The sequence below is a fragment of the Synechococcus sp. PROS-9-1 genome, assembly GCF_014279775.1.
Lineage (GTDB): Bacteria > Cyanobacteriota > Cyanobacteriia > PCC-6307 > Cyanobiaceae > Synechococcus_C.
This window is the reverse complement of record NZ_CP047961.1, coordinates 1-461373: the sequence shown is the minus strand read 5'-3', so window position 1 is coordinate 461373 and position 461373 is coordinate 1. Positions and strand designations below refer to the sequence as shown.

General features: G+C 55.1%; 445 protein-coding genes, 11 tRNA genes, 1 other RNA gene, 5 pseudogenes and 1 riboswitch (1 of these 463 only partly in view). Of the genes and pseudogenes, 219 read left to right on the top strand and 243 right to left on the bottom strand.

Annotated features, from left to right (window positions below; translation table 11 throughout):
- A protein-coding gene (locus SynPROS91_RS02300) for a ribonuclease D (RefSeq protein WP_186518095.1) crosses the window boundary here: on the bottom strand, positions 1-481 show its 5' portion. The gene continues 164 nt to the left of window position 1, outside the view; 481 of the gene's 645 nt are visible here — the first part of the coding sequence; the start codon lies at positions 479-481; the stop codon falls past the left edge of the window.
- Positions 482-606: 125 nt separating this feature from the next.
- Here SynPROS91_RS02300 and SynPROS91_RS02295 point away from each other — a divergent pair, with 125 nt between their 5' ends.
- The 3 genes from SynPROS91_RS02295 to SynPROS91_RS02285 are packed head-to-tail and all read left to right on the top strand — an operon-like array spanning position 607 to position 2480.
- Positions 607-990, top strand: a complete 384-nt coding sequence (locus tag SynPROS91_RS02295) for a PadR family transcriptional regulator (protein WP_186518093.1) — start codon at positions 607-609, stop codon at positions 988-990.
- Between the two features lie 31 nt (positions 991-1021).
- Positions 1022-1576, top strand: coding sequence for a cofactor assembly of complex C subunit B (locus SynPROS91_RS02290; RefSeq protein WP_186518091.1), 555 nt, complete (start codon positions 1022-1024; stop codon positions 1574-1576).
- A gap of 4 nt (positions 1577-1580) precedes the next feature.
- Positions 1581-2480, top strand: coding sequence for an N-acetylmuramoyl-L-alanine amidase (locus SynPROS91_RS02285; RefSeq protein WP_186518089.1), 900 nt, complete (start codon positions 1581-1583; stop codon positions 2478-2480).
- On the opposite strand, the gene hemF is transcribed toward SynPROS91_RS02285, so the two are convergent.
- The gene (gene hemF / locus SynPROS91_RS02280; protein ID WP_186518087.1) at positions 2407-3492 is read right to left on the bottom strand and encodes an oxygen-dependent coproporphyrinogen oxidase; all 1086 of its coding nucleotides are present in this window, start codon (positions 3490-3492) and stop codon (positions 2407-2409) included. The genes SynPROS91_RS02285 and hemF overlap by 74 nt on opposite strands.
- A gap of 114 nt (positions 3493-3606) precedes the next feature.
- On the opposite strand from hemF, the gene SynPROS91_RS02275 reads away from it, so the two are divergent.
- From SynPROS91_RS02275 to SynPROS91_RS02240, 8 genes are all read left to right on the top strand, one after another.
- Positions 3607-4683 (top strand): Mrp/NBP35 family ATP-binding protein, encoded by a 1077-nt coding sequence (locus SynPROS91_RS02275; protein ID WP_186518085.1) that lies wholly within the window; start codon positions 3607-3609, stop codon positions 4681-4683.
- Positions 4684-4685: 2 nt separating this feature from the next.
- On the top strand, positions 4686-5957 hold the full coding sequence (gene rodA / locus SynPROS91_RS02270) for a rod shape-determining protein RodA (RefSeq protein ID WP_255439868.1): 1272 nt from the start codon (positions 4686-4688) through the stop codon (positions 5955-5957).
- Positions 5958-5964: 7 nt separating this feature from the next.
- Positions 5965-7374: a sensor histidine kinase KdpD gene (locus SynPROS91_RS02265; protein WP_186519326.1), complete on the top strand. Its 1410-nt coding sequence runs from the start codon at positions 5965-5967 to the stop codon at positions 7372-7374.
- Between the two features lie 93 nt (positions 7375-7467).
- Entirely contained in the window at positions 7468-7899 is a 432-nt protein-coding gene (locus tag SynPROS91_RS02260) for a photosystem I reaction center subunit II PsaD (protein ID WP_186518083.1), read from the top strand.
- A gap of 47 nt (positions 7900-7946) precedes the next feature.
- Positions 7947-9479 carry an anthranilate synthase component I family protein gene (locus SynPROS91_RS02255; protein ID WP_186518081.1) on the top strand — a complete coding sequence of 511 codons (1533 nt, stop codon included), beginning with the start codon at positions 7947-7949 and terminating at the stop codon, positions 9477-9479.
- Positions 9476-10621 carry a glutamate--cysteine ligase gene (gshA, locus tag SynPROS91_RS02250; protein ID WP_186518079.1) on the top strand — a complete coding sequence of 382 codons (1146 nt, stop codon included), beginning with the start codon at positions 9476-9478 and terminating at the stop codon, positions 10619-10621. The genes SynPROS91_RS02255 and gshA overlap by 4 nt, the downstream gene beginning before the upstream one ends.
- Positions 10618-13629, top strand: coding sequence for a phosphoenolpyruvate carboxylase (gene ppc, locus SynPROS91_RS02245; protein ID WP_186518077.1), 3012 nt, complete (start codon positions 10618-10620; stop codon positions 13627-13629). The genes gshA and ppc overlap by 4 nt, the downstream gene beginning before the upstream one ends.
- On the top strand, positions 13630-14091 hold the full coding sequence (locus SynPROS91_RS02240) for an N-acetyltransferase (RefSeq protein WP_186518076.1): 462 nt from the start codon (positions 13630-13632) through the stop codon (positions 14089-14091).
- 21 nt (positions 14092-14112) lie between these two features.
- On the opposite strand, the gene SynPROS91_RS02235 is transcribed toward SynPROS91_RS02240, so the two are convergent.
- Positions 14113-14186: transfer RNA gene (locus SynPROS91_RS02235), tRNA-Arg, on the bottom strand.
- A gap of 104 nt (positions 14187-14290) precedes the next feature.
- Between SynPROS91_RS02235 and recF the strand changes: the two genes are divergently transcribed.
- Positions 14291-15388, top strand: a complete 1098-nt coding sequence (gene recF / locus SynPROS91_RS02230; RefSeq protein WP_255439973.1) for a DNA replication/repair protein RecF — start codon at positions 14291-14293, stop codon at positions 15386-15388.
- Between the two features lie 31 nt (positions 15389-15419).
- Positions 15420-15905: an adenosylmethionine decarboxylase gene (gene speD, locus SynPROS91_RS02225; RefSeq protein ID WP_186518075.1), complete on the top strand. Its 486-nt coding sequence runs from the start codon at positions 15420-15422 to the stop codon at positions 15903-15905.
- 15 nt (positions 15906-15920) lie between these two features.
- Here speD and SynPROS91_RS02220 read toward each other — a convergent pair whose 3' ends face one another.
- Positions 15921-17315: a glutamate decarboxylase gene (locus SynPROS91_RS02220; RefSeq protein ID WP_186519322.1), complete on the bottom strand. Its 1395-nt coding sequence runs from the start codon at positions 17313-17315 to the stop codon at positions 15921-15923.
- A gap of 84 nt (positions 17316-17399) precedes the next feature.
- Positions 17400-18227 (bottom strand): ATP-dependent sacrificial sulfur transferase LarE, encoded by an 828-nt coding sequence (gene larE / locus SynPROS91_RS02215; protein WP_186519320.1) that lies wholly within the window; start codon positions 18225-18227, stop codon positions 17400-17402.
- 72 nt (positions 18228-18299) lie between these two features.
- On the opposite strand from larE, the gene SynPROS91_RS02210 reads away from it, so the two are divergent.
- Positions 18300-19493: a cob(I)yrinic acid a,c-diamide adenosyltransferase gene (locus tag SynPROS91_RS02210; RefSeq protein ID WP_186518073.1), complete on the top strand. Its 1194-nt coding sequence runs from the start codon at positions 18300-18302 to the stop codon at positions 19491-19493.
- Between the two features lie 9 nt (positions 19494-19502).
- Here SynPROS91_RS02210 and moeB read toward each other — a convergent pair whose 3' ends face one another.
- Together moeB and SynPROS91_RS02200 are read right to left on the bottom strand one after the other, a co-directional pair.
- Positions 19503-20666, bottom strand: coding sequence for a molybdopterin-synthase adenylyltransferase MoeB (gene moeB / locus SynPROS91_RS02205; RefSeq protein WP_186518072.1), 1164 nt, complete (start codon positions 20664-20666; stop codon positions 19503-19505).
- Positions 20659-21189: a M67 family metallopeptidase gene (locus SynPROS91_RS02200; RefSeq protein WP_255439866.1), complete on the bottom strand. Its 531-nt coding sequence runs from the start codon at positions 21187-21189 to the stop codon at positions 20659-20661. The genes moeB and SynPROS91_RS02200 overlap by 8 nt, the downstream gene beginning before the upstream one ends.
- Before the next feature lie 23 nt (positions 21190-21212).
- Here SynPROS91_RS02200 and SynPROS91_RS02195 point away from each other — a divergent pair, with 23 nt between their 5' ends.
- Entirely contained in the window at positions 21213-21599 is a 387-nt protein-coding gene (locus tag SynPROS91_RS02195; RefSeq protein ID WP_186518070.1) for a CAAD domain-containing protein, read from the top strand.
- A gap of 21 nt (positions 21600-21620) precedes the next feature.
- On the opposite strand, the gene SynPROS91_RS02190 is transcribed toward SynPROS91_RS02195, so the two are convergent.
- On the bottom strand, positions 21621-22493 hold the full coding sequence (locus SynPROS91_RS02190; RefSeq protein WP_186518068.1) for a fructosamine kinase family protein: 873 nt from the start codon (positions 22491-22493) through the stop codon (positions 21621-21623).
- Between the two features lie 36 nt (positions 22494-22529).
- Here SynPROS91_RS02190 and crtD point away from each other — a divergent pair, with 36 nt between their 5' ends.
- Positions 22530-24059 (top strand): C-3',4' desaturase CrtD, encoded by a 1530-nt coding sequence (gene crtD, locus SynPROS91_RS02185; RefSeq protein ID WP_186518066.1) that lies wholly within the window; start codon positions 22530-22532, stop codon positions 24057-24059.
- A gap of 9 nt (positions 24060-24068) precedes the next feature.
- Here crtD and SynPROS91_RS02180 read toward each other — a convergent pair whose 3' ends face one another.
- Entirely contained in the window at positions 24069-24965 is an 897-nt protein-coding gene (locus tag SynPROS91_RS02180; RefSeq protein ID WP_255439865.1) for a prephenate/arogenate dehydrogenase, read from the bottom strand.
- 66 nt (positions 24966-25031) lie between these two features.
- Here SynPROS91_RS02180 and SynPROS91_RS02175 point away from each other — a divergent pair, with 66 nt between their 5' ends.
- The 3 genes and pseudogenes from SynPROS91_RS02175 to SynPROS91_RS12345 form a co-directional block, all read left to right on the top strand.
- A complete protein-coding gene (locus SynPROS91_RS02175; RefSeq protein ID WP_186518064.1) occupies positions 25032-26486 on the top strand; it encodes a helicase in 1455 nt (484 codons plus the stop codon).
- Positions 26487-26527: 41 nt separating this feature from the next.
- Positions 26528-26767 carry a DUF2839 domain-containing protein gene (locus SynPROS91_RS02170; protein WP_186518062.1) on the top strand — a complete coding sequence of 80 codons (240 nt, stop codon included), beginning with the start codon at positions 26528-26530 and terminating at the stop codon, positions 26765-26767.
- A 128-nt stretch (positions 26768-26895) separates the two neighbouring features.
- Positions 26896-27006: pseudogene (locus SynPROS91_RS12345) on the top strand (DUF1815 family protein); the annotation flags it as partial.
- Here SynPROS91_RS12345 and recA read toward each other — a convergent pair.
- From recA to SynPROS91_RS02135, 6 genes are all read right to left on the bottom strand, one after another.
- On the bottom strand, positions 27003-28151 hold the full coding sequence (recA, locus tag SynPROS91_RS02160; RefSeq protein WP_186518060.1) for a recombinase RecA: 1149 nt from the start codon (positions 28149-28151) through the stop codon (positions 27003-27005). The pseudogene SynPROS91_RS12345 and the gene recA overlap by 4 nt on opposite strands.
- A 153-nt stretch (positions 28152-28304) precedes the next feature.
- Positions 28305-29069 carry an HAD family hydrolase gene (locus tag SynPROS91_RS02155; protein WP_186518058.1) on the bottom strand — a complete coding sequence of 255 codons (765 nt, stop codon included), beginning with the start codon at positions 29067-29069 and terminating at the stop codon, positions 28305-28307.
- Between the two features lie 16 nt (positions 29070-29085).
- Positions 29086-29157 (bottom strand) — tRNA-Gln (locus SynPROS91_RS02150).
- Positions 29158-29264: 107 nt separating this feature from the next.
- Entirely contained in the window at positions 29265-30896 is a 1632-nt protein-coding gene (locus tag SynPROS91_RS02145; RefSeq protein ID WP_186518056.1) for an AAA family ATPase, read from the bottom strand.
- 66 nt (positions 30897-30962) lie between these two features.
- Positions 30963-31994, bottom strand: a complete 1032-nt coding sequence (locus tag SynPROS91_RS02140) for an LdpA C-terminal domain-containing domain (RefSeq protein WP_186518054.1) — start codon at positions 31992-31994, stop codon at positions 30963-30965.
- Between the two features lie 8 nt (positions 31995-32002).
- The gene (locus SynPROS91_RS02135; protein ID WP_186518052.1) at positions 32003-32464 is read right to left on the bottom strand and encodes an NAD(P)H-quinone oxidoreductase subunit N; all 462 of its coding nucleotides are present in this window, start codon (positions 32462-32464) and stop codon (positions 32003-32005) included.
- 389 nt (positions 32465-32853) lie between these two features.
- Here SynPROS91_RS02135 and rplC point away from each other — a divergent pair, with 389 nt between their 5' ends.
- From rplC to prfA, 30 genes are all read left to right on the top strand, one after another.
- Positions 32854-33510 carry a 50S ribosomal protein L3 gene (gene rplC, locus SynPROS91_RS02130; protein ID WP_186518051.1) on the top strand — a complete coding sequence of 219 codons (657 nt, stop codon included), beginning with the start codon at positions 32854-32856 and terminating at the stop codon, positions 33508-33510.
- Entirely contained in the window at positions 33510-34145 is a 636-nt protein-coding gene (rplD, locus tag SynPROS91_RS02125) for a 50S ribosomal protein L4 (protein ID WP_186518049.1), read from the top strand. Before rplC ends, rplD begins: the two co-directional genes overlap by 1 nt.
- Positions 34138-34440 carry a 50S ribosomal protein L23 gene (locus tag SynPROS91_RS02120; RefSeq protein WP_186518048.1) on the top strand — a complete coding sequence of 101 codons (303 nt, stop codon included), beginning with the start codon at positions 34138-34140 and terminating at the stop codon, positions 34438-34440. Before rplD ends, SynPROS91_RS02120 begins: the two co-directional genes overlap by 8 nt.
- A gap of 15 nt (positions 34441-34455) precedes the next feature.
- A complete protein-coding gene (gene rplB / locus SynPROS91_RS02115; RefSeq protein WP_186518046.1) occupies positions 34456-35319 on the top strand; it encodes a 50S ribosomal protein L2 in 864 nt (287 codons plus the stop codon).
- Positions 35320-35354: 35 nt separating this feature from the next.
- Entirely contained in the window at positions 35355-35630 is a 276-nt protein-coding gene (rpsS, locus tag SynPROS91_RS02110) for a 30S ribosomal protein S19 (protein WP_186518044.1), read from the top strand.
- Positions 35631-35634: 4 nt separating this feature from the next.
- Entirely contained in the window at positions 35635-36000 is a 366-nt protein-coding gene (rplV, locus tag SynPROS91_RS02105; protein ID WP_186518042.1) for a 50S ribosomal protein L22, read from the top strand.
- A 21-nt stretch (positions 36001-36021) separates the two neighbouring features.
- Entirely contained in the window at positions 36022-36753 is a 732-nt protein-coding gene (gene rpsC, locus SynPROS91_RS02100) for a 30S ribosomal protein S3 (RefSeq protein ID WP_186518034.1), read from the top strand.
- A gap of 16 nt (positions 36754-36769) precedes the next feature.
- Positions 36770-37237, top strand: coding sequence for a 50S ribosomal protein L16 (gene rplP / locus SynPROS91_RS02095; protein ID WP_186518032.1), 468 nt, complete (start codon positions 36770-36772; stop codon positions 37235-37237).
- Between the two features lie 2 nt (positions 37238-37239).
- A complete protein-coding gene (gene rpmC / locus SynPROS91_RS02090) occupies positions 37240-37449 on the top strand; it encodes a 50S ribosomal protein L29 (RefSeq protein ID WP_186518030.1) in 210 nt (69 codons plus the stop codon).
- 19 nt (positions 37450-37468) lie between these two features.
- Positions 37469-37735, top strand: coding sequence for a 30S ribosomal protein S17 (gene rpsQ, locus SynPROS91_RS02085; protein ID WP_186518028.1), 267 nt, complete (start codon positions 37469-37471; stop codon positions 37733-37735).
- The gene (rplN, locus tag SynPROS91_RS02080; protein WP_186518026.1) at positions 37732-38097 is read left to right on the top strand and encodes a 50S ribosomal protein L14; all 366 of its coding nucleotides are present in this window, start codon (positions 37732-37734) and stop codon (positions 38095-38097) included. The genes rpsQ and rplN overlap by 4 nt, the downstream gene beginning before the upstream one ends.
- A gap of 1 nt (position 38098) precedes the next feature.
- A complete protein-coding gene (gene rplX, locus SynPROS91_RS02075; protein WP_041426319.1) occupies positions 38099-38455 on the top strand; it encodes a 50S ribosomal protein L24 in 357 nt (118 codons plus the stop codon).
- A gap of 49 nt (positions 38456-38504) precedes the next feature.
- Positions 38505-39044, top strand: coding sequence for a 50S ribosomal protein L5 (rplE, locus tag SynPROS91_RS02070; RefSeq protein ID WP_186518024.1), 540 nt, complete (start codon positions 38505-38507; stop codon positions 39042-39044).
- Between the two features lie 19 nt (positions 39045-39063).
- The gene (gene rpsH, locus SynPROS91_RS02065; protein WP_006854815.1) at positions 39064-39465 is read left to right on the top strand and encodes a 30S ribosomal protein S8; all 402 of its coding nucleotides are present in this window, start codon (positions 39064-39066) and stop codon (positions 39463-39465) included.
- A gap of 15 nt (positions 39466-39480) precedes the next feature.
- The gene (gene rplF / locus SynPROS91_RS02060) at positions 39481-40020 is read left to right on the top strand and encodes a 50S ribosomal protein L6 (protein ID WP_186518022.1); all 540 of its coding nucleotides are present in this window, start codon (positions 39481-39483) and stop codon (positions 40018-40020) included.
- 33 nt (positions 40021-40053) lie between these two features.
- Positions 40054-40422, top strand: a complete 369-nt coding sequence (gene rplR, locus SynPROS91_RS02055) for a 50S ribosomal protein L18 (protein WP_186518021.1) — start codon at positions 40054-40056, stop codon at positions 40420-40422.
- A 13-nt stretch (positions 40423-40435) separates the two neighbouring features.
- The gene (gene rpsE / locus SynPROS91_RS02050) at positions 40436-41089 is read left to right on the top strand and encodes a 30S ribosomal protein S5 (protein ID WP_186518019.1); all 654 of its coding nucleotides are present in this window, start codon (positions 40436-40438) and stop codon (positions 41087-41089) included.
- A gap of 8 nt (positions 41090-41097) precedes the next feature.
- On the top strand, positions 41098-41550 hold the full coding sequence (rplO, locus tag SynPROS91_RS02045; RefSeq protein ID WP_186518017.1) for a 50S ribosomal protein L15: 453 nt from the start codon (positions 41098-41100) through the stop codon (positions 41548-41550).
- Between the two features lie 109 nt (positions 41551-41659).
- Entirely contained in the window at positions 41660-42979 is a 1320-nt protein-coding gene (gene secY / locus SynPROS91_RS02040) for a preprotein translocase subunit SecY (RefSeq protein WP_186518015.1), read from the top strand.
- Positions 42980-43007: 28 nt separating this feature from the next.
- On the top strand, positions 43008-43559 hold the full coding sequence (locus SynPROS91_RS02035) for an adenylate kinase (protein WP_186519314.1): 552 nt from the start codon (positions 43008-43010) through the stop codon (positions 43557-43559).
- A gap of 47 nt (positions 43560-43606) precedes the next feature.
- Positions 43607-43720: a 50S ribosomal protein L36 gene (gene rpmJ / locus SynPROS91_RS02030; RefSeq protein ID WP_011618382.1), complete on the top strand. Its 114-nt coding sequence runs from the start codon at positions 43607-43609 to the stop codon at positions 43718-43720.
- 74 nt (positions 43721-43794) lie between these two features.
- On the top strand, positions 43795-44160 hold the full coding sequence (gene rpsM, locus SynPROS91_RS02025) for a 30S ribosomal protein S13 (RefSeq protein ID WP_186518013.1): 366 nt from the start codon (positions 43795-43797) through the stop codon (positions 44158-44160).
- Positions 44161-44226: 66 nt separating this feature from the next.
- The gene (gene rpsK / locus SynPROS91_RS02020; protein WP_186518006.1) at positions 44227-44619 is read left to right on the top strand and encodes a 30S ribosomal protein S11; all 393 of its coding nucleotides are present in this window, start codon (positions 44227-44229) and stop codon (positions 44617-44619) included.
- A 51-nt stretch (positions 44620-44670) separates the two neighbouring features.
- On the top strand, positions 44671-45609 hold the full coding sequence (locus tag SynPROS91_RS02015) for a DNA-directed RNA polymerase subunit alpha (protein WP_186517997.1): 939 nt from the start codon (positions 44671-44673) through the stop codon (positions 45607-45609).
- Between the two features lie 31 nt (positions 45610-45640).
- Positions 45641-45991: a 50S ribosomal protein L17 gene (rplQ, locus tag SynPROS91_RS02010; protein WP_186517995.1), complete on the top strand. Its 351-nt coding sequence runs from the start codon at positions 45641-45643 to the stop codon at positions 45989-45991.
- Positions 45992-46026: 35 nt separating this feature from the next.
- Positions 46027-46917 carry a tRNA pseudouridine(38-40) synthase TruA gene (gene truA, locus SynPROS91_RS02005; protein WP_186517993.1) on the top strand — a complete coding sequence of 297 codons (891 nt, stop codon included), beginning with the start codon at positions 46027-46029 and terminating at the stop codon, positions 46915-46917.
- A 168-nt stretch (positions 46918-47085) separates the two neighbouring features.
- Positions 47086-47538 (top strand): 50S ribosomal protein L13, encoded by a 453-nt coding sequence (rplM, locus tag SynPROS91_RS02000; RefSeq protein ID WP_011618379.1) that lies wholly within the window; start codon positions 47086-47088, stop codon positions 47536-47538.
- Positions 47535-47942: a 30S ribosomal protein S9 gene (rpsI, locus tag SynPROS91_RS01995; protein WP_186517991.1), complete on the top strand. Its 408-nt coding sequence runs from the start codon at positions 47535-47537 to the stop codon at positions 47940-47942. The genes rplM and rpsI overlap by 4 nt, the downstream gene beginning before the upstream one ends.
- A gap of 33 nt (positions 47943-47975) precedes the next feature.
- Complete coding sequence (rpmE, locus tag SynPROS91_RS01990) at positions 47976-48242, top strand: 50S ribosomal protein L31 (protein ID WP_186517984.1); 267 nt, start codon at positions 47976-47978, stop codon at positions 48240-48242.
- A 102-nt stretch (positions 48243-48344) separates the two neighbouring features.
- Positions 48345-49439 (top strand): peptide chain release factor 1, encoded by a 1095-nt coding sequence (gene prfA / locus SynPROS91_RS01985; protein ID WP_186517983.1) that lies wholly within the window; start codon positions 48345-48347, stop codon positions 49437-49439.
- Positions 49440-49481: 42 nt separating this feature from the next.
- Here prfA and SynPROS91_RS01980 read toward each other — a convergent pair whose 3' ends face one another.
- Entirely contained in the window at positions 49482-50012 is a 531-nt protein-coding gene (locus SynPROS91_RS01980) for an HNH endonuclease (RefSeq protein ID WP_186517981.1), read from the bottom strand.
- A gap of 74 nt (positions 50013-50086) precedes the next feature.
- Here SynPROS91_RS01980 and alr point away from each other — a divergent pair, with 74 nt between their 5' ends.
- Positions 50087-51268, top strand: coding sequence for an alanine racemase (gene alr / locus SynPROS91_RS01975; protein ID WP_186517979.1), 1182 nt, complete (start codon positions 50087-50089; stop codon positions 51266-51268).
- A 38-nt stretch (positions 51269-51306) separates the two neighbouring features.
- Positions 51307-51395 (top strand) — tRNA-Ser (locus SynPROS91_RS01970).
- A 329-nt stretch (positions 51396-51724) separates the two neighbouring features.
- Here the strand turns inward: SynPROS91_RS01970 and SynPROS91_RS01965 are convergent.
- Positions 51725-52627 (bottom strand): serine hydrolase, encoded by a 903-nt coding sequence (locus SynPROS91_RS01965; RefSeq protein ID WP_186517977.1) that lies wholly within the window; start codon positions 52625-52627, stop codon positions 51725-51727.
- 17 nt (positions 52628-52644) lie between these two features.
- Between SynPROS91_RS01965 and SynPROS91_RS01960 the strand changes: the two genes are divergently transcribed.
- The gene (locus SynPROS91_RS01960) at positions 52645-53382 is read left to right on the top strand and encodes a C40 family peptidase (RefSeq protein ID WP_186517975.1); all 738 of its coding nucleotides are present in this window, start codon (positions 52645-52647) and stop codon (positions 53380-53382) included.
- 49 nt (positions 53383-53431) lie between these two features.
- Positions 53432-54436 (top strand): glycosyltransferase family 2 protein, encoded by a 1005-nt coding sequence (locus SynPROS91_RS01955; RefSeq protein WP_186519312.1) that lies wholly within the window; start codon positions 53432-53434, stop codon positions 54434-54436.
- Here SynPROS91_RS01955 and SynPROS91_RS01950 read toward each other — a convergent pair.
- Positions 54394-54861 (bottom strand): HEAT repeat domain-containing protein, encoded by a 468-nt coding sequence (locus SynPROS91_RS01950; RefSeq protein WP_186517974.1) that lies wholly within the window; start codon positions 54859-54861, stop codon positions 54394-54396. The genes SynPROS91_RS01955 and SynPROS91_RS01950 overlap by 43 nt on opposite strands.
- 126 nt (positions 54862-54987) lie before the next feature.
- On the opposite strand from SynPROS91_RS01950, the gene SynPROS91_RS01945 reads away from it, so the two are divergent.
- From SynPROS91_RS01945 to SynPROS91_RS01925, 5 genes are all read left to right on the top strand, one after another.
- A complete protein-coding gene (locus SynPROS91_RS01945; protein ID WP_011618369.1) occupies positions 54988-55104 on the top strand; it encodes a photosystem I reaction center subunit VIII in 117 nt (38 codons plus the stop codon).
- 45 nt (positions 55105-55149) lie between these two features.
- Entirely contained in the window at positions 55150-55641 is a 492-nt protein-coding gene (locus SynPROS91_RS01940) for a photosystem I reaction center protein subunit XI (RefSeq protein WP_186517972.1), read from the top strand.
- A gap of 113 nt (positions 55642-55754) precedes the next feature.
- Entirely contained in the window at positions 55755-58892 is a 3138-nt protein-coding gene (locus SynPROS91_RS01935) for an efflux RND transporter permease subunit (protein ID WP_186517970.1), read from the top strand.
- 104 nt (positions 58893-58996) lie between these two features.
- A complete protein-coding gene (locus SynPROS91_RS01930; RefSeq protein ID WP_255439863.1) occupies positions 58997-60100 on the top strand; it encodes a fatty acid desaturase in 1104 nt (367 codons plus the stop codon).
- 102 nt (positions 60101-60202) lie between these two features.
- Positions 60203-61156 carry a cupin gene (locus SynPROS91_RS01925; protein WP_186517968.1) on the top strand — a complete coding sequence of 318 codons (954 nt, stop codon included), beginning with the start codon at positions 60203-60205 and terminating at the stop codon, positions 61154-61156.
- 190 nt (positions 61157-61346) lie between these two features.
- On the opposite strand, the gene psaB is transcribed toward SynPROS91_RS01925, so the two are convergent.
- On the bottom strand, positions 61347-63563 hold the full coding sequence (psaB, locus tag SynPROS91_RS01920) for a photosystem I core protein PsaB (protein WP_186517966.1): 2217 nt from the start codon (positions 63561-63563) through the stop codon (positions 61347-61349).
- Positions 63564-63584: 21 nt separating this feature from the next.
- The gene (gene psaA / locus SynPROS91_RS01915; RefSeq protein ID WP_186517964.1) at positions 63585-65888 is read right to left on the bottom strand and encodes a photosystem I core protein PsaA; all 2304 of its coding nucleotides are present in this window, start codon (positions 65886-65888) and stop codon (positions 63585-63587) included.
- A 404-nt stretch (positions 65889-66292) separates the two neighbouring features.
- Between psaA and SynPROS91_RS01910 the strand changes: the two genes are divergently transcribed.
- Positions 66293-67753 (top strand): hypothetical protein, encoded by a 1461-nt coding sequence (locus SynPROS91_RS01910; RefSeq protein ID WP_186517962.1) that lies wholly within the window; start codon positions 66293-66295, stop codon positions 67751-67753.
- Complete coding sequence (gene cobJ / locus SynPROS91_RS01905; RefSeq protein ID WP_186517960.1) at positions 67750-69660, top strand: precorrin-3B C(17)-methyltransferase; 1911 nt, start codon at positions 67750-67752, stop codon at positions 69658-69660. Before SynPROS91_RS01910 ends, cobJ begins: the two co-directional genes overlap by 4 nt.
- Positions 69661-69675: 15 nt before the next feature.
- Here cobJ and SynPROS91_RS01900 read toward each other — a convergent pair.
- Positions 69676-69749 (bottom strand) — tRNA-Pro (locus tag SynPROS91_RS01900).
- Positions 69750-69776: 27 nt separating this feature from the next.
- Between SynPROS91_RS01900 and lipA the strand changes: the two genes are divergently transcribed.
- The gene (lipA, locus tag SynPROS91_RS01895) at positions 69777-70646 is read left to right on the top strand and encodes a lipoyl synthase (RefSeq protein WP_186519309.1); all 870 of its coding nucleotides are present in this window, start codon (positions 69777-69779) and stop codon (positions 70644-70646) included.
- Positions 70647-70689: 43 nt separating this feature from the next.
- On the opposite strand, the gene SynPROS91_RS01890 is transcribed toward lipA, so the two are convergent.
- Together SynPROS91_RS01890 and gltB are read right to left on the bottom strand one after the other, a co-directional pair.
- Positions 70690-70998, bottom strand: coding sequence for a YciI family protein (locus SynPROS91_RS01890; protein ID WP_186517958.1), 309 nt, complete (start codon positions 70996-70998; stop codon positions 70690-70692).
- A 12-nt stretch (positions 70999-71010) separates the two neighbouring features.
- Complete coding sequence (gltB, locus tag SynPROS91_RS01885; protein WP_186517957.1) at positions 71011-75609, bottom strand: glutamate synthase large subunit; 4599 nt, start codon at positions 75607-75609, stop codon at positions 71011-71013.
- Between the two features lie 102 nt (positions 75610-75711).
- Between gltB and SynPROS91_RS01880 the strand changes: the two genes are divergently transcribed.
- The 9 genes from SynPROS91_RS01880 to SynPROS91_RS01840 all read left to right on the top strand — a co-directional run bounded on the left by SynPROS91_RS01880 (position 75712) and on the right by SynPROS91_RS01840 (position 84290).
- Positions 75712-77436, top strand: coding sequence for a phosphodiester glycosidase family protein (locus SynPROS91_RS01880; protein WP_186517955.1), 1725 nt, complete (start codon positions 75712-75714; stop codon positions 77434-77436).
- Positions 77437-77458: 22 nt separating this feature from the next.
- Entirely contained in the window at positions 77459-77785 is a 327-nt protein-coding gene (locus SynPROS91_RS01875; RefSeq protein ID WP_038014828.1) for an AIR synthase, read from the top strand.
- 77 nt (positions 77786-77862) lie between these two features.
- Positions 77863-78237 (top strand): 30S ribosomal protein S12, encoded by a 375-nt coding sequence (gene rpsL, locus SynPROS91_RS01870; RefSeq protein WP_186517953.1) that lies wholly within the window; start codon positions 77863-77865, stop codon positions 78235-78237.
- A gap of 50 nt (positions 78238-78287) precedes the next feature.
- The gene (gene rpsG, locus SynPROS91_RS01865; protein ID WP_186517951.1) at positions 78288-78758 is read left to right on the top strand and encodes a 30S ribosomal protein S7; all 471 of its coding nucleotides are present in this window, start codon (positions 78288-78290) and stop codon (positions 78756-78758) included.
- 77 nt (positions 78759-78835) lie between these two features.
- Entirely contained in the window at positions 78836-80911 is a 2076-nt protein-coding gene (fusA, locus tag SynPROS91_RS01860) for an elongation factor G (RefSeq protein ID WP_186517942.1), read from the top strand.
- A 41-nt stretch (positions 80912-80952) separates the two neighbouring features.
- Positions 80953-82152: an elongation factor Tu gene (gene tuf / locus SynPROS91_RS01855; protein WP_186517940.1), complete on the top strand. Its 1200-nt coding sequence runs from the start codon at positions 80953-80955 to the stop codon at positions 82150-82152.
- A gap of 153 nt (positions 82153-82305) precedes the next feature.
- Positions 82306-82626, top strand: a complete 321-nt coding sequence (gene rpsJ / locus SynPROS91_RS01850; RefSeq protein WP_186517938.1) for a 30S ribosomal protein S10 — start codon at positions 82306-82308, stop codon at positions 82624-82626.
- 57 nt (positions 82627-82683) lie between these two features.
- Positions 82684-83346 carry an LON peptidase substrate-binding domain-containing protein gene (locus SynPROS91_RS01845; RefSeq protein WP_186517936.1) on the top strand — a complete coding sequence of 221 codons (663 nt, stop codon included), beginning with the start codon at positions 82684-82686 and terminating at the stop codon, positions 83344-83346.
- Positions 83346-84290: a methyltransferase domain-containing protein gene (locus tag SynPROS91_RS01840; protein WP_186517928.1), complete on the top strand. Its 945-nt coding sequence runs from the start codon at positions 83346-83348 to the stop codon at positions 84288-84290. The genes SynPROS91_RS01845 and SynPROS91_RS01840 overlap by 1 nt, the downstream gene beginning before the upstream one ends.
- Before the next feature lie 2 nt (positions 84291-84292).
- Here SynPROS91_RS01840 and pheA read toward each other — a convergent pair whose 3' ends face one another.
- Positions 84293-85135, bottom strand: a complete 843-nt coding sequence (gene pheA / locus SynPROS91_RS01835) for a prephenate dehydratase (protein ID WP_186519307.1) — start codon at positions 85133-85135, stop codon at positions 84293-84295.
- 31 nt (positions 85136-85166) lie between these two features.
- Between pheA and SynPROS91_RS01830 the strand changes: the two genes are divergently transcribed.
- Positions 85167-85742 carry a DUF1997 domain-containing protein gene (locus SynPROS91_RS01830; protein WP_186517926.1) on the top strand — a complete coding sequence of 192 codons (576 nt, stop codon included), beginning with the start codon at positions 85167-85169 and terminating at the stop codon, positions 85740-85742.
- On the opposite strand, the gene SynPROS91_RS01825 is transcribed toward SynPROS91_RS01830, so the two are convergent.
- The 3 genes from SynPROS91_RS01825 to SynPROS91_RS01815 form a co-directional block, all read right to left on the bottom strand.
- A complete protein-coding gene (locus SynPROS91_RS01825) occupies positions 85725-86318 on the bottom strand; it encodes a ribonuclease HII (protein WP_186517923.1) in 594 nt (197 codons plus the stop codon). The two genes, SynPROS91_RS01830 and SynPROS91_RS01825, sit on opposite strands and share 18 nt — an antisense overlap.
- Positions 86319-86336: 18 nt before the next feature.
- The gene (locus SynPROS91_RS01820) at positions 86337-88355 is read right to left on the bottom strand and encodes an Rne/Rng family ribonuclease (RefSeq protein ID WP_186517921.1); all 2019 of its coding nucleotides are present in this window, start codon (positions 88353-88355) and stop codon (positions 86337-86339) included.
- A 260-nt stretch (positions 88356-88615) separates the two neighbouring features.
- Entirely contained in the window at positions 88616-91198 is a 2583-nt protein-coding gene (locus SynPROS91_RS01815) for a TIGR03960 family B12-binding radical SAM protein (protein WP_255439972.1), read from the bottom strand.
- A gap of 165 nt (positions 91199-91363) precedes the next feature.
- Between SynPROS91_RS01815 and SynPROS91_RS01810 the strand changes: the two genes are divergently transcribed.
- Genes SynPROS91_RS01810 through SynPROS91_RS01800 form a run of 3 tightly spaced genes read left to right on the top strand, consistent with a single transcriptional unit; the run spans position 91364 to position 93794 of the window.
- Entirely contained in the window at positions 91364-92590 is a 1227-nt protein-coding gene (locus SynPROS91_RS01810) for an LL-diaminopimelate aminotransferase (protein WP_186519305.1), read from the top strand.
- A gap of 41 nt (positions 92591-92631) precedes the next feature.
- The gene (gene clpS, locus SynPROS91_RS01805; RefSeq protein WP_048347862.1) at positions 92632-92943 is read left to right on the top strand and encodes an ATP-dependent Clp protease adapter ClpS; all 312 of its coding nucleotides are present in this window, start codon (positions 92632-92634) and stop codon (positions 92941-92943) included.
- 20 nt (positions 92944-92963) lie between these two features.
- Entirely contained in the window at positions 92964-93794 is an 831-nt protein-coding gene (locus SynPROS91_RS01800) for a CPBP family intramembrane glutamic endopeptidase (protein ID WP_186517911.1), read from the top strand.
- Here the strand turns inward: SynPROS91_RS01800 and SynPROS91_RS01795 are convergent.
- Positions 93758-95362 (bottom strand): photosystem II high light acclimation radical SAM protein, encoded by a 1605-nt coding sequence (locus tag SynPROS91_RS01795; RefSeq protein ID WP_186517909.1) that lies wholly within the window; start codon positions 95360-95362, stop codon positions 93758-93760. The genes SynPROS91_RS01800 and SynPROS91_RS01795 overlap by 37 nt on opposite strands.
- Positions 95363-95525: 163 nt before the next feature.
- Between SynPROS91_RS01795 and psbA the strand changes: the two genes are divergently transcribed.
- Entirely contained in the window at positions 95526-96605 is a 1080-nt protein-coding gene (gene psbA / locus SynPROS91_RS01790; protein ID WP_006854385.1) for a photosystem II q(b) protein, read from the top strand.
- Positions 96606-96684: 79 nt separating this feature from the next.
- Here the strand turns inward: psbA and SynPROS91_RS01785 are convergent, their stop codons facing one another.
- From SynPROS91_RS01785 to SynPROS91_RS01770, 4 genes are all read right to left on the bottom strand, one after another.
- On the bottom strand, positions 96685-97170 hold the full coding sequence (locus tag SynPROS91_RS01785; protein ID WP_186517907.1) for a hemagglutinin: 486 nt from the start codon (positions 97168-97170) through the stop codon (positions 96685-96687).
- Positions 97171-97206: 36 nt separating this feature from the next.
- Positions 97207-97629 (bottom strand): OsmC family protein, encoded by a 423-nt coding sequence (locus tag SynPROS91_RS01780; protein ID WP_186517905.1) that lies wholly within the window; start codon positions 97627-97629, stop codon positions 97207-97209.
- Between the two features lie 89 nt (positions 97630-97718).
- Positions 97719-98528 (bottom strand): HAD-IIB family hydrolase, encoded by an 810-nt coding sequence (locus SynPROS91_RS01775; RefSeq protein WP_186517897.1) that lies wholly within the window; start codon positions 98526-98528, stop codon positions 97719-97721.
- Positions 98525-100081 carry an alpha-amylase family glycosyl hydrolase gene (locus SynPROS91_RS01770; RefSeq protein WP_255439862.1) on the bottom strand — a complete coding sequence of 519 codons (1557 nt, stop codon included), beginning with the start codon at positions 100079-100081 and terminating at the stop codon, positions 98525-98527. The genes SynPROS91_RS01775 and SynPROS91_RS01770 overlap by 4 nt, the downstream gene beginning before the upstream one ends.
- Before the next feature lie 285 nt (positions 100082-100366).
- Between SynPROS91_RS01770 and SynPROS91_RS01765 the strand changes: the two genes are divergently transcribed.
- From SynPROS91_RS01765 to aroC, 3 genes are all read left to right on the top strand, one after another.
- Positions 100367-101647 (top strand): glycosyl transferase, encoded by a 1281-nt coding sequence (locus SynPROS91_RS01765; protein WP_186517895.1) that lies wholly within the window; start codon positions 100367-100369, stop codon positions 101645-101647.
- Positions 101648-101759: 112 nt separating this feature from the next.
- Positions 101760-102236, top strand: a complete 477-nt coding sequence (locus SynPROS91_RS01760; RefSeq protein WP_186517893.1) for a cupin domain-containing protein — start codon at positions 101760-101762, stop codon at positions 102234-102236.
- 71 nt (positions 102237-102307) lie between these two features.
- The gene (aroC, locus tag SynPROS91_RS01755) at positions 102308-103396 is read left to right on the top strand and encodes a chorismate synthase (RefSeq protein ID WP_186517891.1); all 1089 of its coding nucleotides are present in this window, start codon (positions 102308-102310) and stop codon (positions 103394-103396) included.
- A gap of 12 nt (positions 103397-103408) precedes the next feature.
- Here aroC and SynPROS91_RS01750 read toward each other — a convergent pair whose 3' ends face one another.
- From SynPROS91_RS01750 to SynPROS91_RS01720, 7 genes are all read right to left on the bottom strand, one after another.
- Positions 103409-104008, bottom strand: a complete 600-nt coding sequence (locus tag SynPROS91_RS01750; RefSeq protein WP_186517884.1) for a hypothetical protein — start codon at positions 104006-104008, stop codon at positions 103409-103411.
- Positions 104009-104047: 39 nt separating this feature from the next.
- Positions 104048-104698 carry a bifunctional 4-hydroxy-2-oxoglutarate aldolase/2-dehydro-3-deoxy-phosphogluconate aldolase gene (locus tag SynPROS91_RS01745; protein ID WP_186517882.1) on the bottom strand — a complete coding sequence of 217 codons (651 nt, stop codon included), beginning with the start codon at positions 104696-104698 and terminating at the stop codon, positions 104048-104050.
- Positions 104673-106526, bottom strand: a complete 1854-nt coding sequence (ftsH3, locus tag SynPROS91_RS01740) for an ATP-dependent zinc metalloprotease FtsH3 (protein WP_186517881.1) — start codon at positions 106524-106526, stop codon at positions 104673-104675. The genes SynPROS91_RS01745 and ftsH3 overlap by 26 nt, the downstream gene beginning before the upstream one ends.
- A gap of 45 nt (positions 106527-106571) precedes the next feature.
- Positions 106572-107741 (bottom strand): sulfate adenylyltransferase, encoded by a 1170-nt coding sequence (gene sat, locus SynPROS91_RS01735; protein WP_186517879.1) that lies wholly within the window; start codon positions 107739-107741, stop codon positions 106572-106574.
- A 104-nt stretch (positions 107742-107845) separates the two neighbouring features.
- Complete coding sequence (psbO, locus tag SynPROS91_RS01730) at positions 107846-108667, bottom strand: photosystem II manganese-stabilizing polypeptide (RefSeq protein WP_186517877.1); 822 nt, start codon at positions 108665-108667, stop codon at positions 107846-107848.
- Positions 108668-108853: 186 nt separating this feature from the next.
- Positions 108854-110164, bottom strand: coding sequence for a bifunctional phosphopantothenoylcysteine decarboxylase/phosphopantothenate--cysteine ligase CoaBC (gene coaBC, locus SynPROS91_RS01725; protein WP_186517875.1), 1311 nt, complete (start codon positions 110162-110164; stop codon positions 108854-108856).
- Positions 110154-110384, bottom strand: a complete 231-nt coding sequence (locus SynPROS91_RS01720) for a DUF2555 domain-containing protein (RefSeq protein ID WP_186517874.1) — start codon at positions 110382-110384, stop codon at positions 110154-110156. The genes coaBC and SynPROS91_RS01720 overlap by 11 nt, the downstream gene beginning before the upstream one ends.
- A 44-nt stretch (positions 110385-110428) precedes the next feature.
- On the opposite strand from SynPROS91_RS01720, the gene SynPROS91_RS01715 reads away from it, so the two are divergent.
- From SynPROS91_RS01715 to SynPROS91_RS01690, 6 genes are all read left to right on the top strand, one after another.
- Positions 110429-110501 (top strand) — tRNA-Ala (locus SynPROS91_RS01715).
- A gap of 377 nt (positions 110502-110878) precedes the next feature.
- A complete protein-coding gene (locus SynPROS91_RS01710) occupies positions 110879-111574 on the top strand; it encodes a putative 2OG-Fe(II) oxygenase (RefSeq protein WP_186519303.1) in 696 nt (231 codons plus the stop codon).
- Positions 111575-111715: 141 nt separating this feature from the next.
- Positions 111716-111862 carry a hypothetical protein gene (locus tag SynPROS91_RS01705; RefSeq protein WP_186517872.1) on the top strand — a complete coding sequence of 49 codons (147 nt, stop codon included), beginning with the start codon at positions 111716-111718 and terminating at the stop codon, positions 111860-111862.
- 53 nt (positions 111863-111915) lie between these two features.
- Positions 111916-112116 carry a hypothetical protein gene (locus tag SynPROS91_RS01700; protein WP_006853639.1) on the top strand — a complete coding sequence of 67 codons (201 nt, stop codon included), beginning with the start codon at positions 111916-111918 and terminating at the stop codon, positions 112114-112116.
- Positions 112117-112300: 184 nt separating this feature from the next.
- Positions 112301-112642: a DUF565 domain-containing protein gene (locus tag SynPROS91_RS01695; protein ID WP_186517870.1), complete on the top strand. Its 342-nt coding sequence runs from the start codon at positions 112301-112303 to the stop codon at positions 112640-112642.
- A 70-nt stretch (positions 112643-112712) separates the two neighbouring features.
- Positions 112713-114227, top strand: a complete 1515-nt coding sequence (locus SynPROS91_RS01690) for an NAD(P)/FAD-dependent oxidoreductase (protein WP_186517868.1) — start codon at positions 112713-112715, stop codon at positions 114225-114227.
- Here the strand turns inward: SynPROS91_RS01690 and SynPROS91_RS01685 are convergent.
- The gene (locus SynPROS91_RS01685; protein ID WP_186517867.1) at positions 114167-115216 is read right to left on the bottom strand and encodes an aspartate carbamoyltransferase catalytic subunit; all 1050 of its coding nucleotides are present in this window, start codon (positions 115214-115216) and stop codon (positions 114167-114169) included. The two genes, SynPROS91_RS01690 and SynPROS91_RS01685, sit on opposite strands and share 61 nt — an antisense overlap.
- Positions 115213-115947, bottom strand: a complete 735-nt coding sequence (locus SynPROS91_RS01680) for a DNA-3-methyladenine glycosylase (protein WP_370586778.1) — start codon at positions 115945-115947, stop codon at positions 115213-115215. Before SynPROS91_RS01680 ends, SynPROS91_RS01685 begins: the two co-directional genes overlap by 4 nt.
- A 41-nt stretch (positions 115948-115988) precedes the next feature.
- Between SynPROS91_RS01680 and SynPROS91_RS01675 the strand changes: the two genes are divergently transcribed.
- The 4 genes from SynPROS91_RS01675 (at position 115989) to gatC (ending at position 118086) form a co-directional block, all read left to right on the top strand.
- Positions 115989-116735 carry a queuosine precursor transporter gene (locus tag SynPROS91_RS01675; RefSeq protein WP_255439861.1) on the top strand — a complete coding sequence of 249 codons (747 nt, stop codon included), beginning with the start codon at positions 115989-115991 and terminating at the stop codon, positions 116733-116735.
- 87 nt (positions 116736-116822) lie between these two features.
- A complete protein-coding gene (locus tag SynPROS91_RS01670) occupies positions 116823-116966 on the top strand; it encodes a hypothetical protein (protein WP_006853653.1) in 144 nt (47 codons plus the stop codon).
- 41 nt (positions 116967-117007) lie between these two features.
- Positions 117008-117796 carry a creatininase family protein gene (locus tag SynPROS91_RS01665; protein WP_186517865.1) on the top strand — a complete coding sequence of 263 codons (789 nt, stop codon included), beginning with the start codon at positions 117008-117010 and terminating at the stop codon, positions 117794-117796.
- The gene (gene gatC, locus SynPROS91_RS01660) at positions 117793-118086 is read left to right on the top strand and encodes an Asp-tRNA(Asn)/Glu-tRNA(Gln) amidotransferase subunit GatC (RefSeq protein WP_186517863.1); all 294 of its coding nucleotides are present in this window, start codon (positions 117793-117795) and stop codon (positions 118084-118086) included. Before SynPROS91_RS01665 ends, gatC begins: the two co-directional genes overlap by 4 nt.
- A gap of 39 nt (positions 118087-118125) precedes the next feature.
- Here gatC and crtR read toward each other — a convergent pair whose 3' ends face one another.
- Both crtR and SynPROS91_RS01650 read right to left on the bottom strand, forming a co-directional pair.
- Positions 118126-119145 carry a beta-carotene hydroxylase gene (crtR, locus tag SynPROS91_RS01655; RefSeq protein WP_186517861.1) on the bottom strand — a complete coding sequence of 340 codons (1020 nt, stop codon included), beginning with the start codon at positions 119143-119145 and terminating at the stop codon, positions 118126-118128.
- A 54-nt stretch (positions 119146-119199) separates the two neighbouring features.
- Positions 119200-119281, bottom strand: a tRNA-Leu gene (locus tag SynPROS91_RS01650).
- 28 nt (positions 119282-119309) lie between these two features.
- On the opposite strand from SynPROS91_RS01650, the gene SynPROS91_RS01645 reads away from it, so the two are divergent.
- Positions 119310-120062 carry a Ycf66 family protein gene (locus SynPROS91_RS01645; protein WP_255439860.1) on the top strand — a complete coding sequence of 251 codons (753 nt, stop codon included), beginning with the start codon at positions 119310-119312 and terminating at the stop codon, positions 120060-120062.
- Positions 120063-120087: 25 nt separating this feature from the next.
- Complete coding sequence (gene ileS / locus SynPROS91_RS01640; RefSeq protein ID WP_186517859.1) at positions 120088-122994, top strand: isoleucine--tRNA ligase; 2907 nt, start codon at positions 120088-120090, stop codon at positions 122992-122994.
- 3 nt (positions 122995-122997) lie between these two features.
- Here the strand turns inward: ileS and SynPROS91_RS01635 are convergent, their stop codons facing one another.
- Both SynPROS91_RS01635 and SynPROS91_RS01630 read right to left on the bottom strand, forming a co-directional pair.
- Entirely contained in the window at positions 122998-123309 is a 312-nt protein-coding gene (locus SynPROS91_RS01635; protein WP_186517857.1) for a hypothetical protein, read from the bottom strand.
- The gene (locus SynPROS91_RS01630; RefSeq protein ID WP_186517855.1) at positions 123299-123910 is read right to left on the bottom strand and encodes a DUF3177 family protein; all 612 of its coding nucleotides are present in this window, start codon (positions 123908-123910) and stop codon (positions 123299-123301) included. The genes SynPROS91_RS01635 and SynPROS91_RS01630 overlap by 11 nt, the downstream gene beginning before the upstream one ends.
- 70 nt (positions 123911-123980) lie before the next feature.
- Here SynPROS91_RS01630 and SynPROS91_RS01625 point away from each other — a divergent pair, with 70 nt between their 5' ends.
- From SynPROS91_RS01625 to SynPROS91_RS01610, 4 genes are read left to right on the top strand one after another with little or no spacing between them, the layout of a single operon-like run.
- On the top strand, positions 123981-125240 hold the full coding sequence (locus SynPROS91_RS01625) for an FIST N-terminal domain-containing protein (RefSeq protein ID WP_186517853.1): 1260 nt from the start codon (positions 123981-123983) through the stop codon (positions 125238-125240).
- Positions 125240-125953, top strand: coding sequence for a tRNA (guanosine(46)-N7)-methyltransferase TrmB (trmB, locus tag SynPROS91_RS01620; protein ID WP_186517851.1), 714 nt, complete (start codon positions 125240-125242; stop codon positions 125951-125953). The genes SynPROS91_RS01625 and trmB overlap by 1 nt, the downstream gene beginning before the upstream one ends.
- The gene (locus SynPROS91_RS01615; RefSeq protein ID WP_186517849.1) at positions 125946-127256 is read left to right on the top strand and encodes an IctB family putative bicarbonate transporter; all 1311 of its coding nucleotides are present in this window, start codon (positions 125946-125948) and stop codon (positions 127254-127256) included. Before trmB ends, SynPROS91_RS01615 begins: the two co-directional genes overlap by 8 nt.
- Positions 127257-127266: 10 nt before the next feature.
- A complete protein-coding gene (locus SynPROS91_RS01610) occupies positions 127267-128199 on the top strand; it encodes a BadF/BadG/BcrA/BcrD ATPase family protein (protein WP_186517847.1) in 933 nt (310 codons plus the stop codon).
- A gap of 14 nt (positions 128200-128213) precedes the next feature.
- Here the strand turns inward: SynPROS91_RS01610 and glmM are convergent, their stop codons facing one another.
- Both glmM and SynPROS91_RS01600 read right to left on the bottom strand, forming a co-directional pair.
- A complete protein-coding gene (gene glmM / locus SynPROS91_RS01605; protein ID WP_186517846.1) occupies positions 128214-129605 on the bottom strand; it encodes a phosphoglucosamine mutase in 1392 nt (463 codons plus the stop codon).
- Positions 129606-129648: 43 nt separating this feature from the next.
- A complete protein-coding gene (locus SynPROS91_RS01600) occupies positions 129649-129852 on the bottom strand; it encodes a hypothetical protein (RefSeq protein ID WP_186517844.1) in 204 nt (67 codons plus the stop codon).
- Positions 129853-129877: 25 nt separating this feature from the next.
- Here SynPROS91_RS01600 and SynPROS91_RS01595 point away from each other — a divergent pair, with 25 nt between their 5' ends.
- Positions 129878-131968 (top strand): transglycosylase SLT domain-containing protein, encoded by a 2091-nt coding sequence (locus SynPROS91_RS01595; protein ID WP_186517842.1) that lies wholly within the window; start codon positions 129878-129880, stop codon positions 131966-131968.
- Here SynPROS91_RS01595 and SynPROS91_RS01590 read toward each other — a convergent pair.
- On the bottom strand, positions 131942-132439 hold the full coding sequence (locus SynPROS91_RS01590; protein ID WP_186517834.1) for a hypothetical protein: 498 nt from the start codon (positions 132437-132439) through the stop codon (positions 131942-131944). The two genes, SynPROS91_RS01595 and SynPROS91_RS01590, sit on opposite strands and share 27 nt — an antisense overlap.
- 130 nt (positions 132440-132569) lie before the next feature.
- On the opposite strand from SynPROS91_RS01590, the gene SynPROS91_RS01585 reads away from it, so the two are divergent.
- The gene (locus tag SynPROS91_RS01585) at positions 132570-133115 is read left to right on the top strand and encodes a thioredoxin domain-containing protein (RefSeq protein ID WP_186517833.1); all 546 of its coding nucleotides are present in this window, start codon (positions 132570-132572) and stop codon (positions 133113-133115) included.
- 34 nt (positions 133116-133149) lie between these two features.
- Positions 133150-133875, top strand: coding sequence for an FAD-dependent thymidylate synthase (gene thyX, locus SynPROS91_RS01580; protein WP_186517832.1), 726 nt, complete (start codon positions 133150-133152; stop codon positions 133873-133875).
- Positions 133876-133926: 51 nt separating this feature from the next.
- Here the strand turns inward: thyX and dcd are convergent, their stop codons facing one another.
- Positions 133927-134520: a dCTP deaminase gene (gene dcd, locus SynPROS91_RS01575; protein WP_186517831.1), complete on the bottom strand. Its 594-nt coding sequence runs from the start codon at positions 134518-134520 to the stop codon at positions 133927-133929.
- Positions 134520-135128: a cob(I)yrinic acid a,c-diamide adenosyltransferase gene (locus SynPROS91_RS01570; RefSeq protein WP_186519295.1), complete on the bottom strand. Its 609-nt coding sequence runs from the start codon at positions 135126-135128 to the stop codon at positions 134520-134522. Before SynPROS91_RS01570 ends, dcd begins: the two co-directional genes overlap by 1 nt.
- A gap of 134 nt (positions 135129-135262) precedes the next feature.
- Here SynPROS91_RS01570 and rph point away from each other — a divergent pair, with 134 nt between their 5' ends.
- From rph to SynPROS91_RS01550, 4 genes are all read left to right on the top strand, one after another.
- Positions 135263-135988: a ribonuclease PH gene (gene rph / locus SynPROS91_RS01565; protein WP_186517830.1), complete on the top strand. Its 726-nt coding sequence runs from the start codon at positions 135263-135265 to the stop codon at positions 135986-135988.
- A gap of 77 nt (positions 135989-136065) precedes the next feature.
- Complete coding sequence (gene ntcA / locus SynPROS91_RS01560; RefSeq protein WP_186517829.1) at positions 136066-136800, top strand: global nitrogen regulator NtcA; 735 nt, start codon at positions 136066-136068, stop codon at positions 136798-136800.
- Between the two features lie 51 nt (positions 136801-136851).
- On the top strand, positions 136852-137982 hold the full coding sequence (locus tag SynPROS91_RS01555) for a DUF3084 domain-containing protein (RefSeq protein ID WP_186517828.1): 1131 nt from the start codon (positions 136852-136854) through the stop codon (positions 137980-137982).
- Entirely contained in the window at positions 137979-138431 is a 453-nt protein-coding gene (locus SynPROS91_RS01550; protein ID WP_186517827.1) for a Holliday junction resolvase RuvX, read from the top strand. The genes SynPROS91_RS01555 and SynPROS91_RS01550 overlap by 4 nt, the downstream gene beginning before the upstream one ends.
- On the opposite strand, the gene SynPROS91_RS01545 is transcribed toward SynPROS91_RS01550, so the two are convergent.
- Genes SynPROS91_RS01545 through psbH form a run of 4 tightly spaced genes read right to left on the bottom strand, consistent with a single transcriptional unit; the run spans position 138409 to position 139788 of the window.
- On the bottom strand, positions 138409-138666 hold the full coding sequence (locus SynPROS91_RS01545) for a DUF3146 family protein (protein ID WP_186517825.1): 258 nt from the start codon (positions 138664-138666) through the stop codon (positions 138409-138411). The genes SynPROS91_RS01550 and SynPROS91_RS01545 overlap by 23 nt on opposite strands.
- Positions 138666-139289, bottom strand: coding sequence for an aminoacyl-tRNA hydrolase (gene pth / locus SynPROS91_RS01540; protein WP_186517823.1), 624 nt, complete (start codon positions 139287-139289; stop codon positions 138666-138668). Before pth ends, SynPROS91_RS01545 begins: the two co-directional genes overlap by 1 nt.
- Before the next feature lie 4 nt (positions 139290-139293).
- The gene (locus tag SynPROS91_RS01535; protein ID WP_186517822.1) at positions 139294-139572 is read right to left on the bottom strand and encodes a TatA/E family twin arginine-targeting protein translocase; all 279 of its coding nucleotides are present in this window, start codon (positions 139570-139572) and stop codon (positions 139294-139296) included.
- 9 nt (positions 139573-139581) lie between these two features.
- Positions 139582-139788, bottom strand: a complete 207-nt coding sequence (gene psbH / locus SynPROS91_RS01530) for a photosystem II reaction center phosphoprotein PsbH (RefSeq protein ID WP_006853680.1) — start codon at positions 139786-139788, stop codon at positions 139582-139584.
- A gap of 86 nt (positions 139789-139874) precedes the next feature.
- Here psbH and psbN point away from each other — a divergent pair, with 86 nt between their 5' ends.
- Positions 139875-140015, top strand: a complete 141-nt coding sequence (gene psbN, locus SynPROS91_RS01525) for a photosystem II reaction center protein PsbN (protein WP_006853681.1) — start codon at positions 139875-139877, stop codon at positions 140013-140015.
- Here psbN and SynPROS91_RS01520 read toward each other — a convergent pair.
- Positions 140003-143008, bottom strand: coding sequence for an alpha-mannosidase (locus SynPROS91_RS01520; protein ID WP_186517820.1), 3006 nt, complete (start codon positions 143006-143008; stop codon positions 140003-140005). The two genes, psbN and SynPROS91_RS01520, sit on opposite strands and share 13 nt — an antisense overlap.
- Positions 143009-143069: 61 nt before the next feature.
- Between SynPROS91_RS01520 and SynPROS91_RS01515 the strand changes: the two genes are divergently transcribed.
- Complete coding sequence (locus tag SynPROS91_RS01515) at positions 143070-143189, top strand: photosystem II reaction center protein I (RefSeq protein WP_006042333.1); 120 nt, start codon at positions 143070-143072, stop codon at positions 143187-143189.
- Between the two features lie 93 nt (positions 143190-143282).
- Positions 143283-146402, top strand: coding sequence for a DUF3769 domain-containing protein (locus tag SynPROS91_RS01510; RefSeq protein WP_186517818.1), 3120 nt, complete (start codon positions 143283-143285; stop codon positions 146400-146402).
- Positions 146403-146411: 9 nt separating this feature from the next.
- On the opposite strand, the gene SynPROS91_RS01505 is transcribed toward SynPROS91_RS01510, so the two are convergent.
- The 7 genes from SynPROS91_RS01505 to SynPROS91_RS01475 all read right to left on the bottom strand — a co-directional run bounded on the left by SynPROS91_RS01505 (position 146412) and on the right by SynPROS91_RS01475 (position 153087).
- Positions 146412-146903, bottom strand: coding sequence for a pentapeptide repeat-containing protein (locus SynPROS91_RS01505; RefSeq protein WP_186517816.1), 492 nt, complete (start codon positions 146901-146903; stop codon positions 146412-146414).
- A gap of 36 nt (positions 146904-146939) precedes the next feature.
- Complete coding sequence (locus SynPROS91_RS01500) at positions 146940-147575, bottom strand: 3-isopropylmalate dehydratase small subunit 2 (protein ID WP_186517814.1); 636 nt, start codon at positions 147573-147575, stop codon at positions 146940-146942.
- Between the two features lie 72 nt (positions 147576-147647).
- Positions 147648-149054 (bottom strand): 3-isopropylmalate dehydratase large subunit, encoded by a 1407-nt coding sequence (gene leuC / locus SynPROS91_RS01495; protein WP_186517812.1) that lies wholly within the window; start codon positions 149052-149054, stop codon positions 147648-147650.
- Between the two features lie 97 nt (positions 149055-149151).
- Positions 149152-150423: a competence/damage-inducible protein A gene (locus SynPROS91_RS01490; RefSeq protein ID WP_186517811.1), complete on the bottom strand. Its 1272-nt coding sequence runs from the start codon at positions 150421-150423 to the stop codon at positions 149152-149154.
- Complete coding sequence (locus tag SynPROS91_RS01485; protein WP_186517809.1) at positions 150416-151540, bottom strand: glycosyltransferase family 4 protein; 1125 nt, start codon at positions 151538-151540, stop codon at positions 150416-150418. Before SynPROS91_RS01485 ends, SynPROS91_RS01490 begins: the two co-directional genes overlap by 8 nt.
- Positions 151541-151629: 89 nt before the next feature.
- Positions 151630-152919: a serine hydroxymethyltransferase gene (gene glyA, locus SynPROS91_RS01480; RefSeq protein WP_186517807.1), complete on the bottom strand. Its 1290-nt coding sequence runs from the start codon at positions 152917-152919 to the stop codon at positions 151630-151632.
- 94 nt (positions 152920-153013) lie between these two features.
- Positions 153014-153087, bottom strand: a tRNA-Arg gene (locus SynPROS91_RS01475).
- A gap of 91 nt (positions 153088-153178) precedes the next feature.
- On the opposite strand from SynPROS91_RS01475, the gene SynPROS91_RS01470 reads away from it, so the two are divergent.
- From SynPROS91_RS01470 to SynPROS91_RS01460, 3 genes are read left to right on the top strand one after another with little or no spacing between them, the layout of a single operon-like run.
- Positions 153179-153433, top strand: coding sequence for a hypothetical protein (locus SynPROS91_RS01470; RefSeq protein WP_186517805.1), 255 nt, complete (start codon positions 153179-153181; stop codon positions 153431-153433).
- 57 nt (positions 153434-153490) lie between these two features.
- Entirely contained in the window at positions 153491-153781 is a 291-nt protein-coding gene (locus tag SynPROS91_RS01465) for a DUF3181 family protein (RefSeq protein ID WP_186519293.1), read from the top strand.
- Between the two features lie 25 nt (positions 153782-153806).
- Complete coding sequence (locus tag SynPROS91_RS01460) at positions 153807-154070, top strand: hypothetical protein (protein ID WP_041426851.1); 264 nt, start codon at positions 153807-153809, stop codon at positions 154068-154070.
- On the opposite strand, the gene murJ is transcribed toward SynPROS91_RS01460, so the two are convergent.
- Positions 154057-155664, bottom strand: coding sequence for a murein biosynthesis integral membrane protein MurJ (murJ, locus tag SynPROS91_RS01455; RefSeq protein ID WP_186517803.1), 1608 nt, complete (start codon positions 155662-155664; stop codon positions 154057-154059). The two genes, SynPROS91_RS01460 and murJ, sit on opposite strands and share 14 nt — an antisense overlap.
- Before the next feature lie 80 nt (positions 155665-155744).
- Between murJ and sfsA the strand changes: the two genes are divergently transcribed.
- The 4 genes from sfsA to SynPROS91_RS01435 all read left to right on the top strand — a co-directional run bounded on the left by sfsA (position 155745) and on the right by SynPROS91_RS01435 (position 160125).
- A complete protein-coding gene (gene sfsA / locus SynPROS91_RS01450; RefSeq protein ID WP_186517801.1) occupies positions 155745-156497 on the top strand; it encodes a DNA/RNA nuclease SfsA in 753 nt (250 codons plus the stop codon).
- Positions 156498-156639: 142 nt separating this feature from the next.
- Complete coding sequence (locus SynPROS91_RS01445; protein WP_186517799.1) at positions 156640-158112, top strand: ammonium transporter; 1473 nt, start codon at positions 156640-156642, stop codon at positions 158110-158112.
- Between the two features lie 129 nt (positions 158113-158241).
- Positions 158242-159438 carry a 4-hydroxy-3-methylbut-2-enyl diphosphate reductase gene (locus SynPROS91_RS01440; RefSeq protein WP_186517797.1) on the top strand — a complete coding sequence of 399 codons (1197 nt, stop codon included), beginning with the start codon at positions 158242-158244 and terminating at the stop codon, positions 159436-159438.
- Positions 159439-159498: 60 nt separating this feature from the next.
- Positions 159499-160125: a DUF1997 domain-containing protein gene (locus SynPROS91_RS01435; protein WP_186517795.1), complete on the top strand. Its 627-nt coding sequence runs from the start codon at positions 159499-159501 to the stop codon at positions 160123-160125.
- 6 nt (positions 160126-160131) lie between these two features.
- Here SynPROS91_RS01435 and SynPROS91_RS01430 read toward each other — a convergent pair whose 3' ends face one another.
- Together SynPROS91_RS01430 and purH are read right to left on the bottom strand one after the other, a co-directional pair.
- The gene (locus SynPROS91_RS01430) at positions 160132-160593 is read right to left on the bottom strand and encodes a DUF4079 domain-containing protein (RefSeq protein ID WP_186517793.1); all 462 of its coding nucleotides are present in this window, start codon (positions 160591-160593) and stop codon (positions 160132-160134) included.
- A 50-nt stretch (positions 160594-160643) separates the two neighbouring features.
- Positions 160644-162251 carry a bifunctional phosphoribosylaminoimidazolecarboxamide formyltransferase/IMP cyclohydrolase gene (purH, locus tag SynPROS91_RS01425; protein WP_186517791.1) on the bottom strand — a complete coding sequence of 536 codons (1608 nt, stop codon included), beginning with the start codon at positions 162249-162251 and terminating at the stop codon, positions 160644-160646.
- A gap of 60 nt (positions 162252-162311) precedes the next feature.
- On the opposite strand from purH, the gene SynPROS91_RS01420 reads away from it, so the two are divergent.
- The gene (locus SynPROS91_RS01420) at positions 162312-162935 is read left to right on the top strand and encodes an alpha/beta hydrolase (protein ID WP_186517790.1); all 624 of its coding nucleotides are present in this window, start codon (positions 162312-162314) and stop codon (positions 162933-162935) included.
- 34 nt (positions 162936-162969) lie between these two features.
- Here SynPROS91_RS01420 and SynPROS91_RS01415 read toward each other — a convergent pair whose 3' ends face one another.
- Both SynPROS91_RS01415 and SynPROS91_RS01410 read right to left on the bottom strand, forming a co-directional pair.
- Positions 162970-163338: a DUF3155 domain-containing protein gene (locus tag SynPROS91_RS01415; protein ID WP_186517788.1), complete on the bottom strand. Its 369-nt coding sequence runs from the start codon at positions 163336-163338 to the stop codon at positions 162970-162972.
- A 152-nt stretch (positions 163339-163490) separates the two neighbouring features.
- Positions 163491-163733, bottom strand: a complete 243-nt coding sequence (locus SynPROS91_RS01410) for a hypothetical protein (protein WP_186517786.1) — start codon at positions 163731-163733, stop codon at positions 163491-163493.
- Between SynPROS91_RS01410 and SynPROS91_RS01405 the strand changes: the two genes are divergently transcribed.
- Entirely contained in the window at positions 163732-164880 is a 1149-nt protein-coding gene (locus SynPROS91_RS01405; RefSeq protein ID WP_186517784.1) for an ATP-binding protein, read from the top strand. The genes SynPROS91_RS01410 and SynPROS91_RS01405 overlap by 2 nt on opposite strands.
- Here SynPROS91_RS01405 and SynPROS91_RS01400 read toward each other — a convergent pair.
- The gene (locus SynPROS91_RS01400; RefSeq protein WP_186517782.1) at positions 164825-165598 is read right to left on the bottom strand and encodes an adenosylcobinamide-GDP ribazoletransferase; all 774 of its coding nucleotides are present in this window, start codon (positions 165596-165598) and stop codon (positions 164825-164827) included. The genes SynPROS91_RS01405 and SynPROS91_RS01400 overlap by 56 nt on opposite strands.
- A 59-nt stretch (positions 165599-165657) precedes the next feature.
- Here SynPROS91_RS01400 and tgt point away from each other — a divergent pair, with 59 nt between their 5' ends.
- On the top strand, positions 165658-166776 hold the full coding sequence (gene tgt / locus SynPROS91_RS01395) for a tRNA guanosine(34) transglycosylase Tgt (RefSeq protein WP_186517780.1): 1119 nt from the start codon (positions 165658-165660) through the stop codon (positions 166774-166776).
- A 30-nt stretch (positions 166777-166806) separates the two neighbouring features.
- A complete protein-coding gene (locus tag SynPROS91_RS01390; protein ID WP_006853705.1) occupies positions 166807-166950 on the top strand; it encodes a photosystem II reaction center protein K in 144 nt (47 codons plus the stop codon).
- Here the strand turns inward: SynPROS91_RS01390 and SynPROS91_RS01385 are convergent.
- Entirely contained in the window at positions 166889-167674 is a 786-nt protein-coding gene (locus SynPROS91_RS01385; protein WP_186517778.1) for a WecB/TagA/CpsF family glycosyltransferase, read from the bottom strand. The two genes, SynPROS91_RS01390 and SynPROS91_RS01385, sit on opposite strands and share 62 nt — an antisense overlap.
- Here SynPROS91_RS01385 and SynPROS91_RS01380 point away from each other — a divergent pair.
- Positions 167667-170915, top strand: a complete 3249-nt coding sequence (locus SynPROS91_RS01380) for a glycoside hydrolase family 15 protein (RefSeq protein WP_255439859.1) — start codon at positions 167667-167669, stop codon at positions 170913-170915. The genes SynPROS91_RS01385 and SynPROS91_RS01380 overlap by 8 nt on opposite strands.
- A 1-nt stretch (position 170916) precedes the next feature.
- Here SynPROS91_RS01380 and SynPROS91_RS01375 read toward each other — a convergent pair whose 3' ends face one another.
- The 4 genes from SynPROS91_RS01375 to SynPROS91_RS01360 all read right to left on the bottom strand — a co-directional run bounded on the left by SynPROS91_RS01375 (position 170917) and on the right by SynPROS91_RS01360 (position 173842).
- A complete protein-coding gene (locus tag SynPROS91_RS01375; RefSeq protein WP_186517776.1) occupies positions 170917-171921 on the bottom strand; it encodes a Gfo/Idh/MocA family protein in 1005 nt (334 codons plus the stop codon).
- Between the two features lie 53 nt (positions 171922-171974).
- Complete coding sequence (locus tag SynPROS91_RS01370; RefSeq protein WP_186517774.1) at positions 171975-173252, bottom strand: hemolysin family protein; 1278 nt, start codon at positions 173250-173252, stop codon at positions 171975-171977.
- Positions 173253-173266: 14 nt separating this feature from the next.
- Positions 173267-173339: transfer RNA gene (locus SynPROS91_RS01365), tRNA-Ile, on the bottom strand.
- 14 nt (positions 173340-173353) lie between these two features.
- The gene (locus tag SynPROS91_RS01360; RefSeq protein WP_186519290.1) at positions 173354-173842 is read right to left on the bottom strand and encodes an occludin/ELL family protein; all 489 of its coding nucleotides are present in this window, start codon (positions 173840-173842) and stop codon (positions 173354-173356) included.
- A 90-nt stretch (positions 173843-173932) separates the two neighbouring features.
- On the opposite strand from SynPROS91_RS01360, the gene pyrE reads away from it, so the two are divergent.
- On the top strand, positions 173933-174502 hold the full coding sequence (gene pyrE / locus SynPROS91_RS01355; RefSeq protein WP_186517772.1) for an orotate phosphoribosyltransferase: 570 nt from the start codon (positions 173933-173935) through the stop codon (positions 174500-174502).
- Positions 174499-175353 (top strand): folate-binding protein YgfZ, encoded by an 855-nt coding sequence (locus SynPROS91_RS01350; protein ID WP_186517770.1) that lies wholly within the window; start codon positions 174499-174501, stop codon positions 175351-175353. The genes pyrE and SynPROS91_RS01350 overlap by 4 nt, the downstream gene beginning before the upstream one ends.
- On the opposite strand, the gene SynPROS91_RS01345 is transcribed toward SynPROS91_RS01350, so the two are convergent.
- Positions 175350-176852, bottom strand: coding sequence for a TM0106 family RecB-like putative nuclease (locus tag SynPROS91_RS01345; RefSeq protein ID WP_186517768.1), 1503 nt, complete (start codon positions 176850-176852; stop codon positions 175350-175352). The two genes, SynPROS91_RS01350 and SynPROS91_RS01345, sit on opposite strands and share 4 nt — an antisense overlap.
- Positions 176853-176904: 52 nt before the next feature.
- Between SynPROS91_RS01345 and SynPROS91_RS01340 the strand changes: the two genes are divergently transcribed.
- From SynPROS91_RS01340 to SynPROS91_RS01315, 6 genes are all read left to right on the top strand, one after another.
- Positions 176905-178368, top strand: a complete 1464-nt coding sequence (locus tag SynPROS91_RS01340; RefSeq protein WP_186517766.1) for a phosphoglucomutase/phosphomannomutase family protein — start codon at positions 176905-176907, stop codon at positions 178366-178368.
- Positions 178365-178958 carry an RdgB/HAM1 family non-canonical purine NTP pyrophosphatase gene (rdgB, locus tag SynPROS91_RS01335; protein WP_186517764.1) on the top strand — a complete coding sequence of 198 codons (594 nt, stop codon included), beginning with the start codon at positions 178365-178367 and terminating at the stop codon, positions 178956-178958. Before SynPROS91_RS01340 ends, rdgB begins: the two co-directional genes overlap by 4 nt.
- Before the next feature lie 69 nt (positions 178959-179027).
- Complete coding sequence (locus tag SynPROS91_RS01330) at positions 179028-180065, top strand: SAM-dependent methyltransferase (RefSeq protein WP_186517762.1); 1038 nt, start codon at positions 179028-179030, stop codon at positions 180063-180065.
- Entirely contained in the window at positions 180065-181129 is a 1065-nt protein-coding gene (locus SynPROS91_RS01325) for a Glu/Leu/Phe/Val dehydrogenase dimerization domain-containing protein (protein ID WP_186517760.1), read from the top strand. Before SynPROS91_RS01330 ends, SynPROS91_RS01325 begins: the two co-directional genes overlap by 1 nt.
- Entirely contained in the window at positions 181126-182313 is a 1188-nt protein-coding gene (locus SynPROS91_RS01320) for an FAD-dependent oxidoreductase (RefSeq protein WP_186517758.1), read from the top strand. Before SynPROS91_RS01325 ends, SynPROS91_RS01320 begins: the two co-directional genes overlap by 4 nt.
- 20 nt (positions 182314-182333) lie before the next feature.
- A complete protein-coding gene (locus SynPROS91_RS01315; RefSeq protein ID WP_186517756.1) occupies positions 182334-183899 on the top strand; it encodes a BCCT family transporter in 1566 nt (521 codons plus the stop codon).
- Here the strand turns inward: SynPROS91_RS01315 and SynPROS91_RS01310 are convergent.
- The 5 genes from SynPROS91_RS01310 to fabI form a co-directional block, all read right to left on the bottom strand.
- Positions 183853-184068, bottom strand: coding sequence for a hypothetical protein (locus SynPROS91_RS01310; RefSeq protein ID WP_186517754.1), 216 nt, complete (start codon positions 184066-184068; stop codon positions 183853-183855). The two genes, SynPROS91_RS01315 and SynPROS91_RS01310, sit on opposite strands and share 47 nt — an antisense overlap.
- A 60-nt stretch (positions 184069-184128) precedes the next feature.
- Complete coding sequence (locus SynPROS91_RS01305; protein ID WP_186517752.1) at positions 184129-185616, bottom strand: carotenoid oxygenase family protein; 1488 nt, start codon at positions 185614-185616, stop codon at positions 184129-184131.
- Positions 185617-185689: 73 nt separating this feature from the next.
- Complete coding sequence (hisB, locus tag SynPROS91_RS01300; protein ID WP_186517750.1) at positions 185690-186295, bottom strand: imidazoleglycerol-phosphate dehydratase HisB; 606 nt, start codon at positions 186293-186295, stop codon at positions 185690-185692.
- Positions 186296-186423: 128 nt separating this feature from the next.
- Complete coding sequence (locus SynPROS91_RS01295) at positions 186424-186687, bottom strand: bestrophin family ion channel (protein ID WP_255439857.1); 264 nt, start codon at positions 186685-186687, stop codon at positions 186424-186426.
- Positions 186688-186708: 21 nt separating this feature from the next.
- On the bottom strand, positions 186709-187491 hold the full coding sequence (gene fabI, locus SynPROS91_RS01290; protein WP_006853726.1) for an enoyl-ACP reductase FabI: 783 nt from the start codon (positions 187489-187491) through the stop codon (positions 186709-186711).
- Positions 187492-187600: 109 nt separating this feature from the next.
- Here fabI and SynPROS91_RS01285 point away from each other — a divergent pair, with 109 nt between their 5' ends.
- Together SynPROS91_RS01285 and SynPROS91_RS01280 are read left to right on the top strand one after the other, a co-directional pair.
- Positions 187601-188512: an FAD-binding domain-containing protein gene (locus tag SynPROS91_RS01285; RefSeq protein ID WP_186517748.1), complete on the top strand. Its 912-nt coding sequence runs from the start codon at positions 187601-187603 to the stop codon at positions 188510-188512.
- Positions 188512-188940, top strand: coding sequence for a hypothetical protein (locus tag SynPROS91_RS01280; RefSeq protein WP_186517746.1), 429 nt, complete (start codon positions 188512-188514; stop codon positions 188938-188940). The genes SynPROS91_RS01285 and SynPROS91_RS01280 overlap by 1 nt, the downstream gene beginning before the upstream one ends.
- On the opposite strand, the gene SynPROS91_RS01275 is transcribed toward SynPROS91_RS01280, so the two are convergent.
- Entirely contained in the window at positions 188937-189440 is a 504-nt protein-coding gene (locus SynPROS91_RS01275; RefSeq protein ID WP_370586789.1) for a hypothetical protein, read from the bottom strand. The genes SynPROS91_RS01280 and SynPROS91_RS01275 overlap by 4 nt on opposite strands.
- 71 nt (positions 189441-189511) lie before the next feature.
- Between SynPROS91_RS01275 and SynPROS91_RS01270 the strand changes: the two genes are divergently transcribed.
- On the top strand, positions 189512-190129 hold the full coding sequence (locus tag SynPROS91_RS01270) for a thioredoxin family protein (RefSeq protein WP_186517744.1): 618 nt from the start codon (positions 189512-189514) through the stop codon (positions 190127-190129).
- A 10-nt stretch (positions 190130-190139) separates the two neighbouring features.
- Positions 190140-191354, top strand: a complete 1215-nt coding sequence (locus SynPROS91_RS01265) for a DegT/DnrJ/EryC1/StrS aminotransferase family protein (protein WP_186517742.1) — start codon at positions 190140-190142, stop codon at positions 191352-191354.
- Here SynPROS91_RS01265 and SynPROS91_RS01260 read toward each other — a convergent pair.
- Genes SynPROS91_RS01260 through folK form a run of 3 tightly spaced genes read right to left on the bottom strand, consistent with a single transcriptional unit; the run spans position 191333 to position 193988 of the window.
- Positions 191333-192811, bottom strand: coding sequence for an FAD-binding domain-containing protein (locus SynPROS91_RS01260; protein WP_186517740.1), 1479 nt, complete (start codon positions 192809-192811; stop codon positions 191333-191335). The genes SynPROS91_RS01265 and SynPROS91_RS01260 overlap by 22 nt on opposite strands.
- Positions 192811-193371, bottom strand: coding sequence for an NUDIX hydrolase (locus tag SynPROS91_RS01255; protein WP_186517738.1), 561 nt, complete (start codon positions 193369-193371; stop codon positions 192811-192813). Before SynPROS91_RS01255 ends, SynPROS91_RS01260 begins: the two co-directional genes overlap by 1 nt.
- 56 nt (positions 193372-193427) lie before the next feature.
- Entirely contained in the window at positions 193428-193988 is a 561-nt protein-coding gene (gene folK, locus SynPROS91_RS01250) for a 2-amino-4-hydroxy-6-hydroxymethyldihydropteridine diphosphokinase (RefSeq protein ID WP_255439856.1), read from the bottom strand.
- Between the two features lie 9 nt (positions 193989-193997).
- Between folK and bchD the strand changes: the two genes are divergently transcribed.
- Positions 193998-196112, top strand: a complete 2115-nt coding sequence (bchD, locus tag SynPROS91_RS01245) for a magnesium chelatase ATPase subunit D (RefSeq protein WP_186517734.1) — start codon at positions 193998-194000, stop codon at positions 196110-196112.
- A gap of 11 nt (positions 196113-196123) precedes the next feature.
- Here bchD and SynPROS91_RS01240 read toward each other — a convergent pair whose 3' ends face one another.
- Both SynPROS91_RS01240 and SynPROS91_RS01235 read right to left on the bottom strand, forming a co-directional pair.
- A complete protein-coding gene (locus SynPROS91_RS01240) occupies positions 196124-197017 on the bottom strand; it encodes an MlaD family protein (RefSeq protein WP_186517732.1) in 894 nt (297 codons plus the stop codon).
- 3 nt (positions 197018-197020) lie between these two features.
- Complete coding sequence (locus SynPROS91_RS01235; RefSeq protein WP_186517730.1) at positions 197021-197848, bottom strand: ABC transporter ATP-binding protein; 828 nt, start codon at positions 197846-197848, stop codon at positions 197021-197023.
- A gap of 140 nt (positions 197849-197988) precedes the next feature.
- Here SynPROS91_RS01235 and yvcK point away from each other — a divergent pair, with 140 nt between their 5' ends.
- The gene (gene yvcK, locus SynPROS91_RS01230) at positions 197989-199344 is read left to right on the top strand and encodes a gluconeogenesis factor YvcK family protein (RefSeq protein ID WP_186519286.1); all 1356 of its coding nucleotides are present in this window, start codon (positions 197989-197991) and stop codon (positions 199342-199344) included.
- A 1-nt stretch (position 199345) separates the two neighbouring features.
- Here the strand turns inward: yvcK and SynPROS91_RS01225 are convergent, their stop codons facing one another.
- From SynPROS91_RS01225 to SynPROS91_RS01215, 3 genes are read right to left on the bottom strand one after another with little or no spacing between them, the layout of a single operon-like run.
- Positions 199346-199897, bottom strand: a complete 552-nt coding sequence (locus SynPROS91_RS01225) for an NAD(P)H-quinone oxidoreductase subunit J (protein WP_186517728.1) — start codon at positions 199895-199897, stop codon at positions 199346-199348.
- Positions 199894-200673, bottom strand: a complete 780-nt coding sequence (gene nuoB, locus SynPROS91_RS01220; RefSeq protein WP_255439855.1) for an NADH-quinone oxidoreductase subunit NuoB — start codon at positions 200671-200673, stop codon at positions 199894-199896. The genes SynPROS91_RS01225 and nuoB overlap by 4 nt, the downstream gene beginning before the upstream one ends.
- Before the next feature lie 3 nt (positions 200674-200676).
- Positions 200677-201039: an NAD(P)H-quinone oxidoreductase subunit 3 gene (locus tag SynPROS91_RS01215; RefSeq protein WP_186517725.1), complete on the bottom strand. Its 363-nt coding sequence runs from the start codon at positions 201037-201039 to the stop codon at positions 200677-200679.
- A 113-nt stretch (positions 201040-201152) separates the two neighbouring features.
- Here SynPROS91_RS01215 and SynPROS91_RS01210 point away from each other — a divergent pair, with 113 nt between their 5' ends.
- The 7 genes from SynPROS91_RS01210 (at position 201153) to SynPROS91_RS01180 (ending at position 204191) form a co-directional block, all read left to right on the top strand.
- Entirely contained in the window at positions 201153-201635 is a 483-nt protein-coding gene (locus SynPROS91_RS01210) for a rubredoxin (RefSeq protein ID WP_186517724.1), read from the top strand.
- Between the two features lie 17 nt (positions 201636-201652).
- The gene (locus SynPROS91_RS01205; protein ID WP_186517722.1) at positions 201653-202663 is read left to right on the top strand and encodes a photosynthesis system II assembly factor Ycf48; all 1011 of its coding nucleotides are present in this window, start codon (positions 201653-201655) and stop codon (positions 202661-202663) included.
- A 109-nt stretch (positions 202664-202772) separates the two neighbouring features.
- Complete coding sequence (psbE, locus tag SynPROS91_RS01200; RefSeq protein WP_186517720.1) at positions 202773-203021, top strand: cytochrome b559 subunit alpha; 249 nt, start codon at positions 202773-202775, stop codon at positions 203019-203021.
- A 3-nt stretch (positions 203022-203024) separates the two neighbouring features.
- Entirely contained in the window at positions 203025-203162 is a 138-nt protein-coding gene (gene psbF, locus SynPROS91_RS01195) for a cytochrome b559 subunit beta (protein WP_006853745.1), read from the top strand.
- Between the two features lie 18 nt (positions 203163-203180).
- The gene (locus SynPROS91_RS01190; RefSeq protein WP_186517718.1) at positions 203181-203300 is read left to right on the top strand and encodes a photosystem II reaction center protein L; all 120 of its coding nucleotides are present in this window, start codon (positions 203181-203183) and stop codon (positions 203298-203300) included.
- 11 nt (positions 203301-203311) lie between these two features.
- On the top strand, positions 203312-203512 hold the full coding sequence (locus SynPROS91_RS01185) for a photosystem II reaction center protein J (protein ID WP_186517716.1): 201 nt from the start codon (positions 203312-203314) through the stop codon (positions 203510-203512).
- 307 nt (positions 203513-203819) lie between these two features.
- A complete protein-coding gene (locus SynPROS91_RS01180; RefSeq protein ID WP_255439854.1) occupies positions 203820-204191 on the top strand; it encodes a hypothetical protein in 372 nt (123 codons plus the stop codon).
- Here the strand turns inward: SynPROS91_RS01180 and SynPROS91_RS01175 are convergent.
- From SynPROS91_RS01175 to hisS, 3 genes are read right to left on the bottom strand one after another with little or no spacing between them, the layout of a single operon-like run.
- Positions 204182-205222, bottom strand: a complete 1041-nt coding sequence (locus tag SynPROS91_RS01175; RefSeq protein WP_304623024.1) for an NAD-dependent epimerase — start codon at positions 205220-205222, stop codon at positions 204182-204184. The two genes, SynPROS91_RS01180 and SynPROS91_RS01175, sit on opposite strands and share 10 nt — an antisense overlap.
- Positions 205219-206658, bottom strand: coding sequence for a nucleotide sugar dehydrogenase (locus tag SynPROS91_RS01170; protein ID WP_186517712.1), 1440 nt, complete (start codon positions 206656-206658; stop codon positions 205219-205221). Before SynPROS91_RS01170 ends, SynPROS91_RS01175 begins: the two co-directional genes overlap by 4 nt.
- A gap of 36 nt (positions 206659-206694) precedes the next feature.
- Positions 206695-207981, bottom strand: coding sequence for a histidine--tRNA ligase (hisS, locus tag SynPROS91_RS01165; RefSeq protein ID WP_186517704.1), 1287 nt, complete (start codon positions 207979-207981; stop codon positions 206695-206697).
- Between the two features lie 90 nt (positions 207982-208071).
- Here hisS and galE (SynPROS91_RS01160) point away from each other — a divergent pair, with 90 nt between their 5' ends.
- Positions 208072-209193 (top strand): UDP-glucose 4-epimerase GalE, encoded by a 1122-nt coding sequence (gene galE, locus SynPROS91_RS01160; protein ID WP_186517702.1) that lies wholly within the window; start codon positions 208072-208074, stop codon positions 209191-209193.
- Positions 209184-211367, top strand: a complete 2184-nt coding sequence (selD, locus tag SynPROS91_RS01155) for a selenide, water dikinase SelD (RefSeq protein WP_186517700.1) — start codon at positions 209184-209186, stop codon at positions 211365-211367. The genes galE (SynPROS91_RS01160) and selD overlap by 10 nt, the downstream gene beginning before the upstream one ends.
- On the opposite strand, the gene SynPROS91_RS01150 is transcribed toward selD, so the two are convergent.
- The 3 genes from SynPROS91_RS01150 to SynPROS91_RS01140 form a co-directional block, all read right to left on the bottom strand.
- Positions 211273-212526 (bottom strand): CCA tRNA nucleotidyltransferase, encoded by a 1254-nt coding sequence (locus SynPROS91_RS01150; protein WP_255439969.1) that lies wholly within the window; start codon positions 212524-212526, stop codon positions 211273-211275. The genes selD and SynPROS91_RS01150 overlap by 95 nt on opposite strands.
- The gene (locus tag SynPROS91_RS01145) at positions 212513-214924 is read right to left on the bottom strand and encodes a UvrD-helicase domain-containing protein (RefSeq protein WP_186517698.1); all 2412 of its coding nucleotides are present in this window, start codon (positions 214922-214924) and stop codon (positions 212513-212515) included. The genes SynPROS91_RS01150 and SynPROS91_RS01145 overlap by 14 nt, the downstream gene beginning before the upstream one ends.
- 311 nt (positions 214925-215235) lie before the next feature.
- The gene (locus SynPROS91_RS01140; protein WP_186517696.1) at positions 215236-216465 is read right to left on the bottom strand and encodes an O-antigen ligase; all 1230 of its coding nucleotides are present in this window, start codon (positions 216463-216465) and stop codon (positions 215236-215238) included.
- A gap of 75 nt (positions 216466-216540) precedes the next feature.
- On the opposite strand from SynPROS91_RS01140, the gene SynPROS91_RS01135 reads away from it, so the two are divergent.
- On the top strand, positions 216541-217491 hold the full coding sequence (locus tag SynPROS91_RS01135) for a glycosyltransferase family 2 protein (RefSeq protein WP_186517694.1): 951 nt from the start codon (positions 216541-216543) through the stop codon (positions 217489-217491).
- Here SynPROS91_RS01135 and SynPROS91_RS01130 read toward each other — a convergent pair.
- The 7 genes and pseudogenes from SynPROS91_RS01130 to SynPROS91_RS01100 form a co-directional block, all read right to left on the bottom strand.
- A complete protein-coding gene (locus SynPROS91_RS01130) occupies positions 217483-218463 on the bottom strand; it encodes a glycosyltransferase family A protein (RefSeq protein WP_186517692.1) in 981 nt (326 codons plus the stop codon). The genes SynPROS91_RS01135 and SynPROS91_RS01130 overlap by 9 nt on opposite strands.
- Entirely contained in the window at positions 218460-219638 is a 1179-nt protein-coding gene (locus SynPROS91_RS01125) for a glycosyltransferase (RefSeq protein WP_186517690.1), read from the bottom strand. Before SynPROS91_RS01125 ends, SynPROS91_RS01130 begins: the two co-directional genes overlap by 4 nt.
- A complete protein-coding gene (locus SynPROS91_RS01120) occupies positions 219638-221425 on the bottom strand; it encodes an ABC transporter ATP-binding protein (protein WP_186517688.1) in 1788 nt (595 codons plus the stop codon). The genes SynPROS91_RS01125 and SynPROS91_RS01120 overlap by 1 nt, the downstream gene beginning before the upstream one ends.
- A gap of 158 nt (positions 221426-221583) precedes the next feature.
- Positions 221584-222648: a glycosyltransferase gene (locus SynPROS91_RS01115; RefSeq protein WP_186517686.1), complete on the bottom strand. Its 1065-nt coding sequence runs from the start codon at positions 222646-222648 to the stop codon at positions 221584-221586.
- The gene (locus SynPROS91_RS01110) at positions 222648-223361 is read right to left on the bottom strand and encodes a heme oxygenase (biliverdin-producing) (protein WP_186517685.1); all 714 of its coding nucleotides are present in this window, start codon (positions 223359-223361) and stop codon (positions 222648-222650) included. The genes SynPROS91_RS01115 and SynPROS91_RS01110 overlap by 1 nt, the downstream gene beginning before the upstream one ends.
- Positions 223362-223434: 73 nt before the next feature.
- The gene (locus SynPROS91_RS01105) at positions 223435-223896 is read right to left on the bottom strand and encodes a hypothetical protein (protein WP_186517683.1); all 462 of its coding nucleotides are present in this window, start codon (positions 223894-223896) and stop codon (positions 223435-223437) included.
- A gap of 49 nt (positions 223897-223945) precedes the next feature.
- Positions 223946-224089: pseudogene (locus SynPROS91_RS01100) on the bottom strand (glycosyltransferase); the annotation flags it as partial.
- 94 nt (positions 224090-224183) lie between these two features.
- Between SynPROS91_RS01100 and SynPROS91_RS01095 the strand changes: the two are divergent.
- Together SynPROS91_RS01095 and SynPROS91_RS01090 are read left to right on the top strand one after the other, a co-directional pair.
- Entirely contained in the window at positions 224184-225608 is a 1425-nt protein-coding gene (locus SynPROS91_RS01095; protein ID WP_186517681.1) for an NADP-dependent isocitrate dehydrogenase, read from the top strand.
- A gap of 34 nt (positions 225609-225642) precedes the next feature.
- Complete coding sequence (locus tag SynPROS91_RS01090; RefSeq protein ID WP_186517679.1) at positions 225643-226917, top strand: (Fe-S)-binding protein; 1275 nt, start codon at positions 225643-225645, stop codon at positions 226915-226917.
- Here SynPROS91_RS01090 and SynPROS91_RS01085 read toward each other — a convergent pair.
- Positions 226914-228317 (bottom strand): four-carbon acid sugar kinase family protein, encoded by a 1404-nt coding sequence (locus SynPROS91_RS01085; RefSeq protein WP_186517677.1) that lies wholly within the window; start codon positions 228315-228317, stop codon positions 226914-226916. The genes SynPROS91_RS01090 and SynPROS91_RS01085 overlap by 4 nt on opposite strands.
- 56 nt (positions 228318-228373) lie before the next feature.
- Here SynPROS91_RS01085 and SynPROS91_RS01080 point away from each other — a divergent pair, with 56 nt between their 5' ends.
- Complete coding sequence (locus SynPROS91_RS01080) at positions 228374-229591, top strand: FAD-binding oxidoreductase (protein WP_186517675.1); 1218 nt, start codon at positions 228374-228376, stop codon at positions 229589-229591.
- Here SynPROS91_RS01080 and SynPROS91_RS01075 read toward each other — a convergent pair.
- Both SynPROS91_RS01075 and SynPROS91_RS01070 read right to left on the bottom strand, forming a co-directional pair.
- Positions 229566-230426: a galactose mutarotase gene (locus SynPROS91_RS01075; RefSeq protein ID WP_186517674.1), complete on the bottom strand. Its 861-nt coding sequence runs from the start codon at positions 230424-230426 to the stop codon at positions 229566-229568. The genes SynPROS91_RS01080 and SynPROS91_RS01075 overlap by 26 nt on opposite strands.
- A gap of 62 nt (positions 230427-230488) precedes the next feature.
- Positions 230489-231346, bottom strand: a complete 858-nt coding sequence (locus SynPROS91_RS01070; RefSeq protein ID WP_255439968.1) for an alpha/beta fold hydrolase — start codon at positions 231344-231346, stop codon at positions 230489-230491.
- A 126-nt stretch (positions 231347-231472) separates the two neighbouring features.
- Here SynPROS91_RS01070 and SynPROS91_RS01065 point away from each other — a divergent pair, with 126 nt between their 5' ends.
- Positions 231473-231787 (top strand): hypothetical protein, encoded by a 315-nt coding sequence (locus SynPROS91_RS01065; protein WP_186517670.1) that lies wholly within the window; start codon positions 231473-231475, stop codon positions 231785-231787.
- Here SynPROS91_RS01065 and SynPROS91_RS01060 read toward each other — a convergent pair.
- Positions 231784-233178 carry a cation:proton antiporter gene (locus SynPROS91_RS01060; RefSeq protein ID WP_186519278.1) on the bottom strand — a complete coding sequence of 465 codons (1395 nt, stop codon included), beginning with the start codon at positions 233176-233178 and terminating at the stop codon, positions 231784-231786. The two genes, SynPROS91_RS01065 and SynPROS91_RS01060, sit on opposite strands and share 4 nt — an antisense overlap.
- A 192-nt stretch (positions 233179-233370) precedes the next feature.
- Here SynPROS91_RS01060 and SynPROS91_RS01055 point away from each other — a divergent pair, with 192 nt between their 5' ends.
- Complete coding sequence (locus SynPROS91_RS01055) at positions 233371-235896, top strand: glycogen/starch/alpha-glucan phosphorylase (RefSeq protein WP_186517668.1); 2526 nt, start codon at positions 233371-233373, stop codon at positions 235894-235896.
- An 83-nt stretch (positions 235897-235979) separates the two neighbouring features.
- On the opposite strand, the gene SynPROS91_RS01050 is transcribed toward SynPROS91_RS01055, so the two are convergent.
- Positions 235980-236435, bottom strand: a complete 456-nt coding sequence (locus SynPROS91_RS01050) for a hypothetical protein (protein ID WP_186517666.1) — start codon at positions 236433-236435, stop codon at positions 235980-235982.
- 36 nt (positions 236436-236471) lie between these two features.
- A complete protein-coding gene (locus SynPROS91_RS01045) occupies positions 236472-236825 on the bottom strand; it encodes a hypothetical protein (protein ID WP_186517664.1) in 354 nt (117 codons plus the stop codon).
- Positions 236826-236975: 150 nt separating this feature from the next.
- Between SynPROS91_RS01045 and mscL the strand changes: the two genes are divergently transcribed.
- Entirely contained in the window at positions 236976-237359 is a 384-nt protein-coding gene (gene mscL, locus SynPROS91_RS01040) for a large conductance mechanosensitive channel protein MscL (protein ID WP_186517663.1), read from the top strand.
- Positions 237360-237643: 284 nt separating this feature from the next.
- Complete coding sequence (locus SynPROS91_RS01035) at positions 237644-238816, top strand: Fic family protein (RefSeq protein ID WP_186517661.1); 1173 nt, start codon at positions 237644-237646, stop codon at positions 238814-238816.
- 276 nt (positions 238817-239092) lie between these two features.
- Here the strand turns inward: SynPROS91_RS01035 and SynPROS91_RS01030 are convergent.
- Positions 239093-239166, bottom strand: a tRNA-Arg gene (locus tag SynPROS91_RS01030).
- 21 nt (positions 239167-239187) lie between these two features.
- Between SynPROS91_RS01030 and rnpB the strand changes: the two genes are divergently transcribed.
- The 3 genes from rnpB to SynPROS91_RS01015 all read left to right on the top strand — a co-directional run bounded on the left by rnpB (position 239188) and on the right by SynPROS91_RS01015 (position 240561).
- Positions 239188-239580: RNase P RNA component class A (rnpB, locus tag SynPROS91_RS01025), an RNA gene on the top strand.
- A 33-nt stretch (positions 239581-239613) separates the two neighbouring features.
- Positions 239614-240378 carry a ribonuclease III gene (rnc, locus tag SynPROS91_RS01020; protein ID WP_186517659.1) on the top strand — a complete coding sequence of 255 codons (765 nt, stop codon included), beginning with the start codon at positions 239614-239616 and terminating at the stop codon, positions 240376-240378.
- 9 nt (positions 240379-240387) lie between these two features.
- Positions 240388-240561 carry a hypothetical protein gene (locus SynPROS91_RS01015; RefSeq protein WP_186517657.1) on the top strand — a complete coding sequence of 58 codons (174 nt, stop codon included), beginning with the start codon at positions 240388-240390 and terminating at the stop codon, positions 240559-240561.
- A 147-nt stretch (positions 240562-240708) separates the two neighbouring features.
- Here SynPROS91_RS01015 and SynPROS91_RS01010 read toward each other — a convergent pair.
- Positions 240709-241518 (bottom strand): annotated as a pseudogene (locus SynPROS91_RS01010) (ion transporter).
- Between the two features lie 4 nt (positions 241519-241522).
- The gene (locus SynPROS91_RS01005) at positions 241523-241705 is read right to left on the bottom strand and encodes an NAD(P)H dehydrogenase subunit NdhS (RefSeq protein ID WP_186517655.1); all 183 of its coding nucleotides are present in this window, start codon (positions 241703-241705) and stop codon (positions 241523-241525) included.
- A gap of 36 nt (positions 241706-241741) precedes the next feature.
- Here SynPROS91_RS01005 and rimM point away from each other — a divergent pair, with 36 nt between their 5' ends.
- Positions 241742-242305 (top strand): ribosome maturation factor RimM, encoded by a 564-nt coding sequence (gene rimM / locus SynPROS91_RS01000; RefSeq protein ID WP_186519276.1) that lies wholly within the window; start codon positions 241742-241744, stop codon positions 242303-242305.
- Here rimM and SynPROS91_RS00995 read toward each other — a convergent pair.
- The 18 genes and pseudogenes from SynPROS91_RS00995 to SynPROS91_RS12110 all read right to left on the bottom strand — a co-directional run bounded on the left by SynPROS91_RS00995 (position 242302) and on the right by SynPROS91_RS12110 (position 265441).
- Positions 242302-244056 carry an SLC13 family permease gene (locus SynPROS91_RS00995; RefSeq protein ID WP_186517646.1) on the bottom strand — a complete coding sequence of 585 codons (1755 nt, stop codon included), beginning with the start codon at positions 244054-244056 and terminating at the stop codon, positions 242302-242304. The two genes, rimM and SynPROS91_RS00995, sit on opposite strands and share 4 nt — an antisense overlap.
- Positions 244057-244170: 114 nt before the next feature.
- Entirely contained in the window at positions 244171-246099 is a 1929-nt protein-coding gene (locus SynPROS91_RS00990) for a nucleoside-diphosphate sugar epimerase/dehydratase (RefSeq protein WP_255439851.1), read from the bottom strand.
- A gap of 8 nt (positions 246100-246107) precedes the next feature.
- A complete protein-coding gene (locus SynPROS91_RS00985) occupies positions 246108-247076 on the bottom strand; it encodes a glycosyl transferase (protein WP_370586777.1) in 969 nt (322 codons plus the stop codon).
- A gap of 11 nt (positions 247077-247087) precedes the next feature.
- Complete coding sequence (locus SynPROS91_RS00980; protein ID WP_186517642.1) at positions 247088-247585, bottom strand: hypothetical protein; 498 nt, start codon at positions 247583-247585, stop codon at positions 247088-247090.
- A 433-nt stretch (positions 247586-248018) separates the two neighbouring features.
- Complete coding sequence (locus SynPROS91_RS00975) at positions 248019-248822, bottom strand: glycosyltransferase (RefSeq protein ID WP_186517640.1); 804 nt, start codon at positions 248820-248822, stop codon at positions 248019-248021.
- A gap of 196 nt (positions 248823-249018) precedes the next feature.
- Complete coding sequence (locus SynPROS91_RS00970; RefSeq protein ID WP_186517638.1) at positions 249019-250131, bottom strand: glycosyltransferase; 1113 nt, start codon at positions 250129-250131, stop codon at positions 249019-249021.
- 402 nt (positions 250132-250533) lie between these two features.
- Entirely contained in the window at positions 250534-252009 is a 1476-nt protein-coding gene (locus tag SynPROS91_RS00965; protein WP_186517636.1) for a hypothetical protein, read from the bottom strand.
- A complete protein-coding gene (locus tag SynPROS91_RS00960; RefSeq protein WP_186517634.1) occupies positions 252006-253187 on the bottom strand; it encodes a polysaccharide pyruvyl transferase family protein in 1182 nt (393 codons plus the stop codon). Before SynPROS91_RS00960 ends, SynPROS91_RS00965 begins: the two co-directional genes overlap by 4 nt.
- On the bottom strand, positions 253187-254863 hold the full coding sequence (locus SynPROS91_RS00955; protein WP_186517632.1) for an ABC transporter ATP-binding protein: 1677 nt from the start codon (positions 254861-254863) through the stop codon (positions 253187-253189). Before SynPROS91_RS00955 ends, SynPROS91_RS00960 begins: the two co-directional genes overlap by 1 nt.
- Positions 254860-255903: a glycosyltransferase family 4 protein gene (locus SynPROS91_RS00950; protein ID WP_222929398.1), complete on the bottom strand. Its 1044-nt coding sequence runs from the start codon at positions 255901-255903 to the stop codon at positions 254860-254862. Before SynPROS91_RS00950 ends, SynPROS91_RS00955 begins: the two co-directional genes overlap by 4 nt.
- A 138-nt stretch (positions 255904-256041) precedes the next feature.
- Positions 256042-258249 (bottom strand): N-acetylneuraminate synthase family protein, encoded by a 2208-nt coding sequence (locus SynPROS91_RS00945; protein WP_370586776.1) that lies wholly within the window; start codon positions 258247-258249, stop codon positions 256042-256044.
- An 88-nt stretch (positions 258250-258337) separates the two neighbouring features.
- The gene (locus SynPROS91_RS00940; protein ID WP_186517626.1) at positions 258338-259015 is read right to left on the bottom strand and encodes a cytidylyltransferase domain-containing protein; all 678 of its coding nucleotides are present in this window, start codon (positions 259013-259015) and stop codon (positions 258338-258340) included.
- Positions 259016-259621: 606 nt separating this feature from the next.
- Positions 259622-260143, bottom strand: a pseudogene (locus SynPROS91_RS00935) (SLC13 family permease); the annotation flags it as partial.
- Positions 260144-260267: 124 nt separating this feature from the next.
- Positions 260268-261629 (bottom strand): HAD hydrolase-like protein, encoded by a 1362-nt coding sequence (locus SynPROS91_RS00930; protein WP_186517624.1) that lies wholly within the window; start codon positions 261627-261629, stop codon positions 260268-260270.
- 5 nt (positions 261630-261634) lie between these two features.
- Complete coding sequence (locus tag SynPROS91_RS00925) at positions 261635-262810, bottom strand: polysialyltransferase family glycosyltransferase (RefSeq protein WP_186517622.1); 1176 nt, start codon at positions 262808-262810, stop codon at positions 261635-261637.
- Between the two features lie 5 nt (positions 262811-262815).
- Positions 262816-263583: a hypothetical protein gene (locus SynPROS91_RS00920; RefSeq protein WP_186517620.1), complete on the bottom strand. Its 768-nt coding sequence runs from the start codon at positions 263581-263583 to the stop codon at positions 262816-262818.
- 67 nt (positions 263584-263650) lie between these two features.
- Positions 263651-265012, bottom strand: coding sequence for a hypothetical protein (locus SynPROS91_RS12065; protein WP_222929397.1), 1362 nt, complete (start codon positions 265010-265012; stop codon positions 263651-263653).
- An 84-nt stretch (positions 265013-265096) separates the two neighbouring features.
- Positions 265097-265441: an integrase core domain-containing protein gene (locus SynPROS91_RS12110; protein ID WP_255439849.1), complete on the bottom strand. Its 345-nt coding sequence runs from the start codon at positions 265439-265441 to the stop codon at positions 265097-265099.
- On the opposite strand from SynPROS91_RS12110, the gene SynPROS91_RS12105 reads away from it, so the two are divergent.
- Positions 265403-265537 carry a hypothetical protein gene (locus SynPROS91_RS12105; RefSeq protein ID WP_255440008.1) on the top strand — a complete coding sequence of 45 codons (135 nt, stop codon included), beginning with the start codon at positions 265403-265405 and terminating at the stop codon, positions 265535-265537. The two genes, SynPROS91_RS12110 and SynPROS91_RS12105, sit on opposite strands and share 39 nt — an antisense overlap.
- Before the next feature lie 522 nt (positions 265538-266059).
- On the opposite strand, the gene SynPROS91_RS12100 is transcribed toward SynPROS91_RS12105, so the two are convergent.
- Positions 266060-266191: a hypothetical protein gene (locus SynPROS91_RS12100; RefSeq protein WP_255439967.1), complete on the bottom strand. Its 132-nt coding sequence runs from the start codon at positions 266189-266191 to the stop codon at positions 266060-266062.
- A gap of 402 nt (positions 266192-266593) precedes the next feature.
- Here SynPROS91_RS12100 and SynPROS91_RS00910 point away from each other — a divergent pair, with 402 nt between their 5' ends.
- Complete coding sequence (locus tag SynPROS91_RS00910) at positions 266594-267331, top strand: hypothetical protein (RefSeq protein WP_186517618.1); 738 nt, start codon at positions 266594-266596, stop codon at positions 267329-267331.
- A gap of 433 nt (positions 267332-267764) precedes the next feature.
- Here SynPROS91_RS00910 and SynPROS91_RS00905 read toward each other — a convergent pair whose 3' ends face one another.
- The 28 genes from SynPROS91_RS00905 to SynPROS91_RS00770 form a co-directional block, all read right to left on the bottom strand.
- Positions 267765-268778, bottom strand: a complete 1014-nt coding sequence (locus SynPROS91_RS00905; protein ID WP_186517616.1) for a hypothetical protein — start codon at positions 268776-268778, stop codon at positions 267765-267767.
- Positions 268779-268876: 98 nt separating this feature from the next.
- Positions 268877-269728, bottom strand: coding sequence for an NAD(P)-dependent oxidoreductase (locus SynPROS91_RS00900; protein ID WP_186517614.1), 852 nt, complete (start codon positions 269726-269728; stop codon positions 268877-268879).
- Positions 269725-271215, bottom strand: a complete 1491-nt coding sequence (rfbH, locus tag SynPROS91_RS00895) for a lipopolysaccharide biosynthesis protein RfbH (protein WP_186517612.1) — start codon at positions 271213-271215, stop codon at positions 269725-269727. The genes SynPROS91_RS00900 and rfbH overlap by 4 nt, the downstream gene beginning before the upstream one ends.
- A 4-nt stretch (positions 271216-271219) precedes the next feature.
- Entirely contained in the window at positions 271220-272332 is a 1113-nt protein-coding gene (gene rfbG / locus SynPROS91_RS00890; RefSeq protein ID WP_186517611.1) for a CDP-glucose 4,6-dehydratase, read from the bottom strand.
- Positions 272333-272335: 3 nt separating this feature from the next.
- Positions 272336-273106 (bottom strand): glucose-1-phosphate cytidylyltransferase, encoded by a 771-nt coding sequence (gene rfbF / locus SynPROS91_RS00885; protein ID WP_186517609.1) that lies wholly within the window; start codon positions 273104-273106, stop codon positions 272336-272338.
- A 35-nt stretch (positions 273107-273141) separates the two neighbouring features.
- Positions 273142-274122 (bottom strand): glycosyltransferase family 2 protein, encoded by a 981-nt coding sequence (locus tag SynPROS91_RS00880; protein WP_186517607.1) that lies wholly within the window; start codon positions 274120-274122, stop codon positions 273142-273144.
- A 10-nt stretch (positions 274123-274132) separates the two neighbouring features.
- Positions 274133-276061 (bottom strand): asparagine synthase (glutamine-hydrolyzing), encoded by a 1929-nt coding sequence (asnB, locus tag SynPROS91_RS00875; RefSeq protein WP_186517605.1) that lies wholly within the window; start codon positions 276059-276061, stop codon positions 274133-274135.
- A gap of 226 nt (positions 276062-276287) precedes the next feature.
- Entirely contained in the window at positions 276288-276899 is a 612-nt protein-coding gene (locus tag SynPROS91_RS00870; RefSeq protein ID WP_186517603.1) for an alpha-1,2-fucosyltransferase, read from the bottom strand.
- An 808-nt stretch (positions 276900-277707) separates the two neighbouring features.
- Complete coding sequence (locus SynPROS91_RS00865) at positions 277708-278472, bottom strand: DUF268 domain-containing protein (protein WP_186517601.1); 765 nt, start codon at positions 278470-278472, stop codon at positions 277708-277710.
- Positions 278465-279175 carry an FkbM family methyltransferase gene (locus tag SynPROS91_RS00860; RefSeq protein WP_186517599.1) on the bottom strand — a complete coding sequence of 237 codons (711 nt, stop codon included), beginning with the start codon at positions 279173-279175 and terminating at the stop codon, positions 278465-278467. Before SynPROS91_RS00860 ends, SynPROS91_RS00865 begins: the two co-directional genes overlap by 8 nt.
- A 119-nt stretch (positions 279176-279294) precedes the next feature.
- The gene (locus SynPROS91_RS00855; protein ID WP_186517597.1) at positions 279295-279840 is read right to left on the bottom strand and encodes a hypothetical protein; all 546 of its coding nucleotides are present in this window, start codon (positions 279838-279840) and stop codon (positions 279295-279297) included.
- Positions 279841-280917: 1077 nt separating this feature from the next.
- Entirely contained in the window at positions 280918-281790 is an 873-nt protein-coding gene (locus SynPROS91_RS00850; RefSeq protein ID WP_186517596.1) for a hypothetical protein, read from the bottom strand.
- Between the two features lie 354 nt (positions 281791-282144).
- Positions 282145-283596 (bottom strand): TIGR04372 family glycosyltransferase, encoded by a 1452-nt coding sequence (locus SynPROS91_RS00845; RefSeq protein ID WP_186517594.1) that lies wholly within the window; start codon positions 283594-283596, stop codon positions 282145-282147.
- A 12-nt stretch (positions 283597-283608) separates the two neighbouring features.
- The gene (locus SynPROS91_RS00840) at positions 283609-285438 is read right to left on the bottom strand and encodes a thiamine pyrophosphate-binding protein (RefSeq protein ID WP_186517592.1); all 1830 of its coding nucleotides are present in this window, start codon (positions 285436-285438) and stop codon (positions 283609-283611) included.
- Positions 285432-286286: an FkbM family methyltransferase gene (locus tag SynPROS91_RS00835; protein WP_186517591.1), complete on the bottom strand. Its 855-nt coding sequence runs from the start codon at positions 286284-286286 to the stop codon at positions 285432-285434. Before SynPROS91_RS00835 ends, SynPROS91_RS00840 begins: the two co-directional genes overlap by 7 nt.
- Entirely contained in the window at positions 286283-287098 is an 816-nt protein-coding gene (locus SynPROS91_RS00830; RefSeq protein ID WP_186517589.1) for an SDR family oxidoreductase, read from the bottom strand. The genes SynPROS91_RS00835 and SynPROS91_RS00830 overlap by 4 nt, the downstream gene beginning before the upstream one ends.
- Positions 287098-289098, bottom strand: a complete 2001-nt coding sequence (locus SynPROS91_RS12060; protein WP_255439847.1) for an alpha-ketoacid dehydrogenase subunit alpha/beta — start codon at positions 289096-289098, stop codon at positions 287098-287100. The genes SynPROS91_RS00830 and SynPROS91_RS12060 overlap by 1 nt, the downstream gene beginning before the upstream one ends.
- A gap of 60 nt (positions 289099-289158) precedes the next feature.
- Positions 289159-290097, bottom strand: a complete 939-nt coding sequence (locus SynPROS91_RS00820) for an NAD(P)-dependent oxidoreductase (RefSeq protein WP_186517587.1) — start codon at positions 290095-290097, stop codon at positions 289159-289161.
- On the bottom strand, positions 290094-291116 hold the full coding sequence (locus tag SynPROS91_RS00815; RefSeq protein WP_186517585.1) for an NAD(P)-dependent oxidoreductase: 1023 nt from the start codon (positions 291114-291116) through the stop codon (positions 290094-290096). The genes SynPROS91_RS00820 and SynPROS91_RS00815 overlap by 4 nt, the downstream gene beginning before the upstream one ends.
- Positions 291113-292555 carry a PfkB family carbohydrate kinase gene (locus SynPROS91_RS00810; RefSeq protein ID WP_255439845.1) on the bottom strand — a complete coding sequence of 481 codons (1443 nt, stop codon included), beginning with the start codon at positions 292553-292555 and terminating at the stop codon, positions 291113-291115. Before SynPROS91_RS00810 ends, SynPROS91_RS00815 begins: the two co-directional genes overlap by 4 nt.
- Before the next feature lie 47 nt (positions 292556-292602).
- Positions 292603-293652 (bottom strand): zinc-binding dehydrogenase, encoded by a 1050-nt coding sequence (locus SynPROS91_RS00805; protein WP_186517581.1) that lies wholly within the window; start codon positions 293650-293652, stop codon positions 292603-292605.
- A gap of 10 nt (positions 293653-293662) precedes the next feature.
- Entirely contained in the window at positions 293663-294334 is a 672-nt protein-coding gene (locus tag SynPROS91_RS00800; RefSeq protein WP_186517579.1) for a class I SAM-dependent methyltransferase, read from the bottom strand.
- 3 nt (positions 294335-294337) lie between these two features.
- Positions 294338-294961, bottom strand: a complete 624-nt coding sequence (locus SynPROS91_RS00795) for an SIS domain-containing protein (protein ID WP_186517577.1) — start codon at positions 294959-294961, stop codon at positions 294338-294340.
- On the bottom strand, positions 294958-295677 hold the full coding sequence (locus SynPROS91_RS00790) for a nucleotidyltransferase family protein (RefSeq protein ID WP_222929395.1): 720 nt from the start codon (positions 295675-295677) through the stop codon (positions 294958-294960). The genes SynPROS91_RS00795 and SynPROS91_RS00790 overlap by 4 nt, the downstream gene beginning before the upstream one ends.
- Complete coding sequence (locus SynPROS91_RS00785; protein ID WP_186517575.1) at positions 295674-296906, bottom strand: NAD(P)/FAD-dependent oxidoreductase; 1233 nt, start codon at positions 296904-296906, stop codon at positions 295674-295676. The genes SynPROS91_RS00790 and SynPROS91_RS00785 overlap by 4 nt, the downstream gene beginning before the upstream one ends.
- Entirely contained in the window at positions 296903-297625 is a 723-nt protein-coding gene (locus SynPROS91_RS00780; RefSeq protein WP_186517573.1) for an HAD-IIIA family hydrolase, read from the bottom strand. The genes SynPROS91_RS00785 and SynPROS91_RS00780 overlap by 4 nt, the downstream gene beginning before the upstream one ends.
- Before the next feature lie 5 nt (positions 297626-297630).
- Positions 297631-299382, bottom strand: a complete 1752-nt coding sequence (locus SynPROS91_RS00775; protein ID WP_255439843.1) for an ABC transporter ATP-binding protein — start codon at positions 299380-299382, stop codon at positions 297631-297633.
- Positions 299383-300448: 1066 nt separating this feature from the next.
- Complete coding sequence (locus SynPROS91_RS00770; RefSeq protein ID WP_255439841.1) at positions 300449-301768, bottom strand: exopolysaccharide biosynthesis polyprenyl glycosylphosphotransferase; 1320 nt, start codon at positions 301766-301768, stop codon at positions 300449-300451.
- Between the two features lie 340 nt (positions 301769-302108).
- On the opposite strand from SynPROS91_RS00770, the pseudogene galE (SynPROS91_RS00765) reads away from it, so the two are divergent.
- Positions 302109-303146: pseudogene (galE, locus tag SynPROS91_RS00765) on the top strand (UDP-glucose 4-epimerase GalE).
- Positions 303147-303152: 6 nt separating this feature from the next.
- Here galE (SynPROS91_RS00765) and SynPROS91_RS00760 read toward each other — a convergent pair.
- The 3 genes from SynPROS91_RS00760 to gmd are packed head-to-tail and all read right to left on the bottom strand — an operon-like array spanning position 303153 to position 305504.
- Entirely contained in the window at positions 303153-303311 is a 159-nt protein-coding gene (locus SynPROS91_RS00760; RefSeq protein WP_186517563.1) for a hypothetical protein, read from the bottom strand.
- A 49-nt stretch (positions 303312-303360) separates the two neighbouring features.
- Complete coding sequence (locus tag SynPROS91_RS00755) at positions 303361-304350, bottom strand: GDP-L-fucose synthase (RefSeq protein ID WP_186517561.1); 990 nt, start codon at positions 304348-304350, stop codon at positions 303361-303363.
- Positions 304347-305504 (bottom strand): GDP-mannose 4,6-dehydratase, encoded by a 1158-nt coding sequence (gene gmd, locus SynPROS91_RS00750; protein ID WP_186517559.1) that lies wholly within the window; start codon positions 305502-305504, stop codon positions 304347-304349. Before gmd ends, SynPROS91_RS00755 begins: the two co-directional genes overlap by 4 nt.
- A 332-nt stretch (positions 305505-305836) precedes the next feature.
- Here gmd and SynPROS91_RS00745 point away from each other — a divergent pair, with 332 nt between their 5' ends.
- Both SynPROS91_RS00745 and SynPROS91_RS00740 read left to right on the top strand, forming a co-directional pair.
- Complete coding sequence (locus tag SynPROS91_RS00745; protein WP_186517557.1) at positions 305837-306208, top strand: nucleotidyltransferase domain-containing protein; 372 nt, start codon at positions 305837-305839, stop codon at positions 306206-306208.
- Positions 306205-306600 carry a HEPN domain-containing protein gene (locus tag SynPROS91_RS00740; protein WP_186517555.1) on the top strand — a complete coding sequence of 132 codons (396 nt, stop codon included), beginning with the start codon at positions 306205-306207 and terminating at the stop codon, positions 306598-306600. Before SynPROS91_RS00745 ends, SynPROS91_RS00740 begins: the two co-directional genes overlap by 4 nt.
- On the opposite strand, the gene SynPROS91_RS00735 is transcribed toward SynPROS91_RS00740, so the two are convergent.
- Positions 306575-306934: a type II toxin-antitoxin system PemK/MazF family toxin gene (locus SynPROS91_RS00735; protein WP_186517553.1), complete on the bottom strand. Its 360-nt coding sequence runs from the start codon at positions 306932-306934 to the stop codon at positions 306575-306577. The two genes, SynPROS91_RS00740 and SynPROS91_RS00735, sit on opposite strands and share 26 nt — an antisense overlap.
- On the bottom strand, positions 306931-307155 hold the full coding sequence (locus SynPROS91_RS00730; RefSeq protein WP_186517551.1) for an AbrB/MazE/SpoVT family DNA-binding domain-containing protein: 225 nt from the start codon (positions 307153-307155) through the stop codon (positions 306931-306933). Before SynPROS91_RS00730 ends, SynPROS91_RS00735 begins: the two co-directional genes overlap by 4 nt.
- 113 nt (positions 307156-307268) lie before the next feature.
- On the opposite strand from SynPROS91_RS00730, the gene SynPROS91_RS12340 reads away from it, so the two are divergent.
- Positions 307269-307445: a hypothetical protein gene (locus SynPROS91_RS12340; RefSeq protein WP_370586775.1), complete on the top strand. Its 177-nt coding sequence runs from the start codon at positions 307269-307271 to the stop codon at positions 307443-307445.
- Positions 307446-307587: 142 nt separating this feature from the next.
- Here the strand turns inward: SynPROS91_RS12340 and SynPROS91_RS00720 are convergent, their stop codons facing one another.
- Positions 307588-308358, bottom strand: coding sequence for a YdcF family protein (locus tag SynPROS91_RS00720; RefSeq protein WP_186517547.1), 771 nt, complete (start codon positions 308356-308358; stop codon positions 307588-307590).
- A 118-nt stretch (positions 308359-308476) separates the two neighbouring features.
- On the opposite strand from SynPROS91_RS00720, the gene SynPROS91_RS00715 reads away from it, so the two are divergent.
- Genes SynPROS91_RS00715 through SynPROS91_RS00705 form a run of 3 tightly spaced genes read left to right on the top strand, consistent with a single transcriptional unit; the run spans position 308477 to position 313373 of the window.
- Positions 308477-309685 (top strand): polysaccharide biosynthesis/export family protein, encoded by a 1209-nt coding sequence (locus tag SynPROS91_RS00715; protein WP_255439840.1) that lies wholly within the window; start codon positions 308477-308479, stop codon positions 309683-309685.
- The gene (locus tag SynPROS91_RS00710; RefSeq protein WP_186517545.1) at positions 309685-311394 is read left to right on the top strand and encodes a Wzz/FepE/Etk N-terminal domain-containing protein; all 1710 of its coding nucleotides are present in this window, start codon (positions 309685-309687) and stop codon (positions 311392-311394) included. Before SynPROS91_RS00715 ends, SynPROS91_RS00710 begins: the two co-directional genes overlap by 1 nt.
- Positions 311391-313373 carry a hypothetical protein gene (locus SynPROS91_RS00705; RefSeq protein ID WP_186517543.1) on the top strand — a complete coding sequence of 661 codons (1983 nt, stop codon included), beginning with the start codon at positions 311391-311393 and terminating at the stop codon, positions 313371-313373. Before SynPROS91_RS00710 ends, SynPROS91_RS00705 begins: the two co-directional genes overlap by 4 nt.
- 17 nt (positions 313374-313390) lie before the next feature.
- Here SynPROS91_RS00705 and SynPROS91_RS00700 read toward each other — a convergent pair whose 3' ends face one another.
- The gene (locus SynPROS91_RS00700; protein ID WP_186517541.1) at positions 313391-314782 is read right to left on the bottom strand and encodes a cytochrome P450; all 1392 of its coding nucleotides are present in this window, start codon (positions 314780-314782) and stop codon (positions 313391-313393) included.
- Positions 314782-315876: a hypothetical protein gene (locus SynPROS91_RS00695; protein WP_186517539.1), complete on the bottom strand. Its 1095-nt coding sequence runs from the start codon at positions 315874-315876 to the stop codon at positions 314782-314784. The genes SynPROS91_RS00700 and SynPROS91_RS00695 overlap by 1 nt, the downstream gene beginning before the upstream one ends.
- Between SynPROS91_RS00695 and SynPROS91_RS00690 the strand changes: the two genes are divergently transcribed.
- Complete coding sequence (locus SynPROS91_RS00690; RefSeq protein ID WP_186517537.1) at positions 315875-316447, top strand: SRPBCC family protein; 573 nt, start codon at positions 315875-315877, stop codon at positions 316445-316447. The two genes, SynPROS91_RS00695 and SynPROS91_RS00690, sit on opposite strands and share 2 nt — an antisense overlap.
- Here SynPROS91_RS00690 and SynPROS91_RS00685 read toward each other — a convergent pair.
- From SynPROS91_RS00685 to SynPROS91_RS00670, 4 genes are read right to left on the bottom strand one after another with little or no spacing between them, the layout of a single operon-like run.
- The gene (locus SynPROS91_RS00685) at positions 316444-317592 is read right to left on the bottom strand and encodes a glycosyltransferase family 2 protein (protein ID WP_186517535.1); all 1149 of its coding nucleotides are present in this window, start codon (positions 317590-317592) and stop codon (positions 316444-316446) included. The genes SynPROS91_RS00690 and SynPROS91_RS00685 overlap by 4 nt on opposite strands.
- Before the next feature lie 29 nt (positions 317593-317621).
- Positions 317622-324146, bottom strand: a complete 6525-nt coding sequence (locus tag SynPROS91_RS00680; RefSeq protein ID WP_186517533.1) for a thioester reductase domain-containing protein — start codon at positions 324144-324146, stop codon at positions 317622-317624.
- Positions 324146-325261, bottom strand: coding sequence for a hypothetical protein (locus SynPROS91_RS00675; protein ID WP_186517528.1), 1116 nt, complete (start codon positions 325259-325261; stop codon positions 324146-324148). The genes SynPROS91_RS00680 and SynPROS91_RS00675 overlap by 1 nt, the downstream gene beginning before the upstream one ends.
- 13 nt (positions 325262-325274) lie before the next feature.
- On the bottom strand, positions 325275-326615 hold the full coding sequence (locus SynPROS91_RS00670) for an MFS transporter (protein ID WP_186517526.1): 1341 nt from the start codon (positions 326613-326615) through the stop codon (positions 325275-325277).
- Between the two features lie 276 nt (positions 326616-326891).
- Between SynPROS91_RS00670 and SynPROS91_RS00665 the strand changes: the two genes are divergently transcribed.
- Both SynPROS91_RS00665 and SynPROS91_RS00660 read left to right on the top strand, forming a co-directional pair.
- Complete coding sequence (locus SynPROS91_RS00665) at positions 326892-328331, top strand: mannose-1-phosphate guanylyltransferase/mannose-6-phosphate isomerase (protein ID WP_186517524.1); 1440 nt, start codon at positions 326892-326894, stop codon at positions 328329-328331.
- 161 nt (positions 328332-328492) lie between these two features.
- Positions 328493-329440, top strand: a complete 948-nt coding sequence (locus SynPROS91_RS00660) for a UDP-glucuronic acid decarboxylase family protein (protein ID WP_186517523.1) — start codon at positions 328493-328495, stop codon at positions 329438-329440.
- 184 nt (positions 329441-329624) lie between these two features.
- Here the strand turns inward: SynPROS91_RS00660 and glmS are convergent, their stop codons facing one another.
- Together glmS and psaC are read right to left on the bottom strand one after the other, a co-directional pair.
- Positions 329625-331511 carry a glutamine--fructose-6-phosphate transaminase (isomerizing) gene (gene glmS / locus SynPROS91_RS00655; RefSeq protein ID WP_186517521.1) on the bottom strand — a complete coding sequence of 629 codons (1887 nt, stop codon included), beginning with the start codon at positions 331509-331511 and terminating at the stop codon, positions 329625-329627.
- Between the two features lie 51 nt (positions 331512-331562).
- Entirely contained in the window at positions 331563-331808 is a 246-nt protein-coding gene (gene psaC, locus SynPROS91_RS00650) for a photosystem I iron-sulfur center protein PsaC (RefSeq protein WP_007099573.1), read from the bottom strand.
- 148 nt (positions 331809-331956) lie between these two features.
- Between psaC and acpP the strand changes: the two genes are divergently transcribed.
- Genes acpP through tkt form a run of 3 tightly spaced genes read left to right on the top strand, consistent with a single transcriptional unit; the run spans position 331957 to position 335513 of the window.
- On the top strand, positions 331957-332199 hold the full coding sequence (gene acpP / locus SynPROS91_RS00645) for an acyl carrier protein (RefSeq protein WP_038014040.1): 243 nt from the start codon (positions 331957-331959) through the stop codon (positions 332197-332199).
- Between the two features lie 8 nt (positions 332200-332207).
- A complete protein-coding gene (fabF, locus tag SynPROS91_RS00640) occupies positions 332208-333455 on the top strand; it encodes a beta-ketoacyl-ACP synthase II (protein WP_186517519.1) in 1248 nt (415 codons plus the stop codon).
- Positions 333456-333503: 48 nt separating this feature from the next.
- Positions 333504-335513 carry a transketolase gene (tkt, locus tag SynPROS91_RS00635; protein WP_186517517.1) on the top strand — a complete coding sequence of 670 codons (2010 nt, stop codon included), beginning with the start codon at positions 333504-333506 and terminating at the stop codon, positions 335511-335513.
- Positions 335514-335754: 241 nt separating this feature from the next.
- On the opposite strand, the gene thiC is transcribed toward tkt, so the two are convergent.
- The 6 genes from thiC to ruvB all read right to left on the bottom strand — a co-directional run bounded on the left by thiC (position 335755) and on the right by ruvB (position 341263).
- A complete protein-coding gene (gene thiC, locus SynPROS91_RS00630; RefSeq protein WP_186517515.1) occupies positions 335755-337152 on the bottom strand; it encodes a phosphomethylpyrimidine synthase ThiC in 1398 nt (465 codons plus the stop codon).
- A gap of 48 nt (positions 337153-337200) precedes the next feature.
- Positions 337201-337309: riboswitch (TPP riboswitch) on the bottom strand.
- Positions 337310-337350: 41 nt separating this feature from the next.
- Entirely contained in the window at positions 337351-337977 is a 627-nt protein-coding gene (locus SynPROS91_RS00625; RefSeq protein WP_186517513.1) for a HEAT repeat domain-containing protein, read from the bottom strand.
- Position 337978: 1 nt separating this feature from the next.
- Entirely contained in the window at positions 337979-338209 is a 231-nt protein-coding gene (locus SynPROS91_RS00620) for a DUF3188 domain-containing protein (RefSeq protein ID WP_186517511.1), read from the bottom strand.
- The gene (locus tag SynPROS91_RS00615) at positions 338206-339381 is read right to left on the bottom strand and encodes an amidohydrolase (RefSeq protein WP_186517509.1); all 1176 of its coding nucleotides are present in this window, start codon (positions 339379-339381) and stop codon (positions 338206-338208) included. The genes SynPROS91_RS00620 and SynPROS91_RS00615 overlap by 4 nt, the downstream gene beginning before the upstream one ends.
- The gene (locus SynPROS91_RS00610) at positions 339378-340187 is read right to left on the bottom strand and encodes a tetratricopeptide repeat protein (RefSeq protein WP_186517507.1); all 810 of its coding nucleotides are present in this window, start codon (positions 340185-340187) and stop codon (positions 339378-339380) included. Before SynPROS91_RS00610 ends, SynPROS91_RS00615 begins: the two co-directional genes overlap by 4 nt.
- Positions 340184-341263 (bottom strand): Holliday junction branch migration DNA helicase RuvB, encoded by a 1080-nt coding sequence (gene ruvB, locus SynPROS91_RS00605; protein WP_186517505.1) that lies wholly within the window; start codon positions 341261-341263, stop codon positions 340184-340186. The genes SynPROS91_RS00610 and ruvB overlap by 4 nt, the downstream gene beginning before the upstream one ends.
- Before the next feature lie 64 nt (positions 341264-341327).
- On the opposite strand from ruvB, the gene smpB reads away from it, so the two are divergent.
- A complete protein-coding gene (smpB, locus tag SynPROS91_RS00600; protein WP_186517503.1) occupies positions 341328-341822 on the top strand; it encodes an SsrA-binding protein SmpB in 495 nt (164 codons plus the stop codon).
- Here smpB and SynPROS91_RS00595 read toward each other — a convergent pair.
- Positions 341816-343807, bottom strand: coding sequence for a phosphotransferase (locus tag SynPROS91_RS00595; protein ID WP_186517494.1), 1992 nt, complete (start codon positions 343805-343807; stop codon positions 341816-341818). The genes smpB and SynPROS91_RS00595 overlap by 7 nt on opposite strands.
- A 97-nt stretch (positions 343808-343904) precedes the next feature.
- Here SynPROS91_RS00595 and egtB point away from each other — a divergent pair, with 97 nt between their 5' ends.
- From egtB to SynPROS91_RS00575, 4 genes are read left to right on the top strand one after another with little or no spacing between them, the layout of a single operon-like run.
- Positions 343905-345137 carry an ergothioneine biosynthesis protein EgtB gene (gene egtB / locus SynPROS91_RS00590; RefSeq protein ID WP_186517493.1) on the top strand — a complete coding sequence of 411 codons (1233 nt, stop codon included), beginning with the start codon at positions 343905-343907 and terminating at the stop codon, positions 345135-345137.
- Complete coding sequence (gene egtD / locus SynPROS91_RS00585; RefSeq protein ID WP_186517491.1) at positions 345134-346114, top strand: L-histidine N(alpha)-methyltransferase; 981 nt, start codon at positions 345134-345136, stop codon at positions 346112-346114. Before egtB ends, egtD begins: the two co-directional genes overlap by 4 nt.
- A 27-nt stretch (positions 346115-346141) precedes the next feature.
- Complete coding sequence (locus SynPROS91_RS00580) at positions 346142-346375, top strand: hercynine metabolism small protein (protein ID WP_186517489.1); 234 nt, start codon at positions 346142-346144, stop codon at positions 346373-346375.
- Complete coding sequence (locus SynPROS91_RS00575) at positions 346372-346857, top strand: hercynine metabolism protein (protein WP_186517487.1); 486 nt, start codon at positions 346372-346374, stop codon at positions 346855-346857. The genes SynPROS91_RS00580 and SynPROS91_RS00575 overlap by 4 nt, the downstream gene beginning before the upstream one ends.
- A gap of 22 nt (positions 346858-346879) precedes the next feature.
- Here the strand turns inward: SynPROS91_RS00575 and SynPROS91_RS00570 are convergent, their stop codons facing one another.
- The 7 genes from SynPROS91_RS00570 to SynPROS91_RS00540 form a co-directional block, all read right to left on the bottom strand.
- The gene (locus tag SynPROS91_RS00570) at positions 346880-347143 is read right to left on the bottom strand and encodes a hypothetical protein (protein WP_006042532.1); all 264 of its coding nucleotides are present in this window, start codon (positions 347141-347143) and stop codon (positions 346880-346882) included.
- Positions 347144-347187: 44 nt separating this feature from the next.
- Positions 347188-348657 carry a lysine--tRNA ligase gene (lysS, locus tag SynPROS91_RS00565; RefSeq protein WP_186517485.1) on the bottom strand — a complete coding sequence of 490 codons (1470 nt, stop codon included), beginning with the start codon at positions 348655-348657 and terminating at the stop codon, positions 347188-347190.
- Between the two features lie 71 nt (positions 348658-348728).
- The gene (gene rpaB, locus SynPROS91_RS00560) at positions 348729-349496 is read right to left on the bottom strand and encodes a response regulator transcription factor RpaB (protein ID WP_186517483.1); all 768 of its coding nucleotides are present in this window, start codon (positions 349494-349496) and stop codon (positions 348729-348731) included.
- An 88-nt stretch (positions 349497-349584) separates the two neighbouring features.
- Entirely contained in the window at positions 349585-350907 is a 1323-nt protein-coding gene (locus tag SynPROS91_RS00555; RefSeq protein WP_186519264.1) for a sugar ABC transporter substrate-binding protein, read from the bottom strand.
- Positions 350904-351407: a rod shape-determining protein MreD gene (locus tag SynPROS91_RS00550; RefSeq protein ID WP_186517481.1), complete on the bottom strand. Its 504-nt coding sequence runs from the start codon at positions 351405-351407 to the stop codon at positions 350904-350906. Before SynPROS91_RS00550 ends, SynPROS91_RS00555 begins: the two co-directional genes overlap by 4 nt.
- 3 nt (positions 351408-351410) lie before the next feature.
- Positions 351411-352154 carry a rod shape-determining protein MreC gene (gene mreC, locus SynPROS91_RS00545; RefSeq protein ID WP_186517479.1) on the bottom strand — a complete coding sequence of 248 codons (744 nt, stop codon included), beginning with the start codon at positions 352152-352154 and terminating at the stop codon, positions 351411-351413.
- Positions 352155-352159: 5 nt separating this feature from the next.
- Positions 352160-353212: a rod shape-determining protein gene (locus SynPROS91_RS00540; protein WP_304623027.1), complete on the bottom strand. Its 1053-nt coding sequence runs from the start codon at positions 353210-353212 to the stop codon at positions 352160-352162.
- Positions 353213-353348: 136 nt separating this feature from the next.
- Here SynPROS91_RS00540 and SynPROS91_RS00535 point away from each other — a divergent pair, with 136 nt between their 5' ends.
- The gene (locus SynPROS91_RS00535; RefSeq protein WP_186517475.1) at positions 353349-353729 is read left to right on the top strand and encodes a single-stranded DNA-binding protein; all 381 of its coding nucleotides are present in this window, start codon (positions 353349-353351) and stop codon (positions 353727-353729) included.
- A 76-nt stretch (positions 353730-353805) separates the two neighbouring features.
- On the opposite strand, the gene SynPROS91_RS00530 is transcribed toward SynPROS91_RS00535, so the two are convergent.
- Entirely contained in the window at positions 353806-354465 is a 660-nt protein-coding gene (locus SynPROS91_RS00530) for a DedA family protein (protein WP_186517473.1), read from the bottom strand.
- 406 nt (positions 354466-354871) lie between these two features.
- On the bottom strand, positions 354872-356302 hold the full coding sequence (ahcY, locus tag SynPROS91_RS00525; protein ID WP_186517471.1) for an adenosylhomocysteinase: 1431 nt from the start codon (positions 356300-356302) through the stop codon (positions 354872-354874).
- Here ahcY and tsaE point away from each other — a divergent pair, their 5' ends adjacent.
- On the top strand, positions 356303-356851 hold the full coding sequence (gene tsaE / locus SynPROS91_RS00520) for a tRNA (adenosine(37)-N6)-threonylcarbamoyltransferase complex ATPase subunit type 1 TsaE (RefSeq protein ID WP_186517469.1): 549 nt from the start codon (positions 356303-356305) through the stop codon (positions 356849-356851).
- On the opposite strand, the gene SynPROS91_RS00515 is transcribed toward tsaE, so the two are convergent.
- The 4 genes from SynPROS91_RS00515 to mutT form a co-directional block, all read right to left on the bottom strand.
- Complete coding sequence (locus tag SynPROS91_RS00515; protein ID WP_186517461.1) at positions 356814-358271, bottom strand: sodium:solute symporter family protein; 1458 nt, start codon at positions 358269-358271, stop codon at positions 356814-356816. The two genes, tsaE and SynPROS91_RS00515, sit on opposite strands and share 38 nt — an antisense overlap.
- Positions 358268-358453, bottom strand: a complete 186-nt coding sequence (locus SynPROS91_RS00510; RefSeq protein WP_186517459.1) for a hypothetical protein — start codon at positions 358451-358453, stop codon at positions 358268-358270. The genes SynPROS91_RS00515 and SynPROS91_RS00510 overlap by 4 nt, the downstream gene beginning before the upstream one ends.
- The gene (locus tag SynPROS91_RS00505) at positions 358453-359451 is read right to left on the bottom strand and encodes a carbohydrate kinase (RefSeq protein WP_186517457.1); all 999 of its coding nucleotides are present in this window, start codon (positions 359449-359451) and stop codon (positions 358453-358455) included. The genes SynPROS91_RS00510 and SynPROS91_RS00505 overlap by 1 nt, the downstream gene beginning before the upstream one ends.
- A gap of 65 nt (positions 359452-359516) precedes the next feature.
- Entirely contained in the window at positions 359517-360611 is a 1095-nt protein-coding gene (mutT, locus tag SynPROS91_RS00500; RefSeq protein ID WP_186519262.1) for an 8-oxo-dGTP diphosphatase MutT, read from the bottom strand.
- Between the two features lie 206 nt (positions 360612-360817).
- Between mutT and SynPROS91_RS00495 the strand changes: the two genes are divergently transcribed.
- From SynPROS91_RS00495 to SynPROS91_RS00485, 3 genes are read left to right on the top strand one after another with little or no spacing between them, the layout of a single operon-like run.
- The gene (locus tag SynPROS91_RS00495) at positions 360818-361945 is read left to right on the top strand and encodes an efflux RND transporter periplasmic adaptor subunit (RefSeq protein WP_186517455.1); all 1128 of its coding nucleotides are present in this window, start codon (positions 360818-360820) and stop codon (positions 361943-361945) included.
- A 4-nt stretch (positions 361946-361949) separates the two neighbouring features.
- The gene (locus tag SynPROS91_RS00490) at positions 361950-365204 is read left to right on the top strand and encodes an efflux RND transporter permease subunit (protein WP_186517454.1); all 3255 of its coding nucleotides are present in this window, start codon (positions 361950-361952) and stop codon (positions 365202-365204) included.
- Positions 365201-366136: an alpha/beta fold hydrolase gene (locus SynPROS91_RS00485; protein ID WP_186517452.1), complete on the top strand. Its 936-nt coding sequence runs from the start codon at positions 365201-365203 to the stop codon at positions 366134-366136. Before SynPROS91_RS00490 ends, SynPROS91_RS00485 begins: the two co-directional genes overlap by 4 nt.
- On the opposite strand, the gene SynPROS91_RS00480 is transcribed toward SynPROS91_RS00485, so the two are convergent.
- Together SynPROS91_RS00480 and mgtE are read right to left on the bottom strand one after the other, a co-directional pair.
- A complete protein-coding gene (locus tag SynPROS91_RS00480; protein WP_186517450.1) occupies positions 366121-367128 on the bottom strand; it encodes an RpoD/SigA family RNA polymerase sigma factor in 1008 nt (335 codons plus the stop codon). The two genes, SynPROS91_RS00485 and SynPROS91_RS00480, sit on opposite strands and share 16 nt — an antisense overlap.
- A 52-nt stretch (positions 367129-367180) precedes the next feature.
- On the bottom strand, positions 367181-368635 hold the full coding sequence (gene mgtE / locus SynPROS91_RS00475; protein ID WP_186517448.1) for a magnesium transporter: 1455 nt from the start codon (positions 368633-368635) through the stop codon (positions 367181-367183).
- A gap of 77 nt (positions 368636-368712) precedes the next feature.
- On the opposite strand from mgtE, the gene SynPROS91_RS00470 reads away from it, so the two are divergent.
- Positions 368713-369192, top strand: coding sequence for a glutathione peroxidase (locus tag SynPROS91_RS00470; RefSeq protein WP_186517446.1), 480 nt, complete (start codon positions 368713-368715; stop codon positions 369190-369192).
- On the opposite strand, the gene SynPROS91_RS00465 is transcribed toward SynPROS91_RS00470, so the two are convergent.
- From SynPROS91_RS00465 to gyrB, 4 genes are read right to left on the bottom strand one after another with little or no spacing between them, the layout of a single operon-like run.
- Positions 369182-369574, bottom strand: coding sequence for a CrcB family protein (locus tag SynPROS91_RS00465; RefSeq protein WP_186517444.1), 393 nt, complete (start codon positions 369572-369574; stop codon positions 369182-369184). The genes SynPROS91_RS00470 and SynPROS91_RS00465 overlap by 11 nt on opposite strands.
- Positions 369574-369984: a CrcB family protein gene (locus tag SynPROS91_RS00460; protein ID WP_186517442.1), complete on the bottom strand. Its 411-nt coding sequence runs from the start codon at positions 369982-369984 to the stop codon at positions 369574-369576. Before SynPROS91_RS00460 ends, SynPROS91_RS00465 begins: the two co-directional genes overlap by 1 nt.
- Positions 369977-370315, bottom strand: a complete 339-nt coding sequence (locus SynPROS91_RS00455; RefSeq protein WP_186517440.1) for an SH3 domain-containing protein — start codon at positions 370313-370315, stop codon at positions 369977-369979. The genes SynPROS91_RS00460 and SynPROS91_RS00455 overlap by 8 nt, the downstream gene beginning before the upstream one ends.
- Complete coding sequence (gene gyrB, locus SynPROS91_RS00450; protein ID WP_186517438.1) at positions 370315-372282, bottom strand: DNA topoisomerase (ATP-hydrolyzing) subunit B; 1968 nt, start codon at positions 372280-372282, stop codon at positions 370315-370317. Before gyrB ends, SynPROS91_RS00455 begins: the two co-directional genes overlap by 1 nt.
- A gap of 116 nt (positions 372283-372398) precedes the next feature.
- Between gyrB and miaA the strand changes: the two genes are divergently transcribed.
- The 4 genes from miaA to epsC all read left to right on the top strand — a co-directional run bounded on the left by miaA (position 372399) and on the right by epsC (position 376247).
- Positions 372399-373331 (top strand): tRNA (adenosine(37)-N6)-dimethylallyltransferase MiaA, encoded by a 933-nt coding sequence (gene miaA, locus SynPROS91_RS00445; protein WP_186517436.1) that lies wholly within the window; start codon positions 372399-372401, stop codon positions 373329-373331.
- Positions 373332-373384: 53 nt separating this feature from the next.
- Complete coding sequence (gene infC / locus SynPROS91_RS00440) at positions 373385-374023, top strand: translation initiation factor IF-3 (protein ID WP_186517434.1); 639 nt, start codon at positions 373385-373387, stop codon at positions 374021-374023.
- A gap of 419 nt (positions 374024-374442) precedes the next feature.
- On the top strand, positions 374443-375432 hold the full coding sequence (locus tag SynPROS91_RS00430) for a GntR family transcriptional regulator (RefSeq protein ID WP_038014178.1): 990 nt from the start codon (positions 374443-374445) through the stop codon (positions 375430-375432).
- A 77-nt stretch (positions 375433-375509) separates the two neighbouring features.
- Entirely contained in the window at positions 375510-376247 is a 738-nt protein-coding gene (epsC, locus tag SynPROS91_RS00425; RefSeq protein ID WP_186517432.1) for a serine O-acetyltransferase EpsC, read from the top strand.
- A gap of 15 nt (positions 376248-376262) precedes the next feature.
- Here epsC and secA read toward each other — a convergent pair whose 3' ends face one another.
- Positions 376263-379115 carry a preprotein translocase subunit SecA gene (secA, locus tag SynPROS91_RS00420; RefSeq protein WP_186517430.1) on the bottom strand — a complete coding sequence of 951 codons (2853 nt, stop codon included), beginning with the start codon at positions 379113-379115 and terminating at the stop codon, positions 376263-376265.
- 102 nt (positions 379116-379217) lie between these two features.
- Positions 379218-380327: a glycosyltransferase family 4 protein gene (locus SynPROS91_RS00415; protein WP_255439836.1), complete on the bottom strand. Its 1110-nt coding sequence runs from the start codon at positions 380325-380327 to the stop codon at positions 379218-379220.
- A 144-nt stretch (positions 380328-380471) separates the two neighbouring features.
- Here SynPROS91_RS00415 and SynPROS91_RS00410 point away from each other — a divergent pair, with 144 nt between their 5' ends.
- Entirely contained in the window at positions 380472-380927 is a 456-nt protein-coding gene (locus tag SynPROS91_RS00410) for a GNAT family N-acetyltransferase (protein ID WP_186517428.1), read from the top strand.
- Between the two features lie 111 nt (positions 380928-381038).
- On the opposite strand, the gene SynPROS91_RS00405 is transcribed toward SynPROS91_RS00410, so the two are convergent.
- The 3 genes from SynPROS91_RS00405 to psbZ form a co-directional block, all read right to left on the bottom strand.
- Positions 381039-381110, bottom strand: a tRNA-Gly gene (locus SynPROS91_RS00405).
- 64 nt (positions 381111-381174) lie between these two features.
- Positions 381175-381657, bottom strand: coding sequence for a 6,7-dimethyl-8-ribityllumazine synthase (gene ribH, locus SynPROS91_RS00400; RefSeq protein WP_186517426.1), 483 nt, complete (start codon positions 381655-381657; stop codon positions 381175-381177).
- Positions 381658-381719: 62 nt separating this feature from the next.
- Entirely contained in the window at positions 381720-381908 is a 189-nt protein-coding gene (psbZ, locus tag SynPROS91_RS00395) for a photosystem II reaction center protein PsbZ (RefSeq protein ID WP_006855033.1), read from the bottom strand.
- A 150-nt stretch (positions 381909-382058) separates the two neighbouring features.
- Here psbZ and mutS point away from each other — a divergent pair, with 150 nt between their 5' ends.
- Positions 382059-384788 (top strand): DNA mismatch repair protein MutS, encoded by a 2730-nt coding sequence (mutS, locus tag SynPROS91_RS00390; protein WP_255439835.1) that lies wholly within the window; start codon positions 382059-382061, stop codon positions 384786-384788.
- On the opposite strand, the gene SynPROS91_RS00385 is transcribed toward mutS, so the two are convergent.
- Positions 384773-385414, bottom strand: a complete 642-nt coding sequence (locus tag SynPROS91_RS00385) for a precorrin-8X methylmutase (protein ID WP_370586774.1) — start codon at positions 385412-385414, stop codon at positions 384773-384775. The genes mutS and SynPROS91_RS00385 overlap by 16 nt on opposite strands.
- 55 nt (positions 385415-385469) lie before the next feature.
- On the opposite strand from SynPROS91_RS00385, the gene holA reads away from it, so the two are divergent.
- Both holA and SynPROS91_RS00375 read left to right on the top strand, forming a co-directional pair.
- Positions 385470-386450, top strand: coding sequence for a DNA polymerase III subunit delta (gene holA, locus SynPROS91_RS00380; RefSeq protein ID WP_186517424.1), 981 nt, complete (start codon positions 385470-385472; stop codon positions 386448-386450).
- Between the two features lie 49 nt (positions 386451-386499).
- Complete coding sequence (locus SynPROS91_RS00375; RefSeq protein ID WP_186517422.1) at positions 386500-388302, top strand: aspartate kinase; 1803 nt, start codon at positions 386500-386502, stop codon at positions 388300-388302.
- Positions 388303-388317: 15 nt separating this feature from the next.
- Here the strand turns inward: SynPROS91_RS00375 and uvrB are convergent, their stop codons facing one another.
- The 3 genes from uvrB to SynPROS91_RS00360 all read right to left on the bottom strand — a co-directional run bounded on the left by uvrB (position 388318) and on the right by SynPROS91_RS00360 (position 391712).
- Positions 388318-390357 (bottom strand): excinuclease ABC subunit UvrB, encoded by a 2040-nt coding sequence (gene uvrB, locus SynPROS91_RS00370; protein ID WP_186517420.1) that lies wholly within the window; start codon positions 390355-390357, stop codon positions 388318-388320.
- A gap of 66 nt (positions 390358-390423) precedes the next feature.
- Complete coding sequence (locus SynPROS91_RS00365; protein WP_186517418.1) at positions 390424-390858, bottom strand: phage holin family protein; 435 nt, start codon at positions 390856-390858, stop codon at positions 390424-390426.
- Positions 390859-390938: 80 nt separating this feature from the next.
- Positions 390939-391712, bottom strand: coding sequence for a DUF561 domain-containing protein (locus tag SynPROS91_RS00360; RefSeq protein WP_186519253.1), 774 nt, complete (start codon positions 391710-391712; stop codon positions 390939-390941).
- Between the two features lie 99 nt (positions 391713-391811).
- On the opposite strand from SynPROS91_RS00360, the gene tilS reads away from it, so the two are divergent.
- Positions 391812-392807 (top strand): tRNA lysidine(34) synthetase TilS, encoded by a 996-nt coding sequence (gene tilS / locus SynPROS91_RS00355; protein ID WP_186517416.1) that lies wholly within the window; start codon positions 391812-391814, stop codon positions 392805-392807.
- 9 nt (positions 392808-392816) lie between these two features.
- A complete protein-coding gene (locus tag SynPROS91_RS00350) occupies positions 392817-393632 on the top strand; it encodes a hypothetical protein (RefSeq protein WP_186517409.1) in 816 nt (271 codons plus the stop codon).
- Here the strand turns inward: SynPROS91_RS00350 and SynPROS91_RS00345 are convergent.
- The 3 genes from SynPROS91_RS00345 to SynPROS91_RS00335 are packed head-to-tail and all read right to left on the bottom strand — an operon-like array spanning position 393618 to position 397670.
- Positions 393618-395669 (bottom strand): ribonuclease J, encoded by a 2052-nt coding sequence (locus SynPROS91_RS00345; RefSeq protein WP_186517407.1) that lies wholly within the window; start codon positions 395667-395669, stop codon positions 393618-393620. The two genes, SynPROS91_RS00350 and SynPROS91_RS00345, sit on opposite strands and share 15 nt — an antisense overlap.
- Positions 395670-395724: 55 nt before the next feature.
- Positions 395725-396633: a 4-hydroxy-tetrahydrodipicolinate synthase gene (gene dapA, locus SynPROS91_RS00340; RefSeq protein ID WP_186517405.1), complete on the bottom strand. Its 909-nt coding sequence runs from the start codon at positions 396631-396633 to the stop codon at positions 395725-395727.
- Positions 396634-396638: 5 nt separating this feature from the next.
- Positions 396639-397670: an aspartate-semialdehyde dehydrogenase gene (locus tag SynPROS91_RS00335; protein WP_186517403.1), complete on the bottom strand. Its 1032-nt coding sequence runs from the start codon at positions 397668-397670 to the stop codon at positions 396639-396641.
- A 174-nt stretch (positions 397671-397844) separates the two neighbouring features.
- Here SynPROS91_RS00335 and tig point away from each other — a divergent pair, with 174 nt between their 5' ends.
- From tig to SynPROS91_RS00310, 5 genes are all read left to right on the top strand, one after another.
- Positions 397845-399194 carry a trigger factor gene (tig, locus tag SynPROS91_RS00330; RefSeq protein WP_186517395.1) on the top strand — a complete coding sequence of 450 codons (1350 nt, stop codon included), beginning with the start codon at positions 397845-397847 and terminating at the stop codon, positions 399192-399194.
- A gap of 46 nt (positions 399195-399240) precedes the next feature.
- Positions 399241-399930, top strand: coding sequence for an ATP-dependent Clp endopeptidase proteolytic subunit ClpP (gene clpP, locus SynPROS91_RS00325; RefSeq protein ID WP_186517393.1), 690 nt, complete (start codon positions 399241-399243; stop codon positions 399928-399930).
- Between the two features lie 88 nt (positions 399931-400018).
- The gene (clpX, locus tag SynPROS91_RS00320) at positions 400019-401374 is read left to right on the top strand and encodes an ATP-dependent protease ATP-binding subunit ClpX (RefSeq protein ID WP_186517391.1); all 1356 of its coding nucleotides are present in this window, start codon (positions 400019-400021) and stop codon (positions 401372-401374) included.
- A 12-nt stretch (positions 401375-401386) separates the two neighbouring features.
- Positions 401387-402082, top strand: a complete 696-nt coding sequence (locus SynPROS91_RS00315; RefSeq protein WP_186517389.1) for a lecithin retinol acyltransferase family protein — start codon at positions 401387-401389, stop codon at positions 402080-402082.
- Positions 402083-402105: 23 nt separating this feature from the next.
- A complete protein-coding gene (locus SynPROS91_RS00310; RefSeq protein WP_186517387.1) occupies positions 402106-404001 on the top strand; it encodes a DNA polymerase III subunit gamma/tau in 1896 nt (631 codons plus the stop codon).
- Positions 404002-404021: 20 nt separating this feature from the next.
- Here the strand turns inward: SynPROS91_RS00310 and SynPROS91_RS00305 are convergent, their stop codons facing one another.
- Both SynPROS91_RS00305 and SynPROS91_RS00300 read right to left on the bottom strand, forming a co-directional pair.
- Positions 404022-405425, bottom strand: coding sequence for a glycosyltransferase family 2 protein (locus SynPROS91_RS00305; RefSeq protein WP_186517385.1), 1404 nt, complete (start codon positions 405423-405425; stop codon positions 404022-404024).
- A gap of 6 nt (positions 405426-405431) precedes the next feature.
- On the bottom strand, positions 405432-407045 hold the full coding sequence (locus SynPROS91_RS00300; RefSeq protein WP_186517383.1) for a SpoIID/LytB domain-containing protein: 1614 nt from the start codon (positions 407043-407045) through the stop codon (positions 405432-405434).
- Between the two features lie 76 nt (positions 407046-407121).
- Between SynPROS91_RS00300 and rpmI the strand changes: the two genes are divergently transcribed.
- From rpmI to SynPROS91_RS00285, 3 genes are all read left to right on the top strand, one after another.
- Positions 407122-407319 carry a 50S ribosomal protein L35 gene (gene rpmI, locus SynPROS91_RS00295; protein WP_186519251.1) on the top strand — a complete coding sequence of 66 codons (198 nt, stop codon included), beginning with the start codon at positions 407122-407124 and terminating at the stop codon, positions 407317-407319.
- A 72-nt stretch (positions 407320-407391) separates the two neighbouring features.
- A complete protein-coding gene (gene rplT / locus SynPROS91_RS00290; protein WP_006855011.1) occupies positions 407392-407739 on the top strand; it encodes a 50S ribosomal protein L20 in 348 nt (115 codons plus the stop codon).
- Between the two features lie 36 nt (positions 407740-407775).
- Positions 407776-408354 (top strand): hypothetical protein, encoded by a 579-nt coding sequence (locus SynPROS91_RS00285; protein ID WP_186517381.1) that lies wholly within the window; start codon positions 407776-407778, stop codon positions 408352-408354.
- Here the strand turns inward: SynPROS91_RS00285 and SynPROS91_RS00280 are convergent.
- Positions 408322-408843 (bottom strand): hypothetical protein, encoded by a 522-nt coding sequence (locus tag SynPROS91_RS00280; RefSeq protein ID WP_186517379.1) that lies wholly within the window; start codon positions 408841-408843, stop codon positions 408322-408324. The genes SynPROS91_RS00285 and SynPROS91_RS00280 overlap by 33 nt on opposite strands.
- A gap of 93 nt (positions 408844-408936) precedes the next feature.
- On the opposite strand from SynPROS91_RS00280, the gene SynPROS91_RS00275 reads away from it, so the two are divergent.
- From SynPROS91_RS00275 to SynPROS91_RS00260, 4 genes are all read left to right on the top strand, one after another.
- Entirely contained in the window at positions 408937-409749 is an 813-nt protein-coding gene (locus tag SynPROS91_RS00275; protein WP_186517377.1) for a thiazole synthase, read from the top strand.
- Positions 409750-409882: 133 nt separating this feature from the next.
- Positions 409883-410050 carry a photosystem II assembly protein Psb34 gene (gene psb34, locus SynPROS91_RS00270; RefSeq protein ID WP_186517375.1) on the top strand — a complete coding sequence of 56 codons (168 nt, stop codon included), beginning with the start codon at positions 409883-409885 and terminating at the stop codon, positions 410048-410050.
- Positions 410051-410108: 58 nt separating this feature from the next.
- A complete protein-coding gene (locus SynPROS91_RS00265; protein WP_186517373.1) occupies positions 410109-411305 on the top strand; it encodes an NAD-dependent epimerase/dehydratase family protein in 1197 nt (398 codons plus the stop codon).
- Between the two features lie 13 nt (positions 411306-411318).
- On the top strand, positions 411319-412464 hold the full coding sequence (locus tag SynPROS91_RS00260; RefSeq protein WP_186519249.1) for a glycosyltransferase family 1 protein: 1146 nt from the start codon (positions 411319-411321) through the stop codon (positions 412462-412464).
- 10 nt (positions 412465-412474) lie between these two features.
- Here SynPROS91_RS00260 and mrdA read toward each other — a convergent pair whose 3' ends face one another.
- The 5 genes from mrdA to cbiD form a co-directional block, all read right to left on the bottom strand.
- Positions 412475-414271 (bottom strand): penicillin-binding protein 2, encoded by a 1797-nt coding sequence (gene mrdA / locus SynPROS91_RS00255; protein ID WP_186517372.1) that lies wholly within the window; start codon positions 414269-414271, stop codon positions 412475-412477.
- Positions 414272-414276: 5 nt separating this feature from the next.
- Entirely contained in the window at positions 414277-414672 is a 396-nt protein-coding gene (locus tag SynPROS91_RS00250; RefSeq protein WP_186517370.1) for a hypothetical protein, read from the bottom strand.
- Between the two features lie 14 nt (positions 414673-414686).
- Positions 414687-415298, bottom strand: coding sequence for a hypothetical protein (locus SynPROS91_RS00245; RefSeq protein ID WP_186517368.1), 612 nt, complete (start codon positions 415296-415298; stop codon positions 414687-414689).
- Between the two features lie 65 nt (positions 415299-415363).
- Positions 415364-416950: a glutamine-hydrolyzing GMP synthase gene (gene guaA, locus SynPROS91_RS00240; RefSeq protein WP_186517366.1), complete on the bottom strand. Its 1587-nt coding sequence runs from the start codon at positions 416948-416950 to the stop codon at positions 415364-415366.
- 48 nt (positions 416951-416998) lie between these two features.
- The gene (cbiD, locus tag SynPROS91_RS00235) at positions 416999-418174 is read right to left on the bottom strand and encodes a cobalt-precorrin-5B (C(1))-methyltransferase CbiD (RefSeq protein ID WP_186519247.1); all 1176 of its coding nucleotides are present in this window, start codon (positions 418172-418174) and stop codon (positions 416999-417001) included.
- A gap of 54 nt (positions 418175-418228) precedes the next feature.
- Here cbiD and SynPROS91_RS00230 point away from each other — a divergent pair, with 54 nt between their 5' ends.
- Positions 418229-419383, top strand: coding sequence for an alanine--glyoxylate aminotransferase family protein (locus SynPROS91_RS00230; RefSeq protein WP_186517364.1), 1155 nt, complete (start codon positions 418229-418231; stop codon positions 419381-419383).
- Between the two features lie 50 nt (positions 419384-419433).
- Positions 419434-419505, top strand: a tRNA-Gly gene (locus SynPROS91_RS00225).
- A gap of 3 nt (positions 419506-419508) precedes the next feature.
- On the opposite strand, the gene SynPROS91_RS00220 is transcribed toward SynPROS91_RS00225, so the two are convergent.
- The 3 genes from SynPROS91_RS00220 to SynPROS91_RS00210 all read right to left on the bottom strand — a co-directional run bounded on the left by SynPROS91_RS00220 (position 419509) and on the right by SynPROS91_RS00210 (position 420323).
- Entirely contained in the window at positions 419509-419703 is a 195-nt protein-coding gene (locus tag SynPROS91_RS00220) for a hypothetical protein (protein WP_186517362.1), read from the bottom strand.
- Positions 419704-419790: 87 nt separating this feature from the next.
- Positions 419791-419994: a hypothetical protein gene (locus SynPROS91_RS12335; RefSeq protein WP_255439834.1), complete on the bottom strand. Its 204-nt coding sequence runs from the start codon at positions 419992-419994 to the stop codon at positions 419791-419793.
- A 38-nt stretch (positions 419995-420032) separates the two neighbouring features.
- Positions 420033-420323, bottom strand: coding sequence for a chemotaxis protein (locus SynPROS91_RS00210; protein ID WP_186517358.1), 291 nt, complete (start codon positions 420321-420323; stop codon positions 420033-420035).
- 84 nt (positions 420324-420407) lie between these two features.
- On the opposite strand from SynPROS91_RS00210, the gene SynPROS91_RS00205 reads away from it, so the two are divergent.
- From SynPROS91_RS00205 to SynPROS91_RS00195, 3 genes are all read left to right on the top strand, one after another.
- A complete protein-coding gene (locus SynPROS91_RS00205) occupies positions 420408-420923 on the top strand; it encodes an AbrB family transcriptional regulator (protein ID WP_186517356.1) in 516 nt (171 codons plus the stop codon).
- Positions 420924-420986: 63 nt separating this feature from the next.
- Positions 420987-421412 (top strand): DUF6554 family protein, encoded by a 426-nt coding sequence (locus SynPROS91_RS00200; protein WP_186517349.1) that lies wholly within the window; start codon positions 420987-420989, stop codon positions 421410-421412.
- On the top strand, positions 421409-421810 hold the full coding sequence (locus SynPROS91_RS00195) for a M48 family metallopeptidase (protein WP_255439833.1): 402 nt from the start codon (positions 421409-421411) through the stop codon (positions 421808-421810). The genes SynPROS91_RS00200 and SynPROS91_RS00195 overlap by 4 nt, the downstream gene beginning before the upstream one ends.
- Here SynPROS91_RS00195 and SynPROS91_RS00190 read toward each other — a convergent pair.
- Positions 421765-423273, bottom strand: a complete 1509-nt coding sequence (locus tag SynPROS91_RS00190; RefSeq protein ID WP_186519243.1) for a DEAD/DEAH box helicase — start codon at positions 423271-423273, stop codon at positions 421765-421767. The two genes, SynPROS91_RS00195 and SynPROS91_RS00190, sit on opposite strands and share 46 nt — an antisense overlap.
- Positions 423274-423553: 280 nt before the next feature.
- Here SynPROS91_RS00190 and SynPROS91_RS00185 point away from each other — a divergent pair, with 280 nt between their 5' ends.
- Positions 423554-423985 carry an HNH endonuclease gene (locus SynPROS91_RS00185; protein ID WP_186517347.1) on the top strand — a complete coding sequence of 144 codons (432 nt, stop codon included), beginning with the start codon at positions 423554-423556 and terminating at the stop codon, positions 423983-423985.
- On the opposite strand, the gene SynPROS91_RS00180 is transcribed toward SynPROS91_RS00185, so the two are convergent.
- Positions 423986-424219 (bottom strand): serine protease inhibitor, encoded by a 234-nt coding sequence (locus SynPROS91_RS00180; protein ID WP_255439832.1) that lies wholly within the window; start codon positions 424217-424219, stop codon positions 423986-423988. It abuts the gene before it with no gap.
- Positions 424220-424249: 30 nt separating this feature from the next.
- Here SynPROS91_RS00180 and SynPROS91_RS00175 point away from each other — a divergent pair, with 30 nt between their 5' ends.
- Entirely contained in the window at positions 424250-425179 is a 930-nt protein-coding gene (locus SynPROS91_RS00175) for an SDR family oxidoreductase (RefSeq protein WP_186517339.1), read from the top strand.
- Here the strand turns inward: SynPROS91_RS00175 and SynPROS91_RS00170 are convergent.
- Positions 425142-425336, bottom strand: coding sequence for a 4-hydroxythreonine-4-phosphate dehydrogenase (locus SynPROS91_RS00170; RefSeq protein ID WP_186517337.1), 195 nt, complete (start codon positions 425334-425336; stop codon positions 425142-425144). The two genes, SynPROS91_RS00175 and SynPROS91_RS00170, sit on opposite strands and share 38 nt — an antisense overlap.
- Here SynPROS91_RS00170 and pdxA point away from each other — a divergent pair.
- Positions 425335-426363, top strand: coding sequence for a 4-hydroxythreonine-4-phosphate dehydrogenase PdxA (gene pdxA / locus SynPROS91_RS00165; RefSeq protein WP_186517335.1), 1029 nt, complete (start codon positions 425335-425337; stop codon positions 426361-426363). The two genes, SynPROS91_RS00170 and pdxA, sit on opposite strands and share 2 nt — an antisense overlap.
- On the opposite strand, the gene accB is transcribed toward pdxA, so the two are convergent.
- Both accB and efp read right to left on the bottom strand, forming a co-directional pair.
- Positions 426350-426829 carry an acetyl-CoA carboxylase biotin carboxyl carrier protein gene (accB, locus tag SynPROS91_RS00160; RefSeq protein WP_186517333.1) on the bottom strand — a complete coding sequence of 160 codons (480 nt, stop codon included), beginning with the start codon at positions 426827-426829 and terminating at the stop codon, positions 426350-426352. The two genes, pdxA and accB, sit on opposite strands and share 14 nt — an antisense overlap.
- 2 nt (positions 426830-426831) lie before the next feature.
- Positions 426832-427395, bottom strand: a complete 564-nt coding sequence (gene efp, locus SynPROS91_RS00155; RefSeq protein ID WP_186517332.1) for an elongation factor P — start codon at positions 427393-427395, stop codon at positions 426832-426834.
- A 65-nt stretch (positions 427396-427460) separates the two neighbouring features.
- Between efp and SynPROS91_RS00150 the strand changes: the two genes are divergently transcribed.
- Together SynPROS91_RS00150 and thiL are read left to right on the top strand one after the other, a co-directional pair.
- Complete coding sequence (locus SynPROS91_RS00150) at positions 427461-428534, top strand: peptidylprolyl isomerase (protein WP_186517330.1); 1074 nt, start codon at positions 427461-427463, stop codon at positions 428532-428534.
- A 7-nt stretch (positions 428535-428541) separates the two neighbouring features.
- A complete protein-coding gene (gene thiL / locus SynPROS91_RS00145; protein ID WP_186517328.1) occupies positions 428542-429522 on the top strand; it encodes a thiamine-phosphate kinase in 981 nt (326 codons plus the stop codon).
- A 62-nt stretch (positions 429523-429584) separates the two neighbouring features.
- On the opposite strand, the gene gap is transcribed toward thiL, so the two are convergent.
- Positions 429585-430610, bottom strand: a complete 1026-nt coding sequence (gene gap / locus SynPROS91_RS00140) for a type I glyceraldehyde-3-phosphate dehydrogenase (RefSeq protein ID WP_186517326.1) — start codon at positions 430608-430610, stop codon at positions 429585-429587.
- 166 nt (positions 430611-430776) lie between these two features.
- On the opposite strand from gap, the gene murC reads away from it, so the two are divergent.
- The 3 genes from murC to SynPROS91_RS00125 are packed head-to-tail and all read left to right on the top strand — an operon-like array spanning position 430777 to position 433508.
- A complete protein-coding gene (gene murC / locus SynPROS91_RS00135; protein WP_186517317.1) occupies positions 430777-432228 on the top strand; it encodes a UDP-N-acetylmuramate--L-alanine ligase in 1452 nt (483 codons plus the stop codon).
- Entirely contained in the window at positions 432204-433142 is a 939-nt protein-coding gene (gene murB, locus SynPROS91_RS00130; RefSeq protein WP_186517315.1) for a UDP-N-acetylmuramate dehydrogenase, read from the top strand. The genes murC and murB overlap by 25 nt, the downstream gene beginning before the upstream one ends.
- Positions 433143-433166: 24 nt before the next feature.
- A complete protein-coding gene (locus SynPROS91_RS00125; RefSeq protein WP_186517313.1) occupies positions 433167-433508 on the top strand; it encodes a YbaB/EbfC family nucleoid-associated protein in 342 nt (113 codons plus the stop codon).
- On the opposite strand, the gene rsgA is transcribed toward SynPROS91_RS00125, so the two are convergent.
- Genes rsgA through grpE form a run of 4 tightly spaced genes read right to left on the bottom strand, consistent with a single transcriptional unit; the run spans position 433483 to position 436525 of the window.
- The gene (gene rsgA, locus SynPROS91_RS00120) at positions 433483-434364 is read right to left on the bottom strand and encodes a ribosome small subunit-dependent GTPase A (RefSeq protein WP_186519239.1); all 882 of its coding nucleotides are present in this window, start codon (positions 434362-434364) and stop codon (positions 433483-433485) included. The two genes, SynPROS91_RS00125 and rsgA, sit on opposite strands and share 26 nt — an antisense overlap.
- 19 nt (positions 434365-434383) lie before the next feature.
- The gene (locus SynPROS91_RS00115) at positions 434384-434623 is read right to left on the bottom strand and encodes a sulfurtransferase TusA family protein (RefSeq protein WP_186517311.1); all 240 of its coding nucleotides are present in this window, start codon (positions 434621-434623) and stop codon (positions 434384-434386) included.
- 3 nt (positions 434624-434626) lie between these two features.
- Entirely contained in the window at positions 434627-435757 is a 1131-nt protein-coding gene (gene dnaJ / locus SynPROS91_RS00110; protein WP_186517309.1) for a molecular chaperone DnaJ, read from the bottom strand.
- A 42-nt stretch (positions 435758-435799) separates the two neighbouring features.
- Entirely contained in the window at positions 435800-436525 is a 726-nt protein-coding gene (grpE, locus tag SynPROS91_RS00105) for a nucleotide exchange factor GrpE (protein ID WP_255439830.1), read from the bottom strand.
- Between the two features lie 79 nt (positions 436526-436604).
- Between grpE and SynPROS91_RS00100 the strand changes: the two genes are divergently transcribed.
- Genes SynPROS91_RS00100 through SynPROS91_RS00090 form a run of 3 tightly spaced genes read left to right on the top strand, consistent with a single transcriptional unit; the run spans position 436605 to position 440758 of the window.
- Positions 436605-438524 (top strand): GspE/PulE family protein, encoded by a 1920-nt coding sequence (locus SynPROS91_RS00100; protein WP_370586773.1) that lies wholly within the window; start codon positions 436605-436607, stop codon positions 438522-438524.
- Complete coding sequence (locus SynPROS91_RS00095) at positions 438412-439461, top strand: type IV pilus twitching motility protein PilT (protein WP_255440007.1); 1050 nt, start codon at positions 438412-438414, stop codon at positions 439459-439461. Before SynPROS91_RS00100 ends, SynPROS91_RS00095 begins: the two co-directional genes overlap by 113 nt.
- 16 nt (positions 439462-439477) lie before the next feature.
- Positions 439478-440758 carry a type II secretion system F family protein gene (locus tag SynPROS91_RS00090; RefSeq protein WP_186517303.1) on the top strand — a complete coding sequence of 427 codons (1281 nt, stop codon included), beginning with the start codon at positions 439478-439480 and terminating at the stop codon, positions 440756-440758.
- Here SynPROS91_RS00090 and SynPROS91_RS00085 read toward each other — a convergent pair.
- Together SynPROS91_RS00085 and msrB are read right to left on the bottom strand one after the other, a co-directional pair.
- Positions 440733-441941, bottom strand: a complete 1209-nt coding sequence (locus tag SynPROS91_RS00085) for an NAD(P)/FAD-dependent oxidoreductase (RefSeq protein WP_370586809.1) — start codon at positions 441939-441941, stop codon at positions 440733-440735. The two genes, SynPROS91_RS00090 and SynPROS91_RS00085, sit on opposite strands and share 26 nt — an antisense overlap.
- A 34-nt stretch (positions 441942-441975) precedes the next feature.
- Positions 441976-442488: a peptide-methionine (R)-S-oxide reductase MsrB gene (gene msrB / locus SynPROS91_RS00080; RefSeq protein WP_186517300.1), complete on the bottom strand. Its 513-nt coding sequence runs from the start codon at positions 442486-442488 to the stop codon at positions 441976-441978.
- A gap of 66 nt (positions 442489-442554) precedes the next feature.
- Here msrB and dusA point away from each other — a divergent pair, with 66 nt between their 5' ends.
- The gene (dusA, locus tag SynPROS91_RS00075; RefSeq protein ID WP_186517298.1) at positions 442555-443559 is read left to right on the top strand and encodes a tRNA dihydrouridine(20/20a) synthase DusA; all 1005 of its coding nucleotides are present in this window, start codon (positions 442555-442557) and stop codon (positions 443557-443559) included.
- 18 nt (positions 443560-443577) lie between these two features.
- Here dusA and SynPROS91_RS00070 read toward each other — a convergent pair whose 3' ends face one another.
- From SynPROS91_RS00070 to SynPROS91_RS00040, 7 genes are all read right to left on the bottom strand, one after another.
- Entirely contained in the window at positions 443578-444114 is a 537-nt protein-coding gene (locus SynPROS91_RS00070; RefSeq protein WP_186517296.1) for an RNA-binding protein, read from the bottom strand.
- 126 nt (positions 444115-444240) lie between these two features.
- A complete protein-coding gene (gene argH / locus SynPROS91_RS00065) occupies positions 444241-445659 on the bottom strand; it encodes an argininosuccinate lyase (RefSeq protein WP_186517294.1) in 1419 nt (472 codons plus the stop codon).
- A gap of 31 nt (positions 445660-445690) precedes the next feature.
- Complete coding sequence (locus SynPROS91_RS00060) at positions 445691-447100, bottom strand: PP2C family protein-serine/threonine phosphatase (RefSeq protein ID WP_186517292.1); 1410 nt, start codon at positions 447098-447100, stop codon at positions 445691-445693.
- Between the two features lie 67 nt (positions 447101-447167).
- The gene (ftsY, locus tag SynPROS91_RS00055) at positions 447168-448775 is read right to left on the bottom strand and encodes a signal recognition particle-docking protein FtsY (RefSeq protein ID WP_186517290.1); all 1608 of its coding nucleotides are present in this window, start codon (positions 448773-448775) and stop codon (positions 447168-447170) included.
- A gap of 4 nt (positions 448776-448779) precedes the next feature.
- Positions 448780-449412, bottom strand: a complete 633-nt coding sequence (gene nusB, locus SynPROS91_RS00050; RefSeq protein ID WP_186517288.1) for a transcription antitermination factor NusB — start codon at positions 449410-449412, stop codon at positions 448780-448782.
- Between the two features lie 21 nt (positions 449413-449433).
- Complete coding sequence (locus tag SynPROS91_RS00045) at positions 449434-450183, bottom strand: DUF502 domain-containing protein (RefSeq protein ID WP_186517286.1); 750 nt, start codon at positions 450181-450183, stop codon at positions 449434-449436.
- A 54-nt stretch (positions 450184-450237) separates the two neighbouring features.
- The gene (locus tag SynPROS91_RS00040; protein WP_186517284.1) at positions 450238-450900 is read right to left on the bottom strand and encodes an HpsJ family protein; all 663 of its coding nucleotides are present in this window, start codon (positions 450898-450900) and stop codon (positions 450238-450240) included.
- Positions 450901-450941: 41 nt separating this feature from the next.
- On the opposite strand from SynPROS91_RS00040, the gene queG reads away from it, so the two are divergent.
- The 3 genes from queG (at position 450942) to SynPROS91_RS00025 (ending at position 455350) form a co-directional block, all read left to right on the top strand.
- Complete coding sequence (gene queG, locus SynPROS91_RS00035; protein WP_186517282.1) at positions 450942-451919, top strand: tRNA epoxyqueuosine(34) reductase QueG; 978 nt, start codon at positions 450942-450944, stop codon at positions 451917-451919.
- Entirely contained in the window at positions 451919-452818 is a 900-nt protein-coding gene (locus SynPROS91_RS00030) for a tetratricopeptide repeat protein (RefSeq protein WP_186517280.1), read from the top strand. Before queG ends, SynPROS91_RS00030 begins: the two co-directional genes overlap by 1 nt.
- Before the next feature lie 69 nt (positions 452819-452887).
- Positions 452888-455350 (top strand): DNA topoisomerase (ATP-hydrolyzing) subunit A, encoded by a 2463-nt coding sequence (locus tag SynPROS91_RS00025; RefSeq protein WP_186517278.1) that lies wholly within the window; start codon positions 452888-452890, stop codon positions 455348-455350.
- Here the strand turns inward: SynPROS91_RS00025 and purF are convergent, their stop codons facing one another.
- Genes purF through dnaN form a run of 4 tightly spaced genes read right to left on the bottom strand, consistent with a single transcriptional unit; the run spans position 455351 to position 461200 of the window.
- Positions 455351-456856 (bottom strand): amidophosphoribosyltransferase, encoded by a 1506-nt coding sequence (purF, locus tag SynPROS91_RS00020; RefSeq protein ID WP_186517276.1) that lies wholly within the window; start codon positions 456854-456856, stop codon positions 455351-455353.
- Positions 456856-459189 (bottom strand): phosphoribosylformylglycinamidine synthase subunit PurL, encoded by a 2334-nt coding sequence (purL, locus tag SynPROS91_RS00015; RefSeq protein ID WP_186517274.1) that lies wholly within the window; start codon positions 459187-459189, stop codon positions 456856-456858. Before purL ends, purF begins: the two co-directional genes overlap by 1 nt.
- A gap of 36 nt (positions 459190-459225) precedes the next feature.
- Positions 459226-460026, bottom strand: coding sequence for an RNA methyltransferase (locus tag SynPROS91_RS00010; protein WP_186517272.1), 801 nt, complete (start codon positions 460024-460026; stop codon positions 459226-459228).
- Positions 460027-460042: 16 nt separating this feature from the next.
- Positions 460043-461200, bottom strand: coding sequence for a DNA polymerase III subunit beta (gene dnaN, locus SynPROS91_RS00005; RefSeq protein ID WP_186517270.1), 1158 nt, complete (start codon positions 461198-461200; stop codon positions 460043-460045).
- Positions 461201-461373: the final 173 nt, after the last annotated feature.

Sequence of the window (461373 nt, the reverse complement as noted above, 5' to 3'; positions counted from 1 at the left end):
CGAGCTGTGTCTCGCTGAGTTCATCCACACGCCCCCAATCACTGCTTTGGGCCTGCTTATCCAGCTCCACACCCACCAGCTCCATCACCACCTCCTTGAGTCCATGGCGAGGGCTATAGGTGCGGGCCAATCGACTCCCCACCTTGGTACAAAAAATGGGATTCACCCTGATGCCCAGCCCGGTTGCAAGCGCCGCAACATCAAATCTGGCGAAGTGGAACACTTTTTCAATCGAGGTCCGCTCCATCAACGCCTTAAGGCGTGGAGCCTCTGTTTGACCCAGAGCGATGCGAATGCAACACACCTGATCTTCGGCGTCACAAATTTGAACCAAGCAGAGACGATCCCGTCCATGAATCAAGCCCATGGCTTCGGTATCCACTGCGAGAGCGGTGGCATGGCTATAGCGCTCCGCCCAGTCCGCATCAAGATCGCCATCGAAAACAGCAAACGTTCGAGGCTGTGCGGAGATGTCAGTCATGGCAACAGAGAAGTTGGACGCAGCACTCCACTTTGACCTCTTGTCCGCAAGCAGAATGTTTTCCCATTCGCGGCTTGAAAATCAAACCGAGACCGAGCTAGACCAATCTGAGATCGATCGGCTTTATGCTCCTCCACCACAACGCCACTCACAACTGCCTGGCCGATATCGAACATTATTTTCAGCAACCACCGCCACTGTTTTTAGATCTTGAACTTGCGGTGTGCTGGATCCTGGCCTGCCTGCTCCAACACGACAGCTACCCCTCTGGACTGCTCCAGAGACTTCAACGAGAACACCCTCAGTTGCGCGTTTCGGAAACCGTTCTGCACCAGGCCGTTGATTTCCTGAATCAGCAGGAGCTGCTCGATTGCTATAGCAAGCGTTGCCCAAGCCGCGGCCGTCCTCGCCGCATGCTTCATCTCCATGAGGAAGCCAGAGCTGAGGCTGAGCGGTTGATGGACCCATGGCATCGCTGGCTCCTCGAACATGACCCCGTGACCACCTAGAACAGGTGGACTAAAAGACCAAGCGCAGCGGATGCCAACCACACAGACATCCACATTGCTGCTGACTCTGCTGTTGGCCATTGGACTGGTTTTCTTCTTGCGAGCCGCCAGCAAAGATCGCACCACTGTGGTGGAGGTGCACTCGCCGCGGCCTGCGCTTGAAGTGATGGAAGGACTCTGCGCGTGGCTCGAGAGTCGCGGTTGGATTCGCGATGGCGGCGATGCAGAGCGCTGCTTGCTCGAATATCGCGGACGTGTGGCCTCCAGCAACCCATTAGCTGTGTTGCTCTCCCTTCTCGGTGGGGTTGGAGCAGGTTGCCTTGGGCTCGTGCTGCGTGAGCTCAACCCATCGATTGGATGGTGGCCGGTCTCGCTCAGCCTGCTAGGGCCCCTTGCCGGTTGGGTTTACAGCCGACGGGCTGCGCGTCAGGAGGGGATCCAAATCCGTTTGATCGAACCAGCACCCCAAGAAGGAAGCACCCTCAGGCTTCGCGCGCACCGCGACGAATTGATCGCCCTTGAGCTTGCTTTAGGGGAACCGCTTGAACTCGCCAGCGATGGCTCCTTGCTCACCTCCCCCATCTGAATCCATGCCCCGCATTCCGGCCTGGATTCAACGCAAACGGGTCATCATCCCGATCAGCGTCAGCCTGATGTCCATGGTCGCCCTGGTTCTTACTCAGGCGAAAGAGCACAGCCTCAGAATCCAAGACAGCGCCGCAGCAACATCGGGAGGAACCCTTCCAAAGCAACCGGTCTGCCCAGCGCCATCCAACCCTGACCCTTTATTAGGAGCTAGGACCCGACTGCCTGGCCGCTGGGTGGGAACCACCCCTGTGGCGAAAGACTCTCCCATTGTCGTGATGGCAGGTCATGCCGACTCCCAGGGGATGGACAGTGCAGGCACCCCTGGATTTGCAGTTGGAGTGAACAAGCAAGCTCCGATGGATGCACGCATGCGCGACGAGCTGTACTGGAATTTGAAGGTTCAAACCGCGGTGGTTCGCCTCGGGAAAGCCCGGGCTCTGAAGATCAGCAGCTACAACCCACCAGCTCTCACGATCCGGAATGACAACCACCCCAAGACCAACTGGTCGCAAGCGAGGGTGCGCTCAGCCAATCGCGAATACATCCTCGAAATTCATTTCGATGCCTATAGCCCCTATGGATTTGGCTCAGGCTTAATCCCTGCAATCAACAGACCCCTTAACACGATTGATGAAAGTCTTGGCAAGACCTTTGGACGCTTCCCAAGACTGTTCCGAGGTGGATTAGGAGGGCCCCGACGGGGAATCAGCATTCTTGAAATTGGAATGCTGGAACCGCCGCTAGAGCAGAAGCTCCGCAATCCCAACACCCAACAGCACACGATCGATTGTTTGGCGTTGCGCGTTGTGGATGCTTTGGAGCAGGGGGTCAATCGATCGCCTGATGGGGGCGGCAACGGTCCTCAAGCGTCGGATCCCCAAACCAATCCTGCGGACGGGTAAAGAGGTCTGTGAGCAATTCCTCCCGGGAGCCTTCTGGGGCTCGATAGCCGTACTGCCAACGTGCCATCGGCGGCAGAGACATCAAGATCGATTCAGTACGACCATTGGTCTGCAGTCCAAAAATCGTGCCCCGATCCCACACCAAATTGAATTCCACATAACGGCCACGTCGGTAGAGCTGAAATTGACGCTCCCTCTCTCCATAGGGAAGCGGATTGCGCTTCTCCACAATCGGGGTGTAAGCAGGCAAGAAGGCTTGTCCACAAGCGCGCGCTAAATCGTGCAGCTGATCCCAACCAAGGCGGCATGAGCCGATCTCAGCGGCTTGACGCGCCGCAGGTCCCTCTGCATCCTGGCCCCGATACAAGCGACCACTGCCATCTTGGTAGTCATAAAAAATCCCGCCGATCCCTCTTGTTTCCTTGCGGTGCTTCAGGAAAAAATATTCATCGCACCAAGGCTTAAACACGGTATAGAGCTTGGGATCGATGGAATCACAGGCCCGCTTGTGCTCGCGATGGAAGTGGCGGGCGTCCTCAAGAAACGGATAAAAAGGCGTGAGATCGGCACCACCTCCAAACCACCAAACCGGGCCAGCCTCGAAATAGCGATAGTTCAAGTGAACGGTCGGAATGAAGGGATTGCGCGGATGCAACACCATCGACGTTCCCGTTGCGAACCAGGGATGCCCTTTGGCATCAGGACGCTGCTTGAGGATCGACGGTGGCAATTCTTTGCCGTGAACCTCAGAAAAATTCACCCCTCCCTGTTCAAACACCCGCCCTTCGGTCATCACTCTCGAGCGCCCACCACCACCTTCCGGACGATCCCAACTCTCTTCTTGGAAATGGGCACTGCCATCGAGTTGCTCAAGACCAGAGCAAATTTCATTTTGGAGGCCCTGCACCAATGCCCGGGCTCGCGTGCGGGAATCGGACGGTGGTCGCTCCCCCGTGTCATCAGAGGAGAGCAAGATCTTGCCTTTGAGGCGCTTGAGTAAAGAGCGAACCATGAACTGGCGATGAACGATCAAACGACCATTTCAGCCTGACACCGGTCCCGACAAGCATGTGTGAAGGACTGTCATGGGCAGCGCCCCTAGGATCCACCCCAAAGCAACAGATGCATGGCCATAGCAGAACAGGCAGCTGAGTTGCTGAAAGGGATTGTGGATGCAGGCAGCAATCGGTCTGTTGTGGAACTGGGCTGGCTGGATCGCGTACGTGTTGATCCACCCCGCGCGGTGCTCCGTCTCAACCTCCCTGGCTTTGCCCAAGGTCAACGGGACCGCATCGTCGCTGAGGCACGAGAACACCTCCTAACCCTTGAAACCATTCAGGACGTCCAAATTGAATTGGGCAGCCCACCGTCTCAAGGGGGAATTGGTCAAGCCGGCCATGGCCAAGCAGCCGAACGCCAACCGATCCCTGGAGTCAAACAGGTGATTGCGGTCAGCAGTGGAAAAGGAGGGGTCGGCAAAAGCACTGTGGCAGTCAATCTCGCTTGCTCACTTGCAAAACAGGGGCTCCGTGTTGGCTTGCTCGATGCCGATATTTACGGGCCCAACGCCCCGATCATGCTTGGCGTTACTGATCAAACCCCTGAGGTCAATGGCTCTGGTGATGATCAGCGGATGATCCCCCTTGAAAGCTGCGGAGTCGCCGTGGTCTCGATGGGGTTGTTGATCGAAGAAAACCAACCCGTGATTTGGCGCGGACCGATGCTGAACGGAATTATTCGACAGTTTCTTTATCAAGTGGACTGGAGCGAGCGCGATGTCCTGATCGTGGATCTTCCTCCTGGAACTGGCGATGCCCAACTTTCCCTAGCCCAGGCCGTACCGATGGCCGGAGTGGTGATCGTGACCACACCACAAAAGGTGGCTTTGCAAGATGCCAGGCGTGGCTTGGCCATGTTTCTTCAGATGGGGGTCCCGGTTCTTGGCGTTGTCGAAAACATGAGCGCCTTCATCCCACCAGATCAACCCGACAGGAGCTATGCCCTGTTTGGATCAGGAGGCGGACAAACTTTGGCGGAAGCCTTCGACGTTCCTCTCTTGGCCCAGATCCCGATGGAAATGTCCGTGCAAGAGGGAGGCGATCAAGGCCGGCCCATCAGCATCAGCCATCCCAACTCCGCAAGTGCGCAGGCCTTCAATCAGCTGGCTGAGACACTCGGCAACCGCCTTCAGGCGATCAGCTGAGCATGAAAATTGGCCCGATGAGTCGTGAACACAGCCTGTTCACCCTCAACCGGCGAAGCAAAGGCTGGCAACTCAAGGAACCGGTGTTGTGGGGTGTCCCCCTCGCCATGGTCATGGTGGCGGGTCTCTTGATCGCAAGCACCCAGCGCCAAGCTGATTACGCCGACTGGTATCACCACTGGATCACGGCCGCTGTCGGAGTTGTGATCGCTCTGGTGACAGCCAGGCTTCCATTGCTGCGGCTGAAACCACTGCTGATTCCGATTTATGCCATCACGGTGGTCAGCCTGGTCGCCGTTCGCCTAGTGGGAACCACTGCGCTGGGCGCTCAACGCTGGCTCAGCATCGGCGGGGTGCACGTCCAACCGTCGGAGTTCGCAAAATTGTCGGCCATTCTTTTGCTGGCGGCGGTGCTCGATCGGCACCCTGTCGAAAGACCCGTCGATCTGCTGCGTCCGTTAGGGATCATCTCGATTCCTTGGGTGCTGGTGTTCATCCAGCCCGACCTCGGAACATCGCTTGTTTTTGGTGCGCTGCTGCTCACGATGCTCTATTGGTCGGGCATGCCGATTGAGTGGCTCGTGCTGCTGCTCTCACCCCTGGCTACGGCCTTGCTCGCGGGACTCTTCCCATGGGGACTGGCTGCCTGGATCCCGCTAACCATGATCATTGCCTACCGATCGTTGCCATGGAAACGGGTGGCGCTTGCCCTAGTGATGCTCGTGCAATCTGCTGCGGCCCTCGTCACCCCTTGGATGTGGATGCACGGCTTGCAGGACTATCAGCGTGATCGCCTCGTGCTGTTTCTCGACCCAGCAAAAGATCCCCTCGGAGGCGGCTACCACCTGCTGCAAAGCACGGTTGGAATTGGATCGGGAGGCTTGTTCGGGATGGGGCTACTACAAGGGCAACTCACTAAATTGCGCTTTATTCCTGAACAGCACACCGACTTCATCTTCAGTGCTCTGGGTGAAGAGACTGGATTCTTAGGCACAATTTTGGTTGTTGTCGGATTTGCACTCTTGATGGGGCGCCTGCTTCAGGTGGCTGGGCAAAGCCGTTCTGATTTCGAATCGCTCGTGGTGATTGGCGTCGCCACCATGCTGATGTTTCAAGTTGTCGTGAACATCTTCATGACCATTGGCCTTGGTCCTGTCACTGGCATCCCCCTTCCTTTTATGAGTTACGGCCGAAGCGCAATGGTCGTGAATTTCTTAGCCCTAGGACTGTGTCTATCGGTATCGAGGCGCTCCAAACGGTCCCTGAACCGATGAGCCAATGATGTTGCTCCAGAGCATTCACCAACAGATGGCTCAGGGAGTGAGCTCGGGAGGCTCCGATGACTCGACGGCGCGGCGCATGTGGTGGGCTGCGTTGGAAACGCTTCAGGAAACACTCCTAAAGAACGAAGAAGCACCATCTGGAGTGTGGCTTGCGGCCCCGTTACCCGCGCTCTATTCACCCCAACTCTTGACCAGCCTGCAGGGATGGGTCTGGGCACCTCAGGCACTCGGAGCTCTGACCTCGCCAACCACAAGCTTGCTCCCTCCAGACCTGTTAAGAGCTGGCCAGAGCCATGGAGAAGGAACCCACTCGTTACACACATCGACCTTCAGGCGCTTACCGCTTCACGAGGAGGACAGCCATGACCCACTCTTGGTGGTCATCACAGCCAAAGTGCAAATCGCCCTAGCCCTTCATGGAGGCCCAGGCCAACGTCAGCTGCTCATGCGCAGCGAGCCTGAAACCCTTGGCAGCGTGCTTGGCCTGATTGAACAGAGGCTGAGACTGGATGCCCCCGATCAAGCACTGGCTCTTCATCAAGCCCTCGAGGCGCTTGGCCCGCTTGAAAGCAGCAGTGCCCTAGGCCAAACGTTCTGGCCAAGCCTGGCCGAGCGACTCGCGAGCATGGCACCCACCGTGACGCTGCAGGCATCGACATCAGCTCCCGTCCAGAGCAATCAGCAGCCACAAACGACGAGTGAACAGGGATCAGCGGCGAACAAGGCCGATGAAGAGTTGTCCTTGCTTGAGGCAATCGCCCACGAAGTGCGGACACCTCTCTCAACGATTCGCACCCTGATCCGATCTTTGCTGCGGCGCAATGACTTGCCCGAGACCGCCATCAAGCGGCTTCAAATGATCGATACCGAATGCAGCGAACAAATTGACCGGTTCGGCCTGATCTTTCAGGCGGCAGAACTACAACGCCAGCCAGAAAGTCCCTCTGTTCTGGCTCAGACTGATCTAGGCAGCATGATCGGTCTGTTGACGCCCTCCTGGGAACAGCAGCTCAAGCGGCGGGGCATTGAGCTGAGCCTTGCAATCGCCAGCAACCTTCCGCCCGTCCTAAGCGATCCAAGTCGCCTGGAACCGATGCTGGGAGGCCTGGTAGATCGTTGCAGTCGAGGGCTTCCCAGTGGAAGCCAGCTCGTGCTCACCCTTCAACCCGCTGGAGCTCGTCTCAAGTTGCAGCTTCACGGTCAGAGTCCTGCAGAACGTGGAGAGGGGGCCGTCAGTCCAGAACCCATCGCCCAACTTGGGCCGGTGTTGAGCTGGAATCCAGACACGGGAAGTTTGCAGCTCAGTCAGACCGCGACCCGTCGCTTACTCGCCCGGCTAGGCGGGCGCCTCACCCAGCGACGAGATCGTGGTTTGACCGTGTTTTTCCCTTTAGCCCCGCATTGTTGACGGGTGTGAAGATTCCAGGCCAGAAGAGCGATCAGGCCTGATGCGCAATGCTAATTTCCTGGAATCACGGCATGCCGAATTTCGAGGACAGCTATGACAGCATCCGCCTTAACCGGTCAGCTCCCCCAGTACATCGGCAGCACCGGCGGCCTTCTCAATTCCGCTGAAACGGAAGAAAAGTACGCCATCACCTGGACCAGCAAGAGCGAGCAAGCCTTCGAACTCCCCACAGGTGGAGCCGCGATGATGTGTTCCGGAGAAAACATCATGTATTTCTCTCGCAAAGAACAGTGCTTGGCCTTGGGCACCCAACTCCGCACCAAATTCAAGCCTCGGATCGAGGACTTCAAGATCTATCGGATCTTCCCTGGTGGCGACACCGAGTACCTACATCCAGCGGATGGCGTCTTCCCTGAGAAAGTGAACGAAGGACGGCCGATTGTTGGACACAACCCAAGGAGAATCGGAGCCAACACCAATCCTGCAAATATCAAGTTCAGCGGTCGCAACACATACGACTCCTGATCAGCGTTCGGCGATGATGCCCAGCGGTCGGCTGCAACAATCTCCTCATGCTCAGCCCCGACCGCTCCGCCTTTCTTGAAGCAGCTCGCTGCGGGGCAACGTTTATTCCCGTAGCCCATAGCTGGCCCGCTGATCTAGAAACCCCTCTCACCACCTGGCTCAAGGTCGGGGAAGGCCACCCGCCTGGGGTCTTACTCGAATCCGTCGAAGGTGGCGAGAACCTTGGTCGTTGGAGTGTGATTGCCTGTGATCCTTTGTGGACACTCTCAGCCAGAGGAGACCTTTTAACGCGCCGCTGGCGAGATGGCTACGAAGAAAGCTTTCAAGGCAATCCCCTAGAGGTTCTTCGTGAATGCACGAATGCCTACAAGCCCGTCTCTCTTCCAGGCCTGCCACCGCTTGGGCAGTTGTATGGGATGTGGGGATATGAGCTCATCCGTTGGATCGAACCCAGCGTTCCCGTGCATCAAGCCGACGAGAACGCTCCGCCTGACGGCGTTTGGATGTTGATGGACAGCATCTTGATCATCGATCAAGTGAAGCGTTTGATCACGGCAGTGGCTTACGGAGATTTGAGCGATACCAGGGCCGCGGCCAAAACCGCAGATCAAGCCTGGGATGGGGCCATAGATCGCATCCGTGGACTTGAAAACCGCATGGCATCAGCTCTGCCCCAGGTGCGTCCTCTGCGCTGGAAGCCTGCTGCGAGGCCTACACCAGAAACAGAAAGCAATCGATCTCCTGAAAATTATCAACAAGCCGTTGCCACGGCCCAAGAACACATTGCCGCAGGAGACGCCTTCCAGCTCGTGATCAGCCAACGGCTGGAAACTCGCGTCTCGCAGCCCCCCTTAGAGGTCTACCGGAGCTTGAGGATGGTCAATCCATCCCCCTACATGGCCTTTTTTGATTTCGGAGATTGGTACCTGATCGGTTCAAGCCCTGAAGTCATGGTCAAGGCAGAACCAGACCAGGGAGGCATTCGTGCCAGCCTGAGGCCCATCGCCGGCACTCGCCCACGCGGGCGCAATGAGCTGGAAGATCGAAATTTTGAAGTCGAACTGCTTGCTGATCCAAAAGAACGGGCTGAGCACGTGATGTTGGTTGACCTTGGCCGCAATGACTTAGGCAGGGTTTGCACCGCTGGCACGGTGGATGTCAAGGAGCTGATGGTGATCGAGCGCTACTCCCATGTGATGCATATCGTGAGCCAAGTTGAAGGACGATTGGCTCAAGGACGAGACATCTGGGACTTGCTGATGGCCTCGTTCCCGGCGGGAACGGTGAGCGGCGCTCCCAAAATCAGGGCCATGCAGCTCATTCATCAGCTAGAGCCTGATGCTCGAGGGCCTTACTCCGGCGTCTACGGTTCTGTGGATCTAGCCGGCGCTCTCAACACGGCTATCACCATTCGCACGATGGTGGTCCGTCCTCACCCTGAAGGGGGTTGGAACATTCAAGTCCAAGCCGGGGCTGGTGTCGTAGCCGATTCCGACCCCGCTTCTGAGTATCAAGAAACCCTGAACAAGGCCCGAGCCATGCTCACCGCTCTCGCTTGCCTTGAGGATGCGAAGTCATGATCCAAACACTCAGACTCAAAGGGTTTGAAGTAGAGCTATTCACCGGTCGAAGCACCGGTGAAAACGTTGGTGTTGCCGAGCTGGTCAAACAGGATCTCACTGAATTTTGCGTTGAGCCCGACCACCGCAATCTCGAATACATCACAGAGCCTGAATCTGATTACGGAAAACTCAAAGAAGCCCTTCTGGCCCCGCGCCGCCGCCTACGGACATGGCTTGCAGAACGTGATCTCACCTTGCTCCCAGGCAGCACTCTCACATTGGGAGATGCCACGCGATTTGAACGATCCAATCCAAACGACGCCTATCACGACCTCATCGAAGCCACCTACGGCACCACTGTCGTCACAGCCAGCATCCATATCAACTTGGGGATCAGTGAACCGGCCGATTTATTTCCCGCTCTTCGGCTTGTGCGTTGTGAAGCAGCCCTTCTGCTTGCGCTGAGCGCTAGTTCACCCTTTCTCAACCGCCAGATCACCGGCGCCCATTCACAACGTTGGTTGCAATTCCCCCTCACTCCCAAACACGTTCCCCTGTTTCGCGATTTAGAGCATTTCGTGGAATGGACTGACACCCAGCTGGTGGAGGGGCGCATGCACAACGTGCGCCATCTATGGACGTCCGTCCGTCCCAATGGTCCACAACGGCCCTTTGACCTCAATCGGCTCGAGTTACGGATCTGCGATTTAGTCACCAATCCGGATCTGCTGCTGGCGATTACAGCCCTGATGGAACTGCGTGTGCTGATGTTGCTTCGGGAGCCCGATCAACTCGACCCCTTCAAGGCGAGTGACCTGAGCGCCGACCAGCTCATGCTGCTCAGCGATAGCAATGACGCCGCTGCCGCTAGAAATAGCCTCGATGCGCAGTTGCATGATTGGCGGGATGGTCGCCAACGTTTATGTCGTGACTGGCTGAAGGAGATGATCAATGCCGTGATGCCTTTAGCGCACGAGCTTGAACTGGCGTCCTGTCTGCTCCCTCTCGAATCCGTTCTTACGGAAGGGAATCAAGCCATGCGATGGCTCAAAGGAATCGAGAATGGACGCAGCCTTGAAGAAGAATTCCGCACTGGAATTCTCGAGATGGAACAGCAAGAACAGCCGATCGACAGATCCTTGGCTGACGCTTTGGGATGATCATGACTCCATCTGATAGCGGTTTCCCATCGATGCATTCGTCCTCAGCCCTGATTCCTGAGAGCACACAGCCCAGGGCTGATGGCAATGAAGCAGGCGATGGACAACTCCTGCAGCAACGCCTTGCTCTTGTTGAAGACCTTTGGCGAACCGTGCTGCGCAGCGAATGTCCACCGGAACAGGCCGAGCGACTTCTGCGCATGAAGCAGCTCAGTGATCCGGTCCTTCCTGGCGAGCATCCAGCTGGAACCGATGCACTGATTGATCTCATTAAGGAGATGGATCTTGCCGAGGCCATCGCTGCCGCAAGAGCATTCTCGTTGTATTTCCAGCTCGTCAACATCCTGGAACAACGCATCGAAGAGGACACGTATCTCGAGAGTATTAATCGATCACAGGACCAGGCAGAGCAAGTGGATCCATTTGCTCCTCCTCTCGCCACCCAAACCGAACCGGCAACGTTTAGAGAATTATTTGAGCGCCTGAGACGTCTCAACGTTCCCCCAGCCCAGCTTGAATCTCTGCTCCAAGAACTCGATATCCGTTTGGTCTTTACAGCCCACCCCACGGAGATCGTTCGCCATACCGTGCGCCATAAACAGCGGCGCGTTGCCAGTCTCCTTCAACAACTTGAGACTCAGCCCCCGACACCCTCGGGTGCTACGGACAGCGTGCGGCTGCAGCTTGAAGAAGAGATCAGGCTTTGGTGGAGAACCGATGAGCTCCATCAGTTCAAGCCGTCGGTTCTGGATGAAGTGGACTACGCCCTCCATTATTTCCAGCAGGTTCTGTTCAATGCCATGCCGCAGCTGCGGCGCCGGATCGTCGCCTCCCTTGCTGCGAGCTATCCAGACGTCAGGGTTCCTTCTGCATCGTTTTGCACGTTTGGGTCATGGGTGGGGTCCGACAGAGATGGGAACCCCTCAGTCACCACTGAAATCACGTGGCGTACAGCCTGTTATCAACGCCAATTAATGCTTGACCGGTACGTCAGTGCCGTACAACACCTTCGCAATCAGCTCAGCATTTCCATGCAATGGAGCCAGGTGAGTGCTCCACTGCTCGAATCGTTGGAAATGGACCGACTGCGCTTCCCAGATGTCTACGAGGAGCGCGCCACTCGATACCGGCTTGAGCCCTATCGGCTCAAGCTCAGCTTCGTGCTTGAGCGCCTTCGTCTCACGCAGTTGCGCAACCAGCAACTGGCTGATGCGGGCTGGCGAACCCCACCTGAAGGGTTGCCATCCAGCACTCCAGGCAACGCCCCAGGTGATGCTCTCCACTACGGCTCAATTGCTGAGTTCCGCAGCGAACTTGAACTGATCCGCACCAGTTTGGTCAACACAGATCTGAGCTGTGAACCGCTCGACACCCTGCTCACGCAGGTGAACATTTTTGCGTTTTCACTAGCAGGTCTCGACATCCGCCAAGAAAGCACGCGACACAGTGATGCTCTCGACGAACTAAGCCGGTACATCAATCCAGATCGTGCCTACGGAGAGATGGACGAGGCGGAGCGTGTGGCCTGGTTGATGGAGGAATTGCAAACGCGTCGTCCCTTGATTCCACCGGCTGTTAGCTGGTCTGCTGCCACAGCTGAAACGGTGGACGTGTTCCGGATGCTGCACCGTTTGCAGGATGAATTCGGCAGCCGTATTTGCGGGACCTACGTGATCTCGATGAGTCACAGCGTGTCCGATTTACTCGAGGTGCTTCTGCTCGCAAAAGAAGCGGGATTGGTTGATCCTTCGTCCCGCCATGCCGACCTCCTTGTCGTCCCACTGTTCGAGACGGTGGAGGATCTCCAGAGGGCTCCTGAGGTGATGGAGCAACTATTCCAAACCCCTCTCTATCGAGATTTACTGCCCAAGGTCGGCACCCAGGGGCTGCTTCTGCAAGAGCTCATGCTCGGATACTCCGATAGCAATAAGGATTCAGGGTTTCTCTCCAGCAACTGGGAGATCCATCAAGCCCAGATCGCCTTGCAAGACTTGGCCTCTCGTCAGGGCATTGCCCTGCGTCTATTCCACGGTCGTGGTGGGTCTGTCGGCCGTGGTGGCGGCCCGGCCTACCAAGCGATCTTGGCTCAGCCAAGTGGCACTCTGCAGGGACGCATCAAAATTACGGAGCAGGGCGAAGTCCTGGCCTCGAAGTACAGCTTGCCGGAGCTTGCTTTGTACAACCTTGAGACAGTGACCACAGCTGTGGTCCAAAACAGCCTGGTGACCAACCAACTCGATGCGACACCGAGCTGGAATGAATTGATGTCCCGGGTCGCCAAGAGCTCACGCCGTCATTACCGAGCCTTGGTGCACGACAACCCTGATCTTGTCGCCTTTTTCCAACAGGTCACTCCCATCGAGGAAATCAGCAAGCTGCAGATTTCCAGTCGCCCCGCACGAAGGAAATCAGGTGCTCGCGACCTTTCCAGTCTGAGGGCCATTCCCTGGGTGTTCGGCTGGACCCAGAGCCGCTTCCTGCTCCCCAGCTGGTTTGGGGTTGGTTCAGCCCTGAGTGAAGAGCTGGAGGCGGATCCAGACCAACTCACGTTGTTGCGCACCTTGCATCAGCGCTGGCCTTTCTTCCGCATGCTGATCTCCAAAGTGGAGATGACCCTCTCCAAGGTGGATCTCGACTTAGCGCGTCATTACGTGACCAGTTTGGGCAGTGCTGAAAACCACGACGCGTTTGAACAGATTTACGCAACGGTGGCCGAGGAATATGCACGAACGAAGGGGCTTGTCTTAGCCATCACAGGCCAGGAAAGACTTCTTGATGCCGATCCCGCCCTGCAGCTCTCGGTTGATCTACGCAATCGCACGATCGTTCCGCTTGGTTTTCTTCAAGTCGCGCTGTTGCGCCGACTGAGAGATCAAAACCGTCAACCGCCCATGAGTGAATCGCCCAGCAGCGATGGAGACGGACGCACCTACAGCCGTAGCGAGCTCCTGCGCGGTGCACTTCTTACCATCAACGGCATCGCTGCAGGCATGCGCAATACAGGCTGAGTGTCACCGCTTCCATTCCGGCAGCAAGCTGCTGTACCACGACTGCCTGCCTATTACCGGCTGCAGACCGAACCCCATCCGAGCGGTGAGGCGATCAATGCGCTGCTGATCTCCTGCGGTGAGCCCACCCATCCCGTGGAACGTTGGTCCTTGGCACTCAGTCGCAGCCTCTGGCAGCTCAGCATCATCGACGAACGCAATCAATCTCTGGTTGGCTTCATTCGAGCCACAAGCGACCTGGCCTTGAATGCCAATCTCTGGAACCTCGCCGCCTGTCCTGGCGACGACCAGAACGCGCTAGTGAACGCCTTAATGCATCACGCCCTTGCACGCTTGAAAAAAGAATTACCAGGGTGCAGCATCTCGATCTCCGCACCCGTATTTGCACTCGAGGGCATGAAAAAACAAGGTTTCATCCTTGACCCTGGCGGGATTCGCGCCATGGGCTTAAGGCTCCGATGAAGGCTGGAGCCTGATCTGTCACGAGCATGGAGGGACTCGAACCCCCGACCCTCAGAACCGGAATCTGATGCTCTATCCAACTGAGCTACATGCCCCTGCGGCTGCCGCAACAGCTGCCGGTATTGATCGGCAAAATCAACCGATCCAAGTACCTTAGCCACACGACGCATTCGGACCAATTCGGCTTCTCCAGCTTCAACTGCAGGGCTTTCGCAACCACAGCAACCTGCAGCTGGAGATCGAAGCACCACGCCTCCTGGTGATCGGTAGCAACGGTGTTGGCAAGTCAAATCTGCTGGAATCGGTGGAGCTCCTTGGAAGCCTGCGCTCACACCGTTCCAGTCAGGACGGAGATCTCATCCATTGGGACGCCAGCCGTGCACTGCTGAGGGCAACCTGCGCAGACCAGCAGACCCTTGAACTTGAATTGCGTCGCCGCGGCGGACGCCAAGCGAAGCGCAATGGGAAACCATTGCAGCGACAGCTGGATTTAATTGGTCCTCTGCGCTGCGTGGGCTTCAGCGCTCTTGACCTGCACCTCGTGAGAGGCGAGCCAGCCCTGCGCCGCCAGTGGCTCGATCGTGTTGTCCTTCAACTGGAACCTGTTTACGCCGATCTCATCAGTCGCTACGGGCGCTTGCTAAGGCAACGCGCACAGTTTTGGCGGCGAGGAGGTCTGTCCTCCGGCATGGAACCTCAGGTGCTCCTCGAAAGCTTTGATCGCCAAATGGCTCTGGTGAGCACACGCATTCATCGCAGGCGTCTCCGAGCCCTGGCACGACTAGAGCCCCTAGCCGCCGTCTGGCAAGAGAGGCTGAGTGAGGGACGTGAACATCTTCAGCTTTGCTACACCCCCGGCAGTGCATTGATCGGAGAAGAGCAGGAGGAATCCTGGCGACTTGCAATCGAGCAACAGCTCCGAGACCAACGCAGCGAAGAAGAACGTTTAGGGAGCTGCCGAGTTGGTCCTCATCGCGACGAAATCGAAATGCGGATCAATGGCACTGCCGCAAGACGATTCGGCTCCTCTGGCCAACAACGCACCCTGGTGCTGGCCTTGAAGATGGCGGAGTTACAACTGGTCGGTGAACTCTGCGGCGAACCCCCCCTTCTTCTGCTCGATGATGTCTTGGCAGAACTAGATCCCACACGGCAATTGGCCCTCTTAGAAGCCGTTGGCGAAAACCATCAATGCCTTGTCAGTGCCACCCATCTCGACGCATTTGAAGGTGGCTGGCGTGAGCAGTCGCAGATTCTTGATGCCGACGGCTTGAGATCACAGTCCGTATCGCGGTAGGGTCGCGAGCTTATTTGCCTAAAGAATCTTGATGGAGCAGTCCTTGTCCAGCCTGCACCCCAACCCGGGATGGGCGACCAACAACAGTGCAACCGACAGCAGTGCAGCCGACACAAGTGCAACCGACATGGTTGGCAAACACTGCATTCTCGAGCTCTACGACTGCGATCCGTCGAAGCTCGACGACGAAACTTTTCTAAGACACACCATCACGACAGCAGCCCATCGTGCTGGTGCAACTCTGCTCAACCTGATCACCCACCGCTTCGAACCCCAAGGGGTGACAGGTCTGGCACTTCTGGCTGAATCGCACATCTCCATCCACACCTGGCCTGAAAACGGATACGCAGCCGTGGATGTTTTCACCTGTGGTGACCACACCATGCCGGAGAAAGCCTGTGAGGTGCTGTGCGAAGAATTATCAGCTGGTCGCCATGCTCTGCGCAGCTTCCTAAGGGAGACACCGGCAGCGCTCGGAACAACCGAGCGCATGCCGGCCATTCCGATCGCTGCCTGAGTGCAGGGCCTGAATTCAGAGGTGGTTGTAAGACGCCGCCTCTGAGGCGAGCAGATTGCTTGTGATCGGATGTTTTTGAAAATGGCCAATCGCTTGCCGGATGTCTTCCAGAAGTAGGTCTGCCATGTCGCGCGTGAAATCTCGCTTCACCAAGATCCTCTGGAATGCCGTTGATTCAAGTTCGCCCGTAAAGGGATAGGCAGGCACCTGCCAGCCCCGCATCCGCAAGCGATCGGCGAAGTCATACAGGTTGAAGCCATGCTTCGTGGTGTCATCCAGAGTCCAAACCACGGTGGGGATGCCCTGGTCAGGGGCACCATCATGGATGATTTTGAACAGATCCATCTCTCTTAATTTGTCGGCGAAATACTGCGCATTGGCATGACTGGCCATATGGAGCATGCGATAGCCCTCTCGCCCCAAACGCACAAATTCGTGATATTGAGCAATCACCTGACCTGCAGGCCTTGAAAAATTGATCTGGAATGTCGGCATGTCCCCACCTAGATAGGACACGTGAAAGACAAGCTCGACAGGCAGATCCTCCTGGCTGCGCCAGAGCACCCAGCCAACTCCAAGGGGCGCCAAACCAAATTTATGGCCTGAAGCATTAATCGATTTCACCCGTTCCAAACGAAAGTCCCATAGGGGGAGATCGGGTGCACAGAACGGAGCAAGAAAACCACCACTTGCCGCATCCACGTGAATCGGCACATCAAGACCTGTACGCGCCTGAAGATCATCCAAAGCCTTGCTGATCGACTCAATGTCTTCATAAAGACCGTGATACGTCACCCCAAGAGTGGGTACAACAAAAATCGTGTTCTCATCAACAGCGGCAAGAACACGCTCAGGGCTGATGCACAACTCGCCGGTAAGCATCTCTAATTCACGCATTTCAATATCCCAATAACGCGCAAACTTCTTCCAGCAGATCTGCACGCTTCCACACACCATGTTGGGCTTATCGGTTGGCAAGCCTGCAGCCTGACGACGTTTGCGCCACCGCCACTTCGCAGCCATCCCGCCAAGCATGGCCGCTTCACTACTGCCAATGGTGGAGCATCCAACGGCGGCACCAGGGGCATTCCACAAGTCGGCCATCATCGAAACACAACGACTCTCAAGCTCCGCCGTCTGAGGATATTCATCTTTATCGATCAGATTTTTATCCACTCCCAGAGCCATCAACTCCATCGCACTTTGCGCTTGATAGGTCTGACAAAATGTGGCTAAATTCTGCTTACTATTGCCATCAAGAAGCAACTCTTCTTTCAAAAGTTGCACTGTGGAATCCCCTTCCCGCCCTGCTCCAGGGAAATGATGCTTTGGCAGAGGAGAGAGCATGGCATCAACCAACGCCTGCTCCTCGCTGTCATGGAGATGCTGACGCGATTGATGCAATGCCACAAGACAGGATTTATCTTGATGAAAACTATTCAGAGCGGGCAACCAGCGCCACCGTCGTAACGAAGTGGATGCTTGATCGAACCTCTAAACGCGATTGAGCTTGCCGCTCACCAGCCCCTCCACATCCACACTTACCGAAGTGAAACCCTGGCTGAGAAGGGTTTTCACCAGCTCACGTCTCAACAAAGGCTGCAAAAGATCGGCAATGCGCTCTTCTGGAACTTCCACCCGAGCGGCCAGTCCATGGCTACGAACCCGAACCTGATCGAATCCATGTTGGATCAACCAGGCCTCTGCCTGTCCCACCCGCTGGAGGCGTTCACTGCTGATTGATTCTCCGTAGGGGAAGCGGGAGGCAAGGCAAGGCTGAGCAGGTTTATCCCACCAAGGGAAACCAAGCGCCCAAGACAAACGGCGAATAGTCGCCTTCGTCATGCCAAGTTCAGCTAGAGGAGAGCGAACACCAGCTTCCTTCGCCGCTGCAATCCCAGGACGATGATCGCCAAGATCATCCTGATTGACCCCATCAAGGACGAGGGCGCCGTTGGCTTCAGCAGCAATCGGAGCGAGATGGCGATGCAGCTCTCGCTTGCAGGCATAGCAACGATCCTGAGGATTGCTGGTGTAACTCGGATCCTCAAGTTCAAGAGTGGACACCTCCTGATGTCGCATCCCAAGCCAGGTCGCCTGCTGGCGCGCTTCCACCAGAAGATGGGGCGCTAAGGAGGGCGAAACGCCGGTAATCGCTAAGGCCTGCTCACCAAGCTGCTCATGGGCAATCGCGGCAACGAGGCTGCTGTCAACACCACCTGAATAGGCCACACACACGTGCTTCTGGGCCGCCAAGGAATCACGCAACCGCTCCAGAACGTCACATTCCAGCTTTGACAATGATTCGAGCTGGCGGAACATCACGTTGGTCACTGCCTTCGCTTCAAATCTCTGTATGCTCCCAGCGTAAGAAGACTCATCCTTTTGCCGCCAATGGATGCAGTCTCATCCGGTACGTCTCAAGCCAACCGTGCCCGCAGCAACCGCGGCGTGGGAATCGTCACAGCTGCTGACAGCCGCGAGCGAAGCCTTGGCCAACTTCACGTGTATGACGGCGAGGGCAAGGGCAAAAGCCAAGCCGCCTTAGGAGTCGTGCTGCGCACCATTGGGCTTGGGATCTGCGAGCAAAGGCGCACCAGGGTTCTGCTACTTCGCTTCTTGAAAGGACCAGGGCGGGCTTACGACGAAGACGCAGCCATCGAAGCTCTGCAACAGGGTTTCCCCCACTTGATTGATCAGGTCCGAACAGGCCGGGGAGACTATTTCAGCGTGGACGAAGTCACACGCTTCGACCGACAGGAAGCCCAACGGGGCTGGGATATCGCCAAAGGCGCCATTGCCAGCGCTCTGTACTCCGTTGTCGTTCTCGATGAACTCAATCCAGTGCTCGATCTCGGTTTGCTTGAAACCGAAGATGTGATCCGGTCGCTGAAGAGCCGACCGGAAGGCATGGAAATCATCGTTACTGGGCGTGGCGCTCCGCGTCCGTTGGTGAAGATCGCCGATCTGCACTCTGAAATGCGAGCGCACAGACGCCCCGAAGTAGACAACAATGCAGCCCTATCGCTTGTCACAGCAGGCGGCATCGAGGTTTACACCGGTGAAGGCAAAGGAAAATCCACTAGTGCCCTTGGCAAAGCTCTTCAGGCAATCGGCAGAGGCATTAGCCAAGATAAAAGCCATCGCGTTCTGATCCTCCAGTGGCTCAAAGGAGGAAGTGGGTACACCGAAGACGCCGCGATCGCAGCGTTGCGTGAAAGTTACCCCCACTTGGTGGATCACCTTCGTTCAGGGCGTGATGCCATCGTTTGGCGTGGCCAGCAACAACCCATCGACTACGTGGAAGCTGAACGCGCCTGGGAAATCGCCAGGGCTGCGATCGCGAGTGGGCTCTACAAAACCGTGATCCTCGATGAGTTGAACCCCACAGTGGATCTCGAGCTTCTTCCTGTTGAGCCCATCGTTCAAGCCTTGCTCCGTAAGCCGACAGAAACGGAGGTAATCATTACCGGCCGGTGCAAAAACCAGCCGGCCTATTTCGACCTTGCGAGCGTCCATTCAGAAATGGTGTGCCACAAGCACTACGCCGAGCAAGGAGTGGATCTCAAGCGCGGTGTTGACTACTAATTCTTCAGCTCAATAGCGCGGAACGGAAGAGTCAATCTCCTCTGACCAGGCATCAATCCCACCCTGCACGTTGACCGCATCGATGCCGTGGATGGCCAGAACGTCCACCGCCTTGGCCGAACGCCCTCCAAGTTTGCAGTGCACATAAACCGTTCGTTTCGCTGCGATGGCCTGGATGCGCTCGATCACCTCTTCACTATCAAAAGTGGGCAAGGGGATCAATTCAGAGCCAGCGATCACAGCGACCTCAGCTTCTGCAGGATTACGCACATCGATCAAAGCCAAATCATCTCCCTGATCCAGCATGGCTTTGAGCTCCACCACAGAAATGCTTTTCATCGCCTTTAGCTTCCCCCCGGAGATCGAGCGTCCGGCCGTGCAGAACGCTTGGTAGTCAATCAGCTTTTCGATTGGGGCGCGACTCAGCCTTCGTTTCAAGGTGAGCTCTCGAAAACGCATCGACAAGCCATCTACTAACAGCAACCGACCATCAAGAGGAGTCCCAATTCCTGTGATCAGCTTGATGACCTCAGCGGCCTGAATCAGGCCAACCAAACCAGGCATCACGCCCATCACTCCGCCGTCAGCGCAGGAGGGCACAAGCCCTTGCGGCGGCGGCTCCGGCACCAGGTCTCGATAATCGGGGGACTGACTCCCCAGATTGAACACACTGACCTGTCCTTCAAAGCGCTGGACTGAGCCGTAAACAAACGGTCGCTTTGTCAAGACGCAGGCGTCATTAATCAAATAACGACTGGCGAAATTATCTGTTCCGTCAACCACCACGTCGTACGCAGCAAACAGCTCAAGCGCATTGTTCGCTGATAAGCGAAAGCAATGGTCTTCAACCCGACAACAGGGATTGAGGTCTTCAATGCGAACGCGCGCTGATGCTGTTTTGGCCTGGCCCACCGTTCCAGTGCCATGGATCACCTGACGTTGCAGGTTGGAGGGCTCAACAAGGTCATCATCCACAACCCCGATGCGACCAACGCCTGCAGCCGCCAAATAGAGCAGAAGTGGAGAGCCCAGTCCACCAGCACCAATGCACAACACAGAAGCAGCTTTTAAACGTTGCTGTCCTTCAACGCCCACCTCGGGGAGGCTGATATGGCGGGCATATCTGGACTTCTCCTCTCCACTTAGCTGAGGAGCACCCCCCGCTTCAGTCATGGCGAATCCCAGGATCTCCTGGAAAGGACTTCAAAGGAGTCTCCCCCATGACCCGAATCGGCAGCCGGTGAACGTTGGCGAGAGAGCCCCGGGGAGCCTCAACCTCCAGCCACCAAGCCGCGAAGTCATCGTTCTTTCCGATGATCAGCATCAAGCCAGAGCTCACAGCCCAGAGTCGATCTCTTCGACTGGGCACAACCGACGCTCCTGGATGGGAATGGGCACTCCCAAGAACTTGCCATGAGCGCGAGCGCGCCCAACGTTGAGCGGCAATCTGCTCACGAGGGTCGAGCTCAAAACGATCATGCTCTTGCTGACCCACCATGTTTCGGCAAGGCCAGATCAATTGCACGCGCCAATCATCTGAACCGGAATCAGCAGAGCCATGTCCCTGCCCGAGCAACAAAGCACAGCCTTCCGCAGGTGCTGGCGCCAGAAGATCTTGACGGAGAACCATCAGACATTCCGCACTAATGATCAACTGGGATGGCGCTTGTGAAGAAAGACCGATACTCTCAGCCAAAATCTGCCTTAGGCATTAGTTACATGAGCGAGGAGTCCACCACGCCGGCGAGTGAATCAACTGGGACCGCCAACACCAGCGAAGCATCCACCAGCGCTGAGACCGCCAACTTTTCTGAGCGCTACAGCGAGATTCTCGGGAAAGTCAACGAGACCTTAGACAAGGTGGATTGGAGTCAAGCGGGGCGTATCGGCAAAGTTGTTGGAATTTTTGCTGCTGTCATCGTTGCCCAAATTCTGATTAAGGGCATTCTCGATACCATCAATCTTCTTCCTGTCGTACCAGGGCTCCTCGAGCTTCTCGGCGTAGTGGTGGTGGGCCAATGGAGCTGGAAAAATCTCACCACAAGTGAAAAGCGCACCGCTTTGGTGAATCGCGTTCAAACCATCCGCAGCGAATACCTCGGCTAAGGCGGAGTCATTCTCTCTTGGTCACAACAACATTGACCTCATGGCACTGATTGCTGTGAGGCATTGTTGTTTATAGCTACCACCAAAAAGGTTGGCGTGATTCAGCAAGTGATAGAGGTTGTAAACATCAATTCGATCTTGATAGTTGGTATCTAGGGGCCATTCCTGTTGATAGCCCTGGTAAAAACGTTCACTGAATCCTCCAAACAAGCGAGTCATCGCCAGATCCACCTCCCGGTCAGCCCACCAACAAGCTGGATCGATCAGTGCTCCTCGTTCGTCTGCGAGCACTGAAGCGTTTCCACCCCAAAGGTCGCCATGCACGAGACAGGACAGGGGCTGATGTTGATCCAACCAAACCCGTGTTGCTGCTAGCAAAGGTTCGAGTTGATCAAGAGCCAAGCCCCAGCTTGATGCCAGCTGAAGCTGAGGGGTCAGCCGCAAGGTCACAAACGCGTCACCCCAAGACGACAACCACCCAGCTGGTTGAGGACCTAAGCCAATAAATCCTTCTTCATCCCAACCAAATCGATCCATCCCAGCATCAGCAGAGGTTCGATGAAGGCGAGCCAAGCCTCGACCAAGGCCGTATTGATCCCCTCGCCCAAAATCGAGCCAAGGCAAGATCAAAGCGGCAAGCTCTCCCACCGGGACCATCCCGAGCGGATCAGGGATGAACAGAAGCGCAGGGTCTGCCCAATGCTTCAGAGAGCGGAGCCCCCGGGCTTCCACCTTGAGCATGGCTGGTGATGCCAGCTTGAGAAATAGAGATCTGCCATCCGATAAGTCAGCACGCCACGTGGAGGCACTGCCAACAGGGTCGAGGGTCTTGCACTGACAGCCCTGCAGCTCAGCACAATCGTTTTGCAACGCCTCCATCAATTGCGTTCGCATTCACGATCCCCCTAACTCAGCTGTCAGCATGGCCCGATGCAAAAACGCGACGACGTAATCGTGGTCGGCGGTGGCATCGCTGGACTCACGGCAGCGGCTCTGCTGGCACGCGACGGTGTTTCAGTCACACTTTTAGAGGCGCATTATCAGCTGGGGGGCTGTGCAGGGACCTTCCGTCGAGGGGAGTACACCTTTGATGTGGGTGCCACCCAAGTGGCAGGCCTTGAACCTGGTGGCAGCCACGCCCGCATCTTTCAACATCTGAATCTTCCTCTCCCAGAGGCCGAACTGCTTGATCCAGGCTGCGTGGTCGACCTGGCCGATGGGTTCACCCCCGTGCGCCTTTGGCACGATCCCCTCCGCTGGCAGCAGGAACGACAACAACACTTTCCAGGCAGTGAAAGGTTTTGGCAGCTCTGCAGCTTTCTTCACCAAAGCAATTGGCAATTTGCTGGTTCCGACCCTGTTTTACCGATTCGCAATGGCTGGGATTTAAAGCAAACGCTTGCTGCGCTCCATCCCGGAAATCTGCTCAGCGCCCCCCTAAGCCTCTGCACAGTCAAAGACCTCTTAACGCTCTCTGGCTGCAGCAGTGATCAACGCCTGCGTCGCTTTCTCGATTTACAGCTCAGGCTTTACTCCCAACAACCCGCCGATCAGACCGCAGCGCTTTACGGAGCGACGGTGTTGCAAATGTGCCAAGCCCCACTTGGCCTATGGCACCTCCACGGATCGATGCAGGTGCTGAGTGAATCGCTGGCATCTGGGTTGAAGCGCGATGGAGGAACCATGCTTCTGCGTCACCGCGTGCAGCAACTTCAACAAAACTCAGATGGTTCAGGCTGGCAATTACTCGTAGAAGGACCAGGCCAAAAGGAGCAGATCTTTCGAGCTGGCGATGTGATCAGCACGCTCCCTCCTCAGTGTCTCCCTGAGCTCATCGCTCCTGAATGCAACGCTCACCAGATCCCAATGCCAGCGGCCTATCGCCAACACCTCACCGAGCTCGAGGCGCCCAGTGGGGCACTGGTGTTTTATGGCGCCATCGACAGGGCCTATCTGCCGGACAACTGTCCAGGCCATTGGCAACGAGATGCAAGCGATCCTGGCTCAGTGTTTATCTCCATCAGCCGTGAGGGAGATGGCAGGGCGCCGAAAGGGCAAGCCACCGTGATTGCCAGTGTGTTTACAACCCCTAAGGGTTGGTTCTCAGGCTCAGAGCCCGAATACCAAAGTAAAAAGAAGGCCTGTCAAGCCAAAATCCGCAGCGAAGTCGAAGCCGCCTTGGGCTTGTCCGATCACACCTGGCGTCATCAGGAGCTGGCGACACCACGGGGTTTTCTCCGCTGGACAGGGCGGCCAAATGGCATCGTCGGCGGCTTGGGGCAATCCCCCAGTCGTTTCGGACCCTTTGGCCTGGCGAGCCGTACTCCAATGCCTGGGCTCTGGCTGTGTGGCGACTCCATTCATCCGGGTGAGGGAACGGCAGGCGTCACCCTGTCTGCCCTCATGGCCTGCAGGCAGTTGTTGGCTCAACGCGGCCAAACCCTTCAGCTGAACAGTTGAAGTCCTCTGCTAATCCGAAAGAAACTGCGGTCTTAGGGATTGCGTCTTTTCCAGCTCTTTCTCAAGCTGAGCCCAATGCCCCTCAAGAATCGCTTCCTCGAGCTGCTCCAAACTCCAGCGATAAGCCGCTAAGGAGCGAAGCACCGCTTGGGTGTTGTGTGACGCCATTGCAGTCCCAAGCGCCGGGTTGCCACCCCCCACGCGGCTGGTATCGGCAAAGCCGCTTGATGCCAAGGTCCTCGCCAGGTCGAGAACTGCAGGATCACGTTCTTCTCCTACCGCTCGCAACAGAGCGGCACTGACGATGACCGGTAGATGGGAGATCAGCGCCACGGCCTGGTCATGACGCGCAGCATCGGCTGTAAGCCAATGGCTCCCGAGACGCACGGCCAGCTGGTGGATCACCTCAAGCGCTGCAGGGTCCGTGGCGGACTCAGGGGTCGAGACCCAAGGACGGCCACAAAACAGTCCCGGCAGACCGGCATCAACCCCTGCTTGAGCCGTTCCTGCCATGGGATGGCTGCCCACAAAGCGCGGATGAAGATCGCGCCAAACCGCCAGTACCTCTGCCTTCACCGAGCCCACATCCGTGACCACCGCCTGTTCGGGGAGGGCGCTTAGCAGGCTCTCTTCCGGTGTCAGCAACGACTCCAAAGGGAGGGCAAGAATCACCAGGTCGCAATCCTGAAGACAGCTGGGATCCGTGCTGACCAATGGAGCAAGCCCTCTGCTCCGGGCCCGTTCCGCGGTGACTTCACGGTGAACCAGGCCTTGCACCTCAACCCCTTGTTGGGTGAGGTCAAGGGCGATCGAACCACCAATCAACCCCATCCCCACCACGCCAACGCGATGGATCGACCATGGCTGCGACTCTTGCCCCGGATCCATTCGATCGATTTCGCTCATTTACCTATGTTGATTGATCGATCCACCTGAACCAAACCAATTCAGAGCACTGCTTAGGCTCCTTTGATGCTGGAAGTCCAAGCCCATCAGCAGCTCAAGCAACTTCTCCATCTGGAGGAGATTCCGTGGGAGCACCATCTGACGCTCAGCCGTCTGATCGGTCGCAGCTTGCGCAGACAAGATCGCACCCGCATCCGCTTGTCTGCTGGAGAGCGGGATCGCTGGTGGCTGGGGTTGCTTGTTCCTCTTTGCCTGCAATCCCAAGACTGCGTGCTGGTGCTTGATGAACGCCAACGGCAACGCTTCCTTCAAGTCGAACTGCCTCGCCTTCGCCAGGGAGGCTTAAGCCTTGCCTGCTGGAGCGGCAGCACGGCTCCTCCAGGCTCGCAACTCTGGCTGCTCTCTCCCGCCGAACTGGTCAATGTTCACCGCCGCCGCGGCTTCAAGCGTTCGCATCAGTTGATCATTCCTGAAGCGGAATCTTTGGCGCACCATCTGCGCCAAGCGATGGAACTCAGCATCGAAACCCAGGATTGGGATCGGTTACGTCAGGCCTACCCAACAGCAGGTCCAGCGCTCCTCGACCTCCACGAAAGGCTCAGCCGCCAATTGTTCGCCGCCTCCAGCCGATCCACTTGCGAGCTCCCCATGCCAAGCAACGCGTTGGTGAGCCTGCGCGACTTAATCGGCCTGCTTGGGGCTGCACCAGAGCCTTGGACTGAGTTATTAACCCTCCAAAGTTCGCAATGGGCCAGCTGGGCACACCTCGACCAACACCTGCTGCAATGGACCTGGACTCTCCAACCCCTGGAGCCGCTTCAAACCCTTCATTGCCTGCTGGAGCAACACCCCTCGATATTTCTCCAAACGGACGGCGTGTCTCTGGAGCGGAACAGGCGTACCGGAGAGAGCTCAACGGAGTCAGGGTCCGTGGTGGACATCCAGCTCCACGATCGAATGCGCACGGAGCCGCTGCGTTTGTTCGCACCCAGACGACAACCGTTGCCGAATACGGCGATCTATGCGGAGCATCTGCTTGATCAATGCCGGCGCTTGATTCTTGGCCGTCGTGGGCTGACCGTTGTGCTGCTGGAGGATCCAGGGCTAAGGCAAAAACTCACCACCGAACTTGCTGGAGAATTTGGCAGCAGAGTGATTCATCAATGCACAGCACCGGACGTCAACGGAGTGATCTGCTGCGGTTGGTCTTGGTGGATGGACCATCAGAACCAGCTACCAGCCCTGGATCAGCTCATCATTGCCCTACTTCCTGTGTCCAGCCTGGAAGATCCGCTCACAGCCGCTCGGGTGGAATCGTTGAAAAAACTTGGACAGGATTGGTTCCGCGACCTGCTTCTGCCGGAGGCTCTAGCGAAGCTGGTTCCAGCGATCGCCCCCGTCAGGCAGAGCGGCGGACGGCTTGCCATTTTGGATGGAAGGGTCCGCGCACGCAGCTGGGGCAAACAGGTCCTACGCGCCCTTGAGCCCTGGTCTCCTCTCCAGCGGCTGTTACCGGACTGACACCGTCCCTAGTCTTGAGATCTGCCAATTAACCTGCCTCGATGGGAGAAGCTCGACGTCGCACCAGCCAGGGACTACCTCCTAAGCAACGCAAAACAGACCCCAAGGACAGCGAGCGAATCGTTGCCTGGCTGCCGTTAACCCGGAGCCAATCCCAGCAATTCGTTGCCCTCACAACAAAGGGGGCCTGGATTGGGATCGGAGGGCTCGTGGTTCTTTGGATCGTGGTGCGTTTTATTGGGCCAGCAGCAGGCTGGTGGACACTCTCCGACATGCCATAACCCTTCTGCCGAAAGCAGGGCAGCCAGAAGCCGATCAACCGAAAACCAGTTAAAACCTTGGTCATGAGCCTTGATGCCCTTGCTTCAAGTCTTCAAAAGCAAGGCATCATTTGCGGCCGAACTCGGCGATCAGCTGGGTTGAATTCCGCAATGGGCGCGAACTCGTGAAATTTGAGGGTGCAGAAGCCATTGAGGAGCGCTCCGCACTGGGAAGCACCCCTGAAATCGCAAGCCGCTAAGCAGCCCCATCAGCAACCGACTTTTTATCCGTGTCAGCAGGTTTCGCCAAAGGCTTGGCAGCCGCTGAGCGGGCCGCAGCAGCCAATGGACGCATGGAATTCGAGGTCACTTCCGATCCTTCGGTCAACTTCTGACGCACAAGCACTTCGATGGTGTCCTTGGCCTCAGGGTTTTGCTCGAGCCAACCGATTGTGTTGTCACGACCTTGACCAATGTTGTCGCCCTCGTAGCTGTACCAGGCCCCTTTACGCGTAACGACTCCTGTTTCCTCAGCCAGATCAAGAATGCATCCGAGCGTGCTGATGCCACGCCCAAAGAGGATATCGAACTCAGCGATGCGAAACGGAGGTGCCACCTTGTTTTTCGCCACCTTCACTTTCGCCCGAATGCCGTACTCCTCAGTGCCACGTTTCAGGGTTTGGATCCGGCGAATATCAAGCCGCACTGAGGCATAGAACTTCAGCGCATTGCCACCCGTTGTGGTCTCAGGATTGCCATAGGTCACTCCGATCTTCAGACGAAGTTGGTTCAGGAAGATCACGGTGCAACCGGATTTACCGATGTTGCCAGTGATCTTGCGCATGGCCTGGCTCATCAAGCGAGCTTGGCCCCCAACAGACAAATCACCCATCTCTCCTTCAATCTCAGCCCGAGGCGTCAACGCAGCAACGGAGTCGATCACCACGATGTCGACCGCAGCAGAACGAACGAGCTGATCGACGATCTCAAGTGCCATCTCACCCGTATCCGGCTGGGAGACCAGGAGGTTTTCAACATCAACACCAAGGGAAGCCGCATAGACAGGATCCAGGGCGTGCTCAGCATCGACAAACGCCGCCACACCTCCACGCTTTTGCACCTCAGCGATGGCATGCAGCGTCAGCGTGGTCTTGCCTGAACTTTCAGGCCCGTAAACCTCAACCACTCGCCCCTTTGGATACCCGCCGCCAAGGGCAAGATCAAGAGTCAGAGCGCCCGTGGAGATGGTTTCCACCCGCATCCGGGAGGCATCTCCCAAACGCATAATTGAGCCCTTTCCAAAATTTCGCTCGATCTGACCGAGCACAAGGTCCAAGGCTTTATCCCTCTCACCTGGACGGGGATCTCCTGCGGAGGAATGAGCGGCTTTCACGTCGGCTGGCATAGCAATGAACAGTTAAGGAGCAAACAGGTGCCGCAGGTCGCCGATTCAGCCAGCGGGAGACCCGCAAACCGAAGTCGACTTAACACTGGACAGATCATCCAATGCCCCGGCCAACACCACTTGTCTCATCTAGTACACATGTACGTTATCGAATCAGGGCCAGATCGCCAAGGGGGCGGCAAATTTGCTGGTCGAGAGCAAATCCAGCCCTTCAAGCAACCCCTCTCGGTCCGCCGGACGCAGATATCCCCAATCGGCCAGAAAGCACTTCAGCCCTTCAAGCCCAGGCGTCTCCAACACCACTTCAAGAGTGGCCCGCCGATCTTCCACAAAACCCTTCAGCGACCATTCGCGGCGCAAGCGAAGTAACACCTCAGGCTTTGGGCCGGACTCTCTGCCATCGAGGCGTACGGGTCGAAGCTGAAAAGCGTCAAGCAACTCAGCCGTGAAATCTCGCCCTTTTGTCGTGAGCACAGACCAAGCCACACCCTCCTCCTCCAATCCCGCCAAACGTTCCGGCACCCCTTCAAACGGCCGATGCAATGCCACCCAGCCAGCACGATCGCCCGACACGGCCTGACGACGAACGCGCTCGAGGGAGTCTTGTAGCAGCGACGGCTGCCATCCAAACCGATCGAGACCAGCGCGAAGCTGCTGGTCATAGTCGGCGGCGAAAGCTTCAACACCAAGACGCTGCAACGGTCCGTCTGACTCTTGAAGCAATGCAGCGATCAGGACCATCTCCCAGCCGTGATGCACCCAGGGACGCAATTGACGAAAGCGGCTGGGTGTGTGCTCCGGCAATAACACCCCCTGGAGAAGGGAGAGACAAGCTCCTCGAGAACTTGACCAGTATTCATCCATCCCGTCGAGGATCACCCCGTCGAAATCGAAAACGAGGAGAGGTTGCAACGACACCGGGAATCCGGAAAAACTGGGCCGCTAGGATTCGAACCTAGGAATGGCGAGACCAAAACCCGCTGCCTTACCGCTTGGCGACGGCCCATTAACTCCAGCTCAGCACCACCAAACTGGTGATCCCTGCTAGCGCATACATAGTTACCCACAACATAGTGACCTTCGTCAATCCACCTCTCACAACGAATCCCTGATTCAGGGTGGAAACACTCTCAGTCGCCGCTGACCACTCATGCCATACACATCACTGCGCAGGCTGTAGCGAGTCACAAGGTCAGCCTGCATTTGGCGCACGTCTTCGCTGCGGGGAAGGAGCTCCACGGGACGGCCCTGCGGAACCACCACTTGTTCGACAGCTAAACGGCATTCCTCAAGAGCGGCAGAAGCGTCGGACTGATCACCAGAGTCCGCTGAGTCTCGATGGCTCAGGCCAGAATCACGGCGCATCAATAGACGCTCCAAAGCCCTCTCCACTTGAGGGAGGGTGTCGGATTTGATGACCAAAATCGGAACACCAGCGTCTCTCGCTTGACGACGCAGTTCAGGTTGACGGCCAAGCCCTTGGCGAACGCTCAGCACCACATCGGCCTGCACTAGATCATCCACGGCCTGAACAGCCCAGCCATGACGGCGAACCGCTTCATCCAACCGTTGCTCGCTCAGGCCACAACAAAGAACCTGGAACATCTTTGAAGGCGCCTGAGACTCCTTCAGTTCTGACTGCACAGAACCCATCCCTATGGGTTGCAGTGGGCTTGGATCAACGGGGTTTGGAAGCGGCACCGGCACCAAGGAAGGCCGCCGTAAAGGCGAGGGAGAGGGTTGGGATTCAACCCGAAGAACGCGTCCATCCGAGGCCATTTTTCTATCTTCAGCACTGGGAACTTGCCCGCGAAGCAGGGCATCAACCGCTCGTCCCACCTCTCGATAAACAGCCCAGTGACTGCGACTGTGCATCTCCACGGCCATTGAGAAAGTGGGTTCAGCCGCCCGTTCGAGCACCGTTTTCTGACTGCGACGACGGCGGGCCTCATCGTCACCAAGAGTGACGGATTCAATGCCACCAATGAGATCGCACAAGGTGGGATTTTTGATCAAATTGGACAGGGCGTTGCCGTGCGCTGTCGCCACCAAGGTCACACCCCGTTCAGCAATCGTGCGGGCTGCACGTGCCTCCAACTCGGTGCCGATTTCATCAATGACGATTACTTCGGGCATGTGGTTTTCCACGGCCTCGATCATCACGTGATGCTGAAGCTCTGGTCGAGCCACCTGCATGCGCCGCGCTCGACCAATAGCGGGATGAGGAATATCACCATCCCCCGCAATTTCATTGCTGGTATCAATCACCACGACACGCTTTCCCAGGTCATCGGCGAGCACGCGAGCAATCTCTCGCAAGGCCGTTGTTTTCCCAACCCCGGGCCGGCCCATGAGAAGCAACGACTCGCCGCTATCGAGAAGATCGCGCACCATCGCCACCGTCCCAAACACAGCGCGTCCAACTCGGCAGGTCAGGCCCACCACCTCGCCACGACGATTACGAATGGCACTGATGCGATGCAAAGTTCTCTCAATGCCCGCCCTGTTGTCAGAACCAAACTGACCGAGACGTTCCACCATCGCCTGGAGATCATCACGCGTAATGCTGCTGCCTCCAAGAGGGGTCGACCAACCTGAATAACGAGCTTCTGGAACACGTCCAAGATCGAGAACAACCTCGAGGAGTTGGTCTCTTGACTCCGGAGAAGCCAACAAAGCTTGGAGCTCTGCAGGAAGCAAAGAAACAAGTCGGCTTAAGTCGTCGGTGATGCGCTCGGTCGTCATGGCTCACTCGCCCAGCAGTCGGACCGAAAACATTCATAGCAAGAGGAACACAGGGTCGGTGTCCGATCAGCTACGCCGCAACCAGGGAGCAATCAATGTGCGAGCAACTTGAACAGACCGAGCCCAGCCATCCGGCCAATCGCGCAAGCGACGTCCTTGGTCTTGCGCCGCTTGAAAAAAGGGCTGAACGAGCGCCCTGGCCACCCCACCAAAAGCAACACCAGCAGGTCCAATCGACCCGCCTTTGCGTGGAAGCAAACCAAGCGTTGCTGTGTTGGTCCCACCAGCCAACTGCAATGGACCAGGCGGAGCCAAGGGCTGAATCTGCTCCCAAAGACCAACTGCCGAACGGGCAGTTCCAACCCCAAGATCTCCGCTCATCGGACGGCCATCAAGCTGCCAAAGCGGGCGTTGCTGGTGTGCACGCAAGGCCTGATAACGCTGCCACAGTTCTTTGGAAAGCGACTCCACTGTGACGTCATGGCCTTCAAGACCACAACTCACGGACAGCCGCTTCAGGGGAACATCAGCGAGACGAACCTGTTCAAGGGTTGCCTGGAAAGCATCCATGCGCCCTGGGGCCGTATGGATTTCCAATGCGTCTGGACGCAGGTCATGAAGAAGGGGGGCCAAATCATTCAGGCCCACTCGCCGATCCAAGGACTGGATCAATTGAGGCGGGCATGCCGGCCAACAGCGACCGCACCCGTAGCAAAGCCGTTCATCCACCCCAACTGCTGCACGGATGGCATCGGTTGGACACACCCGTTCGCAAGGCCGTGAACAGTCGGGGGGACAAAGACCTGGATCGAAAACCGCCTTGCGGAAATGGGCATCATTTCCGTCGCTCACACTCACCATCAACCAAGGGCGCCGCCCCGTGCGCTCCCAGGCCCAATCCAATCCATCGCGGGCAGCACGCACAACGGCAGCGTCAGCCGCCACATCCACGCAATGAACTCCTGCTACAGAGAAGAGCGCACACAGATCCCCGATCGTGGCCAAGTCTTGGTTGCTGGCGCCACAAATCAACTTGACCCATGAACCATTTGCCAGAGCTAGCTCGCCGGCATCCGCTCTCTGAAGAGCAGTTTTCACGGTGAGGTTCAGTTGTTCAGAAGCTCCTTCATGGGTTGCCAGCGAAGACTTCGAGCGCCACCCATTTCCACAACCACTTTCAAACGAGGTTCTCGGCGGCAAAGATCACACAGGGCCGACAATTCGGAGCGAGATAGCACCTGGCCTTCAAGAAGCCATAGCGCAACAGGCTTCGACCCAAGCATCGCCTCACCAAGCAGCGGCATCACCTCTTGGACCTCGCCCACAGCGGCACCACGGCCAACGCTTTGATGACCGAGATGGGGCGGACGGATTCCATGTTTTTGAAACAAAAACACCTCGGGGTCGCCCAAACCGCGGGCAGACGAAAGCTGAGTGCGATAGCCAGCTCCTCGCAATCGCCGCAACAAGCGAGTTTCGGCACCACCCTCTAGGGGCGCGAAGACTGCCATGCAACCTGCCGACTCCAGCTCACGGCGGAAACCACGACCAGACAGCAGCAGCGGCATGAAATTGGCTCGAATAACGAGATTCTGGCAGTTGAGCGTCGCCAATTAATGACTTGATCGCAATGCTGTAGTGTCTTTGTTTGCACTGTTGAACTGTGCCCGTCCGCTAGCCGGGCCTCCAGATCACAGAGCAGGTTCGGCGTTTGCGCCGGATCCCCAGGCCAGCGCGGTCTCACCAATTCATTGGTGTTACTGCCGAGAAACTCACCGAGCAAACCATTGCACGGAAAGTCTCAGCCAGCTGATTCGCTCGCTAGCTCCAATCCGGCTTCTTTTTCGTCACTGGCGAATCGATGACGGTCATGACTGCGTCAATACGATCAGCGCCCTCTCAGGCCTCTTCATTCCTTAGTGAATAAGCGGTTGTTCACGCTGGCGTTCTTACCTCCATGTCTATAGGCATTCTTGGGAAAAAATTGGGCATGTCCCAATTCTTCGACGAGCAAGGCAAATCCGTCCCGGTCACATTGATCGAGGCAGGCCCTTGCCGGATCACCCAGCTCAAAAGTTCAGAAACTGACGGCTATCAAGCCGTACAGATCGGCTTTGGCGAGATTCGCGAAAAGCTGATCAACAAACCAGCGAAAGGGCATCTCGCCAAATCTGGCGAGGACCTCGTTCGCCACTTAACTGAATACCGCGTCGACGATCTCGACGGGATTCAGTTAGGTGGCGCGGTCACCGTCGGTGACTTTGCGGCTGGTCAAAAAGTAGACGTCAGTGGCGACACCATGGGTCGTGGCTTTGCTGGTCTGCAAAAGCGCCATGGTTTCAGTCGTGGGCCAATGTCGCACGGCTCCAAAAATCATCGCCAACCCGGTTCGATCGGTGCCGGCACAACGCCAGGCAGGATCTATCCAGGCAAACGGATGTCCGGTCGCTACGGCGGCAAAAAAATCACCACCCGTGGTTTGACGATCCTGAAAATTGACAGTGATCGCAACCTTCTCGTGGTGAAAGGTTCTGTTCCTGGGAAACCAGGTTCATTACTGAACATCCGTCCCGCAAACCGGGTGGGCGCCAAGCCCGCTAAAGGAGGTAAGTGATGGCTAACTGCATCGTTCGCGATTGGCAAGGCAAAGAAGCTGGCAAGGCAAGCCTTGATTTAAAGGTTGCCAAAGAGACCAGCGCCCTTGACCTGATGCATCGCGCAGTGCTGCGTCAGCAGGCTCACAGCCGTCAAGGCACCGCAAGCACTCTCACCCGATCAGAGGTGAGAGGTGGTGGACGCAAGCCCTACAAACAAAAAGGTACGGGCCGCGCACGCCAGGGTTCTGTTCGCACTCCACTCCGTCCAGGTGGCGGGATCATTTTTGGACCCAAGCCCCGGTCCTACAACCTTGCGATGAACCGTAAGGAACGTCGTTCAGCCCTTCGTACCGCCCTCATGGCGCGTATTGAGGATCTCGTGGTGGTGAAAGATTTCGCAACCACGCTGACGGCTCCTAAGACCAAAGAGATCATCGATGCTCTGGGGAGACTCGACGTCTCCGCCACGAGCAAGGTTTTGATCATCCTCATCAACCCTTCCGAAGCGGTGCAACGCTCCATTCGGAACTTGGAAACGGTGAAGCTGATCGCAGCCGACCAACTCAACGTCTTCGATCTGCTCCACGCCAACAAGCTGGTTGTGGGCGAAGACGCTCTCGCAAAGATTCAGGAGGTCTACGGCGATGACTGAGCGCTTCACCGGACGTCTAGCCGATGTGATCCGCCGCCCGCTGATCACTGAAAAGGCAACCCGTGCTCTGGAACAAAACCAGTACACCTTTGAGGTGGACCCTCGAGCCGCCAAGCCCGACATCAAGGCTGCAGTCGAACAGCTCTTCGATGTCAAGGTCACGGGCATTAGCACCATGAATCCTCCTCGCAGGAGTCGTCGTATCGGTCGTTTTGCCGGTAAGCGCGCTCAAGTGAAGAAAGCAGTGGTGCGCCTGGCCGAGGGCAACTCCATCCAACTCTTCCCTGAGTCCTGAGGGGGCTGAATCGTTATGGCAATTCGTACTTTCCGCCCCTATACCCCCGGTACCAGAACCCGGGTGGTCACAGACTTCAGTGAAGTCACCGGCCGCAAGCCGGAACGCTCCTTGGTGGTGTCCAAACACCGCCGCAAAGGACGCAACAATCGTGGTGTGATCACCTGCCGTCATCGCGGTGGTGGTCACAAGCGCCTGTATCGCTTGGTCGACTTCCGTCGCAACAAGCATGGTGTTACCGCCAAAGTGGCCGCGATTCACTACGACCCCCACCGCAATGCGCGGTTGGCCCTTCTCTTCTACGCCGATGGCGAGAAGCGCTACATCCTGGCTCCGGCTGGGATCAGCATCGGCCAAACGGTGGAGTCAGGCCCTGAGGTACCAATCGAGATCGGCAATGCCATGCCGCTCTCAGCAGTGCCGCTTGGTTCCAGTGTTCATTGCGTCGAGCTTTATGCCGGACGCGGTGGTCAGATGGTTCGGACCGCAGGCGCGAGCGCTCAAGTCATGGCCAAAGAGGGCGATTACGTCGCCCTCAAACTCCCCTCCACAGAGGTGCGCCTCGTGAGATGTGAGTGCTTCGCCACTCTTGGCGAAGTTGGCAACGCCGAAATTCGCAATACCAGCTTGGGTAAAGCTGGTCGCCGCCGTTGGCTGGGACGTCGTCCCCAGGTCCGAGGCAGCGTAATGAACCCTTGCGATCACCCTCATGGTGGTGGTGAAGGCCGTGCTCCTATCGGGCGCTCGGGACCTGTCACTCCATGGGGCAAACCCGCTCTTGGCCTAAAAACCCGCAAGCGGAACAAGCCCAGCAACAAGTTCGTCCTCCGGAAACGTCGCAAGACGTCCAAGCGGAGCCGTGGCGGACGCAATTCCTGATGTCACTCACCGCTTTGCAGTTCGCTTAATCCGCCATGGGACGTTCTCTCAAAAAAGGCCCATTTATTGCTGACAGCCTTCTTAGCAAGGTTGAAAAGCAAAACGCCGCTGACGACAAGTCAGTCATCAAGACGTGGTCTAGGGCCTCCACGATTTTGCCGATGATGATCGGCCATACCATTGCCGTTCACAACGGCAGAACCCACGTGCCAGTCTTCGTGACTGAGCAAATGGTGGGGCACAAATTGGGTGAATTCGCACCCACGCGCACCTTTAAGGGCCACATCAAAGACAAGAAAGGAGGCCGCTGAGACCATGACAACGTCATCCCCAACGGCAACCACTGCCCAAGCGCACGGCCGCTTCATCCGCGGCTCCGTCTCCAAGGTGCGTCGTGTACTCGATCAAATCCGTGGCCGCACCTACCGCGACGCGCTGATCATGCTCGAGTTCATGCCTTACCGCTCCACCGGTCCGATCACGAAAGTGCTTCGCTCCGCTGTAGCCAATGCTGAACACAACCTTGGACTTGACCCAGCAACCTTGGTCATTTCCCAGGCCACTGCTGACATGGGTCCATCCATGAAGCGGTATCGGCCCCGCGCTCAAGGTCGCGCCTTCGCGATCAAAAAACAGACCTGCCACATCAGCATTGCTGTGGCAGCTCAGACCGACTCCTGACCCCCCGAGCACACCGTCTGAATGGGAAACAAAATCCATCCAACCGGCTTCCGCCTGGGGATCACCCAGGAGCACCGGTCACGCTGGTACGCATCCAGCAAAAACTATCCCGCCCTCCTTCAAGAGGACGATCGGATTCGCAAGTTCATCCACAAGAAGTACGGCTCAGCCGGCATCAGCGATGTGCTGATCGCTCGCAAAGCTGATCAACTTGAGGTTGAGCTCAAAACAGCGCGCCCAGGCGTGCTGGTTGGCCGTCAAGGCAGCGGAATCGAAGATCTTCGCAGCGGCATTCAAAAGACCGTTGGAGATTCGAGCCGTCAGGTTCGGATCAACGTGGTTGAAGTGGAGCGGGTGGATGCCGACGCATTCCTTCTCGCTGAGTACATCGCTCAGCAACTCGAGAAACGCGTGGCATTCCGCCGCACCATCCGCATGGCTGTTCAGCGGGCTCAACGAGCCGGCGTACTTGGCCTAAAAATCCAAGTCAGCGGCCGCCTGAATGGTGCCGAAATCGCTCGTACTGAATGGACTCGTGAAGGACGTGTGCCCTTGCACACCCTTCGCGCCGAAATTGATTACGCAACCAAAGTGGCCAGCACGACCTATGGCGTTCTGGGCATCAAGGTTTGGGTCTTTAAGGGAGAAGTTTTGAGCGACGACTCCCAGCAGCAGATCCCGGTGGGAGCCAATCCCCGCCGTCGGGGCGGTCGTAGGCCCCAACAGTTCGAAGACCGCTCAAACGAGGGTTGAACCGGAGGCCTAAATCATGCTGAGTCCCAAAAGAGTCAAATTCCGCAAACAACAGCGAGGCCGTATGCGCGGTGTCGCCACCAGAGGCAACACCATTGCCTTCGGTGAGTTTGCGCTGCAAGCCCAAGAATGCGGCTGGATCACTTCGCGTCAAATCGAAGCCAGCCGACGTGCCATGACCCGCTACGTCAAACGTGGCGGAAAAATCTGGATTCGAATCTTTCCTGATAAGCCTGTCACCATGCGTGCCGCTGAAACCCGTATGGGTTCTGGTAAGGGCAACCCAGAATTCTGGGTTGCTGTGATCAAGCCAGGCAGGATTCTGTTCGAGATGGGCGGTGAGGAAATCACCCCTGAAATTGCGAAGGAAGCCATGCGCCTGGCGCAATACAAGCTTCCTGTAAAAACAAAGTTCATCTCTCTCGATGAACAGGAACAGCCAGCCGGCACTAAGGCTGCTGCCTCTTCAACCGTGGAGTCCTGACCATGGCACGTCCTACAGCAACAGATCTGCGCCAATTGTCTGACGCAGATGTCACCGAACAAATCGACGGCCTCCGCCGCGAATTGTTCGAACTCCGATTCCAGCAGGCCACTCGCCAGCTGGGCAACACGCACCGCTTCAAGGAGAGCCGTCTCAAACTGGCTCAGTTGCTGACGGTGCAATCGGAGCGCAAGCGCTCCACTGCTTCCTGATCCTTAAGGAGAACCTCTTATGGCACTCAAAGAAAGGGTCGGCACCGTCGTCAGCGACAAGATGGACAAAACGGTGGTTGTGGCGGTGGAGAACCGCTTCCCCCATCCCATCTATCAAAAGACGGTCAGCCGGACCACCCGCTACAAAGCCCACGACGAAGACAACGCTTGTCGCGTTGGTGACCGTGTCCGGATTACCGAGACGCGTCCACTGAGCCGCCACAAGCGCTGGGCGATTGCTGAAATCCTCAGTAAAAGCCCAAAAGCTGAGGAGGTGTCCCAATGATTCAGCAGGAAACATTCCTCACCGTTGCTGACAACAGTGGCGCCAAACGGATCCAATGCATTCGTGTTCTCGGCACCAATCGCCGCTATGCACACGTTGGTGACGTGATTGTGGCCACTGTCAAGGATGCGATGCCCAACATGGGTGTCAAAAAGTCAGACATCGTCAAGGCCGTCGTGGTTCGGACCAAAGCCACCATGCGTCGCGATACGGGTAACTCCATTCGTTTTGATGACAACGCAGCCGTGATCATCAACGACGACAAAAATCCCAGAGGCACTCGCGTCTTTGGACCCGTTGCCCGTGAATTGCGGGAACGCAGTTTCACCAAAATCGTGTCCCTCGCTCCGGAGGTGATCTGAAATGGCTACCGCAACATCCAAAGCAGCCCCAGCTGAGCGCATCAAGATGCGCCTTCGTAAAGGCGACACCGTTCAGGTGATTGCCGGAAAAGACAAAGGCAAAACAGGAGAAGTCCTGCGCACTTTGCCAAACGAAAACCGGGTGATCGTGGAGGGGCTCAATATGAGAACCCGTCACGTCAAGCCCACACAAGAAGGTGAGACTGGACGAATTGTCACTGAAGAAGCATCACTCCATGCTTCCAACGTGATGTTTTATTCCACAGCCAAAAAGGTTGCCAGTCGCATTGAACTGATTACCGAAAAAGACGGCAGCAAAAAGCGCCGCCTTAAGAAAACAGGCGAAGTGATCGACTGATCATCTCAATCGCTCTTCTGACCAAGCCCAGAAGTCCTTTCCCCCATCCATGTCACTAAAACAGCGCTATCGGGAGACCATTCAGCCAAAATTGCTGAAAGACTTGAGTCTCTCCAACATTCATGAAGTTCCCAAGGTGATGAAAGTCACCGTTAACCGCGGACTCGGCGAAGCAGCCACCAATGCAAAGTCTCTCGAGGCTTCGGTGAACGAATTGGCCCAAATCACAGGCCAAAAAGTTGTCATCACCAGAGCCAAGAAAGCCATTGCAGCTTTCAAAATCCGCCAGGGAATGCCGATTGGATGTGCTGTCACCCTCCGGGGTGATCGCATGTATGCGTTTCTAGAACGCTTCATCAACTTGGCGCTGCCCCGCATTCGGGATTTTCGAGGCGTCAGCCCGAAAAGTTTTGATGGCCGTGGGAATTACACCGTGGGAGTCAGAGAGCAAATCATCTTCCCTGAGATCTCCTTCGACAAGATCGACGCCATCAGAGGCATGGACATCACAATTGTGACGTCTGCCCGCACGGATGAAGAGGGCAGGGCCCTCCTCCGCGAGATGGGAATGCCATTCCGCAGCAACTGAGCCCCCCTCGGAAACCACTATGGCTAATCACGACCCAATTTCCGACATGCTCACTCGCATCCGCAATGCGAGTGAAAAACGTCACGAGTCCACAAAAGTTCCAGCTTCTCGCATGTCCCGCAGCATTGCCAAAGTGCTGCAACAAGAGGGATTTATCGCTGAAATCAGCGAGCAAGGCGAAGGCGTCCGCACCGAATTGGTGCTGGAGCTCAAGTACAGCGGCAAACACCGCCAACCCACCATTCGCTCCATGCAACGGGTCAGTAAGCCTGGCCTCCGCATTTACAAAAACACGCGCGGCCTGCCCAAGGTCCTCGGAGGACTAGGGGTAGCCATCATCTCCACCTCCAAGGGAGTGATGAGCGACCGCGACGCCCGCAAGCAAGGCGTGGGCGGCGAAGTGCTCTGCTACGTCTATTGACCCGGAACCTTAACCATGTCACGTATTGGTAAAAACCCAGTCCCCATTCCCGACAAGGTGAATGTCACACTCGACGGTCTCGCCGTCACGGTGAAGGGACCCAAGGGTGAGCTCAAACGCACCCTTCCTATCGGTGTGAGTGTCAGCCAGGTGGATAACTCCATCGTGGTTGCGCCAACCAGCACAAAACGTACATCCCGTGAACGCCACGGTCTGTGCAGAACTCTCGTCTCCAATATGGTGATCGGAGTCAGCCAGGGTTACTCCAAAAAGCTGGAGATCGTTGGCGTGGGCTCACGAGCCCAGGTCAAAGGCAAAACTCTCGTTGTAAGCGCTGGCTACAGCCATCCCGTTGAAATGGTGCCCCCTGAAGGCATCACTTTCACGGTGGAGAACAACACCAACGTCACCGTCTCAGGCACCGACAAGGAATTGGTTGGCAATGAAGCCGCCAAAATCCGCGCCATTCGTCCTCCCGAGCCCTACAAAGGCAAAGGAATTAAATATGCGGGCGAGCGCATCCTGCGTAAGGCAGGAAAGTCGGGCAAGAAGTAATTCACTGCCAGACACCCTTCAGCTTTACCCACCATGTCGACCCTTTCCCGCAAACAGCAGACCCAGAAACGCCACAGGCGTCTGCGTCGCCATCTCAGTGGCACTGCCGATCGTCCCAGACTGGCCGTGTTTCGCTCCAACAGTCACATCTACGCTCAGTTGATCGACGACGAAGCTCAGAGCACTCTGTGTTCTGCTTCAACCCTCGATAAAGACCTGCGCTCCAGCATCAAAGCTGATGGCAGCAGCTGTGATGCGTCCGTTGCCGTTGGCGACTTAGTGGCCAAACGTGCCATTGCCAAAGGCATTCAACAAGTTGTCTTCGACCGAGGCGGCAACCTGTACCACGGCCGGGTGAAAGCTCTTGCCGATGCCGCCCGGGAAGCGGGCCTTCAGTTCTGATCCTGCTCTCACTATGACGACCGAACCCAACAACCAGACCACCTCCAACGACGTGCCATCGGCTTCTGACGTTCCAGCAGCAGCTGAAGGTCAAGGCCAACAACAGGAGCAGCGCCGCGGCGGCGGCGGCGGCCGCGGTGACCGTCGCGGCGGCCGCGGTGACCGTCGCCGCGGCCAAGAACGCGATTCCGAATGGCAAGAGCGCGTTGTGCAGATCCGAAGGGTCTCCAAAACCGTCAAAGGCGGCAAAAAGATGAGCTTTCGCTCCATCGTTGTTGTCGGCAATGAGCGCGGTCAGGTCGGCGTTGGTGTCGGCAAGGCCGGCGATGTCATCGGTGCCGTACGCAAGGGCGTCGCTGATGCCAAAAAGCACCTGGTGAAAGTTCCTCTGACCCGCCATAACTCGATCCCGACTCTGTCGACTGGTCGTGAAGGCGCAGCGAGTGTTCTCATCCGTCCAGCTGCTCCTGGTACTGGTGTAATTGCCGGTGGATCCATCCGTACGGTGCTCGAGCTCGCAGGCATTAAAAATGTCTTGGCAAAACGCCTAGGGAGCAAAACTCCTCTCAACAACGCTCGGGCTGCCATGGTGGCCCTACAACTGCTCCGCACTCACAAGGAGACAGCCAAGGAACGGGGGATCTCCCTCGAGCAGATCTACTCCTGATTTCCCCCATGACTCTCAGACTCGAATCTCTTAAACCCAACAAAGGTGCTCGTCGGCGCAAACTGCGTAAGGGACGTGGCATCGCAGCTGGTCAGGGCGCTAGCTGCGGTTTCGGCATGCGCGGACAAAAATCTCGCTCAGGCCGTCCCACCCGTCCTGGATTTGAAGGCGGTCAGATGCCGCTTTATCGCCGGGTGCCAAAGCTCAAGCACTTCACCCTGGTCAATCCGAAATCATTCACTGTTATCAACGTGAGTGCTCTGAACGACATCAAGGCTGGCAGCACTGTCAATCTCGATTCGCTCGTCAAGGATGGCATTGTGACTAGCCCTAAGAGTCCTCTCAAGATTCTTGGCAACGGTGAATTGAAAGCAAAGCTCACCATTCAGGCTGCTGCCTTTACAGCCTCTGCTCGCGCCAAAATCGAAGCTGCCGGTGGGACCTGCGAGGTTCTCGACTGATCTCGCCAATACGATCTGCTCTGCGCAGATCTAAGGTCTGAGCCGTCCCACTGGATTCCGATCCGGGGACGGCTTTGCTGCATCAGCCCCATTCTTTTCTTCCTTCTCCATGCTTGTCAGTCGGGGACGTAACCCCAGCGCCACTGAAGTGATTACCCAGTTGGTGCAGAACCCTGAGCTGCGCGGCCGGGTTCTCACAACTTTGGGTCTGCTCATGCTTGTCCGGCTGGGGATCTACATCCCCATGCCTGGGATCGATCGTGTTGCTTTTGAGCAATTTATTGAGCAGGGCGGAACACTCATTGGTTTCCTTGACATTTTTACCGGGGGCGGAATCTCCACCCTTGGCGTTTTTGCCCTAGGCATCCTGCCTTTCATTAACGCCTCGATCATTATTCAATTGCTTACCGCCTCGCTCCCCCAGCTCGAGGACTTACAGAAAAACGAAGGAGAAGCAGGGCGTCGAAAAATTGCCCAAATCACCCGCTACGTGGCTCTGGGATGGGGAACGGTTCAGAGCGTCATTTTTGCGATGATTCTTCGCCAATATGCCGTTGAAGGATTAAGCGACGTCGTCTTTGTTGTGCAAACAGCGCTGGCGTTGGTCACTGGCTCAATGATTGTGATGTGGCTCAGTGAAGTCATCACAGAACGAGGAATCGGACAGGGAGCATCCCTTGTGATCTTTTTGAATATCGTGGCCACCCTGCCGAAGGCCTTGGGTTCAACGATTGAGAAAGCTCAGACGGGAGACCGGGGAGATGTCCTTGGCATCATTGTCCTGGTCTTGGTCTTCCTGATCACAATTGTTGGAATCATCTTTGTTCAGGAAGGTGCAAGACGCCTACCAATCGTCAGCGCCAAGCGACAGGTAGGAGGTACAGCGCTCCTCCCAAGTCGTCAGAGTTATCTCCCCCTCAAGCTCAATGCCGGTGGAGTGATGCCAATTATTTTCGCGTCAGCCCTCATCTTTTTGCCGATCACGATCGCAAACGTCACCAATAATCCAATCCTGATTCGAGCAGCGAGTGCTTTAAATCCTGGCGCAGCCAATCCATGGCCTTACGCAATCGTGTTTTTCTCACTGATTTTGGGATTTTCCTATTTCTATTCGTCGCTTTCCCTCAACCCAAATGATATGGCCACCAACCTCAAACGAGGCGGAGTTGCCATTCCAGGAGTGAGACCCGGAAGTGCAACAGCTACCTATCTGGAGGGTGTCAAAAATAGATTGACCCTTCTTGGCGGACTTTTCCTTGGGGCTGTGGCCATTATTCCCTCAGCCGTTGAGAGGGCCACAGGAGTCACAACCTTCCAAGGGCTTGGAGCCACCTCACTTCTGATCCTGGTTGGTGTCGCCATCGACACCGCCAAGCAGGTTCAGACCTACGTGATCTCCCAACGATATGAAGGACTTGTTCGCCAATAAGGAATTACCACCAGTCAACCCAATTCCCATGAAACAACGACTGCTTTTTTTAGGCCCTCCCGGCGCTGGTAAAGGAACCCAAGCGGCACTTTTGTGTGAGCGACATGGGTTACGTCACCTCTCAACCGGCGACCTGCTTCGCGGGGAAGTCTCTGCTGGAACCGAACTTGGCAAACAAGCCGAGACCGTGATGAATCGCGGTGAGCTTGTAAGCGACTCACTCGTGCTGGCCATCGTGAAAGCTCAGCTCGGAGCACTGAATGGCCAGGGATGGCTTTTGGATGGATTCCCCCGCAATGTTGCACAGGCTGAGGCACTCGATCCGCTACTCCAAGAGCTCAACCAACCCATCGAAGCCGTGGTGCTTCTTGAGTTGGATGACGCCGTCCTCATCGAACGTTTGCTCTCAAGGGGACGCGACGACGACAACGAAGCCGTGATCCGCAATCGGCTCGTGGTCTATGCCGACAAAACAGAGCCCCTAATTGAGCATTACCGTCAACGTGGCCTGCTCCAATCGGTGGAAGCCCATGGCAACATCGAAGAGATCAGTGAACGCATCGAAGGTGTTCTTGCCTAGGTCGCTGTGGTAAATTCGCTGTTTGGAATTATGGAGAGCCACACCCCATGAAGGTGCGCGCCTCGGTCAAGAAAATGTGCGAAAAGTGCCGGGTGATTCGTCGCCACGGCCGGGTGATGGTGATTTGCCCAAACCCTAAGCACAAGCAGCGCCAGGGATGATCCCTAGCTCCACACTCTGACCGCATCATTCGCCGCCGAAAGGCGGCAACTGTCCCCCCTCGATTATTTGCTCAGTGGCAAGGATTGCTGGTGTTGACATTCCCCGCGACAAGCGGATCGAAGTCGCACTTACTTACATCTACGGAATCGGCTCAACCCGGGCCAAGACCATCCTCACCAAAGCCGGAGTCAACCCTGACATCCGCGTCAAGGATCTAGAGGACAACGATGTGCAGAAATTGCGCAACGCCACTGATTCCTTCACGATCGAGGGAGATCTGCGGCGTCAAGAGGGCATGGCCCTCAAGCGCCTGCAAGACATTGGTTGCCTGCGTGGCCGTCGTCATCGGATGAGCCTTCCAGTGCGCGGTCAACGCACCCGCACCAACGCCCGCACCCGCCGTGGCGCCAGGAAGACCGTGGCCGGCAAGAAGAAATAAGCCTGCCCGATTCAATCGGTCTCTCTCTTCATTCATTACAGCCCTACCCCCCTCAGGCTCTAGCCCATGGCCAAGCCAGCAAAGAAATCAGGCCCCAAGAAGGCAAAGCGCAACGTCCCCAACGGAGTTGCCCACATTCAAAGCACGTTCAATAACACGATCGTGTCGATTACAGACACCACTGGAGAAGTTATCTCCTGGTCATCGTCTGGAGCCAGTGGGTTTAAAGGGGCTCGCAAAGGCACACCTTTTGCAGCTCAGACCGCTGCAGAAGCGGCAGCTCGACGCGCTCTTGAGCAAGGCATGCGCCAAATCGAAGTGCTTGTTCGTGGCCCAGGTTCCGGACGGGAAACAGCCATTCGAGCCCTCCAAGTTGCTGGCTTAGAGATCACTTTGATCCGCGACGTCACTCCCCTACCCCATAACGGGTGCCGCCGCTCTAAGCGGCGTCGCGTCTGAAGATCTCAGCAAATTAGTCCAGGCCCACTTCCACTCTCTCCGCTTCAGCCCGTGTTGCAATACCAGATCGACCGTATCGAGCATCAGATCAGCGATGATCGCTCGCAAACCGGTGTTTTTCTCATCGGTCCCCTCGAGCGTGGTCAAGCAACGACTCTCGGGAACTCCCTCCGACGGATGCTCATGGGCAACCTCGAGGGCACTGCCGTCACTGCTGTCCGCATTGCTGGAGTTAACCACGAATACGCCACCATCCCTGGTGTACGCGAAGACGTGCTTGACATCCTTCTCAACTGCAAGCAGCTCACTGTTGACAGCCGTACAGACGAGCTGGAAATCGGCCGTCTGATCGTCTCCGGCCCTGCAACGGTTAAAGCAAAGGATCTGCAGTTCTCGTCACAAGTCCAAGTGGTGGATGGTGAGCGTCAGATTGCCACTGTCAGCGAGGGGCACAGCCTCGAACTGGAAGTGCATGTTGAGCGAGGCGTTGGTTATCGCCCCGTTGATCGCCACAACGAAGACACCAGTTCCATTGATCTGCTGCAGATCGATGCTGTGTTTATGCCTGTTCACCGCGTGAATTTCACGACGGATGAAACAGCTGTTGCCGAGGGTGGATCTGCTCGCGAACGACTCCGCATGGAAGTTGTTACCGATGGGTCGATGACCCCGGATGACGCGATTGCACAGGCTGCCAATCAGCTCATTGAGCTGTTCCAGCCTCTAGCCACCGTCACCATGGTGGAAGAGCCAGGGTTAGAACCTGAACCTTCAGCTGAAGCTCAAATTCCACTGGAAGAGCTTAATCTTTCTGTTCGGGCTTACAACTGTCTTAAGCGCGCACAGGTAAATTCAGTCTCTGACCTGATGGGTTTCAGTTACGAAGATCTTCTCGAGATCAAAAACTTTGGCTCGAAGTCAGCTGATGAAGTGATCGAAGCTCTCGAGCGCATCGGCATTTCGATTCCCCAAAGTCGCACTAGCGTCTGATCCTTACGTCCTTCAGTTTTCTCTTAGAACCATGCGCCACCAATGTCGAGTTCCCTTGCTGGGCCGCCCGGCTGACCAACGCAAGGCGTTGCTTCGCGGACTCACAACACAGCTCATCCGCGAAGGCAGGGTGACGACAACAAAAGCGCGAGCAAAGGCTCTGCGTGATGAAGCCGAACGGATGATCACGTTGGCAAAAAACGGCAGTCTCGCCTCCAGGCGAAGGGTGCTGGGCTACGTCTACGACAAGCATTTGGTCCATGCCCTCTTTGATAAGGCGCCAACGCGCTATGGGGATCGCAACGGTGGATACACCCGCATCACCCGCACGGTGCCCCGTCGTGGCGACAATGCTGAAATGGCCATTATCGAGCTGGTCTGATTCATTCAATCAGCACAGCTTCATCCGTGTTGCCTGTGGTGCTAAATCCCTCGTCTGAGGCTGAAAGCCCAATTCTTCAAAGAATTGCGATCAGCTTGCAGTACGAGGGATCTTTTTTTTGCGGTTGGCAACGTCAGACCCAGGGTCGTGGTCAGAGCGTGCAAGCAGTCCTGGAAAAAGCGATTGCGGCACTCGATCCATACCGCCCCATTAAGGCAATTGCCGCTGGAAGAACAGACGCCGGTGTCCATGCCTCAGGACAAGTCGTTCATTTTGACTGCAGCGGTCCCATACCAGCCAGTCGATGGGCACCAGCGCTCAACGGACGCCTTCCTTCAAGCATCCGCGTGAGAGAAGCAATCCAACGTCCCCTGAGCTGGCATGCCTGCTATTCAGCAAGCTATCGGCGATATCGATACACGATTTACAACGGACGTCGTCCCAATTTATTTTTAGCGCCCTGGAGTTGGCATCGATACCACAGACGACTCGATGAGCAAGCGATGGCACAAGCCCTCTTTGCATTAATAGGAGAGCATGATTTTGCTGCCTTTCAACGCGCAGGCAGTCGCCGATCTCACTCAAGAACAACCATCCAAGACGTCAACATTGAACGTGACGGAGATCTCTTGATCGTTGAGATTCAAGCCAGCGGCTTTTTATATGGAATGGTTCGGCTCTTGATGGGGCAGCTCATCGCTGTCGGCGAACACCGCCTAACCCCGAAAAGATTTGAACAGCGCTGGAGGGAATGTCGACGTGACGAAGTGAGAGAAGCCGCCCCACCCCATGGCCTTTGCCTGCTGAGAGCCGGATACCCGGAGGATCTATTCAGCGAAGGTGGCTGGTACGATTGCCAACCGCGGTTTGCTTTGGCGACGTGTGATCCTCCTCCGGATCCACCGCCTTGGCCGCAAAACCAATAAGCCCATTGCCTGAGGGAGCCAGTTTGCCGGTCTAGGAATCAAAAGCCAAGACCAGTGACAAGGTAAACTCGATCTTTGAGCTTTGATCAGATCCCCAAGGTGATCTGATGCTCCCTGCCCAGCTCCGCCGCTCGCGACGGGGTATATGAGAACCGGCATGCCGGCGCGATGAACAAGACCTCCGTTCCCTCCATTGATTCGATCGACCGCCAGTGGTATCTGGTAGACGCAGAGAATCAAACCCTCGGTCGCTTAGCGACTGAAGTGGCTTCTGTGCTTCGTGGAAAAAACAAAGCCAGCTTCACCCCACATCTCGATACTGGCGATTTTGTGATTGTGGTGAACGCGGACAAGATCCGAGTTTCAGGCAAGAAGCCACAGCAGAAGTTGTATCGCCGTCACTCAGGCCGTCCAGGTGGCATGAAGGTTGAAACCTTCGAGCACCTCCAGGAGCGTCTGCCAGAACGCATCGTTGAGAAAGCCATCAAAGGGATGCTTCCTCACAACGCCCTGGGACGTCAGTTGTTCCGCAAACTCAAGGTTTATAAGGGCACCGAGCATCCCCATGCCGCCCAGCAACCCAAGACCCTCCAGCTCGACCCTGCCGCTTCCGCACAATGAGTAGCTCTAACAACACCGTCGTTTATTGGGGCACAGGTCGCCGCAAGACCTCTGTTGCTCGCGTTCGCTTGGTTCCCGGCAATGGCAAAATCACCATTAATGGGCGTCCTGGCGACAACTATCTGAATTACAACCCTGCCTACCTGGCTGCGGTGAAAGCACCTCTTCAGACCCTGGGGCTCAGCACTGAGTACGACGTCCTCGTCAATGTGCGCGGAGGTGGCCTAACAGGTCAGGCTGATGCGATCAAGCAAGGGGCTGCTCGAGCACTCTGTGAACTCTCTGTCGATAACCGCAAGCCACTCAAAACAGAAGGCCATCTCAGCCGAGATCCTCGTGCGAAAGAACGTCGCAAGTACGGACTGAAGAAGGCCCGTAAAGCGCCTCAGTTCTCCAAGCGCTGATTTTCACCACATCACCCACTTTTTTTGTTTGCCATGCCTAAACCCGACATTCACCCCACCTGGTATCCGGACGCGAAGGTCATTTGCAACGGCGAAGTTGTGATGACCACAGGCTCCACTCAGCCTGAAATCAATGTCGATGTGTGGAGTGGAAATCATCCATTCTTCACTGGCACGCAGAAGATCCTCGACACCGAAGGACGTGTGGATCGTTTCATGCGTAAATACGGGATGGGAAGTCTTGACAACGCCTCGTCTGAGTCGAAGACCGCCAAAGACGAGACATCCAAAGAGTCCTGATTGCTCATAGCGCCCACAAGCTCCCGGATTCCGGGAGCCCAACCTCCTCTCGCGGATTTTTGTCTGCGCTTGGAGGTTTTTTGATTACTGCTCCCTGAGGGGATGGACACAACAACTCTGATCAGTCGCCTGGAAGCGGCCAGCAGCAGCTTCCACAATTTGGAGCGACAGCTCGCAGATCCCGATGTGGCAGCTGATCCACAGCGGCTTGAAACCATTGCCCGAGAGCGCTCACGCCTGGAACCTCTGGTGCTTGATTACACCAGCCTTCAGAAGGTGGAAGCGGAGCAGGTTCAAGCCAAAAGTCTGCTCAAGGAAAGTCGTGGTGATGCCGCCATGGAAGAGTTGGCCCAACAAGAACTGCAAGACCTCGATCGCCAGCATGCCGATCTCGTTCAAAGGATCACCGTGGCTTTGTTGCCAAAGGATCCCAGAGACGAGCGCAGCGTGATGCTGGAAATCCGGGCTGGTGCTGGCGGAGATGAAGCCTGTCTTTGGGCTGGAGACTTAGCGCGAATGTATGAGCGCTTCAGCAGTCGACGGGGATGGAATGTGAAACCTGTCAGCGCTAGCGAAGCTGATTTAGGTGGCTACAAAGAATTGATTCTTTCGGTCAAAGGGGATGCCGTTTTCAGCGAACTGAAATTTGAAGCTGGCGTCCATCGGGTGCAACGGGTGCCCTCAACAGAATCCCAAGGGCGCGTTCATACCTCAACGGCCACGGTTGCCGTGATGCCAGAGGCTGATCCCGTTGAGGTGCAGATCGACCCCCGCGACCTCGACATCAGCACCGCCAGGTCGGGCGGTGCTGGTGGCCAAAACGTGAACAAAGTTGAGACGGCAGTTGACCTCATGCACAAACCAACTGGCATCAGGGTGTTTTGCACCCAGGAGCGCTCGCAAATGCAAAACCGCGAACGCGCCCTTGAGATTCTGCGCGCCAAGCTCTATGAACGCCAACTCGCTGAGGCGAATGCCAGCGAAAGATCGGCAAGGCGCGCCCAGGTGGGAACGGGAGATCGCAGCGAAAAAATCCGCACCTACAACGCTAAAGACAACCGGATGACCGATCACCGCCTCGGCCGCAACTTCAGCCTTGATCCCGTTCTGGAGGGTCAAATGGATGACGTTATCGATGCCTGTATCGCCGAAGAACAACGAGGCAAACTTGCCGATCTCAGCGAACAGACTGATTAAACCAGAGACTGATTAAACAGAGACTGATTGAACAGAGCCCGACTAAGCAGAGACTGATTGCATTTTGACGGGTTCAGCACCAATCACATACTTGGCCCATTCGAGATAGCGACCAGAGTCGATCTGACGTACGGCTTCAAAGCTGAGACTGCTATGAGGACGCCGTGGCACACGATTCAAGGGCATCCCCGCCTCCTCAGGCGTTCGGCTTCCCTTGCGAACATTGCAGCTCAAACAAGCGGTGGTGATGTTGTCCCAACTGTCACCTCCACCGCGACTGCGGGGCATGACGTGATCGATGGAGAGCTGTTCGGTGCGCGAGCCGCAGTACTGACAGCAATTGTTATCCCGCTGAAACACGTTGCGACGTGTTAGGGGAAGCTGGCGAAAGGGCACCCTTACGAACTGAACAAGGCGGATCACGGTTGGAAGATGCGTGCCTTGACGGATCAACTTGCTTTGGTCATGCTCTAACCCTTCCGCTTTGCCTTTCATCAACATCACCATGGCCCGCCGCCAAGTGGTGATGTTCAGCGGCTCGTAGGAGGCGTTGAGAACGAGAACTTGGCCCATGCAAGCCCCCTCAATAATCGCCATGCTATCGAGAATCACAGGGACGTCTCTGTGATCTTCACTACCCTGCTCGCATGCGAGATCAGTTCGCCACCGACCGAAACACCCCCTTAATTCTCAATCCAGGGGAGGCTAACCCTCGCCAGCGCGCCTGGCTGGAGGTGTCGGATTCTGCGATCGAAGCCAATGCCCGCGCCCTAAAACGCCACCTTGGTCCTTCCTGTGATCTGATGGCTGTCGTCAAGGCCGACGGCTATGGCCACGGAGCAGAAACCGTGGCCAAAGCCTCTGTACGTGGTGGTGCATCGAGCTTCGGTGTCGCAACCCTCCAAGAGGGGATCGACCTTAGGAATGCAGGGCTCGATCAACCGGTGCTTGTGTTGGGGCATCTCTCCCAACCCGATGACCTCAGAGCCTGCCTGCAATGGCGGCTGATGCCCACCCTCAGCAGCATGCGTGAGGCCTTGCTCTGTCAAAACCTGGCAGATAGCAGTGGTCGACGTTTCCCCGTCCAACTCAAGGTGGACACAGGGATGACCCGCCTGGGATGCGACTGGAAGGATGGCAACCGGCTGGCCGATGCAATCCAGCAGTTGGATCAACTCAGCCTCTGTGGCATCTACAGCCATTTGGCTTTAGCGGACGGAGAGCGAGACGGACACGCTTGCCAGGTCACCAAGCTCCAAGAAGACCGCTTCGAGAGCATCACGCGTGAATTGCGTAGCCCCACACTGAAAAGGCATCTCGCAAACTCAGCAGGAACCCTGCGGGATACGCGCCTTCACCACGACCTTGTGCGCGTGGGGCTAGCTCTATACGGTCATTGCCCCAGCGAACATCTCGATGGGATTCTCAATCTGGAGCCTGCGATGAGCGTTAAGGCCAAAGTGAGCCTGATCCGCGATGTCCCTGCAGGGGTTGGCGTCAGCTATGGACATCGCTTCATCACCCAGCGACCCAGTCGTCTGGCCGTTGTCAGCATCGGCTATGCCGATGGAGTGAGCCGCTGCCTTTCCGGCCGTATCCATGCGCTCCACGCTGGCCACATGCTTCCTCAAGTGGGAGCCATCACCATGGATCAGCTGATCCTCGATGCCACGGAACACAAGAGCTTGGAAAGCGGTGATATCATCACCTTGCTTGGCCGCGATGGCGAACAAACCATCAGCCCTAGATCCTGGGCGGAACTTGCGGATTCAATCCCCTGGGAAGTGCTCTGCAGCTTCAAACATCGCTTGCCTCGCCTAGTGATCTGAGCACTTGGCAGACCTCTTGGTACGATGGTTTTGCTGCTGGAGAGGTGGCTGAGTGGTTGAAAGCGGCTCCCTGCTAAGGAGTTACAGGAGGCAACTTCTGTCGAGGGTTCGAATCCCTCCCTCTCCGTTTCAAACAAGTCTCTATTGCTGAGATACTTCACTTTGGGCAGAAGCCTTAAAGCGTCAAAAATTAGGCATTAAGCGCCTTAACTCGTAACGATCGCAAGCTCCTACGAACAGTCATCACCGTCAAAAACTAACAACGAAGAAAAACAAGCTTAACGCCAAAACGGTTCGATTGATCAAGAAGAAGAGCTGCATAGAGAGGATTTCAGCGAAGCAACATTAAAATAAATCCGCAAGGATTGCCATCCAAAATGCTCGAATAGCGTCTTAAAGGCTCAAGCGAATCCAACACTTTCGCTGCCAGAAAGGATTAAAACTCTTGGCAATCAATCACTTAGGGATCTTGCGAAAAGCGGCTAATTCCCTCGCTATCCCTGGCAGCAACTGATTGTCGTTGGCACGTTCAGCTCCCACGCTAAACACAACCAGCAGCTGCGTTGTGCCCTCAGGCTCACTCCACCAAGCAGCATCATGCCTGGCCTGACTCATCCATCCGGCCTTACTCCAAAGCCTGCTGTTCGCCGGTAAACCTTCCCCCAGGAAACCATCCACCTGATTTTCAGGATCAGCGTCCCTCTCAACCTGATCTAATGAGCGCGCGAGCGCTGAGCGCAAGCGATGGCAAGCCGGAGGAGAAAGCAGGCCATCGGTCATCACCGCCTCTAACAATCGAGAGACTGAGGCAGTTGTTAAAGCATTGCGGTTGCTGTTGTTCTCTCCATAAAACCTTTGCTCCCTCCCGTACGGACCATCCCCCCAGGTTTTCTGGCAGCAGTTCACCCGATCAAACTCACCCCAACCAAAGTCCGACAGCCACTCATTCACCAGTTGACGCTGACGCTGCCAGCTCACCCAGGCTTCGCCCTGCAGGTCTGGTCCACTGGAGGTTCCTGTAAGACAGTCCACCACCAATCCAGTGGCATCGTTGCTGGACATACCGATCATGTCGTTCAGGGCACGCCGTAACTCTGCCGTTTCCAGAAGGAAGCCCTTTTGCAGCCAAGCCTCCACAGCGACGGCATAGACCAATTTCACAACGCTCGCTGGATAGAGCGGTTTCTGATCAGCCCAGGCAGCGCCAAATCCGCTCCCCATCGACAGATTGGCTTGGTCGTAGCGCACCCAGTTCACGGCAATCTGCTCGTGCAATCCAGGGCGCCCTTGGTCAGCGAAACGATCAATCAAGCCGACGAGGAAATCCTGCATCGCCGGCTCGGCACGGTAGAACGCCATAGCCCTGGCATCAGTCAATGCAGACCCTAGGCACAGCGCTCACTCCCGAACAGCTGCAGAAAGGAAGCTGTTGGACCCTGAGTGCTGATGTTCAAGGGTATGCGCGCAGTCATGGCAGGGGGTTAGCAACTCAAGCCTGTGCTGGCAGAGGCTTTCGAGTTCTAGACAATCCGACGCCGAGCGCACGTCGCGTCAGAACGGCATTGATTGAGGATGGATATCCCTGTTGGATGGCCATCGATGAGCTCAACAGTCAGACCGTGGCGCGCACCGAATGGAGCCCCCGCCTACTCGATGCAGCGAGCATCCAAGAGCGTCTTCCGTTGGTGCTTCGTTGGCTAAAGGACGCTGCCCAGATCCCCAATACCTACTTATGGGGGGGCACGATCGGCCCTGACCTCGACTGTTCAGGCCTCGTGCAAACCGCCTTTGCCAGCCAAAGCATCTGGTTACCTCGAGATGCTTACCAACAAGAACGGTTTTGCAGCCCCGTAGCGGTCCGCCCCGGGAATGATCAACTGCTGCGCCCTGGTGATTTGTTGTTTTTCGGCACGGCACAGCGCTGCACCCATGTGGCCATTCACCTAAAGCAAGGCCGCTACATGCACAGCTCGGGGCAAGAGCACGGCCGCAACGGGATTGGCATTGACAGCATCCATCCCTGTGACCAAAACCCCGTGGCCTGCCACTACCGAGCCGAACTTCGCGGAGCTGGCAGGGTGACGCGCTGCCATGACGGCTCCACGCTTCCCTGATGAGATCTCTCGATGCCGGATTAAGTTGCTCGCATCGCTACAGATCTGGATGTCTCTGAGCCCAGCAGCACTCTCGAATGCGCCCGCAAACGAGGAGAGCAGTCTCGACGTATCCGTAGTGGTGCCGCTCTACAACGAAGAAGAGAGCCTGCCCGAACTGGTGGAGCAACTTCTCGCATCACTGCGGCCCACCGGGGAGCGCTTCGAGCTGGTTCTCGTCAATGATGGATCGTCTGATCAGACCGCAGCAGTGCTCGAGCAGGTCAGCCAAAAGGTCCCAGAGCTCGTTGGCGTGCTTCTGCGCAAAAACTACGGTCAAACCGCTGCGATGGCAGCGGGTTTTGATGTGGCCCGTGGTCGGGTCATCGTGAGCCTGGATGGGGATCTACAAAATGATCCAGCAGACATCCCCTTGCTCCTGGCGAAGCTGCGTGAGGGTTATGACCTCGTGAGCGGTTGGCGGCATCAACGACAGGATGCAGAACTGCAGCGAAAGTTGCCCTCGCGAATCGCAAACCGACTGATCGGCAGGGTCACAGGCGTGAAACTCCATGACTATGGCTGCTCCCTAAAGGCCTACGACCGGGCCGTTCTCTCTGACATGCGCCTGTATGGAGAGCTTCACCGCTTCCTGCCCGCATTGGCTTTCATCGAAGGCGCACGGATCACTGAAGTGAAAGTGAATCACCGGGCAAGGCAGTACGGCAGCAGCAAGTACGGAATTGATCGCACATTCCGCGTGCTCATGGACCTGCTCACCGTGTGGTTCATGAAGCGATTCCTCACGCGTCCGATGTATGTGTTCGGCTTCGCGGGACTGATTGCAATCGCCTTGAGCGTGATTTCCAGTAGTTACCTGCTGCTGATCAAGCTCCAAGGAGTAGATATTGGCAACCGGCCCCTGCTCACCCTGGCGGTGGTTTTGGGGTTAGCAGGGATTCAATTGTTCTGCTTTGGACTGTTGGCAGAACTGCTCATTCGCACCTATCACGAAAGCCAAGGGCGGCCGATCTACCGCATCCGCGCCACGTTGCGCGGAGGCCGTACGGGTTGAGCTGAAGCCGGCTGATGGCCACCACGGTGCCGTTCAATCGCTGCGGCGGCAGCCTCGACGACACGACTGTCTGAATCATGCAAGCCTCGACACAAGAGTGGAAGAACCGACTGGTGACCCCACTGCCCAGCCAGCTTTATCGCCTGAAGGCGTAGGTCTGGCCCAGCGTCCATCGATCGCCGCAGGGACTGCTGCAACGCAAGCCTTTCAGCAGAGGATGAGGGAAGCTGCCAGGCAATCACGGGATCGTGCTCAGCGGCCCCTTCAAGCGCCGCTACCTGTACCAGCTCCACCTGGGCACGATTGAGGGCTACAACCTCCGAGACATCCGTACTGCGCAGGAATGGTTTCTTGGGTCTTCGCCCCAGGCCATAGAGAATGATGGCCAGAACAATGGTTGCAACACCAGCGAAAAGCTGAGTCATCAGATCAGATGCTTAGGGACAACCCGACAAAGGGTTGGATTGAACTTTTATTTCGCCAGGAAACCCTGGAGGGGGAATGCCCAACATGAAGACTCTAAAATCCTGAGAACAACCCTGGGCTTGATCATGACTGGAGATTTTGCAGCAGCCTGGCTGCCGGTGTTGTTTGTGCCAATGATCGGGATCGTTTTCCCTGCCGTTTTCATCATTCTTGTTGGACGGGCGATTACCGCCGCCGACTGATCCCAATCCAGACACCAGCAATTCGATCTCAGCCATCAAACCCCAATGACTGTCACTCCTGCTGCCGATCCATGCGTCGGCAATCTCGCTACACCAGTAAATAGCGGCTACTTCATCAAGTGGCTGATTAACAATCTTCCTTTTTATCGCCAAGGAATATCCCCAAATTTCAGGGGCATAGAAACAGGCGCAGCCTTTGGATATCTGCTTTATGGGCCCTTCACCATCTGTGGTCCACTACGTAATACCGATTACTCCGCAACTGCTGGACTGCTAGCAGCCATCGGTGCCGTTCACCTCCTGACTCTCCTCTTCCTTCTCTATAACCAGCCAGGGAATCAGCCTCATATCCCCCCTGCCGACGTCACTGTCGACAATCCCCCTGCAGATCTTTTCACCCGCAACGGTTGGTCTGAGTTCACCAGTGGCTTCTGGTTGGGTGGCTGTGGAGGTGCAGTCTTTGCCTGGTTGCTCTGCGACACCCTGCACGTTCAGGAGCTTGTCAAAATAGCTGCCGGTGTCTGGAGCGTGAGCTGAGCCACGAGGTCCCTCACTTAGACAGACCAACACAAAGCCCCTGTTGAGCAAAAAGTCGCTCAACAGGGGCTTTCAACTGCCAGGATCAAATCGCTTTTGCAGCAGGTGCCGCTTTGCGGTCCATCTCCCAACCCTTTCTGCGGCGGCCTGTCCTCACCATTGTCTGCAGCTTGCTCGTCCTGCTGGCAGGACTTGTATCGCTCTCTGGCTTGGGCCTGGAAGATCTACCCCAGTTGGCCCCAACCCAGGTCAACGTGACAGCACGTTTTCCTGCTGCATCTCCTGATGTGGTGGAGCAGAGCGTCACAACTGTGCTGGAGCAACAACTCAACGGGCTCAGCGATCTCGACAGCATTCAATCCACAAGCAGTGAAGGGCAATCAAGAATCAGCCTCCGCTTTAAAAAAGGCAGCCCTCAACTGAACGCGATCAAGGTCCAAAACGAAGTCAATTTGGCGCTGCGCCGATTACCGCAAGCCGTTACTCGCCAGGGGCTCAGCGTGAATCGCTCCTCTGGCGATTTACTGATGATCCTGGGCTTTAGCCATCCACAGGATCTCTACGTTCCCACCTTTCTCCCAGGGTGGCTTGAACAATCGCTCAGAGAATCGCTCAGATCCATTGCCGGCGTTGGAGATATTCGTGTATTCGGAAGCAGCGAGTTGGCCTACCGCCTGTGGATGGATCCTCAAAAATTAGAGCAAGCCAATCTCACAATTACGGATGTGAGCACAGCGCTGGTTGAGCAAAACGTTCTGGCGGCAATCGGCTCTCTAGGCAGCGCACCGGCTCCATCAGGACAACTGCTCAGCCTTCCTGTCGAAGCCGACGGTCGCTTGCGCAGCCAGGACGAAATTGAAAACCTGGTGATCAAACGATTGGCCAATGGGGGACTGATTCGACTCAGAGATGTCGGCCGCGTCAGCCTTGGACAGCGCAGTTATGGAAGGGCTGCGATCAATCTTCAGGGAGAACGTTCCGTTGCTGTAGGGATCTTTCAAAGAGATGGAGTGAACGCCCTTGCTCTCAGTCGAAGCATTCGCCGCAATCTCGCGAAATTCGAATCTGGATTTCCGCCCGGAATCACGATGCAAACCATCGTGGATTCGGCCGACACCATCCAGGACAATCTCGATCGCACCGTTGCGACTCTCCGCGATGCAGTCCTGCTGGTTTTAGTTGTTTTGGTGCTTTTCCTGGGGCGATGGCGATTAGCCATGGTGCCGGGGATCGCCGTACCCATTTCGTTAGTGGGCAGCTTGTTGGTGATCCGGCTCAGCGGTTCAGATATCAACAGTTTGATTCTGTTCGGGCTGATTCTTGCAACAGGCATTGTTGTGGACGATGCCATCGTTGTGAGCGAGGAAATTGCCGATCGCATTGAGAAAGGAGACCCACCCCTAAAAGCAGCTGAAACAGCGATGCAGGAATTGGCCGGAGCAATCGTGGCCACATCCTTGGTTCTTGTGGCGGTGTTCGTTCCTGTTCTGCTCATTCCAGGGTCCATTGGTCGCCTCTATGAACCCATTGCATTGACGATTACGGCTGCCATTGTTTTTTCCACTCTGAACGCCCTGACGTTCACTCCAATGGCATCAGCAAGGGTCCTCACTCCAGGTAATGGCCGCCTACCTGGAGTGATCAAACGACTCAGCGATCGTCTCCGCAAGGCCATGCAGCGCACTGAGGCGCATTACTCACGAACGCTGCGCAAGCTCTTGAATCGACCCAATTGGGTGGGCATCGTTTTAATCATCAGCTTGATGCTCACGGGAGTCGTCCTTAGCACCACGCCGACAGCCTTTATCCCCAATGAAGACCAGGGCCAAATTCGGGGTTATTTCTCCTTGTCGGAAGGCGCCAGCCTGGAACGAAGCATGGCAAGCATGGATGCCATTCGCGCTGTTGTTGAGCAAGAGCCACTGATCCGGTCAGGGAACTTCTATGCAGGGAGTTCGTTCGGGCAAAGCGGGGAAGACAAGGGTTCTTTTTACCTGAGATTGAAGCCTTCAAAGGAGAGGGGCGGTGCAGAGCAGAGCGATCAAGCCATCAAGCGTCGCCTGCAAAAAGCATTGAATCGTTCGATTAGCGATGCCAGAGTTGTGCTGATTACACCGCCAACCGTGCGTGGGTTTAGCGGTGATTCAGCCTTGAATATTGAGCTTCTAGACCGCAGTGGTGGGCAACTGAACCTGGTCCAATTCGAACAGGTCGCCAATGCCTTTATTGCAAGCGCAAAGGAAACGGGCAAATTTGAACGGGTCAGCACCCGTTTCGACTCCAGCGCCCCGAGATGGCGCCTCGTTTTAGACCGCGACCAAATGGCTGCCCTGAATCTCCCCTACAGAGAAACTCTGAATGCGATTGGCATGTCCATCGGCGGACGCTATCTCGATGACACCTACGCCGACGGAGAGATTCGCAGTATCTGGATTCAAATGGAGGGAAGCGACCGCAATCGCCCAGAGGACATCCAATCCCTCATGCTCCGGAACCGTGATGGGGAGCTCGTCAGCGCTGAAAGCGTGGCGCGACTTGAACAAGTTGAAGGCACAGGATCAATTGATCACTACGCCCTCAACCGATCCATCCGTATCAGTGCCGTGCCAAGTCAAGGAACGAGTAGTGGGCAAGCCATCAACATCCTCGAGGCAGCAGGCGAACAAATTGGAGGGGGCAACATCGGGCTTACCTTTACTGGCCTGGCGGAGGAAGAACGGTTGGCGGAAGGTGTCACTTGGGCCTTCTTTGGTTTGAGCGTGGTGGTGGTCTTTTTGTTACTCGCTGGTCTGTATGAGAGCTTTCTCGACCCCCTTGTGATTTTGCTGACAGTGCCTCTGGCACTGCTCGGTGCGCTGATCGGAATCAAACTGCGTGGGCTACCGCTAGACGTTTACGGCCAGATGGGCCTTCTCGTGCTCGTGAGCTTGGCAGCAAAGAATGGAATTCTGATTGTGGAATTTGCCAATCAGAGGCTCCGTGCAGGCCTTCCTCTTCGAGAGGCCATCACCGACGCCGCGGAAGAGCGCATGCGTCCAATTGTTTTGACAGCGATTACCTCATTGGCTGGATTTCTGCCCTTGCTGCTGGCCAGTGGGACAGGCTCAGCAAGTCGCATCAGCATTGGCACCGTTGTCTTTAGCGGCTTACTGGTCTCCACACTGCTCTCTTTATTTGTTGTTCCAGCCGTTTATTTAAGCCTCAAAGGCTGGAGGGAGAGGGCTCAAATTCAGCGCTTACCAGGCAATTGAAAAACCGGTTGAAGCAAAAAAGAGATAGGTTCACACACCAAGCCCATCGCGGCACCCCACGTGGAAGCTGCATGACAACGACCGCTAAGACGATTGGCCAAGACATGGCGGCTGACAATTACCCCAAACGGATCGACTTCAAACTCGCTCCCTTTATGGCCAGTGATGACCGTATCGCCAGCTGGCAGATCCTGAACACCGTGATTCCGATCATCGCGGTGGCAATTGCGATGTCTGCAGTGACAACATCGTTCAACGTCACAGCCATCGTGTTGACACCCTTGCTCTTGGTGTTGATGGTGTTGCTGCTCAGTCGCAGCTTCTCCCTGATGCATGACTGCGGACATCAAAGTCTGTTCAGTTCCAAGCGCTCGAATCGAATTGCTGCCTTCGGGTTGAGTTTGATTCACGGCATGCCACAACATCCCTGGTCACGAGGACACGCCTTCCATCACAAACACAATGGAAATTGGGACCGCTATCGCGGACCATCCGCTCTGATCACACGCGAGCAATACGAAGCGCGATCTCCACGTTCGCAATGGCTCTATCGCATCTTGCGCCATCCATTGCTGCTGTTCCCGGGTGGATTCTTTTATCTGATCATCAAGCCAAGACTTGCCTTACTTTTAAGCTTCTTTGAATTCATTGGTCATTCCATAAAAAGTGCCATAAAGATGGTGAAGACCGGTTCCTGGATATCACCCAAAAAAGTTTGCTTGAATTACAAATCTAGCTTCTTTTACACCAGTGGAGAATGTATAGACATGATCGCCAATACAGTAGCCGTAGGAATTTTATGGTGGTGGGTTGGGAGCTCTATTGGCTACGCACACTTCTGGATTCTTTATGCCTTGGTGATGAGCTGCAGTGCAGCTGTGATGATTGCCGTCTTTTTCATCCAACATAATTTCCCTGAATCCTATACAAGCAATGAAGACAATTGGAGTTATTTCCGAGGTGCTTTATCTGGATCCTCCTTCCTTCAAATGCCCGCAGTCTTGAATTGGTTTACAGCCGATATCGCTTATCACCATATTCATCATCTTTCCGAACGCATTCCAAACTATCGACTAAAAGAATGTCATGAAACAAATATTCACCTAGTAGATAACGTTCACAGGCTTTATTTGTCTCAGGTTGGCGATTGCTTCTCTCTCATCCTTTGGGATAGAAAACGCCTCGAGCTGGTTTCACCCTTCGCCTGAGCCAACCTCTAATTCCATGCAGTGCTGTTGTGCAGCCGGCTTAAGGCAGGCTTCCAAGAAAGACAAAACCCATACAATCCAAACTTCATTGATCGATAGGGTATGCGTCTCGTTGAGGCCGGCTCCTTGATATCTCCCACATTGCATCAGGCCTCATCAGAGCAAGTCCGTTTTTTTGATTACCGCGCCGCTGCAAACCCTCAACAAAATGGCCTGATTGCATCAGTTCCCTATTGCTCGTTTTCGCCAGATTTTTTCGATCAAACCGGATCTGATGTTCTTCCTTTAGATCTGAGTGAACAGATGGGCTGCTCTGGCCCAGCCACCGGTCCCTCCCTTTGCGCCAATTTTGTGCGCCTCGACCGTGGCGAGCAACGCACCAGTGCTGTTGCGACAAGTCAGCTGTTTTTCATCACGAATGGAGAAGGAGAGACGCAAGCCTGTGGGCAAACGTTCCAGTGGTCGAAAGGAGACATATTGGTGCTGCCTGCCGGTGGCGACGCGATTCACACCACCAACAAAAAAGCAGGTCTGTATTGGGTGCATGATGCACCGCTCCTCCGTTACCTCGGAGTCGAGCCAGCTCAAGCTCGCTTTGAGCCAAGCTTCTACAGCCATCGAGACAGCAAACGACATCTAGAAGCGATTGCGAACAGCCCCAACGGTGCTCGCGCCAACCGAGTCAGCGTTTTGTTGGGCAACAGCAAGTTCCCACAAACGCGCACGATCACCCATACGCTCTGGGCCATGCTCGGGATCTTGCCTGCTGGCCAGATCCAGCGCCCCCACCGCCACCAATCGATCGCGCTTGATTTCGCTGTTGATTGCCAACCCGGCTGCTACACCATGATCGGCACAAAGCTCGATGCCAACGGGATGATTGTTAATGGGCATCGCGAAGATTGGGCCCCGGGAGCGGCCTTCGTGACACCACCTGGCTATTGGCATTCTCACCACAACGAGTCGGGAGCTGATGCCTACGTGCTGCCGATCCAAGATGCCGGTCTACACACCTATCTGCGCACGCTGGACATCGCCTTTAGCGGCGGCAATTAAACAAAAACGCCCCAACAGCAGCAGAGATCAGTAGGAAACAATGCACAAAGCCAAGACTGTTGTTGGGCTTGATGGTTTTTCTGATGTTCTGGCAGCAGGATGATCGATTCACATAAAAAACCCGCCCGGATGACCGGACGGGTAAATCACTGAGAAACGGCTCGTTAATCAGGCAGAGGTTTGGACTGAATCAGCCAAATTTGCCCGATGTGGATGCAATCAGGAAGGCTCCGTACGTGAGCACGTAACCAACCGTGAAGTGAGCAAGACCAACAACACGTGCCTGAACGATGGAGAGAGCCACCGGCTTATCACGCCAGCCCATCATGTTGGCGATAGGACTGCGCTCATGAGCCCAAACGATGGTCTCAATGAGCTCCTGCCAGTAACCGCGCCAGGAGATCAGGAACATGAATCCTGTCGCCCAAACCAGGTGACCGAACAAGAACATCCAAGACCAAACAGCCAGGTTGTTGCTGCCAAATGGGTTGTAGCCATTGATCAGCTGTGAACTGTTCAGCCAGAGGTAGTCGCGGAACCAGCCCATGAGATAGGTGCTGGACTCGTTGAACTGAGCCACATTGCCCTGCCAAATCGCAAGGTGCTTCCAATGCCAGTAGAAGGTGACCCAACCCACTGTGTTCAGAGCCCAGAAGACAGCTAGATAGAAAGCGTCCCAGGCAGAGATGTCACAGGTACCGCCACGGCCAGGGCCGTCGCAGGGGAAGGAGTAACCGAAGTCCTTCTTGTCAGGCATCAACTTGGATCCACGTGCATCCAGAGCACCCTTCACAAGGATCAGGGTGGTGGTGTGGAGACCTAGAGCGATGGCGTGGTGAACAAGGAAGTCACCAGGGCCAATCGGCAGGAACAAGTCATTGCTTCCACGAACACCGTTGATGGCATCCATCCAACCGCCCATGTAGGCAGCGTTGGCATTGGCAGCAGCACCACCAGCGTTCGCTAGGAGAACATCGAAGCCGTAAATCGCTTTACCGGAAGCAGCCTGGACGAACTGTGCAAAGACAGGCTCAACCAAGATCTGCTTCTCAGGGGTTCCAAAGGCCACAACCACGTCGTTATGGACGTAGAGGCCGAGGGTGTGGAAGCCCAGGAAAAGGGAGACCCAGCTCAGGTGACTGATGATGGCTTCTTTGTGCTCGAGCATCCGAGCCAGGACGTTGTCCTTGTTGGCTTCGGGGTCGTAGTCGCGAATAAAGAAGATCGCACCGTGAGCAAAGGCACCACACATCAAGGCGATGGCGATGTACTGGTGGTGGGTGTAGAGCGCAGCCTGAGTTGTGTAGTCCTTCGCGATGAAGGCATACGACGGCATTGCATACATGTGCTGTGCCACCAGGCTGGTGATCACGCCCAAAGAGGCTAGAGCAAGACCAAGCTGGAAGTGCAGGCTGTTGTTGATGGTGTCGTAGAGACCTTTGTGGCCAGCGCCCAGGTTTCCGGGTGTCCCGGTTGGTGGGTTGTGCGCTTCAAGGATCTCGCGGATCGAGTGACCGATACCGAAGTTCGTCCGATACATGTGGCCGGCGATCACGAAGATCACGCCAATGGCCAAATGATGGTGGGCGATGTCTGTAAGCCAGAGGGCTTCGGTCTGAGGGTGGAAGCCACCGAGGAATGTCAGGATCGCAGTGCCTGATCCTTCAGCGGAACCAAAAATCTGACCTGTGGTGTCAGGATTTTGGGCATACACGCCCCAATTACCGGTGAAGAATGGACCCAGACCAGCTGGGTGAGGCATCACGCTAAGGAAGTTGTCCCAACCAACGTGCTGACCACGGGACTCAGGAATCGCCACGTGAACCAGGTGACCGGTCCAAGCGATTGAGCTGAATCCAAACAGGACTGCAAGGTGATGGTTCAGGCGGGATTCCGCGTTTTTGAACCAAGCAAGGGAAGGACGGAACTTGGGCTGCAAATGCAGCCAACCAGCGAACAGAGCCCAAGCCGACAGGATCATCATGAAGATGGAACCCTGATACAGCTCGGCATTCGTGGTCATGCCGATGGTGTAAAACCAGTGATAAAGGCCTGAGTAGGCAATATTCACTGGGGAGGATGCACCCGCTTGAGTGAAGGCATCAATAGCGCCTTGACCAAAGTGGGGATCCCAAATTGCATGAGCGATTGGGCGCACGTTCAGTGGGTCGGAGACCCACTGCTCGAAGTTGCCCTGCCAGGCGATATGGAACAGGTTTCCCGAAACCCAAAGGCCGATGATCGCGAGATGCCCGAAATGGGTGGAGAAGAGCTTTTGGTAAAGCTTCTCCTCCGTCATTCCGTCATGGCTCTCGAAGTCGTGAGCCGTGGCGATCCCGTACCAGATGCGGCGGGTTGTCGGGTCCTGTGCCAGACCCTGGCTAAACGAAGGAAATTTCGTTGCCATTAGAGGGAAAGGTCAGTGAGGTCAGCCGACCACAAGGATGTGGGCGTGGAAGAAGGCCCATGTGGTCGCGATGCCGCCCAAGAGGTAATGAGCGACACCCACGGCACGGCCCTGGGTGATGGACAGTGCACGGGGCTGGATGGCAGGTGCCACCTTCAGCTTGTTGTGAGCCCAAACGATGGACTCAATCAGTTCCTGCCAATAGCCGCGGCCACTGAACAAGAACATCAAGCTGAAGGCCCAGACAAAGTGAGCACCAAGGAACATCAGGCCATAGGCACTGGTGCTCGAGCCGTAGCTGTTGACCACCTGCGCGGCCTGGGCCCACAGGTAGTCACGCAGCCAGCCATTAATGGTGATTGCACTGTTGGCGAAATTGCCATTCGTGATGTGTTGGACACTGCCATCAGCATTCACGGTTCCCCAAACATCGCTTTGCATCTTCCAGCTGAAGTGGAAAATCACGATGGACAGGGAGTTGTACATCCAGAAAAGGCCTAGGAACACATGGTCCCAAGCAGACACCTGACAGGTGCCACCTCGGCCGGGTCCGTCACAAGGGAAGCGGAAGCCCAGGTTTGCTTTATCTGGAACAAGGCGGGAGCTACGGGCATAGAGCACACCTTTGAGAAGGATCAACACAGTCACGTGAATCGTGAATGCGTGGATGTGGTGCACCATGAAGTCAGCGGTCCCCAGAGGAATCGCTGCTGCAGCAACCTTGCCACCAACGGCAATTGTGGAGCCGTTGAACACCTCACTCACACCAGCTAGTGCGTTTGGAGCGGTGCTGCCTGCGGCTCCTGCATGGATGCCCTGAATCCACTGCGCAAAGACCGGCTGAATCGAAATCGCCGAGTCGCTGAACATGTCTTGAGGACGACCCAGAGCACGCATCGTGTCGTTATGGACATAGAGGCCGAAGCTATGGGCTCCAAGCCAAATGCATACCCAATTCAGGTGGCTGATGATGGCATCGCGAGCTTTGAGCACACGATCCAGCACGTTATCCACATGCTTGGCAGGGTCGTAATCGCGAATCATGGCGATTGCTGCGTGAGCAGCAGCGCCAACGATTAGGAAGCCACCGATCCACATGTGGTGGGTGAACAGTCCGATCTGAGTCGGATAGTCAATCGCCATATATGGATACGGAGGCATCGCATACATGTGCTGGGCCACGATGATGCTCACCGAACCCCCCATCGCGAGATTCACGGCCAGCTGAGCATGCCAGCTGTTGGTCATGAATTCGAATAGGCCGTCATGCCCCTTGCTTGCAGGGAACAGGAGGGGATCACCCTTCTGACCTTCAAGGATTTCCTTGATGGAATGACCAATACCCCAGTTCGTGCGGTACATGTGACCAGCCACGATGAACATCACCGCGATGGCTAGGTGGTGATGAGCGATGTCGCTCATCCACATGCTTCCTGTTACTGGGTTGAGACCGCCTTTAAAGGTCAGGAAGTCGCTGTATGCAGCCCAGTCTCCTGAGAAGAAGGCACCAATACCAGCGCCAAATCCTGGATAGAGCTGCGCGATCAAATCCTGATTGAAGAATTCGTGGGGCAGTGGAATATCCGCCACAGAAGCAATGGTTTTGCCATTGAGCACCAGCGGCTGGCCGGCGTCGATGGCATCCATCAACTTGGTTGTGGGCAGAGACACATGCAGAAGGTGTCCGGTCCAGGAGAGAGATCCAAGCCCGAACAGTCCAGCCAAGTGGTGGTTGAGCATCGACTCAACATTCTGAAACCACTCGAGCTTGGGAGCTGCCTTGTGATAATGAAAAACGCCTGCATTAAGCATCAGGCCGGCCATCACCAGAGCGCCGATGGCAAGAGACATCAGTTGGGTCTCATTGGTGATGCCCCAGGCCCGCCACATGTGGAAAAGGCCAGAGGTGATCTGGATGCCTTGGAATCCGGCACCCATGTCGCCATTGAGAATCTCCTGGCCAAACACGGGCCACACCACCTGAGCACTGGGCTTCACGTGGGTTGGATCGGCAAGCCAGCCGGAGAAGTTGGAGAAGCGGGCTCCGTGGAAGAAGGCGCCGCTAAGCCAGATGAAGATCACGGCCAAATGGCCGAAGTGAGCACTAAAGATCTTCCGAGAAACCTCTTCAAGGTCACTCGTGTGGCTATCGAAATCGTGAGCGTTGGCGTGGAGGTTCCAGACCCAGGTTGTGGTCTTGGGGCCTTTCGCGAGAGCTCGGTCGAAATGTCCGGGTTTACCGAACAATTCAAAGGTTGCTGGATTGTCAACCTTTTCGACTTGGCTCTTCGCGGTGCTCCCACGCTCTGGTGGGCTGATGGTCATCGAGTCGTTCCTCGAGGGACGGGATCGAGGTGGTGGGCCACCCCTCCGGTGAACCGGACAGTTCACCGGGGCCCCGGCCATAGCCCGAAGGCTGAGCCGGGCGCCAGTTCAAGCCAGGAAAACCCTGGCCATCACTGGTGCTTTGGGCCCCAAAGAGGGGACCGCTGGTTCGAGCATAGAGTCGCGAGAGGGCCTAAAGCACTCGTGAGTTACAAAGGTTCAATCCGGCAGTGAGCCAGTCAGTAACTGGGGTCTGGTTTGCAGGTGGGATCAGCGAGAACATCCCAATCAAGATAAAAAACTATCAACAACCCACTTTATTTCTTTTGTTAATTCATACTCAGGCTGTGCCCTGGACCTAAGAAGTGGTGCCATTCAGAATGGCGGCACACCCTCCCCGCTCTATGGATAAATCGGGCCGGCGACACGCAAACATCCGATGGTTCGCAGCACTCTTCGCACTGATCCTTCTATTTGGCATGGGGCAACCCGTGCTGGCCATTCCGCCGCTGCCTTGGGCCAATCAAGCCAACTCCGGGTCCGTTCCTAATCAAGGTACGAATCTCCCTACCCAAAACCCTTCAGGCCGTCTTCGAGAAGTGGAGCCACCTGGTGCGGTTCAGCAACTTCATCAGGCCTTAGCCAAGCATCATCCCCAGCTCTCGCTGATCAGCCCCTTGGATGGGAGCCAGCTCCTAGGCGGCCCACGCAATCTGGAATTGAAGATCGAGGATTGGCCCGTCGTGAACGACATCGAACTCGGGCTCGGAGCTCACGTCGCAATTCAAATTGATGGGGAAACACCCATCCGTCTAAGTGAACGAAATGGAAACCGCTTAACCCTTGAGCTCCCCCCCTTGAGTCCAGGGAGCCACAGGTTTACGGCCTATGCGGCCTATCCCTGGGGAGAAGCCGTTAAAACTCCTGGTGCCAGCTTGCATTGGTCTTTAGATCAGCTTCGGCCCCTGATGGGTTCGCAGCCAAAAAGCGATGCCCCTTGGCTGGCAGTGGTGAGTCCGGCTGAACTTGGGAGTGATAGTCCTTTGCTGCTCGATTGGTTGGTGTGGAACGCTCCGCTTCAAAACCTCAAAGCTGGAGATGCTCGCTGGCGCCTACGCATCAGCGTTAACGAGGACAGCTTTGTGGTGGACCAGCAGGATGCCCTGTGGCTGCAGGGAATCGACAACCAAAAGGGGATTAACACCGTTCAAATGGAGTTGCTGAATGGGATCGGTGAATCGCTCGAGCCAATGTTCAACAACCAATTAAGAGCGGTCCCTGAGCGGCAGAACCCAAAACCGATCTGGTTGCGATCCAGCCTTAATGAGACGGAACTCGCCCGTTTGCTCGGTGAAACCAAGACTGAAGCTCCGAGCACAACCCAAGAGTTCATTCCTAAAGACAACATCCTTGATGCGCCAGGCGCCAAGACCGCGGCTCCAAAGGAACAAGCCTTGAAGGATGAGGCCTTAGCAGCAAAGGCTGGTGATGAAGGGGCTGGGGATGAAAAGGCTCTGGGCAGGGAAGCTGTGGGAGAAGAGCTCGCTGAGCCCGAAGCCTTGGAAACAAGTGCAACCAGGAAGACTTCATTGCCTGAAGAAGCATTGCCAGAAACAGCATTACCAGAAACAGCATTACCAGAAACAGCCATGCCAGAGATGGGAGTTGATTTAGAGGAGGGACCCATTTCAAAAGCCGGGACTGCTTCGGAAGCCTCGCCTGAACCCAGCAAGCCCGGCGCCCCGGGCCCCCAGTCCCCATCAAGGGCGCCGATCATCAGCATCGAACCAGAAAGAATTTCTCCAACCAGCACCCTGGGAGGATCAGCCCGGGAGCTATTGAACCCCGATGGCACCCAGCGTTGACCTCCGAAACTCCTGTCCTGAACGACTCCTCTCCTCCGACCGCTCCCCCGCGATTGGCCCTAGGGCTGTCCTCAAGGGCCTGGCCTTTATTGCAAAGACTTCAGCAATCTGGCCTCACTGATCAACTGGCGCTCACTCCCGGTGCAGCCGCCGCCATTGCTGCCCCAGACGGCGCGTTTCTGGTGAACTCAGCTGCGGTGTTGATCCAGCAGCACTGGCAAGAGGGGGGAGTGCTGATGGTGATCGGAGCCACAGGTGCCGTAACCCGTTTGATTGCTCCACTCTTGACCGACAAAGGAAGCGACCCTGCAGTCCTGGTGCTCGATGCAGAGGGGCAAAGAGTGATCCCATTGCTTGGCGGTCACCAAGCTGGTGCAGAACAATTGAGCCGGGAGGTGGCCGCCGCGCTTGGAGGGGAAGCGGTTCTGAGCGGAGACAGTGCTGTTTCGGGCCGTCTTGCAACCGATGCGTTCGGACATGCTTGGGGATGGAAACGCGGTGGAACAAGCACCAACTGGACCCAACTGATGAAGGTCCAGGCGCGGGGAGAGGCGGTCCGTCTCATCCAAACGATGGGGAGCAAGCTGTGGCAAAGCAGTTCGGCGGCTCAAACCAGCCAGCTTCTAGGCCTTGATGCAGAGACAGAAAGTGCTTGCTCAGGCAATGCCAAGGCCGAACCTGCAATACCAACACTGGAGATCAGCACATCCATAGCCCATGCGGGGGCCTGCACATGGCACCCAGCACTGCTTTGGCTTGGAATTGGCTGCGAACGCGACACAAGCTTGAACCTTGTCCAGCGCGCCGTAACCATCGCCCTCGAGGAAGCGGGCCTCGCAGAGGACGCCGTTGCAGGGATCAGCAGCATCGATCGCAAGGGCGATGAACGGGCGCTCCAAGACCTCGCACAGCTTCACCATTGGCCCTTCCGCTTGCACACAGCAACAGCATTAGATGGTGTACGGGTGCCAACCCCATCCAAGGTGGTAGCGGCAGAAATGGGAACCGGATCAGTGGCAGAAGCCGCTGCATTACTGAGCGCCGGAGCCAACGGACAGCTCAAGCTGCACAAACGGATCACCCACGCAAACGACGATGAACAGGGCGCTGTCACCGTGGCGATTGCCGAGAGCATGGAAGCTCATTCACCTCAACAGGGCGAACTCCATCTCATCGGCAGTGGTCCAGGTGATCTAGCCCTGCTCACTCCAGAAGCCCGCAGTGCCCTAGAGCGATGTCCTGCCTGGGTGGGATACGGCCTTTACCTCGACTTACTGGAACCGCTGCGCCGTCCGGATCAGATCCGGCTAGATGGGCAACTCACGATGGAAAGGGACCGCTGCCAGCAAGCTCTGAGTCTTGCTCGCCAAGGCATTCGCGTGGCGTTGGTGTCATCTGGCGACAGCGGGATTTATGGGATGGCAGGGCTCGCGCTTGAGCTCTGGTTGGACCTACCAGAAGACGAACGACCTCGCTTTGACGTGCATCCAGGAATCTCCGCACTTCAGCTTGCAGCTGCAAAAGCTGGTGCACCGCTGATGCATGACTTCTGCACTGTGAGTCTGAGCGATCGCCTCACCCCATGGGAGGTGATTGAACGACGACTAGAAGGAGCGGCCAAGGGCGATTTCGTCGTTGCTCTCTACAACCCCCGCTCCAAAGGACGTGATTGGCAGCTGCAACGTGCCAAGGACATCCTGCTCACTCAACGCCCTGACTCCACACCTGTTGTGATGGCAAGACAGTTAGGTCGGCAAGAGGAACAAGTGTCGTTCTGCCGGCTCGATAGCTTGCCCGTCGACACTGTTGACATGCTGACTGTTCTGGTTATCGGCAACAGCAGCAGCAGACTGGACGGGGACCGAATGGTGACTCCGCGCGGCTATCCAGGTGCAGAACTCAGTTGAGCGCAACTCATAGAGTCGGGATGACAGGATTCGAACCTGCGGCCCCTTCGTCCCGAACGAAGTGCGCTACCAAGCTGCGCTACATCCCGATGAAGCGACTTTAAAAGATGACTTCCATTCAGAAACCTGACTGGTTGCGCGTCAAAGCCCCCCAGCGCGAGCGCATTGGCGAGGTGGCCGACCTGCTGCTGGACCTCAAGCTGAACACCGTTTGCCAGGAGGCAAGCTGCCCGAATATCGGCGAATGCTTTGCCGGAGGGACCGCGACGTTCCTGATCATGGGGCCAGGCTGCACCCGCGCCTGCCCCTACTGCGATATCGACTTCGACAAGAGCGTCCGAGAGCTTGACCCAACCGAACCCCAACGGCTCGGGGAGGCGGTCTCCAGGCTTGGGCTCAAACACGTGGTGATCACATCCGTGAACCGCGACGACCTTGAGGACGGAGGCGCCTCTCAGTTTGTGGCTTGCATCGAGCAGGTGAAGCAACATTCACCGCTCACCACGATTGAGCTGCTCATTCCCGATTTCTGTGGCAACTGGCACGCACTCGCAGCGGTGATGGAGGCATCACCTCATGTGCTGAACCACAACATTGAAACGGTGCCGCGGCTGTATCGCCAAGCGCGTCCGCAAGGGGTCTACGAGCGCTCCCTTGAACTCCTCAAACGGGTTCGCGATGGCTGGCCACGGTCGTACAGCAAATCAGGATTGATGGTGGGCCTCGGCGAAAGCGACACGGAGGTCATCGAGGTGCTGCGCGACCTACGTGAACACCGAGTTGACATCGTCACCATCGGCCAATATTTGTCGCCAGGCCCAAAACATCTGAGCGTGGACCGCTTCGTCACTCCGGAGCAGTTCGAGAGCTACCGCCTCAAGGGCGAACAAGAACTTGGCTTCCTACAGGTTGTCAGCACTCCGCTCACCCGCAGCAGTTACCACGCAGGGGAAGTGCAGAAGCTGATGACCATTCACCCTCGCTGAACCCGCCAGCTCAACACCGTGAGCAGCATTGACCAGGTCTGAACTAAGCCCGAAGGCTTCCCAGCACAGGCTTCCATTCATGCAGCGTCCAGTCCACCAGATTCCTCGCAATCATTGGATCAGCACGGATGAACGCGACTGCTGACTCATAGCTTTGGGCCTCAAAAACCAACAGGCCTCCCCCACCAGGCTTGTGCTGATCATCAACAAGAAAGCCACTGGCCATGGCGATCCCTGCGTTCCGCTGAGCTTCAACCCAACAGCGATGGGCATGGCAATGCAGACGACGATCCTCCGCGGATAACGATGTCATCGCTGCCGTGAAGGTTTCTTGTTTGATAAACCAGGGCATAAGACACCAGGATCAAGCCGTCACGGCAGAGCGCTCAACAAGACCCATCGCCGCTCGCTCAGATGGGGGCACCAACAACTTGAACGACGACTTGGCGTTGGTCCAATCCGAAAGCAAAGCCTTGGCCTTCTCACTGGAGGTGGTGTTGAGATGAGCCTCAAGCAGTGATTTCAGCAAAGACTCCTGTTGTGGGGTGGTGATCTTGACCACCTCCACGATTTCAGGATTCACGCGGGCCTGTACTCCGCCCGCTTCATCCAACAGGAACGCCACACCGCCGGTCATACCGGCACCCACATTGCGACCGGTGCCTCCCAGCACCACAATCACGCCTCCGGTCATGTACTCGCAACAGTGGTCTCCGGCTCCCTCCACCACGGCCCGGGCTCCGCTGTTGCGAACGCCAAAGCGTTCTCCAGCCCGACCATGGGCAAAAAGCTCACCTCCAGTGGCGCCATAAAGACAGGTGTTGCCAAGAATCACCTGATCGCCAGGATTGGCGACACCGTCACCAGGCACAAGAGTGATTCGACCACTGTTCATCCCTTTCCCGACGTAGTCGTTGGCCTCACCCACCAAGCGCATGGTCATGCCTTGAACAAGGAATGCAGCAAAGCTTTGGCCGGCCGCTCCGTGGAAGTTCAGATTCAGCTGGCCTTTAAAGCCACGATTCCCATGACGCTGAGCAATTTCTCCGGCGAATCGAGCACCAACACTGCGATCGGTGTTAATGATCTCGATCTCGCGGCTGAGAGAGCCATGGTTCTCGACAGCATCCATGAACTCGCCATCAGCCAGAAGATGATCTTCAAGGATCGGACCGTTTTCATGGGCTTCAGGGCTGTGATTGAGCCAGGAGCGCTCGTTGGCGTCTCCCACTGGAGCCAACAGGCTGGAGAGATCAACACATTTGGTTTTAGCGAGCTCGACGGAACGAGGCTGCAGCAGCTCGCTACGTCCAATCAGATCTTCAAGACGAGCGACTCCCAAGACACTCATCAATTGACGCACCTCTTCCGCCACGTACCAGAAGAAATTCACCACGTGTTCGGGCACACCGGTGAAGCGTTTACGTAATGCTTCTTTCTGAGTGGCCACGCCTACGGGGCAGTTATTGGTGTGACAAACACGGGCCATGATGCAGCCCTCAGCAATCATCGCCACAGACCCAAAGCCATATTCCTCGGCGCCGAGCAGGGCAGCGACGACCACATCCCAGCCGGTCTTGAGACCACCATCGGCGCGGAGCAAGACACGATCACGCAATCCGTTCTCCAACAAAGACCGATGCACTTCGGTCAGGCCCAGCTCCCAGGGACTGCCAGCGTGCTTGATCGAACTCAGCGGCGATGCCCCCGTGCCGCCATCGTGACCAGAAATCTGGATCACATCGGCATTGGCCTTCGCCACACCAGCCGCGATCGTCCCGATCCCAATCTCAGCCACCAACTTCACACTGACAGGCGCTTTGGGATGCACCTGGTGCAAATCATGGATGAGTTGAGCAAGATCCTCAATGGAATAGATGTCGTGGTGGGGCGGGGGTGAAATCAGCGCCACACCAGCCTTGCTGTTGCGCAGCCCAGCGATGTACTCGTCCACCTTTGGTCCAGGCAGTTGGCCGCCTTCACCAGGCTTAGCTCCCTGAGCCACCTTGATCTCAAGCTGCTTGCCGCTGCGCAAATATTCCGCTGTCACCCCGAACCGGCCCGAAGCAATCTGCTTAATCGCTGAGCAGGCGGTATCACCATTTCTGAGACCACCGATGCTGGGGAAAGACGACGAGCGGCCGTCTCCATCCACATCACGGAGAACCTGAAAACGAATCGGGTCCTCACCACCCTCACCGCTATTGCTCTTACCGCCGATACGGTTCATGGCCACAGCCAACACCTCATGGGCTTCTCTTGAGAGAGCTCCCAGACTCATGCCACCTGTACAGAAGCGAGTACACAGGCTTTCTGCACTCTCCACCTGATCCAGTGGCAAAGGCGTTGCAGCCAGCTTGAACTCGAGCAAATCGCGAAGCGCTGTGACCGGCCTGTTTTCCAACAGGGTTTTGTAGGTGGAGAAGTGGTCGTATCCAGGACCAGCCTTCACTGCACTGTGAAGAGCCTTCGACATCTCAGGGCTATTGAGGTGGTACTCACCACCCGTGCGGTATTGCACAAAACCCATGAACTCAAGCTTGCTGCGATTCAGCTCAGGGAAAGCCTTGGCGTGCATCGAGAGCGTTTCATTCGCCAGCTCTGGAAGCGTCATCCCAGCGACTCGACTGGTCGTCCCCGCGAAAGCCTTTTGAATCACATCGGCCCCGAGACCGATGGCCTCAAATATTTGAGCACCGTGATAGCTCGCCAAGAGCGAAATACCGATTTTGGAGAGAATCTTTCGGAGACCGTTCTCCAGTGACAAGCGCACATTCGCCTGGGCACTATCGAGATCCAAAGGTTGCAACTTGCCTTGTTCGATCCGCTTCTGCGTCTTGGGATGAGCGAGCCAATGGCGTGTGGTCTCCCAGGTGAGCCATGGGCAAACAGCGCTAGCGCCGTAACCGATCAAGCACGCCATGTGATGGGTGCTCCAACACTGAGCGGTGTCCGACACCAAGGAGCAGTGGAGTCTTAATTTCTGACGCAATAAATGGTGATGAACCGCTCCGACAGCAAGCAAAGCCGGCATCGCCACAGTGGTAGCCATGAGTTCTGCTGACTGTTCAGCCGCATTGACGCGGTCAGACAACACCAGAATCTGAGCGCCGTCGCGCACCTCCTGTTCTGCTTTTAAACAGAGCGCGTCAACGGCTAACTGCAACCCACCGGCACAGGCTTCCACGGCAACCTGGGTGGAGAGGGATCGCACCGCTAGCCCTTGGTGAGACAGGGCGGTCAGCTCCGCCTCATTGAGCACTGGAGTTTCGAGGTGAATCAATGCCGCTGCCTCTGCCTGAGGCTTCACAGCAGGCCGCCTCTGCCCCAAGTGCATCTCCAAACTCATCACCAATTTTTCTCGCAGCGGATCAATCGGTGGATTGGTGACTTGAGCGAAGCGCTGCTTGAAGTAGTCGTAGAGAAGATGGGGCTTGTCGGAGAGCACCGCTAAGGAGATGTCATCTCCCATGCAATAAGTGGGCTCCTTGCCAAGACCAGCCATGTCCTCAATCACAAGATCAAGATCTTCTGCGGTGAAGCCCATCGCTGTCTGCAAGCGCAGCAAATCAAGCTCACTGATGTGGCAATCCTGCGTCCAAGGCTGAGCCGAAACCGAGCGACGATGCTGCTTCAACCAATCGCCGTAGGGAAAACGTTGAGCCGCATCTTCCTTCACTGCCCAGTTGGTCAACAGTTCTCCGCGCTCAAGATCAACGGCCACCATCTGACCTGGACCTAAGCGCCCTTTTTCAACAACAGTTTTTCCGCTGAGATCCACTACTCCGGTCTCGGATCCCATGATCACGAACCCATCAGCCGTTGTGCACCAACGCGCAGGCCTGAGCCCATTGCGATCCAACGTGGCGCCCACGCGCTTTCCATCGGCAAACACCAACAACGCTGGGCCATCCCATGGCTCTTGAATCCCGGCATTGAATTCGTACATGGCCGTGATCTCAGGACGGCTCTCCAAATCGGGCTGATTACGGAATGCTTCCGGCACCAACGTGATCAAGCTGTCGGTGATTGAACGTCCACTGCGCACCATCAGCTCAAGCGTGGCATCGAGATTGGCTGAGTCACTGAAATCGGGATTCACAACCGGGATCAAATCGGCAGCAGCATCACCCCATACGTCTTCCAGGCCAGCTTCTGATGCCTTAGCCCAGTTGAGATTGCCTAACAACGTATTGATTTCACCGTTGTGACCCAAGAGGCGCATCGGCTGAGCCAACGGCCAGCGGGGAAGCGTATTGGTGCTGAAACGGCGGTGGTAGACAGCAAAACTCACAGCAAAGCGAGGGTCACGCAAGTCGGCGTAGTACTTGGCGAGAACCTCGGAGCGGACCATCCCCTTGTAAACAACGGTTCGACCACTCAGGGACGCGACATAAAAGTCGCGAGCACCCTCGGCACCAAATTCCTGGCGAACCCTCGCCCCTACTCGACGACGCAGGCGCAACAGCAAGGATTCGAGGGCATCTGCATCAACAGCGCTGTGAACTAACCACTGTTGAATCGCGGGTGCGGTCTCACGCGCAAGCGGACCAAGCACCGCTGAATCGATCGGAACCTCACGCCATCCAACCGAGGTCAGGCCAAGGGCCTGCGCCTCTTGATCACAGAATCGCTGAGCTTCGGCACGGCGGCTGGGATCTTTTGGCAGAAACATCATGCCGAGACCGTTGGCATTCGCGGCTTCTGGCCAAATCGCTCTCAGGTACTCCCAAGGGATTTCGCACAGGACTCCTGCTCCATCTCCGGAATCACCATCGCCACCACACCCACCCCTGTGCTCCATGCAACCCAAACCACGAAGGGCCTGCTGAAGCACCCAATGACTGCGCTCACCTTGCAGCTGTGCCAGAAAACCCACACCACAGGCATCCTTCTCCCCTGCAACCGCAGCAGGTGCACTGCTGTCGCAATAGGGCCAATCGGAACCGGTGAGTTGGGTCATAACCTGCAGTCGAGACATACAACAGCAACGGCGTTCGCAATCCGTCGCTGGTTGAGCTACTTCGAATCCTAAGGATTCGCCCACCCCAGCTAGCGTCGAGCCATGGATGCAGCAATGCCACCTCCGCCGCCACCACCCATTGCGGAGGTTCGCCTCACTGATCAGTTCAGTGGCGATCGGCTAACGATTGGAGGCATCGACATCTCGAGCGCGTGGTTATGGCAGGGCCAGGGAGCAACGAACCCAAAGCGGCTCTGGCTGCCTCTCGATCTACTGGTCGGGCAGATGGGATTTCAGCGTCAATCCGATTTCAGTGGAGAACGTCTCGAGTGGTACGGCGTTCAACGGGCTTTAAGCGGTTTGCAACAACGCACCATCGGGGATGAAGTGGCCCTCGATGCACTGCCCTGGTTGAAAGCGCTCGGGGTTCAAGTGAACCGAATCAACAACACTCTGAGGGTTGACCTTCCCCAACCCCATCTGAAAACGCTCCGACAAGGAAAGGGAAGCAGCGCCAATCGTCTTGTGATGGACCTCAGTGGGCCTGCCCTCGTTCAGCGCCAGGGCGATGATCTGCTTGTACAGATGAAGGTCACGCCTCTGCAGGAAAGCCATCTGCGCAGGATTGGCTTGCAACCACGACGGGAGCCGGGGGGGCTGAAGCTGCTTGGCCAAGCCAGCAAGCTTTCGACCTTGACTCTGAACGGACCATGGAGGGTCGTGCTGGACGGCATCACCCCCACAAATCCTTCAACAAGGCGGCTTCAATACCAAGCATTTCAACGTGCGCTACTCGCCCCAGAGATGCAAGATCCGATCCAGAAGGGGTTGGTTGTGGATCAGCGCGTGGTTCAAGTGGGCGTCAAGCCCATAAGGCTGTACCGAGCGGGCGTTCAGCACACCACCTCAGCTCTCTTTTTACGCCCGCTTGCCCCTAGCCATGCCCAACCTGGATTGCGCTACCTCAATCAGTTGGCGCAACCTGCCAAAGCACTTGTGGCGGTGAATGGAGGTTTTTTTAACAGGGTTCGCCAACTCCCCCTTGGAGCTGTTCGTCTCAACAATGAGTGGCTTTCAGGCCCAATCCTCAACCGAGGTGCCATCGGCTGGAATCGCAGCGGCCCGCTGATGTTTGGACGCCTGCAGTTGATCCAGGAGATGACCGTGATTGGACGACAGCGGTGGCCTCTCAGGATGCTTAACAGCGGTTATGTCCAACGCGGACTCAGTCGCTACACCAGGGCCTGGGGCCCGACTTATCGCGCACTGAGTGGAGAAGAGCAGGCGTTAACAGTTAGGAGTGGACGCGTTGATGCGGTGTATGGCCAAGCCGCTCTCGCTCGCGGTATTCCTTTGCCCTTAAAGGGAGATCTGATCGTTGCACGAGGGGGGATAGAACTTCCTGCGCGGGTTGGGGATGGAGTGACCATCACCACCCGCAGCTCAAATCCCTTGGGTGAACGCCCTCAAGTCATGGGAGGAGGGCCCCTTCTCCTTCTTAGGGGCAGGGTTGTACTGAATGGCCACCAGGAGGGCTTTAGCCCTGGCTTTCTGGCCGTTTCAGCACCTCGCACCGTTGTGGCTCAAGATAAGGAACGGATTTGGCTCCTCACCGTCAAAGGCACCAATGGCAGTGATCCCACCCTCCTTGAAACAAGCCTGGCGTTAAGACAACTCGGGCTCACTGAGGCGCTCAATCTCGACGGGGGAGGTTCAACCACCATGCTCGTCGCCAATACAACTGTGATGACGGGCCGGGGCATCACTCCTCGCGTACAAAATGGCCTCGGCTTTGTTGGTGATGGATCCATGGTGCTGGCAAACTGAGCCCATCAGCATGCGAATGGCTATGGGCGCCACGTTCTCCATCAGCGCCTCCGCTGCGGCGGAACTCGGTCGTCAGGCTGCGGTAGCAGGGACACCAGGGTTGATGCACCTCGACTTGGTCTCGGGAAGTTGTGAGCAACACGTGATCCGCTTGCGACCTGGACACCTCGCAGGGATTGCCATGGCTCGAGCGGACGGAGTCACGCTTCACGCTCCAGAGGAGCAACTTCATCTGCTGGAAGGGCTTTGCCTTGATTACCGCGGTGATCTGAGTGGCGGTGGCTTTCTGATCAGCCCCCAGGACAACGTGCGTTGCTGTTTGTGCGGGAGTGCATTTTCCCGCTGTTGAGAAGAAAAGGTCGGACGAACCAGTATGGTGACGGATTGTCGAACTAGGTCGGGTCTCCGGCCGCATCCCGACCGTCGATGCCAACCATCCAGCAACTAATCCGTCACGAGCGTCAAACCCTCAAGACGAAAACAAAATCTCCTGCGCTTAGGTCTTGCCCTGAGCGACGGGGTGTATGCACCCGCGTGTATACCTCCACTCCGAAAAAGCCGAATTCGGCTTTACGCAAAGTGGCCCGTGTACGCCTCACCTCAGGATTCGAGGTCACGGCTTATATCGGTGGCATCGGCCATAACCTCCAAGAACACTCCGTGGTGCTCATCCGTGGAGGAAGAGTTAAGGATCTTCCCGGTGTTCGCTACCACATCATTCGTGGAACCTTGGACACTGCTGGTGTCAAGGACCGCCGTCAATCCCGTTCGAAGTACGGCGCCAAGGCGCCCAAAGAGTGATTCTCGCTCTTTCCACTTTTTTCACCCTGTTACTCCCCTCCTAACGGTTCATGTCACGCCGTAACGCTGCAGTCAAACGTCCGATCCTGCCGGATCCACAATTCAACAATCGCCTCGCCACGATGATGGTGGCCCGGTTGATGAAGCATGGGAAAAAGTCCACCGCCCAACGCATTCTTTCGGATGCTTTTGGATTGATCGGCGAACGCACCGGTGGTGACCCCGTCGAACTGTTCGAAACGGCAGTCAAGAATGCGACTCCACTCGTAGAAGTGCGTGCACGTCGTGTTGGTGGTGCGACTTATCAAGTACCGATGGAAGTCCGCCAAGAAAGGGGCACAGCAATGGCCCTGCGTTGGCTCGTGAGTTTCTCAAGAGCCCGCAATGGTCGCAGCATGTCCCAAAAGCTTGCTGGAGAGTTAATGGACGCCGCTAACGAAGCAGGCAGTGCCGTCCGCAAACGGGAAGAGACCCACAAGATGGCCGAAGCCAACAAAGCTTTCGCCCACTATCGCTACTGATCTTCAGTCAACCTGATTATCCCAGGTTGACATGTAGAGTCACATTCGCCTTTTAACGCCCCAACTCGGAGTATCCTGTGGCACGCGACTTTCCCCTGGAACGCGTCAGAAATATTGGTATTGCAGCCCATATTGACGCTGGTAAAACAACCACCACTGAGAGGATTCTGTTCTACTCCGGTGTGGTGCACAAGATTGGTGAGGTGCATGACGGTGCAGCCGTAACCGACTGGATGGCCCAAGAGCGTGAACGTGGAATCACGATTACGGCCGCTGCTATTTCCACAAGCTGGAATGATCACCGGATCAATATCATTGATACTCCTGGTCACGTTGATTTCACCATCGAAGTGGAACGCTCCATGCGCGTTCTCGATGGCGTAATCGCAGTTTTTTGCGCTGTTGGTGGTGTGCAACCGCAATCTGAAACGGTATGGCGCCAAGCCGACCGTTATTCCGTGCCACGGATGGTGTTTGTCAACAAGATGGATCGGACTGGTGCCGATTTCCTGAAGGTTTTTGGCCAAATCAAGGATCGCCTCAAAGCCAATGCTGTACCCATTCAGCTTCCAATTGGAGCCGAAGGTGAACTTAGCGGAATCATCGATCTTGTTGAAAACAAAGCTAATATTTACAAGGATGATTTAGGCCAAGACATCGAGATCACCGATGTTCCGGCCAACATGAAAGACGAAGTTGATAAGTGGCGGAATATTTTGATGGAAACGATTGCTGAAAATGATGAAGATCTCATCGAAAAATTTCTGGAGTCAGGGGAACTTTCTAACGCTGATTTGAAGCAAGGCATCCGTACTGGTGTTCTCAAGCACAAATTGGTTCCTGTGCTCTGCGGTTCAGCTTTTAAAAACAAGGGTGTTCAACTCGTTCTCGACGCGGTTGTTGATTACCTTCCAGCGCCGATTGACGTCCCTCCAATTCAAGGACTGCTTCCAAACGGCAAAGAAGCTGTTCGTCCATCCGACGACAGTGCACCCTTCAGTGCTTTGGCCTTCAAGGTGATGGCTGATCCTTACGGAAAGCTCACCTTTGTTCGCATGTATTCAGGCGTCCTTGAAAAAGGAAGTTACGTCTTGAATTCCACCAAAGACACCAAAGAACGTATTTCTCGTCTCGTTGTGCTCAAAGCCGACGATCGCGAAGAGGTTGATGCCTTGCGTGCTGGAGATCTCGGAGCCGTTCTGGGTCTCAAAAACACAACCACCGGAGACACCCTCTGCGCAACAGACGAGCCGATCGTGCTGGAAACACTGTTTGTGCCAGAGCCGGTGATCTCCGTTGCGGTGGAACCCAAAACAAAAGGCGATATGGAGAAGCTCTCCAAAGCCCTGGTGTCTTTGGCCGAAGAAGACCCCACTTTCCGCGTTCGTACCGATCAGGAAACCGGACAAACCGTGATTGCGGGCATGGGCGAACTCCACCTCGAAATCCTGGTGGACCGCATGCTGCGCGAATTCAAAGTGGAAGCCAATATTGGTGCTCCTCAGGTGTCGTACCGAGAAACCATTCGTGGTTCATCCAAAGGAGAAGGAAAGTTCTCCAGACAGACCGGTGGTAAGGGCCAATACGGTCACGTTGTGATCGAGATGGAACCTGGCGAACCTGAATCAGGCTTTGAATTCATCAACAAAGTTGTTGGTGGCACAGTTCCTAAGGAATACATCAAGCCAGCCGAGCAAGGCATGAAGGAGACCTGCGAGTCGGGCGTGATTGCTGGTTATCCCCTGATTGATGTCAAATGCACGATTATCGATGGGTCTTACCACGATGTGGACTCGTCGGAGATGGCATTTAAGATCGCTGGCTCTATGGCCTTCAAGGATGCGGTCAAGAAGTGCAATCCTGTGCTTCTTGAGCCGATGATGAAGGTCGAAGTCGAAGTCCCCGAGGATTTCCTCGGTTCGGTGATCGGCGATCTGTCCTCCCGCAGAGGACAGGTCGAGGGCCAGTCCGTCGACGACGGAACGTCTAAAGTCTCTTCCAAGGTGCCCTTGGCCGAGATGTTCGGCTATGCCACCGAACTCCGATCCATGACCCAGGGTCGGGGTATTTTCTCGATGGAGTTCAGTCACTACGAGGATGTTCCTCGCAATGTGGCCGAGGCCATCATCTCCAAGAATCAGGGCAATTCCTGATCTCTACACTCCCTTAATTCACCCCTAGATTCTTTACCAAAATGGCTCGCGAGAAGTTCGAAAGGAACAAGCCCCACGTCAACATCGGCACCATCGGCCACGTTGACCACGGCAAAACCACCCTCACCGCCGCGATCACAAATGTGCTCGCCAAAAAAGGGATGGCAGAAGTCCAAGATTATGCCGACATTGACGGTGCTCCTGAGGAGCGCGAGCGCGGCATCACCATCAATACCGCTCACGTTGAGTACGAAACCGATAAGCGCCACTACGCCCACGTTGACTGCCCTGGTCACGCGGACTACGTGAAAAACATGATCACGGGTGCTGCCCAGATGGATGGCGCGATCCTCGTTTGTGCAGCCACAGACGGCCCCATGGCTCAAACCAAGGAGCACATCCTGCTCGCCAAGCAAGTTGGCGTTCCGGCCTTGGTTGTTGCGCTAAATAAGTGCGACATGGTCGATGACGAAGAGATCATCGAACTCGTTGAGCTGGAGATCCGCGAGTTGCTCTCCAGCTATGACTTCCCTGGAGATGACATCCCTGTCGTTCAAGTCTCTGGCCTTAAAGCCATCGAGGGCGAAGCTGAATGGGAAGCCAAAATTGAAGAATTGATGGCTGCGGTGGATGAAAGCATCCCCGAACCAGAGCGTGAAATTGATAAGCCATTTCTAATGGCGATCGAAGACGTTTTCTCCATCACTGGCCGTGGCACCGTCGCGACTGGTCGTATCGAACGCGGCGTCGTCAAAGTTGGCGAAGAAGTCGAAGTCGTGGGCATCAGAGATCCCCGCAAAACCACCGTTACCGGTGTGGAGATGTTCCGCAAACTGCTCGACGAGGGCATGGCCGGCGACAACGTGGGTCTCCTGCTTCGCGGCATCCAGAAAGAAGACATCGAGCGCGGCATGGTGCTTGTGAAGCCCGGCTCCATCACACCTCACACCAAGTTTGAGGGGCAGGTTTACGTGCTCAAGAAAGAAGAAGGGGGTCGCCACACACCTTTCTTTGCTGGCTACCGCCCGCAGTTCTATATCCGTACCACCGACGTGACGGGGCAAATCACCGCATTCACCGCGGAAGATGGCACCAACGTTGAAATGGTCATGCCTGGAGACAACATCCAGATGACTGGTGAGTTGATCTGCCCTGTTGCCATGGAATTGGGCATGCGCTTCGCCATTCGCGAAGGTGGTCGCACCATCGGAGCTGGCGTGGTCTCCAAGATCATCGAATGATCTAATCCTCAATCCCTGTAAGGGTCAGCCTGACTGCGGTCAGACCTTCCCTTACAGTTCTTGAGTGGAAGAGCTTCAGAGTCTGAGGCTCTTCCTGCCCGAACCTAGACAATCCAACCTCTCAGTCTCTTTTAGGGACTTTTTCGCGCTTCCATGGCCACCGCAATCGCTCAGCAAAAGATCCGCATTCGTCTCAAGGCGTTTGATCGCCGCATGCTGGATCTCTCTTGCGACAAAATCATTGAAACTGCCGACAACACGGCAGCAACGGCAATCGGACCGATCCCACTGCCAACGAAGCGCAAGATTTACTGCGTTCTGCGCTCGCCCCACGTGGATAAGGATTCACGCGAGCACTTTGAAACGCGGACCCATCGACGCATTATCGATATTTACAGCCCGTCAGCAAAGACCATCGATGCTCTGATGAAGCTCGACCTCCCTAGTGGAGTCGACATCGAGGTCAAGCTCTAATCGAAGCCCCATCCAACGATCAGCTGCCTAGTATTTCGCTCTTCGCTTAGATCCTGCGTGGTTGATCTGTCCGTCAGAGAACTCCCTCTGTTCCCTCTGCCGGATGTGGTCCTATTCCCAAGTGACGTTCTGCCACTGCATATCTTCGAGTCGCGCTACCGAATGATGTTGCAGAGCGTCCTCGAAACAGATCGACGTTTTGGCATTGTGCGCTGGGATCCAGAGCAACAAACGATGGCCGCTGTGGGCTGTTGTGCTGAAGTCATTCAGCATCAAACCGGAGACGATGGTCGCAGCAACATCGTGACCCTCGGTCAACAGCGATTTCGTGTGCTCAACGTCACCAGGGAGATGCCCTTTCGTTCGGCAATGGTCAGCTGGATCGAAGATGAACCGGTCGACAACACCAGCGAATTGGAGTCTTTAGCGGCGACCGTGACTCAAGCCTTGAAAGATGTTGTTGAACTCACGGGCAAACTGACCGACTCCAAATCTTCACTGCCTGATGACCTTCCAGACCTTCCTCGCGAGCTCTCCTTCTGGATCGGAGCGCATCTAGGAGGCCCGGTAGCCGACCAACAACAGGATCTCCTGGAGCTCACAAGCACACGCACGCGCCTGGAGCAGGAGTTCGAGATGCTCGATGAGACCCGTCGTCAGCTCGCTGCTCGCACCGTTTTACGCGACACGCTGTCAGAGACCGATCCGAGCAACGGTTAATGCCTTCAACGACCGTTCTCATCGCAACAGCAGCGGGTTTACTGCTCTTGGGTTGCGCTTACCAGCTTTGGAATCGTCGCAATCGCGCTTATCACTCCAGTGAGAGCGTTGCTGCCGCATACGACGCCTGGACCGATGACCAATTGCTGGAATCCCTTTGGGGTGAACATGTTCATCTTGGGCACTATGGAACCCCACCCCAGCCTCGGGATTTCAGGCAGGCCAAGGCCGACTTCGTCCATGCGTTGGTCCGCTGGAGTGGCTTCGATCAATTACCGCCAGGATCCCGTGTCTTAGACGTGGGTTGCGGTATCGGAGGAAGCGCCAGGATCCTTTCCCGTGACTACGGTTTGGATGTATTGGGCATCAGCATCAGCCCAGCTCAGGTGAACAGGGCTACCCACCTAACAGCCGACACGTTGTCCTGTCGCTTCGCAGTGATGGATGCCCTCAGCCTCCAACTTGAGGATCAAAGCTTTGACGCCGTTTGGACTGTCGAAGCCGGCCCTCATATGCCCGACAAACAGCGGTTTGCCGACGAACTCCTGCGAGTCCTGAAACCTGGCGGTCGTCTGGCCGTTGCCGACTGGAACCGTCGCGATCCTGTTGATGGTGCCCTTGATCGGCGCGAACGCTGGGTGATGCACCAATTACTCACCCAATGGGCGCATCCCGAATTCGCCAGCATCCGAGGCTTTCGCCAAAACCTTGAAAGCAGCCCTCATCGTCGCGGCACGATCAGTACCGATGATTGGACAGACGCCACGTTGCCCTCTTGGAATGATTCCATCCTTGAGGGCATCCGCAGGCCGAATGCGATTCTCCGTCTTGGTCCAAAGGCCGTCCTGCAGGGCCTCCGTGAAACACCAACGCTGCTGTTAATGCGCTGGGCTTTTGCCCGAGGGATGATGCAGTTTGGAGTGTTTAAAACAGATCACTGTTGAGATCACTCCATCACTGAACTGGGGTAAGCCCCGAAGTGGAGAACGTGTTCACACAGTGGCTGAAGGCTTGTGGTCAGCCGCTGAAGCAACTCAGCCGTCTGCTGCCCAGGCAATTCCACATCCACAAAAAACACATATTCACCAAGCTCACGCTTTGAAGGACGCGATTCAATCCGGCTCATGTTGAGTCCGAGATCGCCGATCGCTTGCAAGGCCTCAATCAACGCCCCTGGGGCATTTTTATGCAGCGAAAAGGCAAGGCTGGCAACGTCGCCCTCGCAACTCACTTCATCACCGTTTTGAAGCAACAAGAAGCGGGTGCGGTTTCCAGGGACATCATTCACTGGATAGGCCAACTCCTGGAGTCCCTGCTGCCCCGCTAACGAGCGATCTGCAATGGCAGCTCTGAAGTGACTGCCACGAACCATACTGGCCGCCTCAGCGGTGGAGCTGGCTGGGAGTTGCACGGCCTGCGGCAGATGACCCGCCAACCAGCCGCTGCATTGGGCAAGAGCCTGAGGATGGGATAAGACTTCCGAAATACCGTCAAGAGACCCGCTGCTCAGCAGCGCATGACGAATCGGTAGAACGACAGCGCGACGAATCCTCAAGTTCGAATAAGACCAGAGAGCGTCAAGAATTGCCGTGACCCCACCCTCAACGGAGTTCTCCACAGGCACCACGGCCGATTCGCAGCGACCATCTGCAACATGTTCCACCACAGAACGAAGCCCCGAACACGCGACCAGCTCTGGATTCTCAATGGCCTCAAGTCTCATGAGGCTGCGAGCAGCCCGCTCCCCATAGGTTCCCTCCGGCCCGAGAAAAGCAACACGCATCGGCATCGGATCAAGACACACATCGATCGATAGGATCATGCCGCGTCAGGACACGGTCATGCCCCTGGCCTTTCGAGCCAGTCAGCATCTCGATTTACCCATCGCAGATGAGTCAGAACGGCTGCGGGCTTATTTGCATGAGCACGACCGCGTTGTCAAAGCGCTGCTCGACTCCAGACAGCTCACAGCCTTGGCACCAGGGCGCTACCGCTACACCGTGACAACGCTGCAGGTGTTCCAACTGCATGTGAAGCCAGTGGTGTCGCTTGAAGTCGATGAAGTGAGCGGACAACTGCGGATCCGTGCTCTTGATGCGGACCTCGAGGGTTTGGGGTTAGTGGATGACTTCCAACTGAGCCTTGAAGCCTTGCTTGAGGCGACTCCAAGCGGATTGCAAGGGGAGGCCATGCTGAGCGTGGAAGTCAGCCAACCTCCCCTTCTGCGTCTGATTCCCAAGCGCGTATTGGAGAGCACCGGAGAATCCATCCTGAATGGAATTCTGCTAACGATCAAAGGTCGAGTCGGTCGTCAGTTGGTGGCTGATTTCCGCTCCTGGGCCAAGGATTTGGATACCCCTCCCGCCAGCGAGTCCGCCCTACCCGGTGGCGAATAGCTTCCTCAAGAACGAGCGCCGGTGCAGGGGGGTGGGGCCAGAGGCCAGTAGCGCTGCTCGATGTTGAGCCGTTCCATATCCAGCATGTCGCTCAAGCCCGTACCCCGGAAATCGATTGGACAGCCGCCGAATCAAAGCGTCGCGCGCCTCTTTCGCCAACACACTCGCAGCTGCTATGGAGGCATGGCTGCTATCACCACGCACGATGGTGCGTTGAGAACCCTCCCACAAGCGCAAGGGGAGCACTCCATCCACCAAGACCAGCTGAGGCCGGCTGGGCAAGCGCTGAAGAGCACACACCATGGCCTGCTCAGTCGCGCTGCGAATCCCGTAGTGATCAATGGCCCACGCAGAGCTTTGCCCCAATCCCCAAGCATGGGCATGAGCCTCAATCAGAGGGACCAATGCAGCTCGACGACTCGGCGTTAACGCCTTGCTATCGGTGAGACCAGCCGCCTGCAAATGCCCGGCAGCTTGATCGCTCAAGACAACCGCCGCCGCAAAGACGGGGCCAAACAAGCAACCACGTCCAACTTCATCCACCCCAGCGATGCCAAGGCCATCGCTGGCGATCATTGGGTCTAACACTGCCTGTTAGTCGTTATCCGACGTTGATGCTGATGCGCGACGGCGTCGGCGACCGGGCCTTGATTCAGAGGTGTCTGCAGGCTCAGTACTGACCTCTGGCTCAGAACTAGCGACTGGCTCAGAGATGGATACGGAGACGGGCTCAGACACTGAAACCGCTTCAGGCTCAGGAGACATCACCGGGAGTGGGGTCTCAAGCAAAGGCGTGATCTCCACAAGCAACGGCTGTGAATGGTCGTCTGGCTCTAGGGGAGTGACGATGGTCGTGGGTGCTGAATCGTCTCCGCCAGCTGCTGCAGCAGGGCGGCCCGAACCAGTACCCGCGCTACGGCCATTTCCCCTCGGCCCACGGCGACGGCGGCGACCTGCGTTAGCCGACATTTGCTGTCGAGCCTGCTCAAGCACCTGCTCTGCGTCTTCGCCGGGACGAACAACGCGCACCATCAGGTTGTCGAGCTCCGGCTGAGTATCGAGAAGCAAGGCTGGATTGAGACCAAGCCATCCATAAACCTGCTCTTCGTCTTCATCCATAGAAACCGCGACCAGCTCAGGATCCTGACGTCGGCTCACGCTTGCAGGTTCAATGGCAGCAGACGTCGACACGGACGTAGACGCGCTAGCAGTCTCCACCTCATCCAAAGACGCATCGCTGCTGTCGACAGGACCAGAAGCCGCCACAACCTTCCCTCGGCCGCCGCGACGACGACGGGCATTCGAGGCCTCTCCAGACTGAGGAACTTCAGCCCGAGCCGACGCTGCAGAACGCACCAGCCCCGTGGCCGTAGCGAGGGGCTGCATCAGATCCTTTCCAGGAAGCACTGCAACGTGTCCCAGCCCCCCGCAACTGGGGCAGGCTCGCCCGAACAGCTCATAAATATTTTGGCCCTGACGCTTACGCGTCAGCTCCACAAGACCCAGTTCCGTGAGCTGGGCAATTTGAGGGCGAGCTGCATCATCACGAATCGCACTGGTGAAATGCTCCAGCAACTGCAACTGATCACGACGGGAATCCATGTCGATGAAGTCGACGATGATCACCCCGCCGATGTTGCGCAAACGCAACTGCCGGGCAATCTCAATGGCTGCCTCACAGTTGGTCCAGAGCACCGTTTCCCTGGCATTCGCCGAGCGGGTGAACGAACCAGAGTTGACATCAATCACCGTGAGCGCCTCGGTGGGCTCGATGATCACGTAGCCACCGGAGGGGAGATCAACCCTCGGCTTTAGGGCATCACGAATGGCCCCATTGACCTTGTAATGCTCGAGCAGCTCAGAAGGCTCAGGATGGGCCTCCAGCACAACATGACTTCCTTCCTCTCCGAGGAAGGAACGCACCCGCTCCACCGCAGCAGGAGACTCCACCACCACACGCTCCAAATCCAAGCCGGTGTGATCGCGAAGAATGCGATGAATAAAATCCTCATCGCGATTGAGAAGCACCGGGGGGGAGGCCGTCTCAGCAGATTTTTGGATCGCCTCCCATTGACGTAAAAGCGATTCGAGATCGTCAATCAGCAATTCCTCGCTGATTCCATCGGCTTCCGTACGAATCAGCAAGCCCGCACCTGGGGGCTTGACCAACACACCAAGAGCACGCAACCGATTCCGCTCTCCTTCCGAACCAATGCGCCTGGAGATATTGACCCCCTGACCGCTGGGTTGAAGCACGAGGTAACGACCTGGTAGCGCCAGATTGCCTGTCAACCGAGGACCTTTCGTCCCCGTGGGCTCCTTCATCACCTGAACCAGCACTTTTTGGCGTGGCTCCAGTAGTTCTGTAATTCCGGCGGCACCTTTTCTAAGGCGCAAAGGACCTAAGTCAGTGACATGAATGAAGCCATTTTTTTCACTTTCACCAATGTTGACGAAAGCAGCATCAATCCCCGGGAGAACATTTTCAACAGTGCCCAGATAGACATCACCTATCTGGTAACGCCCTTGGGCAACGATTAATTCATCGACGCACTCATCTGTGAGCACTGCGGCAATACGCAGTTGCTCAGCAATAACAATTTGTTGGGGCATAAACAATGACTGACGAGCCCGTCAGGACTGGAGCCCGATCAACAGCCAGCCGGCATGTCGCACGGGGTTGGGATGAATTCAATTGACCGATTAGGTCTAAGCATTCGGAGTGAATCACTCCTCTGATTTGGAGCTCAACTGCAACGCCTAGGCGTTGTTTGAAACAGGAGACTCTGGCCTCTTATTCCGCAGGATGTGGGAGCAAGAAGGTCGGGACGAAACCGTGGCGCAGGCCCGTGGCTTGACGTCTTGTTTTGAATTTAGCACCGCACAAGCCGTAGCTCGAGGCGACGGACATTGTGAAGATGTAAAGGCTGCTCCAAGGCTTCAGACAACCAGTGCTGTAGCTGAGCGGGCTTGAGGCTCCTGCCTTGATCATCGATCTGAGCGAAGCACTCAAGCGTTACCCCGCTCTCCGCCGCTTCATCAACCGCTTCATCAACCGGAGCCACGATCTCAAGCGTCTCTAAAGCAGGTCTGCAATCGCGCTGACGAGGACGTCCTTTTTTATCGGTGTCGTCCCAAACAAGCGTGTCTCGCGACAACAAATCATCCACCACCTGCTTCCACTGCTCAAAAGAAATCGCAGGGTCTTCCGCTTGGGGTTTCAGCTCAAAGCTCCATCGGGCTGCCTCCAGTTGTTGCGAGAGGCTCTGGCCAAACACGGGCACTTCATAGGCCTCCATCAACAAAAGCCCTGGGGGGAGGGTCTGTTGCCAACGCTTCAAAACATCGGGCGCCTCAACCTGTTCAATAAATTCCAAATCCATCCATTCCCCCTGCCCTTGCACTCCAAGCGGCAACGCCAAGGCGAGCTGAAGACGGGGAAGGGGGTGAAAGCCGCCGGTGAAACTGATCGGCAATTCAGCACGTCGAAGCGCACGCTCAAACAAGCGCACCAAATCGAGATGGCTGAGCAGGGCCATCGCGCCTGTTTTGCTGAAACGAAACCTGATCCTGCACACCCGATCGCTGGGCGGAGCCTGCCTTGGTTTCTGAACAGGGATCTCAGGAGGGGGAATCACAACGTTGTGGCCTAGATCCGGGCCACACACCCCACAACTGCTACATCCTTCGAACGAACAATCCGGCACAACAGCCGCTTCAAGAGCTCGCTTGAGATCTTCTGCCAACCAGCGCTTATCAATCCCGGTGTCGATGTGGTCCCAAGGCAGCGGCTGAGAACAAAACGCATCCAACCCTTCCTCGCTGAGCGCATTCGCACGTCCCCAGCCGCCGAGCTCAAGGGCCCGATAGCGGCCCTCAAGGCCTGCTGCTGCAATAGCGCCCGTCCAAGCCTCATAGGTGCGATCGAGGGCCTCAAACCATGCATCCATTCCTGCACCCGCACGCCAGGCGGCTTCGATAACAGGCGCCAAGCTCCTGTCTCCGCGACCGACGAAGTCCTCCATAGCGGAAAGCCTCACATCCGTGAAGTTGAAGCGCACTCCGCGGAGGCGCTTTCCGGCTTCCCTCAGCAACTGCTGACGCCTTAGAAACTCCTCAGTCGAAACGCTATGCCACTGAAACGGCGTATGCGGCTTCGGGGTGAAATTGCTGATGGTGATGTTGAGACTGAGGCGACCCAAATCGCGGCAGCGATCGAGCAACATCCGACAGGTCTCGGCAATGCCGAGCACATCGGCATCGGTCTCACCCGGCAGCCCGATCATGAAATAGAGCTTCACCTTGCGGAAGCCGTTTTGCATTGCCGTGCGGATTCCATCCACAAGATCTGCATCCGTGAGCCCTTTGTTCACGATGTCTCTCAGCCGTTGGGTGCCGGCTTCCGGTGCAAACGTCAGGCCCGACTGGCGGGAGCCCCCAAGGATGTGAGCGATGTCGTCATCAAAACGATCCACCCGCTGACTGGGCAACTGAAGCGTGACATTGCGATCAGCGAGACGATTACGAAGCTCTACCCCCACAGCGGGCAACGCCAGGTAATCGCTGCAGCTCAACGACAGCAAAGAAAAGTCGCTGTAACCCGTTCGCTGCATTCCCGTTTCAATCGCCTCAATCACGGCCTCAGGCTCCACGTCCCTCGCTGGTCTCGTCAGCATTCCCGGCTGACAAAAACGACAGCCTCGGGTGCAACCACGACGAATTTCCACCGTCAATCGGTCATGCACGGTCTCCACATGGGGAACGAGTCCCATCGCGTAATGGGGCATGGGCGTAGCAACACGCCTCAACAGTCGGGCGGGAAGACCAGCCTCCAGCGGCTCCACGCTGATCCCTTGCTGATCAGGTCCGTAGAGAGACGGCACATAAACCCCTGGGACAACAGCCAGATCACGAAGCAAGTCCGTTCGAGTCCAGCCCGCAGCTTTGGCTTCTGCCACCACCAATCCAATCTCAGGGAGAAGCTCCTCCCCATCGCCTAAAGCAATGAAGTCAAAAAAAGCTGCGTAAGGCTCAGGGTTGCTGGTGGCAGTGGGACCACCAGCAAAAATCAGCGGAGGAGACTCAGGGTGAGAGAGGGGCAAATCTCCTCTCTCTGCCGCATAAAGCGGCACCTTCGCCAAATCCAACATGGCGAGAATATTGGTCGCACCCAGCTCATAGCTGAGGCTGAAGCCCAGGATGTCAAAGGCGGGGAGCGGCCTCCTGCTCTCCACAGCAAACAAGGCTTGATTCCGCTCTTTCAGCCTCTCTGAAAGATCCGCTGCCGGGAGGTAGGCCCGATCACACAGCTGACCAGGAACAGCATTAAGGATGGAATAAAGAATGATGTGGCCGAGGTTGCTGGAGCCCACCTCGTAAATCTCGGGATAGGTCAGAGCCCAGCGCACACGCGCCGCCTCCCAATCCCGTGGCTCAACCCCCAATTCATGGCCCATGTAGCGGGCCGGACGATTGATGGAGGCATCAACAAGCTGATCAAACGCCACGACAGCGTGGGGGGCAGGATCCTGCTTCGTGTGGGACGGGGCGACAATCACGACCACCAGGCCCTGCTTCTTTCATCGTATGTAGCAGGATGCCCGAAGCAACCCCAGTCATTCGTGGTCAAGGTCAACGGCAATTACCTGAAACTCAAAGCGGGTTATCTGTTCCCTGAGATTGGCCGCAGGGTGAAGGCCTTCAGCAGCGCAAACCCCGAGGCCCAGCTGATTCGTCTCGGCATCGGAGACGTCACAGAGCCGCTACCGCAGGCCTGCCGTGACGCGATGAAATCAGCCATCGACGAGATGGGCACAGCAGAAGGATTCCACGGCTATGGGCCAGAACAGGGCTATGGCTGGCTTCGCGAGGCGATTGCCCGCGATGACTTCCAAGCCAGGGGTTGTGAGATCAGCGCCGAGGAGATCTTTGTCTCGGATGGCTCCAAATGCGACAGCAGCAATATTCTCGACATCCTTGGGAGTGGCAATCGCATTGCAGTGACCGATCCGGTATATCCGGTTTACGTCGACAGCAATGTGATGGCTGGCCGCACAGGCGAGTCTGGCGATGACGGTCGTTATGGCGGCCTCACCTACCTGCCGATCAGCGCCGACAACGGGTTTGCAGCGCAGATTCCCAGTGAACCTGTTGACCTGATCTACCTCTGCTATCCCAACAACCCCACCGGCGCTGTCGCGACGAAGGCGCAACTCAAGGAATGGGTGGACTACGCCCGTGCCAACAAGGCCTTGATCCTGTTTGATGCCGCGTACGAAGCGTTCATCCAAGATCCCGATCTGCCCCATTCCATCTATGAAATCGAGGGCGCTCGCGACTGTGCGATCGAATTCCGCTCCTTCTCCAAAAACGCCGGATTCACAGGCACCCGCTGCGCCTTAACCGTTGTTCCCAAAGGGCTCAAGGGCAAAGCCGACGATGGTTCAGAGGTGGAGCTTTGGGGGCTTTGGAACCGTCGGCAGAGCACCAAGTTCAATGGTGTGAGCTACATCATTCAGCGCGGCGCAGAAGCGGTGTATTCCGATGCAGGGCAACAAGAAGTGAAGGCGCTCGTGAGCTTCTACATGGAGAACGCTGCCATCATCCGGCGCGAGCTCAGCGCTGCAGGCATCGAAGTGCATGGAGGTGAGCACGCCCCCTACGTATGGCTGAAAACACCCTCAGGAATGGACTCCTGGAGCTTCTTTGATCACCTCCTTCAGAAAGCCAACGTGGTGGGGACCCCAGGGAGTGGCTTCGGTGCTGCAGGAGAGGGCTATTTCCGCCTTTCCGCTTTCAACAGCCGTCGCAATGTGGACGAAGCCATGGCCCGCATTCGCAACTTATGACCTGATCACTTCTAGATTGGAAGTATTGGGAATCAGTGGCCATGGTGGATACACCCAGCCGTAGCCCCGGTGGGGCTGCGGTTCTTGACAAGCAAACCGAGCGGGTGCGCAAGACATCGCCCCGCTACAAGGTTTTGCTTCACAACGACCCTGTTAACAGCATGGAGTACGTCGTCGTCACGCTTCAGCAGGTGGTTCCCCAGCTCAGTGAGCAAGACGCGATGGCCGTGATGCTGGAAACCCACAACACGGGGGTAGGCCTGGTGATCGTTTGCGACATTGAACCCGCAGAGTTCTACTGCGAAACCTTGAAGAACAAGGGTCTGACCAGCACCATCGAACCAGAAAGCTGAGAACAACCTTTTTTGCAGCGTTGACGACGTCCTGGTTCACGCTGAAACCACGCTGGATCCCCACCGTCACTCTCATTCCTGTCCTCTACGCCGTGGGTTGGTTGGTGTTGCAACCCATCAGCCTGATGGTCCCTGGACGAGAGATTCCTTCTCAAGACTTGATCGGCACAGGAATCAGTGTGTTGCTGTTTTTGCTGATCCTGCCCAAATGGACGCGCACCCGCTGGGAAACGCGCCATCCATGGCGACAGCTTGGACTCAAGGCGGCAGCCCATGGGCCGAGTAGCAGCCGTTCTTTTCTGATTGGCCTGGGATGGGCCGCCGTTTTGTTACTGATCATTTGTGTGATCAGCTTGGGAGGTCAGTGGGGGCAATGGCTTGGCGATTTCAGTGCTGACAAACTGATCAACGCCCTTCTCCTCTGCTTTGGCGTTGGCCTGATCGAAGAGCTGGTATTTAGGGGCTGGCTTTTGGGCGAGCTGAATCTGCTGATAGGGGCGAAGCGAGCGGTCCCCGCTCAAGCAGTGATTTTCAGCCTGGCGCACACCCGATTCGATTTGGGATTTTGGCCGATGCTGGGCCTATTGATAGGCCTGTTTTTACTGGGAATGGCCCTTGCAACACGCCGGCGACTCGACGGCGGCTCACTGTGGGGATGCGTCGGGCTGCATGGTGGATTGGTTGGCGGCTGGTTTGCGCTCCAGTCCGGCTTAATTCAGTGGTCCCCAGAATCTCCGTTTTGGCTGACAGGCCCTGGAGACAATCCACTAGGAGGCATGGTGGGAATCATCTGCTTCGCTGCATTACTCAGCTTTCAGCTGACGGCATTGGCCAAAGCGGCGCGTCCCTGAACAGGAGCACGCAGAGCTTGATCGAGGGGCGCAACTCCGTAATCCCTCTCAAGAAGCTCCATCACCGTTTTGCCAAAACGACTGGGATCACGATCAAACGCTTCAAGGCAAACCCTGCCGAACGTGCTGCCCATCGGCTCAGGATTCCAGAGGAGCTTGCGTGCCGTCCAAGGCATCATGCTCATCGGGTTGTAGCCAGGCTTGATGAGGCCTTGATCGAAGCCGTATTGCTCTAGATGCGTATGCGGCTGCAAGCCGATAAAGAAAATGGCAGGCTCAACTCGATCTTCACCAAAAATCGCTTCAAGTTCACGGTGATACGCCACGGTTTGCCGAATCGTTTCCGGCCGTTCATCAATCACGTTGAAGGAGTAATTCACCGACACGTGATCGCGGAAGCCCGCCTCGGCCAGCATCCGGCAACTATCCAAAACAGTGCGCAAGTTGTACCCCATGCGCATCTTGCGCACGAGCTCCTGGGACCCTGAGGTAATACCAATTTCGAAATAACTCATGCCCGTCTCAACCATCAACTGAGCCAACTCAGGATCCAAGTTGTCGGCTCGGATGTAGGCCGCCCAACGAATCCCCGTTAAACCTTCAGCCTTAATGGCACGCAACAGCTCTTTGGCATCCTCGATGTATTTGCGAGCGGGGATGAACTGAGCATCGGTAAACCAGAAGCCACGCACTCCACGGTCGTAAAGCTGACGCATTTCGGCGACAACTTCCTGCACAGGATTCACCAGCACTTGCTTGCCTTCCACAACGGTGTAAACGCAATAGCAACAGTTGTGGGGACAGCCTCGTTTGGTTTGAACGCCAACGTAAAAGTCTCCGCCCTCCAAGTACCAATCCAGCTGTGGCCAGATGGAAGCGATGTAGTTGTAATCGCAGGCGGTTTTGGGCCTGCTCTCGGGTTGCTCGTGAATCAAACCCGGACGAGGTGCCTCTCCCACAACAAAACATCGCTCTCCATCAAGCGGTTGTTGAGCCAGGAGCTTTTCTAGAAGCGGTTCACCCTCACCGATTGAAATGATGGTGCCCTTGGGCAAGGACCGGCCCAGCTGTTCATAGAAAACGCTGACCGCGCCTCCACCAAGAACAGCTCGCGCCTCGGGACGATGGCGACGCGCCCTTTTCAAACCATGGCGCACCAACTTCTGATTGCGATGAAGCTCGCCGTAATGACTAGTCATTAAGCGCAATCCACCCAAGGCCCCTTTGATGCGCTTCAAAGGGTTGCGTGCGTAGAAAACTTCAAATGAGTTTTGAAGGGGGTTCCCACCCCTGCCATCCACAGGTGCATAGATCTGAATGTCTCTCCAGGAGAACACCAGCAGCGTGGGTCGAAACTGATCCACCACGTTGAGCAGAACACCCTCTACATCAAGAACCGGCAGGGCTGCCAAATCAAGAATGCGCTGAGGCAAATCCGGGAAACACTTGTGCAGGTGATCAGCCAAATAAATCGGGCCAATCGGAAAAATCGGATTGCAGGGCAAACGCACAAACAGGACCCTTTCGCCTGCTGCCCTTGAAGTCTTTATCGGCGCTGCGTTGCTCATGTGCGGACGCTAACAACTGCATCAGCTGCAGCGCCCGGCCGCGGACTTCAGAATTGCTTCATGAACGAGCGGTTACAAACCGCAAACTTGCTTTACAATGCGTTTGGCGGGGCAACCTGCCCTTCCGTAACCGTCTCCTTGCGAGACCTTCTTTTCCGTTCTCATGACTACCACCATCCAGCAGCGCTCCGGCGCTAACGGCTGGCAGCAGTTCTGTGAGTGGGTCACCTCCACCAACAACCGTCTTTATGTCGGTTGGTTCGGTGTTCTGATGATCCCCACACTGCTTGCCGCTACCACTTGCTTCATCGTTGCTTTTATCGCCGCACCTCCGGTTGATATCGACGGCATCCGCGAGCCTGTTGCAGGTTCACTGATGTATGGCAACAACATCATCTCTGGTGCTGTTGTTCCTTCCAGCAACGCTATTGGCTTGCACTTCTACCCAATCTGGGAAGCTGCCTCACTCGACGAGTGGCTCTACAACGGCGGTCCTTTCCAACTGGTTGTTTTCCACTTCCTGATCGGCATCTACGCCTATATGGGACGTGAGTGGGAACTTTCCTACCGCTTGGGCATGCGCCCTTGGATCTGTGTTGCATACAGCGCACCTGTTGCTGCTGCATCTGCAGTGTTCCTGGTCTACCCCTTCGGTCAGGGTTCGTTCTCTGACGCCATGCCTTTGGGCATCTCTGGAACCTTCAACTACATGTTGGTCTTCCAGGCTGAGCACAACATCCTGATGCACCCCTTCCACATGCTTGGAGTGGCTGGTGTCTTCGGTGGTTCACTGTTCTCCGCCATGCACGGTTCATTGGTGACCTCCTCCTTGGTTCGTGAAACAACCGAGACCGAGTCCCAGAACTACGGCTATAAGTTCGGCCAAGAAGAAGAGACGTACAACATCGTGGCTGCTCACGGCTACTTCGGTCGCCTGATCTTCCAATACGCCTCCTTCAACAACAGCCGTAGCCTTCACTTCTTCCTTGCAGCCTGGCCTGTTGTCGGCATCTGGTTCACCGCTCTTGGCGTGTCAACCATGGCCTTCAACTTGAACGGCTTCAACTTCAACCAGTCGATCCTTGATGGTCAGGGCCGCGTCCTGAACACCTGGGCCGATGTTCTTAACAGAGCTGGACTTGGCATGGAAGTGATGCACGAGCGCAACGCTCATAACTTCCCTCTCGACCTGGCTGCTGCTGAGTCCACACCTGTGGCTCTTCAGGCACCTGCAATCGGTTGATCTGGAAATCATCCAAAGTTCAGATCAACTGAACTAGAAAGCTCCCGCCGAAAGGTGGGGGCTTTTTTGTTGTGATGGCTCAGTGAGTACGGCAAATGTTGCCGTCTTTCCAACTCCATATCCATGGAACAGAGGCTTGTGCCTGACGGAGATCTTCTCGAACCTCCAAGCTCACGGGAATGAAATCGGTCTTGAAATCAAACTGGGAATCGCGCAGAGATTGGTTCAACACGATGCTCCCCGTTTCACCAGATATTGAGCGGTGATAGGTGCCTACAGGAATCTGAAGCGCACCCATCTCCCGGATCAAATGAATGACGTGATGGGACTGATCCCAAGCAGGGTTCAACAGAACGAAAGTGCGCTGTCCCTCAAGCACCAAATTGTGATCCACTTGATGCTGGTGGACGTAGTACTGCTGAAATCCATTCGCATCGGGTGGTGACGTCGCTGCACCCCGGTGAACAACAACATCGGTTCCATTGGTGCCAGACACACCTGCATCGAAAAAGGTGACAGACGGTGTTTCGCGAAAGACGTGAATCGGTATGAATTGGAGTCTCATCAAAATCTCCTCGCCTGGATGGCGTTGATCAATCAACTAGAGAGCCTTAGGACTTGCGTCGCTCCAGATCAAGTCAATCGTGATTGAAGCGTCGAGGTTTCGTTTCACGGGGCAATCATTCGCGACCCGCTTCAACAAGGCCTTTTGTTCCTGGCTAAGGGCAACAGGGAGGCTGATCTGAGCTTGAAGGCTTTCAATGCGGCGCGGTCCCTCGCTTGTCATTGTTTTTTCAACGATGACGTTGGCGTCAACGAGGTCCCAGCCGCGACGCCGTGCGGCGATCCCCATGATCGTCAAAATGCACGTCCCAAGGGCTGACGCCAGTAGGTCAGTCGGCGAAAAGCTTTCGCCAAGGCCATCATGATCAGTTGGTGCATCGGTCTTAAGGACGGTGCCCGAGGGACCGTGCTGAGCCGTGCAGTGCAAGTCACCGGTGTATCGGCATTGAATCGCTGTCATCCGTGCTTGATCGTGTCTCTGATCAAGTCTGCTCCCGTTCAAGGGAGATCTTCACTGGATCTTTGAAGAAAAGAGTGAAGTGTTCAGCATCAGCACTGTGCGTTGAGAACGTGCTGAAAGACCGCCTCTGCCCAGCCCTGCGCATGGCAAGCAGGCGCCAACTGGTAGCGGCCTTGAGCAATGGCTTCAGCAAAGACCGGGTGGGGGCCATTCGCACCAGGCACAACAACAGAGAGATCACCAGCCTCTAGGAGGGGCTGGTCATTGGGAGAGTCACCCAGTGCGAGCACCCGCACTGGAGAGCCACCACTGCGCTGCTTTAAAACCTCAAGGGCTCGACCCTTGCTGACCTCTGCGCCGAGCAGGTGACCCATACGGTTGCCCTGAACGACAGCGAAACCAAGCCGATTGGCGAGATCTGGCAAGCGTTGCCGCGCTGACGCAGAAGGGGGCACAAAGGGCAAACTCCAACGCCTCTGACAAGCCAGCTGCAGCGCTTCGCCCTGCAGACCAAGAAATTCCAACGCCTCTTGATCCGAGAGCGCATCAATGGGTTGCAACGGCTCACCAAGCAACTGCGCAAGCTCTCGCAGAACCGGACGAAGCTCGGCCACAGGGCATCCCAGCGCAAGCTCCCATGGCTCGCCATCACTGGTTTGCCCATGAATAGCCCCTCCGTTTTCAACGATGAACGGATCCTTCAACCCAGCTGCAGCCCTAAAACTTTTCACCTCCTCCGCCGTTTTGCTCGTACACGGGATCACGGGAATTCCCTGCAACTGCAAGCCACGGATCGCCTCCCGTGCCGGCTCCCAGTTGTAGGCATGGTCCATCAGGGTCCCATCGAGATCGGTCACGACCCACCAGGGGATTGAGTTCAGAGAATCTGTTTTGTTCATCGAATCAACCAATGCACAGCAAATGGCTCAAGGTCGAGAGCCGTTTGGCCCGCAACGAAAGAATGCCCGGTCAACACGTCATGCCAAACAGATCCTGAGGAATCAGCCAGGGTGCTCAAGGGGAAACTGAGGCGGACATCACTGAAATTGTGAATCGCAAACAGAGTGCTTGCCCCTTCCCCCCTCCGCAAAATCACCACATCAGAGCGGCCTTGACTCAGGACCGTCATCGGGGCAAAGGGATCTAACGCCGCCTGGCCACGACGGACAGCCATCGCTTGTTGCAGTGCCGCCACCACCTGACTGGTATCGCTTTCGAGATCCGCCAATAATCGCTCTAAACGGTCGAGTTGAAACTGAGGACGGTTGAGATCGCGCCGATGACCGCTAATGCGAAAGCGAGCATTGTCATTCGGAGTTGCCAGTAATGCCGGCAGGTAGAACGCAGGCACACCGGGCAACGTCAACAGCAGCAACTGCGTCAACAAAAAACGCGCGCGTTGATGGTGTGATGGATCCCGCCCTGGAGCCGCCATGGCACTCCACCAACTGATGTTGATCTCATAGGGAACCTCCAGTCCATCGGCCAAGCGCCGGTGACTCACCAAACCACCCCGCTGCTCGCATTGCTGCAGCAACTGAAGCAATCGATCGGATTCCATCAAACCTTCAAGTGGCCGCAAACCAATCCCGTCGTGACAGGCCGTGAAATTGAGCAGCCCTGTCTGTTGTGGGAGCTGAGGCCAACGCGCTAGCCAGTCGTTCAGCAGATCAGCACGACGACTGAGACAGGCCTCGAGGACAAGCGGAGGCAAGGGAAAATTATAGGCGAGGTGCGCTTCTGAACCAGTGGTCAAATAAGACAGATTTTCCTGCTCGGGAACATTCGTTTCCGTTACCACCACTCCCTGAGGACATCGCGATTCCAAGAGAAGGCGCAACACTTCCACCAACCGGTGGGCCTGAGGCTGATGGATGCAGTCACTAAAGGGCTGCTTCCAAACAAACCCCACGGCATCCAGACGCAACCATTGGACGCCATAACTGCAAAAAAGATCGAGCAGGCGTGTGAATCCCAGCAACACCTCAGGCTCTCGCCAGTTCACATCCACTTGATCGGGCCCAAACGTGGTCCAGACCGTTTCTGGCCCCCGATCTGTCGCCAGAGTGGTGAAGAGAGCGGAACTACGTGGACGCACCACCTTGTCCCAACAAGGGTTGGGAGCAGCAGCCAACACACATTGCGCTCCAGGTTGCTCTCCCTTCTGAAAAGCCCGAACCCAGGGGTGAGACGCTGAAATGTGATTGAGGACCAAATCAGCCATCAACTGGCGACCTTCCGCCAACGCGGCTAAATCATTCCAATCACCAAAGCGTTGGGCAATCTCTTCATGACTGGCAACGGCAAACCCTCCATCACTGGTTGCGCGCAAGAAGGGCAAAACATGCACAACCGCTGAGAGACCGCTGAAATGCTCGTGCAGTAGGGCCTGCAAACAACGGAGCCCCGGCTGATCATGGGCACTCACCGTATCGGCGTAGGCAATCAACACACAACTCGAGGAATCCCAACGCGCACCCTTTGCCGTTGCATCTGTCCTTGCGTCTGCAGACCCAGGATCAAGCGACTCTGAAACGGCCTCTCTGACCTAGACCGCTCGGAATGCAGCAATTGCGACGACAAGCGATTGAGATCCTCAGAAGAATGGTGTTCATAGAGCTCCGTCAGAAGCGATGGCAACCACTCATGCGCCATTAACTGCTTCGACACCATGCCTTTGCCAATTGCAAATGGTATGGAACAGAGCTCCACAACTTGTTGTCGCATTGATCACCGCATGGATTTTCAGCAGGGATTAATCGCCACGATTCACGACTATGGCCTCGGGAAACTGGATCTCCCAGACTTTCGCCGTCAGCTCAGTCAACGGCCAACATCCTTGTTGATCCCTTGCCTGATGGAGGAATTCAGCCGTCCTGCGCTCGGACTGATCCGTGAGGTTCTGTCAGAACTAAGCGGCCTAGAAGAACTCGTGATCGCACTATCCGCAGATAACAGCGACGACGTCGCTGCAGCGGAAGCATTCTTTTCTGACATGCCATTCCCTGTGCGCGTGCACTGGACGAATGGTCCTGCCGTTGCCGAATCACTGCAGTCACTTCAGACCCTCGGCCTCAACGTGACCGGACCACCTGGCAAAGGCTGGGCTGTTTGGCAAGGGCTTGGTGTGGCTTGCAGAAACGCGGAGATCGTTGGACTCTTCGATGCCGACATCCGCACCTTTTCACCGGCCTACCCCCAAAGAATGCTGCGACCGTTGCTGGATCCCTCGCTCGGTGTGGCCTACGTGAAAGCGTTCTACAGCCGCCTTTCGCTCGAGACCCAAACTCTCCATGGCAGAGCAACTCGCCTTTTCGTAGGTCCACTCCTCACCAGCCTGGAGCAGATCTTTGGCCCGATGCCATATCTGCGCTATCTCCAATCCTTCCGCTACCCGTTAGCCGGCGAGTTCGCGTTCACCAGAGATCTGGCCATGAATTTGCGCATTCCCTCCGACTGGGGACTCGAGATCGGTTTGCTTTCAGAGGTGTATCGCCATGTAGCTCCTCGACGCATCGCCCAAGTGGATCTTGGACTGTTTGATCACAAGCACAAAACACTTGGCAATGCTCCTTCCGAAGGCTTGCAACGCATGGCCGGTGAAATTTTTGCCACGGTGCTTCGTGGGCTCATGGAGCATGAAGGTCGGATGTTGTCTGCAGACCAGATCCCAACCCTTGAAGTGCTGTTCCGACGGGTCGGGGAAGACCGTGTTCAGCAGTTTGGCTTGGATTCAACCATCAATCGTCTGCCATACAACCGACACAGCGAGGAGCTTGCGGTCCAAAGCTTCGCCACCTTGTTGCGTCCCAAAGTGGAGGAATTGATGGTGGCGCCTGTGGCCCATCAGCTGCCGAGCTGGTCGAGGTTGCTGTGCTGCACCGAGCGCTTACAAGCAGACCTCACCGAAGCAGGCCAGCAACGAAACACCATTGCAGCGCCCAACAGAACGCCACGAACTCATTACCGTCGCCCCCTAAAGGCCTGTCCACCTAGACGTCCTGCCGCAGCGGCATGAATGAGCTTTGCCCGTTCCATTCAGGCTGAGCAGAGCATGGGCTTGAAGCAAGCCATACCAAAAGCCTCTGCCTAGGCCTGCTTCGTGATCACAAGGGAGGAGGATGAAGCTCATGAATGAACGCAACCCAGCTGAAGTCGTTGAAAAGCTGGTTGAGGAATGGAAGCTGCAACCGCATCCTGAGGGTGGCTGGTATCGCGAGCTGCATCGGAGCTCTTTGCTCGTGGTTCGACCTGATCAGCAACAGCGCTGCGCCATCAGCACGATCTTGTACCTCTTGGATGCAGGATCGCTTAGCCGCTGGCACAGGGTGAGCCATGCCGATGAGGTATGGACCCATCTGCAAGGAGCACCCCTAAGTCTGTGGTGCCTCAAGCCGGAGGCTGATCAGGCCACTCGAGAGGTGTTGTCGATGCACAACCCTGTTCAGGTGATTCCAGCGGATCACTGGCAGGCCGCTAAGGCTGAAGGTCCTTACAGCCTTGTGAGTTGCTGTGTTGGGCCTGGATTCAGCTTTGAAGATTTCACCATGCTCAGAGATCTTCCAGACAGCGAACGTCCAACGGCAGCGCTACCTGATCTGCTCTGAGCTCTGATTAGGGCAGGCCACAGCTCAAGATTGAACCCGACTGATTACGCTCATCCCAGCAGGGAGGCCCCATGGGCAGCAGCTTCGGAGAACTATTTCGGATCAGCACCTTTGGGGAATCGCATGGTGGAGGCGTGGGCGTGATCGTGGATGGCTGCCCGCCCAGGCTGGAGTTAGACCTTGAAGCCATTCAGGCCGACCTCGACCGCAGACGGCCTGGTCAAAGTCGTATCACCACACCGAGGAAAGAAGCAGACCAGGTTGAGATTCTGAGCGGATTACTGGATGGGGTCACCCTGGGCACACCAATTGCGATGGTGGTGCGCAACAAGGACCAACGACCTCAGGATTACAAAGACATGGAAGTGGCCTTTCGCCCCTCCCATGCCGATGCCACGTATCAGGCGAAGTACGGCATCCAGGCACGCAGCGGCGGCGGCAGGGCCTCTGCGCGGGAAACGATCGGACGGGTTGCCGCGGGAGCTATCGCCAGGCAGCTTCTCAGGAAAGCGAATGGCACCGAAGTGATCGCTTGGGTAAAGCGAATCCACGATCTCGAGGCGAGCATTGATCCCAGCTCAGTCACACCCGAACAAGTGGAAAGCAATATCGTGCGCTGCCCTGACCCAGGGATGGCCGAACAGATGATTGAACGGATTGAAGCGATCGGCCAAGAGGGAGATTCCTGCGGCGGAGTGATTGAGTGCGTGGTGCGGCAAGCGAGCACAGGGCTGGGAATGCCCGTGTTCGACAAGCTGGAGGCTGACCTCGCCAAAGCCGTGATGTCACTGCCCGCTACCAAGGGCTTTGAAATCGGATCAGGCTTCGCAGGCACTCTGCTGAAGGGCAGTGCCCACAACGATGCCTTCCTACCCACCCAGGACGGAAGCTTGCATACGGCCACGAACTATTCCGGAGGGATTCAGGGAGGAATCAGCAATGGGGAAGCAATTGTGATCCGCGTGGCCTTCAAGCCAACAGCCACCATTCGCAAGGAGCAGCAGACCATCAACGCGGCAGGGGAGGCCACCACGCTCTCAGCCAAAGGACGCCACGACCCTTGTGTCTTGCCAAGAGCCGTTCCGATGGTGGAAGCGATGGTGACCTTGGTGCTCGCCGATCACCTGCTCAGGCAGCAAGGGCAGTGCAGCCTCTGGTGATCTGAGCCACCCCTAGCTTCTGGCCGGAGATTGAATCCCATTGCTGCTCGCCAACTGTGCTGCTGCTTTCGCCATGCGCCCAGCCGTCGAGCGAGCCGACGTTGACTCAGGACTCGACTTACGGGCATGGCGTGCCTTACGAGGTTTGCCAACTGACGCCAAGGAGGTGGTAGACGTTTCCGCTGTCTTGGCCACCCGAGCTTTGGCGACCCGCGAGGAAGAGGCGGCTCGTTTGGTTTTCGTTGAGGTCGTGGTACGGGCGGCAGCAGGCTGAGCAGCCTTCACAGCTTTGCTTGTTTTGCTGGCTTGACGCGGTTTGGAGGCTTGGCGATTGCGATGACTCAACACCATCACCCATTCCTCATCCGTCAGGGATGCAGGCTTGCTTCCATGGGCAGTGGCCAGCTTTGCCGCCTTCTCAATGTCTTCAATCAGATTGATCCAAGAGGTGGCAAAACGCTTATCGGACTGAGAGCGCGCACCACTTTCAACCAAGGTTTCAACCACGCCAGCTGCCGTGACCTTTTTACGGCGACGATTAAAGATCTCTTTCTGCAATTGCGCGATCAAAGCATCCGCCTTGTCGCTCAGCTTGATGGATAACTGAGACATCCGAATTTGAATCACTATCCCATCTGTAGCAGATAAGACTCACGTCAACCAATGACGTAGGTCGTCGACGGCGGCCGTGGTATTGAGCACGCCGCGACCGAGGGCGATGGCGTCGTAACCAGCCGATAGCCACGGATCCAAGTCGGCCACAGTCAAACCTCCAGCCGCAATCATGAAGGGCAGATCCCCCATCGGCGCTGAAATCTGCCGGTGGTAATCGAGGCCCAGCACAAGCGCTGGAAACAATTTCACAAGATGGCAACCAAGAACCAACGCCTGCCGAATTTCGGTTGGCGTCATCACACCAGGAACGAGACAACAGTTGTGTTGATGGGCCATCGAGACCAGACCCTGATCCAACAGCGGCGACATGGCATAGGGCAAATCGAGATCGATGACCGCCTGGAGACCGCGTTGAGACGTGACAGATGCCACTCCCAGCTGAACGGTTGGATGCCTCAGACGGATCGTCGCTATCAGGTCACTCCAACGCAAGTGATCCATCCAGGCAATTTCAATGTGACGGACACCCAGATCAACCAATTGATCGAGGCGATGACACAACAGTGACTGTAAAAACGGCCCAAGGAGATCACTCTCCTTGGGCCGCAAAACAATGATGAGTGGCTGACGGCGCAAAGAAGCCATCAACCACTGCTGACGATCAGACGTACTCAGCAATTCGTACATCACGTCGGATCAACAGATCCTGTAGTTCCTGAGAATCCACAGTTTCGCTTTCAACCAGCATTTCAGCGAGCTCATCAAGCACAGAACGGTTGTCGTTCAACACCTTGGTGGCACGGTGATAGGCCACGTCAACAAGATCCGACACCTCGGAATCAATCGTGGCGGCGGTGTCCTCTGAGAAGTCACGTTCAGCCGCGATGTCGCGACCCAAGAACATCCCTCCTTGCGCACGGCCAAGGGCAACAGGACCAAGCTTGTCGCTCATGCCAAAACGGGTAACCATTTGACGGGCCACGGAAGCCACCTGTTGGAGATCATTGGAGGCACCCGTTGTGACCTCGTCTTCTCCGTAGACGATTTCTTCTGCAACCCGTCCGCCCAACGCCACAGCCATTTGGTTCTGGAGATAGGTGCGTGAGTAAAGACCAGATTCCATCCTTTCTTCGCTCGGAGTGAAGAAGGTCAAACCACCGGCGTTGCCACGGGGAATGATCGAAATCTTCTGAACGGCGTCGTAATCAGGCATCAGTGCACCCACCAGGGCATGGCCTGCCTCGTGATACGCAACCAAACGCTTGCGACGCTCGCTCATCACCCGATCTTTCTTCTCGGGGCCCACCATGATGCGCTCGATCGCATCACTAATCTCGTCGTTGCTCACCTCAGTGAGTTGGCGGCGGGCGGCAAGGATGGCGGCTTCATTGAGAAGGTTGGCCAAGTCAGCACCGGTGTAACCAGGGGTGCGGCGAGCCACCTTGTCGAGGTCCACATCCTTCGACAGCGTTTTGCTGCGGGCGTGGACGCCAAGAATTTGGAGGCGACCGGCGTAATCAGGACGATCAACCGTGACTTGGCGGTCGAAACGACCTGGACGCATCAGAGCTGAATCCAACACGTCAGGGCGGTTGGTTGCCGCAATGATGATGATTCCGGTATTGCCTTCAAAGCCATCCATCTCCGTCAGGAGCTGGTTCAAGGTTTGCTCCCGCTCATCGTTGCCGCCGCCGAGGCCAGCGCCACGCTGACGACCGACAGCATCGATCTCATCGATGAACACAATGCAAGGTGCATTTTTCTTGGCCTGCTCAAACAGGTCGCGAACACGGCTGGCACCAACACCAACAAACATCTCCACAAACTCAGAACCTGAGATCGAGAAGAAGGGAACACCGGCTTCACCGGCCACTGCTTTGGCGAGCAGGGTTTTACCTGTACCGGGAGGACCAACGAGCAAACAACCCTTAGGAATTTTTGCTCCTACAGCGGTGAAACGATCTGGATTCTTGAGGAAATCAACCACCTCAGTGAGCTCAAGCTTGGCGCCTTCAATTCCAGCGACATCGCCAAACGTGATTTGAGTGGTGGGCTCCATTTGGACCCGAGCCTTGCTCTTGCCAAAATTCATGGCTTGGTTTCCACCGCCACCGCCACCTCCCTGGGCACGGCGGAACAGGAAGAACAGACCGCCGAGCAGTAACACCGGGAAGATCAAACTGGTCGCAGCTTGCTGCCAGGCGCCTGGCTGACGGGAGGGCTGCACAACAATGTCAACGTTGTGATCCGTCAGCATTTTCAGCAGATCCTTGTCGGGAGCGAGGTTGACCTCCGCACGACGACCATCGGTCTCAACGATCTGAGCAGTTCCACGATCGGGAGAGAGCAAAACTCTGCTGACCTGGTCTTCCTGAACAGATTCCACAAAATCGCTGTACCGCAGCGTGCGAGCTGCCGTTGCAGGGTCGGGACGGTCAAGGAACGCCGTACCCACAACGATCACTACCACTACGAGCAGGACGTAGAGCCCCACATTGCGCCAACGCTTGTTCAAGGTTTTTCGCCTCTGATGAAGGAATGTTAATAGAAATCGAAAAAATCAGGAGGCCCGAAGGACCTCAACCACGCTGCGGAACGCAAACCACTCTGGAATCTCCTCGCCACTGCGAAGCATCTTGCGGAATTGGGTGCCGCTGAGCTTTTTGACATGCAGACCTCGGGCCTCCGCATGTTCCGCAGTGACGTACCCCTCTTCATCGGTGAAGACGAGATTCAAGGAGGGCACGGTCTCCATGGTGAGTTCAGGGGCACACTCTTTGGCGAAATTCTGCGCGTCATACGGACCGTAAAAATCATCCCCAGAGAGAGAGGACTTACATCCAGCCATATCGCGGCCAATGATGAAGTGAGTACAGCCGTAGTTCCGGCGAATGATCATGTGCTGCAGGGCTTCACGCGGACCAGCCATGTGCATCGCGTACGGCAGATAGGCCCAACGAATGCGCGAGTTATCCACTTCTGCGGCCAGGCGTTCATAGGTCTGGAAGCGAACGGCGCCAGGGATGTCGTCCTGCTGGGTGGGCCCACAGGTGGGGTGGACCAAAACGACCGCATTTTCACTGACGTTTTGGGCGTGCAGTGCACGGGTAAAGAGCTCGTAGTGGGCGCGATGAATCGGATTTCGGCACTGGAATGCCACCACGTCTTCGCCGTCAGGGAGACCGGCGCGCACCTCAGCAGGCGTCTTGCAAGGGAAGACACGCTCCGGGAGTTGCAAGCCCTGAATCAAGCCACCGAGGTAGTAACGACGGCGCTCTGTGGCGATCATGCGCACCGCCGGGTGCTCTAGCGAGGTGGTGCCGTAGCAGCCTTTGGCCTCGACAACCTTGTCGGGTTCCCACTTATCTCCAACGGTGAGAAGAGCGAGGTCCTGACCTTTGTATTTCAACAAAACCTTGTCTCCAACCGCCACGTCCTCACGGTCGGTATCCATCACGATCGGCAACCCAAACAGGTAACCAGTCGTGGTGCGGTGCCCGGCCACAACGGAGTCGTAGTCGGCCTGATGCATGAATCCTCGCTCTGGAGAGAATCCACCCACCACAAGCAGCTCAACATCACAGGCATTGCGATCGGAACATTCGATGCTTGTGGTAGCAGAAGCTTTCAGAGCGGCATGCTCCGTGGCTGACACCATCAAATCCACCAAGGTGCCTCCGTAAGGAGCAATCACCCCGGAGCGCTGCGAGGACAAGGAACTGGCAGTCATCGGCGATTCGTGTCTGGATCAGGGATGGCGAGATTCTCCCAGAAGACAGAAAAAAAGGAGGGCCTCAGCCCTCCTTTTGAATCAATGCGACTGAACAGGGGAGATCAAGCCTCCTCAAAGCGGCCGAAGAGCTCTCCGCTGATCTTCACGTCAACGATCTCCCGACCGCCCATATCTGAGTCGGAAGGTTGAATCGCTGTGAATACACCACCAAACTCACCCGTCTCTGGGTCCACCTTGGTGATTGAAAAGCTCATCAGGCCAGTGCCATCGATGTAGCGCTTGACGTTTTCGCTTTCAAGTTCCTCATAGTCACCACCCAATGCCATCAGGCCCTGGGGATAGTCCACACCGGTTGTTAAGGCACGACCCTTGGGGTCGATGAAGTTACTGGTGCGGTAGCTCGGTGTGCGGTAGGTGCCGTTGAAGTCGGTACTGGTTGTAAGTGCTGAACCCTCAGCGGTGGCTTGAAGGTTTTTGCTGGAGAAGGTGAAGGGGAATTCCTCACCACCAGGAACCAAGACGGTGATCGGCTGGAAATCGATACCGCCTTTTTCGCTGAAGCTCAAGCCGTTCTCGCCAACGCTGAGATCGCCAAAGACTTCATCCAAACTTGAGGTGTAGCGGGTGAGGATTTTGCCCTCCACGAATTGCGCCTCTTGACGCTTGTTCGCGGGTTCGCCTTTAACGAACACCTGGGAGGGATGCATGCAAATTCCACGCAGTTCATAAGCACCGCCAGCCGTAAGGCTGATGGAGCCACGTGCCGAATCAGGCAGGGTGGGGCAATCATTGGCCTTGCCCGTATTGCGGATGTCGTCATAGGTGACGTTGGACCGATCTATGGCCTCAGCACCACCACTGCAGGCGGTTACAACGAAGAGACAGAGGGCCAGCACCATGGCCAGCAGGGGACGGATGCGCATAGAAGAAAGCTGATTAGCCGGACGAAGACGGTATCCACCGATTTTTCGATCTTACAAGGGGAAAACGTGCGTTCCGGCAAGCCTTTTGCAGCTCTCAACAAGCCTTCGCGTTGTGGGTCCTAAAGGGAGCACTTTGAAACCGTTGAACGGCCCAATTCAACAGTGACTGAAACCGATCTCAAAACATCACACGTCTGAGACAACCTCCGATGAATTGAGGGCTTGCAGCGCGGGCAGTTGCCTGGCGAGCTCATCCAGCAAGCGATTGGCGAGCTCAAGCTTGTATTGAGGCACGCACTGCTCCTGCGTGCCATCGCGCCTGAGCAACCAGCCTCCATTCAGATCAGAACCAAACCCCTGATTGGGCTGATCAATGGGGTTGGCAAACAACAGGTCGCATTTTTTTGCAGAGAGTTTGTGACGTGCCCGCTCCAGCAGCGAATCGGCTTGACCACTGAGAGCAGCAAATCCCAAGAGCACCTGACCAGGCGGGCGGCGCTCAGCCAAACCGGCCAAAAGATCTGGAACAGTCTCCATTTGGTCCGAAAGAACGTTGGCCAACGCGGCCTTCGCGGGTTTCTCAGGAAGCGCTCCACCACGACGGCGCAAATCCGCCACCGCCGCCGCCATCGCCACCGCATCAACACCCGGCTGCAGATCAATGAGAGCCGACTCCATCGCTTGCGCCGACTCCACAGGGTGGCAACACAACCCTTCAAGCCAGGCGTCAGGCAACTGCAAGGGGCCATGAATCAAGTCAACCCGGGCACCTCGCCAACGGGCTGCTTGAGCGAGCATCACACCCATGCGTCCACTACTGCGGTTGCTAATCATTCGGGCAGGATCCAGGGCTTCCACCGTTGGGCCAGCGGTGACGAGCAAGGAACGACCACTCCAATCACGCGTCAACTGGCGTTCCTTGCTCCCTTGCTGAAGCGCATGGAGAACCGCCAATTGAATCAAAGCGGGATCGGCCATTCGCCCCTCTCCGATTCGATCACAAGCCAACAAACCAGGCTCTGGTCCAAGGCAGAGCACCCGTTCATCCCGTTGCAAGAGCTCCCAGTTGCGACGGACTGCAGCATTGCCCCACATCCCTGTATTCATAGCTGAGGCCGCCACCACAGGCCGCTCGCAAGCCAACAGCAAGGAGGCCAGCAACCCATCTCCAAATCCCTGGGTCCAACGGGCCAAGCTTGTGGCGCTTAAGGGAGCCACAACCACAAGATCCGCCCACTCAGCTAGCTCCACATGCAGCGGTCGAGGTTGCGATGGATCCCACTGATCCTGATCTTGCAAACACGGGTGACGACTCAGGCTTGCCAGTGCCACAGGGCTGACAAGGCGTGAGGCGCTAGGGGTGATGACACAACGCACCTCGGCCCCTGCCTTCACCAACGCACTGACAAGAAGAGGGGTCTTGACCGCAGCGATGCTTCCCGATGCCGCTACGAGAAGGCGACGCCCCTCCAGAGGCCTTGGGGCCTCAATCTTCATCGAATGGTTCCTGATCAACTAAGTGAACGTATGGCCCTGTGAGCTCCGGTCGGTGGATCGCCAAGGCACGCAGAAGATGCCAATCACTTAAACCATCAAAAGGGGTGGGATAGTCGTCGTCTTCAAGGCGCTTGGCGAGCAAAGCCACCTTGTCGTCATCAAACGCGTCCAGAGATTCCGGCGTGATCGGCATGCTGGTTCCCTGAAGCGAAGACCCCATTCTGCCTCGGGCAAGAATGAAAGTGACGCTAAGTTTCAAGCGAAGGGGTCTTAGCTCAGCTGGTAGAGCGCTGCGATCGCACCGCAGAGGTCAGGGGTTCGAATCCCCTAGTCTCCATGCCATTAAAGAGCCTTAAATGATCGACTGAAGTCAAAAAGATGCGCCTAGCGATAGTATTGTGCAGCGCCCATGATTTGCACTTCACGATAGGCCGGGAAGAGCAATTGGCTCACAAATTGTCGCTGACTAAACCAGAAAATAACACGAAAATAGCTGGGCTTAAACACAATTTATCGCAGCAATATTCGCCGACAAGAGCCAAATGAGCGTCAACACAGAGCAGCCCCATCTGCTGTAGCAACAGAAACAACGACCGGGCAACATCCCCCTTAAAGTCAGGGCTCCTATGAATTGAAAAGCAAAATATTGAGCTCAGGATGAATACAACAATCCAAGCTCAGGCCTTTTCAACGCATCAATTAAGCCATCCCTTCATGGACGTCATTGATCTCTTTCCACGGTCCATCGTGCAAGGAGAGCTTGAGCTCAAACTACGCAATCAACTGCTCCTCCATTGCGAAGAGGTCCTTCACAATCCAGGGGCTAATCCCGACGCTTCGAAGCGCCTCGCTGGCCAGCTCAACCAACAACGAGAACTCAATCCAACACAACCCGCCGTTCGGGAACTTTGCGAATCTGTCCTTCTCGAAGGCTGCGAGCGCTGGATTCGTCATGTAATTGACCAGCAACCGCCTCAGGGGCGTGGACCATGGGTGCCCGGTCGCTACCAGCTAAGGCTGATTGATATTTGGCTGAATTGCCAAATGGAGGGTGATTACAACCCAATGCATACCCATGGAGGAAGTTTTTCTGGAGTTGTCTTTTTAAAAGTGCCCTCACAGATCAACGGAACAAGTTTTGATGGTCAGCTTTGTTTTCACGGTCCTGAGGACTATCACCTTCAATCATTTCGTACGGGAATGGCCAAGTACGTGCTTCCCAGGCCGGGTGATTTTTATATTTTTCCAGCCTGGCAACCCCATTCCGTCATGCCTTTCCGGGGGAGCGGAGAACGCTGGTCTCTCGCTTTTAACGTTGTCGCCCAACCCACATCAGGGCATCCACAGCCCCCTGAGCAGAACCAAAACATTTCGCTTTCGAGTCAGCGGCCAAGAGCACGAGGGTTCTGAGCTTCAGCCTCTCAGAAAAGTGCCTTAAGGTTGATTTCCACTTTCAAGGACAGCCATGGCCTGGGGCCTTGAAGAGCAGCCGTTCATCGTTAGGACTACAGGCGCTCATCAGGTTCACTCTTTGGCGCTGGAGCCTCGCTGATGTTCCCGACAAGCACTCACTTCACAAGACGACTGCCCCTGTTTGCCGGCCTTTTGGTTCTTGTTTTGGTCTCAACACTGGCTAGACCCAGCGCCTTAATGACCTACGGCCTGATCGCGCTGGCTGGTGGGCTTGGCCGTCGCTGACGTCAGTCGGGACGGCCATGCGGTAAAAGGGATGTCAGCTAAGCCCATAGACGATGTCGCAATCCAAACGAGAGCAGGTGGTCAGCCACCTGCGTTACATCCGCCAAGAGCTGCGAGAAATGCATCAAGGAGTGATGGAAGACGGACTTCTCCCTGAAGCAGGTGAGGTGAGAGGAGTCATGGCCCAGATGGAGGCGCTGCTTGAGCTTCTAGAGGGGAAATCATCTCGTAAAGCGAAGGCCGATTCCGACTAAAGAGTGGCCCTAATTAGTGGCTAACCCAAAGCAAATCTTGCTTCAACAGGAAATGCTCAAAAACCAGCAATTTATACAAGATACCAATAAAAATCGAGTATTATTTGTTTGGCAGTTTGCCGGCCGGGTGATGGGGATCAGTTGGTGGCAAACCTGTAATCACGATGATTGAGGGGTTCCATATATGACCGCTCGACTTCAAAAGACTCGTCTTCAAATCAGTTTCGGAGAAGCGACCTCAAGGCTTGATCAGTGGGCTGTAAACCCCTGGAGAAGGGCGTCGCTGATGCTGATCGCTCTCGGAGCCAGCTTCGCTGTGGGGAACAGCATCGGAGCGGTTGCAGGTGCTTTGGAGTTGATGGATCCAGTGGCCGCTGTCATCACGGTGGGGATCTGGGAACTCATGGTGCGAACCAGGCGGCATTGGGCACGAGACAAGCAAAAGCATCTGGGACGTGATCTGTTGGATATGTCACGCATCGGCTTGCTCTATGGCCTCTTATTGGAAGGATTCAAGTTGATTTAAAGCACTCTTAAATCCAGACAATCTTGAATGGGATCCATAGCCTGGCTTTAGATCTGCTGTTCGTTGGAATATGGCTGCTGAGCATTTCTTCCTCGAACTCGAACCACCCGAAGAACGTCTTCGCGACGCCCCTCATGTGGTGATCGTGGGAGGAGGCTTTGCTGGAGTGCGGGCCTGCAAAGCGCTAGCTCAGGCCGATGTGCGCGTCACCTTGATTGACAAGCGCAATTTCAACCTGTTCCAACCGCTTCTTTATCAAGTGGCAACAGGCCTAGTAGCCCCTGGCGATGTGGCGACACCACTAAGACAGCTGGTGGGAAAGCAGAGCAACGTTCAAGTCCTGCTGGGAGAAGTCACAGGATTAGACGCCAAGAAGCAGCAAATCCATTTCGGCGAGAAAACTCTCAACTACGACCACTTGATCCTGGCAACGGGCTCAGGCAGTACTTATTTCGGCCATGAAGAATGGCGCACTTTTGCGCCACCGATGAAAATCCTTGAGCACGCCCAAGAGATTCGTCGCCGCTTGCTGATGGCGATGGAGCAGGCCGAACAGACACCCGATCCCGCGGCACGCAAATTCCTTCAAACCGTGGTGATTGTGGGAGGGGGGCCTACCGGATGTGAGATGGCAGGTGCCACCTCCGAATTAATGCGCAATGCCATGCGCCGTGAGTTCAAGCAGCTCAATCCTGATGATTCAAGGATCATCGTGATCGACCCGGGCGATCGCTTGCTGAGGGCGATGCCTGAGTCGTTGTCGGCCTCTGCTCAAAAGACTCTTGAGTCTCTCGGGGTAGAAACTCTCTTCAAAGGGCGGGTTCAGAGCATGCAGCCGGGAGAAGTCACCGTTGGCACTCCAGATGGCGACCAAACAATTCAAGCCGCAACAGTGATTTGGACTGCTGGGGTGCGACCGTCTCACCTGGGCAAGACCCTTGCAGGGTCGATCGATTGTGAATTGGATCGTGGCGGGAGGGTGATTGTTGAATCCGACTTCAGCGTGAAAGACCATCCAGAGATACGAGTGGTTGGCGATCTCTGCAGTTACAAACACACGTCCACGGGCAACCCGCTGCCCGGGATGGCCGGCCCAGCAACACAAGCTGGTGGCTTCGTTGGCAAAGACATCGCCGCAATCATGGGTGGAAGCCAGCGTCCGAACTTCAAATGGTTTGATTTCGGCAGCATGGCCGTGCTGGATCGTGTTGCTGCTGTTGCTGATCTGCGTGGCTTCAAATTCAGTGGAAGCCCAGGCTGGGCTGTTTGGGCCGCCGCACACCTGGCCTTCATGCCCGATCGAGAAAATCGCTGGACCTTGTTGATCAAGTGGATGTTTGCTGTTCTGTCGCAGCAACGCTCATCGATGCTGCTCACAGGCATGCCAAGTCAGCACATTGGTCTCGACTCCGCAGACTCCCCATTCCCAATGAAGAGCGGCAGCGGACCCTCGATTGCCTCTCCAGATGCGGCACTCAAAGCAGCCATGGATTACTACTCCAGTTCCGTTTCTGGTGTTCCTGTTCAGGATGGCGCTGATGCCTGTGACGAATCCGCCACAGGATCAGACGCCGCCATTAAATAGAGCAACGCCATGCGGATCGGGATTCCATTGCGGACTTGATCCTCCACCAAGCAGATCGAGCGGTCGTCCAAAAGGGCACCGCTCATTTCAACCCCACGATTCACAGGGCCTGGATGCAGCACAGGGCCTGAAAAAGAGCAGCGTCGCAACCGCTCATGCGTGAGCCCATAGTCACGGTGATAGCGATCCAGATTCGTAAGCAGGTGATCGGTCATGCGCTCTTGTTGTAAGCGCAAGGTCATCACAGCATCCGCGCCCGACAAGCATTCATCTAAGTTGCGGCTGATCTGCACCGTTCCCCGCTCCCGGACAGGATCTGAAGCTTGCCCAGGCGGCGGAGCATCTAAGAAGTCAGCAAAGGCCTCGGGCACGAGACTGGCCGGCCCGCAAAGCACCACATCCGCGCCGCAAGCGCTGAGGGCCCAGAGGTTTGAGCGCGCTACACGCGAATGCAGCACATCGCCAACAATCGCGATGCGCTTGCCCTGCAATGCTTCGGGATGAGGGTGGCGGGGATCGAAATGGTGCGCAAGCGTATAGAGATCAAGCAAGCCCTGGCTGGGATGGCTGTGCTGACCATCACCACCATTCAGCACAACGGTGCGCTCGCCTGCTTGATCCAACTCAGAGGCCAACTGCGCGGGTACATCCGTGCAGCGATGACGGATCACCAACACATCAGCACCCATCGCGACATAGGTGCGTGCTGTATCGAGCAGAGATTCGCCTTTGCTCAAAGAGCTGCTGGACGGGGAAAAACTCTGGACATCAGCCGATAACCGCTTCGCAGCCAGCTCAAAACTGCTGCGCGTGCGCGTGCTTGGCTCAAAAAACAAGGTGGCAACCAATCGACCTTGCAATGCCGGTAATTTGCGAGCACCCGTGACTGGCATCGAACGAAAACGATGGGCAAGCTCGAGCACGGTGGCGTAGTCGTCAGGCGAGAACGCAGCCAAATCGAGAACATGCCTGTGCGACCAGCCACTCATCGCTTGCACTCCAGGGTTGGAATGAAGGCCTGACTCAAAGCAGGCATCCGGTCACCTCGGGCACGCCGGCTCACGCTGCGGGAGGCCTTCAAGTACCAACGCCAGGGCAAATCCTGGGCCTGAGAGATTCCGATCCGCGTGGTGGTCACAAGCTCAGGGCTGTTAAGAACGGAGGGCCTATGGGCCAACCACAGTTCATTCTCGCCACAGGCGGAGCTGTTGTCATGGCCTCGGCTGATTTCGAAGCGCCGAGACAGCAACCCAGGACCAGCACCCACCCGTTCAGGCTCGCCAGGCATAGCAACAGCGCGAAGCAACACCCCATTGGCCCAATCGCTCCGATCGGTGACCACATTCACGCAGTGATGGATCCCATAGCTCACATAGACATAGAAACGCCCTGGCTCACCAAACAGCGTTTCGTTTTGCGGTGAGCGGCGGCGATAGCCGTGACAAGCGGGGTCGTCTTGCGCATATGCCTCCGTTTCCACGATCACCCCCCAAAGCAAGCTGCCGTCCTTCTGGAGTTTCACCAATCTGCAGCCCACCAGCTCTGATCCCACCACCTCCGCTGGGCGGCAGAAGAAGGATTGGCTGAGTGCTGGGAAATCCTTGGCGATGGGTTGGATAGCTAGAGGAGGAACTGAGGAGATTGATCCATGGGTACAGCAATCCGGTTGACCCATTGTCATCAAGCGCAGGCAACCCAACCACGCCACTCCAGATGGCATGTCAACACAACCCGAATGACCAGACTGTCAAAACGCAAACGATGAACGACGACTCCATGTCGGCATCAGCCACAGCCACCACAAGCCACATCCAAGCCAGGCGAGACCTGGTCTTTCTTGTGCTGGCCGGACTCTTCCTCGGCACCCTGGGGATGCTGAACATCCTTGGCCTAACGCGGTTTCTTGCTCTAGGGCAGATCGGGTCCTTCCCCATCGTGGTTGCCGTGGGTGCGCTTCCCTATCCCGTGACCTTTTTATGCACTGATCTCATCAGTGAGCTTTGGGGAGAGGAGAGGGCCACTCAGGTGGTGTGGGTAGGTCTCTTGCTCAATGGATGGGTGGTTTTAATCCTGTGGCTCGGAGGCCTGATGCCAGGGCTCAATGGTGCTCCTGAATCCACATTTTTTGAGATTCAACGCCTGGCCTTCGGGTCCGTCGGAGCCTCGATGGTGGCTTACCTCACGGCCCAATTTGTAGACGTGCGTTTGTTCCACTTTTGGAAGAAACGCACGAATGGCAAGGCCCTCTGGCTGCGCAACAACGGCTCCACCTTGGTGAGCCAATTGGTCGACACCAGTGCCGTGGTGTTAATCAGCCACTACGCCGCCCATGTGTTGCCCATCCGCGCTGGAGAAGCGGTTCTTCCTCAGCTGGGAGCTTTCATCGCCAGCGGCTATTTGTTCAAAGCCCTTGCTGCTTTTGCCGACACCCTTCCCTTCATCTGGCTCACCGCCTGGTTACGCGATTGGTTGGATATTGAGGGAGACGGCGAGGAGATCATGCCCTGAGATCAGCGCTACTCCGGTGACGATCAGCTCACCAAGGCGACTCAGCTTGTAAGACCTTGGCATGATCTATGTAGTGACCTACTAAGCATGGACGCCGCCCTCTCCGGCTTCAATCTCGGGACCGTCTTGGTCTTTGGCAGCGGACTGTTCGTGATCGCCACCTTTTACTTCGGTACTAGAGGCGGCTACTACAACACCGACAAGTACGACGGCAACGGCACAGCGCACTAAGGCGCGAGCTGAGCGATCATCAAGCCACTGATCGAGATGGCATGAACGCCACCCTTCCTGGCCCCACAGCCAACACCGAAGCCATTCGTTTGGCTCTGCAGAGTTGGCCCGATGTTGAGGCCTATCTGAACAGCTGCAAAGGAATCATCATTCCGTTGGGTTCCACAGAACAACATGGACCCACAGGTGCGATTGGGACTGATGCCCTCACAGCAGAAGCTGTGGCGCTTGAGCTCGGTCGCAGCAGTGGCGTGCTGGTCACCCCAGCTCAGGCCTATGGCATGGCTGAACACCATCTCGGCTTCGCGGGCACGATGAGTCTTCAGCCAGCCACCCTGATGGCGGTGATGCATGACCTTGTCTTGTCGTTGGCCACCCATGGGTTCGAGCGAATCTTTGTGGTGAATGGCCACGGAGGCAACATGGCCACGACCAAAGCAGCCTTTGCCCAGGCCTATGGAACGGCCGCCAGCCGAGGACTTCCGGTGGCATCCAAATTGCGCTGCAGACTCTCCAACTGGTTCATGGCAGGACCTGTGATGCGCCAAGCCCGAGAGCTCTATGGCGATCGCGAAGGCCAACATGCCACCCCCAGCGAGATCGCCGTCACCCTCCACCTTCACGACAGCCTGATCGCCAAGCAAAGGCCCCTACCTGACCCCGCCCCATGCGGAGCGATTCACGGCCCAGCCGATTTTCGCAGACGTTATCCCGATGGCCGCATGGGCTCTCACCCCTATCTCGCCACGGCAGAACATGGAGCGGGGTTGCTGGATACGGCGGTCACGGCACTGCGCGAAGATCTTGAAACCTTTCTCTCCGCTGCATGAGCAAGATCACCGCCGACGACGTTCGCAAGGTGGCCAAACTTGCCCGCCTTGACCTCCCTGAAGACACCATCGCCACCTATACCGGGCAACTTGAGCGAATTCTCGATTACGTGGATCAGCTTCAAGCGGTGGAGACCGATGGGGTTTTACCTACAACACGTGCTGTGGAAGTGGTCAATGCAACGCGTGAGGACATTGTTGTTGATACAGATGTGCGCCAGGAACTCTTAGATCAAGCCCCGCAACGGGAAGGGGACTTCTTCAGGGTTCCCAAGATCCTCGCGGACTAGGCAATTAACGCATCGAAAGCGGCACGTTGGCGTTACGATCTAGAAACGCTGGCGTGCCGGAGTAACGGCTGTCCGCCGTAACAACGAAAGCCAGCCACGCCTCAGACGCCTGCTCGGCAAAAGTTTGGCGATCGGTCGCATCTTGCTGCCCCTTGGCTTGTGACTACGAACTCCAATCAGAATGTCATAGAAGAAATTGACAACATCAGAGCGAGTTTCAAAGATTCCCAGCCTCTGTGGTGATTCTTTTGCATCAAGAAGAGGCTTGGTTGCCTCATAGGCGGGCTTGTATTCAAACCATGGAATAGAGGGCCAAAGATGGTGCACTAAATGATAATTTTGGCCCATAATCAACCAATTCATCGTACGGCCCGGATACACACGAGCGTTTTGCCAGCGATTCCTCGATAAAAATGGTCTATGGGGCAGGTAATCAAAAAACAGACCAAGCGTGACCCCCACCATGAGCGCGGGTGCAAACCAACAATTAAAAATAAAAGGCAGAAAGTCGAATCGAATTGCTGCAGCAATGATCGTAAAGAAGATTGCTCGTTCGAATCCCCACTGCATCAACTCCCAACGCTTCCAGAGCTTGCGCTGAAAGAAGAAAAACTCGTGATAAAAAAACCTTGGAGCAATTAACCAGAGAGGACCAAACGTACTAACGATGTGATCAGGATCATTTTTTGGATCATTCACATGGGAATGATGTTGCAAGTGCACTCGCGTAAAAACAGGAAAACTAAATCCCAATAGCAAGGCTGAACCATGCCCCATCGCTTGGTTGATCCAGGGGATCGGATGAGCAGCGTTGTGACAGGCATCGTGAACAACGGTGCCCTCCAAATGAAGCGCTAAGAATCCGGAAATCAAGAGCAATGGCAACGGCCAACCACCAACAAACCAGCCCCAAATAGTCAAGGCTGCTAAGCCGTACCCGCCTAAAAACAGGCCAACGGTTGGGTTCCATACAGACGGTGGATCCACAAACTCCTTAGGCACTGACCGAAGCCTGGGGGTCAATCCCGAGCTCTCCGGTTGTGCGAGTGCCTGAGTCATCGAAAGATTCCTGTGTTGCCGCTGCTACATGCAACACCAATCTAGGAAAAGGAATGCCCACCGCGAGACTTGAACTCGCACAACCGAAGTCACTGGTACCTAAAACCAGCGCGTCTACCAATTCCGCCAGATGGGCAGAAGCGAATCCTATACATCGACGCAGAATGGGAGCAACGTCGACACTCGATTCCCCGATGCTGGCCACTCTCACTGGAGACCTCTGTTTGCTGGCGGGTCTTGCAGTTCTGCTGCTGCCACTGCTCGCCACTGAACTCAGTCGGCCCCGCGATGGCGCCTGGGGAGCGGTCGTCCTCCTGCTTGGGCTGGTCCTCGTGACCAGCAGTGATCGATTACGAGGCGCTCCCATGCTGGGGGTGGCCTGCGCTGGTTTGCTAATCAGCCGCCTAGGAGCAGAAGTAGGGCAAGCCCGCTGGCAACAACTCAGCGTGGAGGAGCGGCAAAGACTCGGCTCCCGAGAACGCTGGACCACGAGCCTTCAACAACTCACCACCGTCTTGGCCAGCCTTGTAAGCGCAACCACTGACACGCTCAAAAGCCTGAAGCCGGACGCTAAAACCGGAACCAACAAACTGTGGGTGCGACCTGAGCAGCCATCCAAGGACGCAGATCTAGACACTCCTCCCAGCAGTGAGAGCAGTGAGGCCAGCAACGACAAGGACGCCAAAGCTGAAACGCCAGACACCAAAAAACAACGCAAGAAGCGCTGGGTCCGTCCAGACAGCCCAGAACCATCTCTGGAAACTCAAAAGGTGAGTTCTACGTCCAGCAGCGATGAATCCCAAGCTGAAACCAAGGCTGAAATGAGCACGGAAAGCATTGATGACGGAAGTGTTGACACCGCCATCGACACAGCCTCAAACACAGCCTCCGAAGCAGCACGCACCGACGAAGACTGATAATCCCCTTTGCTGCAGCGCCAACGTGACCCAGCAGACAGGCCAGGACGCTAATCAGCGCCCGTCCTATAAAGACACCCTCAACCTGCTGGAGACGGCGTTTGGCATGCGTGCCAATGCCATCCACCGCGAACCAGAACTCCAGGCCTTCTGGAAAGAGAAAGGCATTGACCTGGATCTGGGACGCAACAATCCCGGCCCGATGTTCACCCTGCATGACGGGCCCCCATATGCCAACGGCGCCCTGCACATGGGCCACGCCTTGAACAAAGTGCTCAAGGACATCATCAATAAGCATCGACTGATGCAAGGCCGGAAGGTGCGTTTCGTCCCTGGCTGGGACTGCCATGGTCTACCGATCGAGCTCAAAGTGCTCCAGGCCATGAGCCAGGAACAGCGTCAAGCGCTCACCCCGATCAAGTTGCGCAAAAAGGCTGCGGTCTACGCCCAAAAGCAAGTTGCAGGCCAAATGGCCGGCTTTAAGCGCTGGGGCATCTGGGGTGACTGGGATCACCCCTATCTCACGCTTCAAAAGGACTATGAAGCCGCTCAGATCGACGTCTTTGGAACGATGGCGCTGAAGGGCCACATCTACCGAGGGCTCAAACCAGTGCACTGGAGCCCTAGCTCACGCACTGCCCTGGCCGAAGCCGAACTGGAATATCCCGATGGACACACCAGCCCCAGTGTCTACGTGGGATTTCCTGTTGTTGATCTCCCTGCAGGCCTACGCAGCAAGCTCAAGGAGCAGGGCTTGGACGTACCCGCTGATAGCAACGCCTTAAGTGAGTGCCTACAGGTGGCGATCTGGACCACCACCCCCTGGACCCTGCCCGCCAACCTGGCTGTGTCGGTCAACGATCGCCTCGACTACTGCCTGGCGGATGACGGCAACGGGCGGCTTCTGATCGTGGCAGCCGAACTCTGCGACTCCATCGCCTCCAAGCTTGAACGCCCTCTTCAAGCCAAAGCCACCGTGAAAGGGGTCGATCTTGCTGGCATCACCTACAGCCACCCCCTGCTCGAGCGCCGCAGCCCGATCGTTGTTGGTGGGGAGTACATCACCACTGAATCAGGTACGGGCTTGGTGCACACGGCGCCAGGCCATGGCGTCGATGACTTCAATACCGGGCGCAAGCATGGGCTGCCCGTGCTCTGCCCAGTGGATGAAGCTGGAACCCTCACCGCAGAGGCAGGCCGATTCGAAGGCTTGAACGTGCTCAAAGATGCCAATGCCGTGATCATCACGGCGCTCGAGGACTCCGGTTCGCTGCTCCTGCAAGAGAACTACAGCCATCGCTATCCCTACGACTGGCGCACGAAAAAACCCACGATCTTCAGAGCAACGGAACAGTGGTTTGCCTCTGTTGAAGGCTTCCGCACTGAGGCGCTAACGGCCATCGATGGCGTGCAATGGCTGCCGGCATCTGGCCGGAACAGGATTGAATCGATGGTGTCCGAAAGGGGCGATTGGTGTATCTCGCGGCAGCGAACCTGGGGTGTCCCCATTCCAGTGTTTTACCAGCGTGAAACCGGCGACGTGCTGCTCAATGCAGACTCCATTGCCCATGTCAAAGCACTGATCGCCGAACACGGAGCCGACATTTGGTGGGAGAAAGACGAGGTTGATCTGCTCCCTTCCAGCCACAGCGCAGAAGCGCATCTCTGGCGTAAGGGCACCGACACCATGGATGTGTGGTTCGATTCCGGCTCCAGCTGGGCCTCTGTATCGAGCCAACGCGACGGTCTCAGCTACCCCGCAGATCTTTATCTAGAGGGATCAGATCAGCATCGCGGCTGGTTCCAGTCCTCCTTGTTGACCTCGGTAGCCGTCAATGGCACAGCGCCCTACCGGACCGTGCTCACCCATGGCTTTGCCTTGGATGAGAAAGGCCGAAAGATGAGCAAATCACTGGGCAATGTTGTGGACCCGATGGTGATCATCGAAGGCGGTAAAAACCAAAAGCAAGAGCCCGCCTACGGCGCCGATGTGCTCCGCCTATGGGTGAGTTCTGTGGATTATTCGGCAGACGTGCCGATCGGTGCTGGCATCCTGCGGCAGCTTTCAGACGTCTACCGCAAAGTGCGCAACACCTCGCGCTACCTGCTGGGCAATCTGCACGACTTCGTCCCAAGTCGTGATGCGATCGCCATCAGCGATTTGCCGTTGCTCGATCGCTGGATGTTGCAGCGCACCGCAACCGTGCTCGACCAGATCAGTGAGGCGTTTGAACGCTATGAGTTCTTTCGCTTCTTCCAGTTGCTGCAGAACTTCTGCGTCGCCGATCTATCGAACTTTTATCTCGACATTGCCAAAGACCGGCTGTACGTCAGCGCACCCAACGACAAGCGTCGGCGCAGCTGCCAAACCGTGATGGCCCTGATCATCGAACGCCTGGCCGCGGCCATCGCCCCCGTGCTCTGCCACATGGCGGAAGACATCTGGCAGAACATCCCCTATCCCACCGGGACTGAGTCGGTGTTTCTGAGTGGCTGGCCCTCCGTGCCAGAGGAGTGGCGCGATGAAAGCCTTCAAGCCCCCATGCAGGAGCTTCGCGAGCTGCGCGCAGCGGTGAACAAAGTGCTGGAAGAATGCCGAAGCAAGCGCAAGCTCGGAGCATCGCTTGAAGCGGCCGTCCGCATCGAAGCGCGCACCTCCACGCTTCAAGACGCCCTCCACTGGCTCCAAAGCAAGGGGGAGCAAGAGGTGGATGGCCTTCGCGACTGGCTACTCGTCTCCCAGTTGCAGATTGGAGGCGAGCCCTGGGCCGAATTGCTGGCCAGTGATGACAACGAGCTCGCCGTCATCGAAGTGGCCCTATCTCGAGGAGAGAAGTGTGAGCGCTGTTGGCACTATGAAAGCGACATCGGTCAGCACAGTGATCACCCCAGCTTGTGCGGTCGATGCGTGTCCGTACTGGAACGGCGCTAGGAGTTAAATCCAGCGTTCTGCTTTGCTCAATTGCTCAGGAGGAAGGGGCCCGATCAGCAGCTCCTCCTGTTGAGGGTTGAGTGGGCCGCGCAGCAATTCAGCGGTTTGGATCGTCGCACCATCAGGAAGCACGGTTCGGTCCGGATCGAAATCCGTGGGATGGGTGGTACAGCTGCTGAAACCTCGAAAAATCAACACTTCCAGTGCTTCTTCCGCACCTTCAGCGGACTGCACCATTCCTCTCAATCGCAACACCCGATCGGGACGATCACGACTGATCGCTTCAAGAGCCGGCAACAACGAATCAGAATTCACCAGCCACCCGCCCCTGCCGCGGCAGGCGCACCAGGAGCCACTGGAGGAGCCCCACCACATACGCCACTAAAGCCACGTAGCCGATGAATGCGGCCACCGCCTCACTCCACTGCCCCCCAAAGACGAAGTCAAACAAACGCTCCGCTACACGATGCAATCCCTGGGGTCCTTCCAACCAGGCCAGGCACTCAGCACCGCTCAGCTGGTCTGCACAGCGCAACGCTGTTGCCGACAACCCCGCCGCAAGCAAGGCGAATCCGCTGAGAGCCCAGCGCCAGATCCGAACGGTTAGCGGAAGTGCACTACCGGGAGCACTGTCGGCCAATTCTTCATTGAGATCCACCCAGAACCACACCGAAACCGCCATCAGTACGGGTGCAATGAAGGCCATCACATATCCGATCGGACGCCGATCGGTGAGCAGCAACACACTGATGGGCAACAGGCTTGCCACCTTCCAATACAGACCCAGCAGTCGCACCAAGGCTGGCTCACGCCGAACCCCTGCCCAGACCAGCAGAACAAGCGGAACACCGAGGGCAAAGGTTGCACCTAAGCGATAGGTAAGCCAAACCAAACTGCGGTAAGGGAGATCAGGCACCAGGCAGGTTCGAGTTGGAGCCATTATCGATGCCATCGACCTAGCCCTCAAGATTGGTAGGGTCCAATACATGGTTCCGTTCAACCCCCTCGATTGGTTCCGAGGCTCCGGAACCCAGGCCAAGTGCCGCACTGCACTCAGTGGCTGTGCCTCTTTGGAAGAGGCAACGAAAGATGTCACCAATCAACTCGGCTCGGAAAAAGGCGATTTAGCCCTGGTGTTTGTTTCCAGCCAATTCGCTAGCGATCTGCCGCGGTTGCTTCCGCTTCTCAGCCAGCGACTGCAGGCAGAACACTGGATCGGCTTCGTAGGGGGCGGCGTTGTTGGAACCGATAGCGCCGGACGATCGCAAGAGCTGGAACAGACCACGGCACTCAGCATCACCCTCTTAAATCTCCCCGGAGCTCAGCTGAAGCCGTTTCAACTGGACACCGAGTCTCTTCCGGATCTCGATGGACCGGTTCAAAACTGGCAGGACTGGGTCAGCGTTGACCCAGCAGACAGCCGATCTCTTCTGCTGTTCATCGATCCCAGTTGTGGAGCGATCAATGACCTGATCAGTGGGCTGGATTACGCCTATCCCAACGCAGCGATCATCGGTGGAATTGCCGCACCCCATAACGCCAGTCATGGCTCGCTGCTCTTCGATGGTCAGATCATTAACGGTGCCGCTGGAGTGAGCATCGGCGGCGACTGGGTTCTTGATCCAGTCGTTGCCCAGGGATGCCGACCGATTGGTCCCGTGTTTGCGATTGAGCAAGCCCAACGCAACGTCCTGCTGGAACTCAGCGATGGCGATCGTCGCGACACGCCTGTGGCCTGCTTGCAGCGCATCCTCGCCGATCTCAATGCGGAGGACAGAGAGCTGGTGCAGCACTCCCTCTTCCTCGGGGTGGAACGCCGCAATCTGATGCAGGAGTGCCCCAGCGATTTCTTGGTCCGCAATCTCATTGGCGTCGACCCACGCAATGGTGCAGTCGCCGTGGCTGAGCGGGTGCGTCCAGGCCAGCACGTGCAGTTTCAGCTCCGAGAAGCGCAATCGTCAAGGCTGGAGGCACGCCAGCTGCTGGAGGCAAGCCAAGAACGCTGCCCCTTTCCACCACCTCTCTGTGGCCTCCTGTTTGCCTGCCTCGGCCGCGGCAGCGGGCTGTTCGGAGAAGCAAATGGTGATGTTTCGATCGCCCGCGACGTTCTGCCCGATCTGCCAATCGCCGGCGCGTTCTGCAATGGCGAGATCGGCCCCTTAAGCAACACCACTTACCTGCATGGGTACACCGCTTGCTGGGGTTTGCTCCGCCACGCACCTCTTATTGCGTCAGCTGAGGACTGATGCGCCAGCACGTCAATCCCCTCAGCCGCTTTTTTCAGTTGCCGCTGGAACTACCTGCGCCGCAGCAGCTGTTTGAGCATCCCCACCTTCCAATCCATCTCGATATTGGCTGCGCTCGAGGCTTTTTTCTGTTGGAGTTGGCGGCGTTGCAACCCGAGCGAAACCATCTCGGAGTTGAGATCCGCCTGCCCCTGGTGCAAGCAGCCCAACGCGATCGCGACCGACAGCAACAGCACAACCTTCATTTTTTATTTTGCAATGCCAACATCAGCCTTGAAGCTTGGATAGGAGCGTTGCCAGCAGACCAGTTGCAGCTGGTCAGCATTCAGTTTCCAGATCCCTGGTTCAAACAGCGCCATCGCAAGCGCCGCGTGCTGCAACCCGCCCTGTTGCTCTCGATCGCCTCAGGGCTCCATCCCGGCCGACACCTCTTTCTACAAAGCGATGTGTTGGCCGTCATCGAACCAATGGTGGCCCTGGTGGAACTCTCAAACTGCTTTGCACGCCCCAAAGACGATCAACGGCCATGGCGAACCGACAACCCATTGCCGGTAGCAACGGAACGGGAGCGCTATGTCCATGAGCAGGGACAACCCACCTATCGCGTGCTGTTTGAGCGCACTGATGCCCCACTTCCAGCATTAAGGGATCTGGAGATGGCTTGGCAACAGGTTGATAATTCCAAGGACGCTGCACCCACACCTCATGGCTGAGGCTCCGGCCCCACCACCCCTGTTGCTGCGCTGGCAAGGCCTGCTTCCCGCTACTGATCAGCAGCGCCAGCGCCTGACCTGGTGGGCAAGCATCCTGCTCATGGTTCTTCTCGCAGGACTTCCCTTCCTCACGCGAACGGGGCTGGGCCTTGTGGTTCTGGCCTGCGGAGCGCTATGGATCCTCTGGTCCAGCGTGAGTCAACCCAAGCGAATCGGTGCGATCAGCGCCTTGGTGCTCGTGTTTCTTGGCATCGCCGTGCTCGCTACGGGGTTCTCCCCTGTTCCAACCGCAGCAGCGAAAGGCCTGATCAAGCTGCTCAGCTACCTCGGCGTGTATGCCTTGATGCGACAGCTGCTGGCCGATCGCCCCGAATGGTGGGACCGCCTCGTGGCCGCGATGCTGGGCGGCGAAGTGCTCAGCAGTGTGATGGCCTTGCGCCAGCTCTACGGACCCACCGAGGAGCTTGCACTCTGGGCCGATCCCAACTCGGTATCGGCAGGCACGATCAGGATCTACGGGCCCCTTGGCAACCCCAATCTGCTGGCGGGATATCTGGTGCCAATTCTGCCGTTGGCGTTCGTTGCCTTGATCCGCTGGCGGGGCTGGGGGGCACGCTGTTATGCAGCTGTTGCCCTGGTGTTGGGAGCAACGGCCACCATGTTCAGCTACAGCCGCGGGGGTTGGCTGGGCATGCTCGCGGCCCTTGGTGTGCTGGTCCTGCTGCTCGTGCTGCGTGCCATCCGCAGCTGGCCAAAACTATGGCGACGTCTCGTCCCCATCGCCCTGCTGGTGCTGGCTGGTGTGGCCTTGGCGATCGCGGTCACGCAGGTGGATCCCATCCGTACGCGGGTCGCCAGCCTCCTGGCTGGACGAGGCGATAGCTCCAACAACTTCCGCATCAACGTGTGGTTGGCCGCAGTCGAAATGATTCAAGACCGCCCCTGGCTCGGCATCGGGCCAGGCAACGCTGCATTTAATGCCATTTATCCCCTGTATCAACAGCCCAAGTTCAATGCCCTGAGCGCCTATTCCGTTCCCCTCGAGCTGCTTGTGGAAACAGGCATTCCAGGCCTGATCGCCGTGCTCGGGTTGGCTGGAGCCAGTGTTCGCAACGGCCTCAGAGCTCTGCGCTCAACGGCTGATCTGGCATTGCCCTGGCTGGGGTGCCTGGCCGCCATCGCCGGGCTGGTCATCCAAGGTGCCACAGACACCATTTTCTTCCGACCAGAAGTGCAAATCATCGGTTGGTTTTGCCTGGCAACCCTGAGTCAGGCCCACCAGACCACCCAGACCGACCCATGAGTATCGACCGATGAGTGATGCACTGATCTTGGTTGGTTTCGATGCTGGCCAAACCCATTGCCGCTGCAAGCTGAGCCGTTGGCACAACGGGAACTGGCAACCGCTAGGCGAGGGCCAGGGCAGTGGCGTCAGCCACCTCCAAGCCGCCGGAGGCGAAACGCGGTTCATGGAGGCCATTCGCAGCAGCCTGCAGGCCGCCAATCCCAGCGGGCTGGAGATCACCGCTGCGGCCGTTGGGGCCAGCGGAGTGGAGCAGGGCACCGCGCTTCAGAACCGCGCTAGAGACCTGCTTGCAGCCAGTCTTGAGCTACCAACAGAGCACTGCGTCGCCACTGGCGACGAACGCACAGCCCTGCGCGGAGCATTCCCCAACGATGCCGGCATTGTGCTGATCAGCGGCACAGGGATGATTGTGGTTGGACGCAACGACAACGGGCTTGAACAGCGTTGTGGCGGTTGGGGATGGCAACTGGATGGAGCAGGAGCTGCCTTTGATCTCGGCCATCAGGGGCTCCAGCTCAGCCTGCGTATGGCCGATGGCCGACTCCCAGACGGACCACTGCGCAACCAATTGTGGCAAGTCCTTGGTTGCCGCACAGCCGCAGAGATCAAGGCCTTCGTTGTGCAGCCCGATTACCAACCAGCCCAGCTCGCCCAATTAGCACCGCTCGTCTCCGCCGCCGCTGAAGCAGGCAATGTTGAAGCCGCGGCCATTCTCGACCGCTCCGGCAATGCCCTTGCAGAAGCTGTTCAAGCCGTGGCGTCATCCCTGGGGCTCACCAAGCCCGTGCTCTGCGCCAGAGGTGGGGCACTCCTAAATCTGGCGCCCCTTCAACAAGCCGTGGATACATCCCTACTGCGTCGCCAGGTCGATGCGCGCTGGGACGACCGGAATGGTGACGCCTGCGATGGAGCGCTCACGCTGGCTCTCGAAAGCTGCTGATCAAGAGGCGCTGATCAAGACGCATTGAGATGCTGTTCTGCTGCTGCGGCCAAGCGGGAGGTCCAGTGATCGACCACCGCTTGATCGGCAGCCTCAACCATCACGCGTAGCAGTGGTTCTGTCCCACTCGCCCGCACAAGCACGCGCCCGTCTTCAGCCATCGAAGCCTCCGCCTCTTGAACCAGGGAATAAAGAGGAGCACACTCCGCCCAACCCTTTCTGCGCTCGCGATTCTCGACGCGCACATTCACCAGTTTTTGGGGATAGGCCTGAAAGCTCTGATCCACCCATTCGGCTAAGGAGAGCTGCTGGGCATGGCAGAGGCTTGCGAGCTGAAGAGCCGTTAAGACACCATCACCGGCCAAACCATGGGAGGAGGAAAGGATGTGACCCGATTGCTCGCCGCCAAGGGCTGCCCCCGTGCGGACCATCTCAGCATGCACATGCTGGTCACCAACCGGTGTCCGGTCCAAGAGACCACCACGCGCCTGCCAAGCCCGCTCAAAACCCAAATTCGACATCACCGTGGCCACCAAGCGCTGATCCGGCAGCTGTCCCTGCTCCTGCAAGACCGACCCCCAGAGAAAAAGGACATGGTCGCCATCCACCACACGTCCTTGGCCATCAATCGCCAACATGCGATCGGCATCCCCATCAAAGCCAAAGCCCATGGCGGCGCCCTTCTCGATCACCGCTCGGCGCAACGGCTCAAGGTGGGTTGATCCGCAATTCACATTGATCTTGGTTCCATCCGGATCACCGTGCAACACCGTGAGATCGGCGCCAAGAGCAGAAAACACCTCTGCGCCGCAGGCTGTTGCCGACCCCCAGCAGAGATCCAGAACAATGGGCAAACCATCGAGTCGGAGCTGCCCAACGCTGGACAACAAGCTCGCGCGGTAGTCGTCAAGAAGTTCAGGGCGATGGCGTGCCACTCCAGATGCCGGCAACGCAATCCCAGCCCCGTTTCCACCACAAAGGCCGGCTTCAATCGCCTGCTGACGTTCAGGGGACAGCTTGCTGCCAGTGGCGCCAAACACTTTGATCCCATTATCTTCCGGAGGGTTGTGACTCGCCGAGACCATCAAGCCACCAGCCGCTGAGTAGCGGCGAATCAAACCGGGCACGGCCGGAGTGGGACAGAGTCCCAAGGTCCACACCTCGCGGCCAGAAGCCGTGAGGCCAGCGGTGAGTGCCGCGACCAACATGCTGCCGCTGCTGCGCGAATCCATGCCAATCAGCACAGGCCCCTCGGCCTGAAGCACGCGTCCACACCAGTACCCAACCTGAAGGGCCAAAGCCGGAGTGAGCATGGTGTCCACCCGACCACGCAAGCCGTCCGTTCCAAAGCTGATCTGCGATGGCTTCGGGAGATGCCCCAACGGATGGATGGCAGCTTCAGCCATGGCGACTCAAATATGAACTCAATCTTAAGCCGGACCGCTGGTTCTAACGCCAACGTCGCGGGGCGAGCAACAGCCCTGCTACTTCCAGCAACGCCCAAGCCAACAGCCCTGCAACCAGCCAGCCAGGCACGAATTGAAGGGGCCACAGCCAACGCAATCCCCAGACCAACAAAGCCAGGCCAGCGGCAATTGCACAGCGACGGCGTTGCTCGTTCCCTGGGCGCCGAGTCCCTTGCCCCTTTGCCATCCCAATGCCATGCGCTCGGAACAGAATGCCATCAGTTTCTGGCCGAGGCTTGACCGTTCAACACACCCGTGGCCTTTTGCTTCTGGCTGGAACTCCAATCCTCACCATTGCGCTAGTCCTCGGCGGACAGTCGGTCTTGCGCCGCCTGCACACTCCACTCACACCATCCCTTTCGAGCACTGATCTCTGGACCCGTTATCGCTGGTCGATCAATCCCAGTGAACGGAGGGAAGCAGCTCTCTTGCTCGCAGCGCGCAGCACCGATGCGGCGGAGAGATCCCAGCGGTTGCTGGCCAATCAGGGCTGGGGCATCGATCCACTGGCTGCGGTCACGTTGAAACAGCAAGCATTAAATGCAGCAAAACTCGGGCGTCCCTCAGAGGCACAGAAGCATTGGCAAGGCTTGCTCCAACGGTTCCCTCAAAGTGCGGCTAGTGCCGATGCCCGTTATGACCTCGGGCAAGCCAAGCCAGCGCTCCACACCGAGCTGTTCCGACAACAACCTGGCCATCCAGCCGCGTTAGCGGCAGCAACAGAAACCAAAAAGGACTCTCCCAAGCAAGCCATCGCCGCCTTGCATCTAGCCCGCTGGGGCGCCCGTTGGCCAGGAGCTGCCACGCAGCTCAGGGAAGCCTGCAAAAGGATCAGCGGCAATGGCTTGAACCAAGACGATCGACTGACGCTCGTTCAAGCACTCGCGGCCCTTGGAGATGGCCGTGCAGCGGAAGCCTGTCTCCAGGGCACACCCACCACTCCAGCCAGCGCCTTGGCCATTGGTCAGGTCCTGCTCAGAGGTACCGCTGAACAGCAAGTGCGTGGAAAGCAGCACTTGCTAGAGCTCGCCATCAGCAATCCAGACGATCCTGCGGCGCTCAAGGCAGCAGCGCTCCTTAGCGAACCGCTGCGACCAGATCTCGCTCTATTGGATGCACTGCCGCAAGCGTTGCAACAACGCTCCGCCGATGTTGCAGCAGCGCGGGTGCGCCTCGGTGTCTGGGCGAATGGTGACTCGGCGAATGGTGACTCGGCGAATGCCATGGCCGTTCTTCAACGCTGGCCTAACCATCCAGCGGTCTGGCAACTGCAGTGGGACTTGGCCCGCGAAGCCCTTCTAAAAGACCAATGGACAACGGCAGAAACATTGCTGAACGCCATTCCGAGCTCAGATCTTCCTGAACCTTTGGCCGCAAGGCAGCAGTTCTGGCTGGGTTTCACACTGTCGAAGCAAGACCAAACAGCGCAAGCCCAAAACATCTGGGAAAAGTTGGTCAAAACCCATCCGAGGAGTTATTACACCTGGCGCGCCGAGGTGAGACTGGGACGGGGAGATCTTCCAGATCTCAATCAAGCATCAGCCTCTCGCTCTGCAGATCTCGGTGATTCGTTTCCATCGCACTGGGAACCATTAAAAAGTGGCGATCCATTCCTTGATCGTCTCTGGCGACTCGGCCAAACCCAGGAAGCATGGGAAACCTGGAGGAACCAACAACCCCCATCCGATCAGCCATCCAATCCAGGAAAAAAACTCGTGGAAGGTCGCCTTCGTGTTGCCGTCGGCGATGCATGGACGGGCCTGAGTCGTCTTTGGCGCGCCAGTTTGAGACTGGTGAATCAAACCTGCGAAGAGCGACAGCTCCTCCACCGCAGCCAGCATCCGCGCCTGCTCTCGGAGGTGTTTGAGACCGCATCCCAAAAGGAGACGGTCCGGAATGAACTTCTGATGGCCATCGCCAAGCAGGAATCCCGCTTCTCCCCAGGCGTTAGCTCGCCAGTCGGGGCGATCGGGTTGCTGCAGCTGATGCCAGCCACAGCGGAAGAACTAGCCGGAGGTGCACTCAGCCAGGATCAGCTGCGCGAGCCAACACGCAATGCAAGGCTCGGAGCGCGCTACCTCGCGCAATTGCTCGAGCAATGGCAAGGAAACATTGTGCTGGCTATTGCGAGCTACAACGCAGGACCTGGCGCCGCCAGCCAATGGGTCACCCCCGCTTTAAAGAACGATCCCGAGTTATGGATCGAGCAAATCCCCTATCCAGAAACACGCCTCTACACAAAAAAAGTACTAGGAAATCTCTGGGCCTATCTCGGATTAGGTCCCGACCGCTGCGACAGCTGATGCAAGGGGATTCGGCAGATCCTGACCCAACCAGATGCCCACAAGCACCAACGCCGACAACCAAAAGGCCATGACCTGAGGTGGAGGCACCACCTTGATCCGGGTGAGGTCCAGACGGGCCAGCAAGGTGGCAGACGCCAAGATCAACACATCGGAAAGCAAGCTCAGACTGAGCAGATAGAGGCCCACCATGATCACAAGCAGAAGGGTGGTGATCAGGCTGAGCACCCGGCTAGAGGCCATCAATAACGACAGCTGGCGAAGAAGAAGATCTGGCATCGTGCAGAAGAGCACAATCACGAGCGATTGCAACACCTCCACCGTCCAGAACAGGGCGGGAGACACATTTTGCAGAGCAATCAAATGCTCGCTCTCGATCGACCAGTGATGGCCAAGGAAAACTGCAACACCAAACAGCACAAGCAGCAAGGGGGCCCGCAGCGGCAGGACGAGGAAACGAAGAAGAGACATCAGCAAGGAGCCAACGGTTGACTGATGAAATCAGCGAGAAAGCAGATCACAACAACGGAATTGGCTTTCAGACGCTAGCAACAACACACCCAACAGCCTGCCAAAGTAAAACCATTCAAGTCTTCCCGGCATGACCGGCAGTTCCGCCCCCGCCACCCTGACCCCCTTGCAAAAGGGGTTGCTGCTCATGACGGCACTGGTCCTCGCTGCTGGATTATTTCTGCTGCGCAACGGTCTCAACCAGGAAGCACCTCTCGACCAGCTGGCCAGGCAATCGCTGGATCCTGAGGTCGCCCTCAACAACTCCCGGCCCACCGTGCTGGAGTTTTACGCCGATTGGTGTGAGGCCTGCCAAGCCATGGCACCCGCGATGCTCCAAACGGAACAGAATCATGCCGATCAACTTGACGTTGTTCTGGTGAATATCGACAACCCACGCTGGCTGGATTTGATCGACCGGTATGACGTCACAGGGATTCCACAGCTCAATTTATTTTCAGCCGACGGTGTGATGCGCGGCCGTTCGCTTGGAGCGAGAACAGCAGACCAACTGGAATCATTGGCGGTTGCATTGATTAATAATGAGCCGCTGCCTCAGCTTGCAGGAGTTGGTTCCATCAGCAGCGTGACCGCTGCTGAGACGGTTTCAAGCCCAGGCCCCCGCAGCCACAGCTAGACAAAGCATGAACAGTTCATCGCAGACGACACCAATGGACTCTCGTTTTCGAGTTGACCTGATTGCCGCAACCCCGAATCCGCAACAGTGCGTGTATGTGGGAATGCACCAGGACTACAGCGAGGGCTTCGTCGCGGGCGATCGCGAGCAATGGCCGGATGAGACCAAAGCAGGCGAAATCTGCGTCAAACGCCTCCTAGCGGGAGAACGGGGGCATTACGGGCCCATGGAGCATGCCCAGATTGTGTTGAACGTGGGCTGGTTTCCTCATTCCGTGATGCAACAGGCGCGGACGCACCGGGTGGGCGTCAGTTTTGATGTTCAATCCATGCGCTACACAGGCGATCGCATCTGTAGGGCTGCACTTGGAGAACTCGATCTCGAAGAGGTGTTTTATCTGCGCCCCGTTGGTGAGTACAGCGACCGCAAGGGCAAGAAATACCTCTACAGCGAGGCTGAACGCCAAAAAGATTTAAACCACTGCAAAATCAGCGCCGAGCGGTATCAGGAATTGCTTCAGGCGGGCTTTGCGGAAGAACATGCTCGCGGCATCCTCCCCTTCGATTACAGGCAACATTTCGTGGTGAGTTTCACGCTCAGGGCCTTCCTGCATTTCATGGATCTACGCGCCAAGCTCGATGCCCAGCAAGAAATCCGCGAACTCTGCGATTTGATGTGGCCCCATCTCAAAGCTTGGACTCCAGAATTTGCAACTTGGTACGAAAAGACAAGATTGCATAAAGCCCGGCTTGCTCCCTAAAAACAATTTTAGGAATTAACAATCATCATTCATCTCTGAATTCAGCTTGATTTAAACCTTGGCCAGCGTCACCCGCTCGGGTTGATGCTGATATTTACCTTGTCGGTCGCTGTAGGTGGTTTCACAAGGATCCCCTTCAAAAAACAACAACTGGCAGATCCCTTCATTGGCGTAAATACGACAATCAGCACCAGAACTATTACTAAATTCCAAGGTGAGATGACCTTCCCAGCCAGCCTCTGCCGGAGTCGTATTCACAATGATGCCTAAACGGGCATAGGTGCTCTTGCCAAGACAAATGACCGTGATGTTGGGTGGCACTCGCATCTTTTCGAGGGCAACACCGAGGCCATACGAATGCGCCGGAAGGATGAAATAGTCCCCATCCTCGTCATGATGAATGGGGGTTGATTCAAGGTTGTCAGGGTTGAATCGCTTGGGATTCATGATCGTGCCAGGAACATGGCGAAAAATCAAAAACTCCTTAGGCGAAAGCCTCAAGTCGTACCCATAAGAAGAGCAGCCAAAACTAAGAACCGGACTTTTCCGTTGATCCGGATCTAGATGGCGCACTAATCCATTTTGGAAAGGCTCGAGCATCCCTGCATCAGCCTGATCCGTAATCCAGCGATCGTTCTTCAGCATTAGAAACCTCTACGCAATTCCGTGACTTGATCAGCCATCTCCATCATCTCTGCAGGGATCGCCGGCCCCGTCACGATCACATCCATGGCTGATGGCCTTTGCTCCAACACCGACAAGACATCCTCATGGCTCAGATAGCCCAGCTCGATCGCCAAGCCAATCTCATCCAGCACGAGTTGGTCCAACGTGCCTTCCAAGAGATGGGTTTTGCAGATCTCCCAGACCGACTGAACAGCCTCCTTGACCTCATCATCGCGGCTAGAAGCTTCCTCTGAAAGGCATTCCGTCACGGAAGGCCTCAACCATCGAAGTCGATCGCACAGGGTGAGGCGGCTCTCGGGCCCTTGGCCCACACCACCCTTGAGGAACTGGGCGATCAAGACATTGCTACCCAGGCCTGCCGTCCGCAGCGCCTGGCTCAGCACACCAGAAAAGCTCCCCCGAAATGAGGCGGTATGCACCTGGAGCTGCCCTTCTGGAGCTACCAAACGCAGGGGTGGACGAGCCTCTACTGAGGGAAGTCTTCGAAGCCCTGCTTGCTCGAGAGTCCTGTGGTCACCAGTGCGCGGCTCACGGGAATGATGGAGAGGGCTGAGGCTGATGGTCATCACATTCGCCGAGGTCCGGCAAATCCGGATGTGGATGAATCTAGCGGTGAAAATCGAATGCACAAGTGTTTTAACACCATCCATGGTGTGCCAAGCCAACTGGCAGGCTCAAAGCACCTCCGCACCCTGGGCTTATGACCGATACCTCTCGCAATGACGGACGTCAGCCGGGCGACCTTCGCCCCTTCTCGATCAGCTGGGATCCCATGGGATTTGCCCTGAGTTCAGTGATCATCCACAGCGGACGCACCGCTGTTCTTTGCAGCGTTTGTCATCAAGAAGGGGTGCCTCGCTGGCGCAAAGATCAAGGCAAGGGGTGGCTCAGCGCCGAATACCGACTCCTGCCTGGATCAACTCCGGAGCGTCAAAACAGAGAACTGCTCAAATTGAGCGGACGCACCCAAGAGATTCAGCGCCTAATCGGCCGCAGCCTGCGCGCAGCCATCAACATGGAAGCTCTCGGCGAAAACACGTTGAGAATCGATTGCGATGTGATTCAGGCGGATGCAGGCACCCGCACCGCTGCGATCAGCGGATCTTGGGTCGCGCTTCAACGCGCCTGTGAGCGTCTTGTTCAACAAGGGGTCCTCAACACCAACCCTGTCCAATCCCAGGTGGCCGCCGTCTCCGTTGGCGTGATCCACAATCGCCCCCTTCTCGATCTCGACTACAGCGAAGACAGCCAAGCCGATGTGGATCTCAACATCGTGATGAACGAAGAAGGGCATTTGCTGGAGCTGCAGGGCACTGCGGAAGGAGCTCCTTTTAGCCGTGACCAGCTCAATGCCCTTCTTGACCTAGCCGAGCCTGGCCTGAAGCAGATCATGAACGATCAAAGAACGGCGCTCTCCGCTAGGTGAAAATGCGGAGTTTCGTGTTCCTTGCTACATGAGCAGGAGGGGCTGATCCATAGCATCCCGAAGTACGAGTAGGGACCATGGGCGAGGTCAGCCGCGGCTTCAGCCGCTACGCACCACCAACAATTCGCCCGGTGGGCTCGAACTTCGGAAGCCCCTCGGTTCCAGCCAGCCGCACCCTTCAAGACGTTATTCGGGGACTCGATGGTGCCAATACCGAGATGGTGGAGCGTGGGAAAACCATCTTTTTCCCTGGCGACCCTGCTGAAAAGGTCTATCTCATTCGACGAGGTGCCGTCCGCCTCTCCAGGGTTTACGAATCTGGAGAGGAAATCACTGTTGCCTTGTTACGTGAAAACAGTTTGTTTGGGGTTCTGTCGTTACTAACAGGTCACCGCTCTGATCGCTTCTACCACTCAATCGCTTTCACAAGAGTGGAGATGGTGACGGCTCCAGCCACATCTGTTCGGCAGGCTATCGAAGCTGACACCAGTGTTGGCTTGCTGTTGTTGCAGGGTCTGTCCAGCAGGATTCTTCAGACCGAAACGATGATCGAAACCCTCACCCATCGGGACATGTCATCTCGGCTGGTGAGTTTTCTGCTGGTGCTGTGTCGAGATTTCGGCGTGCCTGGTCAACGTGGCATCACCATCGACCTACGCCTTTCACACCAAGCCATCGCCGAGGCCATCGGTTCCACACGCGTGACAATCACTCGTCTCCTTGGGGACCTCAAGTCATCGAGCCTTGTCGATATCGATCGCAAAAAGATCACTGTTCTCGATCCAATCGCTCTAGCCAAACGGTTCAGCTGACCATTCAGGTGAAGATGGAGCTCACGTCCGAACTCTGATCCTTCATTCTCCGTGACCGGTTGGTTTCTACTTCTCGCTTTGCTTGTGCTTGGAGGCGTGCTCTCCACTCTGGGAGACCGCCTTGGCTCTCGCGTAGGGAAAGCTCGGCTGAGCTTGCTTGGACTGCGTCCGAAGCGCACGGCAGTGGTGATTACGGTGTTAACGGGCAGCCTGATTAGTGCGCTTTCCCTTGGACTCTTGCTGTTGGTGAGTCGGCAGCTGAGGGTCGGCCTGTTTGAACTCAATGCTCTCGAATCCAAATTGCGGAGCAGTCGCGCCGACCTCAAAACAAGCAAACGCGCTCAGAAGCAAGCCGGCAAAGAGCTCACAACGGCCCAACAGCGAGCGGCAGAACTGCGTCGCACCCTCAAGCCCCTCCAGGAACAAACCCGATCCTTAGAAGAGGAGCGGCAGCGATTGAGCCAAGACGTGGATGCGAAAGATGTTGAGATCCAACGCACCGAGCAGGAACTCTCGGCCGTGCGCTCGCAAATTCGTAGTGGCGAGAAGGAACTCAATCAACTGGAAGACTCTCTCTTAGCGCTGCGGCGCGGAAACGTCGCCATTAGCAGCGGTCAGCCACTTGCCACCGCGACCCTGAAGCTCGAACGCCCCGATCAGGCAAAAGCGGTCATTGATCAGCTACTGCGAGACGCCAATCTTCAGGCCTATCAAAAAGTGCTTCCTGGCCAACCGGTTGAGCGCCAGCTCCTGCTGGTTCCTCGACCCGATATCCAGCGCTTGGAGCAAACGATTCGCAAACCTGGAACCTGGGTTGTGAACATCCGCTCAGCAGCCAATGTGCTCCTTGGCGAAACCGTTGTGTACGCCTTCCCTGAAGTGCGCCCCAATGTCACGGTAACCAGGGAGGGTGAGGTGTTAGCCCGCACCACCCTCGCGAGCAATGAACGTGACCCAGAAGCCGTACGCAACCGACTGAACCTTCTCCTTGCCTCCACCTTGGCCGAGGTGCAAAGACGCGGTTCTCTCAGCAAGGGCCTGCAATTTGATGGCAGTGCCATCAATGCGCTTGGCCAAGAGCTGATCGACCGCAACGGAGGACTCACTGCGCTGGAAGCGGTCGCTTTACGGCGCAGCGAAACGGCAGATCCGATCGCCATTCAGTTGCGCCTCAGCCAATGAAACGCGTCGTAGCCCTGGATCCCGGTCGAAGCAAATGTGGGTTGCTGCTAGCAGACACCGCCACGAACACCGTGCTTCAAGGCAGGGTGATCCCCAGCACTGAGGTCCTTGAGCAGCTTCGCGCCTGGATGGAGGAGGCTCAGGGGACGTCAGCTCAGATTGATGAGCTGGTGATCGGTGATGGCACCAGCAGCACGATCTGGCAACAACAACTTCCCTCAAGCCTGAAGGTCCGCGTCGTGGACGAAACCGGGACCACCCTGCGAGCCCGAGAGCGTTACTGGCAGTTATGGCCTTCACGGGGCTGGAAACGCTTGCTTCCTGCGGGCCTGCGCATCCCATATGGCGATCTCGACGCCATCGCCGCACTCGTGATCCTCGAAGATTATTTAGATCGGCCTTTGCAATGGCCAGGTCCCGATCCCCTCAAAACCGGGCCCTCACCGTGAAGGTGTAGTCCCCTCCCGGCTCAAGGTCATAGTCAGATTTCACAAGAAAACGCAGGAGCGCGTCTTGAATCAAAGCTCGCCCCAGAGAGGGCTCCACACTCAGCTCACCACGATCAAAAAACCAGCTGAACTGCCAATTGAAGCCTCCGGCCCGGACGTCTCCTTCCAAACATTGATCCGCAAAACTCTGGCGTTGAACCCGCAGATGGGCGGTAGTAACGGGTAGCGCTGCCATCACGCCTCAGTGCTGGTGGGAGCCAGCTGAAGCCCATTGATGTGATTCCCTGCCAGATCGAGACCTTGCCGCTGAATCCTCTCCAAACCATCAACGACCTCCAACAGAACCTTGTCGAGAAGGAGCTCCTCATCACGACTGAAACTTCCCAGCACGTGCGACACCGTTCGTGCCTTGCGCTCACTGGGATTTTGTCCGGGTGCACCGATTCCAATCCGCAGACGCGCAAAATCCTGCGTGCCGAGATGCTGAATGGTGCTTTTAAGGCCGTTATGGCCACCAGCAGACCCGCGGGCCCGCAAACGTAAACGTCCAAGCGGCAGATCCATATCGTCGACGAGGACCAAGAGCTGATGCAGCTCAAACCCAAACCAATCCAATGCAGACCGAATCGAGCGCCCGCTGTCGTTCATGAAGGTTTGGGGCATCAACAACCGCAATCGCTTGTCCCCAGCACCCAGATCAGCAAGCTGACCTTGGAGCTTGGGAATGGAACGGAAGCCGCCACCCTCCCGAGAAGCCAGACGTTCCAAGACCATGAAGCCAACGTTATGTCGTGTGTTGGCGTAGCGGTTGCCTGGGTTCCCCAACCCCACCACTAAGCGGAGATCACCGCGATTCATCGACTCAATCGGAAGGGGATGTTGGCTCTGATTTTGGCGCAACCACTGGAGAGACAACAGTTTCAGCTGATGCTTCTAAAGCTTTGTCCTGATCCGCTACGGGTTCAGGTTCAGCCATAGCCTTATTAATTTCGCGTTCAAATTCCTTGGAAGCCGACTGAAACCCCTTCAGTGTTTTTCCAAGGGTACGGCCGAACTCAGGGAGCCGTTTAGGTCCAAACACCAAGAGAGCGACCGCCGCGATGACGGCCATCTCTGGCAGTCCAATGCCGAAAACATTCATGACCTGATGTCAGCCGAGACCTAAGCCATTCCAGTTGACATTGATTCCTTCAAGGATCAGTGACTTGTTGTACAGCTGAAGAATGATCAGCAGGAACACAAGGAACAGGGCCATAAAAATGCCCATTACCGGTGTCGTTCCCCAGCCAGGGACAACCTTGCCGTATTCCGAATTCAGGGGGCGGAGCAAATCGCCCAGACGAGTGCGTTGAGCCATGGCAGCGCTGAAGTCTCGGGTGGAATTAAGTCTCGATACTGTAGGGGCTCCGACCCGTAAAGGCGTCGATCCTGTGGAGAGTTGTGATGGAAAGTTCGTCCCCGGCCATGTCAGTGGCGATTGCCGTGCTGGCAGCCCTGCTTGGGTTAACAGGATTGGGGGTGTACACAGCCTTTGGCCCTCCATCCAAAAACCTCGACGATCCGTTCGATGATCACGAGGATTGAACGCTCTCCAAGACCAATGTGATGAGCTCGCCAGGGTGCACCTCCCAGAAGGTCCTTCGGGAGTTGGACTTGGCGCAGCTCAGCCTCCAATCGCTCCCAGGCAGCCAACGCTGACGAGCTGGTCCGGGATTAAGCAACTCAATTTTAACCGCGTTATCGCTGAGCCCGTCACCCTGCGCTGATCGGATTGAAATCGGCACCAGACCGATGGGCAAGGCGGGAAGCCCTTGCCAAGGCTGATCCAGCCCACGAGGACCCATCCATCCTGGCTCCCTGAATCGAATCGCCGCCTGGGCTACACCACTGCGGTTCCAACCGAGCAGGGCTGGCATGAAGGCCAACCGATGCCTGTGCCATCCGTGATCGGCTGAAGGGTCTGGCCAGGTTGGGCCTCGAAGCAGGGACACTCCCAGGTGGTTGGCGCTGGCATCGACACCCTGAGGACCATCCAGCAAGACAGCCATCCCACCCCCGGGAGCTTCTGCTTCGGCAGCCAGCCATGAAATCACAGGCAATTCCCAACGCTCTTGTTCAAAAGGAGTAATCGCTTCTGCTGGTCGCTCGATCACTCCACCACTCGTATCGGCAGCCCAACGCACAGCAGGGCTCTTCAACGGCAATTCCAACCTCAGCAATTCATGGGTCTGCTGCCAATGGACGCTGAGCTGGGCCTCGAGCCAGGGCGAATCGGCCTGCAGCATGAGGTCCAAACGCACCTTGCTCAATCCAGCAACCGTGCGCAGCACAATCCGTGCGGCCAGAGGGCCCGACTCCACCAATTCTGCCGACCAGCTTGCAGCCATCGGCAGCGGATGTTGGCGGTAATCAGCGGCAAGATCCCAAGCGTCCCAGAACTCCCCTCGATCGGAGAAACGCAGCAATCGCATGGGTTCGCTGAGCTGTGGCACCCCATTCCCGTCGCGCAGCTGAACCAGTCCATGGGCGCTCACATCCGCAGACACCAGCCCATTGCTCAGCCTCCACACTCCTGACGACAAAACCTCCACATTCACGGGATGACGAACGGGCAAGGCCGACCCCAGTGGCTCAAGGCTGCGCTGCAGCGGCAGCGCGCAAACGCCTTCGCTACAAGGAAGTTGCACCCAAACACCGCCTGAAGGGGCCGCCTGCTGAGGAAGGATCTGCCCACCGCTGGACCAATGCCCTCGAGGCAAGCGCAGCAACGGTGACCAGTGCGCAAGGGGCTGTAAGCCGCACCAGGTCCAATGGGAGCGATAGGGATCTGACGCCCACCCCTCATGGTTGGACGCGAGTAGATGACCTAACAACTGATCTCGACAGCGGGCCGCACGGCGGCGAGCATCACACCAGATCGGTTCAGCCTGCTCAAACACCTCCGGAATCGATGTGCCCGGAAGGATGTCATGAAATTGTTGGAACAGCAGAGGTCGCCAATCGCTGGCCTGCTCGTGGCTGGGCTCGAGAGCCTTCGCCCGAGGGCCAAGCAACGCAGCAGCAAGCTCAGCCTCTCGGAGAAGCCGTTCCAAACTGCGATTGTGACGTTTCTGATCAGGTCGACTGGTCGCGCACCCCCGATGCAGCTCGAGATAAAGCTCATCGCGCCAGACCGGCAAGGTGGAGCAGCAAGGCTCCAATTGATCGAGATAGGAGCGCAGCGTTCCGGGCTGCTGTGTCACAGCCTGCGGCTGTCCTTCCCAAAGCCTTAGCTGTTCCAGCATCTCGGCAGTGGGACCGCCGCCATGATCGCCAACCCCTGGGAGCCAGATCGCCTGCTCCACCCCAGTGGCAGATTGAAAATCACGCTGCTCTTTTGCGATCGCTACCGGATCGCCATCGGTGCCGATTCCCGGCAGCATCAGCGCCAAAACCTCCGCGCCTCCGCGGCTGCGCCAGCGAAACAAACGATGGGGGAAGCGGTTGGTGGCATTCCAAGCCAGTTTGTGTGTGCAGAACCAGCGCACTCCGTTGGCAACCGCCACAGCAGGAAGTCCGGCCGCGAACCCAAAACTGTCTGGCAGCCAAGCCAAGTCATGCCGCCATTCCGGGAAACGCCTTTGGCTGTCCTCCTGTCCAAGACTGAACTGACGCGACAGGGATGCCGTACTCACCAGAACACAATCGGTTTCGACCCAAGGGCCATTAATCGGCTCCCAGCGACCTTCACGACTGGCCTGCTGAATTCGCGCATGCAAGGCCGGTCGATGGCGTTCCACCCAGGCATAGAGAGCCGGGGTGGAGTGCGCAAAGTGCAGCTCCGGATAACGCTCCATCAGATCGAGAGCAGAACGGAAGGTGCGTTCTGCCGCTTGCCAGGTGTCAGCCACGGGCCAAAGCCAGGCGAGATCGAGATGGGCATGGCCCAGCCAATGCACCGCACCCACTGGCTTAGGGCAAGCCGCCAAGTGGCGATCGACCAAGGCAATGGCCTCTGATGCCATCGGGTCGCAAGACAACACAGCATCCGGAAGCGACTCTCCTCTTGCCCAGGAGAGTTCCAAGGCTTCAGGAAGCAACGCCCGATCCGAGTCGCAGTCTGCGATCAGAGGTTCCTGGACGAGAGCGCTGTGAATGAGAGCCCCATCGTCATGACAAGGGCTGCGCAAATCCAGCTGGATCCGCAGGCCCGCACGGTCCCTCCAATCCTCAGGAAGGAGCCATCGGCAGCGGGTATCGAAAAGGTCCCCCTCATGCACCAGGACCCCATCAATGCGCAGGCGCACTGCATCCGCCCACCAGCTGAGCACCAGTCGCTCGCAGGACGCGCTGGCCTGCATCCAGGGCGTGGGACAGACCAGGGTCTGCTCGAGGTGCAACCAATTGCCACCTCGCGGCCAAATCAAAAGTCCGCGCTCAGCCCAATCGGGACGGTGGTGACGCCCCCAGGGATCTGCCAGTACCGGTCGCCGTTCCTGATCGCCCCGTCGCCACCACCCAGGGTGCAGATCAACGCGACTCCGACATCGAAACGTTTCAATCCACCCCGATCCCGGGGCTTGCAGAGGCTTCTCCATCGTGATATTTCATCATTCCGCCATAGGATGGCGATTAAATTTCAGACGCCGGTCGGTTGCCATGCTTGCCCTCAAGATTTCGGTTTATTCCGTCGTCTTTTTCTTTCTCGGCATCTTTGTCTTTGGCTTCCTTGCCAGCGACCCAAGCCGCACACCCAGCCGGAAAGATCTCGAAGATTGAGTCCTAGATAACAGGGTCACGCCGAGCACTGGTTAGAGCTCGCGTTAAAAAGCCTTTGCACATGGCAGGATCACCGGCCACTGCTGCTTTCTTTTGCCAGCGTTTAGCCCCATCACCAGGATCGCAGGATCACTGGCTGTTGCCGCTGCGCTGACGGGAGTTCCCGTCCACTCTCAGAGTGTGAACGCCTTAGCTGAAGAGATCGATGCTGCTAAGGAACCTTCAGCACTTGAGGTTCAGCCCTTTGCAGAATCTCCCAAACCTCCAGAAGCGATCAACCTCAAGGCTGATCGACAATCATTTGATAATCGTCGGGGAGTTTTTGTAGCCGAAGGCAACGTTCGCGCCAAGCTTCGAGGTGGTTTGCTTCAAGCCGATCGCGTCGAATTTGACAGCAACTTCAACACCCTTTACGCCCGCGGCAGTGTGCGCTTACGCCGTGGATCGCAGTATTTCCAAGCGAGCACGTTCCGCTACAGCCTGATTCAAAACAGCGGAGAGCTTAAAGACGTCTACGGCGTCCTTGAGCTAGATGAGCTGTCCGCAGGCTTCCAATCCTCACCGCAGGCTGTCAAACCACCGTCCAAGAAGACCCTTCCTGTCCTCGAGAGCTCAGGCCTTGGCTTCCCAACCGCTCTTGACATGGAGTTGGGCGGCAGAACTGCTGGGCAGATCAGTGATCAGCCAAGTGGAGACAGCATCTGGGAGAGAGAGCTCGAGCCAACGCCCACCTGGGACGTTCCGGAACCCGCAGCAAACCTCAGCACATCAACCTCATCGGGCTCAGGCATGGCCTGTCCGGTGCCGCTTCCGCCGATCCCGGACTGGCACCCCCACCCTTGGGCGGTGACCGCGTGGGGCGGCCAAATGATTGATTCAAATTTTGGAGACACGTTCGTGTTCAACGGGCGAATGCGGGAGGAGTATCTCCTGGGGGTCAGCATGCAAAAGCGGATTTGGCGCGCCGGACCTTTTGCTATCGAATTGGAGGCCGATCTATTCGGCCATCAGGCGTTTAAACAACCTGGAGGCCCCTTCAACCAGGCTGTTCCCAATGCCGACACGCCAGAGCAACAGTTCGGAGAAGCCATCCTTGGGCTTGGGGCAAGACTCTGGCTGCAGCCTTGGCTGAGCTTTGGGCTTGTGGAAGGAGTCAGTTTCAACTCCTCGGCCAGCAACTACGAACGCACCTATCGCGAGAACTACACCCAGCTGCTGAACTATTTGGCCTTCGAGCTCGAAGCCTCCGTCTCTGATCAGCTTTCATTTGTAGGAAGGATTCACCATCGCTCCGGCGCATTCGGCACCTACAGCGGCGTCAACGAAGGAAGCAATGCCTACCTCCTCGGATTGCGCTACCGCTGGGGGGAAGATCCCATTCCAACCCAAATAGCCGAGGTTCCACCTCCCTTGGGCTGCCCAGATCCTGATCGCGCCAGCCGCCAGCCCCTGCTCACCCTGAACGAAAAGCTCGAGGAAATCACACTCGGCACAGGCGGAAAGCAAGCAGCCCAGCCCGTTCAACCACTGGCCCAATCTCGCTTCTCAGCGATGTCCCCAGCCGAACAGGAATTGCTGCGCGAACAAGCGATCGCCATGATCGATCAAAGAATTAGCAGCATCCAGCTCCAACAACGATTCACAATCGAGAGTCGCGTAGGCAGCAATGATGCGATTAAGGGGCTCTCAAATAGAAACATAGAAGAACAATTAAAATATGGTTTGGTTCGACCTGAGCAACTTCCTTCTTACGGAAAAGCGCAACTGATTGATGGCCAAATCAGCCGCTGGCGCATCCAAGCAGCCCAGGTTTCGCTCACACCTGAAGGATGGACAGCGGATCGCATGGGGTTCACGAATGATCCCTTCACACCTGCACAAACCAGAATCGACACGGAAAATGTTGTTGCGAGGGAGCAGCCCAACGGCGACATTTTGATCAAAAGTTCTCGCAATCAACTGATTGTGGAGGAGCGTCTACCTATTCCTGTGAGCCGCACCCAGAGGATCACAAAAGAAGAGGAAGTTGAAAATCGGTGGGTCTTCGAAATCGATAATGATGACAGAGACGGATTCTTTGTCGGCAGAACACTCAGACCAATTGAACTCAATCCAAAAACTCTGTTGAGCCTCCAACCTCAACTTCTTTTGCAACGAGCGGTTGATGGCACAACTAAAAGTTACGTCAAGCCAGGCAGTTCAATCGACAGAGATAAGGCCAATCAACCCACAACAGCCGGCGATTTATTTGGCCTAGAGGCTGAATTAACCAGTGAGCTCTGGGGATGGACAGCAGAAGGCAATGCTGATATCAGCACCTTTAATCCTGACAACTTCGCCAATGGAAGTCGCTTCTGGGGTGAACTGAAAAAAACCATTGATCTTCCCTTGCTCGGTGACGTCAAGGCCAGGCTCTTTTCCGCTTATCGCTACAAGGCCTACAACGGATCATTAGGAGAAACTGATGTCTATTCCGCATTCGGCAGCTTCCTCGAACAAAGAGGAGGTTTCAATGTTGGCAAGATTTCCAACAACTACATCTGGCGTATCGGAGCTGGAAACTATCAAGCCGATCAATTTGAAAGCGAAAATCTCACAGATTTATGGCGAGCAAACTTTTACGGTTCTTTAAACAGCAGTTATTCAATTTGGCGTGGCAACCATGCGGCATTAACGCCTCAAGCTGCCTATCGCTATTCTCCCATTGCCATCGATCCAGGCTTAACGTTTAACACCAACATCAACACACTCTTAGCCGCTTACGGAGATGGTAAACGTCAAACCACGATCAGCCTCAGTGGTGGGCCCACTCTTACCTTAGGCACTTTTAGCAAACCTTTCCTTGATTACACCCGGCTGTCTATCACTGGAGGGGGAACACTTAAACAAGGTTCGAGTCCGTTCAGTTTTGACCAAGCCATTGACCTCGGGACCTTGGGACTTGGTGTGACACAACAGATTGCAGGGCCTTTGATTATTAATGCAGGCATAGGCTTAAATATTGATCCCGCTTCAGAATTTTATGGCGATGTGATCAATTCCAATATTGAACTGCGCTGGCAGCGGCGCTCCTACGACTTTGGCTTCTACTTCAACCCCTATCAAGGCATTGGTGGATTCCGATTCCGCCTCAATGACTTCAATTTCATAGGCACTGGAGTGCCCTTCGTCCCTTACAACCCCTCGAACGAGCTCAATAACCGCCCCTTCTAAAACCTCTTTCTAAAAAGCTGTGGCTTCGTCATCAGGACCACCGCCATAAATCAAATGACTTCCTGTGAGATCCGAACCTGCAAACTGCATTCCCTCGGTTTGCACTCCAGGCGCATACGCATTGATCACAACCGAATCTCGTAAGTCGGCTTGGCGCAGATCAGTGCCTGAGAGATCGGCATTGCTCAGCATCGCCCCCTGCAAGCGGGCACCATCAAACCTGGCACCACTCAAATCGGCACCTTCAAGATTCACCCCGGTGAGCTTTGCCCCGCGCAAATCAGCATCACGCAAATCAGCCCCGATCAAATGTCGGCCGCGTAGATCCGCATCGCGGAGATCACATCCCTGACAAGCACCACTCTCAAGCAAACGTTCAAGCGGGGTACCGAAAGGCTCAACCGCAATCGCTGTCACCGAGCCTGCCTCAACAGCCGTAGGGCCCAGCAACAGGGCCATCGAGCCAAAAGCAAACCAGATGCGCTTAAGAAGGGTTGTCATAACGTCGATGCCGCTTCTTCCTTCATAGACACTAAATCAAGTGCCTGCCGTATCCGTGCAGAACCCGTTCAAGTAAGGAAGCCGATCGAGCGTGCTCTGTAGCTCCGCATCCCGAGACAAAAGCTGCCCCGTTGCATCCCAACGGCCTGAAAGGAGCATGTCGCGCGGGCCTGGATCCACTTCCATCGACCAATGCCCCAGATCACTGCTGCAACTCGAGGTCTCCAGGTCGAACGTCCAGGTTGTGGAAGGGTCTTGGGCGATTGCATCTTGCAAAGCGCGCACCTGGTCCTGACTGGCCTTGGCACAAGGGATTCCTAATGCCAAACAATTGCCATAAAAAATTTCCGCAAAACTGACCCCAACCAGCGCACGGATCCCCCAACGCATTAAGGCTTGAGGCGCATGCTCACGACTGGAGCCACAACCGAAGTTGTCATTCACCACCAAAATCGAGGCGCCCTGATGCGCAGGAAGGTCAAAGGGATGACCTCCTTCAAGCTCCTTTCGGTCATCAGCGAAGACCTGAGCGCCGAGCGCTTCAAAACTCACGCATTTCAGGAATCGAGCCGGAATAATCCGGTCGGTATCGATGTCATCACCCCGCAAGACAAGGGCGCGGCCTTCAATCTTGGTAATCAGGCCTTGGGGAAAATCGTGGGTCTGAGTCATGAAGGATCAAAAGGAATAAAACTGCAACCAAAACACTGAAATAGCGCGGGACCTTGCCACACCAGCCGAAGATCAGGTTCCGAGCAAGCGAACATCGCTGACATGACCGGTCACCGCAGCGGCCGCAACCATGGCAGGGCTCATCAGCAACGTGCGGCCGCTAGCCGATCCCTGGCGCCCCTTGAAGTTGCGGTTACTGGAGCTCGCACTGATCTGACGCCCCTCAAGACGGTCAGGATTCATCGCGAGGCACATCGAGCAGCCAGGCTCACGCCACTCAAATCCCGCATCGCGAAACACTTGGTCTAGGCCTTCAGCCTCAGCAGCACGAGCCACCTGCTCTGAGCCCGGAACCACAAAGGCCTTGATCCCAGCGGCCACTTGCCTCCCCCGTGCCACAGCGGCCGCCGCCTTGAGATCACTCAGGCGACCATTGGTACAACTGCCGATAAAGCAGACATCCACCGGCACTCCGGCAATGGCCTGACCAGGCGTTAAATCCATGTAGCGGTAAGCCTCTTCCGCGATCGGTCGATCGGCAGGATCCAGTTGCTCAGGCATTGGAACCTGCTCATCCACGCCGATCCCCTGTCCGGGGGTAATCCCCCAGGTCACCGTTGGGGCAATCGTTGCTGCATCAAAGCGCAGCTCGTCGTCAAAGACGGCATCGGCATTCGAGGCCAGGGAACGCCACCAATGCGTCGCCCGATGCCAGGCTTCACCACTCGGTGCGGAAGGACGGCCCTCCAAGTAGTCAAAGGTTGTCTGGTCGGGATTGACGTAGCCGCAGCGTGCGCCCCCCTCAATCGCCATGTTGCAAAGGGTCATCCGCTCCTCCATCGAAAGAGCATCGATTGCCGGTCCAGCGAACTCATAGGCATGGCCAACCCCAGCCTTAACCCCAAGCGAACGAATCACATGCAGGATCAAGTCTTTGGCAAACACCCCAGGGCTCAGCTGATTGTCAACCCAAAGGCGACGGACCTTGAGTTTGTTCATCGCCAAGCTTTGACTTGCCAGCACATCACGAACCTGAGACGTGCCGATACCAAAGGCGATCGCCCCAAAGGCACCGTGTGTTGACGTGTGCGAGTCCCCGCAGGCCACTGTCATGCCGGGCTGCGTCAATCCCAGCTCCGGCGCAATTACATGCACGATTCCTTGACGACCACTGCCAATCCCATTGAGCACGATTCCATGCTTGCTGCAGTTGCGCTCCAGGGTGCTGAGCATCTGCTCCGCCAACGGATCAGCAAACGGCCTGGACTGATTGGTGGTGGGAACGATGTGATCCACGGTCGCCACCGTTCGCTCCGGACAACGCACCTTCAACCCCTTGTCTTCAAGGGCAACAAAAGCCTGAGGGCTCGTCACTTCATGGATCAGATGCAACCCAATCAACAGCTGGGTGGAGCCACCAGAGAGTTCGGCAACGCGATGAAGATCCCAAACTTTGTCGTACAGGGTTCCGCTGCTCATTCCCACTCGACAATTCGCTCAAAACCCTAGAGGCAAACGAAGTTCAATCCAATCCACTTGAACTCGCCTTACAACATTCTTTCTTCTCACCCTCCTCCTAAGAGAGGGCCAGCAAGCGCAAGCGCAGACAATTCAAAACCTCACCAGCGCTGACGGTCCGGATCCACTCCCGACCGCGGGTAGGACCCAAGCGCAACATCTCACTGCTGCATCCATCGGGACCAGCGACACCAACAAACACCAACCCAACGGGCTTTTCCAGTGTTCCGCCATCAGGACCGGCGATTCCAGTGATCGAAAGCGCCCAGTCCGATCCAGTGAGACGACGTACACCCAGCGCCATCGCCTCGGCCACTGGCGCACTCACGGCACCGTGCTGCTCGAGCAGTTCTTCAGGCACGGACAACAGATCTCGCTTGATGCCATTGGCATAGGAGATCACCCCGCCAAGCATCACGGAAGATGCACCAGGCACCGCTGTGAGCTCAGCACCTAAACCCCCACCCGTGCAGGATTCCGCCACAGACAAGGTTTGGCCTGCCTGCCCCAGCCGTTTCAAAACAACAGAAGCAAGCGACTCTTGATCCACGCCAAAGCAAAGGTTGCCCGTGCGCTGGCGCAACGCCTGCTCGGTTTGATCCACCAGCAGCCAAGCCTTCGAAGGCTCATCAGCGCTGGCCGTAATCCGCAGCTTCACCTCTCCGCAACCGGCATAGGGAGCAACGGTGGGATTCACTCCCTCCAATAGATCGGCCAGCTGTTCGGCCAACGTGGATTCGCCAATTCCCCAGAAATGAAGGACACGACTCACAAACACACCTTTGGAGAGCCCGGACGACCGGAACCAGGGCGCGGCCGTAGCGTGCCACATCGCTTTCATCTCACTGGGCACTCCAGGAAACGTGAGCACTGTGAATCCAGGCACCGGGGTCCAGATCATGCCGGGGGCAGTTCCGGTTGGATTCGATAAAACCTCAGCCCCTACGGGCAAAAGCGCCTGACGACGGGTTTCAGGGCCAGGGCTGCGACCACGGCTTTGGGCCTTCTTTTGTATGTCAGACCAAACGTCTGCTCGCTCTTCCAAAGGGACAGAAAACGCAGCTGCAATCGCCTCCGTGGTGAGATCGTCCGGGGTTGGTCCAAGCCCACCGGTAACGATCAACACGCTGGCGCGTTGCGATATCTCCTGAACCTGGGCAATCAGGCGATCGCGGTTGTCGCCCACAACGGTTTGGCGAAAATGAGGGAGGCCAAGGCAAGCAAGCTCCTCAGACAGCCAACGGGCATTGCCGTTGAGGATGTTGCCAAGCAGTAGCTCCGTTCCAACACAGAGAATCTCAACACCAGAACGCTCCGAGCGATCAGCCATGGCGGTCAGAAGCTGGAGATTCCAGGCTTGAAGGGTCAATCGCCGCTTCGAGATGACGCTGACGATTGATAGTCACAACCGTGGCAACAAGGATGGCCGTAGCCAGACCGAGCCAAAGAAAACGCATTTCCACGTTGGCCACCACCATGGCCAACGACGCCAACCACTGCGTGAACACGTAGATCAAAACAACCGTGCGGCGATGGCTAAAGCCAGCACGAAGAAGGCGGTGATGGAGATGGCGCCGATCTGGATAGAAGGGGGAGTGACCATCGCTGAGACGCCCCATAATCACAGCCGACATGTCGGCTAAAGGCAAAGAAAGAATCAACAACGGCAGCAACAAGCTCACCGTTGTCAGCCCTTTTGCCGGACCAACAATGCTCACGGCGGCCAGGGTGAACCCCAAAAAATACGATCCGCCATCACCCATAAAGATGCGAGCTGGATTGAAGTTGTGGCGGAGGAAACCAAGACAACTTCCAGCTAAGGCTGCAGCAAGAAAAGCAGCCGCTGACTGATGGAGCGAAAAACTAACTGACACCAAGCCAACTGCTGCGATTCCACCAACACCTGCGGCCAAACCATCAAGGCCATCCAGCCAGTTGATCGCATTGGTGATGCCCACCAGCCAAATCACCGTGGCAACCAAGCTGAGCAGATCAGGAAGCAGCAAGGCTTCAGAGCTGCTGGCTAACCAGGGCAGATCAATCGCTCCAATCCGCACGCCCTGGGACCAAACAACCACCGAAACCGCAACTTGACCAGCCAAGCGCGGCCAAGGAGATAGGGCAAAAAGATCGTCTGCAAGACCGATCACGAAAAAGCAAAGAGAACCGGCAAGTGTGGTCCAGATGAGCTGGTCACGGGCCGGAGCCAACATGCCAAAACCGCCCATCCACCACGTCACCCCAAGGGACAAACAAAAACCAAGAACCAGGGCGATGCCCCCCAATCGCACCATGGGAGTGGTGTGCTGTTTGCGGGAATCTGGCTGATCCGTGAGACCTAATCTCAAACCCAACCCACGCACCAGGGGGACGAGCAACGTTGTAATGATGGCCGCAACCACCAGACTCGCCGAAGCGACTGCGAGAGGAGTACTCGCGAACGTCACAAAAAACTCCGGCGCAAGGACACCAAACAGGATCTTTTAGAAATTAAGTTTAGGCAGAAACAAGCTGAGGGACACGTCTATTAAGGCTCTCAAGCGAGAGCCGGTTCCAAAGCAGGGGCATACAGCGGAAACCGCTTGCAGAGGTCACTGACTCGCTCCAAACAACGCGCCTGAATGGCATCATCCGCAGGGTTCAGAAGGCGATCAGCGATCACATCTGCAACCTCGTGGAAGGCCTGCTCGTCGAATCCACGGGTGGTGAGAGCAGCCGTTCCCAAACGCAATCCACTTGTCACGAAGGGCGACTCAGGATCAAAGGGAACCGTGTTCTTGTTGGCCGTGATGTGCACATCACTCACCAAAAGATCAGCCACCTTGCCGGTCATCCCGATGCTGCGCAGATCCAGAAGCACCACATGGTTATCCGTACCCCCACTCACCACGTCAATCTTTCGCTCCTGAAGACGCGCCGCAAGGGCCTGAGCATTGGCAACAACCTGATGGCTGTAAGCCTTGAAGTCGGGCTGCAACGCTTCGCCGAAAGCCACAGCCTTGGCTGCAATCACGTGCTCAAGCGGTCCACCTTGCGACCCTGGAAACACCGCTTTATCAAATCGGCGTGCGAACTCTGCATCGCGACAAAGGATCAAGCCACCACGGGGGCCGCGCAGGGTTTTGTGCGTGGTGGTGGTGACAACATCACAGTGAGGGACTGGACTGGCATGCACCCCAGCAGCCACGAGGCCGGCGATATGGGCCATGTCTGCCAACAGGTACGCACCCACTTCGTCCGCAATGCTGCGGAAGGCAGCAAAGTCGATCGAGCGCGGGTAGGCCGAGTAACCACAAATAATCAGCTTGGGCTTGTGCTCCAGAGCCAGCTGGCGAATGGCCTCCATATCAAGGCGCTGAGTCTGTCGATCAACGCCGTACTGGACCACGTTGAACCACTTGCCGCTGACATTCACCGGTGAGCCATGGGTGAGGTGCCCCCCATGGCTGAGATCCATTCCAAGAATCGTGTCACCGGGCTGAAGCAGGGCAAGAAACACAGCGAAGTTCGCCTGAGCGCCACTGTGGGGCTGAACATTCGCCCAAGCCGCATCGAAAAGTTGCTTCGCCCTAGTGATGGCCAATTCTTCGATGGCATCCACGTGCTCGCAGCCGCCGTAGTAACGCTTGTGGGGCAGCCCCTCGGCGTATTTATTCGTCAGAACAGAACCCTGAGCTTCCATCACCGCCTTGGAGGTGAAGTTCTCCGATGCAATCAACTCAAGGTGCGTCTCCTGACGCATCTGCTCTTGATCGATCAAACCAGCAATGGCAGGGTCTGCAGCCTTCAAAGATGCATTAATCGGGGCTGCTGAGCGGTCTGTCATGCGTTTCAAACATCAATGCATGAATCGTAGGGAACAGGCCCATTGCACTCACGAATCTTCAAAAAAAAACTGCCTTGTAGGCAGTTTTCAGAAACGCGCCTGGAGAGATTCGAACTCCCGACCCTCTGATCCGTAGTCAGATGCTCTAATCCGCTGAGCTACAAGCGCTTGGAAGTCACCATCTGACCGTATCAAGGCACCCTTCGTCAACCAACCGGCATCAACACGTCAAAATCAACGGAGTTAGGAGGTTCATCCCATGCCGCTCCGCTGGTACGGACCCGCCGATCCGAACAATGCCACCTACAGGCATTTCAACAGGGTGGTGAATTTCTGCCTCCACGCCGGGGGATTTGCCGCTGTGAATAGCGGCCTTTGGTTTGTGCAAGAGATGCGCCACCCCTGGAGCCATCTCGACCTGTGGAGTGAAGCTTGGCTGGGGGTGTTGATTGTTCACCTGCTGGTCGTGATCCGTCTGCGCCCTGGGAAAGACGCAGACATGGACGAAAGCTGAGTCAGCATGGAGTCAGCATGGAGTCAGCATGGAGTCAGCCGCTCCGACTCCACAACGATGACTCTGGACACAGCTGATCTACGCGCCCTCACCTCCACGCTGGCGGACCGTCTTTACATCCAGGTGGCTGGATGGCATTTGTATTTGGGAGATGCCGGCTTAGCCGAAGCCCTTGCGATTGAATGCAGCGCGCTGCTCGATCAAGGCGCGGTTGTGGCCGCTCGACAAGCTTTGGAGGCTGTTCAAGTACCGATTGGGGGAGGAAGTGCGCGATTACCGATGGCGCGTCTGTTGCCGTCCTCTCAACTTTCGGACCTCGAGGAGATTCTCGAAGGACACTGCCGATAAGGTTGAAACGTTGTTGGACTCTGCCGTGCTGATCATCGAGGTCACCAACGCCCGCGATGTGGTCCGGCAACGGATCGGCCGCCTCGGCGAACGCTTGATCGGGAAGGTTGTCGATCCCGAAGCCCAAGTTGAGAAAGCTCTCATCCAGGAAATGGAAACCGCCTTTCGCGACTTTGGAATTGAAGCGCGCATTCTTTCTGTGCAAGGGCCCCAGCTGGTCGGTCGTCAACACCTCGAATTACCGATCCAGGTGCGGGAAGACCGAGAGGTCCGTCTCAGCGACGAATAAAGCGACGTGTCAGGCCTTGACTGATCTCGCGAACCTCTTGGACATCGAAAGCTTGACCCAGCGCCATAAACACCAGACCGCCCAGTGATCCCGAAAGGCCAACCTGCAGGAGGCGTCCCACAAGATCAACAGGCCAACGCACTCCTTGGCTCAATCCCCAGGCCACGATTCCAGCGCCTACGGCTGCAACCATGAGGCGCAAACCATCAAGGCCCCACTGTTTTAACGGCAACACTTGCAGCCGATGCTGCAGGGCCAACAAAAGGGCGACGCAGGTGAGCACATTGATCAACACGGTGGCCAGCACCAAACCCGCTGCACCAAAATTGAAGGGAAGTTGAGGCCCCCATGGCGTTGGACCACCCACGAGGGCCCAGTCGAACACGACATTGAGACCAATGCCAATGACCGAAAGACGAAAGGGTGTTGTGCCGTCGCCCAGGGCGTAAAACACGCGCACCAACACATCTCTGCCGAGATAGGCCGGCATGCCAAGTCCATAGGCCATCAACAAGCCCGTTACGAGCTCCACCGCACCTTGATTGAAGGCACCCCGTTCGTACACCAGCGCCACAATGGGAGTGGCAAGGGCCAGGAATAAGGCGCCAAGGGGAAGCATCGACGCCGTCGACAACATCAAGCCCTGACGGATTCGAGCGATCAGCTCTGGGCGATCTTGCGGAGCCGTCAGACGGGAAAAGGTTGGCAACAGAGGCACCAACAACGCGTTTGAAATCAACCCCAGCGGCGTCTGAACCAACAAATTGGCGTAACCAAGCCCAGCCGCCGCTCCAAGCAACCCCGATGCGAAAAACAAATCGGTGAACACATTGATCTGCAGCATTCCCGACGACAGGGTGGCCGGGCCCATCACCTGCCAAACCTCCTGAACACCGGGATGGCGCCAATCCCAGGCGAGACGTAACTGAACCAGTCCCTGCTTCATCAGGGCAGGCAGCTGCAGAAGCCATTGCAGAAATGCCCCCACCAGGGTGGATAACGCCAATACCACCCCTCCCCAAAGCGCGAGAGCGGGCGTTGAGATCGCAGAGCCCGCCTGCCACCAGAGCAAACCGATGCCCACGATGAGCGCAAGGCTGGACATCAACGGCGAAATCGCCGGGATCCAGAACTCATCAGCAGCATTGAGCGATCCAAAGCCAAGGCCGATCAGACCAGCCAACAAAGCCATCGGAGCCATCACTTGCAGTTGCACTGCAGCAATGCGATGCAACTCCGGACTGAGACCAGGGCCAACCAACGTAATCAGAGGATCAGCTGCCAGCACGAGAACGATCGTTACCACCAGCAGCAGAGCGCTGACCATCGTGTTCAAGGTGGCCAAAATATGCGCCCCCTCCTCCCTGGGACGGCGGCTGAGCACGCTCACCATGGCGCTATGGAATGGCCCGTTGATCCCTCCCAGAAGAATCAATAGGAATCCAGGAAGCACATAGGCGTAGTTGTAAGCGTCATAAGCGGCACCCACCCCGAAGGCTGCCGCAATCACCAACTGACGCACTAAACCGCCAACTTTGCTCAACAACGTGCCGTAGGTGACGACCAAGGCAATGCGCTTCAGAGATCTCGCCATTCGTCGTTTGTTAACAGCCCTTCTGAGCCAGCATTCTCAACCCTGTGCCAGTCCACGATGGCCTGATTCAGCCAGCAGCCATGACCGGCACGTCGATCCTGCAATTTCCTGCACTCAGCGAAGGAGTGCTCCTCAAGCGCTACAAACGCTTTCTGGCTGATGTGGAGCTCAGCGATGGACAGATCGTCACCGTCCACTGCGCCAACACTGGGCCCATGAAAGGCGTGCTCCATCCAGGTGGGAGAGTCCGGGTCCGTTATGCCCCTTCCCCGAAGCGCAAGTTGGCTTGGACATGGGAACAGGCTGAGGTCCCAAGCAGCGACGGAACGCTGTGCTGGGCTGGCATCAATACCGCTTTGCCGAACAAACTGATTCGGGCCCTGATTGAAGCCGGTGAACTTAAAGACCAGCTCGGCCCGATCAAGACCATCCGTGCCGAGGTCCCCTATGGCCTCAATCGCAGAAGTCGCATTGACTTATTAATCACCCCAGACGACAGCGCAGACGATCAACGCCCCATTTATGTCGAAGTCAAAAACACCACCTGGAGTCACGGCGACGTTGCACTCTTCCCGGACACGGTGACGGAACGGGGCCAAAAGCACCTGGAGGAGCTCACGGCACTCATTCCTGAGGCACGAGGTGTCTTAGTTCCCTGCCTGAGCCGTCCTGATGTCAATGCTTTTGCGCCCGGAGACAGCGCAGATCCCCGCTATGGAGATCTGTTCAGGTTGGCCATGGCAGCAGGGGTGGAAGTGCTGCCTTGCCGCTTCAGTTTTGACGAAGATCGGATCAACTGGGAGGGCCTCCAGCCGGTTCATCCCCGTCAGTAAAAAACGCAAAACGTTGCGAAACGCCCATTCGGTAGCAACAACGACTTGAAAAGTGTTCGCAAGCGAGCAATTTTGGTGAGTGAAATGGACACTTGCTCCTGCTCTCTTGCAGTCCTGCTCTCTTGCAGTCCTGCTTTCTTCTATGACAACTGCTTACGAGTCGCCCAACATGCGGCGCAAATCTCGCCTCCAGGAGGCCAGTCTTCTGGAGGGCCCGATGCTCCTCCTTCAAAGCATCCGCGGATTTAAAACCAATCGCTCGCTCTTGTGGCTTGGCTGCGTGCCACTTGCCCTGTTCGGGCTTGGCCTTTTCAACCTCTCGGCTCATGCCGCAGAGATGCCGGAACTCAACGCAGCGTTTTTAGCCAACAATCTTTGGCTACTGGTCGCGACGATCCTGGTGATTTTCATGAACGCCGGTTTCGCCATGGTGGAAGCCGGAATGTGCCGCCAAAAAAATGCAGTCAATATTCTTGCTAAAAATCTCTTCGTCTTCGCCCTTGCTGTAACCGCTTATTGGTTTGTTGGCTATTCGTTGATGTATGGCGATGCCATAGCCGCAGGCTGGCTCTATTTCAACGGGTTGTTTTTCGATCCGGCTGTTACGCCCGAACTCATCTCGGAAGCTGGACTCGTTCCAAGTGTTGACTTCTTGTTTCAGGCTGCTTTTGCCGGAACTGCAGCAACGATCGTTTCAGGCCTCGTGGCAGAGCGCGTGAAATTTGGTGAGTTTGTGGTGTTCTCACTCGTTCTCACCGCTTTCATCTATCCCGTTGCAGGCAGTTGGGAATGGAATGGCGGATGGCTGAATTCTGTTGGTGACACAGAATTCATCGATTTTGCTGGATCATCCATTGTTCACTCCGTTGGAGCCTGGGCTGGACTCGTTGGGGCCATGCTCCTCGGCCCACGTATTGGCAAATTCATTGATGGCAAGCCTCAGGCGATCCCTGGCCACAACATGGCCATTGCCACTCTTGGTGCACTGATTCTGTGGATTGGCTGGTATGGATTCAACCCTGGATCTCAGCTCGCAATGGATCAGTGGGTTCCTTACGTCGCTGTAACCACAACATTGGCGGCAGCTGGCGGTGCGATCGGAGCCACCGTGATCTCAACCATGACATCGGGGAAACCTGATTTGACCATGATCATCAACGGCATCCTTGCCGGCCTGGTCAGCATCACTGCAGGATGCGGCAACCTCACCTTTGTTGGCTCCTGGGTTGCTGGTCTGATTGGCGGCATCATCGTCGTCTTTGCCGTCTCAGCTCTTGACGCATCAGGCATCGATGATCCTGTCGGAGCCTTCTCAGTCCATGGCGTCTGTGGCGTCTGGGGAACCTTGGTGGTTGGTCTTTGGGGTTTTGACATCCAGGGGGATGGCTCACCACTCGGCTTGCTCGTCGGAGGTGGCATCAGCCAGCTCGGAATCCAAGCACTGGGTTGTGCTGCCTATGCCATTTGGACGATCGTGACCTGCTGGATTGCTTGGTCTGTGATCGGTGGTTTGTTCGGAGGCATCCGAGTCACCGAGAAGGAAGAAGCTGAAGGCCTGGACATTGGTGAGCACGGCATGGAGGCCTATCCAGATTTCGTGTCATCAGGCCGATAACTCGTTTCATTCGCAGCATTTGATCTGCAGTTCACCCTGTCCCATCCTGGGACAGGGTTTTTTATTGGCATCTGCGATCAGTCGCTAGTGCCAGACAGCCCATAGAGTCAAACCACTGCCGTTACAGATATGGATACTCACGCCTTCAAACGCTCGCTGCATCACTCCGATCGCTACAACCGGCGAGGCTTCGGTCGAGCCGAAGAGGTGGCTGGCAGTTTGGAACAGGCTTACCAAAGCAGCCTGATTGGTTCGATCCGTGACAACGGCTATGGCCTAACCCATGGCCGACTCCAGGTACGCCTCGCCGAAGCGTTTGGATTCTGCTGGGGAGTGGAAAGGGCTGTCGCCATGGCTTACGAAACTCGACGTCACTACCCGCAAGAACGCATCTGGATTACCAACGAAATTATCCATAACCCCTCAGTGAATGACCACCTACGCGAAATGGATGTGTTGTTCATCTCCGTGGAGGGTGGAGTTAAAGACTTTTCTGGTGTGGCATCGGGCGATGTGGTGATCCTTCCCGCTTTTGGTGCCACCGTTCAAGAGATGCAACTTCTCAATGAGCGTGGCTGTCACATTGTTGACACCACCTGTCCTTGGGTTTCAAAGGTGTGGACAACCGTTGAGAAGCACAAGAAGCAATCGTTCACGTCGATCATTCACGGCAAGGTGAAACACGAAGAAACGCTTGCAACAAGTTCATTTGCAGGAACGTATCTCGTCGTTCTCGATCTTGAAGAAGCCAGGCTTGTCGCTGAATACATTCTCGGCAACGGCAATCGAGAATCGTTTATGGAACGGTTCTCCAAGGCCTGCTCCCCAGGGTTTGACCCCGATCGTGATCTCGAACATTTGGGTGTGGCCAACCAAACCACCATGCTCAAAAGTGAGACCGAAGAAATTGGCCGTTTGTTTGAGCGCACCATGCTCAGCAAATACGGGCCAACCGAACTCAACGAGCATTTTTTAGCGTTCAATACCATCTGCGATGCCACCCAGGAGCGGCAGGATGCCATGTTCTCGCTCGTTGACGAAACGGTTGATCTCATGGTGGTGATTGGGGGATACAACTCCTCCAACACCACCCATCTGCAAGAAATCGCCGTCACCCGCGGGATCCGTTCCTTCCACATCGACACTCCAGAGCGAATCCACTCGGACAACTCGATTGAGCACAAGCCCCTTGGAGAAGAACTCACAGTGGAAGAGTTATTCCTGCCCAGTGGACCCATAACCGTAGGGATCACCTCCGGGGCCTCCACCCCAGATCGGGTTGTGGAGCATGTCATCCAGAGACTGATCGCCCTGAGCGAAAACTGATCCCCAGATCCCTTTACATTGGTTCATCATGGAGACTTCTCCAACCGGGGACCTGCACACGTGCTGCTCTTGACGAGATCCTCAACCGAGACATTGCGCGATAGCGATAGCCGTCAAGTTCGCTGCTACCGCAGTCAATTTCGCGATCGCATGGAAATGCGTGCCGACTTTCAAACCGTTGGGGCCTACCTCGATCGGCACGAAGGCTGGTTTCGACGTTGTGCAGCGCCCATGGAGGTCAAGTCCATTGACGAGCAGGCCTATGCCCTCACTCTCGGACGATTTGGCAACTTCGGGTTTGAGGTAGAACCAACAATCGGATTGCGCTTACTACCTCAGAACGCAGGTAATTATGCGATCTGTACGGTTCCTCTCAGCAATCAAGATCCAGCCTTAGCTGATCTTTACGACGTTGATTTCCAGGCCAATCTCAGTCTTGAGAACAACGGCACAAGTGACTCCCCTGAAGAGCTCACTGCTGTGAGCTGGGATCTTGATCTCTCTGTTTGGATTCACCTTCCCAAAGTGATCACATTGCTTCCTGATGGGCTTGTTCAGTCCAGCGGGGATCACCTCTTGCGCCAGATTGTCCGCCAAATTTCTAGGCGTCTCACCTGGAAAGTGCAGGAAGATTTTCATGCCAGCCAAGGGCTCACCTGCCCGCCCAGAAGGCGGGCAGCCTTTTGATCAAGATCAGCGGTTCACCCAGATCTTGTTCACAATCTCCATTCCGCTCACCGCTTGCCAAAGGAACAAGGTGAGCGTGCCCATGTTGAGCCCAACATGAGCTTTACGAGCGATCACATTGCCCTGCTGCATGAACGGAGCCAATGATGCGGCTAAGGCAATCATTCCTGTCATCGCTAAGCCCACGAGCAGATGCGGGCCCACGAACAACTTGCCATTGTTGATGTAAGTCACGGCCATACCACCGATCATTCCGGTCACCATCACCGCGAGGATCAGGCTTCCCCAGCGGTAATGACGCTGAGCAAACTTGCCTGGCAGCAGGGCCTTGCGCTGCTCTGGGGTGCCTGTGCGCACCTTCTTGGCTTTGATCCCAAGAAACATGGAATAGCCACCTGCCGCCAGGAGCCCAAACATCATCAGGGGGTGCATGAAGCTGGCGGCAAAAGGCAAAGCTGGCAGGGTCATGGGTCAGTTCATTGAGTGGACGAGTACAGCGAGACTAGGTGCCCGTGTTCTTAGTGAAGAAAGTGACGTCGTCCGGTCAGCACCATGGCCAAACCAAGCTCATCGCAGGCCTTGATCGAGTCAGCATCCCGAAGGCTGCCACCTGGATGGATGACGGCCTTAATTCCATGGCTTGCGGCAAGACGCACGGTGTCATCGAATGGGAAGAAACCATCACTCGCGAGCACAGCCCCCACTGCTTGCTCTCCAGCAGCCTCTAAAGCAAGTCGGGCAGACCCAACGCGATTCATCTGACCAGCCCCAACACCCAGGCTCTGCCCATCACGTGCGACCAAAATCGCATTCGAGCGCACGTGTCGCACGAGCTGCCAAGCAAAGCGGAGATCGGCGTCTTCAGCCGCAGTGGGTTGACGCTGGCTCGCCACCGTCCAAGCGGAGGGATCGATCGGTTGATCGTCGAGATCCTGCACCAAAACACCACCAAGAATGCTGCGGACGTGGTCTTTAGCTGCCGCATCAATCGCCTCAGGCGCCAATTCGAGGAGGCGGAGATTGCCTTTGGCTGCCAAAATCTCACGCGCTTCTGGGCTATACCCAGGCGCTACAACACACTCCAAGAACAAGCTTGTGAGCTCCTTGGCAGCTAGGTGATCCACCACAGCATTCAGGGCAACAATGCCACCAAAGGCGCTGATTCGATCACCATCGAGAGCCCGAGTAAGGGCGATGGCCACGCCATCACCCACCGCCACGCCACAGGGATTGGTGTGCTTCACCACCACAGCTGCCGCTTGCTCTGCGCGATGAAGGCCGTCTGAGCCATATCCAAACTCACGAACGGTGGCCAGGGCCGCTTCCAGATCGAGCAGATTATTGGTGCTGAGCTCCTTTCCTTGCAGCTGCTTGGCGCCCCCCCATCCCACAGGGCTGCTGAACCAAGCCGCCTTTTGGTGGGGGTTCTCCCCGTAGCGCAATGTCTGCCGGAGCGGCAGAGCCTCTAGCCATGGCAGGGCTTCGTCTGGAGCTTTGGCTTCGGCGGGAGAGTTGGCATCAACAGCAGGTTGCAACTCTGGACGAGATTGCATCCAACGACTAATCGCGACGTCATACGCAGCCGTATGGGCAAATGCCTCTAAGGCCAATTGCCGGCGCACATTGGCGTCCACGCCTCCAGCCGATCCAGACAGCGCTTGCAAAAAGCTGTCGTACTGCTCAGGACTGGTGAGCACCGCGACATGGGCATGATTTTTGGCAGCAGAGCGAACCATCGTGGGGCCGCCGATGTCGATGTTCTCAATGGCACTGTCCCAGCTCACATCGGGGACTGCGACGGTTTCCCTGAACGGGTAGAGGTTCACCACCACCACGTCGATGGGATCGATCTTCTGTGCGAGGAGATCCGCCTCATGGGCCGGATCTCCCCTTCGCGCCAAGATTCCGCCATGGATTCGAGGATGGAGGGTTTTAACGCGACCGCCAAGGATCTCAGGAGCACCGGTGTGGTCTGCCACTCGTGTGACGGGCAAACCAGCCTCTTCAAGCACTTTGGCTGTTCCACCACTGGACAGCAGTTGGTAGCCATGGAGCCGATTGAGAGCCTCAGCAAGAGGCACCACCCCCCGTTTATCAGACACGCTCAGCAAGGCAGTTGGAGCCATGGCAGCAGGACGAAAGACAGGGCTTGAGCCAACCTACGCAGCAACCGCCCATCTGATGCCATGGCCGCCGATCTGCTCCGCCAACCCACAGCGAAGGCTCGGGCACGCCTGGTTCTTCTTCATGGATGGGGAGCCGATGCCGGCGACCTGATGCCGCTGGGACAAGCGCTCGCCGAGGCGATCGCGACACCACTCGAGTTGGTTGCCCTGCAAGCTCCCCAACTGCAAACCCAAGGATCAGGACGACAGTGGTATGGCCTCTTCCCGGCCGACTGGGCCGCCGTTCCAGCAGCTGTTGAAGAATTAAAAGAACGCATCAACAATCTGGGCTCAGCGGAGATCCCACTGGAAGCAACGGTGCTGTTGGGCTTTTCTCAAGGAGGTGCCATGGCCATCGCCGCCGGTTGTGACTTACCACTTGCCGGATTCATCGCATGCAGTGCCTATCCCCATCCCCATTGGCAAGCCCCTATTACTCGCCCACCTGCGCTTCTTCTGCATGGACGGCATGACGAGGTCGTGCCGCATTCAGCAGCCTTAGCGCTTAAAAACGACCTAGCTCTTAGCCATCAAGCCTGTGAGCTTTTCAGTTTCGACCATGGGCATGCCATCCCCGTTGAGGCTCAAGCTGAAATGAAAAAAGCCCTCGAGCGTTGGCTGGATCAACCAGCTCAGAGCGCTTAAGGGCTTTGCAATCAAGGGTTGGAATGAAAGGGAATCAGACGAAGGCGTATTCGTACTCTTCCATTTCCTCCCAATCGTCAGACGCCAGATCTAGGCCTTCAAAGATGACCTCTTCACCAACGTGATCAACGATGGAACGAAGGGAAGGGAACAGAAAATGATTTTCCTCGGCGTACTGAGCACTAAACAGTCCTTTTTCACCCCAGAAGAATTTGTCTGTGGTGTGTTCGTTACGGCGGACGTTGACCAGGGCCGGTGGCATGAGAACGCCCTCGGCGATGTAGCGCCGAGCCGCTGTCACAGGCTTGTGTTCACCAGTTTCTAGATGATGAGTCGGCACATGCGCCAGCACACGCTGGCCAGCGAGGCGGCGACGACTAATCCTCTTACGTTTTTTGGACATATGGGCAAAAATCCCTGCTTGAGGGAATGAGAGGGGGCTGTCAAGAAAGACCGGCACCGTTTTGAAGCGGCAAACGATCAAGTGAGACGCTCATAAAGAGCATCGTGACGTCAGCGAATCGGAGGATTGATCGCGCAGCCAAAGCGGCACGATCAACCGACAAACACCATCGCTTTCAACGGCATAAAACCGCTGACAACAAGAGACACATCAACCTCTGCTGTAACCTTGGTAGCAACGAAAGTGCAACCCGAGCAGAATCGACAGGAAACCGGCACCTCAACGAAGAGCGCCGTTGGTCGATCTTCTGATCTTAAGACTTTTTCCTGAATTGGCAAGACGGTCCGCTCATGGGTTGCCGCCACGGCTGTATCCAGGCACACAATTTCACGCATGCAGCTGTCCAACCGGTTCCTAACCCTGGTCAAGCAACAGCTGCAGAGCTTCTCTAGCGACGCGTCTCTGGACAAACTCGTTGTTTACATCGCGCAAAGCAGTGAAGGAGACGCGCCCAGCTTCACGATGTTGGATCAGTGGCCTCAAGATGGTGGCCGACTCCCCGAGATTGCCGACGACCCCCTTCTGCGCATTCCAGCGCCAGAGCGCCACTGGTTTCCCCTGCGCCATGACGACCTCTTATTAGGAGTTCTGAGGGCAGAGCAGCACCGCGAATCGGAATGGTCCGACCAACTCGATCGTCGACTGCAAGCCAGCGCCTCAGCCTTGGCTTACAGCCTTGGCCTTGAGCTCGAACGCAGCCGTCTACTGGACGAGCTCCAGCAGCAACGCCAACAGATGAATCTTGTGGTGCATCAGTTGCGCAACCCACTGGCAGCCTTGCGCACCTATGCCCAGCTTCTGCTCCGTCGTTTGGGGCCCGAACATCTCCAACGCCCACTCGTCACTGGGCTCCTTCAAGAACAGGCCCAGCTCGACCGCTACATCACATCCCTGGATCTCATCGGTCAAGAGAACCTGCCACATGGCCCCGAGGCGCCCGCCCCACTTCTGCTTCCCCAGATGAAAGCAAAGGGCCCAGGGCTCACGATCGAACAATTACTCCAACCTCTGATTGAACGGGCTGCCGCAACCGCAGCACTCCAGAGCCGCGCTTGGCAAACACCAACCAACTGGCCTACATGGACTCAGGAGATTCGGCCCAATGACGATGCCGTTGTCTCAGAGATCGTGGCCAATCTGCTGGAAAATGCCTTCCGCTATAGCCCTACAGGCTGTCCACTGGGCCTCAGCCTGCTGGACCACAGCATCTTGATCTGGGACGGGGGGCCTCCCATCCCAGATCAAGAACAAGAGCTGATCTTCCGCAAAGGCGAACGGGGAAGCAGCAGCAAGGATCAATCCGGATCCGGGCTAGGGCTCGCACTCGCTCGACTTCTCGCCGAAGAACGAGGCGGCGCACTGGTTTTACACACCAATCCAAACCAGCTCGACCCAAGCCTCCCAAGCCGCGGAAATGGATTTCTCCTCAGCCTGCCCCCGAGCCAAGCGCAGACTCCAACAGGGCTATCAGCAACAAACTAGAGGTTTCGCTGAGCATCACAACAGCTCCATAGCCATCTCCCGTCATCCCTCCCAGGCGACGGCCGAGCCACTCTGCCGCGACCAATGCGCTCAGCAAACAAAGAGGCGCCGTCAAGAGCGGCAGCTGCTGGAGCAGTGGGTTCAATGGGCTCAACACCACCAACAAAACGAGGGTGGGAACAGCGTCTCCAAGACCCTTTTGGTGACGGCGGTGAAAACCAGCCGTTCCATTCACCCGCAAATAATCGAACCGCGCCATCGCCCAAAGGGGCGACACCCTTGCCAACGCGCTCGTGACCACCAAAGCGATCGGTGCCAGGGGGCCCAAACGCACCAAAGCAGCGAACTGAAACAACAGCACCACCACTGACAACTGCACAGCACTGGCACCCACACGGCTGTCCTCCATCGCCTCCAGGCAACGCTCAGGCCCTGCAGCGAGACCATCAGCCGTATCCATCAATCCATCGAAATGGAGCCCACCGGTGAGCCACAACCCCAAAGCCAAAACAGCTGGGACGACCGCGACTTGAGGCCAGCCCAAACCGGACAGAAGCCACCACAATCCCGCCTGCAGGCCACCAATGACCAAGCCGATCCAAGGAGCAAAGCGGGCGATGCGTTCGAAGCGAGGCTGAGGCCAGGGCCAGGCAGGCAGCACTGAATAAAAAATCCAGGCACCCACTAAATCGCGCAGCCACGAGGGCGCTGAAGGCATGACCTCGACCAATGTTCCAACACGGCTCACCGTAAATTGATGCGTTGCATGGAGGGCCTGTGTTCCAGTTCGAGATTCAGGCCACTTGCCGCAACACGGGCGCCCGTTGTGGATGTTTCCACACACCACACGGTCCGGTCATGACGCCACGGTTCATGCCCGTGGGCACGCTGGGCACCGTGAAAGGGGTAACCACCTCCCAATTGGCAGAGACCGGCGCCCAAATGGTGCTGTCCAACACCTATCACCTGCATCTCCAACCTGGGGAGGAGATCGTTGCTGAAGCCGGGGGGTTGCATCGGTTCATGGGCTGGGACGGTCCGATGCTCACCGATTCCGGTGGCTTCCAGGTGTTCAGCCTCGGCGACCTCAACCGCATTGACGACGAAGGGGTGGACTTCCGCAACCCACGCAATGGCAGCCGCATCTTGCTGACCCCAGAGCGGTCGATGCAGATCCAAATGCGCCTTGGCGCTGATGTGGCCATGGCCTTCGATCAATGTCCGCCCTATCCAGCCACAGAAAATGATGTCGCGGAGGCCTGCCGGCGCACGCACGCCTGGCTAGGCCGCTGTGCAGACGCCCATCAACGCGACGATCAAGCCCTCTTCGGGATTGTCCAAGGAGGTTGTTTCCCCCACCTCCGTGATCTCAGCGCACGAACGGTGGCGGACTTCAACCTGCCCGGCATCGCCATCGGCGGCGTCAGCGTTGGTGAACCGGTGGAGGAGATGCATCAGATCGTGCGCCAAGTCACACCCCTATTGCCAGATGATCGCCCCCGCTATCTCATGGGCATTGGCACCCTGCGTGAGATGGCCGTCGCCGTCGCCAATGGAATTGACATGTTTGATTGCGTTCTGCCCACGCGTCTCGGCAGGCATGGCACGGCACTGGTTGGGGGCGAGCGCTGGAACCTGCGCAACGCTCGGTTCCGGCACGACCACACTCCGTTAGACGCAAGCTGCCCCTGCATCGCCTGCCGCCAGCACACCCGTGCCTACCTGAATCATCTAATTCGTAGTGAGGAACTGCTCGGCCTCACGCTCTTGAGCATCCATAACCTCACCCATTTGATCCGATTCACCACCGCGATGGGGCTAGCCATTCGTGATGGTTGCTTTTCAGAGGATTTCGCTCCGTGGGAGCCGAGCTCAAGAGCCCATCACACGTGGTAGCGTCCGAGCTCCGACCATGAATTCGCCGGGATGGCTGCTTACACCCTCGATTTGCTGGCCCAGTTACCTGAGGCCTATCAAGCCTTCGGTCCGCTGATCGACATCCTGCCGATCATTCCGTTGTTTTTCCTGTTGCTTGCTTTTGTTTGGCAGGCTTCAGTCGGCTTCCGCTGACCAAAACAGCCCACACAAACTGGGGTAGCGCGAGATAACGCCTCCAGCGGCTTGGTTCCTGGAAAAGCCTAAACAGCCATTCCACCTGGAAACGGCTGGTCCATTGTGGCGCTCGTTTCTTGAGGCCAGACCAGACATCAAAGCTGCCACCAACACCCATCCACACACCGGTTTGAGCCGCTTTTAAACGCTGCGTCCAAAGTTCTTGACGGGGAACTCCGAGAGCCACAAGCACCAAATCAGGGTTGAGCTCGCACAAGCTTGCTTCGAGCTCTGGCCAATCTTCCTGGCTGAGATACCCATGTTGCGCCAGCACTAGGCGCAATTCCGGGCGCTCCACCACCAAGCGATCACATAATCGTTCCATCACCTGCGGCGCAGCACCCACAAGCGCCACCGACCAACCATGGGCCTCTGCGTAACCCAGAAGTTCCCACGCCAGCTCAATGCCAGGGCTGCGGCGAACGCGCACACCTTGTAAACGCAGAGCCCAGACAACGCCAGCACCATCAGGAACCACCAGATCGGCGTCAGCAATCACGGCGCCCAAGCGAGGGTTGGCTCGCGCTGCCATCGTCATTTCTGCATTCAGGGTCACGATCTGACCTCCCCCATCGGCATACACACCGATGGCTGCTGCGGTGACATCGCGACACGCATCCACTGGAACCCCAAGCACTTGGAAGCGACGTTGATCACGCGGACCGGTGCTGGTGATGTCCATCCCTAACTCGACTGCGAGGGAGAATCTAGATCCGGTCGCCTGGAAGGCCACGGTTTTGTCGCATCCGAACCCTCAGGAGCACCACGAGCTACGGCTTGAAAAACTAAAGAGCCTGGATGCGGCCATCGAAGCGGTGGTCCTACAACGTCAGCATCCAGTGAGTGGATTGCTTCCAGCCAGCACAGCAAACACCGTGCACGGAAATTACGGAGACGCCTGGGTTCGCGACTGCGTGTACTCGATTCAGTGCGTTTGGGGCCTGGCCATCGCCCATCGTCGCCATCACGGGGGCTCCACCCAACGCAGTTGGGAACTCGAACAACGGGTGCTGGGACTGATGCGCGGTTTGCTCAACAGCATGATGCGCCAAGCCTCAAAAGTGGAGCGCTTTAAGTACAGCCTCGATCCACTCGATGCCTTGCATGCCAAATACAACAGCACCAATGGCGATCAGGTTGTTGCCGATAACGGCTGGGGGCATCTTCAGCTTGATGCGACATCTCTGTTTTTATTGCAGCTAGCCCAACTCAGCCGCAGCGGTCTCGCCGTGATTCGCAACCGCCACGAAGTGGCGTTCATCCAAAACCTCGTGTACTACGTAGCCCGGGCCTACCGCGTGCCCGACTACGGAATCTGGGAGCGTGGGGACAAGGGGAATGAAGGTTTACCCGAACGCAACGCCAGCTCCATTGGCATGGCCAAAGCGGCACTAGAGGCCCTCGATGGCGTGGATCTCTTTGGTTCCCACGGCGATGGATCGGTGCAGGTGCTGGTGCCTCAAGGTGCTGTCGTCCGCTTACGGCGGGCACTCCAAGGACTTCTGCCAAGGGAATCCGCTAGCAAAGAAGTCGACAGCGCTTGTCTCTCCGTGATCGGCTACCCGGCCTGGGCGGTGGAGGAGCGAGACCTGGTGGAGCGAACCGTCCAGCGGATCCGACGTGAGCTAGGAGGCCCCTACGGATACAAACGCTTCCGCCGGGACGGTCATCAAACCGTTGTCGAAGACGTCAGTCGACTGCATTACGAACGGGCCGAACTGGTCAACTTCGAAGGAGTGGAATCGGAATGGCCTCTCTTCCTGGCCTATGAGCAGCTCACAGCCTGCTGTGAAGAGCGTTGGACCGACGCGCATTACTGGCAAGAAAGGCTCAAAATCCTGCAGGTCGAACGCCATGGACAACAGCTCTACCCCGAGCTCTATTTGGTTCCAGACAGTGCGGTAGAACTCGAACGACGGGCACCGGGAAGCCAACAACGGCTGGCTAACGACAACGTGCCTCTGCTGTGGACCCAGAGCCTTGCCTGGCTTGGGGAGATGTTGATGGAAGGACTGATCGAGCCAGCGGACCTTGATCCCTGCGGCCGCAGATTTCAGGCCAAGATCGGCGCCGAACAAGTCCTGGTTGCCCTTGCACCAAGCAGCAGCGCACTCGCAGCTGCACTCAAAGCACACGGGTTACCAGTGAGCGATCCACAGACCTGCCCTATCCAGGTGGTGCCATCCAGCAACCTCAACGATCGTCTCAGCGCCGTCGGAGGAGATGAGGCTCTCCGCTTGAGCGGTCTGCCGATGCTCCGAGCCGACACCTCGGACACAGCCCGCCTCTATCGACAGGGCGACGAGCAGCTTGCCGTCCTACCGGCTGTCTTGGAAGAAGACACCTTTTTCGTCAGTCATGACCCACGCCAGCTCATGGAATCAGTCCTCAATGAACTGCACCTGCTGCAGCGGCACTGGCGCGGAGAGGGTTCACCGCTCTTAATGATCCCGATTGAAGCCACTCTTCTGGAGAACAATCCAGAGCTGCTGATGGATCTCACAACGCGTCTGCACTCAGGACGGCTCGAAGATGTTCCCGTTTGCTTCAGCGACCTTGAAACACTCGCCCACAGCGCTCAGTGGGTGACTCTGCCAGCCACAACAGCAAGAAGCAACGCCCATCAACGCAGCGATGCAGCGCGTTATTTACAAGACTCCACCGACTTCAGTGACCTCACCGCAGCCCAGGAGCAGGAGCTCGATGACATCCCCCTCGCTCAACTCCGTGATCGTCTCTGGAGTAGCCATTCACTCCGAGAACAAGCCGAAGTGCTTGAACTGCTGAAACGCCAACTCGGCTACCGAGCAATTCTCAGCGGTCCGAAGGGGACACCGATTGAGCTGATCACCCTGCTGGAGGAGATTTACCACCGCGGGCTCAGCCAGGAGGACTGGAACGTAGCTCGCCGCTGCGCAGGCGCGATGGGGCTCGTCCATCCCCAACTCGAGGATGCTGTGATCGACCTGCTCAGCCGCCAAAAACAAGTGGTTGTGGGAAGGAACTACACCAGCGACTCCCGCCTCAGCGCCCCGGCCTCAAGCCCGGCGATCGCTGCCCTGATTGAACGCACCTGTGGCAATGACGGCCGTGAGCGCATGTTGCAACAGGAGTTGCTGGTGGCTCTTGATGGCCTTGCCCGTCGAGAACCGGAAAAACTCAAGGGGACGCTCACCCTGCAGCTGGGTCAACTCCTGCTTCTGCTCACCTCAGAACTCGCGGCCGAACGCCAACTAAGCCAGGACGAAGCCTTTGAAGCCCTGTGCAGCGAAGCCCCGCATGGGATCAGCTTGCGCCTTCAAGCCCTGCTCAATGACGTCGACCACGCTCGAGCAGCCCTACAGCGACGAGAGCTGCTTCACCTGCGGGGACATGTGCAGTGGACCGTGCCTGAGCCCCTTGAGGAACGACCCAGCGGATCGGACTGGCTGCAACACCGCATGCGACTGGGCTCCCTGCAGCAAGTCCCGAAGGAGTTCTATGCCGGCATCTGGTCCTTACTGCATCACTGCCGCGGCCTTGTGATCGGTGACAAATTGGAGCGGCGCAACCGGCTAACCAGCTCCTTGGTGCTGGAAAAAACACCAGGAGAACGCAATTTCGCCATTCAGGTCGAGCACCTGCTCAGTCGCATTGAAGCCGCTGAATACCGCCAACTTTGTACAGAAAGCCTGCTCTCACTGATGGCCTTCACGACGACCAACCCAGACATGCGCTTTGAAGACGACATCGCACTCGATGTGGTGATTGGTCATGCCGTTCGGGTGGGCTGGCAAAGCACCCATCCCCAACAAGACATCGAAACCTACAGCCAGCACAAAGCCGCGGCTTGGGAACATTTTTACCAAGCCTCTCCGGCGCAATGCCGCCGGTGGCAAATCGAAGCGCTTCGAGAGCTAGTCCAACAAGAAGGACTGCTTTAAATCAAATTGGAGCCTCGAGAGCAATGCCAACTCCTGGACGCTCCACAGCCTGCTCAATCAAGTCGGCAAGGCAGAGAGCCCGAGAAGCCTGCTGGCCATCTACGGCGGGGGTTTCACGTCCACGAACACACTGAAGAAAATGCTCCAGCTCGGCGTATAGCGGCTCAATCGAAGTGGTGCTCACCTCTTCGATGAAACCATCATTGCGATACAACAGCTCGCCGTGATCAGCCGAGTACCACTCGTGGGCACGACGATGAATATGCAAGGTGTGATTCAGAAAATCCGTTTCAACAAGGCTTCCACGGCAGTGAGCACTCAAGCTCCTGATCTTGCGATGGCTCATTTTGCTAGCCGTGAGGCTGGCCACCACGCCGTTGTCGAATCCAAGTGTGGCGTTGACGTAATCGATCGGCCCTTCAGAGCTACGTCCGCCGGCCGCTGACAAATGCACGACAGATGCCCCTGCGAGTTCCAAGACAAGATCCAAATCGTGGATCATCAAATCAAGAACCACCGAAACATCATTGGCTCGATCGGAATGGGGGCTATGACGTCTGGCTTCCAGCACGACAACTTCCTCATTCGCCACCACCTTGGTCAACTCACGAAACGCAGGATTGAAGCGCTCGATATGCCCCACCTGCAGCAGCCGATCCACCCGGCTTGCCGACTCGCTGAGCGAAGCCGCTTCCTCCTGGCTGGCAGCAATCGGCTTTTCGATCAAAACGTGCAGCCCAGCCTCTAAACAGGCCAAACCAACGGCATGGTGAAGCAGGGTCGGCACAGCGATACAAACCGCTTCGACCTCAGAGAGCATGTCGTGGTAATCCGCGAACCAACGGCAATTAAATTGGTCTTTTGCCAACGCTCCGCGCTTGGCATCCGGATCGGAGACGCCCACCAGATCCGCGTCCTTCAAAAGGCTGAGCACACGGGCGTGATGCCAACCCATGTTGCCGATTCCGATCACTCCGACCTTTACCGGAACCATAGGGTCGGTCATCGGAGGGAATGCAGGTCAGATCTGATTATCGGTGATCAACAGCTCTGACCGCTTCATGGGTTCGTCACACCAGGCATCAGCAATCGCACCTGAGCGATACGAGGGCCTCTCATCGTGATGATTTCAAATTGAACTCCGTTGTGCCGCAGCGCTTCTCCAGCGGCAGGAATGTGCTGTAAGCGTTCCAAAAGGAAGCCAGCAAGCGTGTGATGTTCCGAGGCCTCAGGCAAGTCAAGGTCAAGTTGGCGATTGAGCTCCAAGATCTCCAAATCACCAGCAACCAGCCAGGCACCCTCCTGGCCCTCGATCGCCTGCAGATCGGGCTCGGCACTTTCATGCTCTGGCTCATCCCCAACAATTTCACCCGTGAGGTCAGCGGCCGTGACCAATCCCTCGGTGCCCCCGTGTTCATCCACCACCAACAGCAGAGGATGCCCAGATCGAATAATCGCAAGCAATTCAGCGAGGTTGCTGGTCTCCAGCACCCGCTCGGCAGGACTCAAGTAAGGCTCTAGAGCGGAATCTTTTTGCAGTTCACCACGGGCGATGGGCTCCGCTAAACGGCGTAAATCCAGCACGCCACGGACATCATCCAGCGACTGCCCAATCACAGGGAAACGCGCATGCCGAGTGCGGTGAACAGCCTCCATCAACTCTGCGAAACGCACCTCCACCGGCAGGGTGACCATCCCCGAGCGAGGAACCATGACCTCCCTCACCTGCATATCCCGTAATGCAAACACCCCTTCAAGGATGTTGCGTTCATCCGGCCGTAGGCCCGTGACCCCCCCACTCTCCACCAAGGTCTCCAACTCACCGGCTGTTAGTGCCGGCACGAGTGCATCCCAGCGAGGCTTCAGGCCCACAAGACGAAGCAGGAGTGAGGCGATGACTTCCAGGGAAGACAGCAGGGGACGCAACACCTGCATGGTGGTTTCCAACACCGGAGACAATTTCAAGGCAGCCGGCTCCGGACGGCTGAGCACCAGAGCACGTGGGAGCAGCCCGGACAACAGCGTGGCCAAGACCACCAACACAAGGAACCAGGCCAGATCCCACCAACGGCCGGCTGGTGTTTCCATCGGCCACCAACGCTGACCAAAACCTTTCGCAATCCAACCGAGCGCCACCAACGACAAGGTGGTCCCGAACTGGGTCATCAGCAGAGCTGTTCTCATCCGGCGCTGGAGGCGCTCGACCGCTGGAGCACCGGGCTGGCCCTCTTCACGGAGTTCATGGACTCGACTCGGACGCAAACGCAGCAGTGACACTTCAGCCGCTGCAAAAAACGCCGGTAAGACCAAAAGCGCGATCAGCAGCAGGTTGCGCATGAGTCAAGAATGAATGGGGGTCCCGAGGATCGAACTCGGCTAAGGCGAATTATGAGTTCGCTGCATTCACCAGATTGCTAGACCCCCGCGTTATCACGGAATTACCACAAGGCACGAATGGGTGCTGAGGGTGGATCATCCCGCTTGATTGGCATTCTGACCTGAGCTTCCTCCGCCAAGCTGCTCGTGAATCCGTTGGAAATATCCACCGTGCGCCACGGAATCGCAGGACTTTGCTCCTCCAGCAACACCTGATAGGTGGATTGCAAGGCAGATCCATCCCAAACAATCGTCTGATCGGGGAAGCCAAATCCCATCACCCTGTTGCCCTCAGGCCCCGCAACAGCAATGCCAAGAAGATCGGTGATCTGGTGCATCACATCCACACCACGAGCGAAGGGTGCCGTCCAGGTATAAAACCGCTCCGTTACAAGCACGTCGGTGGTTTTGACAGGGCCGCAACGACTCACCTCAACAGGAGCACCGACCTCGCCACCACCACCTGAAGGCGCAGGAGCTTCAAGGCTCGTGAGGCAAACCACAGGATTGGCATCAGCAGGATCGGCCTGCCACAGAGCGAGTGGGGCCATGATCACCAGAACACCAAAAGGGAGCCCGCGCACAAAAACCGTCACAACTGCGCGCAAACTAGGCAAAGGATTCGCTGCGCACCAGCCCCGATGTCTCAACGTTTTGAACACGACCCCCTGCTGGAACGCTTAGCGAAAGAGGCTTACCGCCATGGCAACTTCACCCTTGCGTCCGGTCTCAGCAGTCATCACTACGTGAATTGCAAGCCGGTCAGCTTGAGCGGCTCAGGCCTAGCCCTGCTCTGCCCAGCGATGTTGGCTCTGGTGGAAGCCGATGCGGCAGCCGTTGGCGGCCTCACCCTGGGAGCCGATCCGCTCGTAAGTGGCGTCGCCCTTGCTGCCGCCCAGGGAGGACGCTCTCTTGATGCTCTGATCGTGCGTAAGCAGGCCAAAGGCCACGGCACAGGTGCCTGGCTAGAAGGTCCCCTGCCAGAGCAGGGCGCGCTCGTCACCGTTCTTGAGGATGTGGTCACCACCGGTGGGTCATCCATCAAGGCTGTTGAACAACTCCGCGCTGCTGGCTACACCGTGAATCGGGTGGTGACGATTGTTGACCGTGAAGAGGGAGGGGCTGCTGCGATGCAAGCTGCTGGCCTTGAATTACAGAGCCTGTATCGCCTGGAAAAGGTGGCCGCCAAATCCCGTGAGCTCCAAGCATGAGCAGGCTCCTTTGGGATCAAAGTTTCCCGGTGCTGCGACTCGAGGGGAGTGGCAGTCGCACGTTCCTTCAAGGTCAAACCAGTGCCGACGTCCAGCAGGCTGAGGAGGGCGATCCCCTCCCGGCCTGCTGGCTTGATGCAACCGGACGGGTGCAGGCCCTGCTTGAAATCCGAATGGATGCCACAGGCGCTGATGTGCTCGTTCTGGCTGGTGCGGTGGATGCCGTTAGCCAAGGGTTCGATCGCGTGATCTTTCCCGCCGACCGCGTCCGCCTCAAGGGGACCCGACAACAACGCAGACAAGAGCTCCTGGTTCAAGGCCAGCCAATGGAGCCGGTCAACGTGTGTTGGACAGAGGATGAGCCGAACCAAAGCGATCGATTCCCCAGCAGTGAGGCCGCCAACAGCAACCAACTCGATCGTTGGCGCCTGGAACAGGGATGGCCTCTTAGTGCTGGTGAATTGGATGGAACCACCAATCCCTTTGAACTGGGCCTCTCCCCCTGGGTGCACCTCAATAAAGGGTGTTATCTGGGGCAGGAAACGGTGGCAAAGCTGGCTTCAAAAGGGGAAGTTAAACAACAACTACGGAGTTGGCGCGCCCTCTCCAGCGACCTTCAAGGGTCAGTCCCTCAGCCGGGCACTGTGCTGAGACGCCAAGGGGACCGCGCTGGTGTCATCACCTCCGCTGTTCAGATTGCTTCTGCTGAAGGGACGCCTCGGGAGTGGATTGGCCTCGCCCTGGTGCGCCGACAAGCATTGGCAGACCCCCAACTCAGCCTCGACGGCGATCAAGGATCGATTCAGCTGTTCAAACCGCAGGCCTTTTCCGAGCCACCCTCACGCGCTTAGGCCTTGGGTTGATCACCACTCAACAACCATTGGGCCACCGCCCATGTGGCCAAGCCATCATCGCGGTTGTAAGTGAGAATCCAACGCAAGGCATGGATAGAGCCGCGCGCGTGGACTCCTTCACCCCGCCACTGACGCCACCACAACAGAGCCCTTGCTCCATCGACCCCTGACTGGCCCCATTTGAATCCTCTCCAGCCCGCGACGGCCTTGAGGCCATAGCTGCTGAGGGGGAGTTGCCAATGGGCACGCAAGCGGGCATGCACATCAATCAACCGCTCCCGCAGGGCTTGCTGTTCTTTGTCTGAAACACCCTGACGTTCGGCCATGCGCAACAGGGCCAGCGACTCGGTTTCGCCGTAATGAAGGATCATCCAATCGGGATAGGTGGCAAGAAATCGCTGGATCCTTTGCCAGCAACGTTTCTCACCATGCTCTTGAAGCACCAGCAGCGGGTGGTAGCTGGCACGCGTCAGATCCCAACTAGGGACTCCGTCATTAAGCAAACCGTGATTGGGTAAGCGGACAAATCCGTGCAAAAAGTCATCGCGCGCATCCGGATCTGATTCGATGTCGTAGAGCAACACCCCTGGAGCATTCAGCAATTCAGGTAAGGCGGGGAGCGCATCGAGACGCTCAACAACCCCATCGCGTTGAACACGAGCTTGGGCCACCAAAGGGGTCGCCATCGCTGCATGCTGCTCGCCAAAGCGCTTGAGTTGCCCAGCGAGATCCTTGGGGTTGGCTGCGGCCAGAGCCTGAAGGCTATTGATCCCGATCTCTTGAAGCATCTCCCGCCTTTTGGCGCCAATCCCACTCACTTCACTGAGATGCCCTTCTTGAGAAGCAACGTCATTGCAGAGACCCCGCCAGCTACAGAGCGTGCACTTGCGACGATCTGCCGTCAACGCTGGCGGATCAGTTCTGTTCAGGTCGGCCGACAATCGCAGCAGAGAGTCGTCGAGCTGGCGATTCAAGCTGTTGGCAAGCGGTAAGCGCTCACGCTCCAACCGTCGCCCTGAGCCTGCCACCGCAAGGCCATCAAGCACGGGCCCACCCTGAAATTCAGCCAACAAGCGTCCAGCCAAGGCAAGCTGCAATCGGTGTTCTCGGGTTAATCGGCGTCCCTGCCGAGCGATCACGGGCCGATAGGCAAAGTCCCCCCAGCGACTCGACCCTGTCACCCTCTCAAGCAGAGGCGGATGGGCTTCTAGAGCCGCACCCTTCAGGGCTGAGTCGTCCAGCAGGGTCCCGCGCAACCTCACCCCGACAACACCGGCATCTCCTCGCTCGCAAGCGGCCTGGCCGTGCCCTGGCTTTCCCGGCAGCAAGGCCACAAAACCGCGCTGTTGGTCATCCAGCTGCAAGGTGCGATGCGCGGTGTAAAGGCGATCTCCTGGATTGGCATGGCGGTCGAGCCATGCTCTCCTACGGCAGCGCACCCAGCTCCGCAGCAACCTGTCCGTGAGTGGCTTGTCAGCGTGAGGGGTGGCACCCATCAACCGACGGTAAGGCGGCCAGCTGCTAGATCCTGTGCATCGATTGCAACCCATGGTGTCTTCCCCTCTCCCACTGGATGCCTCCCCGATCCGGTTTGGTACCGATGGTTGGCGGGGCATTTTGGGGGTGGATATCACTGTGGAGCGATTGCTTCCTGTTGCCGTCGCGGCAGCCCAGGAGCTCGCCCACCAGGCACCTGAAGGCTTAAACAGCCGCACAGTGGTGATCGGCTATGACCGTCGCTTCCTCGCCCCTGAACTCGCCGAAGTCGTGGCGGCAGCCGTCCGCGGCTGCGACCTGGAACCGCTTCTCACCGATACGGCCGTTCCCACACCAGCCTGCAGCTGGGCGGTCGTGGAGCGCCAATCACTCGGAGCACTGGTGATCACGGCCAGCCATAACCCTCCGGAATGGCTTGGCCTGAAAATCAAAGGCCCCTTTGGTGGATCGGTTGAGGGAACCTTCACAGCAGCAGTGGAGCGACGGCTGGCCGCTGGAGGCATCACGGTGCCGATGGCTGGCACCAGCGAACGCTTTGATGGACGCGGAGAACATCTCGCAGGATTGCGAACCAAATTTGACCTCCAGGCTTTGACCGTTGGTCTTCGGGCCATGGGCCTTCATGTGTTTGTCGATCCCATGCATGGGTCGGCAGCCGGTTGCGTCGCAGACCTCTTGGGAGACGCCGCAAAGGATCTGATCACTGAGATCCGAACCAACCGTGATCCCCTGTTTGGTGGATGTGCACCAGAACCCCTGGCCCCTCACCTCGGGGAACTGATTGCAGCGGTGAAAGCCTCAAAAGCTGCGGGCCGCCATGCCGTTGGACTGGTCTTTGATGGCGATGGCGACCGCATTGCCGCCGTGGATGAAAACGGACGGTTCTGCAGCACCCAGCAGTTAATGCCACTGCTGATCGATCACTTGGCTCGTGCCAAAAATCTGCCTGGGTCGGTGGTGAAAACGGTGAGCGGCTCCGACCTCATGCGCCTTGTTGCGGAAGATCTGGGCCGGGAGGTTCTTGAACTGCCTGTTGGCTTCAAGTACATCGCTGCTGAAATGTTGGCCGGAGAGGTGTTGATCGGCGGAGAGGAGTCCGGGGGCGTGGGATTTGGCATGCACCTGCCAGAACGGGACGCCCTGTTTGCCGCCGTGCTCGTGCTCGAAGCGTTGGTGGAAGGGAAGGAACCCCTTGGCGAGCGCATGAAAACCATCCAAGAGCGGTGTGGTGGAGAGGCCCATTACGACCGCCTCGATCTCCGCCTCGCCGACATGGACTCCCGCCGCCGACTGGAAGCCCTTTTGGCTAACACGCCTCCCCAGGAAGTCGCTGGATGTCCTGTGCTCGAGGTGATCACCACAGACGGCGTCAAACTCAGGCTCGGCCCAAGCCATTGGCTGATGCTGCGCTTCTCTGGAACAGAGCCCTTGCTTCGCCTGTATTGCGAAGCGCCAAGCCCGTCGCGGGTCGAGGAGGTTCTGAGCTGGGCCCGCACCTTTGCCGCCGCCATATGACCAAGCGCGTTCTGGTGATTGCCAGCGGCAATGCCGGCAAAATCCGAGAGTTTTCGAACCTGCTACAACAGTTGCCCCTGCAAGTGGATCCTCAACCCGAGGGGATCCAGGTTGAAGAAACCGGAATCACCTTCCGCGCCAACGCCCTCCTCAAGGCCAGGGCTGTTGCAGAAGCCACTGGCCATTGGGCACTCGCCGATGATTCAGGCCTGAGCGTGGATGCACTAGGTGGTGCTCCGGGGGTTTATTCGGCGCGGTACGCAGACTCCGACCCCGAACGCATTCAACGACTGCTCAGAGAGCTGGGAGATCGCAACGACCGCCAGGCGCGTTTTAGTGCGGCGCTGTGTATTGCAGCACCTGACGGCAGCGTGTTAGCAGCAGTGGAGGGTCACTGCGAAGGATCGATCACCTTCAGCACTCGGGGGACGCAAGGGTTTGGGTACGACCCGGTGTTTGAGGTCAAAAACAGTGGGCTCACCTTTGCCGAAATGACTCTGGATCACAAAAAACAACACGGGCATCGAGGTCGCGCCTTTGCCCTGCTAAAGCCAGAGCTGGAGAAGCTTCTCGCCAACATCCCAAGCTAAGACGCGAGCACAACGCCAAACCACTTACAGAACAACCCTGTACGGTGCCCCTTGCTACTGACGAGGTCTATGGCCATCGCCATGACCACGGGTTACAGCGCGCAAACCGAGGGCGCACGCCTCTGCATCGATGCCGCCTCGGACTGGGCCCTGACTTGTGTTGATCAATTAACGAATGATTCCAGCTACGTGCTGATGGATTACGGCGCTGCCGACGGTGGCACCGCTGTTGGACTGTGGTCCCAGGTTTTGGATCGGCTCCACAAACGCCAGCCCAAAGCCCATCTCACCTTGATTGGCAACGATCTACCAAGCAACGACAACGTTGCTTTGGCCGAAAATATCGCTAAGCAACTGGGGCGCCCCCCCAATCCCACCGTGCTGGTGAGTGCTCGCAGCTTTTATGAGCCCCTGGTGGCCCCTGAAACCGTGAGTTTCGGATTCTCAGCCACAGCCATGCATTGGTTGAGTGAATCCCCTGGCCCCCTCAACACGCACACCCACGTGCTCGCCTCAGACGACAAAGAAGCCCTAGAGCGCTTCACCGCTCAAGCGATGAAGGATTGGGCCAGCGTTCTCGAACTGCGCAGCGCGGAGCTCGCCGTGGGAGGCCGCCTGCTCACCGTGAATTTGTCCCGTGACGAGGAGGGCCGATACCTGGGGCACAACGGTGGGGTGACTCGCAATGTTCACGACCAGCTGCATCAGATCTGGCGCAGCCTGGCTGATGAAGGGGTGATCAGCGAAGAGATCTACCGCAAGGGAACGATCCTGAACTTCTACAAGTCTCCAGAGGAGTTCATGGCCCCCCTGAAGGACAAGACTTCAGCGGCCTATATCAATGGCCTCAGGCTCGTTGAAGAGCGCACCGTTCACGTGCCCTGCCCTTATCGCAAGCGTTGGAACGAAGACGCTGACACAGCATCTTTCGCTGAGGGACTGATGGCGACCATCCGTAGCTGGAGCCGCCACAGTTTTGCCTCCGTCGCTGGGGATCAAACAGCGGATCTCGTCTATGAGCGTCTAAAGGAGCGCATCGCAGCGTCTCCAGAGGAGTGGAGCCTCGATTACGTGGAGCACCACCAGATCATGGAGCGTGTGGCCTGATGACCATCGGCTCTCTGCAATCCGCCGGCACCCCTGCGGTGTCGGTGCTGGCTCAACATGTCTCCGATCATCTTTCGGTGTTCGTGGTGGCCGAAAGCAGCGATACCGGCAAGCCCGCTAACGGCGGCCTGCGGCTGCTCAATTATTCCAGTGATGAAGACTGCATCGCTGATGGGCACCGGTTGGCCAGCCTGATGACCCACAAGCACGACCTCTACGGAACGGGCTTCGCTGGCGGCAAAATTGTCGCCAGGGCTGCGGAACCCGCCTCTGTCAAAGATGAGTTGATCAGCGTCACCGCTGACCTCCTCCAATCCTTGAACGGCGCCATGATCACCGGCTGTGATCTCAACACAAGCCTGGAAGACATGGAGCGATTGATGTCGCTCACACCTCATGTTTTGGCGGCTGTCGGAAGCCCCGTGGATGCAAGCGCCGCCACCGCCTTTGGAACCGTGGGAGCCGTTGAGGCGGTTCTTGCACAATCTCTTACAGAAGCGAAGCCAGGCAGAGCCCTGGTACACGGATGTGGGGCTGTGGGTGGAACGGTGGCGAAAACCTTGATCCAGCACGGCTGGGACGTCTTTACCGTTGACATGGATCCCGAGCGTGCGGGGCTTCCAGGCGCGACACCCCTTCCCCCCAACAGCCCGTGGTGGGACCAGGAACTCGACCTCCTCTTGCCCTGCTCCATCTCGGGTCTAATCGACCGGGAGATGGCCAGTGCTTTGCAGGTCAAAGCGATCGTCCCAGCCGCCAATGCTCCTTTCCAGAAGCCCGAAATTGCCGATGATCTGCGTCATCGCAGCATCCGCGTCCTACCCGATCCACTCGTGAATGCAGGCGCCGTCATTGCCGACTCGATCGAGCGCTTCTCTCCTGAGGCCTGGGGCAGTGCCACACCACAGCAGGTGTACGACTTTGTTCGCCACGAAGTGCGTCAGCGCTCCACTGATTTCTTAAAACAACGGGGAGATGGTCTCACTGTCAGTGACGCTCTGGTTGAAGTTGCCGCCCACAGCGGTAAAGATCCCATAGGACTCAGCTTCGGAATGGCCGCATGACTTCCACCTCTCTCCCCTCCAGCGCAGCAGTGGTGATCATCGGGGGCGGTATGGCCGGCCTCAGCTGTGCCGCATCACTCGCGCGCCGAGGAATCAGCGACGTCATTCTTCTTGAAGGCAAAACCCTCGCCCATGCGCGAGCCAGCAGCTTCGGCGAGACCCGAATGTTCCGGGAGATGTATTCCGACCCGGTGCTCTGCCGTCTCGCTCAGGAAGCCAATCGCCTTTGGCGAGAAGAGGAGACCCATGCAGGGGAAATTTTGCGCGACACCCATGGACTTCTCTTCTACGGAGAAAGCTGGGATGAGGAGACGATCGAAGGATCAATCCCCGGAGCGCGCAAAGTGATGGATGATCAGGGCATCCCCTATGAAGCCCTAAGTGCCTCTCAGATCGCAGAGCGCTTCCCGCTGAAACCTAAAGCCGATTTCACCGGACTATTCGAACCCACCGCTGGTGCCGTCCGCAGCGACAAAGTCATTGCCCATTGGGTGCGCACCGCCCGTACAGCAGGCCATCAGCTCGTTGAGCACAGCCCTGTTAGCAGCATTGATGCTGACGGCGGCGGCGTCACTCTCGAAGGCGGTCAGCACATCAGTGCAGGACACGTTGTTGTGGCCTGCGGCATTTGGAGTCAACTCCTGCTGACCCCTCTAGGGCTGGCTCCCAAACTGGAAATCTGGCCGATGCTTTGGGCCCACTACACCGTGGATCCAGCTCTCGCTAGCCGCTACCCCCAGTGGTTTTGTTTCCAAAAAGAGCGCGGCGATGACGGAGGCCTCTATTACGGCTTCCCCTCCCTCAGCACCACAGCTGACGGACGTCCTCGCATCAAAGCCGGGATCGACTGGTCTCCCAAGGAGCTCCGCGTCGCGGAACCCAATGCGATGTGCACCGAAGCGCCGGCCCGCCTCCTGGAGCTCCTGGACACCTTCCTGTTTAACGAACTGGACGGCGTGCAAGAGCGGGTGGAAACGGTGATGAGCCCCTATTCGATGACGAGCGATGTGAATTTCGTATTGGATCGTCTCACCCCCAAACTGAGCCTGTTTGCCGGTGGATCCGGCCAATCGTTCAAATTTGCGCCGCTCATTGGTGATTCGCTAGCCCGTCTTGCTAGCGGTGAACAACCAGCAGCCGATATCTCCTGCTGGAGCCATCAACGCGACGCTGTCCGCGCCTAAACCCTTTCTTCTGAACAACTTTGTCTGAATCCCCCACGACAAAACGCTCCTCGCTGAGCCAGCCACCCCTTTGGGTTGGTGCCATCCCACTGCTGATTTTCCTGCTGGTCTCCGCCATCGATCTGGCGTTAGCGAAGCACTTCACGGAAACCGGCAAAACCATCGTCAGCCATTCGCTAGGTGGGCTGTGGCAATGGATGGTGATGCTGCTGTTCCTGATCGCCCTGGCCATTGCAATCAGTCCGGTAGGGAAACTACGGCTTGGGGGAGCAACAGCGAAGCCAAGTCTGAAATTTTTCGATTGGTGCGCTGTCTTGATTTGCACCCTGCTCGCGGGCGGCGGTGTGTTCTGGTCTGCAGCTGAGCCGCTCTACCACTTTCAAACGCCCTCCCCTGTCTTTGAGGGAGTAGTGGGAAGCACGCCGGCAGCTGTTGATCCAGCTTTAGCCGTGAGCTTTCTGCATTGGGGCTTCCTCGCCTGGGCGCTCGTGACCACCACAACAACAATCACATTTTCAATTTTGGAACAGAGGGGCGAACCGCTGCGGCCTCGAACTCTCTTAGTCAACATCCTTCCCAAGGGTTGGGTGAACGGCCCCATTGGAGATGTTGCGGATGGCCTTTCGGTTGTCGCGGCCATCGCCGGAACCGTTGGCCCTCTTGGTTTCCTGTCGCTTCAACTCAGCAATGCAGCGGGACAACTCCCATGGCTAAGTGATAGTGCCGGACTTCAGTCCCTTGTGGTGGTCCTGCTCACAGCAGTCTTTGCCACATCCACCGTCAGCGGCATCCAAAAAGGCATTAAGTGGCTTTCGGAACTCAACGTCTGGCTCACCCTTGTTTTAGGGGCCGGGTTGCTGATCCTTGGACCTGGCATTTGGCTGATCCAGCATTTTTTCAGCGGTTTTTGGACCTACCTGGTACATCTGCCTCAGATGGCTTTGATGCCTCGATCAGACGTCACTGAACCGTGGCTGAACAGCTGGACTGTTTTTTATTGGGGCTGGTTTTTGGGCTATGCACCACTCATGGGTCTGTTCACGGCCGGGGTGAGCCGCGGCCGCAGCATCCGTGAACTGGTCTTAGCCGTTGCCATCCTCTGCCCGATTGTGACCAATATCTGGTTCACCTTGCTTGGTGGAACTGGAATGAGCCTGGAGCTTGGAGGCGCAGGCATCAGTGAGGCCCTAGCGCAGAGCGGAGCGGCTGCATCCTTGCTGGCCATCCTGAGTGCGCTTCCCCTCTCAGGTCTGCTGATCCCGATCGGGCTCCTGTTGGTGGTTCTGTTCATGTGCACAAGTGCCGATTCGATGAGTTATGCCGCCGCCATGGTGGTGAGTGGACGCAATGAGCCATCGCAACGGTTGCGGCTGTTCTGGGCCTTGATGATCGGCAGCCTCACCTTGGTGTTATTGAGAATCGGTACGGGTTTAGGTGACAGCACCTCGATTGACGCCCTACAAGCGTTCATCGTGATCACAGCAGTGCCGGTCACACCGCTGGTGTTGTTCACGCTGTGGAGCGCTCCAAGGTTGGCTTTCAAGGAATGGCAACGCACTGGTCAAGCTGCTCAAGCTGCGGACTGACAAGCGCCATCTCGGCCGCTTTAGACGGAGCTTCCGCTTGGAGTTGCAACAAGGTGCCTTTACAGACCTGAGCTAGAGCCAATGCCGGCGAAGCTGAACCCAGGGCAACTCCAACAACAACCGGAATCAAAAGAATCAATGTCGAGTCCCACCCTGACGCGGTGAACATCAATGGAGCGGCCAACAATCCATTCAGATGTGTCTAAGCATGACCTTTCAGCAAGCGGACTCAGGACTCCGCCACCCAACTGCCGTGCAGTCCATGGGGAATCGCTAGGGGGAGCTCCAGCACAGCCACTTCTTCAAGGTCAGAAGCAGCAAGAATCACCAGATCAGAGGCCTGTCTCGCTCCATTCCAAACCAGGTCCAACACCCAGCCGTCGTCCTCTGCACTGGCGCCGGGGCGAGGCACCATCAACGGTTCACTGACGAAACCAGATGGCGCTGCACTCCAAATGTGCCGTTCGCCGGTTTGAAGATCGAGTTTTTTAATCACCTGCAAAGGATCATTCCCCTGTTCTCGCGCCGCGGCCGCCATCCAGGCAAAGCGGCAGGGAAGGCCCTGCTGTTTGGGGTTCACCATGGCGAACTCACAACAGCGCTCACTGAGACGGGTGGTTTTGATCGACTCAGAATCAAGATTGATGCGGCATTGCTCGAGCAAGCCCTCGGGGATGAGGTCGAAATTCACATCTGCGAAATCCTGATCGGGACCAATCGAAGGAAAGTCGCTGTAGTAGATGCTCTCCACGACCACCTCTCCGTCCTCTTCCCAGGCATTGAGGTGATGAAACACGAAGCCATCGGGAGCATCAATAACCCGTGGTTCCTGACCAGCGAAAACACCGCTATCTCTGGGGATCAACCAAAATTTGGCCTTGCCATTGGGGTTGGACGTGAGGCATTGAGCCGCTCCTTTTTGTCCGAGCACAAAGGGGAGCGGATTGAAATTGATCGCATTTTGCAGAAACACCGCCCAATTCGGAGTGATCGCGAAGTCATGCAGGAAGGCGAAGCCGGCGAACGAATCCCGGCGATCGCTGAGCAGATCACCGGCTCGAATTCCAGCCGCAGCATTGTCGGTGGTCGCAAATTCCATCAAGCGAACCGTGCTGCGAGGACCGGTTTTCACTCCGAAGGTCACCATCCGCGGGTCACCGTGATGGCCGGGGTCAAAACGGGGGTGAGCACTAAAGGCCTCGCCTTTCTTGAGCACACCACCGAGAAGGGAAATCCCCCTTGTCTCCAGGGTTTGGGGATCTAAGGCGTGGGGCTCAGCGGCTTCCCACAAAGCCAAGAGATCATCTCCAAGCCGAACCACGCTGGTGTTGGCAATATTTTTGAGCCTTAGGTCAAAGGCATTCGCCAGCGGACCTCCTGGTTTTTGGCTCCCAAAAACACCGCGAAACAACACCTTGCCTGCAGCCTCCTCAGCTTTCCAACCACTGGTGCGAACGAAGCGGTTGCTGCAACGCACGCCTTCGGAGTCAAAGTGAAGAGCTGTGATCATTCCGTCACCATCGAACGGATGATGCACGCGCTGACCATCCCGTTCCAAACGGCCAGGTCCATTGCGATACAGCGAACCGAGCAACGCATCCGGCACCTCACCACGCACTGGCTTCAAGGGCACATCCGTTAGTTCTTCGTCCACGTTGCGGAAGGCACTGGACCATTCCGAGCGATTGAAACGAGCAGAGGTGGGTGCAACGGTCACTGGGCTACCCAGAGGCAATCCCCATCCTCTCGTAACAGACCATGAAGCGTGGCCCTAGGAGAAGATCCGTTGGCTAGCTGCCACCCGCTTGCTCCAACACCCCCTTGCTGCTGGGCACCGATCCCGACCGGCGAGGGTCAATCTCAGTCGCCATCCGCAGCGCCCTGGCGAAGGCCTTGAAGCAGGCCTCAACGATGTGGTGGGAGTTCACCCCATCCAAATGGCGAACATGCAAGGTGAGGCCTGAGTTATTAACGACAGCCACAAAAAACTCTTTCACCAATTCGGTGTCATAGGTCCCGATCTTCTGCGTTGGGATGGTGAGCCCCCAGCTGAGATGGGGGCGTCCGGAGCAATCAAGAACCACCTGCACCAACGCCTCATCCAGCGGTGCCACAAAGTGGCCAAAACGGTAGATCCCACGCCGATCACCAAGGGCCTTCGAGAGCGCCTGACCAAAGGCAATCCCAACGTCCTCATTGGTGTGATGGTCATCGATATGCGTGTCGCCTCTTGCCGTGATCTCCAAGTCGATCAGGCCATGGCTGCTGATCTGATGAAGCATGTGATCGAGAAAAGCCACACCTGTGCTGGCCTGACAGCGTCCGCTGCCGTCAAGCCCGAGCCGAACGCTGACATCGGTCTCGCCTGTAACGCGGTGAATCTCCCCAGTGCGCATGCGTTCCGGCGCCGCTCGACGCCCCGTGACTGACTAGATCATCGCGAATCACGCTCAGCGCAGCCAGGGGCCCTTCGTGGGAGAAGGTTGAGCCAGTGGGTTGGAGGCCCCCAGAAGATCAAGGCTGATCAGGGCACAAAACCGATCCATGGGCAAGGCGAACTGGCGATCAACGAACAGATGCTCGAGGACGGTGCCAACTGGCGAGGCAAAACACGCGTGATCAAATCACGCCAATTGCGACTTTGATTGACCATTGCCCCCCAGAGCACACGCGCTTCCCACCAGCGGCTGTAGGCCTGGCTATAGCGGAAACCCAGGGGAAGGCTGAGAAGCAGGCCGAGAACCTGCACCAACGTTTCCGGAAGCAACGTCAGAGAGCTGCAGGTCATCAAGACATCCGCGCGGCCGAATCACATGCCGTTGATGCAATAACCAGCATCCACATAAATGGTTTGGCCAGAAATGCCACTCGACAAATCACTGAGCAGGAACGCCGCAGTGTTCCCTACTTCGTTTTGAGTGACCGTACGGCGCAGTGGTGCCTTCTCCTCCACGTTGTGGATCATGTCGAGGATCCCTCCGATCGCAGAACTCGCCAGCGTGCGGATCGGGCCAGCACTGATCGCATTCACTCGCACCTGCTTTTCGGGCCCAAGCTCAGCGGAGAGATAGCGAACGGAGGCTTCCAGCGCCGCCTTGGCCACACCCATCACGTTGTAGTTAGGGATCGCTCGCTCAGCGCCGAGGTAGGTCAAGGTCACCACACCCGCTTTCTCGCTGAACAACGGCTTGGCGTGACGGCAAAGAGGAGCAAGGGAATAGGCGCTGATCTCTAAAGCACGGGCAAAACCCTCAGCCGTGGTGGCACTGAAGTCGCCCACCAGTTCTTCTTTCCCCGCAAAAGCCAAACAGTGCACGAGGCCATCAAGCTGCCCCCACTTGTCTTTGATTTCAGCGAACACCGTCTCCATCTGAGCGGCATCCTGAACATTGAGAGGCAAAAACAACGACGGCTCTAACGGAGCCGTGAGCTCACGAACCTTGGTTTCAAATCGACCCTTCTCATCAGGCAGATAGGTGATCCCAAGCTCGGCTCCAGCCGCCTTGAGCTGTTGCGCGATGCCCCAGGCAATGGAGCGGTTGTTGGCGATGCCAGTAACAAGGATCTTCTTACCAGTGAGATCAAGAAGCATCAGGCCGCACCCCGGAGTGGTTATTCGAGCGATTCTGTCCCATGCCGGGCCACTCACGCTCACAACGACACATCGTCAGCATGGTGTTGCATTTTTTTGACATGCCCCGGTGTCCAGGCTGCCGCACGTTGCGCCGCTCAGTTGGCCGAGCGAATCCACAGATCTGCCCCGAGATCTTCACGAGCGCTCGGCGCTGAATTCCTTGTTAGCGCAAGAGTTTCCAACCGCATCCGGGGAGCTCAGTCCGATCGCAGGCGGTCGAGCCGCTGCTGAATGGCAACTGAGTGCGATAGATGCCAAGCGCTACGGCCGCAGTCGCAACCACCTCAACGGCTCGGTCACACGCCTCTCGCCCTACATCCGCCACGGAATTCTCACGCTCGCGGAAGTGCGAGATGCCGTCTTCTCACAGCTGAAACAGAACAACCAAGCAAGGAACGACGGCGGAAAACTGATCAATGAGCTGGGATGGCGCGATTTCTGGCAGCGGATGTGGCTTGATCTCGGCGATCGTGTTTATGACGATCAGGAAGATCACAAAACCGGCCATGACGCCAGTGAGTATCAGCAGGATCTCCCCGATGACATCCGGGAAGGACAAACACAACTTGCCTGCATGGACGGCTTCAGGAACGAACTAGTTACCCATGGATGGCTGCATAACCACGCGCGGATGTGGATGGCGGCCTATCTCGTGCACTGGAGACGGGTGCACTGGCGTGCGGGGGCTGACTGGTTCCTGGAGCACCTACTGGATGGCGACCCCGCCAGCAACCACCTCAGCTGGCAGTGGGTGGCCAGCAGCTTCAGTCACAAGCCCTATTTCTTTAATCGCCAAAACCTGGAGCGCTACAGCAACGGGTTGTATTGCCAGGACTGTCCAAGCAACAAATCCTGTCCCTTTGATCGCAGTTACGAGCAGTTGGAACAACAGCTGTTCAAGGTTCAGCCAGCCATCCGTGAGGGGACAGCGCGTCGCTCATCCCGCCCCAGCTCACGGCCCAGTACCCAGCGATTTTGATGGACCCACGCAAACCAATCCTTTGGGTGCATGAAGAAGCCCTGGGACCAGCCAATCCTGCTCTTCAGGACTATCCCAGCGCACCAGGTCTGTTCGTGTTCGACGACGCCTGGATTCAAGACCAGGCCATCAGCCGCAAACGCATCGGCTTTTTGTACGAATCCGCCTTGAGCCTTCCGCTCACCCTCAGGCGAGGCGATGTAGCGGCTGAAGTGCTGCGTTTTGCGCAACGCCACGGAGCTGATGCTGTAGTCACCAGCACCGCAGTGGATCCCCGTCTCCAACGCATCGCTGCGGCCATTGATCGAGAACTTCCCCTCTGGATGCTCGATCCGGATCCCTTTGTCGAGTTAGCCAAATCACCACGGCTGGGGCGCTTTAGCCGCTATTGGAGGGAGGCAGAACCTGTGGTCTGGGAGGGGTTTTAGTCCTCCTTCAAAAGCTTGTCCTCGCGCTCTTGTTCCTCAACAGGATCGGTGAGAAGGTCTGGATGTTCCAAGGCAGGAAGGCTCACAGGCGTCAGCTCTGATGGATTCAACGGTGGTTCCAGCCATTGCCAACGCGCCTTGGGAGCTCGGAGCTTGCACAGCGCCTCGAGCTCTTGCTTCAAGGTGTTGCGAACGTCTCTCCGATTTACTGCTGAAAGGAACTCTGAGCGGGGCGCCAATCCCGAACTAAACGGAGCACTGCCGTTGCCATTGAATAATCGCGCCGAGTCTGGAAGCCAGCGGGGCGAACACACGCCTGGATCGCTGGTCTCGGTTTCCAAGTAGAGATGAACCCCATAACCATCGGGTTGACTGACGACAGCAAGTCCGTCATGGGGAGTATTGCGTTGCAGGGGAAAGACTTTCCAGGTGGTTGCTTTCTTCTGCGCACAGGCGCTCAATAGTCCTGCCATGACCACCATTGTCAGCAGCCGCACCATCAACTCGATCCCTCTTTGACAGGTCATTGTGTACCGGCCCAGGATGGCGAGATCCACCATCGCTTGATGCCATGGTCCTGACACCATCCACGATGCTTCCTCTTCAGCATCCTTTGCCTCGATTCTCACTGCCCTTGGTGTCGGGTCATGCCCCCTGGTCCTCACTGGATGCCGTGGTGAATAGCAGGGATCTACCAGGGCGCCCCCTGTTGGTGATGCTGATTTGTGCTCACTGCCCCTTCGTGAAACACGTGGAGCCAGAGATCAGCCGTATGGAGGCGGATTTCGGTGACCAGATGACCCTGATCGCCATCTCCAGCAATAGCCTCACCACCCATCCGCAAGACGGTCGTGATGGGCTGCGTCAACAGGCCGATCAGCAGGGTTGGAGCTTCCCCTATCTCCTGGATGAGCAGCAAACTCTGGCCAAAGACCTGCGTGGAGCCTGCACCCCTGAGTTCTATGCCTTCGCACCCGATGCCGATGGCACGCAAACGCTTCGCTATCGCGGCCAACTGGATGCGAGTCGGCCAGGGAATAACCAGCCTCTCGACGGAGCTGACCTACGGGCTGCCCTCACAAATATCTTGGCTGGAACGCCTGTGAGCGAGACGCAGCTGCCTTCGGTGGGCTGCAACATCAAATGGGACCCGGGCGAAGAACCCCCATGGTTTGATCAATCGACTTAAGGTGCCCGCCATGCAGGTGCCTCCGTTCAGCCTCACAGATCAGCTTGCCGACCTCGGATCGGAGCTCGATGATGCCGTCTTGCGGGTGTTGCGCAGTGGGCAATACATCGGTGGCGCCGAGATCAAAACCTTTGAGGACGCGTTTGCAGCAAGCGTGAACTGTCGCCATGCCGTGGGTTGCAACAGCGGTACCGATGCGTTGGTCCTGGCACTAAGAGGCCTTGGCATCGGCTCTGGCGATGAGGTGATCACCGCATCCTTCAGCTTCTTCGCAACGGCTGAAGCGATCAGCGCCGTAGGGGCGACGCCCGTGTTCGTGGACGTGGACCCTGAGACCTATCTGATCGACCTCAATCTGATTGAAGCGGCGATCACACCCGCCACCAAGGTCCTCCTACCGGTCCATCTGTTTGGCCGTCCGGTGGATATGGCCCGCATCATGGACATCTCTCATCGCCATGGGCTCAAAGTGGTGGAGGACTGCGCCCAGGCCACCGGAGCCAGCTGGGACTCCAAACCCGTAGGCAGTTGGGGCGATGTCGGCTGCTTCAGCTTTTTTCCCACGAAAAATCTCGGAGCTGCTGGTGATGGCGGCGCCATGACCTGCCAAGACGATGCTTTGGCGCAACGCATGCGTGAACTCGCGGTGCACGGCATGCCACGTCGCTACCTTCACACCGCCTTGGGCTACAACAGCCGCCTGGATTCAATTCAGGCCGCTGTTCTCAACGTGAAGCTGCCTCACCTCAACGAATGGGTCGAGAAGCGCACAGCGATTGCCAAGCGCTACCTCGATGTTCTCAAAGACCTCCCAGGCGTTCAGCTGCCCGATTCCGCCGCTGAGGAAAGCGTTGGCCATGGTTGGAACCAGTTTGTGGTGCGCGTGCGTCTTTGCCCAGGACATCAGCCGTCTTGCGGCGGAACCTGCGCTGAAGCAGCCAGCCCCTTGGGCCTGCCCACCAGTCGATGCCGGGACTGGCTCAAGCAAAGCCTTCAAGAGCAGGGCGTGAACACGATCATCTACTACCCCATCCCCATCCATCGCCAGCCGGCTTACGACGACCAAAAGCACGCTGAAGACGACCTTCCCATCACAGATCAACTGTGCAGCGAGGTGCTGAGTCTGCCGATTTTTCCGGAATTAACGTCCGAACAACAGGATCGCGTGATCGCGGTGTTGCGCGAACAACTCGTTGCTCAGAGTCAAGAGCGGATGGTGGCGTAAAGGGCTTTGAACTTGGCCTGCTGCACCTTATGATTAATCAGCAGCTCCGGATACCCCCTGCGCTCTAAAGCAGCGATCTCACCACTGATTAAATCCTTGGTGTTCACGTGCCGCAATTCAGGCACCCATTCGCGGATGTACTCGCCTTCGGCGTCAAATTTTGAAGCCTGAGTGGCCGGATTGAAGATCCGCAAAGGCTTGGGATCCATGCCACTGCTGGCACTCCATTGCCAGCCGCCGTTATTGGCGGCCAAATCTCCATCCACCTCCAGCTCCATGAAGGCACGCTCGCCCCAACGCCAATCACAGATCAAATCCTTCACAAGAAAGGAGGCCACGATCATGCGGCAACGGTTGTGCATCCAGCCGCTTTGGTTGAGCTGTCGCATCGCTGCATCGATGATCGGCATCCCCGTTTGTCCTTCCTGCCAAGCATCAAACCAGTCGTTGTTGTTCTCCCAAGGGAAACGCCGCCACTGCTCTCGGTAAGGACCATCCACTAGCTCAGGGAAATGAAACAAGGCCTGCTGGTAAAACTCACGCCAGCAGAGTTCCTGTTCCCACACCGTGATTGCCTGCCGTTGCTCATCGCTGCGGGCGATCTCCTTGGCGCCTTGGGCAGCACACCAGGCCTGACGAGGACTGACCGTACCCACACTCAGGCCCGCACTGAGATAAGAGGTTCCTGGCATCCCAGGAAAATTGCGATCGGGTTCATAGGCCAGCAATGCTCCGTCCGCAAAGGTGGCCAACTGCTCAGCAGCCGCGGCCTCTCCTGGGCGGCTTGGGCAGAGATCCACGCCATGAAAACCATGCTCAACCTGCAGCTGCTCCAGCTGCCGCTGACCCTCAGCGCACAAGCGGCCGAGAGAGCCCTCACCGCCACTGACAGCCACCAGCGTCTCGGCCTCCAAATCGATCAAGGCCATGGGAGCGTCCACAGTGGTTGGTGCACTGCGCTCCACCTGTCCGCGCCAATTGCGCAGAAAGGGGCCATAGACCCGATAAGGATCACCACCGCCTGTTTTGATCAGATCTGGTGCCAGCAGCAGCTGATCCCAGTCCACCAAAACCTTGCGCCCATCAGCTTGCAGGGCTTTGGCCACCTGACGGTCGCGTTCCCGTGCATAAGGCTCAACATCACGGCTCCACACCACCGCCGGCACCTCCAGCAGCGACGCCAATCGCGGCAACACCTGCACCGGGTCGCCAGCCACCACAAGCAAACGACTCCCAGCTTCACTCCAACGCTGCTGGAGTTCGCGCAGGGTTTCCACCAAGAACCAAAGGCGGGCCGGAGCCATGGGTGGCAACGACTCAGGAGGGTGGATCAGCGCTGGATCCAGCACATACACGCCCGTCACCGCAGGGCTGATCTCCACAGCCGCCTGCAGACCGAGATTGTCGGCCAAGCGCAGGTCGCGGCGATGCCAAAACAGAACGCGAGACGCTGCCATCAGAGACCCAGCAGTTGCTTGGCACGGAACCAGGCGGTGACGCTTTTGCCATCCAGCCACTCATCACCGGACGCAAGGCGGGCATCCAGTTCGGACGGACTCATCAGGATCACCTCAAGATCCTCATCGTCATCGCCAGCAGGTGGATGCTCCAAACGCGTGAGGTCCCGCGCCAGAAAGCAATGAATCACTTCGTCCGAGTAGCCAGGACAAGGCAACATCGGTCCGAGCGAATCCCAACGAGCAGCGCTGTATCCAGCTTCTTCCCCAAGCTCGCGCTGCATCGATTCCAAAGGATCTTCACCCTCTTCAAGGGTGCCCGCTGGAAACTCAAGGAGACGTGCCTGCACTGCAAAACGGTATTGGCGCAAAATCACCACCTGGCCGTCAGCGTTGATCGGAACCGCCAATGAAGCCCCGGGGTGGCGAATGATTCCAAACGTTCCTTCCACCCCCATCGGCAAGCGGATGCGATTGCGCTCGAAACGAATCTTGCGCGCATCCATGGTCTCGAGGGTCTCCAAACACATGGAGGGCTCAGGCGCGGGCAGCGGGGCCATGCAGGTCGAGCAATCGTTAAAACCAGCATGGCGGGTTCAGGTCCACAGGCGTGCGATCAGCTCAGCCAGGGCGTTGAGTTCTGCATGGCCGCCAGCAGTGGCTCCATCACAAAACAGCGCAAATGCAAGCGGGGGTGGGGCAGCGTTAAACGCGGGTGATCCAAACGCAACTCGCCCCAAAACAACAGATCAAGGTCTAATGGCCGAGGACCCCAGCGTTCTTCTTGAGAGCGGTTGCGCCCGAACGATTGCTCCAACTGTTGAAGTGCATCCAGCAAATGCAATGCAGTGGTCGACGCAGGTTTAACGTCCATCCCCTTCACCAGCAGAACGGCATTGAGATAGGAGGGCTGATCGATCGGTCCACCCACAGGTGCGGTCTGCTGCAACGGAGACCAAGACAACGTCAGTGCTGAAGAGTTGCAGTGCGGAGTCCTTGTCCCTGGGTTGCTCCCTTCCATCGACTGGGCCCAGCTGCGCATCACACCCTCAAGCAAAGGCCTTACGGCCGTCAGGGTCTGCAGCGGCGAGCCAGCAGGACTGGCCTGATTGGCGCCAAGGGCCACAGCAAGGCTGTAGCTCTGATCAGCGAGACTGTTTCTCACAGGTGGAGTCAAGGCGCATCCATGGTTGCAAGCGGGGTGACATCAAACGGAGTCATCAGTACAGCTTCGCTGGATCAAGCCAGCCGTGCATTTCCGTTGGCGGCGATCACCGGCCACGGCACCCTCAAGCTGGCTCTGCTTCTGGCAGCAGTGGATCCAGGCTTAGGCGGCGTGATCATTGCTGGCGGGCGTGGAACAGGAAAGTCGGTGCTGGCTCGAGGATTGCATGCCCTGCTTCCTCCCATCGACATCGTTGACCTTGAAGCGGCTGGAGAGACCAAGCTGCCGGGACGCAACCTCGATCCACAAGATGCCCAGGATTGGGGCGAACGGCAGCAAAATCCACCCACAACAGTGATTCCAGCCCCGTTCATCCAGATCCCCCTTGGCGTTACGGAAGACCGCCTGGTGGGCTCCGTTGATGTCACCGCCTCCTTGGCCGGTGGTTCCGCCATTTTCCAGCCGGGATTGCTGGCGGAAGCACACCGCGGTGTGCTCTACGTGGATGAGCTGAACCTGCTCGACGACGGGATCATCAATCTTTTACTCGCCGCCGTTGGCAGCGGCGAAAACCAGGTGGAACGGGAGGGGCTCAGCCTGAGCCACCCCTGCCGGCCACTGCTGATTGCCACTTATAACCCTGAAGAAGGGGCCATCAGAGATCACCTGTTAGATCGCTTTGCGATCGTCTTGTCCGCCAATCAAATCGTTAGCACTGAGCAACGAGTAGAGATCACCAACGCGGTGCTGGCCCACGGTCAGTGCAGCCGGAGCTTCTCAGAGCAATGGAGCGAAGAAACCGACGCGCTCGCCACCCAACTGCTCTTGGCGCGGCAGTGGCTACCGGATGTGAAGGCCAGCAGCGAACAGATCGAATATCTGGTGACAGAGGCGATTCGCGGTGGCGTGGAAGGGCATCGTTCCGAGCTCTATGCCGTGCGTGCCGCCAAAGCCCATGCCGCCCTCAGCGGGCGCGACCAGGTGGAAGCCGAAGACTTGCAAGTGGCCGTTGCGTTGGTGATCGCCCCACGCGCGTCGCAAATGCCGCCACCTGATCAACAGATGGAGCCGCCGCCACCCCAGGAACAACAGCCACCCCAAGACCAAGAGCCACCGCCACCACCTGAGGGCTCAGGGGACGAGGAAGAGCAGGACAGCGAGGAGCAGGACAGTGACGACAACAGTGATCAGGATGACAATGAAGATGACGACGACTCCCCTGAGGAGCAGGCACCACCGTCGGTGCCGGAAGAATTCATGCTCGATCCAGAGGCCGTGGCGATTGATCCCGATCTGCTGCTTTTCAACGCTGCCAAGAGCAAAAGCGGCAACAGCGGCAGCCGCTCCGTCGTCCTCAGTGACAGCCGCGGCCGCTATGTAAAACCGATGCTGCCCCGCGGCCCAGTGCGCCGCATCGCCGTTGACGCCACCCTGCGCGCTGCAGCTCCATATCAAAAGGCGCGCCGAGCGCGTCAGCCTGATCGCGTCGTCATCGTTGAAGAATCAGACCTCCGCGCCAAGCTGCTGCAACGCCAGGCCGGTGCCCTGGTGATCTTTCTGGTGGATGCCAGTGGTTCGATGGCTCTGAATCGGATGCAGAGCGCCAAAGGTGCCGTGATTCGACTCCTCACCGAGGCCTATGAAAATCGAGACGAGGTGGCACTCATCCCCTTCCGAGGGGACCAAGCGGAAGTGCTCCTGCCCCCCACCCGCTCGATTACAGCCGCACGTCGACGCCTGGAATCCATGCCCTGCGGCGGTGGCTCACCGCTGGCCCACGGCCTCACCCAAGCCGCACGGGTTGGTGCCAACGCCTTAGCAACAGGTGATCTCGGCCAAGTGGTAGTTGTCGCGATCACGGATGGTAGGGGCAATGTTCCTCTCAGCACCTCCCTTGGGCAACCCGTGCTGGAGGGAGAGGAAAAGCCCGACTTAAAGCAAGAAGTGCTGGATGTGGCCAGCCGCTATCGAATGCTCGGACTCAAGCTGCTGGTGATCGACACCGAGCGCAAATTTATCGGTAGCGGTATGGGAAAAGATCTCGCCGAAGCCGCTGGAGGCAAATATGTTCAGCTCCCAAAAGCGAGCGATCAGGCAATTGCCGCAGTTGCCATGGATGCTCTGAACTCGGTTTAAATCAATGCGGTTTAAGGCTTGGCGACATCCGAGGTGCTGGCGGGATATAGCTCGTTGAAAAACTGTCCTAAACCAATCGTGACGCTGCGCACAGCCGCCATGAATTGGGGGTCTGCTGTGAGTTTTTCAACGTCACCGCCCACCTCATCAAAGGTTTCCGTCAACGAGCGTGCATTACTCACCGTTTGCTTGAGGTCGGTAATCGTTGTAGGCGTGTCGAAAGCGCTTACAACGTTATTGATATGACGACTGGCACTAGCGGCCTGAGCCGTTGCTTCGTTCAGGTTCGAGATCATGGGCGCAGCCCTTGCCAAATCAACGCTTAATTGAGTGGATAGTTTTTGAATATCAGCCAACATGGCATTGAATTGTTGGGTCGATCCAACCAACCTGGGAACCAACTGTTCTTTCTTCACCTGTTCCAAAATCTCTTGAAGGGAGTTGGTAATGGTTGCGATGCTGGGGGCTTCGCTGCCTTGAATCGTTGCTCCATCACAAAGAACAACTTGGCCCTTACAGCGCTGAGATTTGGGCATCGGGGCATTCTTCTTGAGCGGCGGGCCAAGACTGCTTAGGGCCACCTGAGAATCGCCACCCAACAGCGATGCCGAAGCCACAGTGGCTTTAACAGGCAGCGATAACTGAAGATCATCCTGAGAAATCTCGATCGACACCTTCACCGCTTGGGGCGTCACCTTGATGTCCGTAACATTGCCCACCATGATTCCCCGGTAGGTCACCGGTGAACGAACTGCCAATCCCCCTGCATCCTGGAAATCAGCGGTCACGCTCCAGGTCTTCGACAAGACGCGCTCACCCCGGAGCCAAAGCATGGTGCCTGCAAAGGCAACCAAAGCAGCAATCACAGAAAAACCAACAATCCCCTCACGGACGCTCCTACGCATAATTCAGTGCTCAGCAGGCTGCATCGGTCCGCGCAGGTTACCCGTCCTGAACTGAACAACGTAGGGATTATCCGTTGTTCGGTAATCGTCCACTGTTCCGTCCCATTGGAACCGGCCGCCGTACAGCATCACGATGCGCTCCGCCGTGCGTTCAATGGTGCTACTCACATGACTAACCACCACCGAACACCCCTGAGCCACGGTGGTGGTTTTCACAATCAAGTCTTCAATCCTCGTGGCTGCGACTGGGTCGAGACCTGCTGTGGGCTCGTCATATAACAAAAGAGGCATCGCAGCTTCATCTCGATCTGGATCGTCAATCAAGGCGCGAGCAAAGCTCACTCGCTTCTGCATCCCTCCGCTGAGCTGCCCAGGATATTGATCGGCGACTTCATAAAGGCCCACGGCTTCCAAGCAGGCCATGACACGATCTCGAACCTGGGCCGGACCCATCCGTCCGAGCCGGTTCAAGAGAAAGCCAACGTTTTCCTCCACCGTTAAGGACGCCAGCAGTGCTGGGTTTTGGAACACAAGCCGAACATCCGGAGGAAGGCGCTGATCGAGGCGCAGGTAAGGCTGAGGCTCATCAAACAACCTCAATTCGCCAGCGGTGGGCAGTTGCAAACCAGCCAACAAACGCAAGACCGTGGATTTTCCCGCTCCTGAAGGCCCCACAACTGCTATTCGCTCTCCGGGTTTCATCAATAGATTCACCCCGTCCAGCACCGGATGGGAGCCCCATTGCATCGTGAGACCTCTCATCTCAACAACGGGTTTGAACGATGACTCCCGCGCGTTAACCAAAGGGCTGATGACTGAAAGTTGATTCATCCTGCCTGGATTGCCGCAAAAGGTTGGTGATCAGATTCAACTTCCGTACAGTTCAGCTAATTCGGTGGATTTGACGCCATCGCACCCGAGCCCTTTTGACCAGCCCTCCACGCCGCGGAAATCGTCAACGACTCCGAGCCATGCAGGCGGAACGGCAGCGAGATTTGATGCTGCGCTCCCGCAGGGCAATGAGCTGGTTGCGACCCGGACTGGTCGTGAAGCGATGGCTGTTTACCTCGGGAATCGGATTGGTCTTAGCCCTGTTAGGGGCTGCCGTCTGGGCCGATCTGCAACCGATCTATTGGATGCTCTGGGCCATTCAAGAAGCTCTCGGTTGGATCACGAGAGTGTTGCCTGGGGCGATCACGGGTCCACTCGTTCTGCTGCTGGGGGTTGGACTGCTGCTCTGGGGCCAAAGCCAGAGCTTTGGCTCGATCCAACAGGCTCTAGCGCCGGAAAAAGACACGGTGTTAGTGGATGCGCTGCGTGCAAAAAGTCGCCTCAATCGAGGCCCCAGCATTGTCGCGATTGGGGGTGGGACAGGCCTATCAACGTTGCTAAGTGGACTGAAGCGCTACAGCAGCCACATCACCGCGATCGTGACCGTTGCCGATGACGGAGGCAGTAGCGGAGTGCTGCGTCGCGAACTTGGCGTGTTGCCTCCAGGCGACATCCGCAACTGTCTTGCCGCGCTCTCCACGGAAGAGCCCTTACTCACCCGTCTGTTCCAATACCGCTTCTCAGCAGGCAGCGGCCTAGAAGGCCACAGCTTTGGCAATCTTTTTCTTTCCGCCCTCAGCGCGATTACGGGGAGCCTAGAAACAGCGATCACAGCCTCCAGTCGCGTCCTAGCGGTTCAAGGCCAAGTGGTTCCTGCCACCAACGCCGACGTCCGTCTCTGGGCTGAACTGGAAGATGGCACCAGGATTGAAGGGGAATCGGCGATCGGCAAAGCACGCAGCCCGATTGTGCGGATGGGATGCCTGCCTGAGAAGCCACCGGCTTTACCCAGAGCACTGGAAGCCATTGCCAATGCCGATTTAATTTTGCTGGGGCCAGGAAGCCTGTACACCTCCCTTCTCCCGAACTTGCTGGTGCCTGAATTGGTCACTGCCATTCAACGCAGCCGCGCGCCCAGGCTCTATATCTGCAACCTGATGACCCAACCAGGCGAAACGGATGGGTTGGATGTGAGTGGTCACCTTCGCGCCATCGAAGCGCAATTGGCTTCGCTCGGGGTGAGCAAACGCTTGTTCGACTGCGTGCTGGCCCAGGAACCAATCAGGGAGTCTGCCCTTGTCTCTCACTATCGAAAGTTAGGGGCAGAACCAGTGATCTGCGACAGCAGGCAATTGCAACAAGAAGGCTTTGACGTCATGCAAGCCCCACTTCAAGGGAGTCGGCCCACTGCGACGCTCCGCCACGATCCGCGCAGCCTTGCTTTAGCTGTGATGCGCTTTTACAGGCGCCATAAGCGAGACAATCAAAACGCTTGAATTAATAAGCGTCTTGCATTTCATAAAAGTCTGGCTGCACATAGTCCTTGCGAAGCGGCCAGCCCGTCCAGTCCTCAGGCATCAGTAGCCGCTTGGGATGGGGATGACCTTCGAAGTGGATACCGAACATGTCAAAGGTTTCACGCTCCTGCCAATCCGCACCACGGAAGAGCCCATACAGGCTGGGAAGACTGGGCTCCCCTTCCCGAGACAAGAACACCTTGAGACGCACTTCACGCAGCGTGTCTCTCTTTCCGTCGATGAACTCAGCCATCGCCACAAACTGATAAAAGCAAACGAGCCGCTCGCCGGGGCCCTCGTCATATCCGCCCTGACATTGCAAATAGTCGAAACCATTGCTTTTCAAGGCAGCAGCGATCACTTGCAGAAAGAGAGCTTCAACCCCGATTTGCTCGACACCAAGATGGTCGGCATCCAAGGCATCGTGATCGAAGCCTTGCTGGTTCAGCCACTGGCTCACGGGCCCCGGCTGAGGAGACGCAGCTACAGGGACATCAGCAGTCGACTGCTGCTCGGGAGAGTTAGGACTCATGACGGCGTACCTGAGGAGACGGGCTCAGCGGACTCAGTTTGCGCTGGTGCAGCCATGGGGACCCCTGCTCCAGGGGCCAGGGCTGCAACCTGAGTTTCAGCGCGCAGGTAGGCGCCCGTCACGATCGGTTCAACGGGAACCATGGCGTGATCGACGGTGCAATAGCGGTGGGTTTGCTTGAGCTGGCGGCGATCACTGACCGACTCATTACCAACCTTCTTACGAAGCTTGATCACCGCATCAAAAATCGCCTCAGGACGCGGCGGACATCCGGGAAGATAAAGATCCACCGGAATCAATTTATCCACGCCACGAACAGCGGTTGTGGAGTCAGCGCTGAACATGCCACCAGTAATAGTGCAGGCTCCCATCGCGATGACATATTTAGGTTCTGGCATCTGCTCATAGAGACGCACCAACGCCGGACCCATTTTCATCGTGACCGTGCCAGCAACGATTAAAAGATCGGCTTGCCTAGGCGAGCTGCGAGGCACAAGTCCGAAGCGATCAAAGTCAAAGCGCGAGCCGAGGAGAGCGGCAAACTCGATAAAACAACAGGCCGTCCCGTACAGCAATGGCCAAAGGCTGCTGAGACGAGCCCAGTTGTGTAGGTCATCCAAGCTCGTCAGGATGACGTTTTCACTCAGATCGTTCGTGACAGTGGGCGAACCCTCTGCAGCACCACCAACCGGCCCACAACTCGCTTCACGAAGATCGCGAAGGGATTGGATCGAAGGGCTATCGCCGGTTGAGGTCATGGTGATGGGGTCGGTCATCAATCAGCTCCACTCGAGGGCGCCTTTGCGCCATGCATAGGCCAATGCCACAAGAAGAATGGTAATAAAAACGAGAGCTTCGATGAATGCCAATAAACCCAAGCGATGGAAGGCAACAGCCCAGGGATAAAGAAAGACCGTCTCGACATCAAAGATGACGAAGACGAGCGCAAACATGTAGTAGCGAATATTGAATTGAATCCAAGCTCCACCGATCGGCTCCATCCCGGATTCGTAGGTAAGCTCCCGCTCTCCGGACTGACTGCGAGGAGCCAAAAGCTTGTTGGTCACTAACGCCAAGACCGGTACAGCTGCTGCAATCAGCAGAAATCCCAGAAATGCGTCATACCCCGGCAGCACAAACATCAAGGCAGCCCCCTGTATAAAGCCCAGTCTGGCATTCGCAGACCACCTCTGTCGTTGAAAGGCCCGTTGAAAGGCCCAACGCCGATAGAGTCTTGTCACCTTGAGGAGGAGCGGTGAGCGACGAGATCAGCCCAGCAGCGGAAGTTCCCGCTGAAGTTCCCACTGAAGTTCCCGCCGAAGTGGAACCCCTCGCAGAGGAGTTAATCGCGGCCGAAGCCATCGAAGCCGAAGCAGCCATCGAAGATGTGGCAAATATCAGCGCAGACAATGAGACGTCTGATCCACGCACGCACCGGTTCGAATGCCGAAGCTGTGGATACGTTTACGACCCCAATGAAGGTGTCAAGAAGCTGGGCATCGTTGTGGGCACCGCTTTTGAAGATCTCGACCCCATCGGATTCCGTTGTCCGGTCTGCCGCAGCAGGGTGGGAGCCTTCACCGACATTGGACCTCGCTCCAAAGCGAGTGGATTTGAGGAAAACCTTAATTTCGGTCTTGGCGTTAACCGCCTCACTCCCGGGCAAAAAAATGTGCTGATTTTTGGCGGCCTCGCCCTCGGCTTTGCTTTCTTCCTCTCCCTTTATTCACTGCGCTGAGACCACCTCTTATCCCAATGAAGCAACTGCTTACCCCTCTCTTTAATCTTTTTTTAGTGGCCTGCATTGGCCTCGGCCTTGGCGGATGTGTCACCACGCGTTTGCCAATGGCACAATCCAGCCCTTGGCAAGCCATTGACCTCAACACCAAGGGCAATCCTTTGGATGTGGCCTTCACAAGTGCCGACCATGGCTTCCTTGTGGGAAGTAACAGACTGATTCTTGAAACCAATGATGGCGGCGCCAATTGGAATGAGCGCAGTCTTGATCTTCCAGAGGAAGAGAATTTTCGCTTAATCAGCATCGCCTTCGACGGCGACGATGGCTGGATTGCCGGTCAGCCTGGCTTGCTGATGCACACCACCGATGGTGGCAATAATTGGACCCGGCTCTTTCTTGACACCAAGCTGCCAGGAGAGCCCTACCTGATTACCGCTCTTGGACCGAACACAGCCGAACTGGCTACCAATGTTGGCGCGGTGTATCGCACCAGTGACGGAGGCGGAAGCTGGGAAGCGGAGGTGAGTGACGCAGCAGGTGCGATTCGCGATTTGCGCCGCGGACCAGAAGGCGGATATGTAAGCGTGAGCAGCCTCGGCAACTTCTATGCCGGATGGGCTCCCGGTCAAGACATCTGGCAAGTTCACCAACGTGTCAGCAGTCAGCGCCTGCAAAGCATCGGCTACCAACCTGACGGAAAGTTGTGGATGGTGGCTCGAGGCGCTCAGATTCGCTTTAACGAAGATGCCATTGACAACGAGAACTGGGGCAAGGCGATCATCCCGATCACCAATGGTTACGGCTATATGGATATGGCCTGGTCCGATGACGGTGCCATTTGGGCCGGCGGTGGCAATGGGACTTTGCTGGTGAGTCGTGACAACGGCGACAGCTGGGAACGGGATCCCGAAGCGAATCAGACCCCAACGAATTTCAACCGTTTCGTGTTTGACCACAGCGGCAATCAACTGCACGCCTTCCTTCTCGGCGAGCGCGGCAACCTCTTGCGCTGGTCGGCGACGAGCTAATCCAACGTAATTTCGTTCTGCTCTGACAACGCTCTGTAACCAGTGCGTTGTGAGCAGCGCGAGTTCGGGGCAGCTGCCCTAAGATCAATTAGCTGATACGCCCGACGCTATGGCTGCCGGCTCCACCGGGGAACGCCCTTTTTTTGAAATCATCACCAGTATTCGTTACTGGGTGATTCATGCGATTACCTTGCCATCAATTTTCCTGGCTGGGTTTCTTTTTGTGTCTACAGGTCTCGCTTACGACGCCTTCGGCACTCCTCGTCCAGACGCTTATTTCCAGGCCTCTGAAAGCAAGGCTCCGGTTGTGAGCCAGCGTTTTGAGGGCAAAGCTGATCTCGACCTGCGCTTGAAATAAGCCATGACACAGACTCCCGCCACCTCAACGCCTCGCAATTACCCAATTTTTACGGTGCGTTGGCTCGCTTTGCACACCTTGGGTGTTCCCACAGTTTTCTTCTTGGGTGCCCTAGCTGCGATGCAGTTTATTCGCCGCTAACTACCCAACGAGATCTCCATGGAGCGCAATCAAAACCCCAACAATCTTCCGGTTGAACTGAACCGTACCAGTCTTTATTTAGGACTGCTGATTGTTTTCACCACTGGAATCCTTTTCTCCAGCTACTTCTTCAACTGAAGGCCTGAATCATGAGCGGCAAGAAATCCAATCTCCCCGACGGTCGCATTCCAGATCGTCTTCCCGACGGCCGACCAGCAGTTGCCTGGAAGTCTCGCTGGACTGAAGGAACCCTTCCCTTGTGGCTCGTTGCTACAGCGGGAGGAATGGCTGTACTTTTCGTCGTGGGCCTCTTCTTCTACGGTTCGTACGTAGGCGTTGGTTCTGCTTAACCACGTCTCACCTCAAATTCTTTTGAAACCCTTCCCATATGTAGCGTTGCTATAGATGGGATTTTTTATTGCAGTCCAATTGTCAAGGCATAACGAAGTCGCGAAACATGAGGTTTGATTCCGATCGTGCATAGGGTGGGTCCTTGATCCAAGTTCGGACTATTTGAACCTTTTAAGAGCGATTGAAACCGTACGCTGCTAACAGTTACGGAAAGGGTGTTACTGCGTGTCCTGTTCTGTGAATCAGTCTCAGACAAAGCCATCGCCTCGCAAAAGGCGACCAAAAGGGAGACAACTCGTTTGCCCGATGCACCAGGACCAAATCCTGCATGGGAACGGAAAGAAATATTTTTTGCATTTATTAAGCGCAGAAGCACTGCAGCAACGCGGCATGGCTGCCAAAACCGCGCGACTCGTGATTCATGCTTATCCAGTGTTTGTATTGAGCAACGAATGGCTTGAAGAGTTGTTCTGCGAACAATGCGGCAGCAACCATTGGTGCCACATCACCAAACATTCCCCTGATCAATACACGGTGCGCTGGGCGCCCCAGCATCTCTGGGAGCAGGTAGCCCATGTTGACCCGAGCGTGGCCAATCCAACCGTGAGCGAATACACCCGAAAGCAAGCCCGCAGGCACCAACAAAAACGGGTGGATGGGAAACGTTTCTACGGTTGATAAAAATGCTGATACCAATCAGCAAACTGTTGGATGCCTTCTTCGATCGGGGTCGCAGACTTAAAGCCAACCCAGGCCTCTAAAGCCTCCGTGTTTGCAGCAGTGGCAACCACATCACCAGGCTGCATCGGCTGAAAATCCTTGATTGCTTCCCTGCCCAACGCCTGCTCCATCACCTCAATGAAACGGAGCAGTTCGGTGGGCTGACTGTTGCCGATATTGAACACGCGATGGGGTGCAGCAGCCGTCGCCGGGTCAGGCTGCATCGGATCAAAGTCGAGATTCGACGTAGCTGGCTGATCGCAACAGCGGATCACGCCCTCCACGATGTCGTCGATGAAGGTGAAATCACGCTGCATTTTGCCGTGATTGAACACCTTGATCGGCTTACCAGCCAAGATCGCTTTAGCAAACAACATTGGAGCCATATCCGGTCTGCCCCATGGGCCATAGACCGTAAAAAAGCGCAGGCCAGTGGCTGGCACCCCATACAGGTGGCTGTAGGTGTGCGCCATCAACTCATTCGCTTTCTTGCTGGCCGCATAAAGACTCACGGGGTGATTCACGGCTTGCTGTTCGTGGAACGGCAAATTGCGGTTTCCGCCATATACCGAGCTGCTGGAGGCATAGACCAAATTCTCAACGCCGTGGTGACGACAGCCTTCAAGGATGTGGCCAAAACCCACCAGGTTGCTCTGGATGTAGGCAGCTGGATTTTCCAACGAATAGCGAACACCCGCCTGAGCTGCAAGATTCACCACCACGCGCGGTCTCTCAGCCGCAAACAGCTTGAGCAAGGCATCACCGTCCTCCAAGGCCATGCGCTGGAATCTCCAAGCTCCAGCCATTGGTGCGGCCAGCGTCTCGATGCGAGCAAGGCGTGCCTGCTTTAGAGCTGGGTCGTAGTAATCATTGAGATTGTCAATACCGATCACACGATCGCCCCGTTGGAGGAGTCGCTCGCTCAACGCGGCTCCGATGAACCCGGCAGCTCCTGTGACCAGAATCGGCCGTGAAGACAACTGGCTCACGCGTCGCCCTCTCCGACACGCCAGACATTCAGACCTGCAGACTCAACTTGTTTCGAGTCAACAACCCCACGGGCATCAAACACCCACGCTGGTTTCCGCATCAGAGGCGCAAGTGTTGCCCAATCCAGCTCCCGGTACTGCTGCCACTCCGTGAGGATCAGCACTGCATCAGCACCCCGCAGCGCTGAAGCCACATCGAGACTCGGCCACCAGGTTGCTTCCCCACTCAAGGCCCCACGAGTCGGCCCGGCATCAGCCTCCGGAGCGAGGCTCGCGATCAGTTTTAAATCGCGGCTGATCTGCTCCGGATCCACCTTCGGGTCATGAATGGCCAGTTGGGCCCCCTCTTCAAGAAGGTCACTGCAAATTCGGATCGCTGGAGCCTCCCGCGTGTCATTGGTATCCGCCTTAAACGCAAAGCCCAAAATGGCCAGGCGCTTGCCCGTAACCGTGCCAAACAATTTCTGAACCACCAAGCGGGCAATGCGGTGCTGTTGCCAAGTATTGAGAAGAACCACGCTCTCCCAATAGTCGGCCACATCAGGCAAACCGAAGTGACGGCAGAGGTACACCAAATTCAGGATGTCTTTTTGAAAACAGCTACCCCCAAAACCAGGGCCTGCACTGAGAAATTTGGGTCCAATCCGGGTATCGGTGCCGATCGCTTTCGCTACCTCGCGCACATCCGCACCGGTGGCCTCGCACAAGGCCGCCACAGAGTTAATCGAGCTAATTCTCTGCGCCAGAAAGGCATTGGCGGTGAGCTTGGACAGCTCGCTGCTCCACAAATTGGTGCGCAGAATCTTCTCTTCAGGCACCCACTTGCTGTAGATCTCCGCCAAAGCATCGATCGCTTCGGCATTCTCCCCACCGATCAATACGCGATCAGGATTCGCAAGATCGCGAATGGCCGTCCCCTCAGCCAAAAACTCAGGATTGGAGAGCACCGAAAAGGTTTTCGGCTCCGGGGATAAATCAACGGACCCCAAAATCGCCTTGACCGCTTCAGCCGTTCGAACCGGAAGGGTGCTTTTCTCCACCACAACCGTATGGCCTACAGCTGCTTTAGCCACAGTGCGAGCGCAGGCTTCCACCCAGCGAAGATCACTGGCCTGACCAGCTCCCAGCCCCCTGGTCTTGGTGGGTGTGTTCACCGAGATGAACACCATGTCTGCAGCCGCAATTGTTTCCTCCACCTCCGTGGAGAAAAACAAATTGCGGCCGCGCGCCCTCTCCACCACCGCATCCAGGCCTGGCTCATAGACCGGCAATTTGGATAGATCGCGATGGTTCCAAGCATCGATTCGAGCTTGATTGATATCCACAACCGTGACCTTCAGCTCCGGACAGCGATCGGCGATCACAGCCATGGTGGGGCCACCCACATAGCCAGCGCCGATACAGCAAATCGATCGTATGGAGTGATTGCTGCTCATCGGAGAAACGTTGGCGCCAGCTTTGATTTCGGCAGGTTATCGCTGTTTCGTTAGGTAAGACAGGGCATCCTCCCAAGTGAGTTGCTGTTCCTCACCCTCACCCCGCAAGGGCTTCAGCCGTAACTGGCCGGCCAGAGCCTCTTCATCGCCAAGCACCACAGCCCATGGCGCCCCTGAGCGATCGGCACGCTTGAACTGCTTGCCGAACGCCGCACTCGAGCCATCCAGCTCAACAGCAAGACCTGCCCCCCGTAATTTCCTGGCCAAGGTCAACGCTTTTGGTTCAGCCTGCGCTCCGCGATTAATCAAATACACCAGCGGTGCTGGCGTTGCTGTGAGCCTGGCCGCAGGTCCCTCGGGATCGGCTTGCGCAGCCGCGTCGATCACCAGCAAGAGACGCTCCATCCCTAAAGCCCAGCCGATCGCGGACGTGGCTGGGCCACCCAATTGCTGAATCAGACCGTCGTAACGACCACCGCCGCAGACCGTGGCCTGGGCGCCGAGTTGATCGCTCGTGATTTCAAACGCGGTGTGGCCGTAGTAATCAAGGCCGCGCACCAAGCGGGGATTGAGTTGATAGGGAATCTGCAGCGCCGTCAGCAGGGCGCGCACCTCATCAAAGCGATGGGCACTCTCCTCGCTTAGGGCTCCTAACAACGTGGGAGCCTCGTTCAATAGCCGCTGGGTGCCCTTGTCTTTGCTGTCCAGAATGCGCAGAGGGTTCGTCGTGAGACGCTCCTGGGAGTCCGGATCTAACTGTTCAACGCGCTCCTCGAGCCAACCCACCAGCTCAGAGCGAAAGCGCTGTCGATCCTCAGGAGTGCCGAGGCTGTTGATTTCGAGCTTGAGGCCTTGAATCCCTAAAGCAGAGAGCAGATCCCAAGCCAGGGCGATCACCTCAGCATCGCTCCGCGGACTGCTGGCCCCGAGGAATTCAACACCGATCTGGTGAAACTGGCGCTGACGACCAGCTTGAGGACGTTCATAACGGAACATTGGGCCGCCATACCACAACCGCTGCGTTCCTTGGGTCAGCAAACCATGCTGGAGCGCTGCTCTCACCACAGAGGCGGTGCCTTCTGGTCGCAGGGTGCAAGAGCGGTCGCCCCGATCCAAAAAGGTGTACATCTCCTTGCCCACCACATCCGTGGCCTCACCAATGCCCCGGGCAAACAGGTCAGTGAATTCGAGCAAAGGCGTTCGAATCTCGTCTAAGCCTGCGCAACGAAAGTGTTCGCGCGCCACAGACTCAACAGCCTGCCAACGTCTTGTCTGCTCTGGCAGCAGATCAACCATGCCGCGCAACGTCTGCAGCTGACTCACAGCGCCATCACCATTCCAAGGGCAGTCTGCCGTTTCACAACCTGAATCGGCCCTATCCCCCTCAGAATGCTTGGGTATAGGGATGGATCAATGGCCCAGCTGCTGATTACGGGCGGAGCCGGCTTCCTTGGCAGCCATACCTGCCTCGTGCTGCTGGAAGCGGGTCATCAACTGCTGGTGCTTGACGATTTCAGCAACAGCTCAGCGATCTCCCTGGAACGCGTCGCCGAACTCGCAGGCGTTCCCTTGCAGCGGGATCAACCAACCCTGAAAGCAACACTGGAAGCGTTCACCCTGGTGGAGGGAGACATCAGGGACACCCAGTGCCTGGATGCACTCTTTACAAGTGCCAAAGCTTTCGGCCAACCCATCGAAGCGGTGATCCATTTCGCTGGACTCAAGGCTGTAGGCGAATCCGTGCAACAGCCTTTGCGCTATTGGGATGTGAACGTTGTTGGTACGCAGCGACTGCTCACGGCGATGAACTTTCACCATTGCCGCACCATCGTTTTTAGCAGTAGCGCCACCCTCTACGGCTACCCACACCCAAATCAAATACCTATTCCGGAAACAGCTCCGATCCAGCCGATCAATCCCTATGGCGCCAGCAAACACGCTGCAGAAGCGCTGCTCGCCGATCTGGCCGGCTGCAGTGGCAAACCTGAACCGATCCAAGCCAGCAGCGGAGGCTGGCGCATTGCCCGGTTGCGCTACTTCAATCCCGTAGGCGCCCATCCCAGTGGCCGGATTGGGGAAGACCCCAATGGCATCCCCAACAATCTGTTCCCTTTCATCACTCAGGTGGCCGTTGGCCGCCGGCCCGAACTCACCGTGTTTGGTGATGACTGGCCGACGCCGGATGGAACCGGAGTTCGCGACTACATCCACGTGATGGACCTCGCCGAAGGTCACCGAGAAGCGCTCCACTCCCTTCTCAATTCTGATCCCCAATTGCTCACCCTCAACCTGGGGAGCGGGCAGGGAGCAAGCGTGCTGGATGTAGTGAAGGCCATGGAAGCCACAAGCCAGCGAGCAATCCCCCATCGCATCGCGCCCCGGCGTCCTGGCGATGCCGCGATCACTGTGGCCAATCCAACCCTGGCAGCCCAACAGCTCCATTGGCGGACTCAACGCTCGCTCACAGACATCTGCCGTGATGGCTGGGCTTGGCAACAGGACAATCCCAATGGCTATGGAGAGGCATGCCTCTGACGAGCGCTCACCATCTCGTGTTGGCCGGAGGTGGGCACAGCCACGCCCTGGTGCTTCTCGATTGGTGCATGCATCCGCAACGGCGACCAGCTGGATTGATCACGTTGGTGAATCGGCAGAGCTCAACGCTGTATTCCGGGATGATTCCCGGCCTGATCGCCGGCCACTACAAACGCTCTGACGTCGCCATTGACCTCCGCCGCCTGTGCGATCGGGCCGGCGTTTCGCTGGTGATCGCCGAGATCACCGGTTTGGACGTGATGCAACAGCAGCTGAAGATACGGGACAGACCTCCCCTGAGCTTCAGCCAACTGAGCATCAACGTGGGCGGGATCACATTGCCAGGCTCTTTGCAGGCGATCAGGCCCCTGGAACTAGCACTGGAAACGTTGGATGAGAACCAGGGCCCGAACTCCACTCCCTTCCAACTGCTTGGCAGCGGCCTGGCGGCCATGGAGGTGGCCTTGGCGTTGCGGAAGCGCTGGCCCAAACGAAGGCTGCAACTGCTTCATCGGCCCGAAACAGTACCGAGCCAGCTGCTCTCAAGCCTCAGCCAAGTAAGCATTGAAGCGCTACCGAATACTGCACTCAACCCATCAGGTCCAGGGCTGCGCTGCACGGGCAGCCAAGCCCCTGAGTGGCTGAGCTCCAGCGGCTTGCCCTGTTGCCGAGAGAGCGGACGGGTGCGGACTCATTCCAGCCTTCAAGTGCTTGGGCATCCAGCAATTTTTGCGGCCGGGGACTGCGCGGTCGTAGACGACCAACCCCGCCCGCCATCTGGCGTGTGGGCCGTTCGCGCTACCGCCACCTTGGCCCACAATCTCCGGGCCTGGAGCGAAGGTGATCCCTTACGCCACTGGCACCCTCAACGTCTTGCCCTGCAGCTACTGGGTGGTGTGCATCCAAAGGGCTACCCACAAGCTTGGGCTCTGTGGGGCGGGATCAAGATCGGTCCCCACCCCTGGATTTGGCGCTGGAAACAGCGCATCGACCGCCGGTTCATGGCACGGTTTGATCAGGGTCCGGCTATGGGCTCCAGAGCAATGGATTGCCGCGGCTGCGCGGCCAAGCTCCCTGCCGCCCCGCTGGAAGCAGCACTGGAAGCGGCTGGCCTGAAATCGCTCGGCAGCTCACCGGAAGACGCCGCCAGCCTTGGCAACGACTGGCTGCAAAGTGTGGACGGCTTCCCGGCCTTGATCAATGATCCATGGCTCAATGGCCGGCTCACCGCCTTGCATGCCAGCTCTGATCTTTGGGCTTGTGGCACCAGCGTGGATTCAGCCATGGCCGTGATCACCTTGCCCAAAACAGCAGCCGCGCTGCAACAGGAGCTGCTGAGCCAAACCCTTTCGGGACTTCGTTCCGCCTTCGAACCACAGGGGGCGCAGCTCATCGGCGGCCACACCTTGGAGGCTCGCGCAGATGCTCCCACTCCTCTGTCACTCGGGCTGCAAGTGAGCCTGAGTGTGAATGGCAAACGGCCCGCTCACCCCTGGAGCAAAGGAGGCTTGCAGCCGGGAGATCAGCTGCTGCTCTCCCGCCCACTCGGAACTGGAGTCCTGTTTGCCGCGGCCATGGCCGGTGCCGCCCAACCCGAGGATCTCGACCATGCCTTGGCTCAGATGGGGACGAGCCAGCACCCCATCGTTCAGCAGCTACAGGAGCTGATCAGCCTTGAAGCCGAGGCTCTACCAAGCTGCACCGATGTGACTGGTTTTGGCCTGCTTGGCCATCTCAGTGAAATGCTCCAGGCCAGCAGCCAAAACCTACAAGTGGTGCTCGATGGCTCGGCAATTCCCGCCTTGCCGGGAGCCTTGAAGCTCTTGAAAGGCCAGTACGCGAGCAGCTTGGCGCCAGCCAACCGCAGGGCCTGGTCGTTGCTCGATCCCACTCAAGGCAAACCCGCAAAGGTGATCCTTGCTCGTGCAAGCAGCGGCTGCACTCCCGAGGATCACCAGGCAATGCTCGAACTGCTGGTGGATCCCCAAACCTGCGGACCTCTAATGCTGAGCTGTTCCGGAGCGATGGCGGACGCGTTGCTACAAGCCCACGACACGGAGTGGCATCACATTGGTGTGGTCAGCGCATTGCGCGCAGACTCTGCCTGCGCAAGCGCTGCAATTCAGCCCCTAGATCTGGACCTGGCTGCCAGCCCTGGGCCAGCAGATCTTTAGCGGTTAGGGGAGATGGGCAATGGCGCCAGCGCCCCCACCAGCGCAACAACGGTCTTCTCTGCGGCGGGTTCTGACTCACCAGCAACGCCACCGCTTCCGCACCCCAGGCTTGCTGCTCCAAGGCATCACACCACTCCTCCGCCGTCCAGCCAGCCAAGGCGTCCTCAAACGCGTTGACTTCCAGCCAAGCGCTGAGCTCCTGCATCTGCTGCAACCAGCGCTGCTGTTGCTGCGGCAACTGCAGCCGAGCCGCCAACTCCAGCGGATCATCGGCTCCAGCCACGAGCGCTAGCAGCAATGGAAGATGCAACCGCTGGGCCTGAATCAAACTGCGAACCAGGCGGGAATCAGCCTGCAGGGCGGGGTCCAGCAGCATCAAAGCTCCCCAGGACTGAAGAGCAAGAAGAGCCTCAGGCCATGGCTCCCGTTCAAATAGGAGCTCTAATTCCATCCGGAGACGCGTGGCGAGAGCAGGGGGAGAGGCAGCCGGCGGATCGCCGTGGGTCCATGCCCAAGGCCAGGCCTCGAGCGTCTGGTTGATCTGCTGCTGCGCTTCTGGTGCCAAAACGAATGCCAATCGAGCGGCATAACGGCAGGCACGCACCACGCGCGTGGGGTCATCGGCCACGCTGGAGCCGTGCAAGAAGGCAAGTTCACGGCGCGCCAGATGGTCCTGGCCGCCGTGCGGATCCAAGAGCCATGGCTCACCATCGCCGGAGAGCGACAGCTCCAAGGCCATCGCGTTCACCGTGAAATCCCGGCGCTGCAGATCTCGCTCCAAAGAGCCGCTCTCCACCACAGGGTTTTCGCCCGGAGCTGGGTAATGCTCTTGCCGCGCCCCAGCGAGATCGAGCAGGACGCCATCGAAGGACAGCTCAGCGGTGCCGTAGGCAGCGTGGATGCGAACATCCTCCACCCGCTGGTCTCCGTAGTGCCGCTCCAGCGCTGCCGCCAACTCGGAGGCCGAGCCTTCCAGTACCAAATCCAAATCCGGCAGGTCTCGCCATGGATCGCAGTGCTGATCATGCAGCAAGGCATCACGGACAGCACCACCCACAAGGGCTAAGCGCGACACTCCAGCCGCTGATGCGATGGCCTGAAGCGCCGGCAAAAGCTGGGATGGAAGGCCTGGATGTTCCACCCGCTCAGCCTCCAGCAGGCTCAATGGGGGCCAAGCGCGGGTCGAGAATTTTGGGGCCCATGCCCGCAAATTTCACGGCAATCGACACCTTTTCGCCACTACCAAACGTGTGGGTGATCTCCCCGACCCCGAAGCTGGCATGGACCACCTGATCGCCCACACTCCAGCTTTTTCCTGGGGCTGGTCCGGCCTGGCGGCGACGCACGGCATTAGCTGGCGCTCCGGATGCTCCACCGGAGGCCACCCGTTGTGAGTCATTGCGGTCAACGCGGGTAAGGCGCTCCAGGCGCTGCTCACGCCGCAGCGCCGCTCCTCCGCTTCGAGGCACATCGCCCTGAACAAGACCTTCCGGCAATTCGGAAAGAAACACACTGGGCATCGCCGGCTCGCGCATCCCCCCCCACAAGCGCCTTTCACTGGCGTGAGAGATGAATAATCGCTCTTTGGCACGGGTGATGCCGACGTAGCAAAGTCGGCGCTCTTCCTCCAGCGACGCTGGATCATCGAGGGAGCGATAGCTGGGGAACAATCCCTGCTCCAGTCCAACCAGGCAAACCACAGGAAATTCGAGTCCCTTGCTGCTGTGCAAGGTCATCAAGGTGACCCTGTCTGCCGCCGTGTCTTTGCTATCGGCATCACTGGCGAGCGCGGCGGAGGCCAGAAAACCCTCTAGGTCACCCTCATCATTTTCTTCCTGATATTGAAGACCCGCATTCACCAGCTCCTGGAGGTTGCGGCGACGCTCTTCGGCCTCATCGGAGCCATCAGCGATCAACTCGCTGACATAGCCGCTCTTCTCCATCACCTCTTGGATCAGTTCCGATGGGGTCGCAGCATGAATGCGCTCCTTCAGGCTGTTGATCAATTCACAGAACTGAAGTAGCCCCCTTGCGGAACGACCGCCCAGGGAACGCACCGCCTCGGGATCGCTCACCACGTCCCAAAGCGGAATCCCCAACTGATTTGCAGCGTCGGTTAAGCGCTGAATGGTGGTTTTACCAATGCCACGCTTGGGCACGTTGATCACCCGCAGCAAGCTGACGGTATCGGCGGGGTTGATCAAAAGACGCAAGTAACCCAACAGGTCTTTGATTTCACGACGGTCGTAGAAACGCAGCCCGCCAACTACCACATAGGGAATACGCCAGCGCACCAAGGATTCTTCAATTGCTCGAGACTGGGCGTTGGTGCGATACAGCACAGCCATATCCTTCCAGCTGAGGTCTGGATTGGCCGCCTCCATCATCCGCATGCGATGGACCACCGCTTCCGCTTCGGCGATTTCGTCATCGCAGCGGGTGAGTGAGATCAATTCACCCTCACCACGCGTGGGTCGCAGCACCTTCTCGATCCGCTCGCTGTTATTCGAAATCAGGGCATTGGCAGCTTCTAAAATGGTGGCGGTGGAGCGATAATTCTCCTCCAACTTCACCATCGTGCGGGTGACATCATCAGGAGCTTTGTCACCAAAGTCGTCCTGAAAACCCATCAAAATCGTGAAATCTGCAGCACGAAAGCTGTAGATGCTTTGGTCAGCATCACCCACCACAAACACCGATCGACCTGACCAATCATCCACTTGTTGCGGCTCTTTGCCATCCGTCACCAACAGCTTGATTAACTCATACTGGGTGCGATTGGTGTCTTGATATTCATCGACAAGCACGTGTCGGAACCGGCGATACCAATAACCACGCACTTGCTCATTCTGCTGAAGCAACTGCACAGGAAGGAGCAGAAGGTCATCAAAATCCAGGGCATTATTGGCAGCCAGAGCCTTGCGATAGCGCCTGTACACATCGGCGCTGAGCTTGCCCCGCTGCCCCTCGGCGTTGGCTTCTAAATCGTCGGGTGACCAACCTTGATTTTTGGCATTACTAATCGCCCAGCGCACTTTTTTGGGCTCAAAGCGTTTTGGATCAAGCTGCAACTCTTGGGTCACAATCTCCTTCACCAAACTCTGAGCATCCGCCTCGTCATAAATGGAGAATTGCTTCGTCCAGGTGAGGCCTTCAGGATCCTTAAATTTATCGATATCGAAGCGCAACAGCCGTGCGAACAAGGCATGGAAGGTGCCAATCCACAATTCTTTCGTGACCTCGCGATAAATCCGCGTACGCAACTGTCGCTGCTCCACCGGAGGGAGCGTGCTCCAGGGTTGACCGAATTGACTCTGGGCTAACCGTTGCGCCAAAAGCATTTCCAACCGCTCTTTCATCTCACGGGCGGCCTTATTGGTAAACGTCACCGCCAAGATTTGGGCCGGATCGGCCCCATGCTCACCAATGAGATGGGCAATCCGATGGGTCAGCGCTCGGGTCTTGCCACTCCCCGCTCCAGCAACCACCAGAAGAGGGCCTTCATGATGGTCAACCGCTCGCTTCTGGGCGTCGTTGAGGCCTGAGAGAAAACTCATCAAACAATTCTATGGGGGGCTGACAATGATGAGGGCCTGAGGTGATGAACATGCAAGCTGCAAACGAACGTGCGCCTATGCGATACGAACAGACAAATCAGCATAAGTCCATCGCTTGACGCAATGATCAATCAAAAGAGACTATTTAGGAGTAATTCTTCAGCAAGGCATTAAAAGTAGTAGAAGCCACAATCACTAATTCCCTTAGACATCAAAATACTAGATGGACAATCAAAAACAGAATGCACTTCTGTACAAAACATATGATTACGAGAAGGTTGCTCATCGGCAGCTAAATTGCAAAATAACAATCATGACTTTTGAGCAGAAATATCACTAGGAGAAGCTGCTATCCCCATCGCAATCCAAAACAACGGAATATTTGAGAGATGGCCAGAAAAAAGAACAAATCCAAAAGACGCCACTAAGATGGAAAGACGCCAAGACTCAAATTCAAGCGATTTGCTTAAGGCATAAGCATTTCGGAAAGCAAGGACTAAACAACAACAGAGCGTTACTGAGAGCAACATGCCACCAAGGCCCAAACTCTCTGCGATCAAGTTATGAGGGAACCAAACAGAAAAGCCAGAATAAATATTTTCTTGTAAAGTTAAATGGAGACGAAAACCGGCACCGAACAACGGGTGACCTAAAAATGCATCAAAACTCTCCTTAAAAGCCATCATCCTTATAATGGAATTAGCATCGAAGCCTGAAGTATTTATACGTTCGAAAAACGAGGGCAGAACAAAAGTAATAAACAAGAAGAAACTTGCAAATAACACACCTGCGACAGCAAAAAACTTACGACGTTTAAAGGTGAAGCTTGATTGGAAATAAAGAAAAATAAGGACTATGCATGAGGCGGCAAAAGATAGCATTGCGCCCCTTGAGCCAGCATAAGCTCCCATCATCAAGGCTAAAAAGAAAACAGCAAAAGAGAGTGCACGGATCCTCCGATTTGAACGAGAGCCCCAAAACACAGAAGACAACCCAATCAAGGAAAGAAGCATGAAAGATTGAGATACATTAATTGGATTAAGATTGGGGAGCATAAAGCGAACTCGCTCGAATCCATTAATCAAAAAAAACAGAATTGAAGCAGTGCCCAACATGAATGCTCCCGCAATACCGAGAAAGGCAGAGTTTGATTGGCGTATGACCCTTCCTGACAAAACAAAAGCAGTCAAAGAAGGAAGGAAACAACTTCCAAACCCCCATGCAAAAAACTCCCAGATAGGCAACATGAGGTCAACATTAGCCACCGAAGAGTCCCAAACTAGCCGCATAAAATAATAAAACCAGAAGAAGAACAAGCTAATAGGGAAAGGCCTAAGAAATATTTTATTACTTTCCTTAAAGGAATAGACGACAATATAAGAACATAAGCATAAGTAGCCTCCACGGTAAAGCAGCATACAAACACGATTATCAAAATCCAAAAAATGCGCGATCACAGAGAACAGGACTTGCCCGAACAAGCCCAACGCAACAAAGACAACAAACTGCAATCTCAAAAGTGGGGAATTCGCGAAAGACATCTCCACAAGTGCACATAGAGCTCGAATAAACGATAGCAGAGGGGTGAGAATGAACAGATACAAGGTGAATACAAAATGACGCTAGAAATAGAAGGTATTAGCAATACATCCTTTTCTATCCTGATCGAATGGGAGAATGTTCTCCTTTCAGGGGAATCAAGAGCGTATAAAATGCTATCAAGAGTGATCGCTCAAGCCAATTTATTAAAAAATTTTTGTGAAATAATTGTTAGTGCCAATACAGATCAGCCCGAGTTGAAAGAGAGACCAAAAGAACTAAATGAAAATATTGAATGGAAATTAATTGTAAATACAGGACTCCACTACTATCAACTCAAAGACGAAGCAGCACGCCACGCCAAGAGTGAAGTTATCATCTTTGTTGACAGTGATGTACTTCCGGATAAAGACTGGCTAAAAAATCTTACAGATTCGTTTAGAAATCCAAGAATTCAAGCAAGCTGCGGGAAAGCATACATAGATCATCATAATTTATATACAAAAGCATTCGCATTGTTTTGGTTTTTTCCAACCAAAAACTACCATCTTTCCAGGCCAAGAAGAACAACTAATCACTTCTTTGCAAACAATGTAGCCTTTAAGAAAAATCTTTTCTTGCAATACTATTTCGGAAAGAATGATCAGGTATCGCGAGGTGGTTGTTTAGCCTTAGGGGAAAGTCTACGAAAAGATGGAATAGACATTTATCTCTGCGAAAATGCTTTTGTTGCACATCCTCCACCGCAATTTGGAAGTCATTTTATTCTAAGAGCGCTTGCACAAGGAAGAGATCGTCTTTTGCGAAATAAACCTTGTCAGCGGCACATTGGCTATTCTATATATAGACTATTCGAAAATAGTGTAAAATCTTTCGCAAAAATTACCCTGCGTCATAGATCAGTAGACTTACCCTTGATTTTCATACCAGGAGCAATAATAATTGGCCAAATATATTATTTAATTTATTTTCTTGGCGAGGTCTTTACTATTTTTGGTTTCAAACCAGTATTAAAGATATCAATTTAACTTTTTTGCACATGACGTCAGAAAACCCTTGCATCTCGTAAGAACCTTTAGAACTATTCCAGGGGATAAAACAATCACAAACCACCTTAATATATTTAATGGCGACGATACAAAGGGAAAAGGCAACTTATAATCGGTCCACAATAAGATTCCAGACCTCTTTTTTTGAGCCATCCAAAGCAATGTCTTACGGTTTGCAAAGTTTTTCAAATGAATCTTTTCTACTCTCCCCCAAGTATCAGGAATTAATAATTCTCCAGACAAGGCCATTCTTACCACATACACAACAGGATGTTCATCTTGCATAAACTGAGGATTAGAAACAACACCGCTATGCTCAGTTTGATAGCAAGTGGTTATAGTAGACAGCAATAAAATAGGATTGCCCAACAATACTAATTTTAACCACAGCATGTGATCACCACCTCGCTTTACATTTTTTTCGGGGAAACCACCAGTCTTCAGAAAATCATCCCGGCGAATGGTCATTGAATTAGTATGAATTATATCGGACTTTGAATAAAGGCCTAAGAAAGTTGATGCAGAAAACAAGGTATCACGATAATGAACTATTCTCTTAACAGAATTGTACTTTTTCTCAAGAAACCCAGTACAGATAAACGTAACACCTTGGTCCATAAAGATAGACTCCACAACTACAGAAAGATGATTGGGCATCCACAAGTCATCTGCATCGAGAAAAGATATCCATGAACCTTTTGCATGCGTCACCGCTAAATTTCTAGCCGCATAGCCTCCTGGTCCTGGGCGGGCTCGTCGTAACAATAGAATATCAAGAGATGAGAATTGAGGAAGGCATTCGATAGAATTATCTGTTGAAGCATCATCAACAACAATAACCTCAAAGTCTCTAAAGGTTTGCTTCCTAACACTATCTAAGGCAAAAGGAAGAAAACTTGCCTTGTTAAATACAGGAATAATTACTGATATTAGAGGCTTTAATGTTCTCATCTCCTCATTGATTTATCCAAAACTCGGTCAATTATCCTAAGCATAGCGACAGATCTCATTTCATAAGTGTACTTAGACGCTATAGAACTGGCATGATCTGGGTTAATAGTTGACCGGCCATCTAGAATGGATTTAATATGTACTACAAACTCAAAGGAATTTTTTCCTGTCAAAAAGCAATCTTTAAAACTATTCAATGCTGCTAGCTGTGTCGAAACTACAGGAAGTCCTGCTGCTAAATACTCAAAAAATTTCATTGGAAACATAGATTCTGTATACTTATTCAACAAACAAGGTAAAAGACCCACTTGCGAATGAGACATATAAATAGGCAAATCCTGGTATGGCTTGGGACCTAAAAGGTAGATATTTGATAAATCATCTATTTCTTTAATATTCGTGGCTGGATCTCCCTCTCCAACCAGTCCAATTAAAACTATCGACCAGCTTGGCATCATCAAGGCAATTTCACGAATCATGCCTAAGTCTACTTTATAAGAACTAATAGCCCCGACAAAAAGCAACCTAGGCTCGGGTATATCTATATATTCGTTGGGAGCTGGACGCCTACTCCTAGCCTTACTAAAGTGCTTAAAATCTACTACATTTGGCATATACGTAATATTTTTTGTCCATCTTTTTAGAGAGCGATATAAGGTTGAAGAGGTAACGAACACATGATCTACATCGTTACAAAGCTTTTTCTCTTCAGCATTAATCAGGCGGGCATTCATGCCAGGCTGGGCAGAAATATTATCGACACAATGGTAAATTGTTGAAGAGAAATGCTTAATGCTAACATAGTTCTTGGTAAGGGGATTATAGGTCCATAATATGGAATCATTAAACCCTAAAATCATCATAACAAGATATAGGGATACTGAAAAGACAATTCTGTTTAATAGCTTAGTATGCCAAGTTGTTGGCGCAGGAATGACAAGGGGGGACCAAACCCATAGGTTTGAATTAATTTTTTTAGGCAAAGAAAATGCTTTAGTGAAGCGTTTAATTAACCTATGCCAATCTCTAGGATGAATACTTGGCCTTCTAAGGCCAAGTGATTCAATATACAATATTCGGCAATCTAAATCTGCTAAGCTGCATGCAGTGTGCTGCTTATTAGTCCAAAATGGGTTATCCCATTCAGCTGTTGATAAAAGGACAATATTTTTCATCAAAAATCTTCGGCTGATTTAGTGAACTCATATTGAACAAGACGATTAAAAGACTTAGATTTTTCGCGCAATGTCTCAAAGGAACCACTCGCTATAATCCTGCCACAAGAAAATTCATAAATCATGTCACATCTCTGAACAGTAGAAAGCCTATGGGCAATAACCACAGTGGTACATCTTCTACCAATTATTTCGAGTGATTGGATTACGTCAGATTCAGTTTTATTGTCTAGAGCACTAGTAGCTTCATCTAGAACTAGAAATTTAGATCTCCTGTAAAAAGCTCTTGCTAATGCTATTCTCTGTCTTTGACCACCCGACAAATTAATACCATTTTCTCCGATTTGAGTATATAAGCCGTATGGCAATTCGTCAATAAGATCAAGAAGCTGTGCAGATTTCAAAGAATCCCAAACCAGATCAAAATTTATTTGATGTTCCTCATAACCAAAAGCAACATTTGCAAATACTGAGTCGTCAAGTAATTGAATATTTTGTGGGACCTCAGAGCAACATTGGTGCCAAGATTGAACATGAAAAGATTCCAAAGGCAAGCCATCAATCATTAAAGAGCCTTTAGACGGTGATAACAATGCAAGCAAAATAGAAGCAGCAGTGCTTTTACCACTTCCAGTTGGACCAACAAATGCCACACGAGATCCTACAGGAATCGATAAATTTAAATCATTTAAAACTACTTGCTCAGAGGCAGGATACGAGTAAGAAACATTTATTAAAGAAATTGATCTTTTTGGGGCGATCCCATCGTTAGATATTGAATAGTCGGTAATATATTCAAAATCTGAGGCCTGATCAAGATCGAGTAGATCATTTATAGATTGCAATTGTGGGAGACCGCCTCTAAGCTTGGAAATAGCAGTAAATAAGTCTTGCAATGGCTTTGATAAACGCAGAGCACCAACAGACAATGTTGCCAAAAAAGGCAATGTTTGCAATATCTTATCAGGGTCTTTAGATAAAACAGCAGGAAGAATTCCGATCACAAAGATCGTAGTAATGCCAAGAGCCTCAATAAGCATTCGGGGGATTTCTGGCAGTACTAATGATTGAGTATCAGCCCTTTTAAATTCCAAAGTAGCTTTTACAAATCTTCTGGTGAAAAAACCTTGCTTAGAAGAAAGTTTAATATCCTTAATTGATTTAAAAGTCTCGAAGAAAGTCTTAGTGTAAGCATCTCTGGATCTGAGTTTTTGAGCAGAGGCTATCCTTAGCCTTGGAGTCATTAGCCAAGACATGGAGATATAGCCTGACACCATTACAATAATAAGGCCTATTGCCGTACTTCTTCCTATATAAACTATACCTAAAGTCAGAATGACTATAGAGACTATGCTGCTAAAAGCTCTTAGAACAGGTGTGACAATCTCTTTAAGGAGGCACTCAAGGCTGAGCAAAAGATCAGAAGATAGGCGCGATAGATTATTAGTAATATGGAACTCATACTGCTGATCAATAATTCCTGCAAAAATCTTTTGGGACAAATCAAGCCAAATAGAACTAGCTGTTCGCTCTTGAAAAACTCTTAAACAGATCCTTGTAAGCGACTGAACCCAAATAATTAGCACAAAGAGAGCCATCAACCATAAGGATTGCTCTAGTTGAGAAGCACCAAAAACACGAATCCCCGGGAGTAGATTACTTAGTTGACCACCCACGAGCGTACCGGTAAGACGACCAACAACTGCAATGGAGAAAAAATCCAGAAAACCTGGAATGAAAGAAAAAGCCAAAAGCCAACGCAACGAAATAATTCGCTGACGAGGCAAAAAGCTCAGCAGTCTCAAAGACTCATGAATTGATTGGCTTTTTCGGTAGCCGTTCACACTTCATCTGAAATTAATTCAAATCTATAACTCAAAGGTCACCATTTAAAAAATCTAAGACAGCCAGTGAACTGATTGGACCAGTAAACGTCTTGCCAACTTCATCTTAAAAAAAGCTGACGAAACCGCTGTACCAAAGCTCTCAAACGAAGGAAAACTGTGGGTGAACTAGCCAATAAGGGCTTTCCGTCTTTCCAAAATGGAAAGCCCTGCTCTAACTGATTCAGCACATACGCCCAACGAGAAATGCAAAACTTCTCAGTGCTAGCATCTAATAATTGTCTAACAACATCTTCACTACCTAGCCATTGATCAGGACGCTCCGCAGCAGCAATAATCCTATTGACATCAAAACTCAAGCTGCCGCAACCCAACTGATGGGCAGTTAGACCTGGCATCAATGTGTCAGCCAATGCATGATTCACGCTGCTAAAAACAACACATCCGCAGGCCATTGCTTCCAATGGTGGGAGGCCAAATCCTTCGGTGAGCCCCTTGCCACGCCAATACTCGGCCGAGTCATAGAGATAAACACTACTTCTGTTGAATAAATCCACTAAGTCATCGACCCAACCGCTCTGCACTTCCACTGATAAACCCCTAGCCCGCAAAGCTGGCACTAATTGCTTCAGCACATAGGGACTGCTTTTACGCTTCTGTACCAACACATCAATTGGACGAGCCGCTCCGTCTTCCTTCGTAGTGGCAGCACGACAACCCTTTTCAAGCCACTGCGACTCAAGTGGGTTGGGCACAAAAAACAATGGATTTCTTGGAGCACGATCGCCCCAATATCCCAAAGTATTTCGGCTTACTGCAATTATTGGGATGCCCAGTGGCACATTAAACCCATAACCACTGCTATGAGCTTGATAAACAACTAAGCGTCCCTGCAGGCGTCGCAGAAGTTTTGGGACATGAAAGCCCCAACTAACTAACCATAGAACTGAGTCAGAAGGCGACTCTTGAGCCAAAAGATCATCCAAAAAAAGATGATTATCTTCACGCTCTATATATGTAACCACCTCTGAAGGAAGAATATTTGCAAGCACACGTGCAGTCTGAATCGCAATATTTAATCCACCACAACGAAAACGAGTTCTTGTTCCAGGAACAAGAACTCGGATGGATTTAAAAGCTCCTGGAGAAAACTCCGGGTCTACCATCAAGCAGCTACCGACTCTGTACTCCCTGTCCGCTGACGACGAGTAAGGAAGCCAAACAGCACCTTTCCGATGGCAGCAACAAGATTACCTTCAAGCTCCTGGAACATTTTCATGTTCAGGTGGAAAGCCTGGTTGGCCTCTTCGACGATGCGATCTGCCATGGGCTGGTCGATGGGCAAGGCATCCATCGCGGAGCGATAGGTGGTCTTGAAAGCTTTTTCGTCCGCGATTTCAGGAAACACATAAAAGTGCAGTCCATCATCGGTGGGGTTATTCATCGCCTTCTGAGCAATGTTCTTGAGGATCTGCCCGCCAGAGAGATCGCCGAGGTAGCGGGTGTAGTGATGCCCCACCAGCAACTCAGGAGCCGTCTGAGCCACCTCGCGAATCCGTGCGACGTACTCCGTTGCCGCAGGAGAGGCTTCGATCTGTTGACGCCACTCAGCGCCGAAATAGAAAGCGAGGTCTTCCTCGAGGGCTGTGACGCGATCGAGCTGCTCAAAGGCAATCGGGGCCAACACGGGGTGATCCTTGAGCCGATGCATCTCCTCTTCCATGGCTTCATAGACAAAGAAGAGATCGGCCACCAACTTGCGATAGCTCAGCTTGTCCACCACACCCTTCAAGAAGCAGCTCACGAAGCCGGTGTTCTCGGCCATGGTGTGTGACTTTTTCGTCCCTTCCCGGAGCTGGGTTGCCAGAGCGACGGACATACGAGTGAAAGACGAAGCGATTTAACGACCTTAAATTCAGTTGGCGAAGATGGCTCTGATCGGTTGCGAAGGGTTAAGAACTGGTGCGATTGGGCACACCCTTTTCGAACACTTCAAACAACTCACGACAGATCAATTGCAGCTGCTCCACCTGATCCGGTTGGGGTAGATGGGGGCCAGCAGGCAACCAATCGCCCAACGTTGCCAAACGCCAGCGTTCGCCATCAAAGGTCATTCCACGCATGACTACGCCTAGGAGATATGGAGAAGACGAGGCCATTCCCTCCGTGTCCGAGTTGAGTCGTAATTGCAGCAACAAGCTGCGGCACTGCAGCCGCGGGCTCCATCCTGGGAAATCGAAGGCCAAATCCAAGGTTGTGGCCTCGTCCCAATGGCGGGTGCAAGAGTCATCACGCCAGGGGCTCAAATTCGGCTGAGCCGCAGGAAATTGTCTCCGCACCAGCGTGACACTGGAGGCCAAGGCCTGGGCCAAGGCCACGCTATGGACCGCCGCCGCCGCATTCACTGGGTTCATCGCCGCTGGCCCCAGGGTGAAGGGTTACCAGGGCTTTCGCCATCTAAGTCATGGTGTCGTCGCTGGAGCCATCGTCGATCAACACCAACCGCTCCACTCCTGGTACGGCGAGCACTCTCTCGATGAACGAGGTGATCACCGCCCGTTCATTGAAACAAGCGGCCACAACCCAGACACCTTGAGGTTTCACCATCGATCGTGCGTGGAGGCTTACGGGGAACCTTAAGCAGCACCCCCCGAGTCATAAGCTCGCCAAATCCAAAATGCCGCCAGGCAGCGACCCCTCCATGGCTCAGTTTGAGAAGCTCACCGCCCCGATTAAGGGCACCCCTATCCGCTTCGAAAACGGCCAACCCGTAGTTGCGAACGATCCGATCATTCCTTTCATTCGCGGCGACGGCACCGGAGTGGACATCTGGCCCGCCACCCAGAAGGTGCTTGATGCAGCTGTAGCTCAGGCCTACAAAGGCGAGAAAGCGATCGAGTGGTTCAAGGTCTATGCCGGTGATGAAGCCTGCGACCTTTACGGCACTTATCAATATCTTCCTGAAGACACCCTCGAAGCGATCCGCAGCTTCGGCGTGGCCATCAAAGGTCCCCTCACCACGCCAGTGGGTGGCGGAATCCGCTCGCTGAATGTCGCCCTGCGACAAATTTTCGATCTCTACTGCTGTGTCCGGCCCTGCAGCTACTACGAAGGCACCCCCAGTCCCCACAAGCGCCCCCAAGACCTTGACGTGATCGTCTACCGGGAAAACACGGAAGACATCTACATGGGGATTGAGTGGGAAGCCGAAGATCCGATCGGCCAAGAGCTGCGCAAGCATCTCAATGAAGTGGTCATCCCCGCCAACGGCAAGCTCGGCAAACGGCAAATCCCTGAAGGATCTGGCATCGGAATCAAGCCGGTGAGCAAGCACGGCAGCCAGCGCCACATCCGCAAAGCCATCCAACACGCGCTGCGCTTGGAAGGGAATAAGCGTCACGTCACGCTGGTGCACAAAGGCAACATCATGAAATTCACGGAAGGCGCCTTCCGTGACTGGGGCTACGAGCTAGCGACCACTGAATTCCGCGATGTTTGCATCACCGAACGTGAGAGTTGGATTCTCGACAATCTCGATCGGGATCACTCGCTCAGCGCCCAGGACAATGCGCGCATGATTGAGCCCGGCTACGACAGCCTCACGCCTGAGAAAAAAGAGATGCTCGATTCGGAAGTGCGGGAGGTGCTTGCAGCGATTGGCGAAAGCCACGGCTACGGAAAATGGAAAAGCATGGTGCTTGTGGATGACCGCATCGCCGACAGCATCTTCCAGCAGATTCAAACCCGCCCTCAGGAGTATTCGATCCTGGCCACCCTCAACCTCAATGGCGACTACATCTCCGATGCCGCTGCCGCGATGGTGGGAGGCCTGGGCATGGCCCCTGGAGCCAACATCGGCGAAACGTCTGCCATCTTCGAGGCCACCCATGGCACCGCCCCCAAGCACGCAGGACTGGATCGAATCAACCCCGGTTCCGTGATCCTGAGTGGCGTGATGATGCTGGAATTCCTCGGATGGCAGGACGCGGCCGACCTGATCACCAAGGGCCTCAGCGCCGCTATCAAGGACAAGCAGGTCACCTATGACCTCGCCCGACTGATGGAACCCAAAGTGGATCCCGTGAGCTGTAGTGGCTTTGCAGACGCCATCATCGAACGCTTCTGAACACCAAAAGGCCGATTCAGGCCAGAATCGGCTTATGGCTTTTGTCGATCCAAGCGACCCCTGCGTTCACTGCGGATTTTGCTTGCCCACCTGCGCCAGTTACCGGGTGCTTGGCACGGAGATGGATTCCCCGCGCGGGCGCATCCACACGCTCAAAGCGATCGAGGCTGGAGAGCTGGAGCTTGATGCCACAGTGGCCAGCCATTTCGACAGCTGCTTGGGCTGCTTCGCCTGCGTGACCGCCTGTCCATCCGGCGTGCGCTACGACCAGCTCATCGAGGCGACCCGCCCCAAACTCAACCAACCGGAGTTTCGGAGCAGTTGGCAAACCAGTTTCCGGCAGCTGCTGCTGATGGTGCTGCCCTACCCCAACCGCTTGCGTGCTCTGCTGCAGCCCTTGCGCGCCTATGCCGGCACCGGACTGCAGCGTTTCACACGCAAAACAGGCCTGTTACGGCTGCTGGGTCCACAACTGGCAGCGATGGAAGCGCTCTTGCCTCCCTTGCCTCCTGAAGGCTTTACCGATCGTTTCCCGCGGGTGAATCCGGCCCACGGCAAGCAACGGGGACGGGTGGGCTTGGTGCTGGGGTGCGTCCAACGTTGCTTTGATCCAGGGGTGAATGAGGCCACTGTTGCCGTTTTGCAGGCCAATGGCTTCGAGGTGGTGATTCCAGCCCATCAAGGCTGCTGCGGGGCGGTGAGCCATCACCAAGGCCAACTCCAACAAACCCACGCGCTGGCCAGCGCCTTGGTACAGAGCTTTTCAGCGGAGGCCCTAGATGCCGTGCTGGTGGCCGCCTCAGGTTGCGGGCACACCATGAAGGCCTATGGGGAGCTTCTCGATAGCGAAGGCAACTTCACTGCGCCGGTCTTGGACGTGCATGAATTTCTCGCGCATCAGGGGCTTTCAGAGTCGTTTCGACAAGCGCTCACACCACTTCCCTGCACGGTGGCCTTTCACGACGCATGCCACATGATCCATGGCCAGGGGATTGCAGCCCAGCCGAGGGACTTGCTGCGCGCCATTCCCAAACTCCAGCTCAAAGAAGCCACGGAAGCTGGTGTGTGTTGCGGGAGTGCCGGCATCTACAACCTGGTGCAACCGGATGAGGCCGCAGCACTCGGCCAACTCAAGGCCGACGACCTCAGCAGCACCGGAGCCGAGATTGTGGCCAGCGCCAACATCGGTTGCAGCCTGCAACTAAGGCGTTATCTCAGCCAAGACGGCCCCAAGGTTGAGCACCCCATGGAACTGCTCGCCCGCTCCGCTGGTGTGGGGCCATTCAGCCAAACGCACAGCAAGGCCTAAAGCCCTTCGAGCCAACGCCAAGCCTCGGTAAGGGTGTCTGGCTCTCCAAGGTTGCCTGGAAAGGTGATCACCGGCAGGGGATCGCTGGGCTCCAGCTCGCGAAGATCCTGTTCCAAGGCAGGAATGGACCGCACCAGCGACAAGCCTGGCAAGAGCTGCCCCTCCAACTGCACAGCCTCAAGGCCAAGCCCCTCCACCAACAGGGTGCCGGTAGTGATCCCTCCTTTGCTGATCAGATAGCCAAGCCGCGGTGCCACGCCGGCCAGCAAACGGGCCATCAGGGATGCCAGATCGATCCCAAAGCGCAGCCGCCGCGCAGCAGCAGCCGCACCAGCTCCAAACACCAACTCCCCACGGCTCGAAAACAACACCGGAGTGAGCCCTTCCTCCAGCGCAAGCTCCAGCTGCGATCGCCATTCAGCCTCCAGATCCGGCAGAAGCAAATCCGGAGATCCCCCCTCCAGCACCCGGGCGATGCGAGCCACCGGCAGCTCAATGCCGCGGCAACGCTCGTTGGCCAGCAGAGATTTCAACTGTTGATCCGCCAAGGCCACATGAGAGCCCACTACCACCAAACCAGGGAGTGGCTGACCAAAGGGATCCCGGCGACGCAAGCCCGCCAGGCCATCGGCATCCAGGGGTTGGGGTCCCAAGGGCGATGGACCGGAATCCACCAGGCCGTTGAGAAGGCTTGCGGCGGAACGAAACAAGAAGCGCTTGCGCCCCTGCAGCCTGCGAATTGCGACTCCCAATGCCAGCAGCTGCTCGGGATGGGTTGCATCGACGACAACCGATCTGTTGGCATTTAGCGCCTTAAGACAAGCCAAGAGATCCTCCGAACGCCCTGCTTCCAGCAACGCCAGCGGGATTCGCAGCACTGCTTCTGCAGCGATCTGGCCAGCGCTCTTTTCCTCGAGCCACTCCGCCAGATCACTGGTGCTGTAACCAAACAGGCGATCTCGGGCAAACGCTGTGGTGTGCACCGGCTCTCCATGAAGCAGATGCACCCCATTCACGGTGGTGCGCCCCCCTTCCAAGAATGCAGGCACATGCAAGGTGGCATCCACCGCAGCGAAGTGCTCCTCCCAGGCCTGCGCCAGCACCTGGGGTTCGAGCACGCCATGACCACGCAAGGTGGAATCACCGCGGCTCACCAGCAGAAGCTCATGCTCCTGAAGGCCTTCAGCGGCCATGGCCAGCACCAGAGCGCCCACAATCTCGCGGTTGCGGGTTGCCGCGGCCTCAGGCGTGAGCGCCCGCGTGTTCGCCAACACAAACACCAAGGGCGAGGGATGCGCTAATCCCTTACGCAGTGCGGCTTGATCCCAACGCAACAGCAGCGGGCAACTGTGCACCGTCTGAGAACCGGTGGGATCGTCGTCGATTACGACAATCTTCATGGCACGATCAGTTGTTGTACTGATCTGGCCTGTTCGCTCACGTGCCTGAACAAGGGTTGTCTTCCACAGCGGTACTAGCACCCAATTCTGTTGAGGAGCTTGGCCAACTCATCGCCGACATGCATGCCAAGGGACAACCTTGGGTGCCTTCCGGCATGGGTAGCCGTCTGCACTGGGGTCCTCCTCTCTGCGCAGATTCGGGGCCAGTACTGAGCATGCGCCACCTGTCCGGGATCGTTGACCATGCGGTGGATGACCTCACGATCACCGTGAATGCGGGCATGCCCCTGGCCGACCTCCAGACAGCCCTGGCAGAGCATCAGCAATGGCTTCCGCTCAACTGGCCCTGGGGCAGCAGCATGGCCTCACCTACATCGGCGGGCTCGATCGGTGGGCTCGTGGCGAGGGGGTTGTCTGGAGGCCTGCGACAACGTCACTTAGGCGTGCGCGACCAGATCATTGGCATCAGCTTGATCCGCAGCGATGGGGTGAGCGCCCGTGCCGGCGGCCGAGTGGTGAAAAATGTGGCGGGCTATGACCTGATGCGCCTGCTCTGCGGCAGCTGGGGCAGCCTCGCCCTGATCAGCGGGCTCACCTTGCGCGTGCAACCGATTCGTGAACCACGCGGTCAACTGGTTCTGGAAGGCGACTTAAGCCAGCTGGAAGCCTTCCGAGCCGAGGTGGTGGGCAGCAGCTTCACACCCGAGTGGATCGATTGGGAGCTCCGCCCGGACCAGGGACCAAGAATCCTGATGGGCGTGGCCAGCATCAGTGATAGTGCGGTTGTCGACCAGCTCAACCGGCTCGAGACACTCGCCGCAAAGCAGGGGCTAACCCCAGAACCCATGCCGTGGGAGAACACTATCCCTGAAGGATCTGCCACAAATAAAGATCCAGCCTGGCTGCTGCGCCTCTGCCTACCACCCGCCCAGCTCCAGAACGTATTCAGCTCGCGAGAATGCACGGCTCTTAAGGGCTGGCATTGGCAGCTCGCCGCTGGAGCCGGTAGCGGCGAGGCCTGGCAACCCAGCGGTTCTCCCACACCGGAGTACCTGATCGAAGCACTAAGAAGACGGGTGATCGCGTTAGGGGGGCAACTCAGCGTTCTGATCCAACCTGGAGCCGAGCCAGGGGCTCTACCGGCCTGGCTGGATGCACCATCCCGTCCCCTGATTGAAGCCGTAAAGCGTCAATTTGACCCGAAAGATCAGCTCTCGAGAGGACGGCTGCCTGGGGTGGCAGCGCCTCTCAACTCACGGCATAGCGGCAGCTGAGCTGGAGGCTCTTGCCAGGCGCGAGCTCTAGCTTGCCGTCCCCACTAATCAGAGACTGACGAGGGCCCGTCCAGGGCTCGAGGCAGACCATCGGGCGAGGAGGCTCGGTCCAGACCACTGTGAGATCCATGGGCGCTTGATGTTGAAGCTGCAAACGCAACCCCGCAGCCTCATCCACCAGGGTGACCGGTCCAGCCGGACGGGTGAGAAAGTCCACCCCCTCGGGCAATCGGCTCAGTTGGCCTGCGGTTTCAGCCTCTGCCATCACAAGGTGGTTGAGGCATTGGGGCGACAAACCCTCGAGGCTCGTGCGACTGAGATCGGTCACATTGAAATAGGGATGGAGGCCGAAACTGAAGGGCATCGGCTCGCCGTCTTTATTGGTATTCGCAATCGTGGTGGTGATCTCAATCGCATCATTCACAGGACGCACCGCCATCTCCACACGAAAGCGGAACGGATAGTCCGCAAAGGTCTCATCCGACTCGGTAAAGGACAAACTCACGCCGCTCTGGTCATCGAGCAACTCCAGCTGCCAGGGCATGCCGCGAGCAAAACCATGCTGCTTAAGAGTGGCCTCTCCGCTCTTTAAGGGAAGCCGGTCACCGGGAAGGTTGCCGCAGATGGGGAACAACACAGGGATCCCACCACGGATGCTCTGCGTTGGGTCGGCATAACGCGTCTGGTCGAAATAAAGAATCTCTCGCCCGTTGCAGAGCCATTCGGTGACAATGCCGCCGCGCTCGGGCACAACCCGCAAGCGATCACCACTTTGGGGATGGACGTATTCCCAATGGGCATACGGCGTTGACAGTTGACGAAGGGTCATGGCCATGAAACCCGGAGCTTCTTCAGTGTGACTAAGGGCGTGTCATCCGCGCAGCCATCGAGCTCAATTCAGTTGGAGTGTTTTGGTTGGTTTTCCAGGGAACCAAGCCAATCGAGCAAGGCGCTGTTCACCTGATCAGGAACCTCGTCATGGGGGCAATGACCGGCTTCTAACACCACTTCATGGGTGTTTTCCGGGGCGTGGCGTTGAAAGCTGGCACGACGTCCAGGGGCATTGATCCAGGGATCGCGGATCCCCCAAAGCAGGAACAGGGGTGATTGCAACTGGTCAAACAATTCATCCAGGGGTTGACCGCTGGGAATATCGAACACGGTGCGAAACACGCCAAAAGCCCCTGGATCAAGCGACGGCAGGCGAATCGATTCCACAAGGGCGGCGTCCACGTTGGTGCGATCGACATACACCTGATTGAGGGTGCGCCGAATCGTGGACCGCCGGCGCAAATTCTCAAACAAAACCCGTTGCAACACAGGGCTTTTGAGCAGGGCTGAAGCGATCGTGCGGCGAGCGATCGTGCCCCAGCCACTCGGCGTCGCGCGCTGTTCATCACTGAAGGGCCCTGCCGCGTTGAGCAGCACCACGCCCGCTGATTGGTCCTTTAAAGCGGCACCAGCTGCCAGGGCAGCAAATCCGCCGAGCGAATTTCCAACGATCACGGTGGGGCGACCGATCCGTTCCTGGACGTAGGCCACCAATTGATCGCGCCACAGCGCACCGCCGTAGGTGAGCCCTGCTGGTTTGGCGCTGCGGCCGAAGCCAAGGAGATCGAGCGCATGCACTTCGTATTCGCTTGCCAGCACGGGGATGTTGTGGCGCCAATGGTCGGTAGAAGCGCCAAAACCATGCACAAGCAACAGCGCTGGTCGCGTTTTGGCCTGAGCCGCGGCCTCAGGCTGATCAGGCATCTGGCAAAGACCATGCACCGCATGGTTTTCAAACTGCCACCAGGTCTCGCCCACCACTCTCTGTTCGTCGGGCAGCGATGCTAGGCATCCTGTTCATTCCTCCGCAGAGCCGGGCACTTGCCAACGATGGACACTTACGAGATGGGGCCCCTGCTGCAAAGCAGCACGCTCAGCGGAGGCCTGTTTTGGGCGCTTGCCCTCTACCTGCCGCTTAGTGGCCCCCTGCAAAGACTGGAGGCAAGCCTGGAGGACAGCCCCCTCACTGGAGCCTGGCGTCAGGCCGCGCTGGTGATCAGCAGTCTTCTGCTCGCCCTTGCTGTGGGTGTGATCACCCAACTCATCTTGGCCTGGGCACTCGGACCAGGCTGGGCCTCCAGCCTGGCCTTAATCACCATTGGCTGGAGTTTGTTTCTCATGGTCGCTCGCGGCCAAGGGGACTAGATCAAACCAACGGGATCAGCCGCCACCTCGCCATCCACCTTGTCGTCGTCGTCAGGCTTATCGCCACCAATCACCAACCTGAGCAACACCGGAGCCAGGAAGGTGGTGCCGATCACCATCAACAGGATGGCCGCCTCGAGCGACGGAGACAAAAGCTTTGCGCTGGTGCCAAGACCGAGGAAAATCAAACCGACTTCCCCGCGCGGCATCATTCCAAGCCCAACCACAAGACGGCGTGTGGGTTGCTTGCTCACAAAGGCCCAGCCCGCAGCAATCTTGCCAATCACCGCCACCACAAACAGGAAGGCCGCGATGATCAAAGCGGTACGGCTGGCGGGATCGGAAGGATTGATCACCGACAGATCCATGCCAGCACCCACCAGCACAAAGAAGATCGTGGCAAATAGGGTCACGATCGGCAGGACGGCCTGCTGAATGGCGTGATTGTGCTTCGAGCTGCTGAGAATCAGGCCAGCCGCGAAGGCGCCAAGGGCGGCCTCCAGACCAATCGCGGTAGCTGTAAAGCAGCTCAACGCGAGGATCACGAAGGAGGCCACCAGCACCTCACCCGGTGCCTTGAGTTTGTCGATCAGCCAGTCGAAAGCGGGGGCTGCCGAGCGGCTCAAGCCAATCGCCGCCACAACAAACACAGCGGCGGCCGCGACGAGCTTCAGGATCGGACCAATGTCCAGGCTTCCGCCCGAGGCCAAGGCAATCACCACGGCCAAGATCACGATGCCGAGGATGTCATCGAGAACGGCCGCACCGATCACGATCTGCCCCTCGCGGGTTTTCAAATATCCAAGTTCTCCGAACACACTGGCGGTAATGCCAATGCTGGTGGCGGTCATCGAGGCGCCCGCAAAGATTGCTGGGATCGCGCCCACATGGAAGATGGCCATCAGCCCCCAGGTGCCCAGGGCAAAAGGCAACACCACACCGGCTACAGCCACGGTGAAGGCTTGCGTGCCCACGGCGATCAGCTCATCAAGCTCACTCTCCAAACCGGTAAGGAAGAGCAAAGCAAACAGACCAAGCTGCGCCACAGCCTCCAAGGCTGGGAAGCTCTCGTTGTAGAGCTCCGTGACCGATTCGGGCGGCACATTGCCCAGAGAGCTCAGCAGGGTGATTAAGCCATTGCTCAGCTCCACTTGGGTTTCTGGTGGCACCAATAGATGCAGACCAGAGGCGCCGATCAACACACCTGCAAGCAGTTCTCCCAAAATTGTCGGGAGCTGAAGGCGCACCAAAACCTCGGCCAGCGCTCGCGCCGCCACGAAGATCAGCATGAATCGACCAACCCCAATCAAGGTGCCCGCCATCTCGAGATCGTGGGCTGACAGTTCAGCCAGAAGCGGCGTGAGAAGGGGCGGCATCGCAGCAGCGAGCATCGGAATCGGCATGTTTTCTCAGCGGGACCTTAAGGGCAAACACGGTCAGCGGCCGCGCATTGGGAACCTGTGCTTGCTGATGGCAACAAAAAGGACGCCTCGGTCACAGTTCCTGCACTGTTTCAAGCTTTCTTGGCTCGATACCACCACACTTAATCGAACACAAAACGCAAACGCCATATTTCCCCCTCCATGAGCAGCTCCGAACCCCTCGATCTTCGCCTTCCAACTCCTGGTTGCTACGCCGACCCAGAACGAGCCGGATTGGATGCTGATGCCGTGTTCGACGGCATGACAGAGCACCTGTTTTTCACGCTGGGCAAGCTTGCACCATCCGCTAGCCGCCATGACCTCTACATGGCCCTGAGCTATGCCGTGCGCGATCGGCTGATGACCCGCTACTTGGCCAGCTTGGAGGCGATTCGGGAACGACCGCAAAAAACGGTGGCCTATCTATCTGCGGAATTTCTGATTGGACCGCAACTGGCCAACAACCTGCTCAATCTGGGAATCCAAAACGAAGCAGAAGAAGCCGTGAAACGCTTCGGGATTGAATCCCTGCAGCAGATCATCGAAGTGGAAGAAGAGCCAGGCCTCGGCAATGGCGGCCTGGGGCGCCTAGCTGCTTGCTATATGGAGTCGCTCGCGAGCCTGCAAATCCCTGCCACGGGCTATGGCATCCGCTACGAATTTGGAATTTTTGATCAGCTGATCCGCGATGGCTGGCAGGTGGAGGTCACCGACAAGTGGCTGAAGGGTGGTTGGCCCTGGGAACTGCCCCAACCCGATCAGGCCTGCTTTGTGGGTTTTGGCGGGCGCACTGAGAGCTACTTAGACGACAAAGCCAACTACCGCTCGCGCTGGATCCCGTCGGATCACGCCATTGGCGTGCCCCACGATGTCCCCGTTCTCGGCTACCGCGTGAACACCTGCGATCGCCTGCGTCTATGGCGCGCCGATGCCACGGAAAGCTTTGATTTCTATGCCTTCAACATCGGCGATTACTACGGCGCAGTGGAAGAGAAGGTGGGCAGCGAAACCCTCTCCAAGGTGCTTTACCCGAACGACGGCACCGATGAAGGCCGGCGCCTACGCCTGAAACAGCAGCACTTCTTTGTGAGCTGCTCCCTTCAGGACATGTTGCGCAGCCTCGATAACCGTGGGCTATCCGTTGACGACTTCCCTGAGTACTGGACCGTTCAGCTCAACGACACCCACCCCGCCATCGCTGTGGCAGAACTGATGCGTCTGCTGATCGATGATCGTCACATGGAATGGGATAAGGCGTGGGACATCACCCGCCGTTCCGTGGCTTACACCAACCACACCCTGCTTCCCGAGGCCCTCGAAAAATGGGATCTCAACCTGTTTGGAAGCCTGTTGCCTAGGCACCTTGAGCTGATTTACGAAATCAACCGCCGCTTCCTGCAGCAAGTGCGCCTGCGTTACCCCGGTAACGAGGCGATTCAACGCAAACTCTCGATCATTGATGAGGAGGGGGGTAAGTCGATCCGGATGGCACACCTCGCCACCATTGGCGCCCATCACGTGAATGGTGTGGCAGCGCTCCACTCCGACTTGGTGCGTGAGCAGCTGATGCCTGAATTCGCTGAGCTCTGGCCCGAAAAATTCACCAACGTGACGAATGGCGTGACCCCTAGGCGCTGGGTTGCACTCTCCAATCCAGGACTCTCTGCCCTGCTTGATGAGCATGTGGGCCCCGACTGGGTCACCAACATGGAGCTCCTGCGCAAGCTTGAGGATCGCAAGAACGACACTGGCTTCCTCACTCATTGGGAAGACACCAAGCTCTCCGTGAAGCGCAAGCTGTCGACCTACATCCACCGCAACACGGGCGTGTTGGTGGATCCATCCAGCCTGTTTGACGTGCAGGTGAAGCGCATCCATGAGTACAAACGCCAACACCTCAACGCGCTGCAGGTGATCACCCAATACCTCAGGATCAAAAACGGCCAGGCCGATGGCATGGCCCCGCGCACGGTGATCTTTGGAGGCAAGGCGGCACCTGGCTATTACATGGCCAAGTTGATCATCCGCTTCATCAATGGCATCGCCGAAACGATCAACGCTGATCCGGATATGGACGGACGGCTAAGGGTGGTGTTCCTGGCTGATTACAACGTCAAGCTGGGTGAACAGGTGTATCCAGCCTCGGATCTTTCCGAACAGATCTCCACCGCCGGCAAGGAAGCCTCCGGCACCGGCAACATGAAGTTCGCGATGAATGGAGCGCTCACGATTGGCACCCTCGATGGTGCCAACGTGGAAATCCGTGAGCACGTGGGACCTGAAAACTTCTTCCTCTTCGGCAAGACCGTGGAAGAAATTGCTGCCCTCAAGCAGAGCGGTTACAGGCCTTGGGACGTGGTGGAGTCTGTTCCTGAGCTTGCTGAAGCCATCCGCTTGGTGGAAATGGGTCATTTCAGCAATGGGGATGGTGAGCTGTTCCGTCCTCTGATAGACAACCTCACGGGCAATGATCCGTTCTTTGTGATGGCTGATTTCGCCGATTACTTGCGCGCTCAAGATGCGGTGAGCCTGGCCTGGACCGATCGCCATCACTGGAACCGGATGTCGGTGTTGAACAGCGCCAGAAGCGGCTTCTTTTCATCGGATCGCTCGATCCGTGACTACTGCCGTGACATCTGGAAGGTTGAGCCCATGCCCGTAGAGATCACCTGCGACGTGCCTGATTAGTGGAAGGGCAATTGCCCTTGCATTAAAAAAGCCCTCGCGATGATCTCGAGGGCTTTTTTTGAGCGGAATTGATCTCAGAATGTTCAGCTGCGATCAGGAAGATCAGGGGTTTGGTGCAGCAAGCGATTTAAACGCAGGCGATCAGCATTGAGGGGGTCTGGGGCTAGCTCACCGGCCAGCTCCCTGAATTTCTGTTCAATATCGTCGGGCACGCGAACATCAAAGATGCGCTCCATCAACGCTTCGATTGAAAATAAGTGAGCGTTGATGTTTTCAAGATCAGCCATCGCTTGATGGGTCGCATCAGCAGGCTCTTCTCCACCACCCATCGGAGTGGCATGGGTTTGGGCGTCAGCGCCTGGAGTGCCGTGTTGTTTTTGAAGGTCCTCGAGCACGCGGCCAGACAAGGTTCTAAAGGCTTGAAGCGCCGCCCAACTCAGCTCCTGCTGCTGACGCAAGGTTGGTGACTCTCTGATCAGACGGTCATGCTCTCGATAGAAGCGTTGACAGTCCGGACATTGACAGGGCTCTTCAGGCAAAGCAGACCCTCAGTTATTAACCATCATGGCACCTGATCATGCCGCTAACGGCGGATCCTGATCGAACCCAGACCGATCACCAAGCTGATCGCCGAAAGGATCTCCATGTCTGTCCACGGCCCCTGGCAGTGGAATCTCGATCGAGCTCACTACATTGAGCGCATCGCGCAAACGCATGGAATCGGCAAACCAACCCATCGCTTGTTCGGTGTCTCCACGATTCTCGGCGTCGCTGGCCTGATCCTCATGGGCTTCCGCCAAAAGGGCGAGCCAGCAAAGGCAGCGCGCCTGCACCACAGACAAGTCAAGGTCGGTTGGCTGGTTGGCAGCAATGCGCTCGCTTTCTTGCTGAACCAAAAGCCGAAGTCGAAGCTCGTGAAGCTGGGTCATGGAACCGGGTTCACACCCTCAAAGATATCGGGGGTCTGGCATCTGGCTACCCCCATCAATATCTATCCAAGGCAATCCATCAATTTGTATCTAGGAGCGGGGAACGCTCAGCCTGAATGTCTATCCAATGGGAATCAGTTGAAACCTTCAATGACTCGCAAGCCTGGTTTATTTGCAGACTTCAAAGCTTTTATCAACAAAGGCAATGTGGTTGATCTCGCCATTGCCGTTGTGATTGCAGGCGCGTTTGGCAAGGTTGTTGGCTCGGTTGTCACCTTATTGATGACCAATGCGCTTGAGCCGGCACTCAAGGCAGCGAATGTGGACTCAATCAATTCCTGGCCAGCAGGCAGCGTGATTGTGGCGATCATCAACTTCCTCGTGATCGCCTTTGTGTGCTTCTCGATTGTCAAATCAATCGAGGCCACAAAACGCAAGCAAGAGATCGTTGCCGAAACCAAACCCGATCCCCAAGCGCAACTGGCGTCTGCGATCACTCGCCTCACAGACGCCCTAGAGCGCAAGGGTTTCTGAGGGAATCAAACCGAAAGCGATTGCAGTCTGCTTAGCCAAACACCTAAACGTCCGCTGCAGAGGATTGCTGAGTCCCTCTTGGCTAGGAATTTTGCTCGATGACGTCGATCGGGTTCGACCAGGATCGGCTATGCGCAACAACCATTCTCGAGTGCGCCCCGAGCAGATTGAACTTGGCTTGGGCGTAGGGCCTGCACAGGCCACGGCCCATGCGCCCATATTCAAGAGAAGCGCCTGTAACCTTAATAAGGCCCAAGCTTATTAAGGTTCGCGAGAAAGAAGCCATGCAACGCGACGATGCGGGACGCTACGAGATCACGAGCACAGCTGGTGAGACCGTTCGCGCCTACGTGCCGGCGCCCTTACCGCCTGATCCAGCCGTCCTGCTCGAAGGTCCTCTGCAGGCGCTGCATGAAAGGGCGCTGCTGTCTTGCGGGCGCCTTGATGGGGTGTCATCCCTGCTCCCGGATCCGGAGCTTTTTCTTTACGCCTATGTGCGGCGTGAAGCTTTACTTTCCTCCCAGATCGAGGGAACCCAGTCGTCCCTCTCAGACCTACTGCTATTTGAACTGGAGGAAGCCCCCGGCGCTCCCTTAGACGACGTGGTCGAGGTCTCTAGCTACGTGGCGGGGCTGGAACATGGACTAGCACGGCTGCGGGATGGCTTCCCCCTCTCCTCCCGCTTGCTGCGGGAGATCCACGCACTACTGCTCGCCAGCGGCCGCGGAGCCGATCGGCTGCCTGGGGAGTTCCGCCGTAGTCAGAACTGGATCGGTGGCACCCGACCCGGCAACGCCAGCTTCGTGCCCCCCCCCCCGGGACTTGTGGAGGCGTGCATGGGCCAACTGGAGCACTTCATTCATGGCACAACTGACGGGGCCCATGCCCTGCCTGTGCTGGTCCGGGCCGCCCTGGCGCACGTGCAGCTCGAAACCATCCACCCCTTCCTGGACGGCAACGGCCGCCTGGGCCGGCTACTCATCGTGTTGATGCTGATCGATGCCGGGGTTCTGCAGCAGCCTCTTCTTTATCTCAGTTTGTTCTTTAAGCAGCACCGCAACCGCTACTACGAGCTGCTCAATAGTGTGCGCCTGAACGGCGACTGGGAGGCCTGGATTGATTTCTTTCTAGAGGGAGTAGAGAGCACAGCGACAGCCGCGGCAACCACCGCTCATCGACTTCTGGCATTGTTCCGTGCTGACGAGAGCTGCCTGAGCGGCTTGGGTCGCTCAGGCCCCAGTGTGAGGCTGGTATTTGCGGCCCTCTGCCGACGGCCGCTGAACAGCATCGGTCAGCTCAGTGCCGCCTGTGACCTGAGCTTTCCGACCACCTCCAAATCTCTTGAGGCCCTTGTGAAACTAGGCATTGCGCGGGAAATCACCGGTGGGCAACGCAATCGCTTCTTTGCCTACGAAGCCTTTCTGGCCATCCTCAGCGAGGGCGCCGAACCGCTCTGAAACATCTCCCGTTTGCCATCCTTCCCAGGGATCAACAGACCGAAGCCTGAGAGCTTCTGCAGGTCACTGCGGCCCTCATCAAGCAGAGGCTCCAGAGCGGAGCTCTTCCAACGGAACTTGGGCTAGTCCGGTTGCTGCCAAATCCAGGATGAAGCCATTGGCTCAGCTAATCGCTTCATCCAGCGAAGCGATTCCTAACAAAACATCGCTTTCTTGAGCCAATGTCTGGCCCTTCGCATCCTTTAAAAGCCGTGCAGCAAACGGAGTCTTAAACAACGGGGCTGGCGGGACTCGAACCCACGACCTACGGTTTAGGAAACCGTCGCTCTATCCGGCTGAGCTACAGCCCCTCACAGGCCATTATGGGGGTTGAAAGTAGGCGAGGTGATCGCAATCGATGGGTGTTGCCTTCGGGCTGGAGTCATCGATTGAGGAAAGTCCGGGCTCCCCGATGGCCAGGCTTGCTGGGTAACGCCCAGTGCGGGTGACCGTGAGGAGAGTGCCACAGAAACACACCGCCGATGGCCGGTTCTGCCGGCACAGGCAAGGGTGCAAAGGTGCGGTAAGAGCGCACCAGCAGCATCGAGAGGTGCTGGCTCGGTAAACCCCGGCTGGGAGCAAGGCCTAGGAACGACGGGTGGCCATCTTCCCCGTTCCGCCAGTATGCGCCGCTCGAGGTCGTCGGTAACGGCGATCCCAGATAGATGATCACCCCCCTTCCTTGGAAGGGTGAACAGAACCCGGCTTATGTCCTGCTTTCAACCCTTTTTGTTGATGTTCCGTCAGGCCTAGTTGCTGTGATTACTCCCCAGCGTGAACAGCAACTCCAAGCGCTCTGGCAGCAACTGGTTGCAGGTTCGAGCCTTGCGACACAGGGAGAGCTGAGCCAGGAGCAGTTGGCGCATCTCGATGAAGCGCTCACCCACACCTCCACCGGGCTTGCCCGCCATCACGAACAGCTGGAGTTTCTTGGTGATGCCGTGCTGCGGCTCGCGGCTTCGGATTTCATCGAATCCGAACACCCCCAAATGCCTGTGGGGGAGCGCTCTGCTCTGAGAGCCCAATTGGTAAGCGACCGCTGGTTGGCGGAGCTGGGAAGCAACATCGACATCGAAGCGCTCATCAAGCTGGGAGCGAAAGCTAGCGGTGACACAGCAGCACGCGCCACCCTCCGCGCCGAGCACTGCGAAGCCCTGATCGGTGCGCTCTACCGGATCAGCGGCAAGGTGTCTCCGGTACAAAGTTGGCTGACGCCCTACTGGCGCGAAACCAGCCGTGAGGTGCTCGCCGATCCCCACCGCGGAAACAGCAAGTCGGCATTGCAGGAATGGACCCAAGCCCAGGGGCTGGGACTACCTAGCTACGTCTGCAGCGAAATCAGCCAACGCCATGGCGATCCGCGGCGCTTTCATTGCCAGGTGTTCATCCAAGACCAAAACAAGCCAAGGGCAGAAGCCTGGGGTGGATCGCGGCGCCAAGCGGAGCAGCAGGCGGCCAAAGCTGCGATGCAACAAACAACACTTGCAAGCGTTCCATCTAGCTCTCAAACTCAAAACAGCTGAGGCAAAGAGTTGAACAAGAACCCCCCTGAAGGCAAAGCTGAGCTGAAGTTGGTTCCCTGCGCTTCTGCTGCCGGCTTGAAGGATCCTGGAAGTCTCTCTGCTCTTTCCCTTCAGGCCTCCCAAGTGGATGAAGCGTTTGGCGAGGCCGTGGATCAGCAGATTTCCGAACTTTTCAAGCTTTGATGTGCTGTCTGCTTGATACCCAAGTGATGCTCTGGTCGCTCTTCGACATCTGAAGGTTTCACCCCTGATCTTTTTCGCGATCAGAGCATCGAAGCGGGTGCGGCTCTTCTACCGGTGCTGGACTCGGCTGGTGAGCTCCATCGCACCTCACGCCGATAGGGGCGGCAAGATCGCCCCGCACTGATCGCAATGCAGCGCTTCCGAGCGATGGCTCTGCGCCCCACAACTCAGGCAGCTGCGGCCACCGCGGCGTACCTGCTGCATCGTTTCCACGGTGATGATCCCCGTGGGAATGGCGATGATCCCAAAGCCCAGCAGCATCACCACCGCTGCCAGTAATTGGCCGAGCACGATTTGGGGAACGATGTCTCCGTAACCCACGGTGGTCATCGTGACGATCGCCCAATACACCCCTTGGCCAACCGTTTGGAACTGGGTTTCTGGATGGCTGCTTTCCACAAGCACCATCAAGTAGCCCAGCACCACCTGGGCCAGCACCACAAAAAACAAAAACACGCCAATGCGGCGAGCACTGGCCTTCAAGGCATTGCCCAGCAACTGGGCTTCATCGAGGAAGCGCAGCAGCTTGAACACGCGCAGCAACCGCCCAAACTTTAAGATTCATAGAAACAGACCAATGTTGATCTGGGGATCGAAAAAAAACAGAACGGCTGAAACATCAATCAGGCCGTAAAAGCTGAACAAGTATTTGCGCGGCCTGGGCGACACCCATAGGTGCAGCAAGAATTCGGCGATGAACACCAACAAACAACCATGTTCGAGTTGCCCGACCCAGCTGGGCACTTCCCCCGGCGCGGCCAGCCTCAAGGGATGGGGCTGAACGAGCAATCCAGCCACGCTGAGCAGAATCGTGCCGAAAATGATCAGGTTGTAGACACGGCCGGTCCGGGTGTCTGCCTCAAGAACAATCTTCCGTAAGCGCAGGCGCAACGACACCAGATCAGGCGGCGCTGAGATCGCTCAGACGCATTGTCACGAGCTTGTCCCAGTTGCCCCCTTCAAATAGCACAGCGGCGCGATCGCCACTGATGCGCTGCACAAACCCGGTGTAGCCGGCATAGATCGAACGGGCGTCCACCACGATGACCGTGGCACCAGGCAGGATCGGAGTGGCGGAGGCCATGACAGAAACGGGCAGTCGTAGGAGCATTATCGAATGATGACTTCCACTCCGTCACTTAGCTCAGCTGATCCGAACAGCGCAGACGAATGGCTACCGGTGGGGCAGCTCGTGGGCGCTCAGGGATTGCGGGGCGAGCTACGCCTGAACCCGGCGAGTGATTTCCCGGAACGCTTCACCGAACCGGGGCCTCGCTGGCTGCAAGCCAAGGGATCAGCAGTCAAAGAAGTGGAGCTGCTCGAAGGCCGGCAACTGCCAGGCAAAAGCCTCTATGTGGTGCGCTTGAAAGGCGTAAGCAACCGCATGAGCGCCGAAGCGCTCGTGGGCTGCACCGTGCTGGTGCCCGCAGAAGACCGGCCCGAACTCGCTGATGGTGAGTTCCACCTGCTCGATCTGGTGGGCCTCGAGGCACGCTTGGCCGGCAATGATGAATCGATCGGCACGGTGAGCAACCTGATCAGCGGTGGCAATGACCTGCTGGAGATCAAGCTTCACAGCGGCAAAACGGTGTTGGTTCCCTTTGTGGAGGCGATCGTGCCCGAGGTGCAGCTGGAGGAGGGCTGGTTGCTGCTCACCCCACCGCCAGGACTACTGGAGCTTTAAGCAAACCAGAGCAACAGCAGCGGCACCATCAGGGTGTAAGCCAGCGAGAGCGGCCAGCCAAAGCGGAAAAAATCAAGGAAGCGGTAGCGACCAGGGGCATACACCATCAGGTTGGTTTGATAGCCAATCGGCGAGAGGAAGCTCTGGCTGGCCGCAAACACCACGGCTGTGGCAAACAACATCGGCGGCTGCCCCAAGCCGGTGGCGACAGCAGCGGCGATCGGTAAAACCAGGGCCACAGCAGCCGCATTGCTGAGCAGTTCGGTGGCCACCAGGGTGATCGCATAGATCACCAATAAAGACACGTAAGCAGAGCTGTGCTGCAAGAGCGTGAGCAAGCTTGAAGCCGCCTGATCAGCCAGCCCTGTTTTCTGCATGGCCACACTGAAGCTGTAAAGGCCACCCAGCAGCAGATAGAGATCCCAACGAATCGAGCGCAGGGCGGTACCAGCATCGAGGCATTTGCCGATCACCAACACCCCCACACCCACGAGCACGGCTGCTACCAGGGGCATCACCTTGAAGCCTGCGAGCAGCAGTACCGCCAGCATCACGCTGATCGCTAAGCCTTTGCGGTGGGTGGAGGGAAGATCGTCGTCGAGCTGATCGAGCACCACCAGATCACTGGATTGCTGCAGTCCTCGCAGGGCATCGAGGGGGGCCTGCAGCAGCAGCATGTCTCCTTCTCTTAAAACCACTCGCCCCAAGCGATCACGGAGGGTGCTGTTCGCCCGGTTCACAGCCAGCACCGTGGCATTAAAACGCTGGCGAAAGCGCAGCTCACGCAGCGTGGCGCCAGCCAATAACGAGCCAGCCGGCACCAACACTTCGGCATGACGGATGTGGAGCAACTCCTCGGCGAGAAGGGTGCCGGCGAGATCCACCATCCGGTCTTGCTGCAAGCGCAACAGCTCCTGGCGGCTGCAACGCAACAGCAAGCGATCGGCGGCTTGCAAACGCAATTGGGCAAGGGGCGGCTGCAGCCGTTGGCCATCCCGGTGCACATCGAGCACATCCACATCAAAGCGGCGCTGCAACCTGCTCTCATGCAGGGTGACCTCACAGAGCGGAGAGCGCTGCGGAATCACCACCTCCGTGAGGTAGCCATCACGGCTCAAGGCCTGCAGATTGTCGTCGTTTTGATCCCCGCGATCGGGGAGAAAACGGCCGGCAATCACGAGATAACAGGCACCGATCAGCCATACCGGAATGCCGATGGCCGTAAAAGAAAACAGCTCAAAGGAGCCATAGCCCAGCCTGGTGACCAAGTCACTGGCGAGCAGGCTGGTGGTGGTGCCAATCAAAGTGATCGTGCCGCCAATCAAAGTCGCAAACGACAGCGGCATCAACACCCGCGACGGGCTGATCCCGCGGCGTTGACACCAGCCCTGCACCACCGGCAACAAAATCGCCACGATCGGGGTATTGGGGATGAACCCGGAAATCGGCGCCACCACAAAGCCAAAAACCACCATCAACTGGCTGGGGTTGCGGATCCTCGGCGATGCCAACAATTCACGCAAGCGATCCAAGGCGCCGCTGTGCAGCAAGCCATTGGAGAGCACAAACAAGCCCACCAAAGTGATCAGGGCAGGGCTACCAAATCCAGCCAAGGCCTCGTTGGGAGTGAGAACCCCTGTGGCCATAAACAGGCCTGCAGCCAATAAGGCCACCAGCTCAGGCGCTAGCCAACCGCCGATGAAACAGGCGATCGCAAGCGCCAACAACAGAAACGTGACCAAGGCGCTCAAGACGGCCTCACTGGGATCAGCAGCACAGATACGTCTTCAGCATCGGACATTGAGCACTGGCAGCAGGAGAATGCGCAGGTAGCGCTTCTAGGCCCTTACAGCCATCAACGAAGCCTATGCATCGTTCTCCTCCTTAGCAGCGGGCTCCACACCAACGCCTTTCCCTCCATCTCCTCGCTGCCACTCGGGCACCAGTTCCTCCAGCAACGCAAGCGCAGCCTCCACATTCTGGGCGGTGATAGCAGCCTCGAGAGCATCGAGGCGTGGCCAGAGGAATTCCGGCTGCAGGGCCCTTTCCTGGGCGCGGTAGATCAAGGGATGGGCAGTAGCTTCGCTCTCGGCTTCGATCAGCAGCTCCTCGTAGAGCTTCTCGCCGGGCCGCAAGCCCGTGCAGACGATCTCGATGTCACCGCTGGGGTTATGAGCATCACGCAGGGAGAGACCGCTGAGGCGCACCATCTGTTCAGCCAAATTCTTGATCCGTACCGGTTCGCCCATATCGAGAAGGAATACTTCACCGCCGCTAGCAAAACCCGAGGCCAGCAGGACCAACTGAGCGGCTTCGGGGATAGTCATGAAGTAGCGAATAATCTCCGGGTGAGTAAGGGTAATTGGCCCACCGGCCGCTATCTGGCGGCGGAACAGTGGCACTACCGATCCCGAGGATCCCAGCACATTGCCGAAGCGCACCATGGCGAAGCAGGTGCTGTTCGACTCTTGCGAAAAAGCCTGCATCACCAGTTCTGCCAAACGCTTTGTGGCACCCATCACATTGGTGGGGCGAACAGCCTTATCGGTAGAAATTAGCACCACCTTGCTAACGCCGGCAGCAGAGGCAGCACGGCACACTACCCGAGTTGAGACAACGTTGTTGGCCAAGCCCGCGAGGGGATTTGCCTCCACTAAAGGCACATGTTTATAGGCTGCTGCATGAAAAACAAAATCAACAGCCTGATCAGCAAAAAGTTGCTGCATAAACTGAGGATTAAAAGCACTTCCGAGCACCGCCTGAAGGATCACACCTTCAGGCAGCAGCGCGAGCAACTCTTGCTCGACTACATAGAGTGAGGGTTCGCTAATTTCCAGTAAGATTAATCGAGCCGGTCGCATGGAAAGCATCTGGCGGCAGAGCTCAGAACCGATCGAGCCACCGGCACCGGTGACGCAGATCACCGAATCTCGCAGACCAGGCCCGAGCATGTCAGGCACTGGCGGCAAGGAATCACGTCCGAGCAGGTCTTCAATTGCAACGGGACGCAGGGCATCGATGCGGGCTCGACCGGAGATGAGGTCATCAACCGAGGGGATCTGCAAAACCGGGATCGACTGGCATTGCAATTCAGACACGATGCGGCGTCGTTCACTGCGGGGCTTAGAGGGAATTGCCAACAACACCTGATCAAGCTGATCCTGGATCTGGCTGAGCACCAGGGGGGGCTGGATCGGAATGCCGTTGATCGTGCGCCGCCAGAGACTCGGAGCATCATCGAGAAAGGTAATGATCTGGTGATTGCCAGCCAGGCGCAATGCAGCAGCAAGCTGGCCACCAGCCTCCCCAGCTCCATAGATGGCAACACGCACCATATGCTTGTTCGCCATCGATCTCAACGACAACAGAAGATCACGCAGGGCAAAACGCACCGCCCCGGTGAAACCGGTAAGCAACAACCAGAGCAGGATCCAGCTGCTGCGCGGAGGCATTGGAAAACGCAGCATCAATCCGGTTACTGCCAGAAGGAGCACCAGCAGTCCATTGCGTCCAGCAAGGCGATATAAGGCAGTGCTGCCCACGTAACGCGTCAGTCCTTTGTACTGCCCAGTGAAGGCATATAGCGGTAGTCCGATCAGAAGCACTGCTGGTAGCAACCACAAGCCAGCAGCCTGAAAACCTGGAAGGAGCGGATGGGCCAACCGCAACCAGAAGCTGAGCCACACCGCCAGGGGAAGCAACAGAACGTCTATGCCGATCAACAGCAGCCGGCGGGCTCTAGGCGGAAAGCGAACAGCTCGCTCGGCTACACCGATGGAATATGAACGCGACAACTTAGGTTTCAAGTACGGGATGCCACGGCAAAGGGAACGGCCACGTGTTGATCCAACCAGATTCCGATCAACAACTCAAGGGCAGCAAGGGCTATCACCCAAGGCAAACCACCCAAGAGGAGTGCGATGGAGAGCACAGCTGTAGCTACTACGTAAAGACTGGAGACGCGAGCATGGGGCCAACCGGCCTGATGGAGGCGCTGGAAGAGATGCAGGCGATGGGCATTAATTACTTGCTGCCCCGCCATCAGTCGCCGCGGCACACAAAGGCAAGCGTCGCCTAAAAGCGGTGTGGCCACTAGAAGCAAAGCGAGTGCTTCCGACCAGGTGGACGACTGCAGGACTAGCAGGGCAAACACGGCTCCCAAAAAGGTGCTGCCCACATCACCCATGAACACCTTTGCGGGGCTCCAGTTCGAGAGCAGGAACCCAAGCAAGGCGCCCACCAGGGCCCAGATGGGCCAAGGTGTAGTGAGCCGGAAGGCGGCTGCAGTCATCGCCACCGCAACGCAACCAGCCACAAGGCCATCCAGACCGTCCATGAAGTTGGTGAAGTTGATCACCGCGGTAACAGCAATCACCAACATCACCAATAGAGGCAGTAAATCGAAGGACGGAGCCACCAGGGGGCTCGCCAGAACGACCACCACGGCACTAGAAAGCTGTACGCCATAGCGCCAACTAGCGGGAAGATTGTGGCAATCGTCGAGAAAACCAACCAGGGCCAGAGGCAGCGCTAACAAGGGTGCTGCAACTAGGGGCAGAGGCGCCGAAGTTGAGCCGGAGCTAACTAACAACGCCAGAGCACTGGCAACAGAGGCGACAACGACAAAGGCCACCCCACCTCCACGGGGCGTAGGCCGGCGATGAGAGCTTCGCTCATTGGGTTGATCAAGCAGGCGACGGTGGAGGCAGGGAATCAGCACCAGGAGGAGACACCAGCTCACTGCAGCGGAAAAAACAATCGAAAGAAACACTGGTAAGACCATCAAGCCAAAGGAAGCACAGGAAAGGGTTGAGGTGCCCTGCCCAGTAGCTGATGGGCGGGAGTAAAACCGGAAAGATTTGCACCCATACGAAGCACGGCTTCAAAAGCCTTAGGTGAACGCAAGAGCAGTGGCGCAAGAAGTAAGAAAAACAGACGATTAGGTATCGGCAACAACCGACAACGCCGGGCTGGATCACCAGAGAGCTGGGCCTTTTGAAGACGACTGATCATCTCTGTGTAAGTGAGCGTGCTGTCGCCACCGACTGCAATCCGCTCCGGCAAAGAAGGATCAAAATCAGCGCCCTTGAGTTGCTGGGCCAAGTGCAGAGCCACAGCGGCCAGTTGAGTCGAATGGATCGGTTGGCGCAATCCAGTCTCGGCAGGGAGCGGCAATACAGGCAAACGACACAGCTGCTGTAGCAGGCGACTGAGATTGCGATCGCCGTAAACACCGACCTTTCCATAGATCAGGGTTGGCTGCAAAATTGCAAATGGCATTTCAATTCGCTTGCAGGTCTCAATTAAAAGCTGCTCTGAACTATTAAGTCGAGCTACCAGTTCACGATCGAAACGATTAGCGGCAAAACGCTTGGTAATAACAGATGACGATGAACATGCCACTAAACTTTTCACATTTGCAAGGTGCTTTGAATGGTTATTGGCGAGATGCTCAAGAAACGGAGCTAATAACCAGATAGGCGCAAAACAAACCCAGGCGGCAGGCAAATCCAAATTTCCTGCTTGCACAAAATGCTTTGGGCAGGAAAAATCAACATAACTAGCAGTACCAAAGCCTCCATCAAGTTTAGATGGCCGACGAGAATACACATAGAGATGAGAAGCCGGATGTTCACGCGATACGGTCTGCCTGAAAGCATTTCCTGATGGAGTGGAGGCGCCAAAGACATGAAAATACATTTTGGGAAAATCGTTAACTTTGACTAAGGAGGCTGACGAAACGTCGTATGTAACGCAGCAAGAAGGGCAGCCACCATATCAAGCCAAAGGCATACTTGTAGGCCCAGCGAACCTCTTTTAGACGCCTCTTAGTTTGCGTTGCACTAACACCACAATCACTCATATACACTAAATCAAGGTCAAGGCATCGGATGCATATATTAGGCGAAATACTCAATCGAAGAAAATAATCAAGATCGGCACTAAGGCGGAATCCAGAGGTGTAATATCCAAGAATCTTACGTGCACCAACACCAAAGAGAGTTGCCTGATGTGGAGGGGTAGCGCCCAACAACAAAGCAAGACGATATGAAGATGCATCCAGACAACATTCCGGATGAAAAGAAGTGGATCGTTTAACATATTTACTTGCTAAATTCACATACCGACCACGGCATACAATGAGATCAGGCTGTGCCGTTAGAGAGCTCGAGCTGTGAACTGCCTCAAAAACTTCTGCAAAAATAGTAGAAGAAGCTGCCCAGTCATCAGAACCCCAGAACAAAAGCCACTCAACAGACTGATGCGCAGCAGCAGTAAAACCCTGATTCATAGCACCAAATATGCCGGGAGAATTAGGGTCTTGTGGAATCCAGCTGAAACGTGAATCAGACAAACAACATTGGCTTAACCACTCACGATGTTCAGCAGAAGAGGGTCCATCGATAAACAAGACACGCCACCCAGACCACGATTGCTCACACAATGAAGTACAAAGTCTTGGCAATAAACCAAAGGAATCAAGTGTTGGAACAACAATTAGCAAGGGAGTAGTCATTAGATAAATAGGCAAAGAGTCGAGTTTTCATGAGAACCTTGAAAATTGTGTACTTATCAGCAAATCACAGCTAAACCTCAGGAACGGAGTAGTACAGAAAAAATTACGATCCAGGCATCACAGATCGCTGAAAACTTGATGCTGGTGAAATGACTTTGGAGAAGGGTGGGCGTGGGTTAGTGCAGATCGAAACTTGTTAATTTGAATCAAACATAATCGAATAATTGTAAGCAACATTATTCCAGCTAAGGGACAAAGCAAAATGGTGTGCTTTACAAAGCATAGAGTGGCGAGCAGAAGGCGTCAAAGCGCAACTATTGGCCAGAGCTAAAGTGATGTCATCTGGAGAACCGGAAGAAGCATAAATAATTGTATCCCCAGCAAACTCCCTCACAGAAGAAATATTTACAGCAACAACCGGTACTGACAACGCCATTGCCTCAAGTACAGTCATGCCGAAACCTTCATAGATCGAAGGATGCAAGAAAATATCACAACTAACAATACAATCAGCCAATTCACTTCTAGACAAAGGATTGAGATGTTCCCAATTTAATCCTTCTTTAGATAACAAGGATAATTCAGATTTATTGAGACTTGGACCTCCTACAATCTTGATAACAACAGATACATTGAGCTGTTTGCTGAGTTGCCCAACAGCAACAACCATTGATCTGAAGTTTTTATAATAACCACGCAAGCCAATATAACATATTGATATAATTAGCTTATTGATTTCACGAGTCGCAATAGCATGCAGTCTGCTATTACCGACACGTAAATAATGCTTATCAACTCCATTGCCAACCACGATTTTCAGCTGATTCGAACGCATTCGTGAAAGAGGAAAGTAGCGGTTCAACTCTGAAAGAGAGGCCAGTGATACTACTGCAATTTTGGATGCAAAAGTAAAGCATATTTGTCTCAATACAAAAAGAGCAATATTATTAGGTCGAAAAAACCGAAAGAAGAAACGCTCTTGAGCAGCATCATGAAAAGTATATGATACATTTTTGCAATACAACAACAAAGACGGATTGTAATAAGTTGCATGAACATAGGCAACTTTATTGCTGGACAGACATGCAGCCAGTTCTTGATATTGAATTATGCTTACTTTTGGAAGAGAACGAAGTCTCTCAAAGGAGGGATTAAGAATCGCTTTAGGATAACTTTTTTTGGGTATAATTATATCAACTTTTATGAAATATACTTTTACCAGAAGTTCGATAACTGAAAAAAAATGGTTAGATATGCCCCCATACCGTTGCATATAGAATATTTCGCCGTGAAAAACAATTTTTTTCATATAAGAAGTTTTATTGTCGCAAGAAGAATAAGGGTGCGTGTAATTAACTTTACAGAGTTTGCCGTATTGGAAATTGCGATTTAATTGCACATTCTAGTTAAAATATTACTGAAAATCAAGCGGATGAGCAGAGAGCTTACACATCTATAGACAAGGCAAGTAATTAACGCAACCTTAACATTATTCATCTGCTTGATCAGTGCAACACCATACAATGCATAATCTTAAATATCTACAAATCTTGATGCTACGGAAGGTAATATTGGAAAGAAAATACTTGCCAAACATAGCTTAGGAACTTGGAAAAGAATAGTACTATAAATAATGAAATCAAAGAAAGTATTGTCAAAGGTAGGAGCATAGGTCAACCATCAAAAAGTTAAATTTATCATGAAATATATACTAAGACCACTTGTTGTGCATAATTGCTTTACTACGACGTAATATATCTCGAATTTTTTGCTTAAGGGTCAGTGAAGAAGAATGATACTCAAAAATTTCGTAGTATAATTTTACGACAGCCGATAAGATTCGCCATATACGAGGAGGCAAAATCTCTAATAAATCAACCCTAGCTAGACCATTATCAATAGAAAAAGAAGGTAGTGGATCATTATAAAGATTAATATAAGCCGCCCACATCATGGAATTTACTTTTGAAGGCACAGTAAACTCATATTTATTTATGATAAAATTCGCAGCCTTTAAGCCTGATGAGAATTCGTCACCCAATTTCATGCCACAATACAATGAAGGACCTATCAATAAAGTTGACTTTTCTATATACGCAGATTCTAAAATAATAGAAGAGCAGAAACCAACAACAATTTCTGCCGCATCAAGCAGAGCATAAGTATCTAAGTCATCGAGAGGATTGGCAAGGTAAACATTCTTATACTCAGCAAGTAAATTGTATCTTTGAAGCGCAGTAGGATGCATTTGAGCCATATTGGGATGCAATCTTATGCAAATCTTATAATCCAAATCAGCTTTTAACAGTTCGTTGCAAAACATGGAAAGCTCTGAAACTTGATCAACACATTTATAAATACTTTCATCCACTAAAAATCTATATTCATCATCAGAACTTGGATAAACCGCTATGATCCTTGTATTTTTTATCTCTTTTGGCAGGAATCCTCTCTTTTGGCCAGCAGTAAATGATTTCTCATAGGTTCGTTTACCAGACCTTCTTTTCAAAAAGAATTCATGAGCGCAATTTACATGGTTTAAATTCTTAGGATCATAGAAATTCAACGCTTTTTCTTGATTAGCTTGTATACTATGAAGACTTGTATTGTAGAAATAATACTGAGAGGCCGATCTATTTACGTCGTAAACAAAATAATCTATACCCATAGCCTGTGCAGCACTAACTATCGCAGCAGAATCAAAAAATCTACCATTAAATACTCCTACAACTGAAATATTCTCTAATTGAATTGCTCTGATAGCATTCTCATAAATCAGTTGATAACTTTGAATAAGATATGGAAAACGTATTTGCCAAGTATGAGGTAGCTGATCAAAATCAGTAACTCTAAAACGCGATGCTAACGATGACATTACAGACAGGTAAGCTGATTTATTTCTATCATTTAGGTCGACTGACGCAAAAGAGAAATTCGAAACGGACCTCCTAAAATATACTTTTTTATGTGTAGGTACAAAGCGAGAGAATTGTTTTTGTCTTGATAAAGTATATATGTGCATAATTATATTTCCATATTGATTAAACTGAGACCTTATTATATGTTTACCAAACTCAAATGTCGTTATCTCATAACCCTCTGCTATAAGGCGCCTTGCATGACAAATACTAAGCTCTAAAGGTGGAGTAAATGCGACAGAAGGTAGAAAAAGGGCGGCTTTTTTCATTGTAGAATAGTGGTAAACGAATCGATAAGTTGATGTCGCAATGAATCAGCACTAATGTAAGGTACAGTGTTTTGTGTGTGTATTTGAGTATCAATATTTTTGGTTATTAATTTTATATTAGCTTGAATATCGGTTGGATCAAAGCACTGGCAAGAGGCGGGTGGAGAAGGAGCGATTAACTTCATTAATCCTTCAATCTTATGGGATGAACTTGATAAAGGGCAAATATATGTACCAGTATTGATTGCAAAGATGAGGTGGTGATAACGACCTGACAACAAAAACTTGGAGTCGGAAATAGTAGACTGAACTTTTTTGAAGTCGTTAGAATTAAATATGCCAACTTGTGCATCCGGTATGTGCTTAATATACTTACGTATCATTTGATCTTCGGGATCTTTGGCAAAAAATACAGGATTGAGGCCAGTAGTTTTCATAATTTCACATATTAAATGATAAAAAGGATCATCTTCTACTGCTCCAAAATTGCACATGGGAAGCATACTTTTAGAAATAGCGAAAGTCTTCTTTTTTCGAACATCATTGTGTACTACTAATCTTGAATCTGCATAATAAAAAACTGAATCTGGGACAACTACTGATCTTATTCCAATTGAATACAGGCACTCTGCCGAAATTGGTTCTCTAACAAAAAAATTCACACCATTATCATTCAATTTCTTCGCAATACCAGTCAATATATTATCGATACTGCTTATAGTAAAGCTTCCATTGGCAAATAATGCCCTTTTCTGATAGATTTGAACCGCATAATTAAGTATAAATAATCCCGCTAGTGCTCCAAAGTTTTTCCTATAAGTACTTCCTTCAGCATTGAATATAACAATGTCTGCCTCTTCGATTTTGTTTATTATTTCTTTTGAAAGAGCACCTCCCTGACCAGTATTCCATAGTTCAGTATAAACTTCATATTGATCAGATGTTTGAGGTATATTAAGATTAGACGGAGAAAATTTAGACAAGAATCTACTATTTTCATTGAAAAATTTCTTATTAAATACTGTAAAGTCCCATAAGTACTTGCTATGGAGTTTTGAATGAGTGAGTGTCGATACAGTCAAACCTCTTGCATTGAATATCTCAAGCAAAGCTTGAGTTGATGCTTGAAGTCCCCAATTTGAAGTGGCTCGTCCGTCATTTAGAAGAAATACTTTCATTAGGATAGTGAGATAACTTTAGTTGCAAAGTGCTTAGCATTAAAAGAGTGTGAGGTGTACACTAGTGCGGTTTTGGGTCTTTTAGTTACAAATTTGACTAATTCACTTAAACATTTAGATTCCGTTATTGAATCTAGATTTGATGTAGGTTCATCTAAAATCAGAAGCATATTTTGGCAAGTTAAACTTTTTAGGATTAAAACTCTTTGCAATTGTCCTCCAGATAAATCATGAGCAGATGACTCCAAGAATGATTGTATATTGTCATTGAAACCTATACCATCAGTAAAGACCTTAACATCTACATCATAAATACTATAAAGTTTTTGTATATATTCTACAGTTTCAGGGATTGTTCCAAAATCGATCATATCGTTAACAATGCCACTAATTAACTGCTGTTTTTGTGCCACAAGAAAAGGGAAAGATTGATTTAATGGAATTATCCTATTAAATCTAACACTGCCTTCTAAGGGTTCCAGTTTCCCTGTAAGAGTATACATTAATCTAGACTTTCCGATTCCAGATTGTGCGTCAATTAAACAAATATCGCCTTCATTTACAATAAAGTTCAATTTGCTTTTCATAAGCCTCGAATTTACAACTAATGAGCAAACTTTAAGTAAAATCCGTGGATCCAGAAATGTCTCAAATTGAACATAATCACGAACTTTATTAATCTTAAACTCGTGAAGATTAGATTCGAGCAGATTTAGAATTTCTGCGTTCGATTTTAGTAAGAAAATTGATCTAGATAGGAGCTGTACTGCACTTAGTAATTTAAATAATATATAAAATGATCCAATAAGAGCGGAAGAGGAAACAGATATAATACCAGCGTGTTGAGAAGCTACTATTACAGATATTACCAATACAATTAACAGTGATGATTCAGCAAGAGATTTTGGTAAAGAGGTAAGTAAAACTGCTTTAATCTGAATTTTTTTCAATCGATAATCGTTATTATTTAACATTTGAGAGTATTGATATGGCTTGCTTGAATACGCATCATCAAGTGATGTGGTATGCAAAAATCCAACGAGATCACCTTGAGAGTGAATAATGTCTTTCACCTTACTGCCTAACTTAACCAGTTTTTTACTCGTAAATAATGAGGTAAGTATATAACTTACTACCATTGTGATTAAAAGTATTCCTAACAATGAGATATCAACTTCATCTGTATTAAATATAGAAACAAGCAATATGCATATAAAAACTCCTGACGAAAAGATTTGAGTTGATGGGAAAAAGACTTCCCTTCCGATGAGAGGGAAATTTCCTTGGATGAAAGATGAGAGATTTTCTTTTGTTGTTTTTTTTATGCTATCTATATCTTGTTCATAAAATGATGTGCAAAAATCTTTTAAATAAGCGCATGAGACTGATGCAGAGTATCTAGCGCTAATATACAAACTATAGTTTTTCAACGCGAGGGCTGCTGCAACTGTAAGAATAAATACTGAAGGTTCGCTAAAAACATGGAAATATTGCAAGGTTGTTTTGTTATTGCCAGCAAAAAATTGACTAACTAAAAGGGGGAGAGATATAGCAAGTATAGCTTCAAATAAACTGGAAAAAAAATTTGCTACTGATGAAGCTAAAAACAATAATTTGTACTGGCCGGAATACCTAATGAAAAGCTTAAAAGCTAAACTTATGCTTGATGTACTCATTTTAACATAGCCTCTACAGACAACTTATATTGATGTTCAGACCACAATGACGAAATCTTTTGAGAAATCATACTTCTTTGTTCAGCAGACTCAGAATCTAGCAATAATTCTAATTTATGCATAATTGCAGCTAAGTCCTTCTCAGGAGATTTTTTTAAGGCATCAAAAACAAAGCCATTAATGCCATTTTTTATGATGTCGTTGGAAGCACCAACTTGCTTCGATGCAACTAGAAGGCATCCGCACGCCGCAGCTTCACAAACTACCGTAGCCCAGTGATCAAATCGACTAGGAGTTATTAATACTCTATGCCAATTCATGAGATCAGCTATTTTATCAGGCTGGGCAAAAGATAAAAGTTGAATACTTTGAAATTCTTCGATACTAAGTATTGCTTTATCCTCTTTTTCATCTGTAGAGCCTACAATTGTTAGGCCATATGTACCACCGGCTTTCTGATATAGCTTAAATGCATTAATCAGTATATCAATACCTTTTCTTGGGATAATCTGTCCAACAAATAAGAAATTTTTAGGTCGATTTCTTATTTTTACACATGTAGAATAAATTTGACTAGAGGCCCCATAATAACCCTGATAAATTTTGGAACTTGGATGCCCCAGAAATTTCATTAACTCAGAAGAATCCGTTCCAGGAACAAGACAATAATCAAATATTCTACTTAAATAAACGCGATAAGCTAACATGCCAAAAAGTTGTCTTAGTTTGTGTGTAGTTTTTATAGCCTTAATGTTGTCAATTGCTGAAGCTACTATAAGTGACCGATTAATTTTTTTTGCAATCTGCAAGTTTCGATTCCACTGATGGGAGTACCATCCAGTAACGATTATAAGGTTGTATTTGGATAACTCGCAGGGCTCAGGGATGTCTTTTATTGAACTAATCCGCCTGAGTGATTTTATTCCATCAAGATAAGTGTGAAGGTTTTCAAAAGGAACGGATGGCTGTGTATAGAAAAGATCAACATGATATTCCGGGGATTTTGCTAAAGAATTAGTGAGAGCGGAGCAGGCTGGCAAACCCTTCCAAAAAATAAGTATCTTTTTCACATTAAAAAACTATAAAAAAGCGAGAACAAGGAACTTGCTTAGAAAAAGTCTTTTTTCGTACTTGATCAGTTATTGCTTTGAAGAATAGCTTCAAAAAATAAAATGGTTTCATTTGTTTGTTGAGGCATTCTGATTGAAAGCCTCAAGCTTTTCTAATGCTATCCATGCCCCCTCCCCGCCATTTTTATGCCCCTGCCAGATCTCTGGAATAAACGAGGCATTGGGGCAGTGTTGATCTATCTGCTCGAACAATTGCATCCAATCGATATCACCTTCTCCGATCTGTAGACCTTCACCGTCCACATCCTTAGCATCCGCCAGATGCAGGTGAGCCGTGAAAGGCAGAATCTGGTCGAGGAACTGACGGAATGGGATATGCAGATGGTTGCAAGCAAGTTTTGAGTGGGATACATCTAGGCATACCCGCATGCCCTGCTCCTCACAGAACTTACGGATGAAGTCCGTGTCTACAAATAAGTTGTGGAAGCGTTGTCCGCCGAAGTGCCAGGGGAATGGGGGCATCGTTTGGGGGATAATCTCCACCTCATCAGCTGTATTGAGCTTCTGGAGACTTGCAATCAGCCTCTCGCGCAGGGGCTCACGCTCGCTGCGGCTGAGGTGATGGTGTTCTGAGAACCCCCCTAAATTGGTCACCAACAACACTGGCTCCGGGCACTGGAAGCGATTTCTCAGATCCCTTGAAATATCTATAACCCTCTGAAGTTCGGCGATCGAGTGTTCCCGATAGCTCGAGTCTTCCGTGCAGAGGTCCAAGGTGTGATCGCCGGCAAAAAGTTCAGGGGCGTGAACCACCAGTCCTATGCCCTGCCGATCCAGTAAGACTTGGTTGAGATCAACCTCGAGATCCTTGTAGCTGAGATGGATCTCGACCAGATCGAGGTTACTGACCTCGGAAAAAACTTTAATGTCGTGGTACCTAACGGGAAGACCAAACGGCTGTTTGAACTGATAGTGGCGTGGGGTGACCGCTGATGTTTCCAGATCGGATGGGAAGAACACCTCCCCTTGGGCCTTGGCCACCGGCAGGCGGCGGCCGATCAGATCCTTGAGCCGGTTCGGTTGCAGACCCTGGCCTGGGCTCTGGATGCGCACCATCGCTTCGGTGATCTCCGTATCAACCGGCACATCGAAGGCAGCCACAAGGCTTTTGGCCAGCACCTCACGGTTCATCATCTCACCCTGGCTGATGCTTCGCTCGCCGCCCTGACCCATAGATTCCTCAACTCGGCGGATGCCCTGAATCATCTGGGCGAATTCATCAGGCAGCAGACTCACCTTGTGATCGTTTCCCTCCATACCCCGGTCAATGGTGATGTGTTTTTCGATCACTGCTGCGCCCATAGCAACAGCCGCAATCGGTACCTCAATCCCCCGTTCGTGTCCGGAATAGCCCACAGGAGCATCAGTCAGTTCTCTTAAGCGGTCGAGATAGCGCAGGTTCACATCCTTGAACGGTGTGGGATAGGTGGAATTGCAGTGCAGCAAAACATAGTTCGCACCCTCCTGCTGCAGGTGACGGATACCAGAGCGGATTTCAAGCTCGCTAGCCATTCCTGTTGAGCAGATCAGCGGTTTCCCCGTGGAGGCCAACTTGCTGATCAGAGTGTGGTTTGTGAAGTCAGCGGAGGCCACCTTGAACCCCTCCATACCCCAGCCATTCAGCTTCTCTAGACTGGTCTCATCCCAGGGGGTACAAAGCGGCAAAAGCCCTTTTGAGGCGGCGTAGTCGAAACATCGGAACAATTCATCGTCACTGAGCTGGAAGCGTTCAAGCAGATCAAGCGTGTACTGAGTCCCCAAATCCGAGGCCATATTATTGCTGTTGCCTGCATTGCTATACAGCTTCGTCATGTCACGCATCTGGAACTTTGCACAGTCCGCACCTGCAGCGTGGGCCGCATCAATCAACTGAAGCGCAAAGGCAACATCGCCGTTGTGGTTGTTACCAATCTCAGCAATGACAAAACTCGGCTCGCCATCACCGATGCGACGGGAGCCCAACTGCAAACCATCCGTGGCAGGAAGAGCGACCGCCACAATCCGACCATGACTATCTAGAAGCGGCAGGGCGATGATTCGTGAGGTCAGAAGAGCGGCAAGCTCTACTGGAGACGTTCCCTCTGAAGCACTTTGGAATTCTGGGTTCATCGCCACCGTCACCGGACGATTTAATTCGATGTCACCGCAGCTGGCAATCCATCGACGGAAATCGCCGTCGGTGAAAACACCCTGCAGGATTCCAGACTCACATACTACAAATATTAATCGCGATTCATTGGCGGTGATCTTGCTCAAAGCAGATAGAATTGTGTCTTCTGCAAAAACAACGAACTTGGTGAAATTTCTCTCAATACTAATAGAATTCATGAATCAAAAAAGAAACTTACTTTAAACCAGATTTAGACATAAGGAAATGGCAATATTCAAAATCCTCAAGGGTATCAATTTCAGGAGAATGTTCGTTCATAATAACCGGCATCCACGGCTTGCAAAACCTGCTTTCGGACAAAAGAAAAGCCTCTGTATTCATTGCATAAATAGCTCCCGTTTCAATATAAGACGGCATCAAGTCTTGACGACGCTGACGGGGTTTATTGGGATCATGGTTGACGGGCAATCCATCACCTTGCCAAATAAACCCATGCCACGGAGAAACTGAAAAACTACTATTAATAAATGGATCGTCCAAAGCACTAAGAACTGTATCGATCTGCTGACTAGAAGTAAATGGGGAGGTGCACTGCAGAAAAAGCAATTGATTTGGCAATTTCACACCCTCGCTTAAGACATTAAGCGTATGCAAGAGAGCTGATTCGGAGCTAGACGTATCTCCTGCCAGCTCTTCAGGGCGAACAACTATTTCTGCCCCATAATCTCGAGCAATTGAAGCGATTAAATCATCATCAGTACTTACGACGACTCGCTCAACTCTTGAACTGCCCTTTGCTGCAGATATAGCCCTTGCAATGAGAGGAAGACCTCCTAAAATTTTACTATTCTTACCAGGGATTCCCTTAGAACCACCTCTTGCAGGAATAATTGCCAGAGCAGAAGGTCTCACATTGCTTTATTTAATTATACGCATACTACTTAAAGGCTAATCTAACAGCGCTGACCTGGAACACTTCGACTATTGGCCACAGTGGCTGAATAAAAACTTGAAACTTTCGCGAATACATATGTCCAAGCAAAGACAATAAAGCCATAGGATTAATCCCAAATTCCTACAATTCACGTCCTTAGAGGGGAAAATTTACTTGCAAAAATTTAGCTATAACTACTGCCAACTCTCATCACAACTCATTACTTTCATAAGAACTTCATGGCAAACACAGCCATCGCTTGGCGCTGTCAAGAGTCGACGCAACTCAGACATTGTCAAAGCCGACAAAAATCTTGTTGAAGGATTTCTTGAAACCAGGCAAGAAAAGAAGAGATTTCATTGTTAAGGGTAATTCGGGATCCATTTTGTCGTGCACTTACTCAGCAAGTTTAAGGACATTGAACTCACGAAAGTTGCCAATACTAGTAGGGCAGATGCACCTGCTTTAGATAAGTAGCATTAGACCATTTACCAAATCGTCAACATAACAAATACTCAAAGTCTGGGAACATCCGCGATACACAGCCATATCAAGCGAAACTACTTCTTACTGTGATGCCTGGGTACCAAATCACTAGCCAACAAGCTGGTGGAGGTGCCAATCAACGTGATCGTACCGCCGATCAGGGTGGCAAACGACAGCGGCATCAACACCCGCGATGGGCTGATCCCGCGGCGCTGACACCAGCCCTGCAACACCGGCAGCAAAATCGCCACGATCGGAGTGTTGGGAATGAATCCCGAAATGGGTGCGACCACAAAGCCAAACACCAGCATCAACTGGCTGGGGTTGCGGATTCGGGGCGACGCCAGCAATTCACGCAAGCGATCCAAGGCGCCGCTATGCAGCAAGCCATTGGAGAGCACAAACAAACCCACCAGGGTGATCAGGGCAGGGCTCCCAAAACCAGCTAAGGCCTCATTGGGCGTGAGCACACCTGTGGCCATCAGTAAGCCTGCGGCCAACAAGGCCACCAGCTCAGGCGCCAGCCAACCGCCGATGAAACAGGCAATCGCTAGCCCCAAAAGCAGCAACGTGACCAGGGGGCTGACCGAGGAGAAAGGGGGCTGGGCTAGCTCCACCAATGACAACAATTAAAAGAGGTATGCGCTCATTCGGATGCTAGAACTACACTCTAAACCAACATTCCCTGAATGATAAGTATCCAGAGAGAAGACTAATTATTTTGATTCATGCAAGTATAAAAACTCAAAGAAATAAAAGGTAGTTCGAAAAGTCCTTAAAGCACTCAAACCAAATAGTATTAATTTGCGCAAAATCACCAAAACCCCAGCCAGCATGAAAATACTTAACTCCTGCACGAATAGCACATTGTTGATCTACATTCATATCGCCACAGTAGACAGAGTCAGCCGGATCAATGCCAAGAGTCGAAGCAATTAGAAGAAGCGAATCAGGCGCGGGCTTGCCTCTTTTACTCAAAATATTATCAGGTGTGCAAACAAAGTCAAATTCAATGTCAGGAAAAAGAAGACTGATCAGCTCCATAGTGTTGGAAAGTCTTTTGGAGGTATTGATAGCCACTTTATAACCATAGGATTTCAAATCACAAAGCCCTTCTAGGACACCTTCAAAAACAACAACTTCATGATAATTAGAGCAAGTATTCTGGAAATAAGTATCAGAAAAAGCCGACCACTGGCTGTGGTCAATATCTAAATTCCGCATAATATCTTCAAACTTCATGCCAACACATGCAAAAAAGAGTTCAAAATCTATGTCGACAGAAAACTGCTTACAGGTTGCCGACCATGCAAGCTCCATACAACGCCTTGAATCAATCAACACTCCATCAAAATCAAAAACTATAAGCTTAGGTTTTTCAAGTGAGACTTTCAAGCGGCAATCAATATCCTTAGACATTGATTCACCAAGGTGGTGACCTACAAGAGCCTGAATCTGTTCCAAGCCAAAAACACGTTCAGCCTCTTTGAAATCAGATTCAGTATCAATATCAAGGCTTTCTATATAAGAAAGTTCCCAAAAATGAGGCCTATAACCAACTCTGCTACCTGTGCTTAAATAGTGCGAAGCAGAGAAAAAATAAAAGCCACTAGTTTCAACAACAATTGGGGAAATACTATTTGTTTGAATCATCTCGTAGGGATCGTAATTGAGTGTTTTGCCTTCGAACCAAGCATATTTATCAAACTTTCGGCATGCAATAAGAGAATCGTAATGATCTAAATTTGAAAGATAGAAGTCAAGAGCTGCTTGAAAACTATCAGTTCGAACAAAGGGAGAAGTGGCATGAGTGATAAGTATATGATCATATCCGGCAATCTTTTCTATAGCAGATGCAAAAAGTTCTCTGCCACGAACATTATCCCCATTGTAGTATGCGTCTCGCGGCAAGTACCTAATCGAAGATGGCAAAAGTTCCATTACTCGAGGATTTGAGCAGTAGCAGTAGGTATCAACACCTGATACTTTTGAAATTGAATTGAAGACATGAGCGCATAAAGGTATTCCTCCAAGTGAAAGAAAGTTCTTATTTGGTAGCCTACGCGAATTCATTTTCAAAGGAATGATTGCAGCAGTTGAATTCATAATAATCAAAAAGAACAAGATTTAAGTGTTGTAAGAGTAAGATATTCAATTTCAGCCTCCAAGTCAACTTCTCTAACCGCATCATCAGATAAAGACAAATTGTCTTCTAAAGCAAGATCATATGGATTGGAAAATTCTGAAGGATGAGAATGGCAAGAAAAGAGACCATCAGATGCATTATTTGAAAATTCAAACGATCGGGAGAGTGGGTGATTTCCAAGACCTAACGGCAAAGGCTCTGAAGACAAACTAAAAAAATATACAGGAATGGAATTATTCAAAAAGAATACTGACATGGCTGAATTATGGGTAATGACAAAATCGTACCTCGGAAATTCTGTAGAAGCAATTAAATTAAATTCAACATCCTGAGTATTAGATTGAATCTCTTGCCAAAGCTTGTTACTCGACCTGGGGTGCAATCGTATATCAATACTAAGACCGTAGCGTAAAGAAAAGGCTACTAATGAACGCCAGAAATCGAAAAATTGATCTTTAGAACAACGGCCATCCTCAACAAGAGTCTGGGCAATGTAAAGAAATGGCTTTTTTATACTATAGAAGATGCGAGATTTCAAAGAAAATCTCTTCATATCACGATCCTGTATTAAAAAGGGCGATTTGAAAAGCAATCTATGCATCGAGTGAAAGCGTATCCAATACTGTAAGGGGCAATAAATAAATGCAAAATCAGCAACGACTGGGCTTCGGAAGAACAATAAATTCAGGGTAGATAATGGTAAATGAAAAAGAGTTCTAAGTAGAAAAATTGAATAAAAAATAGATTTTTTTAAAATATGCATATTTATGACTTTTCGGCTCAACTTAGTATACCTACCATGTTGTATGTAAAACGTTCTCACGTTCTGGGGCTTACGAATATTGACACAAAGCAGAGAAAGCTTATCTGGCAGACGATAACCATCAAAAAAAATAAATTTAAAATCTTCGCGAGAATTTCGGCTAAAAATAGTCGCCGCTGAAGGAATATACTCGACAGAAATATCGTCATAAGCAGAGTCAATTGGGCTAAAATTATCCAATGTATAGACATATATAGTCATTTTTACATTATAATTTTCCTTGCGCAGAGCAGAGAATGCCTGACGCAAAATATCAGAAGCGTTATTATAACGCAAACTTGCAATATCAGGAGCAATCCATATTAAACGAACATACATGGCATTTAAAAAACAAAAAGACTGAGGAAAAAAAGACGTAATCGTCGTATATATTCCCAGTTTTTACCAAAAACATGCTTAATAAAGATCTTAGGCCAAAAACCAAACTTAATAATTGGAGATTTAATCTGCAAGAATCTAGAGAGGTAGTTGATAGGTTTTAAATTATTCAATGAAGATGTGCCGGATAACCGGAAACTACAGATAACAACATCAATGAAAACAGATTTAATGATACTAAGCTGAATGACATAACGGTCAGCAGTACTTCCTATATCAAGAGAATAGTGGTTTGCAATATGCCAAGTACGAAGAAAAAAGCAAGCTTGATGGCCAGGTGGTATGACATAATTCCAATAGCGTCTACGATTTGGAATCACATTAAGCGGTGGATTCAAATATTTGAGAGATGTCATACAAGATTGAACAAGCGTTCTCCCATAAAGTAAATATGGATATGATTCCGGAGAAGCGGGCTCAAAATCAGATTCAGCTATCAAAGATGTAATTAACGAAAGGTTGAATTTAGCCAAAAATATATCACCCGAATGCATAAAGTTAACATATAAGCCCAAAGCATTCTCAATAGCATAATTCATAGCACTATATATCCCCCTTGGCTTTACTAATAGATGCCTAAAGGAAAGGTTGCGTGGACAAATCCCGTTAAGAAATTGCTTGTTTAATTTAAATATAAAATCATCAGAGGAATCAATGACAAGTACCTCTACCAGATGTTCGACTGAAATAGAAGCATTGATGATAGATCCCAAAGTCTCCTTGAATTCAACTGGATTATTAAATGTAAGGCAAACAATGGTTATTAAACAGTTATTCATATTATAAGGATCTGGGATTTCGTGAGATTAAAAGTTGGGGATAAGTAGAGGTAAAAACTACAAAAATCGTAAGGGTACAAAATTTCCATGGATCAGTATTTGGAGTAAAGTACAATAATAAGAACAATGGACTAAAAATAATCCACAATGCAATATAAGAAGTTTTACTACGAAATATAGTTGAGATGTTTTGAAAAAACAATTTAAATACTGGAAGATAAATGAACAAAGAACCGAGAAATCCAAAAGTAAACATTAATTGGCCAAAAGCTGAATGAGGCTTGGCTCCATATTCGCTAAAAAATCCAACTTTCATAACATTTTGATAAAATAAATTAACTGAATTCTCAAATATTAAAGATGAGGAAAAAATTGAGTGGCCGGAAATTAACAGTAAAGGATTAACATAATAAAGAGAACCAAGATAAGATATGCGATTACCACCCAAGAAGACCAGAACTTGAAATGGATTAGATTCTGATTGGTTATTTGGCAAATATACAGAAGGATTTAAAAGTGACACAAATTCTATACCTACTTTAGTGTTGAATAGCGCATATGATATGGTTATTAGAAAAATAGTACCAGTGACTAATTGTGGGAAAGAAAAGCGACTAGATAGAACAAACTTCCAATTCTTTAAAATGGGTACTGCTCTATGGATGAATAGTATAAACGCGGCATATAAGCCAACAGACGCTACCGCAAGAGGTGATTTTGAAGATAACAATAACACAATTGACAATATAATTAAAAATTTAGATCTCAATCTCAGAGATGAGTAGCTGCACAAGCGGAAGTCATTGATAATATAAAATGAAAAGGTAATAATAGAAAACAAAAATATTCCTACATACGATGGCTCTGAATTTATAAGTGAGAAACCAAGGCTACCACCATATTCTCTACATTTGAAAAGATTGCAATGCAAAGACAATATATTTAAAGGAGTTACCACACAAAGCAAGAGTATCAACGAATCAAGTAGTTTTCGGCAGAGGCTAAGCATTTCCGGAAAATTATTTCTGTAGATCGATGATAAGTAAACGCCAAAGCCTATGAAAACTGTACTATATATAAAAAAGCAAAGCGATGTGAGTACAAATCTAGGGTCAAGTGAAAGATTATAATCACTAATGAATAAATAAGCAAAAAAGGCGCTAATTGGGATATATATAAATGCACGCTGAAGCATGCCGATACAAATCTTTGGTATAGGACTAGCGCAAAAACTAATCCAGAGAAGAATAGCAAGTAATATACTTGGGTTTGCAGTACTTCCGAAGGGAATAGGTTCGAATTTAGAGTAGGTTAAAATAGATCCAAGCAAAACTAGCTGGGTAAATATAGATAATTTAGTCATTTATTGAAAACATATTGAACGCATAAATAAAATAGAAAGATTGAGGTGGGTGCCTTTATTGGACAGATCTGGTCCATGACATCGTTAACTCCGGGCGGGGGAGTAACAGGGTTCGATTTTACTGTAGACCTCATGGGGAGTTCTGCCTCCCAGGGAGCTGTGCGGCCTTACATGGCAGTACCTCCACAGGAAGCGAGTCAGGCTGATTTCAGCCTCCCAGCCATCGCTGTAGGCATGTAGATACACCTCCTCGTATTTGACCGTGCGCCACAGCCTCTCCACCGGGATGTTGTCGTAGCAGCGCTTTCTGCCTGACCAGCTGATCTTGATCTTCTCGGCCTGCAGCCTGGCCACAAAGACAGAAGAGGTGAACTGGCAGCCCTGGTCGGAGTGGAAGATCTCTGGCTTGCGGCCTGTCTCCAGCGCCATCTCCAGGGCATCGATGCAGAACTCCGTGTCAAGGCTGTTCGAGAGCTACCAGCTGAGCACGTTCCTGGAGAACAGATCACGACCGCCACCACGTAGAGGAATCCTTTCTGTAGGGGGATATAGGTGATGGCGGTCGCCCAAAACTGATCCACTCTGGTGGTCTGTTTGAGGTCAACCAGGCAAGGAAACCGCTCCAACGGGTCTCCTGGAACCGTGGTGCGCGGTTTCCGGTAGATCGCCCGTAAACCCATGCATCGCATGAGGTTTCGCACCCGATCGCGGCTGATCGGGATCCCATCTCTGGCCAGGTAGTCCACCATCCGGCGGCTGCCGCTGTAGGGATCCTCCAGGTAGAGCGAATCGATCCTGGCCATGATCTGCAGCGTCGATTCCCGCACCGGTGTCGGCCGGTAATAGAGCGTGGATCTGGGCAGAACCAACAAGGCACATTGCCTGCTGACACTGAGCTCTGGATGGTAGTGGTCGACCAGCTTGCAAAGTACACGAGCGTTAGAGCAGCTGAGATTTTTTTTTGAGCCACTCCAGCTCCATCTGCAGCTTGCCGATCTGCTGGAACAGCTCAGCCTCCTTGACCTGGCTCTCGCCGGTGTCCTTGCTCTATTTGCCTCTGGTGAACAGCTCGCTGGCGCCATCGAGGAGCTGCCGCTTCCACTGACTCACCTGGATCGGGTGGATGGCGTGATCAGCGGCGATTGCCTGGATCGTCTTGCGGCCACTAATCGCCTCCATGGCGACTCGAGCCTTGAACTCAGGTCTGTGGGTGCGGCGCTTGCTCATGGGTGGGAGCCCCGATCAGGGGCGGTACCCCGCCTCAGAGGTTAACGATGGGGCCTGTCCAGAAAAACCAGTCCGCCTCAGTGTTCGGGGGATTAGTCTGCCTGCATTGTTCTTACAGGCAAACGAGATTAGATAACTCGTGTGTTGCCAGGCCTTTGATGCATGGATCACCACATGTCCGGTGACGACCTACGGGTGCTGATGAGCCTGAAGCCGCGCTAAGAGAGCGGTGAAGCCTCCATTTAGCAGGTGATTGATCCGCCTCGTGTAAGTAACAAAACTGTTTACCAGTCTCAGGCAATTCAGGAATCAGAGTGTAAACTGGATATCAAAAATTTATTCTTTTAGCCTATTATGCAGAAAATTCTTTTCGCAATTCATGAAGCTATTATTGGTTTTTTATTTGGAAACGCCGATGATTACAAGATTCGTCATATAAGTCCAAAGCTAGTGAATGAATTGAACAAATATTTTACGAATAATGCCAGCATTAAATTTCTCTCGCCAGGATATAATTCCTCTAGGTGGGTGCTCACAAACAAACTGCCAGAAGAGGTTGAAATAAAATTAGATGATCAGTTGAAATATTGGTTTTTTGATGGCTCGAGTAAATTAGCCTTAGACCTTCAAGGCGAACTTCGCAATTTGTTTTCGAATAATTTGCGATCGCCATTTTGCTTTGTAAATATCAGAGCTTGGTCAACCCGCCCAAAATCAGAAGCATTTGGACCCAATACTTTGCATTTAGACGGCTTTTATCGTGGGCACTTAAAGGTAATGCTATATCTAACCCCCCTATCTGCATCAACAGGCGCATTCCAGCTAGAGAATAAAGTCATAACAGATTTGCCAGCCGGGGCAGCGGTTTTATTTAAGAACGATAAGATCAATCACGCAGCAATACCCGGGGATTCAAAAGATCGCCTTTCGATGGAAATAACTTTATTTAGATCATTTATTAATCAAGACATTTTCCACCAATGCCACCACAATGGAAGACATTACAAATCTGTATTTGCTCCATATCTGAGGATGCTCAAAAAATTCATATCCTTAAGACCCTCAAATTACTTCTGTCCGGATGGCCTTTAGAAAGATGCAAGTCATTGTACATTGATTAAATAAAATTGACGGCGACTATCTTCCTGTTAAAAGATTTAGCTATCAGCCTAGGACCTGCAAATGTAGTTTAAGCTCATACGTTATCGTCGAAGTTTAGATTCAATTGATTTTGTCATTAGAGTGCTGGCATAAAACCAATTAATATGACGCTGGCCGGGGCATGTGCCATGCAACACTCGCCTCGCCGCCAAAGTTCCCTTTTAAAATAACAAGAGTTACGTTCAGATCAACACTATCTGACAGGGAAGGTCAAAAGACCAAGCTGTAGCCATTGCCATAAGAAATCGGCAACAATTCATAATTATATCTAAAATCGTGAATTAGTTAAACCAAAAAACCCAATGCTATCAACCTCTAAAGAAACATAAGTTCTGCTAAGTACGGAATCACAGAATTATTAGTTTTACCGAGAGTCTTCAAAAAATTCTCGCAATACTTTCGAAGCGGTCCGAGGATCGGAAGATAATCTCAAGTGATTACGAATACATTTAATCTCGGCCTCATAAGAGTACTGACTTTTCACAGTTGCGACGTTACTATTGAATTTCGCACTTTTAATTAGCGCGCCCTCAATGGGGGCAGACCACATACTTGGATTAATCACCATATGAGCCGAGACAACTGCCTCTTTTAGCCCTGTCTCCCAAGTCATCTCCACACAAGAAACATTACTGGGAGGGGAATTCTTAGTAATGCCCACAACATTTGAAAGGCTATCTGGAATAAGGAAACTCAGTTCAGGAAGGAGATCTGCAATTTCAAGAACAAAAAAGAGACCTTTCGCAGCATTACTTGCTCCATGAAAAACAATATCATAACAAAAAGTATTGCAAATATAAGACCTGCCGCTATCAGGAAATTCAATTTGCTGAACATTATTTTCAGCATTCATTCCGATGACGGATACATTTACTTTTCGACCAAAATGAAGACGCAGCAACTCTGATTGCAGCGTATTTTGAGCAAGAAATTTTAACCTTAAGGATAATACTTGAAACAAAGAAAGATACAAAGTATTGACAAATTTTGGCATCCACTCAGGTGCTGGAGCACAAAGATAATGAGGCCTAATATGTCCCAAGCACTCAAGGCATTCGTTACGCGTCAGAGGATGCACATTGTATGAACGGATGCAAAAAAATGAATTATCCATAACATAGACGCAAACCCTATTAAAAAGAGTTAGCCAGAACAGCAACAAATAACCAGCCGTTTGAGGATGCAAAAAAACAATTTCACCATCAAATACTCCGAGACACTTAACAATAAACACTATTTTACCGAAAACTCTAGCAAAGATCTCGATACCAACCGAAAGATATCTTTTGCGATAAATTAAACGAGAAATAGACTGTGCATTTCTACGCGTAATTACATCATATCCTTTGCTTTGATACTCAGGTACCAGCTTATTCATTAATCTACCAACCCCTGAAGAGCCAGGCCCGATACCAGAAATTAAATACTTCCTCATGCAAATAATAAAAAGAATTTAACAATTAATAGAATTAGATGCTATTTATTGACATTAATCAGCTTTTCTCCAGGAGCATATCTCATACACTCACTCTCTCTGTAGGGGACAGCTCCCTCAATCAGAGAGCCTTTTGCATTCCAACCTGCCCAGTAGCCCTGTGCGAAAGACAGAAGACTGCGTGGTTTCCCAGAACCAAGATTGTAAACATTTACACCATCATTGTTTGACATATTTTCTGCTTTTTTCAAGAATGCGTGTGCAACTTTCTCTACTTTGATAAAATCACGAATTTGCTCACCTGCCGTCATCGGAAAATCGCTACCTGCCAATGCTGCCCGCCTTAGTGAAGGCCAAAAACGTGTTTCAGCTTCACCTTCACCATAAACATGAAAAACACGCAGAAGGTTTAAACCCAGCTGATATTCCTCAGCCCACTGACATAAGGCAATGGATGCAGCAGCTTTCGATGCTGCATAACTGTTTATGGGTTCGAGTGGTGCATCAATGGGAATCTCTTTGTAGCGTTCACCACTACGACCGTATTCAAAGCAGCTACCGGCAACCACAAAGCGGCGGATACCTGCTCTACGTGCCTGCTCGAAAAGTTCTAAAGCTGCGATCAAATTCCAACGCAAGCAATTGGTGAGGCTATCAAAGGGATATTGAACTGAATGAGCCGCAAAATGTACCAAAACATCGCAGCCCTGCAATTCATTAGCTTTCACCTGATCGAGCTGACAATTAAACCAATCAGGTTGCTGATAAATCTTAATTCGAGGTTGGCTATCAGAACTGCGCCTGATTGCCCGAACAGAATGACCAGCTGCAAGGGCCTGCTTGAGAAAGTGAGAGCCAATAAAACCAGTGCCACCAGTGAGGCAAATGTTCATCGTGCAGTACAGAATCGATTGATCACATCAATTTCTGCATCAAGCATCTCAACAGTAAGTCCTGGATAAGTTCCCAAAAACAGAGTGGTGTTCATGATTTGATCGGAATCAGAAAGTCTTCCCACAACCCTTAAAGCCTCAGGGCGATCTTGTCTAAGTTGCATGAAGGCTGGCTGACGAACAAGATTGCCGCCGAAGAGCATACGGTTACCAATTTGATTTCTATCCAGCTCTTGGGCCAGGTCGGTACGGGTGAAGGTTGCTTCAGGTTTGACTGCAATCTTGAAACCGAACCAGCTGCAATCCGTGCGGCATCCTGATTCATCCCAACGAAAGCCCTGCTCGGGATCCCATGCCGTTGCATGGGTAGGAAGGGCGAACTCGAGCATGTCTTCTTGGGCAGCTAACCCCCGGCGTAAGGTAATCCAGTTCTGCTTGCGGGCCTCGATGAACTCCGGCAGCCGCTTCAGCTGAACCCGCCCAATCGCGGCCTGGGGATCAAGCGGTTTTAGGTTGTAGCCCAAATGGCTATAGGTGTACTTGTGGTCATACCCCTCTGGCAGTTCACCAAGTTGCCAACCGAAGCGCTTGTTGCAAGTGTTGTCGATACCGCTCGGACACCAACAATCTCGGCCCCAGTCGCGAAAACTTTCGGAAATCACCTTGAACTTTGTATCGCACACGATGTTCACTGCACCTCCCTCCCCCATGGTGAGGTGGTGCGGGGGATAAAAGCTTTGGGTGCTTATGTCACCCCAAGTGCCCGTCCAGCGCACCACTCGGTCAGGGCCTTCATCCAAACCTGGACTGTTCTCGCTAACACCAAGACTTTCTGCAAGTTGGCGCGGCATGGAATAAGTGCACCCCAGGGCATCGCAATTGTCTTCTACCAACCACAAGTTGTACTTGCGACAGAACGCCAAGGTGGCCGCAAGGTCGAAAGGATTCCCCAAAGCGTGGGCCATCATCACAGCCTTGGTTTTGCCAGCCTGGTAAGCATTTTCGAGCTGATCACATCGAGCATTACCCGTAATCGGGTCAGCATCGATGAATACAGGCACCGCGCCAACTTGAATAATCGGCGCGACAGTGGTGGGGAAACCTGCCGCAACCGTAATCACCTCATCACCATGATGAATCCGCCGACCCTCCGGCAACTTGGAAGAAGTAAGAGCAGAAATCGCGATGAGATTGGCGCTGGAGCCTGAGTTCACCAGCAAGCTATGGCGCACACCCATAAACGCTGCCAGTTCCCGCTGAAAAGCTTCACCCTCCTGTCCCAACGTGAGCCAGAAATCAAGGGTGCTCGCTACAGCTGCCTCAACCTCATCCTCTGTGAAAACACGGCCGGCATATGGGATGGTGGAACCTTCCTGCCAGGGCTTGCGTTCGGGATCTGAAGCAGGTCGAAATCCGGAATGCACATGGCGTGAATATTCACGTGTCAGTCTGAGGATTTGCTCCCGGAGTGATGAGACTTCGTTCATTTAATTATTGTGGTCGTGTTGGAGCTCGAGGTTGTGTTTTGGTGTTGGTCATCTCGTATGCCTGAAGGTCATCCAAGCAGCACTCGAGAGGATTAGATCCTTCGTGGACGGCCCGATACCAAGACACTGTGCGATTCACGGTTGTTTCAAAAGCCCACCGAGGACTCCACCCAAGAAGGTGATGGGCTTTATCAATCTGAAGGTGTAAGCGACCTGCTTCATGGGGAGCGAAGGAGTCGGAACAATCCCTCCAGATTCCAGGCCAATAGCAGATTGCAGTCTCCACCAATTCACGCACACTGCGGTTAGCCTCCAAAGCCGGGCCGAAGTTGAAAGAGCTGGAAAAAACATCCGCACCCGCAGAAAGCTTCTCAGCCAAGAGGAGATAGCCACCCAGTGGCTCAAGCACATGCTGCCAAGGCCTGGTGGCCTCTGGCCGGCGCACTGAAATCGCCTCATATACCCCCAAGGAGCGCATGGCGTCAGGAATGATCCGGTCGTCTGCCCAGTCACCGCCTCCAATCACATTGCCAGCACGAGCAGTGGCAATGCTGAGATGTGGCGTTTGGTGCGGGGCTTGACCACAGAAACTAGAGCGCCAGCTAGCAATCGACAACTCTGCGGCGGCCTTGCTGGCGCTGTAAGGATCGTGGCCCCCGAGTCTGTCCTCTTCGCGGTAGCCGTAGTCCCATTCCTGATTCTCATAAACCTTGTCCGTCGTCACCATCACCACAGCACAGTGGTGCTGCAGGGGCTTGAGGGCCTCTAGCAGATGCAAACTTCCTTGAACATTTGTAGCCCAGGTGCCCAGTGGGTCGCGGTAGCTGCGCCGAACCAACGGCTGAGCAGCAAGATGAAGCACCACCTCAGGTTGGCAGGAGGCAACCAAGGAAGCAAGAGCAGCTGCATCCCTGATATCGAGGAGATGATGCCCGGAGAGCTGCTTAGCAAGATCCAACTGACCAAAAAGAGATGGATTTGTATCAGGCTGTAGGCCTAACCCATGAACCTCAGCCCCTAATTGGCAAAGCCAAAGTGCTAACCAGCTACCTTTAAAACCCGTATGCCCGGTGAGCAAAACGCGTCGGCCATTCCAAAAAGTAGAATCGATCCCCATAGATCACCAAACCTTCCAAGGTGCGCGGCCCTTCTTCCAAAGATCCTCCAACTGCTGGCGGTCACGCAAAGTATCCATCGGCTGCCAAAAGCCAGTGTGGTGGTAAGCGATGAGCTGACCTTCGCTGGCAAGTGTTTTCAGGGGCTCCTGTTCCCAGAGAGTTGCGTCACCATCGATCGTATTGATCACTTCTGGCTCTAAGACAAAAAAGCCACCATTAATCCAACCACCATCGCCCTGGGGTTTCTCTTGAAATCCCTTCACGACACCAGCCGTACCAAACTGTAAAGCCCCGTAACGGCCTGGAGGCTGCACAGCTGTCACTGTGGCCAGACGCCCATGACTTTTGTGATGGGCAACCAATGCGGTGATATCTAAATCGGCCACACCATCGCCATAAGTAAAGCAAAAGGTAGAGTCTCCGATGTAGTCGCGCACACGCTTGAGGCGGCCCCCAGTCATTGTTGACTCACCAGTATCAACCAACGTTACTTCCCAGGGCTCAGCTTTTTTATGGTGAACCTCCATCGAATTGGATTTCATATGGAAGGTAACATCGCTCATATGGAGAAAATAGTTAGCAAAGTATTCCTTGATTACATAGCCTTTATAACCGCAACAGATTACAAATTCATTAATATCGTAAGAGCTAAAGATCTTAAGAATATGCCAAAGAATTGGCTTTCCGCCAATTTCGACCATAGGTTTTGGCTTGAGATGGGTCTCTTCGCTAATACGGGTACCAAAACCACCTGCGAGGATAACAGCTTTCATAGGAAAGAGTAATAAAAAAAGAGGAACCTATATCATTAGCCTACTTTCACAGGCCTAAAGCGCGAAGTCAAGAAAGAAATAACTCTGCCAACTAGGCGTCTTATTACAATAAATGTAAATCTTAAAACAGAAAACGGAAACCTACGCCATCTACCTTTGAAATGATAGTTAAAGATTGAAAGATCATTGATAGAATTTGAAACAATAAAAGAAGGATGCTTAAGGATATTCGACGGCAAACCAAATACTTCTCTCACACTAGCAACACCAAAAGTATGAGTTGCGTCATCTCCAAAACCAACATTTGTAACCAAATTAGCTTTTGGTACAGCAGTGATTCCTCGATTTACAACGCATGTGAAAGCCCAACGGTAAGCCCATGAATCGGGCTTGTCTTCAAACCACAATCTTTGCCAAATCTGTGACCAATACAAACGCATAGAAGCATCTGGGATGAGCGAAAATAATAAGTTAAGGTCTTGGGCAACAGGCCATCCATTCAAATCTGAATCATAAGTCGCCCATCTCGACCGCCATGTAGCCCAACCCCAACACATTGGTATTTGACTAAAAAAATAGTCCCCATGTCCACTCCATGTACCGTCTTGAAAGTTATTGCCACTAATGCACCAAACCCGTGAATCATGACGGTAACGCTGAAGCAAGACTGTGCAGTAAGTAAAAAAATCGGGATGAGGTACGCAATCGTCCTCCAAGATGATGCCTTCCTCAACCTGGTCGAAAAACCAGGTAATAGCTTTGCTAACACCAATACGGCATCCCAGATTGACGTCAGAGTACAAACGTTCAACATTACAAGACCAATCAATCTCTGAATCGATCACGGCTCGGGTCGCAGCTACCTTTTCAACATCATAAGGAGAATCAGGATTGGGGCCATCACAGGCTACGTATAGCCGGCTGGGAGAAACCAGCCGAATAGCGTTAATTACCTGGCGGAGCGTATGGGGACGACGCCAGGCAAGAAGTAAGATAGGAGGAGTCAGTAAAGTCATAAAATCAATTTTAATTCCATGAAGACGAATTTAAAGACTCAAGCCACAAAAGGGGAAGAACAGAATTCCAAAGTTGTTGACCGTCACGAAAACCTGGGTTATGCAATTTCAAGAAGTTAAGATATGCATACCTAAACTTTTCATGATAAGGACTTGAAGAATGATTTGCAAAACGCTCATCAAGTGACTGCTTCAAGGGGCCCTGAAACCATTCGTGAACTGGGGCATTCCAACCAATTTTATCTCTCCGCAAACGAACCTCGTCAATGAGAAATCCTGAAAGGGCGTCTCTCAAAATTCTTTTCGTAAAAGTACCGCCTAGTTTAGATTGTAAAGGCAAAGAAAAGGTGTAAGTGACAAGTCGCCAATCCATGAAAGGCATCCTAATCTCAAGACCATTAGCCATAGAATAGCGATCATAATTACGAAGAAGAGTAGGCAATATAGTCAGATGAAAAATTTCATACAGAACTTGAGTGAAAGCATCTAGTTCAAGAAATCGGGGATGGTTATATAAATATTTACGAGCCTCATAAAGCCTTGAGGAAGGACCACCATAATCGGAATTAAAATGTACACCAGACAACAACATTCGAAAACGACCTAGGGGAAGTACACCTAAAGAATAAAGAAAGTAATAAACCCGACACCTTAATCTACAACTGATATTCCGGCGCTCCTTGTAAGAAAAGATTCCCGTACGTGTAGAGCGGTCAATCTCCATAATTTGAGAAAATTCCCGATACGTTTTAGAACATTGCAATGCATACTTTAGATGACCGTAACCACTAAAAAGTTCGTCAGCTCCATGACCATCGAGGGTAACACTAATTCCTTTTGACTTAATTGCCTTATAAGTAGCCAGCATAGGAATAGGCATTGTGAGATAAGGATCATCGACACGGGCAAGTGATTCAATGATATCAACTTCAGAGACATTGGGGAGAACGTTCAAAGAATCAAAATTGACATTGCATGATTGTGCAACTTTCTTTGCAAAATGAGACTCATCTAAAGAACTTCCAGGAAATGAACAACATATTCCATGTTGCCAGTCAGTAGCGACACGATTATTAGGGAAAGCAGAATGACCACTAATGGCAGACATAGCCGCAAGTACTGAACTTGAATCTAAACCACCACTTAGTGCCGTTCCAATCCGAACATCAGACCTCATTCGTATATTTACACTATCAAAAAATAATTCTCGCCAAGAGTCAACTTGAGAGGAGTAATCAACATCAATCAAAGAAAGATGATCAAGCGTATTCCACCATTGATCAACGAATAATCGACCATTCTCATAAATCCCTACAGATCCAGCAGGCAAACGTGAAATCCCAGCAATTGCACACAAATCAGAAAATTCGTAGCTGAATTGATGTGCAAAAATATCTTTAATATGTTGTGATGGAATTATGGAAGAGAGAAGGGGCGCAAGACCCTTCATTTCAGAAGAAAAGGCAATCCTACCCCCGGAAAGATCAGCAAAGAATAACGGTTTGACACCAAATCTGTCGCGAGAAAAAGTTGCTCTGGCTTCAAGCCTATCCCATAGACAAAAAGCCCACATACCATTGCATTTCGATAAAAAATCTAAACCTTCATATATAAGACCATAAAGAAGAACTTCAGTATCGGTATTGGATAAAAGAGAAACTTTATACTTAGAGGTGAGATCTTGACCTAACTCAAGAAAGTTATAAATTTCGCCATTAAAGACAATAGAATATCTGCCATTTGCAGAATGAAATGGCTGCGCACCCGCATCAGAAAGATCAAGAATGGATAATCGTGAATGACAGAGCGTGGCAGGAAACTCACCTGGGCTAGACAACCAAAAACCGGATCCATCAGGACCCCGATGCTCAATTTTCTTAAGTAGCTTTTTGGCAATCTGGGAGCTCTTCAGACCAATTACACCGGCAATACCACACATATAAATCAAAGATGTTGTGAGAAATAATTCAAAATAACAGATGAAACAAAAATAATTAGCAATGAAAACCGAGGAACAAATTAATTATAAAACAAATAAGTCAAGTTTAAGTGAAAAATACAGAAAAAAGACAAACCCTGAAAGCGTAAGCAATCCATTTAAAAAACTAACTAATAAGGAAAACCCACAAGCTAATAGGTTTGCAGAAATAAAGATACTTGAAAAATTAAAGATAAGTAAGGTTGGGCGTTTCCATAAATGGAGGGTACCATTGTTGAGATCGATGGCCTATCCAGTACTTAGGAGCAAGGCAAAAAGGATCTAAATCGTGATATAAGGAACAATATTTAGCACCCCACCAGGCAAATGAACTTGCTGAAAGAATACCATGATGACACAAGGACATAAGCATTAAATCAATTTGTGGAGAATTTTGAGATATGAAGGAGTCAGGTCTAGAACCAAATATATCCTCAAGATACATGAGATCATCACCCATAAATATAAAAGTAGATTTCGGCGAATATTTCGTGATAACCTCAATTGCTTTCAAATACCAACTTAGACTAAGTACGGCAGGGGATTGAAGTGAGGGCCAGCGTAAATAATCACCACGTCGAATATGGACAAAAACGAGAGTATCTACAATGGGATCTAATCCGTTAGCCGAGAGCCATAAATTAGCGTCAGTTAGAAGTGTGCGCTTCAAGGGAGGAACATCGATAAAATTGCAAAAAACATTGGAATGCTGAAAAAAAACGTTATCTGGAACATATAAATTAAAAAAAAGACCCCTGCGAATAAAAACATGAAAACCATCAGAAGATAAATCCTCCACTATCCGAGACAAGATCCTAAAACGAGATAAAAACTTAAGCGAGGAGCAGAAGATTTTAAAAATGAGATGAGATCTGAACAAGTGTCTACTCACAAAATGGACTTTTAAATCGGTGGAGATGGATCTTAGATCCTCAAAACCAAATAAGACAATCTGTTCATCTGGAAAATATGTACGTAATCCGCAATACTGGAAAAGTTGATTACCCAACCTACCTTGCTCGGGAAATAGAATCATGATAGAAAATATAAGATCAGAGAAAAATTAAAAAGTAGAAGAAAAGAATACATTAATCAAGGCGGCACAAATAAAGACTGATAGTAAGGAAAAGAAAAAATTGCAAAGAAAAGAAGAGCATATTTTAAGTAAAAAAGCTATTATAATAGAGATAGTAGAGGAGCAACATGGCTTCTTGTATAAGTAAACAATGAAGCAATTAAACAGAGGAGAAATACATCCAAATTAGCTCGAAAAGCAATTTACGAATGAATAAGTGTTGTGCTAAGTAGATCGTAATGCAAACAGCAAAAAGCCAAAAGAACCTTAAAAGGACAATTAGAAGTTAAAATTCACAAGCTGAGAGCTATGCCGAAAAAGTAACGATAAAAAAAGATATATACCTAATACAGGCCTAATAAACGAGAAAAAGATATAGTTCAAATTAAAGATACAGAACTACTTTCACGATTGATAAGGAATCACCAAAAACATGCTAAAGAAGGCTATTAGGGGGTACGAAAACAAAAGGAACACAATAAAGAAGAATTAAGATAAAGAAGAATTGAATAACATATTTCAAAAAAAGAAATTAGGATCTGGTAAAACAAAATATACCTAAACCATAGCGCTGCTGTGCCAAGAAGTCAAAATCACCGAGATCACCCTCCAAAAAAGAGCCAGAATGTGTTAAGTGGTGAAAGTTGGATAAAGATAACCCATTTAGAGAAGCTACTTTTACAATGGTAGAGGGATGAAAAATACGATGAGCATTAAACTGAACACGCTGGACACCTATAGGTACTGATATTAGAAGAACTCCTTGAGGTTGCAAGAGAAGAGAAAGAGAAGCAAGACCTTTGGACCAGCCATTAGGATCCAACTGATCTCCATAACGACCTAAACCAATGTGCTCCAAAGTGTGCAAACAAGTGACACAGTCATAAATACCAAAAAAGGCAGGATTTGGTTCAGTAATATCCCATTGCGTAAAAAATACATTGTTGATGTTGACAGGAAGAGGCCTTATATCAAGAACCTCAACTTGACGTACACACGCAAGATGAGCAACAAAACCGTCTATACGAGAACCAATGTCTACATGTTTTCTGGGATTAAGTGACAGTACTTTCTGTGCGACAAACAAGTCTTGCCAAAAATACTCACCAAGTGCAGAAGCAGATTCAAATCTATCAAAAAGAATCGGATATAAATCAATAGGAAAAAATGAATCCTTCTGATGACGAATAAAAAAGAAATACTGACGGATGTACCACGGAATCGAAACAAGTGATGATACCAAACGAAGAATATCAATGCCAAATAGTCGTAGAAAAACCGTAAGAGACCTAAACATGACCTTGGAAGCGGAGTGAATCAACAAAAATCGTATTGCATCGAGTATCTGCAAAAATAGAGTAGTTTTTAGAGATCAAAAACTCAATGATCTCAGAAATTTTACGACCTCCTGTCGCAGGATCGAAAGTAAGAGTCTCAGACACTATAAGCAAAGGGCGATATAAAGAGAAATTAATATCCTGCAGAATTTGCAGATCTAATCCTTCGATATCAATAGACATAAAGAATGGGATATCAGAAAAATATAAATCAATAATACTATTTACAGGAAGGACGTCAACATCTATAGAATCAACAATATGAAATGGGGTGGTACGTTGAATTCTTTCAGCCTCCTCGAGAGAAAAAGTATTCAACACATTTGAACTCATCAAGTAAAGAGTTTGCTTGCCTGTAGTTCCATAGACAGAAACACCACAATTTAAAGTTATATCGCGAGGTCGTTTACGCTTAAGTAGTCGGTACAAATTAGGATCAGGTTCAACCAAAACTCCTGTCGAACCCCTTCTATAAAAATAAAAGGAATTGCTCAAACGAGAAGGATGGTTGGCACCAATATCGAGATAGGTGAATTTTTGGCACGCAAGCAAATTGAAAGCTTGCTCTATGATCAGATCTTCACCAAATTGGGAAAAGGAATGCCTCGCATAACGATAATCACAAAGCTTGAGTAGATTTCTTTTGAGCCAAGAAGAATACATAATTACATGCGATAAGACAATCTAAGCAAGAAAGGTGATGTAAGAAAAGACTTAACAAGCGCCACCATTAAATTCTAGCATATAAAAGAGAAATATTAAATGAAAAAATATAATTAATTCTATAAGCAAGAAGAGAAATAATCAAGAAAAGAATTTGAAACGGTCAGATATTGTTTGCTATGCCAAGTTTTGACCTGTTTAGATGCAAGCTGGTTAAAAGTATTCCAAAATAATAAATTAGATTCAGTATGGATAAATGAATCAAAGGAATTCATAGTGAAAGGCTGAGATGAAAATAGATTACTTAGGTCTAATGCCTGCTTTAAGGAATCTGAAAAGATATGAGTAGGATATTTAGTTAAAGAAAGCAAGGAAATACCAACCGAACTATAATTTAGTACAAAATCATATGGAAGAATACATGGGGGAGAAAAGGAGAGTTCAAGAGATTCTAAAAAGTCCGGAATAGTATTAAATTTATGATAGATGGAAGGTATCAAGACAGCATTTAAATGAGAAGAATGTATACTCTGGTAGGGAGAATGTTTAATAAATAGAGTAGGAAATCCCAGTGAAGTAGCAAAAGCGCCAATACCATTGCCATTGTTTACCAGCAATTTTGAACGCGCAAAAAGAGGAATCACATCTTGATATTGCTCATCCACAAACTCAAGTCTAGACTCATATTGTTGAAATCTTGGGAGTAAATAATTAATAATGGAATGTGATGTATATATTATAAAAGTTGTGGAATCGTCATTAACCAAAAAAGAACGTAAAAGATGCTCAATTTCGACGGTCTGTAAATTACGATAATTTTGTTCAAGTACGGCTGAAGAGTTTTTGTAAAAATGGCTAGTCCTACATGCAATAAGAACTGGAAAGGAGGAAGGATATGAAAAATCAGACGGAAGGTTAAGCTTTTTTCTAGCAAATGTTCGCCATGGAAAAATCAAGTCAGTCGAAAGATATGGCAGATAAAAGAGCTCTCTATCAATCCTATTCGGAAGAAGTGGGGAATAAAAAAACGATGTAATATACTTGATAAAAGAAAAAGAATTGTTGTATATATAATGCAGGTATGAAAAGGGAACAAAGGAATCAGAAAACAAAGAGCGTAAAATGGAGTAAAGAAAAGAATTATGGTCGTCGGAAAAGCCTTGAAAGGAAGTAAATAATTTTATATTATTTGAGGAAGCAAAGGAAGAAGCAATTGCAGGCTCTATAGCAGCATGACCAAAAAATTTATGACAGAAATGGACGCTATAAATTTTTTTACGATAAAATATAGAGGAGAGAACAAGGGATACTATGAATAACAATAGAGATAATGGCAGAAGAAAAAACTTTCTTAAATACATGACGAAAATTATGCTTTAGCTAGCAGGATAATGAATAATGTAATAACAATATAGCATAATATCTTCAAAAAGAGGTGGCTGCCTTAAGAGCAGGGTTAGTAGTAACATATTCCCAAAAGCATTGGATACTTAGGAAATTAGATAATAAATTACCAATAGACAAGCAAACAATGAAGTTTACTGATATAATATCTAATCAGTGATATATAAATAATCAGTAGAGCCAAAATTGTTTGACAAATAAAAGATCAGTCAAAGGAACGAAGACGAGGGCTTGCAGAAAAGAGTAATATTAAGACGAACAAGTTTATCACAAGAAGATAAAATTAACAGGATTGCCAAATTATTGAAATATTAACCATCCTCGAAGAGAATCTATAATCAGAAGCAACTTCCAAGATAAGTATAATGATCGGAAAGAAAAGGAAGCTCAATTTGTGCAGTCCTAGATGTTTCAAGCAAAGGGCGTTTCGAATAGCTATACTTTTTAGCGATATTTGGCCAGTCAACGCTGTTAGAATCAAGGTATTGGAGTTGATCAGGTATAACGTCACAGGTAGAAGATGGACCTTTCTCTGCAACAACTAAAAGATACTGTATCCCAGGTAATGAGCATCCTGATCGAAAATAATCTAAATTTTTCGAACGGGTAAATTCGTGAGAATAATTGAAAATATGTACATCATAGTCAAACCTAGACAAGCCAGGCTTGGTTTGACACAAGAGGTAGACTTTGCAGTCGAGGAAATTATTAGCAGCATAATAAGACAAGAACCATTCAGCAGTCACAAATGTAAAAGCTCCAAGAAGCCTTGAGGCTGATTCATAGTGGAGAACACGACCATTACTATTAAGCAAGCGTGAACTATTAATCAAAACGTCTGCTGGAGAAAAAACATTATCCAAACAACCACCTGTGTAAAGAAAATCGTAGGAAGACTCCAATTCAGGTGGAATGGGCCTTGACAAGTCCAATACTAGATTAGAAGACTCATAAGCACTCTTATCGACAGTTTTGTAACTCACAGAGAAAAGAGACTCAATCAGGGAGCTGTCTGAGTATCGACTACCAGCTCCATGCCTAGTACTAGTATCCAAAGAAAGTTTATCAACACAAGATTGGCCACAAATATTAATTAACGTAGACTTATCAACATTGACGGTTTGGCTACCAAACGAAAGCCAGTTACCAGATATAGGCCTGAAGGAATGCTCGGCAATAAGCGCTTTGATAACTTGCTTGGTGATTCCCACGATTAAAATTAATAACACCAATTATAGCACAGAGTTGGTAGGGAATAATCCGATGAAGTATAATTTTGCATTACAGACACTAACTGAAGATAGTGCTTACTAAAAAGTAAAAAGATTATTCAACGACTATAAGTAGGATCAGCTCCAAACTTGCAAATAAGGAGCTAGTTGCATACAAAGCGGTGAATACTCAACCGGCTTGATCATCTAGAAAACTAATTATCTTCTAAATCGAGAGACAAATCTGAAGATAGAAGATTTAGAATGACAGCAAACTACTAAAGCTATGCCCAAAAAAGAAATGAATAAACATATCCCAAAAAAATAAAAATCTATATGTAGGCTTAGTGGGTTTTATAGTCTCAAATCCCTAGCGTGCGATACTAAAAAGGTATCCGATACTCTAGTAGAGCCTGAACTGCCAAAATCCTGAAGAGATTGAGACCAGCACGATTGATAATCAGACTCAAATTGTGTCCAACCATTAAGCATTTCAACTGTAGCTTCTTTGATTTCAGGCGCAGTATTGTCAACCCAAGTATATCCTTGAACATTATTTTTATCTCTTATGTTGTGTATAAATGAATCACTCCAGCCAAAAACAGAATCGAGAGTCTCGTTTAAAGACATTAAGTCGCCACAGGGGCGCCTGATCATTTTAGGTAAGCATAAAGATTTAGCATGAAAAACAGCTTTACCAATATCGGGCATATTTGTCCAAAGAATTGGTACACCAAAGGCTGCCGCAACACCTATCGGTCCTGAAGTGGTTGCAATCATAAAGCGACTCTTAGCAATGAGATAAATATTAAGCCACTCTGGAATCTCCTTTTCTTGTGTGAGATCAATAACGCCAGGATGTCGTAATGGGGTCATCCTATTGTTACCAATTCTGAATACAAGACCCCCATGCTGTGAGATTTCATCGATGGCTGGAAGATAAGAACTGATGCAAGCATTCCTTCCATATAACCTTCCTTCTGCTACTGTAGCTTCGCGAACATGTAATGTAACTATAAATTTAGGAATCTGCCAATTGCGTTCAGCAAAAAAATGCTCAGCACGAGTCTGGTCATTATCTGAAAGTTTAATCAAGGGCGGAAATGATTCCTTCTCCCAAGCTAATGCATACCTATTATGTGCACTAACTAAGTCTAAATATCCGTCAAAAGTCCGAATGGTTTGTATCGACTCAACAATGGGCCAGAGACTATTTTCAATAGCTTTCTGCTCAGAACGACTAACATTAAGAAAAGAATCAAAATGTTGACCCCAAAGCCTTAAAAAGTATTCATTAGAAGTTAAACCAGCAAGTATCCAATAGCTTTTGACAGGATTATGGCCCAAAAAATTCATACGAGCTCGTAATGCTAAGCCAAACGAAGAGTGACCGATAGAACCAACAATTTCAGAACCAATAATCCGAAGATCTAAAGGATCAATTGAGTGTAAAGAAGATGCTTTATCTTCTATTGTTAAAGAAGAATACAACAAATTTTTAGTCTCATCCCAGCATGCAAATGCATAAGCGGAATTAGCATTATGCAATATAGATTGATGTTCTGAATACAATACCAGAGCATCTGTTGGCAGTAACAAAAAAGGGGAATATTTTATTGGACTAGATTTACTGCCATGTTCGAGTATAAACTCAACTGACAGAGTTAATTGTCGTAGAAATTTAGAGGCAGAAGCGATCTTAAAATGCAGTAAAAGAGATACTGTAATTCTAATAAACAATGAAAAAAACTTGGCACAAGAGCCAATAAGTTTCAATAAGTGTAAAATAAATTGCAAGGTGCTCATATCAAAAAGTACCTAAGCTTGATAATTTAATGGACGCTGACTATCCGGACTGAATGGGGGGATTATCATTTGATCATAGAAGACTTCTCTAGCCAAGAGAGGTTCTAAATCTTCATTAGGATAACCGGCCTTAACTTGTGGAATGACTCGCATCTTATCTGAAACAATGAAATTGCAAAGTATAGGCATGGATTCCTTTAAAACATTGCTGACGCAAGATTCAATAGAATCATTAGAGGCGACTTCAGCATATTTCAGGGAAAAAGAATTTGCCAAAGATCTGAAGTCAGGAAAGTCAAGACCGCCTTCGTAAGAGGAAGCAACATAATCCGAATCAAGCCATTGATCTTGAGTTTGTTGGATCATTCCATATCCAGAGTTATTAAATAAGAAAATCTTAATTGGCAGTTTGTAGCGCTTGATTACTGCAAGTTCATGAAGAGACATCATAAAAGAGCCATCACCAATAAGGCAAATAGTATCCCTACAAGGAGTTGCCAAAGCAGATGCAATAGCGGCTGGAAGTGACCACCCCATTGCGGTATTATTGAAATCGTGGAAGATCCTTGTCAGGTGATTTGGCAGATAAGATTGCATCCCCCATGCAAGTGCACAACCAGTATCAAAAATTAAATTTGTCTCTGTACATATGGATTGGCTTAACAAATCAAAAACTACATAGGGATTAACTTTTTCTGTACAGATTGATTTCCTTGCGTTATCATCCATTAATGTAAAGAGGCTTTTCCAATCCTTGATTTGATCTAACCAAGGCAGTTTTGATGCAAAAGAAAATTCTTTAGCCCTATGAATAAGAGGTTTCAAATTAGCAAATTTTAGATCCTGCAGGATAAGGGAGTCTATTTTCAAGCCAAAATGGGAAAACTTCGAAAGCTCAGAGGGGTCAACATCAACGACAATTTTTTTTGCCTGTCTAGCAAAAGTATTCACCGGTGAACCCGTCGACTTAGTATCCAGTCTTGAACCAAAGGAAATAATAAGGTCAGCATTCTGGACCGCAAAGTTGGCATGCCGATTCCCATGTGTACCAAATGTACCTACGAAAAGAGGATGAGATGCTGAAATAAGATCAGCGGCACCCCAAGTCAGTGCAATTGGAATTGAAAAGTTCTCAGCAAATTCAAGCAGCTGGTTTTTAAATCCTGAGAGATGAACACCCCAACCGGCAATAATAATAGGCCGTTCCGAAATATTTAGTTGAGAAATAATATAGGCTGAGGAGTCATTAAGATTAGGGTATATAGTAGGTACAATATCCGTGTCTGGCAAGAATTTTCGACACTTTGATCTATCAACCAAAACCCTCTGAAAGTCATCAGGGATATCAACAAGTACAGGTCCGGGACGTCCACTAGTAGCTATAAAAAAGCACTTCTCTAATTCATACAATATGTCAAGAGGATCACTAATTTGCACAGCATACTTGGTTATCGGGGCACATATACTAACAATGGGTGTTTCTTGAAAACCAACTTGACGAACTCCAGTATTACCAACCATACGAGTCGTATTCACTTGTCCAGTGATTGCTAGAACAGGCACAGAATCGTAATAACTACAACATAAGCCAGTGATCAAATTAGTAGCACCCGGTCCACTAGTAGCAATTGCGACACCAAGATTACCTGTTATCCTAGAATATGCATCTGCAGCCATCGCAGAGGCTTGCTCATGATGATTACAAATGTAATCAATAGATGGATGATTTGCGACGGAGTGAATCAGATGTAATGAGGCGCCACCTGAAATTGCGAATACATGGCGAACAGATTTCTCTGATAAAAAATCCGCTACTAGATCTGATAATTTTTTTACTACCATGGCATTTTACCTTTACTAGATATAAATAATGAGCCGTCCTTGTATGAAGAAGGCATGTCAGAAAGTGAGAAAACTTCCTGCCATGAGAGAGACTGTGCAAACAAATGGATATTGGAATCTCTAAAATGATTAAATATACGCTCAGCATTGGAGATAGATCCAACTTCTACGATTGCATCTGAATTAGTCCAATCAGTTGGATCACTTGAACATATTATATTGGCCTCATGACCTTCAACATCAATTTTCAAGAGTTCATGCTCAAGCAGTATATTTTTAAATGCGCGCGTGGGCACAGAAAAACGCTCCAGCTCACCATAGGGTTCGTCTTTGGCTCCAGAGAGATGACTGCCAGTGGTATTACCCACAACTCGCGTAAATTCAGTTTCACCGTCGTCAATTGAGACCGCGGCAGCAATAATATTGGGAGTTACATTATTCAAACCAATATTTAGCTTTATACGCTCTAAATGTTCTGGATCCGGCTCATAAGAGTCAACTGAAAAACCCAACTTACTCAAACTAATTGAATGTAGACCAATATTAGCACCGAGATCAGCAACTGATTTGTATCGGTGAATATTTTTTTGATAAAAAGAAAAAATTATTAACTCATCCAAACCAAAGAGGTGCGTTGAATTAATGGTCCCCATAGAGAAATACGGTAGACACAGATTACCAATATTAACTAAATCAGCACTACAGTCAGAATTTGCTCCAAAGAGATCATCTATAGCTGGCTTTAATAAACCATCTAGATATTGATAAATTGAAGAGGAACGAGCATGAGAATGGTTAATGGAAGGGAGTATCTGTAGAATAAAATTAAGGGTGGAGAGTGATTTCATGAATGAATGTGGTTGGTTTGGAACAGATGATTGCCGTGCCTTCTGAGCTTGAAGACATCGGCATCAGAAACTAATTTACTCGCAAAGTCATCAGAATCAAATGGATCATGAGCTGTGCTAAAATTTCGACCTCCAACAGTTTTCTTATCTTGAGCTAAAATCCACATTACACTATCTATAACTTTATCCATACCAACAAAATCAGAATCAGAAATACGTCTCACAGTCTCTTGATATGATGAAAGATGAGACAAAGAGGGTTCCAAAGATTGCTCATGAATCTTTGTCTTTACCCATCCTGGGCCCAAAATAGTAAAAGAGGTGTCTTGTATCTCCTCATCTAATAGCTCTACCAACTTGATTAGAGCGATCTTTGATAGTGTATACGATGAATAGTTCTTTGGTGCAGAATTAGTACCACCTCCGGCAAAGAATAAAACATGAGGGCAATCACCTATACGAAATGAAAGAATTGAGTGGAGAAGGTAAACCTGATTTGAGAAATTGATATTAAAAGTAGAGAGCCATTCATGAATATCAATCGAATCAAATTTGCCGATAGGTGCCATAACAGCAGGACAAAAGATTAACCGATTCCACCTATATTTTTCCGAAAACAAGTGAACAAATTTATCGATTGAGTCGTGGGACGCCAGATCAAGAGGATGAATATAGAAATTATTATCTGTGGGAATCTCTGTGTTTCTCGAAGTTCCCACAACATTTAATTTTAGTGATTCAAAATGAGAAGCAAGTGCAGATCCAATGCCACTAGTAATGCCAACTATAAGTGTACAACTAGATTGGTTCATCAGAATGGACCTATGAATTCACGATTAGGTTGGTCTTTAGGGGTTTGCTCATCTTCTTTTAATAGAGAATCACATGGTTTACTAAAAATGGAGAAGATAGACCTCGTGATTGTATCTGAGGTTGGATAATATTCAGATGCCAAAGCATGGCAAGTTGGAACTGGGTGGGGAGGTAAACAAACACGCTTTGGATTTGACAAGAGGCTTTTGCCAAAATTCTCAACAACTAGTGCAATGACTTCTGCACTTATTCCACAAGTGGATTCCGCATGATCAACAACGAGAAGCCTTTTAGTTTTATTGACTGAAGTCAACAATGTTTCAGTATCTAATGGATGTATAGAACGGAGATCAATCACTTCGACGCTAATATTGAGCCGTAAAAGTGTTTCAGCTGCTTTAAGACATTCAAGTGTCATATAAGAAACTCCAACAAGTGTAATATCCGACCCCTCGCGCACAATAGCGGCTTTTGATAGTGGTATAAAGTAAGGCTCAGAAGGGACAAACCCTTTGATGTTATGTAACCACCGATGTTCTAAAAATAATACAGGATTATTGTCCTTAATTGCAGAAGAAAGCATACCTTTAGCATCATATGCAGAAGATGGCATGACAACTTTTAATCCTGGTATATGAGCAAACCAAGCATGCAAACTTTGACTGTGTTGTGGACCTTGTCCCCATCCTCGGCCGATTATCATCCTAATCACCAACGGAACACTCATTGTTCCATTGAACATATAGTGCCACTTTGCTGCCTGATTTACTATCTGATCTATTGACACAAGTGAAAAGTCAAGTCTTTGATGTGTCAAGATTGGCCTCATACCAGTTATGGCGCTACCAATTGCCACACCTGTAATCGCATTTTCTGATAGTGGAATATCAAATACTCTGTCAATACCATGAACATTTTGTAAATTTAAGGTAGTGCCGAATATCCCCTTTGGATCTGGCACACCCAAACCCATTAAATATACACCTTGATCATTAGCAAGTGCGTAATCTTGTGATTCTCGAATTGCTTCAGCATATGAGATCACCCTATCAGAGGTTAGATGACTATTTTCACAAGCAATAGTTGTTGAATGGTATACATTTTCGGAAGCAGAAGAAATGGGAGCAAAGCAAGAGGTCTCGGCAAAAACAAATGCTTCTTCAATCTCTTGTTGGATTTCTTCAGCCCACATCATTGATTCCTGAGGATCAACATGATCACTAAATTTAACTATAGGATCTTTTTCTCTCCATGATTCAAATTCTAATTCAGTACGATAACCAATGTCATTATCATAACCAGGTCCACAATGTTCTCTCCAGCGATATGTAGGCAGCTCTAGAAAATACGGCAAAGAGCCATTGCGCAAATCATTAATAGCCTTGAAGGAAGTATCATAGATTTCCCCTACATTATTCCCATCAACTGTAATTGTATTTAAGCAATGGGCTTTTGCTATGTCTGACAATGACCTTCCGGGAGGTTGCCTCACATCAAGCGGGGAATACACAGAATATAAATTATTCTCGCAAACAAAAAGAACAGGAAGGTTAGCTGTTGCCGCAAAGTTGAGGCTTTCGTGAACAACTCCCGACTCCATGGCCCCATCTCCAAGAAATACCGTAACAACACGGTTAGAGGAAGTACGCTTAGCAGTTAAGGCTGCTCCAACAGCTATCGGAATTGTGCTACCAACAATGGGAGTTGCACCAATAAAACCTGCAGATTTATCAGTAAGGTGCATTGATCCACCTTTACCTCCACAGCAACCAGTAGCTTTACCATATATTTCTGAAATCATTGCTTTCAAATCACCACCTTTGGCGAGATAATGAGCATGATTTCTATGCCCTGAAAAGACCCAATCAGACTTATCGAGTGCTGAACAAACTCCTACAGCTGGAGCTTCCTGACCGATACTTAAATGGACCGGGCATCTCATTTGTTGTTCAGAGTATTTATGAGCTATCTTTTCCTCAACCATCCTAATGCGAAGCATCGAATAGAAAAGATTTTTAGAAATTTCAGAGAAATGCGATATTTTATGTTTTAACATAGTTTAAATGCTAAGGTGCCGCATTGTTTTAACGGTATAGCAATTTTCACCATCCGGCAAAACACCCTTGTTGAATGCATCAACAATTTCATCAATAGCTGAAGATACACATTTTGTCGGGGAGAAGCCAGTACTAAGCAATTTGGAAGAATCTTGCCTATAGGACCTTGGATCATTTGATTCAGAAACTACTACTTCAGCACCAACTTTTTCCTTCACTAAGTTAGCAATATCCATGATTGATATATTTTCAAAGCCAGCATTATAACAACCGCTGGCCAATTCAGGCTGTTTAAGGAAGTGGCGATAAACATTAACAATATCATCAATGTGTATATTAGGCCTTGTCTGGTTGCCACCAAAGACAGTGATTTTACCGTTTTTGAGAGCTTGATAAGTCAACATATTGACGCTCACATCAAGGCGCATACGCGGGGAAACACCGCAAACAGTTGCAGGCCTAATGCAATGGACTTGCATTTCTTCAATGTAAGACAAGAAAACACGTTCTGCAACCATTTTAGTTTTATTGTAGACAGAAATTGGCACCAAGGGTAAATCTTCTGTCACATTGGGTTCATCTTTTAAACCATAAACACTACCCGAACTTGCATAGAGCATATGTTTAACACCTTTCCGAACTGCTTTATCAGCTAATTGCTGAGAAGCGAGTACATTCACTTCCCAACTCAAAGTAGGGTTAAGATCAACAGCGGGATCATTAGCAATATTTGCAAAATGAATAATGGTTTCCACGCCATCTAGGGGAATTGAGTCAATATCTCGAATATCTCCTTGTATATTGATCAGATTTTCGTGAGAAAGAAGATGATTTCCAAACCACTGAGTATCAAAACTTATGACTTGATGACCTTCAGATAGAAGCAAAGGAACTAGGACAGACCCCTTATAGCCATTACCACCAGTAACGAGAATTTTCATGCTTTATGTTGATAGGACCAGGAAAGAGTTTTGAGATGGTCTAGGTGACTATCCACCCAGGCAATTGTATCGGAAAGCCCATCTTCAAGACTAATTGCATCAGTCCAACCAAAAGTTTTACGAATTGAGTCGCTATCAAGCAAGTAGCTCTGGTCTTTGCCGAGCCTCTCTCCCGTCTCCTCAACCACATTGGTAAAGGCAACGCCGCAACGTCCGCAGATTTGTTCCACCAACGCCCGAATACTGATCGGCTCTCGTGTGGAAAGATGCCAAGTGCTACCAGGGTCTGCCTCAAACGCGAGCCTCAGCGTGGCCTGCATTGCATCTTTGATGTGGATGAAGCAGCGTTCGGAGTAGCCACCTCCATGTAGTTGCATCGGTTGACCGGTTCGAGCACTAAGCATGGCACGAGGAATGATTCGATAGAGCTGCTGACCAGGCCCATAAACATTGGCCGCACGCGTAAAAACAACTGGAAATTCATAGGCCTTATGAAAACTCAGCAAATGCAAATCGCACGCGGCCCGACTAACGGCATAAGGAGTACTAGGAGCAAAATGATTAGTTTCACTGATCCATCCGGCGTCAGTGCTGCCGTAAACCTCAGGAGTGGTCACATGCACATATTTTTTCAAGAAAGAGCGCTGACGCAGCTCATCATGAAGAGCAACTTGACTAACAACATTGGTTTGATACCAATGAGTGGGATTAAGCCAGCTTTCGGCTACCATCCCTTGGGCCGCAAAATTCACAACAAATGCAGGTTGAACCAGATCAATCAACTTCAGAAGCTCAGGAAGTTGACTGTTGAGATCAATTGTTTGGAAGTGAAAGTTCTCTGGTGTGGCCAGTGGTTGGCCACTTACCTTCTCAAGCCAGCGATACGGCAAGAAGACAGAATCCAACTCGAGCGAGCGGCTGACACCCCACAACTCATGCCCCGCACGCAGAGCTTCCGCCACGAAATGGGAACCACTAAAGCTATTGCTTCCGATTACCAGAATCTTCTGACTAGTCATAAAGGAAGTACCTCATTTAGGTAGTTACGCAGTTCATCAGCACCAATCGGTGTGTTTCCCATCGTTTCAACTGCCAATGCCGCCATACAGCATGCCAAAGCTGCACTTTGCATCATCGGCTGTCTGCTGGCCAAACCAGTAGATAATACTGAAAGGACCGAATCCCCAGCTCCTGTTACATCTAGAGGATTGACGCTAAGAGCAGGAAAGGCTTGACTCGAAATCCGATCTTTATCGTCACGGTCGTAGGCAATAAAGCCGTCTGACGCCAACTTCACGATTAAACGCTCACAATTAGTTTCTTCTATCAATTGCTGACTCAGGCGCTCTAATCCAGTGTCTTTGTCCTGTAAAGCCAAGCGAAGTTCACGTTCATTCGGACATAGAAGAGAAAAATCTCGGAAACGACTAATTGAGCCGACCTGACTACTGCACTGCAAATCACCAAACAGCAATAAGCCATAACGCTGAGACAATTGCTGCACTACATCTAACACTCGTGGAGTTACCACCCCATAGACAAAATCTGAAACGACAATGCCATGGACATGGGGTGCTAGCTCCTCCAAACGAGCAATCAGCTTGTCTTCAATTGGAGCATCAAGATTGTGCTGTTCAAGGCGACTTACTCGAAACAACTTCTGGTTCTCCACCACATAACGTTTCTTAAAGGTGGTGGGCCGTGAGGGATCTCGCGTCAGTGCATCGCTAATACCTTGAGCATTCAATTCCTGCTGAACCAAGTTGGCGGTGCTGTCGTTCCCGATTACAGAAACTAAGCTTACCTGAGCTCCAAGAGCCCGAATGTGAGATGCAACAACTGCAGCTGCGCCAATGAAGTTGCGCTTTGCCAGCTCACGCACCACCACCACCGGAGCCTCGGCACTCATACCGATTGCCTCGCATGCGACGTACTGATCAACAATCGTGTCACCCAGCACAATCAAATGTGCCTTGTTCCATGCCTGCATTGAAGCCAAAAGATGCCCACGGCTTAGGCCCTGCCGATGACAAGCAGCTACAAACTGAAGGCGACGTTGCTGGCGAATATCTTTCTCTGAGTTCATCAGCAGGTGAGTGCTGGCGTAGCTCACTTCACCCGCGTGAAACTGAACGCTACCTCCTTGGTCTTTCAACACCGCTATAGGAAGGTCTAAAGAAGGAAGACCCTGCAGCTCGGTTCCAAGAACCAGCACTTCGGGACTGAGCATCTGAATTGCTTCGATCAGCTCATCGCCCCTCAGAAGAACAATTGTATCGGCGATCCCGAGCAGACTCAGTGCATCTGCCCGCTCTGACTGAGAAAAAAGGTAAGGCGACTGATCGGGTTTGCCGTCCCCAATCAGTGCAATTGAAAGTTTTTCACCAAGATTTTTAGCATGTCGAAGATAACGTATGTGGCCAGGATGGATGGTTGTGAAGTGGCCGTAGGCCAGCACATTGCACTGGAGGCCGGATGCCCGCTCCAGGGGGTAAAGGATATCGCTCACAGATCGATCATCACTCGGCCTGCTGTGCTGCCATCCCGAATGGCATCAATTGCAGAATTGATCTCTTCAAGAGAGTATCTGGCACTTACAAGACGATGAAACTGAATTTGGCCTTTCTGCAGCAGTCGCAAATATCGAGGAATATCCTCTGCCGGCTTACTTTCACCACCGTGGGAGCCTGTAAGAATTTTACCGAAATGAAGGGGCAAGGTGTAGAGATTAGTTTTATTGCCTTGGCGAGGGACACCAACCAGAATCACACGCCCCTGACTATGAGTTAAACGGTAGCCCTGCTCAATGATCGCAGGAAGACCCGTATTATCAATAAACACATCAAGAGGCTGACCAGATAAAGCGTCTTGAATTGCAGTTTCGGCATCCTCACGATTACTGTTAATCACGTGAGTAGCTCCTAACTGACGAGCCAAATCAAGTCGACTGTCAAACAAATCCACAGCAATAATAACAGAGGCTGAACGAAGGCAGGCAGCCTGAATAATGTTGAGGCCGATGCCACCGGCTCCGAACACCACGACAGCCTCACCCATACGTAAGCCAGCATTATTTTCCACAACTCCAAAACCAGTAGTGACAGCGCAACCAAACAGAGCAGCGGCATCTGGATCAGTATCACCTGGCACCCGTGTGCAGCGGTTTTCACTGACTACTGCATGACGATTGAACGTAGTGACCCACCCAGCATTGAGCTGCTCACCACGCCATCGATACTTGGGTGGATCAGCTTGAATACCAGCACCAGGACGCCAGTGCAACACCACACTGTCACCCGGCAGTACTTGTTTTACTCCTGGACCAGTATCAAGTACTGTGGCAAAACCTTCATGGCCCATCAAATGGGGCAAGTAGCGGTCTGGGCCCTTAGCCCCAGCAATTTCTCCAAGCTGAGATCCGCATATACCGCTCACTTGAAGTTGCACAAGAACTTGACCCACATCGAGCTCGGCAGGCAATTCAATGGTTTCCACCACTAAGGGTTGCTTTTGAGCTACGAGTATCGCGGCCTCTGTCGTGAAAGGTCTGTTCATGTTTAATTACCTATTCAAAATAGATGAACGAGTGATCACCGCTGTAGCGGGTACGTTCAAACCACCATTTCCAGGCTTCGGGTGTGTGAAAAGCCTCGCAGGTGACTTGCCAATAAAGAAGATTAGCTTTCTCAGATTGATTTCTCCAACTCTCTACGCATAAATATTTATGGAATTTACCCACACGCTCCATCTCACGTAACGCTGGATCTAGATGATGCGCTTGAAGACAATGTAGTGTATTGATGGATATTACCAGATCGAAGTAGTTATCAGGCCAAGGAAGCTCTGTAGCTGATCCAAGCTGCAGCCGACCTTTTATTTCAGACTTGCAGTTAGCGAGCGCATACGTGGAGCTATCAATTCCGTAAATCTCTGCAGTAGGAATGACCTTCAGGAAGTCGTACAAAAGAAAACCTTTACCACAACCAATATCTAAAATTTTGGGTTTTTCCGGGAGTGAGTAATGGTCGACCATCGCACGCGCAACCTTTTCCCAACGACCCTCCAAATAGCGATATCCCCCATAACAAATGCGGCGATCTCCATCCCAGTAATCAAAGTCAAATTTTTTAGCAAGTTCGGCAGCTCTAGCCTTAGGAAATTCAGAGTCGTTCACACGAGCCAAATAGTCTCTTTGGGTGCTTTTGTGAAGCACGCTCATAAAATCAACTTCAGCCATTTGTCAATAATTTGAGTGTAGGGGGGGAAGTTCAGTGGGCTTGTTGTTACTCAGCCACTGCATGCACAAGTGACCAACCACAAGCTGAGTGTCCTCAGCAATCTGCATATCATCGATAGCGAAATGAATTGGCACTTGAGCAAGCTCGAGGCAGCGACCACCAGAGAAGGCCAAGATCGCGAAAGTTTTCATCTGCTGAGAATCTGCAGTTTCCAGTGCCTTCACTACGTTGGGAGAATTGCCGCTCCCAGAAAGCACGATTAGAAGATCTCCAGGCTGGCCCTTCACCTGCAGCTGGTGAGAATAAATATTGTCATAGCCGGTATCATTCGCCAAACAAGTTATCACTCCAGCGTTAGCGGGAAGCGCTTCAACTCGAAGCCCTGGCAAACTTGGACCAGGTCCACAGGCTCCGATTCCGTAATGAAAGTCATTTGCAAGGTGAATAGCATTGGCAGCACTACCACCATTGCCGCATATAAACACATTGCGTCCCTCGGCCCAAGCTTGGCGAATCTCCTTAGCCAATATTTCTACTGCTGCCAAAATCTCTGGGCTAAAACAGCTCTGTAAGCGATTCAGGTAATCAGTCGCTTTAACAGCAAAAACACTTTGAGTGAGAGTCATAAAATCGGTGAAAGCAAAGCTTGGGCTTGTGTTAGTGCCGCAGGCGTGCCGATATCGAGATAGAGCTGATCAGTGTGCCAAGTCTGAATTTTGCCTAACAAGTCAGGGATAACTTCGATGCTGAAGTCACTGGGCCAAGGTGACATGCTCGAGAGGTGATCCAGGAGAGATGCATCAAATGCATAAAGCGCCCCGTTTGCACAGTTACCGGGAGGATCATCAACTTTTTCGTGAAAGTCAATCACAAGACCCAGGGAATCTGTTGCAACAATTCCACAACTCCTTGGATTATCAGTACAAAAGGTGAGCATTGTTAACAAGCATTGGTTCGAACGGCTTTTGTGCGCAGAAAGTAGTTCCTGCAGATCGCCTTCCATAGCGTTATCCGCATGGATCAGCAGACCGGTGGCACCTTCAAAGAAAGACTGATTAGCCAAAAGTGTACCTGCTGTTCCGAGCAACTCAGGCTCATAAGTAGTAATTATCTGCATCACAGGCGAGCGCCACTTTTTAAGAAAATCTTCGACTTGATCAGCTAAATAATGAGTGTTGATCAATACTGCCTCGCATCCTGCCATCTCAAGCTGTCGCAACCAGCGCCCTAACAATGGCAAACCAGCCACCTGTACCAGACACTTCGGTGTATGAAGAGTAATTGGTCGAAGCCGGGTGCCAAGGCCAGCTGCTAAGAGCAGCGCGCGAATAGGACGACTCATCCAAATTCCATCCTTTGTGAAGCCTCATCGAGAATCAGATCAGATAAGGCAAAGCTAGCGGTGAAAGCTGGAGAAATGGCATTCATTACGTGTGTGCTGGCGGGACCTGGGAGACATAGAAAATCGTCTTCCAGTCGCTGAGTGTTGCGATTGAATAGTTGAGATCGTATACCTACTTTCTGACTCAACTCAATATGCTCTGCCCTCACTGCCGGGATCAACTGCTGAGCTGCTCGTAGCAGTAAGGGCGGGAAGGCCAAAAACGCTTGCTCATGCACATACCGCCTAAAGCCTCCGCTATTTGCGAAGTACTGCCTTGCCAATACTGCTAAATTCGATGCAGCCATAGCTGGCTCCAGGGCATCGATTCCACGATAGTTTTCTCGTCCCCAGGCTGGTGTAGCAGTTGGTCCGATGCTTATAAGAGGATTTGGATCAGCACTGGGAGTGAAGTGAACCCCGAGGAACGGCACATTGAGATCTGGTACTGGATACAGGTTTGAGCGTGGTTGGATTGGACATTCCGGCTTGAGCTGCCAATAGAGACCTTTGAAAGGAAGAAGGGTGTACTCGCGACCAACACCGAACTGATGGGCGATGCGGTCAGACTGCAAACCTGCGCAATTGATCAGGTGGCCATAGGAAACTTGCTCGTCCTTCGCAAGACGTATCAAGCGATGTTTTGGTTCAGCAGACCATTCTGACTTACCTATGAGAAATAAGACCCCATGCTCCTGAAGCTCTTCACGTAATCTTTTTACGACTTTGATTGGTTTAACTACAGCTGTGTTTGGGCTCCAAAGAGCACGACCACTCGAAGTACATGCTTCAGGGATTAACTCGCGCAATTGTTGCTCATCCCAAAACTCAACTGTTGCACCATTAGCCTTACCTCTCTCAGCCAACAAATCTAATTGGCCATCTAATTCTTGTCGAGGAGGAACAATTACCTTTCCACAAGTATTTAAATATATATTTCGCTCTACTATCCAAGCACGCAATCTTCGAGCACCATCTACACAAACTTTGGCCTTAATACTACCAGGCTTATAATATAGTCCCGCATGAAGTACTCCAGAATTTCGACCTGAGCTATGAAGTCCAAGCTCAGACTCTTTATCAAGTACAACAATAGATTTAGCAATTTGGCGCTCCAACAGCTGATGCGCGATACACATTCCTACCATGCCACCACCAATTATTAGAACGTCGCAGTTGTAAGTAGTCATTCTTGAGTTGCCTTACTATTCACGAAAAGCTGATCCGGGAAGCTTACAAGAGTATCTAAAAGTTTCAAGGCTGGCACGTGAATACCAAAAGAATTGCCAGTCGATAAAGTATTCGCAATCTGCCGGTGCCATTTGACAACTGAATTGCGGGCACTGAGGCCATGGCCACTAAGAACATGGCAAACAGTGGCAACACCTGCTGCTGCACCAGCCTGAAGATCACTAAGACGATCACCAATCATTATTGATCCATTCAAATCAAGATTTAGAGCCATCGCAGCTTCCAAGAGCATTTTTGGGCTAGGTTTACGCCAACTGTTAACTGGCCCACTAGGCCCATACCCGTTCGCATAAATAGCAGACAACGGCGCATCAGGACCAAGCAGCTCTTGCATCCTCTCGTTAACTGCTTCAAAATTTTCCCACTGAAAGAAACCCCTGCTAATTCCCGATTGATTAGTTACTAATACTACAGGAATACCTTGTCGACATGCCTGCTCAATCAGCTCCCGAGAACCTAAACACAATCGAACCTTGTTAGGATCACACACATAATGACAATCCTCGATCACCACACCATCACGATCTAAAAAAAGAGCTGGAGATTGGCTTGGGAAAGGTGGACTCAAAAGAAGACTTCTTTCAAGATTTTTTTTCTTTTCTTGCATTGTCAGAATCAGTCTTGAAGTACGTTTACTAGTTTTCTTTCCTTCACCCAATTCACTTAATCGAGTGAGACAAGCCGGTCACATTTCTGGACTGTGCTCAGCCGATGGGCAATCATTACGATTGTGAGTTCCTGACTCAGTTCTTCAACCGCCGCCATCACCGCCTCTTCTGTGCCTGTGTCAAGAGCACTGGTGGCCTCATCAAACACAAGAACCCGCGCCTGCTTGTACAGAGCACGAGCAATACCTATACGCTGGCGTTGACCGCCACTGAGACGAATTCCTCGCTCGCCTACAAAACTCTCATAGCCTTCTCTACTAGATTCTATAAATTTAGCTATTTGGGCCTGACCAGCTGCCCTCTTCACTCGGTCTAAATCAATCTCATCAAAGGGAACGCCAAAGGCGATGTTTTCTGAAATCGAACTGTCAGCCAGGTAGATGTTCTGGGGCACATGTGCAATTGATGCGCGCCATGCTAATAACCGCTCAGGGTGCTCCGGGTCGTGCAGATCTGCTCCATCCACAAGAACCTTCCCGGAAGTGGGTACCAGCAGGCCCATAAGCAGGTCTACCGTGGTGCTCTTACCGCTGCCGGTGCTCCCAATAATTCCAATGCGCTCGCCTGGGCGGATCTCCAAATGCAACCCCTGTAAGACGTCAGGTTGATCCTGCCAGTATCTGTAATACACATCACACAGGAGAATCCCTTGGCGTAGTGGCAGTGGTTCAACCCCGATAACTGTGGGCGGAATTGGCTGGCTGAGCATCTCCATTACACCCTGCATTGCAGCGTTGTAGCCCTTCAAAGCCGCCCAGCCAGCATAGATCTGCTGCAGTGCGGGCAGCAAGCGTTGCGCCCCTAAGGCCATTGCGCCAAGCAAAGGAATCACGGCAGAGCCGCTGCCGCGTTGCACCACCAGCGCCCCCCCTAGCAGTGCAATCGCCACCATGCCCAATGCCTCGAGCGAGTAGCGAGGAAAAGCAATAATAAAGGCGTTTTTGGCTGCGAATTGGCGTTGAGGGAAATCCGCTTGCCGATAGATCTGCAGATACATGGGTTGGGTGCCATCAAGCAGAACATCACGAATGGCACCAAGCCCCTCTTGCAGCGCTTTGAGCTGCAGGGTTGACGCCTTAGCGATTTTTTGACCATTAACACGAAGCTCTCGCCGCGAGACGATCGCCAATGCTCCGTAGGCACAACAAAACAGAGCCGCGGCAGCCAAAGCGACATTAGTGTCAATCAACAGCAAACCCGTAAGCAACCCCACCGCCACCACGGCGGAAGTGAGAAGCTGAAGCATGGCGTTAAGAGCCCCCACTGTTTGACCGATCTGGGCAGTGATGGTATGGATTATTGATGCGCTATTACGCTGCACATGAACGCAGTAGGGCTGAAACAGAGTTCGCCGGTAAGCCTCACAACTCAGGTCTGAGCCAATAGCCGCTGCCAAGCGGCCATTCAGCCAAAGGTTGGCCAGCCGGATCAGCGCCGCCGAAACAGCAGCTGCCGCAAACGCCAGCGTTGCCGGCAATACAAGCTGACTCGCCCTTGACCAGCCAACATGAACTGCTACTACTTGTATCAGCGATTGCTGCCAGAGTCGCTCTGGGTCGCTGAGGACGCTCAGGAATGGCAAGACCGCCCCCAGGGACACCAGCTCTGCTACACCACTGGAGAGCATTACCAAAGGAAGCAAGCCCAACTGCATGCGGCGGCGGCGGCTGAGATGTTTCCATATACCCAGCAGCAGCGTGGGGGTAGAAAGGGGATGTTGCTGATTAAAGGGAGGTTGTGCCGTCAAATTGATCTGAAACTAAGAATTAGGGTTAAATGTGCCGACCACTGCAGCAGCGCGTTGCTTAGTTACTCGAATAACATGCTCATAATTCTACGTAATCATTCGTTTAGTGGGATCGGGCCGGAAAATCCAAGTTTGACCGGAGGCACACGTCGAGTTGTTCATTAGGAACCATCGTTTTAATTGTTTCCCAATGGATAGTTCCACTGATAACGGTGATAAGTACCACGGCATTAACAAGCACCCTGGTGCTCCACTCCACACCCGTGCCCGCTATGGCATAAAGGATCTCACCTGGCTCGGGACTCAAGTGCTCAAAGGCGAAAACGTAGGCTTCTTAGAGGTCGTCCACATGCAAAAACCCTCACAATGGGGAAGGGATGTAGGAGCCGGGGCCCCCAGCCGATCAAGCTCTCGCTCATAAACTCTAGAGATGTGAAAATGATGGACTCAAGCCAACATCACATGAACGTTGATAAATTTGTAATTCATGTGATCTAACTAATTACAATATTATGATAATCGTAGAAGCTGAAGTTCAGCATCACACCGTAAAGACTTCACGGGGTTTATAGAGTGTTTTGCCCTTTTGTGTATTTGCTGCACAAATCCGTAAAACACTCTGGTGAATGTTTGGTCAATCTTAGTTTTTCGTGAGACCAGTTTTACGCCGCCTAAAGGCCCCACAACGTGCCGAGCACATCTCTATTGGGGGTTTATTCCGGCACCTCAAAACTCTCCTCCACATGACTCTGAGCGCCAAGAGTGTAAATCTCTTCCGGCTGTACCTACTGGATAATCCTGATCAGCTTTTCTCTGTCGGTGAGCTCTCAACAGCGGAGAGTCAGACGAGGGGCTTGATGTCTTAGTGGAGGTGATCGACCGGAATAGTGGTATTTGCGAAGTGGGCACGAGGTTATAGCCGCTTGCAAGCCTTTTAATGCTGTGCATCTTATGGAGCTTCTGCAAAAGTAGCGCCGCCAAATAGCAGTTGAACTTACTAGTAATGATAGTTATCAAAGCAAATTTAGGATAAATTATTTTTGATATTCAGCAATTAAAGTTTTTGTTAAAAGCGCATAGCCTCGTCGACGCAGGCAGGCACAGAACCCTGAGCATTAAACACCAAACGGATTGTTTTGAACAAGATCAATAGATCCAACCAAAATGAGAAGTTACGGAGATAATAGAGATCATAACTGAGTTTGTTGGAGGCATCTTCCACAGAGGCTCCATATGGATAATTGACCTGAGCCCATCCACTCAGGCCAGGCCGCATGCGTTGCCTTAAACGGTAGTGCGGAATCTCTTTGTCAAGCTCCTGATCAAATTCAGGACGTTCTGGTCGCGGCCCAATTAGACTCATATTCCCTGTAAACACACACCAGAGCTGAGGCAGCTCATCAATTCGCGTGCGCCTTAAGAAAGATCCTATTGATGTGATTCGGGAATCTGAGCGCTTCACCCATTGAGCACCATTGCGCTCAGCATTAACTCGCATACTTCGCAACTTGTAAATGGTGTAATGAGTGCCGTTAAATCCGGAACGAATTTGTGAATAAAGAATTGGGCCTCGATCTTCAATCTTGATCAACAAACCCGAGACAAGAAGAATAGGGCTCGTCAGCAACAATAATATGGCCGATAGACATACATCTCCTAGACGCTTCAATCGCGATTGAAAGGTGCCTGGAAAAATGGAGAATTCACCTCGCAGTAAATCAGCATCACTTAGAAACTCCGATGGAAATCTCTGTAAAATTAATTCACACCACGCTTGAAGGCCGAGAACTGTTCTGCCCTCATGTTGAAACTCTAGAAGGCTCTGAAGGACTGAATTAGGTTCAGCGGCAAAGTCATCTACGAGGATTGAAGCATTTCCTAATATGTTCAGCTGTGCAGGGGCTAGATAAACAAGATGGATAGGCAATCGTGACAACTTCAAATGATACTGAAGCCGCTCATATACCTCCTTACGTCCTAAAAAGAGCCAATGATCGGTCCAAATTGGTCTGTTTCTGACCAAGGTACCCAAGAAGATCTGAATCGCCAGACTGGTGAATCCCAGACAACCGAGATAGGGAATTAAAAAGCTGCGAAACAGGGAATAGCCTTCAATGCCTTTGAAAAGCCAAAAGTAGGTGAGTGTGCCCGCAAGGCTGACAGCAACCACAAGAGCTACCTTCACAGCACCTTGCAGAACAAAAAAAGCGCCAGTATTGGAAGAGCGCAAACCATACGACCATTGATAGCGCCCCAGTACGTAGCCACTGAGCACCCATGTGGCCCAAAGAATCGGAAAAAAGATCGACCCATCAGGCCAGCGCCCAAAGCGATTTAGGAACAGTACGTTGTAGAGAGAGAGAAAAAGGACGCTGTCAAGGAACATCGCAGCAAGCAGTCTGCGTCGAGACAGAATCCAGGGGAGCCTGAGTTGCATGAGTTGCGTTGTGACTCAAATTTTGAAATAAAACTGGAAAGGCAGAGATCGAGAAGGCACTTCATGTCAGCCTGTAGTCGCAGAGGACGGGAGCGGAGCTCAACCGTCTCGGCAGTGACGTGATTGAGTTGAGTTTGCCATAGGCAGTGCTAACAATTGCATGGCAGGTTCAATTGATCGAAACCCAAGATTCCTGACGCAAGTCAAAATAATCAAGCTTAAGAGAGGCGTTGGAAATACTTGCAGATCAGCTCATTAGATAATGGATACAAACAGCGTGAGCAAGCGAATGGCACATCTACTGATCACTGGTGGAGCAGGCTTCATCGGCAGCCATGCCGCGCTGGTTCTGCTGGAGGCGGGCCACGAGCTGCTGGTGTTCGATGATTTCAGCAACAGCAGCCCGATCGCGCTTGACCGTGTGCGAGAGCTTGCTGGACCTGCGGCCGCACCTCGGTTGCGGCAGATGCAAGGCGACATCCGTAACCCCAGGGATCTTCAGCAAGCCTTCACCAAGGCGCCGTCCGGGATTGATGCGGTGATCCATTTCGCCGGTCTGAAGGCTGTTGGCGAGTCTGTGCAGAAGCCACTGAAGTACTGAGATGTGAATGTGAATGGCAGTCGCTGCCTGCTGGAGGCCATGCAGTCCCATGGCTGCCACACCCTTGTGTTCAGCAGCAGCGCCACGGTCTACGGCTATCCAGAAGCCGTACCGATTCCAGAGACAGCTCCGATCGCTCCGATCAACCCCTACGGCCACACCAAGGCCGCTGTGGAGCAGATGCTGTCCGACCTGCACGCCAGTGCCCCGGACTCTTGGCGGATCGCTTGCCTGCGCTATTTCAACCCCGTTGGGGCCCATCCGTCCGGCCGCATTGGGGAAAACCCGCTGGGCATTCCCAACAACCTCTTCCCCTTCGTGAGTCAGGTGGCCATTGGCCGCAGAGCACAGCTCCAGGTGTTCGGCGGCGACTGGCCCACCCCCGATGGCACGGGCGTACGTGACTACATCCACGTGATGGATCTCGCTGAGGGACACCGTGCCTGCCTGGACTGCCTGCTGGCGGAAGCACCACAGCTGTTGGCCCTCAACCTGGGCAGCAGCCAGGGACAGTCCGTTCTGGAGGTGGTGCAGGCAATGGAAGCTGCGAGCGGTCGTTCCATCCAATACACGATCACCGACCGTCGGCCTGGCGATGCCGCCAACAGCTTCGCCGATTCCATCAAAGCAGCTAGACGCCTTGGCTGGCGCACCCAGCGCGGGCTTGAAGACATCTGTAGAGACGGCTGGGCCTGGCAGCAGCAGAACCCTCAGGGATATACATGAGCGGATTCAACTCCTTGGGTCACATAAAGACCAATGCCTGTTGCGAGCACTGGTCACCATCGCCAACAGGAGACAGCACAGTTGTATGCAGCGGCGCCGGCTGAGGTAGCCCCAGATACCGAGCAGCAAGGTGAGGGTGGATTGGGGTGGGTCTTGATTGGGCACAGGCTGTGTCCTCAAATCGCTCCGGAAATCACAATGTCGATCACCATCCCTAGAGACGTACCAGTTGCTGCGCTAGCTCCTTACGAAACTGCGCCACCGTGGTCGCCAGACCTTCCGCCAGCGAGATCCGGGCACGCCAGCCATGGGAGGCCAAGCGGCTCACGTCCAGTTGTTTCTTCGGGGTGCCGTCGGGCATGCTGATGTCCCAATCGATCGCGCCTCGGTAGCCCGTTGCGATGGCCACCGCATCCGCCAGCTCGCGGATGCTCAGGTCAAGGCCCGTACCAACATTGAGGTAAGTGAGCTCACCTGGGGCCGGGTTCCAACGCTCCAAGGCAAACACGCAGGCGTCGCCGAGGTCATCCACATGCAAAAACTCACGCAACGGTGATCCCGTTCCCCAACAGGTCACACTTTTTATTTTGGCTTCCTTGGCTTCATGGAAGCGGCGCATTAAAGCAGGCAGCACATGGCTATTTTCCGGGTGATAGTTATCTCCAGGGCCATACAAATTCGTTGGCATCAAGCTGATTGCATCAAAGCCATACTGTTTTCTTAGTGATTCGCACAGCTTGATCCCGGTGATCTTGGCGATCGCATACCACTCATTCGTGGGCTCCAATGATCCTGTGAGCAACGACTCCTCTTTGATCGGTTGCTCAGCAAACTTCGGGTAAATACAACTACTACCCAGAAAGAGCAATCGCCTCACCCCCGCCTCCCAAGCCCCTTCAATCACATTCGTTTGAATCTTCAAATTCTCCAGCAAAAAATCAGCTGGGTAGGTGTCATTGGCATAAATTCCGCCCACTTTTGCGGCCGCTAGCACCACCACATCAGGCTTATTCGTTGCATACCAAGCTTTCACTGCTTCGTGATTGAGCAGATCCAACTCTTGGCGGTTTGGTGTCAGCAAGGCTCCGCGTTTAGCTTCATCGCCATAGCCCTTCTCCTGCAATGCCCTACAAATCGCGCTGCCCGCCATTCCCCGCGCGCCGGCAACAAAAAAGCGATCATCGGCTTTGATCAAGCTTCTCACTCCTTAACTCCAGCGGCCTTGACAGCATCAGGGTTCGCCGGTGGATTCTCCATCGAGCCCACAACATTGAATCCTTTCAATTTCAAATAAGCCTCTTTCTTAGCCTCCTCCTGATCCGTCGCCACCATCTCCGCCACCAATTCCTCCAGGGTTGTCGTCGGCGTCCAGCCCAGCTTCACCTTGGCCTTAGTGGGATCACCGAGCAACGTCTCCACTTCTGCCGGACGGAAGTAACGCGGATCAATTCGCACCACCACTTCGCCGGTGTTTCGCTTGCCAGTTTCCTCTAAACCCTTGCCTTCCCATTCGACGGCGCCCCAGCCCAGCTCAAGTGCCGTTAATTCAATAAAGCGGCGCACGCTTTCCTGCCGCCCTGTAGCGATAACAAAATCTTCCGGTGGACCCTCCTGCTGCAGCATCCGCCACTGCATCTCCACATAATCCCTGGCATGGCCCCAATCGCGCAGCGAATCGAGATTGCCCATGTACAGGCAATCCTCTAAGCCCGCATCAATCCGCGCCAGGCCCCGCGAGATCTTGCGCGTCACAAACGTTTCACCGCGCCTTGGGCTCTCGTGGTTAAACAGCACCCCATTGCAGGCATACATCCCATAGGCCTCGCGATAATTCACCGTGATCCAGTACGCATACAACTTGGCCACCCCGTAGGGGCTTCTTGGGTAAAAGGGCGTGCTCTCCTTCTGCGGCATCTCCTGCACCAAGCCATACAGCTCACTCGTGCTGGCTTGATAGATACGGGTCTTCTCCGTTAAATCCAACATCCGCACTGCTTCTAAAATTCGCAGTGTGCCAAGCGCATCACTATTGGCTGTGTATTCGGGCGCTTCAAAGCTCACGGCCACATGGCTTTGGGCTCCAAGGTTATAAATCTCATCCGGCTGCACCTGCTGAATAATCCGGATCAAATTGCTGCTATCTGTTAAATCCCCGTAGTGCAGCACCAGCCGCGGATCATCTTCATGGGGATCCTGATAGAGATGATCAATTCGGCTGGTATTAAAACTGCTCGCTCTTCTTTTGATCCCATGCACTTCATATCCCTTCTCCAGCAACAACTCCGCTAAATAACTGCCGTCTTGGCCGGTGATGCCGGTGATCAGGGCGGTTTTGGTGGGGGTAATAGAGGGGGGCATTGAGTCTTCAGAACGTCATGCAGGCATAACAATTCCGCCTGCGGTCACAGCGGACAGGAGCAGAGCTCAACCGCCTCGGCTGTGACGTAATGGATAGGAGTTTGCCACGTCGCTGCTGCATAGCTGAGGTTTTGTGGGCGGCAATGCGTAGCGCAGCGCGCCAACATAGAGCTGGAAAGTGGTGCGCATCAAACATCACGCATCTGTTCATCACTTTTAGTGGGTCAAAACTGCCCGGCTCATGAGCAATGGCTTAAGAATCGAGCCAGAACTCCTTAGCTAGATTCAAGGGAAGGAGAGTTCAATCCAACCTTGTTGAGCCGCCAAAGAACGTGAACAGGCCATCACCAACCACGACCAGCCTGGCGGACCTACGCACCCAACGTCACGCCCAATGGTTGCTCGCACTACGCCTTTCGCTACAAGACTTGGTGGAGTCCAATCTGGAACGACCAGACCAGATCTATCTGTTCGGCTCCCGTGCTCGGGGCGATTGGGACGGTTTATCAGACACCGATCTACTCGTGGTGGCAGCCAACCAACATCTGGCCGAAACATGGGCCGATCAAGTGCTCGATTCAGGACTCGCTGAGGATGTGATCGCACTCGACCGTGAGGCCTGGGCTCAGTTGCCACAGAGCAACTCAGTGGTTTGGCGCAACGCTGCCAAGGTCGCTATTCCGTTACTAGCGGAGAGGCCATGAATGCCCGGCCGGATGCATGGCTGCGCCAAGCCCAAAACGACCTCGAACTCGCTCAACTGGCACGTGACAACGGCTACTTGGCGCAAGCCTGCTTCTACGCATCACAAGCAGCCGAAAAAGGCCTAAAAAGCGCACTTCTGGAATTGGGACTGGAGCCTCCGCACACGGATGTGCTCAACGATTTAACGAGGCGGCTGAAAGAAACAGGCTTAGAGACCAAGGCATTAGAGGCCCTATCTCTGCGCAGCCTGAGCAGGATGGCGATCCAATCCCGCTACCCCGTGGATGCCACCCCGCCTTCTGAGCTGTTCGATCCAGAGGAAACCGATCAAGCTTTAGCAACGGCCCGTGAGGTGTTGAGCATCCTCAAGGCTTTGGATCAGCAGGGCTGAGGGCTGCCACTTCAGTCAATCTGCTTTGGACACCTCGCCGATCCGCTTCTGACAACGCCCCAAGGGAACCAATCAACAAGCTCTGATCCAGGGTGAACAACTTGAAGCGAACAACACAAGGCTGAGGTAACCCAGCAGCTTGGAGATCCTTGATCTGCCAATCCGTTGGCCATTGGCTGTTGCGAGCACTGGTCACCATCGCCAACAGGAGATGACCACTTTGCTCTTGAAATGCAGGCTTGGAGAGAACCAACGCGGGCCTCCGCTTGATGGCCTGGCGCTCTGTGAATGGAAACGGAACTCGTACCAAAGCGAACGGTGGAAACGCTGTCACAGGTCTGCAAAGGCAACTTCATCCTCATCACTGCCCCATTCCGTCAGCCCAGCCTGAACTCCACGCAAATAGCCCAGGTCGATCGGAGACACCACCCTGAGACGAACCGACTCGTCCTCAAGTTCCCAACTCACGAGATCGCCACGCTTCAGCCCGAGAGCGTCCCGTACACCCTTGGGGATCGTGACTTGCCCCTTAGCCGTCAATGTTGCCAAATCCATCGCTTACCTCCTTACTGCCTTACTATCGTAGGACTCCTTACGCTTCTGCGGCGTAAGAGCTAGAAACGATTAATGCGATTCGATTCACCAGCACCCTGATCGATGCACCTTTGGTGCGGATCATTGTTGAGCCCAGCGCCATTAATGGACTACGCAAACGATCCCAGCTAATGGTCGACAAGCTCTTCACGGTTCCAATCGAGGGCATCGGCAGCTCGATTGGTGGCATGGAGACAACAGTGATGGCAGAGCTTGATCTGGCGCTCAGAGACTGGCTGGCTCTCCATTAAGGAGGCGCACACTGCACACACGCGTCGCTAATGCCTGCAGCACCGAGTTCGTCGTCTGGCAAGGTCAGGATTGCTGAGGTGTCGAGGCAAAAAGCTGGCATCACCGTTCAGCGTTTCGATCGAGCCCCCGACCCGCCAAGCGCTACCAAGCCCGATAGATCAAGCGACCCAATAGCTCACGCAGGGCACGGGAGCTGCCATCTAAAGCGCCTGCAGAAGGAAACCACTGGGTTGGGTCACGCCACAGAGGACCGGCCCAAGCGCCGCGGGCCTGAAAATCCACGGGGAACGGTTCCACCACGAGACCCTGGCGCTCAAACAGGCGCTGAGCACGGCGCATATGAAAGGCACTGGTGACCAGCAGGATGCGAGGGGATGGAACTAATCCATTCCCAGATGTCTCCAGCAATCGACGAATCGCAACCGCTTCTTCTGCGGTGTTCACCACCGGTGGCGTGCTCGCCATAACGCCAGCGGGGATTCCAAGCTGTTGCGCTTCCTTTAGGTAGCGCTTCCCCTCGGGAGGTTGGCCGGGCCGGAACGGACTTGCCCCACCGGTAAACAGCAAGCGCGGGGCCTTGCCAGCGCGGTAGAGATCGAGGCCAGCAAGAAAGCGGTCTGGGTCGTGCCACTCGCTCACCCGCGCAGCACCGGGAGCTGGGTGACGGCCGCCGCTGAGCACCACGATCGCTTCAGCAGAATGAGCTTCAGATGCGGTGGTGCGTTGCCAGGGCGCCTCGAGCCAGCGCCACAGGGTTTGGCTCACCAGCCCCAGAGAACAAACCCAAAGCAGCACAAGCGCTGCAATCACAGGCCAACGCCAACGGCCGATCAGCCCCACGAACAGAAGGATCAAGGAGAAGCCAAGTGGCAACAAGGCCAGAGGGAGAAGCTTGCTGAGCAGATAAATCATCGAAACGTCGTCAGCTCTGCGAAAAGTGTGCTTTCCACCCAATTCTCTTCCTGGCAACAGAACACTTTCCCAAGACACTGAGATGCCATACCTTGCAAGGGCTTTTACAGAATGAAGATTGCTGAATACCCGTTTCCTATGGGCGATCGCATCAGGAGTTGCTCTAACGCTCCAGCCCGTCATGGTGGGTGCTCAGCAGCTCATTGAGGTTGAAGAAACAGTCGTAGAGCAGGCCCAACCCCTGCCGCTCGAGCAGCGTTCACAAATCACCTATGACGCCTACATCCTCGGCCCTGGGGATGGTCTGCAGATTGAGTTGCTGGATCTTCCCGAACTGAGCGGGCGTTTCTCGATCGGCCCCGACGGAACGCTTTACCTTCCCCGCCTAAGAGCCCTCTATGTCGAAGGGCTCACGGTGGAAGAGCTGCGTTATTTCCTCACCGAACAATTCAGCACCTACGTGCGTGACCCACAGGTTTACGTGCGGCCCGTGCGCTATCGCCCGATCCGGATTTACATCGGCGGCGAAGTGAGACGGCCTGGGTATTACACCTTGAGTGGAGACTCTGATCTCGAAAATCTCTCCACCACAGCGGAAGCCACTCAGCTGCAAGCAGGAACCGCCACATCAACCAACCGGCCTGGATTGGGCCAACTGCCAAGAGCTGCAGCAGCAGGACCCGGCGGCAGTGGTTTAAGCACCTTTGGAACTTTGTTTCCCACCGTCTTTGACGCGATCCGCACCGCTCAGGGAATCACCCCCTATTCCAACCTCTCCAAGGTGCAGGTCACGCGCAAACGAGCCCTGGGCCTTGGTGGTGGCCGCATCCGCACCAACCTCGACTTTCTCTCGCTGATCACGGAAGGCAACGAATCCCAAAACATCCGCCTGTTTGACGGCGATGTGGTGAGCGTGAGCAAAAGCAAGGTGGTGATGCGGGAGCAGTTGCTCAAAGCCGGGCAAACCAACCTCAGCCCCCAATTCATGAATGTGTTCGTGAGCGGGCGCGTTAAAAATCCTGGCGGCGTTGTGGTGCCTCAAGGCTCCGTGCTCAATCAAGCCTTAACCCTCGCCGGTGGCCCGCAACTGATGCGCGGCAAGGTGGAATTCATCCGTTTCACCAGGGAAGGAGAAGTGGATCGCAGGATCTTTGGTTACAACCCAGGTGCAGCTGCGGATGCCCCCAACAACCCCGTATTGATGGCTGGAGATTTGATCACCGTTCGCGAATCGCCGCTTAGCGCCACTGCCACGGTGCTGAATGAGCTCACAACTCCTGCCTTTGGTATCTATGCCTTCTACTCGATCTTTAACAACTTCAACTGATGACGAGCAGCCATACCCCCTCCCCCATCGAGAACCCATCAACAGACGATGAGATCGATCTGCGCCAAGTGGGCGGGGCCCTGCTTCGCCATAAGCGCCTGATTGGAGCTGTTGCGGGATGGGCGCTCGTCCTTTCCACCCTCTATGCCTTCACTCGCAAACCAGTGTGGGAAGGGCAATTTCAGATCGTGCTGCAAAACAATGAGCAACCTTCCAGTGGTGCGGCTGCCTTGCTTCAAACCAATCCAGGCTTAGCCGGATTGATCGGAGCTGGCGGTGGTGAAAGCCAATTGGAAACCGAGGTCAAAATTCTCGAAAGCCCTTCGGTGCTCAAGCCGGTTTTCGATTTCGTGAAAGCCAGCAAAGCCAAAACAGGTGAGGACGTCAGCGCGTGGCGCTACTCGAGTTGGGTGGGAAATCTCACGATCGAACTCGCCAAAGGCACCTCCGTGCTCGAGATCGCCTACCGCGACACCCAGGAAGACTTGATTCTTCCGGTAATTGATCGCATCTCTAAGACCTACCAGGCCTATTCCGGACGCGACAGAGCGAAGGGCTTAACCCAGGCGATTTCCTATCTCGATGAACAGATAGAGCTTTTCACTACGAAAAGCGCCGAGTCACTCCGGGCGGCTCAGCAATACGCCATTAATGAAGACCTCACAGCTTTAAAGGGCGAAGGAGCTAACGATAATGAAATCAAAAATTCAATAAACATCGAAGCCATCAGAGTGCAGGCCGCCAATCAAATCCGAAGCATTAACGAACAACTCATACAACTTAATCAACTCAACGATAATCCGGAAACTTTAATGTATTTGGGGAGAAATATCCCCGAGCTTGCTGCTCAGGAATTACCTCAAACTCTTGACGCTCTTGACACTGAGCTCGCCCTCCTACGCGCCAAATTCACCGATAAGGATGACTCGATCAGAAGGGTATTAGAGAAACGCCGCCTGCTGATTGAGGTATTTAAACGCCAAACATATGGTTATCTATATGCCCAGCGAACTGCAGCGCAAGCAAGACTCAAGGCGGCGGAACGTCCTAAGGGAGTGTTGATCAAGTTCAGGGAACTTCTACGCGAAGCTGCCCGTGATGAAGCCACGCTTACCAAATTAGAAGCGGAGCGCCAGGTACTTTCACTTGAAAAAGCCCGCAAACAAGAGCCATGGGAGTTGATCTCTACCCCGACCTTGCTTGACAACCCAGTGGCCCCCCGCAAAAAGCGGATGATGGCGCTGGGTTTGCTGGCCGGCTTGGTCGCTGGAAGCGGTGCTGCCCTTGTGGTGGATCGCCGCACCGGGCTGGTGTTCAGCCGTGATGAGCTCAAGGGATTGCTGCCTTGCCCTCTGCTCAAGCACCTCTCTGCGCTTGCCCCCAACAGCTGGCATGACGCCGCTGATCTCTTGGCCAACGGCCCCCTAAGCGTGCCCGCCCCTGGACCGATTGCTCTCATTCCCGTAGGCAATGTTCCCAGTGATCAGCTGCAGCGCTTGCGCTCCGAGCTGCAACAGGCCCTTGGCAGCCGTGAGCTGCTAGTGAGCAGCGACCTGCGCCAAACCAGCCGTTGCGCCACCCAGCTGCTGCTCACTGCCCCAGGCGTAGCCACACGCACCCAGCTGTCCCAGTTCAAACAGAAATTGGCGCTTCAAGGCACCCCTCTGGCTGGTTGGGTGCTGCTTGATCCTGATCTGGAGCTGGGTTGAGCAACCAACCTGCGATCGTTCACGGCCTGTCCAAACTCATGGCTGGCGGTGTGTTGTTGTGCCTGAGCACCACTGCCCTGGCGCCACGAGAGGCCCACACCCAGGTGCGCTGGGAGCCGTTGCTGATGGATCAGAACAGCGCAAAAGAAGCAGATGCTGCTCCATCTGTGATTTGGGATGCGGTGCCGGAACGTGAGCAGAGCAAACAATCGATGGATCCAGTGGTTTGGGAGGTGATTCCAGACAACGAGCACACCAATCCATCGCTGAATCGATTGGTCTGGGAGGTGATTGCAAACGACGAGAGATCAGCAGAGCCCCCTAAGGAAGCCTCCAAAGAACCTTTTGATCAGCAGCTCACGCCAGAACAAGTGGAGGCAGTACTGAACAGCATTCCCCTCAAAGCCAGCGACTACCTCCCCCTGCTGCGGTTATCACTCGCCGTACCCACTGCAGCCACCCTGCCGTCTGAGCAATGGCGGATCAGCTTCCTGAACATCTCGCCGTTCAGCAGTGATACCGGCACAGGGAACCAGAACTACGCCATCAATCTCGACGTCGGCCTGATCGATAACCTGCAGCTCACGGCATTTGTGAGCCAAGCCGATGACCCACTCAACGCCCCGCTAACTGGATTCAAGAAGCAGCCCGGCAACTTCTGGCAAAGCTACGGCGCAGCCGCACGCTGGCGCTTGCTCAATCAAGACAGCTGGCAACTGGCTCTGAATGGATCCCTAGAAGTCTGGGAAGTGGGTAGCGGTGGTGACGACTCCTTCTCTAACGCGGGAGATAACGCCAGCCCCAACATCTTCAATGACTCCGGCAGCAGGGTGTTCACACGCAACATTGTTGGCTCCATCAGCCTTCCGGTGAGCTGGCAAGCAACCAAAAACCTGCAATTCAGCCTTGCTCCAGGGGTGAGCGTTCTGCCCTCCAGCCAGGGCGCAGGCCAAGGGGGCGCAGGCACGTTTTATGGAACCAATCCATTCATCAGTGGTGGTGTTCTGTTCCAACCCATCCCCGAGTTAGGACTCACCGCGAGCATCGCCCAACCCGTGGGTGCTGGAACCAATAGCTTTAATGCTGATCTTGAATTTTCACGCGTACCCATCCTTTCAGCCGGAATCAATTGGGACCTAAACCCCCGCATTGGTCTGCGGGGCATGATCACCAATGGCTTCGGCGCCACACCAGCCACAGCGCTGCTCGCCCTACCTTCCGACAACCGTCTGGGCTACAGCGCCAGCTTCGTGTTCACTCCAGACACACCCGATACGCCCCAACCGCCCCTCACCACACGGCAACAATCTTTAAGCAAGGGCGGCCTCACCGTGAACACCGCTCTTGTTCCACCCGATGGAGGCATCGAGGCCTGGGGCAATGGCGACGACGGAGGGAACCGCAACGGCTTTGTGGGCTACTCGCTGTCGAACATTTTCCAGGTGGGTTTATTTAGCGGTGGTCTCTACAACAACGTTCCCCAGACCACTCCCCAGGCGCGCACCTACGCCAACGACGGCGCCTACAACTGGCGCATCGGTGGTAAAGCCGTGGCTTTCAGTCCTCTGCGCGGCGCTCCTTTCTGGGGAGGTGGCCGCATCACCCTCGGCAGAAGCGATGCCAAGAGCAGCAGCGGCCAGGGCTACGTGTTCACTGAATCCATCAACACCTGGGAAGCCACTCCCTGGCTCGCTTTCAATGTGAACCCCAAAGTGGCATGGAGTGGGGTTGGCAACCTCTGGGGTGTGGGCCTGAGCGCGAACGTGCAGCTAGCGCCGCGCTGGCAGCTCATCCCTGAAGGAAACCTTGTGATAAATCAATTTTCTCAGAGCAACAGCACGCTTGGTCTGCGCTGGCAGACCACCGAAAGCATTGCTCTAGAGGCCTACGGCACTACAGCTGCCTCGATCCTCGATATCGGCCAATTACTGAGTGCCGAGCAAATTCGCTGGGGCGGCAGGGTTCTGGTGGGTTTTTAAGGCCGAAGGCATCGTCATCAACGCGGGACAAGCCGCAACAGCACGCCATTGGCGCTACGCAACGTAAGGCGACCCACCCATTCCGGGCCGATGTCCTCGTTTGCAGGTAAAAGCTGGTACTCCCCAATCAATTCCGCGAGCACCAATAAAGCCTCCTGCTGGGCAAAGGCAGCCCCAGGACACTTGCGCGGCCCCAAGCCATAGGGCAACCAAGCCTCTCGAGACAGACGGCGTTCTTCTGGGGTGGAGCCATCGAGCAAAAAACGTTCAGGGCGAAACTGATTGGGCTCCGGCCAGTGATCCTCATGGCGGTGAATCACCCATGGCGAGAAGGTCAGCAATGAACCCACAGGGCAACGACTCGCCTGCAACGTGGTTTCGGTGCTTTGCCTTTCGCGAATAAAAAAACTCACTGGCGGATAGAGGCGCAGGGTTTCTTGAAACACAGCGGCACCGTAATCAAGCTTTCGCAAGCGCTCCGGAGCCAAGCCGCCCTCTTCTACGACCCCGTCCACTTCAGCCCAAAACCGCTGCTGGCAAGAAGGGTCGAGAGCCAATAACCAACAGGCACTGCTCAAGGCGCTAGCAGAGGTTTCATGCCCGGCCAAGAACAGAAAACAAACCTGATCAACCAGCTCCTCCGCGCTGAAACTGGTGCCGCTCACTGGATCATGCGCTGCCATGAGATAAGCGAGCAAATCGTCTCCACCTGCGTCCGGCGCCGCCAACCGCTCCTCAATCACCCCTTTAATCCAACGGCGAATCACACCCGCATCACGCTGTAGAGAACGCTGCACCCAGCGCCGAGGGAGATGCAAGAAACGCATCACCAAAGCACGAGCCGCCCGGCGTTGATAGCGCCCAAAGGCCTCCACCACCTCTCTTGCTTCATCTGCCTGTAAAGGCCGGCTCAGAATCGTGCGCACGATTACATCCGCTGTCACCCAAGTCATCGCTGCTTCGATGTCGACCACAGCCCCCCGCATGGCATCTGGCTGTTGCGCCAACTCCTGGTCCAACCGCTCCAACATCGCATCGGTGGCAGCAGCCATCGCTGGATAGACCCGCTCCAACTGGGCTGCCTGAAAGGCTTGATCAATGAGACGCCGTTGACGGGCCCATTCCTCACCGTTCACCGAGAAAATGGCTCGACCGATGAGCGGCTCGAGAATCCAGAGGGTGTAGGGATGCTTTGGGAAATTCTCTACCTCCTCAATCAACACACGCCGCACGAGGGCTCGGTCGTTCACCAAAAAAACGCGCAGTCCCAGGAGGTTGAGTTCCCCCAAGGCGATGCGGAAGTCCCATTCATTGAGCAAACCGAACCAGCTGGTCCAACCACGGGCAAGGCGCCGAAACAGGTTTGCGGTGTAAGGCAGCGGTTTCGGCCAGGGAGGTGTGATCGCCATTAACAGTGACCCTCCCCAGCGATCAAGCCACAGAGATCAATTCCGCTTGACGGATCGCAGAGGTAAACAAAATGAAGCTCGAACAGCACACTGAGCCACTGGCGGCGACGTCTCAAACCCCTCGTTTTTCTTAGATCCAACAGTTGCTGGCGTGGATAGTTGCCCTGCTCTGGCAACGGCATTCCGCAGACCTCGTAGGGATTCACACCGGCAAAGCACAGCAGATCATCTGCGGATGTCACATCAAGCCAGGGCAAACGAGGGGGCTTAGCCAGCTCCCTCAGATCTTGACGGAAGGCATCAGCACGTGGATACAAGGCCAGATTGGCAAGATTTTGTCCAAGGCTAAGCAAGCTCATTTTTTGCAAAACGGTTTCAGCCTCAGGCCGTCGGCGTAGCTCCGCCGCCAACATTGCCAAAACGAATGAACCAGAGCTGTGACCCACAATCAGGATTTCGTTTGCAGGCGAGTTTCGTTCCAGATCCAAAAGGGATTGCGCCAACATCTGAACCCGCAAACGCAGGCTTTGATCGCGAGCTTCGCCGAGCCGATACGTGAACAAGATCGAGCGACTCAGCCAGACAACCCCGAGCTGGTCAGCCAATAGCCAGCCTCGCCAAACCACCATCGCTGCTAAAAATGTCGCAATGATGGGCCCTATGGGCGGCCCTACCTGCAAGCCAAGCCAAGCGGCTGCAGCCGCCAACAAAAACACGATCGCGAGCACAACTAGGGGATACAAGCCGCATAAGGCAACCCCTCTACACAACCTGGCAGCAGCCCATAAGCGCCCTCTAAACAGGTAGTCCCATCCATACGGGAGCAGTTGACCCAGCAGTGAAAAGGGATGCTTGGGCCAGTGGGCCCGTGCCACATCATCCCAATGCAGGAATGCGAGCTCAGTGCCTTGCTTCTCCAAAGGCCAAAGCGTGATTTGCTCACCTGGTAAACGCCGCCCTAAACGCCAACCCCGTTGTTTCAAGGCCCGCTTAAACAAGCCCTGGTAGTGAGCCACACCTCTTGGATCAAAACCGCTGATGAAATAGGTGCGGCGCCGGCAGAATGGATTGGAGTGCACCAGTAGCGCGGCCATGTTCTCTCATTCTCGCCTTTCTCCCTGGGCCCTTAAAGGTTCTGCCTTACTCATGCCGTTGGCGATCATCAGCGCAGCAGCTTTACCTGCGGCACAAGCGCAAACCAAGCTGAACGTGCTGGTGGAGCAGCAGGGGAACACCCGCACTGCATCAATGACCGTGCCAGTGCCGCCCCAGCGCGCCTGGGAGGTGCTCACCGATTACGTGGCCATAGGGGAAGCAATGCCTGACATCTCCAAGGTGCAACTCCTCAGCCGGCAGGGGAACAGCCTGCGGCTACGCCAGGCTTATCAGGCTCCCTACACCTTCGGGTTAACAATCAGCGCTGAACTTGCTGTAACGGAAACGCCCAAGACAGCCATTCACTTCCGCATGATCAAGGGTGATTTGATCAGTGCCCTCAGCGGAAGCTGGTCGTTAACGCCAACACAAACGGGGACGCGTCTGCGCCACACCATCACCTTGGTTCCTGAATTGCCAGGCCTGATGCAACCTCTGTTTGCCCAGCTGACACGCACCAGCTTGCGGGATTCGATGCTGCGGCTGAGTGCGCTGATGGAGAAGCCCTAAATCCCTCTATCTCGCAGGATCGTGACCCGAGAGGGGTGGAAGCGGACCAGGTAATCAACACCTCGCCAAGAGATCAGGCGCACAAGCAGAGCCGCCAAGGTTGCCGCCCCATCCACGAGCTGCCCCGGCACAAGGCCCACAGCCCAGCCCAGCCAATGGGGGCTTCCTTGAGGCTGCATCAATCGTTCAATCCAGCAAAGCAGTCCCACACAACCCAGCTCATAGATCAACGCCGCGGCCCAATCTCCCTGCAACAGCGCAAGCAAGAGCAGTGCAGCACTGCTAACACCATGCAGTGCCACCAAGCCCCAAGCCGGATGATGCAATCGAGCGGTGAGCAGCTGACGGGTGATCCAGCGGCTTAGCGGGAGCAAGGGCTGGGCAGGATCAGGATCCACCATGATCAAATTCGGTTCAAACCGATAGTCCAAACCCAGCCTTCGCAACGGACCCAACAGGCCGGTGTCTTCGCACAATCCGCGGCGAAGCAGTTCAAGCCAATCGCCGGCTTCCACCACCGAGCGGCGAACGCAAAGAGTGCCGCCCCAAGGGATCTTCCACAGGGTCATCAACACCACGGCGCCGGCATTCCACACCGCGCGCGTCCAACTGCTCAAATTCAATGCCGATAATCCTGGAGAGAGAGGAGCAAACCAGCGGTTGCCAGAAATCGCCCCGATCCCTGGCTTCAAGCAAGCTCGGGCACAACGTTCCAGGCCATCTTCAGCGAAGCGAATATCAGCATCGAGCAGCACCACCAGAGCACTCTCGGAGTGAAGATCAGAAAAAGCCTGACGTAGTGCTGCACATTTGAGCGAGCCCTGGCTCGGACGTTGCTGAAGGGTCCGGCAGTGCAACTCGGACCAAGCAGTATCTGAGCGATTCAGCCAAGGCTGGAGTAACGGCCACGCCGGATCAGCATCACTGTCCACCACCACCTGAAGCCGCCAAGGGCCTGGGTAGGTCTGACCGGCCAGAGATCGCAGCAGTCGCGGCAAGCAACTATCTGCCCCCCTCAGGCACAGCACCACCTCCAAGGGCAACCATCCCTCCTCGGGCTCCGCTGCAAACGGTGTGCTGCAACTGCGCAACTTGCGCAGTTGATAAGCAAACAGCCCTACCAGCACAATCTGCAGAAAGAGCATCCCAAGGAGCAGCGCTGGTGCAGGCAAGCTCAAACCGAAGACTTCTGCTGAAGCAGCGCCGATGCCCAAGGACTAATTAATTGGTCCCAATCAGGGCAGCGGACCCCCTGTTCAGCCAACAGCTGAGTGGTGTAACTACAACCAGGTCGAGCCCGCTGTCCCTTGCAGTTGCGCTCCGGATACGTTAGGCCGTCCTCTCCCCAGCGTTGCCGCAGGAAAGGCAGCAGGGGCTGCAGAGGATTAGCCAAGCTTGCTTCGATCGCCTCGATCCATTCCTGCATCGGCAAGATCCTCCAACCACCTTGAGCATCGGTGATCTGGCTCAAAAGCGTGGTGAGCATCAACGGCTCAGGGTGCTGCAAGTGAAAACAACGCCCCTTGGCAGGTTCACACCAGGCCAGCGCAGACACTGCATCTGCGACGTAATCCACAGGAACCACATCGAGCTCCCAGGCCAGATCCGGGGATGCCCCTAGGGCCAAACTTCCCTGCAACAAGCGCTGCAAAAGATCGCCCTCATGCCAGAAACGTCCGTTGGAGGGGCCGGCAATCAGCGGTGGGCGATACACCGTGACGGGAAGTCCGGCCTCCCCTGCTCGCGCCACCATGCGATCCGTGACCCATTTGGTTTGGGAATAACCGAGTTGGATGCCCTGCCAGTCGGCCAGCGCATCATCTTCAGCGATCACCTGATCGCGATAAGCATCAGCCTCAAAGACAGCAACGCTTGAAATCAACTCAAAGCGGAGTGGCGAAGCGGCCGTTGCTAGGTGGAGCAGCTCTCGAGTACCGCCAACATTGGCAGCAGCGAGTTGGGCATAGCTGGCCATCTGGCTGAGCTGGGCACCGTTGTGAAGAATGCCTCCCACCCCCTGGCCGAGAGCCGCAAATTGATCGGGGTCGAGTCCCAGCTTCGGCTGGGAAAGGTCTCCAAGCACCACCTCCAACCGCTCCGACCAGTCCGGATTCCACAGACCGTAACGACGAAGATTCCGCTCCAACTTTTCCGATCCTTGATGCAAGGAGGAAGCTCGCACGAGACAACGCACCCGCAGCTCCGGCCAACGCTCCAGCTGCCCTGCCAGGAGATAGGCGCCTAGGAAGCCACTCGCGCCAGTGAGCAGAACTCGTTCTCCAGGCGCCTCAACGGGTGGGCTCTCCGGCACTGACCAACTGGCTTCTAGCTGCGCCTCTTGATCAAGGTCCAATCCCTCCCGTGCCGCTGCAGATCCGTCTGGCAACAATCGCTCGAGAGCCATGCTCGCCAGATCATCCAAGCAAGGGGCGTCGCTAAGGGCAGCCAGATCTAGGCGCCATCCCAACGCCTGCTGGACTTCGGCAGCAAACTCGGCTGCCATCAACGAATCGAGCCCTAAATCAAAAAGGCTGGTACGGGAATCGAGCTGAGCTTCCGGTTCTTCCATCACTCCAGCCAGGATGTCTTGGAGCGTCGACAACATCCATGGCCTGCGCTGGTCCACTGACAAGGCCTCCAACTGAGCGCGCACCTGGGCTTCTGAGCGGCCCCCTACTTCATTAATCAGGGATCGGAACCAGGCCGCCTGTCGGGGCAAGGCCTGACTGACGAGCCGCGGCCAATCGGCCGCCATCACGGTCACCACTCCGCTACGGCCTCGCTGCAGCAATGACTCCAGAGCCGACAACGCTTCGTCTTCCGCCAAGAGATGCAGTCCTACGGACTCAAAGCGCCGCTCCAACCCTTCAGCCATGCCAGCACCAGCCCAAGGCCCCCACTGAATCGCCAGCTGAACTGCGCCATCAGAGTCCGCGTTGATGCAGGTGGATTCAACAGCCCCATTGGCAGCGCCATAGACAAACTGGCCCGGCGAACCCAGTGCCGCGGCGATTGACGAGAACATCACCTGAAAATCGAGGTTTTGAAACGCAGCTGGCTGCAGCCTTTGCAGCTTGTCAAGCTGCTGCTGGGGACCCAACTTCGCCTCAAACACCTTATTAATACTGGTGAGTTCAATCTCACCGACGCGCTGATCTTGCAGGGCTCCAGCAGCATGAAAGACACCGCGCAGTGGTAGGTCCTGAGGTAATCCAGCGAGTGCTTGAGGGAGATCGTCCCATCGGAGCGCCTCAACCTGCACACCTTGAGAGCGGAGGCTGTCCAAACACTCGGCCGTTTCTGTCCCTGGTACGGGCACACTTCTCCCCAGCAACAACAACGAGCGCGCACCCCGATCCACCAACCAAGACTGCAGAAGTTGGCCAATCCCTCCAAAAGCACCCACCACCAGATAAGTGCCGTCCATACGGATGGCACAAGGCGGGGCTTGGCTTGGCAGGGTGATCACCAACTTGCCCACATGCTTTCCCTGCGCCATCCGTCGGAAGGCGTCCTTGCACTGATCCAAAGCAAAGGCTGATACCGGCAAAGCAGGCAAAGTTTTGTCTTGAGACGCCGCCACCAACCGCAGCAATCGCTGCCTTAAGGGGTGTGGATCGCGCGCTGCCACTTCCAGCAGATCAAAGCGGAAATAGCCGACATCAGGCCGTTTCTCGCGTACCTGCTGATCGCTCCAGATTTCCAGCTTGCCAAGCTCTACAAAGCGTCCGCCTGAAGCGAGCGCCTGAAAGCTGGCATCCACCCACTCACCTTTAAGGCTATTCAGGACAACATCAACACCACGGCCTTCGGTGTGCTTGAGAACCTGATCAGCGAAAGCAGTGGAGCGGGAATCAAAGACCACCTCCACACCTTGCTGCAACAATCCAGCCTGTTTGGCTGCACTGGCGGTGGCCAGGATGCGAGCACCGCATCGCAAGGCCACCTGCACAGCCGCCTGCCCTACTCCACCGGCAGCTGCATGAATCAAAACTGTTTCTCCAGCCTGAAGCTGCGCCAACTGCTCCAGGCCATGCTCTGCCGTGAGATAGGCCGTTGAAAGGCTTGCCCCTACCACAGGATCCAACTCTTCTGGCCAACGCACACAGAGGGCTGCCCTACAACTCACATGGCTTGCCAGGCTTCCCAGGGTGAGAGCCGCAAGCATCCGCTGGCCCACCAATGAGGAATCCACGCCAGGGCCAACAGCGACCACACGCCCCACGGCCTCCCCGCCGAATGGCAATTGAGCATTGGCCCTAAGCCCAAGGGATTGGTTGTGGCTGTGCAGAAGCCCCAAAGCATTCAGGACATCGCGAAAGTTCAGGCCCGTGGCCTCCACCGCCAACTCCAACTCTCCTGGCTGAAGGCGCGCTAGTGGCAAAGGCGCCTTGACCAGCCCTTCAAGTCGACCACTTCCATCGGACAGCATGCGAAACCGATCTTGATCAATCGGCTGAAAACAGCGGGTTTCAATGCAATCGGAACCGCACCAGCGGAGCTCAGCATCACCGGCGGTGGCAGCCAAGAGACGTTGCCACTGCGCTGATGAGAGACCTCCAGCCAGCGCAGTGGCTGAGGCTGTAATCGTGCTGCAACGCCAAGCAGAACAGTCCTGGGCCAGGGAGCGCACTGCCGCCTGGACTGACCCAGCAGCAGGTGTGGCGAAAGCCGGCATCCACAACAACACTTGACGCGGCTGGCTGAGGGGAAGCGCCTGCAGCTGTTGCACCAGCGCTGAAGTTACGGATTTTGGATCCTCCTGAGCATCCAGTTCCAAAGGCACGATCGCCTGCTGCTGGCACCACTCCCAGACGGCATCTGGCAATGCCCCCAACGCGATCAGGGTGATTGGCTCGGCAGCTCCTGGGCTCCAATCGCTCAGTGCATGCGCCGCAAGAGGTTGCCAAATGGTCTCCAGCAGTTCCCCGGCAGGTCGAGAGGAGTCCTCAGGGAGCATTAACTCCAGCAGAGTTCGCGTCAAACGCCTCAACTGCAAACCACGGATCCCACCGAGCAAAACCCCAGATTGATCAAGAAGGTCCAAGTCAGCGGTCACATGCGCGCGACTGCTCTCAGCTGCGTTGTGCAAATCTTCTGGACGAAGCTGTAAACGGCATCGCAGCTGGTCGGGCAAAGGCCAGCGCAACATCTGCATCTGTTCCACTCCCACAGGGAGTAGCAATTGGCCATCGGAGTGCGTTTGCGCAAGAACCGCAGCCACCAGTTGAAAACATCCATCGATCAGGCTGCGATCAGGTGCAGCATCAGGACGATGCAGCAGTGCTTCGGCGCCCGTGGCGTTGGCTTGCAAAGCAGCAAGCGGCCGATAGCAGCTGCCGTAATCCAGCCCAAAATTCTTTAAGGAGCTATAAAAATCGGCGACATCAAGGTCAGCACCATGGTCAAACTCCAAAGCCTGCAAGGGCTGAATGGCTTGTTCCGCAGCTCTGCTCAATAGGAGCTGCCCATGAAGCTGCCAGCTGCCGGCGTCTTCAGCCTGGGGAGTGCGGGCATGGAAGCTGAAGTCATCACCGTCGCGCACAGCCTGTAGCTGCACTGATCCAGCGTTGAGCCACAGCGGACGATCGAGATTGAGATCAGCACACTCAAGTGGCTGTTGTTGGTCGCTCAACCAATCCAAGACAAGGGCAAGATAGCCCGCTGCCGCGAACAGGGGATATCCGCAAAGCGCATGATCTTGCAAGTCGCGAGCGTTAGCTGGATCCAACACGGTCTGCCAGTGCTCTAACGCTCCTGGAAGGTCCAACTTCTGAAAAGCCATCCCTGGCTGTTCCGTTGTGACACTGCTGCCAACACCGATGTGATCAAGCCAAAGGCTGGCTTTGCCTTGTTCCAGATCCTGGTCCCGTGGCGTCCACCAAAAGCGTGAGCGCAGAAATGGATGACCTGGCGGCCGGAGCTGACGCCAGGAGGCACCTTGATGCCATTCGCGCCAATCCATCTGGGCTCCTTGAGCCAAGGCTTGAACAAGCTTCTGGAGCTGCTCAACCCCCACGGGGCCCTCAGACAATGTCTGTTGTTGCAGATCTTTCAACGTTTCTGGCAAAACCTCAGATCCACGCGAGGGAACAACACCGGTCCAAGCGGCAGGCTCTTGCCCTCGCAGCTGGCGTACCAGGTCCTCACCACTACTCGCAATCAACGCCAGCGCATGGGGGAATTGGGAGCGTCCCACATGGATGCTGGCGCAAAGATCCTCCAAACTGAACGCTGCTTGAGCCTCGAGCCAATCCGCTATTTGCGCGCGAAGCACGTCAAGTGCTTCCTCGTTGCGTGCGCTCAACCAGAGCAGGTGAAATGAATGCCCTAGTAACGATGTAGAAGAGGGCTGAGAAAGCTCAAGAGGAGCACTACTAAGCACAGCGTGAGAATTAGTACCACCGAATCCAAAAGAGCTGACACTGACCACCAGCTCCTGCTCAGGCTTGGGAAAAGGCTGCAGCGTCGTTGAAACCTTCAATCCAAGCCCAGGCAAATCCACGCTGGGATTGGGCTGCGAATAATGCAGGCTCTCAGGGACCATTCGCTCCCTGAGAGACAACACGGCTTTGATGAAACCCGTAATGCCTGCAGCCGTTTCCGAATGCCCCACATTGGTTTTCACCGAGCCAAGCAAGCAGGGCTCGGTGCTTGGCCGCCCCTGCCCAAGCACCGAGCCAAGGGCTCTGAGTTCAATCGGATCCCCCTGGCGAGTCCCTGTGCCATGGGCTTCTACGAATTGCGCTGCCGAAGGAGACAGCCCAGCAGAGGCATAGGCGGCTTGCACACACGCGATCTGAGCTTTTTTGTTGGGTGCAGCCAAGCCTTGACTGCGGCCATCGGAATTCACCGCGGTGCCACGGATCACCGCTTCAATCGGATCACCGTCGCGCAGGGCAGCCCGCAACGGCTTAAGGAGTACAGCACCGGCGCCTTCGGAACGCACATAGCCATCCGCCTCAGCATCAAAGCTGCGGCAGTGCCCTGATGGCGACAGCAACCCCGCCTTACAGAAGCTCATCTGTATGCCGGGATGGATTAAGGCCTGCACACCTCCAGCAAGAGCAAGCTCTGACTCACCGCGCCTCAAGCTCTCGCAAGCCAAGTGCAAAGCCACCAGAGACGAGGAACAAGCCGTATCCACGGTGAAGCTGGGCCCTTTGAGATCAAAGGCGTAGGAAATTCTGTTGGCAGCAATGCAACCGGTGTTGCCGGTGAGGATGAAGGGTTCGTTATCAGGTGTGAGGTATTGATTTTCCGAAGCCCAGAGCAATGCGCTGTAATCAGCGCTGGAAATGCCCATGAACACTCCCACTGAGCGTCCACGCAACTGCTCCAGGGGCTGGGCACCCGCCTCCATCGCCCTCCAGCACACTTCAAGCAACAGGCGTTGCTGAGGGTCCATGCACTGGGCTTCCCTGCCGCTTATGCCAAACAAGGCTGGATCGAACTGGTCGATCCCGTCCACCAATCCAGCTCGGCGGACATGCTGGTGCAACGGCCTGCGCGGATCGGGATCATGGTGACGCTGAAGATCCCAGCGATCTGAGGGAATCTCGCCGATCGCCTCACTTCCTTCAGCCAGCAGTTGCCAAAACTGTTCAGGGCTCTCGACCCCACCAGGCAAACGGCAGCCCATACCTAAAACGGCAATGGGCTCCTGTTTATTGATTGTGCCTGAAGGATCCAATGCCATCAGTCAAACGAATATCCATCAAACAGGAGCGAACGAATCGCCTCCTGATCAGCAATAAGCCGATGATTCGAAACCCGCTCTTTGAGTTTCTGATAGTGCTCTGGTTGATCCAACCAGCCGCGACACAAATTCAATAAATCCTGAGGCTTGCGAATGCAGCAATCAATCTGACGCGCCTTGAAGTAACGACGGGCCAAGAGCTCTTGTGGCATGGTCGTACCGAAGCCGTTGAAAATCAGCACACAGCCTGCTGCCAAGGCTTCCGTGGCCGTGCGCGCTCCTGGTCTCGCCACCATCGCCCAGGATTGCTTGTAAAGGCTTGCCATCTCAGCAGGCCCTTGAAAACCCAATGGCTTGAAGGACAACTGAGGGTGCTGCTCAGCCCACTGCCGCAGCTGATGCAAAGCAGCCTGACGGCGACCGCACAACGCAACCACACGCACCCTGCCAGCCAGGGGCAGCAACATCTCAAGCAAGCGCACGTGGTTGTTTGCACCGTTGGCACCGGCCCCCAGCACCAATAACGGCAACTGATCAGCTGTAGCAGCTTTCTCGGGCCGGAAGAGCTCCTCATCAAAGGCTGGATCAAACAAGGGGCCGAAGGCCGGAGCTGGGACCGTTCGATAGCCCTGCCGGCGCGCATAAGAGCTCACCTCAGGGGTCAACGTCCAGAAAGCCTCAGCCCTCTTTGAAAACCAATTACGACTGAATCCGAAACCACCATCAAGCTCTGTGCAACAGGTGATGCAACGCATCTCGGGACAAACACGCCGAGCCAAATCAAAATGACCTCGATTGATATGGGGATGGGTGGATATCAGCAGATCAGGCTGGAAACGCCGCAAAATCCGAATCACATAGGAACGACCCGCGAGCAAAGTTCCAGGCTTGGTCACATCCTCAAACTCCACCAAACGCCAATAGATCTGATGCATCCAGGGGCCATGGCGTTGAATCCAGTTGTAAAGAGCAACACCGCCGCGGGTGAACCAACTTGCCTTTTCGAGAATATGTTCCACCAAAACTTCTCCATTTGGATCCCAGCGGCGCAGCCAGGCCTCGAGGGCATAAGCCGCAGCATCGTGAGCTGTACCACCACTAGAGGTGAAAATCAAAACCCTCATTGACTCAGGATCTCATGGCCAAAGTCGACCTAAGTCGATCTCTTAACAAGTAACTTCTGATCCAAATTGCTATCACGATCAACCAGCCCAACCCCCCCATCGCGATGGCCATCTCCCGTCCTGGCCCTTTACCAAGAGCATCCATCAACCAGAAAGGCCAAATCGACCAGCTCATCGCTGGACGTAGCAAGCGATCAATCAACAAAGGAACCGCCAAAAACGCCACCAAACGAGTACTCCACTCGCAGCCATAGCGAAGCGCGAAATAACGGGGCAAAGCCTCGCGAGGTGCGAGTTCCACCCAGGCCTGATGAAGCGCTGCCATCACCACTGGCAAACCGCAGCTGAACACCAGCACAGCCCCCATCCAGACTCGATCGCGATCAGCAAACGCCTGCAAACCGGAGCCCATCAAAATTAAGGCTTGAATCAACAGCGCCACCAACAAGGCTGAGCGCCAACAACGACCCAGCCTCCAGCGCCAAGCAGCAAACCCCATCAAGTAACCACACGCACCAACCAACAACACCGCCCCCATCCGCTCCGGGGGATAGGCCAAGGACACCCAGGCCGGAAACAACACCTCCAAACCGGCATAAACGAATGCCGCTATCCCCGTCAGGAGAAGAGCGGAGCGAGCCGACCACGAACGCTGCCAAAGCTGCATGCCACGCCGAATGGTGCTTCTAGGCGCCCACGGTGTTCGCTCTGAAACGACCGCTTGCTGCAAGTGTTGGATCTGCCTCTGCCAAGGCGCAATCACAACGGCTAGCAGCGCCAACACAAAAGTGATGCCATCCAGCGCCAATACTCCTGCCAAACCCCAAACCGCCACCAGCCAAGAGCCAAGGAAAGGTGCAACGGTGATCACAAGCCCATCCACAGTGGCGAACAGGCCATTGGCCCGTTGCAGTCGCTCTTCTTCCGCAATCAGCAACGGGATCAAGCTGGATAGCCGCACCACCAAAATGCCTTCTCCAACAGCCGCTACTCCCTGCACCGCAAGAATCCACGCGAGGGGAGGGAGCGTGACAGCCGATCGACCCAAGAGCAACAGAGCGAGTAGCGCTGTACACAAAGCGCCTGAGGTGTGGCAAACCAGCATCAGTCGACCTGGTGGCCAGTTGACTAGGTACTGGATTAACAACGGAAGAGCAAGCAAGCGGGCCAGCTGCACCACAACCGCGACCAGTCCGAAATCCAGCAAATCTCCCGACTGGGAGAACAGCCACAGGCCAATTCCATACAAACTCGTTTGTGTTCCGAGGTTGGAAATCAGCTGCCCACCCCAGAGGTAGCGGAATAAAACGCTCGGACCCTGAACCTGGAGGGGATGTTCAGTCATTGAGGCCTGAGGAAGTTGGCAACACCTTTGGAATCAAGTTGAAACTTTTGCGAAATCCTAAAACTACTTATCAAGGAGATTATCTAACTAATACTAAACAAGTAGGAGGCATGAAACAAGATCGACTCTCTGCATATGCAAGATACGCAAGAATAAGTTTGTCGGCGGTTGTTCTCATATCTTGCACTTTCGGGACCGCTTTAGCTTCGTAATTTTCCCCCTTGAATCCAGCTCCCAGGCTGCGCGAGACTGAAAGGCATTCATAACAGCGCTCCAGTGATCACCTCGCTTCTACCTGTGATCCTTTGCGGTGGCACTGGAACACGCCTCTGGCCCCTCTCTCGCGCCAGCTATCCCAAGCAGTATTGGCCCCTCGGAGGCAGCGGCGATGACACCTTGCTCCAACAAACCCAGAAGCGATTAACCGGAATTGAAGCGCTTGGGAAACCACTGCTGATCTGCAACGAGGACCACCGCTTCATCGTGGCTGAGCAGATGCGCCAGATCGATGTGGAGCCAGGCGCAATCCTTCTTGAGCCGATGGGCCGCAACACCGCTCCTGCGGTGGCCGTCGCCGCGCTTCAAGCGACAGCCCAAGGTGATGACCCCCTCTTGCTCGTCTTGGCTGCCGATCACGTGATCCGCGATGGGGCTCACTTTCAGGCCGCTATTGCTGCTGGTCGCAAAGAAGCGGAAGCCGGCCGCCTGGTGACCTTTGGGATCGTGCCGACCGCACCCGAAACCGGCTATGGCTACATCGAAGCCGCCGAACCTCTCCATCCTGGGGCGTTAACGCCGGTACCGATCGCCCGGTTTGTGGAGAAGCCCGATCAAGCCACCGCCGAACAATTCCTCGCAAGTGGGCGCTTCACCTGGAACAGCGGCATGTTCCTGTTCAAGGCCAGCGCCATGCTCGCTGAGCTCGAGCGACTCGCCCCTGAAGTGGTGAGTTGCTGCCGCGCTGCCCTCGAGCAAGACATGGCAGACCTCGATTTTCTGCGCTTGGATCCGGACGCCTTTGCTAAATGCCCCAACGTGGCAATTGATGTGGCGGTGATGGAGCAAACCAAACTCGGCACCGTGCTTCCCCTTGCTGCCGGCTGGAGTGATATAGGCAGCTGGAGCGCCCTCTGGGACACCGCTGATCGCGATGAAAACGGCAATGTCTTGCGCGGCCGCGTGATCAGCGAAGGCAGCAAAAACTGTTATCTACGCAGTGAGCACAGGCTGGTGGTGGGTCTTGGCGTGGAAAACCTGGTGGTTGTGGAAACCGATGATGCCGTGCTGATCGCTGACCGGAGCCAAGCGCAAAACGTGAAAACGGTGGTGAAGCAGCTGGAAGCAGAGGGCAGCCCCGAAGGCAAAGCCCATCGCAAGATTTACCGCCCTTGGGGTGCCTACACCGGAGTCGTGGAGGGAACGCGCTGGCAGGTGAAACACATCTCCGTCAAACCTGGCTCCAGCCTGTCGCTGCAGATGCACCATCACAGAGCCGAACATTGGGTTGTGGTGCATGGAACAGCCCTCGTGGAGCGGGATGGCGAAGAGCAACTGATCGGCGAAAACCAGAGCACCTACATCCCGCTTGGCTGCAAACATCGGCTCAGCAACCCCGGCCGAATCCCCGTGGTCATGATCGAGGTTCAAAGCGGCGAATACCTGGGAGAAGACGACATCGTGCGTTTTGAAGACCGCTATGGCCGCAGCGATCAATAGAGCAGAGCCTTCCGATCACGCCCTTGCCCAAAAAGATCTAAACCTCTCACTCACCTGAATCAATAAATCATTTTGAAGTGCCAATTCATTCCAGCAAGTGGCTTAAATAAGCCCAAATAGTTTCAACCTCACCTCATCATTCTTCGAATCCAGACGACCTAATGCCATCACCCATTACTCGCAATCTGATCACCGGTGGTGCTGGCTTTCTGGGATCGCATCTCTGCGACCGGTTGATGGAAGCCGGAGAAGAAGTGATCTGCCTGGATAATTACTTCACAGGCAGGAAGCAAAACATTGCGCATTGGATAGGCAATCCCCGCTTTGAGCTGATCCGTCATGACGTGACCGAGCCGATCAAGCTCGAAGTGGACCGGATTTGGCATCTCGCTTGCCCGGCCTCACCGGTGCATTACCAGTTCAACCCGGTAAAAACATCGAAAACTAGCTTTATAGGCACCTACAACATGCTCGGTCTTGCTCGCCGCGTAGGAGCAAGGCTGCTGTTGGCCAGCACTAGTGAGGTGTATGGCGATCCTGAGGTGCATCCCCAACCCGAGAGCTACCGGGGTTGCGTTAATACGATTGGCATCCGAAGTTGCTACGACGAAGGCAAGCGCATTGCTGAAACGCTCTGCTTCGATTACATGCGCATGCATGACCTGGAGATCCGGGTAATGCGAATTTTCAACACCTATGGCCCGCGCATGTTGCCGGACGACGGCCGGGTGGTAAGCAATTTCATCGTTCAAGCTCTTAAGGGAGAGCCGCTCACGCTCTATGGCGATGGAAGTCAGACCCGTAGCTTCTGTTTTGTGGATGATCTCATCGAGGGGATGATTCGCTTGATGAATGGAACCCACACCGGGCCGATCAACATCGGCAACCCAACGGAATTCACGATCCGGCAGCTGGCAGAGCTGGTGCGGGAAAGAATCAATCCAGACTTGGAGTTGATCTGCAAGCCGTTGCCCCAAGATGATCCGCTCCAACGGCAACCCGTCATTGATCTTGCACAGAAGGAGTTGGGCTGGACACCTGCGGTGGCGCTAGAGAAAGGTCTTGAGCCAACGGTTGACTACTTCAAGACGTTGCTGCTTGAAGCCTGAGCCTTTCATTCGCCAAAACCATCCGATTCCCAGGCTTTCAAGAGATGCATCGATGCCTGAAGTAAAGGGAGGGACGTCCCGGGCGTCCTCAATCAACATCCAAAATTGGAGATAAGCACTGATTCTTTCGTCTCCAATGCCATAGATCCTCTCTAGTCATGTAGCCGAAGCAGCACTGGAGCAATTACTCCACCGTCACGCTCTTGGCCAAATTGCGTGGTTGGTCCACATCCAAGCCTCGATAGGCAGCGATGTGATAACTGAGCAGCTGCATCGGGACCACGGTGAGCAGGGGGCTCACCCATTCGCTCACTTCCGGCACGGGCAAGAGCGCATCAAACAAGTCAGTGTCAGGACCTTCCGGCGCCACACCGATCATTTGCGCATCGCGGGCTTTGGCCTCCTGGGCATTGCTCAACACCTTCTCAAACACCGGGCCAGGCATCGCAATCGACACCACCGGCACGTGCGCATCAAGCAGGGCGATCGGGCCATGCTTCATTTCTCCAGCTGGATACCCTTCAGCGTGGATATAACTGATTTCCTTGAGCTTGAGCGCACCCTCCAGGGCAATCGGATAGTTGATCCCACGCCCTAGGAAAATCACATCCTGGGTGTCAGCAAAGCGGGGAGCCAGAGCTTCTGAGCCCTTGTCGTGATGCTCCACAAGTCGCTCTAACTGCTCCGGCAAGGCCCGCAGTTCTTCCAGCAAGGCGCTGATTTCAGCTTCAGAGCGATGCCCGCGCCTGGCAGCAAAAGCAATCGCCAGCCCGTAGAAAGCCAGCATTTGACCGAGGAAGGTTTTGGTGGCAGCGACGCCCACCTCGATCCCCGCGCCGATATCAAGAATGTGGGGAACTTGCCGCGCCAGTGAGCTCTCAGCGCGATTGGTGATGCCGAGCTGACGAGACGCAAAGTCAGCTTGGCCATGATCTTCTCGCCGTTTTGCATCCATAGTTAGGGCTGCAAGGGTGTCGGCTGTTTCGCCAGACTGAGTCACCCCAATGGTGAGGGTGTTGGGTGCCAGCGGTGGTGGGGCATAACGAAACTCACTGGCATAAAACACCGTTGTGGTGAGTCCAGCGAACTGCTCCAGCAGATACGCCCCCACCAAAGCCGCATGGCGGCTGGTGCCACACGCCAGGATTTGAATACGCTCCACCCCTTCGTAGAACGACTCATCAAAAGGAAGCGCCACCGGATTACTGGCAGGCAGCCCCACCGGCAGATGCCGGTCCACCCAGAGCCGCGCCGTTTCGGGCTGCTCGTGGATTTCCTTCAACATGAAGTGGCGGAAATGCCGCTTGTCGGCAATGTGTTCCGAACCATTGAGCATGGTTGGGGTGCGCTGTTGCCGCACGCCTTCAGCGTCATAGAGCTCGATCCCCAGTGGACTCAGCAGCGCCACCTCGCCGTCTTCCATCGGCAGAATCGTGCGCGTGAATCCCGCCAATGCAGGCGTGTCACTGGCACACAGGAACTCACCCTCACCGAGGCCAATCAGGAGCGGTGCGGCTTTGCGTGCCACGACCAAAGCACCGGGAGCATCGGCCCACAAAACTGCCAAGGCATAAGCCCCTTGAAGCCTGGGCAAGACCGCCTGCATTGCTTCTAAAAGAATCTCGCCATTTCCAGCTCCCTCACCTACTCCCATCAACTGCAACTGAGCTGCAATCAGATGGGGAATCACCTCGGTATCAGTTTCCGACTTGAAGCTCACACCCGCAGCCGTGAGCTCCTCACGCAGTGCCCGGTGGTTTTCGATGATCCCGTTCTGGACGACTGCCACCCTGCCGCTGCTGTCACGGTGGGGGTGGGCGTTGTGCTCCTCAGGCTTTCCGTGCGTAGCCCAGCGGGTATGACCAATCCCGCAAAGACCAGGAGCCCCCTCAACCTCCACACGAGAGGTGAGGTTCTTCAGCTTTCCTTTGGCACGGATGCAGTGCAATTCCGTGTTCTGAAGTGTGGCAATGCCCGCGGAGTCATAGCCGCGGTATTCCAACTGCCGAAGTCCTTCCAACAGGAGCGGTGCCGCGTCTCGCGAACCAATCACCGCAACGATGCCGCACATATAAAAAAACCCGGCTTAGCCGGGCTGATCCTATGGGTATAAAAGTTGGCGTTAGTAGGCCAAGCCCATACTTCGACTGGTTTCGTCCCCGAGATAAACCCGAATACTGAGGAAATCTGTTGGGCAGGCGGTCTCGCAGCGCTTGCAGCCCACACAATCCTCTGTTCGCGGAGACGATGCAATTTGGCCCGCCTTGCAGCCGTCCCAAGGCACCATTTCGAGGACGTCTAGGGGACAAGCACGCACACATTGTGTGCAACCGATGCAGGTGTCGTAGATCTTGACGGCGTGGGACATGTGCCCGTTCCGATGCGGATGACTTGAAATAAAGGTACCCGTTGCGGGTGCCACTGAGCCATTCACGCAGGCCTGCCGTCACCGTTGTTAACGCCACGTGGATGAGCATGGGGCAAGCCGTAAGATGCGGCGTCACGTCTGCACGGCCATGTCCCAGGAATCGATCCTCGAAAAAGTCCGTTCGATCGTTACGGAGCAGCTCAGCGTCGATGCGGGCGAAGTCAAACCTGAGTCCAACTTTCAGAACGATCTGGGAGCTGACTCCCTCGACACCGTCGAGTTGGTGATGGCTCTTGAGGAAGCCTTCGACATCGAAATTCCCGATGAAGCCGCCGAAGGAATCGCCACGGTTGGCGATGCCGTCAAATACATCGAAGACAAGCAAGCCTGAGGATCTGCATGGTGGAGGGTCTCCAGCGCGTCGTGGTCACGGGCCTCGGTGCTGTTACACCGATCGGCAATACCGTCGCTAACTATTGGGAGGGCTTGACCTCCGCAAAGAACGGCGTCGAAGCGATCACCTTGTTTGATGCAGCGCAGCACGCCTGTCGCTTCGCTGCTGAAGTCAAGAATTTTGATCCCAGTGGCTTCATTGAGCCCAAAGACGCCAAACGCTGGGATCGCTTCTGCAAATTCGGTGTGGTGGCTGCCAAGCAAGCTCTCGCCGACTCTGGCCTCACGATCACCCCAGACAATGCCCATCGCATTGGCGTCAGCATCGGTTCTGGGGTTGGCGGTCTTCTCACCATGGAAACCCAAGCCCATGTGCTGAAAGACAAAGCCCCTGGTCGCGTCAGCCCCTTCACGGTGCCGATGATGATTCCAAATATGGCCACCGGGCTTGCTGCGATCGCCCTTGGGGCTAAAGGTCCTAGCTCAGCTATTGCTACCGCATGTGCCGCAGGCTCCAATGCCATCGGTGATGCCTTCCAGCTGTTGCAGTTGGGCAAAGCCGACGCCATGATTTGCGGCGGTGCCGAATCAGCCATCACTCCACTTGGGGTGGCGGGGTTCGCCAGTGCCAAGGCGCTCTCGTTCCGTAACGACGATCCTGCTAGTGCGAGTCGACCGTTCGACAAAACCAGGGATGGATTCGTGATCGGAGAAGGCTCAGGGATTTTGGTCCTTGAAACCCTTGCCCACGCCGAATCACGCGGGGCCACGATTTTGGCGGAAATCGTGGGTTACGGCACCACCTGCGATGCCCACCACATCACCTCTCCTACTCCAGGCGGCGTCGGTGGCGCTGCCGCCATGCGCCTTGCTCTTGAAGATGGCGCAATCGCTGCTGAGAGTGTGGACTACGTCAACGCCCACGGCACCAGTACACCTGCAAACGACAGCAACGAAACCGCAGCCATCAAGAGTGCTCTAGGCAGTCGTGCCAATGACATTCCGGTGAGCTCAACGAAATCGATGACGGGCCACCTGCTCGGGGGCTCAGGCGGCATCGAAGCTGTGGCCTGTGTGCTCGCACTGCGCAACGGTGTGGTGCCACCCACCATCAACTACAACAATCCGGACCCCGAATGTGATCTAGATGTTGTGCCGAACACGGCTCGTGAACTAACACTAAGAACAGTGCTGTCCAATTCCTTCGGCTTCGGTGGTCACAACGTCTGCCTCGCCTTCCGACGCATGAGCTAATCCCAAGCTCAGTCCAATCCCCAACTCCTCCCCCCTCCTCTTCACTCCATGGCCGCCGCAACCGCTTCTCTCGACACGCTCTGCGTCAACAGCATCCGCATGCTGGCCGTTGATGCCGTCAATAAATCCAATAGCGGTCACCCCGGTTTGCCCATGGGCTGCGCACCGATGGGGTACGCGTTGTGGGACAAGTTTCTGAAGCACAATCCCAAAAACCCCAAGTGGTTTAACCGCGATCGGTTTGTACTTTCAGCCGGGCATGGCTGCATGCTCCAGTACGCCCTTCTGCACCTCACCGGCTACGACTCGGTAACCATCGACGACATCAAACAATTCCGGCAGTGGGGCTCGAAAACGCCAGGCCACCCGGAAACGTTTGAAACCCCTGGCATTGAAGTCACCACCGGCCCCCTTGGCGCAGGCATCTCCAATGCCGTGGGCCTGGCCATTGCCGAATCACACCTAGGCGCCAAATTCAACAAGGCAGACGCCAAAGTTGTAGACCACTTCACCTACGTGATCATGGGTGATGGCTGCAATCAGGAAGGCGTGGCTTCAGAAGCAGCCTCCCTGGCCGGTCACCTCAAGTTGGGCAAATTGATTGCCCTGTACGACGACAATCACATCACCATCGATGGACGCACGGATGTGTCCTTCACCGAGGACGTTCTCAAGCGTTACGAGGCCTATGGCTGGCACGTCCAACACGTAGCCGACGGCGACACCGATGTGAACGCGATCGCCAAGGCTATAGAGGCCGCCAAGGCCGTCACGAACAAGCCATCGATTATCAAGGTGACAACCACCATCGGCTACGGATCACCAAATAAGAGTGATACGGCTGGTGTCCATGGCGCCCCTCTTGGAGAAGAGGAAGCTGAGCTCACACGCAAGCAATTGGGCTGGACCCACGGCCCATTCGAAATTCCTCAAGAGGCCTACAACCAGTACCGCCAAGCCGTAGAACGTGGCGCTTCTCAGGAAGCCGAGTGGAATCAAGCTTTGGCGAACTACCGCAGCAAATACCCCACTGAAGCTGCTGAATTCGAGCGAATGCTGCGCGGAGAACTCCCCCAGGGCTGGGACAAGAACCTGCCCACCTACACCGCAGACGACAAAGGCCTCGCTACACGGAAGCACTCTCAGATTTGTCTTGGCGCTCTTGGTGCCACCCTGCCCGAATTGATCGGCGGCTCCGCTGACCTCACCCATTCCAACTACACCGACATCGCTGGGGAAACAGGCTCCTATCAGCCCGAAACCCCAGAGAAGCGCTACCTCCACTTCGGCGTGCGCGAGCACGCCATGGCAGCTGTACTGAACGGCATCGCTTATCACAACAGCGGCTTAATCCCCTACGGCGGCACCTTCCTGGTCTTTGCCGACTACATGCGCGGCTCCATGCGCTTGTCGGCCCTGAGCATGCTGGGCGTGATTTACGTGCTCACTCACGATTCCATCGGTGTAGGAGAAGACGGACCGACTCACCAGCCGATCGAAACCATCCCTTCCCTGCGTGCCATGCCAGGAATGCTGGTGTTCCGTCCTGGTGACGGCAACGAAACCAGCGGTGCTTACAAGCTGGCTATCGAGAATCGGAACCGCCCCAGCGCGATGTGCCTCAGCCGTCAAGGCATGGCCAACCAAGCCAACTCATCGATCGCGAAAGTCGCCTTTGGTGGCTACATCCTCGAAGACTGTGCAGGCACACCAGATCTGATCTTGATCGGAACAGGCACAGAACTCGATCTCTGCGTTCAAGCTGCCAAACAGCTGACCTCAGAGGGTAAAAAAGTACGCGTGGTGTCGATGCCTTGCGTTGAACTGTTCGACGAGCAAAGTGACGCCTACAAGGAAGAAGTTCTCCCCAACGCTGTGCGAAAGCGCATCGTGGTGGAAGCCGCTGAAACCTTTGGCTGGCACCGCTTCATCGGCCTCGACGGCGACAGCATCACCATGAACCGCTTCGGGGCATCAGCTCCAGGCGGCACCTGCATGGAGAAGTTCGGCTTCACCGTCGAGAACGTCGTTGCCAAGTCAAAGGGTCTGCTGGGCTGATCTTTAGCGACCCATTTCGCAACAGACAAGAGCATTGCTTTTCCCGCCCTCCGCAAGGAGGGCTTTTTATTTCGCTTGCGCCACCACCCACCCAAATGGTGTCCACTCCATGGGGCAACAAACCGAAGGTAACTCACCTAAAAAAGAGATGTAGCCCCAAGCCAAGCCAACAAAAAACCCCGGCGATGACACCAGGGTTGAAAGAGTGATCCTCAAGGCCGCAGGCCCTTGAGGCCAAAGCTCACAGCTTGTCCTGTTTCACGCCAACCAATTCCGCAGCACCCTGGGTCTTGAGCACTTGCTCCAGTCCCGCCAAATCCTCATCCGTGATCTTGGTTTGCATCGGACAGTGCTTGGGTCCACACATCGAGCAGAACTCGGCTTGCTTGTAGATGTCTGCTGGCAGGGTTTCGTCGTGATACTCCTTTGCCCTCTCTGGATCCAGCGACAGTTCGAACTGCTTGTTCCAGTCGAAGTTATAACGTGCCTTACTCAGCTCATCATCCCGATCACGAGCACCAGGCCGATGACGGGCGATATCCGCAGCATGGGCTGCAATCTTGTACGCAATCAGCCCCTCGCGCACATCCTCTGCATTGGGAAGACCCAAGTGCTCTTTCGGCGTCACGTAGCAGAGCATTGCGGTGCCATGCCAACCAGCTATTGCCGCACCAATCGCTGAAGTGATGTGGTCGTAGCCAGGGGCGATATCAGTCACCAACGGACCGAGCACATAGAAGGGAGCCTCATTGCACTCCTCCATCTGCTTTTTCACGTTGAACTCAATCTGGTCGAGAGGCACATGGCCTGGACCCTCCACCATCACCTGCACGTCGTGCTTCCAAGCCCGCCTGGTGAGATCTCCCAGGGTCTTCAGTTCAGCAAGCTGCGCAGCATCGGAGGCATCGTGCTGACAGCCAGGACGGAGTGAATCTCCCAGCGAAAAAGTGCAGTCGTAGCGCTTAAAAATCTCGCAAATATCGTCAAAGCGGGTGAACAAAGGATTTTGACGGTGGTGATACAACATCCACTGGGCCAAAATTCCGCCGCCTCGGCTCACAATTCCAGTCAAACGTCCCTTCACTTTGGGGAGATGTTCAATCAACAGGCCAGCGTGAATCGTCTGGTAATCAACGCCCTGTTGGCAATGCTTTTCGATGATGTGCAGGAAGTCGTCTTCATCGAGTTTCTCGATCGAGCCATGCACACTTTCCAAGGCCTGATACACAGGCACCGTGCCAATCGGAACAGATGAGGCACCAATAATCGACGTCCGCACCTCATCCAGGTTTACCCCGCCGGTGGACAAATCCATCACCGTATCGGCGCCATATTTCACGGCCAACTTCAACTTGTTCACCTCCTCCGCTGCATCCGATGCATTGGGAGACGCACCAATGTTGGCGTTCACCTTGCATTTGCTGGCGATGCCGATCGCCATCGGCTCCAGATTGGTGTGATTGACATTGGCGGGGATGATCATCCGACCCCGCGCCACCTCTTCCATCACAAGCGATTCCGGAAGGTTCTCGATCGTGGCCACATAGGCCATCTCTTCAGTCACCACACCCTTACGGGCGTAGTGCATCTGAGACACATTGGCCTGGCCCTTACGAGCAGAAACCCAGTCAGTACGCATGTTCTTAGCAGCAGCAGCGGAATTGCCAGGAGCCGACCAAACAGCCAAAGATCACATCCTTCACTTCCCTGCGCCGGCATGACCCGGATCAAGTTCAGAGGGTGTGATCTCAGCCCCAGCGATCGCAATGAACGCCAGGGCACCCCTAGTGGTGTTTGAAAGCTAGCAACGCTTTTCAGGTCTGGTGCACTTCTCCTTTTAAGGCTGCAATCCATTCAGCGCAGCAGCCACCACACGGTGATCAGCGTCCTGTTGCAACGGCTGAAGCAACGCCCTGGCTTCAGAGCCATTGGCGTTTCCGGCCTGCTCGCGCAGGACCCGAGCCAAAATTTCCGCCCCACTCACCCGCACGGTGCCATCAGCATCGGCGATCGCTTCCCTGCCAAGGTCCAGCAACCAAGCCGGGTTCATTTCGGGCTGCTCAGCGAGAGCGGAAAGGATGCTGCAACGCACCAACCAAGCGCCATCCTTCGCAAAGCTTTCGCGCAACAGGGGCCAGGCCCGCTCCACCCCGTAGCTCGCTAAGGCATTGGCCGCTTCAGCGCGCACATTGGGATCGTCGTCTGTCGAAACCAGACCAATCAGCACCTGCCAGCCCTGTTCATTGCGCCGGTAGCCCAGGCCACTGCAGCTCAGGGAGCGCACTAAAAATGCCTGTTGCTTACTGCCCAGGATCAACAGTGGAATCACAACACTGTCGTTCTCTGAATCGGGCAGCGCTCGCAATTTGGCAAGGGCTGGCATCGCTTGAACAGGATCACCAGAAGCGATCGCTGCCCGCAGCTCCTCAGGATTGGGTGCAGTCTGTTCAGGGGTACTAGCCATCTCAATCCTCCTGAGAGCGGGTGGTGCGCAAGGCGATCAACAATTGATGGCGGCGATAACGACGACCCACCACGGCATGGATCACCAAACCAGATCCCACAACAATGGCAGGAAGTGCTTGCCAGCGGTCGGGTCCCTCTCGCTGCAGCATCGCCGACACCCCGAGCAGCACCATCAGCGGCGCCGCAAGCGACAAAACGATGTGAATTCTGGTGCGGGTTGAACGGCTCATGGCGTGGGTGTCCAAGCCAACATCGCTGCGGTTAAAACCTGCACTCCCACGCCCAAGGCTCCTTCCTCAGGATTGAAATGACCGTTATGGAGCGCTGCACATCCATCAGGACCGGCCACCCCCAGGCGAAACATGCTGCCGGGAACGTCCTGCAACAGTTCTGCAAAATCCTCGGCACCGAGCGAAGGCTGGTCCAGGCGCTGCACATTCTCGGCCCCCAATTGGTCAACGGCGCTGCGCTCTAGCAAGGCGGTGAGGGCGGGATCATTGCGGACGGGCGGTGCAATGCAGCGGTAGCGAACCAGGGCGGTAGCGCCAAAGCTGCCACAAATGGCTTGGACCGTTTCCTCAATCCAAGCTGGCAACCGTTCATGGAGATCAGCGCTAAGACAGCGCACCGTGCCGAGGAGGGTGACCCGATCGGCAATCACGTTAAAGGCCTTGCCTCCTTCGATTTTCCCGAAGCTCACCACCACCGGATGAAGAGCATCCAAGCGACGGCTGATCGCCTCCTGCAATCCCGAAACCACCCGTGCTGCAATCCAAATCGCATCAACGGATTGATGGGGCCGCGCGCCATGACCGCCTTCACCGATCACTTCGATTTCCAATTCACCAGCAGCAGCCGTCAGGCTGCCGCTGCGCAGTCCGATCGTGCCCACAGGCAAAGATGGGAACACATGCACGCCAAACAGGGCGCTGAGACCATCAGTGGCACCGTCAGAGCGCATCCAGCGGGCACCTTGGGCAATCTCCTCAGCAGGCTGAAACAAAAGGCGCATCCCCACTGGCAAGGACGCCTCCTGCGCCAACAAACGCGCAACCCCCAAGCCGATACAACTGTGCAAGTCATGGCCGCAGGCGTGCATGACCCCTTGCCGCAGGGAGGCATAGGCCAAACCCGTGCGCTCCTCCACCGGTAAAGCATCCATATCCACACGCAAACCCAACTGCGGACCGCTCTGAGGCCCAAGCTCCGCCAGCACACCGGTGCGCCCCACCCCTTCACGAACACGCCAGCCGCACTGACGCAACTCTCCAGAAATGAGGGCCGCGGTCTGGTGTTCTTCCCCGCTCAGTTCCGGATGCGCATGGAGATGGCGACGCAGCTCGATCAACTCGGGCAAGATCGCCTCAAGCCTTGCTTTTAGAAGAGGTGTAGTGGTGGTCATGGACTCTCCAGAGCCAGCAAACGCTGTAAATCAGCAACAGGGCGTGGCGGCCAGCGCCGCACCTGGAGCAACCAATCGGCTTCGCGATAACTGGGATCCAAGCCAGAAGCCGCCGCCCAGTTGCTTTCGGCCTCGCCCTTAGAGCCACGGATCCAAAGCAAGGCACTTAAACCAGCGCGCGCATCCGCAAACATCGGATAACGACGGATCAAGTTGCGCATCTCCCGCTCAGCGTCGTCAAAGGCCTCAAGTTGGTAAAGAGCCAGCGCCCTGCTGGAGCGCGCCATCGCAAACCCAGGACGAGCCTCAGCGGCACGCCCATAAAGGCTTTCAGCGGATTTCCAGTCGCCTTCAGAGCCACGCACATTGCCGAGGTTGTAGAGCGCCGAAGCATCTTGAGGATCCCGCTTCAAAATCCAGTTGTAATCCTGCTCGGCTGCCGTCCAATCCTGCAAGGCCTCCTCAGCCGTGCCTCGATTGAGGTGGGGGTCCGATTCTTCTGGGGCGAGCTCGATCGCCTTGGTTTGATCAGCGATCGCCCCCTCGGTGTCACCTAAAACCAAACGAACATTGCCGCGGTTGCTCCAGGCAGCAGCGTCATCCGGAGCCAGCTCCAGCACCCGATCCCATCCCTCGAGGGCCCTCTGCGGGTCGCCCTGACGGCTGAAGCGCAGGGCCTGTTCAAACAATTGACGGTGCTGACCATTAGGAAGCGATTCAGCAAAAGCTGGATCAGCCCCAAGCAGCGCCACAACCCCGAAGGCAACTAACAAAACGGAGAACCAACGCTTGAGATCAAAGCTCATGCCGCATCTCCCTCATCCGCGGGCCATCCCAGATGGCCTCGGCCAGCGGGCGTAACCACCCGTCCCCGGGGAGTGCGCTGTAGAAAGCCGAGCTGAAGCAAATAGGGCTCCACCACCGCTTCCAGGGTGGTGGGATCCTCACCAAGCGCCGCGGCCAAGGTGTCGAGACCGACGGGACCGCCGCCATGGGACTGAAGCAATAGTTCCAAAAGGCGACGGTCACTGGCATCAAGGCCCTTGCCATCCACACGATGCAGCGTGAGCGCTTCATCCACCAACTGCACATCGATGCAGCCAGACACCTCACGCACACAGGCCACATCCCGCACCCGGCGCAACAGACGGTTAGCAATCCGGGGGGTGCCCCGACAACGTCGGGCAATCTCGGCGCAAGCCTCCGGGGAAAGCTGCAGCTTCAACAGACCAGCCGCCCGCATCACAATCGCTTGGAGATCGTCTTGTCCGTAAAACTCCAGCCGCTGAATCAGTCCAAAGCGATCGCGCAGGGGAGAGCTGAGTGCACCGGCCCTTGTGGTGGCGCCCACCAGGGTGAAGGGCGGCAACTCCAAGGCACGCGTTCGCGCCGTACTGCCTTTGCCAACGGTGAGATCGAGGCGTCGGTCTTCCATTGCCGGATAGAGGAGCTCTTCGGCAACGCGGGTGAGCCGATGAATCTCATCAATAAAGAGCACCTCCTTCGGCTGCAAATTCACGAGCAGGCCAACAATGTCGCGTGGACGCTCCAGAGCCGGAGCGCTGGTGATCCGGCAGGTGACCCCTAATTCCTCTGCCAACACCATCGCCATGGTGGTTTTACCCAAGCCCGGAGGGCCATACAGCAACACATGGTCGAGGGCCTCACCCCGACCCATCGCCGCCTGAATGGCAATCCCAAGCACCTGCTTAAGTTCGCGCTGACCGATGTAATCGTCAAAACGACGCGGCCTCAGGCCGTCTTCCTTCGTGGCGCTCAGCTCGGCCGTTTCATCCTGTTGGCACGTTGCATCCACCACCCGCGACGGCTTCGGTCGGGGAGCTCCCTTGGAGGATCCAGCGTTGGAAGAAACAATCGCCATGCTCGCAGGGTACCGATAGCTGGATAAGGTCGGGAGACCGATCGGCCGTGGGGCCTGACGCGAGATGGGCAAGGGAGGCGGCAAGAAGAGTGCAGCGGCAAGAGCAGCGGCCAATCGCCTGCTGGCCGACAACCGACTGGCAAGGCACCAGTACGAGATTCTCGAAACCCTAGAAACGGGAATCGAACTTCTGGGGACCGAGGTGAAGTCGGTGCGTGCTGGGCAGGCCAATCTTCGCGATGGCTTCTGCCTGATCAGGCGCGGAGAACTGCACCTTCACAACGTTCATATCTCCCCGCACACCCATGCCAGCCGCTATTTCAATCACGAGCCACTGCGGGTGAGGCGCCTCCTCGCCCATCGCCGCGAAATCGACAAATTACGGGGTCACCTGGAGCAAAAAGGGCTCACCCTGATTCCCCTCAACCTGCACCTGCAGGGGTCATGGATCAAGCTGACAATCGGCTTGGGCAAGGGACGCAAGCTCCATGACAAGCGGGCCGCTGCCAAAGACAAGCAGGTCAAGAAAGAAACCCGGGACGCCATAGCCCGCTACTGACTCAGCAGCCCCGCTTCTGGCTGATCGGATAGCTCCTGGGAGACGTTCTCGTTCACGCCCGCTGGCTTCGGGCCAGGAGGTTCTGGCAACGCTTCAATCGGTCCCTGCGCTCCAGTCGCCGGATCGGCAATCGGATTGCGATCCACCCTTGGCAGGTCTGCTCGACAAGACAGGGTCAGCAGGCCGGAGGCGACGCCTTCATTGGTTACGAGCACCTGCACAGGTGTGCCCACATCAGCCGCCAGGGTGACCACTCGCAAAGGCCCCCTTTCGGCAGCCACAGAGCCGTCAGCGGCATAGACGGTCATCTGCATCAACGGTGTTCCGTTAATGCCGAGCACCAGCCGACGATTGGCTGGAACCTCAATCGAAATCAGGCGGGCGCTATCGGCTGGTACTCGACTGGACAGAACTGTGGCGATCTCAGACCTTGCCTTCACCCTTTCAATCTTCACCTCCTCCAGACTGCGCAAGGCAGCGGCGTACCAAAGCTGCCGGAATGGATCGGGTGGCTTGGTCCCAAAGGCCACACCCGGCAGCAGGGTGTTGGCCGCCACAGAGACCATCTGCTCCACCACCCTGTCATTCACACCTTGAGCAACAAGGGCCTGACGCTGGGTCTGCCAATCCTTTGGATCAAGTGTCCCCAGTCGACTGCGCAAGCCTGGAGGCAACTGCTCCACCCTGGCTAACCACTCGTTGGCTAGCTCGTTCCAAACCTTGCGCAGGGGAGCATCTTCAAGGGAATCACTGGGTAAGCGACCGCTCCGCTCCGGGAAACGGGCTAACAAGCTGGCATCCACAACCTGCAAAAACCAGCTGCGGTTTACCTGCAGAGCTGTTAATCGACTGAGAAGTTGTTGACGCTGATCCACCTCTGCTGGCGGAAGGCTGGCCGTCGGCGAGCGGCCCACCACATCTCGATCCGTAGATGGCACACCAGATGGAGCATTGCCGCGGCTGAGAAGGAACCAGCCAATAGCCGTGCCAACCACCGCCGACAACAACAGGGCAATCACCACAGGCCATAGCCGTCCTTCTGCCGCCACTTCGCGCTCATCGGCGCGCTGACGCCGGCGAGGCTGGGAGGAAGGCGAGCCAACAGCCTGCGGAAGGGCAGCAGGGACTTCAGCAGAATCCAGCACCACAGGCGCGAGCACGACCGTTCGCTCAGAACTCGGCATCGGACCGGTCGATTCAGGCATGGGAACCGCTTTCAAGGCCTGTAAAACCTCCCTTGCCTGCTCAAAACGACGCCCTGGAACCTCACTGAGCAAGCGTTCCAACACCTCGCGGAAGCCCTCATGGATTTCGAGGCCTGGGGGACATTGCCATTCGCTGGCATCCACCGGCAGCAAAGCCTCAGGCGCCCGCCCGCTCAGCAACGTCAAGGCCGTCACACCCAAAGCATGCAAATCCATCCATGGCGCTGCCATCTCGCCGCGGCCTTGCCCCCTCGGGGCATAGCTGGCCGTGGCGCCTAGGAGCGGAGCGGTACCCAGGTTTTGAAGCAGACCAAAATCCAGCAAAACCGGCAATCCATCCTGATCACGGCGCAGAAGATTGCTCGGATTGATGTCGCCATGGACCAGTCCCTTGCCATGGAGAACGCCCAACACGGGGAGGAGCTGACGCAACAACAGCAGCACTTCGCCGCCACCAAACACCAGCTGACGCTCGCGCCGCTGCTGCTGAATCTGCCCAAAGCTGGATCCTTCTTGCCACTCCCTCACCAGCCAGAGCGAATCCAAGTCCTCCAGCAGTCCTCCGAATCGTGGGATCAGCGGGTGAAGCACAGATTGCATCGCTGGCCAAAGCTGACGAAACCGGTCTTGCGCCTCAGGATCTTGAAGCTGCCGCAGTGCCACTGGAGCATCTGAAGCCAATACATCGGCGCCACGCCAAAGCTTGCCCTGGGGTGCGCACTTGTCTGACGTCAGACATTGATCCAAGCGATAGCGCTCAGCCAGCAGAGTGCCGATCACAACGACATTGCCTCCATGGGCTGATGCTAGGGGGACTTGTACGAAAGCACCTCCAGCTTGGCCTCACTAAGGTCACTGTCCCGAGCAACAACCTGCCATGGACTCCGGCACGCTGCTCAGCCGGCTGATGTACGTGCGCCGCACCAGCGAAGTGTTGATTGAGCCGCTTGAAGCCGAAGACCTCTGCCTCCAGGGCATGGCCGATGCGAGCCCACCCAAATGGCATCTCGCTCATACCACCTGGTTTTTCGAAACCTTTGTTTTGATCCCCCATTGCCCTGGTTACGAAGGGGCAGATCACCGCTGGAACTATCTGTTCAACTCCTATTACGACGCGGTTGGTCCTCGGCAACCCAGACCGCAACGGGGCTTACTCAGCAGGCCACCAATGGCAGAGGTGATCGCTTGGCGGCACAAGGTGAACCAGGCCCTGGAAAACCTGCTCCAACGCAAAGGAGATTCCACCTCCCCCTGGCTGGAGCTCGTGGAACTGGGCCTTCAGCACGAGCAACAGCATCAGGAGTTGATGTTGATGGATCTTCTCGATGCCTTCAGCCGTCAGCCCTTGGAACCGGCTTACCGAACGGATTGGCACGAGCCCAAAGCCTCTCCCAACGATGGGACAACTCCCGTTTGGCTGCAGTGTGCGGGGGGGCTGGTGGAGATCGGTCAAGACACCCAACAACACAGCAGCACCAACAACGCCCATCGCTTCCATTTCGACAATGAGGAACCACGGCATCGCGTTTGGCTCGAGCCCTATGACCTGGCCGATCGCTTAGTGAGCAACGGCGACTACAGAGCTTTTATCGAGGACGGCGGCTATATGCGCCCCGAACTCTGGATGAGTGAAGGCTGGGCCATCCGCACAGAGCGGCAGTGGAAAGCACCGCGTTACTGGCGCCAAGCGCAGTGTGGTGAACAGCAAGCTTGGGCCTGGGAATTCACCCTGGCAGGCCGCTGCCCGTTAAAAGACCATCGCCCTGTGCGTCATCTCAGCTGGTTTGAAGCCGATGCCTACGCGCGTTGGGCGGGAGCCCGCTTACCAACGGAGGCCGAATGGGAGATGGCCGCCCAGGAGCACGGGCTGCAGCTCAAGCAAAGCCATGCTGAGCTTTGGCAATGGACCGCAAGTCCCTACCGGCCCTATCCCGGATTTCAAGCAGCGCAAGGAGCTGTGGGCGAGTACAACGGCAAATTCATGACCTCCCAGTTTGTGTTGCGGGGCAGCAGCCAGCTCACCCCAGAGGGGCATGCCCGCAACACCTACCGCAATTTTTTTGCTCCCTCTAGCCGCTGGATGGCGGCTGGCCTGCGCTTGGCCCGATGACCACCACCTCTCAACAGACTGATCAAAAACCCGAACTGATCGACCTCCATCCGCCAGCAGCGGATATGGAACAGCTCGTGCGGATCGGGCTCAATCGTTGTCCCCGCCAACTCCCGGCTTGGTTTCTCTATGACGAGGAGGGCTCACGCCTGTTCGATCGCATCTGTGAGCAACCCGAATACAGCCTCACGCGCACCGAAATTGCTCTGCTCGAGTTGGCTGCCCCCGAGATTGCGTTAGCCATCGGTGGAGGGGTGATTGTTGAATTCGGGGCTGGCAGCGCCCAAAAAGTAGGGCCTCTTCTCGACGCGATCCATCCCGCCGCCTACGTGGCCCTCGACATCAGTGCCGAGCATCTAGGCAAGGCCACCGCAGCTCTGCAGCAACGCCACCCAGGGGTGCCGATGCTGGGAATTTGCTGCGATCACAGCACGCTTAAAGCAGTGCCTGAGCACCCATTGCTGCGAGATCAACGCCGCATCGGTTTCTTTCCCGGCAGCTCGCTCGGCAATTTTGAGCAGCACGATGCCGTCCGGCTACTCCGCCATTTCAAGCAGTTGCTGAAGGGGGGACCTCTCCTGCTTGGTCTGGACCAACCCAAGAGCAAGGTCCGCCTCGAAGCGGCCTACAACGACGCCGCTGGCATCTCAGCCGCCTTTGCACGCAACTTGCTGCATCGCCTCAATGCCGATTTAGGAGCGAATTTTGACCCCCAATCCTTTCAATACCAAGCGCGTTGGCAAGCCGACCAGCAGAGGGTGCAGATGGCCTTGATCAGCAGCTGCGACCAAGTGGTCAGGATCGCCGATCACAGTTGGACGTTCAGGTGCGATGAACCACTGATCACCGAATACAGCCTCAAATACAGCCCTGAACGCGCTGTTGCGTTAGCGCAACAGGCCGGATGGCGCTGGGTGCGCCGCTGGCATGATCCAGATGACGATCTCTCCTTACATCTCCTAGAAGCCACAGACTGAGATCCAGACCTTCATCCCTGCTGAGCCATGAGTCGCGACGAGCAACGGGCCACAGTCCGTTTACAACGAGAGACCCTGATCGAAGAGCTGGAAACGGTGTACCGCAACGCCTTCGATCGTTTGGGTGCTCTTGAGCTCGGGGAGGGCTCGGTCGCCCGTCTCACCCAGCTATTGCTCCGTTCACGGGAAGGTGCGATCAATCCGCTGGAGCAGGAAATCGAAGCTCCATTGATCACGAGCGCACCGGATCCAATCCCATGAGCCCCACCTGGCTGGACAACCTCGAACGCAGCCTGGAAGAACGGCTGGAACAGTTTTTGCGCAGCAATCCCAGCCAGGATCAATTACTGCAGGAACAGCACCTTCAAGACCGCCAAAGGGATCTTCACAATCGTCGCGGGCAGCAGCAACTCCAAGCGAGGGAATTACGCCGCCAACTGCTCACGCTCGCCGAACAGGTCCAAGCCTGGACAAAGCGGGGCGAGAAAGCACGTGGGGCTGGCGCCCTTGAACTCGCGCAACGGGCTGATCAGCATGTTGTTGGTCTGATGCAGCAAGGTCGCGAGCTCTGGAACGAGTTCGAGGCCCTGGGCCTTCAGTTCGCCGAACTCGAAGAGCAGCTCAACAGCCTTAAAAGTCAAGGACAGCAATCCTCATCAAGGCTTCGCCTGGATGAGGATTGGGCCCTATTCGAAGCACAACAAGAGCTCGAAGAGCTGAGGCGCAGCAAAGGGCTCAGCTAATCAAGCTTGCAATGGCTCTCAATCAAGCCTTGGGTGCGGGTGGCTCGAGGCTCACATTTTCAGGTGGAGGGGTGGGGTCTGGATCAGCGATCAGCATGTGCTGAAGCACAATTTCAGGCCGCTCACTGTCACGCCAGCGGATTCGATAAGCGGGCATCTTGGTGCCTCGGCTCGTGGTCTGCTCCACTGGTTCCATCACCCATCCTCGACGGGACCGCCCCTGCGGATTGCGCTTGACCACCGCATCGGCGTGTTTGAAGCGGAAACCTACGCGCTCACCACTCATCGGAATTGGACCCTGCCACTGGGTTAATTATCCATGCTGACAGGTCACCCCTCCGGTCGCATCAACGGAAAGGCAATGACATCCCGAATCGAGGGGCTATCGGTGAGCAGCATCACCAAGCGATCAATCCCGATTCCAAGTCCACCAGTGGGGGGCATCCCCACTTCGAGGGCCTGGATGAAATCCTCATCCACTCCGCTGGCTTCCACATCTCCAGCAGCACGACGCTCCTGCTGGAGCTCCATACGCCCTCTTTGATCCAAAGGATCCGTGAGCTCACTAAAGGCATTGGCCGTTTCTCGGCCCACGATGAACAACTCAAACCGCTCCACTAGGCCGGGCTTGCTGCGATGTTTACGAGCCAGAGGTGAAATTTCCTGCGGGTAATCGAGCACAAAGGTGGGCTGGATCAACTTCGGTTCCACAGCATGCTCAAACGCTTCGTTCAAGAGCCGTCCAACGGTGTCGGCCTTATCCGGCGCCGGGAGATTGGCGGCTCGCATCGCCTCCACAGCCGCCTCACGGGTCTTGAAGCTGGCGAAATCAAGGCCAGTGGCCTCCTGCACAAGTTCATACATCGTGGCGCGCCTCCAAGACGGCGTCAGGTCCACGTCCACGCCCTGGTAGCTGATGCGGGTTGTACCGCACACCTGCTCACACACCGAAGCAATCAGCTGTTCGGTGAGCGTCATCATGTCGTTGTAATCGGCATAGGCCTGATACACCTCCACCGACGTGAATTCAGGGTTGTGGCGCGTGCTCACCCCTTCGTTGCGAAAGATCCGCCCAAGCTCATACACCCGTTCAAAACCACCCACCACGAGCCGTTTGAGATGGAGCTCCGTGGCAATCCGCAAGTAGAGAGGCAGATCGAGGGTGTTGTGATGCGTGATGAACGGTCGCGCCTCAGCGCCTCCGGCCTCGGACTGCAAGACCGGTGTTTCGATCTCTAGAAAGTCGCGTTCATCCAACCAACGGCGGATTGCACTCACGGCCATCGCCCGACGCCGGAACGTCTCACGGGACTGCGGCGTCACGATCAAATCCAGATAGCGCTGGCGATAGCGCTTCTCCACATCCGCGAGGCCATGCCATTTATCTGGCAGAGGCTGAAGAGACTTGGTGAGCATCTGCCATTCACTCACCTTCACGGACAATTCACCGCGATCTGTGCGCCGCAAGCTGCCATGAACTCCGATGAGGTCTCCGGCATCCACCAAGGAACTGAGCTGAGCAAAGCTGTCTCCAAGCGTTGCTTTTTCCAGGAACAACTGGATCGTTCCCGTTTCGTCCGCCAGGGTGAAAAATGCAAGCTTGCCCATCACCCGGCGGGTCATCACCCGGCCAGCAACCGAAACCTTTAGGTCGCGCTCGGTGCCGTTCGCAAGATCAGCATGATCGGCTTGCAAGCGAGCCATGCGATCAGTGAGATCAAAACGCAGCGCATACGGCTCTTGCCCCTGTGCTTTGAGAGCATTCGCCTTCTCCAAGCGGGTCTCACGAAGTTCAGACAAGAGAGAAGAAGCAGTCGGGCGCCATCCTGCCCCGCGGCGGGCACGAGAGCGAACAGATCACTCCAAATTCATCAAACTGCGGCAGATGCTCCTGCGGGCTCACCCATGCGTTGGGACGCATAGCCAATGCCTCTCACGGTGAGGATCAGCTCGGGGTTGCGGGGGTCGGGTTCGAGCTTGCCGCGAAGACGGGCAACGTATACATCAACAACCCGGAGATCAGCCGCACGCCGGGGCGGATAACCCCAAAGCTGTTCAAGAATTTCGGCCCTAGGCACCACATGACCCGGCTCGCGAAACAGCAATTCAAGAAGGCTGAATTCTGTGTAAGTGAGGGCGATGCGTTCGGTTCCTCGGTTCACCTGACGGCGATTGGTATCAACCACTAAGTCTCCAACTCGCATCACACCTTGACCACTGGGGATCTCTCGAGGCTCGGAGGTAGCAGCGCCGGACCCCACCCGTCTCAGGATTGTGGAGATGCGCGCTTCAAGTTCCTTTGGGCTAAAGGGCTTTGGAAGATAGTCGTCAGCTCCGAGGTCAAGGCCAGCCACGCGTTCCGAGATGGATTCCAAGGCCGAGAGAAAAATAATTGGCACGCAGGACTCAGCTCGTAAGCGCCTGCAAACAGCAAAGCCATCCATTTTTGGAAGCATCACGTCGAGGACGACGAGATCAGGCTCTTCGTTATGAAACATCTCCAACGCCTGCTCTCCATCCTCAGCCGAGACGACGTTGTAACCAGCCAATTGCAGACGCATGATCAGAACCCGTCTGACTGCGGGCTCGTCGTCCACCACAAGAATGGTTCCTTTTACAGAAGGCCCATCTGTGGGCATCGGAACACAATGTGAAGAGAAGCGACTCTACCGGTCGGGGTGAACCGTGCGTGAGCAATTTTTCGATTCGACCCAACCACTGGCTCCATTACGGCCATCGCGCCTCTGAATAACGGTTCCACTGCTCAGCCGCCGTACGCACCGCCTCATCACTGCTGATCTGACCCAACATCGCCCGCTGAAGCTGGGTGTACACGATGCTTTGAAGACGCTTTACCCCGGGCGTCGCAGGGACAAGAACCCTCGCCCGCCCCAGCGTCTTGGCAGAGAGAATCCTTGCCTCGCGAATTTGAGCTTGCTCTGGGGTTGCAGGACGCTCGGCTTCAAGCTCAGCACGCACCTGCCTGAGAGCCTCCAGGGAGGAGGGCAACACCCTGGCCTCGCGAGCAAAGCGCGCTTGGTTCGGTCCATTGGTGAGATCGAGGGCAAAAGACAACGCTTCTCGCGGCCGCTCACTCTGGCGAGGGACCGCAAGCGTCATCAACGCCACGTTGGCGGTGCCATCGCCTCCTGTGAGAGGCGGTTGCGGGGAGGTCACCGCCGCCACACCAGGCGCATTGGTCTGAATGCTGCGTAAAAATTCAGCCCCACTGGCCAGCAACGCGAGCTCGCCGCTTTGGTACAGCTCAATCGCCCGTCGCTGGCCTTGACTGACCACTTCCCTAGGAAGAAGCCCCTCTCGATACAAATCGGTCCAAAACGCAAACGCCTTGCGCCCCTCGGGCGAGTCGAATCCAGCTCGCTGTTTGTCATCCAGCAACATCACCCCCATCTGCACCATCGACTCCAGCAATTCGGCGGAGTCGTCGGGCACTGCCGTGACAAAGAGGCCGTAACGTCCTGTTCGCTCTCGAATTTGGCGAGCAAAGGCAGGGACATCCTCCCAACGACGGGGAGGCGAACTCACGCCAGCCTGCTGTAGCAGCTGCTGGTTGACCAAGCTGAGCCGCACCGTGAGATACCAGGGGACGGCAATTTGACCAGTCTTTGGATCGCGTGCTGCACGCCACACCGAAGGCAAATAGCGCTGAGCGGCATCAGGCGGCAACAGCGGCGTGAGATCAGTCAACCCACCCTTGCTTGCCAAATTGGCCGCAAAGGGGGGATTGAGATTCACCACATCCGGAGCGGTGCGCGCAAACACTGCAGCCAGGAGCTTCCGTTCCACCGAGCCCCAAGGCAAATCGGTCCAACGCACCGGTGCATCGGGATGATCAGCATCCCAGCGATCAATCACCTGTTCCATGTAGGTGTTGAACTTGGGCGCTAATTGCAACGTCCAAAGCTGAAGAGCTCCTTCTGGAGCTTCGCTACGCCGGCATCCCCCGATCAGCAACGACGTGCTGACAAGCGCCAAGGCGAGCCATCTACGCCGATAGGAGCTATGGCGATGCGAAGTGAGCTGAATCATGCGGGAGTGCGCCGTCGCCAGATCAGAAGTTGCCAAGACCCAATCATCGGGGCCATCAGGCCCGTCATCAGACCTTGAGCCAAACAGGTATGCAATGCAAAGGCTTGGGCCAGAGGAGCATTCACACCCTGAACCAACAGCTGCGCCCAAAGACTCAGCCCAAGCAGCATCGTGCCGATCCAAGCCAGCAACCCCAAATTGAGACTGCGTTGAATCGGTCGTCCCCGCCGCCCAAGCCGTCCCCACCACCAGCCCAACAGCATCAAAGCGGGCACCTGGCTGGCATCTCCCACACTGAGACCATCCAGGACAAGCCCCATCGCCGCACCCGCAATCACACCCGATACCGGTCCATCAACGAGGGCCCAAGGCAGCAGCCACAACACCGCCCAGCTCGGCAAGACACCACCCAAGCTCAGCCATGACGGTGCCGCCAAACTGATCAACGGCACCAACAATCCGGAAGCAACACAAATCGGTTGGCTGTGAAGACGAGCCATCGATCAGCGCCGACTCACCTGCACCCAGTCGATCGCATCCGGAGGCGCAATCAACTGAACCAAAGCCGTGGGAGCCGGCACCGCCCTGGAGTTCAAAGACTGCACAACGGCCACCGGAAGGTTCGCAGGCAGCAGGGTGCTAGCCGGCGAGGTGCTCACCAAATCACCAGGTCGGACCTTTACGTCTTTGTCGATGAATTTCAATTCAGGACGGGCTGTTCCCATTCCCACCAACAAGGCATGTTGACGGGTCCGCGGCACCCAAACGCCAACTCGACTTCCAGGGGCTGTGAGCAAGCGAACAAGGCTTGTCGCTGGGGTGGCACTTTGAACACGGCCAATCAATCCACCCGGACCGATCACCGCATCACCTTGCTTGATGCCATCCAACACCCCCTTTCCAAGCACGATCTGCTGCCACCAGCCTTCAGGCGTTCGCGAGATCACAGCAGCAGAAATTGCAGTGCTGGCGCCTTGACGATCCAGTGAAAGCAGCCCTCGCAAGCGAGCGTTATCCACCTCGAGCAATTGCAAACGGGTGGCATCGTCCTGCTGCTGCGCTGCCTGGATCCACTGTTTCTGAGCTGAACCCGGCCAAAACGGACGCGTGAGCAAGGCATAGCCATCCGCAAAACCAGCGCCCTTGCTCCAACGCACCATTCCCAGAACGCCGAGAAGGGCAAGCCAAGGCCAGATTCGTTTGAGGCTCCGGGAACGCGTTCCCTGCGGCCACGGCGAGGAGCCCATCGGGATCAGAGGCTCGAAGCAGAACGAACAAATTCGGGGGTGTCCAGCACACGCTGCAGGCGTTTGTAATCCTCAAGCACCTGACCGCAGCCATTCACCACACACAGCAGCGGATCTTCAGCAATGTGGGTGAAGATCCCTGTTTCATGGCTGATCAGGTCGCTAATCCCCCTCACCAGGGCCCCACCACCAGCGAGCATGATCCCGCGATCGACGATGTCGGCTGCTAGTTCGGGGGGGGTGCGTTCGAGCGTTCGCTTCACGGCCTCCACAATCACGTTGAGTGGCTCAGCGATGGCTTCACGAAGGTCGCCGGCTTGGAGCTGAATCGTGCGCGGCAAACCAGATAGGAGGTGCAAGCCACGCACATCCATCACCGTCTGATCGAAGTCATTATCGGGGAATGCGGAGCCGATTCGAATCTTGATGTCTTCGGCGGTGCGCTCACCCACCACCAGGTTGTGAACCTTTTTGAGATGGACTCCAATCGAATCGCTGATTTCATCACCGGCAACGCGAACGGATTCACTCAGCACAGTGCCCCCGAGGCTGAGAACCGCTACTTCAGTGGTTCCACCACCGATATCCACAATCATCGTGCCAACGGGCTCCGTGACCGGCAAACCAGCACCAATTGCCGCGGCCACGGGCTCATCAATGAGATGCACTTCTCTGGCACCGGCCAGACCGGCCTCTCGCACGGCGCGGCGCTCCACACCGGTCACACCGCTGGGGATGCCCACCACCAAGCGAGGAGCAATGATCCCTCGCCCCTCGTTGCCTTTCTGAATGAAGCTTTTGAGCATCTGCTCAGCCGCATCAAAATCAGCGATCACGCCATCGCGCAGTGGCCGCACCGCACGAATGTTCCCGGGCGTACGGCCCAGCATCAGCTTCGCTTCATCGCCAACGGCCAGGGGCACCCCCCTCTCCAGATCAATGGCCACCACTGAAGGCTCTTGCAAGACAATCCCCTTGCCGGAGACATAAATCAGGGTGTTGGCAGTGCCAAGGTCGATACCGATGTCACGGGAGAGCTGAAACCGACGAAAAAGCACTGAGTGGGGCACAAGTCGACGAATCTTAGGAGGGGTGTCATGCACCGGCTGATACATCCAGCGCTGAGGGTGGAACTCCTTAAAAGCAGCTACGACAACCGTGGCGCATCATTGATCCACGCAGAACTAAACCTTTATGGGTGTCAACTCCGTAACCCTGGTCGGCCGAGCCGGCCGAGATCCCGAAGTTCGTTACTTCGAATCGGGAAGCATGGTGGCCAACCTGACCATTGCCGTGAATCGTCGCAGCCGCGACGATGAACCGGATTGGTTCAACCTTGAGATCTGGGGCAAACAGGCCCAGGTTGCTGCCGATTACGTCAAAAAAGGATCACTCCTCGGCATCATCGGCAGCTTCAAATTGGATCGCTGGACCGATCGAAATAGCGGCGAAGAGCGCAGCAAACCTGTTGTTCGCGTTGATCGCCTCGAACTCTTGGGCTCCAAACGCGACAGCGAAGCGGGATCCGGGGGATTCGCAGGGGGGAGCCCGAGCGACGAAGAGGTTCCCTTCTGAATCAGCCCGCCATGGCAACTGGCTGCCCCCCGGGTGGAGGGGCTCACAACAGCCGGTTGCTGGCTCGTATGACTGCTTAGTCGGCCGACTGACGGCGACGCCAAATTCTGAGGGCAAGCCAGATCCCACCAGCCAAAACGGCAACCACCAGGCCCACCTTGATCACTTTGGAAACGGGGTCGATCCAGACCTCCACATTGCTGTAACCCTCGCCGAGCACCATGCCAGCGATGGTGAGCAACAGCGTCCAGATCAGGCTTCCAGCTGTGGTCCAAATCAAAAATGGAGCCATCGGCATCAGCTCGATCCCTGCAGGAACCGAAATCAGGGTGCGAATGCCCGGCACCAACCGTCCCCAAAACACAAGGGCTGTGCCGTAGCGGCTAAACCAGCGGCGACTCCGCGCCAACTCCTCAGAGCTAATACCGATCCAGCGGCCATGCCGATCGAGCCATTGCTCAATGCGTTGTTCGTTGATCAGCCGGCCGATGCCATACCAAGGCAACGCTCCGAACACCGTTCCGATCAAACCGGCAAGGACAACTGGAATAAATTGCAATTGCCCTTGCTGCACATAAAACCCACCCAAAGGCATGATCAACTCTGAAGGGATCGGAGGAAACAAATTTTCCAGAAACATGGCCGCAAAAATGGCGCCATATCCCAACCATTGATTCGCCTCAACGGCCTGTCCAATCAGCTCTGGAAGCTGAGTAATCAGTTCAGACAGACCCATCAACAACGATTAAAAAGTGATGCCATTGTTTCACACTTTCCTGCCAAACGGAATCCTCCGCAACGATGTGATTCACACAACAGAATCAGACTTAGAAAAAGGAGAAATATCTCTGCCTTCGGTTCAGCAAGGAATCATTTGATACGCAGGAGTCTGAGCCATTTCCCAAACTCAAGAGCAGAGTCATTCCTCAAAACAAAACGGCAGCTTTACAGCTTTTTTCTGCTGACAAAACTAAGACCTCACAACACCTCCGCAAATATTTATTGACCAGGAAAGCGAAGGGTCATCAAGGCGCAACGAAGCATTGCCGACCCCTATAAACATTTACAAGAACAATCTCTGAACACAAAAAGACCATAAAAAAAAGGGCTGCATTCCGCAGCCCTCACTCAATCGAAAGTGATCAATAACGATAGTGATCAGGCTTATAGGGGCCTTCCACTGGAACGTTGATGTAATCGGCCTGATCTTTGCTCAACTCAGTGAGTTTGCAACCGATCTTCTCAAGATGGAGGCGAGCCACCATCTCATCGAGGTGCTTAGGCAGCACATACACCTCTTTGCCGTATTCGTTGCCCTTGGTGAACAGCTCAATCTGAGCCAGCACCTGGTTCGTGAACGAATTACTCATCACGAAACTGGGGTGACCTGTGGCGCAGCCCAGATTCACGAGACGGCCCTCGGCAAGAAGAATAATCTTGTTGCCGCTTGGCAAGGTGATGTGATCCACCTGAGGCTTGATGTTGTCCCACTCATAGGACTTGAGCGAAGCCACATCGATCTCGTTATCGAAGTGTCCGATGTTGCAGACGATCGCTTCGTCCTTCATCTTCACCAGATGCTCATTGCGGATCACCTGATAGTTCCCCGTGGCGGTCACAAAGATGTCCATCTGATCCACCACATCTTCAAGGCGGACCACCCTGTAACCCTCCATCGCAGCCTGAAGGGCGCAAATGGGGTCCACTTCAGCAATACAAACGGTGGCGCCAAGGCCACGCAATGACTGCGCTGAACCCTTGCCCACATCGCCGTAGCCAACCACGAGGGCCTGCTTGCCAGCCACCATCACGTCGGTAGCGCGCTTGATGCTGTCAACCAGCGATTCACGACAGCCGTAGAGGTTGTCGAACTTGCTCTTGGTGACCGAGTCGTTGACGTTGATCGCAGGGAAGGGAAGCTCTCCGCTCTTCTGCATCTTGTAGAGACGTGCCACTCCTGTGGTGGTCTCCTCTGTTACGCCCTGAATCTCAGCCTTAATACGGCTGTAGAAACTGGAATCCTTCGCCAGCTTCTTCTTGATCGAAGCGAACAGGAAGGTCTCCTCTTCGTTGGAAGGATTGTCGAGCACGGTGATGTCCTGCTCAGCCTTGCTACCCAACATCACCAGACCGGTGGCATCGCCACCGTCGTCCAGGATCATGTTGGGCGTTCCACCATCGCCCCATTCGAGAATGCTATGGGTGTAATCCCAGTACTCCTCAAGGGTTTCACCCTTAACGGCAAAGACGGGAACTCCAGCAGCAGCCATCGAAGCCGCGGCGTGGTCTTGGGTAGAAAAGATGTTGCAGGAGGCCCAGCGCACATCAGCACCAAGCTCGATCAGGGTTTCGATCAGAACAGCTGTCTGAATCGTCATGTGCAAAGAGCCGGCGATCCGGGCACCCTTCAACGGCTTCTCCTTGCCGTACTTGGCACGCAATGCCATCAGACCGGGCATCTCGGTCTCAGCAATATTGAGTTCCTTGCGTCCAAAATCGGCTAATCCGAGATCCGCAATGACGTAGTCCTTTGCGACCTGAAGTTCGGTCGTTGCCGCGGCTGTTGCCACCATATGGAAAAGCTCCCTGGGGAGGATGTGAACGATAAATACTTCGGAGACGCCGAGGCTTCGGGCTCCCTTGTTAACCAATCTACAGATGTGACAAGGATCCTTGACGATCTCGAGGCCACAAAAGAGCTTGGCCGGATGTTGGCAGCGCGCCTCAAAGCGCACGACATCCTGCTGTTGAGAGGACCGCTCGGTGCAGGCAAAACCTCTCTCGTCAAGGGGCTGGCCGACGCCCTAGGGATCCAAGAACCGATCACCAGCCCAACCTTCGCGCTCGCTCAGCACTACCCGGAAGGAACCCCCCCTCTCGTCCATCTCGACCTGTACCGGCTCGAGCAAGCGATCGCAGCTGATGACCTTTTCCTTCAAGAGGAGGAAGAGGCAAATGCCATGGGGGCTTTGCTCGTAGTGGAGTGGCCGGAGCGGCTCAGCCTCTCTCTTCCAGACGCCTGGCTCTTGGATCTCAACTACGCAGCTGCCAGCGGACGCACCGTCTCGCTCCACCCGCCAAACGTTAGGCCCGCAAACCTGACGACGACCAGCGAGCGATGAGCTGATCCACTCCCAAAACCGTGCAGGCCACAACGAGTGCAGGGATCAAAGGCAGACAGCCCCCCTGAAAAGCCTGCGGAATCACGCCCATGGCAAAACCCAGCAGAACGGCTTCCCCTGCGATCACCGACAACATGGCGCCAACAACGGACCAGCGCAGGCCATAGACCGCCCCCACCAGCATCGGGAACAGCAATGCGAGTCCCGAAAAGGCATGGGTTGCAAGCGACAGAATGGCCTCCGGCGGACGCAGGGCGATGGCAAGACCAGCGACTGCAAGAGCGATCACCACGAGCTGCCCAACACGCACTTGCTCCGCCAAAGAAGCCTGCGGTCGCCAATACCTCTTATAGATGTCGCGAGTGAGCATCGACGACAGCGCCAACAACTGCGAATCCAGGGTGGACATAAAGGCAGCCAAGGCCCCCACCATCACGATTCCCGTTAACCATTGCGGGCTGTATTGGGACAGCATCAAGGGCATGATCTGATCGGACGCGCGACCCAGCAGATCAGGGAAGGCCAGATGCCCCCACATCCCGATCAGCACAGGACAAATGAACAGCACTCCCGCTACGACTGGGTAAAGCACCATCGACTGCTTCAACGAGCGGTCATCCCCGGCAGCAAAAAAACGCATCAGCATCTGCGGAAACATCGGCAGGCACAACGGCCAAAGCAGCAGATAGCTGGCCAACATTCGCGGCGTAAAAAAATGGCCCAGTCCTGCCGGACTGAACAGCTCAGGACGTTGCACAAACAGCGTGCGATTGGCCAGCTCGACGCCACCGACACCTTTGGCGACAGCCGCAAAGGCCATCAGCATCAGCGAAAACATCAGGATCCCCTGAAGCACGTCGGTTCTCGCCACAGCTCGCATGCCGCCGCCCACCACGTACAGAACGATCACGACGGTGAGCAGGACAGCTCCAACCTCAAAAGGAACCGCTCCTCCCGTGAGGCTCTCGAGCAAATAACCGGCACCAAGAGGTTGCAGGGCCAAATAAGGAAGGGTGAACAGCACCATCACCGCAAGAACCAACAGGCGCAGTCCCTCCCCTGGCAAGAGATGGCCGATCAATTCAGACGGAGTGATGAGGCCATGGTCAGCACTGAGCCTGCGGACCCGGCAGCCCAGGCTGCCGAAACTGAGGGCAGCCAACCCTGTTCCAAACGCCATCATTGGGTAATAGGCAATCCCGATGCGATAGCCCGCACCAGCAAAACCAAGAAAAAAGAAGGCGCTGAAGTTGGTCGCGATCAGCGTGAAGAACAGCACTCCGGCACGCAGCCGCCGATCGGCCAGGAAATAGGAGTCGGCGCTGTTGGTTTGTCCCCCGAGACTCTGAGTTCCGAGCCAGAGCAACGCCAGCAGGTAAACAACGAGAGCGAGGAACGCTGAAATCAGAGTGGTGCTCATGGGCGGGCGATCCAAGCAGCGGCAAAGGTGAGTACCGCCTGCAGGCCGATGAACACCAACACCCAAACAGGCAGACCAGCCCAAAACGGCAAGGCCGATTCCGCCTGACCATGCACCACTAAGGCCAAAACAACCGCAGCGAGCACGGCCAACCAGGGCCAGCGACTTGGCATGACACCCATTAAGTGCACTCCTTGAGGAAAGTTGATACGTCTTGCTCTCGTGGCTGTGGGTCGATCGCTCCAGCTCCACCACAAACGAGTGCACCGCAGGCTGACGCGAAGCGCAACCGCTCCGTGACAGGGCGATCCCAACAGTGCAACAAACCGGCAGTGAAGGCATCCCCTGCCCCTGTGGTGTCGATCACCTGAGCGGGAGGGAACACCGGCATACTCCCGGCTTCCTTGGCGATGAACCAGCGAACGGGCGCGGCTCCATCGGTCACCACGACGTCGGGCTGCTGCGGCAAATCCGCAGAGATAGCAGCAGGATCATCACTGCCGAAAAACCACAACGCCTCCTCCCGGGCCAATTTGATCAGGGAGGCCTGCTCCAACACAGGCTTGATCACCGCCATTGCATCAGCGGTAGGACCCGCCGCTGGGTCTGCCTCGGGATTCCAGAAGGTGGGGCGCCAGTTCACATCCACAGCCAAGCCAAGACCAGCAGCCTTGGCCTGAGCTAACACCCATTGCAACGCGCCGGCAGAAGCCATCGAGGCCAAGGGAATCGTGCCAACTAATAGCCAGCGAGCCTGCTCGGCCAAGCCCGGCCAGACCGCTTCCAAACAGCCACGATCCAGCAGTTGATCCGCGAAACCCAGGATGTGATCTCCAGCAAACCCCTGAAACACGCGTTCCCCATTGGCATGGCGGCGAACCAACACCACCCGACTCGGGTGACTTGCATCACGTTGAAGCGCCCGCACATCAACACCCCGCCCCTTGAAAAGCTTGAGGAATGCAGCCCCGATGGCATCTTCACCAAGTCGACCAACGAGGCCAACGGGTGTGCCAAGCCGAGCGAGAGCACAGGCCACGTTGGCGGGTGCACCACCCAAGCGGTCATCACAAGAATCGGGCGCAGCAGTAGCGGGATCCCCTCCAAGCGGGCCAAGCCGATCCACCAAAGCCTCACCCAGGCACAACACGCGAGGAGCCAACGCAGACAGATCGGCCATGACAGCAAGTCGGATGCATCAAGGCTGGCTACGGCAAAGCGTGATGCCAACCAACGTGCCCCAATTCAGGAGACGTGGTCCAACAACGCAGCAATGATTCGAGCATTGGCAGCAGGGAAGGGATAGTCGGACAAGGACTCCGGACGCACCCAGCGCACCTGCTGGCTCGCAAGCGGCTGGGGTTCGCCCTTTTGCCACTGGCAGAGATGCACCACAAACCGCAGTTTTTTGTGGCTGTAGGCATGGTCAAGGCTGATCAGCTCCTCTCCCACAGACACTTCAATCGCCAATTCTTCCTGCAATTCGCGAGCGATGGTCTGAACAATGGCCTCGCCAGGCTCCTGCTTCCCGCCTGGAAATTCCCATAGCCCGCCCAACAACCCCTCATTCAGGCGTTGATCAATCAACACCTCTCCGGCTTCATTCAGCACCACTCCCACACCAATCACTTGAAAGGGCACAGCTCGAGGGGTGTCTTTCACGGGGTAACGCTCCACATCGCCAGCAGCGTAAGCAGCGCAATGCATCTGCCAAGGACAGCACCCGCAATTCGGTGAACGGGGAGTGCAAACCGTGGCACCGAGGTCCATCAGGGCCTGATTGAGATCACGAGCACGGCCAGGCGCAGCCGCAACAAGAGCCTCACTCCATTGCCAACACAAGGCTTGATCACGCGCAGGAGGTTTGGGATGAGCTTGAAGCCGAGCCAAGACCCGGCGCACATTGCCATCAAGAATCGCCAGCGGGCTGTTGAAGGCAGACGAGAGGATGCCCCCCGCGGTGGTGCGGCCAATCCCAGGGAGGAGCAGCCAACCATCCAGATCCATTGGCCAAGCGGACAGCGTCGTGCTTGAGGCAGGAGCGATCTGACCCATCAGTTGCTTGGCTCCTGCCAGAAGACGGCGGGCTCGCGAGTAGTAACCAAGCCCCTGCCAAAGCAGCAACACATCGTGTTCTCGCGCCTCAGCCAGTCGCTCCAGCGTGGGGAAAACCTCCATCCAGCGCTCCCAGTACGGCAACACCACCTGCAACTGGGTTTGCTGCAACATCACCTCGGCAATCCAAATGCCGAAGGGCGACAACACGTCGTCAGGCTGTGGCCAGGCTCGATCCACAGTGAACATCCATGGTTTCTGCTCAGGATCCCTGCGACCATGCATCTCCCACCAGGACAACAAGGGGCCGCTCAGTTCAGGTGTCAAAGCACCGAGTTCCCGCGTTGATCAGCGCACAGGATCTCAGGGCAAGCAGAAAGCATCCGCCCATATTTACTTCGGCGATCTGCGCACCATCCAAGCTGAATGAGAGTGCAAGGCGTCATCGTGGTCAATAACAGGTATGGTCCGCGCAACTCATCAGTTGCATTGTGCGGGCCCCCCTTGTTGTTGGACTGACTCTCACCGTTGCCCTTGCAGCATGCGGGCAGAGCAAGACATCCGGCACGACCTTTTTATCCATCAACACCGCAACAATCTCCCAGGGCAGCTTCAAACCCAGCATCAAAGCGATTAGCCCGCTTGAATCCACCACCAACGTGACGCTCAGCCCTGAAACAGATGGCCGAGTGATCAAGAAACTTGTCAAAGAAGGAGATCAAGTTCAAGCAGGTCAGGTGATTCTTGTGCTCGACAACACGCAACAGAGCGCCCAGCTCGACGCCTCTAAATCACAAGCTCGCTATGACAAAGTTAATGCTGAAAGATACCAATTTCTTTATGAACAAGGAGCCGCATCAGCGAAACGTCGTGATGCCTACGCAACAAAAGCGATCACATCAAGAGATCAAGCCATCGCCGATAAGGCCAACCTTAACTATAAGTTTGTGCGCTCTCCAATCAATGGTGTGATCGGTGACTTAGACACCGTAAAGATCGGTGATTACGTCAAAACCGGGGATGTCATTACAGGAATTGTGGACAACTCCACTCTCTGGACCTTGATGGAAATTCCAGCATCGCAGGGATCCCAGGTCAAAGTGGGGCAACCTGTGCAGCTTGCATCTCAATCCACCCCACCGGTTACTGGTGAAGGAACAATCACCTTTGTATCGCCTTACTATTCGATTCCAAAAGCCGGCAATCCTCCAAACACGTTAATGGTGAAGGCGGTGTTCCCCAACCTCACCGGACAATTAAAAACAGGTCAATATGTTGCCTCCGAAATCATTACCGGATCGAGTGAGCAGTTAGCGGTACCGGTGCAGGCCGTGATGATGCAAGCGCAGCAGCCGTTCGTTTATGAAGTCGTACCCATCAGCAAGGCGCTACCGACCATCAAACGCTCACCTAATACAACAGCCAAAGCGTTGAAAAAACTGGAAAAGCTCCCAGGCAACACCCCGATCGTGCTGCAAACGAAGGTGCAACTTGGGGATCTGCAAAACAACCTCTATCCGGTGATCTCCGGACTCAAAGCCGGGGCCAAAGTGGCGATTAGCAACACAAGTCGGCTGCGCAGTGGCATGCCTGTGAACGTTTCAGCAGGAGCCAACTAAGCCGATGGCTTTCTCCGACAATTTCATCAAGCGACCGGTCCTGACCACGGTCTGCAGCATTTTAATTGTGCTCGTCGGGCTGATCTCGATCCCGATTCTGCCCATTGCCAACCTGCCAAACATTGCCAATCCTCTGATCCTGGTCAGTGCAACCTATGGAGGCGCCAATGCGGAGGTCACCGAGCAAGCGGTGACCAATCCCTTGGAGCAACAGATCAATGGCGTTCCCGGAGTGAGCTACATCTCCTCGAACACCGACATGACGGGCAACAGCACCATCAATGTCTATTTCGACCAAACAACAGACATTGATATCGCTCAGGTGAATGTTCAGAACCGCGTGTCTCTGGCCAATCCCCAACTCCCAGACCAGGTGAAAGAAACAGGGGTCTCCGTAACGCAAAGCAACCCCTCCATCCTTCTTGCCTATGAGATCAGTTCCAGCGAAGGGCAATTTGATGCTGCTTTTTTAAACGGACTCGTCTACGAACAGCTCTATTACCCGCTTTCGCGGGTGGAAGGCGTTGCCAACGTCACGATCTGGGGAGGTGCCAATCCTGCCTTCTGGCTGTTTGTTGATCCAAGCAGACTTGCCGCCAACAAACTCACATCTGAAGACGTACTGAATGCAGTTCAGTCTCAAAACAGCGTGGCTGTTGGTGGCCTTGTTGGAGGGCCTCCAGCCTCAGGCGACCAGGCCTACACCTATCCGATTGTGGTGGAGAACAACGGCAATCTGATCTCCATTGATGACTTCAACAACCTGATCCTCAGCCGCTCGCCCTCCGGCAATCTGCTCAAACTGAAGGATGTCGGCGAAGTCCGATACGGCAGCAACTCGTACTCAATACAGGTCGTTGATAAAAACGAAACGGAAGCGCTCACGATTGCTGTTTTCCAAACTCCTTCGAGCAATGCTCTCGATGTATCAGAAGGCGTTATTGATCAAATCAACCAGTTCAAAAGCACAGTGCCTCCTGGCGTCACGATTAATCAGATTTATGACATCGGCCAGTTCATCGAATCCTCCGTTAATGGCGTCATCGACGCGCTCGGACTGGCGATCGTATTGGTCTTAATCATCCTGTTTCTTTTTCTCCAGAACTGGCGCGCCACCGTAGTGCCCAGCCTGGCGATTCCGATTTCTCTGGTGGGAACATTCGCCTTCCTCAACGTCTTCGGGTTTTCGATCAATCAACTCACATTGCTGGGCCTTGTGCTGGCTACAGGCCTTGTTGTGGATGACGCCATCGTTGTGATCGAAGCGGTCTCCACCAACATCGACCAAGGAATGAAGCCTCGCGAAGCAGCACTCGCTTGCATGGGCGAGCTCTTCGGCGCGCTGCTTGCCACCGCCCTCGTATTGATGGCGGTCTTTGTTCCCGTTGCCTTTTATCCAGGTGGGATCGGGATCATCTACAAACAGTTCGCACTCACGATCGCCTTTTCGGTTGCCATCTCTGCATTTAATGCGCTCACGTTTTCACCGATGCTCTCGGGTTTGATCCTTTCTCAGAAAAAACCACCGGAAGCGAAGGGTCGCAGTTGGATTGTGGTGGGCGTAATCGTGGGCTTGGCCTTTGGCCGCTTCAGTGCTGCTTCCTTTGGCAACTGGACTTACATCGCCGGCATCGTGATCGGTGCCCTCGCTGGATCCAACCTGCCGCTGATCTTCAAGGTGTTCAACCGCAATTTCGAGCGTCTTGAAAACACCTACTCCAGGCTTCTCAAACGGATGATCCAAGCCCGCCGGATCGTGCTGGCTGGATTGGTTGTAGGCATCGTGGCGACAGGCTTCGCTTTCACGACCCTGCCAACAGCCTTCATCCCCGATGAAGACCAAGGCTATGGAGTGGGAATTTTTCAACTTCAAAATGGGGCTTCCCTGGTGGAAACCAAAAAGCTTGGCAACCAAATCGCCAAGGTTCTCAGTGAAGAAGACGATGTCGCCAATGCCTCAATCATCAACGGCTATGGCTTCAATGGCTCCAGTCCCGATCAAGGTGTCTTTTTCTTTGGCCTCCAGCCCTTGGAAGAACGCAAAGGCGCGGAACACAGTTCCGATGCCATCGTCAAACGGCTGAATGCCAAGTTGATCGCATTAAGCGACGGCCTCGCTCGGGCTTCAAGCCCACCAGCGGTGCCTGGCTTCTCCGCCCAAGGAGGGTTCTACTTCCAATTCAACGACCTCAGCAACGGTGCCTACAGCTTCAACGAACTCTCCGATTTGGCGGGCCAACTGATCAAGACGGCTGATGCAAGCGGAGACTTTTCCAGCGTCTACACGCAGTTCACCCCAAGCGCTCCAGCGATCGGCCTCAACCTCAATCGCGAGGTGATGGGGGCTCTCAACGTCGACTTCAAAGAGGCGATGGACACGATTTCTGCGCTAGCTGGCAGTAGCTACTCCGGACTCACCTACGAGAGCGGCCAAGTCCGCAGCATCTACGTGCAGGGAACGCCAAATCAACGGGAAGCTATCGATGACATCCTTAGTTATTACGTTCGATCAAACGATGGCGAACTAGTCCAGGTGTCGCAATTTGCTGAAGCCGAGCTCAGCAGTGCTCCGCCCGTGATCAGCCACTACAACTTGAGCCGCACCGTGCTGATTCAGGGCGCGGAAGCGATCGGAAAAAGCAGCGGTCAGGCCCTGAGCAAAATCCAGCAATTGTTTAAAGCTGAGACTTACACCAACATTGGTTCTGCCTTTACCGGTTTGGCAGCGCTGCAGCTCTCCGCGGGGAACGCGAGCATCCTGGTGTTTGGACTTGGGGTGCTGATTGTGTATCTCGTGCTCTCAGCCCAATACGAGAGTTACATCACACCGGTCATCATCCTGGCAACGGTGCCGCTGGCCATGCTTGGTGCCCTCGCCTTTCTTGCGATTCGCTCCATCGATTTGAACATCTATGCACAAATTGGCCTAGTTACCTTGATCGGTTTAGCGGCCAAGAATGGAATTTTGATCGTGGAAGTCGCCGAACAAAAACTTAAGGAGGGGAAAAGTAGCGTGATCGCCGTGATCGAATCAGCCGAATCGCGGCTTCGTCCCATCCTGATGACAGCAACGGCCGCGCTTGCCGGTTTCTTGCCTCTCGTGGTCGCCAACGGTGCAGGAGCGAGTGCACAACAATCTCTTGGAACGGTCATTTTTGGTGGATTAATCGTTGCCACCGTTCTCTCCATAGGGGTTGTTCCCCCTGTTTATGTGCTGGTCAAGGACCTTGAAAGCAGGCTCATGTCACCCAGCAGATGAACGCTCCTTTGGCTCCAATCCAGGCGTTTTGGACTTGGAAATCCCATGAAATTGGCTGGTCCGTCATGGGGGATCAAACGGCACCAACTGCGGTGCTACTGATTCATGGCTTCGGAGCGAATACCAATCATTGGCGCTTCAACCAACCCGTCCTCGCCGAGCAAGTTCCCACCTATGCGATCGATCTTCTGGGTTTCGGCTGCAGTGATCAGCCACAAGCACAGCTCAAAGATGAACCCAGCACCAACAAATCAGTTCAATATTGTTTTGATCTATGGGCCCAACAAGTTGTCGATTTTTGCATCAACGTGATTGATCGACCTGTGGTGCTTGTTGGCAACTCAATCGGTGGTGTTGTAGCACTAAGAGCGGCACAACTTTTAAAAGAACAAAGCAAGAGGATTCCCTGTGAGGGAGTGGTGCTGATCGACTGCGCGCAGCGGCTGATGGATGACAAACAATTGGCAACGCAACCAGCCTGGATGGCTTGGATCCGCCCTCTCCTCAAAACCCTGGTCAGTCAGCGCTGGCTGAGTACAGCACTATTCCGCAATGCGGCGCGGCCAGCATTAATTAGGAGCGTGCTCAAACAGGCCTACCCCAGTGGATACAACGTGGATGATGACTTGGTTGCCCTTCTCTTAGGACCAAGCCAACGCAATGGTGCTGCAGAAGCATTTCGCGGCTTTATCAACCTCTTCGATGATCACTTGGCTCCGGATTTACTCCAAGCTTTGTCCGTGCCCGTTCATCTGATTTGGGGGGAAGCCGATCCCTGGGAACCCGTTAAGGAAGCCAAAAACTGGCAAGAACAATTTGATTGCATTCAATCACTCTTTGTGATTCCTCGTGCAGGACATTGCCCACACGACGAATCCCCAAAGGCTGTTAACGAACGTTTATTGCTGATCCTCAATCAGCAGGCAACATAGGCCTCAACCTGATCACTCAGACGACGCAAACCAGCTAAGCCATCACGCTCGAGATTGCGCACGCGATCACGGCTGATACCAATGATGCGACCAATACCCGTGAGGCTCATCGGCTCCTCTCCGTCCATCCCGTAGCGCATCCGCAACACTCTTCCCTGCAATTCAGGCAGCTGGCTCAGCAGATCGCGCAGATCTCCTTTCAAGCATTCGCCTTCCACCTGTTCTGACGGCAGCTCACCATCGCCGGCCAACAATTCCAGTAGTTCGGTGTCATCACCGTCGCCCACCTTCATCTCCAAACTCACAGGCTGGCGCGCCCGGCACATCAGATCCTTTACCTCCTCTTCTGGAAGTTCCACAAACGAGGCCAATTCCGATACCGATGGGGTGCGGCCCAGTTCTTGGCTTAATTCCCGTTGGCCTTTCTTGAGCTTGTTCAACATCTCGGTGATGTGAATCGGCAAGCGGATTGTTCGGCTCTTCTCCGCAATCGCTCGCGTGATGCCCTGACGAATCCACCAATACGCATAGGTGCTGAACTTGTAGCCCCGGGTGGGATCAAATTTCTCCACACCACGCACCAAACCAATCGTTCCCTCCTGGATTAAGTCCAGCAGCTCCATATTCCGCTTGGTGTATTTCTTGGCGACGCTCACCACCAACCTCAAGTTGGCAGCCACCATCCGCTCCTTGGCGCGGCGGCCTGCCTGCAGCTTGCGCTTTAGTTGCGGGGCACTCACACCAGCCGCTTTAGCGACCTCTTCTCTTGCGACTTCTTCCCCGCCGCGTTGGTCCTTGATCTCAGCTTCTAGCGCCTCGAGATCCATCAGCTCTTGAACCTGACGGCCCAGCGTGATCTCCTGTTGATGGCTCAACAACGGCACGCGGCCGATGTCTCGCAAGTACGAACGAACTAAATCGACTTCAGCGCCAGAGGCGCGACCAGTGGAGGCAGATGCGGGGCGGGAAGCAACAGCAGCAGCAGGAGCCATGACGCTTCATTGAGTTGTGTAAAGAGTAACCCTAAGAAACGTAAACGAACTCTCAGAAAGCGAAAGAAGTGGCTAGATGAGTAGAAATACTCGTGGTCTCGAGCAGCTGGGGCGCATGCAGCAGCAACCACTCCGCCGTTTTCAGATAGATGAACACGCCCGCCACGTCTGTAGCGGTGGTGATAAAAGGCGCTGACATCAGGGCTGGATCGAGGCCCATGCGGTTAAACAGCAAGGGCAACGCAGCACCCGCCGTGGCGGCCAAGGTGGTAATCGCAAGCAAACTGATCCCGACCGCCATCCCTACAAGTGGGCCGTCGCCACGCCACCAAGCAAATGGCACCACAACAAAAAGCATCAGCACGCCCAATAGAGCGCCGGCGAGCGACTCTCTGACAACAGCACGCCAGGGGCCCAAAGGTTGGATGCGCTGGGTGCTCAATCCACGAATCACCACCGTGGAACTCTGCGCACCCACATTTCCACCAGTGCCAATCAACAAAGGAATGAATGCGGCAAGCATCACAACCTCACGCAGCACGGCATCGTTCATCGCGATCACCTGGGTGGTGAAGCCATTGGCAACCACCAACACCGAAAGCCACACCACGCGGCGGCGCGCAACGGTGAACAGATTGCTCTGGAAGTAGTCATCCTCATCACCAGCCTCCACCGCACCAGCGGCATAAAGGTCACGGGTGGCTTCCTGCTCGATCACGTCGATCACGTCGTCCACCGTGACGATCCCAACCAGACGACGTTCCCGGTCCACAACAGGCACAGCAAGAAAGTCGTAGCGCTGAATCGCACGGGCCACCTCCTCCTGATCGGTATCGGTGCCAACGCTCACAACCTCTCGCGTCATCACATCACCAATGCAATCGCTGGGGTCGGCCGTGACCAAATCACGCAAAGACAAGATGCCGGTGAGATGGCGCTGCCCATCTGTTACATAGAGGCTGTAAATCGTTTCGGTTTCTCTTGCGCGCCGGCGAACGATCGTGAGAGCTTGTGCAGCACTATGAAATTCCTTGAGATCGATGTATTCCGTTGTCATCAAACGGCCAGCCGTTTCGGGGGCATAACCGAGTAACTGTGCGGTCACCCGCCGCTCGGAAGGACTGAGCTCCACCAAAAGACGGCGCACCACTTTGGCCGGGAGTTCATCGAGCAGGCGCACCCGGTCATCGGGCGACATCTCTTCCACAAGCTCCAACACTTCACTGGAGCGCAGCCGTTCCAACAAGCTTTGCTGAATGGCTGGCTCAAGGTATTCGTACACCTCTATCGCTTCGTCCTTGCCGAGCAAGCGAAAGGCAAGGGCCTGAAGGGTTCGCGGAAGGCAACCCACCGCTTCCGCCACATCCACAGGCTGAACCGGCGCCAAGAGCAACTTGACTCCGTCGTAATTGCCAACCGCCAACATCGATTCCAATTGCTGAGCAACAACCTCAGCGACCAGATCATTCGTGACGCTCACACCGCTGCGGCCGTGGGCTTCTTCCATGCTCTCCGCCCGGCCCCTTCCAGTGTAAGTGGGGCGGTCGCCGGTTATCGTCAGCGCCGATTGCACTTCCAATAGTTATGGCCCCCAACATCAGCAGCGTGTCCGTCAACACCCCCGACGGCGCCAACAAATCACTCGGCTCTTACTCAGGCAAGGTGCTGTTAATCGTGAACGTGGCTAGCCGCTGCGGCTTCACGCGTCAGTACAGCGGTTTGCAAGCGCTACAAGACAGCTACGGAGCTCAAGGCCTTCAGGTTTTGGGCTTCCCCTGCAACGACTTTGGCGGTCAGGAGCCCGGCTCTTTGGAGGAGATCAAAAGCTTCTGTTCCACCACCTACAACGCCAGCTTTGAGCTGTTCGACAAAGTGCATGCCACTGGAAGCACCACGGAGCCTTACACCACCCTCAACACAACAGAGCCTTCCGGCGATGTGGCTTGGAACTTTGAGAAGTTCCTCGTGGGCAAAGACGGCACGGTGATCGCACGCTTCAAAAGCGGCGTTGAGCCCGACTCCGACGAGCTGAAGACTGCAATTGAGTCTGCTCTTAACGCTTAACCAAGCTCCGGCCCACGACAACACCCAGGGCTGCGGCACCCAGCCCCAGCCCCAGGGTGAGGCCGATTAACCCCAAGGCAGCCAGCCAGTCGCCTTGAGCGATGAAGGTCACGCAGTCCACCATCCAGCTGCTGAATGTGGTGAGCGAACCACAAAAACCAATCCCAACCAGCAACTGACGTTTCGGACGGAGGGGAAGACCCACCAACCAGCCCAAAACGAACGCGCCGAGCACGTTCACAATCACGTTGTTGTCATGCAGATGGGACCCTATTTGCCAACGCATCACAGCGCCAGGAACAGCACCAAGCGCCACAAGAGCCAATTCGCTCAGGTCTTGACGAAGGGTGAACTGGTTTGCAGTGGAAGAAGACTGCGGCATCAAGCGATCCCCTCGGCCAAGCCAAGCCCGTAGCCCAAACCAGCCGCAACCAAGCCACCCAGGATCGAGCCCACGCTTAGGAGCAGCGATTCACGCCAATTCCTTTGCTTCAGGGTGTTGAGCAACTCAACGGCAAACGTAGAAAACGTACTGAGGCTGCCGAAAAAACCAACAGCCACAAGCAACGTCAGCCCCGTAAGAGCTTGAGATGTTGAGCAGGGATCATTGCCTTGCAGGCCTAAAACCAGACCGAGGGCAAAGGCGGCAACGAGATTGACTGCAAAGGTTCCCCAATGCTTGCGGGGAACCATCGGCTCGAAGTGATTCACGATCCGCAGCCGAAGCCAGGCGCCAGGAATGGCACCAATCCCTACCAGCACGACCTGACCAGCCGTGAAGGAATCAGCCATTCACCCAACCACGCACAGACTGAAAGCTCGCTGGAAAGCCCTGGCCTGAAGACACCTGCACTTGAATCCAGTCGCGGCCATCGTCTCCACGCCAATGACGCAACATCTGGAGTGGAGTGCCTAACTCCAACCGGCGTAGGGCAGGGGCCTCAACCAGCGGGCTGGAGCGCAAGACACAGCACTCACCACTGAGCAATGGGCTTTTGCCCTCCTGCCTGCGCAAGGGGGGAAGCCGCCGCTGAGCACCACCAGCGGGAAGTGCCGCCGGCGCCATCAAGGCCACGCCAAGAAGCCAGCCCCAACGCAACACAACCCCGGTTGACATCCGCATCAGATGTCTAGAGACGCCATGTCCAAATCGGCGCTGTGGGTTTCGATAAATTCCCGCCGTGGCGCCACTTTGTCGCCCATCAGGATCGTGAAGATGCGATCCGCCTCCAGCGCATCCTGCACTTCCACCCGTTTCATCATGCGCGTAGAGGGATCCATGGTGGTTTCCCACAACTGCTTGGGCATCATTTCACCGAGACCCTTAAATCGCTGAATGTTGTAGTTGGCTTTCTCGCCAAATCCAGCCAAGGTTTTTTGCAATTGCTGCTCGTTGTAGCAATAGGTGTGATTTTTTCCGCGCTCAACCTTGTAAAGCGGCGGACAAGCGATGTAGATATATCCACCTTCAACCAATTCTTTCTGATAGCGATAGAAGAAGGTAAGAATCAGCGTCCGAATGTGCGCACCATCCACGTCCGCATCCGTCATGATCACCACACGGTGATAACGGAGATTTTTAACATTGAAATCCTCTCCTTTAATCCCCAAGCCAAGGGCCGTAATCAGCGCTTGGATCTCAGTGTTTTTATAAATCTTGGCGTCGTCGGTTTTCTCGATGTTGAGAATTTTTCCGCGCAAAGGAAGAATCGCTTGAAAACGACGATCGCGTCCTTGCTTGGCGGAGCCTCCAGCGGAGTCTCCCTCCACGATATAGATCTCAGATTCTGAGGGATCTCTGGTGCTGCAATCAGCCAATTTGCCCGGCAATGTTGAACTTTCCAGCACGCTTTTGCGGCGCACCAACTCGCGCGCCCGGCGAGCTGCTTCGGCAGCATTAAAGGCCTGGATCGCCTTCTCCAGGATCATGTCGATCACCCCTGGATTGAACTCCAGGTATTGGCTGAGTGATTCTCCAACCAAGTTGTCAACAATGCCGCGAACCTCGGTATTACCAAGCTTCGTTTTTGTTTGACCTTCAAATTCCGGCTCAGGAACTTTCACCGAAAGCACGGCGGTAAGGCCTTCGCGAATGTTTTCGCCCGCCAAATTTGAATCAGCCTCCTTGCGTTTGCCTCGTTTCTTCGCAAACGTATTAAGGGTACGGGTCAAAACCGTTTTCAAGCCTTCAATATGAGTGCCACCATCCACCGTGCGGATGTTGTTAGCAAAGCCAAGAATGCTGTCGGAATATGCATCAACGCACCACTGCAATGCCGCTTCCACGGTCACGCCATCTTTTTCAGCGTTCACATAGATAATTTCTGGATGCAGAGGATCCTTCTCCGCATTCATATAGGCAACGTATTCCTTAATGCCACCTTCGTAGAAATACAGCTCCTCGCGCGGCTGGCCCTCTTTATCCCGGGCAGCCTCTCGCTCATCGCGGAACACGATGCGCACACCACCATTCAGATAAGCCAGCTCTCGCAAACGGGCGGAAAGCGTGGAGTAATCAAACTCAATTCCAACCGTGAAAATCTGATGATCCGGCTTAAAGCAAACGCTGGTGCCAGTAAGCCCATTCTCCTCCGCAGGCTGCGGCTCTGAAGCAAGGCTGCCGATCGCAGCACCGCGTTCAAAGCGCTGGCGATGCACCTGGCCTTGACGGCGAACGGTGACTTCCACCCACTCACTTAGGGCGTTCACGACGGAAACACCAACGCCGTGCAAACCACCCGAAACCTTGTAGCCACCAGCTCCAAACTTGCCGCCAGCGTGCAACACCGTGAGCACGGTTTCCAGGGCGCTTTTGCCCGTGCGGGGATGCACATCCGTAGGGATGCCTCGGCCGTTATCACTTACAAACGCGGAGCCGTCTTCTCCGAGAACAACCGTGATCTCGTTGCAATGCCCAGCGAGGGCCTCATCCACGGCATTGTCCACCACCTCATAAACGAGATGGTGGAGGCCACGAGGCCCTGTTGTACCGATGTACATCCCCGGGCGCTTGCGCACCGGTTCGAGTCCTTCAAGGACTTGAATCTGTTCGGCACCGTAGGCGGCTTGAACTTTTGAGGCTTCGCTCATGCGCTCGTCGTCGGCCCAGCCTTTTTCATCTACAACTTACCACCGGTATCCCAGAGGCGCTCGTAGAACCCTCTGACGCGTCATTTTTAAAGGGGATGCACCCCATCGTTTCTTCGATGAATCAGATCAGCCCTGAATTTGGGACCACAACCAATGCAGAGACTCCGCTTGTGGTGGCACTGGTGGGGCCAACGGCGAGCGGTAAAACCGCGCTCGCGCTTGAGCTCGCTGAGCACTTCCAGCTGGAGATCCTCAACATCGATTCTCGCCAGCTCTACCGAGAGATGGATATCGGCACAGCCAAACCCACGGCCGAACAACAACAGCGCGTGACCCATCACCTCCTAGACCTGCGCTCCCCTGACCAACCGATCACGCTTCAGGAGTTTCAACAGGAAGCCGCTGCTGCCGTGAGCAAGGTGCTTCAGGATCGAGGTGTGGCCTTTCTGGCCGGAGGCAGCGGCCTTTATCTCAAGGCCCTCACCCAAGGACTGCATCCTCCCGCCGTACCTCCTCATGCTGAGCTACGCCGCCAACTCAAAGCCCTTGGCCAAGCCAACTGTCACCAACTGCTCCAACAGTCCGATCCCCAAGCAGCAGCCAAGATCGCTCCAGCAGATGCGGTTCGCACCCAACGCGCTTTAGAGGTGCTGTACGCCAGCGGCAAACCGATGAGTGAACAACAGTCGGCGAACCCGCCGCCCTGGCGCGTGCTGGAGATCGGACTCAATCCCGAGGAGCTGCGCTCACGCATCGCTCAACGCACCCAGCAGATTTATCGGGAGGGGTTGGTCGCAGAAACACAGCAGCTGAGCCAGCGCTATGGATCCGACCTCCCCATGCTGAAAACGATCGGCTACGGCGAAGCGCTCGAGGTGCTTCAGGGAGAGCGAAGCGAAGCGGAGGCCATCGCCACCACCACCAGGCGCACCCAGCAGTTCGCCAAGCGGCAACGCACCTGGTTTCGTCGCCAACACAACCCCCACTGGCTCACAAGTCAGGATGCCCTGAGCGAAGCAATAAGCCTGATAGAGGCGTGTCTACACTGAATAACAATCTCTGCTGAGCACCGCTTTCAATCAGCAGCCCTTCACCACACTGAATGCCCCCACGTCCTCGCTTTGATCGTCGCGCCCCCGTCCGGGAGCTCCCCAACATCAATGACCGCATCAGCTACCCACAGCTCAGGGTTGTTGACGCAGACGGAGAGCAGCTCGGGGTAATCGATCGAGAAAAAGCACTAGAAGTTGCGCGTGACCGCGAGCTCGATCTCGTGTTGGTGAGCGAGAAAGCCGATCCGCCCGTGTGCCGGATCATGGATTACGGCAAATTCAAATTCGAGCAAGAAAAGAAAGCCAAAGAAGCCAAGAAGAAGTCGCATCAGACCGAAGTCAAAGAGGTCAAGATGCGTTACAAAATCGATTCTCACGATTACGACGTTCGCATTGGTCAAGCGCAGCGCTTCCTTAAAGCCGGCGACAAAGTGAAATGCACGGTGATTTTCCGAGGCCGGGAAATCCAGCACACCGCCTTGGCTGAAGTGTTGCTGCGCCGAATGGCGAAGGATCTGGAAGAGCCCGCCGAAGTGCAACAGCCTCCAAAGCGGGAAGGCCGCAACATGATCATGTTCCTCACACCCCGTAAAGCACCGCTTTTGAAGAAAGACAAGGAAGACGGCGTTGGTAATAACGCGGTGCGCACGATTCCTTCACCGGCGCGTCGGATCATCCCTCAAGACTGATCTGCTTCCAGAAGCAGCCTCCTGCGCTGAGAGCAGAGCTCCAAGCTGGAGTCAGCTCCACCAGGGTGGCGGCGACTAGAGCGGCATGCCCTGGAGCATGCCGCAACCAATCGATCGAGACTTGGACATCCGAAGAGATCTCCTCGGTGCTCGTGGCCTCCTTATGGCGGCGACCTTCGCGAGTGGAATCGGGGTGTTAGCCCAACACCAGCTCTGGGGCCGTGCGCGCAAACAACGGCATCGCTAAGGCCGAAACCCACCCATTGAGACCAAAAATCTCAGGACGCACAGGAGGAAGAAGAGAAGGAGTAGGCATCAGCACGTGAAGATAAGCCGCTGGATCGGGGCAAGGATCCGCTCAGCAATTGTCACCAAGCCGTCCAGTCCTTAAGGTGGCCACATCAATCCGGTCCACCGGCGTGCGATTCCACATCCAACAGGAAAGCGATATACCGGCATCGACCCAGCTGTACAACCAGATCTGTTTCGCTATCGCCGCCCGGCACTACCCGCCTGGCCATCGTCTTCCGAGTACGAGACAACTGGCGATGCAAACCGGGTTGCATCGCAACACGATCAGCAAGGTGTACCGCCAGCTCGAAACCGATGGGGTGGTGGAAGCGATGGCAGGTTCTGGGATCTACGTCCGCGATCAACAGAAGCCAAGAGAAATCCGCACGCCGCCCCATATCCGCAATCGTGGCGTCACCGATCTCGATCGAGAGGTGCGCAAATGCGTGGACGGCCTGCTCAATGCTGGTTGCACCCTGCAACAAACCCGAGAACTGCTCACGCGTGAAATCGATTGGCGCCTGCGCTGCGGCGCCCGGGTGCTCGTGAGCACCCCGCGAGAAGACATTGGCGCTTCGATGCTGATCGCCGAAGAACTCGAACCCAACATCAATGTGCCCGTGGAAGTAGTGCCGATGGAAGAGCTCGAGAGCGTGCTCGAGAACGCGAGCAATGGAACGGTGGTCACCAGCAGGTACTTCCTCCAACCCATCGAAGAACTCGCCAAAAAACACGGTGTGCGCGCTGTTGCCGTGGATCTCAATGACTTCAAAGCGGAGTTGGGGATGCTCAAAGAGCTCCGCCAAGGCAGCTGCGTTGGCCTGGTGAGCATCAGTCCTGGCATCCTGCGCGCCGCAGAGGTGATCCTGCACAGCATGCGCGGCAATGACCTGCTGCTGATGACCGCCACCCCAGACATCGGCAGCCGGCTGCTGGCCCTTCTGCGCGCCTCTAGCCACGTTCTCTGTGATCGCCCCAGCATGCCGCTGGTGGAGCAAAGCCTGCGTCAAAACCGCTCCCAACTGATGCGCATGCCCCAAGTGCACTGCGCCGAGAGCTACCTCAGTGGTGACACGATCGAGCTCCTCCGCAAGGAAATCGGTCTGGTCAGCCACTGATCAGTCCCTGATTCGCCGCGATAAGGGTTACCCGCACGAGATGATGCACGCATTAGCAACAGGTCCGAATCAAGGCCATGCTTGATCAAATTCGGGCTGACTTTGCGATCATCCGCGAACGGGATCCTGCAGCGCGCGGGCCTCTCGAGATCCTGCTCTGCTATCCAGGCTTTCAAGCGATCAGCCTGCACAGGCTGAGTCATCGTCTCTGGCGCTCGCGCCTGCCCCTGAAATTGCCGGCAAGGCTGCTCAGCCAGCTGGGACGTGGGATCACCGGGATCGAGATCCATCCAGGCGCGACGATCGGCCGAAGCGTGTTCATCGATCACGGCATGGGAGTGGTGATTGGTGAAACCAGCGAAATTGGCGATCGCTGCCTGCTCTATCAAGGCGTAACCCTCGGCGGTACGGGCAAAGACAGCGGCAAGCGTCACCCAACCCTCGCCAACGATGTTGTGGTGGGAGCCGGCGCCAAGGTGCTGGGGGCTATTGAGGTGGGTGCCAACACCAGAATCGGCGCTGGATCCGTGGTGGTGCGCAGTGTGGAACAGAACTGCACCGTGGTGGGCATCCCTGGGCGGGTGATTCACCAGAGCGGAGTGCGAATCAATCCCTTGGCGCACTCGGCATTACCGGATGCGGAAGCAAATGTGATCCGCAACCTGATGGAGCGAATTGATCAACTAGAAAATCAGGTGAGCGAATTGCAGAGCTCCCTAAACGCGGTGACCGCCGGGAGCCCTATTCGTGAAAGGCGTGCAGGCCAATCCCAAAACCTGAAGGATCGGGAAATCCTTGAGTTTTTGGGGGACTAACTCTGCAGGGGTTAGTTAGGCCGACGTGGTCTGGGCCGCTGCAGGGGGAGCGGGCTGGAACATAAACATCGAATAGATCACATTACGGCGCATATTCGTCATCATCTCCAGGAACATATCGTAGCCCTCATTTTTATATTCAATCAGCGGATCTTTTTGGCCATATCCGCGCAATCCCACCGATTCACGCAGGGCATCCATGGCCTGTAAGTGTTCGCGCCAGAGAGTATCGATTTGTTGAAGAATGAAGAAACGCTCCGCTTCCCGCATCAGCCCAGGGCGCAACTCCTCGATTTGGCCTTCCTTGAGGTCGTAGGCGTTGCGTAGCTGTTCTTGCAAGAAAGCCTTGAGATCATCCATCGAGAGGCCCTGGAGTTGATCGGGCTGGAGATCTTCGAGCAGGTAAACAAACTCTTTCACCTTGCTCACAAGTTGCGTTACGTCCCATTCCTCTGGGGGAAGGTCTGGGTTCACATAGGCCTCCACGATCTCATTCATGGTGCGCTCGCCATAACCAATCACCTGCTTTTTCAACTCACGGCCATCAAGAACGCGGCGACGCTCGGTGTAGACGGCTCTGCGTTGATTGTTCATCACCTCGTCGTACTCAAACACCTGCTTACGGATGTCGTAGTAGTACGTCTCCACCTTCTTCTGAGCACCCTCAAGCGAACGCGTAAGCATCCCCGATTCAATCGGCATGTCTTCCTCCACTCGGAAGGCATTCATCAAGCCAGCCACACGCTCACCGCCAAAAATGCGTAACAGATTGTCCCCAAGCGACAAAAAGAACCGGGTGCTGCCAGGGTCACCCTGACGGCCAGCACGGCCGCGCAGCTGGTTATCCACTCGGCGTGATTCATGGCGTTCAGTGCCAATCACGTGGAGACCTCCGGCCTCACGGACGCCAGATTCTTCCTGTTTCACCACGGCGTCGTATTCGCCTTTCACCTGGGCGATGGCGTCACGCAACTGGGCAATCTCAGGATCCTCTGTGGGGGCTTTTTCTGCTGCTGTGGCGATGCGATCTTCCAGCTCGATCACACTGAGAGCGCGATCACCCCAAGCCTTCACAAGCTGCTTGGCCAGCTCAACAAGGGCTTGATCGGTGTCTTCTGTGAGCTGACATGGATAAAGATTGCCAATCGCCTTGGCTTCACTAGGAGCGCTGCCCTGAGGGCCACTCGCCGGGGCCGATTCAGTGAAACCGCCGCCGCCCTCAACAGTGCGCTGAAGCGGTAAAGGAGGCCGGTGGCCATCTTCCGGCCGCACCAGCCGGGGCAGCAATACTTCGCGGAGTTTGAGGCGAGCCATGTAATCGCTGTTGCCGCCAAGGATGATGTCGGTGCCACGGCCCGCCATGTTCGTGGCAATGGTCACAGAGCCAGCCCGTCCGGCCTGAGCAACGATTTCTGCCTCCCTCTCCACGTTTTCCGGTTTGGCATTGAGCAGGTTGTGGGGGATGTTTTCCTCCGCAAGCAAGGCACTAAGCAGCTCACTTTTCTCCACACTGGTGGTGCCCACCAAAACGGGCCGGCCTTGCTTGTGCACCTCAGCGGTTTCCTTTGCCACTGCACGCCATTTCGCCGTTTCGGTTTTGTACACCTGATCCACCCAGTCTTGGCGGGCGCGCACCCGGTTCGTCGGCACGATGGCGGTTTGCAAGGAGTAGGTCTTTTCGAATTCCACTTCCTCTGTTTTGGCCGTACCGGTCATCCCGGCCAAACGGGGATAGAGCAGAAAGAAATTCTGATATGTAATCGACGCCAAGGTTTGCGTTTCTGGCTGAATCGCCAAGCCCTCTTTGGCCTCAATCGCCTGGTGCTGTCCATCACTCCAACGCCTGCCTGGCATCACCCGGCCCGTGAACTCATCCACGATCACCGCCTCACCATCGCGAACGATGTAGTTCACATCACGCACAAACAGCTCTTTGGCCTTGAGGGCGTTGGTGATGTAATGCGCCCAAGGATCCTGTGGGTTGTAGAGATCTTCCACACCAATTAAGGCCTCCGCCTTGGCGAATCCCTCATCAGTGAGTGTGGAACTGCGCTGCTTTTCATCCACCTCGTAATCACCTTCAGGGTCGATGCCGTCTTTGCCCATTTCGGCGGCCCGCTCCAGGGCATTCGCCACCTCTACGGCCTTCTCATATTTCTCTTGAGGGCGTTCCACCTGCCCGGAAATGATCAAAGGCGTGCGTGCTTCATCAATCAGGATGGAGTCGACTTCGTCGATCACGCAAAACTGAAACTCGCGCTGCACCACCTCATTGATGTCAGCAGCCATGTTGTCGCGCAGATAATCAAATCCAAGCTCTGAATTTGTGGCATAGGTGATATCGCAGCCGTAATTAATCCGGCGTTCAGCCGGCGACATGTCCTGCTGAATCAAGCCCACCGAAAGACCGAGGAAGCGATGCACCTGACCCATCCATTCCGCATCGCGGCGCGCCAAATAGTCGTTCACTGTGACCACGTGCACGCCACGGCCGGTAAGCGCATTGAGATAGCTGGGGAGGGTGGCCACAAGCGTTTTGCCCTCACCGGTTTTCATCTCGGCGATCTGGCCCTCGTGCAGCACCATGCCACCGATCATTTGCACATCGAAATGGCGCATGCCCAGCACCCGCTTGCCGGCTTCACGGACCACCGCGAAGGCCTCTGGCAACAAGTCGTCCAAGACGGGTCTTTGTTTATCTAACGACCCAGCAGCCCCTAAGCGCTGGCGAAACTCAGCCGTGCGACGGCGCAGGTCGTCGTCGCTGAGCGGCGCAATCTCCTCCTCGAGCAGATTGATGTCTGAAACGATCGGCTGATAACGCTTCAGCTTGCGGGCGTTGGGGTCACCCAGCAGGAGCTTGAGCATGGAAATCGCCAAATCGACTGCGCAACAGCCTACTGAGGCCCACTGGATGGCATGGCAATAACGAGGAGAAATTCAGGCTGTGTAATCGCTCGATCCTCACCATCAGGAGAAAAGCGAATCAAGAACTTGCAACCAAACCTTGCGAGCAAACAAATTTAGATATCTGTCCCGCGCTTCAAGGCTTAGCGCCTTTCGTAGTGCGGGCGACGTCGCCAACTGATGGAGAACCAACGACAACTCTTCAGGCTGTTGGGACCAAGGCAATCCAGACAGCTGTCCCACCCAGCCCATCCCAGAGCGCTTGTTTTGAAAAGCGAGTGACGGAATCCCTGCCGCCATTGCCTCTAACTGCACGATCCCGAAGGCTTCTGTGGAGCGATCCGAAGGGAGCACCAAAACGTCTGCAAGGGCGAGTTCAGCCAACTTCTCCGCCTCATCTAAACGGCCCAGAAAAGTCACAGCAGAGCTCGCGCCAAACAACGTCGTAGTGAGCTCTTCAAAGGCACGCCGGCGTGGGCCATCTCCGACGACTGCTAAGGACCAAGGCTCCTTCAACAAGGCAAGAGCTTCCAACAACCAGTCCAAGCGCTTGTAACTATCAAGCCTGCCAATAAACAACACCCGCAAGGGCATTGCTTTTGCTGAACGCGAGGGCAACTCCAATAGCGCCTTTTCTTGCTCTGGATTCAGACAACAGGGCAGAACAGCCACACGAGCGGGCTGGCATCCACAACGAATCAACTCTTTCGCCAGTACGGGAGAGGTCGTAATGACTTTGGTTAGATGTGGGACGACACGAAGGGCCAGCCACTGATATGCAGCAAAAAGCCGATTCTTCGAGCCTGGCTCCGGAGCAACAAAGCAGTGCCAATGGGCGAACACTGGCCGACGGGGATGCAGAAGACGGGCTAGTAGCAAAACCAACAGCACCCCTGGCGATGGCAAATGCCCATAAAGAGGTCGGCGTGAGAGCAAGAGGCTCCAAAGCGCACGTGATGGCAAGGGAAGCAACAAACGGCCGAGGGGTGGACTGGCTGGCAACACCACACGGGGATAGGAAACCGGCAAGGCATCAAGCTCATCAGCGCTGCGAGATTGCGCATCAAAGCTGAACACCGTTGCACCCCACTCACTCGCTAATGCATGGGCCACCCGCTCCACGCCTCCATAGCCTGGAGGCCATTCGCGCATGAGTTGAGCAGGAGAGTCCATTATCCACCAACCTGATCATGAGCAAACAAACGACCAGGAACCGCAGCGTTCAAAAGATTGGATCGTTTCTATCCATCATCTCAGCCAGACACAGTTCGCTCGGTGCGAGGCCTTTGCCGATGATGGAGGTCTGATTAACCCTTCATGGCCCGCATCCGACTCGTGGAACATGCTCCCGGCGCCCCAGGCCTGCGCTGGTTTGGACTCGGCCCTGATCTCAAGCCGAGCCGCGGCCTGCTCAAGCTGCGTCGCTTGCTGCACAAACACGCGTTTTGGGCGCAAGAGCGCAACACAGCAGATCTCAAACGGATGCTGGCCGGCAGCACGGTTGTCGTGAGCCTTTGGCGCGGCAAGCGGATGGTGGGGTTCGGACGGGCCACCAGCGATGGAATCCACCGCGCCGTGCTTTGGGATGTGGTCGTTGCCGGAGACCTTCAAGGCCGCGGACTCGGGCGACGTGTGGTGGAGGCCCTACTCAGCGCCAAGGCGATTCGCAACGCTGAGCGGGTGTATCTAATGACCACCAACAGCTCTGGGTTCTACCAACAAATGGGGTTTGAACTAGCTAGCCCTCAGCAATTGCTCATTCGCAACCAATAAATCAGAAAAATCAAAAAAAAACTGGATTTCAAACCTCTTTGAAGACCGAAGACTTTCAACAAAGGTGTGCTTAAAAGGTTGGCTGCTCGCTGAAAGCCCGCCTAAACGAAAAGCGGATGAAGAGATTCGAACTCTCGACCCTCTCCTTGGCAAGGAGATGCTCTACCACTGAGCTACATCCGCAAAGCCGTGTTGAACGCTGGGTTCGCTACGACCTGGGCAGCATGCAACACAAAGGGGCCGTTGGTCAATGCCCCGGCAAGGCCTTCATCAAGGAAGCCATCTCTAAAGCCTCCAAGCCATAGCTCCAGCCGAGATTGCTCTTGATCCCGGCACGCTCCAGGGCCTGCTGCATCGTGTCGGTGGTCAACACCCCAAAGATCACGGGCACGCCCGTGTCACGCGCCACAGCGGCAATTCCCTTACTGGCTTCCGCGACCACCACATCGAAATGGGGGGTGTCACCGCGAATCACTGCACCCAGGGTGATCACCACCTGGTAGCGCCCACTACGGGCAAGATTTTGGGACACCACAGGCAGCTCAAACGACCCCGGCACCCAGGCCACATCGAGCTGGGCACTCTCAGCAGTCGTATCCACGCCGTGGCGGGACAGGCAATCCAAGCAACCGCTCAGCAGCTTTGCCGTCACCAAATCGTTGAAACGGGCCACCACAACGGCGATACGAACCTGGCCTAAATCAGTGAAACGTCCTTCAAACGTGGCCATGAAAAGGCAGGGGCAAGTAAGACCATGCTCCCATCAAGGCGTAACCCGGTCTGAAGTGGACTTCAGACCACGAAGTAGCTCACGCCCCAATTGAGCAGCACCAGCGCTACCCAGGCGATCCCACCCAGCAGGATCAAGCGGTTGGAACGTCCGCTGTCCTCATTCGAGGCATACAGCACAGGAACCGCCACGATGAGGGCAAACGACATCACCACCAGGGCCAGCACGGTGAGGGTGTTGAGGATCTGCATGGAGTTTTGTCGACGCCAGGGCGGTGCGAAAGATTCTCACATGCACCTGGAGCCCTGGCCCACCTTGGAATCAAGCTTCACAGCTTGTGGTGATCCAAAGACGTCCTCCACTGCTGTGAGACTTACGATCCATGGATCGCTACGCCACCCGTGCCCCAATCGGACCTGGCCCTGCAGGGCAACCTTTTTGGGGATGCGGAACCGGCCAGTTCGCCGCCAAACAAGGATCAAAAAAAAGAAGATGCGCTCGATCAGCTCGATGATCTCGAGCTCACGCAAGACGCCAAGCAGCGACCCCGTCAACGCCAACTTCAGCGCCAAGAACCACAACAGCATCCCGAACCCAGCAGCAACGACAACAACAGCAATCACGACGCCAACAGCGACGACGACCTCCCGCCCTGGTCACACCACAGCCAGGTCACCCCGGAGCAGCTCACCCCGATGCTCCGCCACTACGTGGAACTCAAAGCCGCCCATCCCGATCGGGTATTGCTGTACCGGCTCGGAGACTTTTTTGAATGCTTCTTCGAAGACGCCATCAACTTGTCTCGCCTGCTGGAGCTCACGCTCACAGGGAAAGAGGCCGGAAAGCAAATCGGACGGGTGCCCATGGCCGGCATTCCCCACCACGCCGCTGAGCGCTACTGCTCCGAGCTGATTCGCCGCGGCCTCAGCGTGGCGCTCTGCGACCAACTGGAAGCCGCCCCTGCCAGTGGATCCGCCAAAGGAACCTTGCTGCGCCGAGACATCACCAGGGTGCTGACTCCGGGCACGGTTCTGGAGGAAGGCCTGCTCAGCGCGCGCCGCAACAACTGGCTGGCGGCGGTAGTGGTTGAACCCGCACAAGGCCGGCAGCCCTTTCGCTGGGGGCTGGCCTGCGCCGATGTGAGCACGGGCGAATTCCTCGTCCGCGAACAAGACAACAGTGCTGCGCTGCATCAAGAGCTCGCGCGGCTCGATCCAGCGGAACTGATCCACCACAGCCACAACAACATGGCACCCAGCTGGTGTCCGGAGCGCCTGCAACGCTGCGACATCGGCAACACAGCCTTCAGCCAACCGGAAGCAGAAGCACTGCTCTTGGAGCGGTTCCACTTGCAAACCCTCGACGGGCTTGGGCTGCAAAACGTTCCCCTCGCCATGCGCGCCGCCGGCGGATTGCTCGCCTACCTCAGCGACACCTGCCCCTTAGACGACGACGGCATCACACCGCCGCCCTTGGAGCGACCGATCACCTGCTTCCCAGGGGACGCGCTGGTGCTCGATGCCCAAACCCGCCGCAATCTCGAGCTCACCGCCACCCAGCGTGACAACCAATTCCAGGGCTCGCTGCTCTGGGCGATCGATCGCACCCTCACCGCCATGGGCGCCCGTTGTCTGCGCCGCTGGATTGAGGCCCCACTGATGGACCCCTCCAGCATTTGCACCCGCCAAGCAAGCGTGAGCCAATTGGTAAGCAAGCGACCGTTGCGGCAAGCCTTGCGGCGCTTACTGCGGCCCATGGGTGACCTGGAACGGCTCGCCGGACGTGCCGGTGCAGGCCACGCTGGAGCCCGAGATCTCGTGGCAATCGCCGATGGCTTAGGGCGCCTACCTCAGCTCGCCAACCTGATCGCCAGCCAGCTCAACGGCGGCCCCTCTTGGCTCTCGGATGTGCTGGAGCCTGATCCAGCCCTCGCGGCGCTCGGGGAGAGCATCCGGCGTCAACTCGTGGACAGCCCACCGCTAAGTCTCAGCGAGGGAGGGCTGATCCACGACGGGGTCGACCCACTCTTGGATGGCTTACGCAATCAGCTCGATGACCAAGACAAGTGGCTGGCGGAACAGGAGCAACGCGAACGTCAGCGCAGCAACAACAACAACCTCAAGCTGCAATATCACCGCACCTTTGGCTATTTCCTATCGGTGAGCCGGGCCCGCTCAGGCGCCGTACCAGACCACTGGATTCGCCGCCAAACCCTGGCGAATGAGGAACGCTTCATCACCCCCGACCTCAAAGCAAGGGAAGGCCAGATTTTTCAGATGCGTGCCCGTGCCGCCCAACGCGAATACGAACTGTTCTGTGACTTGCGAGGGGAGATTGGCGATCATGCAGAAGCAATCCGCCGTTCCGCCAGGGCGATCGCAGGCCTTGATGCCCTCACCAGCCTGGCGGAAGCCGCTGCCACGGGAGGTTGGTGTGCTCCTGAAATCACAGCGGATCGCAGCCTGGTGATCGAACAGGGCCGCCATCCAGTGGTTGAGCAGCTGCTTGTAGAGACGACCTTCACACCAAATGACAGCGACTTAGGAACAGGCATTGATTTGGTCGTGCTCACGGGGCCGAATGCCAGCGGCAAAAGCTGCTACCTGCGCCAAATCGGCCTGATCCAGCTGCTGGCCCAGATCGGCAGCTGGGTTCCAGCGCAAACGGCACGAGTCGGAATCGCCGATCGCATCTTCACGCGTGTCGGCGCTGTCGATGACCTCGCTGCCGGACAGTCCACCTTCATGGTGGAGATGGCAGAAACCGCCAACATCCTGCATCACGCAAGTGACCGCTCACTCGTGTTGCTCGACGAAATCGGACGAGGTACTGCCACCTTTGATGGACTCTCGATCGCTTGGGCCGTAAGCGAACATCTGGCCGGCGAGCTTCAGGCCCGCACCGTGTTTGCCACCCATTATCACGAGCTGAATGCCCTGGCCGGCGAGCGCACCAACGTGGCCAACTGCCAGGTGCTGGTGGAAGAGACCGGCAGCGATCTGGTGTTCCTCCATCGCGTGGCTGCTGGTGGCGCCAGCCGCAGCTACGGCATCGAAGCCGCCCGCTTAGCGGGGGTGCCAGCCTCCGTGGTGCAGCGCGCACGCCAGGTGTTGGATCAACTGGCCACCTGACGCAGCAAGGCGTTCACGGCTGCTGCCACCAGACCGGCCCCGCCACGGGTGCCGTCCAAGCGGATCTGATCCAGGGTGGTTTGCGCCAAGCGACGCTTGCTTTCCGGCACACCCACAAACCCCACCGGCATGCCAACAATCAGGCTTGGAGCGGGTGCTCCCGCTTCCAGTTGATCCATGAGTTGCTCCAAGGCCGTTGGAGCACTGCCAATCAGCACCAGCGGTAGAGGCTTCCCTGCGTTATTAGCCGCCTGGATCAGCTCCGGCCAGGCGCGAACCATCGCCGCCGCCGACCGGGTGGATCCTTGCGGCGACCGAGCCGGGGCCCAATCGAGCAGGCAGCGCACCTCATTGCCAGCGGTACGTGCCGCCATCGGCCGCACCGCCGCTGCCGCCATTGCCGTGTCGGTGAGAATCAAAGCTCCGCCCTGAAGGGCCTTCAGTCCGGCTTCACAAGCACCGGGGCTGAACTGCAGCAGGGCCGCTAAGGAGGGATCCCCACTGCTATGCACCAGCCGTTCCAGCACGTCTTGCGACAACGGGTCTAAACCGGTGTCTCCAACTAGCGCCCGAATGCGGCGAATGCTTTCAGTAAAGATTGGGTGATCGTGGTTCAGAGGAATCAAGACGCAACTCCGGCATCATCAACGCAAAGCCGCCCCCAGTTCTCTCAGCTTCTCCATGCCAATCCATCTGCTCTGGGGTGACGACAGCGCTGCCCGCGATCGTGCCGTCGCAGCCCTGATTGATCAGGCAATTGATCCCAGCTGGAGCAGCATTAACCTCAGCCGCCTCGATGGCAATGAAGCCGGCCAGGCGGAACAGGCCCTGGAGGAAGCACGCACACCCCCCTTTGGGGCGGGGATGCGGGTGGTTTTGCTGCAATGCTCACCCTTCTGCAATGCCTGCCCAAGCGAACTGGCCGATCGCTTTGAAGCAGCGCTCGAGCTCATCCCAGACAGCACCCAGCTGGTGCTCACCAACCCCGCCAAGCCAGACGGACGCTTACGCACCACGAAAGCGTTGCAGAAACGGGTGAAGCAGGGGCTCGATAGCGAGCAAAAGTTCCAGCTTCCGGCAATCTGGGATGGAGCAGGCCAGCGCCAACTGGTGGAGCGCACAGCCGCAGAGCTCAACCTGAGCATGGAAGCGGAGGCCGTCTCCGCCCTCGTGGATGCCATCGGCAATGACAGCGCACGCCTCAGCATGGAGTTGCAAAAACTGGCGCTCCACGCCGAAAGCAATGGGCATGCGCGCATCAGCGCAGACGCCGTACACACCCTGATTGAAGGCCAAGCCACCAACGCCTTAGCCGTGGGAGATGCCTTACTGGAAGGCGATGCAGGCGGCGCCATTGGCCTTCTTGATGCCCTGATCGATGCGGGTGAACCCGCTCTACGCATCGTTGCCACCCTCACAGGACAAATCCGTGGCTGGCTTTGGGTGCTGCTCCTGGAACAACAGGGAGAGCGCGATGTGGCCGTCATTGCCAAAGCGGCCGGCATCGGCAACCCAAAGCGGATCTACGTGATGCGCAAGCAATTGCAAGGCCGCAACTCGCAGCGCTGCCTCAGCTTGCTAAGCCGATTGCTGAACGTGGAAGCAGCCCTCAAACGCGGAGCACAACCTGGTGATGCTTTTCGCGATGGACTACTCGGCTGAGCCCAACACAGATGAGCTGAAATAATTAAAGGCCGATTGGACGGCGTTGATGGCCCTGCTTGTGCAGAAGTTCGGCGGCACGTCCGTCGGCAGCGTGGAACGCCTGCAGGCCGTCGCCCGTCGTATCGCCGACTGCAAAGAAGACGGCAATGATCTGGTGATTGTGGTCTCGGCGATGGGCCACACCACAGACGAGCTCACCGCCAAGGCAAAAGCGATCAGCGCCGCGCCACCGCAGCGGGAGATGGACATGTTGCTCTCCACCGGCGAACAGGTCTCGATCGCCTTGCTCTCGATGGCCCTGCATGAACTGGGCGTGCCAGCGGTCTCGATGACCGGAGCCCAAGTGGGGATCGTGACCGAATCAGCCCATGGCCGTGCCCGCATCCTCGATGTGCGCACCGACCGGCTTAGGGCCCTGCTAGCAGAAGGGCAAGTGGTGGTGGTGGCTGGCTTCCAAGGCACAAGCCTCAGCCGGGGCGGAACCGCCGAAATCACCACCCTCGGCCGCGGCGGCTCTGACACCTCAGCCGTTGCCTTAGCCGCAGCCCTTGGTGCGGATGCCTGCGAAATCTATACAGACGTGCCAGGGGTGCTCACCACCGATCCGCGCAAGGTGGCCAATGCCCAACTGATGCCGCAAGTGAGCTGCGATGAAATGCTCGAACTCGCCAGCCTGGGTGCCGCAGTTCTCCACCCCCGCGCCGTGGAGATCGCCCGCAACTACGGCGTGAACATGGTGGTGCGCTCCAGCTGGAGCGATGCACCAGGCACCACGCTCACAAGCCGCAATGCCAGACCGATCGGCCGCGAGGGCTTGGAACTTGGTCGTCCTGTGGATGGCGTGGAGCTCCTCGAGGATCAAGCCTTGCTGGCCCTCTCCCACGTGCCTGATCAGCCAGGCGTGGCTGCCCGCTTGTTCGAAAGCCTGTCTGCAGGCGGCGTGAACGTAGATCTGATCATTCAGGCCACCCATGAGGGCAGCAGCAACGACATCACCTTCACCGTGGCGGGAGAGGATCTTGATCAAGCCCGCAGCATCTGCGCCACGCTGGTGGACAGCCTTGGCGGCAACCTCAGCACTGACGGCGGCATGAGCAAGCTGAGCATCAGGGGCGCTGGGATCATGGGCCGCCCTGGTATCGCTGCTGGCTTGTTCGACACGCTCTCAAGAGAGGGCATCAACCTACGTTTGATCGCCACCAGCGAGGTGAAGGTGAGCTGCGTGGTGGACGCCTCCATGGGAGGCAAGGCTTTGCAAGCTGCGCAACAGGCCTTTGAACTGAGCACACAGCAGCAATACATCAACCCTCCTGCCAGCGGAAAAGGTGAACCGGAGGTGAGAGGCGTCGCCCTAGATCGTGATCAGGCCCAAATGAGCGTTCGTCATGTGCCCGACCGACCAGGCATGGCAGGGGCCCTCTGCTCAGCGCTCGCTGATGCAGGCATCAGCCTTGATGCCATCGTTCAATCCGAGCGGCAGCACCGCGATGGCAGCCGTGACATCAGCTTCATCGTGAAACGCGAGGACCGAGCAGCCTCGGATCAAGCCCTTGCGCCGCTGCTGTCTCAATGGCCTGGCGCCGTTCTCGAAGATGGGCCCGCGATTGCCCGCGTCAGCGCGATCGGCGCTGGGATGCCTGCCACCGCAGGAACAGCGGGCCGCATGTTCCGCTTCCTTGCCGAAGCTGGAGTGAACATTGAATTGATCGCCACCAGCGAAATCCGTACCAGCTGCGTGGTCGCCGAAGCTGATGGCGTCAAGGCCTTAGAAGCGGTGCATGCCGGCTTCCAACTTGGTGGATCTGAATGCCATCGAGCGCAAGGCACAGAATCTCCGCTTGAGGCTTAAATCACGAAGGCTTGATCATCTGCTGCTGCCCACCAGCTTCTGACGCAGCTTCTTGATCCGGTCCCGCAGGTTGGCTGCTTCCTCAAAGTCGAGCTTCTTGGCTGACTCTTTCATCTTCAGCTCAAGTTGATCGATGAGCTCAGGCAGGGCATCGAGAGCCAATCCAGCGCTGTCTTCCTCCAAAGCTTGAACCGCCTTACCAGCCACTTTGACCAAATCTGCATCGGGGCCATCGGCCTTGAGTTTGCGTGACAGCTCCAGAAAACTAAGAATTGAATTCGTGGCCTTCTTGCCAGCAGGCGTGGGTGTAATGCCGTGCTTTTCGTTGTAGGCGTGCTGAATGGCGCGGCGGCGTTCGGTTTCTTCAATCGCCTTGGCCATGGAATCGGTCATGTTCTCGGCGTAAAGCAAGGCTTTGCCTTCCACGTGCCGAGCTGCACGGCCAATCGTCTGAATCAAAGAGCGCTGGGCACGCAAAAATCCTTCCTTATCGGCATCAAGAATTGCCACCAGCGAAACCTCTGGCAGATCCAATCCTTCCCGCAACAAATTCACGCCAACTAGAACGTCGTATTCACCCAGACGTAAATCCTGAATGATCTCGATCCGCTCAATCGAATGAATCTCTGAGTGCAAATAGCGCACACGAACTTTGTTTTCAGCGAGGTAATCCGTGAGGTCTTCTGCCATCCGCTTGGTGAGCGTGGTCACCAACACGCGCTGATTCTTAGAGGCACGATCACGAATCTCTCCAAGCAGGTCATCCACTTGTCCGGTGGTGGGCCGCACCTCAACAATCGGATCCAGCACACCCGTAGGGCGGATCACCTGTTCCGCGATCTGACCTTCACTGATCTCCATCTCCCAATTCCCAGGAGTGGCGCTCACGAACACGGTCTGCTTGGCCTTGCTCCAAAACTCCTCCGACTTAAGCGGCCGGTTATCAGCGGCACTCGGCAAACGGAAGCCATGGTCAATCAGCACCTTTTTGCGAGCTTGATCGCCGTTGTACATCGCCAAAAGCTGAGAGCAGGTCACGTGGCTTTCATCCACGATTAACAACCAATCATCTGGGAAGTAATCAATCAGGCATTCCGGTGCAGATCCAGGCTCACGACCAGCCAAATGACGGGCATAATTCTCAACTCCGTTGCAATAACCAATTTGTTGCAACATCTCCAGGTCATACGTAGCGCGTTGCTCTAAACGCTGAGCCTCAAGCAACTTCCCTTCTCCATTTAAAAACTCAAGGCGATCTTTCAGCTCCGCACGAATCTCCTTAACGGCATCATTGAGACGCTCTTTTGGTGTCACGAAGTGCTTGGCTGGATAGATGCTGATCGCATCCAAGCTTTGAAGGATTTCACCAGTGGTTGGATCCACATAGCGAATCGCTTCTACGTCATCACCAAAGAGCTCAACACGCACTAAACGGTCGTCATAGGCTGGACCAATTTCAAGCACATCTCCCTTCACACGAAAACGTCCACGCCCCGCCTCTGTGTCATTGCGGCTGTACTGATTGTTCACCAGATCGCGCAAAGATCCGCGCAAATTCAAAGTCTCACCCACTTTGAATGGCACAGCAGCTTTGAGGTATTCACTTGGAATTCCAAGCCCATAGATGCAACTAATTGAGGCCACCACAATCACATCACGGCGCTCAAACAACGATCGCGTCGCGGAGTGACGCAACATATCAATTTCTTCGTTAATTGATGCAGTTTTAGCGATATAGGTATCACTTACTGGCACATAGGCTTCCGGTTGGTAATAGTCGTAATAGGAGATGAAATATTCCACAGCATTGTGCGGAAAAAACTCCCGCAGCTCGTTGCAAAGCTGGGCCGCCAGGGTTTTGTTGTGGGCCAACACCAAAGCAGGACGTCCGGTTTGGGCGATCACATTGGCCATCGTGAACGTCTTGCCCGTACCCGTGGCTCCGAGAAGCGTTTGATAACGCTCTCCTCCATTCACACCCTCCACCAATTTGGCGATCGCCGTGGGTTGATCTCCTTTAGGGGTGTAAGGCGCCGATAGCTCGTAAGCGGGCATGATCCGGTGGCGTCGAGCCTGGAGGAAGGCTGATCAGGCTACGGCGATTGCCAAAGCATCGGCGTCTTACTCAGCACCAAACGCCAACGATCCGATCAGAGCGGCCCTGGTGAAGTCCACATCGGCAAGGCCAAGGGCACGCAAAACCATGGCACTGATCACGCTGTACACAACTGCGCCACAGATGGCACTGATCAGACCGTTCTTGAGGCGAAAGCCTTGGATCAGCCAAGCGGCCAAGCCAAACAAGATGACCGTAATCATCCAGTTGAAGAGAAACGACACCGGCGAAATCAACCCGCCTAGCGAGGTAATGGCCCAAACCGGACCCATCACCACTTTGAGCGGCAAGATCAGCAGCGTGCCCAACAGGCCAATCAACACCGCTGCCCACAGCGCCGTACCGAAGCTGGCCAGTTCCACGCCAAGCGGAAGCGCTGCCACGACAAGCAGCACGAGGGCTCGAATCGGCCATTGCAGCAACCAGCCAAGCGTTCCCATCAAAGTCCAGCCATCACTGATCGCAAGCTAGGAATCTTTAGCGAAACCGCCCAAACCAGCGATGGGGCTAGGCAGCGAAATCAAACGCGGCTGATCACTGGACGAGCCAAAGCCTCGCGCAGCCCGCGAACCACAGCGGTCATCGCCAACTCATCGTTGAGGCGATTCACCGCCGATCCCACTCCCACACCAGCAGCGCCAGACGCAATCGCCATCGGCACGGTGACGGCAGACAATCCAGAGGCGCAGAGTACGGGCACAGCGCACTCCGCCTGATGTAGCGCAGCACTGATGCTGTGGGAAGCGGCCAAAGTAGGAGCTGCTTTCTCAATCAATCCAAGGCTTCCAGGGCTGAACGGCTTCGCACTGGTGCCACCTTCGGTTTGAATCAGATCAGCACCAGCTGCCACCAAATCCACAGCCAACTGCTCTTGCTGATCCAACGGCAGCACGTGGGGCACCGTGACGCTCATCACCACATCGGGGAGCAGCTCGCGGGTTCGGCGGGTGATCGACAACACTTCAGTGGCATCAAAGATCCGGCCTTGGGGATAGAAGGCGTCGTAATTGCCAATCTCCACCATCGCCGCGCCGGCAGCCACAGCGGCCGGAAACAGCTCAGGATCCACCGCAGACACACAGACAGGCACACCAGCGGAGACCTCGATCGCCAACTTCACCAGCTCTGCATCACAGGCCACATCAAGCAAATCAGCACCGCCGCGACCCGCGGCAGCCGCCACCATCGCCACGTTGGAGCGATCGAAGTTCATCAAACCGGCGATCACCTTGAGTGCGGTTCGCTGCTTCAGGCTGCGGCGGAGCTCAGCGGGCAGCAGAGAAAGGCGGGTCATCCCAGCGAAATCAGGTTCCATCATTCTCACACCGCGGGTGTAATCCCGCCTGAGAACAGGCAAGATCAATTCTCTGTTGTTCCACTCGCTGGCCACACCATGGCTGCCTCCCAACCCTGGTTGCCTTGGCACGACAGGCTGCATCGCCAACTGCTGAGGCAACCGAACCTGCTTCCCAAGGGGACAACACTGCTGATCTCTCTCTCCGGCGGTCAAGACTCCATGGCTTTACTCGGCCTGCTTCAGGGGCTTCAACATCTGCACCATTGGCATGTCCAGCTGTGGCACGGCGACCATGGTTGGCACGATCAGTCAGCAACCATTGCCTCCGAACTCAAGGCGTGGTGCCAAGTCCAGGAGTTGGATCTTCAGATCAGCCGAAGCACGAGGGAGAACACAGGCACAGAGGCCAGCGCCCGATCCTGGCGTTACCAAGAGCTTGCCGCCCTAAGCCAGCAGCTGTGCTGCCGCACGGTTCTGACCGCTCACACCGCAAGCGACCGAGCTGAAACCTTGCTGCTGCAGTTGGCCCGAGGCACGGATCTGGCCGGCCTTGGCAGCTTGCGGCCGATCAGACCACTACAAAACAATGACCCAAGCGGCCCTCGTCTAGTGCGCCCGCTTTTGAGCTTCAGCCGAGACGACACCGCCCAGATCTGCCAGGACTTGAAACTGCCCATTTGGCTTGATCCATCCAATACCAATCCGGCCTTCAGCCGCAACCGCATCCGCAACGAGGTGCTTCCGATGCTGGAGGAGTTGCATCCAGGCTGCAGCCAACGCATCGCCCAACTCAGCGAGCGGGTGTCTCAAGTGGAGGACTGCCAACGCACCCTCGCCACCCTGGCCCTGGAACCACTGCGTTGTGAACGCGGCTTGCAACGCAACGCACTCAAGCTTTTGCCAGAAGCCACCCGTCGGTTGTTGCTCCATCATTGGCTGCAAGAACAAGGCGTTGGCACCCTCTCCGCCAGCCAACTCGACAGCCTGAGTGTGGCGATTGGCCCTGGTCGCCCCCCAGGAAGCCGCTCCTTGCCAGGGCAAAAGTCTCTGCAATGGACCCAAGACTCGGTACAACTAGTGAGCAAGCCATAACAACCTCGCTTGGACGCTGATTTTCAGGAGCAATACGTCGCCGCTGAACAGGCCTACAGCGCTAGCGAGTTCGACAAAGCCGACGATTTGGCGCGTCCACTGCTGGGACAACTGGAGCCCCTTCCCTCCTCAGGAGCGGAACGGGACGCAACCCTGGCCTGGAGAGCCTTTGTGGCCCTCTTACTCGGCCACATCCACCTCTACGGAAAGGATGATGGGAGCCAGAGCGCGGAGTTTTACCGGCTCGTGCTCGCCAGCGAACCGCCAGACACACTGCGAGAACTTGCTCAACAGGGCCTCAGCGAAGCGCTGGAGCGCTCACCTGTCATTGATGTTGTTGTGTCTGCTCCTGCTGCAGAAGAGCTGGCATCCATTCCATTTGGCGACGTAACCAGCGAGCCAGCCAGCGACGATCTCATCCGTGATCCGTTTTTGAACGCCTCCTCAACGCGTACAGCGGCAGACAAGCGCTCACCAATGAAAAGGCCAGCAGCTGAAACGATCGAAACGGCCATGCCCTGGCTGAAGGCTGAGTGGGATGAGCCAAAGGGGTCGCAACAGCCAAGAGACTTGGACAGCTCTCAAGATCTTGCGGAAGACCCAGCCAACTTGGAGCAAGCTCCTGAGCAGGCTTCCACTTCATCGCTGGAAAGTACTTTTGATACCGACCCCAAGCGATTGGAGGCCGGACTGCTGCGGGTCAACCTGACGCAGATTGCCCAACTCGGATCGTTATCAGCAAGGCCAGCTGATAACGATCCGCCAACATCCCTTCCCTTACGAAAGCGGTTGGTGTTGGCCTGGCGTTCCCTACGCCGCCGCTGAACGACGACGACGGGTGCGTCCAGCTGGCATCTCAGGCTCTGGATCGCGGGTCACAACCACAGTCGCCGCAACAAGTTCTTTCGCCGGAGCTGGGGCCGGTGCTGGAGTCGCTGCTGCACCTGGAGCAGACACTGCTGCGGCAGGTGCCGGTGTGCGAATCACACGCGAAGGAACAACCCGTGCTGGAGCCGCATTCGGATCTCGCCGTACGTGGCCATTACCGCTGTCGCGGCCGGGAGCACCATGACGACCGCCACGACCACGGGCTGCCGGACGGGTATCAGGCTCTGCATCAGCGCGGCCTTTATAGACCGGTGTGCCACCAGGGGCCGGCTGAACCAAACAAAGGATCAAGGGCTCCACCTGCATCTCGCGGCGCATGCGCCGACCTAAGCCCACTTCCACTTCGCGCTGGACGCCCATCCAATCCACTTCAGGAGAAGCCCCGTCCACAGTGCGGCAGAGCTGCTTCCAGCGATTTTCCAGCACCCACTTGATTTCGCGTTCCGTCCACAGCGACATCTTGCGCGCATCAGCTGTGGTGACCACACCGCGTAAATTCACGCGAGGCGGAGCCACCATCGCCCCATCGGTGCTGATAGCAGCCAGGATCGTCACGATCCCGTCAACGGCAAGCTGTTGACGCTCCTTGAGCACGCGTGCATCCACGATTCCGTTGCGAGACTGATCGAGCAGCTCAATCCCTGCCTTCACAGGATCGCCTTTGCGCATTGAATCCGGGGTGAGCTCAACCACATCACCGTTGTTGATGATCAGCGTGTTGTCTTCAGGCACGCCCATCGAATGGCCGGTGCGGGCATGCTTCACGAGCATGCGGTGCTCACCATGCACGGGCACGAAATACTTCGGACGGGTGAGGGCCAACATCAGCTTTTGATCTTCCTGGAAGCCGTGGCCAGACACGTGAATGCCTTCCCCCTTCCCATAGACAACCTTGGCCCCCAAGATCATCAATTTATCGATCGTGTTCACCACTGAAATGGTGTTTCCTGGAATCGGGCTCGCAGAGAAAATGATCGTGTCGGAGCTCTTCACCTTCACTTGAGGATGATCTCCACGGGAAATCCGGCTCAGAGCAGCAAGAGGCTCACCCTGGCTTCCGGTCATCAACAAAAGCGTCTCGCGGTCTGGCACATCATTGATCTGCTTGATCGGCACAAACAGCTCATCCGGTGCACGCATGTAGCCGAGTTCACGGGCCTTAGCGATCACATTCAGCATGGAGCGTCCAAGGAGACCCACCTTGCGTCCGTTTTTAAGCGCCAGCTCAAGAATCATCGAGACGCGATGAATCGAGCTGGCGAAGGTGGTGATGATCACCCGTCCTTCCGCCTCAGCGATATGCCGGTCCAGGTTGGGGAACACGGAACGTTCAGGCGGGCAGTAACCAGGCACCTCCGCATTCGTGGAATCACTGAACAGACAGAGCACGCCTTGATCCCCGTAATGGGCAAGACGAGCCAAGTCGAAGTGCTCACCATCCACAGGGGTGTGATCAAACTTGAAATCACCCGTGAAAATCACAGTGCCCACTGGGGTCGTGATCGCCAGCGAAAAGCTGTCGGCCATTGAGTGGGTGTTGCGAATGAACTCCACCGAGAAGTGCTGACCCACCTTCACCACGTCTCTAGGACCCACCGTTTGGAGGGTGGTGCGGTCGGTGACACCAGCCTCATCCATTTTTCCAGTGAGCATGGACAGGGCCAAACGAGGCCCATAAATCACTGGGATATCGAAGTTCTTGAGATGGTGTGCAATTCCACCGATGTGATCTTCATGACCATGGGTCACGATCATGCCGCGAATCCGACTCTGGTTTTCACGCAGGAAGCTGGTGTCGGGCATCACTACATTCACCCCGTGCATCCCGTCACTGGGGAATGCCAAACCGGCATCCACAAGCATCAGATCGTCGCCGTACTCGAACACGCAGGTGTTCTTGCCGATCTCATGCAAGCCACCCAGTGGAATCACTCGGAGACAGGCCTGCTTGGTTTTAGAAAGAGTGGATGTCATCAATAAGAACTCAAGGGACGTTAAAAAGGGGAAATCTGAATCGGCAGCCGGAGCGTCAGGTCTGACGCAGGGCAGTGAGGAGGTGGGCTAAGGAATCGCGCATGGCTGAATTAAGGGGTAATAAAGGAAGACGAGGAGCACCCACTGGCCATCCACTCAGCTCAAGAGCAGCTTTCACAGGGATGGGGTTGGAGGTGGCAAAGAGGGCCTGGAAGAGCGGCGTTAACTGCTCGTGCTGACCAAGGGCAACAGCGTTCTGACCGCTGAGGAACGCATCAATCATGTGGCGCAAACGCCTGCCAACAACATGACTGGCCACACTCACCACACCGACTGCACCAGCGGACAACATCGGCAAAAGCAAGCCGTCATCACCGCTGTAAACGGCGAGGCGAGGCCCACAGGCCAAGCGCAGCTCGGTGACTTCTTCAGTCGAGCCACTGGCCGCCTTGAAGCTCACCACGTTGGCGCAATCCATCAGCTGAGCTGCCGTGGCCGGAGCCATGCTCGTGCCAGTGCGTCCAGGCACGTTGTAAAGCATCAGTGGTAGCTCAGGAGCAGCCGTTGCAATCGTTCGAAAATGCGCTTCTAAGCCCTCTTGCGGAGGCTTGTTGTAATAAGGCACAACCAACAGGGCACCATCAGCGCCAGCCGACGCAGCTTCTCGCGTTGCCTTCACCGCTTCACTTGTGCTGTTGCTCCCCGTCCCTGCAAGCACCTTCACCCCAGGTCCAACGGCTTGACGGACCGCCTCCAGCATCTTGACTTGCTCCTGCCAGCTCAGCGTTGGCGATTCACCCGTCGTGCCACAAACGACAAGCCCCTCTGAACCTTCCTCGACAAGATGACGGGCCAAACGACCTGCCAAAGCCAAATCCACGCGGCCCTCAGCATCAAAGGGGGTCACCATGGCCGTCAACAGACGGCCAAACGGGGTCGGAGAAAGTTCAGCAGCAGTACTCATATGAATCAAACAGTAGGAAGAAGCAGTTCGGCGATTTGAATGGCATTCAGAGCGGCACCTTTGCGAATCTGATCACCACATAGCCAAAACTCAAGAGCATTCGGCTCACTGATGTCCTGACGAATTCGCCCCACCATCACCGGATCTCGACCGGTTACATCGGTGGGCATTGGGAAACGGTTGTGGGCAGCATCGTCGAGTAACTCAACACCAGGAGCAACAGCTAGGAGTGATCGGGCCTCCTCCACAGAGAAAGGCTCATGGAATTCAACATTGACCGCTTCTGAGTGAGCGCGCAACACAGGAACCCGTACGCACGTTGCTGTAAAGCGCAAGTCGAGGATTCCCATGATTTTACGGGTTTCATTCACCATTTTCAGCTCCTCTTCGCAGTAGCCATTCGGCTGAAGCGGTGAATTGTGCAAAAAAAGATTGAACGCAAGCGAATGGGGCAACACCTCACTGGTGGGGGTGCCTCCATCAAGCACCACCCGGGAGAGATCACGAAGCTCATCCATGGCGCGGGCACCGGCACCACTAGCCGATTGATAGGTGCTCACCACCACGCGCCGCAAGCGGCGACGCGACGCCAGCGGCGCTAAAGCCAAACTCAGCAGAATTGTGGTGCAGTTGGGATTGGCGATCACGCCTTGATGCTGCTGAGCAGCACTTGGATTCACTTCGGGAACCACTAAGGGCACGCCATCTTCCATGCGGAATGCGCTGGAGTTATCCACCATCACGGCTCCCGACGCCACGATCGCCTCGCGCCAAGCCTTGGACACCGAGCCGCCTGCCGAAGCGAGCACCAAATCAACTCCCTGGAAAGCTTTGGCTGTTGTCTCTTGAACCATGAGCTCCTGCCCCTTCCACGAGCAGTGACTCCCTGCAGAGCGAGCGGACGCCAAAAGACGCAGTTCAGCGACTGGAAAATTCCGTTCTTCAAGAAGGTGGAGAAGCTCCTGACCCACGGCACCACTGGCACCCAGCACCGCAACGGTGAGTGGTCGGTTTGGGAATGGCGCGGCGGAAATCAAACGAATGAAACTGGAACAAAAATCTGGGTTTAGGGGTGGCTACATGCCACTCACTGCATCGATCCCTGACGTTGTGACGCCGCAGGGAGTTGCTAAAGCGTTCCAATCAGCTTACGCGGAAGGCAAAGGACTCGCAGTTAATTAAGGTGATGGGTCTGCTCTTAAACGCCGCCGATGAGTGCCGCCAGCCTGAAGGTCACCTCCAAAGCCCGCCCCGGCAGCCGTCTGGCCGTTGAAGTAGCGATTCCAGCCGAACGCAGTCAGGCCAGCTACGAAGCGGCGATCTCACAGCTCAGTCGCAGCGTGAATCTGCCCGGATTCCGCAAAGGAAAGGTGCCTCGCTCTGTTCTCGTGCAACAACTGGGTGGACTGCGCATTCGCGCCACCGCGCTCGAGAACCTCGTGGACGCCATCTGGCGGGACACCATCAAACAGGAAACGATTGAAGCCCTAGGCCAACCCGAAGTGGATGGCGGCTACGAAGCCTTGCTGGAGTCTTTTGAACCTGGCAAGCCCCTTTCCGTCACCTTTGAAGCCGATGTGGCTCCCACCCCAACCCTGAAAACCACCAAGGGGCTGAAAGCGGAAGCGGAGAGCGTCAGCTTCGATGCCACAAAAGTGGATGACATGCTCGAGCAATCACGCCGTCAACTCGCCACCGTGGTTCCGGTGGAAGGCCGCAAGGCTGCAGAAGGCGACATCGCCGTGGTGGGTTTTAAAGGCATCTACAGCGACGACGGCAGCGAAATCGAAGGCGGCAGCTCCGATTCGATGGATGTGGACCTCGAGAATGGACGCATGATCCCGGGCTTCATTGAAGGCGTTGTGGGCATGGCCGTTGGTGATAGCAAAACCGTGGCCTGCAATTTCCCTGAGGACTACCCCAAGGAAGATGCGCGCGGACGCAAGGCCAGCTTCGAGATCGAACTGAAGGATCTCAAAACCAGAGAACTTCCCGACTTGGATGACGACTTCGCCAAACAAGCCAGCGAACAGGAAACCTTGGCCGAGCTCCGCTCTGACCTTGAAAAGCGTTTGAAGGATGACGCTGAGCGCCGTACCAGCAGCAATCGACGCGATGCCCTGCTCGCTGCTCTCGTCGAGCAACTTGAGGTGGAACTGCCTGAAACCTTGGTTCAACAGGAGGTGCGCAACCTCGTGGAACAAACCGCAGCTCAATTCTCACAACAGGGAATGGATGTGAAATCTCTGTTCACTCCTGAGCTCGTCCGCAACTTGATGGAAACCTCACGCCCGGAAGCGGAGGAGCGCTTGCGCCGCAGTCTTGCCCTCTCGGCCCTGGCGGAAGCAGAAAGCCTCAAGCTTGAGGACCCAGAGATCGACGCCAAAGTGAAGGAGGTCTCAGCCCAACTCACCGGTGAGCGTGACATCGACCCCAACCGTCTCCGTCAAGCGGTGATCGAGGATCTGCTCCAAGAAAAACTGCTCGGCTGGCTGGAAGAAAACAGCACCGTGAGTGAAAAGGCACCTGAGAAGGACAAGCCCAGCGCCACCGATGCCTGATCGGCGCCCATAGATTGCATTCATCTGTCCTCCCGCCCGCCGCCGCGTGATCAACGCCCGCAGCCACCACCCAATCGAAAACCGCTGGCGAGGAACCCTTCCCGTCTCGGCTCACGCCCCGTTTGCCTCTCCAGGGGTTCCCACGGTGGTGGAGCAGTCCGGACGAGGTGAACGCTCCTTTGATATTTATTCCCGTCTGCTCAGGGAGAGAATCATCTTTCTCGGCACCGACGTGAACGACCAGGTGGCGGATGCTCTGGTTGCTCAACTGCTTTTTCTAGAAGCGGAAGACCCTGAAAAAGACATTCAGGTGTACATCAATTCACCGGGCGGCTCGATTACTGCAGGTTTGGCGATCTACGACACCATGCAGCAGGTGGCACCAGACGTTGTCACCATCTGCTACGGCCTCGCTGCCTCGATGGGAGCATTCCTGCTGAGCGGAGGCTGCAAAGGCAAACGCTTAGCGCTCCCGAATGCCCGGATCATGATCCACCAACCCTTAGGCGGTGCCCAAGGTCAAGCCGTAGACATCGAAATCATGGCGCAGGAAATTTTATTTCTTAAGGAAACCCTGAACGGTCTGATGGCGGAGCATACCGGCCAACCGCTCGCCAAAATCACCGAAGACACTGAACGGGACTACTTCCTTTCTCCAGCAGAAGCGGTTGAATACGGATTGATCGATCGCGTTGTGGACAATCTCGGAGGCGAAGGAATCATTACGGGGGGCTGACATAGCCCATATTCCCCACGATCCTGCGTATCCAGTCCGATCCCACTCCGACCGGTTCTGTCTTCCCGTTTGATGTGTCCAGAGCCCGATGGCCAAATTTGACGCCCATCTGAAGTGCTCTTTCTGCGGAAAGTCCCAGGAGCAAGTGCGCAAACTGATCGCGGGTCCTGGGGTCTACATCTGTGATGAGTGCATCGATCTCTGCAACGAGATTCTTGACGAAGAGCTGATCGACGCTCAGGGCAATCCCCGTCACGGTGGCGAACCCTCCAAAAAAACTGCTGCAGGCGGCACTAGCAAAACCAGCAAACCTGCTCCAACTCTTGCCACGATCCCCAAGCCTCACGAAATCAAAGGCTTCCTAGACGAACAAGTCGTCGGTCAAGAAGCGGCCAAGAAGGTGATGGCTGTTGCCGTTTACAACCACTACAAACGCTTGGCATGGCAGGGCGATGGCCAAGGTGAAGCCGCCCAAACGGCCACCCGCCTGCACAAGAGCAACATCCTGCTGATTGGTCCAACCGGCTGCGGCAAAACACTGCTGGCTCAAACCCTGGCGGAAATGCTCGATGTGCCCTTCGCCGTTGCCGATGCCACCACCCTCACAGAGGCTGGCTACGTCGGAGAAGACGTTGAAAACATCCTGCTGCGGCTCCTGCAGAAAGCCGATATGGATGTGGAGCAGGCCCAACGGGGGATCATCTACATCGATGAAATCGACAAAATTGCGCGCAAAAGCGAAAACCCCTCGATCACGCGCGACGTGTCTGGGGAAGGCGTTCAACAGGCCCTTCTGAAAATGCTGGAGGGCACCGTGGCCAACGTGCCTCCTCAGGGCGGCCGCAAGCATCCCTATCAGGACTGCATCCAGATCGATACGAGCCAAATCCTGTTCATTTGTGGTGGAGCCTTCGTCGGCCTAGACGACGTGGTGCAAAAGCGCATGGGCCGCAATGCCATCGGCTTTGTGCCCAACGATGGACGGGGTCGCAACCGCGCCACCCGCGATATCCAAGCCGCCCAGGTGCTCCGTCATCTCGAACCCGATGATCTGGTCAAGTACGGCCTCATCCCAGAGTTCATTGGGCGCATGCCTGTGAGCGCCGTGCTCGAGCCATTAGACGAGAGCGCACTCGAATCGATCCTCACGGAACCACGTGACGCCCTGGTGAAGCAATTCAGCACTCTCTTGAGCATGGACAACGTGCAACTGGACTTCGAATCCCAGGCCGTTGAGGCGATTGCTAAAGAAGCTCACCGCCGCAAAACCGGCGCTCGAGCCCTGCGCGGAATCGTTGAGGAGTTGATGCTTGATCTGATGTACGAGCTGCCCTCCGATCAGACCGTGACAGCCTTCACGATCACCAAAGCCATGGTCGAAGAACACACCGGTGGCAAAGTGCTGCCCCTCCCCGACACCAAGCAGCACAAGGAGTCGGCTTGAACGTCACTCTGAATGGCCGCCGCTGACCATCTTTCAGTCCCGCGCCAGCACGGCCTGTTTCTGCATCACGGCATCGATCTGGGTGATGGAACCATCGCCCATTACCTCGAGGGCCGAGAAATTCTGCGCAGTCCGTTTGAGGAGTTCAAACGCGGGTTAGAGACCAGCGTTGTGGAGCATGACCATCCATCTCCAGCAGGGGTCACGCTGCGTCGAGCGATGAGCCGCATCGGCGAACAGCGCTACAACCTGCTGTTCAACAACTGCGAACATTTCGCCAGCTGGTGCAAAACCGGCCGGCATCAGAGCGGGCAAGTGGAGAGCTTCCTGCACAGCACCAGCCTCGGTGCTTTGGCCATAGGCCAGCTGATGCCCGCTGCGCTTCTCACAGGACTGCGATTGCTCCTTAAGCGGGGGTTGGTGAATGAACAATCCCGAGATCGCGCACGCCGCGGCCTATTGCAGCTGAAAAAACTCCGTCAAAGCTTGCTCAACCAACTAGAAAGCACGCTTGAGCAAGCAGAGGGCTGGATCCGCGGCGGCCCTAACAATGGCGCCAGCAATCGCTATGGAGAACAGAGCAGAAAGCTGCTCAAAGCTGGGCAAAGCCTCGCCGATGAACTCGCAGCCGTGGAAGAGCTCGAGCAACGCATCAGCGATTTGCTCAACGAGCAACATGGGCCTTCCATCAGCGATCAAGCTGAGTAGCCTCAAGATCTCGCGGGTAGTGCATGAGTCAGGCCTATCAGCCGCTGCATCACAAATACCGTCCTCAACGGTTTGATCAGCTGGTGGGTCAGGAGGCGATTGCCGCCACACTCGGCCATGCCCTTACCTCCGGGCGAATCGCACCGGCCTATCTGTTTAGCGGCCCACGCGGGACCGGCAAAACCTCCAGCGCCAGGATCCTGGCGCGCTCACTCAATTGCCTCAGCCACGACGGCCCAACACCCCAGCCCTGCGGGACTTGTGAGCTCTGCACCACGATTGCGCGAGGCACCGCACTTGATGTGATCGAGATCGATGCCGCCTCCAACACCGGTGTTGACAACATTCGCGATCTGATCGAACGCTCCCGATTCGCCCCTGTGCAGGCGCGCTGGAAGGTGTACGTGGTGGATGAGTGCCACATGCTCTCCACAGCCGCGTTTAACGCGCTGCTCAAAACCCTGGAAGAGCCACCGCCGCAGGTGGTGTTCGTGTTAGCCACGACCGACCCACAAAGGGTGCTGCCCACGATCCTGAGCCGCTGCCAGCGCTTTGACTTCAGGCGCATTCCACTCGAGGCTTTGAACTCGCACCTGGCCTGGATTGCCGAACAGGAGTCGATTCCAATCCAACCAGAGGCGCTGCATGTGGTGGCCCAGCGTGCCCAGGGAGGGTTGCGCGATGCAGAAAGCCTTCTCGATCAGCTCAGTCTCCTTCCGGGACCGATCAAAGCGGATGCGGTTTGGGATCTGTTGGGAGCGGTCCCAGAGCAAGAGCTTCTCAACCTCGCTGAAGCGCTTGCAGAGGGAGAGCCGCTCACGCTGCTTGAGGCGAGCCGACGCCTGCTGGATCGTGGCCGGGATCCCGGGGCTGTACTGCAGGGGTTGGCGGGCATTTTGCGCGACCTGGTGTTGATGGCTGTTGCACCGAACCGTCCAGAGCTCACCGGGGTATCACCACAATTTCGTGAGCAGTTGCCTGCACTCGCTCAACGCCTAGGCCGTCAGCGACTTCTGCACTGGCAGGCACAACTCAAGGGCAGCGAACAGCAACTGCGTCAAAGCGTGCAACCAAGGTTGTGGCTTGAAGTATTGCTGCTGGGCCTCCTTGCTGACGCCGAGCTCCCCGTTGCAAAACCCAGTTCTGCAGCACTGGCCAGCAGGCCATCAAACAGCGCTCCGACAGTCAGTCCCCAAGCAGCCATCAATCCTCCAGCCATCAGCACACCGGCGCTAGTCAGCACAGCTCCAGCAGCTGAAGCACAAGCACCACCCATCAGCCTTCCCAACACGAGTCCCCAACCGGTCGTCAGCTCAGAGCCTGCTCCGACGCCACCATCAGCGCAAGAACCTGCCCCTGACAGCCAAAATCTGCCGGAACTATGGCAACAGATTCTCGCCAGCCTCGAGCTCCCCTCCACCCGAATGCTGCTGTCACAGCAGGCGCAATTGGTACGACTCGATCCCCATCGCGCTGTGGTGCAGGTGGCTGGAAATTGGATGGGCATGGTCCAAAGCCGGGCCAGCTTGCTGGAGCAAGCCATCAAACGTTCCATTGGTGGAAACCGACAACTGGTCTTGGAAAACCACGGTGGTGCAGCCCCGATGGCCTCAACGCCATCCACCGCCGCCACACCGCAATCAACACCACCCACACCCATCACAGATCCAACGCCTTCTCTACCGACGCCGTTACAACCGACGCCGTCACAACCGAAACCAGCAGCTCCATCGCCAGTCGCGGCGCCCACCCTCATTTCAGAAGAGGTCTCTAAGCCGGGCTCCCCATCCATGGGTTCGCCAACTCCTCCTCCGCCAGCAGCGGACGTGAATCCCCCTTCGATCATGGATGAAAAAGTGAAGCGCTTTGCCGACTTTTTTAACGGTCAGGTCATGGATGTGGATCTGGACCATGACTAAACCGTTTCAACCATCAATGCTCAGGCTTTGACCGTCTCCTCAGTCCCGCGATGGCTGGTTTTTGCCCAAACCAATCGCTTAGGAAGCACCGCCATCCGCAGCGTGACCCAGGGAATTACAACGAACCAATGGCTGAGATAGGCAATACCCAACAGCAATGAGAATGGATTGGGTTGAGGTAGGGCAGGGCCTTCACTGAAGCGGCGGCACCCTCTCCAATAGGCCACGCCTGACACGCCAAACGCCACGATCGACAAGGGCCAGTACACCGGTGAGGTTCGCGTTAAGACACTGGTGACCAAGTCTGCAAAGGAGAGCACAGGGAGGACGTACTGAAGCAAGAAAAAACAAGCCAGGTCGCGTCTCTGGCCGACCGTTAAGCGATTGGATAACAACCCCGGCCAGTAATCAAAGAAGCGCTGCAACCCTCCTTCCGCCCAACGTTGTCGCTGCTTCCAAAGCGCCGAAATGGTCTCCACCGCTTCTTCTCGCACCGGTGGATTCCAAAGCAGCGTTGTGCGAGCACCCTGGAGCAAAAAACGAAAACTAAGGTCCAAGTCATCTGTGACCGTGTCTTCGTTGAAGCCACCGCAGGCTTCCAACACATCACGACGCAGCAACTGCCCGTTGCCACGAAGTTCAGACACCCCTCCACCCAACAGCCGCCCCTGCTGAATCAGCGCATCAAACGCCATCTCCATCGCCTGGACGCGTGTCAACAGGTTGGTGTCAGCGTTCGTTACCGCTTTGCGCATCTGCACCCCAGACCAATCACCCATCACGGCGATAGGAATCAAGCGTTCCAGCTGGTCGTCACTGATCTGACCATCGGCATCCAGCACGAGAATCCACTCCCCACTGCTTTGAGCCAACGCAGCATTCAACGCACCAGACTTCCCTCCACCTGCATTGCGCTGCCGGCGAATCACGTTCAGGTTGGGGTACTGAGGCTTCAGTTCATCGAGCAGATCTGGTGTTTTGTCTTCGCTGCCGTCATCAACGATCCAGGTGGTGAGTTGGTCAGCTGGATAGCGAAGCGCTCCCAGGCGTTCCATTAAACGTGCCACGACGGCCTCTTCATCCCTAGCCGCCACCACCACATCCACGTTGGGCCAAGAGGCAAGGCTCTCGATGACGGCGGGGTCCGCAGCCAAGGACGCCTCAGGGCTTGAGGTCCCATCCCCATCTTTTGCAGGGGTGCTGTTCGCGGGCATAGCGCTCGCGTCAGAGCCTCGCAGCGTTGTGCTGAGCGAGTACCCACCGAGCACGAGCGCAAGCGTGAGTGAAGGGATGAGACTCCTGGAGGGATCAAGCCAATGGGGTGCTGCTCCAGCGCAACCGCAAGCCACCAAAAACAAGGCTGTCTTACCGCGTCGGCGATCGCCTGTCCCTGCGGCCAACACCCTCTCACCGTTCGAATTCATCGGACTTTAAGGGGCCTGACCGGTATCAGAGCTTGAAAGCGGCTGGACCGTGGTCAATGTTGTCCCCGGATAGTAGTGACTGAGAATCCGTTCAAAGCTCCAACCACGAGCCGCCAAATCGATGGCACCGGCTTGCGAGAGGCCCACTCCATGACCAAATCCTCCACCGTTAAAACGCCATCGATCGGGCCCAAGTGTCTCAATCACAAACAAGGTGCTGGGCAGGCGACGCAGGGTGCGACGGATGCCATCCAACCGCAACATGACCGCCTCCCCGTCAGCCGTCATCTCGATGTCGAGGGCCAGCACCCTGCCACTCGCTCCCCTCTTCTGCACTCTGAGGGCACTTGGGACACCAGCAGACAAACCAGCAGCACGTAAAGCCTGGGCCACTTGGGCAGCGCTATACGTGCGCGACCAACGAAAACGAGGGTGATTCGTGCCATAGGCAGCATCGCCGCGCGCGAGCAAGCCACGCACAGAGGAGGCGTCCTGTAGCGGCAACGCCATTCCTTTGATCCATGCCGCTGAACCATCGGCACGGGCCTGAACATAAGGAAGGGAGTCCATCTCCCAGGCCTCTTCTCCTCCAGCCATCACCCCACCGTTGCTGGCGTGATACCAAGCGTGAATCGGCTCGCCCTTCCAAGCCAACACCTGTCCGGACGTCGCAGCAATCGCCTGACGCACCCCAGCACTGGCCTGACGGGGATCGCTGTACACCTGGCACTGCGTATCACTACATAGGTGATAGCCATCGATCGCAAACCGATGGCGATTCGCCAGGGCCCAGGTGCGCGCCAACACCGCCTGAGCCTCAAGTGCCGCCGCAGGAGATCCAGCGCCGATTTCATGGGGAACCACCCCCTCTAAATAACGCTCAAGCGGAACTTGCTCCAGCAAGGTCCAACTGCCATAGGCGTCCGGCTGAAGACGAAACGGGCCGCGCAGAACGCCTCCCTGCCAGAGCAGACCATTAGGAGACTCCAGCATCAGCGGTCCCTGCAGGGTTCGTCCACCCGAGGGGGCCTCCAAGACGATTTTTATCTCCGTTTTCAGCGTGCGCAACCAAGTCCGCACCGAGACCCCATCGAGCGGCTCAGCATCAATGGGTGCCCACACCTCCCAGTCGCCGGGATGGGCCACGCGCGCGACCACTCCTTGATCACGCCAGCTCCTCGCAATCCGTTCCGCTGATTCAAAACTGGCGAAGGGACCAGCAATCTGGCGTGCAATCTCCACAGGTGCAGCCAAAGGGGCAAGTCGCCAGCTGAGGCGCAGCGACCTGGCCTCGGCAACCTCGGTTCCGGATCTATCGCTCAATCTCAGTGACTGCTGGCCAGCACTGTTCAAGGTGAGCAAGGCCCCGGAACGTTGCGCGGTGGTGCCGCGGCCGAGGTGATCGTCCAGTGCCACCCATAAAGGCGCTGCATTGGCCTTGGGCGGCAATGGCACCGATCGATGGGTCACAACGGCAGGAGGGGCAGGTTCGAGGGTCGCTTCTTGAGCGCGGCAGCTGCAAGCGATCGCACTCACCAACGCCAACGGCACCACAACCCGGTGTTTCAGCCAGCCAAAGGGAGGATTCAAGACCACATTCGCTGCAACGTCATTCAGCATGAAGGGACTTGAAATGATTGGCTTTAAGGAAGGCAACGTTCTATGGTTGTTGATCATGCCGCGTGCAGCCAGACCAATGCCCAAGCTCAAGACCCGCAAATCAGCCGCCAAGCGGTTCAAAGCAACAGGCACTGGCAAGTTCATGCGTCGCCGCGCCTTTCATAATCACCTTCTCGATCACAAATCGCCGAAACAGAAGCGTCATTTGAAGACCAAGGCTGTGGTGGATCGCACCGACGAAGAACGCGTCACGCTGATGATGCCCTACGCCTGAGCTCAGGCCTGAGTCTTGCCAGGTGCTTAGCCACGCAGGACATTTTTCCCTCAATTTCTCCACATCTGATTCATGGCTCGCGTCAAGAGAGGCAATGTTGCCCGTAAACGCCGCAATAAAATTCTTCGCTTAGCCCGTGGCTTCCGCGGCAGCAACGGAACACTGTTCCGTACGGCAAATCAACGCGTCATGAAGGCGCTTTGTAATGCCTACCGCGATCGTCGTCGTCGCAAGCGTGATTTCCGCCGTCTTTGGATTGCACGGATCAATGCTGCAGCACGGATGAATGGCGTGAGCTATAGCCGTTTGATTGGTGGCCTCAAGAAAGCTGACGTGCGGATCAACCGCAAAATGTTGGCTCAAATGGCTGTTGTCGATCCTGCGAGTTTCGCCAACGTCGTGAATGCCACTCAGGGTTAATGATCAGTCCCAATCGGGACGTTTCTTGGGTCTGACATGAATGCTTTCCTGCCTCAGACCTATCTATTGGGCCTGATTGGCCTCTTGGCGATCGTCGCTGTTGTCGGCGGTCGCCAATTTTTACGTGTTCGTCGCGACGAACAAAGCCTGCTCAAGATGGAGCAAGCGAAGGTCGCGTCCTCCAAGGACGCAGGTGCTTTGTATGAGCTGGCGTCTGTTCAATTGCGCAAGCGCCTGTACCCACAGGCGATTGTGACGTTGCGCCAGGCCGTTAAAAGGCTCAACGACGAGCCCAATGAAGCGCGCGCACTCATCGAAAATGCCTTGGGCTATGCGCTAGCAGCTGAAAAAGATTTCACGACTGCCGTACGCCACTACAAAGCGGCACTACGAGCGAAAGAGGATTATCCAGTGGCGATTAATAATCTCGCTTTTGCCCAAGAACGCCTCCTAGAGAATGAGGAAGCCTGTGACCTCTATCGCCAAGCACTCGTTCTTGACCCTAAAAATAAAACAGCTCGCAAGCGATTAAATCGCTTGGAACGCTCCGCTGCAAAAGGAAAAACCTCCTCAAACCAAGCTTCACCAAAGGGCCCGGATGGGCGCGGATTCTGAAACAGCGCAGCTGCGCGAGAGGTCAAGACGTCCGCCTGAGTTGGTCAGCCTTGGAGCGTCCCATCCAGCCAACGAAAAGTCCTGTAAGCCTAAAAATCTCCCGCCAATTTCCAAGTCATTGGTGAGCTCAGGAGACAGAGGCAAAAGGTCAAGCTGATCCGACTTGGCATTGAGATTGCCCTGAACAGGCGTAGAGATTGAACCAATACGCATCTCACCGCGTAAATCCACCATCTGGCCCATTGGCTTCAAACGGGTCAAAGTCAATTCCACATCCACGGTGGAATTGGACGTAAATGAGGTGTAATTTCCGCACCACTCGCGAGGCAGAGTGGCTGCTAAGTCAGCCGCGCGGGCGACAGGATCAAAACTTTCAACCGATCCCTCAAGTTCGAGAGGAATCGCAAGTTGTGAACTATCAAACGATTGGGAAGACTCAAATGGTGCCTGAATCTCAACCGGTATGTCGATGACGGGAGGAACGGGCATGCACGGAATGGATGATGGACGCACGGTAGAGCGGTTGCGGCCTGCTTGACCGCATCACGATCCGGTTCTCCAACCAAACCGCAACTGACCCTTATGGATCCGACCCACTCTCACGACGATGCACTTCAAATCGGAGGGCGCAGCTTCCATAGCAGGCTGATCACGGGAACAGGCAAATACCCAAGCCTGGAGGCCATGCAGCACAGCCTGCAGCGCTCAGGCTGCGAGATGGTCACGGTTGCCGTGCGGCGGGTTCAGGCGGTCGCTGAGGGGCATGCAGGCCTGATGGAAGCAATTGACTGGTCTCGAATCTGGATGCTTCCCAATACGGCGGGGTGCATTAACGCGGAAGAGGCCGTACGGGTAGCCCGGCTCGGCAGGGAGCTCGCGAAGCTGGCCGGTCAAGACAACAACAACTTTGTGAAATTGGAGGTCATTCCAGACAGTCGTCATTTGCTGCCCGACCCCTTTGGCACATTGGAAGCGGCAGAAATGCTGGTGAAGGAGGGCTTCACAGTGCTCCCCTACATCAATGCCGACCCACTCCTGGCTAAGCGTTTGGAAGAGGCGGGCTGCGCCACCGTGATGCCGCTGGGATCCCCCATTGGATCAGGTCAGGGCTTGCGCAATGCCGCCAACATTGGTCTGATCATTGAGAACGCCAGGGTGCCGGTGGTGGTGGATGCGGGAATCGGCGTACCAAGTGATGCAGCCCAGGCGATGGAGATGGGCGCTGATGCCGTTCTCATCAACAGCGCCATCGCCCTCGCTGGACAACCTCCTCTCATGGCAGAAGCGATGGCCTCCGCCGTGCAGGCAGGACGCCAATCTTTGCTCGCTGGCCGATTGCCATCCCGTGCAGAAGCCTCTCCGAGCTCCCCCACCAGTGGACGCATCAACACCTAGCAACAACAATCCTCACACCAAAACGTTCATCACCTCGACGTAACAGCAGATCTCGGGGAGTAAAGGAACATGAAGGAGCACGAGCGCAACAACGATCAACTCCATAAGGTCCCGTTCAGTTGCAACTCATTCCATGCAGGTCACCCAAGAAGATGGCGGTCGCCTCAACGCCTTCGCGAAGGAACCTCGTATGGAAGTCATCAGCGATGAAGCCTCTCTCAGCAACGGGTCTCGGCTCCTGATCATCTCTGGCGCAGTGCTTGTGATCGCCCTTATGGCTCTGTCCGTAGCCGTCAGCTAAAAAGCCTGTAGTAGCTTGCCAGAAATCAGCGGCTTGCTCGCTTCAGCAGGAGTTTGGGGTGAAAGTTCTCGTTTTAGGTGGTGACGGCTTCTGCGGCTGGCCTTGTGCGGTGAATTTGGCTGACCAAGATCACGATGTTTTGATCGTGGACAACCTCAGCCGTCGCAAGATCGATATCGACCTTGAGGTGGAGTCGTTAACGCCGATCACGAGCATCGGTGAACGTCTCAACGTGTGGGAAAGCATTGGCGGCAAGCCCATGCGATTCATCCACATGGATATCGCCCACGAATACCAACGGCTCCTCGATCTCATCATCGAAGAGAAGCCCGATGCGATCGTGCACTTCGCCGAACAGCGCGCTGCGCCCTATTCCATGAAGAGCAGCGCCACCAAGCGCTACACCGTTGACAACAACGTGAACGGCACCCACAACCTGCTGGCCGCGATCGTCGAGTCTGGCCAAGACATCCACGTGGTGCACCTCGGCACCATGGGTGTGTACGGCTATGGCTCCCACCGTGGCGCCACCATTCCTGAGGGCTACCTCAAGGTGGAAGTGCCCCAGCCTGACGGCAGCCGTTTTGAAGAGGAAATTCTTCATCCGGCCAGTCCTGGCAGCGTTTATCACATGACCAAGACGCTCGATCAGTTGCTGTTCCTGTACTACAACAAGAACGACAAGGTCAGAATTACCGACCTTCACCAAGGGATTGTTTGGGGCACCAACACCGAGGCCACGGATCGTGATCCGCGTCTCACCAACCGCTTTGATTACGACGGTGACTACGGAACGGTTCTAAACCGGTTCCTGATGCAAGCAGCGATCGGATATCCCCTCACCGTGCATGGCACGGGCGGTCAAACCCGGGCTTTCATTCACATCCGTGACTCGGTGCGTTGCGTGCAGCTCGCGCTCGAAAACCGGCCAGAGAAAGGCGAACGTGTCAAGATCTTCAACCAAATGACCGAGAGCCACCAAGTGGGCGAACTCGCCAACAAGGTGGCTGCGCTGACAGGCGCTCAGGTCAACAATCTTCCGAACCCCCGCAATGAAGCCGTTGAAAACGATCTGATCGTGGACAACCGCTGCTTCATCGAGCTTGGGCTTAAACCCACCACCCTTGATGACGGCCTTCTCAAAGAAGTCGTAGAAATTGCGACGAAATACGCCGATCGCTGCGACCGCAATCGCATCCTCTGCACGTCGGCCTGGACCAAGACGCAGGCCCAAGCCATTGGCAACGCCTCCTGATCGGGACGAACCCTTGAAAATCGCCTTCTTTACAGAAACCTTCCTCCCCAAAGTCGACGGCATCGTCACCCGGCTCACCAAAACGGTGAAGCATTTGGTGGATGCGGGAGATGAGGTGGTGGTGTTTTGTCCGGAAGGCGCACCCAGCAACTACATGGGGGCGAAGGTGGTGGGCGTTCCTGCCATGCCCTTGCCGCTCTACCCAGAGCTGAAGCTGGCCTTACCGCGTCCAGCTGTCTCCGAGGCCATCGATGCCTTCCAGCCAGACCTGATCCACGTGGTGAACCCAGCGGTTCTGGGATTGGGAGGCATCTGGCTCGCCAAGACCAAATCCATCCCCCTGATCGCCAGCTATCACACACACCTGCCGAAGTATCTCGAGCACTACGGCATGGGCATGCTCGAACCCTTGTTGTGGGAGCTCCTAAAAGCGGCTCATAACCAAGCTGTGCTGAATCTCTGCACCTCCACCGCGATGGTGCAAGAGCTCAGCGATAAGGGCATCCAGCACACCGCGCTATGGCAGCGGGGCGTCGATACGGAGATGTTCCGGCCTGAGTTGCGTAGCCCAGAACTCCGTCAACGCTTGCTTGGTGAATACGACGACCGCGGAGAGCTTCTGCTGTATGTGGGTCGGCTCTCCGCAGAAAAGCAGATCGAACGGATCCGTCCGGTGCTGGAAGCCTTGCCCGATGCGCGACTGGCGCTGGTAGGCGATGGCCCCCACCGGCAGCAACTGGAGAAGCATTTCGAGGGAACAGCCACCACCTTTGTGGGTTATCTGGCTGGCGAAGAACTCGCTGGGGCCTATGCCAGCGGTGATGCCTTCCTCTTCCCCTCCAGCACCGAAACCCTTGGCCTTGTGTTGCTCGAGGCGATGGCCGCTGGCTGCCCCGTGGTGGGCGCCAATCGCGGCGGTATCCCGGACATCATTAGCGACGGTGTGAACGGTTGTCTCTATGAACCGGACGGAGCCGATGCGGGAGCAGGAAGCTTGATCGAAGCCACCGGCAAGCTGCTTGGTAATGACCTCGAGCGTCAAGCCCTCCGCAATGCCGCCCGCTCAGAAGCAGAACGTTGGGGCTGGGCCGGGGCAACGGAGCAACTACGGGGCTATTACCGTCAGGTGCTCTCCTCAGACATCAGCTCAGCGGCCTAAGTCAAGTCTGTTAGCGATTGCGGTTCCACACCTCAATCACTTTCTTAGCCATCGGTAGCGCATGCACTGAGCCACCCCCAGGGGTGTTCTGAGCAAAGGCCACCACAACGATCTCTCCATTCGGGTAAGGGGCATAACTGGCAAACCAGGCATGATCTGGGCCGCCCGTGCTGTCCTCCGCTGTACCGGTCTTGCCAGCCGAAGGAGGAATCCCCTCACCGTTCAGGCCGTAGCCGGTGCCATCCTCCACCACCTTGCGCAAGCCTTCACGGATCTTGGCCAGGGTTGATGGCTTGATCGGCAGCTTGGAGCGCCGCGATGGAGCGGTCCAATCCAAGCCTTGATCTGCCAGATGGGGGGTGACCAGCCAACCACCATTGGCAAACACGCAATACGCCCGTGCCAATTGCAGAGGGGTAATCTGCACCACCGACTGGCCAATCGAAGCAGAGGCCATGTCCTCAGGGATCCAAGGAGTGGAACCAGGCTCCGCCCAGCCGCGGCCATCCTTCGCCCAATCTTCATCTCCTACGAGACCCACGTTTTCCTCCCAACCGATCTCAATCCCTGTCTTACGCCCAAAACCCAGTTGCGTGGCCGCTTTCTTGAGAGCGAGCGAACCCGAACCCACACCCACTTGATAGAAAAAGGTGTTGCTAGAGAAACGCAGGGCATCGGCGTAGCCAATCCGTCCAAACCCAGCGCCATTGTGATCAGGAAAACAATGACCGCCGTAGGTGATGCAGGCGGTGGTGTTCAACTTGACCTCAGGAGGAAACTTGCCCGACGCCATCCCTGCCATTGCCGTCACGGGCTTCCAAGTGCTTCCAGGGTCATAGGCATTCATGGCACGGCTCAGCAGCGGCTTTTTGGGATTGGAAAACAGTGCGTCGTACTCCTTCTGAGTGGTGACAAGTTTCGAGAAAAAGTTGGGGTCAAAATTCGGGTTGCTCGCAAGGGCCAGGATCGCTCCGTTGCGAGGGTCCATCGCCACGATTGCGCCGCCAGGTTTATCAGCCAACGCCTGCTCAGCCGTCTTCTGAAGATCAAGATCGAGCGTGAGCGTGAGGTCTTTTCCTGCCACCGATGGTCGATCACCTAGGTGCCTCTGCACCTCACCCATGGCATTCACTTCGAGCATTTGCCCGCCCCACTTGCCACGTAAATGCGACTCGTAGGCCGCCTCGACGCCGATGCGACCAATTCGATCGCGAATCTTGTAACCCCGATCAGCCAGTGCTTTGTATTCCTGCTCAGTGATCGGCTGGGTGTATCCGAGGGTATGGGCTGCGAGCGTTCCGTGGGGATAGGCGCGAAGAATATCCACGTCCACTTGGGCTCCCTGCAGTCCGAGGGACTGCTCGCGGAAACGAAGCACCTGCTCGGAGCTGAGTTCGCTGGCCAAATTGATGCGGTAACCATTCCGATCCGGCCCCGACTGGCGGCGACGATCCAGCGTCAACGGGTTCAGATCCAGAAGCCTGGCAAGGCGATCGCGCAACTCCGGCCAGGCCGCGTCATCCACCAAGCGCGGCTCCACATACAAGGAATAGGTGAGCTTGCTGGAGGCCAAGACCCGTCCTTTGCGATCAAGCAGACGGCCACGCGTTGGCGATCTGGGTACGAGTCGAATGCGGTTTTCATCCGCCAACTGCCTGTAGCGAGGGCCCTCCAACACCTGGAGCCACACCAGGCGAGCAACCATGGCGCTGCAAAACAACAGCACCAATCCGAACAAGACCAGGGGCTGCTGGCGCAATCCGCTTTGACGCTGAGCATCCTTTTGGGAAGAGGCGGAGCGGGTCATGCCCTTTAGCTCTCTTGCTCTAACTGAGCTTCCAAGGCCTGAAGCCGCTGGGTAATCCTCGAGAGAACCTCGCCTAACTGCTGTTCTTCCTGTTCTGGTGAACGGCCTTCTTCTAGGACGTCAACCACCTCATCTGAAGGCTCCTCCACAGCCACCTGCACCGGCATGACTGGATTGCCGAGCCCAGGACTCACTTGATCGAGTCGTTCACGCACACCCTTCGCTGCCGGCTCACCTTCATCGCGCAACTCACGCAAAGGATCCGACCCGCCTGAGGTGAACGATTCCACCGCCTTGCCGGGGCCTCCAGTACGGACCCGCTCCACTAAGGCGAGCCCCACAGGCAACACGTCCTGCATTAACGCCAGTCTCAGGGTGTCAAACGGTTGCTTGTCAGCCATGAGCAGACCCGAACTCAGCGCACTCCAGTCTGCTGCGGAGGAGGCAAAAGTGTTGGACAACTTGAATGAGATGACCCAAGCCACCAACCCCCCACACCTGTGAGCACCAACAACGCCACCGCTGGGGCCAAGGCGTGATGGGTGGCTTCTAAGGCAAGCCATTCCCCCCACGAGCGCCAAAAACGATCACGATCAAAGCGACGTCGCTCCCACGCTTCCTGCTTAGCGCGTCGCCGGTACGACTTCTCCACCCAACGCTCGAACGATCGCTTCTTGGTGATCGCCATCTTGCGCTCCACCTCAAGCAGATGTCCGGAGCTGAGCTCAGGATGAAACGTCCCAATCAGCTCCATGCTTTTGAGGAACATCTCCACGGCTCCATCCTTGATCTCCCGATCGGAATCTTTGAGCAAGGTCCAGTCGAGCTCGGGATAAAAGCGACTGCGATTCACGGCAATCTGCTCTTCCGGGAGCTGGCCCGGTTCGCGCAACCAACGATCCGTATTGCTGTCGAAGCGACGCCAATACAAGAAGGGGTTGATATAGATCGTTTTCCCTGCCAACAGAATGCTGTCTTGCTGAAGACGGCGCTGAAGCTGGAGGTCCTGCTCTTGAGCAGCGGTCAAGGGGATTGATGCCGGGCGCTAAGGATATCGACGCTGAGGCCCATCCACCAGCCCCTCAAACAGGCTCATTCCCACTCAATCGTTCCCGGAGGCTTACTGGTGATGTCCATCACCACGCGATTCACTCCTTTCACCTCATTCACGATCCGATTAGAAATCGTTTCCATCAGGTCGTAGGGAAGCCTCGACCAATCGGCGGTCATGCCGTCCTCACTCGACACACAGCGCAGCACGATCGGCCAGGCATAGGTGCGCTTATCGCCCATCACACCCACGGAGCGCACGGGAAGAAGCACTGCAAACGCCTGCCAAATGTCGTGATACAGCCCTGCCGCATTTACCTCCTCGCGCACAATCAGATCAGCATCACGCAAACAATCAAGCTTTTCCTCCGTGACTTCGCCCAAGATGCGAATGGCCAGTCCAGGGCCAGGAAAAGGATGACGACTCACGATCTCCTCGGGCAACCCAAGCGTTCGGCCCACCTTGCGAACTTCATCCTTAAACAGTTTGCGTAAGGGCTCCACCAACTTGAAACGCAGATCCTTAGGAAGCCCCCCAACGTTGTGATGGCTCTTGATCTTCACAGCCACACGCTCGCCGGTTTTGGGGTCCACGTTGGTGCCAGCGCTTTCAATCACATCTGGATACAACGTGCCCTGGGCTAAGTAATCAAAGGGGCCAAGACGGCGACTTTCCTCTTCAAATACACGGATAAATTCCGTACCGATGATTTTGCGCTTCTCCTCTGGATCCGTAATGCCATCGAGCTTCTTGATAAACCGTTCTCGAGCATTGATGTACTCCACGTGAATATTAAATTTGCGATCAAAGAACTCCATCAGGAATTCAGGCTCGCCTTTGCGCATAAAGCCTTGATCGATAAACATGCAGGTGAGTTGATCTCCAATCGCTTTCTTCAATAAAAAAGCAAGGGTTGAAGAATCTACGCCTCCTGATAGGGCAAGCAGCACCCGCTTTTTACCAACCTGTTCACGCACGTTGGCGACAGCTTCATCGATAAAAGTCTCAGTGGTCCAATCCGGTTCGCAACCGCAGATGTGATAAACAAAATTGCGAATCATCACCATTCCACCGCTGGAATGCACCACCTCAGGATGAAATTGAGTGCCATATAAACGTCGACTCTGATTCGCAATCGCCGCCTCAGGCGTATTCGCTGTATGAGCCAAACGCACGAAGCCCTCGGGCAAGGCCTCCACGGAATCACCGTGACTCATCCACATCGTGGAACCACTCTCCACATTCGTAAGCAGTTCAGTGGGGTCATCCACCACGAGCGGAGCCTTGCCGTATTCGGCCTTACCCGTGGCTGCCACCACCTGACCACCAAGCTGCTGAACCATCAACTGCATGCCGTAGCAGACCCCCAGCACAGGGATGCCCAGATCCCAAATTGCTGGATCGCAGAGGGGGGCCTCATCGGCATAGACCGAACTTGGGCCTCCGCTGAGGATGATTCCACGGGGAGACAAAGCCCGTAATTCTTCAGCGCTGGTGCTGTAGCCCAACACCAGCGAGAACACCTCCGTCTCGCGCACTCGGCGTGCAATCAGTTCCGAGTACTGGGAACCGAAATCAAGAATGACGATGGCCGGTTTGCGCTGACCTTCGCTCTGGACTGATGACATACCGCACTAGGACCGTCAAAAGAACGGCCTTCCAAACCTTCAGTTCCTTCAGCGTAGAGAAGGATCAAAACCGGCTTCTTCCCCTTCCGAATGAATGCCAAGTCCGCAGCGGGCGAGAAGCGAGTGTCCTGTCAATCCGGTCCAGCGCAGCTGGCGTTGGCGATCAAACAATGCCGCACCGACCCGCATAGGCCAGCTGCCATACCGCTTTAGGTAAGCCTCGCTTCGCAGTTCAACCGCCTGTGCAATCGCTTGCCAGACCCGATCAGCCTCGGTGCAATCGTGCTTCTGAAGCTCTTGAAGCGCTGATTCCATCGACGCACAACCCAGCAGCTCTTTGATCAGATCAACACCGAGTCCCTGCTGCAGGGCAATCGCCGCAAGAACCTCTAAGCGACCATCTGCCAAATGGTGATGGGTATGGAAGATCCCGCCAGCCAATTTGACCAGCTTTCCGTGATAGCCGAGCAACAGCAGATTGCTCACACCCGCTTCCGCACTGGCCACAAGCAAAGGTCCAATCCAGTTCCCTGCCTTCAACAAAGGCTGTTGATCAGCAAGACCCAGCTGATGAGCGAGATCCAACCCGTTCTCACCAATCACCAGGGTGAGAGCTCCGCCGAAATCGGCTGCTCCCGCAATCGCCTGAAGAGCATCAAGGCTGGCGCGCAGCTGATCCGGCGATGCACTCGACTGCACCTCAGCTTGCGTGCCGATTAAGGCCAAGCCATCCACCACGCCAAACGCTGCATTACTCGTGCGCTGGGCCAGCTCGCGGCCAAGCGGAAACACAACTTCCAACTGCAAACATCGACCAGGAGGAACCAGGTCGCGCAGATTGGCCTCAAGCAAACGGCGAGCGAAGTCAGACGCGCAAAGATCACCTGCACTCCCCTGTCTGCCGAGTCCCTCCCCCGGCACGATCTCCAACCAACCTGTTTCCGGTTCACTCCATCGCGCCTGAATCCAAATTTCTAAATCTCGCGTGAGATCCAGCCCTGGACCTGGATCGCAACGACTGATCGCCAGCGCCTGCTCACCCGCCAGCAAGGGCGCTGAAGACTGAATCGGCACATTTAGCGGCTGATCGCGACCTGGAATCTGCAGCGATTGTGGATTTTCAGCGGTCTGACCACACAGCACTTGCGTAGCCGCACGAGCTGCGGCGGCAACCCAGACGGGGAGAGTCAGCCCTTGGAAAGCATCTGTGAGGGATTGAGTGATACCGAATTGCAAGCGGATCGTTTTTTAGAATGAACGATTGGCGCTCTTCCGGACGTGCAGGACAAGCTCACCCTGATGATCCCCGGACCCACCCCGGTGCCAGAAACGGTTCTGAAAGCGATGGGTCGCCATCCCATCGGGCACCGCAGCGGTGATTTTCAAGCGGTGGTGGAACGAACAACCGCTCAACTGCGCTGGCTGCATCAAACCAACAACGACGTGCTGGTGATCACCGGTAGCGGCACAGCTGCCATGGAAGCGGGAATCATCAACACACTCAGTCGTGGAGATCGAGTGATCTGTGGCGACAACGGCAAGTTCGGCGAGCGCTGGGTCAAGGTGGCGCGCGCTTACGGCCTTGAGGTGGACGTCATTAAGGCGGAGTGGGGACAACCCCTTGACCCGGACAACTTCCGGACCGCTTTGGAAGCCGACAGTGACAAAACGATCCGCGCGGTGATCCTGACCCATTCAGAAACGTCCACAGGGGTGATCAACGATCTTGAAACGATCAGCCGCCACGTCCAAGCCCATGGCACAGCGCTGACCATCGCCGACTGCGTCACCAGCCTGGGCGCCACCAACGTGCCCATGGATGACTGGAACCTTGATGTGGTCGCATCTGGATCCCAAAAGGGATACATGATGCCGCCGGGGCTCAGCTTTGTCGCAATGAGTGAGCGAGCTTGGACGGCCTATGAACGTTCGGATCTACCCAAGTTTTATTTGGATTTGGGCCCTTACCGGAAAACTGCCGCCAAAAACAGCAATCCGTTCACGCCTGCCGTGAATTTGTACTTCGCTCTCGACGCCGCACTGGAGATGATGCAGGCAGAAGGTCTTAAAGCGATTTTTGCCCGCCATGCTCGCCACCGCGATGCAGCACAAGCTGCGATGAAAGCGATCGGATTGGAGCTGTTTGCAGCCGAAGGCTATGGAAGTCCGGCGATTACGGCAGTTGCACCTACAGGAATGGATGCGGAACTGCTGCGTAAAACGATTAAAGATCGCTTCGACATTCTGTTAGCTGGCGGTCAAGACCATCTCAAAGGCAAGGTGTTCCGCATTGGCCATCTCGGCTTTGTCTGCGATCGAGATGTGTTGACAGCCGTCGCTGCCATTGAATCCGTATTGCATTCACTCGGCTTCCACAAGGGCGAGATGGGTGCTGGCCTTAGCGCTGCATCAGCAGTCTTAAGCAAAAACTAGAGCGGTTAATCATCAAATAGAGCATAGGCGTGAGATATAATCACGCCTATGCGGGTGTAATTCAGCGGTAGAATGTCAGCTTCCCAAGCTGGACGTCGCCGGTTCGAATCCGGTCACCCGCTTAGTCAAGATCTGGGTTTAATCAATTGCATCACTTGAGGGCCGACGGTACCTGCTCGTCGCTCCTGTCCAAGTGCTTTCAAAATCAAAGATCCTGAAGACGAGACGTCTCCTGCTTCAGCTGCAGATTGCGCTTTCTGGAAAAATGCAACAGCTTTGGCAAGATGCTCCTGTTTTTGATTGGGAGCAGATTGCAGCATCGTTGAAGTTCTATCGAGGACCGAATTCAACACTAAATGGACCTGAATATCAATAGTCTAACGAATGAATCTCAAGCCAATCTTAACTCAAGTACCTGGCTCTTCGATATTGCCTCCAAGTTCAGCAATCTGACCGCGAAGCATTTCGCATCTGCTGGCATCTCCACGCGTGATTGCAACGGCGAGAGCGAATTCCAGCTTTTCAAGCTGGTGGCCACCTTCAAAGAAATTTTGGTGGTTGCGCGACATGACTTCGCACGTCGCTGCGGAATTGGAGGATGAGTGAGCCATAGATGGCTTTATTCAAATTGTGCCACCCATGACATGGGTTAGGCAGCCAAGTCTTGCTCCGAGGACATAACAGAACTGGATTGATCGACCCATTGCGGCTCAGAACTCAGCAAAAGGTCTCTGCAATCGGTGAGCAAGCGATCCACACCATCAAGACGTTCCATCTCATCTGCGGGCATGCTGTTGACCTCCGAAGACTGGCGTTCCAGCTGAAGCTCCAAACTCTCAAGACGATTCTCAAGCTTGATCAGCCGTTGAGATAGGGCATTCAGGGTCTGCGCCACATCCTCAGCGGTACGCGTAATGCGGAAGGAAACGGACTGGGTCATCGCCCCAACAAACAGATATGCCCCGATAACAGCACATCAGAACCGCTCGATCCAGACTAAGGATCAATCTGCAGCGTGGTGTTCATGCCCCCACTCACAACGGTGCTCCTCTATCTACTCGCCGGCACAAGCATGGGATTGCTTGCCACGCGCACTGGAATCCCTGCTGCACCACTGGCAGGCGCACTGATCGGAGCCGCCATGGTGAGCATGAGTGGACGGCTCGAGGTGGCTCAATGGCCAGCAGGCACAAAGACCTGCCTGGAAATCGCCATTGGCACCGTGATCGGTACAGGCCTGACCAAAGCCTCACTCGATCAACTACAGCAGTTGTGGAAACCGGCTATCTTGATCACGCTCACCCTCGTGCTCACTGGAATTGTGGTGGGGCTATGGAGCAGCAGGCTGCTCGGCGTTGATCCTCTCGTCACCCTGCTGGGTGCAGCGCCTGGTGGAATCAGCGGCATGAGCCTGGTTGGGGCTGACTACGGCGTTGGAGCAGCCGTTGCTGCACTGCATGCCGTCCGCTTGATCACTGTCTTGCTGGTCATCCCTGTTGTAGTGAAACTGCTCACGCCACTTGGGCTCGGTGATTCCTGACTTAGGGCTAGACAGAGCGATCTCAATCGATATTTTATTTCTGATCGCTTCAATTGTCCTGCCATGGCCCGACTGCGCCAGCGCCTTGCGCTTTTCCTCTCTCTGGCCGGATTAGCTGGACTCAGCTTGACCCCATTAGACGCGATAGCCGGGACCCCTGAAGCCGTTAAGGGAGCAAAAATCTATTGCTATATGAGAAGCAGCAATAACGATCACGAAGTCAGCTGGGAAGCTGCTTATGCCTTGATCAAACGCCAAAAAAGCGGAATGTTCAAAACCTCGCCAGTACATGCTGCGGTCATGATCACTGAGGCTGTTGTAGAAGACCCAGGCAGCTACCCCAACTGCGGTCAATACCTCGGCGATCTTTTTGGAGGCAGCACAAGCTCTGCAAAATCCCCAGAAAGCGTTCTCAACTCGACGGATTCAAGCAATAGCAATTCATTCAATTCGTCTAACTCGAGCGATGACAATCGCTACAGCTATTGACGGCCTCTTCCATTCGATTCATTCCCATCCTGATGATTGGCGGTTTGCTCTTAACAGGTTTGGGATGCCGCAGCCGATCCGAACCGAAGCCCGCGACCATCTCAACTGAAATATCGATTGCCGATTGCATGTCAGATCTTGATCTGAACAATCTCGACACAGCACTGCAACGGTGCAATGAGGTCGTTGACGCTTATGGAGACAAACCAGCCGCGCTTGCTGATCGCTCGCTGTTGCTCACCCTGATGGGCAAGACCGACCAAGCCTGCGCCGACGTGACCCAAGCCATGGCGCTACTTCGCCAAGAAAGCAAGTCTGCTGATCCGATGGTGGTGCATGAACTCAATGTGCGTCACAAATCCTGCAAGCAACGGGACACCATCGTTGGCAAAGGCTGACGATCGAGGGTGAGGCGACGCGGTCCAAGCAACAACTCGATCCGTTCGGCTTTGCTGGCCACCAAACCGTCCACGAGCTGATCAGCGAGACCGAGCTGAAGCCAATGGCTGATCAAGCCTCCTTCCATACCAATGCGATGGCAACGATCTTCCGCTTGTTCGATGTCCCCAGGCGTCCAAGGCCGTTCCAAGAGAACAACATGCTGAGCACGATGGAGCGTAAAACCAAGCCCCCCAGCAGCAAAGGTGGCCAACAGTAAATCGCACTCCCCTGCTTGAAAGCGGTCCACAGCAGACTGCCGCTGATCGGGTTTCTGCCGGCCTGTCAACAAAACACCTCCAAGACGTTCGTGGAGCAGCAGCAACGGATCCACAAAGCTGCTGAACAAGACGATCGGCTTGTTCTGCTGCCGCAAACGCTGAATCAACTGTTGCGCAGCCGGCAACTTGAATTCAGCTGCAATTTGCCGCAAAGCCGTGAGTACCGCTAGAGATTCAGCGTCAGAACGCACCAATCCCTGCGCCACCCGTTGGCGATAGTCATCGATCACCAGCCGAAGGCGGTAATCAAAGCCCTTCAGCTCCTCACCGTCGAGAGCGATCCCTTCAAACGTCCTTCGCTTGGGGGGGAGATCCAAAACCTGCTGCTTGCGGCGATGCAAAACAAGCGGTCGGGTCAGGCGTCGCAGCTCGTCCAATCGGCTGGCTCCTGCGGTTTGCCAACGCTGCCGTCCGCCTTGCTCGCGGAAATGCCCCTGACAAAACAATTCCTCGTAAGAGTGCTGATCCCGAGCAATGGGATGGTCCATCGCAGCCAGCAAGGGGTATAGCTGATCAGGACGGCCATTTTTCATTGGTGTGCCAGTGAGCATCCAAATGGCTCTCAGGCGGGGATGCCGGGCAAGGCGCAGGAAACCCTGAGTGCGTTGTGCCCGCAGGGTTTGGGCGTAATGGGCCTCATCCACCAGCAGCAAAGTACCCGCCTCCGGGAGCTCAGAGGGAAGTCGCGCCCAGCTGCAAAGGTCCGGCATGAGCTCAAGGGCCGCGGCCTCTCGGCGCCAATGCGAATGCAACCCCACAGGGGCCACAACCAACAAGCGCAACGGCAAGGCACGCAGCAAGGCTCTCGCCGCCAGCAACACAGTGAGGGTTTTGCCAAGACCCATCTCATCGGCCAGCACCGCGCCGCGCCGCGCTAACAACCAGCGCGCACCAGAACGCTGGTGAGGCATCGGTATGCGGCCATCACGCAATCGTTGATCCAGATCAGCCTGCGCGACCAGATCTCGGTGGGGCGGCAGCGGGGGTAGCGGATGGCGATGCCAATGCAACCAACGCATCAGCTCCTCATCCACCCGGAAGCGCCGTTCAAAACGCTGCAACAGAGCCTCCGCTGAGGCAAGCGGAAATTCCCAACCCAGCCGAGAACCACGCCATACGCCCCGTGGACGAATTCTGCGCATCTCCGCATGGGTCACCGCATCAAACGGGTAACGGGCCTGCACCAATCCAGACGGAGTCAATCCCAGCGTGCAAGCTGTTGGTGATGAAGCCGTGATTCCGATTCAAGGACCCAGACGCTAATCCTCTCAACACCCCCGAAGTGCGCTGGGCAATACAACAAATGCGGATGAGTGATCCACGAATTGATCGATAAAAAACTGCACGACCCTCAAAATGCATCCTTCGACACGTTGACGAACCCTGCTCTCAGGTCAGAATCCCCACAGCTGAGGTATTGGGATGCACAGCAGGGATGCGGTTTTCCTTGAAGATCTCTGTCCCAAGCTGCGAACTCGACGCTGGCGTCAATCGATTCATCTCCACACTGGAAAACGCTGCATTTATTGCGGCAAACCTTCGGAGTCCATTGACCATGTCTTCCCCCTGAGTCGTGGAGGCATGAGCGTCACCGAAAATTGCGTGCCCGCTTGCCTGTCCTGCAACGGACGCAAGTCTGATCAGGATGTTTTTGAGTGGTACCGGCGCCAACCTTTTTACGACCCTCGCCGCGCCATGGCCATCCGCGCCTGGATTGACGGCGATCTTCGCCTTGCCCTGCGATTGCTGCAATGGGCCCAGCCTGAACACAACCAACCAACCCGCTCCGAAGGGCCAAAGAACGCTCACTCCCATGGGGATGACGAGCAGAACTGGGGACTTCGTACAGCCTGATCACCACACCCGACAGGCCGCTTCCGAGTGATAGTGCTGACAAATCGAGGCGCTTTGCTCAGGCTGGTCAGGAGCCATCAACAAGGCACCTGTCACCAGAGCCGCAGCCAAAAGTGCTGAGCCCGTGCGAACCCTTGAAGTGTCTTGGGGCTGTGCTCGATCACGACGAGACACCCGACTCTGGGGCAGCATGGAATCCCGTGAGGGCGCCAGTGAAAAGGAAGAATCAGCCACAACGAAACCGCGATTAATACGTTTGTACTGATGCTGAACGATCTTGTCAAGCGCTGCGCTCCCCTCCCGTCGGATGCAACGCTGTGCATTCTTGGCGCTGGCTTCAGCGGAGGCCATCTCGCCAAGTTGTCCAAAGCGCTTGGTACAAGGGTGATCTGCACACGCCGCCGACCGGAATCCGGTAGCGATGATCAGGCCTTTGATAGCGCCAACGGGATCCTGCCCGGCCATGAAGTGCTCGCCTCCGTCACCCATCTGATCAGCACAATCCCGCCTAACAAAGAGGGAACGGATCCCGTGCTGACGTGTCTTGGAGAGCAGCTGCAGAAGCTTCCACTCCAATGGGTGGGCTATTTCTCCACCACAGGCGTCTATGGGAATAGCAATGGCAACTGGGTGGATGAAACCCACGAACCCCAACCCACTCAACTCCGCAGCCAGAAGCGGTTGGAGTGTGAGCAGCTGTGGCGCGAAAGCGGCCTGCCGGTGCAGATCCTGCGCCTGCCTGGGATCTACGGGCCAGGCCGCTCACCCCTGGCTGCCATCCACTCAGGCAACCTGACACCTGTGGATCAACCGGGGCAGATGTTTTGCCGAATCCATGTGGATGACCTAGCTGGAGCCTGCTGGCATCTCATCCATCGAGCCGCAGCAGGACAGCGACCAATGGTGGTGAACATCAGCGATAACAGGCCCGCCTCCCGCCTCGAGCTTCAACGTTTTGGAGCCGAACTCTTGGGATGCACGCTCCCAGCAGCGATCCCCTTCCGTGAAGCCCAAGCCAACATGAGCCCAATGGCTCTCTCCTTCTGGGCAGACAACCGGAAAGTAAGCAACGCACTCCTGCGAGACGAGCTGGGATACACCTTTCTGCATCCCGATTTTTCAAGCGGTCTCAAGGATTGTTTCGATGCAGAGGGCTTCAACGGGATGAATCCTGAACAGGAGGCGGAGCCTTAAGCATCGGCAATTCATGCAACGGAAGCGGCTTGTCTGAACCTGTTTCAGTGAATCCAGCATCATCAAGCACTCGTTGCCATTGCACTTCAATCCAGCCCTTCCGCAACGCCGTTCCCAACCCATAAAGCAGTAACCCCAGAAGCAACCAGCGCAGCATGTCCTTCTCTCATCCCTCCTCTAACGCTAACGACCGCCTGGTGATTGCTCTCGGCGATCCTGCTGGAATCGGCATGGAAGTCACGTTGAAAGCCCTTGCCGACCCTCGACTGCCCGATGGACTGAACCCACTCGTTGTTGGCTGCCGAACAACGTTGGAGCAAACGTACTCAAGGCTGAAAGCCCAACAGTGCCCCCTCCTGATGGATCCCAGCGATCTAGACATTGACGATCTACCAGTCCATGAGGCCATCACCCCTGGAGCTCCGAGCCAGGAAAGCGGTGCATCCAGTTTTCGCTGGCTGAGCCATGCCGTCTTGCGCGTGAAAGAGGAGCTCAGCCTGGCTTTGGTCACAGCACCCATTGCAAAACATGCCTGGCATGCTGCAGGACACGACTATCCAGGCCAAACAGAACGCTTGGCAGAACTTGATGGTGCGCGTCAAGCCTCAATGCTGTTCACAGCTGTTTCACCCAACCATGGCTGGAGGCTGAACACCCTTCTCGCCACGACGCATCTTCCACTTCAACAGGTCCCCACTGCACTCAGCCCCGAGCTCGTACTCCGCAAACTGGACGTGCTCAGCGAGTTCTGCCTGAGGTTCAATCCCAACCCACGCTTGCTCGTTGCAGGCCTCAATCCCCACGCTGGAGAGCAGGGCCGCCTAGGCAGCGAAGAAACGACCTGGCTCATCCCCGCACTGCATCAGTGGCAGGACAACCATCCGCACGTCCATCTGAGCGGTCCACTGCCTCCTGACACCTGTTGGCTCAGCGCTGCCAAGGCCTGGCAGCTGGGATGTCAACCGGAATCTCCCGATGGGATCCTTGCTTTGTATCACGACCAAGGCTTGATCCCCGTGAAGCTGATGGCCTTCGACGAGGCCGTCAACACCACACTCGGGCTGTCGTTCTTGCGCACCTCACCGGATCATGGAACCGGCTTCGATATCGCAGGACAAGGGATCGCAAGATCGACAAGCATGGTGGCTGCGATTCGGGCCGCCTGGGACCTCAGCCGGGCTTAACCCGCATCAACACCTGACCAAATTCAACAGGGGTGCCGTTGTCCACCAGGATTTCAACCACCTCACCTGCCAGCTCCGATTCGAGCTCATTCATCAGCTTCATGGCTTCAAGAATGCAAATCGTTTGGCCTACGCCAATGCGGGTCCCAATCTCTACGAACGAAGGTTCTCCTGGTGCCGGAGCCCGATAGAAGGTCCCAACCATGGGAGCCGTGACTTCCAACAAATCTGAACGAGATCCAGCCGCAGGCGGAGGCGTTCCTGCAGAGAGCTCAACAGCAGAACTATCCGGCGGGGGAGCAACCGCTGCAGAAGCCACTGGCACCAATGGCGCAGCCACCGTAGTGACAGGAAGGTTGCGACGCACTTCCAAACGGAAGTCGTCTCCTTCCAGGCGGAATTCCTGAATATCGCTCTCGACGAGAGCGGCAAGCAGGGTGTGGAGCTGATCGTGGTCGAGCTGCATGATTAACCGTTCTCCCGTCCCAGATAGGTGTCGTTGCGAGTATCAACTTTAATTTTCTCGCCGATCGATAAAAACAGAGGAACCATGACCTGAGCACCTGTTTCCAAGATGGCAGGTTTCGTCCCACCGGTTGCTGTGTCTCCCTTCACACCGGGATCTGTCTGAGCGATCTCCAACACAACCGAATTCGGCAATTCAACTTCGATGGGCTTCTCATTCCAGGTGACAACATTCACCTCCATGCCCTCCTTGAGATATTTGCGACTATCTCCGATCTGTTTGGCGGTAAGACGTGTCTCTTCATAGGACGACATGTCCATAAAGACGAAATCTTCGCCCTCCATATAGGTGTGTTGAAGTTTCGACTTCTCGAGCACAGCCTGGGTAAGACTTTCTCCGGCTCGGAACGTTTTCTCCACCACACTGCCGCTTTGAACGGACTTGAGCTTGGTGCGGACAAAGGCAGATCCCTTGCCTGGCTTGACATGCAGAAACTCGACCACGCGCCAGACAGCACCGTCTAGCTCGATCGTGGTGCCGGTGCGAAAGTCGTTGCTGGAGATCATTCCCGCTGAACGGTTCAGTGGATCATACGGCTGTGCCAAAGTCCTGACAGCACCTGGGGTTCTCCTTGGCTCACCGCCGTCTGACCGCTCTGCTTCTTGCCTGGCTAGCCGCCTTTGGACTCTGGCTTGCCAAACCGGTATGGGCAGACCTTCCTCAAGGCAATGCCGTACAGGATCCTGCTGCGATCCTGCGCGATTCACTGCCGATGAATCAAGAGGATCTGCGCGAGCTTCAACATCGGCTCGAATCCACCAGTAACGATTTACGTGCCAAGCGCTGGAGTGCGCTGGGACGCACGGTGAGTCGCAGCCAGAAACTGGTGGCCACCCGCGGCAACAGCATTGTGGAAGCCGTTCCTGAGGATCAACGCAGTGAGGCTGAGCTGCTTCTTAACGAGGTGCGCGCTGACCTGGAACAGCTTCAGGAAGAGGCGGATGCCAATGACAGAGATGGATTCATCCAGATCCGTCGCGACACTTTGAGCCGGGTGGGTGATCTGGAAGCACTGCTGATCGACGATCGCCTTCCAGACATCCCCTCCGAATTCGATGCCTTGCCACGGCTTGCTGGACGGGCAACCGTGGTCATCGAAACAACGCAAGGAAATCTCACTGCGGTTGTGGACGGCTACAACGCTCCTCTGACAGCCGGCGCCTTTATCGATCTCAGCCTGAAGGGCTTTTATGACGGTCTCCCCTTCAATCGCGCCGAAGACTTCTACATCCTTCAAACCGGAGACCCGGAAGGTCCTGACATCGGCTACGTGGACCCAAAGACCAAAGAAGAGCGGCACGTTCCCCTAGAGATCCGCATTCCAGGCGAACCCGACACCCTCTACAACGAAACCTTCGAGGACGTTGGACTGTTCAAAGCAGCAGCAGTTCTTCCTTTTTCCACTCTTGGGACCCTGGGTTGGGCCCATTCCGACCAAGCCCTTGGCGATGGCTCATCGCAATTCTTCCTGTTTCTCTACGAAGCGGAGTTAACACCTGCTGGCCTCAACCTCGTGGACGGTCGGAATGCAGCCTTCGGCTACGTGGTGGATGGCTTTGATGTGCTCGAAGAACTGGGCGTTGACGACGGAATCAAACGCATCCAGGTGATCGAAGGCGCCGATCGACTGCAAGCTCACGCCTGATGCTGTCGTGAGCATCACCCTGGCCGAACTTGGAGAAACGGAGCTACTGGACCGTCTAGCCCGCTTTGCGCCTCCAGGCCAGCTCGACGACGACACAGCCATGCTGCCGCCTGATTCCAGGGCACTGCTGGTGAACACCGACGTGATGGTGGAGGGTGTTCATTTCAGCGATGCCACCACAGCCCCTGCCGATGTGGGTTGGCGTGCAGTGGTCGCCAACCTGTCTGATCTGGCTGCCAGCGGCTCCGAGCAGGTGGAGGGGATCACCGTGAGCTTGGTGGCCCCTGGCACGACATCTTGGTGGTGGGTTGAACAGGTGTACCAAGGCATCTCAGAAGCCATCGAGCATTTTGGCGGAACTCTGCTGGGAGGTGACTGCAGCAGCGGCAACCAACGACTGCTCTCGATCAGTGCGTTTGGACGACTCGGACCATTGCGACTGCATCGGGCACAAGCCCAACCTGGTGATCTGCTGATGAGCAGCGGCCCCCATGGATTGAGCCGACTTGGACTGGCACTCCTGCAAGACACACCGCTCCCCACCGCACTCTTAGTTCCACCCAGGCTGAAAGAGCAGGCGATTCAATGCCACCAGCGGCCATGGCCAAGATTTGATGCCTTGAAGACCCTGATGGCCTGCAAGCCCGAGCAGCTTCCCTGGCGAGCCGCTGGGACCGACAGCAGCGATGGCCTGCTTGCTGCAGTGAATGGTCTCTGTCGAAGCAGTGGCTGCGGAGCTATTCTGCGCAGAGATGCCCTCCCACGCGCCGATGCCTGGCCCTGCGCAGGCGCATGGGATCACTGGTGCCTCAGTGGCGGCGAAGATTTCGAACTGGTGCTGAGCCTGCCTCCTGAGTGGGCTGAATCCTGGAGACAGCATCAGCCTGGGAGTCGCTGCTTCGGGGCCATCACCGCCGACAAAGGGAGGATCATCTGGAACGACAATGGTGTGTTGCTGCCGCAATCAGGGTTCTCTCATTACCGCTGAACGGGCGTACAAAAAAGCCCTCCCCTAGGGGAGGGCTAGAGATCAGATCTAGAACCTGAAGATTACTTCCAACCTTTGGCAACAACCTCAGCCAAGTCGACAACGCGCTGGCTGTAGCCCCACTCGTTGTCGTACCAAGCCAAGATTTTCACAGCCTTGTCACCCATGGCATAGGTGAGATCAGCGTCGAAGATGGTCGATTCGTTCGTACCAGCGAAATCGGTGGAGACAAGAGGCAAGTCGCTGTACTTGATGATTCCCTTCATGCCGTTCTCAGAGGCCTCCTTCATCACGGCTTTAACGTCTTCCACACTCGGCCCCTTGGACGTTCCGAAGGTGAGGTCAACAGCGGACACATTGGGGGTGGGAACGCGCATGGCGAAACCGGTAAGCCTGCCCTTCACTTCGGGGTAGACCAGCGCCACAGCCTTGGCTGCACCGGTGGTCGTCGGCACCATGTTCAGTGCTGCTGCACGGGCACGACGCAGGTCACGGTGGCTGTTGTCGAGGATTCTCTGGTCACCGGTGTAGCTATGAATGGTGGTCATCAAACCCCATTCCATGCCGAAGTTCTGATCCAGAACTTTGACAATTGGCGCCAGGCAGTTGGTGGTGCAACTGGCGTTGCTGAGGATGTCCCAATCTTCGTGGCGGTACTGGTCTGCGTTTACACCGACCACAAAGGTGCCAACGCCAGCGCCCTTTCCAGGAGCAGTGAGAATGACTTTCTTGGCACCAGCCTGAATATGCATGCTGGCCTTCTCATCGGTGTTAAACACACCGGTTGATTCGATCACCAGATCAACACCCCAATCCTTCCAAGGGCAGTTGAGAGGATTGCGATCGGCGAAGAATTTGATTTCCTTGCCGTTGATGATCATCGTGTCATCCGTGGTTTGGATGTCCACTGACGGATCCAGACGACCCAAAATCGAGTCGTAGGTCAGCAGGTGAGCGCTGGTCTTTGGATCAGACGTGGAATTCATCCCCACGATTTCAAGATCTGTATTCGCCCCTCGGCTGATCCAACCCCGCAGCACATTGCGACCAATTCGGCCGAATCCATTGATGGCAACGCGCAGGGTCATGGCAGAGATAAGCGGTCTTACCGCGTAAAGGGTTTGGGTGCAAGATTATACAGGATTTATTGGGATTTTCCTGTAATCGATCTGCCGAAAAATTAGATGGAATGAGCTTCAAGCAGTTGGCCACAAGGAAAAGCTGGATTATCGTTGGTCCTCACGTCGACTCCCCTTGGCCGATTCGATCCAGCCCCAGAAGCACATTCACTTCATTGGGATGGGCGGAATCGGCATGTCGGCCCTGGCTCTAATCCTCGCGGAACGAGGCCATTCCGTCAGCGGATCCGATCGCAAACTCACACCTGCGATGCAGGCGCTTGAGAGCAAAGCACTCGTCTTATTCGAAAGCCAGCTCTCCAACAATTTTGCCCAGCTCGGAGTGCGCGGCATCGAGGCGCCCTTGGTGGTGGTCAGCACGGCCATTCCTGACACCAATCCTGAGCTGATCGAAGCGCGGCGCTTGGATTTAACGATTTGGCATCGCTCCGACCTTTTGGCCTGGTTGATCGAACAACAACCCGCAATCGCTGTTGCTGGTAGCCATGGGAAAACCACCACAAGCACTGTGGTGACCACACTCCTCGCGACGGTTGGCGAAGATCCAACAGCTGTGATTGGTGGTGTTGTCCCCTGTTACGGCAGCAACGGTCATACAGGCAGCGGTCGTCTGCTTGTCGCTGAGGCAGATGAATCCGATGGATCGCTGGTGAAATTCAAGGCCAGTCTGGGGATCATCACCAATCTCGAACTGGACCACACGGACCACTACCGCAATCTCGACGATTTGATCGAGACGATGAAAACCTTTGGCCGCGGCTGTGAACGCCTGCTCATCAATCAAGACGATCCGATTCTCAAAGAACACTTTCAAGCCGATGCCTGTTGGTCTGTTCAACACTTCGAGACAGCGGATTACGCCGCTTTGCCTGTGCAACTCGATGGAGATCGCACCATTGCCAACTATTACGAGCAGGGGCGACAGGTTGGTCGCATCACCCTTCCCCTGCCTGGACTGCACAACCTCAGCAACGTTGTGGCCGCTATAGCGGCTTGCCGCATGGAAGGTGTTCCCTTAGATGCTCTTCTATCGGCCTTGACTGAACTGCGTTCGCCAGGTCGACGCTTTGATTTCCGGGGGGAGTGGCAAGACCGACAAGTGGTTGATGACTATGCCCATCACCCCAGCGAAGTCCAAGCGACGTTGACCATGGCCCAGCTGATGGTGCAAAGCGGCCGAAGCCCCTTACCCCGCACACCCCAACGCCTTGTCGCTGTTTTCCAACCGCACCGCTATAGCCGGACACAAGAATTTCTCAACGCCTTTGCCCAAGCACTTTTGTCCGCTGACGCCCTCATTCTTGCTCCGATTTATGGCGCCGGTGAACAACCGATCGAAGGGATCAATAGTGAGCTTCTGGCTCGCTCCATTCGGCTGATTGATCCCAATCAGCCCGTCTTTGTGGCTAGCACGATGCAAGAGCTCACAGGTCTGGTGAAACAACACAGTCGGCCTGATGACTTGATTCTGGCGATGGGTGCTGGTGATGTGAACAGTCTCTGGGAACGCCTGTCAGAGGAAAGAATTGGAGGAGAGGCGTCATGTTCACCAGCGATCGCGGCCTGAATGCCCTTCTCGAGTCTGGGGTCCTCCAACAGCAGGTGTCCCTTGCCAACTACACCACTTGGCGTGTGGGAGGTCCAGCTCAATGGTTGGCCGAACCCAATGATGCTGAGCAATGTCTATCGCTTCTCCAATGGGCCCAAACGGAAGGTCTGAGGACCCGAGTGATTGGAGCCGGATCGAACCTGCTCATTGCTGATGCGGGGCTTCCAGGTCTCACTCTTTGTTTGCGTCGCCTCCAGGGCAGCCAACTGGATGCCGAATCAGGGCAGGTGAAGGCTTTAGCGGGTGAACCACTTCCAACGCTTGCAAGGCGAGCAGCCAAACTTGGATTACATGGGCTGGAATGGGCCGTTGGCATCCCTGGAACCGTGGGTGGCGCCGCGACCATGAATGCCGGAGCTCAAGGCGGCTCAACAGCCGACTGCCTGATCTCTGTGGAGGTCATCGATCGATCGCTGAAGGACGCGGTGAAGACCACATCGATTCTCAGCAACGCCGATCTCGCCTACGACTACCGACAGAGCCTTCTTCAAGGCAGCAAACACTTAGTCATTGCAGCGCAGTTTCAATTGGAGCCTGGCCACGACGCCAAGGAATTGATGCGCAAGACCAGTGGCAACCTCAGTCATCGCACCACCACCCAGCCCTACCAATGGCCAAGCTGCGGAAGTGTGTTCCGCAACCCAGAGCCCGAAAAAGCGGGACAGCTCATCGAAGGCTTAGGGCTCAAGGGGAAACGAATCGGAGGTGCGGAAGTCTCACCGCTGCATGCCAATTTCATCGTCAACGTTGGTGATGCCACAGCCGATGACATCCGCGCCTTGATCGACTTCGTGCAGAACGAAGTGAAACGGATGCACGGAATCACTTTGCATCCTGAAGTGAAACGCTTGGGCTTTCAAACGACCGATTAGCCTTCGCATCACTTCATTGGTGTCATGGCAGGGTTTGGACTTCCCAATTTCGGACAGCTCACTGAGGCATTCCGAAAAGCTCAACAAATCCAGCAAGACGCGCAAAAACTGCAAGAGGAACTCGATGCAATGGAGATCGAGGGCAACAGTGAAGACGGTCGAGCCAGCATCTGGTTGTCTGGCAATCAACAACCATTGAGAGTGAAACTGGATCCATCCCTGCTGAGCGAAGGACAGGAAGCAACAGAAGCCGCCACACTCGCCGCCTTGCAATCGGCCTATGAGCGCTCAACCGGAACCATGAAAGAACGCATGGAAGAACTCACCGGCGGACTCAATCTCAATCTCCCCGGGATGGGCGGTTAAGCCCAAGAAGATCCTCTACAGCTCGCCTGTAGATCGGGTATCGCTCCCAATCGCGTGTAACTCCGCATCCAGGTTCATTACGGTGCAAACAATCCCTAAAACGACAGGGATGGGGCTCGAGCTGAGCGCGTAATTCCGGAAACAACACCTCAAGATTTCTGGGGTCGTCTGGCAGCTCTGGCCGGTTGAAACCGGGCGTATCAGCAACACGTGCCTCACCCTCCAAGCGATGCAACTCCACATGCCGCGTGGTGTGACGTCCTCGCTGCAGCCGTCCTGAAACGGCACCAATCCGCAAATCGAGCGTTGGGATCAAAGCGTTCAACAATGAGCTCTTCCCAACTCCTGAGGGCCCGCACAGCACTGAAAGAGACGATCCGGCAAGGCTTTGTTTCAGCTTGGAAAGCCCAAGGCCGCTGCACGTCGATACCAATAAAGGGGGATACCCCCAGGCATGAAGGCGAACGCGCAGCCGCTCCAAGGCCTCCGGCTCTAAGAGATCAGTTTTCGTTAAGACCAGCTGCACCACCAGTGACGTTCGCTCTGCCGTCAACAGAAAACGACTGGCCTGGTCGGGGTCAAAAGCTGGTTGATCCACTGCCAATGCCACGACCACCGTGGTGGCGTTGGCGACGGGCGGACGTGTCAAAAAACTGACGCGAGGTTCGACATCAGCAACCACCGCACGGGCATGGTTCACATCGATGGCTTCCACCCTGACGCGATCACCGACGTAGACCGCCTCACCGCGATGAGTCAAGCGCGTGCGCCGAGTGCAAAGCAGTCGTGAAGGAATCAACTCAGACACCTGATCCAGCTCCACCTCTAAGTAGTTGGCCTGGAGCGCAACAACCATGCCGGACTGAGCCGACTGATCAACCACCACACACCACCTGAAGACGCACCCAATCCTTGGCTTGGTCCATCACCTCCACCTGATGACCATCCCGAGTCAGTCCTGGGATCACCATCTCCTCAGGCTCACCCCGATCAAGATCAACCTGAAACTGCTGCCCGGGACGCATGGCCTCCAAGGCCAAACGACAGCGAATGAAATTGGTTGGACAAGGGGTGCCTCTTAGATCCAGATAATGATCAGATTGGGCATCACTCATCCGTCAGCGCTGCCCGAAGAGTCGGGCAAACAGGCCGCTCTTGTGGTGATGGTGTTGTTCACCACGGGCTGAATGGTGTCCAGCCAAATCTTCGAGAAGACCGCGTTCCTCATCGTTGAGACGGGTCGGCAATGTCACCGTGACAGAAATGCGCTGATGACCACGGGCTACTGGATTACCCAGCTTGGGAATGCCCTTGTTTTCAAGCGTTAAAACGGAATTGGGCTGAGTACCGGCCGGAATCTCCAGCGATTCGGGGCCATCCACTGTTTCCACCTCAATGGTGTCGCCAAGGATTGCCTGCAGATAACTCACCTTCACCTCCGAAAGGACGGTGAGCCCATCACGCCTCAGGCTCGGATGGGATTTAACCGTGAGAAAAACATACAAATCTCCGGATGGACCGCCACGCAGCCCAGCATTGCCTTCACCGGAAACCCGCAAGCGAGTCCCCGTATCGACACCAGCGGGGATGTTGATACGCAATTTCTTACGGACTTGCGTGACCCCTTGACCACCACAGGAACTGCAAGGGTCAGCAATCACCTGGCCAGTGCCATTACAGCTGGGGCATTCAGCCACCTGCTCAAAATTCCCGAACGGCGTCCGCGTAGCGCGACGCACCTGACCAACACCGCCACAGGTGGTGCAGGTGGTAGGACCACTTCCTTGTTTGGCACCGCTGCCACCACATGTGGTGCAAGTCTCGAGGTGGGGGATGCGAATCTCCCGCTCTTGGCCGAACACAGCCTGGTCAAAATCAATCGTGAGGTCGTAGCGGAGGTCATCCCCCTGTTGAGGTCCTCGCCTGCGCTGACGACCTGCGCCACCCGCAGCACCACCGAACCCACTGAAAAAGGTTTCGAAGATATCTGCAAAGCCACCCATATCGCCCATATCGGGCATGCCACCGCCGCCACCGAGCCCGGCCTCACCGAACTGGTCATACCGACCGCGGGTTTGGGGATCACTCAGCACCTCATAGGCGCGGCCGATCTCCTTAAAGCGATCTTCAGCTCCAGCGTCTTTATTGATATCAGGGTGATATTGACGAGCCATCCGCCTGTAGGCGCGCTTCAGCGTGTCGGCATCTGCATCCCTGCTGACGCCAAGGAGGTCGTAGTAATCGGCCATCAGCTCGTCATTCCGCTGCGCACACTAGGCAAAAGTTTTGAATCATTCGCTCGCCGCAGGCGTGGAGGAGCCATCATCCCCTGCGATTGGTGCACTCTCACCTCCCTCAGTTCCATCAGCCGCGACATCTGTCTGCTGCGGCCCAGGTCCCATCGACACCTTGACTAAAGCGTGACGCAGGACTTTGCCGCTGAGGTGATAACCACGCTGCAGTTCTTCAACCACCACATCTTCTGGATGCTCGTCACTGGGTTCGCGCAACACCGCTTCATGGAGGCTGGGGTCGAACTCTTGTCCAACAACCCGCATCGGGGCCACACCGAGTTGTTTGAGAACATCAACGAGTTGCTTGTAGAGACCCTGATAACTGCGGTGCAGAGCTTGGGCTTCTTCTCCCTGAGGATCAAGATGTTGACGAGCGCGTTCGAAGTTATCGACCACAGGCAGGATTTCAGTCAGGGTGCTGCAGGTGATCTGCAGCTTCAGGTCCTCCTGATCCCGGCTCTGACGTTTGCGGAAGTTGTCAAAGTCGGCCGCAATGCGCACGTACTGGCCACTCAAGGTTTCGTGTTCTTGGCGGAGTGTGCTGTGCTCGCGCTCCAATTGCTCAAGCCGCGCTTCATTGTTCTGCGCAGAGGGAAGTCCCTCTGAAGCAGAGTCGGAAGAAGCAGCGCCGGGTGTCTCCTCAACAGAGGATTTGAGGTCCTGCTGGGCTTCGGGAACATCCGATGCCGAATCGTTAGCCGGGATGGAAGCGTCGGCGCTCATGCTGACCAGATGCAAAATCACGTCTAGACATGTTGAAGGGTCACATGGACCCACCACAAGCGCGGAAAGCCGAATCAGCATGAGCGCCGACTCCACCCGCATGCCGCTACCGCCTGCTCTGCCGGCAAAGCTGATTTCAGAGGCAGAGCTCGCCGCTGGAGAAGCACTCCTTCAATCCGGGCAGGTGTTGGACCTTGAAACCTGGAAGCAACTTCAAGCGCTCCCCATCCATCTCACCAACGACGGCCTCATGGTGGCCATCGCAAGCAGCAGCGACCGAGACAGTCGAGAACAACTCAAGCAGGTTTTAAGAAGCCATGGCTACATCTCCAAGCTTGTGCTGGCCAATGCAGCGGATCTAAAACGAATTCTTGATCCACAAGCAGTTGAATCAGATTCGAAGATTAATCAAACATTAATTAGCGAAACAGCAAAATCACTTCTCGATGGTTTTGATGTTGAAGGAATTTTAAATGCCGATCCTGATGAAGCCGAAATTCAGAGCAATTCAGCCTCGTCACTGGACCTAAACCCATCAAGTGCCAATGCATCTCCCGTTGTCACATTGGTGGATCGTATTTTAGCAAAAGCATTAGACATGAATGCAAGTGACATTCATGTAGAGCCACAATCATCTGGCTTACAAATTAGACTTAGAAAGGATGGTGTGCTCACCAATCTAACGCAACCACTACCCACTAAATTAATACCAGCCATTACCTCTCGCTTCAAGATCATGGCCGATCTTGATATCGCTGAACGAAGGCAAGCGCAGGATGGACGCATCCGTAGACAGTACAAAGGACGAACTGTTGACTTCCGTGTCAATAGCCTGCCTAGCCGCTACGGCGAAAAGATTTGCCTGCGCTTACTTGACAGCCAATCAACTCAATTAGGACTGGATAAGCTCATCTCCAATCCCGCCACACTCGAGATTGTACGAACCCTTGGCTCAAAACCTTTCGGCATGATTCTTGTGACCGGTCCGACAGGATCTGGTAAATCCACAACTCTTTATTCGCTGTTAGCGGAGCGTAACGAACCCGGGATCAATATCTCCACCGTAGAAGATCCAATTGAATACACATTGCCTGGTATTACTCAATGTCAAGTTAATCGTGAGAAAGGATTTGACTTCAGCACGGCTCTTCGCGCCTTTATGCGCCAAGACCCAGATGTGCTGTTGGTGGGTGAGACCCGCGATCAGGAAACAGCGAAAACTGCCATCGAAGCAGCTCTGACAGGACACCTGGTCTTGACCACCCTGCACTGCAACGATGCCCCAAGCGCCATCGCCCGACTCGACGAAATGGGCGTTGAACCGTTCATGGTGAGCGCATCCTTGCTGGGCATCGTTTCTCAACGCTTGCTCAGGCGCGTATGCAGCGATTGCCGGATCCCATACCACCCAGATTCCCAAGAATTAGGTCGCTTTGGCCTCATGACGAGCCATGAAGGCAATGTGACCTTTTTCAAAGCCAAACACCACGAAGGACCAGAAACGCCATGCCCCAACTGCCAGGGCACCGGTTACAAGGGCCGTATCGGTGTGTACGAAGTGCTGCGCATGAATGAAGCCCTGGCCGCATCTGTCGCCAAAGGTGCAACCACTGATCTCGTTCGCCAACTAGCTCTTGAAGGAGGGATGAAAACCTTGCTTGGCTACAGCCTTGATCTCGTGCGAGAAGGTCACACCACACTGGAAGAGGTGGACCGGATGGTGTTAACGGATGCGGGCCTGGAATCAGAACAACGCGCCAGGGCCCTCAGCACAGTGACTTGCCGTGGATGTGGTGGCGGACTTCAAGAAGGTTGGCTGGAATGCCCGTATTGCCTGACACCCTTCAGTGAGAGCTCCGAGCATGGAACGAATGATCGAAGACCTGATGGAACAGTTGGTGAACGGAGGCGGAAGCGACCTCCACATCGCCAGCGGACAGCCGCCATACGGGCGATTCAGTGGCGAACTGCGGCCGATGCAGGAGGAATCGCTCAGTGAAGAAGGCTGCAACCGCCTGATCTTTTCCATGCTCAATAACAGCCAACGCAAAACACTCGAACAAACGTGGGAGCTGGATTGTGCGTATGGATTGAAAGGGGTCGCCCGGTTTCGGGTGAATGTGTACCGGCAGAAAGGCAGCTATGCCGCCTGCTTGCGTGCTCTTGGAAGCAAAATCCCCAGCGTTGAGTTGCTGAATCTGCCTCCCGTCGTAGTGGAAACCAGCAAACGCCCCCGTGGTCTTGTCCTGGTCACGGGTCCAACTGGCTCAGGTAAAACCACCACGCTCGCAGCACTTCTCGATCACATCAACCACACGCGCGCTGAACACATCCTCACGATCGAAGACCCGATCGAATTCGTTTACACCAGTGATCGCAGCTTGGTGCATCAACGCCAACTCAACGAGGACACTCGCAGTTTTGCCAACGCTCTGCGCGCTGCTCTACGCGAAGACCCAGACGTGATTTTGGTGGGTGAAATGCGTGATCTCGAAACAATTCAACTGGCGATCAGCGCTGCGGAGACTGGGCATTTGGTGTTTGGAACCTTGCACACCAGTTCTGCAGCTCAGACCGTTGATCGAATGGTGGATGTGTTTCCACCTGGCCAGCAAACCCAGATCCGCGTGCAACTCTCAGGAAGCCTGACTGCGGTGTTCTCTCAAACGCTTTGCCGACGCCAAAGTCCTGCACCTGGGCAGTTCGGTCGCGTGATGGCTCAAGAAATCATGATCAATACCCCAGCCATCGCAAATTTGATCCGTGAAGGCAAAACAGCTCAGCTGTATTCCCAAATTCAAACCGGCGGCGAACGCGGCATGCAAACCCTGGAAAGAGCGCTTGCCGATCTGATTGATCAGGGCGAGATCAGCCTTGATGAAGGGCTCAGCAAAGCCAGCAAACCCGCTGAACTGGAACGCCTGATCAACAACTAAATCGATCGGTCAGCGCATGGTTTCTTTCACCGCCACTTACACCTCAGCCACAGGCCAACCACGCACGGTCACGGTCAACGCAAACGATGCTGTTTCGGCCCGTCGTCTACTGCGACGGCGAGGAATCAAAGCAGAAGAGCTTCGCCAAGACTCAGGCAAAGGAAAAAGCAAAGGCAGAGCCAAGACCGAATCCAAAAATGCAGGGGGCAGCGCGTCAGCTGGATGGCTGTCGATCGATCTGGGAGAAGCGTTCCAAAAGCCACCCGGGGTGAAGGAGAAAGCGATTTGGGCCAGCAAGCTCGCAGCGCTCGTGGATGCAGGGGTGCCGATTGTGCGCAGCCTCGATCTCATGGCCACGCAGCAGAAGCTGCCGATGTTTAAAAAAGCTCTCACCAGCGTGGGACTCGAGGTGAATCAGGGCACGGCAATGGCAGCAGCGATGCGCCAATGGCCGAAGGTGTTTGACCAGCTCACCATCGCCATGGTTGAGGCAGGCGAAGCGGGCGGAGTTCTGGATGAATCCCTCAAACGCCTCGCCAAGCTGTTGGAAGACAACGCCAGACTCCAAAACCAAATCAAAGGGGCCTTGGGTTACCCGGTGGCCGTGTTGGTGATCGCCATTTTGGTGTTTTTAGGAATGACGATCTTTTTGATTCCCACTTTCGCCGGAATCTTTGAAGACCTAGGAGCCGAATTACCGATGTTTACGCAATTGATGGTGGATTTAAGCGCCTTACTTCGCTCCTCTGCTTCACTTGTTTTTGCTGGCATTCTCATGGTTGGTGCATGGATGATTGGCCGTTATTACAACACCCATAAAGGCCGCAGAGTGATCGACAAATTAATTCTCAAGCTACCGTTGTTTGGTGATCTCATCATGAAAACAGCCACCGCTCAGTTTTGCAGGATTTTCAGCTCACTCACGCGCGCTGGCGTTCCAATCCTGATGTCAATGGAGATCTCCAGTGAGACTGCTGGCAACTCAATCATCTCTGACGCGATTCTGGACTCACGCACCATGGTGCAAGAAGGCGTATTGCTGAGCACAGCATTGACCCGCCAAAAAGTCTTGCCTGACATGGCACTGAGCATGCTCTCCATTGGTGAGGAAACGGGAGAAATGGATCGGATGCTGAGCAAAGTTGCCGACTTTTATGAAGACGAAGTCTCAGCATCTGTGAAGGCACTCACATCGATGTTGGAGCCAGCGATGATTGTTGTTGTGGGAGGAATCGTGGGTTCGATCCTTTTGGCGATGTACCTACCGATGTTTACGGTGTTTGACCAGATTCAATAAGAAAAGAAGTTGCTATCGCCTCTCCCGCAAGCCAGCCGCCACTCCAACAAGCCTGGAAATTAAAACCTCCTGTCACCCCATCCACATCTAGTAATTCACCAGCCAAATACAACCCAGCACAGCGCCGACTTTCCATGGTCGCCAAGTTCACTTCACCCAGAGCAACGCCACCAGCGGTTACAAATTCTTCTCCAAACGGGCCGCGGCCCTGGATCAATAAGCGCTGAGCGCAGACGGTCTCCACCAAAATGCGTTCCGCCTTCGCTGGAAGATCCGCCCAACGCCGCTCTGCATCCACTCCCGCCTGCGCCAAAAAGGCAAGCCAAAGACGCCGCGGCAGATGCTCAAACGGCTTGGCAGCCACCACCGTGCGACGCGCCTGCTCACGACGCGCCTGCTGCAGCTTGTTCTGAACACGCTCGCGACCCAATCCGCCACTCCAATCCACCCGCAACTCACCCTGATAACGACTGGCATGAAGGGCCCGCGCTGCAAACGCGGTGAGCCGCAATACGGCAGGCCCGCTCACACCCCGATGGGTGATCAGCACCCGGCCCTTCTGACGAAAACGCTGATCACCAACGCTTAAATCCAAGCCCACGTCATCCAGGGCAATGCCGCTACATGCCGTCAAAGCAGGCGCTTGCAATTTCAAGCTGAACAACGACGGCACTGGCGGCACAATCGTGTGACCTAAATCCTGGGCAAGCCGTCGGCCACTGGGATGCCCACCGCTGGCCAGCAACACTCGCTTGGCCTGATAAAAGGCAGACCGTTGATCGGAGATTTGAAAGTCACCTGCAGCGGAGCAGTTGAGGTGACGCACAGCGGAGCCGCACTTGATCTTGACCCCCGCAGCTAACGCAGCCCGCCTCAGACACTCCACTACCGCCTCGGAGCGATTCTGCTGGGGAAACATCCTCCCGTCGGACTCTTCCACAAGCGTGAGTCCATGCTCATCAAACCAAGCAATCGAATCTCCGCACGCAAACTGGCTAAAGGGACCCCGTAATGGTTTGCTTCCCCGGGGGTAGTGCCCCACTAACTCCATGGGATCCCAGCAAGCATGGGTGACGTTGCAACGACCGCCACCACTAATGCGCACTTTTGTGAGCACTTCAGGGGTGGCCTCCAAGATCAAGACAGCACGAACCCCTCGTTCGGCGGCGGTGATCGCTGCCATAAAGCCGGCAGGCCCACCACCGATCACGATCAGGTCATGCCGTGGGTTGGAAACGCAAGGCGACTCCGTTATTGCAGTAGCGCTTGCCCGTCGGTCGGGGACCGTCATTAAAAACATGGCCCTGATGCCCACCGCAGCGGCTGCAGTGATATTCAGTGCGAGGAAGAATTAATTTGAAATCTACTTTTGTATCGACACCGCCCGGAAGGGGCTCCCAAAAACTGGGCCAACCAGTACCACTATCAAACTTGGCGGTGGAAGCAAACAACGGCAAGTCGCAACCGGCGCAGTGGTAGGTGCCCTCTCGTTTTTCATCGTTGAACGGACTGGTGAATGGTCGTTCTGTGCCTTCCTGACGCAACACCTGATACGCCTCAGGCGACAGACGTTTTTTCCATTCCCCATCGCTGAGATCCCAAGTCGCCTCACCGGCCTTAGAGGCAGCCAACACTTGATCTGGAGCGCTCAAGACTCCCACCATCCCGGCGATCGAGGCCAAAAGCATCGAACGCCGGCTCAACAACCAAGGCTGAATCGAAGTCGTCATCTGCAGTGTCTTTAAACGTTGCCAGTTCTAAAGCGACAAGGGGAGGAAGCGAGGCAGCATGGAGGAATGGATTCCCCACTCAACCCCGATCGGGAACCCGCCTGGCGCTTCAGTGTGGCGCCCATGCTGGATTGCACGGATCGGCATTTCCGCATGCTGATGCGCCAGATCAGCAAACAAAGTCTGCTTTACAGCGAAATGGTGGTGGCGCAAGCTCTCCACCACAGCAAGCGCCGAGAACGGCTGCTGGACTTCGACGCCGAGGAGCATCCTCTAGCCCTACAGGTGGGGGGCGACGATCCCGCGTTACTGGCCGATGCCACGCGGATGGCAGCCGATTGGGGGTATGACGAGATCAACCTCAATGTGGGCTGCCCAAGTCCAAGGGTTCAAGCCGGGAATTTTGGGGCTTGCTTGATGGCAGAACCGCAAACCGTGGCGCGTTGTGTGGAGGCCATGGTGGCGGCATCATCCCTTCCCGTCACGGTGAAACATCGCGTAGGGATTGATGATCTCGACAGTGATGACCTGCTCAGACAGTTTGTTGATCAAGTTGCTGAAGCCGGAGCGTTGCGTTTTTCCGTGCATGCCCGTAAGGCATGGCTTGAAGGATTAGATCCCAAACAAAACCGCACGATTCCTGCTCTTCAGCACGATCGAGTGATTGCCTTAAAAGCATCCAGGCCCGATCTCACCATTGAATTGAATGGTGGCCTTGATACTCCTGAGGACTGCCTCAACGCCCTGAAACACCTCGATGGGGCCATGGTCGGACGGGCCGCCTATGCCCACCCACTGCGCTGGCGCAACATCGACAGCCTGATCTTCGGCGCAGCGCCACGCCAAGTGCTGGCTTCTGATGTCGTGCTTGGGCTAATCCCCCATGCCGATCGTCATCTCCAGCGAGGAGGACGACTTTGGGATCTATGCCGGCATCTGGTCCACATTGTGGAAGCAGTGCCAGGAGCACGGCATTGGCGCAACAACCTCAGCACTAAAGCTCAAAAAGCTGGTGCTGGGATTGAGATCATTGAGGAAGCAGCCCAGCAACTGCTTGATGCAGGGCTCTAAGAAGCACCGATAGGGCGATCAGCCCTCTGCTCCGCCATATCCACTGTTGTCGTCGGCTCCACCACGGCGGCGACGGGTACGGCCATCGTCGTAGGCACTGCCACCAGCTGGAGGAGCCCCACTTCCATAGCTGCGATCTTCCCAACCACTCGCACCAGAGGGGCGCTCACCGCCACCGCCACCGCCGTAGTTGCCGCCACCGCCGCCGCCGTAGTTGCCGCCGCCGCCGTAGTTGCCGCCGCCGCCGTAGTTGCCGCCGCCGCCGTAGTTGCCGCCACCGCCGCCACCGCCGAAATCTCGACGAGGGGCACTGCCACGGGGTTCAGCTTTGTTGATGCGCAGGGGACGACCCATGAGCTCAGCACCTTGAAGCGCCTCAATGGCAGATGCTTCAGCCGCTTCGTCGCTCATTTCGACAAATGCAAAGCCGCGTTTACGACCGGTGTCTCGCTCTAGAGGGAGGGCACAATTCGTGACCTCTCCATAGGTGGAGAACAATTCAATGATGTCTTCCTGCTCAGCACGGAAAGGAAGATTGCCGACAAAAATGCTCACTTATCTGATGGACCGAAGTTAAGAGGGGTCAATGGAATCCAAGGGCCAACAATTCATGGACCTATTGAAGATCATTGAATCTGTTGCTCCTTCAGCGTAGTCCGATCTCAGCCGAATGATCACCCATCAAACAACCTGATCCGCAAGCCCCAATCGTTTGTTCCAAATTGCCAGCTGTTCATTGACGCGATCGAAACCTGTTCCCCCTTCGCTGGTTCGAGCTGCCACCACATTGCGGGGTATTAACGCCTCAAACAAATCAGCCTCGATCGCAGGATGGAACTGCTGCCAACGCTCCAGAGTGAGTTCGCGCAGAAGAACGCCTTCCTGGAGGCAATGTTTCACCACGGCACCAACCAACTGATACGCCTCCCGAAAAGGAACCTGCTTAGCCACGAGATAGTCGGCCACATCAGTGGCATTGGAATAGTCCGAGGCAACAGCCGCCTCGAGGCGTTCGACCCTGAAACTCAAGCCTTCCTGCAGCAAAATCGTCATCGCCTCAAGGCATTGCGATGTGGTGGCCACCACATCGAACAACGCCTCCTTGTCCTCCTGAAAATCTTTGTTGTAGGCCAGTGGTAAGCCCTTAATCATCGTCAGCAGGCCTTGCAAATGGCCGAACACCCGCCCGCATTTGCCACGCACCAATTCTGGAACATCGGGATTCTTTTTCTGCGGCATCAGGCTGCTGCCCGTTGCACAGCGATCAGTGAGCCGTACAAAGCCACATTCCTCTGATGCCCAAAAAATTACCTCCTCAGCAAGACGACTGAGATGAACCATCACCAGTGAGGCCGCGGCCGAAAATTCCACTGTGAAATCACGATCACTGACCGCGTCCAAGCTGTTGGCATAGATGCCGTCGAAACCAAGGGCCGAAGCGGTGCTCCGGCGATCAATCGGTACCGGGGTGCCTGCCAAAGCAGCAGCACCCAGAGGAGAGAGATTCAGGCGTTTACGCAAGTCCGCCATCCGCTGCCGATCCCTCTCCACCATCTCGACATAGGCAAGAAGATGGTGAGCGAGGCAAAGAGGCTGGGCACGCTGGAGATGCGTGTAACCGGGAATCAAGGTGTTGCTGTGAAGGTTGGCTTGGTCAAGCAAGGCGCGCTGAAAGCCGAGCAAAGACTGTTCAAGATCGTCCAAACGCCGCCTAAGCCAAAGCCGCAAATCAGTCCCCACCTGGTCGTTACGACTCCGGCCGGTGTGCAATTTCTTGCCAACCGGACCAAGCAAGGCAATCAGACGTCGCTCAACAGCGAAGTGCACATCTTCATCGTCTAGCCCTGGCAGAAATTGTCCTGATGCCGCTTCCTGGCGGACTTGTTCAAGACCACTCACAAGTTGATCTGCCTCCTCCACCTTGATCACACCGCAGTCAGCAAGCATGCGGGCATGGGCGATCGACCCATCCAGATCCTCTTGAAGAAGAGTGATATCAAAGCCAATCGAAGCATTAAATCGCTCAATCGCCGGATGCAATCCCTGCTCAAACCGGTCACTCCAGGTTGCGGAGCCTCCTCCTGTCACCCCGCCTGCCATGTCACTCTCCTCTGCGCTTGTCCTCAGCTTGTCAGGCCAAAGACCGGGGGACAGACGGCAGCATGATCTCCTCTTTGACCTTGAGCACCACCATCGAGGCATCGTCATCCAACTGACGGGTGGGTCCCACAAAACGATCGAGTCGACTGAACAACTGATCAAGAATCCCTTGGGAACCCGTTCCTGATCGACAAGCTTGTTCGAGCGAGCGCATCAATCGCGCCTCATCAAAACGATCACCTGTGATACCAGGGGCTTCAGTCACTCCATCCGTGTAATACAGAAGAACGTCACCAGGCTCAAGCACAAGCGATTCACAGCCATATTCCGCCTCAGGCTGGAGGCCAATTAGGAGCCCAGGGGCGTCTAATCGCATCAATTTCCGCGATTGGGCACGCCAAATCAACGGTGGGTTATGGGCGGCGTTGGCATAACGCAGGCGCCTGGTACGTGGGTCGAAATCCGAATAAAACAGCGTGACGAACCGATGGGACTGAGACAGGTCCTCCAGCGCTAATTGGTTGAGGTCATAAAGGATGCGATCGGGCGGCAGGCCACTCAAAACCTCTGCTCGCAGCATGCCGCGGAGCATGGTCATCAATAATCCTGCTGGCACCCCCTTACCCATCACATCCCCCATCACGAAGGCCCAACGGCCCCGCTCCCTACGGCGCCCGATCAGTTCTGGACGGGTAGGAATGAAGTCGTAGTAATCACCGCCAACTTGAAAGGCGGGCCGGCAACGCGCCGCAAGATCCACGCCTTCGATGACAGGGCAGTGATCGGGCAACAGCTGAGCCTGAATGTCCGCTCCGATGCTGAGCTGACGATCAACCCGTTCGTGACGACGGGCCTCCTGAAGCATCAAATCATTTTCGATCGCGACCCCAGTGAGGTCAGCCACCAACTGCACATGTCGACGATAGACATCACTCCAAGCGAGAGGGCTCGACGGATTAAACACGTAAAGGCGTCCCCTCGGCCGACCACGAGCGATCAACGACGTTGCAAAAAGACCAGCACTCCCCAGCTGCCGCTGGACCAAGCGATCCATGGCGAGCACAAGGCTTTCGTCGGATCCAAACCCGATCATGTTCCCAGGCTCATGAGCGGCAAGCGCCCGCAACAAGCCCTCCGTGCGTGGACCAGGAAGCATCTGCAGCTGGTCACGCCAAAGGCGTCCGTCGGCCTGAAACGGAACAAGCAGTGAGCCTTGCACCCCCACAAGCCGGGCAGCCACCACCGGGACCAACTCCAAAAAGCGGTTGAGATTGCTGAAGCTGCGCAACGCAAACCCAAGCGACACAAGCAGCTCCTGATTGGAACGCTGCTCCCGCGACATGCTCTCCAACAGCTGCCTTAGCGAGGCTGTAGCCGTCAACGACTGGTTAATTCCACGTTGAGGAGTTGCCGGATGTCGCCATGAAGGTGTGCTGCTCATGGCCTAGCACCCAGCAGAAGGCGCAACGTAGCAAGTTCAACTTGATCAGGCCGCAATGCGAAATGCATTAACGCGATGCCAATAGGGCCTCGACAAACTCAAAACTATTGAAAGGACGAAGATCGCGAATTCCCTCACCAGCTCCAATAAAACGAATCGGCAACTTTGCTTCGGAGGCAACAGCCAGAGCCACACCTCCTCTCGCTGTGCCATCGAGCTTGGTGATCACCACACCTGTGAGCCCAGCAGCACGGGCAAACGCCATCGCCTGCTTCAAACCGTTCTGGCCCTGACTGGCATCCAGCACCAACAACGATTCCACATGCGCTTCGGGAGCAAGACGATCCACCACACGGCGGATCTTTTCAAGCTCCTCCATCAAGTTGTGCTTGGTCTGCAGGCGACCGGCCGTGTCCACCAGAACCAAATCGGTGCCCTTTGAACGGGCAGCGCCGATCGCATCAAACACCACTGCTGCAGGATCCGCATTCGCTGAGGGATTGGCCACAACTGGCACATCACTGCGATCCCCCCACACTTGAACTTGCTGAACAGCTGCGGCACGGAAGGTATCTGCCGCTGCGATTAAGGCGGAATAACCACTGCGAACGGCAAGATTGGCGAGCTTGCCAAGGGTGGTGGTTTTACCGACGCCGTTTACACCAACTAAAAGCCAAACATTCAGGCGATCCCTTTGAGGAGCAAGGACGTGAACGGCACTTGCCTTGATTGGCTCATCGAGAAGATCGCGAAGTTGTTCCTTCAGAAAGCGAATGCCTTCACTGGGATCGACGACCTGTTCGTTCATCCGCTGCCGCAAGGCATCCAGCACCTGATCCGTGGCCTGAACGCCCGCATCCGCCCTCAATAAAAGCGATTCGAGGTCGTCAAGCACCTCTGGGGTCAATGGATCGTCGCCCAGGTTCTCCAGCAGACCGGTAACAAAGCCTTGGCGGGTTTTCTCCATGCCCTGGCGAAGTCGCCCTAACCAATCGATCTCCTCGAGGGTGACCTGCTCGGCGCTACGCCCTTGGGCCGCTAAGACTTCAGCCGACCAAGTGAATGCATCGTCAAAGTCTCCGAGCCTGGGTTCATCCTGATCAATCTTGGGAGCCGCTTGGGCTGCGGCTGGAACAACGGGAACCAGTTCAGGCTCAGCAGGTTGCACTAGCTCCTGCTGACGCTGATCCCGCTGGGCAGCTGCCTGTTCAAGAAAAGACAGGGCCGGGGCAGGAGGCGTAGGAGCAGATGGAGGTGCTGGAGGCGCAGGAGCGGGAACAACAGCTGGCTCAACCGAGGGAGCTTTCAGTGCAGGAGCTGCGTCTGGTGGAGCAACAACAGAAGGGATAACAACTTGGGGAACAGTCGCTGCTGGCGACTCCATGACTGGAGCCACAACCACGTTTTGTGCGGGCGTCGAATCAGCCTGAACTGTCTTAGAGGCCTCAGCGGCCTCAGCTTTCTGGGCTTTTAAACGTGCATAGGCCTGACGTGCCCACTCAAGAGAATCGTCTTCCGGTTCTGACGCTTGCGCATCTGCTGGTTGCGTTGCAGAAGGTTGAGGTGCAGAAGATCGAGGTGCGGAAGACTGATCGGGTTGACCCTCTTGATCCACTGGGGGGTTAGCTGGGGTTTCAGGAGGAACGGATCCGCGATTAAACCAGTCGTAGACCATGATTTCAGGACAACACCAGTGAAGGGGCGTTCTGCAGACGACGCAGCACACCATTAATCATCTTTCGTCCCTGCTCGTCACTGAAGCGATGGGCTAATTCAACAGCTTCGTTGCAAGCCACCGCCGCAGGGGTATTGAGTTCGGAAAGATCAATCACGGCCAGGCGCAAAATATCGCGATCAATGCGTGGTAATCGGGTGAGGCGCCAGCCCTCCATCACACCATCGAGCAACTGATCAATCGCTTTGCGCTTCTTTAGAACGAACGTCACGCGCTGCATGGCCTCGCGACGCACCTGATCTTGATTGGATAAGGCCAGTAAGCGGGGCAACTCAAGACTGGCTGAAAGACCATTTAGAACCTGTTCGGCCCCAGTGAGAGACGACTGCAACGACTCACGAACCGAAGCTTGATCGGAGGAAGAACCATCCTTCAATTCACTGTCAAGCAAGTGTTGCTGAGCTTTTTCCAGATCTCCAGCACAACAGTCCAGGACTTCTGTCCAGTGCTGCATCAAGCTATCAAGGGCTTTTTGGAGCAAGCTGTCCAGGGAGAGATCGGGGGGATCATCCACCCGCTCAGGGCATTGACCGAGCACCAGTAGCGCTAGTTCACGGGACAGAGATCGGGACTGCATGGACATACGGCCGAGTCGGGTTCAGGCTCCAGTGGTGGACGACGACGGTGAACCAGAACCTCTCAGCTGAGAGATCAGGCTGGAAAAACTTCGATTCACAGGGGCTTCACGCTCATCAGGATTCACAATGCCAGCGGAAATGATCGTTCGGAACGCATCTTCAACTGAAATGTCCAGATCTTTGACAGATGTTTCGGGAACCAGGGTGTACCAGCCTGTTGTGGGGTTTGGTGCTGTGGGGATAAACACACTGAGGAGAGGCTCAGTGAGCTCAGCTTGGAGGGAAGGACCCACCACACCGGTCACAAAACCCACGCTGTAGAGACCCTCACGGGGGTATTCCACTAACACCACACGCCGAAACCGCTGAGAGTTGTCTCTCAAAAATGTGGCGAGCAGCTGTTTCAAGGTTTTATAAACCGAGCCAGCAAGAGGAATGCGTTGCAGGGTTTCTTCGCCAAACTCAAGCAACCAGCGACCGACGATGTTCCTCGCCATCAGGCCGATGAGCAAAATTGCGAAGAGCGGCACCGTTAACCCAAGCGCCAGGTTGATCAAATCCTGGAGAAGAGGATTGAGGGTGATAAACGGGTTGAATTGCTTGGGAATCGACGTGAGAAAAGCCAGCACGAACCGACTGACCGTTGTGGCTAACCAAATCGTGGTTGCGAGTGGAATGACCACCAACAAACCAGCGATTAAATCGTTTTTCAGATCTTGCTGAAGCCTGGCGCTAAGCGGCAGGTCAGGTCTTGGATTGGACTGCACCAAGGAACGCCTGTGGCCTAAGGCTGACGTGATCTCACCAACCTAACCAGCAGATCGTTAGATCACGGCCGCCAGAGCCAAGAGCACGAAAGCAACGGCAAGTATCACCGCACTCAATGTGCCGCCGAAGCGACGCTGATTGACAGCAAGGTTGCGCTGACGTTCCCCCTGCTTGATCTGCTGTTCCATCTGCGCCAGCTGCTTCTCGATGAAAGCCTGAGCAGCTTTGACCTTGTCATCCTCACTGGCGTCAGCAGGCAACTGTCCTGCCTGGGAAAGCTGATTGCCCAGCATCTTCACGTTCTCGGGATTAGCCGATTGCTGGCGAGCCATCTCCAACTGACCCTTTTGCTGCTCAAGCGTTTGATCCGATTCACCCGAGAGGTTCTGATTGCCTGAGATCGAGACAGGAACGACCACGATCATCAAAATCGCCAACAACGCAGAGATCACGCAAACCAGCCAACGAATCGGAGGTCTTGCCGTCTCCGGTTGGTCAAGGCGCGAGCCCAGAAGCATGAGCAAAAGACCGATCAGCCCCATGGGGGCTTGATTCACTAAACGCTCAATCAACAGTTGCTTAAAGATGCCATCAGCCCAATCGGCGGCACTTAGCAGCACAGCCATCTGCAATGCCAGCAGCACAACCAGGGTGATGCCCAACCACCTCAGAACAAACGACAGTCGTAAGGATTGAGAACCCGATGGGGATGCGGACACGTATGGATACTTAAAGGTAATTAATTTTACGGCCCGTTTCCGTGACGTCCTCCGCTGGACAACCCCAACTCAGTGCGGCTCTCAAGGAACGTGCCCGCCTGGAAGGATTCGATCCTGTTGGGATCGCATGTTTACCGGGAAGTTCAAGACTGCAGATGCGGACAGCAGCTTTACAGCGGTGGCTTGACGCTGGTTTTCAAGCCGAAATGGGCTGGATGGCAGCTCCGCGAAGACTTGACGCGAGAACACTTCTCGATGGAGCTCGAAGCTTGCTTGCCGTTGGGCTGAATTACTACGTCTCCGAATCGCGCCAACCCAACAGCCTTGCCATCGCTCGCTACGCATGGGGGCGTGACTACCACCGCGTCGTCAACCAAAGGCTGCGCCGCGTTGGCCGCTGGCTTGAAACACAAAGGCCCGAATCGCGCTGGCGGGTTTGCGTGGATGCCGAACCCCTACTGGATAAGGCATGGGCGGAAGAGGCCGGTCTGGGATGGATTGGCAAACACAGCAACGTGATTCATCGGCAGCGAGGGTCGTGGATGGTGATCGGCCACCTGATCAGCACAGAAGATTTAGTGGCGGATCAGCCAGCTCAACCTCGTTGCGGCAGCTGCAGAGCGTGCATGGACGCCTGCCCTACAGACGCCATACGGGAGCCGTTCGTCGTTGATTCACGGCGATGCATCGCCTATCACACGATTGAAAACCGAGATGAGCAGCTCCCAGAACGGATTAAGGCTGGGATGGGTCCATGGGTCGCTGGCTGTGATATCTGCCAGGACGTCTGTCCGTTTAATCACACGGAGCTCCCATCGAGTCAAGATCCCGAGGTCCAGCCCCGTCCCTGGGTTTTGGATCTAAGCGCTGCGCAGGTTGAACAGTGGAGTCCAGCAACCTGGGATCAAAAGTTGCGCGGATCCGCACTCAGACGCATCAAACCTTGGATGTGGAGACGCAATGCCGCCTCAGCAAAGTCAGTAGATCCACCTACTGTGTCTTCATCTGAGACCTGTTGATGGGCTTCCATCGGCGTTCAAGCCAATCCTTCAATCAAGCTTTGGTGTTAGCCGCACTGATGAGCGCGATTGGTCTGTGCAGCGCTGAACCCGCCAAAGCCTTCATCCCCTATGTGTTCACGCCCAGCACACAAGAATTAGAAGGTGCGGGGATCGGCATCGGTCGCACGGCAGCGCAATTAATAAGTCTTGGACAACCCAAAGAAGCCGCCCGCTTAGCCGCTCTAGCTGTGCGTCTACAACCCAACGATGAGAGGCTCTGGTCTGTACTGGCTGAAGCGCAACTACGGAGCGAACAAATCGATGAGGCAGCTGAATCCCTAGCCCGCGCAAAATCACTCAACCCAAATAATGCAGGACTTTGGTTCGCAGAAGCATCCTTAGCACTGCGTGCCAACCGTCCGGATGACGCCATCCCACTGTTGGATCGCGGTCTCAGTCTGGATCCCAAAAACGCAACCGCCTACTTCGATCTTGGCAACGCCAGGGTGATGCAATCCGATCAAAAACGAGCCCTCAAGGCTTTTGAGCGCGCAACAGCGATTAAGCCCAGTTTTTGGGAAGCCTTAAACAACCAAAGCCTGGTGTTGTTTGAAATGGGAAACACCAAGGAAGCCATTCGACGCTGGCGTTCCGTCTTAGCGATCAATGCCAACCCAGAGCCGATGCTGGCCTTAGCTGCGGCGTTGAACAACGTGAATCCTGGAGATCAGGAATCATTGAAGCTCGCTCAACAAGCCCTTGCCGAATCTCCGAATTACGTTCTGCCTGGCCACCAAAAAAAACAATTATGGGGAGTGAAATTACGGCTAGCTACAGCTGAACTTTTCAACAATCCCAGCCTTCAAAACGCCGTGGAACGTGCCGAGGCGAATGCAGATCCAAAAAGCGCTAGTTAACCAAAACTCTGGTCAAGCAGGAGAAGATCTGTAGGCTGACACTCGACTGCCCTCTTATTTCCCTGCAGGATGGCCGAGGAGCGCGTTCAATCGATCGCCCTGCATCACGAGATGCAGCGCTCATATCTCGAATACGCGATGAGCGTGATCGTGGGCCGAGCGCTTCCTGATGTGCGTGATGGACTGAAGCCTGTCCAACGCAGAATTCTGTTTGCGATGCATGAACTGGGGCTCACCCCAGATCGCCCCTATCGGAAATGTGCCCGCGTCGTCGGCGACGTGCTTGGTAAATACCACCCCCATGGTGATCAAGCGGTTTATGACGCCCTAGTGCGGCTGGTCCAAACCTTTTCTAGCCGTCACCCTTTACTCGATGGTCACGGCAACTTTGGCTCGGTGGATGACGATCCTCCTGCGGCCATGCGTTACACCGAGACGCGGCTAGCGCGAATCTCCCACGAAGGGTTGCTCGATGAAATTGGCGACGACACCGTCGATTTCGCTTCCAACTTTGATGGGTCCCAACAGGAACCTACGGTTCTTCCCGCCCAGCTTCCCTTTTTACTGCTGAATGGCTGCTCGGGCATCGCTGTTGGCATGGCCACCAGCATCCCTCCCCACAACCTCGGCGAGGTGGTGGACGGTTTAATTGCTCTCGTTCAAAACCCCGATCTAAGCGAAGAAGAAGTCCTAAAGCTGATCCCTGGGCCCGATTTCCCTACGGGTGGAGAAGTGCTTCTTGGAAGCGGCGTGCGCGAAACATATTTAAGAGGCCGAGGCAGCATTCCCATGCGAGGCGTGGCCCATGTTGAGGAGGTGCATCCCGGCAAAGGAAAGCATCGGCGGAACGCTGTGATCGTGACCGAGCTCCCTTACCAGCTGAGCAAGGCCGGCTGGATTGAAAAACTGGCTGAGTACGTCAACGACGGAAAGATTGGTGGCATTGCCGATATCCGTGATGAAAGCGACCGCGAAGGAATGCGCGTGGTGGTGGAACTCCGCCGTGATGCCGATCCAGAAACAGTGCTCACTGACTTGCAACGGCGCACGTCACTGCAAAGCAACTTCGGCGCGATCCTGCTGGCCCTGGTCGATGGCAGACCGCAGCAACTAACGCTGCGGCAGCTGCTCCAAACCTTCCTGGATTACAGAGAGCTCACGATCATTCGGCGTACTAACCATGCCCTGCGCAAAACGGAAGATCGGCTTGAAGTGGTGGAGGGCCTAACCACAGCCCTCGCATCGCTGCAACAGGTGATTGCGATGATCCAGGAAGCAAGAGATGCGGCCAAGGCACGAGCCAGCTTGATGGTGCATTTCGATCTGAGCGAACGGCAGGCTGATGCTGTGCTGGCCATGCCATTGCGCAGGCTCACAGGCTTGGAACAGGAAAGCCTGCGTAAGGAGGCAGACGATCTTCGCAAAGAGAGACAACGACTCACCCTGCTGCTGGAAAACCGCGATCAATTGCTTGATGCCCTGATCCAGGAACTGCGCCAACTGAAAAAACGCTTTGCAACGCCAAGACGCACCCGGCTGGTAGAGGGCGGTGACCACCTGCTTGCCGAGCGGGCCGCCAGTCAAAGACCCAATGCCGAATTACAGAGGCGCCAGGCCCTGGATGCCCTCCCTAGCGATTCAAGACTGCTGATTCAAGACGATGGTCAGGTGAAAATCGTCAGTCCTCAGCTGCTGGGACGACTGCATCTCAACGATCCTGTTCCGATGGGAGATGAACCATCTCCGGCCCTGATCAGCCTGCCAATCCAGCCGCCGCCGCGACTGTTGGCTGTGACCGTAAATGGTCGTGTCGCGCTTGTGCGCTGGGAATTTGCAGGGCAACAACAAGGAACCTTGGAGCGATTCCTACCCACAGCCCTTGAAGGCGATGAGGTGGTGTCCCTCTTGCCTTTGCCCAATCCAGAGGATCGCAACGCCAATGAAACCAAATCCCTGGGCCTGTTGACCAGTGATGGCCGGTTCAAACGGCTCCCTCTCAAGGACATCCAGGAATTGTCGGGGCGAGCTGCCACCGTTTTAAAACTGAAGGAAGGCGTGAGCCTGAAAGCGGCCTTGATCTGTCAAGACGGGGCTGATGTAGCCGTCATCAGCGACATCGGCAGGATTCTTCGTCTGCAAGTAAGGGAGACCAATCTGCCGTTGATGGGCAAGTTGGCCCAAGGACCGATCACCATGCGTTTGCTCCCTGGCGAACAGCTGGTCACCGCAATCGCCGGGCACGCTGAACGACCTACAACCATCCTGCTGGCGAGCCAAACAGGACATCTGCACTGGTTTGAACTCACGACCATCCGGCTCTGCAAACGGGGCGATCTCGGTGAAATCGGCTGGGAACTGAATTCAGAATCGACCAGTGGAACGGATCGAATTGCAGCAGCTTGCCTCGCCGATTCCCTGATTGGTGTGGTGACGTCAAACGGTCGCCACGGACGACTGAAAGTGCACGAGGAGAATCAGCTCATGCTCAAAGACAACGAATCAATCCTGCGGTTGGTGCCCCTAATCAGCTGATCAGAGATGCGTTGCTGCCACCCCTGCTGGTTCAAGCATTAATTTGCTCGCTTTGATCGAGGCATCCATCGGAACCGGGTAGTTCCCATCGAAGCAAGCCGTACAGAAATGTTCCGACTGAGCATGCGCAGCTTCCACCATTCCCTCCTTGCTGAGATAAGCCAGTGAATCCACCTTGAGATGCTCCTCAATCTCTTTAAGCGTGAGTCGAGCAGCGATCAACTGATCCTGCGTATCGGTATCGATGCCGTAAAAACAGGGATGGGTCACCGGGGGGGAACTAATGCGCATGTGCACCTCAATGGCACCTGCATCACGAAGAGCCTGAACCAATTTTTTACTGGTCGTTCCACGAACAATCGAGTCATCAATCACCAGAACACGTTTGCCGTTTAAAACATCTGGAAGTGGATTGAGCTTCACGCGAATCCCGGCCTCACGCATCGCCTGGGTCGGCTGGATGAAGGTTCGGCCGACGTAGCGGTTTTTAATCAATCCATCGGCATAGGGAATGCCACTGCTCTGGGAATAACCGATCGCAGCTGGAATTCCGGAATCAGGGACACCAATCACGAGGTCCGCCTCAACAGCCGATTCACGGGCCAGGATCTGGCCGATGCGCTGTCGATAGCTGTAGAGCGATTCACCGAAGAAACGACTATCCGGACGAGCGAAATAGATCATTTCAAACACGCACATCCGAGTGGTGGGTTCAATCCAGCGATGACGTTCTGGTGTGGGATCCCCACAACGAAACACCACTAATTCGCCAGGTTCAACATCGGCAACGAACGGAGAACCAATGATGTCGAGACCACAGGTTTCACTACTGAGAACCCAGTGCCCAAGGTCGTGATCACCGAGGTAGCCATACACCAGCGGTCGAATCCCATAACCATCACGCAAGCCATACAGGGCATCTGACGTTCCAATCACCAAGCTGAAAGCCCCTTGGCACTGGGATGCGGCCGCCTTAATCCCTTCTGTCCAATCCAAGCCCCCATCCACAGCTTGTTGAACCGCGTAAGCGATCAACTCCGAATCCGTGGTGGACGTGAACTCCACTTCACCGTCATCCACCTGAGCTCGCAGCTCTGCTGCATTCACAAGATTGCCGTTATGTGCCAGCGCAAAAGGGCCGAGACGGGTCATCAGGACCACGGGTTGGGCATTGCAAACCTTGCTACTCCCGGTGGTGGAATAACGGTTATGGCCAACGGCTAAACCACCAGGCATGCGCTCGAGCACCTCCTGATCAAACACCTGGCTGACCAAGCCCATGTCCTTATGGAGCTTGACCTTTCCCTCATTGAAAACAGCAATGCCAGCGGATTCCTGACCCCGATGCTGCAGGGCGTAAAGACCGAAATAAACCAGGTTCGCCACCGGCTGCTCTAAGGCCTGAACAGCGAAAACACCGCAGGCTTCTTCCATGCGATCGGGACGCTCTATCGCGAGCTGATGCACCGGTCGCCTCGACTTCGGATGGGTCTCCAGATTCTGCATCAAACCGCTCCAAGGCGACGGGGAACTGCTTGTTCGTATTGCTCTCGAAGCGTCTCAACGGAAAGATCAATCACTGGATATTTCCCAACCGCTAACCGGAAACAACCATGGTCGGCAACAGTTCCGATCTCGGTCACAGGAACACTTTGATGCTCTTGCGAGGCCACTAAGGCTTGCCAAGCATGGCGCTGTTCTGCACGAACCGAAACAACGATGCGTGCACCACCCTCGGCAAACAAAACACGATCCAAGCGAGCAGACCCATGCGGCAGGTTGAGATCTACACCAAGGCCAGAGGCCAGGGCACTTTCCGCAAGCGCTACGGCCAAACCACCATCACTGCTGTCATGGGCTGACGCCAATACGCCCTGGGAAAACGCCTGACGGACCAAGGCTTGAACTTGACCTTCCAACTCCAGATCCACGCTCGGGGGCCTGCCAGTCAGCAACCCATGAACAACGCCCTGATAGCTGCTGCCCGCCAAACCAAGGCCTTCATTTCCCTCCTCATCTGTGGAGACACCAAGCAACACAACAAGATCACCAGGTTGACGCCAAGCCAAACCTCCGGAGCGATCGAGATCTTCCACCAGTCCCACCATGCCAATGACAGGCGTGGGATGAATGGGCTGAAGAGTGCCATCATCTGCCCTGGTTTCGTTGTAGAGAGAAACGTTGCCACCGGTCACAGGGGTGCCCAAGGCACGACAGGCATGGGATAGGCCTCGGCATGCCATCGCCAATTGCCAATACCCCTTAGGGGTTTCTGGAGATGGGAAGTTCAGGTTGTCGGTCACAGCGATCGGCTGGGCTCCAACACAGCTGAGATTGCGGGCTGCCTCAGCCACCGCTGCGATCGCTCCCCGCTCTGGGTCAAGCGCCACCCAGCGATTGGGACAATCCAAGGTGGCCGCAACGCCGCGCTGAGACGTTTTCAGCGACGCTTCACCCTGTTGAGGACGAAGACGAACCACCGCAGCATCAGCGCCACCGGCTCGAATCACCGTATTGGCCAAGACCTGCTGATCGTATTGGCGATAGATCCAGCGCTTGCTGGCAATCGTGGGGTCATCAAGCAAACGCAACAGATCCGCATTCCAATCGCGATCGCTGGCGGGACTAGGAAGATCTGCTTCACGCCAGGTCCAGTGCGTCTGGATGTCGTCTGGTGGCTCAGAGAGAAGCTCGTGCTGATTGATCGGGGTGTCTTCTGCCAAGGCACGGGCCGGTACTTCTGCCGCTACCGCACCGTGTTGCAACACCCTCACCACTCGCTCCTCCAAAACCCGACCGACGACCGCCGCCTGAAGTCCCCAACGCCGGAAACGCTGCATCAGTTGCTCCTCCCGACCCGAACGCACAACAAACAACATGCGCTCTTGAGATTCCGAAAGCAGGAATTCGTAGGCGGTCATGCCGTGTTCTCTTGCGGGCACCAGATCTAGGTCCAACTCAACCCCCACATCTCCCTTGGCAGCCATCTCCGAACAACTACAGGTGAGACCTGCAGCACCCATATCCTGCGCGGCAACCACATCCCCGCTCTGAAAAGCTTCCAGGCAAGCCTCAATCAAGCCCTTCTCAAGAAAGGGATCTCCAACCTGCACCGCAGGGCGATCATCCAGTGAATCCGCACTGAGCTCAGCGCTCGCAAAACTGGCGCCTCCCATGCCATCCCTGCCCGTGGTGCTCCCCACATACACCACAGGATTGCCCACACCAGCGGCTCCGGAGCGGACGATGTCATCCGTTTCCATTAGGCCCAAGGCCATGGCGTTCACCAAAGGGTTGCCCTGATAAGACGGATCGAAGGCCACCTCTCCGCCCACGGTGGGCACGCCAACGCAATTGCCGTAATGGGCAATGCCAGCCACAACCCCTTCCACTAATCCACGGGTGGCTGGTTCGTCGAGTGGTCCAAAACGCAAGGCATTCAGCAACGCAATCGGCCTGGCACCCATCGTGAAAATGTCACGCAGGATGCCACCAACCCCGGTGGCAGCGCCTTGAAAAGGCTCAACAGCTGAAGGGTGGTTATGGCTTTCAACTTTGAACGCCAAACGGTGACCTTCACCCAGATCCACCACGCCGGCGTTCTCTCCAGGACCCACAAGAATGCGTGGGCCTTCCGTTGGGAAACCACTCAACAGGGGTCTGGAATTGCGGTAACAGCAATGCTCCGACCACATCACACCAAACATGCCCAACTCAGCGCGGTTGGGATCCCGTCCCAGACGACGCTGTATTTCGCTGTAATCCGTTTCGGAGAGCCCTTCCTGGCGCAGAGCTGCCCCAAGATCAAATGCCGCAACCGCTTGAGAGGACTGGGTCACAACCGATGACTCATCTGTACCCAGTGTTGCCGACGATCAGACCCAAGGATCTTCCTCGTGATCGTGCCAATCATTTCGATCCGACGGATCCTTTCGATCGGAACGGCCACGCTCAACCCGGGGATCATCGGGCCAATCGGCATCGTCCCAGTTCTCTAGTGGGTCCAGAGCAGGAGATACTGCTGTGGGATAGGAAGACGCAACGTCAGAGGCCCCAGGATGCTCGTCCCAAGGCGGTTCTTCTAACCATCCCTCCAGGCGCTCACCAGCGCGATCTCCAAACTGCTGAAGCTGTTCCCTCCACTGCCTTGAGCGCTGAAGAAAATCCTGACGAACACTGGCCCTAGCTAGAGGTAAATCATCGAGTTCATGGATAGCCGTTGACACCAAGCCGGGCTGTTGGTCCACGATTCGATCTGGCAACAAGCGCCAACGACTGCTTCCAGGCAGGCGAGGATCACTCCGTGCCACGAGGTAATGACTGATCTGCCCGCTTGCTGGCAAGAAAGCCAAATCGGCAATGATGCCGACCCTCTCTCCATCAGCGTTGAGAAGATCGGCATCCATAAGGGTTGGCAACCGATCCAAGGTGATCTGATCGGCTTCTGCTGGAGCTCCCTTCACAAAGACCTGTTGATCGTCGAATCCACGACATTGATCAAGACGCCAAACATCTCGGCTTGTACGCAACGCAGACGGGCGACTCACCCAGCCGAGCAGACGATGCACAGGTGGGTGCATCCACGCCATGATCCCTGGCCCATGATCAAGGCCCTGATCACAGCGCACCCGGTGGTGCAACAGATCGCTCAAGAGGAGCTGGTCCGGAACAGTCAAGGCGTCGTGAACGGTTTCAAGAACGGATCTGAACAGGCATCACCAGGTAGGTGAGGCCTGGATCATCATTAGAGGGTGTGAGGATTGCCGGCGTCGTTGGGGCGTTGCAAGACAACCTGACGCGATCACAATCCATCGCTTTGAGGCCATCCAGCACGTATCGCACGTTGAAGGCAATTTGCACGGCATCGCCGTTGATCTCGGCCGGTAAAGACTCAGAGCCACTACCGACGTCTTGGGCATCAGCACTGATCTGAACCAACCCCGTGGCTGGCTCAGTAGCGATCCGGACCACATTGTTGTGTTGGTCAGCCAAGACGGCGATGCGCTCCAACGCGGAAATAAAAGCCCTCCGATCGAGATCAATCGTGCGGCTAAAACCATCGGGAATCAGCTGACGGTAATTGGGATAGGTCCCTTCCAGGGTTCGGCTTGTCACCATTTGATCAGCGGCGAGCACTACGACCTGACCGCGCTCACAAAACAGACTGACTGGATCATTTCCTTTCCAGCTCGCCATTAATCGCTCCACCTCACGCAGAGAGCGTGCTGGAAGCGTGACGGCTAGTTCGTCCGGCTCAGACTCGTCAGCAGTGATTTCGGTCTGCAAGGCGTCCTCAACCGTCAACATCGCCAAGCGATGCCCATCGGTGGATGCGGCCTCCAAACGTTTCTGATTGAAGCGGAGATGGACTCCTGTGAGGAGCTGTTTCGCCTCATCAGCACTACTCGCAAACAAGGTTGCACGTAGGGCTTTCAGAAGAGATGAGGGATCCACGCGCAAGGCTGTTCCGTTTTCCACGAGCGGGAGCTCGGGAAAATCATCAGCAGGCATTCCGCGCATTTGATAGCTGCCGCTGGAGCTAGTGAGCTCGACCTGGTCAGCGCCCGTATCACTGGACAATGACACCGGCGAATCACTGGACAACTTGGAGACGATTTCGCCAAGCAAACGGGCGGGCAAAGTCACTGCACCACTGCTGTCGACAGACGCAGGGAGTGACGTCTGAATTCCCAAATTCAGATCAAATCCGGTGAGGCTGAGCCGATCCGTGCCGGCATCGGCTGTGAGCAAAACATTGGCCAACACTGGATGGGTTGGTCGCGAGGCGACAGCGCGACTGACCAACTGCAGAGCTGCGTTGAGTTCTGCCTGGGAACAGACCAATTTCATGAGGTCCGAGCCAACGGCGGGAACAAATCTCTCCTAACGATTTCACAGGCTCGGGAGAAGTGCAATGGTTTCCCCTTTTTTTCCTGTTCCCCGGCTTTAGGGCTGTTTTTATTCTTTTAAAAGAACTACTAAAACAGCCGTAGTAGGTCTTGTGGAAACGGGGGAAACAAGCT

Excerpts from the sequence above, each read along its gene's own strand:
- rpaB (WP_186517483.1), bottom strand. The coding sequence starts at position 349,496 with ATGCCCACAGATGGGCCTTCTGTAAAAGGAACCATTCTTGTGGTGGAC.
- selD (WP_186517700.1), top strand. The coding sequence starts at position 209,184 with ATGCCTCTGACGAGCGCTCACCATCTCGTGTTGGCCGGAGGTGGGCAC.
- gyrB (WP_186517438.1), bottom strand. The coding sequence starts at position 372,282 with ATGAGCGAAGCCTCAAAAGTTCAAGCCGCCTACGGTGCCGAACAGATT.
- SynPROS91_RS01950 (WP_186517974.1), bottom strand. The coding sequence starts at position 54,861 with ATGACTCAGCTTTTCGCTGGTGTTGCAACCATTGTTCTGGCCATCATT.
- SynPROS91_RS00510 (WP_186517459.1), bottom strand. The coding sequence starts at position 358,453 with ATGGGTGTCATGCCAAGTCGCTGGCCCTGGTTGGCCGTGCTCGCTGCG.
- SynPROS91_RS00845 (WP_186517594.1), bottom strand. The coding sequence starts at position 283,596 with ATGAGCACCTTGCAATTTATTTTACACTTATTGAAACTTATTGGCTCT.
- SynPROS91_RS01515 (WP_006042333.1), top strand. The coding sequence starts at position 143,070 with ATGCTTGCCCTCAAGATTTCGGTTTATTCCGTCGTCTTTTTCTTTCTC.
- SynPROS91_RS01085 (WP_186517677.1), bottom strand. The coding sequence starts at position 228,317 with ATGAAGATTGTCGTAATCGACGACGATCCCACCGGTTCTCAGACGGTG.
- rpsG (WP_186517951.1), top strand. The coding sequence starts at position 78,288 with ATGTCACGCCGTAACGCTGCAGTCAAACGTCCGATCCTGCCGGATCCA.
- pheA (WP_186519307.1), bottom strand. The coding sequence starts at position 85,135 with ATGCCGATGCGTGTTGCTTTTCTCGGGCCGGAGGGAACCTATGGGGAG.
- SynPROS91_RS01310 (WP_186517754.1), bottom strand. The coding sequence starts at position 184,068 with ATGTTCACCGCGTCAGGGTGGGACTCGACATTGATTCTTTTGATTCCG.
- SynPROS91_RS02135 (WP_186518052.1), bottom strand. The coding sequence starts at position 32,464 with ATGCCGCTGCTGCTGTCTGGTCGTGGTTTCCGCCGTGAGCTGGAGTCG.
- SynPROS91_RS01665 (WP_186517865.1), top strand. The coding sequence starts at position 117,008 with ATGAACGCCACCCTTCCTGGCCCCACAGCCAACACCGAAGCCATTCGT.
- tsaE (WP_186517469.1), top strand. The coding sequence starts at position 356,303 with ATGGAAAAGCTCCCTGGGGAGGATGTGAACGATAAATACTTCGGAGAC.
- SynPROS91_RS00185 (WP_186517347.1), top strand. The coding sequence starts at position 423,554 with ATGCACAGCAGGGATGCGGTTTTCCTTGAAGATCTCTGTCCCAAGCTG.
- SynPROS91_RS01375 (WP_186517776.1), bottom strand. The coding sequence starts at position 171,921 with ATGACCGACCCTATGGTTCCGGTAAAGGTCGGAGTGATCGGAATCGGC.
- larE (WP_186519320.1), bottom strand. The coding sequence starts at position 18,227 with ATGTTCCGCCAGCTCGAATCATTGTCAAAGCTGGAATGTGACGTTCTG.
- SynPROS91_RS01675 (WP_255439861.1), top strand. The coding sequence starts at position 115,989 with ATGAACGACGACTCCATGTCGGCATCAGCCACAGCCACCACAAGCCAC.
- SynPROS91_RS00820 (WP_186517587.1), bottom strand. The coding sequence starts at position 290,097 with ATGAAAATTCTCGTTACTGGTGGTAATGGCTATAAGGGGTCTGTCCTA.
- SynPROS91_RS01260 (WP_186517740.1), bottom strand. The coding sequence starts at position 192,811 with ATGGCAGCGTCTCGCGTTCTGTTTTGGCATCGCCGCGACCTGCGCTTG.
- SynPROS91_RS01965 (WP_186517977.1), bottom strand. The coding sequence starts at position 52,627 with ATGGCGTTCTACCGTGCCGAGCCGGCGATGCAGGATTTCCTCGTCGGC.
- galE (WP_186517702.1), top strand. The coding sequence starts at position 208,072 with ATGGCCCAGCTGCTGATTACGGGCGGAGCCGGCTTCCTTGGCAGCCAT.
- SynPROS91_RS01945 (WP_011618369.1), top strand. The coding sequence starts at position 54,988 with ATGACTGGAGATTTTGCAGCAGCCTGGCTGCCGGTGTTGTTTGTGCCA.
- SynPROS91_RS01115 (WP_186517686.1), bottom strand. The coding sequence starts at position 222,648 with ATGGTAGACCCGGAGTTTTCTCCAGGAGCTTTTAAATCCATCCGAGTT.
- SynPROS91_RS00190 (WP_186519243.1), bottom strand. The coding sequence starts at position 423,273 with ATGCGCAGAATTCGTCCACGGGGCGTATGGCGTGGTTCTCGGCTGGGT.
- SynPROS91_RS00790 (WP_222929395.1), bottom strand. The coding sequence starts at position 295,677 with ATGAGTCGTCCTATTCGCGCGCTGCTCTTAGCAGCTGGCCTTGGCACC.
- SynPROS91_RS12065 (WP_222929397.1), bottom strand. The coding sequence starts at position 265,012 with ATGACTAAATTATCTATATTTACCCAGCTAGTTTTGCTTGGATCTATT.
- SynPROS91_RS01445 (WP_186517799.1), top strand. The coding sequence starts at position 156,640 with ATGACAACTGCTTACGAGTCGCCCAACATGCGGCGCAAATCTCGCCTC.
- rfbF (WP_186517609.1), bottom strand. The coding sequence starts at position 273,106 with ATGAAAGCTGTTATCCTCGCAGGTGGTTTTGGTACCCGTATTAGCGAA.
- SynPROS91_RS01590 (WP_186517834.1), bottom strand. The coding sequence starts at position 132,439 with ATGTCTCTTCTTCGTTTCCTCGTCCTGCCGCTGCGGGCCCCCTTGCTG.
- SynPROS91_RS00505 (WP_186517457.1), bottom strand. The coding sequence starts at position 359,451 with ATGGCCGATCTGTCTGCGTTGGCTCCTCGCGTGTTGTGCCTGGGTGAG.
- SynPROS91_RS01385 (WP_186517778.1), bottom strand. The coding sequence starts at position 167,674 with ATGGACATCACCAGCACCGGTCCGCGTGATCAACGTCGCTTCCAAGTG.
- SynPROS91_RS00610 (WP_186517507.1), bottom strand. The coding sequence starts at position 340,187 with ATGAGCTTTGATCTCAAGCGTTGGTTCTCCGTTTTGTTAGTTGCCTTC.
- SynPROS91_RS01875 (WP_038014828.1), top strand. The coding sequence starts at position 77,459 with ATGGGCGCCACGTTCTCCATCAGCGCCTCCGCTGCGGCGGAACTCGGT.
- SynPROS91_RS00460 (WP_186517442.1), bottom strand. The coding sequence starts at position 369,984 with ATGGCTGATTCCTTCACGGCTGGTCAGGTCGTGCTGGTAGGGATTGGT.
- secA (WP_186517430.1), bottom strand. The coding sequence starts at position 379,115 with ATGCTCAAGCTCCTGCTGGGTGACCCCAACGCCCGCAAGCTGAAGCGT.
- SynPROS91_RS00740 (WP_186517555.1), top strand. The coding sequence starts at position 306,205 with ATGAATGCCCGGCCGGATGCATGGCTGCGCCAAGCCCAAAACGACCTC.
- accB (WP_186517333.1), bottom strand. The coding sequence starts at position 426,829 with ATGCAGCTCGACCACGATCAGCTCCACACCCTGCTTGCCGCTCTCGTC.
- SynPROS91_RS00815 (WP_186517585.1), bottom strand. The coding sequence starts at position 291,116 with ATGACTAGTCAGAAGATTCTGGTAATCGGAAGCAATAGCTTTAGTGGT.
- glyA (WP_186517807.1), bottom strand. The coding sequence starts at position 152,919 with ATGACAGACCGCTCAGCAGCCCCGATTAATGCATCTTTGAAGGCTGCA.
- rpsJ (WP_186517938.1), top strand. The coding sequence starts at position 82,306 with ATGGCCACCGCAATCGCTCAGCAAAAGATCCGCATTCGTCTCAAGGCG.
- SynPROS91_RS01410 (WP_186517786.1), bottom strand. The coding sequence starts at position 163,733 with ATGCGTGAAATTGTGTGCCTGGATACAGCCGTGGCGGCAACCCATGAG.
- rplQ (WP_186517995.1), top strand. The coding sequence starts at position 45,641 with ATGCGCCACCAATGTCGAGTTCCCTTGCTGGGCCGCCCGGCTGACCAA.
- dusA (WP_186517298.1), top strand. The coding sequence starts at position 442,555 with ATGGATTCCCCACTCAACCCCGATCGGGAACCCGCCTGGCGCTTCAGT.
- crtR (WP_186517861.1), bottom strand. The coding sequence starts at position 119,145 with ATGACTCAGGCACTCGCACAACCGGAGAGCTCGGGATTGACCCCCAGG.
- SynPROS91_RS01185 (WP_186517716.1), top strand. The coding sequence starts at position 203,312 with ATGAGCGGCAAGAAATCCAATCTCCCCGACGGTCGCATTCCAGATCGT.
- SynPROS91_RS01325 (WP_186517760.1), top strand. The coding sequence starts at position 180,065 with ATGACCATCGGCTCTCTGCAATCCGCCGGCACCCCTGCGGTGTCGGTG.
- rplV (WP_186518042.1), top strand. The coding sequence starts at position 35,635 with ATGACAACGTCATCCCCAACGGCAACCACTGCCCAAGCGCACGGCCGC.
- SynPROS91_RS01545 (WP_186517825.1), bottom strand. The coding sequence starts at position 138,666 with ATGGCAGCGCTACCCGTTACTACCGCCCATCTGCGGGTTCAACGCCAG.
- SynPROS91_RS01170 (WP_186517712.1), bottom strand. The coding sequence starts at position 206,658 with ATGAGCAGCAATCACTCCATACGATCGATTTGCTGTATCGGCGCTGGC.
- SynPROS91_RS00770 (WP_255439841.1), bottom strand. The coding sequence starts at position 301,768 with ATGTTCCTTGACAGCGTCCTTTTTCTCTCTCTCTACAACGTACTGTTC.
- SynPROS91_RS01110 (WP_186517685.1), bottom strand. The coding sequence starts at position 223,361 with ATGTCCGTCGCTCTGGCAACCCAGCTCCGGGAAGGGACGAAAAAGTCA.
- SynPROS91_RS01820 (WP_186517921.1), bottom strand. The coding sequence starts at position 88,355 with ATGCCCCAACAAATTGTTATTGCTGAGCAACTGCGTATTGCCGCAGTG.
- SynPROS91_RS02145 (WP_186518056.1), bottom strand. The coding sequence starts at position 30,896 with ATGACGACCGAGCGCATCACCGACGACTTAAGCCGACTTGTTTCTTTG.
- SynPROS91_RS00480 (WP_186517450.1), bottom strand. The coding sequence starts at position 367,128 with ATGGCTCCTGCTGCTGCTGTTGCTTCCCGCCCCGCATCTGCCTCCACT.
- acpP (WP_038014040.1), top strand. The coding sequence starts at position 331,957 with ATGTCCCAGGAATCGATCCTCGAAAAAGTCCGTTCGATCGTTACGGAG.
- SynPROS91_RS02170 (WP_186518062.1), top strand. The coding sequence starts at position 26,528 with ATGGGAGAAGCTCGACGTCGCACCAGCCAGGGACTACCTCCTAAGCAA.
- SynPROS91_RS01280 (WP_186517746.1), top strand. The coding sequence starts at position 188,512 with ATGGACCCACGCAAACCAATCCTTTGGGTGCATGAAGAAGCCCTGGGA.
- SynPROS91_RS00830 (WP_186517589.1), bottom strand. The coding sequence starts at position 287,098 with ATGAACCAATCTAGTTGTACACTTATAGTTGGCATTACTAGTGGCATT.
- thyX (WP_186517832.1), top strand. The coding sequence starts at position 133,150 with ATGGACTCTCGTTTTCGAGTTGACCTGATTGCCGCAACCCCGAATCCG.
- SynPROS91_RS00175 (WP_186517339.1), top strand. The coding sequence starts at position 424,250 with ATGCTGAACGATCTTGTCAAGCGCTGCGCTCCCCTCCCGTCGGATGCA.
- SynPROS91_RS01550 (WP_186517827.1), top strand. The coding sequence starts at position 137,979 with ATGAAACGCGTCGTAGCCCTGGATCCCGGTCGAAGCAAATGTGGGTTG.
- SynPROS91_RS00625 (WP_186517513.1), bottom strand. The coding sequence starts at position 337,977 with ATGGCTAGTACCCCTGAACAGACTGCACCCAATCCTGAGGAGCTGCGG.
- mgtE (WP_186517448.1), bottom strand. The coding sequence starts at position 368,635 with ATGGAAGAAGCCCACGGCCGCAGCGGTGTGAGCGTCACGAATGATCTG.
- gltB (WP_186517957.1), bottom strand. The coding sequence starts at position 75,609 with ATGACCCAACTCACCGGTTCCGATTGGCCCTATTGCGACAGCAGTGCA.
- SynPROS91_RS01145 (WP_186517698.1), bottom strand. The coding sequence starts at position 214,924 with ATGAGTTTTCTCTCAGGCCTCAACGACGCCCAGAAGCGAGCGGTTGAC.
- murJ (WP_186517803.1), bottom strand. The coding sequence starts at position 155,664 with ATGGCGAGATCTCTGAAGCGCATTGCCTTGGTCGTCACCTACGGCACG.
- SynPROS91_RS02190 (WP_186518068.1), bottom strand. The coding sequence starts at position 22,493 with ATGCGAACGCAATTGATGGAGGCGTTGCAAAACGATTGTGCTGAGCTG.
- alr (WP_186517979.1), top strand. The coding sequence starts at position 50,087 with ATGCGAGATCAGTTCGCCACCGACCGAAACACCCCCTTAATTCTCAAT.
- SynPROS91_RS00515 (WP_186517461.1), bottom strand. The coding sequence starts at position 358,271 with ATGAGCACCACTCTGATTTCAGCGTTCCTCGCTCTCGTTGTTTACCTG.
- uvrB (WP_186517420.1), bottom strand. The coding sequence starts at position 390,357 with ATGCCCGCTTACGAGCTATCGGCGCCTTACACCCCTAAAGGAGATCAA.
- SynPROS91_RS00905 (WP_186517616.1), bottom strand. The coding sequence starts at position 268,778 with ATGAATAAGCTGGTACCTGAGTATCAAAGCAAAGGATATGATGTAATT.
- SynPROS91_RS00085 (WP_370586809.1), bottom strand. The coding sequence starts at position 441,941 with ATGGCAGCGATCACCGCCGCCGAACGAGGGGTTCGTGCTGTCTTGATC.
- psbO (WP_186517877.1), bottom strand. The coding sequence starts at position 108,667 with ATGCGCATCCGTCCCCTGCTGGCCATGGTGCTGGCCCTCTGTCTCTTC.
- rplR (WP_186518021.1), top strand. The coding sequence starts at position 40,054 with ATGTCGACCCTTTCCCGCAAACAGCAGACCCAGAAACGCCACAGGCGT.
- psaC (WP_007099573.1), bottom strand. The coding sequence starts at position 331,808 with ATGTCCCACGCCGTCAAGATCTACGACACCTGCATCGGTTGCACACAA.
- SynPROS91_RS01065 (WP_186517670.1), top strand. The coding sequence starts at position 231,473 with ATGGACACTTACGAGATGGGGCCCCTGCTGCAAAGCAGCACGCTCAGC.
- rplT (WP_006855011.1), top strand. The coding sequence starts at position 407,392 with ATGGCTCGCGTCAAGAGAGGCAATGTTGCCCGTAAACGCCGCAATAAA.
- SynPROS91_RS01520 (WP_186517820.1), bottom strand. The coding sequence starts at position 143,008 with ATGGAGAAGCCTCTGCAAGCCCCGGGATCGGGGTGGATTGAAACGTTT.
- SynPROS91_RS02285 (WP_186518089.1), top strand. The coding sequence starts at position 1,581 with ATGCCCCGCATTCCGGCCTGGATTCAACGCAAACGGGTCATCATCCCG.
- fabI (WP_006853726.1), bottom strand. The coding sequence starts at position 187,491 with ATGCTTCTTGATCTCACTGGTAAGAAGATCCTTGTTACTGGCATCGCC.
- SynPROS91_RS00100 (WP_370586773.1), top strand. The coding sequence starts at position 436,605 with ATGAGCGCCGACTCCACCCGCATGCCGCTACCGCCTGCTCTGCCGGCA.
- rplF (WP_186518022.1), top strand. The coding sequence starts at position 39,481 with ATGTCACGTATTGGTAAAAACCCAGTCCCCATTCCCGACAAGGTGAAT.
- pth (WP_186517823.1), bottom strand. The coding sequence starts at position 139,289 with ATGAATCGCGGTGATCTCCGCTTAGTGGTGGGGTTGGGGAACCCAGGC.
- mrdA (WP_186517372.1), bottom strand. The coding sequence starts at position 414,271 with ATGACCCGCTCCGCCTCTTCCCAAAAGGATGCTCAGCGTCAAAGCGGA.
- SynPROS91_RS00095 (WP_255440007.1), top strand. The coding sequence starts at position 438,412 with ATGGAACAGTTGGTGAACGGAGGCGGAAGCGACCTCCACATCGCCAGC.
- rodA (WP_255439868.1), top strand. The coding sequence starts at position 4,686 with ATGAAAATTGGCCCGATGAGTCGTGAACACAGCCTGTTCACCCTCAAC.
- SynPROS91_RS01505 (WP_186517816.1), bottom strand. The coding sequence starts at position 146,903 with ATGACAACCCTTCTTAAGCGCATCTGGTTTGCTTTTGGCTCGATGGCC.
- ahcY (WP_186517471.1), bottom strand. The coding sequence starts at position 356,302 with ATGGTGGCAACAGCCGCGGCAACGACCGAACTTCAGGTCGCAAAGGAC.
- SynPROS91_RS01615 (WP_186517849.1), top strand. The coding sequence starts at position 125,946 with ATGGCTGAGGCTCCGGCCCCACCACCCCTGTTGCTGCGCTGGCAAGGC.
- SynPROS91_RS01795 (WP_186517909.1), bottom strand. The coding sequence starts at position 95,362 with ATGAGCAACGCAGCGCCGATAAAGACTTCAAGGGCAGCAGGCGAAAGG.
- psbF (WP_006853745.1), top strand. The coding sequence starts at position 203,025 with ATGACACAGACTCCCGCCACCTCAACGCCTCGCAATTACCCAATTTTT.
- SynPROS91_RS02255 (WP_186518081.1), top strand. The coding sequence starts at position 7,947 with ATGCTCAGCCCCGACCGCTCCGCCTTTCTTGAAGCAGCTCGCTGCGGG.
- SynPROS91_RS00680 (WP_186517533.1), bottom strand. The coding sequence starts at position 324,146 with ATGGCATTGGATCCTTCAGGCACAATCAATAAACAGGAGCCCATTGCC.
- psbZ (WP_006855033.1), bottom strand. The coding sequence starts at position 381,908 with ATGCAGATCCTCAACACCCTCACCGTGCTGGCCCTGGTGGTGATGTCG.
- SynPROS91_RS00880 (WP_186517607.1), bottom strand. The coding sequence starts at position 274,122 with ATGACTTTACTGACTCCTCCTATCTTACTTCTTGCCTGGCGTCGTCCC.
- SynPROS91_RS01585 (WP_186517833.1), top strand. The coding sequence starts at position 132,570 with ATGACCGGCAGTTCCGCCCCCGCCACCCTGACCCCCTTGCAAAAGGGG.
- SynPROS91_RS01670 (WP_006853653.1), top strand. The coding sequence starts at position 116,823 with ATGGACGCCGCCCTCTCCGGCTTCAATCTCGGGACCGTCTTGGTCTTT.
- SynPROS91_RS01370 (WP_186517774.1), bottom strand. The coding sequence starts at position 173,252 with ATGCGCAACCTGCTGCTGATCGCGCTTTTGGTCTTACCGGCGTTTTTT.
- grpE (WP_255439830.1), bottom strand. The coding sequence starts at position 436,525 with ATGAGCGCCGACGCTTCCATCCCGGCTAACGATTCGGCATCGGATGTT.
- SynPROS91_RS00925 (WP_186517622.1), bottom strand. The coding sequence starts at position 262,810 with ATGTATGTTCGTTTAATATGGATTGCTCCTGATATTGCAAGTTTGCGT.
- SynPROS91_RS00965 (WP_186517636.1), bottom strand. The coding sequence starts at position 252,009 with ATGAAAAAAGCCGCCCTTTTTCTACCTTCTGTCGCATTTACTCCACCT.
- psbN (WP_006853681.1), top strand. The coding sequence starts at position 139,875 with ATGGAAAGTTCGTCCCCGGCCATGTCAGTGGCGATTGCCGTGCTGGCA.
- clpS (WP_048347862.1), top strand. The coding sequence starts at position 92,632 with ATGGTGGATACACCCAGCCGTAGCCCCGGTGGGGCTGCGGTTCTTGAC.
- sfsA (WP_186517801.1), top strand. The coding sequence starts at position 155,745 with ATGACCGGCACGTCGATCCTGCAATTTCCTGCACTCAGCGAAGGAGTG.
- rplD (WP_186518049.1), top strand. The coding sequence starts at position 33,510 with ATGGCTAACTGCATCGTTCGCGATTGGCAAGGCAAAGAAGCTGGCAAG.
- SynPROS91_RS00170 (WP_186517337.1), bottom strand. The coding sequence starts at position 425,336 with ATGCTGCGCTGGTTGCTTCTGGGGTTACTGCTTTATGGGTTGGGAACG.
- prfA (WP_186517983.1), top strand. The coding sequence starts at position 48,345 with ATGGACACAACAACTCTGATCAGTCGCCTGGAAGCGGCCAGCAGCAGC.
- SynPROS91_RS01840 (WP_186517928.1), top strand. The coding sequence starts at position 83,346 with ATGCCTTCAACGACCGTTCTCATCGCAACAGCAGCGGGTTTACTGCTC.
- SynPROS91_RS00200 (WP_186517349.1), top strand. The coding sequence starts at position 420,987 with ATGGCCCGACTGCGCCAGCGCCTTGCGCTTTTCCTCTCTCTGGCCGGA.
- SynPROS91_RS00465 (WP_186517444.1), bottom strand. The coding sequence starts at position 369,574 with ATGCCGCAGTCTTCTTCCACTGCAAACCAGTTCACCCTTCGTCAAGAC.
- SynPROS91_RS00345 (WP_186517407.1), bottom strand. The coding sequence starts at position 395,669 with ATGACATCCACTCTTTCTAAAACCAAGCAGGCCTGTCTCCGAGTGATT.
- SynPROS91_RS12100 (WP_255439967.1), bottom strand. The coding sequence starts at position 266,191 with ATGGAGGCGATTAGTGGCCGCAAGACGATCCAGGCAATCGCCGCTGAT.
- rpsS (WP_186518044.1), top strand. The coding sequence starts at position 35,355 with ATGGGACGTTCTCTCAAAAAAGGCCCATTTATTGCTGACAGCCTTCTT.
- SynPROS91_RS00275 (WP_186517377.1), top strand. The coding sequence starts at position 408,937 with ATGGATCCGACCCACTCTCACGACGATGCACTTCAAATCGGAGGGCGC.
- SynPROS91_RS00470 (WP_186517446.1), top strand. The coding sequence starts at position 368,713 with ATGGCCCCCAACATCAGCAGCGTGTCCGTCAACACCCCCGACGGCGCC.
- SynPROS91_RS00530 (WP_186517473.1), bottom strand. The coding sequence starts at position 354,465 with ATGGGTCTGTCTGAACTGATTACTCAGCTTCCAGAGCTGATTGGACAG.
- SynPROS91_RS00280 (WP_186517379.1), bottom strand. The coding sequence starts at position 408,843 with ATGCCCGTTCCTCCCGTCATCGACATACCGGTTGAGATTCAGGCACCA.
- SynPROS91_RS01125 (WP_186517690.1), bottom strand. The coding sequence starts at position 219,638 with ATGAAAAATATTGTCCTTTTATCAACAGCTGAATGGGATAACCCATTT.
- SynPROS91_RS01275 (WP_370586789.1), bottom strand. The coding sequence starts at position 189,440 with ATGGTGCGGCTGCTGACAATGGTGGTCATGGCAGGACTATTGAGCGCC.
- SynPROS91_RS01240 (WP_186517732.1), bottom strand. The coding sequence starts at position 197,017 with ATGCGTAGGAGCGTCCGTGAGGGGATTGTTGGTTTTTCTGTGATTGCT.
- SynPROS91_RS00115 (WP_186517311.1), bottom strand. The coding sequence starts at position 434,623 with ATGAGTGATGCCCAATCTGATCATTATCTGGATCTAAGAGGCACCCCT.
- SynPROS91_RS00060 (WP_186517292.1), bottom strand. The coding sequence starts at position 447,100 with ATGAGCAGCACACCTTCATGGCGACATCCGGCAACTCCTCAACGTGGA.
- SynPROS91_RS01380 (WP_255439859.1), top strand. The coding sequence starts at position 167,667 with ATGTCCATCCCTAACTCGACTGCGAGGGAGAATCTAGATCCGGTCGCC.
- SynPROS91_RS00620 (WP_186517511.1), bottom strand. The coding sequence starts at position 338,209 with ATGAGCCGTTCAACCCGCACCAGAATTCACATCGTTTTGTCGCTTGCG.
- SynPROS91_RS00795 (WP_186517577.1), bottom strand. The coding sequence starts at position 294,961 with ATGACTCTCACTCAAAGTGTTTTTGCTGTTAAAGCGACTGATTACCTG.
- SynPROS91_RS01215 (WP_186517725.1), bottom strand. The coding sequence starts at position 201,039 with ATGTTTGTGCTGCCGGGGTATGACGCATTTCTGGGATTTCTGCTGATT.
- SynPROS91_RS00670 (WP_186517526.1), bottom strand. The coding sequence starts at position 326,615 with ATGACTGAACATCCCCTCCAGGTTCAGGGTCCGAGCGTTTTATTCCGC.
- SynPROS91_RS01685 (WP_186517867.1), bottom strand. The coding sequence starts at position 115,216 with ATGAGTGGCTGGTCGCACAGGCATGTTCTCGATTTGGCTGCGTTCTCG.
- rimM (WP_186519276.1), top strand. The coding sequence starts at position 241,742 with ATGACTTCCACTCCGTCACTTAGCTCAGCTGATCCGAACAGCGCAGAC.
- SynPROS91_RS01940 (WP_186517972.1), top strand. The coding sequence starts at position 55,150 with ATGACTGTCACTCCTGCTGCCGATCCATGCGTCGGCAATCTCGCTACA.
- SynPROS91_RS01880 (WP_186517955.1), top strand. The coding sequence starts at position 75,712 with ATGGATGCAGCAATGCCACCTCCGCCGCCACCACCCATTGCGGAGGTT.
- SynPROS91_RS00575 (WP_186517487.1), top strand. The coding sequence starts at position 346,372 with ATGAGCCCCACCTGGCTGGACAACCTCGAACGCAGCCTGGAAGAACGG.
- speD (WP_186518075.1), top strand. The coding sequence starts at position 15,420 with ATGGAGCAGTCCTTGTCCAGCCTGCACCCCAACCCGGGATGGGCGACC.
- SynPROS91_RS01490 (WP_186517811.1), bottom strand. The coding sequence starts at position 150,423 with ATGGCTGATCGCTCGGAGCGTTCTGGTGTTGAGATTCTCTGTGTTGGA.
- rpmI (WP_186519251.1), top strand. The coding sequence starts at position 407,122 with ATGCCCAAGCTCAAGACCCGCAAATCAGCCGCCAAGCGGTTCAAAGCA.
- ntcA (WP_186517829.1), top strand. The coding sequence starts at position 136,066 with ATGGGCGAGGTCAGCCGCGGCTTCAGCCGCTACGCACCACCAACAATT.
- SynPROS91_RS02295 (WP_186518093.1), top strand. The coding sequence starts at position 607 with ATGCTCCTCCACCACAACGCCACTCACAACTGCCTGGCCGATATCGAA.
- SynPROS91_RS00490 (WP_186517454.1), top strand. The coding sequence starts at position 361,950 with ATGGCTTTCTCCGACAATTTCATCAAGCGACCGGTCCTGACCACGGTC.
- murB (WP_186517315.1), top strand. The coding sequence starts at position 432,204 with ATGTTCACCAGCGATCGCGGCCTGAATGCCCTTCTCGAGTCTGGGGTC.
- SynPROS91_RS12335 (WP_255439834.1), bottom strand. The coding sequence starts at position 419,994 with ATGGCTCACTCATCCTCCAATTCCGCAGCGACGTGCGAAGTCATGTCG.
- SynPROS91_RS01270 (WP_186517744.1), top strand. The coding sequence starts at position 189,512 with ATGGTCCTGACACCATCCACGATGCTTCCTCTTCAGCATCCTTTGCCT.
- SynPROS91_RS00375 (WP_186517422.1), top strand. The coding sequence starts at position 386,500 with ATGGCCCTGCTTGTGCAGAAGTTCGGCGGCACGTCCGTCGGCAGCGTG.
- argH (WP_186517294.1), bottom strand. The coding sequence starts at position 445,659 with ATGGCAGGCGGGGTGACAGGAGGAGGCTCCGCAACCTGGAGTGACCGG.
- SynPROS91_RS00960 (WP_186517634.1), bottom strand. The coding sequence starts at position 253,187 with ATGAAAGTATTTCTTCTAAATGACGGACGAGCCACTTCAAATTGGGGA.
- SynPROS91_RS01595 (WP_186517842.1), top strand. The coding sequence starts at position 129,878 with ATGCCATCAGTTTCTGGCCGAGGCTTGACCGTTCAACACACCCGTGGC.
- SynPROS91_RS01340 (WP_186517766.1), top strand. The coding sequence starts at position 176,905 with ATGGTGTCTTCCCCTCTCCCACTGGATGCCTCCCCGATCCGGTTTGGT.
- SynPROS91_RS00710 (WP_186517545.1), top strand. The coding sequence starts at position 309,685 with ATGACGAGCAGCCATACCCCCTCCCCCATCGAGAACCCATCAACAGAC.
- SynPROS91_RS01775 (WP_186517897.1), bottom strand. The coding sequence starts at position 98,528 with ATGAACAAAACAGATTCTCTGAACTCAATCCCCTGGTGGGTCGTGACC.
- SynPROS91_RS01005 (WP_186517655.1), bottom strand. The coding sequence starts at position 241,705 with ATGGCCTCCGCCACTCCGATCCTGCCTGGTGCCACGGTCATCGTGGTG.
- SynPROS91_RS02265 (WP_186519326.1), top strand. The coding sequence starts at position 5,965 with ATGTTGCTCCAGAGCATTCACCAACAGATGGCTCAGGGAGTGAGCTCG.
- ruvB (WP_186517505.1), bottom strand. The coding sequence starts at position 341,263 with ATGGCGATTGTTTCTTCCAACGCTGGATCCTCCAAGGGAGCTCCCCGA.
- SynPROS91_RS01750 (WP_186517884.1), bottom strand. The coding sequence starts at position 104,008 with ATGTCTCAGTTATCCATCAAGCTGAGCGACAAGGCGGATGCTTTGATC.
- secY (WP_186518015.1), top strand. The coding sequence starts at position 41,660 with ATGCTTGTCAGTCGGGGACGTAACCCCAGCGCCACTGAAGTGATTACC.
- SynPROS91_RS01600 (WP_186517844.1), bottom strand. The coding sequence starts at position 129,852 with ATGGCAAAGGGGCAAGGGACTCGGCGCCCAGGGAACGAGCAACGCCGT.
- SynPROS91_RS00685 (WP_186517535.1), bottom strand. The coding sequence starts at position 317,592 with ATGCTCTTTCTGCAGATTGTGCTGGTAGGGCTGTTTGCTTATCAACTG.
- dapA (WP_186517405.1), bottom strand. The coding sequence starts at position 396,633 with ATGAGTACTGCTGCTGAACTTTCTCCGACCCCGTTTGGCCGTCTGTTG.
- SynPROS91_RS01330 (WP_186517762.1), top strand. The coding sequence starts at position 179,028 with ATGGCCATCGCCATGACCACGGGTTACAGCGCGCAAACCGAGGGCGCA.
- SynPROS91_RS00930 (WP_186517624.1), bottom strand. The coding sequence starts at position 261,629 with ATGAATTCAACTGCTGCAATCATTCCTTTGAAAATGAATTCGCGTAGG.
- SynPROS91_RS00785 (WP_186517575.1), bottom strand. The coding sequence starts at position 296,906 with ATGACTACTTACAACTGCGACGTTCTAATAATTGGTGGTGGCATGGTA.
- SynPROS91_RS00315 (WP_186517389.1), top strand. The coding sequence starts at position 401,387 with ATGGCCGCCGCTGACCATCTTTCAGTCCCGCGCCAGCACGGCCTGTTT.
- SynPROS91_RS01890 (WP_186517958.1), bottom strand. The coding sequence starts at position 70,998 with ATGCCCTGGTTTATCAAACAAGAAACCTTCACGGCAGCGATGACATCG.
- hemF (WP_186518087.1), bottom strand. The coding sequence starts at position 3,492 with ATGGTTCGCTCTTTACTCAAGCGCCTCAAAGGCAAGATCTTGCTCTCC.
- SynPROS91_RS00570 (WP_006042532.1), bottom strand. The coding sequence starts at position 347,143 with ATGAGTGGTGAGCGCGTAGGTTTCCGCTTCAAACACGCCGATGCGGTG.
- SynPROS91_RS02195 (WP_186518070.1), top strand. The coding sequence starts at position 21,213 with ATGAGCGAGGAGTCCACCACGCCGGCGAGTGAATCAACTGGGACCGCC.
- pyrE (WP_186517772.1), top strand. The coding sequence starts at position 173,933 with ATGTCTCAACGTTTTGAACACGACCCCCTGCTGGAACGCTTAGCGAAA.
- SynPROS91_RS01700 (WP_006853639.1), top strand. The coding sequence starts at position 111,916 with ATGTCGCAATCCAAACGAGAGCAGGTGGTCAGCCACCTGCGTTACATC.
- SynPROS91_RS01500 (WP_186517814.1), bottom strand. The coding sequence starts at position 147,575 with ATGACTCAGACCCACGATTTTCCCCAAGGCCTGATTACCAAGATTGAA.
- gshA (WP_186518079.1), top strand. The coding sequence starts at position 9,476 with ATGATCCAAACACTCAGACTCAAAGGGTTTGAAGTAGAGCTATTCACC.
- mreC (WP_186517479.1), bottom strand. The coding sequence starts at position 352,154 with ATGGGCTCCTCGCCGTGGCCGCAGGGAACGCGTTCCCGGAGCCTCAAA.
- SynPROS91_RS00455 (WP_186517440.1), bottom strand. The coding sequence starts at position 370,315 with ATGCGGATGTCAACCGGGGTTGTGTTGCGTTGGGGCTGGCTTCTTGGC.
- crtD (WP_186518066.1), top strand. The coding sequence starts at position 22,530 with ATGCAAAAACGCGACGACGTAATCGTGGTCGGCGGTGGCATCGCTGGA.
- SynPROS91_RS00865 (WP_186517601.1), bottom strand. The coding sequence starts at position 278,472 with ATGTTTAGGTCTCTTACGGTTTTTCTACGACTATTTGGCATTGATATT.
- SynPROS91_RS00900 (WP_186517614.1), bottom strand. The coding sequence starts at position 269,728 with ATGAACATTTGCCTCACTGGTGGCACTGGTTTTATTGGCTCTCACTTT.
- SynPROS91_RS01390 (WP_006853705.1), top strand. The coding sequence starts at position 166,807 with ATGGCTGCTTACACCCTCGATTTGCTGGCCCAGTTACCTGAGGCCTAT.
- rdgB (WP_186517764.1), top strand. The coding sequence starts at position 178,365 with ATGACCAAGCGCGTTCTGGTGATTGCCAGCGGCAATGCCGGCAAAATC.
- SynPROS91_RS01690 (WP_186517868.1), top strand. The coding sequence starts at position 112,713 with ATGGCTGCTGAGCATTTCTTCCTCGAACTCGAACCACCCGAAGAACGT.
- SynPROS91_RS01105 (WP_186517683.1), bottom strand. The coding sequence starts at position 223,896 with ATGAACCCAGTGAATGCGGCGGCGGCGGTCCATAGCGTGGCCTTGGCC.
- SynPROS91_RS01535 (WP_186517822.1), bottom strand. The coding sequence starts at position 139,572 with ATGAATGTTTTCGGCATTGGACTGCCAGAGATGGCCGTCATCGCGGCG.
- SynPROS91_RS01955 (WP_186519312.1), top strand. The coding sequence starts at position 53,432 with ATGTCTCTGAGCCCAGCAGCACTCTCGAATGCGCCCGCAAACGAGGAG.
- glmS (WP_186517521.1), bottom strand. The coding sequence starts at position 331,511 with ATGTGCGGCATCGTTGCGGTGATTGGTTCGCGAGACGCGGCACCGCTC.
- SynPROS91_RS00695 (WP_186517539.1), bottom strand. The coding sequence starts at position 315,876 with ATGGCCGCGCTACTGGTGCACTCCAATCCATTCTGCCGGCGCCGCACC.
- thiC (WP_186517515.1), bottom strand. The coding sequence starts at position 337,152 with ATGCGTACTGACTGGGTTTCTGCTCGTAAGGGCCAGGCCAATGTGTCT.
- SynPROS91_RS02120 (WP_186518048.1), top strand. The coding sequence starts at position 34,138 with ATGACTGAGCGCTTCACCGGACGTCTAGCCGATGTGATCCGCCGCCCG.
- SynPROS91_RS01255 (WP_186517738.1), bottom strand. The coding sequence starts at position 193,371 with ATGGCCCCGCTGCCCGCGCCTGAGCCCTCCATGTGTTTGGAGACCCTC.
- SynPROS91_RS01235 (WP_186517730.1), bottom strand. The coding sequence starts at position 197,848 with ATGAATCAACTTTCAGTCATCAGCCCTTTGGTTAACGCGCGGGAGTCA.
- SynPROS91_RS00535 (WP_186517475.1), top strand. The coding sequence starts at position 353,349 with ATGGGTGTCAACTCCGTAACCCTGGTCGGCCGAGCCGGCCGAGATCCC.
- SynPROS91_RS00730 (WP_186517551.1), bottom strand. The coding sequence starts at position 307,155 with ATGGATTTGGCAACATTGACGGCTAAGGGGCAAGTCACGATCCCCAAG.
- SynPROS91_RS01470 (WP_186517805.1), top strand. The coding sequence starts at position 153,179 with ATGCCGCTCCGCTGGTACGGACCCGCCGATCCGAACAATGCCACCTAC.
- moeB (WP_186518072.1), bottom strand. The coding sequence starts at position 20,666 with ATGACTGAAGCGGGGGGTGCTCCTCAGCTAAGTGGAGAGGAGAAGTCC.
- SynPROS91_RS01815 (WP_255439972.1), bottom strand. The coding sequence starts at position 91,198 with ATGGGCCATGAATTGGGGGTTGAGCCACGGGATTGGGAGGCGGCGCGT.
- purH (WP_186517791.1), bottom strand. The coding sequence starts at position 162,251 with ATGGCTCCAACTGCCTTGCTGAGCGTGTCTGATAAACGGGGGGTGGTG.
- rpsH (WP_006854815.1), top strand. The coding sequence starts at position 39,064 with ATGGCTAATCACGACCCAATTTCCGACATGCTCACTCGCATCCGCAAT.
- egtB (WP_186517493.1), top strand. The coding sequence starts at position 343,905 with ATGGACTCCGGCACGCTGCTCAGCCGGCTGATGTACGTGCGCCGCACC.
- SynPROS91_RS01830 (WP_186517926.1), top strand. The coding sequence starts at position 85,167 with ATGCCGCGTCAGGACACGGTCATGCCCCTGGCCTTTCGAGCCAGTCAG.
- SynPROS91_RS01205 (WP_186517722.1), top strand. The coding sequence starts at position 201,653 with ATGAAGCAACTGCTTACCCCTCTCTTTAATCTTTTTTTAGTGGCCTGC.
- SynPROS91_RS00300 (WP_186517383.1), bottom strand. The coding sequence starts at position 407,045 with ATGCTGAATGACGTTGCAGCGAATGTGGTCTTGAATCCTCCCTTTGGC.
- mutT (WP_186519262.1), bottom strand. The coding sequence starts at position 360,611 with ATGCATGGTCGCAGGGATCCTGAGCAGAAACCATGGATGTTCACTGTG.
- SynPROS91_RS00805 (WP_186517581.1), bottom strand. The coding sequence starts at position 293,652 with ATGAACAGACCTTTCACGACAGAGGCCGCGATACTCGTAGCTCAAAAG.
- SynPROS91_RS02260 (WP_186518083.1), top strand. The coding sequence starts at position 7,468 with ATGACAGCATCCGCCTTAACCGGTCAGCTCCCCCAGTACATCGGCAGC.
- SynPROS91_RS01265 (WP_186517742.1), top strand. The coding sequence starts at position 190,140 with ATGCAGGTGCCTCCGTTCAGCCTCACAGATCAGCTTGCCGACCTCGGA.
- SynPROS91_RS00800 (WP_186517579.1), bottom strand. The coding sequence starts at position 294,334 with ATGGCTGAAGTTGATTTTATGAGCGTGCTTCACAAAAGCACCCAAAGA.
- SynPROS91_RS01695 (WP_186517870.1), top strand. The coding sequence starts at position 112,301 with ATGACCGCTCGACTTCAAAAGACTCGTCTTCAAATCAGTTTCGGAGAA.
- dnaN (WP_186517270.1), bottom strand. The coding sequence starts at position 461,200 with ATGAAATTGGTCTGTTCCCAGGCAGAACTCAACGCAGCTCTGCAGTTG.
- SynPROS91_RS00720 (WP_186517547.1), bottom strand. The coding sequence starts at position 308,358 with ATGATTTATCTGCTCAGCAAGCTTCTCCCTCTGGCCTTGTTGCCACTT.
- smpB (WP_186517503.1), top strand. The coding sequence starts at position 341,328 with ATGGGCAAGGGAGGCGGCAAGAAGAGTGCAGCGGCAAGAGCAGCGGCC.
- SynPROS91_RS01180 (WP_255439854.1), top strand. The coding sequence starts at position 203,820 with ATGCACCAGGACCAAATCCTGCATGGGAACGGAAAGAAATATTTTTTG.
- SynPROS91_RS01760 (WP_186517893.1), top strand. The coding sequence starts at position 101,760 with ATGAATGAACGCAACCCAGCTGAAGTCGTTGAAAAGCTGGTTGAGGAA.
- egtD (WP_186517491.1), top strand. The coding sequence starts at position 345,134 with ATGACCACCACCTCTCAACAGACTGATCAAAAACCCGAACTGATCGAC.
- trmB (WP_186517851.1), top strand. The coding sequence starts at position 125,240 with ATGCGCCAGCACGTCAATCCCCTCAGCCGCTTTTTTCAGTTGCCGCTG.
- SynPROS91_RS00305 (WP_186517385.1), bottom strand. The coding sequence starts at position 405,425 with ATGAATTCGAACGGTGAGAGGGTGTTGGCCGCAGGGACAGGCGATCGC.
- SynPROS91_RS01785 (WP_186517907.1), bottom strand. The coding sequence starts at position 97,170 with ATGAGACTCCAATTCATACCGATTCACGTCTTTCGCGAAACACCGTCT.
- ftsY (WP_186517290.1), bottom strand. The coding sequence starts at position 448,775 with ATGGTCTACGACTGGTTTAATCGCGGATCCGTTCCTCCTGAAACCCCA.
- SynPROS91_RS00415 (WP_255439836.1), bottom strand. The coding sequence starts at position 380,327 with ATGGACTCTCCTGCTCAACTCATGCGCGAATGGCCTCCAGGCTATGGA.
- fabF (WP_186517519.1), top strand. The coding sequence starts at position 332,208 with ATGGTGGAGGGTCTCCAGCGCGTCGTGGTCACGGGCCTCGGTGCTGTT.
- SynPROS91_RS01070 (WP_255439968.1), bottom strand. The coding sequence starts at position 231,346 with ATGCCTGATCAGCCTGAGGCCGCGGCTCAGGCCAAAACGCGACCAGCG.
- SynPROS91_RS01350 (WP_186517770.1), top strand. The coding sequence starts at position 174,499 with ATGAGCAGGCTCCTTTGGGATCAAAGTTTCCCGGTGCTGCGACTCGAG.
- ppc (WP_186518077.1), top strand. The coding sequence starts at position 10,618 with ATGATCATGACTCCATCTGATAGCGGTTTCCCATCGATGCATTCGTCC.
- SynPROS91_RS01780 (WP_186517905.1), bottom strand. The coding sequence starts at position 97,629 with ATGACAGCGATTCAATGCCGATACACCGGTGACTTGCACTGCACGGCT.
- dcd (WP_186517831.1), bottom strand. The coding sequence starts at position 134,520 with ATGCTGAAGAACGATCGCTGGATTACGGATCAGGCTGATGCAGGGATG.
- SynPROS91_RS00210 (WP_186517358.1), bottom strand. The coding sequence starts at position 420,323 with ATGACCCAGTCCGTTTCCTTCCGCATTACGCGTACCGCTGAGGATGTG.
- SynPROS91_RS01440 (WP_186517797.1), top strand. The coding sequence starts at position 158,242 with ATGGATACTCACGCCTTCAAACGCTCGCTGCATCACTCCGATCGCTAC.
- epsC (WP_186517432.1), top strand. The coding sequence starts at position 375,510 with ATGCTTGATCAAATTCGGGCTGACTTTGCGATCATCCGCGAACGGGAT.
- SynPROS91_RS01320 (WP_186517758.1), top strand. The coding sequence starts at position 181,126 with ATGACTTCCACCTCTCTCCCCTCCAGCGCAGCAGTGGTGATCATCGGG.
- hisB (WP_186517750.1), bottom strand. The coding sequence starts at position 186,295 with ATGCGCACTGGGGAGATTCACCGCGTTACAGGCGAGACCGATGTCAGC.
- rfbH (WP_186517612.1), bottom strand. The coding sequence starts at position 271,215 with ATGAACGAAGTCTCATCACTCCGGGAGCAAATCCTCAGACTGACACGT.
- rpsL (WP_186517953.1), top strand. The coding sequence starts at position 77,863 with ATGCCAACCATCCAGCAACTAATCCGTCACGAGCGTCAAACCCTCAAG.
- SynPROS91_RS01060 (WP_186519278.1), bottom strand. The coding sequence starts at position 233,178 with ATGCTCGCTGCTGCGATGCCGCCCCTTCTCACGCCGCTTCTGGCTGAA.
- SynPROS91_RS01075 (WP_186517674.1), bottom strand. The coding sequence starts at position 230,426 with ATGGCCATGACCCTTCGTCAACTGTCAACGCCGTATGCCCATTGGGAA.
- efp (WP_186517332.1), bottom strand. The coding sequence starts at position 427,395 with ATGATCTCCAGCAACGACTTTCGCACCGGCACCACGATCGAGCTAGAC.
- rplB (WP_186518046.1), top strand. The coding sequence starts at position 34,456 with ATGGCAATTCGTACTTTCCGCCCCTATACCCCCGGTACCAGAACCCGG.
- SynPROS91_RS00285 (WP_186517381.1), top strand. The coding sequence starts at position 407,776 with ATGAATGCTTTCCTGCCTCAGACCTATCTATTGGGCCTGATTGGCCTC.
- SynPROS91_RS02275 (WP_186518085.1), top strand. The coding sequence starts at position 3,607 with ATGGCCATAGCAGAACAGGCAGCTGAGTTGCTGAAAGGGATTGTGGAT.
- SynPROS91_RS01045 (WP_186517664.1), bottom strand. The coding sequence starts at position 236,825 with ATGACCCAGCTTCACGAGCTTCGACTTCGGCTTTTGGTTCAGCAAGAA.
- rpsE (WP_186518019.1), top strand. The coding sequence starts at position 40,436 with ATGACGACCGAACCCAACAACCAGACCACCTCCAACGACGTGCCATCG.
- SynPROS91_RS01825 (WP_186517923.1), bottom strand. The coding sequence starts at position 86,318 with ATGATCGCCAGCGATGGCCTTGGCATCGCTGGGGTGGATGAAGTTGGA.
- SynPROS91_RS01765 (WP_186517895.1), top strand. The coding sequence starts at position 100,367 with ATGGATTTTCAGCAGGGATTAATCGCCACGATTCACGACTATGGCCTC.
- SynPROS91_RS01225 (WP_186517728.1), bottom strand. The coding sequence starts at position 199,897 with ATGAGTCCTAACTCTCCCGAGCAGCAGTCGACTGCTGATGTCCCTGTA.
- rfbG (WP_186517611.1), bottom strand. The coding sequence starts at position 272,332 with ATGGGGATCGATTCTACTTTTTGGAATGGCCGACGCGTTTTGCTCACC.
- SynPROS91_RS02035 (WP_186519314.1), top strand. The coding sequence starts at position 43,008 with ATGAAACAACGACTGCTTTTTTTAGGCCCTCCCGGCGCTGGTAAAGGA.
- SynPROS91_RS00955 (WP_186517632.1), bottom strand. The coding sequence starts at position 254,863 with ATGAGTACATCAAGCATAAGTTTAGCTTTTAAGCTTTTCATTAGGTAT.
- rsgA (WP_186519239.1), bottom strand. The coding sequence starts at position 434,364 with ATGGTTGTTGCGCTCCAGGCCAACTACTTAGAGGTGGAGCTGGATCAG.
- dnaJ (WP_186517309.1), bottom strand. The coding sequence starts at position 435,757 with ATGGCCGATTACTACGACCTCCTTGGCGTCAGCAGGGATGCAGATGCC.
- sat (WP_186517879.1), bottom strand. The coding sequence starts at position 107,741 with ATGACTGCCAGTTCCTTGTCCTCGCAGCGCTCCGGGGTGATTGCTCCT.
- SynPROS91_RS01430 (WP_186517793.1), bottom strand. The coding sequence starts at position 160,593 with ATGACCCTGCCAGCTTTGCCTTTTGCCGCCAGCTTCATGCACCCCCTG.
- rpmJ (WP_011618382.1), top strand. The coding sequence starts at position 43,607 with ATGAAGGTGCGCGCCTCGGTCAAGAAAATGTGCGAAAAGTGCCGGGTG.
- SynPROS91_RS01610 (WP_186517847.1), top strand. The coding sequence starts at position 127,267 with ATGAGTGATGCACTGATCTTGGTTGGTTTCGATGCTGGCCAAACCCAT.
- SynPROS91_RS02210 (WP_186518073.1), top strand. The coding sequence starts at position 18,300 with ATGGATGCAGTCTCATCCGGTACGTCTCAAGCCAACCGTGCCCGCAGC.
- infC (WP_186517434.1), top strand. The coding sequence starts at position 373,385 with ATGCCCCCACGTCCTCGCTTTGATCGTCGCGCCCCCGTCCGGGAGCTC.
- psbH (WP_006853680.1), bottom strand. The coding sequence starts at position 139,788 with ATGGCTCAACGCACTCGTCTGGGCGATTTGCTCCGCCCCCTGAATTCG.
- rplC (WP_186518051.1), top strand. The coding sequence starts at position 32,854 with ATGTCTATAGGCATTCTTGGGAAAAAATTGGGCATGTCCCAATTCTTC.
- ribH (WP_186517426.1), bottom strand. The coding sequence starts at position 381,657 with ATGGCCACGTTTGAAGGACGTTTCACTGATTTAGGCCAGGTTCGTATC.
- SynPROS91_RS00580 (WP_186517489.1), top strand. The coding sequence starts at position 346,142 with ATGAGTCGCGACGAGCAACGGGCCACAGTCCGTTTACAACGAGAGACC.
- aroC (WP_186517891.1), top strand. The coding sequence starts at position 102,308 with ATGGGCAGCAGCTTCGGAGAACTATTTCGGATCAGCACCTTTGGGGAA.
- SynPROS91_RS01360 (WP_186519290.1), bottom strand. The coding sequence starts at position 173,842 with ATGGCCCCACTCGCTCTGTGGCAGGCCGATCCTGCTGATGCCAATCCT.
- SynPROS91_RS00220 (WP_186517362.1), bottom strand. The coding sequence starts at position 419,703 with ATGCTGCAATCTGCTCCCAATCAAAAACAGGAGCATCTTGCCAAAGCT.
- SynPROS91_RS00485 (WP_186517452.1), top strand. The coding sequence starts at position 365,201 with ATGAACGCTCCTTTGGCTCCAATCCAGGCGTTTTGGACTTGGAAATCC.
- SynPROS91_RS02290 (WP_186518091.1), top strand. The coding sequence starts at position 1,022 with ATGCCAACCACACAGACATCCACATTGCTGCTGACTCTGCTGTTGGCC.
- SynPROS91_RS02180 (WP_255439865.1), bottom strand. The coding sequence starts at position 24,965 with ATGAGCGAAATCGATCGAATGGATCCGGGGCAAGAGTCGCAGCCATGG.
- SynPROS91_RS01415 (WP_186517788.1), bottom strand. The coding sequence starts at position 163,338 with ATGTCCAAAAAACGTAAGAGGATTAGTCGTCGCCGCCTCGCTGGCCAG.
- SynPROS91_RS00360 (WP_186519253.1), bottom strand. The coding sequence starts at position 391,712 with ATGACCCGCCTTTCTCTGCTGCCCGCTGAGCTCCGCCGCAGCCTGAAG.
- SynPROS91_RS01570 (WP_186519295.1), bottom strand. The coding sequence starts at position 135,128 with ATGACCATCAGCCTCAGCCCTCTCCATCATTCCCGTGAGCCGCGCACT.
- SynPROS91_RS00125 (WP_186517313.1), top strand. The coding sequence starts at position 433,167 with ATGGCAGGGTTTGGACTTCCCAATTTCGGACAGCTCACTGAGGCATTC.
- SynPROS91_RS00690 (WP_186517537.1), top strand. The coding sequence starts at position 315,875 with ATGTTCTCTCATTCTCGCCTTTCTCCCTGGGCCCTTAAAGGTTCTGCC.
- SynPROS91_RS01140 (WP_186517696.1), bottom strand. The coding sequence starts at position 216,465 with ATGTCTTTCGCGAATTCCCCACTTTTGAGATTGCAGTTTGTTGTCTTT.
- SynPROS91_RS00835 (WP_186517591.1), bottom strand. The coding sequence starts at position 286,286 with ATGAAATCACTCTCCACCCTTAATTTTATTCTACAGATACTCCCTTCC.
- SynPROS91_RS01420 (WP_186517790.1), top strand. The coding sequence starts at position 162,312 with ATGGCCGCCGATCTGCTCCGCCAACCCACAGCGAAGGCTCGGGCACGC.
- tig (WP_186517395.1), top strand. The coding sequence starts at position 397,845 with ATGAGTGCCGCCAGCCTGAAGGTCACCTCCAAAGCCCGCCCCGGCAGC.
- rpsK (WP_186518006.1), top strand. The coding sequence starts at position 44,227 with ATGGCCAAGCCAGCAAAGAAATCAGGCCCCAAGAAGGCAAAGCGCAAC.
- rplE (WP_186518024.1), top strand. The coding sequence starts at position 38,505 with ATGTCACTAAAACAGCGCTATCGGGAGACCATTCAGCCAAAATTGCTG.
- SynPROS91_RS01705 (WP_186517872.1), top strand. The coding sequence starts at position 111,716 with ATGTTCCCGACAAGCACTCACTTCACAAGACGACTGCCCCTGTTTGCC.
- nuoB (WP_255439855.1), bottom strand. The coding sequence starts at position 200,673 with ATGACCGACCCCATCACCATGACCTCAACCGGCGATAGCCCTTCGATC.
- SynPROS91_RS01925 (WP_186517968.1), top strand. The coding sequence starts at position 60,203 with ATGCGTCTCGTTGAGGCCGGCTCCTTGATATCTCCCACATTGCATCAG.
- SynPROS91_RS01910 (WP_186517962.1), top strand. The coding sequence starts at position 66,293 with ATGGATAAATCGGGCCGGCGACACGCAAACATCCGATGGTTCGCAGCA.
- SynPROS91_RS01090 (WP_186517679.1), top strand. The coding sequence starts at position 225,643 with ATGGCTTTTGTCGATCCAAGCGACCCCTGCGTTCACTGCGGATTTTGC.
- SynPROS91_RS01035 (WP_186517661.1), top strand. The coding sequence starts at position 237,644 with ATGCAACGCGACGATGCGGGACGCTACGAGATCACGAGCACAGCTGGT.
- SynPROS91_RS00310 (WP_186517387.1), top strand. The coding sequence starts at position 402,106 with ATGAGTCAGGCCTATCAGCCGCTGCATCACAAATACCGTCCTCAACGG.
- gap (WP_186517326.1), bottom strand. The coding sequence starts at position 430,610 with ATGACCCTGCGCGTTGCCATCAATGGATTCGGCCGAATTGGTCGCAAT.
- SynPROS91_RS00025 (WP_186517278.1), top strand. The coding sequence starts at position 452,888 with ATGGCCGAGGAGCGCGTTCAATCGATCGCCCTGCATCACGAGATGCAG.
- tilS (WP_186517416.1), top strand. The coding sequence starts at position 391,812 with ATGGCTGCCTCCCAACCCTGGTTGCCTTGGCACGACAGGCTGCATCGC.
- SynPROS91_RS01405 (WP_186517784.1), top strand. The coding sequence starts at position 163,732 with ATGCAGCTGTCCAACCGGTTCCTAACCCTGGTCAAGCAACAGCTGCAG.
- holA (WP_186517424.1), top strand. The coding sequence starts at position 385,470 with ATGCCAATCCATCTGCTCTGGGGTGACGACAGCGCTGCCCGCGATCGT.
- leuC (WP_186517812.1), bottom strand. The coding sequence starts at position 149,054 with ATGAGCAGCGGAACCCTGTACGACAAAGTTTGGGATCTTCATCGCGTT.
- SynPROS91_RS01095 (WP_186517681.1), top strand. The coding sequence starts at position 224,184 with ATGGCTCAGTTTGAGAAGCTCACCGCCCCGATTAAGGGCACCCCTATC.
- gmd (WP_186517559.1), bottom strand. The coding sequence starts at position 305,504 with ATGCCCCCCTCTATTACCCCCACCAAAACCGCCCTGATCACCGGCATC.
- SynPROS91_RS01465 (WP_186519293.1), top strand. The coding sequence starts at position 153,491 with ATGACTCTGGACACAGCTGATCTACGCGCCCTCACCTCCACGCTGGCG.
- tkt (WP_186517517.1), top strand. The coding sequence starts at position 333,504 with ATGGCCGCCGCAACCGCTTCTCTCGACACGCTCTGCGTCAACAGCATC.
- SynPROS91_RS01680 (WP_370586778.1), bottom strand. The coding sequence starts at position 115,947 with ATGCCATCTGGAGTGGCGTGGTTGGGTTGCCTGCGCTTGATGACAATG.
- SynPROS91_RS00980 (WP_186517642.1), bottom strand. The coding sequence starts at position 247,585 with ATGCCATTTGCAATTTTGCAGCCAACCCTGATCTATGGAAAGGTCGGT.
- rpmC (WP_186518030.1), top strand. The coding sequence starts at position 37,240 with ATGGCACGTCCTACAGCAACAGATCTGCGCCAATTGTCTGACGCAGAT.
- SynPROS91_RS12110 (WP_255439849.1), bottom strand. The coding sequence starts at position 265,441 with ATGGCGCTGGAGACAGGCCGCAAGCCAGAGATCTTCCACTCCGACCAG.
- rplN (WP_186518026.1), top strand. The coding sequence starts at position 37,732 with ATGATTCAGCAGGAAACATTCCTCACCGTTGCTGACAACAGTGGCGCC.
- psbE (WP_186517720.1), top strand. The coding sequence starts at position 202,773 with ATGGCTGCCGGCTCCACCGGGGAACGCCCTTTTTTTGAAATCATCACC.
- SynPROS91_RS00970 (WP_186517638.1), bottom strand. The coding sequence starts at position 250,131 with ATGAAAAAAATTGTTTTTCACGGCGAAATATTCTATATGCAACGGTAT.
- rpmE (WP_186517984.1), top strand. The coding sequence starts at position 47,976 with ATGCCTAAACCCGACATTCACCCCACCTGGTATCCGGACGCGAAGGTC.
- SynPROS91_RS00700 (WP_186517541.1), bottom strand. The coding sequence starts at position 314,782 with ATGGCGATCACACCTCCCTGGCCGAAACCGCTGCCTTACACCGCAAAC.
- psbA (WP_006854385.1), top strand. The coding sequence starts at position 95,526 with ATGACTACCACCATCCAGCAGCGCTCCGGCGCTAACGGCTGGCAGCAG.
- yvcK (WP_186519286.1), top strand. The coding sequence starts at position 197,989 with ATGCAGGCGGAACGGCAGCGAGATTTGATGCTGCGCTCCCGCAGGGCA.
- SynPROS91_RS01645 (WP_255439860.1), top strand. The coding sequence starts at position 119,310 with ATGGGAGCAACGTCGACACTCGATTCCCCGATGCTGGCCACTCTCACT.
- SynPROS91_RS01400 (WP_186517782.1), bottom strand. The coding sequence starts at position 165,598 with ATGCCTTCAGCGCCCTCGTGGCTGCGCGATTTAGTGGGTGCCTGGATT.
- SynPROS91_RS00030 (WP_186517280.1), top strand. The coding sequence starts at position 451,919 with ATGGGCTTCCATCGGCGTTCAAGCCAATCCTTCAATCAAGCTTTGGTG.
- SynPROS91_RS00615 (WP_186517509.1), bottom strand. The coding sequence starts at position 339,381 with ATGACCACCACTACACCTCTTCTAAAAGCAAGGCTTGAGGCGATCTTG.
- rpsQ (WP_186518028.1), top strand. The coding sequence starts at position 37,469 with ATGGCACTCAAAGAAAGGGTCGGCACCGTCGTCAGCGACAAGATGGAC.
- rplX (WP_041426319.1), top strand. The coding sequence starts at position 38,099 with ATGGCTACCGCAACATCCAAAGCAGCCCCAGCTGAGCGCATCAAGATG.
- SynPROS91_RS00365 (WP_186517418.1), bottom strand. The coding sequence starts at position 390,858 with ATGGGAACGCTTGGCTGGTTGCTGCAATGGCCGATTCGAGCCCTCGTG.
- psb34 (WP_186517375.1), top strand. The coding sequence starts at position 409,883 with ATGCAGGTCACCCAAGAAGATGGCGGTCGCCTCAACGCCTTCGCGAAG.
- rplM (WP_011618379.1), top strand. The coding sequence starts at position 47,086 with ATGAACAAGACCTCCGTTCCCTCCATTGATTCGATCGACCGCCAGTGG.
- SynPROS91_RS00840 (WP_186517592.1), bottom strand. The coding sequence starts at position 285,438 with ATGGTAGTAAAAAAATTATCAGATCTAGTAGCGGATTTTTTATCAGAG.
- coaBC (WP_186517875.1), bottom strand. The coding sequence starts at position 110,164 with ATGAAGATTGAGGCCCCAAGGCCTCTGGAGGGGCGTCGCCTTCTCGTA.
- SynPROS91_RS01625 (WP_186517853.1), top strand. The coding sequence starts at position 123,981 with ATGGTTCCGTTCAACCCCCTCGATTGGTTCCGAGGCTCCGGAACCCAG.
- psaB (WP_186517966.1), bottom strand. The coding sequence starts at position 63,563 with ATGGCAACGAAATTTCCTTCGTTTAGCCAGGGTCTGGCACAGGACCCG.
- rpsC (WP_186518034.1), top strand. The coding sequence starts at position 36,022 with ATGGGAAACAAAATCCATCCAACCGGCTTCCGCCTGGGGATCACCCAG.
- SynPROS91_RS01345 (WP_186517768.1), bottom strand. The coding sequence starts at position 176,852 with ATGGGTGCCACCCCTCACGCTGACAAGCCACTCACGGACAGGTTGCTG.
- SynPROS91_RS00975 (WP_186517640.1), bottom strand. The coding sequence starts at position 248,822 with ATGACTACTCCCTTGCTAATTGTTGTTCCAACACTTGATTCCTTTGGT.
- bchD (WP_186517734.1), top strand. The coding sequence starts at position 193,998 with ATGGTTGCAAGCGGGGTGACATCAAACGGAGTCATCAGTACAGCTTCG.
- nusB (WP_186517288.1), bottom strand. The coding sequence starts at position 449,412 with ATGCAGTCCCGATCTCTGTCCCGTGAACTAGCGCTACTGGTGCTCGGT.
- mscL (WP_186517663.1), top strand. The coding sequence starts at position 236,976 with ATGACTCGCAAGCCTGGTTTATTTGCAGACTTCAAAGCTTTTATCAAC.
- SynPROS91_RS00910 (WP_186517618.1), top strand. The coding sequence starts at position 266,594 with ATGCAGAAAATTCTTTTCGCAATTCATGAAGCTATTATTGGTTTTTTA.
- SynPROS91_RS00860 (WP_186517599.1), bottom strand. The coding sequence starts at position 279,175 with ATGTATTCTTCTTGGCTCAAAAGAAATCTACTCAAGCTTTGTGATTAT.
- SynPROS91_RS01745 (WP_186517882.1), bottom strand. The coding sequence starts at position 104,698 with ATGTACGAATTGCTGAGTACGTCTGATCGTCAGCAGTGGTTGATGGCT.
- SynPROS91_RS00410 (WP_186517428.1), top strand. The coding sequence starts at position 380,472 with ATGGCCCGCATCCGACTCGTGGAACATGCTCCCGGCGCCCCAGGCCTG.
- tuf (WP_186517940.1), top strand. The coding sequence starts at position 80,953 with ATGGCTCGCGAGAAGTTCGAAAGGAACAAGCCCCACGTCAACATCGGC.
- SynPROS91_RS01130 (WP_186517692.1), bottom strand. The coding sequence starts at position 218,463 with ATGAGAACATTAAAGCCTCTAATATCAGTAATTATTCCTGTATTTAAC.
- SynPROS91_RS01135 (WP_186517694.1), top strand. The coding sequence starts at position 216,541 with ATGACGCTAGAAATAGAAGGTATTAGCAATACATCCTTTTCTATCCTG.
- recA (WP_186518060.1), bottom strand. The coding sequence starts at position 28,151 with ATGCCAGCCGACGTGAAAGCCGCTCATTCCTCCGCAGGAGATCCCCGT.
- SynPROS91_RS00250 (WP_186517370.1), bottom strand. The coding sequence starts at position 414,672 with ATGGCTGACAAGCAACCGTTTGACACCCTGAGACTGGCGTTAATGCAG.
- SynPROS91_RS01930 (WP_255439863.1), top strand. The coding sequence starts at position 58,997 with ATGGCGGCTGACAATTACCCCAAACGGATCGACTTCAAACTCGCTCCC.
- asnB (WP_186517605.1), bottom strand. The coding sequence starts at position 276,061 with ATGTGTGGTATTGCCGGTGTAATTGGTCTGAAGAGCTCCCAGATTGCC.
- SynPROS91_RS12060 (WP_255439847.1), bottom strand. The coding sequence starts at position 289,098 with ATGCTTCGCATTAGGATGGTTGAGGAAAAGATAGCTCATAAATACTCT.
- purF (WP_186517276.1), bottom strand. The coding sequence starts at position 456,856 with ATGCAGAATCTGGAGACCCATCCGAAGTCGAGGCGACCGGTGCATCAG.
- gatC (WP_186517863.1), top strand. The coding sequence starts at position 117,793 with ATGAGCAAGATCACCGCCGACGACGTTCGCAAGGTGGCCAAACTTGCC.
- SynPROS91_RS00550 (WP_186517481.1), bottom strand. The coding sequence starts at position 351,407 with ATGGCTCGTCTTCACAGCCAACCGATTTGTGTTGCTTCCGGATTGTTG.
- SynPROS91_RS01295 (WP_255439857.1), bottom strand. The coding sequence starts at position 186,687 with ATGACCTGCAGCTCTCTGACGTTGCTTCCGGAAACGTTGGTGCAGGTT.
- SynPROS91_RS01055 (WP_186517668.1), top strand. The coding sequence starts at position 233,371 with ATGAGCAGCTCCGAACCCCTCGATCTTCGCCTTCCAACTCCTGGTTGC.
- SynPROS91_RS02175 (WP_186518064.1), top strand. The coding sequence starts at position 25,032 with ATGCTGGAAGTCCAAGCCCATCAGCAGCTCAAGCAACTTCTCCATCTG.
- SynPROS91_RS01960 (WP_186517975.1), top strand. The coding sequence starts at position 52,645 with ATGCAGACCCTAGGCACAGCGCTCACTCCCGAACAGCTGCAGAAAGGA.
- rplP (WP_186518032.1), top strand. The coding sequence starts at position 36,770 with ATGCTGAGTCCCAAAAGAGTCAAATTCCGCAAACAACAGCGAGGCCGT.
- miaA (WP_186517436.1), top strand. The coding sequence starts at position 372,399 with ATGAATCAGATCAGCCCTGAATTTGGGACCACAACCAATGCAGAGACT.
- SynPROS91_RS01980 (WP_186517981.1), bottom strand. The coding sequence starts at position 50,012 with ATGGGCCAAGTTCTCGTTCTCAACGCCTCCTACGAGCCGCTGAACATC.
- SynPROS91_RS00090 (WP_186517303.1), top strand. The coding sequence starts at position 439,478 with ATGGTTTCTTTCACCGCCACTTACACCTCAGCCACAGGCCAACCACGC.
- rpsI (WP_186517991.1), top strand. The coding sequence starts at position 47,535 with ATGAGTAGCTCTAACAACACCGTCGTTTATTGGGGCACAGGTCGCCGC.
- msrB (WP_186517300.1), bottom strand. The coding sequence starts at position 442,488 with ATGACGACTTCGATTCAGCCTTGGTTGTTGAGCCGGCGTTCGATGCTT.
- SynPROS91_RS00660 (WP_186517523.1), top strand. The coding sequence starts at position 328,493 with ATGCCATCACCCATTACTCGCAATCTGATCACCGGTGGTGCTGGCTTT.
- clpX (WP_186517391.1), top strand. The coding sequence starts at position 400,019 with ATGGCCAAATTTGACGCCCATCTGAAGTGCTCTTTCTGCGGAAAGTCC.
- SynPROS91_RS01710 (WP_186519303.1), top strand. The coding sequence starts at position 110,879 with ATGGACGTCATTGATCTCTTTCCACGGTCCATCGTGCAAGGAGAGCTT.
- guaA (WP_186517366.1), bottom strand. The coding sequence starts at position 416,950 with ATGTCATCAGTCCAGAGCGAAGGTCAGCGCAAACCGGCCATCGTCATT.
- rph (WP_186517830.1), top strand. The coding sequence starts at position 135,263 with ATGACCGATACCTCTCGCAATGACGGACGTCAGCCGGGCGACCTTCGC.
- SynPROS91_RS01720 (WP_186517874.1), bottom strand. The coding sequence starts at position 110,384 with ATGGGGTCTTCGCTTCAGGGAACCAGCATGCCGATCACGCCGGAATCT.
- pdxA (WP_186517335.1), top strand. The coding sequence starts at position 425,335 with ATGTCCTTCTCTCATCCCTCCTCTAACGCTAACGACCGCCTGGTGATT.
- psaA (WP_186517964.1), bottom strand. The coding sequence starts at position 65,888 with ATGACCATCAGCCCACCAGAGCGTGGGAGCACCGCGAAGAGCCAAGTC.
- SynPROS91_RS01190 (WP_186517718.1), top strand. The coding sequence starts at position 203,181 with ATGGAGCGCAATCAAAACCCCAACAATCTTCCGGTTGAACTGAACCGT.
- SynPROS91_RS00555 (WP_186519264.1), bottom strand. The coding sequence starts at position 350,907 with ATGATTCAGCTCACTTCGCATCGCCATAGCTCCTATCGGCGTAGATGG.
- rplO (WP_186518017.1), top strand. The coding sequence starts at position 41,098 with ATGACTCTCAGACTCGAATCTCTTAAACCCAACAAAGGTGCTCGTCGG.
- glmM (WP_186517846.1), bottom strand. The coding sequence starts at position 129,605 with ATGGCTGAAGCTGCCATCCATCCGTTGGGGCATCTCCCGAAGCCATCG.
- SynPROS91_RS00205 (WP_186517356.1), top strand. The coding sequence starts at position 420,408 with ATGCCCCCACTCACAACGGTGCTCCTCTATCTACTCGCCGGCACAAGC.